This window comes from Azospirillum sp. UENF 112521, assembly GCF_058780665.1.
Map to the genome: position 1 here is coordinate 402025 of NZ_JBSNCI010000004.1, position 457976 is coordinate 860000.

General features: G+C 67.1%; 354 protein-coding genes, 3 tRNA genes, 12 pseudogenes and 1 riboswitch (1 of these 370 running past the window's edge). Of the genes and pseudogenes, 195 read left to right on the forward strand and 174 right to left on the reverse strand.

Annotated features, from left to right (window positions below; genetic code table 11):
- Nucleotides 1-731, forward strand: partial view of an MFS transporter gene (locus ACWPN8_RS22540; RefSeq protein WP_492242353.1) — the 3' end only. Its footprint begins 862 nt before the window's first position; only the last 731 of its 1593 coding nucleotides appear in the window; its start codon lies beyond the left edge, outside the window; its stop codon occupies nucleotides 729-731.
- A 179-nt stretch (nucleotides 732-910) separates the two neighbouring features.
- Here ACWPN8_RS22540 and ACWPN8_RS22545 read toward each other — a convergent pair whose 3' ends face one another.
- Together ACWPN8_RS22545 and ACWPN8_RS22550 are read right to left on the reverse strand one after the other, a co-directional pair.
- Nucleotides 911-3340, reverse strand: a complete 2430-nt coding sequence (locus tag ACWPN8_RS22545; RefSeq protein ID WP_492242671.1) for an FG-GAP-like repeat-containing protein — start codon at nucleotides 3338-3340, stop codon at nucleotides 911-913.
- Nucleotides 3240-6293 (reverse strand): beta strand repeat-containing protein, encoded by a 3054-nt coding sequence (locus ACWPN8_RS22550; protein WP_492242354.1) that lies wholly within the window; start codon nucleotides 6291-6293, stop codon nucleotides 3240-3242. Before ACWPN8_RS22550 ends, ACWPN8_RS22545 begins: the two co-directional genes overlap by 101 nt.
- Before the next feature lie 475 nt (nucleotides 6294-6768).
- Here ACWPN8_RS22550 and ACWPN8_RS22555 point away from each other — a divergent pair, with 475 nt between their 5' ends.
- Complete coding sequence (locus ACWPN8_RS22555; protein ID WP_492242355.1) at nucleotides 6769-7536, forward strand: IS6 family transposase; 768 nt, start codon at nucleotides 6769-6771, stop codon at nucleotides 7534-7536.
- Between the two features lie 258 nt (nucleotides 7537-7794).
- Here ACWPN8_RS22555 and ACWPN8_RS22560 read toward each other — a convergent pair whose 3' ends face one another.
- The 4 genes and pseudogenes from ACWPN8_RS22560 to ACWPN8_RS22575 form a co-directional block, all read right to left on the reverse strand.
- Nucleotides 7795-9594 (reverse strand): hypothetical protein, encoded by a 1800-nt coding sequence (locus ACWPN8_RS22560; protein ID WP_492242356.1) that lies wholly within the window; start codon nucleotides 9592-9594, stop codon nucleotides 7795-7797.
- Nucleotides 9595-9667: 73 nt separating this feature from the next.
- Nucleotides 9668-9899, reverse strand: a pseudogene (locus ACWPN8_RS22565) (transposase domain-containing protein); the annotation flags it as partial.
- A gap of 169 nt (nucleotides 9900-10068) precedes the next feature.
- Nucleotides 10069-10245, reverse strand: a pseudogene (gene tnpB / locus ACWPN8_RS22570) (IS66 family insertion sequence element accessory protein TnpB); the annotation flags it as partial.
- Between the two features lie 8 nt (nucleotides 10246-10253).
- Nucleotides 10254-10682, reverse strand: a complete 429-nt coding sequence (locus ACWPN8_RS22575) for a helix-turn-helix domain-containing protein (RefSeq protein WP_492242357.1) — start codon at nucleotides 10680-10682, stop codon at nucleotides 10254-10256.
- On the opposite strand from ACWPN8_RS22575, the gene ACWPN8_RS22580 reads away from it, so the two are divergent.
- Nucleotides 10671-11324, forward strand: a complete 654-nt coding sequence (locus tag ACWPN8_RS22580; protein WP_492242672.1) for an IS6 family transposase — start codon at nucleotides 10671-10673, stop codon at nucleotides 11322-11324. The two genes, ACWPN8_RS22575 and ACWPN8_RS22580, sit on opposite strands and share 12 nt — an antisense overlap.
- Nucleotides 11325-11496: 172 nt before the next feature.
- On the opposite strand, the gene ACWPN8_RS22585 is transcribed toward ACWPN8_RS22580, so the two are convergent.
- Nucleotides 11497-12753: a patatin-like phospholipase family protein gene (locus ACWPN8_RS22585; protein WP_492242358.1), complete on the reverse strand. Its 1257-nt coding sequence runs from the start codon at nucleotides 12751-12753 to the stop codon at nucleotides 11497-11499.
- Between the two features lie 508 nt (nucleotides 12754-13261).
- Between ACWPN8_RS22585 and ACWPN8_RS22590 the strand changes: the two genes are divergently transcribed.
- From ACWPN8_RS22590 to ACWPN8_RS22620, 7 genes are all read left to right on the forward strand, one after another.
- On the forward strand, nucleotides 13262-15286 hold the full coding sequence (locus ACWPN8_RS22590; protein WP_492242359.1) for a hypothetical protein: 2025 nt from the start codon (nucleotides 13262-13264) through the stop codon (nucleotides 15284-15286).
- A 1-nt stretch (nucleotide 15287) separates the two neighbouring features.
- Nucleotides 15288-16877 (forward strand): ComEC/Rec2 family competence protein, encoded by a 1590-nt coding sequence (locus tag ACWPN8_RS22595; RefSeq protein ID WP_492242360.1) that lies wholly within the window; start codon nucleotides 15288-15290, stop codon nucleotides 16875-16877.
- A 25-nt stretch (nucleotides 16878-16902) separates the two neighbouring features.
- Nucleotides 16903-17703 (forward strand): hypothetical protein, encoded by an 801-nt coding sequence (locus ACWPN8_RS22600; protein ID WP_492242361.1) that lies wholly within the window; start codon nucleotides 16903-16905, stop codon nucleotides 17701-17703.
- Nucleotides 17704-17756: 53 nt separating this feature from the next.
- Nucleotides 17757-18215, forward strand: a complete 459-nt coding sequence (locus tag ACWPN8_RS22605; protein WP_492242362.1) for a T6SS effector amidase Tae4 family protein — start codon at nucleotides 17757-17759, stop codon at nucleotides 18213-18215.
- A 341-nt stretch (nucleotides 18216-18556) separates the two neighbouring features.
- On the forward strand, nucleotides 18557-25942 hold the full coding sequence (locus ACWPN8_RS22610) for a hypothetical protein (RefSeq protein ID WP_492242363.1): 7386 nt from the start codon (nucleotides 18557-18559) through the stop codon (nucleotides 25940-25942).
- A complete protein-coding gene (locus ACWPN8_RS22615; protein ID WP_492242364.1) occupies nucleotides 25939-32097 on the forward strand; it encodes a hypothetical protein in 6159 nt (2052 codons plus the stop codon). Before ACWPN8_RS22610 ends, ACWPN8_RS22615 begins: the two co-directional genes overlap by 4 nt.
- A gap of 137 nt (nucleotides 32098-32234) precedes the next feature.
- The gene (locus tag ACWPN8_RS22620) at nucleotides 32235-32462 is read left to right on the forward strand and encodes a transposase family protein (RefSeq protein ID WP_492242365.1); all 228 of its coding nucleotides are present in this window, start codon (nucleotides 32235-32237) and stop codon (nucleotides 32460-32462) included.
- A gap of 181 nt (nucleotides 32463-32643) precedes the next feature.
- Here ACWPN8_RS22620 and ACWPN8_RS22625 read toward each other — a convergent pair.
- Nucleotides 32644-33090 (reverse strand): annotated as a pseudogene (locus ACWPN8_RS22625) (transposase family protein); the annotation flags it as partial.
- 203 nt (nucleotides 33091-33293) lie between these two features.
- A pseudogene (locus tag ACWPN8_RS22630) lies at nucleotides 33294-34261 on the reverse strand (IS5 family transposase).
- Between the two features lie 146 nt (nucleotides 34262-34407).
- Here ACWPN8_RS22630 and ACWPN8_RS22635 point away from each other — a divergent pair.
- The 4 genes and pseudogenes from ACWPN8_RS22635 to ACWPN8_RS22650 all read left to right on the forward strand — a co-directional run.
- The gene (locus ACWPN8_RS22635; protein ID WP_492242366.1) at nucleotides 34408-35589 is read left to right on the forward strand and encodes a hypothetical protein; all 1182 of its coding nucleotides are present in this window, start codon (nucleotides 34408-34410) and stop codon (nucleotides 35587-35589) included.
- Between the two features lie 2 nt (nucleotides 35590-35591).
- Nucleotides 35592-37790 (forward strand): SIR2 family protein, encoded by a 2199-nt coding sequence (locus ACWPN8_RS22640; RefSeq protein ID WP_492242367.1) that lies wholly within the window; start codon nucleotides 35592-35594, stop codon nucleotides 37788-37790.
- Between the two features lie 19 nt (nucleotides 37791-37809).
- Nucleotides 37810-40401, forward strand: a complete 2592-nt coding sequence (locus ACWPN8_RS22645) for an AAA family ATPase (protein ID WP_492242368.1) — start codon at nucleotides 37810-37812, stop codon at nucleotides 40399-40401.
- Nucleotides 40402-40607: 206 nt separating this feature from the next.
- Nucleotides 40608-41042: pseudogene (locus tag ACWPN8_RS22650) on the forward strand (transposase); the annotation flags it as partial.
- A gap of 61 nt (nucleotides 41043-41103) precedes the next feature.
- On the opposite strand, the gene ACWPN8_RS22655 reads toward ACWPN8_RS22650, so the two are convergent.
- The 6 genes and pseudogenes from ACWPN8_RS22655 to ACWPN8_RS22680 all read right to left on the reverse strand — a co-directional run bounded on the left by ACWPN8_RS22655 (nucleotide 41104) and on the right by ACWPN8_RS22680 (nucleotide 50308).
- Nucleotides 41104-42072, reverse strand: a complete 969-nt coding sequence (locus tag ACWPN8_RS22655; protein ID WP_492242369.1) for an IS5 family transposase — start codon at nucleotides 42070-42072, stop codon at nucleotides 41104-41106.
- A gap of 467 nt (nucleotides 42073-42539) precedes the next feature.
- A complete protein-coding gene (locus tag ACWPN8_RS22660; RefSeq protein WP_492242370.1) occupies nucleotides 42540-43922 on the reverse strand; it encodes an IS1182 family transposase in 1383 nt (460 codons plus the stop codon).
- A 274-nt stretch (nucleotides 43923-44196) separates the two neighbouring features.
- A complete protein-coding gene (locus ACWPN8_RS22665) occupies nucleotides 44197-45771 on the reverse strand; it encodes a Shedu immune nuclease family protein (protein ID WP_492242371.1) in 1575 nt (524 codons plus the stop codon).
- 501 nt (nucleotides 45772-46272) lie between these two features.
- Nucleotides 46273-47242 (reverse strand): annotated as a pseudogene (locus ACWPN8_RS22670) (IS110 family RNA-guided transposase).
- Nucleotides 47243-47517: 275 nt separating this feature from the next.
- The gene (locus ACWPN8_RS22675; RefSeq protein WP_492242372.1) at nucleotides 47518-48765 is read right to left on the reverse strand and encodes a hypothetical protein; all 1248 of its coding nucleotides are present in this window, start codon (nucleotides 48763-48765) and stop codon (nucleotides 47518-47520) included.
- Between the two features lie 19 nt (nucleotides 48766-48784).
- Entirely contained in the window at nucleotides 48785-50308 is a 1524-nt protein-coding gene (locus ACWPN8_RS22680) for a DGQHR domain-containing protein (protein ID WP_492242373.1), read from the reverse strand.
- A 326-nt stretch (nucleotides 50309-50634) separates the two neighbouring features.
- Here ACWPN8_RS22680 and ACWPN8_RS22685 point away from each other — a divergent pair, with 326 nt between their 5' ends.
- Together ACWPN8_RS22685 and ACWPN8_RS22690 are read left to right on the forward strand one after the other, a co-directional pair.
- Nucleotides 50635-51711 (forward strand): IS5 family transposase, encoded by a 1077-nt coding sequence (locus tag ACWPN8_RS22685; protein WP_492242374.1) that lies wholly within the window; start codon nucleotides 50635-50637, stop codon nucleotides 51709-51711.
- Nucleotides 51712-51921: 210 nt separating this feature from the next.
- Nucleotides 51922-52047 carry a hypothetical protein gene (locus ACWPN8_RS22690; RefSeq protein WP_492242375.1) on the forward strand — a complete coding sequence of 42 codons (126 nt, stop codon included), beginning with the start codon at nucleotides 51922-51924 and terminating at the stop codon, nucleotides 52045-52047.
- A gap of 461 nt (nucleotides 52048-52508) precedes the next feature.
- Here the strand turns inward: ACWPN8_RS22690 and ACWPN8_RS22695 are convergent, their stop codons facing one another.
- The 3 genes from ACWPN8_RS22695 to ACWPN8_RS22705 form a co-directional block, all read right to left on the reverse strand.
- Nucleotides 52509-53123: a hypothetical protein gene (locus ACWPN8_RS22695; RefSeq protein ID WP_492242376.1), complete on the reverse strand. Its 615-nt coding sequence runs from the start codon at nucleotides 53121-53123 to the stop codon at nucleotides 52509-52511.
- A gap of 47 nt (nucleotides 53124-53170) precedes the next feature.
- The gene (locus ACWPN8_RS22700; protein ID WP_492242377.1) at nucleotides 53171-53596 is read right to left on the reverse strand and encodes a hypothetical protein; all 426 of its coding nucleotides are present in this window, start codon (nucleotides 53594-53596) and stop codon (nucleotides 53171-53173) included.
- A gap of 1043 nt (nucleotides 53597-54639) precedes the next feature.
- Nucleotides 54640-54846 carry a hypothetical protein gene (locus tag ACWPN8_RS22705; RefSeq protein ID WP_492242378.1) on the reverse strand — a complete coding sequence of 69 codons (207 nt, stop codon included), beginning with the start codon at nucleotides 54844-54846 and terminating at the stop codon, nucleotides 54640-54642.
- 113 nt (nucleotides 54847-54959) lie between these two features.
- On the opposite strand from ACWPN8_RS22705, the gene ACWPN8_RS22710 reads away from it, so the two are divergent.
- Nucleotides 54960-56111, forward strand: a complete 1152-nt coding sequence (locus tag ACWPN8_RS22710) for an RES family NAD+ phosphorylase (RefSeq protein ID WP_492242379.1) — start codon at nucleotides 54960-54962, stop codon at nucleotides 56109-56111.
- A 95-nt stretch (nucleotides 56112-56206) separates the two neighbouring features.
- Here the strand turns inward: ACWPN8_RS22710 and ACWPN8_RS22715 are convergent, their stop codons facing one another.
- Together ACWPN8_RS22715 and ACWPN8_RS22720 are read right to left on the reverse strand one after the other, a co-directional pair.
- On the reverse strand, nucleotides 56207-57253 hold the full coding sequence (locus ACWPN8_RS22715; RefSeq protein ID WP_492242380.1) for a site-specific integrase: 1047 nt from the start codon (nucleotides 57251-57253) through the stop codon (nucleotides 56207-56209).
- 190 nt (nucleotides 57254-57443) lie between these two features.
- On the reverse strand, nucleotides 57444-58685 hold the full coding sequence (locus ACWPN8_RS22720; RefSeq protein WP_492242381.1) for a DUF4145 domain-containing protein: 1242 nt from the start codon (nucleotides 58683-58685) through the stop codon (nucleotides 57444-57446).
- A 234-nt stretch (nucleotides 58686-58919) separates the two neighbouring features.
- On the opposite strand from ACWPN8_RS22720, the gene ACWPN8_RS22725 reads away from it, so the two are divergent.
- Nucleotides 58920-59237 carry a hypothetical protein gene (locus tag ACWPN8_RS22725; RefSeq protein WP_492242382.1) on the forward strand — a complete coding sequence of 106 codons (318 nt, stop codon included), beginning with the start codon at nucleotides 58920-58922 and terminating at the stop codon, nucleotides 59235-59237.
- A 462-nt stretch (nucleotides 59238-59699) separates the two neighbouring features.
- Nucleotides 59700-61229, forward strand: coding sequence for a hypothetical protein (locus ACWPN8_RS22730; protein WP_492242383.1), 1530 nt, complete (start codon nucleotides 59700-59702; stop codon nucleotides 61227-61229).
- Nucleotides 61230-61701: 472 nt separating this feature from the next.
- Here the strand turns inward: ACWPN8_RS22730 and ACWPN8_RS22735 are convergent, their stop codons facing one another.
- The 3 genes from ACWPN8_RS22735 to ACWPN8_RS22745 form a co-directional block, all read right to left on the reverse strand.
- A complete protein-coding gene (locus ACWPN8_RS22735) occupies nucleotides 61702-65619 on the reverse strand; it encodes a hypothetical protein (RefSeq protein ID WP_492242384.1) in 3918 nt (1305 codons plus the stop codon).
- A gap of 267 nt (nucleotides 65620-65886) precedes the next feature.
- Nucleotides 65887-67272: a tyrosine-type recombinase/integrase gene (locus ACWPN8_RS22740; RefSeq protein ID WP_492242385.1), complete on the reverse strand. Its 1386-nt coding sequence runs from the start codon at nucleotides 67270-67272 to the stop codon at nucleotides 65887-65889.
- Between the two features lie 115 nt (nucleotides 67273-67387).
- On the reverse strand, nucleotides 67388-69520 hold the full coding sequence (locus ACWPN8_RS22745; protein WP_492242386.1) for a KAP family P-loop NTPase fold protein: 2133 nt from the start codon (nucleotides 69518-69520) through the stop codon (nucleotides 67388-67390).
- Between the two features lie 288 nt (nucleotides 69521-69808).
- On the opposite strand from ACWPN8_RS22745, the gene ACWPN8_RS22750 reads away from it, so the two are divergent.
- Entirely contained in the window at nucleotides 69809-71041 is a 1233-nt protein-coding gene (locus ACWPN8_RS22750) for a hypothetical protein (RefSeq protein WP_492242387.1), read from the forward strand.
- 37 nt (nucleotides 71042-71078) lie between these two features.
- On the opposite strand, the gene ACWPN8_RS22755 is transcribed toward ACWPN8_RS22750, so the two are convergent.
- The 7 genes from ACWPN8_RS22755 to cas5c form a co-directional block, all read right to left on the reverse strand.
- The gene (locus tag ACWPN8_RS22755) at nucleotides 71079-71876 is read right to left on the reverse strand and encodes a TniQ family protein (protein ID WP_492242388.1); all 798 of its coding nucleotides are present in this window, start codon (nucleotides 71874-71876) and stop codon (nucleotides 71079-71081) included.
- Nucleotides 71873-73045 carry a TniB family NTP-binding protein gene (locus ACWPN8_RS22760; RefSeq protein WP_492242389.1) on the reverse strand — a complete coding sequence of 391 codons (1173 nt, stop codon included), beginning with the start codon at nucleotides 73043-73045 and terminating at the stop codon, nucleotides 71873-71875. The genes ACWPN8_RS22755 and ACWPN8_RS22760 overlap by 4 nt, the downstream gene beginning before the upstream one ends.
- Complete coding sequence (locus ACWPN8_RS22765) at nucleotides 73024-75219, reverse strand: TnsB C-terminal domain-containing protein (protein WP_492242390.1); 2196 nt, start codon at nucleotides 75217-75219, stop codon at nucleotides 73024-73026. The genes ACWPN8_RS22760 and ACWPN8_RS22765 overlap by 22 nt, the downstream gene beginning before the upstream one ends.
- Nucleotides 75220-75724: 505 nt before the next feature.
- Nucleotides 75725-76444, reverse strand: coding sequence for a hypothetical protein (locus ACWPN8_RS22770; RefSeq protein ID WP_492242391.1), 720 nt, complete (start codon nucleotides 76442-76444; stop codon nucleotides 75725-75727).
- A 617-nt stretch (nucleotides 76445-77061) separates the two neighbouring features.
- Nucleotides 77062-78087: a type I-C CRISPR-associated protein Cas7/Csd2 gene (cas7c, locus tag ACWPN8_RS22775; RefSeq protein ID WP_492242392.1), complete on the reverse strand. Its 1026-nt coding sequence runs from the start codon at nucleotides 78085-78087 to the stop codon at nucleotides 77062-77064.
- A gap of 16 nt (nucleotides 78088-78103) precedes the next feature.
- Complete coding sequence (cas8c, locus tag ACWPN8_RS22780; RefSeq protein ID WP_492242393.1) at nucleotides 78104-79936, reverse strand: type I-C CRISPR-associated protein Cas8c/Csd1; 1833 nt, start codon at nucleotides 79934-79936, stop codon at nucleotides 78104-78106.
- Nucleotides 79933-80667 carry a type I-C CRISPR-associated protein Cas5c gene (gene cas5c, locus ACWPN8_RS22785; RefSeq protein WP_492242394.1) on the reverse strand — a complete coding sequence of 245 codons (735 nt, stop codon included), beginning with the start codon at nucleotides 80665-80667 and terminating at the stop codon, nucleotides 79933-79935. Before cas5c ends, cas8c begins: the two co-directional genes overlap by 4 nt.
- A gap of 398 nt (nucleotides 80668-81065) precedes the next feature.
- On the opposite strand from cas5c, the gene ACWPN8_RS22790 reads away from it, so the two are divergent.
- Nucleotides 81066-81986, forward strand: coding sequence for a LysR family transcriptional regulator (locus tag ACWPN8_RS22790; protein ID WP_492242395.1), 921 nt, complete (start codon nucleotides 81066-81068; stop codon nucleotides 81984-81986).
- A gap of 415 nt (nucleotides 81987-82401) precedes the next feature.
- Nucleotides 82402-87239, forward strand: a pseudogene (locus ACWPN8_RS22795) (NAD-glutamate dehydrogenase).
- A 244-nt stretch (nucleotides 87240-87483) separates the two neighbouring features.
- Here the strand turns inward: ACWPN8_RS22795 and ACWPN8_RS22800 are convergent.
- The 5 genes from ACWPN8_RS22800 to ACWPN8_RS22820 form a co-directional block, all read right to left on the reverse strand.
- Entirely contained in the window at nucleotides 87484-87960 is a 477-nt protein-coding gene (locus ACWPN8_RS22800) for a VOC family protein (RefSeq protein WP_109451923.1), read from the reverse strand.
- A gap of 426 nt (nucleotides 87961-88386) precedes the next feature.
- Complete coding sequence (locus tag ACWPN8_RS22805) at nucleotides 88387-88878, reverse strand: hypothetical protein (protein ID WP_492242396.1); 492 nt, start codon at nucleotides 88876-88878, stop codon at nucleotides 88387-88389.
- A gap of 136 nt (nucleotides 88879-89014) precedes the next feature.
- The gene (locus ACWPN8_RS22810; RefSeq protein ID WP_492242397.1) at nucleotides 89015-90160 is read right to left on the reverse strand and encodes a glycosyltransferase family 9 protein; all 1146 of its coding nucleotides are present in this window, start codon (nucleotides 90158-90160) and stop codon (nucleotides 89015-89017) included.
- A complete protein-coding gene (locus ACWPN8_RS22815) occupies nucleotides 90160-92838 on the reverse strand; it encodes a tetratricopeptide repeat protein (protein WP_492242398.1) in 2679 nt (892 codons plus the stop codon). Before ACWPN8_RS22815 ends, ACWPN8_RS22810 begins: the two co-directional genes overlap by 1 nt.
- Before the next feature lie 569 nt (nucleotides 92839-93407).
- Complete coding sequence (locus tag ACWPN8_RS22820) at nucleotides 93408-94253, reverse strand: MarR family transcriptional regulator (protein WP_492242399.1); 846 nt, start codon at nucleotides 94251-94253, stop codon at nucleotides 93408-93410.
- 1147 nt (nucleotides 94254-95400) lie between these two features.
- On the opposite strand from ACWPN8_RS22820, the gene ACWPN8_RS22825 reads away from it, so the two are divergent.
- The 4 genes from ACWPN8_RS22825 (at nucleotide 95401) to ACWPN8_RS22840 (ending at nucleotide 100135) form a co-directional block, all read left to right on the forward strand.
- A complete protein-coding gene (locus tag ACWPN8_RS22825; protein WP_109451914.1) occupies nucleotides 95401-96345 on the forward strand; it encodes a replication initiator protein A in 945 nt (314 codons plus the stop codon).
- A gap of 120 nt (nucleotides 96346-96465) precedes the next feature.
- Entirely contained in the window at nucleotides 96466-97488 is a 1023-nt protein-coding gene (locus ACWPN8_RS22830) for an AAA family ATPase (protein ID WP_109451912.1), read from the forward strand.
- A complete protein-coding gene (locus ACWPN8_RS22835) occupies nucleotides 97478-98332 on the forward strand; it encodes a ParB/RepB/Spo0J family partition protein (protein WP_492242400.1) in 855 nt (284 codons plus the stop codon). The genes ACWPN8_RS22830 and ACWPN8_RS22835 overlap by 11 nt, the downstream gene beginning before the upstream one ends.
- Before the next feature lie 279 nt (nucleotides 98333-98611).
- Entirely contained in the window at nucleotides 98612-100135 is a 1524-nt protein-coding gene (locus tag ACWPN8_RS22840; RefSeq protein WP_492242401.1) for an ABC transporter substrate-binding protein, read from the forward strand.
- Nucleotides 100136-100221: 86 nt separating this feature from the next.
- Here ACWPN8_RS22840 and ACWPN8_RS22845 read toward each other — a convergent pair whose 3' ends face one another.
- Both ACWPN8_RS22845 and ACWPN8_RS22850 read right to left on the reverse strand, forming a co-directional pair.
- Nucleotides 100222-100863, reverse strand: coding sequence for a UCP032817 domain-containing protein (locus ACWPN8_RS22845; protein WP_492242402.1), 642 nt, complete (start codon nucleotides 100861-100863; stop codon nucleotides 100222-100224).
- Nucleotides 100864-101005: 142 nt separating this feature from the next.
- On the reverse strand, nucleotides 101006-103042 hold the full coding sequence (locus ACWPN8_RS22850) for an ATP-binding response regulator (protein WP_492242403.1): 2037 nt from the start codon (nucleotides 103040-103042) through the stop codon (nucleotides 101006-101008).
- 258 nt (nucleotides 103043-103300) lie between these two features.
- Between ACWPN8_RS22850 and ACWPN8_RS22855 the strand changes: the two genes are divergently transcribed.
- From ACWPN8_RS22855 to ACWPN8_RS22865, 3 genes are all read left to right on the forward strand, one after another.
- Nucleotides 103301-106102, forward strand: coding sequence for a PAS domain S-box protein (locus ACWPN8_RS22855; RefSeq protein ID WP_492242404.1), 2802 nt, complete (start codon nucleotides 103301-103303; stop codon nucleotides 106100-106102).
- Nucleotides 106099-106482: a response regulator gene (locus tag ACWPN8_RS22860; RefSeq protein ID WP_492242405.1), complete on the forward strand. Its 384-nt coding sequence runs from the start codon at nucleotides 106099-106101 to the stop codon at nucleotides 106480-106482. Before ACWPN8_RS22855 ends, ACWPN8_RS22860 begins: the two co-directional genes overlap by 4 nt.
- A 299-nt stretch (nucleotides 106483-106781) precedes the next feature.
- Nucleotides 106782-107873, forward strand: coding sequence for a hypothetical protein (locus tag ACWPN8_RS22865; RefSeq protein ID WP_492242406.1), 1092 nt, complete (start codon nucleotides 106782-106784; stop codon nucleotides 107871-107873).
- Nucleotides 107874-108464: 591 nt separating this feature from the next.
- On the opposite strand, the gene ACWPN8_RS22870 is transcribed toward ACWPN8_RS22865, so the two are convergent.
- Nucleotides 108465-108842 carry a hypothetical protein gene (locus ACWPN8_RS22870; RefSeq protein WP_492242407.1) on the reverse strand — a complete coding sequence of 126 codons (378 nt, stop codon included), beginning with the start codon at nucleotides 108840-108842 and terminating at the stop codon, nucleotides 108465-108467.
- A gap of 763 nt (nucleotides 108843-109605) precedes the next feature.
- Here ACWPN8_RS22870 and ACWPN8_RS22875 point away from each other — a divergent pair.
- The 9 genes from ACWPN8_RS22875 (at nucleotide 109606) to ACWPN8_RS22915 (ending at nucleotide 120094) form a co-directional block, all read left to right on the forward strand.
- Nucleotides 109606-110508 carry a transposase gene (locus ACWPN8_RS22875; protein WP_492242408.1) on the forward strand — a complete coding sequence of 301 codons (903 nt, stop codon included), beginning with the start codon at nucleotides 109606-109608 and terminating at the stop codon, nucleotides 110506-110508.
- Between the two features lie 532 nt (nucleotides 110509-111040).
- Complete coding sequence (locus tag ACWPN8_RS22880; RefSeq protein WP_492242409.1) at nucleotides 111041-111763, forward strand: hypothetical protein; 723 nt, start codon at nucleotides 111041-111043, stop codon at nucleotides 111761-111763.
- A gap of 174 nt (nucleotides 111764-111937) precedes the next feature.
- Complete coding sequence (locus ACWPN8_RS22885; RefSeq protein WP_492242410.1) at nucleotides 111938-112831, forward strand: SMP-30/gluconolactonase/LRE family protein; 894 nt, start codon at nucleotides 111938-111940, stop codon at nucleotides 112829-112831.
- A gap of 15 nt (nucleotides 112832-112846) precedes the next feature.
- Complete coding sequence (locus ACWPN8_RS22890) at nucleotides 112847-113797, forward strand: LysR family transcriptional regulator (protein WP_492242411.1); 951 nt, start codon at nucleotides 112847-112849, stop codon at nucleotides 113795-113797.
- 188 nt (nucleotides 113798-113985) lie between these two features.
- Nucleotides 113986-114522, forward strand: a complete 537-nt coding sequence (locus tag ACWPN8_RS22895) for a formate dehydrogenase subunit gamma (protein ID WP_109446472.1) — start codon at nucleotides 113986-113988, stop codon at nucleotides 114520-114522.
- Nucleotides 114519-116099: a formate dehydrogenase beta subunit gene (locus ACWPN8_RS22900; RefSeq protein ID WP_492242412.1), complete on the forward strand. Its 1581-nt coding sequence runs from the start codon at nucleotides 114519-114521 to the stop codon at nucleotides 116097-116099. The genes ACWPN8_RS22895 and ACWPN8_RS22900 overlap by 4 nt, the downstream gene beginning before the upstream one ends.
- A 24-nt stretch (nucleotides 116100-116123) precedes the next feature.
- Entirely contained in the window at nucleotides 116124-118979 is a 2856-nt protein-coding gene (fdhF, locus tag ACWPN8_RS22905) for a formate dehydrogenase subunit alpha (RefSeq protein WP_492242413.1), read from the forward strand.
- A 20-nt stretch (nucleotides 118980-118999) separates the two neighbouring features.
- Nucleotides 119000-119842, forward strand: a complete 843-nt coding sequence (fdhD, locus tag ACWPN8_RS22910) for a formate dehydrogenase accessory sulfurtransferase FdhD (protein ID WP_492242414.1) — start codon at nucleotides 119000-119002, stop codon at nucleotides 119840-119842.
- Between the two features lie 24 nt (nucleotides 119843-119866).
- The gene (locus ACWPN8_RS22915; RefSeq protein ID WP_109446480.1) at nucleotides 119867-120094 is read left to right on the forward strand and encodes a formate dehydrogenase subunit delta; all 228 of its coding nucleotides are present in this window, start codon (nucleotides 119867-119869) and stop codon (nucleotides 120092-120094) included.
- A 26-nt stretch (nucleotides 120095-120120) separates the two neighbouring features.
- Here the strand turns inward: ACWPN8_RS22915 and ACWPN8_RS22920 are convergent, their stop codons facing one another.
- Together ACWPN8_RS22920 and ACWPN8_RS22925 are read right to left on the reverse strand one after the other, a co-directional pair.
- Entirely contained in the window at nucleotides 120121-120882 is a 762-nt protein-coding gene (locus ACWPN8_RS22920; RefSeq protein ID WP_492242415.1) for a class I SAM-dependent methyltransferase, read from the reverse strand.
- 39 nt (nucleotides 120883-120921) lie between these two features.
- Nucleotides 120922-122427: a L,D-transpeptidase family protein gene (locus ACWPN8_RS22925; RefSeq protein ID WP_109446482.1), complete on the reverse strand. Its 1506-nt coding sequence runs from the start codon at nucleotides 122425-122427 to the stop codon at nucleotides 120922-120924.
- A 367-nt stretch (nucleotides 122428-122794) separates the two neighbouring features.
- Here ACWPN8_RS22925 and urtA point away from each other — a divergent pair, with 367 nt between their 5' ends.
- From urtA to ACWPN8_RS22960, 7 genes are all read left to right on the forward strand, one after another.
- The gene (gene urtA / locus ACWPN8_RS22930; protein ID WP_109446484.1) at nucleotides 122795-124105 is read left to right on the forward strand and encodes an urea ABC transporter substrate-binding protein; all 1311 of its coding nucleotides are present in this window, start codon (nucleotides 122795-122797) and stop codon (nucleotides 124103-124105) included.
- A gap of 174 nt (nucleotides 124106-124279) precedes the next feature.
- On the forward strand, nucleotides 124280-125917 hold the full coding sequence (gene urtB, locus ACWPN8_RS22935) for an urea ABC transporter permease subunit UrtB (protein ID WP_109446486.1): 1638 nt from the start codon (nucleotides 124280-124282) through the stop codon (nucleotides 125915-125917).
- Between the two features lie 4 nt (nucleotides 125918-125921).
- Entirely contained in the window at nucleotides 125922-127094 is a 1173-nt protein-coding gene (urtC, locus tag ACWPN8_RS22940; protein ID WP_492242416.1) for an urea ABC transporter permease subunit UrtC, read from the forward strand.
- Nucleotides 127095-127097: 3 nt separating this feature from the next.
- Nucleotides 127098-127844: an urea ABC transporter ATP-binding protein UrtD gene (gene urtD / locus ACWPN8_RS22945; protein WP_109446490.1), complete on the forward strand. Its 747-nt coding sequence runs from the start codon at nucleotides 127098-127100 to the stop codon at nucleotides 127842-127844.
- A gap of 14 nt (nucleotides 127845-127858) precedes the next feature.
- Nucleotides 127859-128554 (forward strand): urea ABC transporter ATP-binding subunit UrtE, encoded by a 696-nt coding sequence (gene urtE, locus ACWPN8_RS22950; protein ID WP_109048892.1) that lies wholly within the window; start codon nucleotides 127859-127861, stop codon nucleotides 128552-128554.
- A 112-nt stretch (nucleotides 128555-128666) separates the two neighbouring features.
- On the forward strand, nucleotides 128667-129062 hold the full coding sequence (locus ACWPN8_RS22955; protein ID WP_109048893.1) for a COG4315 family predicted lipoprotein: 396 nt from the start codon (nucleotides 128667-128669) through the stop codon (nucleotides 129060-129062).
- A 186-nt stretch (nucleotides 129063-129248) separates the two neighbouring features.
- Nucleotides 129249-129401: a hypothetical protein gene (locus tag ACWPN8_RS22960; RefSeq protein WP_492242417.1), complete on the forward strand. Its 153-nt coding sequence runs from the start codon at nucleotides 129249-129251 to the stop codon at nucleotides 129399-129401.
- Between the two features lie 55 nt (nucleotides 129402-129456).
- On the opposite strand, the gene ACWPN8_RS22965 is transcribed toward ACWPN8_RS22960, so the two are convergent.
- Both ACWPN8_RS22965 and ACWPN8_RS22970 read right to left on the reverse strand, forming a co-directional pair.
- Complete coding sequence (locus ACWPN8_RS22965; protein WP_492242418.1) at nucleotides 129457-130350, reverse strand: 5'-nucleotidase, lipoprotein e(P4) family; 894 nt, start codon at nucleotides 130348-130350, stop codon at nucleotides 129457-129459.
- Nucleotides 130351-130468: 118 nt separating this feature from the next.
- Entirely contained in the window at nucleotides 130469-131101 is a 633-nt protein-coding gene (locus tag ACWPN8_RS22970) for a glutathione S-transferase family protein (protein WP_492242419.1), read from the reverse strand.
- Between the two features lie 109 nt (nucleotides 131102-131210).
- Here ACWPN8_RS22970 and ACWPN8_RS22975 point away from each other — a divergent pair, with 109 nt between their 5' ends.
- The gene (locus tag ACWPN8_RS22975) at nucleotides 131211-132110 is read left to right on the forward strand and encodes a LysR family transcriptional regulator (protein ID WP_098737142.1); all 900 of its coding nucleotides are present in this window, start codon (nucleotides 131211-131213) and stop codon (nucleotides 132108-132110) included.
- A 42-nt stretch (nucleotides 132111-132152) separates the two neighbouring features.
- Here ACWPN8_RS22975 and ACWPN8_RS22980 read toward each other — a convergent pair whose 3' ends face one another.
- Nucleotides 132153-133148: a formylglycine-generating enzyme family protein gene (locus ACWPN8_RS22980; RefSeq protein ID WP_247872980.1), complete on the reverse strand. Its 996-nt coding sequence runs from the start codon at nucleotides 133146-133148 to the stop codon at nucleotides 132153-132155.
- 338 nt (nucleotides 133149-133486) lie between these two features.
- Between ACWPN8_RS22980 and ACWPN8_RS22985 the strand changes: the two genes are divergently transcribed.
- The 8 genes from ACWPN8_RS22985 to ACWPN8_RS23020 all read left to right on the forward strand — a co-directional run bounded on the left by ACWPN8_RS22985 (nucleotide 133487) and on the right by ACWPN8_RS23020 (nucleotide 139303).
- Nucleotides 133487-133894 carry a DUF892 family protein gene (locus tag ACWPN8_RS22985; RefSeq protein WP_492242420.1) on the forward strand — a complete coding sequence of 136 codons (408 nt, stop codon included), beginning with the start codon at nucleotides 133487-133489 and terminating at the stop codon, nucleotides 133892-133894.
- Between the two features lie 161 nt (nucleotides 133895-134055).
- Nucleotides 134056-134871, forward strand: a complete 816-nt coding sequence (locus ACWPN8_RS22990; protein WP_492242421.1) for an outer membrane lipoprotein — start codon at nucleotides 134056-134058, stop codon at nucleotides 134869-134871.
- Nucleotides 134872-135091: 220 nt separating this feature from the next.
- Nucleotides 135092-135442, forward strand: a complete 351-nt coding sequence (locus ACWPN8_RS22995; RefSeq protein ID WP_492242673.1) for a PaaI family thioesterase — start codon at nucleotides 135092-135094, stop codon at nucleotides 135440-135442.
- 182 nt (nucleotides 135443-135624) lie between these two features.
- Entirely contained in the window at nucleotides 135625-136089 is a 465-nt protein-coding gene (rplM, locus tag ACWPN8_RS23000) for a 50S ribosomal protein L13 (protein ID WP_109447441.1), read from the forward strand.
- 2 nt (nucleotides 136090-136091) lie between these two features.
- The gene (gene rpsI / locus ACWPN8_RS23005) at nucleotides 136092-136580 is read left to right on the forward strand and encodes a 30S ribosomal protein S9 (RefSeq protein WP_098737139.1); all 489 of its coding nucleotides are present in this window, start codon (nucleotides 136092-136094) and stop codon (nucleotides 136578-136580) included.
- Nucleotides 136581-136730: 150 nt separating this feature from the next.
- Nucleotides 136731-137807 carry an N-acetyl-gamma-glutamyl-phosphate reductase gene (gene argC, locus ACWPN8_RS23010; protein ID WP_492242422.1) on the forward strand — a complete coding sequence of 359 codons (1077 nt, stop codon included), beginning with the start codon at nucleotides 136731-136733 and terminating at the stop codon, nucleotides 137805-137807.
- A gap of 177 nt (nucleotides 137808-137984) precedes the next feature.
- Entirely contained in the window at nucleotides 137985-138521 is a 537-nt protein-coding gene (locus tag ACWPN8_RS23015; protein ID WP_492242423.1) for a gamma carbonic anhydrase family protein, read from the forward strand.
- Nucleotides 138522-138691: 170 nt separating this feature from the next.
- The gene (locus ACWPN8_RS23020; RefSeq protein WP_109447445.1) at nucleotides 138692-139303 is read left to right on the forward strand and encodes an OmpA family protein; all 612 of its coding nucleotides are present in this window, start codon (nucleotides 138692-138694) and stop codon (nucleotides 139301-139303) included.
- A 135-nt stretch (nucleotides 139304-139438) separates the two neighbouring features.
- Here ACWPN8_RS23020 and ACWPN8_RS23025 read toward each other — a convergent pair whose 3' ends face one another.
- The gene (locus ACWPN8_RS23025) at nucleotides 139439-140131 is read right to left on the reverse strand and encodes a pyridoxamine 5'-phosphate oxidase family protein (RefSeq protein WP_492242424.1); all 693 of its coding nucleotides are present in this window, start codon (nucleotides 140129-140131) and stop codon (nucleotides 139439-139441) included.
- A gap of 133 nt (nucleotides 140132-140264) precedes the next feature.
- Here ACWPN8_RS23025 and pdxR point away from each other — a divergent pair, with 133 nt between their 5' ends.
- From pdxR to ACWPN8_RS23065, 8 genes are all read left to right on the forward strand, one after another.
- Nucleotides 140265-141770, forward strand: a complete 1506-nt coding sequence (gene pdxR / locus ACWPN8_RS23030) for a MocR-like pyridoxine biosynthesis transcription factor PdxR (RefSeq protein WP_492242425.1) — start codon at nucleotides 140265-140267, stop codon at nucleotides 141768-141770.
- Between the two features lie 338 nt (nucleotides 141771-142108).
- Nucleotides 142109-145459 (forward strand): maltose alpha-D-glucosyltransferase, encoded by a 3351-nt coding sequence (gene treS, locus ACWPN8_RS23035; RefSeq protein WP_109447451.1) that lies wholly within the window; start codon nucleotides 142109-142111, stop codon nucleotides 145457-145459.
- A gap of 182 nt (nucleotides 145460-145641) precedes the next feature.
- On the forward strand, nucleotides 145642-147930 hold the full coding sequence (gene glgB / locus ACWPN8_RS23040; protein WP_492242426.1) for a 1,4-alpha-glucan branching protein GlgB: 2289 nt from the start codon (nucleotides 145642-145644) through the stop codon (nucleotides 147928-147930).
- 557 nt (nucleotides 147931-148487) lie between these two features.
- Nucleotides 148488-150626, forward strand: a complete 2139-nt coding sequence (gene glgX / locus ACWPN8_RS23045) for a glycogen debranching protein GlgX (RefSeq protein WP_492242427.1) — start codon at nucleotides 148488-148490, stop codon at nucleotides 150624-150626.
- A gap of 155 nt (nucleotides 150627-150781) precedes the next feature.
- Nucleotides 150782-151879, forward strand: a complete 1098-nt coding sequence (locus tag ACWPN8_RS23050) for a response regulator (protein ID WP_492242428.1) — start codon at nucleotides 150782-150784, stop codon at nucleotides 151877-151879.
- A 121-nt stretch (nucleotides 151880-152000) separates the two neighbouring features.
- Nucleotides 152001-154190 (forward strand): 4-alpha-glucanotransferase, encoded by a 2190-nt coding sequence (gene malQ, locus ACWPN8_RS23055; RefSeq protein ID WP_492242429.1) that lies wholly within the window; start codon nucleotides 152001-152003, stop codon nucleotides 154188-154190.
- 157 nt (nucleotides 154191-154347) lie between these two features.
- A tRNA-Gln gene (locus tag ACWPN8_RS23060) sits at nucleotides 154348-154421 on the forward strand.
- Between the two features lie 115 nt (nucleotides 154422-154536).
- On the forward strand, nucleotides 154537-154818 hold the full coding sequence (locus ACWPN8_RS23065; RefSeq protein ID WP_492242430.1) for a hypothetical protein: 282 nt from the start codon (nucleotides 154537-154539) through the stop codon (nucleotides 154816-154818).
- Nucleotides 154819-154921: 103 nt separating this feature from the next.
- Here ACWPN8_RS23065 and ACWPN8_RS23070 read toward each other — a convergent pair whose 3' ends face one another.
- The 5 genes and pseudogenes from ACWPN8_RS23070 to ACWPN8_RS23090 all read right to left on the reverse strand — a co-directional run bounded on the left by ACWPN8_RS23070 (nucleotide 154922) and on the right by ACWPN8_RS23090 (nucleotide 159233).
- A complete protein-coding gene (locus tag ACWPN8_RS23070; protein ID WP_492242431.1) occupies nucleotides 154922-155848 on the reverse strand; it encodes a gamma-glutamyltransferase in 927 nt (308 codons plus the stop codon).
- A 49-nt stretch (nucleotides 155849-155897) separates the two neighbouring features.
- Nucleotides 155898-156482 (reverse strand): annotated as a pseudogene (locus ACWPN8_RS23075) (gamma-glutamyltransferase); the annotation flags it as partial.
- 57 nt (nucleotides 156483-156539) lie between these two features.
- Entirely contained in the window at nucleotides 156540-157562 is a 1023-nt protein-coding gene (locus ACWPN8_RS23080) for an ABC transporter substrate-binding protein (RefSeq protein WP_492242432.1), read from the reverse strand.
- Nucleotides 157563-157589: 27 nt separating this feature from the next.
- Entirely contained in the window at nucleotides 157590-158363 is a 774-nt protein-coding gene (locus tag ACWPN8_RS23085) for an ABC transporter permease (RefSeq protein ID WP_109447462.1), read from the reverse strand.
- A 3-nt stretch (nucleotides 158364-158366) separates the two neighbouring features.
- A complete protein-coding gene (locus ACWPN8_RS23090; protein ID WP_199237605.1) occupies nucleotides 158367-159233 on the reverse strand; it encodes an ABC transporter ATP-binding protein in 867 nt (288 codons plus the stop codon).
- Between the two features lie 234 nt (nucleotides 159234-159467).
- Between ACWPN8_RS23090 and ACWPN8_RS23095 the strand changes: the two genes are divergently transcribed.
- Nucleotides 159468-160184, forward strand: coding sequence for a GntR family transcriptional regulator (locus tag ACWPN8_RS23095; protein WP_109447464.1), 717 nt, complete (start codon nucleotides 159468-159470; stop codon nucleotides 160182-160184).
- A 25-nt stretch (nucleotides 160185-160209) separates the two neighbouring features.
- On the opposite strand, the gene ACWPN8_RS23100 is transcribed toward ACWPN8_RS23095, so the two are convergent.
- Nucleotides 160210-160608, reverse strand: a complete 399-nt coding sequence (locus ACWPN8_RS23100; protein ID WP_492242433.1) for a nuclear transport factor 2-like protein — start codon at nucleotides 160606-160608, stop codon at nucleotides 160210-160212.
- Between the two features lie 80 nt (nucleotides 160609-160688).
- Between ACWPN8_RS23100 and ACWPN8_RS23105 the strand changes: the two genes are divergently transcribed.
- Complete coding sequence (locus tag ACWPN8_RS23105; RefSeq protein WP_492242434.1) at nucleotides 160689-161924, forward strand: amidohydrolase family protein; 1236 nt, start codon at nucleotides 160689-160691, stop codon at nucleotides 161922-161924.
- Here the strand turns inward: ACWPN8_RS23105 and ACWPN8_RS23110 are convergent.
- The 5 genes from ACWPN8_RS23110 to ACWPN8_RS23130 are packed head-to-tail and all read right to left on the reverse strand — an operon-like array spanning nucleotide 161896 to nucleotide 167405.
- Nucleotides 161896-162216, reverse strand: a complete 321-nt coding sequence (locus tag ACWPN8_RS23110; protein WP_492242435.1) for a DUF3325 domain-containing protein — start codon at nucleotides 162214-162216, stop codon at nucleotides 161896-161898. The two genes, ACWPN8_RS23105 and ACWPN8_RS23110, sit on opposite strands and share 29 nt — an antisense overlap.
- The gene (locus ACWPN8_RS23115) at nucleotides 162213-163868 is read right to left on the reverse strand and encodes a PepSY-associated TM helix domain-containing protein (RefSeq protein ID WP_492242436.1); all 1656 of its coding nucleotides are present in this window, start codon (nucleotides 163866-163868) and stop codon (nucleotides 162213-162215) included. The genes ACWPN8_RS23110 and ACWPN8_RS23115 overlap by 4 nt, the downstream gene beginning before the upstream one ends.
- A 13-nt stretch (nucleotides 163869-163881) precedes the next feature.
- Nucleotides 163882-164163 carry a DUF3649 domain-containing protein gene (locus ACWPN8_RS23120; protein ID WP_492242437.1) on the reverse strand — a complete coding sequence of 94 codons (282 nt, stop codon included), beginning with the start codon at nucleotides 164161-164163 and terminating at the stop codon, nucleotides 163882-163884.
- Nucleotides 164160-164888, reverse strand: coding sequence for a cobalt ABC transporter substrate-binding protein (locus tag ACWPN8_RS23125; RefSeq protein WP_492242438.1), 729 nt, complete (start codon nucleotides 164886-164888; stop codon nucleotides 164160-164162). The genes ACWPN8_RS23120 and ACWPN8_RS23125 overlap by 4 nt, the downstream gene beginning before the upstream one ends.
- Nucleotides 164889-164918: 30 nt before the next feature.
- Nucleotides 164919-167405 (reverse strand): TonB-dependent siderophore receptor, encoded by a 2487-nt coding sequence (locus ACWPN8_RS23130; RefSeq protein ID WP_492242439.1) that lies wholly within the window; start codon nucleotides 167403-167405, stop codon nucleotides 164919-164921.
- A gap of 315 nt (nucleotides 167406-167720) precedes the next feature.
- Between ACWPN8_RS23130 and ACWPN8_RS23135 the strand changes: the two genes are divergently transcribed.
- From ACWPN8_RS23135 to ACWPN8_RS23165, 7 genes are all read left to right on the forward strand, one after another.
- Nucleotides 167721-168611 carry a LysR family transcriptional regulator gene (locus ACWPN8_RS23135; protein WP_492242440.1) on the forward strand — a complete coding sequence of 297 codons (891 nt, stop codon included), beginning with the start codon at nucleotides 167721-167723 and terminating at the stop codon, nucleotides 168609-168611.
- A gap of 149 nt (nucleotides 168612-168760) precedes the next feature.
- Nucleotides 168761-169762 carry a 2-hydroxyacid dehydrogenase gene (locus tag ACWPN8_RS23140; protein ID WP_492242441.1) on the forward strand — a complete coding sequence of 334 codons (1002 nt, stop codon included), beginning with the start codon at nucleotides 168761-168763 and terminating at the stop codon, nucleotides 169760-169762.
- Nucleotides 169759-170979, forward strand: a complete 1221-nt coding sequence (locus ACWPN8_RS23145; RefSeq protein ID WP_199237607.1) for an enolase C-terminal domain-like protein — start codon at nucleotides 169759-169761, stop codon at nucleotides 170977-170979. The genes ACWPN8_RS23140 and ACWPN8_RS23145 overlap by 4 nt, the downstream gene beginning before the upstream one ends.
- Before the next feature lie 51 nt (nucleotides 170980-171030).
- Nucleotides 171031-172119, forward strand: coding sequence for a maleylacetate reductase (locus ACWPN8_RS23150; protein ID WP_492242442.1), 1089 nt, complete (start codon nucleotides 171031-171033; stop codon nucleotides 172117-172119).
- Nucleotides 172120-172175: 56 nt separating this feature from the next.
- The gene (locus tag ACWPN8_RS23155; RefSeq protein ID WP_376960419.1) at nucleotides 172176-173213 is read left to right on the forward strand and encodes a TRAP transporter substrate-binding protein; all 1038 of its coding nucleotides are present in this window, start codon (nucleotides 172176-172178) and stop codon (nucleotides 173211-173213) included.
- Nucleotides 173210-175099 carry a TRAP transporter large permease gene (locus ACWPN8_RS23160; RefSeq protein ID WP_492242443.1) on the forward strand — a complete coding sequence of 630 codons (1890 nt, stop codon included), beginning with the start codon at nucleotides 173210-173212 and terminating at the stop codon, nucleotides 175097-175099. The genes ACWPN8_RS23155 and ACWPN8_RS23160 overlap by 4 nt, the downstream gene beginning before the upstream one ends.
- 113 nt (nucleotides 175100-175212) lie before the next feature.
- Nucleotides 175213-175446 carry a hypothetical protein gene (locus ACWPN8_RS23165; RefSeq protein WP_199237608.1) on the forward strand — a complete coding sequence of 78 codons (234 nt, stop codon included), beginning with the start codon at nucleotides 175213-175215 and terminating at the stop codon, nucleotides 175444-175446.
- A gap of 101 nt (nucleotides 175447-175547) precedes the next feature.
- On the opposite strand, the gene ACWPN8_RS23170 is transcribed toward ACWPN8_RS23165, so the two are convergent.
- The 7 genes from ACWPN8_RS23170 to ACWPN8_RS23200 all read right to left on the reverse strand — a co-directional run bounded on the left by ACWPN8_RS23170 (nucleotide 175548) and on the right by ACWPN8_RS23200 (nucleotide 182072).
- Complete coding sequence (locus ACWPN8_RS23170; protein WP_492242444.1) at nucleotides 175548-176462, reverse strand: SMP-30/gluconolactonase/LRE family protein; 915 nt, start codon at nucleotides 176460-176462, stop codon at nucleotides 175548-175550.
- Entirely contained in the window at nucleotides 176459-177976 is a 1518-nt protein-coding gene (locus ACWPN8_RS23175) for a tripartite tricarboxylate transporter permease (RefSeq protein ID WP_492242445.1), read from the reverse strand. The genes ACWPN8_RS23170 and ACWPN8_RS23175 overlap by 4 nt, the downstream gene beginning before the upstream one ends.
- 39 nt (nucleotides 177977-178015) lie before the next feature.
- On the reverse strand, nucleotides 178016-178522 hold the full coding sequence (locus ACWPN8_RS23180) for a tripartite tricarboxylate transporter TctB family protein (RefSeq protein ID WP_109447488.1): 507 nt from the start codon (nucleotides 178520-178522) through the stop codon (nucleotides 178016-178018).
- A 62-nt stretch (nucleotides 178523-178584) separates the two neighbouring features.
- Nucleotides 178585-179550, reverse strand: a complete 966-nt coding sequence (locus ACWPN8_RS23185) for a Bug family tripartite tricarboxylate transporter substrate binding protein (RefSeq protein WP_109447490.1) — start codon at nucleotides 179548-179550, stop codon at nucleotides 178585-178587.
- Nucleotides 179551-179624: 74 nt separating this feature from the next.
- On the reverse strand, nucleotides 179625-180275 hold the full coding sequence (locus tag ACWPN8_RS23190; protein ID WP_109447492.1) for a 2-dehydro-3-deoxy-6-phosphogalactonate aldolase: 651 nt from the start codon (nucleotides 180273-180275) through the stop codon (nucleotides 179625-179627).
- Nucleotides 180268-181275, reverse strand: coding sequence for a 2-dehydro-3-deoxygalactonokinase (locus ACWPN8_RS23195; RefSeq protein WP_109447494.1), 1008 nt, complete (start codon nucleotides 181273-181275; stop codon nucleotides 180268-180270). The genes ACWPN8_RS23190 and ACWPN8_RS23195 overlap by 8 nt, the downstream gene beginning before the upstream one ends.
- Nucleotides 181239-182072 carry an IclR family transcriptional regulator gene (locus tag ACWPN8_RS23200; RefSeq protein ID WP_109447497.1) on the reverse strand — a complete coding sequence of 278 codons (834 nt, stop codon included), beginning with the start codon at nucleotides 182070-182072 and terminating at the stop codon, nucleotides 181239-181241. The genes ACWPN8_RS23195 and ACWPN8_RS23200 overlap by 37 nt, the downstream gene beginning before the upstream one ends.
- Nucleotides 182073-182352: 280 nt before the next feature.
- Here ACWPN8_RS23200 and ACWPN8_RS23205 point away from each other — a divergent pair, with 280 nt between their 5' ends.
- Nucleotides 182353-183129 carry an SDR family NAD(P)-dependent oxidoreductase gene (locus ACWPN8_RS23205; protein WP_492242446.1) on the forward strand — a complete coding sequence of 259 codons (777 nt, stop codon included), beginning with the start codon at nucleotides 182353-182355 and terminating at the stop codon, nucleotides 183127-183129.
- Between the two features lie 9 nt (nucleotides 183130-183138).
- On the opposite strand, the gene ACWPN8_RS23210 is transcribed toward ACWPN8_RS23205, so the two are convergent.
- Together ACWPN8_RS23210 and ACWPN8_RS23215 are read right to left on the reverse strand one after the other, a co-directional pair.
- A complete protein-coding gene (locus ACWPN8_RS23210) occupies nucleotides 183139-186405 on the reverse strand; it encodes an efflux RND transporter permease subunit (RefSeq protein WP_492242447.1) in 3267 nt (1088 codons plus the stop codon).
- Nucleotides 186402-187466 carry an efflux RND transporter periplasmic adaptor subunit gene (locus ACWPN8_RS23215; RefSeq protein ID WP_109447503.1) on the reverse strand — a complete coding sequence of 355 codons (1065 nt, stop codon included), beginning with the start codon at nucleotides 187464-187466 and terminating at the stop codon, nucleotides 186402-186404. Before ACWPN8_RS23215 ends, ACWPN8_RS23210 begins: the two co-directional genes overlap by 4 nt.
- A 71-nt stretch (nucleotides 187467-187537) precedes the next feature.
- Between ACWPN8_RS23215 and ACWPN8_RS23220 the strand changes: the two genes are divergently transcribed.
- From ACWPN8_RS23220 to ACWPN8_RS23230, 3 genes are all read left to right on the forward strand, one after another.
- The gene (locus ACWPN8_RS23220; protein ID WP_109447505.1) at nucleotides 187538-187885 is read left to right on the forward strand and encodes an ArsR/SmtB family transcription factor; all 348 of its coding nucleotides are present in this window, start codon (nucleotides 187538-187540) and stop codon (nucleotides 187883-187885) included.
- Nucleotides 187882-188085 carry a YgaP family membrane protein gene (locus ACWPN8_RS23225; protein ID WP_109447507.1) on the forward strand — a complete coding sequence of 68 codons (204 nt, stop codon included), beginning with the start codon at nucleotides 187882-187884 and terminating at the stop codon, nucleotides 188083-188085. Before ACWPN8_RS23220 ends, ACWPN8_RS23225 begins: the two co-directional genes overlap by 4 nt.
- A gap of 167 nt (nucleotides 188086-188252) precedes the next feature.
- Nucleotides 188253-188504 (forward strand): hypothetical protein, encoded by a 252-nt coding sequence (locus tag ACWPN8_RS23230; RefSeq protein WP_109447509.1) that lies wholly within the window; start codon nucleotides 188253-188255, stop codon nucleotides 188502-188504.
- 12 nt (nucleotides 188505-188516) lie between these two features.
- On the opposite strand, the gene ACWPN8_RS23235 is transcribed toward ACWPN8_RS23230, so the two are convergent.
- Nucleotides 188517-189062 carry a GNAT family N-acetyltransferase gene (locus tag ACWPN8_RS23235; protein ID WP_492242448.1) on the reverse strand — a complete coding sequence of 182 codons (546 nt, stop codon included), beginning with the start codon at nucleotides 189060-189062 and terminating at the stop codon, nucleotides 188517-188519.
- A gap of 5 nt (nucleotides 189063-189067) precedes the next feature.
- Nucleotides 189068-190315: an MFS transporter gene (locus ACWPN8_RS23240; RefSeq protein WP_492242449.1), complete on the reverse strand. Its 1248-nt coding sequence runs from the start codon at nucleotides 190313-190315 to the stop codon at nucleotides 189068-189070.
- 75 nt (nucleotides 190316-190390) lie between these two features.
- Here ACWPN8_RS23240 and ACWPN8_RS23245 point away from each other — a divergent pair, with 75 nt between their 5' ends.
- Both ACWPN8_RS23245 and ACWPN8_RS23250 read left to right on the forward strand, forming a co-directional pair.
- Complete coding sequence (locus ACWPN8_RS23245) at nucleotides 190391-191290, forward strand: LysR family transcriptional regulator (protein WP_492242450.1); 900 nt, start codon at nucleotides 190391-190393, stop codon at nucleotides 191288-191290.
- A gap of 183 nt (nucleotides 191291-191473) precedes the next feature.
- Entirely contained in the window at nucleotides 191474-193882 is a 2409-nt protein-coding gene (locus ACWPN8_RS23250) for a PAS domain-containing hybrid sensor histidine kinase/response regulator (RefSeq protein WP_492242451.1), read from the forward strand.
- Nucleotides 193883-193909: 27 nt separating this feature from the next.
- Here the strand turns inward: ACWPN8_RS23250 and ACWPN8_RS23255 are convergent, their stop codons facing one another.
- Nucleotides 193910-194608, reverse strand: a complete 699-nt coding sequence (locus tag ACWPN8_RS23255; protein ID WP_492242452.1) for a GntR family transcriptional regulator — start codon at nucleotides 194606-194608, stop codon at nucleotides 193910-193912.
- A gap of 97 nt (nucleotides 194609-194705) precedes the next feature.
- On the opposite strand from ACWPN8_RS23255, the gene ACWPN8_RS23260 reads away from it, so the two are divergent.
- Nucleotides 194706-195923, forward strand: a complete 1218-nt coding sequence (locus tag ACWPN8_RS23260) for a benzoate/H(+) symporter BenE family transporter (protein ID WP_492242453.1) — start codon at nucleotides 194706-194708, stop codon at nucleotides 195921-195923.
- A gap of 6 nt (nucleotides 195924-195929) precedes the next feature.
- Here ACWPN8_RS23260 and ACWPN8_RS23265 read toward each other — a convergent pair whose 3' ends face one another.
- Entirely contained in the window at nucleotides 195930-196334 is a 405-nt protein-coding gene (locus ACWPN8_RS23265) for a 6,7-dimethyl-8-ribityllumazine synthase (RefSeq protein ID WP_109447523.1), read from the reverse strand.
- Nucleotides 196335-196733: 399 nt separating this feature from the next.
- On the opposite strand from ACWPN8_RS23265, the gene ACWPN8_RS23270 reads away from it, so the two are divergent.
- Nucleotides 196734-197840: a hypothetical protein gene (locus ACWPN8_RS23270; protein WP_109447525.1), complete on the forward strand. Its 1107-nt coding sequence runs from the start codon at nucleotides 196734-196736 to the stop codon at nucleotides 197838-197840.
- Nucleotides 197837-199279, forward strand: coding sequence for a hypothetical protein (locus ACWPN8_RS23275; protein WP_492242454.1), 1443 nt, complete (start codon nucleotides 197837-197839; stop codon nucleotides 199277-199279). The genes ACWPN8_RS23270 and ACWPN8_RS23275 overlap by 4 nt, the downstream gene beginning before the upstream one ends.
- Before the next feature lie 30 nt (nucleotides 199280-199309).
- On the opposite strand, the gene ACWPN8_RS23280 is transcribed toward ACWPN8_RS23275, so the two are convergent.
- Complete coding sequence (locus ACWPN8_RS23280; RefSeq protein ID WP_109447529.1) at nucleotides 199310-200305, reverse strand: bile acid:sodium symporter family protein; 996 nt, start codon at nucleotides 200303-200305, stop codon at nucleotides 199310-199312.
- A 300-nt stretch (nucleotides 200306-200605) separates the two neighbouring features.
- Here ACWPN8_RS23280 and ACWPN8_RS23285 point away from each other — a divergent pair.
- The 14 genes and pseudogenes from ACWPN8_RS23285 to ACWPN8_RS23350 all read left to right on the forward strand — a co-directional run bounded on the left by ACWPN8_RS23285 (nucleotide 200606) and on the right by ACWPN8_RS23350 (nucleotide 218087).
- Nucleotides 200606-201779 (forward strand): annotated as a pseudogene (locus ACWPN8_RS23285) (isovaleryl-CoA dehydrogenase).
- 49 nt (nucleotides 201780-201828) lie between these two features.
- The gene (locus ACWPN8_RS23290; RefSeq protein WP_492242455.1) at nucleotides 201829-203010 is read left to right on the forward strand and encodes an acetyl-CoA C-acyltransferase; all 1182 of its coding nucleotides are present in this window, start codon (nucleotides 201829-201831) and stop codon (nucleotides 203008-203010) included.
- 65 nt (nucleotides 203011-203075) lie between these two features.
- Nucleotides 203076-204209, forward strand: a complete 1134-nt coding sequence (locus ACWPN8_RS23295; protein ID WP_492242456.1) for an acyl-CoA dehydrogenase — start codon at nucleotides 203076-203078, stop codon at nucleotides 204207-204209.
- 42 nt (nucleotides 204210-204251) lie between these two features.
- The gene (locus ACWPN8_RS23300; protein WP_377810480.1) at nucleotides 204252-205859 is read left to right on the forward strand and encodes a carboxyl transferase domain-containing protein; all 1608 of its coding nucleotides are present in this window, start codon (nucleotides 204252-204254) and stop codon (nucleotides 205857-205859) included.
- 11 nt (nucleotides 205860-205870) lie between these two features.
- Complete coding sequence (locus ACWPN8_RS23305; protein ID WP_492242457.1) at nucleotides 205871-206653, forward strand: enoyl-CoA hydratase/isomerase family protein; 783 nt, start codon at nucleotides 205871-205873, stop codon at nucleotides 206651-206653.
- A gap of 5 nt (nucleotides 206654-206658) precedes the next feature.
- Nucleotides 206659-208662, forward strand: coding sequence for an acetyl/propionyl/methylcrotonyl-CoA carboxylase subunit alpha (locus tag ACWPN8_RS23310; RefSeq protein ID WP_492242458.1), 2004 nt, complete (start codon nucleotides 206659-206661; stop codon nucleotides 208660-208662).
- Between the two features lie 2 nt (nucleotides 208663-208664).
- Nucleotides 208665-209564, forward strand: a complete 900-nt coding sequence (locus ACWPN8_RS23315; RefSeq protein ID WP_492242459.1) for a hydroxymethylglutaryl-CoA lyase — start codon at nucleotides 208665-208667, stop codon at nucleotides 209562-209564.
- Nucleotides 209565-209678: 114 nt separating this feature from the next.
- Complete coding sequence (locus ACWPN8_RS23320; protein WP_492242460.1) at nucleotides 209679-209993, forward strand: nucleotidyltransferase domain-containing protein; 315 nt, start codon at nucleotides 209679-209681, stop codon at nucleotides 209991-209993.
- A 56-nt stretch (nucleotides 209994-210049) separates the two neighbouring features.
- Entirely contained in the window at nucleotides 210050-210418 is a 369-nt protein-coding gene (locus tag ACWPN8_RS23325; protein WP_492242674.1) for a hypothetical protein, read from the forward strand.
- Nucleotides 210419-211044: 626 nt separating this feature from the next.
- Entirely contained in the window at nucleotides 211045-211767 is a 723-nt protein-coding gene (locus tag ACWPN8_RS23330; protein WP_109447542.1) for a hypothetical protein, read from the forward strand.
- A 28-nt stretch (nucleotides 211768-211795) separates the two neighbouring features.
- Nucleotides 211796-212620, forward strand: coding sequence for a response regulator transcription factor (locus ACWPN8_RS23335; protein ID WP_109452840.1), 825 nt, complete (start codon nucleotides 211796-211798; stop codon nucleotides 212618-212620).
- Nucleotides 212601-214220: a sensor histidine kinase gene (locus tag ACWPN8_RS23340; protein ID WP_492242461.1), complete on the forward strand. Its 1620-nt coding sequence runs from the start codon at nucleotides 212601-212603 to the stop codon at nucleotides 214218-214220. The genes ACWPN8_RS23335 and ACWPN8_RS23340 overlap by 20 nt, the downstream gene beginning before the upstream one ends.
- Before the next feature lie 133 nt (nucleotides 214221-214353).
- Nucleotides 214354-214848: an Lrp/AsnC ligand binding domain-containing protein gene (locus ACWPN8_RS23345; protein ID WP_098737064.1), complete on the forward strand. Its 495-nt coding sequence runs from the start codon at nucleotides 214354-214356 to the stop codon at nucleotides 214846-214848.
- 275 nt (nucleotides 214849-215123) lie between these two features.
- Nucleotides 215124-218087, forward strand: coding sequence for a methyl-accepting chemotaxis protein (locus ACWPN8_RS23350; RefSeq protein ID WP_492242462.1), 2964 nt, complete (start codon nucleotides 215124-215126; stop codon nucleotides 218085-218087).
- A gap of 4 nt (nucleotides 218088-218091) precedes the next feature.
- Here the strand turns inward: ACWPN8_RS23350 and ACWPN8_RS23355 are convergent, their stop codons facing one another.
- Nucleotides 218092-218661 (reverse strand): TetR/AcrR family transcriptional regulator, encoded by a 570-nt coding sequence (locus ACWPN8_RS23355; RefSeq protein ID WP_109447548.1) that lies wholly within the window; start codon nucleotides 218659-218661, stop codon nucleotides 218092-218094.
- A gap of 77 nt (nucleotides 218662-218738) precedes the next feature.
- On the reverse strand, nucleotides 218739-220493 hold the full coding sequence (locus tag ACWPN8_RS23360) for an AMP-binding protein (RefSeq protein WP_109452842.1): 1755 nt from the start codon (nucleotides 220491-220493) through the stop codon (nucleotides 218739-218741).
- 200 nt (nucleotides 220494-220693) lie between these two features.
- Here ACWPN8_RS23360 and ACWPN8_RS23365 point away from each other — a divergent pair, with 200 nt between their 5' ends.
- The 7 genes from ACWPN8_RS23365 to ACWPN8_RS23395 all read left to right on the forward strand — a co-directional run bounded on the left by ACWPN8_RS23365 (nucleotide 220694) and on the right by ACWPN8_RS23395 (nucleotide 229234).
- Nucleotides 220694-221587 (forward strand): ABC transporter ATP-binding protein, encoded by an 894-nt coding sequence (locus ACWPN8_RS23365; protein WP_423315604.1) that lies wholly within the window; start codon nucleotides 220694-220696, stop codon nucleotides 221585-221587.
- Complete coding sequence (locus tag ACWPN8_RS23370) at nucleotides 221587-223530, forward strand: long-chain fatty acid--CoA ligase (RefSeq protein ID WP_492242463.1); 1944 nt, start codon at nucleotides 221587-221589, stop codon at nucleotides 223528-223530. Before ACWPN8_RS23365 ends, ACWPN8_RS23370 begins: the two co-directional genes overlap by 1 nt.
- A gap of 155 nt (nucleotides 223531-223685) precedes the next feature.
- Nucleotides 223686-224573: a branched-chain amino acid ABC transporter permease gene (locus ACWPN8_RS23375; RefSeq protein ID WP_109447552.1), complete on the forward strand. Its 888-nt coding sequence runs from the start codon at nucleotides 223686-223688 to the stop codon at nucleotides 224571-224573.
- Between the two features lie 7 nt (nucleotides 224574-224580).
- On the forward strand, nucleotides 224581-225654 hold the full coding sequence (locus ACWPN8_RS23380; protein ID WP_109447554.1) for a branched-chain amino acid ABC transporter permease: 1074 nt from the start codon (nucleotides 224581-224583) through the stop codon (nucleotides 225652-225654).
- A 54-nt stretch (nucleotides 225655-225708) separates the two neighbouring features.
- Nucleotides 225709-226989 (forward strand): ABC transporter substrate-binding protein, encoded by a 1281-nt coding sequence (locus tag ACWPN8_RS23385; protein WP_109447556.1) that lies wholly within the window; start codon nucleotides 225709-225711, stop codon nucleotides 226987-226989.
- Nucleotides 226990-227136: 147 nt separating this feature from the next.
- Complete coding sequence (locus ACWPN8_RS23390) at nucleotides 227137-227919, forward strand: ABC transporter ATP-binding protein (RefSeq protein WP_109157684.1); 783 nt, start codon at nucleotides 227137-227139, stop codon at nucleotides 227917-227919.
- An 85-nt stretch (nucleotides 227920-228004) separates the two neighbouring features.
- Nucleotides 228005-229234, forward strand: coding sequence for a phenylacetate--CoA ligase family protein (locus tag ACWPN8_RS23395; protein WP_492242464.1), 1230 nt, complete (start codon nucleotides 228005-228007; stop codon nucleotides 229232-229234).
- A gap of 42 nt (nucleotides 229235-229276) precedes the next feature.
- Here the strand turns inward: ACWPN8_RS23395 and ACWPN8_RS23400 are convergent, their stop codons facing one another.
- Together ACWPN8_RS23400 and ACWPN8_RS23405 are read right to left on the reverse strand one after the other, a co-directional pair.
- The gene (locus tag ACWPN8_RS23400; RefSeq protein ID WP_109447560.1) at nucleotides 229277-229900 is read right to left on the reverse strand and encodes a glutathione S-transferase family protein; all 624 of its coding nucleotides are present in this window, start codon (nucleotides 229898-229900) and stop codon (nucleotides 229277-229279) included.
- A gap of 104 nt (nucleotides 229901-230004) precedes the next feature.
- Nucleotides 230005-230241 (reverse strand): hypothetical protein, encoded by a 237-nt coding sequence (locus ACWPN8_RS23405; protein WP_109447562.1) that lies wholly within the window; start codon nucleotides 230239-230241, stop codon nucleotides 230005-230007.
- A 183-nt stretch (nucleotides 230242-230424) separates the two neighbouring features.
- Here ACWPN8_RS23405 and bla point away from each other — a divergent pair, with 183 nt between their 5' ends.
- Nucleotides 230425-231330, forward strand: a complete 906-nt coding sequence (gene bla, locus ACWPN8_RS23410; RefSeq protein WP_492242465.1) for a class A beta-lactamase — start codon at nucleotides 230425-230427, stop codon at nucleotides 231328-231330.
- Between the two features lie 20 nt (nucleotides 231331-231350).
- Here bla and ACWPN8_RS23415 read toward each other — a convergent pair whose 3' ends face one another.
- The 4 genes from ACWPN8_RS23415 to ACWPN8_RS23430 form a co-directional block, all read right to left on the reverse strand.
- Nucleotides 231351-231545, reverse strand: coding sequence for a hypothetical protein (locus ACWPN8_RS23415; protein ID WP_244592498.1), 195 nt, complete (start codon nucleotides 231543-231545; stop codon nucleotides 231351-231353).
- Nucleotides 231546-231637: 92 nt separating this feature from the next.
- Nucleotides 231638-232129, reverse strand: coding sequence for a hypothetical protein (locus ACWPN8_RS23420; protein ID WP_109447566.1), 492 nt, complete (start codon nucleotides 232127-232129; stop codon nucleotides 231638-231640).
- Nucleotides 232130-232166: 37 nt separating this feature from the next.
- A complete protein-coding gene (locus ACWPN8_RS23425) occupies nucleotides 232167-234164 on the reverse strand; it encodes a protein kinase family protein (protein ID WP_492242466.1) in 1998 nt (665 codons plus the stop codon).
- A 229-nt stretch (nucleotides 234165-234393) separates the two neighbouring features.
- Nucleotides 234394-236229 (reverse strand): PHA/PHB synthase family protein, encoded by a 1836-nt coding sequence (locus ACWPN8_RS23430; protein WP_492242467.1) that lies wholly within the window; start codon nucleotides 236227-236229, stop codon nucleotides 234394-234396.
- A gap of 468 nt (nucleotides 236230-236697) precedes the next feature.
- Between ACWPN8_RS23430 and ACWPN8_RS23435 the strand changes: the two genes are divergently transcribed.
- The gene (locus ACWPN8_RS23435; RefSeq protein ID WP_492242468.1) at nucleotides 236698-237000 is read left to right on the forward strand and encodes a hypothetical protein; all 303 of its coding nucleotides are present in this window, start codon (nucleotides 236698-236700) and stop codon (nucleotides 236998-237000) included.
- A 96-nt stretch (nucleotides 237001-237096) separates the two neighbouring features.
- On the opposite strand, the gene ACWPN8_RS23440 is transcribed toward ACWPN8_RS23435, so the two are convergent.
- Both ACWPN8_RS23440 and ACWPN8_RS23445 read right to left on the reverse strand, forming a co-directional pair.
- Nucleotides 237097-238512 (reverse strand): HlyD family type I secretion periplasmic adaptor subunit, encoded by a 1416-nt coding sequence (locus ACWPN8_RS23440; RefSeq protein ID WP_109447570.1) that lies wholly within the window; start codon nucleotides 238510-238512, stop codon nucleotides 237097-237099.
- 67 nt (nucleotides 238513-238579) lie between these two features.
- A complete protein-coding gene (locus ACWPN8_RS23445) occupies nucleotides 238580-240208 on the reverse strand; it encodes a type I secretion system permease/ATPase (RefSeq protein ID WP_492242469.1) in 1629 nt (542 codons plus the stop codon).
- 451 nt (nucleotides 240209-240659) lie between these two features.
- Here ACWPN8_RS23445 and ACWPN8_RS23450 point away from each other — a divergent pair, with 451 nt between their 5' ends.
- The 3 genes from ACWPN8_RS23450 to ACWPN8_RS23460 all read left to right on the forward strand — a co-directional run bounded on the left by ACWPN8_RS23450 (nucleotide 240660) and on the right by ACWPN8_RS23460 (nucleotide 243573).
- Nucleotides 240660-241187 (forward strand): peroxiredoxin, encoded by a 528-nt coding sequence (locus tag ACWPN8_RS23450; RefSeq protein ID WP_109447574.1) that lies wholly within the window; start codon nucleotides 240660-240662, stop codon nucleotides 241185-241187.
- A gap of 308 nt (nucleotides 241188-241495) precedes the next feature.
- Nucleotides 241496-242488 (forward strand): extracellular catalytic domain type 2 short-chain-length polyhydroxyalkanoate depolymerase, encoded by a 993-nt coding sequence (locus ACWPN8_RS23455; RefSeq protein ID WP_109447575.1) that lies wholly within the window; start codon nucleotides 241496-241498, stop codon nucleotides 242486-242488.
- 8 nt (nucleotides 242489-242496) lie between these two features.
- Entirely contained in the window at nucleotides 242497-243573 is a 1077-nt protein-coding gene (locus ACWPN8_RS23460) for an extracellular catalytic domain type 2 short-chain-length polyhydroxyalkanoate depolymerase (RefSeq protein ID WP_492242470.1), read from the forward strand.
- Between the two features lie 69 nt (nucleotides 243574-243642).
- Here the strand turns inward: ACWPN8_RS23460 and eno are convergent, their stop codons facing one another.
- Nucleotides 243643-244920: a phosphopyruvate hydratase gene (gene eno, locus ACWPN8_RS23465; protein ID WP_492242471.1), complete on the reverse strand. Its 1278-nt coding sequence runs from the start codon at nucleotides 244918-244920 to the stop codon at nucleotides 243643-243645.
- A 148-nt stretch (nucleotides 244921-245068) separates the two neighbouring features.
- Nucleotides 245069-245854 (reverse strand): alpha/beta fold hydrolase, encoded by a 786-nt coding sequence (locus ACWPN8_RS23470; RefSeq protein ID WP_492242472.1) that lies wholly within the window; start codon nucleotides 245852-245854, stop codon nucleotides 245069-245071.
- Between the two features lie 132 nt (nucleotides 245855-245986).
- Between ACWPN8_RS23470 and murJ the strand changes: the two genes are divergently transcribed.
- On the forward strand, nucleotides 245987-247537 hold the full coding sequence (gene murJ / locus ACWPN8_RS23475; RefSeq protein ID WP_492242473.1) for a murein biosynthesis integral membrane protein MurJ: 1551 nt from the start codon (nucleotides 245987-245989) through the stop codon (nucleotides 247535-247537).
- Here the strand turns inward: murJ and ACWPN8_RS23480 are convergent, their stop codons facing one another.
- Nucleotides 247538-248380: a sulfurtransferase gene (locus tag ACWPN8_RS23480; RefSeq protein WP_492242474.1), complete on the reverse strand. Its 843-nt coding sequence runs from the start codon at nucleotides 248378-248380 to the stop codon at nucleotides 247538-247540.
- Nucleotides 248381-248640: 260 nt separating this feature from the next.
- On the opposite strand from ACWPN8_RS23480, the gene fliN (ACWPN8_RS23485) reads away from it, so the two are divergent.
- Complete coding sequence (fliN, locus tag ACWPN8_RS23485) at nucleotides 248641-248943, forward strand: flagellar motor switch protein FliN (protein WP_014188019.1); 303 nt, start codon at nucleotides 248641-248643, stop codon at nucleotides 248941-248943.
- A gap of 164 nt (nucleotides 248944-249107) precedes the next feature.
- Nucleotides 249108-250361, forward strand: a complete 1254-nt coding sequence (locus tag ACWPN8_RS23490) for a diaminopropionate ammonia-lyase (protein WP_492242475.1) — start codon at nucleotides 249108-249110, stop codon at nucleotides 250359-250361.
- On the opposite strand, the gene ACWPN8_RS23495 is transcribed toward ACWPN8_RS23490, so the two are convergent.
- Nucleotides 250342-251064 carry a Clp protease/crotonase-like domain-containing protein gene (locus ACWPN8_RS23495; RefSeq protein WP_109447582.1) on the reverse strand — a complete coding sequence of 241 codons (723 nt, stop codon included), beginning with the start codon at nucleotides 251062-251064 and terminating at the stop codon, nucleotides 250342-250344. The two genes, ACWPN8_RS23490 and ACWPN8_RS23495, sit on opposite strands and share 20 nt — an antisense overlap.
- Nucleotides 251065-251307: 243 nt before the next feature.
- On the opposite strand from ACWPN8_RS23495, the gene gatB reads away from it, so the two are divergent.
- The gene (gene gatB / locus ACWPN8_RS23500; RefSeq protein ID WP_109447583.1) at nucleotides 251308-252759 is read left to right on the forward strand and encodes an Asp-tRNA(Asn)/Glu-tRNA(Gln) amidotransferase subunit GatB; all 1452 of its coding nucleotides are present in this window, start codon (nucleotides 251308-251310) and stop codon (nucleotides 252757-252759) included.
- 166 nt (nucleotides 252760-252925) lie between these two features.
- Entirely contained in the window at nucleotides 252926-254740 is a 1815-nt protein-coding gene (locus ACWPN8_RS23505) for a PAS domain-containing sensor histidine kinase (RefSeq protein WP_109447585.1), read from the forward strand.
- Between the two features lie 65 nt (nucleotides 254741-254805).
- On the opposite strand, the gene ACWPN8_RS23510 is transcribed toward ACWPN8_RS23505, so the two are convergent.
- Nucleotides 254806-255042, reverse strand: a complete 237-nt coding sequence (locus tag ACWPN8_RS23510) for a hypothetical protein (RefSeq protein WP_109447587.1) — start codon at nucleotides 255040-255042, stop codon at nucleotides 254806-254808.
- A gap of 282 nt (nucleotides 255043-255324) precedes the next feature.
- Between ACWPN8_RS23510 and ACWPN8_RS23515 the strand changes: the two genes are divergently transcribed.
- Nucleotides 255325-255417: transfer RNA gene (locus ACWPN8_RS23515), tRNA-Ser, on the forward strand.
- A 318-nt stretch (nucleotides 255418-255735) separates the two neighbouring features.
- On the opposite strand, the gene ACWPN8_RS23520 is transcribed toward ACWPN8_RS23515, so the two are convergent.
- From ACWPN8_RS23520 to ACWPN8_RS23545, 6 genes are all read right to left on the reverse strand, one after another.
- The gene (locus ACWPN8_RS23520; protein ID WP_492242675.1) at nucleotides 255736-257007 is read right to left on the reverse strand and encodes a M48 family metalloprotease; all 1272 of its coding nucleotides are present in this window, start codon (nucleotides 257005-257007) and stop codon (nucleotides 255736-255738) included.
- On the reverse strand, nucleotides 256922-257896 hold the full coding sequence (locus tag ACWPN8_RS23525) for a hypothetical protein (protein WP_492242476.1): 975 nt from the start codon (nucleotides 257894-257896) through the stop codon (nucleotides 256922-256924). The genes ACWPN8_RS23520 and ACWPN8_RS23525 overlap by 86 nt, the downstream gene beginning before the upstream one ends.
- Before the next feature lie 591 nt (nucleotides 257897-258487).
- On the reverse strand, nucleotides 258488-258811 hold the full coding sequence (locus ACWPN8_RS23530) for a PsiF family protein (RefSeq protein WP_348770327.1): 324 nt from the start codon (nucleotides 258809-258811) through the stop codon (nucleotides 258488-258490).
- A 284-nt stretch (nucleotides 258812-259095) separates the two neighbouring features.
- Nucleotides 259096-260286: a mannonate dehydratase gene (gene uxuA, locus ACWPN8_RS23535; protein WP_492242477.1), complete on the reverse strand. Its 1191-nt coding sequence runs from the start codon at nucleotides 260284-260286 to the stop codon at nucleotides 259096-259098.
- Nucleotides 260287-260335: 49 nt separating this feature from the next.
- Nucleotides 260336-261859 (reverse strand): mannitol dehydrogenase family protein, encoded by a 1524-nt coding sequence (locus tag ACWPN8_RS23540; RefSeq protein WP_492242478.1) that lies wholly within the window; start codon nucleotides 261857-261859, stop codon nucleotides 260336-260338.
- 168 nt (nucleotides 261860-262027) lie between these two features.
- Nucleotides 262028-263401 carry an MFS transporter gene (locus ACWPN8_RS23545; protein WP_109447597.1) on the reverse strand — a complete coding sequence of 458 codons (1374 nt, stop codon included), beginning with the start codon at nucleotides 263399-263401 and terminating at the stop codon, nucleotides 262028-262030.
- Nucleotides 263402-263868: 467 nt separating this feature from the next.
- Here ACWPN8_RS23545 and ACWPN8_RS23550 point away from each other — a divergent pair, with 467 nt between their 5' ends.
- Nucleotides 263869-265005: a GGDEF domain-containing protein gene (locus ACWPN8_RS23550; protein WP_492242479.1), complete on the forward strand. Its 1137-nt coding sequence runs from the start codon at nucleotides 263869-263871 to the stop codon at nucleotides 265003-265005.
- Between the two features lie 24 nt (nucleotides 265006-265029).
- On the opposite strand, the gene ACWPN8_RS23555 is transcribed toward ACWPN8_RS23550, so the two are convergent.
- The 6 genes from ACWPN8_RS23555 to fliG form a co-directional block, all read right to left on the reverse strand.
- The gene (locus ACWPN8_RS23555; RefSeq protein ID WP_492242480.1) at nucleotides 265030-266088 is read right to left on the reverse strand and encodes a 5-oxoprolinase subunit C family protein; all 1059 of its coding nucleotides are present in this window, start codon (nucleotides 266086-266088) and stop codon (nucleotides 265030-265032) included.
- The gene (gene pxpB / locus ACWPN8_RS23560; protein WP_492242481.1) at nucleotides 266088-266807 is read right to left on the reverse strand and encodes a 5-oxoprolinase subunit PxpB; all 720 of its coding nucleotides are present in this window, start codon (nucleotides 266805-266807) and stop codon (nucleotides 266088-266090) included. Before pxpB ends, ACWPN8_RS23555 begins: the two co-directional genes overlap by 1 nt.
- Before the next feature lie 10 nt (nucleotides 266808-266817).
- Nucleotides 266818-268119, reverse strand: a complete 1302-nt coding sequence (locus ACWPN8_RS23565) for a TRAP transporter large permease (protein ID WP_109447601.1) — start codon at nucleotides 268117-268119, stop codon at nucleotides 266818-266820.
- 3 nt (nucleotides 268120-268122) lie between these two features.
- The gene (locus ACWPN8_RS23570; protein WP_109447602.1) at nucleotides 268123-268632 is read right to left on the reverse strand and encodes a TRAP transporter small permease; all 510 of its coding nucleotides are present in this window, start codon (nucleotides 268630-268632) and stop codon (nucleotides 268123-268125) included.
- A gap of 102 nt (nucleotides 268633-268734) precedes the next feature.
- A complete protein-coding gene (locus ACWPN8_RS23575) occupies nucleotides 268735-269745 on the reverse strand; it encodes a TRAP transporter substrate-binding protein (RefSeq protein ID WP_109447603.1) in 1011 nt (336 codons plus the stop codon).
- 210 nt (nucleotides 269746-269955) lie between these two features.
- Nucleotides 269956-270978 carry a flagellar motor switch protein FliG gene (fliG, locus tag ACWPN8_RS23580; protein ID WP_098737244.1) on the reverse strand — a complete coding sequence of 341 codons (1023 nt, stop codon included), beginning with the start codon at nucleotides 270976-270978 and terminating at the stop codon, nucleotides 269956-269958.
- Between the two features lie 170 nt (nucleotides 270979-271148).
- Here fliG and ACWPN8_RS23585 point away from each other — a divergent pair, with 170 nt between their 5' ends.
- The 14 genes from ACWPN8_RS23585 (at nucleotide 271149) to ACWPN8_RS23650 (ending at nucleotide 285261) form a co-directional block, all read left to right on the forward strand.
- The gene (locus ACWPN8_RS23585) at nucleotides 271149-271844 is read left to right on the forward strand and encodes an MORN repeat-containing protein (protein ID WP_492242482.1); all 696 of its coding nucleotides are present in this window, start codon (nucleotides 271149-271151) and stop codon (nucleotides 271842-271844) included.
- Between the two features lie 121 nt (nucleotides 271845-271965).
- Entirely contained in the window at nucleotides 271966-272859 is an 894-nt protein-coding gene (locus ACWPN8_RS23590) for a MurR/RpiR family transcriptional regulator (RefSeq protein ID WP_109447606.1), read from the forward strand.
- Nucleotides 272860-272914: 55 nt separating this feature from the next.
- Entirely contained in the window at nucleotides 272915-273760 is an 846-nt protein-coding gene (locus ACWPN8_RS23595) for a D-amino acid aminotransferase (RefSeq protein WP_492242483.1), read from the forward strand.
- On the forward strand, nucleotides 273757-275670 hold the full coding sequence (locus ACWPN8_RS23600) for an ABC transporter ATP-binding protein (protein ID WP_492242484.1): 1914 nt from the start codon (nucleotides 273757-273759) through the stop codon (nucleotides 275668-275670). Before ACWPN8_RS23595 ends, ACWPN8_RS23600 begins: the two co-directional genes overlap by 4 nt.
- A 40-nt stretch (nucleotides 275671-275710) precedes the next feature.
- Nucleotides 275711-277243, forward strand: a complete 1533-nt coding sequence (locus ACWPN8_RS23605) for an ABC transporter substrate-binding protein (protein WP_174472781.1) — start codon at nucleotides 275711-275713, stop codon at nucleotides 277241-277243.
- 129 nt (nucleotides 277244-277372) lie between these two features.
- Entirely contained in the window at nucleotides 277373-278293 is a 921-nt protein-coding gene (gene gsiC, locus ACWPN8_RS23610) for a glutathione ABC transporter permease GsiC (RefSeq protein WP_492242485.1), read from the forward strand.
- The gene (locus ACWPN8_RS23615; RefSeq protein WP_492242486.1) at nucleotides 278290-279177 is read left to right on the forward strand and encodes an ABC transporter permease subunit; all 888 of its coding nucleotides are present in this window, start codon (nucleotides 278290-278292) and stop codon (nucleotides 279175-279177) included. The genes gsiC and ACWPN8_RS23615 overlap by 4 nt, the downstream gene beginning before the upstream one ends.
- Nucleotides 279152-280231, forward strand: a complete 1080-nt coding sequence (locus ACWPN8_RS23620) for a DmpA family aminopeptidase (RefSeq protein ID WP_492242487.1) — start codon at nucleotides 279152-279154, stop codon at nucleotides 280229-280231. The genes ACWPN8_RS23615 and ACWPN8_RS23620 overlap by 26 nt, the downstream gene beginning before the upstream one ends.
- Complete coding sequence (locus ACWPN8_RS23625; RefSeq protein ID WP_492242488.1) at nucleotides 280228-281061, forward strand: M55 family metallopeptidase; 834 nt, start codon at nucleotides 280228-280230, stop codon at nucleotides 281059-281061. Before ACWPN8_RS23620 ends, ACWPN8_RS23625 begins: the two co-directional genes overlap by 4 nt.
- 11 nt (nucleotides 281062-281072) lie before the next feature.
- Nucleotides 281073-282032 (forward strand): isoaspartyl peptidase/L-asparaginase family protein, encoded by a 960-nt coding sequence (locus ACWPN8_RS23630; protein WP_492242489.1) that lies wholly within the window; start codon nucleotides 281073-281075, stop codon nucleotides 282030-282032.
- A gap of 101 nt (nucleotides 282033-282133) precedes the next feature.
- Nucleotides 282134-283084: a zinc-dependent alcohol dehydrogenase family protein gene (locus ACWPN8_RS23635; protein WP_492242490.1), complete on the forward strand. Its 951-nt coding sequence runs from the start codon at nucleotides 282134-282136 to the stop codon at nucleotides 283082-283084.
- A gap of 36 nt (nucleotides 283085-283120) precedes the next feature.
- Nucleotides 283121-283543, forward strand: coding sequence for a CopD family protein (locus ACWPN8_RS23640; RefSeq protein ID WP_492242491.1), 423 nt, complete (start codon nucleotides 283121-283123; stop codon nucleotides 283541-283543).
- Nucleotides 283544-283627: 84 nt separating this feature from the next.
- Complete coding sequence (locus tag ACWPN8_RS23645; RefSeq protein WP_455179053.1) at nucleotides 283628-284107, forward strand: VOC family protein; 480 nt, start codon at nucleotides 283628-283630, stop codon at nucleotides 284105-284107.
- Nucleotides 284108-284349: 242 nt separating this feature from the next.
- A complete protein-coding gene (locus tag ACWPN8_RS23650) occupies nucleotides 284350-285261 on the forward strand; it encodes an FRG domain-containing protein (RefSeq protein ID WP_492242492.1) in 912 nt (303 codons plus the stop codon).
- A 100-nt stretch (nucleotides 285262-285361) separates the two neighbouring features.
- Here ACWPN8_RS23650 and ACWPN8_RS23655 read toward each other — a convergent pair whose 3' ends face one another.
- The 9 genes from ACWPN8_RS23655 to ACWPN8_RS23695 form a co-directional block, all read right to left on the reverse strand.
- On the reverse strand, nucleotides 285362-286363 hold the full coding sequence (locus ACWPN8_RS23655) for an ABC transporter ATP-binding protein (protein WP_109447630.1): 1002 nt from the start codon (nucleotides 286361-286363) through the stop codon (nucleotides 285362-285364).
- Complete coding sequence (locus tag ACWPN8_RS23660) at nucleotides 286360-287364, reverse strand: ABC transporter ATP-binding protein (protein ID WP_109447632.1); 1005 nt, start codon at nucleotides 287362-287364, stop codon at nucleotides 286360-286362. Before ACWPN8_RS23660 ends, ACWPN8_RS23655 begins: the two co-directional genes overlap by 4 nt.
- Before the next feature lie 35 nt (nucleotides 287365-287399).
- A complete protein-coding gene (locus tag ACWPN8_RS23665; RefSeq protein ID WP_492242493.1) occupies nucleotides 287400-288458 on the reverse strand; it encodes an alanine racemase in 1059 nt (352 codons plus the stop codon).
- Nucleotides 288459-288553: 95 nt separating this feature from the next.
- Nucleotides 288554-288937 carry a RidA family protein gene (locus tag ACWPN8_RS23670; protein WP_094304977.1) on the reverse strand — a complete coding sequence of 128 codons (384 nt, stop codon included), beginning with the start codon at nucleotides 288935-288937 and terminating at the stop codon, nucleotides 288554-288556.
- A 22-nt stretch (nucleotides 288938-288959) separates the two neighbouring features.
- Nucleotides 288960-289568: an amidohydrolase family protein gene (locus ACWPN8_RS23675; protein WP_492242494.1), complete on the reverse strand. Its 609-nt coding sequence runs from the start codon at nucleotides 289566-289568 to the stop codon at nucleotides 288960-288962.
- On the reverse strand, nucleotides 289492-290565 hold the full coding sequence (locus ACWPN8_RS23680; protein ID WP_492242495.1) for an N-acyl-D-amino-acid deacylase family protein: 1074 nt from the start codon (nucleotides 290563-290565) through the stop codon (nucleotides 289492-289494). The genes ACWPN8_RS23675 and ACWPN8_RS23680 overlap by 77 nt, the downstream gene beginning before the upstream one ends.
- 1 nt (nucleotide 290566) lies before the next feature.
- A complete protein-coding gene (locus ACWPN8_RS23685) occupies nucleotides 290567-291475 on the reverse strand; it encodes an ABC transporter permease (protein WP_492242496.1) in 909 nt (302 codons plus the stop codon).
- A gap of 14 nt (nucleotides 291476-291489) precedes the next feature.
- Entirely contained in the window at nucleotides 291490-292431 is a 942-nt protein-coding gene (locus ACWPN8_RS23690) for an ABC transporter permease (protein WP_109086964.1), read from the reverse strand.
- Nucleotides 292432-292643: 212 nt separating this feature from the next.
- The gene (locus ACWPN8_RS23695) at nucleotides 292644-294218 is read right to left on the reverse strand and encodes an ABC transporter substrate-binding protein (RefSeq protein ID WP_492242497.1); all 1575 of its coding nucleotides are present in this window, start codon (nucleotides 294216-294218) and stop codon (nucleotides 292644-292646) included.
- Nucleotides 294219-294361: 143 nt separating this feature from the next.
- Between ACWPN8_RS23695 and ACWPN8_RS23700 the strand changes: the two genes are divergently transcribed.
- The 5 genes from ACWPN8_RS23700 (at nucleotide 294362) to ACWPN8_RS23720 (ending at nucleotide 298027) form a co-directional block, all read left to right on the forward strand.
- A complete protein-coding gene (locus tag ACWPN8_RS23700) occupies nucleotides 294362-295162 on the forward strand; it encodes an IclR family transcriptional regulator (protein WP_109447642.1) in 801 nt (266 codons plus the stop codon).
- A gap of 314 nt (nucleotides 295163-295476) precedes the next feature.
- The gene (locus ACWPN8_RS23705) at nucleotides 295477-295683 is read left to right on the forward strand and encodes a hypothetical protein (RefSeq protein WP_109447644.1); all 207 of its coding nucleotides are present in this window, start codon (nucleotides 295477-295479) and stop codon (nucleotides 295681-295683) included.
- Nucleotides 295684-295776: 93 nt separating this feature from the next.
- A complete protein-coding gene (locus ACWPN8_RS23710) occupies nucleotides 295777-296019 on the forward strand; it encodes a hypothetical protein (protein ID WP_199237611.1) in 243 nt (80 codons plus the stop codon).
- 226 nt (nucleotides 296020-296245) lie between these two features.
- The gene (locus tag ACWPN8_RS23715; RefSeq protein WP_492242498.1) at nucleotides 296246-297094 is read left to right on the forward strand and encodes a cell wall hydrolase; all 849 of its coding nucleotides are present in this window, start codon (nucleotides 296246-296248) and stop codon (nucleotides 297092-297094) included.
- Nucleotides 297095-297325: 231 nt separating this feature from the next.
- Nucleotides 297326-298027 carry a CBS domain-containing protein gene (locus tag ACWPN8_RS23720; protein ID WP_492242499.1) on the forward strand — a complete coding sequence of 234 codons (702 nt, stop codon included), beginning with the start codon at nucleotides 297326-297328 and terminating at the stop codon, nucleotides 298025-298027.
- 30 nt (nucleotides 298028-298057) lie between these two features.
- On the opposite strand, the gene ACWPN8_RS23725 is transcribed toward ACWPN8_RS23720, so the two are convergent.
- Nucleotides 298058-299353: an NAD(P)/FAD-dependent oxidoreductase gene (locus ACWPN8_RS23725; protein ID WP_492242500.1), complete on the reverse strand. Its 1296-nt coding sequence runs from the start codon at nucleotides 299351-299353 to the stop codon at nucleotides 298058-298060.
- Nucleotides 299354-299518: 165 nt separating this feature from the next.
- Here ACWPN8_RS23725 and ACWPN8_RS23730 point away from each other — a divergent pair, with 165 nt between their 5' ends.
- Both ACWPN8_RS23730 and hglS read left to right on the forward strand, forming a co-directional pair.
- Complete coding sequence (locus tag ACWPN8_RS23730; RefSeq protein WP_492242501.1) at nucleotides 299519-300430, forward strand: LysR family transcriptional regulator; 912 nt, start codon at nucleotides 299519-299521, stop codon at nucleotides 300428-300430.
- Nucleotides 300431-300546: 116 nt separating this feature from the next.
- Nucleotides 300547-301950, forward strand: coding sequence for a 2-oxoadipate dioxygenase/decarboxylase HglS (hglS, locus tag ACWPN8_RS23735; protein ID WP_492242502.1), 1404 nt, complete (start codon nucleotides 300547-300549; stop codon nucleotides 301948-301950).
- Between the two features lies 1 nt (nucleotide 301951).
- Here the strand turns inward: hglS and ACWPN8_RS23740 are convergent, their stop codons facing one another.
- Nucleotides 301952-303781: a sensor domain-containing phosphodiesterase gene (locus ACWPN8_RS23740; protein WP_492242503.1), complete on the reverse strand. Its 1830-nt coding sequence runs from the start codon at nucleotides 303779-303781 to the stop codon at nucleotides 301952-301954.
- Nucleotides 303782-303924: 143 nt separating this feature from the next.
- On the reverse strand, nucleotides 303925-304461 hold the full coding sequence (locus ACWPN8_RS23745) for a GAF domain-containing protein (protein ID WP_109447658.1): 537 nt from the start codon (nucleotides 304459-304461) through the stop codon (nucleotides 303925-303927).
- Nucleotides 304462-304918: 457 nt separating this feature from the next.
- Between ACWPN8_RS23745 and ACWPN8_RS23750 the strand changes: the two genes are divergently transcribed.
- The 9 genes from ACWPN8_RS23750 (at nucleotide 304919) to iolB (ending at nucleotide 317465) form a co-directional block, all read left to right on the forward strand.
- Nucleotides 304919-306061, forward strand: coding sequence for an HlyD family secretion protein (locus ACWPN8_RS23750; RefSeq protein ID WP_492242504.1), 1143 nt, complete (start codon nucleotides 304919-304921; stop codon nucleotides 306059-306061).
- Nucleotides 306058-307644 (forward strand): DHA2 family efflux MFS transporter permease subunit, encoded by a 1587-nt coding sequence (locus tag ACWPN8_RS23755; protein ID WP_492242505.1) that lies wholly within the window; start codon nucleotides 306058-306060, stop codon nucleotides 307642-307644. Before ACWPN8_RS23750 ends, ACWPN8_RS23755 begins: the two co-directional genes overlap by 4 nt.
- 92 nt (nucleotides 307645-307736) lie before the next feature.
- Entirely contained in the window at nucleotides 307737-308765 is a 1029-nt protein-coding gene (locus ACWPN8_RS23760; RefSeq protein WP_109447662.1) for a LacI family DNA-binding transcriptional regulator, read from the forward strand.
- Nucleotides 308766-309146: 381 nt separating this feature from the next.
- Nucleotides 309147-310157, forward strand: coding sequence for a Gfo/Idh/MocA family protein (locus ACWPN8_RS23765; RefSeq protein WP_492242506.1), 1011 nt, complete (start codon nucleotides 309147-309149; stop codon nucleotides 310155-310157).
- An 85-nt stretch (nucleotides 310158-310242) separates the two neighbouring features.
- Nucleotides 310243-312186 carry a bifunctional 5-dehydro-2-deoxygluconokinase/5-dehydro-2-deoxyphosphogluconate aldolase gene (locus ACWPN8_RS23770; protein ID WP_492242507.1) on the forward strand — a complete coding sequence of 648 codons (1944 nt, stop codon included), beginning with the start codon at nucleotides 310243-310245 and terminating at the stop codon, nucleotides 312184-312186.
- Between the two features lie 60 nt (nucleotides 312187-312246).
- Nucleotides 312247-314094, forward strand: coding sequence for a 3D-(3,5/4)-trihydroxycyclohexane-1,2-dione acylhydrolase (decyclizing) (gene iolD / locus ACWPN8_RS23775; protein ID WP_492242508.1), 1848 nt, complete (start codon nucleotides 312247-312249; stop codon nucleotides 314092-314094).
- A 55-nt stretch (nucleotides 314095-314149) separates the two neighbouring features.
- Nucleotides 314150-315040: a myo-inosose-2 dehydratase gene (gene iolE / locus ACWPN8_RS23780; RefSeq protein WP_492242509.1), complete on the forward strand. Its 891-nt coding sequence runs from the start codon at nucleotides 314150-314152 to the stop codon at nucleotides 315038-315040.
- Nucleotides 315041-315048: 8 nt separating this feature from the next.
- The gene (locus tag ACWPN8_RS23785) at nucleotides 315049-316554 is read left to right on the forward strand and encodes a CoA-acylating methylmalonate-semialdehyde dehydrogenase (RefSeq protein WP_492242676.1); all 1506 of its coding nucleotides are present in this window, start codon (nucleotides 315049-315051) and stop codon (nucleotides 316552-316554) included.
- A 101-nt stretch (nucleotides 316555-316655) separates the two neighbouring features.
- Nucleotides 316656-317465, forward strand: coding sequence for a 5-deoxy-glucuronate isomerase (iolB, locus tag ACWPN8_RS23790; RefSeq protein WP_492242510.1), 810 nt, complete (start codon nucleotides 316656-316658; stop codon nucleotides 317463-317465).
- Between the two features lie 109 nt (nucleotides 317466-317574).
- Here the strand turns inward: iolB and ACWPN8_RS23795 are convergent, their stop codons facing one another.
- The 5 genes from ACWPN8_RS23795 to ACWPN8_RS23815 all read right to left on the reverse strand — a co-directional run bounded on the left by ACWPN8_RS23795 (nucleotide 317575) and on the right by ACWPN8_RS23815 (nucleotide 322845).
- Complete coding sequence (locus tag ACWPN8_RS23795; RefSeq protein ID WP_109447671.1) at nucleotides 317575-317820, reverse strand: hypothetical protein; 246 nt, start codon at nucleotides 317818-317820, stop codon at nucleotides 317575-317577.
- A 29-nt stretch (nucleotides 317821-317849) separates the two neighbouring features.
- On the reverse strand, nucleotides 317850-320609 hold the full coding sequence (gene adhE / locus ACWPN8_RS23800; RefSeq protein ID WP_492242511.1) for a bifunctional acetaldehyde-CoA/alcohol dehydrogenase: 2760 nt from the start codon (nucleotides 320607-320609) through the stop codon (nucleotides 317850-317852).
- Between the two features lie 246 nt (nucleotides 320610-320855).
- Nucleotides 320856-321887: an ACR3 family arsenite efflux transporter gene (arsB, locus tag ACWPN8_RS23805; protein ID WP_492242677.1), complete on the reverse strand. Its 1032-nt coding sequence runs from the start codon at nucleotides 321885-321887 to the stop codon at nucleotides 320856-320858.
- A 58-nt stretch (nucleotides 321888-321945) separates the two neighbouring features.
- Nucleotides 321946-322449: an arsenate reductase ArsC gene (locus tag ACWPN8_RS23810; RefSeq protein WP_492242512.1), complete on the reverse strand. Its 504-nt coding sequence runs from the start codon at nucleotides 322447-322449 to the stop codon at nucleotides 321946-321948.
- 21 nt (nucleotides 322450-322470) lie between these two features.
- Entirely contained in the window at nucleotides 322471-322845 is a 375-nt protein-coding gene (locus tag ACWPN8_RS23815; protein ID WP_109450699.1) for an ArsR/SmtB family transcription factor, read from the reverse strand.
- Between the two features lie 452 nt (nucleotides 322846-323297).
- On the opposite strand from ACWPN8_RS23815, the gene pyp reads away from it, so the two are divergent.
- Nucleotides 323298-323687, forward strand: a complete 390-nt coding sequence (gene pyp, locus ACWPN8_RS23820) for a photoactive yellow protein (RefSeq protein WP_247873218.1) — start codon at nucleotides 323298-323300, stop codon at nucleotides 323685-323687.
- Between the two features lie 10 nt (nucleotides 323688-323697).
- A complete protein-coding gene (gene pcl / locus ACWPN8_RS23825) occupies nucleotides 323698-324927 on the forward strand; it encodes a 4-coumarate--CoA ligase (RefSeq protein WP_492242513.1) in 1230 nt (409 codons plus the stop codon).
- Nucleotides 324928-325284: 357 nt separating this feature from the next.
- Here the strand turns inward: pcl and ACWPN8_RS23830 are convergent, their stop codons facing one another.
- Nucleotides 325285-326172 carry a LysR family transcriptional regulator gene (locus tag ACWPN8_RS23830; RefSeq protein WP_492242514.1) on the reverse strand — a complete coding sequence of 296 codons (888 nt, stop codon included), beginning with the start codon at nucleotides 326170-326172 and terminating at the stop codon, nucleotides 325285-325287.
- Between the two features lie 131 nt (nucleotides 326173-326303).
- On the opposite strand from ACWPN8_RS23830, the gene ACWPN8_RS23835 reads away from it, so the two are divergent.
- Complete coding sequence (locus ACWPN8_RS23835) at nucleotides 326304-327281, forward strand: quinone oxidoreductase family protein (protein ID WP_492242515.1); 978 nt, start codon at nucleotides 326304-326306, stop codon at nucleotides 327279-327281.
- Here ACWPN8_RS23835 and ACWPN8_RS23840 read toward each other — a convergent pair.
- Complete coding sequence (locus ACWPN8_RS23840) at nucleotides 327268-327762, reverse strand: GNAT family N-acetyltransferase (RefSeq protein ID WP_492242516.1); 495 nt, start codon at nucleotides 327760-327762, stop codon at nucleotides 327268-327270. The genes ACWPN8_RS23835 and ACWPN8_RS23840 overlap by 14 nt on opposite strands.
- Before the next feature lie 44 nt (nucleotides 327763-327806).
- The gene (locus ACWPN8_RS23845) at nucleotides 327807-328988 is read right to left on the reverse strand and encodes a PQQ-dependent sugar dehydrogenase (protein ID WP_492242517.1); all 1182 of its coding nucleotides are present in this window, start codon (nucleotides 328986-328988) and stop codon (nucleotides 327807-327809) included.
- Between the two features lie 209 nt (nucleotides 328989-329197).
- Here ACWPN8_RS23845 and ACWPN8_RS23850 point away from each other — a divergent pair, with 209 nt between their 5' ends.
- Together ACWPN8_RS23850 and ACWPN8_RS23855 are read left to right on the forward strand one after the other, a co-directional pair.
- Nucleotides 329198-330238, forward strand: coding sequence for a sensor histidine kinase (locus ACWPN8_RS23850; protein ID WP_492242518.1), 1041 nt, complete (start codon nucleotides 329198-329200; stop codon nucleotides 330236-330238).
- A 181-nt stretch (nucleotides 330239-330419) separates the two neighbouring features.
- Nucleotides 330420-331493, forward strand: a complete 1074-nt coding sequence (locus ACWPN8_RS23855) for an NAD(P)-dependent alcohol dehydrogenase (protein WP_492242519.1) — start codon at nucleotides 330420-330422, stop codon at nucleotides 331491-331493.
- 111 nt (nucleotides 331494-331604) lie between these two features.
- On the opposite strand, the gene ACWPN8_RS23860 is transcribed toward ACWPN8_RS23855, so the two are convergent.
- On the reverse strand, nucleotides 331605-332888 hold the full coding sequence (locus ACWPN8_RS23860) for an ABC transporter substrate-binding protein (RefSeq protein ID WP_492242520.1): 1284 nt from the start codon (nucleotides 332886-332888) through the stop codon (nucleotides 331605-331607).
- 279 nt (nucleotides 332889-333167) lie between these two features.
- Between ACWPN8_RS23860 and ACWPN8_RS23865 the strand changes: the two genes are divergently transcribed.
- The 4 genes from ACWPN8_RS23865 to ACWPN8_RS23880 all read left to right on the forward strand — a co-directional run bounded on the left by ACWPN8_RS23865 (nucleotide 333168) and on the right by ACWPN8_RS23880 (nucleotide 336003).
- Nucleotides 333168-333917, forward strand: coding sequence for a response regulator (locus ACWPN8_RS23865; protein ID WP_109450716.1), 750 nt, complete (start codon nucleotides 333168-333170; stop codon nucleotides 333915-333917).
- Entirely contained in the window at nucleotides 333907-335367 is a 1461-nt protein-coding gene (locus ACWPN8_RS23870; protein WP_492242521.1) for an ATP-binding protein, read from the forward strand. The genes ACWPN8_RS23865 and ACWPN8_RS23870 overlap by 11 nt, the downstream gene beginning before the upstream one ends.
- An 85-nt stretch (nucleotides 335368-335452) precedes the next feature.
- On the forward strand, nucleotides 335453-335707 hold the full coding sequence (locus tag ACWPN8_RS23875) for a type II toxin-antitoxin system CcdA family antitoxin (protein ID WP_247873220.1): 255 nt from the start codon (nucleotides 335453-335455) through the stop codon (nucleotides 335705-335707).
- Nucleotides 335707-336003, forward strand: a complete 297-nt coding sequence (locus ACWPN8_RS23880; RefSeq protein ID WP_109450723.1) for a CcdB family protein — start codon at nucleotides 335707-335709, stop codon at nucleotides 336001-336003. The genes ACWPN8_RS23875 and ACWPN8_RS23880 overlap by 1 nt, the downstream gene beginning before the upstream one ends.
- Before the next feature lie 43 nt (nucleotides 336004-336046).
- On the opposite strand, the gene ACWPN8_RS23885 is transcribed toward ACWPN8_RS23880, so the two are convergent.
- The 7 genes from ACWPN8_RS23885 to ACWPN8_RS23915 all read right to left on the reverse strand — a co-directional run bounded on the left by ACWPN8_RS23885 (nucleotide 336047) and on the right by ACWPN8_RS23915 (nucleotide 343948).
- Complete coding sequence (locus ACWPN8_RS23885; RefSeq protein ID WP_492242522.1) at nucleotides 336047-336871, reverse strand: aldo/keto reductase; 825 nt, start codon at nucleotides 336869-336871, stop codon at nucleotides 336047-336049.
- Nucleotides 336872-337010: 139 nt separating this feature from the next.
- Nucleotides 337011-339311, reverse strand: a complete 2301-nt coding sequence (locus tag ACWPN8_RS23890; protein ID WP_492242523.1) for a xanthine dehydrogenase family protein molybdopterin-binding subunit — start codon at nucleotides 339309-339311, stop codon at nucleotides 337011-337013.
- Nucleotides 339308-340297, reverse strand: coding sequence for an FAD binding domain-containing protein (locus ACWPN8_RS23895; RefSeq protein ID WP_492242524.1), 990 nt, complete (start codon nucleotides 340295-340297; stop codon nucleotides 339308-339310). The genes ACWPN8_RS23890 and ACWPN8_RS23895 overlap by 4 nt, the downstream gene beginning before the upstream one ends.
- On the reverse strand, nucleotides 340294-340812 hold the full coding sequence (locus ACWPN8_RS23900) for a 2Fe-2S iron-sulfur cluster-binding protein (protein WP_109453165.1): 519 nt from the start codon (nucleotides 340810-340812) through the stop codon (nucleotides 340294-340296). Before ACWPN8_RS23900 ends, ACWPN8_RS23895 begins: the two co-directional genes overlap by 4 nt.
- Before the next feature lie 176 nt (nucleotides 340813-340988).
- Nucleotides 340989-342098: an ABC transporter ATP-binding protein gene (locus ACWPN8_RS23905; RefSeq protein ID WP_109450731.1), complete on the reverse strand. Its 1110-nt coding sequence runs from the start codon at nucleotides 342096-342098 to the stop codon at nucleotides 340989-340991.
- A gap of 7 nt (nucleotides 342099-342105) precedes the next feature.
- Nucleotides 342106-342996, reverse strand: a complete 891-nt coding sequence (locus ACWPN8_RS23910) for a carbohydrate ABC transporter permease (protein ID WP_109450734.1) — start codon at nucleotides 342994-342996, stop codon at nucleotides 342106-342108.
- Entirely contained in the window at nucleotides 342989-343948 is a 960-nt protein-coding gene (locus tag ACWPN8_RS23915) for a carbohydrate ABC transporter permease (RefSeq protein WP_247873221.1), read from the reverse strand. Before ACWPN8_RS23915 ends, ACWPN8_RS23910 begins: the two co-directional genes overlap by 8 nt.
- 333 nt (nucleotides 343949-344281) lie before the next feature.
- Between ACWPN8_RS23915 and ACWPN8_RS23920 the strand changes: the two genes are divergently transcribed.
- A complete protein-coding gene (locus ACWPN8_RS23920; protein WP_492242525.1) occupies nucleotides 344282-345295 on the forward strand; it encodes an oxidoreductase in 1014 nt (337 codons plus the stop codon).
- Here the strand turns inward: ACWPN8_RS23920 and ACWPN8_RS23925 are convergent.
- The 9 genes from ACWPN8_RS23925 to ACWPN8_RS23965 form a co-directional block, all read right to left on the reverse strand.
- A complete protein-coding gene (locus ACWPN8_RS23925) occupies nucleotides 345292-346890 on the reverse strand; it encodes an ABC transporter permease (protein WP_492242526.1) in 1599 nt (532 codons plus the stop codon). The two genes, ACWPN8_RS23920 and ACWPN8_RS23925, sit on opposite strands and share 4 nt — an antisense overlap.
- 257 nt (nucleotides 346891-347147) lie before the next feature.
- The gene (locus ACWPN8_RS23930) at nucleotides 347148-348134 is read right to left on the reverse strand and encodes an ABC transporter substrate-binding protein (RefSeq protein WP_109450741.1); all 987 of its coding nucleotides are present in this window, start codon (nucleotides 348132-348134) and stop codon (nucleotides 347148-347150) included.
- Nucleotides 348135-348257: 123 nt separating this feature from the next.
- Nucleotides 348258-349076, reverse strand: a complete 819-nt coding sequence (locus ACWPN8_RS23935) for a phosphodiesterase (RefSeq protein ID WP_492242527.1) — start codon at nucleotides 349074-349076, stop codon at nucleotides 348258-348260.
- A 41-nt stretch (nucleotides 349077-349117) separates the two neighbouring features.
- Entirely contained in the window at nucleotides 349118-349351 is a 234-nt protein-coding gene (locus ACWPN8_RS23940) for a TOBE domain-containing protein (RefSeq protein WP_492242528.1), read from the reverse strand.
- Nucleotides 349352-349473: 122 nt separating this feature from the next.
- Nucleotides 349474-350199: an ABC transporter ATP-binding protein gene (locus ACWPN8_RS23945; RefSeq protein ID WP_492242529.1), complete on the reverse strand. Its 726-nt coding sequence runs from the start codon at nucleotides 350197-350199 to the stop codon at nucleotides 349474-349476.
- Nucleotides 350200-350212: 13 nt separating this feature from the next.
- Complete coding sequence (locus ACWPN8_RS23950) at nucleotides 350213-351016, reverse strand: ABC transporter permease (RefSeq protein ID WP_109453169.1); 804 nt, start codon at nucleotides 351014-351016, stop codon at nucleotides 350213-350215.
- A gap of 5 nt (nucleotides 351017-351021) precedes the next feature.
- Complete coding sequence (locus ACWPN8_RS23955) at nucleotides 351022-351909, reverse strand: ABC transporter permease (protein ID WP_492242530.1); 888 nt, start codon at nucleotides 351907-351909, stop codon at nucleotides 351022-351024.
- A complete protein-coding gene (locus ACWPN8_RS23960) occupies nucleotides 351906-352922 on the reverse strand; it encodes an extracellular solute-binding protein (protein ID WP_492242531.1) in 1017 nt (338 codons plus the stop codon). Before ACWPN8_RS23960 ends, ACWPN8_RS23955 begins: the two co-directional genes overlap by 4 nt.
- Before the next feature lie 29 nt (nucleotides 352923-352951).
- The gene (locus ACWPN8_RS23965; protein WP_492242532.1) at nucleotides 352952-353989 is read right to left on the reverse strand and encodes a LacI family DNA-binding transcriptional regulator; all 1038 of its coding nucleotides are present in this window, start codon (nucleotides 353987-353989) and stop codon (nucleotides 352952-352954) included.
- Between the two features lie 307 nt (nucleotides 353990-354296).
- Between ACWPN8_RS23965 and ACWPN8_RS23970 the strand changes: the two genes are divergently transcribed.
- Nucleotides 354297-354374, forward strand: a tRNA-Arg gene (locus ACWPN8_RS23970).
- Nucleotides 354375-354570: 196 nt separating this feature from the next.
- Here the strand turns inward: ACWPN8_RS23970 and ACWPN8_RS23975 are convergent.
- The 15 genes and pseudogenes from ACWPN8_RS23975 to fliF all read right to left on the reverse strand — a co-directional run bounded on the left by ACWPN8_RS23975 (nucleotide 354571) and on the right by fliF (nucleotide 372619).
- Nucleotides 354571-354855 carry a hypothetical protein gene (locus tag ACWPN8_RS23975; RefSeq protein ID WP_492242533.1) on the reverse strand — a complete coding sequence of 95 codons (285 nt, stop codon included), beginning with the start codon at nucleotides 354853-354855 and terminating at the stop codon, nucleotides 354571-354573.
- 210 nt (nucleotides 354856-355065) lie between these two features.
- On the reverse strand, nucleotides 355066-356538 hold the full coding sequence (locus ACWPN8_RS23980) for an MHYT domain-containing protein (protein WP_492242534.1): 1473 nt from the start codon (nucleotides 356536-356538) through the stop codon (nucleotides 355066-355068).
- Between the two features lie 298 nt (nucleotides 356539-356836).
- Entirely contained in the window at nucleotides 356837-358336 is a 1500-nt protein-coding gene (pyk, locus tag ACWPN8_RS23985; RefSeq protein ID WP_492242535.1) for a pyruvate kinase, read from the reverse strand.
- A 77-nt stretch (nucleotides 358337-358413) separates the two neighbouring features.
- Nucleotides 358414-359499: an aldose epimerase family protein gene (locus ACWPN8_RS23990; RefSeq protein WP_492242536.1), complete on the reverse strand. Its 1086-nt coding sequence runs from the start codon at nucleotides 359497-359499 to the stop codon at nucleotides 358414-358416.
- Nucleotides 359500-359741: 242 nt separating this feature from the next.
- Complete coding sequence (locus ACWPN8_RS23995) at nucleotides 359742-360464, reverse strand: 2OG-Fe dioxygenase family protein (RefSeq protein WP_109450758.1); 723 nt, start codon at nucleotides 360462-360464, stop codon at nucleotides 359742-359744.
- A 188-nt stretch (nucleotides 360465-360652) separates the two neighbouring features.
- On the reverse strand, nucleotides 360653-361006 hold the full coding sequence (locus tag ACWPN8_RS24000) for a hypothetical protein (protein WP_492242537.1): 354 nt from the start codon (nucleotides 361004-361006) through the stop codon (nucleotides 360653-360655).
- Complete coding sequence (locus ACWPN8_RS24005) at nucleotides 361003-362919, reverse strand: hypothetical protein (RefSeq protein ID WP_492242538.1); 1917 nt, start codon at nucleotides 362917-362919, stop codon at nucleotides 361003-361005. The genes ACWPN8_RS24000 and ACWPN8_RS24005 overlap by 4 nt, the downstream gene beginning before the upstream one ends.
- A gap of 19 nt (nucleotides 362920-362938) precedes the next feature.
- Nucleotides 362939-363737, reverse strand: a pseudogene (locus ACWPN8_RS24010) (MinD/ParA family protein).
- Complete coding sequence (locus tag ACWPN8_RS24015; RefSeq protein WP_492242539.1) at nucleotides 363734-365014, reverse strand: flagellar biosynthesis protein FlhF; 1281 nt, start codon at nucleotides 365012-365014, stop codon at nucleotides 363734-363736. Before ACWPN8_RS24015 ends, ACWPN8_RS24010 begins: the two are co-directional and overlap by 4 nt.
- Before the next feature lie 46 nt (nucleotides 365015-365060).
- On the reverse strand, nucleotides 365061-367232 hold the full coding sequence (gene flhA, locus ACWPN8_RS24020) for a flagellar biosynthesis protein FlhA (protein WP_109450769.1): 2172 nt from the start codon (nucleotides 367230-367232) through the stop codon (nucleotides 365061-365063).
- 41 nt (nucleotides 367233-367273) lie between these two features.
- Nucleotides 367274-368830, reverse strand: a complete 1557-nt coding sequence (locus ACWPN8_RS24025) for a sigma-54-dependent transcriptional regulator (protein ID WP_492242540.1) — start codon at nucleotides 368828-368830, stop codon at nucleotides 367274-367276.
- A 4-nt stretch (nucleotides 368831-368834) separates the two neighbouring features.
- On the reverse strand, nucleotides 368835-369767 hold the full coding sequence (locus ACWPN8_RS24030) for a motility protein A (protein ID WP_109450773.1): 933 nt from the start codon (nucleotides 369765-369767) through the stop codon (nucleotides 368835-368837).
- Nucleotides 369767-370084 carry a flagellar motor switch protein FliN gene (gene fliN / locus ACWPN8_RS24035; protein ID WP_098737805.1) on the reverse strand — a complete coding sequence of 106 codons (318 nt, stop codon included), beginning with the start codon at nucleotides 370082-370084 and terminating at the stop codon, nucleotides 369767-369769. The genes ACWPN8_RS24030 and fliN (ACWPN8_RS24035) overlap by 1 nt, the downstream gene beginning before the upstream one ends.
- Before the next feature lie 34 nt (nucleotides 370085-370118).
- Nucleotides 370119-370895 carry a FliH/SctL family protein gene (locus ACWPN8_RS24040; RefSeq protein ID WP_492242541.1) on the reverse strand — a complete coding sequence of 259 codons (777 nt, stop codon included), beginning with the start codon at nucleotides 370893-370895 and terminating at the stop codon, nucleotides 370119-370121.
- Nucleotides 370896-370957: 62 nt separating this feature from the next.
- Entirely contained in the window at nucleotides 370958-372619 is a 1662-nt protein-coding gene (fliF, locus tag ACWPN8_RS24045; protein WP_109450777.1) for a flagellar basal-body MS-ring/collar protein FliF, read from the reverse strand.
- Nucleotides 372620-373218: 599 nt separating this feature from the next.
- On the opposite strand from fliF, the gene ACWPN8_RS24050 reads away from it, so the two are divergent.
- Nucleotides 373219-373743, forward strand: a complete 525-nt coding sequence (locus ACWPN8_RS24050) for a helix-turn-helix domain-containing protein (protein ID WP_492242542.1) — start codon at nucleotides 373219-373221, stop codon at nucleotides 373741-373743.
- Nucleotides 373744-373788: 45 nt separating this feature from the next.
- On the opposite strand, the gene ACWPN8_RS24055 is transcribed toward ACWPN8_RS24050, so the two are convergent.
- Complete coding sequence (locus ACWPN8_RS24055) at nucleotides 373789-376659, reverse strand: ATP-binding protein (RefSeq protein ID WP_492242543.1); 2871 nt, start codon at nucleotides 376657-376659, stop codon at nucleotides 373789-373791.
- Between the two features lie 260 nt (nucleotides 376660-376919).
- On the opposite strand from ACWPN8_RS24055, the gene ACWPN8_RS24060 reads away from it, so the two are divergent.
- The 3 genes from ACWPN8_RS24060 (at nucleotide 376920) to ACWPN8_RS24070 (ending at nucleotide 379619) form a co-directional block, all read left to right on the forward strand.
- Nucleotides 376920-377351: a response regulator gene (locus ACWPN8_RS24060; protein WP_109450785.1), complete on the forward strand. Its 432-nt coding sequence runs from the start codon at nucleotides 376920-376922 to the stop codon at nucleotides 377349-377351.
- A gap of 264 nt (nucleotides 377352-377615) precedes the next feature.
- Entirely contained in the window at nucleotides 377616-378287 is a 672-nt protein-coding gene (locus ACWPN8_RS24065) for an exopolysaccharide biosynthesis protein (protein ID WP_492242544.1), read from the forward strand.
- A gap of 27 nt (nucleotides 378288-378314) precedes the next feature.
- Complete coding sequence (locus ACWPN8_RS24070; protein WP_109450789.1) at nucleotides 378315-379619, forward strand: hemolysin family protein; 1305 nt, start codon at nucleotides 378315-378317, stop codon at nucleotides 379617-379619.
- A gap of 44 nt (nucleotides 379620-379663) precedes the next feature.
- Here the strand turns inward: ACWPN8_RS24070 and ACWPN8_RS24075 are convergent, their stop codons facing one another.
- Entirely contained in the window at nucleotides 379664-379921 is a 258-nt protein-coding gene (locus ACWPN8_RS24075) for a hypothetical protein (RefSeq protein WP_492242545.1), read from the reverse strand.
- A gap of 221 nt (nucleotides 379922-380142) precedes the next feature.
- Here ACWPN8_RS24075 and ACWPN8_RS24080 point away from each other — a divergent pair, with 221 nt between their 5' ends.
- Nucleotides 380143-380721, forward strand: coding sequence for a TetR/AcrR family transcriptional regulator (locus tag ACWPN8_RS24080; RefSeq protein ID WP_492242546.1), 579 nt, complete (start codon nucleotides 380143-380145; stop codon nucleotides 380719-380721).
- Between the two features lie 133 nt (nucleotides 380722-380854).
- Nucleotides 380855-381331: a hypothetical protein gene (locus tag ACWPN8_RS24085; protein WP_109450795.1), complete on the forward strand. Its 477-nt coding sequence runs from the start codon at nucleotides 380855-380857 to the stop codon at nucleotides 381329-381331.
- A gap of 27 nt (nucleotides 381332-381358) precedes the next feature.
- On the opposite strand, the gene ACWPN8_RS24090 is transcribed toward ACWPN8_RS24085, so the two are convergent.
- Nucleotides 381359-381748, reverse strand: a complete 390-nt coding sequence (locus ACWPN8_RS24090) for a DUF1636 domain-containing protein (RefSeq protein ID WP_492242547.1) — start codon at nucleotides 381746-381748, stop codon at nucleotides 381359-381361.
- A 19-nt stretch (nucleotides 381749-381767) separates the two neighbouring features.
- Complete coding sequence (locus tag ACWPN8_RS24095; RefSeq protein WP_109450799.1) at nucleotides 381768-382910, reverse strand: sensor histidine kinase; 1143 nt, start codon at nucleotides 382908-382910, stop codon at nucleotides 381768-381770.
- 432 nt (nucleotides 382911-383342) lie between these two features.
- Between ACWPN8_RS24095 and ACWPN8_RS24100 the strand changes: the two genes are divergently transcribed.
- Together ACWPN8_RS24100 and ACWPN8_RS24105 are read left to right on the forward strand one after the other, a co-directional pair.
- The gene (locus tag ACWPN8_RS24100; protein WP_492242548.1) at nucleotides 383343-386876 is read left to right on the forward strand and encodes a hybrid sensor histidine kinase/response regulator; all 3534 of its coding nucleotides are present in this window, start codon (nucleotides 383343-383345) and stop codon (nucleotides 386874-386876) included.
- Complete coding sequence (locus tag ACWPN8_RS24105; RefSeq protein WP_492242549.1) at nucleotides 386873-387784, forward strand: response regulator; 912 nt, start codon at nucleotides 386873-386875, stop codon at nucleotides 387782-387784. The genes ACWPN8_RS24100 and ACWPN8_RS24105 overlap by 4 nt, the downstream gene beginning before the upstream one ends.
- Before the next feature lie 39 nt (nucleotides 387785-387823).
- On the opposite strand, the gene ACWPN8_RS24110 is transcribed toward ACWPN8_RS24105, so the two are convergent.
- Nucleotides 387824-388291, reverse strand: a complete 468-nt coding sequence (locus tag ACWPN8_RS24110; protein ID WP_492242550.1) for a MaoC family dehydratase — start codon at nucleotides 388289-388291, stop codon at nucleotides 387824-387826.
- A 242-nt stretch (nucleotides 388292-388533) separates the two neighbouring features.
- Here ACWPN8_RS24110 and ACWPN8_RS24115 point away from each other — a divergent pair, with 242 nt between their 5' ends.
- The 8 genes from ACWPN8_RS24115 (at nucleotide 388534) to ACWPN8_RS24150 (ending at nucleotide 398898) form a co-directional block, all read left to right on the forward strand.
- On the forward strand, nucleotides 388534-389109 hold the full coding sequence (locus ACWPN8_RS24115; RefSeq protein WP_492242551.1) for a chemotaxis protein CheW: 576 nt from the start codon (nucleotides 388534-388536) through the stop codon (nucleotides 389107-389109).
- Complete coding sequence (locus ACWPN8_RS24120) at nucleotides 389106-390557, forward strand: CheR family methyltransferase (RefSeq protein ID WP_492242552.1); 1452 nt, start codon at nucleotides 389106-389108, stop codon at nucleotides 390555-390557. The genes ACWPN8_RS24115 and ACWPN8_RS24120 overlap by 4 nt, the downstream gene beginning before the upstream one ends.
- Nucleotides 390557-391213 carry a chemotaxis protein CheW gene (locus ACWPN8_RS24125; protein ID WP_109450812.1) on the forward strand — a complete coding sequence of 219 codons (657 nt, stop codon included), beginning with the start codon at nucleotides 390557-390559 and terminating at the stop codon, nucleotides 391211-391213. Before ACWPN8_RS24120 ends, ACWPN8_RS24125 begins: the two co-directional genes overlap by 1 nt.
- 48 nt (nucleotides 391214-391261) lie before the next feature.
- Nucleotides 391262-392950 (forward strand): methyl-accepting chemotaxis protein, encoded by a 1689-nt coding sequence (locus ACWPN8_RS24130; protein ID WP_109450814.1) that lies wholly within the window; start codon nucleotides 391262-391264, stop codon nucleotides 392948-392950.
- 23 nt (nucleotides 392951-392973) lie between these two features.
- Complete coding sequence (locus tag ACWPN8_RS24135) at nucleotides 392974-395235, forward strand: hybrid sensor histidine kinase/response regulator (RefSeq protein WP_109450816.1); 2262 nt, start codon at nucleotides 392974-392976, stop codon at nucleotides 395233-395235.
- Nucleotides 395232-396377 carry a chemotaxis-specific protein-glutamate methyltransferase CheB gene (cheB, locus tag ACWPN8_RS24140; RefSeq protein ID WP_247873228.1) on the forward strand — a complete coding sequence of 382 codons (1146 nt, stop codon included), beginning with the start codon at nucleotides 395232-395234 and terminating at the stop codon, nucleotides 396375-396377. The genes ACWPN8_RS24135 and cheB overlap by 4 nt, the downstream gene beginning before the upstream one ends.
- Nucleotides 396378-396400: 23 nt before the next feature.
- On the forward strand, nucleotides 396401-397141 hold the full coding sequence (locus tag ACWPN8_RS24145; RefSeq protein WP_247873229.1) for a response regulator: 741 nt from the start codon (nucleotides 396401-396403) through the stop codon (nucleotides 397139-397141).
- Between the two features lie 95 nt (nucleotides 397142-397236).
- The gene (locus ACWPN8_RS24150; protein ID WP_109450820.1) at nucleotides 397237-398898 is read left to right on the forward strand and encodes an ATP-binding response regulator; all 1662 of its coding nucleotides are present in this window, start codon (nucleotides 397237-397239) and stop codon (nucleotides 398896-398898) included.
- A gap of 24 nt (nucleotides 398899-398922) precedes the next feature.
- Here ACWPN8_RS24150 and ACWPN8_RS24155 read toward each other — a convergent pair whose 3' ends face one another.
- The 7 genes from ACWPN8_RS24155 to ACWPN8_RS24185 form a co-directional block, all read right to left on the reverse strand.
- A complete protein-coding gene (locus tag ACWPN8_RS24155; protein WP_492242553.1) occupies nucleotides 398923-399981 on the reverse strand; it encodes an osmoprotectant NAGGN system M42 family peptidase in 1059 nt (352 codons plus the stop codon).
- A 203-nt stretch (nucleotides 399982-400184) separates the two neighbouring features.
- On the reverse strand, nucleotides 400185-401945 hold the full coding sequence (gene ngg, locus ACWPN8_RS24160; RefSeq protein WP_492242554.1) for an N-acetylglutaminylglutamine synthetase: 1761 nt from the start codon (nucleotides 401943-401945) through the stop codon (nucleotides 400185-400187).
- 112 nt (nucleotides 401946-402057) lie between these two features.
- A complete protein-coding gene (locus ACWPN8_RS24165; protein WP_492242555.1) occupies nucleotides 402058-403833 on the reverse strand; it encodes an N-acetylglutaminylglutamine amidotransferase in 1776 nt (591 codons plus the stop codon).
- A 128-nt stretch (nucleotides 403834-403961) separates the two neighbouring features.
- On the reverse strand, nucleotides 403962-405428 hold the full coding sequence (locus ACWPN8_RS24170; protein WP_492242556.1) for a mechanosensitive ion channel domain-containing protein: 1467 nt from the start codon (nucleotides 405426-405428) through the stop codon (nucleotides 403962-403964).
- Between the two features lie 122 nt (nucleotides 405429-405550).
- Entirely contained in the window at nucleotides 405551-406069 is a 519-nt protein-coding gene (locus ACWPN8_RS24175; RefSeq protein ID WP_492242557.1) for a BLUF domain-containing protein, read from the reverse strand.
- 98 nt (nucleotides 406070-406167) lie between these two features.
- Nucleotides 406168-406890, reverse strand: coding sequence for an extensin-like domain-containing protein (locus tag ACWPN8_RS24180; protein ID WP_492242558.1), 723 nt, complete (start codon nucleotides 406888-406890; stop codon nucleotides 406168-406170).
- Nucleotides 406891-406900: 10 nt separating this feature from the next.
- A complete protein-coding gene (locus tag ACWPN8_RS24185) occupies nucleotides 406901-407395 on the reverse strand; it encodes a GFA family protein (protein WP_492242559.1) in 495 nt (164 codons plus the stop codon).
- A gap of 192 nt (nucleotides 407396-407587) precedes the next feature.
- On the opposite strand from ACWPN8_RS24185, the gene ACWPN8_RS24190 reads away from it, so the two are divergent.
- Genes ACWPN8_RS24190 through ACWPN8_RS24200 form a run of 3 tightly spaced genes read left to right on the forward strand, consistent with a single transcriptional unit; the run spans nucleotide 407588 to nucleotide 411416 of the window.
- Nucleotides 407588-408142, forward strand: coding sequence for a (2Fe-2S)-binding protein (locus ACWPN8_RS24190; RefSeq protein WP_492242560.1), 555 nt, complete (start codon nucleotides 407588-407590; stop codon nucleotides 408140-408142).
- On the forward strand, nucleotides 408139-409149 hold the full coding sequence (locus tag ACWPN8_RS24195; RefSeq protein ID WP_492242561.1) for an FAD binding domain-containing protein: 1011 nt from the start codon (nucleotides 408139-408141) through the stop codon (nucleotides 409147-409149). Before ACWPN8_RS24190 ends, ACWPN8_RS24195 begins: the two co-directional genes overlap by 4 nt.
- Nucleotides 409146-411416, forward strand: coding sequence for a xanthine dehydrogenase family protein molybdopterin-binding subunit (locus ACWPN8_RS24200; RefSeq protein ID WP_492242562.1), 2271 nt, complete (start codon nucleotides 409146-409148; stop codon nucleotides 411414-411416). Before ACWPN8_RS24195 ends, ACWPN8_RS24200 begins: the two co-directional genes overlap by 4 nt.
- Nucleotides 411417-411512: 96 nt before the next feature.
- Here the strand turns inward: ACWPN8_RS24200 and ACWPN8_RS24205 are convergent, their stop codons facing one another.
- The 3 genes from ACWPN8_RS24205 to ACWPN8_RS24215 all read right to left on the reverse strand — a co-directional run bounded on the left by ACWPN8_RS24205 (nucleotide 411513) and on the right by ACWPN8_RS24215 (nucleotide 414292).
- Nucleotides 411513-411659, reverse strand: coding sequence for a hypothetical protein (locus ACWPN8_RS24205; RefSeq protein ID WP_167421730.1), 147 nt, complete (start codon nucleotides 411657-411659; stop codon nucleotides 411513-411515).
- A gap of 396 nt (nucleotides 411660-412055) precedes the next feature.
- Complete coding sequence (locus ACWPN8_RS24210; RefSeq protein ID WP_492242563.1) at nucleotides 412056-413627, reverse strand: sensor histidine kinase; 1572 nt, start codon at nucleotides 413625-413627, stop codon at nucleotides 412056-412058.
- Nucleotides 413627-414292 carry a response regulator gene (locus tag ACWPN8_RS24215; RefSeq protein WP_492242564.1) on the reverse strand — a complete coding sequence of 222 codons (666 nt, stop codon included), beginning with the start codon at nucleotides 414290-414292 and terminating at the stop codon, nucleotides 413627-413629. Before ACWPN8_RS24215 ends, ACWPN8_RS24210 begins: the two co-directional genes overlap by 1 nt.
- A gap of 182 nt (nucleotides 414293-414474) precedes the next feature.
- Between ACWPN8_RS24215 and ACWPN8_RS24220 the strand changes: the two genes are divergently transcribed.
- From ACWPN8_RS24220 to ACWPN8_RS24230, 3 genes are all read left to right on the forward strand, one after another.
- On the forward strand, nucleotides 414475-415590 hold the full coding sequence (locus ACWPN8_RS24220; protein WP_492242565.1) for an ABC transporter substrate-binding protein: 1116 nt from the start codon (nucleotides 414475-414477) through the stop codon (nucleotides 415588-415590).
- Between the two features lie 222 nt (nucleotides 415591-415812).
- Nucleotides 415813-417480, forward strand: a complete 1668-nt coding sequence (locus tag ACWPN8_RS24225) for an ABC transporter permease (RefSeq protein ID WP_492242566.1) — start codon at nucleotides 415813-415815, stop codon at nucleotides 417478-417480.
- A complete protein-coding gene (locus ACWPN8_RS24230; RefSeq protein WP_109051464.1) occupies nucleotides 417473-418537 on the forward strand; it encodes an ABC transporter ATP-binding protein in 1065 nt (354 codons plus the stop codon). The genes ACWPN8_RS24225 and ACWPN8_RS24230 overlap by 8 nt, the downstream gene beginning before the upstream one ends.
- A 55-nt stretch (nucleotides 418538-418592) precedes the next feature.
- On the opposite strand, the gene ACWPN8_RS24235 is transcribed toward ACWPN8_RS24230, so the two are convergent.
- Both ACWPN8_RS24235 and ACWPN8_RS24240 read right to left on the reverse strand, forming a co-directional pair.
- The gene (locus ACWPN8_RS24235; RefSeq protein WP_109449062.1) at nucleotides 418593-419312 is read right to left on the reverse strand and encodes a metallophosphoesterase family protein; all 720 of its coding nucleotides are present in this window, start codon (nucleotides 419310-419312) and stop codon (nucleotides 418593-418595) included.
- Complete coding sequence (locus ACWPN8_RS24240; protein WP_109449064.1) at nucleotides 419305-420090, reverse strand: nucleotidyltransferase domain-containing protein; 786 nt, start codon at nucleotides 420088-420090, stop codon at nucleotides 419305-419307. The genes ACWPN8_RS24235 and ACWPN8_RS24240 overlap by 8 nt, the downstream gene beginning before the upstream one ends.
- Before the next feature lie 180 nt (nucleotides 420091-420270).
- Here ACWPN8_RS24240 and ACWPN8_RS24245 point away from each other — a divergent pair, with 180 nt between their 5' ends.
- The 3 genes from ACWPN8_RS24245 (at nucleotide 420271) to ACWPN8_RS24255 (ending at nucleotide 423689) form a co-directional block, all read left to right on the forward strand.
- A complete protein-coding gene (locus tag ACWPN8_RS24245) occupies nucleotides 420271-421881 on the forward strand; it encodes a glycosyltransferase (RefSeq protein ID WP_492242567.1) in 1611 nt (536 codons plus the stop codon).
- 166 nt (nucleotides 421882-422047) lie between these two features.
- A riboswitch (yybP-ykoY riboswitch) is annotated at nucleotides 422048-422234 on the forward strand.
- Between the two features lie 2 nt (nucleotides 422235-422236).
- Nucleotides 422237-422806, forward strand: coding sequence for a manganese efflux pump MntP (locus ACWPN8_RS24250; protein ID WP_492242568.1), 570 nt, complete (start codon nucleotides 422237-422239; stop codon nucleotides 422804-422806).
- 115 nt (nucleotides 422807-422921) lie between these two features.
- Nucleotides 422922-423689, forward strand: coding sequence for a hypothetical protein (locus tag ACWPN8_RS24255; protein WP_492242569.1), 768 nt, complete (start codon nucleotides 422922-422924; stop codon nucleotides 423687-423689).
- Between the two features lie 81 nt (nucleotides 423690-423770).
- Here the strand turns inward: ACWPN8_RS24255 and ACWPN8_RS24260 are convergent, their stop codons facing one another.
- Nucleotides 423771-424985 carry an alpha-hydroxy acid oxidase gene (locus tag ACWPN8_RS24260; protein ID WP_282188121.1) on the reverse strand — a complete coding sequence of 405 codons (1215 nt, stop codon included), beginning with the start codon at nucleotides 424983-424985 and terminating at the stop codon, nucleotides 423771-423773.
- A gap of 118 nt (nucleotides 424986-425103) precedes the next feature.
- The gene (locus tag ACWPN8_RS24265) at nucleotides 425104-425307 is read right to left on the reverse strand and encodes a hypothetical protein (protein ID WP_146208064.1); all 204 of its coding nucleotides are present in this window, start codon (nucleotides 425305-425307) and stop codon (nucleotides 425104-425106) included.
- Between the two features lie 288 nt (nucleotides 425308-425595).
- Here ACWPN8_RS24265 and ACWPN8_RS24270 point away from each other — a divergent pair.
- A pseudogene (locus ACWPN8_RS24270) lies at nucleotides 425596-426819 on the forward strand (nitrate- and nitrite sensing domain-containing protein); the annotation flags it as partial.
- A gap of 130 nt (nucleotides 426820-426949) precedes the next feature.
- On the opposite strand, the gene ACWPN8_RS24275 reads toward ACWPN8_RS24270, so the two are convergent.
- Genes ACWPN8_RS24275 through galE form a run of 3 tightly spaced genes read right to left on the reverse strand, consistent with a single transcriptional unit; the run spans nucleotide 426950 to nucleotide 429815 of the window.
- Nucleotides 426950-428158 (reverse strand): DUF2336 domain-containing protein, encoded by a 1209-nt coding sequence (locus tag ACWPN8_RS24275; RefSeq protein WP_492242570.1) that lies wholly within the window; start codon nucleotides 428156-428158, stop codon nucleotides 426950-426952.
- Between the two features lie 31 nt (nucleotides 428159-428189).
- Complete coding sequence (locus ACWPN8_RS24280) at nucleotides 428190-428750, reverse strand: MarR family transcriptional regulator (protein WP_247873131.1); 561 nt, start codon at nucleotides 428748-428750, stop codon at nucleotides 428190-428192.
- A 51-nt stretch (nucleotides 428751-428801) separates the two neighbouring features.
- A complete protein-coding gene (gene galE / locus ACWPN8_RS24285) occupies nucleotides 428802-429815 on the reverse strand; it encodes a UDP-glucose 4-epimerase GalE (protein WP_492242571.1) in 1014 nt (337 codons plus the stop codon).
- Between the two features lie 548 nt (nucleotides 429816-430363).
- On the opposite strand from galE, the gene ACWPN8_RS24290 reads away from it, so the two are divergent.
- The 11 genes from ACWPN8_RS24290 to ACWPN8_RS24340 all read left to right on the forward strand — a co-directional run bounded on the left by ACWPN8_RS24290 (nucleotide 430364) and on the right by ACWPN8_RS24340 (nucleotide 448932).
- The gene (locus ACWPN8_RS24290; protein WP_423320122.1) at nucleotides 430364-432100 is read left to right on the forward strand and encodes a type I secretion system permease/ATPase; all 1737 of its coding nucleotides are present in this window, start codon (nucleotides 430364-430366) and stop codon (nucleotides 432098-432100) included.
- Complete coding sequence (locus ACWPN8_RS24295) at nucleotides 432097-433452, forward strand: HlyD family type I secretion periplasmic adaptor subunit (protein WP_492242572.1); 1356 nt, start codon at nucleotides 432097-432099, stop codon at nucleotides 433450-433452. The genes ACWPN8_RS24290 and ACWPN8_RS24295 overlap by 4 nt, the downstream gene beginning before the upstream one ends.
- A gap of 665 nt (nucleotides 433453-434117) precedes the next feature.
- Nucleotides 434118-434936: a calcium-binding protein gene (locus ACWPN8_RS24300; protein ID WP_109449095.1), complete on the forward strand. Its 819-nt coding sequence runs from the start codon at nucleotides 434118-434120 to the stop codon at nucleotides 434934-434936.
- A 153-nt stretch (nucleotides 434937-435089) separates the two neighbouring features.
- The gene (locus ACWPN8_RS24305) at nucleotides 435090-437381 is read left to right on the forward strand and encodes a glycosyltransferase (protein WP_492242573.1); all 2292 of its coding nucleotides are present in this window, start codon (nucleotides 435090-435092) and stop codon (nucleotides 437379-437381) included.
- Nucleotides 437378-438205, forward strand: a complete 828-nt coding sequence (locus ACWPN8_RS24310) for a class I SAM-dependent methyltransferase (protein WP_492242574.1) — start codon at nucleotides 437378-437380, stop codon at nucleotides 438203-438205. The genes ACWPN8_RS24305 and ACWPN8_RS24310 overlap by 4 nt, the downstream gene beginning before the upstream one ends.
- On the forward strand, nucleotides 438202-439590 hold the full coding sequence (locus ACWPN8_RS24315; RefSeq protein WP_492242575.1) for a glycosyltransferase family 4 protein: 1389 nt from the start codon (nucleotides 438202-438204) through the stop codon (nucleotides 439588-439590). The genes ACWPN8_RS24310 and ACWPN8_RS24315 overlap by 4 nt, the downstream gene beginning before the upstream one ends.
- Nucleotides 439587-441794, forward strand: coding sequence for a hypothetical protein (locus ACWPN8_RS24320; protein ID WP_492242576.1), 2208 nt, complete (start codon nucleotides 439587-439589; stop codon nucleotides 441792-441794). The genes ACWPN8_RS24315 and ACWPN8_RS24320 overlap by 4 nt, the downstream gene beginning before the upstream one ends.
- 54 nt (nucleotides 441795-441848) lie before the next feature.
- On the forward strand, nucleotides 441849-443162 hold the full coding sequence (locus tag ACWPN8_RS24325; RefSeq protein ID WP_109449099.1) for a glycosyltransferase family 4 protein: 1314 nt from the start codon (nucleotides 441849-441851) through the stop codon (nucleotides 443160-443162).
- Between the two features lie 192 nt (nucleotides 443163-443354).
- Nucleotides 443355-444542 (forward strand): polysaccharide pyruvyl transferase family protein, encoded by a 1188-nt coding sequence (locus ACWPN8_RS24330; RefSeq protein WP_492242577.1) that lies wholly within the window; start codon nucleotides 443355-443357, stop codon nucleotides 444540-444542.
- A 57-nt stretch (nucleotides 444543-444599) separates the two neighbouring features.
- Nucleotides 444600-445394: a hypothetical protein gene (locus ACWPN8_RS24335; protein WP_492242578.1), complete on the forward strand. Its 795-nt coding sequence runs from the start codon at nucleotides 444600-444602 to the stop codon at nucleotides 445392-445394.
- A 124-nt stretch (nucleotides 445395-445518) separates the two neighbouring features.
- Nucleotides 445519-448932 (forward strand): DEAD/DEAH box helicase, encoded by a 3414-nt coding sequence (locus ACWPN8_RS24340; RefSeq protein ID WP_492242579.1) that lies wholly within the window; start codon nucleotides 445519-445521, stop codon nucleotides 448930-448932.
- A gap of 6 nt (nucleotides 448933-448938) precedes the next feature.
- Here ACWPN8_RS24340 and ACWPN8_RS24345 read toward each other — a convergent pair whose 3' ends face one another.
- The 3 genes from ACWPN8_RS24345 to ACWPN8_RS24355 all read right to left on the reverse strand — a co-directional run bounded on the left by ACWPN8_RS24345 (nucleotide 448939) and on the right by ACWPN8_RS24355 (nucleotide 452144).
- On the reverse strand, nucleotides 448939-450162 hold the full coding sequence (locus ACWPN8_RS24345) for a glycosyltransferase family protein (protein WP_492242580.1): 1224 nt from the start codon (nucleotides 450160-450162) through the stop codon (nucleotides 448939-448941).
- 4 nt (nucleotides 450163-450166) lie between these two features.
- Nucleotides 450167-451726 (reverse strand): glycosyltransferase, encoded by a 1560-nt coding sequence (locus tag ACWPN8_RS24350; RefSeq protein WP_492242581.1) that lies wholly within the window; start codon nucleotides 451724-451726, stop codon nucleotides 450167-450169.
- Between the two features lie 202 nt (nucleotides 451727-451928).
- Entirely contained in the window at nucleotides 451929-452144 is a 216-nt protein-coding gene (locus tag ACWPN8_RS24355) for a hypothetical protein (RefSeq protein ID WP_146208065.1), read from the reverse strand.
- 250 nt (nucleotides 452145-452394) lie between these two features.
- Here ACWPN8_RS24355 and ACWPN8_RS24360 point away from each other — a divergent pair, with 250 nt between their 5' ends.
- The 4 genes and pseudogenes from ACWPN8_RS24360 (at nucleotide 452395) to ACWPN8_RS24375 (ending at nucleotide 456253) form a co-directional block, all read left to right on the forward strand.
- The gene (locus ACWPN8_RS24360) at nucleotides 452395-453402 is read left to right on the forward strand and encodes a sulfate ABC transporter substrate-binding protein (protein WP_109449108.1); all 1008 of its coding nucleotides are present in this window, start codon (nucleotides 452395-452397) and stop codon (nucleotides 453400-453402) included.
- A 3-nt stretch (nucleotides 453403-453405) separates the two neighbouring features.
- A complete protein-coding gene (cysT, locus tag ACWPN8_RS24365) occupies nucleotides 453406-454308 on the forward strand; it encodes a sulfate ABC transporter permease subunit CysT (protein WP_109449110.1) in 903 nt (300 codons plus the stop codon).
- Nucleotides 454298-455185, forward strand: coding sequence for a sulfate ABC transporter permease subunit CysW (cysW, locus tag ACWPN8_RS24370; protein WP_492242582.1), 888 nt, complete (start codon nucleotides 454298-454300; stop codon nucleotides 455183-455185). The genes cysT and cysW overlap by 11 nt, the downstream gene beginning before the upstream one ends.
- A gap of 31 nt (nucleotides 455186-455216) precedes the next feature.
- Nucleotides 455217-456253, forward strand: a pseudogene (locus ACWPN8_RS24375) (sulfate/molybdate ABC transporter ATP-binding protein).
- A 6-nt stretch (nucleotides 456254-456259) separates the two neighbouring features.
- Here ACWPN8_RS24375 and ACWPN8_RS24380 read toward each other — a convergent pair.
- Nucleotides 456260-457957: a monovalent cation:proton antiporter-2 (CPA2) family protein gene (locus tag ACWPN8_RS24380; RefSeq protein WP_492242583.1), complete on the reverse strand. Its 1698-nt coding sequence runs from the start codon at nucleotides 457955-457957 to the stop codon at nucleotides 456260-456262.
- Between the last annotated feature and the right edge of the window lie 19 nt (nucleotides 457958-457976).

Consider the following 457976-nt stretch of genomic DNA (forward strand, 5'->3'; position numbering starts at 1 on the left):
CGTTCCTGATTCCGTCTTTCGCCCTGTCCGTTCTCGCCTTCACCCCCACCGAGGCCGGTCTGCTTCTGTTACCGAGCGGCGCGTTTTTCATCGGCTCGCTCCTGATGGTCGCCTTTCTGATTCAGGTGCGCCGCGTCCCCCCGTTCGCGACGGTGCCCTTCGGCATCCTGGCGATCATGGCCGCCATGTGGATGCTGTCCGGCTCGACCACCGAGAGCGGCGCCGGCGATATGATGGCGACGATCCTGCTGCGCGGCCTAGGCCTTGGCTTGCTGTTCCTGTCGATCACCCTGATCGCTTTCGGCACTCTCGACCGCCGGAATTTGGCGGCCGGAATCGGCCTCTTCAACATAGGGCGCCAGCTCGGCGGCCTGATGGGAGTCGCGGCGCTCCAGACCCTGATCGACCATGACGTCGCGGCCAACGCCGCGGTCCTCGGCGCCCACCTCACCGCGGGCGGCCCCATGCTCATCGAGCGGCTGACGACCACCGCAGCCGCGCTGACGGCGAAGGGGCTGGAGGCGGCGGCGGCGAGCCGGGCCGCGACGAGCCTTCTGGGCCGGTCCGTGACGGGTCAGTCTACGGTGATCGCCTTCGACACGGCGTTCATCGCCGTCGCCCTGCTCTTCGTCATCGCCGCCCCCGTGCTGATCGGCATCAAGATCGGCCTTTCCCGCCGTAGGATGGCGCACGCGGCGCGGTATCGCCGCGCCGGCAATGAAGCCCGATAGCCGCTGTGGGCACCGGCAGGCGGGCTGATTGACCGGGGTGGCGACAGCGGCGCCCAGCCCGTCACCATGGGTACGGTGCTCATGCCGCGGGGCCTCCTTTTCGCGACACTCTGATCCGCCTGGATCAGAGCGTCCGCTTTCCCACCCTTTGACGGACAACCGGCAGCCCGGCTGCAGCCTCAGGCCGATGGCACCACCCAGATGTCAGTTGCCGACAGCGAGCGGACGTTCAACAGGGCAATGGTGGTTGCCGACATTGCGCCACTGCCATCGGGATCGTAGGACAATACACCTGTCGTCGTGTTGAATACGAAGCGGTCATCGGCGTCGCCCGGTGCGTTGTACGCCAACCGGCCTGCATCAAGCTGGCCGGTTGGCAGGTTGCCGAACGCAGAGCCGACAACCTCGATCCAGTCGGTGCCGGACTGGAAGTCGGTGACGACATCGGCTCCATTCCAGGGACTGGAGAACAAGAAGATGTCCTTGCCAACTCCGCCGGTCAAAGTATCACTGCCGGGTCCGCCATCAAGCACATCGTTTCCCATTTGTCCGTTCAGCAGATCGTCGCCCACTCCACCTTGGAGAGTATCATTGTCACCAAGTAACCAAGTGTAAGTACCTTGGTCGGCAAATCCAATGATGTCAGCGGAACCATCACCGTCCACATCTCCCAGAGCACGAGGATAATGATCGTAGCTGTTCCAACCTGAATCCTGATTATAGGCGTTGCCGATGGTGACAACATCGCTGAAGGCTCCATTCCCTCCCTTTATGCCGTAGGCGACTTCGGTCCAATGTTCAGCGAATCCGACAATGTCGTCGCAACCGTCCCCGTCGATGTCGGCGAGCATCCGTGGATAAACTTGCTGGGAAGTCCATGAACTGCCGGTGGAGAAATGCTGGAGCTTCAGCTGCGACGGCTGGAACGTTCCGTCGCCGTTGCCACGGGCCACATAGACGCCGTTGGAACCAAAGCCGACGATATCGAGTTTATGGTCACCATCGATATCGGCAAGCCGACGCGGATAGGTGTTGTCACTCTTCCACCCGGTGTAGCCGAACTCCGAATCCGTCAACGCTAGATAGTTGAAGCCGTTACCCTGCCGGTTGAGGCCGACGTAAACGCCCCCACCTCCAAAGCCTATGATGTCGTCGTACCCATCGTTGTTCACGTCTCCGACAAGACGTGGAAAGGTATCCTGACTGTTCCAGCCCTGTGCCTTCCCGAACAGATTGTTCACCATACCAATGTTGGTGAAGGTTCCGTTTCCGTTGCTCAATCCAATATAAAGACCATCGGGATGGAAAGCGAAGATATCGTCCTTTCCATCTCCATTATAGTCTCCGAGCAATCGCCGGTAACCATCTTGATTGGCCCAGCCGGAAGTTGAAGTGAAGATGGTCTGGCTGGATGAGGCGATTATAAAGGTTCCGTCGGCTTGACCGAAAGCGGAAACAAGATAATTCGAACCGAAGCCAACGATGTCGGCCCGCCCATCGCCATTGATATCTCCAATTTGTCGAGGATACAGGTTCTGTGACGTCCAACTGGTCGCCTGGAAATAGTTCAGCGACAGGGTATAGTTGACATCACCGTTGCCATTCAGCGTGTCCTGCCCGGTACCTCCGTAGAGCTGGTCGTTACCGGCTCCGCCTATCAGCGTATCATTATCGGCACCACCAAGAATGGTGTCATTGCCGCGCCGGCCGTCGACAATGTCATTGCCGCATCCGGTATCGAAGGTTTCGGGAGCTGAGGTTCCGACAATGGTATCGTTGGAGCATGGCCCATTGGCCACAACGGTAACGGGAATAGTTGCATGCGCGATCTGGATGCCACCTTTCCCAGTACCGGCATTGTCAGATACCGACAGGGTGATCGTGCCACTACCCGTGAAACCCGATGCCGAACAGTAGGTGAGCGATCCCAGAGCAGCACTCAGCGCGGCCAGATTGCCCTCCACCGTCATGGAGGTGCCTCCATTGGTTGTGCCGTCTATAAATGTCAGTCCGCCGGTCGCGCCGAAGGATAAGGTGGCGTTGTTGGCAACAATGCTGAGCCTCATTTGCGTGAGTCCGGCATCAACATCCTTGAGGCCAATCGTGGGCACTTTAAGATCATGCCCTGTGAAAGCCGACAGCGAAGCAGGCGTCTGAAGTTGCGGTGCGTCGTTGACAGGCAAGATAGAAATAGCGACCGTTTTGCTGTCGGTCAGAACAGGCCCGCCTGCGCCACCGGAATCAGATACGTCGATGTGAAGCGTGTCGGCCCCATTGTAGTCCGCAGCCCCTTTATAGCGCAGCGTAGCCAGTGCTCCGTTCAACGCCAACTGTGTTCCTTCCACAGTAATGGCATTGCTATCCTGTGCGCCCGCTATAATCGTCAGGCTGGAAGTGTCGGTAAAAACTAAGGTTCCGTGGCTAACTGTCAACGACAGCTGCATTTTGTCATTGCCTGTGTCGATATCGGCAATGGTGAGTCCAGGAAAATCAAGGCTAGTATCTTCGTCAATGGTTTGAGGGGCAGGAACCGAGATCTGAGGCGCGTCGTTGCGGCCGGCAACCGTCACCGTCACCGTCCGCGCCGTCGCGTCGCTGCCGTCCGACACCCCATAGGCGAAGGTCAGGCTGGCACTCTGCCCCGCCGCCAGCCAGCCGAACTGGGCCGGGTCCAGCCCCAGCACGCCGTTGCTCAGGCTCACCGCCGCCGCCGGCCCACCGGTCTGGCTCAGCCCCGTCACCGACAGCGGGCTGCCCTCGAAGTCGAAGAACTCCTTGCAGCAAATCCACCGACAGCACCGCCGCGTCTTCATCCGTGGCCGCCGTCAGGTTGCCCGGCAGCAGCGGTGCGTTGTTGGCGTCCAGCCGCAGCAGCGCATCGGCGAACTGCACCCACTCCACCCCCTGCAGCGTGTCGGTGCCCTCGCCCGACGCCGTCGCCTGGATCGTCCAGTCAGAGCCGACCTTCGTCGCCACATAGTCGCGCACGCTGCCCGAGTAGACTGCGGTGTCGCTGCCCGAGCCGCCGACCAGCGTGTCGTTGCCGCCGCGGCCCTCCAGCACATCGTTGCCGGCACCACCGTCTAGCCGGTTTGCCCCGCTATCGCCGCGTAGCGTGTCGTTGCCCGCCCCGCCGGTCAAATGCTCGATCGACAGCAGCGCGTCGCCCGCGGCGTCGCCCACCGTGCCGCTACCGCTGGCGAGGTCCACCGCCACCGCTGCGGTCGAGGAGACATAGCTGGCGGTGTCGCTGCCCGAGCCGCCATCCAGCGTGTCGGACCCGGCGCCGCCGATCAGCGTGTCATTGCCGGCCCCGCCAGACAGGCTGTCGTTGCCCGCCCCGCCGTCGAGCAGGTTGGCCCCGCCGTCGCCGGCCAGCGTGTCGGCGAAGCCCGAGCCGGTCAGGTTCTCGATCGACAGCAGCACGTCGCCCGTCGCATCGCCCACCGTGCCGGCACCGCTCGCCAGATCGACCACCACCCCGGCCGCGGCCGTCGCATAGCTGGCAGTGTCGGTTCCGGTTCCGCCGTCCAGCGTGTCGGCCCCGGCTCCACCGATCAGCGTGTCGTTGCCGGCGCCACCCGACAGGCTGTCGTCGCCGCCGGCCCCGGTCAGACGGTTGGCCAGATCGTTGCCAGTGCCGGTGAACGGGCCGCTGCCGGTGTAGGTCAGCAGCTCGACATTGGTGCCCAGCGCGTAGACCGCCAGGCTGGTGCGGACCTCGTCGGTGCCCTGGCCGGCCAACTCCGTCACCACGTCGCCGGCATCGTCAACGATGTAGACGTCGTTGCCGCCCCCACCGGCCATGCTGTCGGCGCCCAGCGCGCCGTCCAGGATGTTGGCGCCGCTGTTGCCGGTCAGCACGTTGTTCAGTTCGTTGCCGGTGCCGCTGATCGCCGCCGAGCCGGTCAACGTCAGGTTCTCGATGTTGGCGCCCAGCGTCCAACTGACCGAGGCGCTGACCGTGTCGATGCCCTCACCCTCCAACTCGATCACCACATCGCCGGCGTTGTCGACGACGTAGAGGTCGTTGCCGGTGCCGCCGATCAGCGTGTCGGCCCCGCCGCCACCATTCAGCGTGTCGTCACCCTCGAGACCGGTCAGCAGGTTGGCGCCGCTGTTGCCGATCAGCAGGTTATTGGCCGCGTTGCCGGTGCCGGAGATGGCGGCCGAGCCCGTCAGGGTGAGGTTCTCGAAATCGGCCAGCAGGGTGTGGCTGATCGAGCTCTGCACCGTGTCGATGCCCTCGCCCGGCAGTTCGATCAGCACATCGCCGGCGTTGTCGACGACATAGGTGTCGTTGCCGGTGCCGCCGATCAGGGTGTCTGCCCCAGCCCCGCCGTTCAGCGTGTCGTTGCCCTCCAGACCGATCAGGACATTGTCCGCCGCCGTGCCGGTCAGGCTGTTGTCGAGTTCGTTGCCGGTGCCAGTGAGGGCGCCACCGGTCAGCACCAGCGCCTCGACATTGGCGCCCAGCGTGTAGTCGATGGCGCTACGCACCGTGTCGCTGCCTTCGCCAGACAGTTCGACCACCATGTCGCTGGCTTGATCGACGATGTAGGTGTCGTTGCCGGTACCGCCGATCAGGCTGTCCGCGCCAGCGCCGCCGTCGAGCCAGTCATTGCCGGCAGCCCCCGCCAACGTGTCGTCGGCCGCCCCGCCGCGCAGGGTGTCGTTACCAGCGCTGCCTGTACCGGCGAAGCTGCCGGAGCCGGTGTAGGTCAGCACCTCGACATTGGCCGCCAGGGTGAAGGCGGACAGCGCCGTCCGCACCTCGTCGGTGCCCTCGCCGGCAACCTCCACCACCAGATCGGCGGCATCGTCGATGATGTAGGTGTCGTTGCCGGCGCCCCCCACCAGCGTGTCGAGGCCAAGCCCGCCGGCCAGGGTGTCGTTGCCCGCGCCGCCCTGGAGGCGGTTGTCCAGTTCGTTGCCGGTGCCGCTGAAGGCGCCGGTGCCGGTGAAGGTCAGCGCCTCGATGTTGGCGCCGAGCGTATAGGCGGTGAGCGTGGTGCGGACCTCGTCACTGCCCTCGCCGGTCAATTCAGTGACGACGTCGGCGCTGTCGTCGACGAGATAGACGTCGTCGCCCAGCCCGCCGACCAGGGTGTCGTCGCCCAGGCCGCCATCGAGCGTGTCATTGCCGTCCAGCCCGCTCAGGTTGTCGGCCCCGAGGCCACCGGTGAGACGGTTGTCCAACTCGTTGCCGCTGCCGGAGAAGGCGGCCGCGCCGGTATAGGTGAGGTGTTCGACCCCATCGGCCAGAGTATAGGCCGCAAGGTCGGTGCGGACCTCGTCGGTGCCTTCACCCGCCGCCTCGACGATGTGGTCGAGCAGGTTGGCGATCAGGTAGAGGTCGTCGCCGCTGCCGCCGGCCAGGGTGGAGCCGACCACCGCATCGGCCGGGCCACCGCTCAGGGTGTCGTTGCCGACCCCGCCGAACAGGCTGTCGGCGCCCCCGGCACCATCGAGGCGATCATCGCCATCCAGACCGTACAGCGCGTCATCGGTCAGGCCATCGATGATCGTATCGTTTCCACTGGTACCCGTCTGGATCGACATCGGACAGCGCTCCCCCAAGCGATTGGAGAGTTAGCTGTACGAATGGAATGCACATGAAGTCAATTCTTGCGTGAGTTGAGCAAGATGGTGCTGTTCGTCCAGGAAACCGCCGTTTGGCGGTCAGCCGCCCCAGTGTCCGGAAACCCACGGCTACGACGGCTTTCCGGACAAATCGATTGTCGGACGGCTTTCCGGACAAGCCTGAATGCCTTCAGGGAGGAAGGCTGTGGGCCTCTACATGACGATAGCGGCCCTTTTCGCGACAGCCTCTGATCCGAAGCGAACTGTTAACCAAATCCACTTTGCGCCGCGAGTGGATACGTCACTTTCAAAAAAACCTATCCAAACCAAGCTCATATATCGGTCATTGTTGAAGCCAACGGACAAGCTCTCACTCTTGTTATGCTTTAAGCGGCTCTGTTGCAAAGTTTGCCGGCAGGCGGCGGAATGGCTGGAGGTTGGACGGAGCCAAGCCGTGTCGGACTTCAAAGGTCGCCACTTCGAGGGTGAAATCGTGCTCTGGGCAGTGCGCTGGTATTGCCGGTACGGCATCAGCTATCGCGACCTTGAGCAGATGATGGCCGAGCGCGGCGTTTCGGTCGATCACTCGACCATTTACCGCTGGGTCCAGAAGTACGCGCCGGAGATCGAGAAGCGGCTACGCTGGCAGTGGCGCTGCCCACGGTCAACCAGCTGGCGGGTTGACGAGACCTACGTGAAGGTGGGCGGCAAGTGGGCCTACCTGTACCGAGCTGTCGACAAGCATGGCAACACCATCGACTTCTATCTCTCTTCCACGCGGAACACCACCGCCGCCAAGCGCTTCCTGGCCAAGGCGCTGAACGGCTTGAAGGCGTGGGAGACGCCGACGGTCATCAACACCGACAAGGCGCCAACGTATGGGCCAGCCCTGGCGGAACTGAAGGCCGAGGGCAAGTGTCCCGAGGAGACCGAGCACCGGCAGGTCAAATATCTGAACAACGTGGTGGAGGCCGACCATGGCAAGCTGAAGCAGCTGATCCGTCCGGTGAGGGGCTTCAAGACCCTGAAGACGGCCTACGCGACGATCAAGGGCTTTGAGGTGATGCGGGCGCTCCGCAAAGGCCAAGCGTCCAGCTTCAACATCACCCGCGACATGCGGGGCGAGGCGCGCCTCGTCGAACGCGCCTTCAACGTCGGACCCTGCGTGCTCGCCGAGGCCGTGCAGTTCATCAGCCAGCAACTCGAACTCCAGCACGCATAGCGTCGGCGGTAATGCCCGTAATCATCATCTCGCGCCTGCCGGCAAACTTTGCAACAGAGCCGGCTCTGGTAGCGTTGTTCGTAAGACTCCAGTGAGCGTCGCCTTGCGAACGCGATGACGACGTCGGAGGATTGCGTAGCGCACATCATCGCGCAGCCTCAAGCGAATGGAAAGCGTCATGGCTTACCAGCCGTTCGAGGTTCTGACAGGCGGCATGCGGCGGCGGAGCTACACGGCGGATGGATACGATCCTGCGACTCAACCGCGCCTGATGAGGACAAAATCAACCTCCACGGTGCCGATGCTCTCGGATCTCAGCCGCTCCATGATCAGTCCATCGAGACCATAGAGTCCTTCGGCGTCGGTGACCACCAGAACGACGGGGTGTTCGTCGAGCAATGCGAGAGTGGAACCTCGCAGATCGGTGGAGGTTCCACGTGGCGTTGTGCGCACGGCGGACAAAGCCGACGTTAAAGGACGCCGTAGGCGTATCTGATTATCCACCAGCACAGTATCGATTCTGTCGTCGCTAACCAGTCCCAGCAGCAGTGTGGGAAAGTCGTCCGAATCGAGCACGGACGCCATCGACAGCGAAATGTCGATAACAACGGCCGATGCGACACACATCCCGCGCGAAATTGGAGCCTTTACATACTCTTTCACCAAGGTGCGGAGCTTTTCCCGCGCTGCATGATGACTAGCGGTCAGCTCCCCGATGGCTTGGCAACGATCGCGTACATCAGCATCAACGTCGAAAAAGTGCTCGCGGGCCGGCCCGTGGCTGACGAGAACGACCTTGGCATCGCGGTGTGCACGGGCATAGTCGACCATGACCTCGCGGAAGCGGGTGGAATGCCGCTTGTAGTGCTTCACCTCGATTACGAGCCCGCAGGTTTCGCTCCCGCCACTATCCCGCCACAGGCTGTAGTCCGGCTGGACGTTGGCGCTGCGACCATGGCCGATTGGGGCGGCCAGCGGACTGCGCCGCTCTGCGTAAAGCTTGACGGTAGGCCAAGAACTGCGGACGGTGGCGACGACGGTCTCCCGAAACGCAAAGGTGATCGCACCGTCCTCGTGGTGTAGCTCGATCTCGTGGTCAGCCAGGGCGCTCACGATCTCTGTCGCGAGCCATACCGCATAAAGTTCATGGCGCTTCTGCCAGAGCGGCAAGGAAAGGATGCGTTCCAGTTCGGGCAGATCGATGCGAACACCAATTCGCCGCCGTGGATAGACCGCATACTCAGCAGCAAGGTTCCGCGCGAAGGCCACACGGGCGGCTTCGTCCAGCATCGGGTACCGTCCGAGGCACGCAACGGTGCTGCCGAGCCGGTAGTCGGTTTCGTGCTGAGCGATGGTACGTGGGCTGAAGCCGTCCGCTCGATCAATCGCATATCCGCGGGCACGGTGCTCTTCGATCATGCTTTTGCGGTTCGGCCAAAGCTGGCGGATGATGTCAACCGACGCCATGGCGATGGCAGCGGCGTCGGACAACTCCGGTGGAAGCCGCCCTGGATGGAGCGATGTGGGAAAAGGCCCGTACACGCCACGGGCGTACGCCGCAAGCCATTGGTCGACGTCATCAAGTCCCGTATGACCTGTCGTGCCCGCACCCAGGAATTCTAGTGCCTTATCCAGTCCCGCCACATCAATCGATCCACGGTGAACGGCCCATGCACCCTCGGAGTCGATGGCGGGAACATTCAGCTCGCTCTCTACAGCGTCCCAATGTTCGAGGAATCGTTGGAAATGCACAAGATCGAGGTGTTCATCTTCGATCCGGATCGCCCATGCACTTCGCCCCTCGCGGGCACCTGCCGCCTGGAAAAAGTCCAAGATGGCGCGGAACATCACCACATAGGGCTCGGCGACACCGAAAAACGCCCGAACCAGATCGTCCGTGGAACAGGCAAGCAATGCGTCACGCAGCGTTGCAGCCGAAGGTCTCAGTGCCGTTCGGAGTGCTTCTTCGATGTCCTCGTCGCGCCCGCTGCACTCGAGGCCGCCTGCGGCGCGGAGCTGGCTCCAGGCCGTCACACTGTCGCGCGCCACATCCTTCATGTTCTGGTTCTCCTTTCCACTGATAGTAAGATAAGCATCCGGTGGGAGCCGCGGTGGCCGCTGAATGCGACCGTCAGGCAGCGGCCCTGCGGTCCTGGGTGGCCTTCCAATTCCACGGCAGGAGTTCATACAGCCGGGACTGGGACAGGTCGGCGGTCCAAGCCAGGACGCCGGCCAACCACGCCTGCGGGTGGACGTCGTTGAGCTTGGCGCACGATCAGGCTGAACATGAACGCCGCCCGCTGGCCGCCACGGTCGGAGCCGGCGAACAGCCATGCCTTGCGGCCGAGAGCGATGCCGCGCAGGTCGGCGATCTCGTCGGCAGAAGAGACAGTCGGCAGGATGGCGAGCATGGCACCAGTCTACCCCGGAACGCCCGGGAACTGTTGGATTTCCGAACCCAGAGCCGCCCCACGAGACATTTTGCCGCGCTAATCCAACGGCGGTGGGCCGCCAGATTTTCTGCGGGTGGCGCCAGTCAATGCCTTCGAGCAAATAGCCCATCTGCGCGACCGAAATCGAGACAGCGCCGTCCGCCGGAGTCGGCCAGATGAAACGCCCCCGCTCCAGCCTCTTCATGAACAGGCAGCTGCCCTGACCGTCATCCCAGATGATCTTCACCAGATCGCCGAAGCGCGTGACATAGTGCATCCCTCCTTTCAGAGTCCCGGCAACCGCATCATTTCATCTCTATGATAATCAACGAGGTTTTTCGGGCGTCGCGCCTTTATCTCGTTCACGCCCGTTCGTACGGCATCCGTGTCCAAGGCGGCGGCTGGGATGTGCCAAGGGGCTGAGGGGATAAGCTGCGTTGCTGGCAAGACGCCACGTTGGATGAGGCGGTGAACGGATGGGATGGAGATGCCGAGCCGCTTTGCCGCCTTGTCGGCCGTCAGCGTCTCGAGGCGGGGCACGGTCGGGTCGAAGTCGGGAAGGGACAATCGCTCCCGCAACAGCCGAACCGCCATAGCCGTCCAGGTGGCATTGTCACGGGAACAGTGGCGGCGCGACCGTGGTGGCATTATCTTGCTCGGAGGTCGCCGCTCTCGTATGCCCGGCATTAGTTTCCGCCCTCGATCATCCAGCATGCGATCTGGCTGTATCTCCGGTTCGTTCTGAGCTACCGGGACGTCGAGGAGCTACTGGCTGAACGCGGCGTGGAGGTGTCCTACGAGACCGTCCGCCGCTGGGTCCTGAAGTTTGGGCCGGCCATCGCCGGCAACCTGCGGCGCCTCCGGACCAAGCCCAATCCGCGCTGGCATCTGGACGAGATGGTGATCAGGGTGAGCGGCCGGCTCCTGTACTTGTGGCGGGCCGTCGATGATGAAGGCGAGGTGTTGGAGGTGCTCGTCCAGCGCCGGCGTGACAAGGCTGCGGCTTTGAAGTTGATGCGCAAGCTGCTGAAGAAGTATGGCTTCGACCCCATCCGGGTCACGACCGACAAGCTCCGGTCCTACAGGGCCGCTTTCCGCGAACTCGGTCTGACCGCCCACCATGTACAGGGGCGGCGAACGAACAACCGCGCCGAAGTCTCGCACCAGCCGGTGCGGCGACGCGAGCGGAAGATGCAGCGGTTCAAATCGCCCGCGTCCGCTCAGCGCTTCGTTTCCCTGCACGCCGCCGTCTACAACTGCTTCAACCTCCAACGCCACCTGGTATCCCGCCGTACCCTGCGCACCGTCCGGGCGCAGGCCAAGGCCGACTGGCTGGTAGCGACCGCTGCGGCGTGAGCCCGTCAGGAAATCGAAGCATGCTGCGCGCCGGCCCAGTTTTCGTGCCAAAGCCTTCCCGTGACAATGCCGGCGCAGCCGTCCGCCGCCGCTAGTGGGCTCGGCGCCCGACGGCGCAGCGTTCGCCTCGAAGGCTGTCGGGGCGTCCCTGCTTTGTCAGCCGAGCAGGGTATCAGCCGAGCGGGGCGTCGGGATAGGGCCATATGGCGGGAGCCGCCAGCGGCTGGTCAGGGCCTCGGTATCTGGCCCTGACGCTCCGGTCGCAAATGGCGTAGCCCCAGTTCACGAGGCGCTTCGACGTCTCCCGACCCAGATCGCTCAGGCGGGTCGGCACCCGGGCGAGCTCGTCCGTCAACTTCTGGCTGCAGGGCAGCGCATCCGGCGGTGCGAGCTTCTCCGGATCGGTGTCGATCCCCCAATAGGCGCCCATGCGGTCGCGTGGATCCGTCCAGCCGTCCGGGCGCTTCTCGTCGCCGAATCGGGCGTTGCCACGCTTCATTCGGTCGATCAGGTCGCGGCGGCGCAAGGCGCGTATTTGGTTGTCGGTGACGTCGAGAATCCGCCGCAGCTGTCCCAACCAGTCCGTGGCCACTGCGGCCGACCGGGTGAATGGTGCGCCTCCATCGCTGACGAAAAGGGTCATGTACCGTTTGACGATCGGCTCGATGCCTTGATTGTCGTATACGCCGCCATCGGTGAGGATGACGCGGGCACGTAGGTCGTCCAGGTCTTTCAGCGGGGGGGTGGGGCGGGCATCTGGCCAGTCCGAGAAGGCGCCGATCGGTGGCTTGAGCACCAGCGGAGAGAGGACAGGCGGGAAGGCGGAGGACGCCGCCACCGCTTCGGCGACCAGGAAGTCCGGCTTCTCAATGCGGCCGACCAGATAATCGCCGGCGTAGGGTTTCGAGAACCGCCAGAGCACACCAGTCTGCAGGTTGGTGGCACAGAACACGAACCGCGGCTCGTCCGGCATGCCGGCGAGCGTGATGTTCCCTTCGATGATGTGCTCATAGCTTTTCGCCAGCGTCTCCGCCGCGGAGGTCCAGGGGAGAAGCCCGGTGATGGCGTCCACCACGTCGATGTGCCGGGCGGAGAAGTCGAACAGAGACTCGACGACCAATTCGCGGAATCCTTGGAGCACCGGGTTTCCGGGAACATGCATGGCGGTCCACACCGAGGCCAGCCGGCCGACGGTGATGGAGCCGCCGGAAACGGACGACACGCGCTTGACTTTCGAGAGCAGGCCGAGCTCGTTCAGCCGCATCAGGGCGCCGGCGTGGAACAGCATGGCACGGAAGCCGCCACCGGACGCCCCGAGACCGATTCCCGACTCCAGACCGTTGCCTTCCCAGCGGAAGGAAGCCGCACGCTCGTCCAAAGTCGGCTCCGGCGGAGCGCCGGACACGGAATCGTCCGTTTTTTCCGTCATGTCGTTCTCCCATTCGCTGGTGGGGGGTACAGGTTTTCCGAGGTCTGCGAGACCGATCGGAGTGCTCATCCGTCCGTGATGTGCTGCATCCCGGCAATTGCGTCTTCCCAGGTGTCGGTCGAGAGGTCCTGAGCCTTCCCATACCGCCAAACGTATACTTGGAGGCCCTGCGATGTGCCGCGACGCCAAGTTTCTCGTGCGATTCGGAAATTGTCTCGCAAGATAATAATTTTGAAGTCTAAGTATAACGGCTTTAGGCTGCGTCGAAATAGTCCTCCTGATGGGCTTGCCATTTATCGAATGGTATCCAGACAATTCGCCAAATGGGAGCTTGTTTTCCAGGAAAGATTGTGATGACACTTGAGTTATATGGTGTGCCGTTAGTGGGCATCACCAGTTTAGATGATGCCACCTTCTCAATTTTTCCCTTTATGAGCGTGGGCCGGGCGGGTGGTCGCGCGGGCCCGTAGTCGCACATGCCCAGGCGCATTGACCGGGAGGACGAGGCGTGACGCACAGCGATCTGATTCCCGACCCAGTGTGGCGCAAGCTGCGCATCTTCGCCTTCGACCCGAGCCTGTCGAGCCAGTTCGACACGTCGGCCATCGGCGAGATCACCATCGCCATCCCCTGGGAGCCCGACTTGCAGCCGGGCCCGGTCGGGGAATATATCGAGGTGGTCGATGTCGACCCGGCGAGCGGCACCGCCTATCGGCCGGTGGACCTGAACGACCCGCGCATCCTCGCCCAGGACGGGCTGGCGCCGTCGGAGAGCAACCCGCAATTCCATCAGCAGATGGTCTATGCGGTGGCTATGGCAACCATCGGGCATTTCGAACGGGCGCTCGGCCGGATTGCCTTATGGTCCGCGCATCGTAGCGAGCGTTTCGAGGTGCAGTTCGTGCGCCGGCTGCGCATTTATCCGCATGCCCTGCGGGACAGGAATGCCTACTACAGCCCGACCAAGAAGGCGCTGCTGTTCGGCTATTTCCCGGTCGGACGCAGAGATGCCAACAACGCGCCAGGCACTCTGGTCTTCACCAGCCTGTCACACGACATCATCGCGCACGAGACAACGCATGCACTGCTCGATGGCGTCCACCCACGCTTCGGCGAACCGGTCAACCAGGACGTCCTCGCATTCCACGAGGCATTCGCCGACATCGTCGCGCTGTTTCAGCGCTTCTCCTATCCGGGCGTGCTGCGTAACCAGATCGCTCGCACGCGCGGCAACTTGGCTGGAGAGAATCTCCTCGCACAGCTGGCCCAACAGTTCGGCAGGGCTTCCGGCCGCGGCAGCGCGTTACGCGATGCGCTCGGCCGGATCAACCCGGATACTGGCCAGTGGGAACCACACAAACCGGATGTCCATGCCCTCGACAGCGTCGGCGAGGCGCACGCACGCGGAGCGATCCTCGTGGCCGCCGTGTTCGGCGCCTTCCTGAAGGTCTACCGGTCCCGTACGCTCGACCTCTACCGGATCGCTACGGAGGGGACCGGCGTGCTCCGTGAAGGCGAGATCCATCCCGATCTCGCCAACCGCCTTGCCGACGAGGCGTCGCGCTGCGCCAATCAAGCGTTGCAGATGTGCATCCGCGCCATCGACTATTGCCCGCCGGTGGGGATCACTTTCGGCTCCTATCTGCGCGGCATCGTTACAGCCGATTACGACCTCAACCCCGACGACCTGGACGGCTACCGCCTCGCCTTCGTCGAGAGCTTCCGGCAGTGGGGCATCTATCCGGCCGGGATGCGCAGCATGTCGGTAGGCGGTCTGCTGTGGCCGAGCGGCGAGGAGGCGATGGAGGAGGCCGGCATCGGCGTCTCCCCTAAGGAGGTGAGCACGCTGTTCGACACGCTGGCTGACGAGGAAATGGACATCGAGGGACTGGCTGCCGAGGATGCCGCCGACAAGGAGGATCCGCAGTCCGCCGGCCGTGAATCATCCAGGAAGCTGCAGCCATGGAACCTCGAAGGCGATCGCCGCAGGACATGGGAGGGGATCGGCACCAACGCGGTGGTTCTCTGGCGATGGCTGGTTCATGGCAGAGGACGAGAATTCGCCCCGGCCTTTGGGATCGAACTGGAGCCGGAGCGCGTGCCAGCAACGGTCTTCCGGTCTCGGTCCGGCGGCGTCGCCATTGAGGTCCATTCCGTCCGCACGGCATTGAGGCGGACCCTGCGCGGCTCCACCCTGCCGACCCTGGTCGTCGAGATCACTCAGCGACGGCGCGGCTATTTCGACCCCGCCCTGCAGCGGTGCAAGGATGCCGAGAAAGACCTGAGCCGATCGGAGCAGGGCGATTTCCGCTACCGGTCCGGCTGCACGCTGCTCATTGACCCGGTGACCATGCAGGTGCGCCGGGTCATCCGTACACCTGCAACCATCGCCGACGATGCGGCGCTGGATCGGCAGCGCCGCTTCCTGACGGAAGGCGGGCTAGAGCCGCCGAACGCCTTCGCGATCGCGCGGGCGAGGTCGAGGACGCGCGAACCCTTCGCGCTGCTGCATCGGGACAGTGAGGGAGCGTGACATGTCGGTCGATGAACAGACCCAGACTGCCGATCCAGCCACCGCCGCAACGGCGCCCAAAGCGTCCCGGCTTATTCCGCTGCAAGGCACCGCGGTCGTGCGGCTGTACCGCACCGGGCATGGGGACTGCTTTCTGCTCGCCTTCCCAGGCGAGATCGATGACGAGCCCGCCTACGTTCTCATCGACTGCGGCTACAAACCCGGGTCGCCATGTAAAATCAACACTAAGATCGCCGACATCGCGCAGCACATCGTCGACAGCACCGGCGGGTACATCGACGTCGTCGTCATGACGCATGAGCACCAGGACCACGTCAACGGCTTCACCAAGAAGAATTTCAAAGATTTGAAGATCGGCACCTGTTGGATGGCGTGGACCGAGGATCCCGAGGACGCTCTGGCCGAAAAGCTGCGCATCCGGTTCAAGGACCGCATCCTGGCCCTGATCGAAGCACGCCACCGTCTGGCCGCCGATGGCGGCGACGAGGAGGAGGTCGGGCGGATCGACGACCTTCTGGCCTTCGAATTGGGGGGAGACGAGGAGACACTGGATCTCGATGCCGTCGGCCAGGAACTGTTTGGAGCCGCCGGGAGCGGGGTCTCCATGAACAAGCAGGCGATGAAGCTGGTCCGGGAGCGCGCGAAGCACGGTGCGCGCTATCTCATCCCTCACGAGGAGATCATGACCATTCCCGGAACCAGGGACGTCCGCGTTTTCGTCCTGGGACCGCCGCGCGATGAGGAACTGCTCGACCTGCTCGACCCGGAAGCGGGCGAAGAATTTCATGGGGTAGCGCCGATGCGGACCTCCCTCGCCTCCTATTTTGCCGCTGCTGTGACCTCGCGCAACGGCAATGGACAGGGCGCGCCGTTCGCCACGCGCTACGCTCTGCCGTTGGAGGCAGCCTTCACCGACCGCCAGTACGGCCCTTTCTTCACCAAGCATTACGGACCGGCCGAGCCGCCGCCCAGGACATCGCCTGAGGCCGAACTCGAGGCGCCGGGTAACGCGCCCTGGCGGCGCATCGACCGGGACTGGCTGGGCTCCTCCGAGCAATTCGCCCTGGCGATGAACGACCAGACCAATAACAGCAGCTTGGTCCTCGCCTTCGAACTCGGCAAGGGGGGCAAGGTCCTGCTGTTCGCGGCCGACGCCCAACGGGGCAACTGGCTGTCCTGGGCTAAGCGCGACTGGCACGACGACGGCATGCCGGTGACGGCAAGGGACCTCCTGGCACGGACGGTTCTCTACAAGGTCGGGCATCACGGAAGCCACAATGCCACCCTGAACGGAACGGCCGACGACGAGTATCCGAACCTCGCATGGATGGGACAGGGCAAGCACGCGAAGGAATTCACCGCGATGATCACCGCGGTGCGGTCCTGGGCCGAAACACAGAAGGGCTGGGATCACCCCTTGAAGGCGATCAAGGACGCGTTGCGGAAGAAGGCCTCCGGACGGGTGTTCCAGACCGACACCGATGTCGAAGCCATGGCCCCGGAGGGCAACGGCCAGGAGGCGGCTTGGAGCGACTTTCAAAGTCGGGCCAGAGGCGAACCGCTCTTCTTGGACTACACGGTATCCCGCTGACAGACTCTGGAGGGAGGCACCGGCCATGAGGAACGCACTCTCGGTTCTGATCCTGAGCCTGTCCATGATGCTGCCCGTCCCGGCGGAAGCGGCCGAGTTGCCGGCCGTGACGTTGGGCGAGGGAGATGTCTACACCAAGTCCCTGCGCGCATTGACGATGCTGTTCGTCGTCGCGGTGCTGCTTGAGAATGCGTTCGCCATCATCTTCAACTGGCGGATCTTTCTGACCTATTTCAGCCTGAGAGGCGTGAAGACGCCGATCATGATCATCGTCAGCTTCATCATTGTGACGCTGTTCGACCTCGATATCCTCGCGGCTCTGATCAATGCCTACCAAGCTCCCCCGGGCAATGCATCGGGTTTCATGTCGTCCTTCGTCACGGCGCTGATCCTGGCGGGCGGCAGCGCCGGTGTCCACAACATCATGTCCACCCTGGGATACCGCGACCAGCGCACGGTCGAGGAGGTGGAGAAGCGCCCCCCTGGGAACGCTGCATGGCTTGCCGTCACCGTGACCCTGAAGACTGGCACCGTGGGCCCGGCAATCGTGCATAGAGGAGGGCCGATGCCGCCAAGGGGCGACGGCACCGATCCGCTGCCCATTGCCGGCACCGTCAGTTTCCGGCGACCGAGCGTGCTGGCCCTGATGCTGCGGAACAACAACCGTTTCCCTCAGAATGGGGGGTACACGCTCCAACCGAACCAGCTCTACGAGGTTTGGGTCACCGCCGAAACGGATCAGGGTGCGATCGTAAAGGTACAAGCCGGGGGCGGGCCGCTGGTGCTTGCGCCCGGCGCGATCGTCAACCTGTCGGTGACGCTCTGACTTGATCTGGGCCAGCGGAAACTGCCGCCACGAACCAAAGGGAGCACGATAGGATGAGCGTAAGCTTCTCGAAACTCCGGCAGAACTATCCGGCGGCTCCGAAGGCGGAATTCTATCAAAGTCTCGGCGGGCAATGGCCGAACCTCGTCAACGATCCGAAATACGCCAACACTTGTGCGATACGGCTGTCCGTTGCATTCATGAGGTCGGGTCTCGCCATTCCGCAGCAATACAAGGAGGCGATCACAGGGAATGGCGAACCACTTGCAATTAAGGTGAAGACTATGGGTCAGGTTGTCAACGCATTGATTGGCAAAAGTTACTGGGGAATCAGCAAGGAACCCGGCAAGAGCGTGGATATTCCGGCCAGATCAGGCATCATAGCTTATCATGTGGCTTGGAGCGATGCGACGGGGCATTTCGACCTGTGGACCGGCTCAGGCTTCGTTGGAAGCGGAAACATGTCCGACATCAAGGATGGATTCGATGTCGAGCTGTGGTCCCTGCCATAATTCAATGATGTTGCGGCAAGGCTTTCCAACAACCTTGGAGGCTGCGGGCTCATGATTTCCGGCAGCCGGTAGACGGCATCACCGTCGGACTGCTCATCGCATATGGCGGCGCGATCTTCGCCAGCATTCGCAATCTCGCGACCGAGGACTCGTCCTGGCAATACCCAATGAAGGCGTCCTGGTTCCCGGTCTACCACCCGTCGGGGCGACGATGGCGCTGATGCTTGCCGTCAGCCATGCAACAGACCTTGCCGCCAAGGCAGCAGAATCGAAGCCTCCCGCAGCCGGAGGATAACGTTTCCCGCATGTCCGACACCCAGGGAAGCCGAGGGGGATAGCCGATGATTACACGCACTTTCCGGTTTTTCGGAAATTTCCGGCTGCACAAGTCGTCGGACTCTGACGAGTTTGGATGGAAAAGCCGATTTAAGGTCGTCGGGAACTTACTGGAGATCTTCTACGTCGCCGGCCCGGAGGATAAGAAGGCTAGGGCGTTTGCACGCGTCGGCAAATGGCGAGGCTCGGCCCTGCCCGATCCGCCGGCGACACCCCCTGCGGAAGAGTGGAACGTCTTTTCGAAGACGGACGAAATTATCCAGGAGCTTCTCGAAAAGGAGGCCGTGTCTTTCTGGATCTGCGAGCCCGAAGACGGGTCCGGTACACGTGGACGCACGCTCGTCATCCACGACGCGATCGTTCTCGACCAGTATCGAGATCGCAAGGCGGACGTGCCGACCGAGCGCTTTCCCCTCGTCGCCACCTATAAGGTGAAGAAGCAGACAGCCGGTTCAATCGTCTGCTTTGGAACGGCAAACGACAAAAACTACGCCGCACGTCATTATCTTCGCATCGAAATCGCATTCGCGTTGCCGCGCCTCGGTGAGGGGGAACCCGGCGCGCTCGCGTCCGGGGTCCTGGTTCCCACGAGCCGGGACGTGGATTCCGACTTCACCAGCTCGGACGGCGCTTTTTCCGGGCGTCCCGGCGGCGCTTCCTATGATGGGGATCGCGGGGAACCGTTGGGACACTTCGGCTATTCCGACAAGGCCGAAACTTCCGGTCGGTTCACCATCCTGAACGGTAATTCCGGCCTTTGGCCGGATCACCGCGAGTTAGCGTTGAGGAGCGGTATTGGATCGCTCGGCAAGGCAAGCTCCCGCACCCTGGAAGTCCTCTCCGAGCGAAGCGCCGACGGACACGTCTACGCGGTAACCCACACATCGACGCACATGCCGCAAGGGAACGTGCTGGCGCTGATGGGCCGGCCTTATCCACGTTTCGTCACGAAGCAGATCCGTGCGGAAACGGTAGCCACCTGCAAGATTTCGGACGAGACGATAGGCCTCGCTCTTAAGACCGGACTTAAGACCGGAAAAGTAGAGATTGCCTGGGAATTGCACGTCGTCGTGCGGGCAAGGCCCGAGGCGCAGTTGTCGCCCGAGGGGGTACCCCAGGGCGGCAATGCGGCCGTCGACGACCTCCTGGGTGGTGGATTGCAGGAAGTTTCGCGCATATCGACATCCGTGCGCCAAGGATTGGCAGCAAGCCGGCGCCTGCCGCAGTCGGTGCTGCCGGTAATCGCCTTTCGGCCCAAAGCCGCGAAGATCGCCGTCCCGCTGATCGCCCTAGCGAAGATCGAAACCAAGGGCTTGCTCGGTACCGGCGTCGATCTTTTGCTTGGAGACTACAATACAGCGGCACCTCTGCCCTTCGGCGTTACCCTCGACACAAAGGCCGCGGTCGGCCGACGCCAGCCCGAAGACCGTCACCACTTGCCAGCCGATGAAGACGGGATCAATGCCATGGATCGCGTCCGCTGGCAAAGACATGCCGAGCACGACGATCCGCTCACGGTCACGATGCAAATGCCCGGCTTCGATGATGGGCATCAGTCCGACCCGTCGGCGGCAGGCTTCCCGCTTATACTCGCCTACGACCCGCGTATGGAGGAGTTGCGCGAGCGTGGCGGGTCTTCCTATACAATTTGGAACGACAACAAGGCTCAATCCCTTGGCCTATCGACCGCTCGACTGGGTTCCGTGGCCATGGCCGGCCACGCCAGGCTTCTCGTCGATGCCGGGCAAGGCGAAGAGCCGTCGGGAACGCTCCGTATCAGGCCCCCGCACCGTTCGCGGCCGGATCAGCGAGCGGCTGCGCAAGCCGCTCCGACGATCAGCTTGGAACTGAGCCTGCGCCTGGCGCTCAACGACTCCTGGTCGGTCACGGCGGACATAGCGCATGGCGATCGCGACGAGCGCCCCGCCGATATCTTGATCCGGGAGGACAGCCACGGTGGAGCGCATGACGACGACACGGGCAAGTCACCACTCGAAATGCGACTTGTCGAGGCGGTGAGGGACGACCAGGATCGCCACCTGGTCGCCGAATTGAAGGACATGTCGGCGAAACCGTCCTATCCGATCCGCTTCACGGTCCTCACCGACGCGCCGTTCTCGGCGTACCGGTTCAGCAGGCGACCATTCAACGCGAGCGGAACGGACGAATCTCTCATCGTCGCGGTCTTTGACTCCGACAGCGGCGTTTGGCAGCTGCGCAAGAGCGAGGAGGTCTATCGGTTCGACCGGCCGGCCGGCGCGGTGGGAGAAGACGCGGACAAGCCCGGGCGACTAGAATTGCATGATGCGGTGACCCGCGGCCAACCGTTGCGCCCGGCGTTGAAATCCGTCAACGGCGTGGTGCGGCGGCTGGCCGTCGATATGCGCTATTCGCCGCCCACGACTTTATGGGTGCGTCCGAGCGACCTGCAAAGGAACTACCTGCTTCCGGAATATGCGGCGCGCGACCTTTTCCGCCAGCGTGGCGACTTCGGCATCGGCGTTGGACTTGTGGCCCTGCGTTCGGAAGCCGTCTACGGCCTTGCATCGGGGCTTCTCGTCCCTCCGATCACCGACGGAGGCATCGGGCCGCGGGTCGCCGAGCTGAGCGCGGTGACCGGCATCACGCCCCTGCCGGTCGACAACAGCGCCGCCGACAAACAGGAGAAACGGTGGCGCAAGCTCCACAAGGCATTGCAGAAACGTCCGGAAAGATTGGAAATCTGGACTCTGGACCGTACGTCGACCAATCCCTTCGTTCCTGCCCATCTCAAGGCCGGACTGAATATCTCGCTCCGTCACACGGCGCTCCTGGCTCCGCCCGTCGACGATCCGCGCGTCCTCCCGGATCCGGTCGCGTGTGACGCACCGATCAAGCCGCCGCGATTTGCCGAGCACGGTCTCGCGGGTGGTGCTCTCTGGCCGATCGAGTCCGCCAATGTCGCGCGTGTCGTCGCAAGCGCCGTGACCGCCACGGGAGGCGAACTCGACAAGGTGGCGATTTCTCCGACCGGCCTGAGCGCCGACCAGAAGGCTAGCTTTCTCAACGGCTATGTGACGATCGCCACCGTCACCCGGGAAAAGCACCTGCAGGAGCATCGGGTCGAGGTCCTCGGCCGCATTGCCGGGCTATGGCATCGAGCCCGCCATATCGTGACCTTCCTTCGAGACACGTCCGAATCGGCGCAGTTCGTCTCGGAGGATACCGAAACGCGCAGCCAACGCGCGGTGATTCGAAAGCTCGACGAATTCGTCGAAATCCTTGAACCGGAGCGGCGCTATCCCGACGTGCCGGGCGTCGATCCGATTTGCACCGGTTTTCTGGAAGGCGTTCGATTCAACTCCCGCAAGATCGCCGTCAACAGCGCCTGGGGGCGCGACCTCGGGCGTTTCGGTTGGATAGTCCCGCTTTGGAACCGCGGCGAAGCCGAGATTAGGCCACAGGTCTTTCCGGAGCCGGATGTCGCCTTCCTGACCCGCGCGGAGGGACGTATCGACGACCCGATCAGTGCGCAGGAATGCCGGGACACGCAGCTGCTATACTTCTTCACGGATACCGAAGAGGGTAAGGCAGGCAATATCGATACGGACGTCTGGCCCGCGCGGGAGCATGTCGATTTTTGCCAGGCCGGCCATCCGTCCGTTCAGCGGGAAGTGTTTCGAGCGATCCAGGACTCGAACATCGTGGACCGCAAGGAAAGGCGTCCCACCGATTCCCGCCTGGTACCCGGTCTGCGCCAGTTCACATGGCGCTTGGCACCCTCCCCCGTGCGGACACGGATCAACACCGGCATGGGTGACAAACCGGTCTATGCCGGCGTCGAAAGCGTAAGCTTCATGCGAGGCTTCGAGCTCAAAGCAAAGGACATGGTCGCGCCGATAGCGGCCCTTGCCGACACCATCAGGGAGACCGCGCCGGACAGGTTGCCGATCGGGCTTATCCAGGCAGCTCTGCCGATCCGCCTGGACCAGGACAATCTCGGCGGCTTCGCAACGTTCAAATCGAAGTTTGAATCGCTCCGGGCAGAGCTGGAGGCGGCCAAGGACGAGCATGCAACCTTGCACGTGCTCGCTGAACTCAAGAAGACGATCGGTGGATTGGAGCATCCGGATGTCGCGGTCGACAAGCTGCTGAAGCATCTTGGGCCGGAGCTGATCTCGAAGGCTGCCGAGCTTGTCGGAGGCCGGGGCAAGGATATTGCCCAGGTCATGTTGAAGGCGGAGAAATCGGATTGCGGCGCGCTGGCGAAGGCGGCGACCGACGGCCTGCGTCGGCGCAAGCTGATGGTCTTGCGCGCGGTCGAGGAAGCGCAGCAGAAGACGATCGCCCAACTCGACAAGTTACCGCCGGACGTGCCGGGGGCAGAGGCGTGGATCCGCGCGACGTTGTCAGACGCGATCAAAAACGAGATCTCCGGCTTGGCGAATGAAGCCAGCCAAGTGATCGGCGGCCTGTGCGAAGGCGTGGCGACCGCCCGCGCGATCGTCGCCGATTGGAAGGTGGACGCGGACGCCGGCATCGCGCGCGCCCGCAGCCGCCTGCATGCGGCGTCTTCGGCGATCGACCGCGATAAGCCGTTTTCGCGCGACCGACTCGACCGAGCGATTGGCCAACTGGACGAAGTCGTCGGATCCGTCGGAAAGGACATCGAGCAGGCGCTCGACGAAGCTCGTCGCCGCGTGGCGTCCGAAATAGCCCATAGTGCCCGTGGCCTAGGCGCGCAGCTCACCACCGTCATTGCAAGCATCGTCAAGAAAGAGGCGGCGGCGCAGGCAAGGCTGGCATCGGTCCAGGACCTGCTGGCGGATCAGAGGTCGCAACTTGTCTCAAGGATCGAAACCCTGCCCAACTCCGCGGAGATCGCCGCGGAAGTAGGAAAGATCGAGGCGCAAATCGACAAGCTGACGGAAGGCGCGCCCAAGGAAAAGGCGAAGGTGACGCTAGCCGCCTTGAAGGGAGCGATCTTCCCTCCCGACATCGACAAGTTGAAGGCCGACGCAACACGGAAGATCGACGAAGCGACCATCTCCGCTTCCGATTCGCTCGACCTCGTGAAAAAGAGCCTCGACGAAGCGAGCACCAGCGCGGTCGAGGTCCTCGGCGGCGCGACCGGTTTCATATCGGCCTTCGCCGAGGCGGCGGAGGAGTTCGAGGTCGAAGACATCCGCGAGCTTGCCGGTACGTTCGCCGGGACGATGAGCCAAGCGGTGCGGTCCGTCGAAGAGCGCGCGAACGAGCTTTCGACATTGTGGGAGTTTGCGTCCGATGTCCTCGACCAAGTGGTCGAGGATGTGGTTGCCCGGCTCGACGCGCAACTTTCCACGATCGATAGCGCGGCCGGCACCGCGCTCGGTTCGGTGGACCGATGGCTTGCCCGTTTCGAGGGGCAGGTCGGCGAGGTCCGCTCGGCGCTGCCGAAGGCGCTGGTCGAAAGCTTCACCATGCGTGTCGTCGATCCGGCGCTCGATGCCATGCTCCAGCGCGTGGCGTGGCCCTCTTCGTCGGACGCCGAAATTTGGCTGGCCCAGGCGCGGACCGCAGTTCGCGCCGCGGTCAACGGTTTTTCGTTGCAGCTGACCGATGCGATCGACGACTTCGAGGGGCTTTCGGACGGGATGGCCGAGAAGGCCATGGATCTCTGCAAAAAGCTGGTCGGCACAAGGGACAAGCTTTTCGAGGGGGCAAAGGAGTACAAGGACGCGATCGTCGCCGATTTGACCGAGCAACTAAAGCTCGGCCCGCTCGAGAAACGGATCGCCGAGCTTGAGGCCAATTGGAAGTGCGCGAAGGACGCAGTCGATGAGCTCCAGCGATCCGCCCGCACTGTCCTCGCCGCGCTCGACGGCGTGGCGATGGAGGTGGCCTCCGCCGGAGACCACGCCCGCGCGTATGTCGACGGCGGGGTCGAACGATTTCACGAACTCCTCAAGGGCGATCCGTCTGGATTGCCGGGCAAGGCGCTTAATCTCGTCAGTTTCCTCGCCCATAGCCCGGAGATCGCAGGGCTGCAGACCAATGCCGACCGCATCCGAATGTATGGCGACCAGGCTAGGCGCGTGCTGGAGACGCCCGAAGTGCGGGCCACGCTCAACTATCTCGGGGATGCGCTGAAGGCCCTAGGCCTCGACTTCAACGTCAAGCAGATCGCCGACTCGCTCAAAGTCTCGATTCCGGAAGGCTGCAAGTTCAAGGACATCGTCTCAAGGATAGGCGGCATCGACCTGAGCCACCTGATGTCCGACACTCCGGTGTCGGACGGCATTCGCGACGCCGTGAAGGTCACGCACGACCTGGATACCAAGGCCGGCCGCGCATGGGTGAGGGTCGACGTCAATGCAGCGCTCCCGGATCGCCAGCGCATGTTTTCAATTGGTCCGTTCACGCTGTTCATGGTTAGGAGCCAGTTCACCGCCTTCATGCGCGCCGAGGCCAGCAAGGACCGTCTCAATGCCGATGTCACCGACATGGCGGAACTGCGAACCGATCTCGAGGCCGTCGTCGCCGGCCAGGTCATGCTGACGCTTGCCGACGTCAGGATCAGCTACTCAAGCAAATCCGACCTCGACTTCAAGATCGATCCGACCAAGATCCGGATCCATCAAAGCATGCGCTTCATCCAGGACATGTTCGGTTCCATCTTGGGCGGAGATGGCGTCGGCCCCCTAAAGTATCTGCGTGAGAATAAGCAGATCGTCGGCGTCGAGCATCAGTTCGCGCTTCCGCCGCTGTCCTTCAACTTCGGGACGTCGGGCGTATCGAACATCCAGATCGCGAATCGATTTTCGCTCAGGGCGTTTCCCGATTTCGTGATCGCAAACCGATTCAACCTTTCCCGCCGCGACCTTCCCTTCATTTTCTCGATCTTCGTGATAGGTGGGACAGGCTATTTGCAGGTCGACACGGAATACCGGCCCTTCGACAAGACCTTGCTGGTGGTGGTGGAGGCCGGCGTCGGCGGTTCGGCGTCGCTGGCGTTCTCGTTCGGGCCGGTCAGCGGCGGCGTCTACATCACGCTCAGCATCGTCCTTCGATACCAGAAGCGGATCGGCCCGCCCTCACAGCCCGATGACGGGCTTTCGGTATCGATGGTGCTCGTCATCGCCGGCAACGTTTCGCTTTGGGGCATGGTCACGGTCTATCTCGGACTGATGCTGTCCATGTCTTACCATGAGAGCGGGCGGATAGACGCCACCGGGCAGCTCAGCGTCGAGGTCAGGATCTCGCGCTGGTTCAAGCTCAAATATTCGACCCAGGTCCGCTACAAGCTGCGCGACGGGCGCTCGAGCACGGAGGTGGCCAGCCAGTCGAGCGTCACCGGCGAGGCGCCCGACCGCGCGAGGGATGCCCTCGAAAAGCTCCGCAAACTCGATGAGGCGAGAAAGTCGCTATGATCAATGTCATCCACATTGTCGCCGAACCCGAGCCCCCTGCCCTGCATGGTCTCGCCGATCCGTTGCGCGTTTTCGGGGTCCACCTCGCGCTTGAAGTGACGTCCGACGAGGATGTCAGCGACGAAATGGAACGGGACGCCGAGCAAACGTTCGAAGAGTTCGCCGTTCGGGCGCCGCTCGGCGAGTTTCATCTCTATCGCATCGAGGCCGGCGATGCCCACCACGTCGCCCTCCTCCCACGAAATCACCTGATGCCCGGCAATCCTCCCGGTCGCCTAGACGTCATGAAGTGGCTGCTGAAGTGCCGCGACGCGTTGCAGACGCTGAACGGGCAAGAGTCAGCAGGCGTCGCCCCGGCGTCCAAGCCAAGATTTTTCGTGACCCCGCAGCGCGAAACGGCCGATATGCGCAACGCCAGGGCCGTCGATCTGCTTCGGGCCTCTGCGCGCTGGCCGGCGCCGGTGGCGCAGCACGCGGGCTTGACAAGTGCGCTCGTCGCAAAGGCGGCAGGTCCCGGCGACGAGGTGATCGTCTTTATCCCGGTCGAACGAGGAATGCCGACCAAGGTCAAGGTGGTGGGCAAGCTCCACGAAGGAAGCCAGACGGCGCTGTATCACCTTGCGATGGAGTGGGAAGACCCCGCCGGTACGATCGTCGAGACTTTCGAAACGAAGACCCCGCTTCTGAAGCAGTACGAAGACGCCCAGCTGTCGAACGGATTGCGGCCCGACGGAAGCGTCGACATCGTGCCGCATGCCGATCCCTTGCATCGCCTTGTCGTACGGATCGAGGATAGGGCGTCATCCCTGCTCTGGCCCACGACCATTTTGGGGACTATCGCGGGCATCGATGAAGTCATGAAGGAGTTCCAACCCAAGGGCCAGGAACTATTCTCGCCCGACGGTCTCCGCTGGTTTATCCGAGCCTCGGTGGCTACACTCTTCGACCCGAGCATCACCGGTCTTCTTCTGCCGGTCTCGAACGAGCGATCGCGGGTGCGGCGCTTCGGAGAAGTGCTTGGCCGGTTGACGCGGCTCGTTGCCGGCACGTTCGAGGCCGCCGATACGCGCCTGGATGTCGACGAGCGCAAGCTCTATCTCAATCTTCACGAACGCCTTTGGGAAAAGTTTGCGACGTGGGCAACGCCGGAGACGCTCCTTCCCGAGATCGTGAAGATGTTTCCCGACCCGGATGAACTGGGGCGGATAAAGGCGTCGCTTGGTCCCAAAATGGATGCTCCGCTGATATCCCGGGATAGGTGGATGGCGGAGCTCGACCTGCTGTCCGCCGAATTGGCCAAGATCACCCAGAAGCTCGAAAGCGAAGAGGGCGTCGAAGGATGGCTCTGGACTATCCTTGACGAGACGCTGAGACCTTCGGTGGCAAAGACCGCCTATACCGACGGCACCAACCTGGACCACGTTCCCGACCTCGACGACGCGCTGGAAAAGGCATTCGCGGCCTTCCGTATCCAGTTGAACAAGGACTTCGACGCCGCCGCCGCCATGCGCAGGGACTTCGGCACGGAGGCACTCACGGCGGTGCTGGACTACGACGGCGTCAAGGATACGCCGGTCATCGCCGATCGGACACGCAAGATTCGCGAGGCCATTCGATCGAGCAACACACTTTGGCGCAGGCTGGACGACGCGACGAGTATCCCGGGTCCTCCTGGGGCCTTGGACCGGCTGTGGCTTGTGGCGCCGAAGCTCGCCGTCAAGGGCGAAGACAGCTTGCGCCAGGGGTTGGGGCCCCTTCTCGAGAGGGAGATGGCGTCCAGGCTGGATGCCCTCGTCGCAGACCCCGACGAATCCGAAAAGACGGTCTTTCGCCCGGACGACAAGCCCCAGGCGCTCATGATGCCGATCGCCTCCGCGCCGCTCGACCATTCGGAAGACTTGGGCACGCCGGAGATCCAGTCCTTGGGCGCCCGAATTTCCGGGCTTGGCTTTCTCGTTCGCGCATATCACCCGAACGAGGAGGCGGACAAGACGAACGCGCCCATTCACGTCAGCCTTGTCGGCCTGGAGGTCGACGGTCCAAAAGCCTACAACGTCGACGTCACCGTGGATGCCACCATCCCGACCGCCGCTCCAGGCAGTTGGGGCATGTTCATTCCCTATTCCGGGTCGCCGCTTTCGAGCCCTGGGCAGTTGAAGCCCGGCTCGGAGGAGCACCCCGCCGCCATGGCGCCCTTCACTGAAGCGTCCACGGCGATGTCGGCCTTTGCCATGAAAGAGGCGATCTACACGAAACATGAACCGGTGCCGACGCTCGCCTACGGCCTGGTCTACGGGTTGTCGGCCTTCTGGGTACCGTCTTCGGGACTATTGCCGAGCGCCGTCAGCACGCGGATCGGTTCCGGTTCCGCAACCGCAATCGCACCTTTTCTCCCCAAAGCGCCCGGACCCGACGATCGCATGTTTTGGCCGTCCGGCTCGGGTTGGGCATGCCTGCGGCGAACGGCGATCTCGGAAACGCCGCTTGCCGCCACCGACGGGACCGAGCTTCGAGAAGACAGCCTACCCGGCGACGTGCATCCGATCAGTTTCGATGACCCTCGGATCGCGTTGGAAGGCTTGCCTCGATCGTCGCGGTGGCGGGACATTTATCGCGCCGGCGATCGTCTTGGGGCCTTGGGCAAGGATGACGGACTTCCGCTGGCCAAGGACGATCGCGTGACTGTCGAACTTCATGAGGTGATGGTCGACCAAGCCTTTGATATCCACGATCTCATCGTCGTCATCAAGACTCATCCAGATGGAGAACACGGTCTGGTGGAAGCGGCATTCAATCCCGGGACGCGAACGATATCGCTTCGCTTCCATCCTCCGCAGGAGAGGTACTGGCTTCGCCTGAAACTGGCTTCGGGCGGGGCACAGGCATTGAGCTTCGCCGACCCGATGAACGAGAAGGGGCAGGCGAACAGCGACCGGAAGGCCAATCTGCTTTTGCTTGCCCCCGGTGCGGGCTGGACGCGTCCATCCGAGCGAACGATCAGGTTTTCGGTGCCGTTGGCGTCCATCGAAGACGTCGAACGTTGGGGCCGGAACACGGCGTTGTGGTCTCAAACATGTGGTTCCGGCGACAAGAAGAAGACCCAGGATCTTCTCAGGGCCCTGCGCGAGGCGCGAGCTCTTTTCGAAGTGATCGGCGATCCGATGAAAAGCATGATGCACAAGCTGCCCGACCCGGCGGTCAGCGGCTTCCTCATCGGCGCGGCCTTTGCGGACTGGACGGTCGAACCCAAGTCCGGACGACGGGAAGCGCAGGAACAGTTCATTCCGGTGCGGCCCTATGATCCAAGCTTTCTCGACACATACAAGCCTATCTTGACCGACGATGACCACAAGGACCAATCCTCGTTCCGCCGCGCCGTCCTGAGAGTGAAGGCCTTCGTGAACGCAATCTTCCAGGCCGCCGAGCACAAATTGAGTATCGTCGCAAAGGGCCCCGACCTCGAGTTCGAAGACCACCAGCTCAGGGTTCCCGTCGGCACCGCGACACACCTTTGGATCACCCCGGCCGTGGATCGGGAATTGTTCGAGACGTCGCCGGAGACGGGGAAGATCCGAGGGATCTTCGACCCACGGATGAGACAACTTGCGGTCGGATCGACGTCGCAGGCGTCGACTGGCTATTTCCTCTTCGACGGTGTTCGCCTGGTCGTCGAGGCGATGGCCGAATTGGCCGACGTGACCGGCCTCGTTGGAAAGGAGAGCGGCTCGAAGCTCGGGCATCTCCCTTCAGACGTGGTGTCCATACGCCTCCACGGCACGTCGCGAAGCTTCTCGGTCGACGCTGCCCCCGCTCTCTCGCTGCGATTGTTCTCGCGCGCCAGGCTTTCCACCCAGCAATGGTCCTTCACCGGCCGGCCAATCTATCACTGGATTGATCCGACGGATGGCAGGCCGCAGCCTGGGCCTGTCGTCCCCCTCGGCAGAACACGGTCAAGCGTGCCAAGCCAAGTGGTTCCCATCGAGGTTGGCGACTTTGAAACCGACGCGTTCGGGACACGAGGCGCCGAGGGGAATCCGCGCTTGTTCCGGTTGCGCCCGGCTGAGGAAACCACCCCGTTGATGGACTATCAATGGCCGGAGCGATCCGCGACCTACTATCGCTTCAAGCTCGAAATGGTATCGCGCTACGGCCCGTTGATGGATGGCCGGCGGACGTGGCTGGCGACCGCGGACTGGGCCGCGCGCGTGGCCGTGCTGGCGGATCTCGACGCGGCACCGCTGGCGCGTCCCCAGTTACGGGCCTTCATCCCCTTGCTTGGAAGCATCGAAGAGGCAACACGGACATCGCTGACATGCGTCCTTTCGGAACAACCCTTCGCCTTCCTCGGATTGGCGGGGCGCGTCTGCGCGGAACTGTCCATCACCAACAGGTTCGTCCTCAAGGACGACGGCTCCGGGACACGACGCCTGAGGCTGGAGGACGTTCGCAAGCAGTTCAGCCCGGATCCTCGCCTCAGCTACTACAGCGTGCCCGCGGAACGATCGAAGGCGGCAACCTTGCGGACCGAAGGGCCAATCGGGCTGCATTTCGATGCGCCGAATGCCCCGGATCCGGCCTGGTCGAACAGTCAGTACGTCATCCACGTGGACGCTTCACAGGAGGGGGACGGTGCGTCGCCTGAAGAAATGGAGGAAAGCTTCCTCGGGATCCAGCTCACTCGGTTCGCGGATCCCGGCTGGTGCTGGATGGATCCGAAAACGCCCCGAACGTCGAACGTCGCAACAGACACGTGGATCGACGCCGCATTACCCTTCGAGATCCGGTCCGCCGAAAAGGCGCCGGGGCAGTCCGACACCTACGTCAAGGTCGGTGACCAAGGCGTCGAGGTGCTTAGGGCGGCGCTGTTCAAGGATGGTGGCGACGGATACGTGACCTTATGGCGCAAACCCGTCGTCGCCGTCTTGCTCAAGCCTATGGGCGACAATCGGTTCCGTCTCAGTCTCTTCTGCAAGGAGAGCGATAGTCTTGCCGGCGCCGGCGTCGACCAGCCGCGGCTTGTCTCGTCGGTGATCTTCGCGGCCGCCGGCCCCGTCGTATTGTCGGGGAAGGTTTCGACCCGGCCGACGCGGCAATCCGAAGCGACGATCATCGAATGGGCGCGCACGTCTCGCGACATGCGGCAACTCATGGTCTCCCAGCCGCAAGAAACCGAACCGCAGATGACATTGGTTTCTGCACTGAAAGGCTTTTTCACACCCGCAGCCGCGGCCGGACAGTCGACCATGTCTGGACGGGGTCTGTTCGTATTTCACAAACGCGGCAAGGGCCTCGTGCGCGTGGGCAGTCCCGTTTCGCGGCGGCCTAATCCGCTTCACGTGCATCGTCGCCTGATGCTGGTCTTCACTAAGGCGTCCGAACAGGTCGGCCATCAGGTCGACCTCTTCCACGACGCCGTCCTTGCCGACGAGTGGGGCGCGGCAACCATCCGTGCCGGAGACGACCTCTCGGTGAAGGTCGGTGAAATCGAGCTGCGCGCCGAGATCCACCAAGTAAAGAACCAGGCCCCGGACGCCGATGTCGGCGATCGCTACAAGACCGCGAAATTCGATCTTTTCGCCAGCCATAGTTCTGGAATAAAGCAGCTGCGGCTGCATGTCCGCGCGGCGAACACACCGCTCGACCTGAACCGTCTGCAATTCGAAATCAGCGACCCCGGGAACGCCGTGCCGCTCTTCAAGAAAGTCGGTTCGGCCGGAATTGACGACGACGACGACAAGGTTGAGGGCGTCGATCTGATCATTTACCGCGAGGCCGATGGCGCGGCGTCGCTGCATGCCTGCTGGCGCAACGCAAAAGGCGAGAGCCGGTATCGGAAAATGACGCTGGAAGCGGTGGACGGGAGTCCGCATATTACCAAGTGGTCGGACTTGTGTCATCTGGAAACGCTTGGACTTCGACTGATCGACAACACGGCATCGGAGCGCTGGGTCGATATCTCCATCTTGCAAAGCAGGATGCCTTTCGATCCGGAGGCTCCAGACGCGTTCGATTTCGACTGGTTGTTTGGAACCGACACAACCCCCCTCCCCGCCGCAGTGAGCATGCCAATCTTGAATCGGCTCCCCGAAGCGCAAGTGAGCCTGCTCGGATTGTCCGACGTTATCCCGGTCGAAAGTGCCGCAACGGGCGTTTAAGTTCCCCCGAATGGAGATCTCGTTTTCATATGCAAACAGGAGTGTCAATCGGCTTGAGATAGGGGTTCATCCGCGCATTCGGTGCTGAGACGGACGGCTCGTAGCTATTGGTGCACATGTGAAGCGGGGAGATTCACATGATGCAGATCTCGGATCACGCCCTGCCGCTGGTGCCGGCCGGCCTTCAGGCGACGGCGGTTATGATTGAGCAAGATCGCATCGTCGTCACCGCCGGAACGATTGGAACGGTGGCAACTTGTCCGACCTGCGGAACGGGATCGGACCACGTTCACAGCCACTATTGGTGCACCATCGCTGACTTGCCGTGGCAGGGACGTCAGATCGTTCTGCGGGTTCAGGTGTGAACCAGCAGCCAACCGGGACCACGAACCGACGCACCACAGTCACTTGAAGTGGTTGAGAAAAATTCTGCTGGGGTGCGGTCTTGATCGGCGCCGATCAGGATCCTACCTCGGTGATTAAAATTCATTCATTTATAAAGGGCTACATCGCTTCTGATGGGGTCCCGCTTGCGAGCCGATTCACAATCGGCGCCATCGGCTCTGCTCGGATCAGGCGCAGCAGTGTGTCACCACTGACCGGCATGGCGAGCCGGGAGGACAGACGGGCGCCAGGATTTCCGCCAGCACTCAGTGCAATGGCGCGCTGCGCCTCGGCAAGCCGCCGGGTGCGCCGGACCCGAGGGGCCGCCACTGTGGGCAGCGGCTCGGCGAAGATGCGGCGGGCACAGTCCGCCGCCGCACACCGGAAGCGGCGAACCTGCAGGTGGAGTTCGCCAATCCGGCCCTGCCACGGCGGGTCGCCCAGATGTCGGGAGTACCGACTGTGGACGCGTGCGGAGGGGCGACGGCACAGCGGACAGGTCGCCTTTGTGGCCCGCATGTGGGCCGTAATGGCTATGCGATCAGCGTCGACCGAAACCCGGTCGACGACAAGGCCGGCTGGGAGCAACGAAAGCAGTGATTTGGACAAGGAAACCGGTGCTCTGCAGGGAAAGGAGTTCCCTCTATGTGCTCATCCTCGCGTCGATCTGCATCGGGGATGCACCGAGAATGCGGATGGGCCAAACTTCATTCGGCCTTTACAGTTGGTGCAAATCTCGGTGCGTTGACGAACTGCGCCGGCGTGTTGCAGCGAGGCGAGCGGTGCAAGAGACGCCCCAGCTCCGTTGGTGATCAGGCAACGCGTACGGAGTTCGGGCGTCCGAGGTCGAGCATGCGGTTGAGGAAGATGACGCCAATGGCGACTTCGGTGACCTGCGCCTGATCGGAATGGAAGCGCTGCGCCTCGCCGAAGACGCCCTTCCAGCGCGCCATTTGGCTCTCCACGCCAGCCCTCTTGTTGTAGCCGCTGGTCTGCTGCCACGTCATCCGTCCGGTCTCGGTGATCATCTGGATGTGACGGTCGCGTTGGGTGGGAGCGGTCTCGGCCGTGTCGCTGAGCACGGCATCGCGGCGCGGTGGCGCCACCACCGCGGCTTCGGGATTGCGCCCGTGGACCGCCGCATAGACCCCGGTTCGGTCGTAGACGCCGTCGCCCGCAATCGAGGCGACCGGCTCGGCGACTTGGTCGAGCAAAGGAGCAACCTGCGAGGCATCATCGACATCGCGGTCGGTCAGCATGGTCGCGACGATCCGCCCGCTGCCCATGTCCATCCCAAGGTGCAGGACGCGCCAGGAGCGCCGCCGCTTGGTGCCGTGCTTCTCAATCAGCCATCCGCCCGGTCCGCACAGCTTCAGCCCGGTGCCGTTCAGCAGCAGGTGGACGGGCCCACCGCTCGAGCGCGGCGCCGAGGGCAGCGTCACCGTCCGGGCACGGCGGGCGATGGTAGAGTGATCCGGAACCGCCAGATCCACACCGAGCAGATGGAGAATAGAGGCGAGCAGCCCCTCGGTCTGCCGCAGCGCCAGCCGGAACACCGCTCTCAGCATCAGCGCTGTGGTGATCGCCAGGTCCGAATAGCTCGCCTGTCCACCCGGCGTTCGGCGCGGCGCCGCTTTCCACTGCTCGATCGCCGTCTCGCTGACCCAGAGTGTAAGGCTGCCACGCTGGCGCAGGGCGGCATCGTACTCGGACCAATTCGTCACTGTGCGATTCGGCCGGGAAATGTATGGCGACGAGCGGCATTGGCCTTGTACGGCATAGCGGGCGACCAGAGCGGAGACGGGGCATGGACCTACGACACCGACCGCATCCATGCAACACGGCGGCGAGTTGACAGAAAGAATGCGACCTTTCATAAGCTGATCTTGCTGAAGGACTTGCGACCGGGAATGGCAAAGGCGCCCCATGGAACTCCTCCGAATTGCCGTTGTTTCCGCGCCATCGGCGCGGCGTCATGCCCGCCTGATTGCCAATGACCTCGACCTGCATCGCACGGATCGCCGGCAGTTCCGCGCCGACGTGCTCGATCCGCACCGCGATCGCGATCTCCGCGCCCTTGCCGCACGCCCATACGATGCGGTGGTCCTGCTGCTGTCGCGGGATTTGGACCTGCCGCCGAAAGCGCAGAGACGGATTCGCGATTTGCGCAATCATGCCGACATGGTCGGCCTCTCCCTCGATCAGGCTTCCCCGGCACTGGCGTCTTTTGTCGACCAGTTGGGCATCCATATCGGGCGCAGGCACATACCGCTGGCCATGGCGGCCGAATATGAAATGCGGATTGCGCTCGGCATCCTCTGCTCCAGCATCGTCATCGGCCTTCTATTGAAAGAATGGCAGACCGACTCCGGCAATCCGGAAAGCCTGTTGAGCTATCGCAAGCACCATTTCTCGTTCAATAAGGAAAATCCCTTGCCGGGCTACAACCTTGCCCGCGAGCCGTCGCTTTCTGGTTCCTCCGCAAGCCGGCTTTACGGTCATCTTGTTGTCTATGGACCTTTTGCCTTCTTTATGAATGTCCATAGAAATCGGAAGGAAATGCAAGATTTCTTCAATGGTCTCGCAGCCATTCAAAAGGAAGGCGATGAATCCCTATCAATTGCATTTCTCAGATTTTATGAGAGTCTCCCCGGCGAGGAAATAAGTTCTACAAAGCTGAAACTGCACGACCTCCTCGTCCGAATTTACAGGGGATTGCCGGCTGTCGGCAGTGTGCGCGACGCCTTGATCTTCGCTCCCAAGGACGCCAAGCGATATCTCGACGAGATGGAACTGCCGGGTGAATTGACCGCGGAGGCCGGCCTGCTTCTGCGTGCCTATGCAAGCGTGCAGGCGGAGCCGAGCCCGGCATCCCTGACCGAACCGAGCAGCGCCGGGCTGCTGGAACTGGATCGGGCGCTGCGCGCCACCTATGCGCCCAAATTGCTCTTGAACGGACAGCTCAAATCCCCGCTTTTCCAGCGCGTGCCGCTGGACGAGGTGTGGGCCGCCTGGGTGGAGGCCCGTCGCCCCGACATGATCGACCGCATCCGCCAGGCGGCGACCGAGGGGTACCGCAGCGCCATGCTGAAGGGCAGAGGTCAATAAGCATGGGTGCCGTCCCGTCGCCCCCGCCCCTTCCTGCCTCCCCGACGATCCAGCAAGCCTCGCTGAACGCCTTGGCGAGCGTGGTGGAGACCGTGTCCGCCGGGCGGACGCTGATGTTCGTCGGCTCGGGAGTGTCGATCGACAACGAAGGCACTGATGCCCGCATGCTGATGGGCGCGCTTCTGTTGCGCCTGACCGCGTTCCGCGAGGTTCTGTGCGTCTCCCGCGCCGTGCTGGGGGTGACGGCGGCCACGGACGCGATGGACCAGATCTGGAAGTCCTTTGCGGGCTTCCTTTGGATGAAGCCGTCCGCCATCGCCGCCGCCGCCGCCGATGACGTTCTGGTCGCCAGCAGCCTGTCGGGAATGGCCGATCAGTATTACGAGGTGAACGAGTGGTTCTGTGAAGCGTTCGGCGAATTGATCAAGGCCTTGGACGGGGTCACCGACACAACGGTGGGACTCCTCTCCGTCCTCGTGGCAGTCGAAGAGCGCCGATTGTCCGCGACGCTGCATGCCAAGCTTGCCGGCGGCACGATCACCCTTGGGAATCCGCAACGACTCTCGCTTGCGTTTTACGTCGGCTTCGCGCACGCGCTTTGCGCGATGAAGCATGAGGGCGTTCAGCCCTACACGACGGCCGGAAAGGCGCTGTTCCTCGATACGCTTGGTTTCGCCGGCTCCGACATCATGGGTGGAGAACCGGGCGGCACCGACCGGACCATGGTTCGCAACAGCTATCTGAGGGGCGGCGGCGCCGACCGTCTCCTTCCCCGCCAGCATGCCCTGGCCCGTCTGGCGCGCGAGGGGCTGCTTCCTGTTCTGCTCACTACCAACTTCGACACGCTGGTCGAAGGCGCTTACCGGCTGAACGGCTTCCGGGCCAACGATCCGGCCTGTCTGGAGGAGGGGCCGACCGTTTACGTCATCACCCAGCGGCGGCAGTATTTCGACTGGGGAGCCGGACCGGATGGCGCCCGTGTCCTGAAAATCCATGGATGCGTGCGTGGTTACGGAAAGGTGCGCGCCAGCGCCGAACCCGATCTGAGGCTGTTGTGCGGATCGCCGGCGGGCGCTCCGGTGCTCGATAGCCAGCGGGAGTCGGCGCGGCAGATGCGGCGCGCGCTCGCGGCGATCGTCTATACCTACCGCGAAATCCAGCATTGGCGCGACGATGCCTGGTCACGCGACCTGCTGCGGTCGCTGATCCGCACGCATGACGTGGTGTTCATGGGATATTCCGCCCGGGATCCGGTGATTCATGACACGTTCCGCAGCGTCTACGAGGAGATGGGACGCGCCGGGGGACCCCGCAGCACGCGGGAGACCTGCGCCTATTTCTTCGAGGCAAGCAGTGCTCCGGGGGAGAGTCCGAGCTTCCACTCCGGCGCGCTGCTGCGGCAGGCAAGGCTGGCGGCGGGACAGGATCACGCGGCGCTGGTCGAGGATCCGCATCGCATCCACCTGCCTTTCCGGTTGCCGGGCGGCGCGGTCACCGCGGACTACGACGTGATGCTCCGTTGGCTGTATCACGGCGTCGTCCGCCGTCTGCAAAGACGGGCGCTGGAAACCCACTTGGACACCGTTTACCGGATGATTCAAGGAACGCCCGCGCCGCTGTTGGACCGTGACCGGCTGCTCGCCGCCTTCGACGGTCTCGTCGCCAGGGAAAAAGCGGATGTCGACCGGCAGGCTGCAACCGCCACCTGGAACGCCGTGGGGGTGGCCGTAACCCGGCACACCGCCTGGACCTGGACCTTCCACCCCAAGCTTCTCGCCTTGGCGGAGCGGGTCCGCCGGTGGGCGCGCGGCGTGGTCCCGCCCGATGCGTTCGTCGCCTACACCGAGCAACCGGCCACCACCGCCTGGTTCGCGGTGGTGGAGCTTGCGATACATGCGCTGGCCGCCGGCGCGCCGACAGGAGCCAGCGTGTACGAGCCAGCCCTTACCGCGACCGCGATAGTCCCGACAATGGCCCCCGGAGCGACGGCGCCGGTGGTCAACCTGCTGGCGTTCGTCGCCGCCGGGCTGACCGTCGCCCCGTCGCGGGCCATCACCGGCTACACCGTGCACACAATGGTCCTGTCGGCCACCGCGTCTCGGGGGGGCGCGCGCTCCGCCGACCGGATCCTTCTCGACCTCGCACTCGGTGCCGGATCGTCTCTCCCCGCATTGGCGCGCAGGTCTCTGAGCCTGGTTTGAGCAAGGGAACGGCCCGATCATGATCCCCGACCGCAACACGATCCGCAGCTCCATCGCCCATTGGCTGACCGTGGCCGAGGACGGGCCGCGGCTTGCCGCCGCCGGCGATCCGCACAGACGCAGCGTCGTGCTGTTGAACAAGGGCACCGTCCTTCGCTGCTTCGGCCATCTGGACATCGCGGATTTGGATGCCTTGGTGATCGACCCGGTGCTCAACGTCCTCGGTATCGTCCAGATCGCGTCCGCGCCGGAGGAGGGCGCATCGCGCGCGACGGCTGCGGAAGCGCTGATCCAGCAGGCCGGCTACCTGCGTTTTCTGGCCGCCGAGCTGTATGGCCATGCGCGGCCGGCACCGGCCGTGGAACTGGTGCTCGGACGGCCGAAGGGGGAAATCGCCGATCTCCGCCACCAGCTCGGACGTATCAACCGGGAGACCCACCTTCTGCACGGCATCGGATTGAATCTCCTCGATGTGGAGTCTCTCGGGCCGCGCAGTCTCGCACGTGCCTTCTGCTGGCTGCTGCCGGCAACCCGGCGCCTTTACGAGTCCTATGCGGGAGAGCAAGGCGGCGTGGATGTCCCCGTCACGCTTGAGATCCGCACCTTGCGCAGCATGCGCGACCTCACGCTGACCCTTTCGGAACGGGTCACGGTTATCCGCGGACAGAACGGGACCGGCAAATCGACCATAGCAGAGGCGGTCGAACTCGCGCTGACCGGAGACTCCGTGCGCCTGCGCAGCCTGTCGGCCGGATCCTACGCCGATGTGATGCGTGCGTTGCGGCCGATTGACGATCCCGATGCCGATGTCGGAGTCACCCTGCGTCGCGGTCCGATCTCGCGGCGTTGGTCAGGTGAACCTCTGCCGGTTGGGCAATCCCGGCCGGCGACACTCGCCTTCCGTCTGGACATCCAGGACATGCAGCGTCTGTCGGCGGTCGACCCGGTGCGCCGGCTCGCAACCCTCGACGAGGCATTCGACCTCGGCGCCGACCAGGAGCGGCGCTTCGCCCAGGCACGGGACAGGCTGGCCGAGGCGCTCGGCAAGAACACGCATGTCATCGGCCATTTTTTTCCGGAGAGAGCGGCGGAGGGAACGGGCGGAGAGCTGCCGGGAACGGATCGCGTCAAGCTTCGGCGCCATATATCCTCGCTCATCCACGCCGATGGCGCGGGCGCGCACAGGATCTTGGCATCCTTGCTGCTCCATCCCCTTCGTCCGGAGGATCTTGAAACCCTCGGCATCGAGATCGCTCCGCTCCCGCCGGACGAGCTGGCTAAGCATCTGGACAAGGTGGTGAAGGAATTCCATGAGCGCATGGAGGTGGCACGCCGTTACCTTCCCGCCGCAGCGGAGGCGCTTCGGAGCGTGTCCGATTGGCATTCCCGACGTGACGGAAACCGCCGGGCCGCCATAAGGGACCGCAACGCCACAATGGGAAAGTTGCAGCGCTTTGTCGCCCTCCATGAGGTCGTCTCGTCCCTGTCCTCTCTCGCGGCGGCGGCGGACGCGATGCTGGAAGCGGCCGAACACCAGCCGGACGGTCATTCCGCGGCGGAAGACGATAGCGAGGCCCATGCCCTGGAAGGGTTGAAGGGATTGGCCGAACTCGATGGACGGATCAATTTCCGGCTGCTCGCGAACGATATCGAAGCCGACCTGCTCCGTTATGTGGAGCGTGCCGCCTACGTCTACCCGCAAGACGACAACGCGCCGTCCGGAGGGGACCGCCGTGTCCGGACGCTCACGCGCAAGGGGCAGGAGGCGCTGGACACTCTGACCCCCATCCTGGCAGGTTCCATCGATGCGCCTTCCGCAATGGAAGGGTTCGGAACAGCCATCGTCCGGGCCATGGAGCCGCCCTATCGTCGGATCGCCTTCGGCGACGTCGACATCGGTTCGCCGGGCTGGGCCAATCTGCCCTTGCAGATCACCGACCGGGTGCAGCATGTGCTGCGGAGCGTCGAGGATGGCCGGACCCCCGGCATCGAACCCTCGCAACGCCTGGCCGACCTGGCCGAACTTTCCGAAAGCCTGGAGGACTACGGCAGGAAGGAAATGGAACTGAGCAGTTCCTTCATGCGGAAACTCGATCCATTCGCCGAAGCGGTCAACGAAATCGTCGCGCTGATGACCACGGCGCGGTGGGCCTACGACCCGCTGCGCCTGACGGTAAACGAACAGGGGACGGGCCTTCCGATCGCGATCGAGCGGTCGGAAGGGTTGGGCATCGGGGTTGAGGCGATCCTGAACACGGCGGAACTCAATGTCCTCACCCTAGCGCTGTTTCTCCTGCTGGCCCCCCGCATGGACAACGACGCGCGCCTGCTGGTCCTCGACGATCCGTGGCATGCGATGGACGAGCAATCGGCCGCCACCGCAAGCCGGGCGCTGGCACAGATCCTGAGAATTCTTCCGCCGGAATGGCGGGTGCTGGCCTTGGTCCATGGCGACTTCCACGCCGCAACGCTTACCCAGGAAACCTCCGCGGAGCAGCGGAGGCTCTCCTGGTTCGACACGAAGGTGTCGCTTGATTTGGAGAGACTCCCGGAGACCGTCATTCCCGTAGCGGATGTCCTGGATCGGACGGTGTTGCTGCCGCCGACCTGAGCCGCGTGGGTTCGGCAGCCCACGGGAACGCCGGGCAGGCAGCCGCGCCATGCGGGAACGGCAGTCCCGATGTCCGCCCGGCAGCTTTCAGTCGTCGCTTCCGGCCGTGTCGCGCACCAGGCGACGTTGGTGCACAAAGCCCGGGCCGGTGGTGGTCGGGAGGGCGAGCGGGTATAGAGGCGCCCCCCGCTGAAGTCGAGCCGCTGATGCCGTACAAGGTCAATGAGCCCCACCGCCACAAGATCCCAAAGGCCCGGTACCGTGTGGAGAACTGGCCTGTCTACGATGCGGCGCTGCGCCGGCGCGGTGACCTGACGATCTGGGTGACGCCGGAGGCGGTCGCCACCTGGACGCCGCTGGCTTCGGACCGACGCGGCCGGCCAGCGCGCTACTCGGACGTGGCGATCGAAGCCGGGCTGATGCTGCGCTTGGCGTTCGGCCGGCCATGGCGGCAGACCGAGGGTTTGCTGGGCTCGCTGATGCGCCTGCTCGGCCTGGACCTGCCGGTTCCGGATCACACGACCTTCTCCCGGCGCAGCGCGAATCTGGAGGTCGCGTCAGCGCTGTCCACGACACATGGGCCGGTCAACGTGGTGATCGATTCGACCGGGCTGAAGGTGTTCGGGAAAGGCGAGTGGCACGACTTGAGCGCATAAATCGGCGTGAGGGCGGATTCTGCCGGCGGCCGGCGGCCGGCGGTGATCAGGTGATTTTGCGGGAGGCCGGCATGCCAAGACTGGTCATCCTGTTCATGACCTTGCAGCCGATGGCCGCTTCGACCTTCTGCGCGGGCAGAGTCCGGGCGCGCAGGCTGCGTCCGATGAGAACCTTGTACCTGAGCATCGCCACCTCGACGAGAGAGCGCCGTCCGTAGTGGACCGCTCGTTGCCAGCCCAGCCGACCACGCTCCTTGATCATCTGGATGTGGCGGTCGCGCTGAGTGGGAGCCGTGTCGGCAGTGTCGCTGGTCACCGCGGTGGCGCGCGGCGGGATGATCACCTCGGCGTCCGGTGCACGCTCGGCAATGGCACGATAGACGGGTTCGCCATCGTAGGCGCCGTCAGCAAGGACCGCGCCGATTGGTCGCGTGATCTGGTCCAGCAACGGGCCGACCAGGGAGGCGTCGCCCTCCTCGTTGCTCGTCAGGTCGGAGGCAAGGATCTCGCCAATGTCTGGGCTGACAGCCAAGTGCAGTTTGCGCCAGGATCGGCGTGCCTGACCGCCGTACTCTTCCTGGTGCCACTCGCCCTTCCCGAACACCTTCAGTCCGGTGGAGTCGATCACCACGCTCACCGGGCCGTCCGTCCTGGACAGCGCGGACGCGACCTCCAGATCGGCGCTGCGCCGGGAAAGCGTTGTGTGATCCGGGACCGGCAATTCCAGGCCGAGCAGGCGCATGAGCGAACCTAGCAGGCCTTCCGTCTGCCGCCACGGCCGGCCAAAGGCCAAGCGCAGCATCAGCCCGGCTTCGATCGCAATGTCGGAGTAGTGCGCAGGCCGACCACGCTGGCCCGTCCTCGCCGGCGTCCAGGCGGCGATCGCCTCAGGTGTCACCCAGACCGTCAGATCGCCACGACGGCGAAGCGCCGCATCGTAAGCTGCCCAGTTCTCCACCCGGTACCGGGCCTTTGGGATCTTGTGACGACGGCTCTCGTTGGCCTTGTACGGCATCCGGCTCTCGGCTTCAGCGGAGGCGCCTCTATACCCGCTCGCCCCGCAGACCACCACCAGTCCGGCTTTTTGCACCAACGTCCCATCGGATCGGTCTCCTGTTTGGCGGCCCTGGGGTGGCGGACGGTCCCCCGCTTCTCCCATCGGTCGTATTCGGCCCCCGACTTCCTTAGATGGAGTGGAGGGTCACGCTGTAAGCCGGCAGAGTCTACGCTGCGCAGCGCCACGATGCGTGAGTTTTCTCCGGTGCCGCGGTGGCACGCACGTCTGCTGGTGCGCTGATCGATATCGGGGGCGCGGCCGACCGGCCAAGCCAATACAGCAGACTGATCGACGCTATCAGCGCTCGCTATCCGTCCTTTTCGCGATGGCTTCAAGCATCTGCTTCTGACCGATAGTGTTGAAAAAGTCGGTTGTCGGCAGCGAGCCGCTGTGGCGTCAGCGAAGGGTCAGCGGGGAAATGCCCCTCATGCTGGCCTGAGTTCCGACATCGGGATGAGCTTGGCGAGCTTGCGGAGGTTCTGAGCGGCGGCTGCGAGGTGGAATTCGTCGCGCGCCCCGTTCGGCCCCCGCAATCGCAGGCGGTCCAGCCTCAGGATGCGTTTGAGGTGGGCGAACAGCATCTCGACCTTCTTCCGCTCGCGCCGCGAGGTGGCGTAGGCGTCCGTGGTGGCGATAGCGCGCGCCAAATCGCGGGCCCCTTCATGGATGGAGCGCGGAACCTTGCGCGCGGGCGTGTTCGGGCAGCAGCGCGGCTTGAGCGGACAGGGCGCGCAGTCAAGCGTGCTGGCGCGGTAGCGGATCACGCCGTCCTCATCGGCAAGCGGGCGCGGCGTCCGATAGGTCTTCCGCCTCGGCCGAAGCTCCTTGCCGGTGGGGCAGACATAGGCGTCGGCCTCGTGATCGTAGGTGAAATCGGCCCGTTCGAAGGTCCCGTCGCGGCGCTCGGATTTGTCGAAGACCGGGATATGCGGCTCGATCCCGCGCTCATGGACCAGCCAGCCCAGCATTTCGGCCGAACCGTAGGCGCTGTCGGCCGCCATCCGCTCGGGATAGAGCCCGAAGCCGTCTTGGGTGCGGTCAAGCATGGTGCGGGCGGCGCCGACCTCCGCCTGGCGGATGGCACGGCTCGCCTCGACATCGACGATGACGGCGTGGTCGAGGTCGATCAGATAGTTGGTAGCATAGGCGAAGAAGGCATGCCCCTTGTGCGCCCCCGTCCACTGCGCGGCCGGATCCGAGCGCGAGACGAACTTGGGCTTCACCTCGCTGGCGGCGCCCCAGGCCGCCTCGTCCAACGTGTCGAGATACTCCCGGACCGAGCGCCGGGTCGCCGCCAGCGCCTCCCAGTCGACCTCCTCCGATCCCGCCGCCGAGCGCTGCTTGTTCGCGTCCGCCCGGATCAGGCTGGCATCGACTGCGAAGCCGTCACCGCTAACAAGCCCAGCCTCCATGCAGCGCCGCACCGTGGTTTCGAACAGCTTCCGCAGGAGGTCGCTCTCGCGGAAGCGGCCGTGACGGTTCTTGGAAAAGGTCGAGTGATCGGGAACGGCCCCCTCCAGGCCAAGCCGGCAGAACCAGCGGTAGGCGAAGTTCAGATGCACCTCTTCGCACAGCCGGCGCTCCGAGCAGAAGCCGAAGCAGTAACCGATGATGAGCATCCGGACCATCAGCTCCGGGTCGATCGAGGGCCGTCCCATCTCACTGTAGAACGGCCGCAGATGCACGCGGATGCCGGACAGATCGACGAACCGGTCGATCGAGCGAAGCAGGTGATCTGACGGCACGTGCCGCTCGAGGCTGAACTCGTAGAACAGTGCCTCCTGCATCACCGTCCGCTCGCCCATCACCGCTGCGTCCTCCTTCTGCCAAGGAGGATTGAATCAGGGCTTCAAGCGGCCGGCAACACCGACTTTTTCAACACTATCGGTCAGGAGCGGACATGAGCAGCCGGTATGCAACGGGATCGGGATTGCTGTAGCCACCGACGAGGAGATCGCCGTCGTGGTGGGCAAACAGTCGAAGTCCAAGGCTGGGCTGCTCTGAAGGGCACGGTCGGCGGGGAGTAGGCATCAGCCCGTTCCCCCGTCGGCCAGCGTCTTATCGACATCACACTTTGCAAGATCAAGCTTCGTCAGGATCAAGCACATCGTCGGGATCGAGTTCGTCGTCGAGAACAATGTCTTCTTCGTCTTCTTCCAGGTCGTAGAAGTCGTCCTCGGCCTCATACTTTGAGCGGTCCTCCGGCCTAATAAGTTCGTGCGCTTTTGCGGCCTCGTCCGCTTCTGCGGCCGGCCGCGCGGTCGTGGCTAGGAACTCGCGAAGCGATTCTAGCTTAATCAGAAGTTCGTCAAAGGTGACGATACGCACGTCCTTTAGACTCTGGCGGTAAATCTCGAACGACTGCCTGCAATCCTCGTCCTCTGGCGTCCGGCCCGCCACGACGACGCAATCCACGTGATAGGTTGTGAGCTCAAGCCCACGATTGTTGCTCCGGTGAGTCGCTATATCCTTCTGTAGGCGGTAGCGCTGATCAAGGACCTGGGCCACAGCGCCCGATAGGTCGGCGTGCGGCTGGTAGACCGGATTGGCATTTGTCGCCCCACGATAGGGCTTGGCCGCGAGCAGCTCTGCTTGCGGCGTCTTCAGTTCGACAAGTGCCGCGTTACTGGTGACTGGATTCTTCGCCAGAAAATCGGCGATCTTGGCCCCGCTGCCATCAAGATGCGGAGCGCCAACGCTCGCTTCCCTCAAGACCTTTACCACGGGGTATCCAAATATCATCGACAGTATGAACGGGTTCAGATCGAAGATTTTCTGCCACCGCTTCTCAGTCTTCTTCGGCTGATCTAACAATTTCTTGAAATTCACGATGAGGGTATCGAGATTGACCAGTTCGATATTGCGATGGAGTTGGAACAGCTTCTCTGGCGCCGCGCGCTTGAGATCATTGACCCGCTTTTGAACTTCCGACACAAGGGCGGTCTCATCCTTGCTCGAAAGTTTCAGCTTCGAGCTACGAACCACGTTCAGAGTCTCGAAGATGGTATCTTCCGTGTATGGCGGCACCTCTTCAGGATAGGTGTCGGGATCTAGTGGCGAGATCAGATGGTTCCAGACGTGGGCGTTACGTTCCTGAAGGCTCCGTCGTTGGTGGCGATCGGCAATACGGCTGAGGTAGGTAAGTGCGGCATCAACTTGGTCATGCCCAAGAGTTAGGGTGTCACCATTCAGTGCCGGATCACGCACCTTGGAAACCACGAGGCGCGTAACATTCGTCAGATGTTCAATCTGCTTGATGAACGGGAGGTAGACCTTAGGCAGGCCTAGTCCGTATTCAGCGCGCTTATAAAAGCCCTCCGGCAGGACCGCCAGTGCGTTTTTTACTTCATCGGGCGTTTGCGGCAGAACGACTTCATACCCTTCGAAGAGTATCGTCCGGATATTATTGAAGCGGGGTCGGAGGAATTGATCCTTCGGTGGATAAATTATGATCGGTGTGATTTCAATTTCCCTGGCGTCAGCATCGAACCGGATCACGTCCCGGCGCGGTAGATCCGTGCCCGGCGCTGGCGACTGCCCGGTTGCGTGTTGATATGCGAGCGCGCTCGGCTCGAAAGCCACCGTCAGCTTGCAAGCACCGTCCGGGCTTAGGTAAAGGGTTCCGGCGTATCGGACATCGAAAGTAGTCAGAGCCACGGGTCGTCTCCGTCGAGGAGATGGATCTTTACCCTTCAATATCACGATGTTGAGTCAAACTCACAACTTGAGTGAGAGTGTCAGGAATTTCGTACTTGGCGGGGTTATCCTAGAACGGAAGGAGGCCCACCATGGCCCGATGCAAAGAGCCTGTTATCCCGGATGCGATCCCCGACCAGCTTTTGGCTGGAGCTGACGCCAAGACGGCCTTCGATCAGAACGGCTTGCTCGACCATGTGTGGACGGCACCTCCGGCGAAAGAGGGAAATCCGCGTTGACGGGCCGAGAAGGATGCATCCATGTGTCCGGTCTGTTGTTGCAGCCGCTGGCTGCTGGCCTTGATGAATTCCGCGGATCGACGCCCAAATCAGCTCATCGTGCTCGGTGGCGCTTGGTCCCCATGGGTTTGGCTGATCGCCGGTCCTGCCGGTTCGTCATGACGTCTCACCACCCTTGCCCCCACCCCGCCGAGCCATCCGACGCCCGCGAGATGGATGCTGTCTACGCTACGCTCGGCGCAGCGTAGGTCACTCCCTGCGTCATCACCACCCAGGCGATGCGCGCGGTCTTGTTGGCCAGAGCCACGGCGGCCAGCTTCGCCGGCTTGCGCTCCAGCAGCTTCGTCGCGCAACTGCGGCTGGCGTTGTCCTTGCGGGCCAACTGCATCACTGCGGTTGCGCCGACGACGAGCAGGCCGCGAACATAGCCGTCGCCCTGCTTGCTGATGCCGACCTGGCGCTCCTTGCCACCGCTGCTTTGGGCCTTCGGCGTCAGGCCGAGCCATGCGGCGAACTGCCGGCCGGAGCGAAACAGCGTACTGTCCGGCACGGCCGCGGTGATGGCGCTTGCAGTGATCGGTCCGATGCCGGGAATGGTCGCCAAACGCCGGCTGGCATCGTTGGCCCTATGCCAGGCGAGGATGTGTTTCTCAAGCCGTTCGATCTCGGCCTCAAGCTGCCGGAGTTGCTCGACGATGCCGTGCAACGCCAAGCGCGCCAGCTCCGGAAAGCGATCCTGCGCCTCATGGAGGGCCACGGTCACTGCCTTCACGCCGCCGGGCTCCTTGACCGCAATGATCCCGAACTCTGCAAGGTGCCCGCGCAACCCGTTGGTCAGCATCGTTCCCTGCCGCACCAGCAAGTCGCGGGTCTTGTGCAGCATCAGCGCGGCCTGCTGGTTCACGCTCTTGACGGCCACAAAGCGCATGGTCGGCCGCGTGACCGCTTCGCAAATCGCCTTCGGCATCAGCCGTGTCGGTCTTGCCCCGCTTCACATACGGTTTGACGTAGGCGGGCGGCATCAGCCTCACCGTATGCCCGAAAGCCGCAATCTTGCGCGCCCAGAAATGCGCCGTGCCACAGGCCTCTATCCCGACCAGGCAAGGCGACACGCTCTGAAAGAACTTCAGAACCTCGCCTCGCCGCAGTTGCCGACGGATCAGGATCTTTCCATTCGCGGCAATTCCATGGATCTGGAAAACATTCTTCGCCTAGTCCAGATCGATCGTCACCACCTCTCCCATGGACGGCCCTTCTGAGTTGGTTTCTTCAACGGCATCAGCTTGCCGCCGATCCTACAAGGTGGAAGGGCCGTCCACCACATCAGCTCACTGAACATTTAAGAGCCTGTTAGAGAATGCGGCTAATAGAAAGCATGCCGGCGGGGGGAAGAGTTCCTGCGTTTCCATCACGTATTGGGTTTTCCGCCGATTCTTAAACAGGCACTAAAGTTTAGTTCCCATGTATTTTATCGGAAGAGACTCCATAGGGCAGCACGTTCTGCTTCACATATCCGCATGGCGTTACCCTGCAGTGCTGAGAGCCATGCATATCGATGACTGTTAGGCGCAGTAGCACTTTCCTCAAGGGCAAGATCAATATCCTCCCAAAGGTCAGCAGTGGCCAAAGGTGGGAAATTCGGATCCCATAGACCATGGCAAGCACCAAAATCCTGCCACCAATCATTAAAATGATGCGAAGGATGGACGCCTGAAGCGCGCAGATTCTCTTCAGCCATTCCCGTTGCCAATCTAAGAAGAAGACCAGCCCGACACATCATTGCATAAGGGTGTGCCGGATATGAAGTGTTCGCCAGCCAGGAATTGAATTGGTGGTCATAAGGATCACTAACCCGAGTCAGAAAATCGAAGGATACGATGGACTTAGTTATTTCATCTAATCGGGAATAGCTGTGCGCATAATCTGACACCTCAAGGCCATGGTTTCTTGCCTCGGTCTCAAGAAGAATGCGCAACAAATGTCGCTCAATCTCCACGCCATTCGGCCGGAGTGTCCTCCAAAACATTGAAAGAAATGCTACATCCTGAGCCGGAGTAGTTGAAATAGGACGAAGTGCGGTCGGTTGATAGCTTGACCAATTTCGCTGGTCGCGGTCATCCGCACCCAGCCGAAGATCGAAGCCCCAGTTATACATTAACTCACGCGCACCAGCTAAAGTCTGCGCAGGAAAAAATTCCCGGAAAGACTTAAGCAGAGACGCGCCAGCCAACTGAACTGGACTGATTAGTCGCTCCATGCTCGATGGCCCCGTCGACCACTCGGCCAGCGCAAGCCAAGCCATTTCATGGGTAGATATATCGGACATTATATGGGATTTGCCTAATGCGTCGATAACCGCATTTCGTCGATTGAATATTCCGATACTGGAACTCGCAAGTATTGAGAGAGCAGCTCGCAGTTCTGCATAATAAGATAGATGTCGTACAGCGTGAGCTTGCCCACTTAGCAAGGCAGAAAAAGCCCTTCCAAGGTAACTCCAGCCGTCAATAGCGTGGAGAGGCCCCCGTATAGCGATTACCTCTAGCATGTCAGAATCGGATACCGCAGCGAAAGCGGCTTTTCCTGTCGGAAGCATGCCATCTTGATATGGGTGCGCGGCCGGCAGCCAGGGTGGGCAGGCTTGCGTACGAAATCGGCTCAAAGCATTGACAACGGCGCTTGGATCAGCAAGGGCCAGAATCGATTTGTCGGTCACTTCTAATGGGGCATTCATATTAGGATAGCCGTTTCAAAACTTCGCCCGCCACCTCCGCGATATCCTCGGGACCGTTAGTGAGATGACGAAAGAGTTGCTCGCGCAGTGCCACATAACCGCTACTGCCGCGAAATGCACGCTTAAGCATGCGCTGCTCCTCAGTGATTCCTGGCGCATCCGCAGACCGCCAGTCGAAATGAGAAATAGCCATCCCGAAATCGCTAATCTTTTTAAAGATCTCGGATTGCTTTAGCTCATCTAGTGCAATTGTTACATCTTCAGAATTGGTCGCTGTTCCAGGCGTTAAAGCAGTATCCAATTCAAATAACCCTGGTTTTCGCTGGGCAAGTGAAAAGAATATATCATTTGCTACAGCCAATATACCGCGCACACCCTGCTCCTGATTAAGCATTGTCCTGTTACCGATAAATGCTTGTGCGGGGTCATAATCCAAGGTTTCTTGCCCTTTTGGGCGAATAAGTTGGTCAACCCATTCATGCGTAGAACAAGTAACGTGTTCATAAATTGCATTCCATATAGCGATCAGAAATGCCGCCTGCTGAGGACGTGACCAGCGAAGAGGTCCGCTTGCAGGTGTGATATTAGCAGCAAAAAGGCCGCTAACTGATCGCCCGCTACCCGTTGAAAGAAAACTTATAGTAATTGCCTGTACCCAGCCAGCTTGAGTTACACCTGCACCAAGTGGCGCCGTTTTTGAAGATTCTCCCAACATGTTAATGCGATTATGAAACGGGCTCTCTGGCTGACTATAAAGGATTTCCGTTAGCTCTTGCGCTCGCGCCTGGCGGTATATCCGCAAATCAGAAAGAGTTTCCAACCATTCTGCTGAACGCAGCAACGGAAAGAGATCAAATGCATGGCTAGGGTTAATACGTTTTGGAGAGACATTAATTGACCAGAACAAATACGCCTGCCAGCCTACATCAAGGCCGGTGAAGGCAACTACCGGTAACTCGAAATCTCCGGGTAAACTGCCATCCCTGAGCGCCTCATCGAAGGCCCATAACCGATGCTGGCCATCAATGACTTCGAACGGTTCCAAGTCGGAAGGAGACCATTGCTCAAGGCGGTTAGAATATGGCAGAGTTAGTTCAGCACGATTTTCATCCTCAACATTAATCTCGACTATATCACTGGCCGCGACTTTACGCCCGCGCCGCTCGTCATCTGCCGTGAGGATATTGACAACAATAGCCGTTGGCAACCAACCAGGTTTCCGCATCGCAGCTGAGGTTTTATCACGGGCAGCCATGGGCAAGCTGCTATAAGGGTGTCCAAATCGAACAAAGTCACGAATTGCCGCCGATCGCTTAGGGTCATGGAGGCGTTGAAGCCCTTCACCGCCTTTGTTACTTCGAACTCGCCGGTACACACCGCTCAGGGCACGCAGTTGGACTGCGGGCATGGAGAAAAGCAGGATATGCTCATCGGGCTTACGCCGATGATGCTCCAAATCAAATGCGAATTCGTCCCATTCTGAAAGCCACTGCTTAAATCGGATCGCATGAATTTTATGAGCCATCACGCCCCCCAACAACCGTTATAGCGAAATTGTATACATAGATACCATTTCTAACGCAAAAGCTATCCCAGATCCTATTCTATGATAATGTGGCAGCAGTTTGAAGAAGCGCCACCTGATGGCTCCAAAAGCTCTCAATGGCAGGCTGAAGATGCTCTGGAATACGGAGCATTGACGTCGAGTGTGTCGTTAATGTCGGTCATTGCTTCCCTCCGTCGCCGTTCTGCCGCCTTCCGTAGGCTCTAGCAGGCCGCGGAAAAAGGCTATGCCCGGCTTGCCGGTCGTGATTCTCTCCGTTTGAAGAGACTGCGGCCGGTGAGGTGACGATGCGGGGATTGGACGAACACAGCGAGGGGCTGTTCAGCTATGTGAGCTGTGAGGCCCGTGTTCCGGCGAGCCATCCTCTACGACCGATCCGTGCCATCGTTGATGAAGCGCTGGAGGTGATGTCGCCGGCGTTCGAGGGACTGTACTCGACGATCGGCCGACCATCGATCCCGCCGGAGAAGCTGCTGCGGGCGCTGCTACTCCAGGCCTTCTACTCGGTGCGCTCGGAACGCCAGTTGATGGAACAGCTTGACTACAACCTGCTGTTCCGCTGGTTCGTCGGCTTGTCGATGGACGCCCCGGTGTGGGACGTGACGGTGTTCACCAAGAACCGTGAGCGCCTGCTGGCCGGCGATGTGGCGGCCAAGTTCCTGGCCGCCGTTCTGGGTCAACCCCGGGTCAAGGCGCTGCTGTCGGACGAGCACTTCTCGGTGGATGGAACGCTGATCGAAGCCTGGGCGTCGGTGAAGAGCTTCCGGCCCAAAGATGGCAGTGGCGAGCCGCCGGGGCCGGGACGCAACGGCGACCGCGACTTCCATGGTGAGAAGCGGTCCAACGAGACCCATGCCTCGACCAGCGATCCTGAGGCGCGGTTGTACCGCAAGGGCAACGGGCAGCCGGCGAAGCTGGCCTTCATGGGCCATGCATTGATGGAGAACCGTCACGCCCTGGTGGTGAATGTCCGGCTCACCGCGGCCACCGGTCTGGCTGAACGCGAAGCGGCGGTGTCCATGGTCGAGGCGATCCCCGACCGCCACCGCATCACGGTGGGCGCCGACAAGGCTTATGACACCAAGGATTTCGTGGCGAACATGCGCAGCCTGGGCGCCGCTGCGCACGTCGCGCAGAACACGAGCAACCGCCGCTCGGCGGTCGACGGCCGGACCACCCGTCACCCCGGCTACGCCGTCAGCCTGAGAATCCGCAAACGGATTGAGGAGCTGTTCGGCTGGATCAAGGGAGCTGGCTTGCGCAAAACGCGTCATCTCGGCACGGCCCGCGTCGGCTGGATGTTCACCCTGACCGCTACCGCCTACAACCTGATCCGCCGGCCCAAGCTGCTGGCGGCGGCATAATGACGCCCGGAGTCCGCCTGAACGGCGGCTCCGAGCGTCTCGGAGCGCGAAAAGGCGCTCCATTCTGACAAAAACGGGCGGTGGAAACGCCATTTCCAAGCCTCAGCAGAGGCAAAAAGCCGAAATATGTTCGTTTTTCCGCGACCTGCTAGTGTCATACCGGTGCAGGTCTGGCACACCCGCGCGAAGACTCCGGAGCGAGCGGAACAGTTGGTTGGACAGCTGCCCGAGGCGGTCGGCCTGCGGCTGCAGGCGATCGAGATCGGTCACACCGCTCAGACGGTCGAGAGTGTGTCCGGGGCGATACCCTGGCCCTGGCCCAACAAGGCGACGTGAGCAGGGGGGCAGATGCGCTCGCACTGCCCATGCAACAGGCGGGGACCAATCGATCCAGGCCAGTGAGTGGTTCGACTGCCTATAGGACCGGGATGAAGCGGATTATCCTCCTCCTGCCGACTGTAGGGTGCGGTCTTCTCCGCCGCAAACCGCCACGGTTCACTCTGAAAGCAGTCTCTTAGTCTGCAGATTGAGCAGGATGGTCCCCGCTTGTTGTAGGTCCTGGGCGGCGCCGACATGGGTCGAATGGCCGCACATCCGCCACGGCCTCCGGCTCCATCCCCGCCGCAGCGGCGAATCGCTTGAGGCTTACCGACACCACACTGGTTGGCAAAGAGGCATCGCGCACCCGACCGGAGAGGTAGATCGACCGGAACAGCGGCCCCTGGTCGACTCAGACACTACAACACTTCGCTGCCATGGGTGAATTGCTCCTGCGGACGCAGGAGCAACTCCGCAGCCTAAAGTCTATGAATAAAATCTATGCACATTTCAGGAAGCGCATGCGGCACCAAATGCACCTTCAGGTATTCCGCATCTTCGAGTTCGTTCAGCTTTGCCTGAAGCTGTTGAACCTTTTGCGTTAGGGTGTCGCTGTCCTTTTTGGACAACGGGGCAGTGCCACATGCTTGTCGAGCCTTCTCCAAAAGCGTCGGATTGGCGGCCACCTCAGGACGGTAGTAGAATACCGCAGAGATCGACTGAAGATCAAGATTTTTGGAGACAATTCTGATATGGGAGATCAGGTCATCCAGACGACCTGAAAGCTGGGAGGTTAGCGGCAAAGCGGGATCTATTTTGATTATCACGCCTTGATTAACCTGCTGCTCCATAAGCTTGTAATCAACCCCAATGGTGATTTTGCCAATGAGATCACCATTCCCGCCATGCATGAAGATTGTCGTTGAACACAAAACTTGTTTGGCGAACCCCCGACTGACCGTAGCTTCGATTGTAGGGTTTTGGCATTCCGCAGGAAACGCCCGGAGGATCGATAGACTTACTGACCTTGCGGCTGCTGGCCGGCTCAGCACCACCTGAGTGTTCACGTCAGGATCACGAGAATCGACAATCATAGTTTCCTCCGATTTAGGTAAACGGTAGCCAAAGGCGAGCAATCAACTTATGGGAACACCTTCTCTTCCACTCTCCCCCTCTGCTGTGCTTCCATGGTGAAATCGTCGCCCATCATCTCACGACCGTTTTCGTAGAGACTAAGAATTGTCGCAAGTGCCTCAGCCGGCAATCTCTTGGTTGGCTTCTTGCCACCATCTTCGTCTTTGCTAGGGTTCACTTGAGGGTCTTCGACCGACAAGCTCTTGACAGGCTCTTGGTCCACTTCAATCGCAACACCAGGCCGGCTGAACGCGGCGAGGAAGACACGCTTGATCCGGACCCATAAAGCGTTCGCAATCGGTAAGAGCGCAATTCCGATACCAATGATCGCGCCAGTTGCCTGGAGCGGGTCTCTCCATCTGGTCAGCGTTGTGCTCAATCTGGCAAAGAATCCACCGCCAGTTCCTTCGACGCCAGGGGGTACTTCGATCATGCATCACCCTCCCTAAATCCCGTTGCGCTCACGCCCAGACTTGCCCAGACCTGAGAGGTAGGACCGACTAGCGTTATCAGCAAGCATTGAGGAAAACCTCCTCCATCAGTGGTATCCGGAGACGCCAATACCTAAATATATATTTGCGTATTACTCAGGCGATGGGCGTAACTCTCCCCTGAACTTCATCTTAAAGGATTGCTCTTAATGCGTCTGGCCTACCGGTTGCGGTATGACGAGGCCTGTCTTCGTGCTATACTTAATTCATGCTAATCGGCTTCTCGGCAACTTGGTGCTCAGACCAAAGCGCGGTCGGCTCAACCCTCCCCTCCTGAATCTGTACTCCTCCGCGGCGCCGTCGCCCGCCAAGCTGTGAGCGCCGCCACGACCTCAGCGGATAGCCAGGCCACGGCGCCCTGCCCCTCCTGGTCCATTCCGGAACGGCGGATCCGAATGGTCGCCTCGCCTGGTTGCGCGGCCGGATTCAAGGCAATTTCCACTACGTTGAGGTCGGCCTAGCGCAGCGCCAACAACTCTTCGGTGCCGGCCAGGGTGTCGCGGCTCACCGGGAGCAGCGATCGGTCGCGCAAGTCGATCGGACGGAGTGGCTTGCGCCGGTCCTCAACTCCGCGGAGTTCATGGTGGCGCCCGGGTCACTTGCCGGCGTCGCCCTCTCTGTCGTCTGCGCCGAACTGGTGGACCGCAGAGCGGGCGCCAATGGTCCGAGGCGCCCGGCCGTCGCCACCACCGGTTAGCCGGGTCCTGCGCCCGCGGCCAACAATGCTGGAGACGGCAGCCTTCGCTAACGTGGTCACCGTTGCCCTGCAGCTGTCGTGGTTCGGCGGTTTGCCCGCCGACGTCCTCATAGTCGGCGCAGGCGTGCGGATCGCCGGTGGGAAAGCCCGTTGCGCCCTCGCGGCCTATCGCTCTTACGGGTGCCGCAGGCAACCAAAAACCCTAGGTTTGACGCTTTCCGGCGCCCTATCGGAGAGGGTAGTCTGCCGTTTAGAAAGTGACGGGGCGCAGACCTGTCCGCTCAATCTTCAGGCAAAGCTGGAACGGTTCTCTTGCCAGACAATTCCAATCGAAAAATCTGTTGCGGCTGCATCGGCGAGCCCTTCCTGCGCGAACGCGTCGTAAAGGAAGGAGAGGTTGCCACCTGCGACTACTGCAACGACGAAGAAGAACCCTGCATAACGATCGAGGATTTGGCCGATCACATCGAAGGCGCTTTCGAACGGCACTACCAACGCACGTCCAACCAGCGTGACGACTACGAGCGGATGCTCCAGTGGGACAAGGAAAGCGACTACGAGTGGGCCCCCCCGGCGAACCCGTCCTGTACGTCATCCAGGGCGCTGCGATGATCGAGGAGGACATCGCACGCGATGTCCTCGACTTCCTCGACCTCCGCAATTGCGATATCGAGATGGCTCAGATGGGCGAGAAGTGGGAGTTCTCCAAGGAAAGCCGGTATGAGGAGAAGGGCGTCGATGACCAGGAGTTCGCCTTCGAATGGCAAAGCATCGAACACTCCCTAAAGTCGAAGTCCCGTTTCTTCAACCAAAGCGCGGAAACGTTCCTATTCCGCCTGTTCTCCGACATGGACAGCAGCGTCACGCGTGAGGGTCGTCCGGTGGTCATCACAGCGGGACCCAACACCGAGCACCGATCGTTCTTCCGTGCACGCGTGTTCCACAGGCCTGAAGACCTCGAAGAGGCGATGAAGCGGCCGGATATCCACATCGGGCCGCCGCCAGGAAAGCTCGCGCGCGCGGGCCGCATGAATGCAAACGGCATCTCCATGTTCTACGGCGCGTCCGAAAAGGCCGTCGCCCTCGCGGAGGTGCGACCGCCCGTCGGCAGCCGAGCACTCATCGGCGAGTTCCAATTGATCCGCCCGGTCCGCCTGCTCGATGTGAAAGCGCTACAGTCCGTGGATGTCACCGGCAGCATTTTCGACCAGAACTACCTTGACCGGCTGGTGCTCGCCAAGTTCGTGGAGGGGCTCAGCGAGCGGATCACAATGCCCGTGACGCCCGACGACGAACCGACCGAATACCTCGTCACCCAGATGATCGCGGACTATCTGGCGCGGCGGCCCGCGCCGGGGCTCGACGGCATCCTGTTTCCGTCCGTCCAGTGCCCTGGAGAGCATCGCAACGTTGCACTTTTCCATCACGCCTCCCGCGTGGAGATGATGGTGCTTCCGGAGGGCGCAGAGCTGTCGGCGATGCAGTGCCTGTCTACCGAGGACGGCGAGGAATACGACTACCGGCTGTGGGAAGAGGTTCCGCCACCGCCTGAGAAGGTCGAAGAGCGGAAGCCCAAAAACAGCCTGTTCAGCATGTTCAAACCCGTGCGGTATGATCCGAGCGAGGACACCCGCGAGAACACGCTACGCGTCGTGGCCGACGAGATCACCGCGCATCATATCAAAGGCGTCACCTTCACGACTGAGAACTACTCGGTCCACCGCAGCAGAATCGCCAAACGCAAGTGGAAGCTGGTTTAGTCCAGATGCAGGAGGGCGGGCGGCGCCTGCTCCTGCGCGGCGAAGAGGGAGGCTCCGTTCAGGCCTCAAGGGCGGGCCTCCTCAGCCACCGGGAGTTAGAGCCCGAGCTTGCCGGCCGAACTGCGCCGGAACACGTTCGCTTCCCGGATGTACCGTCGCGTCATTTCCGGGTTGTGGTGCCCGAGCTGAGCCTGGATCGTGCGCTCGTCGCCGTCATTCATGGCGACGGTGGTGGCATGGCCGCTGCGAAGGCTGTGGCCGGCGTACTCAGCCGGATCAAGGCCAGCATTCTTGGCAGCCTGTTTGACAATCAAGGAGACGGCGCGGTCGGACAGCCGGTCCGGTTGGACATAGCCCCCGCGGTTCACGGAGCGGAACACCGGTCCATGGACGATCCCGGCAGCCATCATCCAGTGGCGCAGGGCCAGCACCGGGCAGGTTTCCGGGCGCTCGCCATAAGGGACACCGATGGAGCGTCCATGCCCCTCCTGGTCGGTCTTGGACGAGGTCAGGCGGATTTTAATGCCCTCGGTGTGCACCTCGATCCAGCCCGTGCCATCCGCCGTTTCACCCGGCCCGTGATCAAGGCCGACCAACTCCGAGCGGCGGAGCGCCGAGGCAAAGCCGAACAGCAGCAGGGCCTTGTCGCGCTTGCCCTTCAGATCGTCGCTGAGCGCACCGACCATGGCCAGGAGGTCATCGGCCACTGCTGGCGTTTTCGCTTTGCGAAGCGCGCCAATGGCGCGGCGGATGCCCCGCCAAACATCGCGCACGGCCGGATGGTTGGTGTCGAGCGGGAGGCCTTGGATGCGGTGGGCTTCACGGAGCGCAGAGAGCCGGCGCTGGATGGTGGACGCCTTGAAGCCGGTCTCCGCCAAATGCGTGATGTATAGCCCGACGGTTTCTGGCGTTGCCGGCAGGGAGGCCACCTCATGTGCGTCGCAATAGCGGCTGAAGTCGCTCCAGTCGGCCTTGTAGGCGCGCTTGGTGCTGGTCGAGCGCGATTGATCGGCGAACTGCTTCGCCTTTTCCGCCGTCGCGGTCAGACGCTCAAGGGCGGTGCCCATCGTCACCGTGACAGCGTCGGCCGTTCTAATAGTCGGCGAGGCTTTTGGTCTCCTGGTCATGCCGATACCGGCCATGCTGGGGTCTGTGCAATTGACCGAGGGCCTTCCTTCAGCAGTGTGCGAATGCAGGTCGCATTCTGGCGGTCTGGCCAAGAAATATAGTCGAAAGACGACATTCGGGGTACTTTGAGACCAGCAACATCAGGAACGCTACCTGAGAGCAGCAAGCTCATCAATCCTTTCCCATATTGCATAATCTATCCGTCTAACGCTGCGGCGTTTCACGCTTAACCTTTGTGGCCGCTGCAGCGAGGACGAAGGCTTGTTCAAGAAAGCGCTCGATGACTATCACGCAAGTGTTGACGCTCTCAGCCGTCGGTCGGAAGGCACGATGTGCCGCCGCGTTGCCGGCGTCCGTCACGATTTCCAGGGCCTGCCTTTGCTGAGCAGTGAGGTGGCCGGCTTTCTCGGTTTCTTCCAACTTCCTTCTGAAGCTGCCCGCATCCCGCTCCAACAGGATTACAGAAGCACGATCAAAGGCCGTCCGCACCCCGATGGCCGCAAGCATCAGGAGGTCATGATCGAGGGCCTCGTAGACCTCTTCGACGGCTTGCCTCAATGCTTCGTCCTCAAGAGTCGCGACCCACGTCGGCTTTTGGCGTGCAGAGCGTGCCGGCCAGTAGGCGATTTCCACCGGAATGTAGAGACTCTCTTCACCGGTGAAGGGGTCATGCTGCACGTCTTCCCACTCTGAGCAGGTGATCTCCCGCTTCACGAAAGGGATCCCACAACCACGGCACTCCAGAACGGTGAAGACTTCCTTGATCCAAGAATCCTCACCCAACGGACGCTCGTGTTCGGTCCGGGAGAGAACATCAGCCCGTCGTCCCGGCCCGCAGTTGTTGCAATCAGCAAGGACCATCGCGCGCTGTTTCGGAGCAGGAGGATGTTGACGTTCCCGGGTATCGCTTGCTGGCGGCCGGTACGCACCTCCTCCCTGCGTACCGTGATTGCCTCCGTCGATCGCCGCCCAGCCCTGACCGGTCAGGCCCACCTCAAGATCCCGCGCGCCAGGTTTGATCAACTCCTTCCTGATCCCGTCCGCGACCAGTTCGGCAACGTCCCGTTCATTAACCACGCCGACCAACGACGCGACGGCGGCCGGGTCGAGTACCACCGTGCCATGATGATGATCCGCCAAGCGGCCACCAATGATCCTCAGGAGGCGCGGCAGCGTTTCCGCCATACCCGGAAGGCGGCGCGTCACCAGTTCATCAAGGTTTCCGCTCGTCACCATCTGCGGCGTGCCCGCCGCGGCACCGATCCGGAGAGCGTGACTCAGACGCGCCCAAGCCACGTCATCTCGATCCAAACGACTGGGCAGCATCGCTTCGGCAGAACCGCTGATTTGGAAGGCGCCGCAGCGCGGGCACGTGATCCGGCTGAAGTCACCGGTTTTGGGCTCAAGAGTGGCGCTGGACCGGCACACCGGGCAGTCGATCTGCATGCGGAGGATACTCTGGAAGGGCCGAAACGAGGCGCCGGTTGCCACTGGTGTCAAACCGGGGGCGAGCGGCTCGCTACTGTAACGACCTGAATGGAGGGCGGCAAGACATAGCTTCCGATAATGTGGCCTTATCGGAAGCTACGCCTCCGCCCGGCAGAAATAGGGACCTTGGAAGAAACAGGCCGGTTTGCTTTAATTCGGTCCCCTCCCCTTCTCCGCGCGGACGATCCCCCCATGCTGATGCCGGTCCCCGACCCTGCCGCCCGCGCCCTGGAGCGCACCGCGTTGGCGCTGGGCCGCCTGGACGCCGCCCTCGCCGCCCATCCGCTGCGCGCGGCCTGGACGCAGTGGAGTGTGTTGGGCGCCGCCTGCCGTCAGGCCGTCACCGACGGCCACGCCACCAATCCACACCGCCTCGCCGCCTTCCTCGAAGGCCTGCCGCTGACGGTGAACCGCGATCTGGCTCTGGCCGAGCGCGGCAGCGACCTCCGGGCGTTGGCCCACGCCGCGGCGCTGGTGTCTTGGATGACCACCCCTGTCGCTTTCACCTGAGACTTTTCATTGAAAATTTTCAGCATCAAACAGCTTTGGTCGCATAACAAGAATGCAGTTGCGAGCCCCACAAGATTCAACGAAGTCAACTGTCTGAGGTCTAGGAAAGGTTTGAAGTGCAAGAATCCGGGCGCGTAACCTCTCCCTTTCGCGACAGCCTGTGAATCGGCGTAGGGTTCTGACGCCGATTGGTATGGGAACATGTTGGTAAAGATGGAAACTCTGGGCCCCGACCGCGTGCTGTTTTACAGTTCGGGCCTTCGCTGCTGAGATGCTTGAACATCATCCCAAACGATGCGCGGTTGAAAATCTGCTTGGCTGGTGGCATGATTCCCTCCGGTTGCCGTCGCCAGCCGCACGCGCCCTCATGGGTTTGACGAAGACGGTGCAAACAAGTTCCTGCCGATCATCCACTGTGATCCCCAAGGGCTTTCCGCAACGCGTGCACCGGTTCGATGCCCGATGGAGATCATCATGGACGCCCAGATCCTCAAAGGATTGGCTGAGCCCCTGCGTGCCTATCTCGCTTCCCATGATTTGACGATCAAGCATGGCCATGCACTCGATTTGCTCGCAGCCCTCCCAGGGCTGCGCAATTGGCCCGAGGTTCTTGCCTTTCCGGCCCGAGTTGCGGAAGCCCGTCTCGATGACCGGGCCATCGCCCGGCTGACCGGACGCCTGGAGGTGAAACACGGCGTTGCCGTCGCCCCGAAAGCGCTCGAGCGGGCGCTTCTCAGCGAGCGGGCACCGGAGCGCATGGCGACGACGATCTGGCCGGATGGTCCCATGCCCGGGTTGTACGTGGCCACCTCGGAAGAGGCTGTTGATGCGGCGATTCGCCGGTACCAAGCCGCAACCGATAGCGCGCTGACCTACACCGAAGGCTTGGGAGCCGATTCTGGCTCGGCGATCAACCTTGGCGACAGCGGTCTTTTCTCGCCGGGTTTGAGCCGCCTTCCGAGCGGTACATTGCTCGTGCTCGGGCCGTTACTCCTCGTGCAGGAATCCTGGCGGGACCACAGTGACCGAATGATCTGTGCCAGCAACCTGGTCCAGGACGCGTCGGTTCGCGTCATCGTCCTGGTGGAGACCCCCCAGCCGACCAATCTCCACAGGGATATCGACCTCCTGCTGCGCCTGGACATCGACGATCCGCAAGAGGTGGTGACCGATGTGCTCGGCATCGTAACAGAGGATGGCGAGATGCTGGTCAAAGAACCGTTCGTCGATAGCCACGCCTTGCTGCCGGCGGCGCAAACGTTCACAACCACGCAGCAACTGCCCGAGGCCCTCTCCAGGGCGTTGGAGGAAGGCGTCCGGCGCCGCCCCTTCGGCTGCGTGGTCCTGGGAACCGGATTCTTCGAAACAGAAGCCAAGGGGTTGCTGGAAGCGACGATGCCGCTGACGGATCACGCTGGCCCCGCCGCCCGCGTGATCGCCAACGACCGCATCGGCTACGGCGGGGAGGCCCCGCTGTCGGAGTACTTCCGAGGCCTGCCTGTGTTGCCCTCCATCGAGAGCGCCCATGCCCATGGCTATCGTCGGATCATCATCGAGCGGCCCGACCTCAGCTCCGTCCAGGCCATGGCCCCTTATACCCGTGACACCTGCTTTCTGGTTGAGGCGTCCGCCGCCTGCGATGTCGAAACCGTATGGTCGCGCCTGTACGTCGAGCATTGGGCCAATTCATGCCCACCGGATGCCATTGTTGCCCTGCTGGCGGTGCAGTTTGTCAAAACGAAGAGGGAAACACTCGCGATCTGCGATGCTTACATCGGGGGAGGACTACCGGGCGCCAGCTCTATCATGGGCGACGAGTTTTCCGATCAACTGCTTCATCACAGGCTCTTACGATGGCAGGACCAAGCCGTGGAACTGCTGTCCGCCGGCCGGGTATCACTCCAACAATTGAAGAAGAGCCTGCGACATCCCGGCCTAGAAGAATTTCTGTCCGCTCGAAAGGCCCTATCTACCTCTGACAAGAGTTCCTGATGATCGGCTACGATCAACGGGGTTGGATAAAGGACGGCAGCCGGTCGGCGCCCGATTTCGGCGATCCCGCATCGGCCACCTTGCTGCCCGCTCGAGCCCCCCATTGATCCAGCTGCTGCACTGATAGCGCCCTCCACCGGGGTCGGAATAATCCGGCTCCGGTCCAGGCAAAGGGAAAGGGGCTCTGCGGCGGCAGACACAATGACGAACCAGTCCGGGATGCGGCACGGCCGGCAAACCGGCGTGGAGGTCTGAGGCTGTGAATCGGCGTAGGGTTCTGACGCCGATCGGCGTGGGAACGTGTTGGTAAAGATGGGAACTCTGGGGCCTCGACCGCGTGCTGTTTTACAGTTGATCCGTGGTGAGGCTGTTTCAGCACCAGAATCATACACGAATTCAGCGGTTTAAACTCGCGCCCACCGCCCCAGCTTCAAACCTGGTGAATTATCCAGGGTAAATGGACGATTGCCCCTCAACATTTCCGACGATCGAACAGCACCCCGATCACCGGAGCCAACCGCTTCAGGCGTGGCAGAAACGTCAAGCTGCAGCAGACACGCACTGGCAGAGAGTTGTGATCGGGGTTGATGTTGACCAGCCACGCCGTTTCACCGTCGAAGTGAATACGTTTTAGATAGAACTGCTCCGTGTCATCTTCGCCCTCGCACGCAGCGATGACGATCCTCCCCTCCAGGTCGAGCATCCCCATCCCGTCTACCCAAGCTCCGGCAATGACCGAGTGCCCGTCCAAGGCCCGTGGTTCGGCGCTGACGCCGTCGACCTCGAATAAGTAGGCATCGGCCGGCAGACCGATGGCATCGTCGCTGCCCAGTTCAGCGATATCGTCGGCTACACCGAGTGCCCCAAGGGCAATACGGGAACGCCAGATCACGCCCGTCACGGCTTTCAGTTCCGCACTTCCGCGGGGAAAGCGGACCGGCGCCACCGGTCGGTCCACTGTCTGCGACATGGCTGCGAGACTGACAACCGGAGCCTGAGGGGAATCCTCATGCAACCGGCCCAACAGCAGACGGTCGCCGGCGGCCGCAACGACCAGATCGCCGTCAGCCGGCCGCTTTACCATATGCACCAGGATCGTATCGCCAGCCCGAACCAAGGGCGCCAAGCTGTCGGTGGTTGCCATCACCGCGCCGAAAGGAGCCAGCTTCCGCGGCTTCTGCTCGACTTCCGGCGCTTCGATCACCACCCGACCGCCGGTTAGTGCTGCAACACGCCCGGCGAAAAGCAACGGTCGGGCCAGGAAATGGTCTTTCCCGCGCAGCGGAATCACTTTAGCCGGCGGCCCCAAGGCGCCGCGGGCGACCGTGCCGTTGCCGGCCTGATGCAGTTCGACTTCCCGACACGCAACAAAGAGCCGACTTTCTAACGCATGTTGCCAAACTTGGTGAACCAGCTCGGCATCCTTGCTGTCGAGCTGGCGAAGCCCGGCCTCATGATGGGCTTCATTCATGGTGCGGCGGAACACGGACTGATTTTCCAGTTCATCCGCAAATTCCTGAACTCCTCCCAGCCGCAAGGACCCCGGAATGTCCGCCTTCTTGAATTCTTTCAACAGTCCGCCTACCGTCGTGTCGGTGACACGTACGCCAGCATTGCGAAGCAGCCCCTCACACACGGCCTCGACATGCTCGCGAAGGGCCTTGATGTAATTCTGTGCATGGCGCTCCACATCGCAATTCGATGTCTTAGCCCCTTGAAACTCTTCCCAACACCGCTTCAATGCATCCCCATCGAAAATCAGGTTCGGCTTAGTAGAGTTCAAATTAAGCCCCAGAACCATGATGGGCCGGGCAGGAAAATTGTTGAGGCGCAAGCATTTGAGGAAATTTTCGTCGTGGCTCGTAATGATGAATTGAGCCAACCCCACCTGCGCCATGCCGCGGAAATGCTGTACCCAGCGTTTGGCGTGCGCGCTGTCGAAACTCACCTGAGGATCATCGGCCAGCAGCAAAGGCAGGGGGATGCCACCGAACCGCTGGATCGCACGCTCGCGGAAAGCGAGGTAGAACGACCATAGAAATGCACGGAGCCACGACGTATTGGCCAAGTATCGGGCGTCGACCCGATGTCCGCCATGACCGAAAGCGCCGATGAATTGGGTCTGGCCTCTCTGACCTGCCACAGCCTCCGGGGCGACCAGCATGCGGCCGTCGTATACGCTTTCGAATATGGTTGCCGCCCGATCGGAAACCGATGCCAGTGCCGCCTCCGCCTCCTGGTTCACGTAGGTCCGTAATTCACGGAGCGGCAAGAGGGCTTCCTTGATGGCGTCCTTCAGGTCACGCTCCCGACCCAGGTCATCGTGGCGCTTCGCCGCGGTGGCCGCATCCTCCAGTGCTTTTGCGGCGGTCTCGAATGGCTTCGCCCGATCAACGGCGTCGTCCACTGCCGCACAAGCGCCCAGAAGGGTTTTGGGATCGTCTGCCGTCCCCATTGCGGCTTTCCAAGCCGCAGCAACGGCAGGCTTGGCCGCAGACCACCACTCCGCCCAGATCAACAGCCAACCCGCACGATCGAACGCTTTGCGCAACCGATCGTCTTCTCCGACAAGTGGGGGCCCATCGAGAGTGCGAGCCTGATGACTGTTGCAGGTCGGCAGGTCAGCCAGAGCGCTGGTCAGTCGGCGGACGGCGGTCGTTCGTGCCTTTTGGGCAACGATGCCAAGATCCATGTTGTCTTCGAGAACGCGCCGTAAGGCTTCGGCCACACTACGCGCTGGATCGGCTCCGGGGTCCGTGCCCCTGTGCTTCCTGATCGTTTCCGGAATGGAGGCAACTACCTCGTCCGATAGCTCACGGCAGCACTCACTGAAGGTCTTTTCAACGCGTCCTGCTTCCTCCCGCAGTTGCTCGAGCTCTTGGGCCAAGGCTTGCCCGTCGGCGTCCGAGAGCGGTTTGCGGCACAACGGACAATGGGTGACCGGTACGCTTTCCCCATGCGTCTCGTGGTGAAAACGCGCGGCCACGGCCTTGAGCCGCAAGGCGTGATCGGCCAGTTGCCGTTCGCGGATCACCTGGGCACGGCCGTACTTGTCACGAACCTCCACCAAGATCTGCCGAATGCGTGCGAGCTGTTCCGATTCTTCCGCCTGACGGAGAGCCTCGAACAAGATGACCAGGGGAACTTCTGGCAGCCGGTCACCGTCGAAGCAGCCGTGCAGACGAGCGATGGCCCCGGCAACGGATTTGCGATTGCCCTCCACGCTCAAATCAATAGCATCGGCAATGATGCCGGCAACGGCTTGAAGCATCTTCGCAGCTTGTCCGGCGAGTTCCTGGGCGAACTGCCGTGCCTGCGCTTCCCGCTCATGCCGAACCGTAGCGGACAGCGCAGCCTTCGGCGGAACATGGATCGAAAGCCCGCGCAATGCCTCGTCGGCACGCCCGACGTGCTCCTGGAAGCGCCGCTCCGCGTCCGTGATATCCTTGGCGCTCGGCGACCTCATGAAGGTGGAGTTGCCATGGATCAGGGCGCTGACGTGATCGGCGAGCCTACCCAGGGGTTCAAGCCCAAGCAGCTTTACCAGAGCGGCAATTTCGTTCTCGCTCGTGTTCACGCCGATGAATGGGATGCGGTTGGGCATCATCACGGCGATCTCGACGGCGATGTCAGGGACGCCCAGTGCGGTGAAATCCGGCTCTTCCATGACGCCATCTTCGGAAAGAGAGCGGTGGAGTTCCGTCGTATTGCCGGCGTCGTCCGTGAAGGTCAGAATCACCTCGGCTCGGCCTTTGACCGCGGTGATGTCCTCGGACGGGGTGCTCCAAGGATACGCGATCACCGGCGGCCAGCGGCGCGCCACCTTGAGGCGGGTCTCCTTGAGTTGCCCTTCGGGGACGGCGGGCTCATAAAGCGGATGGGCGTCATTGACATCCTTGACCGGGCCGGCCTGGGGAATGAGCCGATGGCCGGTCAAGGCCCACACGATGGCGCTGACCAGTGACGTCTTACCCCGGCCGTTGTAACCCTCGACACATACTCCTTCGCGGCTGATGTTGAGAATGAAGGGTTCGCCGTTCAGAGCGTTGAGGCCACCAAAGGACCGGGTTTCAATGCGGGACAGCCACTGGACTTTTGTCGCCTTGTCCGCCGCGTCCATTGCCGAAACGCCAGGCACCTCATGACCGTCTCGCTCAGTTGCGTCATCCCCGAGAAAGGCGGCCTTCAGGCCGTCCAGATAAGGCAGAGGAAAGGGTGACGAGGGAAGGTCTGGCTGGTCGAGCAGATAACGAAACAATCGCCTCTGAGCTGGAATTTCCAGAGTGATGCCTGCAAAGGGTTTGCCAGACAGCAATGCCCGTTCAATCCCTTGGCGATCAGGAATACCTGCCTCCTGCACCTCAGGGTGATCGAGCATCTGCATTGCCATGTCACGGCTCCTTTTTGCCGCCCATTCCTCCCGCCTAAATCGATTGGGCTTCGACGTATGCTCGTTATGAAACACGCCGTCGTCAAGTGAGTGAAGTTGAGGGTGCTGCCCGAATCGGTGCCGGCTTCTGATCAAGACCGGACGATGTCGTGGGGCACTCGTCCTGGAATTCAAGGATGCACAAGAGAAAGCAGCGGACAAAGCATCCGTCCGGACTCTATTCCTCGTAATAGAGCCGACCCGGCAGACTCCATCTTGGATGGGCAATCAGGTGTCAGCCGATCCTCGCGCTCTGCGGACCCGGGCCACCGCTCCCCTTGTTGCCCGCAAGCGCTCGGTGTAGCGCGCCGGCATCACCGGCGAGGACCAGCGCCCCGCCTGCATTAGCCCGGGCAGATCGACGCCGGCGGCCAGCAGGTCCTGGGCGGCACCGACACGCAAGCTGTGGCCGCTGAAGCCGACGGCCAGCGGGTTGGCTTCGCCGGTGCGCCGCTCCACCACGCGGCGCACCGCCGCCGTGCTCATCCGTTCGCCGGCGCCGCTGCGCGACAGGTGGCAGAACAGAAAAGCCCCGTCCCGGGTGTGCGGCCCCTCCCCGTCCGCGTCGGCCGGCCACCGTGGTGCCACCGCCCGCCAGGCGGCGAGAGCCGCCACCGCCTCGGCCGACAGCCAGGCCTCGGCGCCCTGCCCGTCCTGGTCGGTCTTGGAACGACGGATGCGAATGGTCGCCTCGCCCGGCCGCGCATCTGGGTTCAGGGCAAGATCGACCGGGAGGAGGTCCGCCCAGCGCAGCGCCACCAGCTCGTCGGCGCGGGCCAGGGTGTCGCGGCCGACCAGCAACAGCGCGCGGTCGCGGAGATCGATCGGCTTCAGCGGTTTCGGCCGGTCGAGCTGGGCGGGATCGAGACGGTCGAGGATCGGCGCCAGAACGGCGTCGGTCAGCGCCGCCGCCTGCAGCCGCTCGGAACCCACCTCGCGCGCGTGGCCGCGCCGCTCCAGCGTCACGCTCCAGTGCCGGCAGGGGTCGGTGTGCCCGGCGGCGCGGTGGATCAGGCTGATCGACGCGAGATAGCGCGCCACGGTCGCCGGCTTGCGAGAGCCACCGAGTTCTCGGATGTAGCGCCCGACGGTCATCGGCTCGGCCGGCAGCCAGGACAACCCCTGCTGCCCGCACCAGCCGGCAAAGAGGCGGATGTCGGCCTCGGTGGCGCGCAGCGTCGCCTTGGCATAGCCGCGCTGGGCAACGTCCATGAAGCTGTGCAGCGCCGCCATCGCGGTGTCGGTCAAGTCGGGCACTGGCACCGGCACCGCCACGGCCGACCCGGCGCAGGGGTTGGCGAAGCCGCCGGCGGCGTGCCACCAGGCGATTGAGCTGCGGTAGCGCCGCAGGGTAGCGAGCGACCGCCCATCGGCCGAAGCCGCGGCCAGGAAAGCGTCTACCGTCTCCCGGCTGGCCGGCATCGCTTGGCGCTTGGCCTGACCGCACCAGGTCACGAACAGCTTGCCATCACCGACCAGCGCGCGCCGGGTAGACGCCGCCATAGTCCGGGCTGCAAAGGCCGCGCGCAGGGCCTCGACATCGCTGCGGGATAGCGACGGCACGAAGGCGAAGGGAATGGCGATGACTGCTGCAGCAGCGTCCGCCTCATCCATGGCCGCCCCTCCTTGCCGCTTCACCGGGGTCATGACTATAGTATCGCGAACGGGTTTTCGGAGCATGCGGCCAAGACGTGGCTGTCAGGTGCCCCAGACCATGGGCTGGTGGACATTACGCGGCTCCCAGACGTTGAATGGCCCTCAGCCGGGATCGTTGGAATCGGGACTCGCTCCATGCGGGAGCCTGCTCATCGACGGTATTGAGTCGCCACCGCAAGATCGCGGTGTCAACAAACCGCTCGAGGACATCATCTTCGACATAACCTTCCCCGTGGAAGGCCCGGACAAACCTGACCAGCGCGGCATCGTCGTGCTGAATCTGCCGAGTCATCGCTTCTCGGTGCTCCGCTCCCCAGACATCAACCTCATGGGCCAGCAGCAGGGGCTCTGCGCTTTCGACGCTGGCAAGCAGCCGATCACCGATATGGGCGGCCACGACGGCGGCGCCCAAGTCATGGGCCAACTCCCGCACGATCGCGGCCGGAAGCCACCCGCTGGGCTCCCGCGCGGGCTGGCCGAAGAGCCCATGGGCAAAAAAATGGTGGCGCAGGAGCCAACTCGGGGCATCGAACTCACCGGCGCCGATGAGAGTTGACAGGGCGATTCGGACCATTTCTAGCCGCGCCCCGTCACCACGACGGTACACAATCTCGGCAAACCGATCGAACCAGCGGCAGAGCGCGGTGACGGTGCCGATCCCAGTACCGCTGGCGACGCTGGCCGTCGAGACGACCACACGGGGCATCGCGCCGAGCACCCGAAGGGTTCGCGTCGGATCGCCATCCCCGACATCGTCGTAAATTCCCGCCAAGCGGTCGAGCAAGGCCCAGAGCCGCTGCTTCATCGCGGCGGACCGAACATGCTCCAGCATGGCCTCATCACCAAGCTTGAGAAACGCCATGACATCCTGTCGGGAAATGGCGCCGGGCATCAGACCAAGGCGCAACAGGGTCATCAGCGCGCCATACCGGCGCAGACCGTCTGGCGGTTCGCGATCCTCCCGGATCTCGCCGGGGTTCAGACGTGGGAACAGCACCCCCAGCAGGCGCGCCGCCGGCGACGCTACGTCCACGCCCAACCGAAGCATCAGCTCTCCCGGATTGGCTCGCCCGCCCTTGAGCACCTCTTGCCAGTCGGTGCCTTCCCGATGGATGGGGGGATCCTGCACGACCAGCGCCGGCTGCCGGCGGATGGCTTCGATCACTTCGGGCGCCTTGGCGCGCAGGATGATGAATCCGAGCAGGTCCGCCCAGTCGACCTCGCCGGCGACCATCGGCGCCAGAGCCGCGTACATGCCGCAGACCCGACGGATGTCGCGCGGCGTGGCCATCAGCGTGCCGGCGGCAGTCGACACGAGTTGGTCAAAGCGCGGGTCATTGCGCCAACCGACCGGCAGGAGCCCCGCCGGCGCCGCCGCTTCCAGCTCTGCGATCACTAGGGCCATGATCTCGCCCGTCAGAGTGACGGGCAACGGCAGCTCCAACTGGACGATCTTCTCCAGATAGGCGTTGCCACGCGCCTCCCTCTCGTCAGCCGCCCCTGCACCCAACGCTTCGACGACACGGTCGCGGTCGTAAGCCAGCAGGTACGAAATGCCGGGAAAGTCGGCAACGGCACGAACCAGTTGAGCGACCGCGCGGACCTCGGCATCCTCGACGCGGTCGAGTTCGTCGATAAGAACGACGATTGGTACTTCGACACCCTCAAGGCAGGCTTTCAGATCTTTATGCTGAGCGGCAAGGCTTTCCGTCCGATCCAACGCCTCTCCGACCGCTTTCAGCGCCTCCCGCAGACCAGGGATGGGCAGGCCCAGTAGTGCGGTCGCCGGTGCTAAGTTCGCCGCGTACTTGGTCAGGCGGCCAGTCAGTTGAGCCGCGACCTTGCCGGTTTGCGGATTGTTGGTGCCCACCGTCTTGATCGTGGCCAGAAGCTCGGCGAAGAATTGCGTAATAATATCGTCGCGCCCGCTGACCAGCCAGGGGTCGAAGCGCACCACCACCGCCGATTCATGGGCAGTCTTGATCTCAGTCTCGAGCAGGTTGAGGATCGACGATTTGCCGCTGCCCCACGGCCCGGTCAGCCCGACGACCACGCCGCTAGCCCGGCCAGCCGGGGTCACCAGGGCGCGAGCGAGGCGACGGACGAACTCGCCGCGGCCGAGCGTGTCCTCGCCGGCGGTGGTGATCGGCCGGTCGGGCCGGTGCTCGGGAAGGACCGCGTCGGGAGTATCTTGACGGTCGCTCATCGCGGGCACATCCTTGCGGCGTGAGGGCGGAGCACCCGCTGGCCATTGCTGTCGCAATGACTGGCGAGGGACGATCCGCCGGGGGCCGCGCCCCGCCGGAAGGACGGTGGGAACGGCCAGATCAGGCGCCAGGATGGTGCCCTTTTTTGAATCCGTCAATGATAACCCCTCGATAAGTGTCATTATCAAGTCGTTATCGTTTTGAGGATTTCCGCGTTGGCGATGTCGATGTAGCTACCTACATTCACTGCAATCGACTGAACTCTCATGGAACTTTCGGTGCCGAGGATGATGATCCTCTCTCTCCTCCCCACCCTACTCGCCGCCGAACGCGCGCTCGGCCGCCTCGATCAGGCGCTCGCCGACCCGGCGCGGCGCCGGCGCCTCGCCGCCGATGCCGCCCGCCGCTCGGCCGCCGCCGTGATCCGCCTCGACGGCCACCGCCTCGACGCCCATGACTTCCAGCGTGCCTTGGCTGCCCCGGAGCATGCCCGGGGCGAGGCCGCCCGCGCCGCCTTGCTGGTGCCGCTGTTCGCCCAGTTGCCGGCCGGCCTGACCACCACTTTGCCGCCGGAGTGTGGAACCGTCCAGCCTAAGGTGCTTCTATCCGCAGAGGAGGCCCCGACCGATGTCGTGGCCGCGGTGCGCGCCTCGATCGCTGCCCTGGAGGCGGTCGACCTCGGGGGCAGCGAAGACCTGGACGACGAGGAAGGCGACGAGGCCGCTGCCCTCCCGCCGCCGCTGACGCCCTGGACCCAACCCTGGCTGGACGAGCTGCACCGGCGCTGGAGTGTTGCCCAGGGCGGCCGTCCGGTCGGCCTTGGCGCGGCCCGCGCCGCCGATGCCGGTCCGGCGCTGGAGGCGGTGGCCGAGGCCCTGGAGGCCGCCCCCGGCCTGCTCGGGGCGGCGGCGGCGATCCGCGCCCTGGCGCTGCGCCCCGACCCAGGTGCGCCGGACCGCCGCAATCCGGACGATGATGCCGAGAGCGCGGCCTTGCGGGCTGCGGTTGCGGCAGAGCGGCCGCCGACCTCGTGGTGGAGCGTGGTGGTGTGGCTCGGCGCCCCCGAGCTGATCCGCAGTGCCTGTCACCTATACCATGCTTGGCCACCATTGACGGCGGCGCTTGCCCGCGACGTCACCGGCTACCGGCTTGCCCTGGCCGGAACCGAGGGCGCCTGGACCCGCTGGGTCCTCGACAGCATGCCCGAGCTGGTGGCGCATGAGCTGGAACGGCTGCACCACCTCGATCTGGTCCAGGAACACTGGGAGGCGCGGCTGGCCACCACGCCGCGGCGCAGCAGCTCGCGGCTGCCCGACGTGCTGGACTGGCTGCACGACCGTCCCGCCTTCACCATCAGCCGGGTGGCGGGCGAGCTGAAGGGGCGCTGCGGCCTGTCGCTGCGTGGGGTGCATCTATTGGTGGAGCAGCTCGGCAAGGCTGGCGTGGTCCGCGACATCGCTGACCGCGGCGGTGAACGAGTCTGGGCCTGCGACCTCAGCTTCCTGCCCCCCGGACGCTGACTGGATAAAGAGGTGCGCGGGAGGCCGTACCGCCTGTCTACGATAGGGCTTCTCGGAACCCTATCGAGGCCAATTTGGCCTGCAATGTCGGTTCGATCTTATGGTTCTTGAAGCGCGTCACTCTCGCTCCAAGCACAGCTGCCTGCCCAATTCGTAACATTGCTACGGCAGCGTCGTGCAGGGGCAAGCGATCAAGAAACGAATGCCTCGACGCTGCAACGACACCGAGGCGCCCGATCAGATACCGGTCCGCCGCAAGATCCGTGTCGTCGAGGGAGGAACTAGTCAGCCCGATGAGATCCTGACCGCACCGGCAATAGCGCGGTGACGCCGGAGCACGTGACGGATGCATCCCGCAATTGGGGCAGACGTGAAGCAACAGCACTTTGTGGAGCGGGCAACTCACCACTCCGACCAAGTCCCACCAAACCCTTCGGTGCGGGCGGCAGGTCACTGGCCCATCCCGCATCTCGATATCAGCGCGCAAACAGTGCGGACAAACGCGTCCAGCAGCACTGACGGCACGATGGTTTGCCGTCGCGCTGACTCGCTCAGTACCAATCCACAGAGTTCCTGTCGGATCCGTGACCAGCGTGGACGCGACGACATTCGCCTCAGCCGTTCTGGTCAGGCGTGCGAGTTCAGCCAAACGACGGCCACATTCGACTTCATGCAGAAAGTCTGGGATGCCAAAGGCCATCTCAGTGACAAAGGCTTGGCTTATGGAGTGGCCGTGACGGACAGCCAAGCGCCCAAGAAGCCCGTAGGCCGGCTCGAACAGAGCCGGTCTTACCCGCAGAGGAATGGGCTGAAGGTGAGGGGGTGGCCTTTTCATGACCGAGTGAAAGGCGTATAAGGCGCGCGCCCCGTCGCCTTGAGCTTGGTGACACGTGAGCCGTCCGCACCAACACGCACAGAAGCCAGGAGCGTGTCACGGTCAGCCTGCAGTTTGTTCCATAGGCATTTCAACTCCGAATTGCTACAAAGGAATGGATTATCAATTTCTCGACTAGCCGAAGCCTTTTCCAGCAAATCAGCATCATCAAGAAGGATATCGAAGTCCAGAATCTGATCAGGCGCATAACTCCGATGCCAGCTGTCATGGACCTCAGCCATCAGCTTCATATCGATGGTGCGGAGGTTCTCAGCCTTCACACGGGATAGAGCTTCACTGAGGTACTTCGATACAATGCCAATCTCGCCGCCGGTGGCCACATAAATGCGTCGTGCAAAATCATGCTTCGCCAAGCCGGAGGGCTCCGGTAGATGGAGCAACTTTTCAAAGGTACTAAGAATGAGCAGGAAATTACGGCGTCCCGTGAGCGTGCCCCAATGATAGGGGGTGAGAATGACCGATGGCTGCAAACGACGATGGAGCTGCTGGTAGCGGGTGATCTGAAGAAGAGTTGGAGACCCTGCGATGACGATCTGACGCTTTGTCCGATTGAGCAATGATTTTATGAATTCAGCGACATCCTCTGTCTGCTCGGGATTTGTGCTGCTTACCAAATGATGCCCCTCGTCAATAAAGATCATTTCGGTATGCATTTGCTCCGCATAGAACTCAATCTTCGTAATGATATCGCTGGTGTTCCAGTGGTCAGACGCCCTATAGCCGAACGCACCGAGCAGCGCAGCAACAAGCGCACGCTGGGTGGTTCCTTTAGCGGCCTCGACATAGATGATGCGACGTTCGTCAGCGTCCTGCAGAGCAGCATCCGAGACGATCGCGGCGCCGTTGATCGTGTTCTCCAGACTGCGATCCCGATACCCGCTGTGGTAGTCTTCCAAAGCAGTTGTCTTTCCAGCTCCTGTTCCACCGACAATCAACAAAGCCCGGGCTTTCAATGACCTGCTCCCTGCTGGTTGAAAGCGACTGTGCAATCGAGCAATGGCAGCCTTAGCTTCAACGTGACTGGGATGAGGCATCACCGCCGTTTCCAAGGAAACGATGGGATCGATACCTTGAAGGTGGACAGCATTCATCGCATGCTTTTGAACCATGACTCGCTAATCCTTTCAACCTCATCCTCCAAATCAGAGTGGATGGATGATGGAGAGGGCGGTGTCGGAAGTGATGGAAGCGGAACAGGGGCTCGAGCGGCTGGCATTTCAGATTGAACAGAAATACTAACGGGCGATGGGAGCGCCGCTGTTGCCAGCGAGGAATACTTACGGTTGGCTGTCAGCGAACCACCAGCCAGAGGTGTGAAGGTTTCACCATTTGAATCGTAGCGGGCTGCCCGGGCCGCCGTCCTAGTGCGAGTCCCGTGTTCGAACTGGATGCGAACGGTCTCCTCTGCCAGGGCTTTCGCCTTTCGCAGATGCTCGATCGTGATCGGCATACCTGCGGCAAGGTTGCGCTTGGCCATCAGTTTATGGACACGATGCTGATACTTGCTAATATGACGGGAAATATCCTGGTCGGTACAGGGCAACACATGCCACTGGCCGTTTTCGTCATCAAGGATCGCAATTTCTCCCAAATCATACGGATCTATCCGCAATGTCCACTTCTTATTCAATCCTCCACGTCGCGCCCTAAGCTCTTCCAGTACCTTTTTATCTGCATAGAGAAGACCTTCGTAGTGAACACCGACGTTTGAAATGGAGCCGGTAATAAGGTCACCGGTCATGCGGATAATTTGGTCGAAGCTGGGAACAGGCCGGACTGGGTAAAGCAGAGTTAATTGGAGCCATTTCTCAAGAGGTGTGACGCCAAGCGCAGGATGTTCCGTGACATGATACTCATCTACAATCCATTTTAGCAATATTTGGTTGATTTCGAACAGAGACCGGCGAGCCCGCGCCACTGGATTGTAAAAATCCTTCGTGCGAGAAAGCACGGTACCTTCCTGGTGACTGAAGACCTGGACGCCAATCGAGCCGAACAGCCGCTCGACTGCCCCTTTGAGCCAGGGTGATTTGACCGGCAGATTGACAACACCGAAATCCAGCATCGCTTCGCTCAGCCGCAGACTATCGGAGCGCAACTCCCGGCCATTATCGGTGAAAATCCACTCGGGGATCCCATGGCATGGCCAGTCATGCTCAAGCCCCTCAATGCCAGACAGGTCTTTTTTCCAAAAAGCGTGAGCCAATGCGCGTTGCAGGGAAGCGTAAGAGGGAACCTCAAAGCTCAGGTGAACGCCCAGGATCACACGGGTGGCACGGTCGAGAAGCGCTGTCAGCCACGGCCTGCCGAGGGGACGGCCGGTGATTGGATGCGTTGCGATCAGATCGATCAGGCAATGATCGAGTTCGACCTCCTCCAATGGTCGTTCCGGAAGCTCGGTGCGCTCAAAAATCCCAAACTTCAGGTAAGCTGCGCGTCGCCCATACCGCCTTTGGTACTCTTCGTAATCGGTATAGCTGCGCTCAATGAACAAGCGGAACGTTCGATAGCTGGCCGGATGCAGTTGGACCGCCCTGCAGGCGTCCTCATATTTTCGAAAAGCATAGGTCTTCCGCTTACGTGGCATGCTGAGGTAGTGCTTTTGGACGGCCTCTTTCATCAGCATATAATGGTCAGCAGCACCAGGAACATGCGGCAGCCCCGGCCGACGTTTACCACGGCGATGTTGTTGAGAAATCAGTATGCGGATATCGCGGCCGTAATGGTCCCACAGTTGGTACCAACCCCGAACGGTCAACGGATGCGGCTTACGGATGGGAGAACGAGCGACCGAGTTTGCACTACCCCAGTCTGGCTTCCGACGACGGCCGATGGCCTCACCAGCACGCTTGGCGATGAGTTCACGGTCTTCAGCTTCCCATTCCTCGTGGTGAGCGGAATAAACGGCCTCGGCCGCAGCTGTGAAGGTATCCAGCCATGTCGAGTGTGCGGAACGCAGAGCATCCGCCATCATCACATAGGCCAAACGGCGTTGAGCGTCTCGCCGGACCTCCTCTGGCCAGTATTCCCAGGTCTTATCCAGAATCTCGGCAAGATGCTCTGGCAGGCCCCTGACGTCGCAAGGGTAATAAGTTAGCCGGCGGCTGGCGTAGGCGTCGTCAAGCTCATCGTCCGACCATGTCCGTGGATCGGAACCTGCCAACGGCTTGAGTAAATAGCCGCCACGTTTGCGTTCGACCACCACCCAAAGGGCCGACCCAGCGGCGTCATCACGAATGGTCAGGCTATCTCCCGGTTGGAACCTAAGCGGCACTGCGCTCATACGGTCCTCCCAAAACTGCAAACCTCCGTGCGATCCGAGCGGGACAGAAGATCCCTTTCTTGTTGCGAAAGGCTCGCTCCAGGCTTAAGAGCGCCTATCAAAACCTTGTCCCGATGCGCTGAGGCGGTTGATTTCCTTCGACCTCGACCGGTCCAGATCCGCGCTCTTAGCAATAGGCGAGGTCTTCAAGACCGAAGACAATCCTCGGAATTCAGGCGCACGTCCAAAACGATGCGGCTGACACGATGCAAATGCACTGTCAGCCAGGGCCGACCCAGGGACCGGCCGGTAAACGGATGCACCACGATGAGATCGATTTGACGCTGCTCGAACTCAGCTTTCGCCATTCCCCGCTCCAAGCACACGGCGCAGCTGACGCGCGCAGACGGATCAAGTGTGACCCTACCCTGCCAATACTCGAACTCCCGATGCTTGGGAGGAGCACCCACAAAGGACCGAAAGGTTGGGAAGTGGGCGGGCCAAAGCCGGGCGGTCTCGGTGGCCTTCAAAGCAGGGTGCCTGAGCGGCTTTTCCAGGGGCCGGCAAGTGGCCATGGGGTCCTCCCAAGATGCAGCTCGGTGTCAGGTGTGATCGCGGCATTGAGGTCGAGCGCGAGCTCGCCAACAGCGACGAGGCCAAGTAACGCGCCGACGAATTCCGGGTTCGGGCCGAGTGCGATCTGCAGACTGCCAAGGCTGACCGGACAGCCGGCCGCGAGCCCATTTCGAACAACGGAAAGATTGGTCGGGGTCAGGAAAGCCACGGCGGCACGGATACGGCTGCAGTTTGTCAACCGCGGCTGTCTGCGGATTTCCGCTTCAGTCCAGATCTCGAAACTTGCCCCCCGCGCCGCACAAGCATCGATGATCCTTGACCGTCGCCCCTTCAGGCTAGGGTCGGCGTCGAGTTTCCGCTGGGGCAAGGCTTCGCGATAGACGACCCGGTTGTTTCGAGTGATCACCTTGAAGTCGGGCATGTAGCGCCGCTCACTCCCTCCATCCGCCCAAATCACGGTTTCGGGTTTGAGGGCGAAGGCATCAATCTCCGGGTCGATGTCCTGAAGCACCATCAGATCGCGTTCGAGCAAGCTCCCGAAGGGCAATTGGACGCCACACTTGATTGACTGGTACCAACCGGAACAAGATCGGTAAGAGAGGCGAAAAGAGGTTTGAGCGCGAACAGGCGCAACCTCCCAGCGGAAAACGACCTCATCCAACGGTTTCATGGCTTGGGTTCCTCAATGGGACTGGAGATTAAACCGCTGATTTCCTCCGTTTGATGTCGCTAAAGCGTACGCTCGCAACAAACCGAATCTGACTAAAAGGAAGCACAAGTGGTCAATGATCGCGAAGATCACCTTTAGACTGCACACCCGCACGCGACATGAACGATGCGGTGATAAGGCCAGCCTCTAAGATATGCAGTTTTCAATCCGCGCACCCGCAAGAGATGCAGACTTTCCGAGTTGAACAGGCAAGCGGCATCCACGCTGCAAGACCTTAAGCATCATCTTTACCAGCGTCTGCTGGCCATGTTTCAATCGGCGCATCCACAGGTGATGCAATAAGGGCGCGGGGTCGGCACCTGGTCCAATCGTGTTTCAATCCGCGCATCCGCAGGGGATGCAATTGCTTAACCATAAATCCGTGTTCCAACAACTGAATCCGTACCAAATCTGCGAACCGTCTCATGAGGACTCGGCGACTGGAAATCCAATCGCTTTACGAGCTCCTTTAACACACAGATATTCAGCACTTTTGACCAATTACGAACCTTCCGACATTCGGCTGTGCGCTTGAGGTTCGCGCGGAACAAGGACAAGCCACCAAACCACAAGCTTCTTCAAAACCGGACGATCGCTTCTACACCGGCCGGCATGTTGGTGAGATCGAGGTCGATCTCGTAATCCTCGAACCGCCGTGCTGGCGGTAGAGTATCCAGCTCGGAGCTGGCAAGGTCATACGTTGCCCCCTGTACCCGGCGCCGAACCGTGACACGCCGAAATAGGCTGGCGGGAGATGCATTGCCGAGGGCACTATCGTGACGGAAGACGATCAGCCGCCGGCTGGCCATTTCCCCACGCGCAGCCGAGTGGTCATGGTCGAACATCCGCTCCAACGCCGTCCACAGCAGCTCGAGGTCACTCTCATCGAAACTGATGCCCTCTGCTTGTTTGGCCGAGATATAGCCATGGACACGATAAAGGGCGTAAGGCACCCGGTACTTGCGTCCCATTGTCCGGTTTTCAATGCGCTCGTCGTCAGAAGCTGCCTCTCCTTCCTGCAGCGGCGTGAGACTATCCAAGTTGGTCCTTAGGTCCTGACCGGGCCGCTTTGCTCTCTGCGTCTTCCGGTTCCGCTCTTCCGGTTCTGCGGTGGCTGCCATGCGGGTGATCGTGATCTCTTGCGGCAGGATCGGCTCGACCGATTCGGCGAAGCACAGTTGTACTGGGCCGAGAACCTGACCGCAGTTCACCCCGAAGCCCATCACAGCGCCAAAGGTGCGCACGTCGAAGAAATGATCGCACATAAACCGACGCAGAGCTGCCGCCTCGTCATCGTCCCGCGGTGACAGCCGGGCGGCCGTTGCCACCGCTGCTTCGCCAGGACGTACCGCCCGATAGGCGTCACGGTGCGTCCGGTTGAGAATGGCACCATCGCGCAGGTAGATTCCAAAGCGAGGATCATCACCGTGAAACAGGCTGACGTAATTGCGGATTTTACGCTTCAGACAAACATCGGTCACCAGCCCATGACTGGTTTCTGGATCGAGGCGAGGCTGGTTGCCAAGGTCGGGGTCGCCGTTGGGGTTGCCGTTCTTCACCTCGAAAAACAGGACGCACTCGTAGCGGTTTGAGACAGCAGGCATGGGCTCATTCCTCCGGTTAAGCAACCGTATCGGCAACCTCTGAATCGGGTTTGCGAGCATGGCGTTGGTGGTAATAGCCGACAGCGAAGCGGCCCTGTGCCATCGGCTGCAGTTGGCGCGGAAGATTCATGTCCAGATCGCGCATGATCTCGTCGATTTCGCGCTCGAACCAGACAGCGAGGCCGCGGGTCACGCGCTCCCTGTGCAGCACCTTCAGATGATGGGGGGTGGTGCGCAGCAGCAGAGGAAAGACATTGGCCGGCGTGGCCGAGGCCGCACCGTAATAACGGTCCCGGACACTGGCGTTGAGCCGTCCCAGGGCGGCACGCTGGACATTCTCAAGAACAGCGAACAGCCGTCCGAGCCGGTAGGCTTGATCGAACTCCTTACGATCGAGGCTCACTGACACCTCCATGGCCGGATCGGTGTGTGGATTGGCACTGCCACGCCGGTGCCGGTGGGCAGCACGCTGGAGGATCGCTTTGCACAGGGCAGCACGCGGGCCATCGACAGGTTCGCCGGCACGCAAACACTGGAGGACCGCCGCCAACAGGGTCGACGGATAACGCTCTCCCGTCAGGATCGCCCTCATCAGGTCGCCGGCGAGTTGCTGCGGAACGGATCCGGAGCGACCCTGCCGTGCTACGGCATAGAGCAGCGCCGCCGGTGAGGGAGGTATTTTCCAAGCTAGTGGCTCGATCCGCAGATCGTGCCAATGAGCGGTCAGTCGATCGATCAGCTCCCCCGCGGTCACCTCCTGCCAGAACCGCACCGACAGGCGTGGACCGTTCGGCATGAGGCCGAGGATAGACACGCGGACGCTGGGCTCTACGCCAATAGCGGCGGCTTGCGCAGCGGCAGGCTTATCCAGCCATTCCCAGCGACGGCGAAAAACCGGGCACCCCTCTTCATTGATGGCAGGAGCGGGTGGTCCGGTAGGCGCTAACAGGCTGCCCACCAGCGCCTCGATCCGACGGGCCGCCGCCTCACCACGGACGGCGGCGTCAGCCCAGAACACCATGGTGATGTCCCCGATCCGGAGTTTGGATCGGCTGCCCGGTGCCAGCAGCGCGTTGAGCGCCGCGCCGTACTGGAAGGCAGCAGCTTCCGAGACGGGAGCGTTATCACCCTGGACCTTGCCATGGGATCTGAAAGCAGGCTGGTGGAAAGACACCAGTGATGCGCCGGTTGTCGGGGCTCCCCACACACCCTTGATCGCAGGGTGCAGACGAGCAACCGGGGCAACCTGGCCTGTGACCAAGCACATTGCCTTGGGTCGGTCACCCTCAGTGGCATGGGGTTCCCACGCGGCCTGGGCTGCCGGCCGATCATGCAAAAAGCGCGGCCGACCGGCGGCATCGACATCGTCGAGCAGGCGAAAAACAAGTGTGCGATCGAGCATCGCCGGCGAGAATGGCGCTCGCCGGAAGCGACTTGGCGTCCAGCTGCGCAGAAAGCGCAAGACCGCCAGGAGGCCGGGATCCTCTGTGCCATCCAGCAGCCGCTCGTGCCAATCACGGAAGGCCTCGGCACGGGCAGGATGAGCGGATGGTTCCGTGCCCTCCGGCGAGCTGCCGAGCCCGAGAACGAAGTGGCTGTTGTCCCAGAGGAAGAAGGGCCGGGGCTTGATGCCGGATCGCGTGAACGACCGCGGAACCGCCATCGACTGCCCGCCGCCGCGGTTCTGTTCTCCAGCGGGAAGCCGGAGGTCGTCACAGGCGACGGGCTCGCCGTCTGCCGATAGCACCAGCCCGAAGGCAATGCGCTCACGCGTGAAACCGAAGGACGGGACATCGCGACGACGTTCCAGCCGGCCATAATGGGAGGTAAGAGAGGCGAGGACCGTCATGGCCGCACCGCCGTAACAAAGGGTGGAACGCTGATAACGCCGTCGCGCAGAATGGCGTGGAAAAACCGGGCGGCGTGATTGTTGGCGTAGTCGATGTCGAGCAGCATCGGGCCGAGATCGCGGTCGCGCTGGTCATCGGGCAATTGGTGCTCAGGCAATGGCCCCTCCCACAACGCGACATCGGCTGGAAACTCGCGGGTGCCAAGATAGGGCGAGCGGAAATACTGACCGCGCCGGGCTCGACGACGAAAGATAGTAAGGGGTTCATCCAGCCTGTCACTGCTTGGCGCATCATCCGTCAGACGAAGGCGAGCGGAGATCAAATAATCGACGTCAACCAAAAAAGTCGTGGCTCGGCGCTGCCGGATGTCCGCGGCGTTCCGCGGCAGACTTTGAATGTCACCGCTCTGCTTTGCATGGCGTACGGAAATAGCCGAAATGCGCTCGCCGACTTCGTTGCGCGTTAGCGACTGGAAGCGAATCGGTTTGAGCACATGAATTCGGTCGATGACCCAACGCAGTCTGGGGCGCCAATAAACAGCTTCAAAAATTCCGCGGGCGGCAGATGGCGTGATGACCGGATAGGAGGAACGCTCAGTCTTGAACTCCGCGCATGAAAAGCAAGCGCGAGCACCAGAGACACGCAATGTGGCGTCACATCCCATAGCAGCCTCCCACAAAAAGCATTTATCGGAAGGATAGTTGATTTTCCTCCGAAAAAAACTGGTCATCAGCGATATACTTATGGGAATTATCACCAGAATTTGGCATAACGGGTCCAGAATATTCTAACTTTCAGATTTTGCGATGGGGGATATAGTAATTAAGATCACGGAATTTTGGTGAATTTTCTCTCAGAAAAACTATTATCGACTCAAATTTATTATTATAACATTCAAATGCAGTTAAATTTTCTTCCATGGCCTTCGAAACATAGGTGAGCCAAAACTGGAAGACTGAAATTCAAGAACAGGGTGCTGGTCGCAGCGGTAATTTTACAAAACAAGATTGTCTTTATGTGGATTTCCACAGAACCAAAAACACTTCGCTAGTCCATTCCGAGCACGGTTGTGGCGAACTATTTTATGGTTCCAGCGAGTGCGTTATATGGGTGCTCTCGTAAGGTTTTATGGTTCCATCCAGACAGACCATGCGCTTCGACCTGACCGACCTGCGGCTGTTCCTGCACATTGTCGAGACCGGCAGCATCACCGCCGGGGCGGAGCGCAGCGCGATGGCGCTTGCGTCGGCCAGCGCGCGGGTGCGCGGGATGGAGGAGGCGCTGGGCATCCCGCTGCTGGAACGCTTCCGCCGCGGCGTCCGCCCCACACCGGCCGGCCGCGCGGTGGTCCACCATGCCCGCCTCGTCCTCCACCAGCTGGAACGCATGCGCGGCGAGCTGGCGGAATACGCCAAGGGACTGAAGGGCCATGTCCGGCTGCTGTCCAACACCGCGGCGATCAACGAATTCCTGCCCGACGCGCTCGCCGGCTTCCTCGCCGACAATCCCAGCATCGACATCGATCTGGAGGAGCGGCCGAGCCACGCCATCGTCGAGGCGGTGGCCGCCGGGCTGGCCGACCTCGGCGTGGTCGCCGACATGGTCGATCTCGGCGGGCTGGAAACCCGCCCCTTCCGCAGCGACCGGCTGGTCGCCGTGCTGCCGCTGTCGCACCGGCTGGCCGGGCACGAGCGGATTTCCTTCGCCGACCTGCTGGACGAACCCTTCGTCGGCCTCAGCGCCGGCAGCGCCCTGCAGGACTATCTGAACGGCCACGCCACCCGCGCCGGCCGCAGCCTGTCCTACCGCGTGCGGGTGCGCGGACCGGTGGCGCTCTGCCGGCTGGTCGAACGCGGGGTCGGGGTCGGCATCGTGCCGGAGACCGCAGCCCTGCGGGCGCTCGACAGCGGCGGCCTGCGGGTCATGCCGCTGAGCGACCCCTGGGCGCCCCGCCTGCTGGTGCTGTGCGCCCGGAATTTTGCCGATCTTTCCGCCCACGCCCGCCGGCTTGTCGATAGCTTGTCCGAAAACGCCCCGGCGCCGATCTGAAACGCCGTTAGGACAGTATAGCTTACCTTTTTTCCCGTCGGTTTTCCTGAATTTCCGCCGGTTTGCCGGTTCCGCCCCCTCCCGCCGACTCGAGTCGGCTTCCTCCCTCCCGGCGCACCGATCCGTCCACCGCCGGATGCGGCGGATGGGCGCTGTGCGCCTTTGCCGCGGCATCGGCGATGGCGGAGCCATGGCGGGGATGTGAATGCGCTATGGATAAATTCGGCGAACATGTGACTGGGTTGTCCGAATCTTTGGACAAATACCCCAAAAGGAGTGCGAATCGCCGCTTGGTCAGAAATCCTGCCGTTTATTTGCCGTCGAAAAGTCGTCGGGGGGGTGGTACTACCAATCAAAAGAAAAACGCGTTCAAAGCAGACACGCCCGAAAAACCCGAGAGGAGAAAACCACCATCATGCGTACGGCGACGAAGGATCTGGCAGGCGACTTGCGGCAGCAGCTGGCCGAACTGGTGCGCAGCCGGGTTCCGAACGCGCGGGCGGAGCGCTTCGTGAAGCGCTTCTACGCCAACGTGCCCCCCGACGACCTGCTGCGCAGCACGCCGGAACAGCTTTACGGCGCGGCACTGGCCATGTGGCAATGGGGCCAGCAGCGCACCGCAGGCCGGCCCAAGGTGCGCGTCTACGCGCCGCGTCTGGACGAGCACGGGTGGCAGGCCGAACGCTCGGTGGTGGAGATCGTCAACGACGACATGCCCTTCCTGGTCGATTCCGTCACGGCGGAGCTGAACCGGCAGGGCGTCACCGTCCACCTCATCATCCATCCCGTCACCCGCGTCGTCCGCGACGCCGACGGCCGCATCGTCGAGCTGCTGGAACCCGGCGAGGAAGCCGACGGCGCGCATGACGAATCCTTCATGCACTGCTCCATCGACCCGCTGTCGGACCCGGCCGCCCAGGCCCGCCTGCGCGAGGGCATCGAGCGGGTGCTGGCCGACGTCCGCGCCGCGGTCGAGGACTGGATGCCGATGCGCGAGCGCGTGCGCGCCGCCCGCGACGACATCGCCCACGCCCCCGACGCCGAGGAATCGCAGGAGGCGGCCGATTTCCTGAGCTGGATCGACGACGGCAACATGACCCTGCTGGGCAGCCGCCTCTACACCGCCACCATCGGCGGCGCCGGCCAGGAGCCCTGGCTGGAGCTGGTCGAGGGCAGCGGGCTGGGCGTGCTGCGCGCCCCGGAGATCACCGTGTTCGACGAGCACGGCCACGCCGCCGTGCTGCCGGAGGAAATCCGTGCCTTCCTGCACCAGCCGCGCGCCCTGCTGGTGACCAAGGGCACCCGGCAGGCCACCGTCCACCGCTCGGTCCCGCTCGACGCCATCCTGGTCAAGCGCTTCGACGGCGAGGGCAAGGTGGTCGGCGTCACGCTGGCGGTCGGCCTCTTCACCTCGGTCGCCTACAACCGCAGCCCGCGCGAGATCCCGTTCCTGCGCCGCAAGGTCGCCCGCGTGATGACCCGCGCCGGCTTCGACCCGTCGGGCCATGACGGCAAGGCGCTGCTGAACATCCTTGAGACCTACCCGCGCGACGAGCTGTTCCAGACCCCGTCGGACGAGCTGTTCGAGACGGCGGTCGGCATCCTCTACCTGCAGGAACGCCAGCGCCTCGCTCTGTTCGTCCGCCGCGACCCGTTCGAGCGCTTCGTCTCCGCGCTGGTCTTCGTGCCGCGCGACCGCTACGACACCGCGCTGCGCCGCAAGATCCAGTCGGTCCTCGAATCCGCCTTCCACGGCACCTGCACCTCCTACTTCACCCAGCTGTCGGACAGCGCGCTCGCCCGCCTGCACCTGATGGTGAAGACGGAGCCGGGCAAGCTTCCCCCGTCGACATCGGCGAGATCGAAGCGCGGCTGGTGCAGGTTTCCCGCAGCTGGGCCGACCGCATGCGCGACGCGCTGGTCGAGGCCCATGGCGAGGAGACCGGCAACGCCCGCCTGCGCCGCTACGCCGACGCCTTCCCGGCCGGCTACCGCGAGACCTTCCCGGCGGAAACCGCGGTCCACGACATCGACCGCATCGAACGGGCCCTGACCGAACAGCGGCTCGGCATCGTGCTGTTCCACCCGCTGGAGGCCGACGGCGACGAGCTGCACGTCAAGATCTACCACCAGGGCCGGCCGGTGCCGCTGTCCGACGTGCTGCCGATGCTGGAGCACATGGACCTGAAGGTGATCACCGAGCAGCCCTACGAGGTCCGCCCGGCCGGCGGTTCCACTCCGGCCCAGTCGGTCTGGATCCACGACTTCGCCGCCCGCACCCAGAACGGTCTGCCGGTCGACTGCGTCAAGGTCAAGCAGACCTTCCAGGACGCCTTCGCCGACATCTGGGACGGCCGGATGGAGGATGACGGCTTCAACCGTCTGGTGCTGCGCGCCGGTCTGGCCGGCCGCGAGGTCACGATCCTGCGCGCCTACGCCAAGTACCTGAAGCAGGCCCGCTTCGCCTACGCCCAGGACACCATCGAGACGACGCTGGCCGCCCACCCGCAGACCGCCCGCCTGCTGTCCCGCCTGTTCGCCGCCCGCTTCGATCCGAAGAACCTTGTCGAAGAGGCGCCGATCCTGGAGCAGATCGAGACCGCGCTGGACGCCGTCACCAACCTCGACGACGACCGCATCCTGCGCCGCTTCGTCAACCTGATCCGCGCCACGCTCCGCACCAACGCCTATCAGACCGGGCCGGACGGGGCGCCCAAGCCGCACCTGTCCTTCAAGCTGGACAGCGGCTCCATCGAGGAGCTGCCGCTGCCCCGCCCGTGGGTGGAGGTCTTCGTCTACAGCCCGCGCATGGAGGGCGTCCATCTGCGCGGTGGCAAGGTCGCCCGCGGCGGCATCCGCTGGTCCGACCGCCGCGAGGATTTCCGCACCGAGATCCTCGGCCTGATGAAGGCGCAGATGGTGAAGAACACCGTCATCGTGCCGGTCGGCTCGAAGGGCGGCTTCGTCGTCAAGCGTCCCCCGCCCGTCAGCGCCGGCCGAGAGGCGGCGCTCGCCGAAGGCATCGAGTGCTACAAGATTCTGATGCGCGGCCTTTTGGACATCACCGACAACTTCGCCGCCGACGGGTCCGTCGTGCCGGCGAAGGATGTGGTGCGCCATGACGCCGACGATCCCTATCTGGTGGTCGCCGCCGACAAGGGCACGGCCACCTTCTCCGACATCGCCAACGGCGTTTCCATCGACCACGGCTTCTGGCTGGGCGACGCCTTCGCGTCCGGCGGCTCGGCCGGTTACGACCACAAGGTGATGGGCATCACCGCCCGCGGCGCCTGGGAATCGGTGAAGCGCCATTTCCGCGAGATGGGCACCGACATCCAGACCACCGACTTCACCGTGGTCGGCGTCGGCGACATGTCGGGAGACGTGTTCGGCAACGGCATGCTGCTGTCGAAACACATCCGCCTGCTGGCCGCCTTCGACCACCGCCACATCTTCCTCGACCCCGATCCCGATGCGGCGACCAGCTGGGAGGAGCGCAACCGGCTGTTCGCCCTGCCCCGCTCCTCCTGGGCCGATTACGACCGCTCCAAGCTCTCCGCCGGCGCCATGATCGTCGAGCGCAGCGCCAAGACGGTGGAGCTGACGGCGGAGGTCCGCGCCCGCTTCGGCATCGAGCAGGCCCATCTGTCGCCGGTCGAGCTGATGCGCCGCCTGCTCACCGCCGAGGTCGATCTGCTGTGGTTCGGCGGCATCGGCACCTACATCAAGGCCGCGACCGAGACCAACGCCGAGGCCGGCGACAAGGCCAACGACGCGCTGCGCATCGATGGCGGCCAGATCCGCGCCAAGGTGGTCGGCGAAGGCGCCAACCTGGGCGTCACCCAGCGCGGCCGCATCGAGGCCGCGCAGAAGGGCCGCGACGGCAAGGGCGTCCGCCTGAACACCGACGCCATCGACAATTCGGCCGGCGTCGACACCTCCGACCATGAGGTGAACATCAAGATCCTGCTGGGCGACGTCATGGCGCGCGGCGACATGACGCTGAAGCAGCGCGACACCCTGCTGGCCGCCATGACCGACGAGGTGGCGGGGCTGGTGCTGGCCGACAACTACCGCCAGACCCAGGCCCTGACCATCGCCGAGGCGCAAGGGGCCGGCCTGCTGGAAGCCCAGCTGCGCTTCATCCGCAATCTGGAGCGCAACGGCCGGCTGAACCGCGCCATCGAGTATCTGCCGACCGACGAGGAGCTGGCCCAGCGGATGGCCGAGCGCCGCGGCCTGACCCGGCCGGAGCTGGCGGTGCTGCTGGCCTATGCCAAGATCACGCTGTACGACGATCTGCTGGCCTCGGAGCTGCCGGACGATCCGGCGACGGTCGAGGATCTGCTGCGCTACTTCCCGCAGCCGCTGCGGGACGGCCAGGGCGAGGCGATCTCGCGCCACCGCCTGCGCCGCGAGATCATCGCCACCGCCGTCACCAACAGCCTGGTCAACCGCGTCGGTCCCACCTTCGTCCGCGACATGGTGGAGAAGACCGGCCTCGGCCCGGCGGATGTCGCCCGCGCCTATGCCATCGCCCGCGACGTGTTCCAGCTGCGCCCGCTGTGGGACGCCATCGACGCGCTCGACACCGTCGTGCCGGCGGCCTTGCAGACGGCGCTGATGCTGGAGACCATCCACCTGCTGGACCGCGCGGTGGCCTGGTTCCTGGCCCACAGCCCGCACCCGCTGGATCTGGGCCGCGAGTCCGCCGCCTTCCGTCCGGGGGTGGAGGCTCTGGCCGCCGGGCTGGACCGCTTCCTCGACGAGGAGGAGTCCTCGCGCCTCGCCACCCGCATCGCCGACGCCATTGCCCAGGGCGTGCCGGAGGATCTGGCCCGCCGCATCGCCGCCTTGCCGGTTCTCGCCGCCGCCCCCGATCTGGTGCGGATCGCCGAGCGCACCGGCCGCGCGGTGGAGGGCGTCGCCTCGGTCTATTTCGGCCTTGGCCGCCGCTTCGGCCTGGAATGGCTGCGCGACCGCGCCAGCACGGCGAAGGTCGACAACCACTGGCAGCGTCAGGCGGTCGCCGCCATCGTCGACGACCTGTTCGCCCACCAGAGCGCCTTGACCGTGCGCGTGCTGGAAAGCGAAGGCGACGAGGCCGCGGCGGTCGATGGCTGGATCGCCACCCGCAATCTGGTGGTCGAGCGGGTCGAACAGCTTCTGGCCGAACTGCGCGCCCAGCCGGCGGTCGATCTCGCCATGCTGGCTGTCGCAAATCGGCAGCTGCGCGGCCTGATCGCCGGGTAACCCTGTCACAGAGATAGGAGACGCTCGGTTCGGATGGCTTGGCTGCACTGTCCTGCGCAGCCGGGCCTTTCGGAGTGCCGGTGCCTTTACAGGCACGTTCGGGTACCGGCTTTCAGTCTCCTCGCCTCGGGCGGATCCACCTGATCGTGGATCCGCCCATTTTCTTTTCTCCTGCGTATCTCGGGGGTTGGGTAGCAACGGAACAGAAAACCTGCACAAGGAGCTTTCCCGGACCGAAGGGGCGTTACACGACGCGGGAATGTTGAACGGGCGGCTGCATCAGTTCGATGGTGATACCATCCGGACCGGAGATGTACGCGACCATTGTTCCGCATCGGGGGCCGGCTGGTATCGGCTGCGGCGAACCTTTCACTGCCCACCCCGCCGTCTCAACCCGCGCGATCGCCTTGCGGATATCCGCAACCGTGATGGCGATGTGCGCGGCACCGATCGCACCTGCGCTACGAGGTGTCTGGCCCAGCGTACGGCCTGTCGAATATTCGAGGAGTTCGACAGGGTAACCGTTTGGAGCCGTCACCAGCGCCATTCGGCAGCGCGGATCGTCAACCCCCGTGGCCTCCCGTAGAAACTCCCCACCCATCTCTCCTCGGCGAGCAAGGTCGAAACCCATCGCCTCAGTCCAAAACTGGATCGCCTCCTCCAACGAGGCGACCGAGAATCCCGTATGGTCCACAGCTATCACGCCAGCATCTTCGGCCATTTTCAATCCTCTCATATCGACCAGTTACGTCTGTGCCCGAGCTGACGACGGCTTTGCGGCTTCACCGCTCGGCCTATCACTACGATGGCGGCTACCGGTCACATATGGTCCGACAAACCCCGGTTTGATGTTACGCAGCACGGCCAATCCTAAAAATCCCGAAACAACTGCCAATCCAGACGACAAACCGTGAAATCCTTATGTAGGTTTTCTGTTCCGCTGCTACTCAGACCCCTATCTCCCACTTGCGGCGGGGAAATGCCCTCTCCCGCCTCTCGCACAAACGAAGTTTGTACTGACGGCGTCAGGCGGATCGAAGATCCGCTGAAAGCCCCGGGACAGGGAGGCATATGCGACAGCTCTCTGAACCGTGGCAGGCTTTCCAACTCGAAAGCAACTTTAACGATTTGGCCTGTCGCAGCCGACTCAACCGCCGATGCGCCCAGGATGGTCGCTGTCCAGCAGCGCCTCCACATGCCGGCAGAGCGGGCCGAGCAGCGCCGGCCACTCATTGTCGGTGCGCTCCAGGAACGCCGTGCGCACGCGGTCGCGTTCGGCGGCCAGACCGGCCGGCCCCAGCTCGTGGAAGATGTGGCGCAGGTTCTCCCGGTTCGTCTCCTGCGCCGCCGGGTCGTAGGACCAGCCGAAGCGCGGGTTGCCCGCCCCGTCCCACCAGTCGCCATGGCCGTAGATGGCGAAGCCCGACAGCAGATACTCGATCATGTTGATCGGCCCGGTCTCCAAGTAGGAGGTGTTGCCGACGATCAGGAAATTCTGGCGCAGGAAGGCCATCAGGTCGGCCCGTCCCTTCGGCACATGGGCGGCGACGCTGAAGTCAGTGTTCTCCTGCAAGCCGATGTCGCGCAGGGTCTGGATCAGCTCCGCCGAGTTCTTCCGCGGACCGCCGTGATAGACCAAGCTCCAGCGGCACGCGCCAGGGCGAGAAGCCCGCCCGCGCATCGAACACATCGCGGCTGAGCTGGGCATGCCAGTGCATGCGGCTTCGGATAGGCGTCCGGCGGCTACGGGAAACTGACATGGATGATGGGATCGCTCATCCCCGCTCTCCCATGGTCGCAGCCAGCATGTCCAGAATGCGCCGCGTGGCGTCGGCCGGATCGATGTCGGCGATGCAGTGCGCCTCGGCCGCCAGACAGGACACGGTGCAGGGCGGCACCGCCGCCTCGGGCCGCAGGACCAGCGCCCGCTCCTCTCGCCCGCCGGTCCAGGGCCGGAAGCGCTCCGGCGCGTGGAAATGGTTGGGATCGCCGCCGATGGGATGGCAGGAGAACACCGCCACCGGCACCCCGGCCGCCGCCGCCAGATGGGCCGGGGCGGAATCCATGGTGATCGCCAGTGCCGCCTCCGCCATCGCCGCCGCGGCAACGCGCAGCGGGGTGGCGCCGGTCAGGTCGATGGCCCGTCCCGGCAGTGCCGCCAGAAGCGCGCCGGCAGCCGGCCGTTCCTCCATGGTGCCCAGCACGGCGACCCGCGCATCGAGCGCGCCCGCGACGGCGGAGACCACCGAGGCCAGCCGCTCGGCCGGATAGACACGGCGCAGGCTGGCCGCGCCCGGCGCCACCACGATCAGCGGCCGGCCATCCCCAGGGCGGTCGCCGGACCCGAGAAGCCGCCGCGCCGCCGCCCTGTCCTCCGCCGTCAGCGCCAGTTCCAGCGGCCCCAGATCCGCTCCCGCGCCCAGCGCCTCCAGCAGCGCCGCGTTCTGCTCCACCTCGTGCCGCCCCGGCGGCGGGGCCAGCGCCAGCCCATAGGCACGGTCGAAGCCCTGGTTGCCGTCGGCCTTCCACGGCGTGACCCGCTCGGAGAAACCGGCGACCAGCTTTGCCCGGCTGTTGGCGGCCAGCGTCGTCGCGCCATGGCGGTCGAAGTCGTAGCGCGGCACCAGCGCCAGATCGAAGCCGGCGCGGTAGCACTCGGCAAACAGTTTCAGCCCGCCGGGGGTGATGCCGCGGAAATCGATGCCGCCGCCCTCCTTCGGCCGCGGCGCCACCACCCCGTCGACCCAGCGGCAGGTCAGCGCCAGATCCGCCACCGCCTCGCGCACCGCCAGCAGGATGCGCGCCTGCGGGGCGGCGGCGCGCAAGGCCCGCAGGAAGGGGGTCGCCATCACGAAGTCGCCGGCCTCGTCCAGCTTGACGACCAGGATGCTGCGGACGGCCGCCAGATCGCAGACGCTCATCACCGCCCCTCCCCTACTGAAACGTCGAAGGCCGCCACATCGAAGGCGACCGCCGGCAGCCCGGCGCACCAGCGGCGCCATGCGGTGCGATAGCCGGCCTCCACCGCGCGGGCATAGCCGGGCTCGTCCATCAGGACCGACCGCCGCATCCGCTCGCGCAGGCCCTCTCGCTGCGCGTCGAGGAAGGCGCGGTCGGTCGCCAGCCGGACACCCTGCGCCAGATAGGCCTCATCGTCCCTCGTCACCAACGCCGCCATCCCGACGGCATCGATCAGGGTCGCCCCCCAATGGCCGATCAGGGTCGGCCCGGTCCGGTTCAGCACCGGCACGCCCATCCACAGCGCGTCGCAGATCGTCGTTCCGCCATTGGCGAAGACGGGGTCGAGCGCCACGTCGATGGTGACGTAGTCCTGATAGGGATCCGGGGTGATGCCGCGCAGTTCAAGCCGCTCCGCCGCGATGCCGTGCCGGGCGAAGGCGGCCAGCAGGCGCCGGTCGGCACCGCCGCCGCTGCCCAAGCCCCGCCATTTCAGCACCAGCTTCGCCGTCGGCACCAGCGCCAGCAGCCGCGCCCACAGCGCGATGGTGGCGGCGTTCACCTTGGTGATGTTGTTGAAGGACCCGAAGGTGATGTGGCCGCGGCGCTCCAGCGGCGGCTGGATCGGCGGCGCGAAGGCGGAGTCCGCCGGGCGGTAGCACAGCACGCAGCCCGGCAGCCGGATCAGCTTTTCCGCATGCAGCGTGTCCGCCCCCGGCGGCGCCAGGCGGGGATCGGCGAGCTGGTAATCGACGGCGTCGAGGCCGGTGGTGTTGGGATAGAGCGGCAGGCTGACCTGAACCGGCGCCGGGCGGCGCGCCATCAGGGCCATGCGGTTGCGCGACATGTGGCCGCCGGCATCGACCAGCAGGTCGATGCGGTCCTCCCGGATCCGGCGGTCGAGTTCCTCGTCGGTCAGCACCGCCACGTCGCGCCAGCGGTCGGCTGCCGCCTGGAAACGCTCGGTGGTGGCATCGCGGCTGCGGTCGTTGTGGTAGCAGGTGACCTCGACCCTCCCGCGGTCGTGCCCCTCGATCAGCGGCAGCAGGAAGTGATAGCCCGGCCCCGGATAGCGCTGGAAATCCGGCGACAGGTAGCCGACGCGCAAGCGCCTCTCCGGGTCGCGGCTCTCCACCGCATGGGGAACGGCCGGGACCGCCGGCAGATGGCGTTGGAAGGCGCGATGCTCGCGGAAGACCTCGACCGGATCGGCCCGGTCGTCGAAGCACAGGCAGAACAGCATGTTGGAGCGGATCGCCGCGTCGTCCGGCGTCCGGTCGAGCGCCGCGCGGAAGGCCGCCACCGCCTCCCCATGCAGCCCCAGCGCCATCCGGGCGACCCCGAGATTGGAGTTGGCGAGCGCCAGCTGGTCCATGTCCTGCGCGATTTCGCCGAGCCGTCTGGCGCGGTCGAGGGGCGGGATCGCCTCCTCCGCCGCGTTGGCCTCCAGCAACAGGGTGCCGATGTTGACCCAGGCCGCCACATCGTCGGGCGTCAGCACCAGCGCCCGCCGGTGCCAGGACAGCGCCGCCTCCGGCTGCAAGGCCAGCTGGAAGGCGGATCCGGCATTGGCGGCGAGTGCCGCATCGTCGGACGCCACCCGCACCGCACGCAGCACCGCCGGCACGGCCCCCGCCATCCCCAGCGTCGCCCGCGCTAGTCCCAGCCCCGACAGCGCAAGGCCGGAGTCCGGCCTCAGCGCCAGCGCGTGGCGGTATGCCCGCTCCGCCGCCGCGATCCGCCGCCGGCCATAGAGCCGGCCGGCCAGCGCCAGCACCACATCCTCGGCCAGCGGGTCCAGCCGCGCCAGCCGTGTGAGCCAGACCAGCTCCTGCGCCGGCCCGGTCCCGGAACCGCCCAGGCTGCGGACCGCCGCCGCCTGCGCCGGCACCAGCGCCAGCAGCCGGCGGGTCGCCGCCCAAGCGGCTCCGTTGCCGCCCAGCTGCCGGGACAGCTGCATGTATTGCTCCAGCGGCTCCGCCATCTCCGGCGCCCGTCCCGCCAGCGCCCGGAAGGCCGCCGCCGCCCCGGCGATCCGGCCGCCGTCGCGCAGGGCCGCTCCCCGGTTGAAGGCCGCCAGGATCCGGTGCGGCTCCAGCGCCGCCGCCCGCCCGTACCAGTCGGCGGCCGGCAGGAAGCGCCCGCAATCGTAGAGCGCGTCGCCCAGATCCGCCGCGGTGCCGGCATCCGCCGGTTCCAGCGCCATCGCCCGCAGCAGCGCCTGCGCCGCCGGCTCCTGCCGGCCCAGCCGCGTCCAGCCCGCCGCCTCCAGCCGCGGCAGCGACGGATCGAGCGGCGCCAGACGGCCCGCCGAGCGGAAGGCAGTCGCCGCATCCTCCCATTGCTCCGCCGCCTCCAGCAGACGGCCCAGATTGGCATGGAAGAGCGGCTGGCTCGGGTCGGCCTTCACCGCCTGCCGGATCCGCTCGATCCCCTCCATCACCGCACCGGTCTGCGCCTTGATCAGCCCCGACAGGTGCAGCGCGTCCGCCTGCTGCGGCAGCCGCTTCAGCACCTGTTCGTAGAGCGTCGCCGCCTCGGCCAGCTGCCCAGCCTGATGATGGGTGACGGCACGGGTCAGCAGCGCCTGTGCGTCGGCGGTCCCGGCCGGGCGATGTGGCGGGCGATGGTTCGGTTTCATCCGCTGGCGGCACTCTCTGGTGGTCCGGCGGATAATGCTGGTCGACCGGCCCCCGGACAAGCGGGAGTTCGGGCAGGGGTTCGGCTGCGCGCTGAAGCGCCAGTTCACGCTGCCGGTCGGCCAGGGCGGCTTCGCGGGCGCGGGTGCGGCGGCGCTGCTCCTCGGTGCGGGCGCGCAGCTGCTGTTCCTGGCGCAGCCGGCCCGCCAGCCGCCGCAGATCGTCGGCGGCGCGGCTTTCCACCGCCGGCGGCAGGGCGCCCAGCGCCTCGCGGAAGTCGCCCAGCGTCGGAAAGCGGCTCCAGCCGCTGCGGAAAGCCGCCCACACCGCATCGAAGGCCGCCATCCAGCGGTCGGCCGGCCAGTCCGCCATCGCCCGCACATCGGCCTCCAGCAGGTCGGCGTCGGGCAGCTCCAGCGCGAAGCGGTCGGCCAGCTTCTCCAGCCCGATCAGCACATTCTCGATGCCGATCGGCGGGGTCAGCGTGCCGATGGCCTGCTCGACCCGGTCGGCGAGCGCACCGATCTCGTCCGGCGCCAGATCCTGGGTCTCGAACCGCAGATCCGCGGCGTCAAGCCTGGCCAGCGAGGCGAAGCCGCAAGGCTGCGAGGGTGTCGCGGTTGCGGCCGGCGGCATCGGACGCAGGGCCGGCACGCAGGCCACCGCTTCGGAGTTCGGCACGGAGTTCGGGGCGACGGTCATTGCGGGGCTCCCGGCGGGGTTGGGCGGTGGAGGACTGGACGAAAGGCTGTTCGGCTGGCTGCTCCACCGGCTGCTCCACCGGGGCCACCAGCTCCCGGGCGATCCAGCGGCGCCATGCGGCCCCCGGATCCGGTGGGCGGTAGCCGTTGCGGCGGTGGGCCTTGCGGCACCAGGACACGAACTTCGCCGTCACCCGGCCGGCATCGACCTCCGGACGCTCCAGGGCCGCCCAGGCCAGATCGGCGGCATCGGGCTGCCAGTCGGCCGGCAACGCCTCGTCCTGCCGACCCATCCCCCCGCTCTGGAGGCCCCCGCCCTGGAGGGAGGAGGAGGATTCAGGATTCTGGGAGTCTATGGAGATGTCGGCCGGCGAACCGCTGCTGTCAGCCGGCTGACAGGACATGCCGGCGGTAAAGCCCTCCATCCCCGCCAGCTGATAGGCGAATCCGCGCAGGCCCCGCCGCGGCTTGGCGCAGACCAGCGCCGCCGCGGAGTCCGAAGGAGCGTCCTGCGCGGCTTTCTCCTGCAGGCCCTTCAGCACGGCATTGAACCAGGCGCGGCTTTGCCCAAGCTCCTCGGCCAGCTCGCCTTGCGTGGCGGTGCAGACACCGTCGCGGTCGGCATGGGCGTAGAGCGCGGACAACACCGCGATGTCGGCGGCCTGGATGCCGGGCACGGCAATCCAGCGCCTGTACATGTCGATGTATGGCTTCATTGCATTACCCGTCTGTCGGTCGATCCCTGGGACGGGTGAAGACAAAGGAAGAGCGTCAACGGATTCGCAGTGAATCCGCTTGGCTTTGCGGGCCTGCCCTGCCATCATGGAGTCGCCAAACCGCCAGATGTGGGGTGCCCGGGGTCTTCCTCGGTCTCCTCCGTCCGACACGAAGGGCCCGGAGCAATCCGGGCCCTTCGTGTTTCCGGAGGTCGGTCCTCCGCTACGTCATGATGCTCTCCGTCACGATGCCCTCTTCGGATTGCCTGAGATTCAGGTTGTCTGAGATTGACGTTGCCTGGACCGAATACCGCCCGTCACACCGGCGCGTGGCGCCGGCCAGGAGCTGGCATGGGCGCACGACGACGGCATGAGGGCGGTTTTCGCCCGTTTTTTGAAATGTGTACGTGGCGTTGCGCGTCTGTCCACGGTCTTGGAAGAATCGCCGGGGGACGGCATTTCGCGGACGCCTGCCTGGATTCTTGCGGAGGAATCAAGCACTTGCAGCACCGTTCCTCCGTCCGTCCGGGTCGAAGTGTCGCCGTTGTGCCGAAAGATTCGGCTCCAAACGTCGCCGTTGTGCCGAAAGATTCTTGGCCGTCGGCGGCTTGGGCGGATGGGATGGCCCAGCCGAACGTCGCCGTTCTGCCGAATGATGGAGCGGATTCCACCCCTCCCCTCCCCTCCCCGCTATGGAATCGGCGGAGAATCGGGTGGGAATCGGCCCTTCGGCGGATCGTCCGAACGTCGCCGTTCTGCCAGTCGATGCCCTCCCCAGGGGCCTTCCCGCCCGATCCCTCGACCCCAAGCCATGTAATAACCAAGGAAAATCAATATGTTGATCTGATGCTCCCCTGCCCCGTTCCTCCCCGGCACGGCAGAACGCAGACGTTGCCGCCACCGCGGGCCGGCCGGAGCGGCTCCGGCCCCCGCCGAATCCGCGTCCGGCTCCCGTCCGACGGCCCTCCCCCGCCACCGGCGGCAAAAACTGGCAGAACGGCGACATTCGACCGGGCATTCGGCGCCGCCCGCGGGAATCTTTCGGCAGAACGGCGACGTTTGGCCCGGCAGTGTGGAACCGGGCGGCAGGCTTGTGGATTATGGGTTCAACCCACTTGAGGCCGCCCGGGACCAGCGGAGAGATCGCATGACCCAGACCATCAACGCCGAGCTGCTCGACCGGCCGCTGCAATTGGCTCTGCGGCTCGATTCACCGCTGACCGGCGATGTGCAGAACGACCGCCACATGATGGTCTACAGCCTGTTCGGCCTGTCGAAGGACAAGGCGGAATCGCTGCCGACCTACGATGACGGGAAGGTGCGGATCGAGGTGCGGGCGCCGAAGAATGTCGGCGTTGCGACGATCTGGGACAAGGCGGTGCTGCTCTACGCCATCTCGCTGCTGCGCGAGAAGATGGACTCCGGCAAGGGCTCCAAGCTGGGCGAGCTGCACTTCACCACCAGCGACCTCCAGCGCATCGTCGGCAAGACCGCCGGCGGCAGCGCCTACGACAAGATCGAAGGCGCGCTGGAACGGCTCCAGGGCACGCAGATCAAGACCAACCTGGAAACCGGCGGCGAGGGCGAGAGCGGCGCCTTCTCGTGGATTTCCGACTACAAGCTGCTCTACCAGCGCAAGAAGGACGGCGAGCGGGCGGTGCGCGGGCTGAAGCTGACGCTGTCGGGCTGGGTCACCCGCGCGGCGCTGGGCCACAATCTGCTGAGCTACGACGACCAGTATTTCGCGCTGAAGCCGGTGGAGAAGCGCCTGTACGAGATCGCGCGCGCCCACCTCGCCCGCGGCCATGCCTTCTGGATGGCGCTGGAGCCGCTGCGCAAGCGCGTCGGCTCCGACAACGACCTGCGCAAGTTCAAGAACGCGCTGAATCCCGTCCTGGCCGCCGACCGCATCCCCGGCTACGGCGTCCGCATCGTCGAGACGGCGGAATACAAGGAGACGATGAAGGCGCGCGGTGCCGTGCTGGGCCGCGTGCTGAACGCCGACCTGCCGGTGCTGTTCTGGAAGAAGAGCCAGGGCCAGCCGGAAAACTGGATCGACGTTCCCAAGGTGGAATACGACGAGACGGTGTGAACCCGCCGGTCGATGCCCATGGCGCGCTGATCCCCTCCCCATCCGGTAGACACCCGTTGCCGGAGTCGCGACGACTTGCTAGGGTCGCTGCCGACCGGTGCCGGGGCAGGAGGACGGGGCGTGACAGGGGAACAGTTGAAGGCGTTGCGGGAACGGCGCGGCCTGACCCAGACGCAGATGGCGGCGTTCGTCAATGAACTGACGGGCCGCAAATACGACAAGCAGCGGCTCAGCAAATGGGAAACCGGCAAGGAGGCCCTGCCGCGCGACGTGCTGGGCCGGTTGCTTCTACTGGATCTCGAACGGCCGGAAAGCCCCCTGCCCCGCCGCGGCACCACCGTCGCCGTCGGTTTGCAGAAGGGCGGCACCGCCAAGACGGCGACCTCGATCAATCTGGCCTTCATCCTGGCCCGTGCCGGCAACCGCGTGCTGCTGGTCGATGCCGACCCGCAGGGCAACGCCACCGTCCATGTCGGCGTGCCGCAGACCGACATCGTCGCGCTGACGGAGGCGGGCAGGGTCCTCTACCATGCGCTGATGGGCAAGACGCCGCTCGACGCGGTGATCCGCCCCACGAGCGTCGAGGGGCTGGACGTCGTGCCCTCCAGCATCGCGCTGGCCAGTGCCGACACCGAGCTGCCGGGCAACCTGACCAACGCCCAGACGGCACTGGCCGAGATGCTGGACGGGGTGCGGGACCGCTATGACGTGATCGTCATCGACTGCGCCCCCAACCTGGGTGCCGTCACCATCAACGCGCTGACCGCCGCCGACTATGTGCTGGTGCCCTGCCAGGCGGAGCCGCACGCCATCCTCGGCGTCAGCGCCTTCCTCGACACCGTCGCCAAGATCCAGCGGCGGCTGAACCCGCGGCTGGAGGTGCTGGGCATCCTGCCGACCATGGTCAACCCGCGCCAGACCCAGGACCGCTCGTCGCTCGACGACATCCAGCGCCTGTGGGGCGAGAGCCGCCGGGTGTTCCCGCCGGTGCCGCGCGCAACCATCTACGCCCAGGCCGCGGGCGCCAACGTCATCACGCTGGATGCCGACATCGGCGCACCGGGGGTGGAGAGCTATGCCGCCATCGCCTCGGCGCTGCTGACCGCCATGGGCCGCCTGCAGGAGACCGTCGATGCCGCCTAAGAAGCTGACCCGGCAGACCGCCGCCACCGTGCTCCAGGCCAAGGAGGCCGGCTTCGCCGCCGAGACCGACCGCATGTTCGGGCTGAGCGGCATGCTGCCCCGGCTGGTCGAGGTCGATCTGGACGCCGTCGAGACCAATCCCGGCCAGCCCCGCACGGTGTTCGACGACGAGTCCCTGCGCTCGCTGGCCGACTCCATCGCCCGCCACGGGTTGCAGCAACCTGTCCTCGTCCAGGAGGCGGAGCAGAAGGGCCGCTACCGGCTGGTGGCCGGCGAGCGGCGGCTGCGCGCCCACCGGCTGCTCGGCCGCGGCACCATCGCCGCCATCATCACCAAGGGCCGGCCCGAAGAGATCGCGCTGATCGAGAATGTCCAGCGCGTCGATCTCGACGCCATCGACCTCGCCCGCGGCCTGTCCCAGCTGATCGAGGCGCACGGCTACACCCAGTCGGAGGTGGCGGCGGCGGTCGGCTGTTCGGAGGCCGAGGTGTCGAAGCGCCTGAAGGTGCTGCGCCTGCCCGACGACATCCTGGCCGATTACCGCGCCAACCCCGACGCGGTGTCGCGCTCCGCCCTGGTCGAGCTGGCCTTCGTCGAGGACGAGGCGGAGCTGCGCCGGCTGTGGCAGACGGCGCGCACCGGCGGACTGACGGTGGGTGCGGTTCGGGCCGCCCGCCCGGCGGCGTCCAGCACGGCGGAACCGATGCGGGTGCTGGGCAAGGCGATCAACCGGATGGACAAGGATCTGGCCGCCATCGACACCGTCGCCCAGGCCTTGCAGCGCGAGCACCGCGAGCGGCTGCAGGCTCTGCGCGACCGCATCGACGCCCTGCTGAACGGCTGAGGTTTCCTCCCTCTCCCCCGCTCACGCGCAAACTTCGTTTGCGCTGACGCGACAGGCGGACCATAGGTCCGCCGATAGCGGGGAGAGGGGATCCAATTTCGATTACGAAAGCCCGCTCCGGTTGTCCTTCAATCAGAAGGCGCGTTAAAGTTGCTTTCGATTGCGAAAGCATCTGGCGCTCGGCCAGGGTGACCGCCTGCCCCGCCCCGTGTTAAGGATTGCCTGCAAGACTATCGGGGGTACGGGTCAGCGATGCAGGCGGTGCGGAGACGACATTTCTTGAGCCTGCTCGGCGGCCTGCTCGGGGGCGCCAGTCTTGCCGCGGCCCTGCCCCGGCCGGCGATGGCCGCCGGCACCCTGCGCATCGGTTTCAAGTCCCTGCCCGGCGGACTCAATCCGCTGACCGTCAGCGATCTGGTCGCGCGTCAGGTCCTCGGCTCGATGTATGAGAGCCTGACCACGGTCGATCCCAAGGGCCGCATCCTGCCCGGCCTCGCCACCGCCTGGGAGGCGTCGGCCGATGCCCGTCGCTGGCGGCTGACCATCCGCGACGGCGTCACCTTCCACACCGGCCGGCCGCTGATCGCGCGCGACGTCAAGCGCAGCTTCGAGGCGGCGCTCAGCGGCGACGGCGCCAACTTCGCCGTGCTGGCGCTGTCGAAGGTGCGGGGCTTTCGCGAGCTGCGGGCGAAGACCGCCGCCGAGCTGTCCGGCATCACCGTGATCGACGACCGGACGCTGGAGGTGGTCTGCGACGAGCCCTGCGCCGTCTTCCCCTTCGCCCGGCTGAACATCGTCGATGTCGAGGCGGCCGAACAGGCCGGCCCCGACTGGTTCCGCAGCCTGTCGGCGGGAACCGGCCCCTACCGGCTGGTGCGGTCGAGCGACGGCATCCGCATGGATGTGGAGGCCAACCCCGGCTGGCGCGGCGGTGCTGTGCCGTTCGAGCGGGTGTCCTTCCTCGCCACCGGCATCGGCAACGACGGCATCACGCTGTTCAACGACAGCCAGATCGACTTCACTTTCGTCGACACCGATGCGCTGCGCGGGGTGATGGACGATCCCGGCTTCAAGCGCTCGCTGTCGAATGTGCCGCGCATGCAGATGCGGGTGGTGGCGCTCGACCCGCGGCGGGTCAAGGCGTTCGGCGATCTGCGGGTGCGCCGGGCGATGTCGCTGCTGATCGACCGCAGCGCCATGGTGGAGCGCTTCTTCCGCGGCGTGGCGAGCGTCCACAACGGCATCGTCCCGCCGGCGCTGCTGTCCAACGAGAAGCTGGAGCCGCTGGTCTACGACCCGATGCTGGCCAAGCGCCTGTTGGAGGAGGCCGGCTATCCGGAGGGGCGCGGCATCGAGCCCTTCCAGGTTACCGTCGTGCCGGAATACCGGCGGGAATTCGTCTATTACGTCTCGCAGTGGAACAATGCCGGCATCCCGGCGAAGCTGGTGATGGCGCCGCGGCAGGAGTTCATCGCGCGCTCGCGCCGCCGCGATTACGACGCCTTCCTGTTCGGCTGGACCGCCACCTATCCCGACCCGATGAACTTCCTGGACGAGCTGTTCAGCAGCAGCAGCCGCTTCAATCCCGTCGGCTGGACCAGCGCCCGGTTCGACGGCCTGATCGAGCGGGCAATGGCGATCCCCGATCCCACCCAGCGGGCGGAGGTCTACAAGGACGCCGAATGTCTGGTGATGCAGGATTTGCCGGTGATCCCGCTGGTGGTGCCGGACTATGTGGCGCTGCGCGGCAATGTGCTGAGCGACAATTTCATCACGCCGTTCGGCGGCCTGAACTTCGGCTGAGGCGGAGGAGGGCAGGGCGACCGCATGAAAAAAGCCCCTGTCCGGATGCGGACAGGGGCTTTTCCGTTCTTACAGGGACGGGAACGTCAGGCGGCGCCCTGCGGCCGTGCTTCGCGCAGGCAATCCGCGGGCTTCGCCTCGCGCAGGCAGTCGGCCGGCTTTGCTTCACGCAGGCAGTCGGCCTGCTTCGCCTCTCGCAGGCAGTCGGCCTGCGCGGCCTCGCGCAGACAATCCGCTCCCTTCGCTTCCCGCAGGCAGTCGGCGCTCTTGGCTTCCCGCAGACAGTCGGCCTGCGCGGCTTCGCGCAGGCAATCCGCACTCTTGGCTTCGCGCAGACAGTCGGCTTGCGCGGCCTCCCGCAGGCAATCGGCGCCGGTGAGCAGGCTGGCGCTGTCGCTGCGGGCAGCCTCCATGCGTCCGGCCGGCACGGTCACCCCGTTGTGATGGAGATACTCGCCATAGACCGCCTCGCAGAAGCGGAAATAGGCGCGGGTGTCGGCGACGATGAACTCGTGCCACAGGTCGTCGCAGGCGGCCGATTGCGGAACGATGTCGCGGTCGGGATGCTCGGCGCAGGCCAGCAGGAAGGTCTTCAACTGGGCCAGCGCGATCTCGGACGTGCGGCGCGACATGCCCGCGGCGACCGCGCGGTCGACGACATAGCCGAAATCGAAGCCGGCGACGATGTCATGGGCACGAATGATGTCGGTCTTGCTGGCGCCGCGCATGGGATCCTCCGAAGCTGCTTTCGGTTCACCCTCGGATGGGGGGCGGAAATATCCGAGAGTACCGCTCGGATGTTGTGACACAGCATAAACCTGTATGTGAGATCATTTTTGGTCCTAAGCCCCAGGGTGGGGGACGGGGACCTCAAATCGTCGGAGTCTTATGCGGAGCGGCGATGCCGGCTCCCCCCGATACCGATACTGCTGCCGGCCGGGCCGCCGTCATCTGTTCCACCAGGGCCGACAGGCGATCCGGCATGATCGGCTTGGCGGCGACGATGACGCCCATCTCCGCCGCGCGGGCGGTGACGGCGCCGTCGAGCCGGCCGGAGATCAGCACCGCCGGGATCCTGAGCCCGAGCCGCTGCCAGAGGGTGCCGATGAAATCCAGGCCGTTCTCGGTGGCGGACAGGTGATAGTCGGCGATCACCGCATCGGGCCGGAAATCGCCGCCTTCGACCGCACGCAGCCCCTGGGCGACGCTGGAGGCGCCGACGACGCGATGGCCGGCGGTGTTGAGGAACATCGACACCGCGGACAGCACGAACTGGTCGTCGTCGATCACCAGGATGGCGATCTCGCCGCTCTTCGCCGGTGCGTCGGCCAGCGTCGCCAGCCCGGCGACGGCCACCGGGGCGGCCACCGGGGCGGCAGCAGGGGCAGGGGCGGGGGCAGAGGCAGGGGCGGGGACAATCGGACCTTCGGCCCGCCGCAGCGGCTCGCGGGCAGGCTCCAGGGCGGGCTCCAGGGCGGGCTCCAGGGCCTGTTCCACCGGCGCCAGCGGCAGGGTGACCGAGAAGACCGAGCCCTTGCCCGGCGTGGAGCGGACCTTGACCGGGTGATCCAGCACGCCGGCCAGCCGGCGGACGATCGACAGGCCGAGTCCGATGCCGTTGTCGCGGTTGCGCTCCGGGTTGCCGATCTGGTGGAACTCCTCCCAGATGGCGTCCAGCCGGTCTTCGGGAATGCCGATGCCGGTGTCGCGCACCTCGACGATCAGGCTGGCGCCGGACTCCAGGCAGGCGACCTGCACCTGCCCGCTGGCCGTGTAGCGGATCGCGTTGTCGATCAGGTTGCCCAGCAGGCGCAGCAGCAGCACCCGGTCGGTCAGCACCGGGGCGCGGTACTGGGGCACCCAGAAGGCCAGCCCCTTGTTGCGGGCGACCGGGCCATATTGCGAGTCCAGCGCGTCGAACAGGTCGGCGACCTCGTGCACCGCAATGTTGGCGGTGACGCCGCCGGCATCGAGCCGCGACACCTCCAGCAGCTCGTCCAGCAGCTGCTTCAGCGTCATCACCACCTGTTCGATCTTGCGCGCCGATTCCGCCACCTTGGGGTTGGGGGCGGTGGCGCGCAGCATGGCGGTCAGCATCAGCAGCGACTGGGCCGGCTGGCGCAGGTCGTGGCTGGCGGCGGCCATGAACTTCGCCTTCGACGCCACCGCCTGCTCGGCCCGCTCCTTGGCGATGTGCAAATCGATGGCGTTCTGGCGGAAGGTGTCGAGCGCCTTGGCCATGCGGCCGATCTCGTCGTCGCGGTGGCGCACCGGCACCGTCACCGTCACGTCGCCGGCGGCCAGGTCGGCCATGGCGCGGGTCATGCCGGCGATCGGCAGCGTCACCCCGCGCGTCGCCCAGATCACGCCCAGCACCACCAGCAGCAGCGTGACGGCGCCGATGCCGCCCAGCACCAGCACATGGTGGCGGATGGCCGCGTCGGTCGGCCCGGTGTCGAGCCGGACCAGCAGCGTGCCGATGGTGCGCGATCCGCCGGTGCGGTCCTGCCGGGTCAGCGGCACGGCGGCGGCAGTGGCGGCGGCGGTGGCGGCGGCGGCGGGATTGGCTGCCGCATCGGCCAGCACGGGCGAGCCCGGCTTGCGGTAGATGGCGAAGCGCTCGCCATGGGTGCCCAGGATCACCGCCTCGGCGAAGCTGTCGATCGAGCGCAGCGGGCTCAGCGCCGTCAGCGCCTCCTCCGGGTCGAGGTCCCACAGCGCGTTCGTCACGTCGTCCAGCACGATGCGGGTCGCCATCTCGGCGCGGATGGCCAGCTCGGCCCGGGTGTTGCGCACGTCGGACTGGATCAGCACGACCATCGGCACGGCGACCAGCACCGACACCAGCACCACCGCCGATGCGGTGGACCGGGCAACCAGGCTCCGCGAGAAGATCTTCAAGAACATGCCGAAGCCCACGAAAACACGACGAGCACGAACGACGCGCGGCGGCATTCTAGCCGAATCGGACGCCAAACACGACAGCGACGTCAATGCCAGCGGTTCATGCGGCTGTCATCCGTAGTAGTAGGAAAAAAGGCAGTATGACTGTTTCGAATCGTTTCTTCTTCTTGTTAAGTTGCGCGTGTAAAAATTCCCGCCGGGTTTCGACGCATTCGATTGGGAGCGGGGTAGCCGTTGGCGTAGCCGCCGGGGAGCGGAGCAATGGGAACGGGCATCATCATCGCCCTTGCGCATGGCGTCGGCCTGCTGGCGCTGGTCCTGCTTGCCTATCGCCATGTCCTGCGGCGGTTCGGCACCCGGCGCGGCGCCTTCGCGGCCTATTCCGGCCTGCTGTTCGGCGTGGCCGCCGTCCTCTCCATGCTGGACGCCTACCCGGTGGCCGACGGGGTGCTGGTCGACCTGCGCAACGCGATGATCGGTCTGGCCGGCCTGTTCGGCGGCTGGCCGGCGGCGCTGCTGTCGGCCGCCATCGCCGCGGCGGTGCGGCTGTGGCTGGGCGGGGTGGGGGCGGCGACCGGGCTTGCCGGGCTGGCCCTGACCGCGCTCGCCGCCCCGCTGCTGGCCCGCCCGATGGAGCGGCGCGCCGCCGGCCCCGGAAGCGGCCCCAGAAGCGGCAAGGGCGCCTTCGGCTTCGGCCTCCTGGCGCTGTTCGGTCTGGCGCTCGCACCGCTGAGCCTGCCGGCCGTCCTGCTGCTGCCCGATTTCGACCTCGCCATGCGGGTGATGGAGGAGGCGGCGCTGCCGCTGATCGCCTTCACCGCGCTCGGCATCGGCCTGCTCGGCACCATGCTGGCGCGCGAGCACCGGCGCGTCGCCGACGAGGCCATGCTGGCCGAGAGCGCCGCCCTGTTCCGCGCCGTCTTCGACAGCTCCGCCGACATCCATGTCGTGCTGCGGGTCAACCCCGGCGGCAGCTTCACCCTGCACTGCGCCAACGAGGCCGCCGCCCGCGCGATGGGCGAGCGGCTGGCCACGGCGCGCGGCAAGCCGCTCGACGCCCTGCTGCCGCCCGACCTCGCCGCCAAGGCGATGGCCGACCTGCAATCCTGCATCGATGCCGACGCCCCCACCCGCTTCGAGGAGCAGCACACCCACAATGGCGTCACCCGCTGGTGGGAGGTGTCGCAGGTGCCGATCCGCGACGAGAGCGGCGCCATCGCCCTGCTGTCGGTCGGCGCCCGCGACATCACCCGCCGGCACGAGGCCGAACGCGCGATCCGCGCCAGCGAGGCGCGCTACCGCCTGCTGGCGCGCGGCGTCACCGACATCATCGGCCGCATCGGGCTGGACGGGGTGCGCCGCTTCTGTTCGGAGGCGACGCGCGACAGCCTGGGCTGCCCGCCGGCCGAGCTGGTCGGCCGCCCGCTGGTGGAGCGGGTGCACCCCGACGACCGCGCCGCGCTGTCCGCCGGCCTGTCCCGCCTGACGCCGGACCGCCCGACCCTGAAGACCACCTACCGGCTGCGCCATGCCGACGGCCGCTGGGTGTGGATGGAGGCGGCGGTGCGGCTGGTCACCGACGATTGGGGCGCCCCGCAGGAGTATGTCAGCGTCGAGCGCGACGTCACCGCCCGCAAATTCATGGAGGCGGAGCTTCAGGACGCCCGCCACGCGGCGGAGGCGGCGAGCCGCAGCAAGTCCGAATTCCTGGCGAGCCTGAGCCACGAGCTGCGCACGCCAATGAACGCCGTCATCGGCTTCGCCGACCTGATCGCGCGGGAGTCGGAGGGGCCGGTCGGCACCGCCCATTACCGCGACTTCGCCGTCAACATCCGCGACAGCGGCCAGCATCTGCTGGAGCTGATCAACGAGATCCTGGACCATGTCCGCGCCGAATCCGGCCAGTTGATCCTCGACGACGAGCCGGTCGATCTCGACGCCGCCGCAACCTTCGCCGTCCGCCTGCTGACCCCGCGCGCCGCCCGCGCCGGCATCGCCCTGTCGGCGCGGGTCGCCCCCGCCGCCCGCCACTTGCGCGGCGACGAGCGGCGCATCCGCCAGATCCTGCTGAACCTGCTGTCCAACGCGGTGAAATACACGCCGTCCGGCGGGTCGGTGTCGCTGACCGCCGATCCGGCGCCTGACGGCGGCCTGCTGCTGGAGGTGCGCGACAACGGCGTCGGCATCCCCGAGCAGGATCTGGACCGCGTCCTGCTGGCCTACGCCCGCGTCGCCACCCCGGAGAACCGCCAGACCGAGGGCGCCGGCCTGGGCCTGCCGCTGACCCGCCGGCTGGTGGAGCTGCATGGCGGCGTGCTGACCCTGGCGAGCCGGGTGGGGCAGGGCACCACCGTCACCATCCATTTCCCGCCCGAGCGCGTCGCCGGGGAGACGGGCGGCGAAACCGCCGCCGCCCCAGCGGCCCATCCGTCGGCCCAGTCCGTGGGGGGCCGTCCCGGCCTGTCGATCCTGATGGTGGACGACGACCACAACATCCGCGAGACCGGCAGCGCCCTGCTGCGCAGCTGGGGCCACCGGGTGATTGCGGCCTCCGGTGCCGGCGAGGCGCTGGTGGTTCTGCGCGGGCCGGAGCCGCTGGACCTGCTGTTCAGCGACATCGTGATGCCGCCGGGCATGAACGGGGCGGAACTGGCGCGCGAGGCGCGCCGCCTGCGCCCCGACCTGCCGGTCCTGCTGGCGTCGGGCTTCGCCGCCCATGCGGTGGTTGCCGACGACGTGGCGATGGGCGGCTACGACCTGATCGCCAAGCCCTATGACGCGGCGGAGCTGCGCGGCCATCTCGACCGCCTGCGCCCGCCGGCCTCCCCCCGCCTCCCGGTACCGGCCAAAACCCCGACGCCAACCCAAGCCCCGGCCCAGGCCCCGGCCCGATCCCGAGCCAGCCCCCGATCCCGGAACCGCTCCCCGCCCCGGCCCCCGCCGCCGAACCGTCCTCTCCGCCGCCGGCCGAGGCCGAGCCGCCCGCCCCCCGTCCCGCTGCTGCCCTGCCGGCCGCTGCGGGCGGGGGCTTGCGCGTCCTTGTGGTGGAGGATGTGGAGATGAACCGCCTGCTGGCCGTCACGCTGCTGAAGCAGGCCGGCCACAGCGTCGCGGCGGTGGAGGACGGCGCCCAGGCGGTGGAGGCGGTGGCGCGGGCGGCCATGGGGGAGGATGGGGGCGAGCCCTTCGACGCCATCCTGATGGACATCAACATGCCGGTGATGGACGGTCTGGAGGCGACGCGCCTGATCCGCGCCATGCCGGGTCCGGAGTCCCGCGTCGCCATTGTCGCCCTGACCGCCAACACCTTCCCCGACGACATCGCCCGCTGCTACGAGGCCGGCATGGACTGCCACGTGCCGAAGCCCATCGACCGCGCCCAACTGCTGAGCGAGGTTGCGCGGTGCGTGGCTTCGCGGCGGGCAGTGGGGGCGATGGGGTAGGGGGCGGAGACCATAACGTTTGCTATCAACTTTGACAGAGCAAACTACTGGAGGAGTGAGTAATGCCGTATTCATAGTTGGGCAAGGAAGCAGAGGTGGTCATGGTCTAAGGGTTAGACGATACGGCATGGCCTAGATCGCTTCTAAATTTTGAAATGTAGATTGTGGTAAGCGAAAAATCGCAAGCATTAATGCTTGAAGTGCATGTCGGGTATATGCAAAAAGTTTTTGCTTGCGGAAAGCTAAAATGAATTTTAGCAATCATGCATTTGAGCGGTTGCCACACAAGGATAATGGAAATGATTATTAGCGCGGATGAGAATATTCGTAAATTTGCCTCTGGTGAAATCCTGAATTCGGAGGAAAATTTTACAGATATAGTTAAGACTCGTTTGACTTTATCGCGCAACGCCATCAAGTACATGCTTCATAATGAGCAGGAGTATATTGAAAGCAGTGTTTTGACACTGGACTATAACATTAAGATGATTCGTACCTGCATCAGTAGGTTGGAAAGCGCAAGACCAGGAGATAGAGAAAGTCCGGAAGATCTCTCTTCAAGACTAATTGTAGCAATTTTTCACCTGATTTATGAAAAAACCTTGGCGACAGGTGAGTGGGAAACATCATCGGAGTATCCGGTTCTGGAATTTATACTAAGCGATAATATAGATCATAGCAAAATGGAAAGAGATCAAATGCCTCTATGGGTATTTGGTTTTCAGAAAGATTTTCTAGAATTTGTTAACAATAAGAAGTTGCAAGAGCTAACAGAGGTCGTTTTGAAAGTTGACGTTTTAAATAGAGACTATGAGCAAAAATCAAATCAATGGGCAAGCGTGATTAATAACTGGGATGAAAAGCTAAAAGGATATAGAGATTCTGTGGAGAAAATGACAAGTCAATATAATTTTTTTGGTCTTGCAAAAGCTTTTAAAGAATTAATTGATGGGAAAAAGAAAGAGTCTATTTGGGCGCGTATTTGGCTTATTTCCATGGCAATTTTCGTTCTTATTCCTTTGGTCGTATCAATATATGTTTCGTATTTAATTTGGACCGACGCAAATGCAGGCGTAGATCCAATGAAAAATAAGTTGTTTCTTGGGCTTCCTGTCTTAATCCCACTAGAAATGATATTGATTTACTTCTTCCGCATCATTCTAAAGAATCAGTTAAGTTTGAAAGCGCAGATTCTTCAGTTGGAACTGCGCTACAGCGTTTGCGCATTCATCGAAGAATATGCGAAATTCGCAAAGGATGTGCCGAAGGAAAAGCTGGAGAAGTTTGAATCTCTTATTTTCAGTGGCATTACACCTGATCCGATGGCTGTTCCAGGCACCTTTGATGGCATGGAGCAACTCGCAAGCTTAGTGCAGAAGTTCCAGAAGTAGGGTGTTAAGTAAGAGTGTCTTGCTCTGTCGAAAGCCTCATGCGGAAATGCCAAGCAGAATAAGACGGTTGACATTGTAGACGACGCCTCTGAGCAATGATTGAAACTGTTGCGTGAGGTTGGTGTGGGCGTATAGTGCCTCGCCCTACCTCCGCTTCGCAACGGACATGACGGTTGCGAATTTCCAGCACTGGCCGGTAAGCCCGCTTGCTGGGAGCATCCCTTGAGTCATTGAGCAGGCGGTGCATCTCATGTCGGTATGGGGTAGTTGCGATGACATTAATCGAGCGGAAGATGCTCCTTCACGAGAAGAGCGGCGAACAGGCTGGAGGGACGTACTTGCTCAGAGGGATGGGGGGAGCGCGCGGCGCGCCAGTGCATGGGTCAACCGCGCAAAGTACAGCAGATGATTTTCTATCATACCCAGCAGATGGGTATCAAACCGTCAGAGCGCGAAACTTTCGACGGAGCAAGCTGCTCTTAGCATTAACCCTGTTCCAAATGGGCTCTAAGGTTACGAAGAAAAGATTTTTAGAAAATAGACATGAGAAGATTGATAATAATTTTCATTATGACCTTAAGTCAATCGATATTATTTCGGAATATCTCCCTTTTTTACTTCCGGAACAAATATCGATTTTATCATAGAGTCTGCGGCGTCTTCCTCTTCTTCACTAAATTCAGCATCTAGGCCATTTTCAATTTGCGACAAGAAATTCATTGCTTCAATAAACATTTTATCATCAAAGTCTTTTGGCTTTCTACCAAATTTACTTTCAATGATCTCTATTATCAAAATAGCAAGACTTTTCGCCTTTTCTGACGGCGTGCTCCTATAATCGTCAGCAAATATATCTTTTGGATTTTTCTCCAATTCGTTGGCTTGTTTGATAAATCTTATTACGTAATAAATCGCATCCAAAGAGTCTTTTCGGTTATTCTGCGACACAAGCTTAGATATCAGGTCCATTGCTTATCTATCCTATGCTAATGAGGTCGAATGCTGATTGTGGAAGGTCTGCTACGATGTACTCGTGAGAGAGAGGATTGGCTTTTGCTCCGATAGCAACTGGCTGGTAATGCGGAATTGCAGAAAGCCTTGGTATAACACATAGCAATGGTCGAAATTGGATTTTATCAGCCTTTCGTGCAATAATTTCTATCTCATTGAGTTGGGTTGAAGAGATCATGCCGCGGGCATGCATCGCATTCGCGCCTTTTTTTATTCCAATTCTGTTTGCTTTAATTTTGACTCCATGTTGGTCCGATCCGATTATCTCTTCTTTTATTTGCTTGTATATTTCGAATGGAGAAGAACTCGGGGGGACGGAATAATGTGGAGATTGAAATTCAGAATTAAAGTATGGCGTACACCACATGTAATGTAGTCCTCCATAATACCTAAGGTTGATATTGTATGCTACAAGTGTCATTGTTGAATAAAGAACTGGATGAGGAATACTGGAAAGAGACAAATGAAACCTCCGTCATGGAAACTGACAAATATTAGAAGAAAAGGTCGTTTTTAATCTATCTGGAACATCCTATATCAGAATGCATTGCCAAAGCAATCCCTTCAAGCGGGTGGCGGCATACCGTCAAAGCTCGTTTTTGATCGGCTCAATGGTGGACTGGTCAGAATGGCCGGTTCGCCATAGCGAGCATGCATCATGCTGCCTTGCTCTGTCGAATGCCTCGCGGTCTGACGGAGTGATGCCCATCTGCCGGGTATCATGGAAAATCATCTGCTGTGCTTTGCGCGGCTGGCCCATGCTGTGGCGCGCCGCGCGCTTCCCGTACTTCTGAGCAAGTACGCCCGCCCGACCTATCGGCCTTCCAGCCTGTTTGCCGCTCTGCTCGTGAAGGAGCATCTCCGCCTGAACTATCGCGGCTTGGAGGACCTGCTGCGGATCTCAGGCCAACTTCGCCGCCTGTTCGGCTTCCTGAGCGTCCCCGACCACTCCACCTTCTGGTGGTTCGCTCGCCGCTGGCTCAGCGCCGAACTGGTGGCGTCGGCTTTGGCGGAGACCGTGCGCCGGGTCAAACGCGATGGCCAGCGGTGCCAAGTTGCCCTGGACAGCACAGGGCTCTGGCTCAGCCATACCTCACGGTATTTCGAGTGGCGGGCCAAACGCGAGCGCGGTCAGCGTGGATGGCTGAAGTGGGCGTTGGCTATGTGGGTAGGCCCGCAAATGCTTTTGGCGCAACGTGTTCGTCCCGGACCAGCGGGCGATTTCCCCGATCTGGTCCCGCTGGCGACGGACGCCTCTGCGGTGATGGCCTTCGACGAGGTGATCGCGGACGCTGGGTACGACAGTGAGGCCAATCACCGCTTCTGCCGCGAGACGTTGGGCGTCCATTCCCTCATCCCGGCGAAGAAGCGGCGCTCGATCAAGGTCATCGCAACCACCCCATACCGGCAGGAGATGCACCGACTGCTCAATGACCCAGGGGATGCTGCCAGCAAGCGCGCTTACCGGCAGCGCTGGAAGGTCGAAACCGCCATGTCGGTTGCGAAGCGGAGGTGGGGTGAGGCCCTATCCGCCCGCACCGACCTCATGCAACGGTCTCAAGCATTGCTCAGAGGCGTCGTCTACAACGTCAACCGCCTTGTTCTCCTTGGTATTTCCGCATGAGGCTTTCGACAGAGCAAGGCGCTCTAAGACATCAATGCGCACTTCATAATTGTGTACCAGCCGCCTCCAGAAGATCGTCCATCCGAACATCCCTTCGACTGCTCAGCGCAGTAGTACTGTCTTAGCCCTCGTCGTCGTTCAGGAGGCGGTGATAGGCATCCGGTCGAGCAGCTGGTTAGCAGTGATGCAGTTGGTAGCTTGACTTTTGATCAGCAAAAAGTACATAGGCTAAGACTGGAAGATATATTTTTATAATATCTTAGACGCCCAGCGCATATCAAAAAATAATATTAAACATTTTTTCAGATATTCAAAATTTTATATTGATAAATCTCTCTTGTAAGATTTGAGAAACTTGTAAAACTCGCAATTTATATTATAAATGGCGTAAGGTATCTTAATTCTTGTATCAACTTTGGCTCTGAGCTCACTCCTACTCTGTCCGCCTCCCCACTTTTCCCAAAACCTCCCCATATCAGGACCAAAATCCTATACCCTCTCCGCAATGCCCCCTCATTCGCGGAGCCACGCCATGCCCCTCGACAGCCGCAGCTTCACCACCGACAACTTCCCCCGCTGGGCCGAGGAGCCGCCGACCCCGTCCGAAGGCTCGCTGGTTCCCGGTTCGCAGTTCCATGAGGAGCAATGGATCATGGCCGCCGGCATGCTGGCGCGCGGCAACAGCTTCCTTCAGGTCTCCCGTGCCATGGGGTGCAGCCGGACGACACTCTGGCGCGCCTATTACGGCTCCCAGGATTTCCGTCACAGGGTGTGGTGGGAGCGGCAGGCGCTGAACCGCGAGGCCGAACTGCGGCTGTCCTCGCTGCGGGTGCTGGTGGCCGAGCAGATCGAGCGGCTGGTCTCCGCCGGCGATCCCGCCACCGTGCGCTGGCTGGCCGAGCGGCTCGGCCTATTCGCCGGCCTCGACCTGCCCGCGGCCAAGCGGCAGGCCCCGCAAGCCGCCCAGAAATCCGCCCAGCACTCCGCCGAGCCGCCCGCCCCCAGGCCGGCCCCGAAACCCGAGGATCCGCCCGCCGTCATCGTCCCCGAACTGGACGACGACGACATCCCCGGCGCCCTCCGCGAGCGCCATCCGCCCAGCCCGGCCCTGGTCGCCGCCGTCGTCGCCCAGCCGGAGGCCGCCGGGCCGAAGGGCGTCTTCCCCTACACCCTCAACCAGTACGAGGAGTACCCCAACCTCAACCCCGGCCCGGTCAGCCGCCGCGGCGTCGGCGCCTTCTCCTGGCAGCGGTAGGGGGCGGCCGGCAGGGGGCGGCCGGACGATGGAACATCCGCCGGATCCTGTTCCACGCCGTTCCATCCTCCGCCGGACGCGGGACCGGTCCCGGCAGGGCGCTTGCCAGGGCACTTGATCACGCGGCCGAACTGTCCGACCCTGCGGGTCCGTTCGACTCCCGAGGATCCTGCGATGACCGCCAGCCCCGCCTTCACCTGCGTGCTCGATGCCCGTGCCAGGCTGGGGGAGGGGCCGGTCTGGTCGGTGGAGGAGCAGGCGCTCTATTGGGTCGACATCAAGGGCAAGGCGCTGAACCGCTTCGATCCGGCGACGGGGAGCAACCGCGCCATGGCCCTGCCGGAGGAGATCGGCTGCGTCGCCCCGCGCAAGGGCGGCGGCTTCATCGCCGGCCTGCGCTCCGGCCTGTGGCAGCTGGACGGGGAGGGGCGGCCGGTGACCTGTCTCGCCGCCAATCCGGAGGACCAGGGCGCCAGCCGCTTCAACGACGGCAAGACCGATCCCGCCGGCCGCTATCTGGCCGGCACGCTGGACGAGCCGAAGGCCGGCGGCAAGGCGCATCTCTACCGCTACGACCGCCGCGGGCTGGCGGTGCTGGCCGGCGGGCTGCTGACCTCCAACGGGCTGGCCTTCAGCCCGGACGGGCGGACGCTCTACCATGCCGACACGCCGACCTTCACCGTGCGCCGCTACCGCTACGATCCGGCGACCGGGGCGATCTCGGACGGCGAGGTCTTTGTCCGGCTGGAGCCGAAGGACGGCGACCGCGGCCGGCCGGACGGGGCGGCGGTGGATGCCGACGGCTGCTATTGGTCGGCGCTGTACGAGGGCGGGCGGGTCGCGCGCTTCTCGCCGGAGGGGGTGCTGCTGTCGGAACATCCGCTGCCGGCGCGCTGCCCGACCATGGTGGCCTTCGGCGGTCCCGACCTGCGCACGCTCTACGTCACCACCGCCAGCGCCGGCCGCCCGGCCGACGAGCTGGAGCGGCTGCCGCAGTCGGGCGGGCTGTTCGCCATGACGGTCGATGTGCCGGGCCTGCCGGTCCCGCCCTTCGACCCGGCGGCTTGAGCCAGGGGAGGGGCGATGTTCCGCAAGTTCGTCTATCTGCTGGCCCTGGCGCGCGAAAAGCATTTCGGCCGCGCGGCGGAAAGCTGCCACGTCTCGCAGCCGACCCTCTCCAACGCCATCCGCCAGCTGGAGGAGGAGCTTCAGGTCCCCATCGTCGAGCGCGGCCAGAAGTTCGAGGGCTTCACGCCGGAGGGGCTGAAGGTGCTGGAATACGCCCGCCGCATCGTCGGCGAGCGCGACAGCCTGCGCCACGAGCTGCTGGCGCTGGCCCAGGGCGTCACCGGCCATCTGCGGCTCGGCGCCATCCCCACCGCCTTGCCGGTGGTTCCGCATGTGCTGACGCCCTTCACCACCCGCTTTCCGCACATCCGCTCCAGCGTCGTGTCGCTCAGCTCGCGCGAGATCCAGCGCGGGCTCGACGAGTTCGAACTGGACGCCGCCATCACCTATCTCGACAACGAGCCGCTGAACAACGTCCGCACCCTGCCGCTCTACACCGAGCGCTATCACCTGCTGGCCCGCCGCGACGATCTGGCGGAGGAGCTGATCGCGCAAGGGGCGGTGCCGTGGGAGAAGGCGGCGGCCTTGCGGCTCTGCCTGCTCACCCCCGACATGCAGAACCGCCGCATCGCCGACACCGCCTTCCGCATGACCGGGCGGACGGTGGAGGCGGCGATGGAGACCAACTCCATCGTCACCCTCTACACCATCGTCCGCGCCGGCACCTGCGCCAGCATCGTGCCGGGCCAGCTGCTGACCTTCGTGCCGCCGCATCCCGACATCGTCGCCCTGCCGCTGGTCGATCCGGAGCTGAGCCACGTCGTCGGCCTCGCCTATGCCGACCGCGACCCGCCGCCGCCGCTCGCCAAGGCGCTGGCGGTGGCAGCCGCCGACGCCGACATCGCCCAGCGCGTCGCCATCGGCGTCGCCGACGCCATGATCCCCTGGCGGCTGGCGCTCCGCTGAACGGTCGTCGCGGCGCTTGATAGTCAAAAGCTATCACGCCATCAGAAAATACAATTTGCTGGTATACCGTATCCTCCGCCACTCTGACGGTGCCGGGCGACGAGAGACGTCCGGAAAAAGCCAACAGAGCCAAGCCAGAACGACGCCGACCCCAAGAGCGGCGCGGACGATCGCAAGGAGGGATACCCGTGAACGCTTGCCATCCGTGGAGCGCTGAGCGCGCCATGACGATTGTCGAAGACAATCGGCATCTGCGCGGCGCCCTGCTGCCGATCCTCCACGCCCTGCAGGAAGAGTTCGGCTACATCGACGAGGAAGCCATCCCCCTGCTGGCGACGGCGCTGAACCTCTCGCGCGCCGATGTGCATGGCGTGGTCTCCTTCTATCACGAATTCCGCCGCGAAAAGCCCGGCCGCCACACCATCAAGGTCTGCCGGGCCGAGGCCTGCCAGTCGATGGGCGCCAACGCGCTGGTCGACCACATCAAGTCGCGCCTTCAGGTCGATTTCCACGGCACCACCGCCGACGGCGCCTTCACGCTGGAACCGGTCTTCTGCCTGGGCAACTGCGCCCTGTCGCCCGCCGTCATGATCGACGAGAACCTGCACGGCCGGGTCTCCCCCGACCGCTTCGACGAGCTGGCGGCCGAGACGCGGACCAACCCGCACGCCCACAACCAGATCCCCCGCGCTCTCAGCCACTCCCACAAGGGGCACGCCCAATGAGCGGCCATCTGATCACCGTCTTCGTCCCGCGCGACTCTGCCGCCCTGTCGGTCGGCGCCGATGCGGTTGCCGCCGCCATCCGGGCCGAGGCCACCAGGCGCGACCTGCCGCTGCGCATCGTCCGCAACGGCTCGCGCGGCATGCTCTATCTGGAGCCGCTGGTCGAGGTGGAGACCCCGGAAGGCCGCGTCGCCTACGGCCCGGTCACCCCGGCCGACGTGCCCGGCCTGTTCGACGCCGGCTTCCTGACCGGTGGGGAGCATGCGCTGGGCCACGGCCTGACCGAGGAAATCCCCTATTTCAAGAAGCAGGAGCGGCTGACCTTCGCGCGCTGCGGCATCATCGATCCGCTGTCAGTCGAGGACTACCGCGCCCATGGCGGCTTCCGCGGGCTGGAGAACGCGCTGGCGATGTCCCAGGCGGAGATCGTCAAGGCGGTGACCGACAGCGGCCTGCGCGGCCGCGGCGGCGCCGGCTTCCCCACCGGCATCAAGTGGAACACGGTGATGCAGGCCCCGGCGGACGAGAAGTTCGTCTGCTGCAATGCCGACGAGGGCGACAGCGGCACCTTCGCCGACCGCATGATCATCGAAGGCGACCCCTTCTGCCTGATCGAGGGCATGACCATCGCCGCCATCGCGGTGGGGGCCACCTCCGGCTACGTCTACATGCGCTCGGAATACCCGCACGCCACGGCGACCCTGCGCCATGCCATCAAGCTGGCCTATGACGAGGGCTGGCTCGGCGACAACATCCACGGCACCAACCGCACCTTCCATCTCGACGTCCGCGTCGGCGCCGGCGCCTACATCTGCGGCGAAGAGACCGCGATGCTGGAAAGCCTGGAGGGCAAGCGCGGCATGGTGCGCGCCAAGCCGCCGCTGCCGGCGCTGGAAGGCCTGTTCGGCAAGCCGACCGTGGTCAACAACGTGCTGTCGCTCTGCTCGGTGCCGATCATCCTCGACAAGGGCGGCGAGTATTACCGCGACTTCGGCGTCGGCCGGTCGCGCGGCACGCTGCCCTTCCAGCTCGCCGGCAACATCAAGAACGGCGGCATCGTCGAGAAGGCCTTCGGCATCACCCTGCACGAGCTGCTCTACGACTTCGGCGGCGGCACCATCACCGGCCGGCCGATCCGCGCGGTGCAGGTCGGCGGTCCGCTGGGCGCCTATCTGCCGCCCTCGCAGTTCGACCTGCCCAAGGATTACGAAGCCTTCGCGGCGCAGGAGGCGATGGTCGGGCATGGCGGCATCGTCGTCTTCGACGACAGCGTCGACATGGCCCAGCAGGCCCGCTTCGCCATGGAGTTCTGCGTCGCCGAATCCTGCGGCAAGTGCACCCCCTGCCGCATCGGCTCGACCCGCGGGATGGAGACGCTGGACAAGATCATAGCCGGCAAGAACGTCGATGCGAACTTGGACCTGCTCGCCGACCTCTGCGACGTGATGGTGGACGGCTCGCTTTGCGCCATGGGCGGCATGACGCCCTATCCGGTGCGCAGCGCCGTGAAGCACTTCCCGGAAGACTTCCGCAAGAAGCAGCACGCCGTCCGCGTCACCCACATCGCCGCCGAATAACGAGCGACCCCAGGAGCACCCGAGATGACCCTCATCCACGAGACCGACTACGGCACCCCGGCCCGCGTCTCCGAGACCCTGGTGACGCTGGAGATCGACGGCCGCAGCATCACCGTTCCCGACGGCACGTCCGTGATGCGCGCCGCGATGGACGCCGGTATCACCGTGCCCAAGCTGTGCGCGACCGACAGCCTGGAGCCCTTCGGCTCCTGCCGCCTCTGCGCGGTGGAGATCGAGGGGCGCCGCGGCACCCCGGCCTCCTGCACCACCCCCGTCGCCCCCGGCATGAAGGTTTATACCCAGACCGACAAGCTGGCCAAGCTGCGCCGCGGCGTGATGGAGCTGTACATCTCCGACCACCCGCTGGACTGCCTGACCTGTGCGGCCAATGGTGACTGCGAGTTGCAGGACATGGCCGGTGCCGTGGGCTTGCGCAACGTCCGGTACGGTTTCGAAGGCGAAAACCACCGTGCCGCCGCGAAGGACGAAAGCAACCCGTACTTCACCTTCGACGCTTCCAAGTGCATCGTCTGCTCGCGCTGTGTCCGTGCCTGCCAGGAGACCCAAGGCACCTTCGCGCTGACCATCGACGGACGCGGCTTCGCCTCCTCGGTGTCGCCGGGCGCCAACGAGAGCTTTATGGACAGCGAGTGCGTGTCCTGCGGCGCCTGCGTCCAGGCTTGCCCGACCGCGACCCTGACCGAGAAGTCGATCATCGAGCACGGCCAGCCCGAGCATAGCGTCATCACCACCTGCGCCTATTGCGGCGTCGGCTGCTCCTTCAAGGCCGAACTGCAGGGCACCACGGTGGTTCGCATGACGCCATGGAAGGACGGCGGCGCCAATGAGGGCCATTCCTGCGTCAAGGGCCGCTTCGCCTGGGGCTATGCCACCCACAAGGACCGCATCATGAAGCCCATGGTGCGCGAGAAGATCACCGACCCGTGGCGTGAAGTGTCGTGGGAGGAGGCGGTCGCCTATGCCGCCGAGCGGCTGAAGGCGGTGCAGGCCAAGTACGGCCGCGGCTCCATCGGCGGCATCACCTCGTCGCGCTGCACCAACGAGGAGGTCTATGTCGTCCAGAAGATGATCCGGGCCGCCTTCGGCACCAACAACATCGACACCTGCGCCCGAGTCTGCCATTCGCCGACCGGCTACGGCCTGTCGCAGACCTTCGGCACCTCAGCCGGCACCCAGGATTTCAAGAGCGTCGACAAGTCCGACGTCATCCTGGTCATCGGCGCCAACCCGACCGACGGTCACCCGGTGTTCGGCTCGCGCATGAAGAAGCGCCTGCGCGCCGGGGCCAAGCTGATCGTCGTCGATCCGCGCCGCATCGATCTGGTGCGCAGCCCGCACGTCCAGGCCGAATACCATCTCCAGCTCCAGCCCGGCACCAACGTCGCCGTGGTGAACGCCATCGCCCATGTCATCGTCACCGAAGGGCTGGTCAACCGCTCCTTCGTCGAGGGGCGCTGCGATCCCAAGGAGTTCGCGAAGTGGGAGGCGTTCATCGCCGAGCACCGCAACTCGCCGGAGTACCTGGAATCGCGTACCGGCGTCCCGGCCGATCAGGTCCGCGCCGCCGCCCGTCTCTACGCCACCGGCGGCAACGCCGCGATCTATTACGGCCTCGGCGTGACCGAGCACAGCCAGGGCTCCAGCACGGTGATGGCGATCGCCAACCTCGCGATGGCGACCGGCAACATCGGCCGCGAGGGCGTCGGCGTGAACCCGCTGCGCGGCCAGAACAACGTGCAGGGCTCGTGCGACATGGGCTCCTTCCCGCACGAGCTGCCGGGCTACCGCCATGTGTCGGACGATGTTGTCCGCCAGGAGTTCGAGACCGCCTGGGGCGTCACGCTGGATCCGGAACCCGGCCTGCGCATCCCCAACATGTTCGACAGCGCGCATGACGGCAGTTTCCGCGGCCTGTTCGTGCAGGGCGAGGACATCGTCCAGTCCGACCCCAACACCAACCACGTCACCTCGGCGCTGGAATCGCTGGACATCGTCATCGTCCAGGACCTGTTCCTGAACGAGACGGCGGCCTTCGCCCACGTCTTCTTCCCCGGCACCTCCTTCCTGGAGAAGGACGGCACCTTCACCAACGCCGAACGTCGCATCAACCGCGTCCGCAAGGCGATGCCGTCGAAGGTCGGCCGGGACGAGCATTGGGTCGCCTGTGCGCTGGCGACGGCGATGGGCTATCCGATGCACTACGAGACCACGTCCGAGATCATGGACGAGATCGCCCGTCTGACCCCGACCTTCCGCGGCGTCAGCTTTGAGAAGCTCGACCGCGTCGGCAGCGTCCAGTGGCCCTGCACCGGCTTCGAGGACGACGACACCGGCATGGCGATCATGCACGAGGAGAGCTTTGCCCGCGGTCTCGGCCGCTTCGTGATCACCGAATATGTGCCGACCGACGAGCGGACCACGCGGATGTACCCGCTGGTGCTGACCACCGGCCGCATCCTCGCCCACTACAATGTCGGTGCCCAGACCCGCCGCACCGCCAACGTGGCCTGGCATCCGGAGGACGTGCTGGAGATCAACCCGGTGGACGCCGAGATCCGGGGCGTCAAGGAGGGCGACATGGTGTCGCTTGCCAGCCGCATGGGGGCGACGACGCTCCGCGCCGTCATCTCCGACCGCATGCCGGCCGGCGTCGTCTACACCACCTTCCACCACCCGGTGACCGGGGCCAACGTCATCACCACCGAGAATTCGGACTGGGCGACCAACTGCCCCGAATACAAGGTGACGGCGGTGCAGGTCGCCCGCAGCAACCAACCGTCGGACTGGCAGGTTGACTACGCGAAGAACGACGTCGAGCGCAAGCGCATCGCCGCCGCCAACGTGATCGCCGCCGAGTGACGGCCTGAGGAGTGGGAAGCATGACCGCGATGCCTTCTGGGTCCATCCCTCCCGACGATAAGTCCCCGCTCTCCACGGCGATGTGCTCCATCGCCGTCACCGGCACCGGCTTTTCCGCCGGTGTCGGGATGGAGGAGGGCGCGGACGTCGAATGGCAGGTGCCGGAGGAAACCGCGGTCGCTTTCGAATACAACGGCCGGTCCCATGCCGTGATGATGGCGACCCCCGCCGATCTGGAAGACTTCGCGCTGGGCTTCAGCCTGGCCGAGGAGATCGTCGGGTCCGCCGCCGATATCGAGAACATCGCCGTGCGGGAAACCCCGCTGGGCTTCGTCGTCAACCTGACGGTCGATCCCCTGCGGCTCCTGCGCGGAAGTCTGCGCAGCCGCTCCATGGAGGGGCGGAGCGGCTGTGGCCTGTGCGGCGTGGACAGTCTTGTCCACGCCGTTCGGGAGCCCCGCAAGATCGAGACCTCGCTGGAGGTGGACCCGGCCGCCGTGGCCGCCGCCTTCCGCGCCCTGCCGGACCACCAGCCGATGAACCGGGCCAACCGCTCGGTCCATGCCGCCGCCTGGTGCGCGCCCGACGGCGCCATCCGCATGGCCCGCGAGGATGTCGGCCGCCACAACGCGCTGGACAAGCTGATCGGCGCCGTCGTGCGCTCGGGCGCCGACCCGGCCACCGGCTTCGTGGTGATGACCAGCCGTTGCAGCTTCGAACTGGTGCAGAAGACCGCCGCGGTGGGCATCCCGCTGCTGGCGACCATCTCGGCGCCGACTGCGCTGGCGCTGGAGCTGGCACGCAACGCCAACCTGACCCTGGGTGCCCTGTCGCGCCGCGACACCGTCATCCTGTTCCGCTGACACCAACCCCTTCCGGAGACACCGATGAGCCACACGAACCACGCCAAGGATCTGGTCCGGATGGCGAACCAGATCGCCGTCCATTTCGCCACCTACCCGCATGAGGAGGCGGTGACGGAAACCGCGACCCACATCCGCAAGTTCTGGGATCCGCGCATGCGCGCCGGCCTGTTCGCCCATGTCCAGTCCGGCGGCGAAGCCGACCTGCACGAGGTCGCCCGCGGTGCGGTTGGGGTGCTTCAGGCGCGCTGAGATCGGTCGAGCGTCGCCGGGAGCCGTCAGACCTTGCGAAAGGCGAACATCGCCGTTTCGTAGGGAAAGGCGATCTCGGTTGCGCCCGCCAGTTCCGGCGTGTTCGCGATCAGCGCGCGGACATCCCGTTCGACCTCCGCCTGCAGGTCGGAGGGAAGTGCTGCGATAAAGCTGACCGAAAGCGTACGCCTGACGATGACGTCGTCCGGGCTTCCGACATGGGTGTGGCGGACATGGCGTTCGTCAATGGCCTCGAAGCCCGGTGCCGGGAAGGCCCGGCGCCAGTCGCCGGTCCGGTAGCGCGGGGTGCCGGCCTCCCAGGGGTCGGTGATGGCGGACAGTGCCGCCACCCAGGGCCTGCTTTCATCCCGCACGTTCCAGATCAGTCCCAATCTTCCGCCCGGCGCCAGGACCCTGCGCATTTCCTGCAAGGCGGCGGCCGTGGCGAACCAGTGAAACGCCTGCGCGCAGACCACCGCATCGACGGAGCCGTCGGGCAGGGGAATCGTCTCGGCGGTCCCGGCCAGGACGGTCAGGTCGGGGAAGCTGTGGACCAGCTGCTCGCGCATGCCGGGAATCGGCTCGACGGCGACGATCTCGCCGCCGCACTCCTTCAGCACCGCGATGAACTTGCCGGTGCCGGCACCGACCTCCAGGACTTTCCGGCCAGGACCGACGCCCAGCACGTCGCGAAGCCATGCCAGGGCTTCGGCCGGATAGCTGGGGCGGCCTAGGACATAGGCTTTGGCACCGGTTTCATAGCCGCTGGAAGAGTGGTGAACCGGCATGTCGACCTCCAACCTTCCTTGCGGCTTGGAAACCTATCCTCACATGCCGGTCGACGTCGGCAGCGGCTTGGCCGGAGCCGGGGTGGAGGCCGAGGACAGCGACGTCGGCGCATGGGCGGTCGGGACCGGCAACGGCGCCGGCTTCGACAGCGGGCGCGGCGTCGACACCGGTGTCACCGGATTGGCAGTTGCCGGGTTGGCCGACATCGCCGGTGCCGCAGAGCCCGACTGGCCCGACGGCGTCGCCAGCGTGGGCGGATCCTCGTAGATGTCGGGATGGACGCGCACCACGCCGGCGGTGTCGACCGAGGCGTTCCAGTAGACGAAGCGCACGGGGATGGCGTTCGGCAGCCGGATCGTCTTGGTCTCCCCGGTGTCGAGCTGCTGGCCGATGCCGGCCGGCGTCATCTTCGCGGCACCCAGCAGCGTCTCTGCCATCATCCGGGCATCCTCCAGCCGCACGCAGCCGGAGCTGGCGGCGCGCAGGTCGCGGCTGAACAGGCGCGGGTCGTTGGTGCCATGCAGGAAGATGCCGTCGCCGTTGGTCAGGTTGAAGCGGAAGCGGCCCAGCGCGTTGTCGTCGCCCGGCCTCTGGACGATGCGCACGCGGCCGGGATCGACCGACCACCAGTTGACCGACTGGGTGTTGGCGACCTCCGACCCGTCCAGATAGACGGCGGCGTTCTTGATGCCGGTGGTGCCCTTCTTGCGCAAGGCCGGCAGCTTGTCCTCGCTCAGCACCGTCGGCGGCACGGTCCAGGTCGGGTTGATGGTGACGCTGGTCACCTTGTCCTGGAGCAGCGGCGTCTTGCGCGACGGCCGGCCGACCACCGCCCGCATGGTGAAGGTCGGGCGGCCATGCTCGATCAGGGTGACGGACTGGCCGGGCAGGTTGACCAGGATGGTGGTGTCGGGGATGGAGGCCTGCTGCGCCCGCATCGCCGCGGCGGCGCGGCGCAGAAGCGCCACGGTCTGCGCCGGGGTGCGGTCCATCGCCTGACGGGTCACCTCGCCGACCTTGCCGTCGGGCTGCAGCCCCTCGGCGAGCTGGAAGGCGCGCACGGCGGTCTCGACATCGTCGTTGAAGCTGTCGGTCCACTTGTCGGCGGACAGGAAGCCCATCTCGATCAGGCGGCGCGACACCTTGCCGACGCGGTCGGCCAGCGGCGAGCGCACGGTGATGACCACCGGCGGCGCCGGCTCCACCGGTTCCAGGCCGGGCAGGGTGGGGGCCTGCGCCTGCTGCACGTCGGCAGGGGGCACGTCCATCGCCGGGGCGACGCTCTCGACCATGCCGCCGTCACCCTTCTTGACGACGGCGCCGTAGCCGATGCGGGTGACCTGTGCCTTGGGCGCGTTCTGCACCTCCAGGGCACGCTGTTCCAGCGCCGCGGCCCAGCCGGCAACCAGCGGCGGCTTGGCGGCGTGCACGGCCTCCTTCGCCGCCGCGGCAAGCGCCGGACCGCTCAGGACGATGCCGACCAGCCCGCCGACCATGCAGAGGGCGGCGGAACGGCGGGAGATCGGGCGACGGATGTCATGCATGGCGACGGGACCGGAACGTGAACGGAAAGGATCGAACGCTGCAACCTTCGACAAGCCTCCCGTGAATCGCAAGCGACATTTGGTGACGACAGCCCTGCTGTTCACACTGTTGCTCCCTTGCATCGCCGCTTCACCCGTCAAGAGATGTTGCCGTTACACGCGCTCATCCACCGGTTGGACGCCGTGGCGACCGATTTATTCCGAACCTTCACAGGAGGTAACGCCGCGAAGTCGGACATGGAGCCGGGGGCGTGGCCGTATGTGTCATTTGACGTAGATACCGCCTTTCGCATGCGCGGTAGCTTTTCCTTCGACGATGTGGCGAAGCCCCGGAGCAACCGGGGCGCCAAAGGAAGGGGGCAACTTCATGCGGACCAAGCAACTGACGTCGAGCTTCGGGATCAGCGCGCTGGCCGGTCTGGCCATGGGTGCGATGGCATCCTTCGCGATGCCCGCCCAGGCGGCGGACGACACCATCAAGGTGGGCATCCTGCACTCCCTGTCCGGCACGATGGCGATCAGCGAGACGACGCTCAAGGACGTCATGCTGATGCTGATCGACGAGCAGAACAAGAAGGGCGGCCTGCTGGGCAAGAAGCTGGAGCCGGTGGTGGTCGATCCCGCCTCCAACTGGCCGCTGTTCGCCGAAAAGGCGCGCGAGCTGATCAGCAAGGACAAGGTGTCGGCCGTGTTCGGCTGCTGGACCTCGGTCAGCCGCAAGTCGGTTCTGCCGGTGTTCGAGGAGCTGAACAACATCCTCTTCTACCCGGTCCAGTATGAGGGCGAGGAGTCCTCGCGCAACGTCTTCTACACCGGCGCCGCCCCGAACCAGCAGGCGATCCCGGCCGTCGACTATCTGATGTCGAAGGAGAAGGTCCAGCGCTGGGTGCTGGCCGGCACCGACTACGTCTATCCGCGCACGACCAACAAGATCCTCGAAGCCTACCTGAAGAGCAAGGGCGTCAAGCCCGAAGACATCATGATCAACTACACGCCGTTCGGTCATTCCGACTGGCAGTCGATCGTGGCGGACATCAAGAAGTTCGGGTCGGCCGGCAAGAAGACCGCGGTGGTATCCACCATCAACGGCGATGCCAACGTTCCCTTCTACAAGGAACTGGGCAACCAGGGCGTCAAGGCGCAGGACATCCCGGTCGTCGCCTTCTCCGTCGGCGAGGAAGAGCTGGCCGGCATCGACACCAAGCCGCTGCTGGGCCATCTGGCCGCGTGGAACTACTTCCAGTCGGTCGAGACCCCGGCCAACACCGACTTCATCAAGGCCTGGAAGGCCTACACCAAGAACGACAAACGCGTCACCAACGACCCGATGGAAGCCCACTACATCGGCTTCAACATGTGGGTGAAGGCGGTCGAGGCGGCCGGCACCACCGAGCAGGACAAGGTCATCGACGCCATGGTCGGCGTGGCCGTGCCCAACCTGACCGGCGGCTATTCGGCGATGCTGCCGAACCACCACATCACCAAGCCGGTGCTGATCGGCGAAGTGCAGGAGAACGGCCAGTTCGACGTCGTCTCCAAGACTTCGGGCCTCGTCCCGGGCGACGAGTGGTCGGACTATCTGCCGGACAGCAAGGATCTCATCGCCGATTGGCGCAAGCCGATGTCCTGCGGCAACTTCAACGTGAAGACCGGCAAGTGCGGCGGCAAGGGGTCGTGAGGGCCGCGTTCCCTCTCTGACCTGCCCTTTCTGAGCTTGAGTGGTTGCGACGCTTGCCCTTTCCCCTTTCCCGCCGGGCGGGGGAGGGGAGAGGGCAAGCGTTTCGCGTTTCCAGCCCCCCGCACCGCTCCTCCCGCACCGCCCCTGGATCGCCCCTGCACCGAAGGACTCCCGATGCGACGCGCTCTCCGCTGGCTGATGGCCGTCTGTGTGGTGGTCGCCACATCGACCGCCGCTTACGCCGCCGATCCCCGAGCAACTGATCTGCGCCCGCTCGTCCAGGCCCTGGGCAGCGGCGGCTATTCCGGAACCGAAAAGGCCCTGACGCAACTGTCGGAGGCCGGCGACCCGGCCGCCGTGCCGGTGATCGAGGCGCTCCAGGCCGGCGATCTCTATGTGCGCAAGGCCGACGGCACCGTCGTCGTCGCCCGCAAGGCCGGCGATGCCTTCACCCTGACCGACCCGCTGACCCGCGCCGCGCTCGGCGATGCGCCGGCCGCCGCGGTCGAGAAGATCCGCATCAACAATTCGCTCCGCCGCGCCATCAGCGCCTCTCTCGGTGCGCTCACCCTGATGAGCCCCGATGCCGGCGTCCGCCGCTCCGCCGCCGACGCGGTGTTCAAGAGCCGCGACGCCTCCGCGCTGGAGACGCTCGGCGCCGCCATCGCCAAGGAGCAGGACAAGGGCGTGCGCGCCGCCATGGAGCAGGCGCGCGCCGCCATCCTGCTGACCGGCGAGGCCGCGTCGAAGATGACCGACGCCGAAATCCAGTCGGCGACCGACACGCTGACCGCGCGCGGCGACCGCGACGCGCTGGTGCTGCTGAACATGGTCGCCGGTTCCGGCGCGTCCGACATCACCAAGAAGTCGGCCGCCGCCGCCGTCTCCACCCTGGAACAGAAGCTGGCCTTCTGGGCCGCGCTGCAAAATCTCTGGTACGGGCTGTCGCTGGGGTCGGTGCTGCTGCTGGCCGCCATCGGGCTGGCCGTCACCTTCGGCGTGATGGGCGTCATCAACATGGCCCATGGCGAGATGGTGATGATCGGCGCCTACACCACCTTCCTAGTGCAGGAGTTCTTCCGCGCCCATGCCCCCGGCCTGTTCGACCTGTCGATCCTAGTGGCGCTGCCCGCCGCCTTCCTCGTGTCGGGCGGTGTCGGCATCGTCATCGAGCGCAGCGTGATCCGCTGGCTCTACGGCCGTCCGCTGGAAACGCTGCTCGCCACCTGGGGCCTGTCGCTGGCGCTCCAGCAGGCGGTCCGCTCCATCTTCGGCCCGACCAACCGCGAGGTGGGCGCACCCAGCTGGATGTCCGGCGCCTTCGAGCTGGGCGGCCTGACCATCACCTACGGCCGGCTGTGGATCGTCATCTTCGCCTTCACCGTCTTCGCGGCCCTGCTGGTGGCGCTGAAGCGCACCTGGTTCGGCCTGTCGATCCGCGCGGTGACGCAGAACCGGCCGATGGCCAACGCCATGGGCATCCGCACCGCGCGGGTCGATGCGCTGACCTTCGGCCTCGGCTCCGGCATCGCCGGGCTGGCCGGGGTGGCGCTGAGCCAGATCGACAATGTCAGCCCGAACCTCGGCCAGGGCTACATCCTCGACAGCTTCATGGTCGTGGTGTTCGGCGGGGTGGGCAACCTGTGGGGCACGCTGGTCGGCGCGCTGACGCTGGGGACCATGAACAAGTTCCTCGAACCCTATGCCGGTGCGGTGCTGGGCAAGATCCTGGTGCTGATCTTCATCATCCTGTTCATCCAACGGCGTCCGCGCGGCCTGTTCGCGCTGAAGGGCCGCGCGGTGGAGGCCTGATCCGATGCTGCTGCGCTTTTTCCTGATGGGGCTGGACCGCAAGGCCGGGATCGTGCTGACCATCCTCGCCATCCTGGCGGTCGCCGTCCCGGCAATGACGCTGTGGGTCCCGGCGGACTCGCCCTTCCACCTGTCGATCTTCACCGTCTCGCTGTTGGGCAAATACCTGTGCTTCGCGCTGCTGGCGCTGGCGCTGGACCTCGTCTGGGGCTATTGCGGCATCCTGTCGCTCGGCCATGCCGCCTTCTTCGCGCTCGGCGGCTACGCCATGGGCATGTACCTGATGCGGCAGATCGGCCCGCGCGGCGTCTACGGCAACCCGGTCCTGCCGGACTTCATGGTCTTCCTGAACTGGAAGGAGCTGCCCTGGTACTGGTTGGGCTTCGACCATTTCTGGTTCGCCGCCATCATGGTGCTGGTGGTTCCGGGTGCGCTGGCCTTCGCCTTCGGCTGGTTCGCCTTCCGCAGCCGCGTCACCGGCGTCTACCTGTCGATCATCACCCAGGCGCTGACCTTCGCCCTGCTGCTGGCCTTCTTCCGCAACGACATGGGCTTCGGCGGCAACAACGGCCTGACCGACTTCAAGGACATCCTCGGCTACGACATCCAGGCCGACACCACCCGCGTTGCGCTGTTCGTGGCGACGGTGGCGGCGCTGGCGCTCTCCTACATGATCGCGTCCGGCGTCATCGGCTCGAAGCTGGGCAAGGTGCTGGTGGCGCTGCGCGACGCCGAGAGCCGCGTCCGCTTCATGGGCTACGACACCGAGAGCTACAAGCTGTTCGCCTGGACCCTGTCGGCCTGCATGGCCGGCGTGGCCGGCGCCCTCTACGTCCCGCAGGTCGGCATCATCAACCCGTCGGAGTTCGCCCCGGCCAGCTCGATCGAGGCGGTGATCTGGGTCGCCGTCGGCGGGCGCGGCACGCTGGCCGGCGCCATCCTGGGTGCTGTTCTTGTCAACATGGGCAAGAGCTATTTCACCGGCGCCCTGCCGGAGCTGTGGCTGTTCGCCCTTGGCGGCCTGTTCGTGGCGGTGACCCTGTTCCTGCCCAAGGGTCTGCTCGGGCTGGGCGCGCAATTGAAGGCGAAGCTGCCGGGCCGCAAGTCCTCCCCTCTCCCCACCGCCCAAACCGCGAACCAAGCCACTGGCCAGACCGCTGGCCAGAAGGGAGCCTGACCCATGAGCGCGGAATCGACCCTTCTCTATCTCGACGGCGTGTCGGTCAGCTTCGACGGCTTCAAGGCGCTGAAAGGCCTGTCGCTGGTGATGATGCCCGGCGAGATGCGGGCGATCATCGGCCCCAACGGCGCCGGCAAGACGACGATGATGGACGTCATCACCGGCAAGACCCGTCCCGACACCGGCACCATCCTGTTCGAGGGCGACACCGACCTGACCCGCCTGCGCGAGGCGGCCATCGCCAACCTCGGCATCGGTCGCAAGTTCCAGCGCCCCACCGTCTTCGAGCCGCACACGGTGTGGGACAATCTGGAACTGGCGCTGAAGGCGCCGCGCCGGCCGCTGAAGACGCTGACCTACGCCATCAGCCGCGACGACCGTGCCCGCATCGAGGAGATCCTCGACATCACCCGCCTGTCGGCCCTGCGCAGCCGGCAGGCCGGCAGCCTGTCGCACGGGCAGAAGCAGTGGCTGGAGATCGGCATGCTGCTGGCCCAGGATCCCAAGCTTCTGCTGGTCGACGAGCCGGTCGCCGGCATGACCGACGCCGAGACCGAACAAACCGCCGAGCTGCTGTGCAGCATCGCCGGCAAGCATTCGGTGATCGTGGTGGAGCATGACATGAGCTTCGTCCGCGCGCTCGGCGTCAAGGTGACGGTGCTGGCCGAGGGCTCGGTCCTGGCCGAAGGCTCGCTGGACGCGGTCAGCGCCAACCAACAGGTCATCGACACCTATCTCGGCCGCTGACGGGAGACCCCAGCATGTTGGACGTTCGTTCCCTCGATCTGCATTACGGCGCCGCCCAGGCTCTGCGCAGCGTTTCCATGAAGGCCGAAATCGGCAAGGTCACCTGTCTGGTCGGGCGCAACGGCGTCGGCAAGTCCAGCCTGCTGCGCGCCATCGTCGGGCTGAAGCCGGTGTCGGGCGGCTCCATCGGCTGGGATGGCGCCGACGTGACGAAGATGGCGCCGGCCGACCGGGCGCGACGCGGCATTGCCTATGTGCCGCAGGGGCGTGAGATCTTCCCGCTGCTGACGGTGCGTGAAAACCTGCTGACCGGCTACGCCCCGCTGCCGCGCGCCCAGCGCTCGATTCCCGACGAGGTGTTCGAGCTGTTCCCGGTGCTGAAATCCATGCTGGAGCGCCGCGGCGGCGACCTGTCGGGCGGCCAGCAGCAGCAGCTCGCCATCGGTCGCGCCCTGGTGACCCGTCCGCGCCTGCTGGTGCTGGACGAGCCGACCGAGGGCATCCAGCCGTCGATCATCAAGGACATCGGCCGCGCCATCTCCTACCTGCGCGACAAGGGCACCATGGCGATCCTGCTGGTCGAGCAGTATTTCGACTTCGCCCGCGACCTTGCCGACGACTGGGTGGTGATGGAGCGCGGCGAGGTGATGCTGTCCGGTCCGCGCAGCGGCCTGGACGAGCAGGAGGTCCGCAAATACCTGACGGTATAACCCCGATGGCATGGCGTTCCGGCCGGTGACGGGCGGAATATCCGCGGCCCCGTTGCGTCCTTGATCCATCGGGCCTGCCGTCCGGCGGGCCTGTTTCGGGAGGAACTGCGCAATGAAGTCCGCACTCCGTATCGCCGCTGCCGCCATTGGCCTGGGGGCTGTCCTGTCCGGCGCCCCCGCTTTTGCTCAGGACAAGGAACCGGCCATGACGGGCAAGACCGCGATGGGCCCTGTCCTGACCGACGCGAAGGGCATGACGCTCTATGTCTTCGACAAGGACGGTGCCGGCAAGTCCGCCTGCAACGGGCCTTGTGCGACCAACTGGCCGCCGCTGATGGCTCCCGCCTCCGCCAAGCCGATGGGCAAATACAGTGTCGTCACCCGCGACGACGGAAGCCGGCAGTGGGCCTACAACGGCAAGCCGCTCTACAGTTGGGCCAAGGATGCGAAGCCCGGCGACACCACCGGCGACGGCGTGAACAACGTCTGGCACGTGGCGAAGCCCTAACGCTCCATTCCTCGGCGGCGCCATGGCACTGCCGCCCAGCGCCATGGCGCCGCCTTTGCAGGAGTATACTTATCCGGTCGAGGTAATGCGCAAACGCCGACTTCGCAGGCGGCGCTCTTTAACAGTCGTTAAGGATCGAAACCGCATGATGGCTTCAACGTCATCTTGCTCATGGAGCAGCGGGCCATGTCGATCTACAACGCCACCTCGTTCGAAGCCGTTCCCGTCACCGAACCGAAGGTCCGCAAGATGCGCGGCCTGCCGCGCCTCGCGGTGTGGGCGGTGATGATCGGCACGCCGTGGCTGCTGATCGTGGAAGCGGTGCGCCTGATCTTCTGAAGGTCAACCTCCAGGCCCGGCGCACCGTCCTTTCAGGCCATTATTGGGCAGGCCGTTATTGGGCCGGTGCCACCCAGGGCTCCAGCGCGCCGATCTTCTTGGCCCGCTTCTCGTCCGCCGACAGTTTGAAATTATGCCCGAAGGGCGCGCTCTCGAACGAGCCGTAACCGGGATTGGCCAGCATCAGCCAGTCGCGCCCGAAATGCTCCTTCGCCGCCTCGAACGCCTTCAGTCGGTCGGCCTCGCTGCCGTTGTAGGCATCGCTGAAGTCGCCGAAATTGTCGCCGAACAGCAGGACGATCCGGTAATCCTTGGCGATGTAGGCGCGCCGCGTCCCCTTCGCCGAGCCCCAGTCCGGTTTTTCCTTTGACATCAGGAAGGTATCGACATTGCCGCCCATCGGGAAGCCCAGCGCCTGCGCGTTGCGGCGGGTCGGCTCTTCCTGGTCGGCGTTGCGGTTGGTGACGTAGAACACCTTCACGCCCTTCGATTCGGCATACTGGGTGAACTCGACCGCCCCCGGCACCGCCGTCGCCTTCTCCGCCTTCACCCAGGCATCCCACGTCTTGGGCGAAAATTCGCCGTTGCTGGTGACCAGCCCGGCTTGATAGGCGGAGTTGTCCATCGCCGTCTCGTCCAGGTCCAGCACCACCGCCGGCGGCAGATCCTGGTAGTTGCCGGTCTGCTCGGTCGCCGCGGTCCAGGTCTTTTCGGCCAGCGCCTTGTCCAGCTGCATCCGGCCCAGCGCATAGACCGCCAGCGAGTTCGCCTTGTATTCGACCGACCGCTGCATCCACAGCTCGGCGTTCAGCAGATCGCTTTGCGGCACCGGGCCTTGGGGAGCCGGATCGGCCGCCAGGGCGGGGCCGGCCAGAAGGGAAAGGGCAACCGCACCGGACAGCAGCGACCAGCGCCCGGAACAGGCGGAATTGCGCATCGACTCATCCATCCATCAAGTGTCATGGAACTGTCATCGAAGCACAGATTCGGGTGCTTGGCGACGGTCCCGTGACGCTTGCGTCACGGTAATCGGTTACGCTTGCGTCACGGTAATCGGCGGCGGGTCTTCAGGCCGGCTGGGGGATGGCGCTTTCCGGCATCGGGGTCAGCGCCGGGATCGCTTCCACCCGTTCCAGCCAGCGCCGCACCGCCGGATAGGGGGCGAGCGGGATGTGCCCTTCGGGAGCGCGGGCGACATAGGCATAGCAGGCGATGTCGGCGATGGTCGGCCGCTCCGCCGCCAGCCAGTCGCGATCGCTCAGATGGCTGTCCATGAAGCGCAGCAGGCGTTCCGCGACCCTCTGCGCGTCGGCCAGCGTCCCAGGCCCGCCCCACAGGGTCAGGATGCGCGCCAGCGCCGGTCCGAAGCGCAGGTCTCCGGCGGCGACCGACAGCCAGCGCTGCACCTGCGCCGCCTGGTCCGGCGCCTTCGGGTTCCACAGGCCGGAAGCGTCGTAGCGGTCGGCGAGATAGACGAGAATGGCGACCGAGTCCGGCAGGACGAGATCGCCGTCGACCAGCACCGGGATTTGTCCGAAGGGGTTCAGGGCGAGGAAGGCATCCGACCGGCGAACCTCGGCGTTTGCTTCGACATAGCGATAGGGCAGGCCAAGGATGTTCAGGAAGGCTTCGACCCGGTGGGCATGCCCCGACAGCGGCGTGCCGTAGAGCGTAATGGCGGGATCGGTGCTGGTGCCCATGGCAAGGCCTCCTTCTCTGTGGATCGCGGATGCCCACAGCCAACCACTTGCGCCGCTCCGCAGGAATGGGTTTTGATGAAAAGGGACTCTTTCAGGAATTGGAAGAATTGTGGACCGGCTGGATGAACTGACGATCTTCGTCGCGATCCTGGAGACCGGCAGTCTGGCTGGGGCGGCCAAGCGGCTGCGGCGGTCGGCGCCCGCCGTCACCCGCGCGCTGTCGGGGCTGGAGGAGCGGCTGGGTGTGCGGCTGATCGAGCGGACCACCCGCAATCTCGCCCCCACCGATGCCGGCCGGCGGCTGGCCGAGCAGGCCCGCCGGCTGCTGGCCGATTATGACGAGGCGCTGGCCGCCACCGGTACCGACCGGCCGATGCGCGGGCGGCTGCGCGTCACCGCACCGGTGATGTTCGGGCGCAAGCATGTGACGCCTCTGGTCCTCGACTTCATGCGGGAGTTTCCGGACATCCGCGTCGAGCTGACGCTGTCCGACGGCAACCTCGACCTGATCGAGGAGGAGCTGGACGTGGCGATCCGCATTGGCCCGCTGCCCGATTCCGGCCTCGTCGCCCGGCGGGTGGGGCAGGTCGGGCGCTTTCTGGTCGCCAGCCCCGGCTATCTGGCGCGGCGCGGCACGCCGTCGATGCCGGAGGATCTGTCCGGCCACGACATCATCCTGACGACGGCCCGGCCCGGTCCGCCGGACTGGCGCTTTCTGATCGACGGGCGGGAGCGGGTGCTGCGGGTGACGCCGAAGCTGGCGGTCAGCCACATCGAGCCGGCGTTGCTTGCCGCCCGCGACGGGCACGGCATCGCCCGTCCGCTGTCCTATCAGGCGGCGGACGATCTCGCCGCCGGCACGCTGGTGCGCCTGATGCCGCACGCCGAGCCGGAGCCGCTGCCGGTCCATGTCGTGGTGCCGACCGCAAGGCTGATGCCCGGCCGGGTGCGTGCCTTCCTCGACCATGCGGTGCAGGGCCTGTCGGCTCTGGAGGTGCTGCGCAGCTGATCCGCAGCCACGTCAGGGGTCACATGGTCAGGAATCGCATGGTCAGGGATCGCGGGCGACGCGGATGCCGTAGGCGGCATAGCCGCTCTCCGCCGCGTCCACCCGGCGCACGGCGGAGCGGACATAGCGCGGGTTGCTGTGCCATGACCCGCCGCGCATCGTCCGCTGCGAACAGCTCTCTCCGGACCGGCCGTCCGATGCGCAGTCCTCCACCCACTGCCAGACATTGCCCAGCATGTCGTAAAGGCCGAAGCCGTTGGCGCGGTAGCTGCCGACCGGCGAGGTGAACAGGGCGCCGTCGCGGCAGTTCGCCACCTCCCAGTCGGTGAAGCGGTCCTTGGCCGTCAGGTCGGCGACGTTCGCCGCATCGCAGCCCCTGGCCGGATCGTCACCCCACCAGCGTGCGGTCCGGGTGCTGGCGCGGGCCGCATATTCCCACTCCGTCTCCGTCAGCAGGCGATAGCGCTTGCCGGTCCGGCGGCTGAGCCAGTCCACATAGGCCTTGGCGTCGTACCAGCTCACACAGACCGCCGGGTCGTTGTTCGTCTGCGCGAACCCTGGCCGGCGCCAGGAGAAATGCCAGCGCGGCAACAGCTCCGTCTCTCCGGCATAGCCGCGGCAGACCGTCCGTGGCCGATAGCCGCTGTCCTGGATGAAGCTGGCATATTCGCCGCGGGTGACCGGATATTTGCCGACGGCGATGGGATGCTGGACCGACGCGGGGGTTTGCGGCGGCTCGTCGGGAAAGCGTTCCGTCTCCGTCGCCGGAGAGCCCTGGAGGTAGCTGCCGGCCGGGATGGTGACCAGGACGGGGGCGTCTGGATGGTCCCAGACCTCACGTGCCGGGCTGCCTGCCTGCCAGACATGGTAGGTCGCCAGCCTTTCGGTCCGCCAGGCGGTCAGATCGTCGGGCTCCACCCGGCGCCAGGCGGCCAGGGCCGTCAGCATCAGGATGAGGGCGACGACTGCACCGACGGAGCCGGGCAGGGTGACGGTCATGGCGGGGATGTCTTTTGCTGAGGTGCCGGTGCGGATCATGGAGCCATTTCCCCGCAGCCCGCCGCATCCGGCAACCGCGCGTCCGTGTCCCGGTCGGGGCACTTCCAGCCGCTACCCCAACCGGGCTTCAACGGGTACTGGGGCACCACAGCCGGAGGTTTGCCCCTTTGCGGTATGGCGCAAGCGGTAAGCATCGAAGACGGTGCCCTGCTGTTGGTGCGGGCAGACGTTCAACGGAGCGTTGATGCCACAGGAGAAACACATGGCTGCCTATCCCGCGGACCTCACGCGCGCGCTGTTCGTTACCGGCCTGCGCAACGCCCATGCGGTGGAACAGCAGGCTCTGGCCCTGATGGACCGCCAGCTCGACCGTTCTGGTGAATTATCCCGAGGTCTCCGACCATTTGCGCATGCACCGTGGCGAGACCGAAGGCCAGATCACCCGCATCGAGCAGATCCTGGACCAGCTTCAGGAAACCCATTCCGGGCTGAAGGACACCGCCCTGTCGATCATGGGCAATCTGGCCGCACTCGGCCACAGCTTCGCCGAGGACGAGATCCTCAAAAACTCCTTCGCCAACTACGCCTTCGAGAATTTCGAGGTGGCGAGCTACCGGTCGCTGCTGACAGTGGCGGAGGCCGGCAACTTCGCCTTCGCCACGCCGCTGCTGCAGACTTCGCTGCGCGAAGAGGAGGCGATGGCCTCCTGGGTGCTCGAAAATGTGCCGACGCTGACGCTGAAGTACCTGTCGCTGAAGGCCAGCGACCGGACCGCCGGCCGCTGACGCCCGTTCCGCGTTGATGATGGCCGGGGCCGTCAGGTTTTCCCCGGCCATCGCGCTGCTGCAATGCAGCATTCCCGTCGCGTGCGGATTTTGAACGGTGACGAGTTCGGGGGGCTTTGCCGTAAGAAACTTGGCGGGGTTTCAAAACGGATGGTTTGCCCGTGCTTCGATCGGTCTCTCTCTGCCTGTTCATCGCCGCGGTCGGCGGTCTTGCGGGCTGCACCTCCGACTATTCTCCCAACACCTACGCCTCCAGCGCGGTCCAGCAGGCCAACAAGGTCGAGCCGGGCATCGTCGTCGGCTTCCGTCAGGTGGCGATCAGCGCCAACGGCACCGTCGGCGCCGTCAGCGGCGGTGCGGCCGGCGGCATCCTGGGCGCGCAGGTCGGGACGGGCGGCATGAACGCCGCGCTCGGCACGGTCGGCGGCACGGCGATCGGCGGCCTGCTGGGCACGGCGATGGAACACATCGCCGGCGACACCAACGGCTGGGAATACATCGTCCGCAAGTCGAACGGCGAATTGCTGTCGCTGACCCAGAAGGAGCCGCAGCCGCTGCCCATCGGGCAGAAGGTGCTGGTCATCACCGGCAGCCAGGCCCGCATCGTCCCCGACTATTCCACCCCCGCCGACCCCGAGCCTGCGAAGGCCGATTCGGCGAAGTCCGAGGCCGCCAAGGCCGAGCCGGCCAAAACTGAAACGCCCCGGCCCGAAACCCCGAAGTCGGACATCAAGGCGGTGCCGCTCGCTCCGCCTGCCGAGCCCGCCCCGGCAGCCGCTCCCGCCGAGCAGTCCGCCACCAGCCCGGCGCAGCCTTCCAGCGGCGGTGGGCCGGTCCGCCTGACCGCCCCCACCGACAATCCCCCCACCAGCCCGGTCCCCACCGTTCCCACGGCGGGGGCGGAACCCGCAGCGGCGGCTCCCGCCTCGTCGCCTGCCTCTCCCTCGGCTCCGGTGGAGACCAAGCCGGCCGAGTAGCACCATACTTGTCCGAATGGACGGGATGGCGCACAGTTCGATGGTCCAACCAAGATCACCGACAGAGGCCCCATGTCCGCCGTCGACCGTTCCGCCGCCGCTCCCGTTCCCGCGATGACGAAGGAGGAGCTGGAGGATTCTGATCCGCGAGGGGGTTCCGCTGGTCGGAAACTTCGGCGTCGTCGTCGAAAGCCTGGGGGCCGGCACGATCCGCCTGCGCCTGCCCTACAAGGACGATTTCGTCCGTCCCGGCGGCACCGTCACCGGCCCGGCGATGTTCGGGCTGGCCGACGTGGCGCTCTACGGTGCGGTGCTGAGCCTGATCGGCCGGGTTGAGCTGGCAGTCACCACCAGCATGACCATCAACTTCCTGCGCCGTCCGCCGCCCGTCGCCATCGTCGCCGAAGCGCGCGTCCTGAAGCTGGGCAAGCGGCTGGCCTATGGCGAGATCCTGCTGTTCTCCGAAGGCGATCCGGAGCCGGTCGCCCATGTCACCGGAACCTACTCGATCCCGCCGCATGACCCTGTCACCGTTGCGGTATCTCATTACCGTACCGATGAAGCCTCATAAAAAGTCGTTTCAGATCAATGGGTTTGCCAGAGCGGTATCTTATTACCGCGATTGCAAATCATTGAAATGAAAGGATAATTTTTCCATTGACAGAGGCATGTTCCGGCCCGTAGAAAACCGTCCGCTTCGGCGCCCCGGTATCGGCGGCCAGCCGATCCGTATTCGAAGAAACGAGTGTGGCGATGAAGACCTTCAATCTGAAGCCGACCGAAATCGAGAAGAAGTGGTATGTCGTCGACGCCGACGGCCTCGTTCTCGGCCGGCTTGCCAGCATCCTGGCGAACATCCTGCGTGGCAAGAACAAGCCGACCTACACCCCCCACATGGATTGCGGCGACCACATCGTCGTGATCAATGCTGAGAAGGTGAAGCTGACCGGCAACAAGCGCGACGCCGACATCTTCTACTGGCACACCGGCTATCCGGGCGGGATCAAGGGCCGTTCCAAGGGCCAGATCCTGGACGGCAAGTATCCGGAGCGTGTGATCGAGAAGGCCGTGGAGCGCATGGTTCCGCGCGGTCCGCTCGGCCGCCAGCAGATGACCCACCTCAAGGTCTATAAGGGTGCCACGCATCCGCACGATGCGCAGCAGCCGGTCGCCCTCGACATCGGCGCCCTGAACCCGAAGAATAAGCGGAGCGCGTAAGCATGGCCCAGGTCACCACCACCCTCTCCGGCCTTAAGGAACTGACGGGCGCTGCCGCCACCGCGACCGTCTCCGAGGAGCTCGCCGCTCCGAAGCTGGACGCCCAGGGCCGCGCCTATGCCACCGGCAAGCGCAAGGACGCCGTCGCCCGCGTGTGGATCAAGCCGGGCTCCGGCAAGGTCACCGTGAACGGCCGCGACCAGTCGGTCTACTTCGCCCGCCCGGTGCTGCGCATGATGATCGCCCAGCCGTTCGGCGTGACCGAGCGTTCGGAGCAGTTCGACGTGGTCGCCACCGTTGCCGGCGGCGGTCTGTCGGGCCAGGCCGGTGCCGTCCGTCACGGCATCTCCAAGGCGCTGACCTACTTCGAGCCGGCCCTGCGCCCGCCGTTGAAGGCCGCCGGCTTCCTGACCCGCGACGCCCGTACGGTCGAGCGTAAGAAGTACGGCCGCGCCAAGGCCCGCCGCAGCTTCCAGTTCTCGAAGCGCTAATCCCTACACGGGCCTGCTGCTTTACGGTACAAGCGAGGGGCGCCCCGGAAGGGGCGCCCCTTTCTTTTTGCGCTGTCATCACGCTTTCGCTTATCCCGGATACAGATTCCACCCGTCTTCAGATCGTCTTCAGCGAAGGACATTGCCTCCATGGCCTCGACCAGCATTCTCGGCAGCACGTCCGGCGGTTCGAAAATCCGCGTCGGCATCCTGGGCGCTTCCGGCTACACCGGCGCCGAACTGGTGCGCATGCTGCTGCGCCACCCGAACGTGGAGATTGCCGCGCTGACCGCCGAACGACAGGCCGGCAAGCCGATGGCGGAGGTGTTCCCGCATCTGGGCGGCTATGGCCTGCCGGATCTGGTGAAGATCGAAGAGCTGAAGTGGGACAACCTCGACTTCATCTTCTGCGCCCTGCCGCACGGCACCACGCAGGAGGTGGTCGCCGGCCTGCCGAGCGGGCTGAAGGTGGTCGATCTGTCCGCCGATTTCCGCCTGACCGACCCGGCCGAATACGCCACCTGGTACGGGCATGAGCACCGCGCCGTCGACCTGCAGAAGGAGGTCGCCTACGGCCTGACCGAGTTCAACCGCCAGGGCGTGCGCAAGGCGCGGGTGGTGGCCAATCCGGGCTGCTACCCGACCTGCTCGCTGCTGCCGCTGCTGCCGCTGCTGCTGGAGAACCAGATCGAGCCGGGCGGCATCGTCATCGACGCCAAGTCCGGCGTGTCGGGCGCCGGCCGCGACGCCAAGCAGGCCAACCTGTTCACCGAGGTGTCGGAAGGCTTCAACGCCTATGGCGTCGGCCATCACCGCCACATGCCGGAGATCGAGCAGGAGCTGCGGCTGGCCGCCGGCCGTCCGGTCACCGTCTCCTTCACCCCGCATCTGGTGCCGATGAACCGCGGCATGATGGCGACCATCTATGTCCGCATGGCCGACGGCGTCACCGCCGACGATCTGCGGGCGACGCTGGCCGCCCGCTATGCCGACGAGCCCTTCGTCGGCGTGACCCCGGCCGGCGTGGTGCCGGCGACGCGCCATGTCCGGGCCTCCAACCACAACCTGATCGGTGTTGTCGCCGACCGCGCCCCGCGCAGTGCCATCATCGTGTCGGTGATCGACAATCTGGTGAAGGGCGCGTCGGGTCAGGCGATCCAGAACATGAACGTCATGATGGGGCTGGGCGAGACGACCGGCATCGATCAGGCGCCGCTTTTCCCGTAATCGGCTACCGCGAAAGGATAGGTGGGGGGCTGTGACAGCGTTGTGGCCCCCTGTCCGCACTGTTGCACAGAGGCACCAATCGGGATTTGCTTTGGCCTGTCAATGCGAAATCAGGTGGTGCCTTAAGCCTTACGGTGCTTCAATCCGGCCCGTCATGCACGACTTCGGTACGACCTGATGACTGGCCTTGTCCGCGCCTACAACGGCATCCTGCCCACCATCGACCCGACCGCGTTCATCGCGGAAACGGCGGCGGTGATCGGCGACGTCGTGATCGGGGCGAACAGCAGCATCTGGTACGGCTGCACCGTGCGTGGAGACGTCAACGAGATCCGAATCGGCGCTCGCACCAACATTCAGGACGGCACCGTGATCCACGTGGCCTCCGAAGGGCAGGGCACCTACATCGGCGACGACATCACCGTCGGCCACATGGCGTTGCTGCACGCCTGCACGCTGGAAGACGGCTGCTTCATCGGCATGAAGGCCTGCATCCTGGATGGGGCCTATGTCGAGTCGCGGGCGATGGTCGCGGCCGGTGCTCTGGTGACGCCCGGAAAGCGGGTTACGTCCGGATTTTTGTGGGCCGGCAGCCCTGCTAGACCGGTTCGCGAGCTTACGGAAAAGGATCTCGCGGTTTTTCCTGTGCTCAGCCACCGTTATACGGATTTGGCAGAATCATACCGGAAAAGCTGCTATGGAAGTGGAGCATAGGTCAAGGTACAGGTACGGTTCGGCCGAACGGCTGAGGTGTCGGAACATCGCCGCACACCACATGTTGGGAAGGTCGCTGCCGCGCTTGCACGTGGGCCGTTGCTTCGATTGATACGTTCATCCCCCGCAGGCACTCTGATGGGGAAGGGTTCTGGAAGGGAGTGAAGACAATGAAGACTATTGTTCGCGCGGGTCTGGCTGCCATCCCGGCCGCCATCGTCGCTTTCGGTCTGTCGGCGGCCGCCAATGCCCAGGACGCGAGCCTGGTCGGCAAGGGCACCCAGTGGTGCAACCCGGTCATCGGCTGGACCGGTCAGGTGTCGGAAGGCGTCGCCGCCCGCACCGCTGACGGCGGCTACGTCATCCATCAGGGCAGCTATCCGTGCCCGCCGGCCGCTGCCGCTCCGGCTCCGGCCGCCGTTGCCGCGGTCCAGAGCGAATATCTGGTGTTCTTCGACTGGGATAAGTCGAACATCACCCCGGCCGCCGATCGCGTGATCGGTGACGCGGTGTCGGCCATCCTGAAGAACGGTGGCGCCAAGATCCACGTCGTCGGCCACACCGACACCTCGGGTTCGCCGGCCTACAACCAGAAGCTGTCGGTCCGTCGCGCCGACGCGGTCAAGAAGGCCCTGGTCGCCAAGGGCATCCAGGCTGCCAACATCACGACCGAAGGCAAGGGCGAGAGCCAGCTGCTGGTCCAGACCGGTCCGAACGTCCGCGAGCCGTCCAACCGTCGTGCGCAGATCCTGCCGCGCCTGCTGAACGCTCCGTCGTCCTAAGGACGGTTGGCAGGGGGCCGCTCCGGGGGTTTCGGAACGGCCTTCCCGCCTGCGGGAGAAACCGCAAGAAAAAGGCCGCGCCGGGCTTCCCGGTCGCGGCCTTTTTCTTTTTCAGCTGCGAGCGCCGTCTGCGCCTCAGCCCGCGGTCTGCGCCGGATCCTGTTCCGGTTCGCCGGCGACCAGCCGCAGGGGCACCACGCCCGCCCACACCGGATGGGCCATATCCTCCGGATCGTCGGACGGCGGGCCGGAGCGCCGCTTGGCCGATGCCTCGGCAATCGGGAAGGCCAGAACGCTGGTCGCCTTCAGTTCCTGCGCGTTGGGCGCCCGCACCTTGGCGCTGCGGCCGGGCTCGATCTTCTCCATCAGCACATCGAGGGCGGCACGCTTCTCCGTCTCCTCCGACACCAGCCGCGGCCGGCCGAACAGCATGACCGAGCGGTAGTTGACGGAGTGATGGAAGGCCGAGCGCGCCAGCACCCAGCCATCGATCAGCGACAGCGTGATGCAGGCCTCGCCCCCCTCCTGCAGCCGGCGGATCATCCGGCTGGACGAGGCGCCATGGATCATCAGCTCGTCGCCCACCCGCCAGGGAACCGTCGGGATCACCATGGGGGAGGGGGACCCATGGCCCTTGATGGCATCGTCGACGAAGCCGACGTGGCAGATCGGCGCCTCGTCGATGATGGCGTGGATCTGGGCGACCTCATGGCTGCCGCGGTCGCCCAGACGCACCGGGCGGGTGCGCGGAGTCTGTGCCAGAGCGGCGGAGGAAACGGCGGCGGCGGCGGAATCGTTGAGGGCGGAATCGGCGGGAAGGCTGGTCATTGTCGTGCTCAAGGCCGGACTGTTGCGGTGATGCAGAATGGCCGGCAAAATGGTCCCTTTGAAAGGTCCGGAATGTCGATTCCATAGGGGCCAATTCCAGAGACCGCTTTGCTTGACCCTTGCGAGGATCGCCATGGCCCGCTCGGCACGTCCGGTTCTGTCCAGCCTGGGGCCGGTGGCGCTCGACCGGGATGGGGCGGAGCCGCTCCACCGCCAGCTCTACCGCGCGCTGCGTCAGGCGGTGCTGGACGGCCGTCTGCGCCCGGGCGAGCGCCTGCCGCCCAGCCGGGCGCTCGCCACCGAATGGGCGCTGTCGCGCAACACGGTGGTCACCGCCTATGACACGCTGCTGGCGGAGGGGTATGTCACCAGCCGGGTCGGCGCCGGCACCTTCGTCGCCGCCTCCCTGCCCGATGCGGCACCCGGCGGTGCCGCCGGCCGCGATGAGGCGCGCCGGGGCGTCGGGCTGTCCGCCCGCGGCCGGGCGCTGGCGGAGGCGCCGTCCATCGCCCGCGACCGGGTGGGGCGGCCCTTTGCGCTCGGCACGCCGGACCTGGAGGCCTTTCCATTCGCCCTGTGGGCGCAATTGATCGGCCGCTGCTGGCGCCATGGCGGGCGGGCGCTGGCGACGGAGCCGGACCCGTTGGGCTACGGCCCCTTGCGGGCGGAGATCGCCGCCTATCTGCGGGCGGTCCGCGCCGTGCGTTGCGAGCCGGAGCAGGTCGTCATCGTCTCCGGCGCGCAGCAGGGGCTGGCGCTGATGGCGCAGCTGCTGCTCGACCCCGGCGACGCGGCCTGGGTCGAGGAGCCGGGCTGGCCCGGCAACCGCGCAGCATTGCTGGGCGCCGGGGCGCGGCTGGTGCCGGTGCCGGTGGACGGGGAGGGCATCGACGTCGCCGCCGGCATGGCCCGCGGGGCGGATGCCCGGCTGGCGCTGGTCACCCCGTCCCACCAGTTCCCGCTGGGCGTGACGATGAGCCTGGCCCGCCGCCTGCGCCTGCTGGATTGGGCGGCGGCGCGCGACGCTTGGATCGTGGAGGACGATTACGACAGCGAGTTCCGCTATGCCGGCCCGCCGCTGGCCGCTCTCCAGGGGCTGGATGGCGCCGGCCGGGTGATCTATGTCGGCAGCTTCAGCAAGGTGATGTTCCCGGCGCTGCGGCTCGGCTATGTCGTCGTGCCGCCCGATCTGGTGGAGCCGGTGCGCGCCGCGCGCCGCCATTTCGACGGCGGGACCAGCGTGGTGCCGCAGGCAGCATTGCACCGCTTCCTGGCCGACGGCCATTTTGCCTCGCATCTGCGGGCAATGCGTTCGCTTTACGCCGCCAAGCGCACTGCCATCCTGGCATCGATAGAGACTGCCTTCGCCGGCTTTGCCACGGCCGAGGCGGGCGAGGCCGGCATGCATGTCCTGCTCCGCCTGCCGCCGGACTGCCCCGACCATGTCCTGGCCGGGCGCGCCGCCCGCATCGGCCTGACCACGCCATGCCTGTCCGGCTATTACCGCGCTGATGCCGAGACCGCTGACGCGGTCACCGGCAACGGCTTCCTTCTCGGCTTCGCCGCCCACGACCCGGCGGCACTCGACCGCGCTGTGCGCGATCTGGCGCGGCTGGCGGTCGACATGCCGAACGGCTGACGCGACCTCGCCATTTGCTCCGCCGCCGGTCACGACGATGAAGGAGCCATGCATCGCCCCTCCTCTTGCGGCATACGCTCAAAGCGGTACGTACGATCAGGCCGCCCGCACGATCCGTCGGTGTCACTCCATGTCCACTCCGGATTGCCGCGCACTCGAACGGATCCCCCGGCACTCTCTCTGAAGGGTGTACGCCTTGGTTTCCGCCATCCCGCCTATCCGGAAGTCAGGGGTTGCCGGACGGCCGTCCGGGTGAAACCTTCGACCCTCTGGCTTGTTTCCGTCCCGTGTTCCCGCGACACGTGTTCCGTCAATCGCTTCTCGAAAGTGCTGGACTCATGATCGATCGGCAGGACCGGCTCTGGTACAAGGACGCCGTCATTTATCAGCTGCACATCAAGGCGTTCTTCGACGCCGACAATGATGGCATCGGCGATTTCGCCGGCTTGACCCAGAAGCTGGACTACATCCAGGAGCTGGGTGTGACGGCCGTGTGGCTTCTGCCCTTCTATCCGTCGCCGCTGCGCGACGACGGCTATGACATCGCCGACTACACCTCGGTCAACCCGACCTACGGGAACCTGGATGACTTCCGGCGCTTCATGGAGGAATGCCGCAAGCGCGGTCTGCGGGTGATCACCGAGCTGGTCATCAACCACACCTCCGACCAGCATCCCTGGTTCCAGCGCGCGCGCGAGGCGCCTCCGGGCTCCAACCACCGCGACTATTATGTCTGGTCCGACAGCGACCAGAAATACCAGGGCACGCGGATCATCTTCTGCGACACGGAAAAGTCCAACTGGACCTGGGATCCGGTCGCCAACGCCTATTACTGGCACCGCTTCTATTCGCACCAGCCCGACCTGAACTTCGACAATCCCGAGGTTCTGGAGGAGGTGCTGAAGGTCATGCGCTTCTGGCTGGACATGGGGGTGGACGGGCTGCGGCTCGACGCCATTCCCTACCTGAAGGAGCGCGAGGGCACCAACAACGAGAATCTGCCGGAAACCCACGACGTCCTGAAGGCGATCCGCGCCGCGCTCGACGCCGAATATCCCGACCGCATGCTGCTGGCCGAGGCCAACCAGTGGCCGGAGGACGTGCTGCCCTATTTCGGCGATCCGGAGAAGGGCGGCGACGAATGCCACATGTCCTTCCACTTCCCGCTGATGCCGCGCATCTACATGGCGGTGGCGATGGAGGACCGGCATCCCATCGCCGACATCATGCGCCAGACCCCGGACATCCCGGCCGATTGCCAATGGGCCATCTTCCTGCGCAACCATGACGAGTTGACGCTGGAGATGGTCACCGACACCGAGCGCGATTATCTCTGGAACTTCTACGCCGCCGACCGGCGCATGCGGATCAACCTGGGCATCCGCCGCCGCCTCGCCCCGCTGCTGGAGAACGACCGCCGCAAGATCGAGCTGCTGAACAGCCTCTTGATGTCGATGCCCGGCACGCCGGTGCTCTATTACGGCGACGAGATCGGCATGGGCGACAACATCTATCTCGGCGACCGCGACGGCGTCCGCACGCCGATGCAATGGTCGATCGACCGCAACGGCGGCTTCTCGCGCGCCGACCCGGCGCGGCTCTATCTGCCGGCGGTGCTCGACCCGATCTACGGCTTCATGGCCGTCAATGTCGAGGCGCAGTCCCGCAACCCCTCCTCGCTGCTGAACTGGATGAAGCGGCTGGTGGCGGTGCGCAAGCAGCGCCAGAGCTTCGGCCGCGGCAGCTTCGCGCTGCTCTATCCCGGCAACCGCAAGGTCCTCGCCTACATCCGCAGCCTGGAGACCGAGAACGGGTCGGAGATCGCGCTGTGCGTCGCCAACCTGTCGCGCTCGGCCCAGGCGGTCGAGCTTGATCTCAAGAACTGGAAGGGCCGCATCCCGGTCGAACTGCTGGGCCGCACCGTCTTCCCGCCCATCGGCGACCTTCCCTATCTGCTGACCCTGCCGGCCTACGGCTTCTACTGGTTCGCCCTGACCGCCGAGGCGGAGCTGCCGACCTGGCACGAGACCCCGCCGGAGCCGGTGCCCGACCTGCTGACCGTCGTCGTCCGCGACGGCTGGCACAGCCTGACCACCGGCAAGGCGGCGGATGAGCTGGGCCGCGATGTCCTCCAGGGCTTCCTGCCGCAGCAGCGCTGGTTCTCGGCCAAGGACCGCCGCATCACCCGCTCGCACGTCACGCTCGCCGCCCAGCTTCCGGGGCCGGGCGAGGGCTTCATGCTGGTCCGGACGCAGGTCGGCCTCAGTGGGGTCGGCCTGGACGGCGACGCCGCGGAGCAGAGCTATTTCCTGCCGATGGCGATGAGTTGGGAGGATGGGGCCGGCGGCACCGGCTGGCCGCTGCTGCCCTACACGCTGGCCAAGGTGCGGCGCGGACCGCGGACCGGCGCCATCTACGATGCCGTCCAGGCCGACGGCTTCGCCCTGGCGCTGATCGAGGCGCTGCGGCGCGGCGACACGCTGAAGGCGACCGCCGGCGAGGACAGCATCCGCTTTACCGCGACAGAGGCTTTGGGCGCCATCGAGCTGTCGCCGGAGCCCGAGGTGCGGCGCCTGGGCGTGGAGCAGAGCAACACCTCCGTCCTGGTCGACAGCCAGATCGTGCTGAAGGTGCTGCGCCGTCTGGTGGAGGGCGAGCATCCCGAGGTCGAGATGGGGCGGTTCCTGACCGAGGTCGGCTTCGCCAACACCCCGGCCCTGCTGGGCACGGTGGAGCAGGTCGCCGCCGACGGCACCCCGACCGCCCTGGCGGTGGCGCAGGCCTTCGTCCGCAACCAGGGCGACGGCTGGGCCAGCACGGTGGAGGAGCTGGAGCGCCAGCTTGAGGACATCCGCCTGGGCGTCGCCGGCAGCACCGAGGACGCCGCCGAATCGGGCGAGCCCTTCGGCATGCATCTGGTCATGATGACCACGCTGGGGCAGCGCACCGCCGAACTGCACCGGGCGCTGGCGCAGAGCACCGGCAATCCGGCCTTCGATCCCGAGCCGATCGCCGCCGGCGATCTGGCGAACTGGGCCGATGCCGTCCGCACCCAGGCCGAGGCTGCCTTCGCCGCCCTGCCGGGGACGCTCGACCGCCTGTCGGCGGACGTGCGGACCGACGCCGAACAGCTGCTGGCCCGCCGGGCCGAGGCGATGGAGCGCATCTCGGCGCTGGCGTCGATGCCGGCCGGCGGGGTCAAGACCCGCATCCATGGCGACTATCACCTGGGGCAGGTCGTGCGGGCGCAGAACGACTGGTACATCCTCGACTTTGAAGGGGAGCCGGCCAAGACGCTGGAGGAGCGCCGCGCCAAGTCCAGCCCGTTGCGCGACGTGGCCGGCATGCTGCGCTCCTTCAACTATGCGGCCTGGGCGGCGCTGTTCCGGCTGGACAGTGCCGGCGAGGGGGCCAACAGCGGCGACAGCCCGGCGCTGGCCGCCGCCCGCGACTGGGAACGCCGCAGTGTCGACTCCTTCCTCGACGGCTACCGCACGGCCATCGAGGGCTGCCCGGCCTGGCCGGAGGCGGAAAGCACGGCGCGCGGCCTGCTGACCCTGTTCCTGCTGGAAAAGGCCTTCTACGAGATCGGCTACGAGGCGGCGAACCGGCCGAGCTGGATCGGCATCCCGGTGAAGGGTGTGCTGGGCCTTCTCGACGATGCCGACGGGGCGGGCGCGAAGGAATAACCGGACAAATCCGCGGCGGGCATGGTGTGACGAAACCGCCGCGGGTATGTTCACGTCCGGAGAAGGCGTTCCGGCGTCGGCCGTCATTCCCGCCTTCGCGGGGATGACGGCGTTGGGACAGGTATGGTCCACGAGACGACAGAGCCTCCACGAAGAAGGGCACTTGGCCAATGGCGAGCGACATGACGACGGACACCCGCAAGGACCAGGCGCAAACCGGCGTCTCCGAAAGCCGCACCCCCGAACAGCGCGCTGCCGACCATCGGGCCGAGGCCCTGCGCGCGGCGGCGGACGCCATCGCGCGGGCCGACCATGGCGATCCCTTCGCCGTGCTGGGCATGCAGCAGGAAGCGCCCGGCCGTCCGGTGGAGGTCCGCGCCTTCGTGCCCGGTGCCGAAAAGCTGTGGGTGATCGACAGCGCCACCGGCGAGCCGGCCGGCGAGGCGGAGCGCATCCATCAGGACGGCTTCTATCTCGCCGTGATGCCCGACCGGACGGAGCGTTTCCGCTACCGCCTGCGCGCCCAATACCCGCTGGCGACCCAGGAGTTCGAGGACGCCTATCGCTTCGGCAACATGCTGGGCGAGCTGGACGTCCATCTGCTGGCCGAAGGCACCCACCTGCGCAATTACGAGAAGCTGGGCGCCCACCCGCGCGAGGTCGACGGCGTGGCCGGCGTGGCCTTCGCCGTCTGGGCGCCGAGCGCCCGCAGCGTCAGCGTCGTCGGCGACTTCAACAACTGGGACGGCCGCCGGATGCCGATGCGCCGGCGCGTGGAGGTCGGCGTCTGGGAGATCTTCGTGCCTGGTGCCCATGCCGGCCAGCGCTACAAGTTCGAGATCCGCGGGCCAAACGGCAACCTGATGCCGGCCAAGGCCGATCCCTACGCCTTCCAGGCGGAGATGCGCCCGGCGACCGCCTCGGTCGTCCACGGCCTGTCGTCCTACGACTGGCGCGATCAGGAGTGGCAGAGCCGCAAGCTGGCCGCCTCCGAGCGCACCGCGCCGATCTCGATCTACGAGGTCCATCTGGGATCCTGGGCGCGGGTGCCGGAGGAGGACAACCGTTTCCTGACCTATCAGGAGCTGGCGGAGCGGCTGATCCCCTACGCCAAGGACATGGGCTTCACCCACATCGAGCTTCTGCCGATCACCGAGCATCCGTTCGACGGTTCCTGGGGCTACCAGCCCATCGGCCTCTATGCGCCGACCGCCCGCCACGGCTCGCCGGAGGATTTCAAGGACTTCGTCAACGCCTGCCACCGTGCCGGCCTCGGCGTGCTGCTCGACTGGGTGCCCGGCCATTTCCCGACCGACCCGCACGGGCTGGGCGATTTCGACGGCACGCATCTCTACGAGCATGCCGACCCGCGCCAGGGCTTCCACCAGGACTGGAACACCCTGATCTACAATTTCGGCCGGACGGAGGTGCAGAACTTCCTTCTGGGCAACGCGCTGTTCTGGCTCGACCAGTACAAGCTGGACGGGTTGCGCGTCGATGCCGTCGCCTCCATGCTCTATCTCGATTACAGCCGCAAGGAGGGGGAGTGGGTCCCCAACAAGTTTGGCGGGCGCGAGAACCTCGAATCCATCGCCTTCCTCAAGCGGATGAACGAGCTGGTCTACGGCCAGCAGCCGGGTGCCATGACGGTGGCGGAGGAATTGACCTCCTGGCCGATGGTGTCGAAGCCGACCTACCTCGGCGGCCTCGGTTTCGGCTACAAATGGAACATGGGGTGGATGCACGACACGCTGCATTACATGCAGAGCGATCCGATCCACCGCCGCTACCATCACCATGAGATGACCTTCGGGCTGATCTACCAGTTCTCCGAAAACTTCGTGCTGCCGCTCAGCCATGACGAGGTGGTGCACGGCAAGGGTTCGCTGATCAACAAGATGCCGGGCGACGACTGGCAGAAATTCGCCAACCTGCGCGCCTATTACGGCTTCATGTTCGCCCATCCCGGCAAGAAGCTGCTGTTCATGGGCGGCGAGTTCGCCCAGTGGCAGGAGTGGAGCGAGGCGCGCAGCCTGGACTGGCACCTGCTGGACCAGCCGATGCACCGCGGCATGCGCGACCTCGTGCGCGACCTCAACGGCCTCTACCGCGAGCTGGAGCCGCTGCACAAGACCGACTGCGACCCATCCGGCTTCGAGTGGATCGAATCGAACGACAACGAGAACTCGGTCTTCACCTTCCTGCGCAAGGCCGACGAGTCCGGGCACATCGTCATCGCGGTGTGCAACTTCACCCCGGTGCCGCGCCAGGGCTACCGCGTCGGCGTGCCGCTTCCCGGCCGCTATGTCGAGCGGATGAACACCGACGATGCGAAATACGGCGGCAGCGGCATCGGTAACCCCGGCGGCGGCGTCTATGCCGAGGAGATCCCCTGGCACGGCCGCACCCACTCGCTGGACCTGACCATCCCGCCGTTGGGCACGCTGATCCTGGAGCGGACGGCTGAGTAGCGTCTTCCGCCCAACCCGCACCGGCTCCTCCAACCCGACACCCATCCCTTCTCCCCCCTGGGGAGAAGGTTAGGATGAGGGGGTGCCGAAGGCACGGCCCCGACTTGTACGGGATACTGCACTGTCGCGACCTCGTTCGGTTCGTTCCCGATCTGACCGGTGCGGTGCATTTCACACCCTCTTCCGAGACGGCAGAGGGCGATCATCGCCAAATGCGACCACCCGCCCATGTTGCCAACCTCCCTTGACGCCGCCGGGGGGAGGCTTTCTTATTGGATCCCTTGTGTCTTTTCGGGGAACCGGTGAGGCGTGCGCTGGCTGATGGTCAACAGGAACCCCGTTCCCTCCCTTGATGACGCGTTGCGGACCCAGCGGGAAAACCGCAAGGTGCGGTGCTGCCGATGGTGTGGAACACTGGAACAGGCCCCGAAAACCGTTTCATCCTGTTCCAAACGTCCCATCCGCTGGCCTTCCGACCGGCGACCTGCCGGATCCCCCGTCCCATCGCCGGCCCTGACCATCACCTCCAAGACATCCACCACACAGGCCGCCCGCTGATGCCCCTCTCCCCCGCGCGCACCCCGGTCTGGCCCGGCAAGCCCAATCCGCTCGGCGCCACCTGGGACGGGTTCGGCGTCAATTTCGCGATTTTCTCCGCCCATGCCGAGCGGGTGGAGCTTTGCCTGTTCGACAAGACCGGCCAGCGCGAAGTGGAACGGGTTACCCTGCCGGAACACACCGATGAGGTCTGGCACGGCTATCTTCCCGACGCCCGGCCCGGCCTGCTCTACGGCTACCGCGTCCATGGGCCGTACGAGCCGGAGGAGGGGCACCGCTTCAACCCGAACAAGCTGCTGATCGACCCCTATGCGCGGGCGCTGTTCGGCGGTTTCAAATGGTCGGACGCCCATTACGGCTACCGGGTCGGCTCGACCAAGGAGGACTTATCCTTCGACCGGCGCGACAACGCCCGTGGCATGCCGAAATGCCGGGTGGTGGACGGCGCCTTCACCTGGGGCCATGACCGCCACCGCCGGGTGCCATGGACCGACACGGTTCTCTACGAGACCCATCTGCGCGGCTTCACCATGCGCCATCCGGACGTGCCCGCCCATCTGCGCGGCACCTTCGCCGGCATGTCGACCCAGAATGTCGTCGAGTATCTGCGGGCGCTCGGCATCACCTCGGTGGAGTTCCTGCCGGTCCAGGCCGTCGCCGACGAGCAGCATCTCGTCACCCGCGGCCTGACCAACTACTGGGGCTACAACACCATCGGCTTCTTCGCGCCGGAACCGCGCTACATGAACACCGGCGTCCTGTCGGAGTTCAAGACGATGGTCGCCCGCCTGCACGAGGCGGGGATCGAGGTCATCCTCGACGTCGTCTACAACCACACGGCCGAAGGCAACCATCTGGGGCCGACCCTGTCCTTCAAGGGCATCGACAATCTCAGCTATTACCGGCTGATGCCCGACAGCCCGCGCCACTACATCAACGACACCGGCACCGGCAACACGCTGGATTTCAGCCACCCGCGCGTGGTCCAGATGGTGATGGACAGCCTCCGCTACTGGGTGACGGAGATGCATGTCGACGGCTTCCGCTTCGACCTCGCCACCGTGCTGGCGCGGGAGCCCTACGGCTACGACCCCGGCTCGGGATTCCTCGACGCGGTGCGCCAGGACCCTGTGCTGGCCGACGTCAAGCTGATCGCCGAGCCGTGGGATGTCGGTCCCGGCGGCTATCAGGTCGGCAATTTCCCGCCGGGCTGGGCAGAGTGGAACGACCGCTACCGCGACACCGTGCGGCGCTACTGGCGCGGCGACGACGGCATGCTGCCGGAACTGGCCGGACGCATCGCCGGCTCCGCCGACCTGTTCGAGAAGCGCGGGCGCCGCCCCTGGGCCAGCGTGAACTTCATCACCGCCCATGACGGCTTCACCCTGCACGACCTCGTCTCCTACAACGATAAGCACAACTGGGCGAACGGCGAGGAGAACCGCGACGGCCATTCCTCCAACTGCTCCTGGAACCATGGGGTGGAGGGGCCGACCAACGACCCCGCGGTGACCGGGCTGCGGGCGCGGCAGAAGCGCAACATGCTGGCGACGCTGATGCTGTCGCAGGGCACGCCGATGATGCTGGCCGGCGACGAGCTGGACCACAGCCAGGACGGCAACAACAACGCCTATTGCCAGGACAACGACATCACCTGGCTCGACTGGAGCCGGCGCGACGGGGCGCTGGTGTCCTTCGTCCGCCGGCTGGTCGCGCTCCGGCGGGCCCATCCGGTGCTGCGCCGGCCGCTCTTCCTGCATGGGCGGGAGGTGGCGGAAAACGGGCTGAAGGACATCGTCTGGTACAACGCGCAAGGGGTGGAAAAGACGGCGGAACATTGGCGCAACACCCAGGCGCGCTGCATCGTCCTGCTGCTGAACGGCCGTGCCGGCACCCATGTCGGGCCGGACGGGCAGCCGCTGTCCGACGGCGTCCTGCTGATCGTGCTGAACGCCCATGCCGACACCCTGACCGTGACCCTGCCCGACGTGCCGGGCGGCCGTGGCTGGCGCTGCGTGCTGGACACCCGCATCGACGACGGGGCGGGAGACGAGCGCATCCATCTGGCCGGTCGGTCGGCGCTGGTCGACGGGCGGACGGTCCTGGTCTTCACCCTGGTGGAGCAGCCGGGCATGTGAGGAGCTGGACAGGAGACGGGGCATGCGGTGCCCTGCGATCCTTTGCCCACTGTCCCTCTGCCGGGCGGAGATGCTACCGCGACGGGCGGAGACAACGTGTGTTACGCTGTGCGGCGCGTTTCCGTCACAGCCGCAGCGGAGCTTCGGGTAGGACGATGCCGGATTACGATTTCTCGCAGGTCGACGCCGCGATCATCGACAGCCAGCTCAACACCGCGCGCGTGTTCCGCGACGTGCTGATCCGGCTGGGCTTCCGGCGGGTGGAGCTGTTCGATTCGGTGAAGGCCGCCGCCGGCCTGCTGGGGTCGGTCATGCCCGATCTGGTGCTGGTCGATGCCGACGGCGAGGATTCGGAGGCCTTCCACTTCATCCGGGCCCTGCGCAACGAACCGACGGTGCCCAACCCGTTTGCCTGCGTCATCGTCACCACCTGGGCGCCGACCCCGGCGCTGCTGACCCGCGTCACCAATGTCGGCGGCGACGACCTGCTGATGAAGCCGGTGTCGCCCAAACAGGTGCGCGACCGCATCGTCAGCCTGATCGAGGCGCGCAAGGGCTTTGTCGTCACCGCCGACTACATCGGACCCGACCGCCGCAAATCGCCGCGCGAAGGGGCGCAGGTTCCGGTTCTGGACGCTCCCAACACCTTGAGGCTGAAGGCGACCGGCCAATGGACGCAGTCGGGCGCCCGCATGCTGCTGAACGAGGCGGTCGCCACCGTCACCACGCAGAAGCGGCTGCGCGCCAGCATCCAGGTTGCCTTCCTGGTGGAATTCGCTCTGCTCGGCTTGGCGCGGCAGGCTCCCGACCGCATGTCCATCGACCATGTCGGCCGCATCGGCGGCTTTCTGGACGATCTGCTGCGCCGGCTGGGCGATGACGGCGACCATGCCCCCGTCGAGGCGGTCGCCCGTGCGATCAAGACGCTGGCCGACAAGGTGCGCGCCACCGCCGAAACCGGTCCGGTTGCCGCCGACGACCGCGACCAGCTGCAGGCGCTGTCCCGTGCCCTGATGCAGGCCGTCGATCCCGACCGCGCGCTGGAGGCGATGACGCACGAAGTGTCGTCGGCCGTTGCCGGCTACCGCAGCCGGCTGGAGCAGATCGCCCAGGCCAAGGCCGCCGCTGCGGCGGCGCTGACGGCCTCCACCGCCGCGGCGGCCGACGAGGGCGCAAATGAGGGCGCGACCCGGCCCGTCGCACTGTCCGCCCCGTTGCCGGCTGCCGCCGGCACGGCCCTGTCTGCCGGCTGATGGGAGCCGGCTGATTGGGGAGCGCCGATGGCATAGGCCGCCGTGCGGCATTGACGCCGGCCGTTGCCGCCCCAATCCCTAAGCCCCACCCTTCCTTCCGTACAACCCGCGGGGACCCTGCATGAGTGCTCTCGACCGGCTGGCCGATCTGCTTGGACTTGAACCCCACTATCACGACATCTGGGGCAACCGGCGGGAGACGTCCGCCGCCACCAAGCGGGCGCTGATCGCCGCCATGGGGTTGCAGGCCGCCACGGACGGGGAGGTCGCCGACAGCCTGCGCACGGTCGAACGCCGGTCCTGGAGCCGTCCGCTGCCGCCGGTCCTGATCGGCGGGGAAGGGCAGGGGATCGGTCTGGAGGTCGCCCTGCCGGCCGGCCTGGACGAGGCCGCGCTTGTGTGGGAGCTGACGCCGGAGGGGGGAACCGCCCAGGGTGGCCGTGCCGCGGTCCGCGACCTGGCCGTTACCGACCGCACCACCCTGGACGGCACGGCCTATGAGCGCCGTGCGCTGGGCGCCCTTCTGCCGGTGTCCCTGCCCATCGGCTATCACCGGCTGGACCTGCATGTCGAGGCCGGTGGCGGGACGGAGTTGTCGGGCTCCACCACCCTGATCGTGGCGCCGGAACGCTGCGTGACGGTTGAGGAGCTGGTGCCGGCCGGCCGCAGCTGGGGCATCGGCTTGCAGGTCTATTCGCTGCGGTCGGAGCATGACTGGGGCATGGGCGATTTCGCCGACCTCGCCGGCTTCGCCGAAGTCGCCGGGCGGCTGGGCGCCGGGCTGGTCGGGCTGAACCCGCTGCACGCCCTGTTCCCGGCGGACCCAAACCACATCGGCCCCTATTCGCCGTCCAGCCGTCAATTCCTCAACATCCTCTACATCGACCCGGCTGCCGTTCCCGAATTCGCCGGTGCCGACGATCTGCAGGCCCGGATCGCGGAGCCCGCCTTCCAGACGGCGCTGGCGTCGGCCCGGCAGGCGGAACTGGTCGACTACCCCGCCGTCGCCGCGCTGAAGCTGCCGCTGCTGGAGGCCCTGCACGTCCGCTTCCGCAGCCTCCCCGACGACCACCCGCGCAAGGCCGCCTATGCCGCCTTCCGGCAGGAGATGGGGGCGGCGCTCGACCGCCATGCCCTGTTCGATGCCCTGCACGAGCATTTCTTCCGCCAGGACTCCGCACAGTGGATGTGGCGGAGCTGGCCGGCCGCCTTCCAGGACCCGCAGAGCGCCGAGGTGGCGGATTTCGCCGCGACGCACGCCGACCGCGTCGATTTCTTCGCCTGGGCGCAGTTCGAAGCCGACCGCCAGCTGGGCGAGGCTGCGGCGCGCGGTCGCTCCGCCGGCCTTGCCATGGGCTTCTACCGCGACCTTGCCGTTGCCGCCCACCCCGGCGGCGGCTCCGCCTGGGCCGATCCGGCGATGCTGGTGCAGGGCGCCAATGTCGGAGCCCCGCCCGACCATTTCAACATGAACGGCCAGAACTGGGGCTTGGCGCCTTTGTCGCCGCTGGGCCTGCGCGAGTCCGCCTACCGCCCCTTCATCGAGCTTCTGCGTGCCAACATGCGCCATGCCGCAGCGCTGCGCATCGACCATGTGATGGCGTTGCAGCACCTGTTCTGGATTCCGGAGGACGGCAGCCCCGGCGCCTATGTCGCCTATCCCTTCCACGACCTGCTGCGCATTGTGGCGCTGGAGAGCCGGCGCAACCGATGCGTCGTGATCGGCGAGGATTTGGGCACCGTGCCGGACGGCTTCCGCCCGGCCCTGGAGCAGGCCGGCATTCTCAGCTACCGCGTGCTCTATTTCGAGCGCACCGCCGACGGCGGCTTCAAGTCCCCCGGTGAGTATCCGGCCGGTTCGATGGCGACGGTCAGCACCCATGATCTGGCACCCTTCAAGGGCTTTTGGACCGGCCGCGACCTCGACTGGCGCAAACGGCTGGACCTTTATCCCGACGATGCCAGCCGCGACAAGGACCGCTGGGACCGCGGTGTCGACCGCTGGCGCCTGTTGCAGGCCCTGTCGCGGGAGGGGCTGCGCCCGGACAGCTATCCCACGGAGGACGGCGACCAGCCGTTCCGCATCGCACTGTCCGCCGCTGTCCACGCCTATCTGTCGCGCACGCCATCCCGCATCGTGATGGTTCAGATCGAAGATGCGCTGGCCGACGACGAGCAGCCCAACCTTCCCGGCACGGTGGACCAGCACCCCAACTGGCGCCGCCGCCTTCCCCGCAAGCTGGAGGAGTTGGAGGCTGACGAAGACCTTCGCCACATCGTCGCCCCGATGACCGGTATCGTTCCGCGATGACGACAACCGCCGCCGGCCTTGGGAAAAGCGGGCCGGCGGCGGTTGTTGGAAAAAAAATGTATCGGGATCGAAAAAAGCTCTTCACAGCCCGGCACATGGTCGCTATAAACCCGCCCACACCACGGGGCACGGCGAACGAGCCGCCCCGGTGACGGTCTGGGGGATCGTCTAGCGGTAGGACAGCGGACTCTGACTCCGCCAGCCTAGGTTCGAATCCTAGTCCCCCAACCAACCTTTCCTAGAAATCATTGCACATCAGGCACATAGGGCGAAGCCAGCAGGCTGGTCCCCCTACTGTGCTATCGACGGTTCGGCGCCCTTCACGGGGGAGTGCCGAGGATGTCGTTTGGGGTCCATCTCTACCGCCGGCCTCGACGATCATCACGCCGTCATCGAAGCCACGGTGCAGTGGACGCGGCCGGTGATACTGATCGCGCTCGCTGCGGTGCTGGCCTTCATCCCCCTCACGCTTTCCGTCTTTTGGGGGTCGATGGCCTACACGCTGATCGGCGGTACGGCGGTTGGCACGGTACTGATCCTGCTGTTCCTCCCCGTCTCTATGCGACATGGTTCCGCGGCGGCGGTCAGCGACAGGTCAAGCTCCCATGCCTGTCTGGGAGTAATCTGAAGGGCGTTCGAGGTGGTCGTTTGGCAAGAGGGGCCACCTCAAGGTCCGTCCTTCATCCTGGGCGAACCAAGCCTATCCGACCGGCTGGGGATGGGGACCAGCCCTAACTCTGGCATAGGATCGCGTTGCCTTCGCCACGCGGATCGTGGGCGCCGCTCAAGGTGCCGGCATCGGTGAGCCTGATGGCTCCCGCCTGACCGAAGATCGGCGACAAGGCAGGAAGGGGCGCCACCTCATGCCCCAGAGCGGAAAGAGTCCCTATCGTGGCCTCACCCAGGGACGCCTCGATCTTGAGACTGTCGCGGCTGTCGGAGAATGTCTTGCCCAGAAGGAAGCGGGGCTGGGCAAGCGCCTCCTCGGGTGTCATGCCGTGATCGATCAGGCCGGTGAGCAGCACGGACAGGGTCTGTGGCTGGCCGTCCGCACCCTGGGTGCCGTAGAGAAGGTGAGGGTTCCCGTCCTTGAGGGCGATGCCGGGATTGAGGGTGTAGAAGGGGCGCTTGCCCGGCTCGATCCCGTTGCGGTCGCCGGGGACGGTCGAGAATGCCGCGCCACGGTTCTGCCAGAGGATGCCTGTGTCGCCGATGGGGACACCGCTGCCCCAGTCGAAATAAGTGCTTTGCAGGACGCTGGCACAGCGTCCCTGCTCGTCGGCCGCGGCGAAATAGACCGTATCGCCGTGCCGGTAGGGATGGGGCCAGGGCAGGGCACGTGCCGGATCGATGGCGGTGGCCTTGGCGGCCAGACGCTGCGGATCGAGGAAATCATGGGGGAGCGGTTCGGCACGATCCGGATCGGCGATCAGCGGCCGGTCGAGGAAAGCCTGCTTCACCGCCTCGACCAGCAGATGGTAACGGAGCGGGCTGGTGGGAGGCAGTGCCGCCAGATCGAAGTGGGAGAGGATGCCCATGATCGCCAGCGTGGATAGCCCCTGCGTCGGCGCTGGCGGCGCCAGCAGCGTCAGCCCGCGATAGTCCAGGCTTGCGGAGGCCTCGTCGCGCGTCCGGGTCGCCGCCAGAATCCGCGGCACGGAGAGGAGAGCCGGCGGCGGCCAACCCCTCTGCCAGCTGCCGGCCGAGCCGCCCGTCATAGAAGGACCGGTAACCGTCCTCCGCCAGCAGGGAGAGGCTGCGGGCGAGGCCGGGCTGCCTGAAGAGGGCGGCGGGGGCCGCGGTGAAATGCTCCGCGAAGCCTTCCCACTGCGGGATCTCGGCGCGGCGGAAATCGAACCAGAACTGTTGCGAGCGGCTGGGGACATAGCCGTCCCGGGCCAGGGCGATGGCGGGGGCGAGGAGGTCGGCGAAGGGTTGGGTGCCGCCCCAGAGGTCCGCACCGTAGGCAAGGGCATGGCCCCAGCTGTCGACCGCGCAGGCCGAGGTGACCGTCGAGGCCGGTCCGCGCAGAGGGATGGCACCGTCATAGACGGGCAGGGTCTCCGCCGCCTGTCCGATGCCGAGGAAGCAGCGCTGCCGCCCCTGCCGGTCCGCCACCAGCCAGACGGCGTCACCGCCGATCCCGCAGAAATGCGGCATGACGACCGACAGGCAGGCGGCGATGGCGACCGCCGCTTCGATGGCGGTGCCGCCCCTTGCCAGAACGGCGGCTCCGGCTTCGGAGGCCAGGGGATGCGGGCTGGTGACCATTCCGGGCCGGGCGGCGTTCATCTCTTTCCCCCTCTGGTGGAGCCCGGCCGTCGCTGCGGCCGGGCCTGTTGCCCGCTGTCAGTTGGTCTTGTAGGCGAGCTTGCGGTCGGCCGGCGGCGGCAGGAACCGGCGGGTGAAGACCTGGTCCGGCTTGGGCGTGGCGGTCAGCTGATAGCCTTCCACCACGATGCCGATGGAGCGGGCGAGGCGGGCGTCGTCGACATCGCCGAGGCCGAGCCTGTCGACTTCGGGCGAAACGATGAGATGCTCGTAGGAGAAGATCATGCGGGCGCGTTCAAGGTCTTCCTTGGCCAGATTGTCGTATGCCAGGACCGCCTTCAGCCCGGCGGCCGGATCGCCGCCGATCTCGACCGCCGCCTTGTTGACCGCGCGGACGAGGCCGGCGACGGCGGCCGGGTTGTCCCGGATCAGCTTCTGGGAAACCATCATGCCGTTGGAATAGAGGTCGAGGCCGAAATCGCCGAACAGCAGCCAGTTGTAGTCCTTGGCCGGATCCTGGCGGTTGTTGATCAGGTTGAACCAGCTGGTGATGTTGAAGACCAAGGCGCCGTCGATGTCGCCCTTGATCAGCATCGGCTCCTGCAGGTTCGGCCCCATGTTCTCGATGGCGACCTTGGTCATGTCGACCTTGTTGAGCGTGCCGAGCACGGTGACGAGGCGGGTGGTCGGGGTGCCCTGGGCGCCGCCCAGCTTCTTGCCGACGAGATCGGCGGGTGTGGCAATGTTGGTCGCCTTCTTCGAGACGATGGCGAAGGGCGGCTTGTTCCAGAGCTGATAGACCATAACCGGAATGTCGCCGGGGCGGGTCGCCGCATTCTGGATGATCGCGTTGATGTCGCCGAAGCCGGCGTCATAGGCGCCCGACATGATGCGGGTCACGGTGGCCGCCGACCCTTCGCCCTGGTCGATGGTGACGTTCAGCCCCTCCGCCTTGAAATAGCCCTTCTGCAACGCCAGCAGGAACGGCGCGTCGGAGCCCTGGGTCTTCCAGCCGAGCGTGAACTTGATGTCGGTGTCGGCCGACGCCGTCCCGCCCAGGCAAAGGCCGAGCGCAAGCGTCGCGAGAAGCTTTTTCAACATGGGGAGGCTCCGTTTCGGAAGGATGGGTCAGGCGGAGGCAAAGCCCTGGCGGCGGGTGGCCCAGCCGGTGACGTGCGCCTCGACGAGCGAGAAGGCGACGTAGAGCAGGATGCCGAGGGCGGCGAGCAGGAAAAGGCCGGCGAAGACCAGCGGCACGTCGAAGTTGGAGGAGGCCGTCATCATCACATTGCCGATGCCCTTGTTGGAGGCGACGGTTTCGGACAGCACGCTGCCGACGAAGGCGAAGGTGACGGCGATCTTCAGCGAGGCGAAGAAGAAGGGCATGGTGCGGGGCAGGCCGACATTCCACAGGATGTCCAGTTTGCTGGCCCCCAGCGACTTCAGCACGTCCTCCAGCTCCGGCTCGGTGGTGGCGAGGCCGGTCGCGATGTTGACGACGATGGGGAAGAAGCACATGGCGAGTGCCGTGAGGATGGCTGGCGTGGCACCCGATCCGAACCACAACACGAAGATAGGCACCACCGCGACCTTGGGGATCGAGGAGAAGCCGATCAGCAGGGGATAGACCGTGTCGTAGGCGGTGCGCGAGACGCCGATGGCCGCCCCGATGACCACCCCGACGGTGACGCCGAGGACGAAGCCGATCATCGTGGTCCAGAGGGTCTGCATCACATGCGGCCACAGGATGCCGAAGCGCGCGGCCAGCGTCGCGAAGACCTGGGTCGGGCGCGGCAGGACCAGGTCGGAGACCTGGAGGACGAGGCAGAGGATCTCCCAGGCGGCGAAAAAGCCGAGGATGAGGAGGGCGGCCCAGAGGCGGCGGCGAAGCTCGTAGCTCATGGCTCAGGCTCCCTGGATCGCGGTGTCGCTGCGCGCATCGATGATGAGGTCGCGCAGGCGCTGGTTGAGGGCGACGAAATCGGCGTCGAAGGTCATCTCGACCGTGCGCGGCCGGGGGAAGACGACGGCGCTATCGTCGATGATGCGGCCGGGACGGGCGCTCATCACGCAGATGCGCGAGGCGAGGAAACCGGCTTCCTTCAGATCGTGGGTGATCAGCAGCACGGTGGGTTTGCGCGTCAGCCAGAGTGACTGCATCGTCCCCCACAGCTCCTCGCGGGTGAACTGGTCGAGCGCGCCGAACGGCTCGTCGAGCAGCAGCAGGCTCGGCTCATGGATGAGGGCGCGGCACAGGTTGGCGCGCTGCAGCATTCCGCCCGACAGTTGCCAGGGATAATGGTTAGCGAACTTGTCGAGCCCGACATCGGCCAGCAGGGCATGCACCCGGTCGCGGAACTCCGTCCTGCGCTTGGCGCGATAGTCGGAGCGGAAGGGCCGCACGATCTTCAGCGGCAGCATGACGTTCCGCTCGATGGTCAGCCAGGGCAGCATGGTCGGGTTCTGGAAGGCCATGCCGATGCGCAGCGCCTTGGCCCCCACCTCGCGCCCGCCGACGATGACGGCCCCCCGGGTGGGGTTCAGCAAGCCGGCCGTCAGCCGCAGGATCGTCGATTTCCCGCAGCCCGACGGCCCCACCAGGGCGACGAATTCACCCTCGGCGATCCGAAGGTTGGTCTCCTGCAAGGCCGCGACCGTCTTGCCCGGCTTGCCGAACGAAACGGCGGCCTGCGAAAGCTCGACGGCTATGGCCGGGGCTATGGCTGGGGAGATGGACGGGTGGCCTTGCGGGAGGGCTTCGGATCGGGACATGCGGCGTACCTCGTGGCGGATCGGTGAAACTGTATGCAACGGGTGCGCCAGTTTCGTTGAGGGGCCAAGCTCCACGGAGGAGAAGCCGCAAACCGGCTGACAAAAAGTGCATACAGTTTTTGCATGCACTTATTTTATGCATGTGCACGGAGCTGCTGCATTCAAATGCGGCACTTGGCGAGTTGCATTCCCAACCGGCCTCGCTTATGGAAGGCGGAGCAGGCGGGGGCGGTGATGGCCGAGGAAAAGCGCGAGCAGAAGCGTTCAGGGAAAACCGGTGGCGACCGTGTCGCGGCGATCTGCACCGCCTTGCGGCGCGCGATCATCGAGCGGGCGCTGTCGCCGGGAGACCGGCTGCCCGAGGATTCGCTGGGCGAACGCTTCGGCGTCAGCCGGACCATCGCCCGCAGCGCGCTCGGGCAGCTGGCGGCTGAGGGGCTCGTCGATCTGCGCCGGAACCGCATCGCCGTGGTCGCCGTGCCGTCCTTCGAGGATGCGCGCGACATCTTCGACATCCGGGTCGATCTGGAGCGGCAGGTCGTCCGCCATCTGGCCGGCAAGCTGACCGAGGCCCAGGTCAAGCAGCTGACGGCGATTGTCGAGGCCGAGCATCAGGCCCGGCATGGTGCCGAGGGGATTTCGATCCGCCTTGCGACGGAGTTCCATGTCCGGCTGGCGGAGATGACCGGCAAGCCCGTGCTGATCCGCTATGTGACGGAGATCTGTTACCGCGCCGGGCTGTCGCTGGCGGTCTTCAGCCGGCCCCATTCGTCCGAATGCGCAGTGAATGAGCATCTGGAACTGATCGAGGCGATCCGGACCGGCCCCGCCGACAAGGCCTGCGCCCTGATGGACGAGCATCTGGAGGCCGTGGCCTCCCGCGCGCTGCTGCAAAGCTCGGGCGCCCGGAGCCGCGACCTCATGGATATCCTGGCGCCCTACACCGAATAAGGGCGCCAGGACCGGCAGGCTTAACTCAGCGGGCGCAGGAGGGATCGAGGATCCATTCGGCGCTGTCGTTCCAGACATCGGTTTCGACGATCAGTCCGTCCCGCACCACGAAGCGGTCGACATAGCGGTTGTTGTCGAAGAGCGTGCCGTCCGGCCAGGCGCCATACAGGTAGCCCAGGCTGTAGACGATGGTTTCCGTCTCGCCCGGCACCACGTCATAGCGCTCGATCCGCTTCTTCACCCATTTGTAGCGCGCGGCATTGAAACCGGTCGGCCCGCTGGGCGTGTCGAAGACGCGATGCCCGGTGAAGCGGCAGATGAAGCCCGGTGCCACGTGTTTGGCCGCGCGCACCGGATCGGGGGCCATCGACGCCTCCAGATAATCCTTCACCGCCTGCAGATCGCGTTCAGTCGTCTCACTCATCTGGACCTCCGTAAGTGTCGGCATATTGGTATCAAAACTGCATGCGATTTCCGCATGCAAACGACACGCCGGATTTCGAGATGCCGCAGACCAACAGTTTCGATCTTCTCCTGCGCAACGCCCGGTTCAGGGCAGGGCAGGGCTTGCAGGACATCGCGGTCAGGCAGGGACGGATCGCCGCCATCGGCCCCGACCTGACGGGCACCGCCGTCCTGGAAGAGGACATCGGCGGGCGCCTCGTCCTGCCGGGGCTGGTGGACACCCACATCCATCTCGACAAATCCTGCCTGCTCTGCCGCTGCCGCGATGCCGGCGGCGGGCTGAAGGGAGCGATTGCCGCGGTCTCCGGCCTGAAGCGGGCATTCACGGTCGAGGATGTCTACCAGCGCGGCGCCCGCACCCTGGAACGGGCGATCACGCAGGGCACCATGCATATGCGGGCGCATGTGGAACTCGATCCGCTGGTCGGCCTGCGCAGTTTCGAGGCAATGACGCGGCTCAAGCGCGACTATGCCTTCGCCATTGACCTGTCGATCTGCGTCTTCCCGCAGGAGGGGATGACCAACGACCCGGCGGTCGAACGGCTGCTGGTCGAGGCGCTGGCGGAGGGGGCCGATCTGCTGGGCGGCTGTCCCTACACCGATGCCGACCCGTCCTTGCAGATGGAGCGCCTCTTCGCCCTGGCAGTGGCGCATGACGTCGATCTCGATTTCCATCTGGATTTCGATCTCGACCCCAGCTGGTCACATCTGGAGGAAATCTGCCGGCGGACGGTGGCGGCGGGCTGGCAGGGGCGGGTCGCCGTCGGCCATGCCACCAAGCTCGCCGCCATCGACGATGCCGCGCTGGAGCGGATGACCGTGCTCCTGGCCGAAGCCGGCGTGGGGGTGACGGCCCTGCCGGCGACGGATCTCTATCTGAATGGGCGCGATCAGAAGCACCGGGCGCCGCGCGGGGTGGCGCCGGTCCATCTGCTGGCGGACGGCGGCGTCACCGTCTCGGTCGCGACCAACAATGTCCTGAACCCGTTCACGCCCTTCGGCGACGGTTCGCTGATCCGGATGGGCAACCTCTATGCGAACCTGATGCATCTGGGGCCCGAACGGTTCGGCGATTGCCTCGACATGGTCTCAACCACGGCCGCCCGGCTGATGCGCATTGCCGACTACGGCATCGCGGTCGGCGCACAGGCGGATTTGATCGTGCTCGACGCCGACGACGAAACCGACGCCTTCGGCGGCATCGCCACGCCCGTGATGGGATTCAAGCGCGGCCGCAAGAGCTTCGTCAGACCCGCCGCGACGCTGGTGAGATAGCGGCCGATTTCCCACGGCGGCGGGCACCGGCAAGGCCGATGGCGGCGCAGAACACGACGCCCGCGGCCAGGCTGGTGTGGCCGCTGAACATGACGAGGCCGAGGCCCCAGCCCTGCCAGTCCAGCAGGACACCCAGCGCCAGCAGCATGACGCCCGTTCCCGCGACCCGCAGAAGGCGCGTCGCGGCCGGCGGCAGCGGACGGCCGAACAGGTCGTGCTGCTGGCGCTCCGTCGCCAGGGCCAGCGCCGCGAAGGCGGCAAGGCAAAGCGCGAAGGACAGGAGATGCATCATGAGCGTCCCTCCTCCAGCGCGCCGCCGATAACGCCGCCCCGCCCCTTGGCGGGCACAGCCCGCGGTTTCGGCCGATGGCGGGCGGTGCGCAGTGCCAGCACGGCGTGGAGCGCCGCCAGTGACAGGCACATCAAATCCATGCCGGCGAACACCCAATCGGCCTCGGCCACGCTGTGCCACAGCGGCCGGTCGGTCGTGACGGCGTTCAGCACCGGCAGAAGCGCCAGCAGCGCCGTCGCCGCCCACAGCTGTTCGATCCAGGCCGTCTTGGCCGGGCGCAGCACGGCATGCGCCAGCGCCAGCGCCCAGACCGCGAAGAACAGGTGGATCTCCCAGGCTCCCCGGTCCGCCAGTCCCGCCGGCAGCAGGCGGTTGCCCCAGAGGAAGGCCGTCATGGCGACCGACAGCCCGGCGATGCTGGCGATGTTCAGCCGCTCGACGATGCGGAAGCCAATATGGGGCCGCTCGGGATCGGCCAGCTTCTGGCGGCGCTTCACCGTCCACATCACCAGACCGGTGCCGACCATCGCCGTGCCCATCAGGCTGACGAGGAAATAGAGCCAGCGTGTCACCGCGTCGCTGAACCGCCCCAGATGCAGGGCATACAGCACGCCGCGCGTCTCCGCCGCCGCCCCCACCCCCTCGCGGGTCTCCAGCAGACGGCCGGTCGGGCCGTCGAACAGCATGTATTGCGGGCTCATCGAGACACGGCCGGCCTCGCCGCGCGCGACCGCCACACGGGCGGTGCTGTCGCCGGAATTGGTGGCGGTGACGCGGCCGACGGCGTCCTGGCCCCAGCGCTCCTGCGCTTGGCGCACCATGTCGGCGACAGAGGCGAGCGGGACCGCCTGTCCGCTGGGCTTGCCCGGCTGGATGAAGGCGTTCAGTTCGGCGGTCAGCTGCTGGCGCTCGGCCGGTGTCGTGATCGCCGTCCGCTCGCCCCAGGGCATGTAGAGCGCCATCAGCGTGACCAGCCCGGTGTAGGTGATCATGGCGTGGAAGGGCAGCCCGAACACCGACAGCGCATTGTGCGCGTCGAGCCACGACCGTTGCCCCTTGCCGCCGCGGAAGGTGAAGAAATCGATGAAGATCTTCTTGTGCGTGATGACGCCGCTGACGATGGCGACCAGCATGAACATCGCCGCCGCCCCGGCGATCCAGCGTCCCCACAGAACCGGCATGTAGTGGAACTGGAAATGGAAGCGGTAGAAGAAATCGCCGCCCAGCGTTTCACGCGCGGTGACCTTGCCGCCGGTGGCGGGATCGAAGGCGGCCTCCGCGAAGGAGCGGCGACCGGACGCCGCCCCCGCTTCTCCGGGTGCCATGCGCCAGAAGGCGTAGACGCTGTTGGTGCGCCCATCCGGCAGGCGCATGCTCCATTGCGGGCTGCCCGGCGCGATGGTGCCCAGCTCATCGGCGACGCGCTGGGCGACCAGGGCCGGATCGGGCGGTTCTGCCAGATGGGCAAGTTCCGGCCGCATCCATTGCGACAGCTCGTCCTTGAAGTAGGACACCGTTCCGGTCAGGAACATGGCGTACAGGATCCAGCCCATCAGCAGGCCGGCCCAGATGTGCAGGCCCGACATGCTCTGGCGGATGCCGCGGCCGGCGGGGCGCTGTTCCCTTTCCCGCCTTACGTTGTCCGTCTTCACAGGACCTCTCCCCTCACCAGACCGACCATGCCGCCAGCAGCAGCGGGGCCGCCGCCGCCAGCAGGCCGACCCAGGCCCGCAGCGCGCTGCGCGCCGCGAAGACCCAGACGACCGCCGCCGCATAGATCGCGAAGCTCGCCAGCATGCCGGTCAGCACGGCCTGCGGCTTGCTCATCGGCAATGCCAGCGCCGCCACGCTGCCGAGCGCCGCCAGCGCATAGCCGCCGAACAGCGCCGCGACGATGCGCGAGGCGACCGGTGCGGCGCGGCGGACAGGGCCGATCCGCGGCATCATTGGTGCGGCGCTGCCGCCGGGCCGGCGGAAAGCGGCGGCAGGCCGTCGCCGTGGACGTAGGTGACCGTGGTGGCGTAGCTCACGGCGTCATAGCGTTCCGGACCCTTGGCGCCCGGACGCTCGCCGGGGCTGCGGTCGGTCAGGCTGGCCTCGGCGACGTAAGTGCCCTTCCACGGCAGGTCGAAGCCGACGACGCCCTGTTCGTCGGTGTAGCCCTCCTTGGCCCAGCCGGACTGCGTCACCAACGACACCTTGGTCTTCGCCTTGGGCTGTCCCTTGAAGAACAGCTTGAAGCGGCCCGGCTCGCCGGCGGGAACCAGATCCAGGGGCAGCTTCGGCTGCTGCTCCTTGAAGCCGGTGATCAGGCGCGCCGACGGGTGGTACCAGTTGGCGGTCTCCTTCCCGTTGTCCTTGCCCGGATAGAGCGGATAGAGCGGGTCGTCGGCGACGATGGCTTCGCCCTCGCCGGCCTTGAAGGGCAGGGTAAAGCCGGTTGCGGTCTTGGCCGCGTCCACCGTCTGCTCGCCTTTGGCCGAGACCAGCGTGGCGGCCGGCTTGACGAATTTGTCGAGCAGGCCGGGCGACGCCTCGCGCAGGTTGTCGCCGAACTCGCCGAAGCGGATCACCGCATTCTGGCCGTCGGCCTGCTCGATCCAGATCTGGTGGGCGTTGGCGGGTGCCGCGAGGCCCAGCAGGGCGACGATGGCGATGGACAGTCTGGTCATGATCACTCCGGCTGGATCGGGGGGTGGGGATCAGAAATCGGCGGAGGCGGACAGCAGCACCGTGCGCGGCGCGCCGACGGTCACGTAGGTGCCAGTGGTCAGCCAGTAGTTCTTGTCGAACAGGTTCTCGACATTGGCGCGGAAGGTGACCGGCGTGCCGACGACCGTGGTGGCATAGCGCGCGCCGATGTCGAAGCGGGTCCAGCCGTCGAAGCGCAGGGTGTTGGCGTCGGTCAGGTAGGAGCCCGAGGTGTAGATCACCCGCCCGTTGAGGGCGAGGCCCTGGACCCACGGGGTTTCCCAGTCCAGCCCGGCCGACAGGGTCTTGTCCGGCACGCCGGCGGCGTCGTTGCCCTGCACCGCGGCGACGGCGGTGCGCGTCAGCTTCGGGTCCATGAAGGCGGCGCTGGCCATGCCGCGCAGGCCGGGCAGGATCTCGCCATAGACCGACAGCTCCAGGCCGCGGTTGCGCTGCTCGCCGTCATAGGCCAGCTCGTTGGCCGCGGTGCGGATCGAGTTCGGCTTGGTCAGCTGGAAGACCGCCGCCGTGGTGGTGATCGTCCCCCAGTCGACCTTGACGCCGGCCTCGTACTGCTTCGACTTGAAGGGGGCCAGCACCGCGCCGGTGTTGGCGTAGCCTGCGCCGACCACCGTGCCGCGCGTCAGCCCCTCGGCATAGTTGGCGTAGAGGGAGACGTTGGACAGCGGCTTGACGACGAAGCCGGCCAGCGGCGAGGTCGCGCTGGCATCGTAGGTGCCGGTCTGGGCGCCGGTGGCGGTGCTGAAGCTGTCGACATGGACCTTCTGGCGGCGGGCGCCCAGCGTCAGCATCACCCGGTCGTCCAGCACCGACAGGGTGTCGGCCACCGCGACGCTGGTCAGCGAGGTTTCCGCCGACTTGCGCGCGGAGGTGCGGGCGGCGGTGACGGCGGGCAGCGCCACCGGGTTGTAGATGTTCGACAGGGCGGAGCCGGCCGACTGGATGTAGGCGTTCCCCTCGTCGCGCTTGAAGCCGGTGTAGCCGACATTCAGCTGATGATGGACCGGGCCGGTCGCGAAGCGCCAGCGGGCGCCCGCGGTGCCGCTGACCGTGCGGGAATAGGAATCGTAATAGGCGTTGCGGACCGTGAAGTTGCCGAGCGCGTTCACCGCGGTGGTCGAACTGGGGAAGGTCTGGTCGTTCTCGCCCTTGCGGTAGCCGATGCCGGCATAGGCGGTCAGGCTGTCCGTCAGGTCGACCTCGATGTTGGAGGCGACGGTGACGTCCTTCTGCACCAGAACCGTGCCGGGATACCAGTTGCTGCGCGCGTCGGGCGGGGAGGGGATGGCGGTGGTGGCGGGCAGGATGCTGATCTGCGGCCGGAAATTGTCGGTGTCGTCGCGCTGGCTGATGGCGTCCAGCGACCAGCGCAGCCGCTCGCCGCGGTAATCGACCGCCAGGGCTCCCAGGCCGGAGCGGAGGTTGCCGCCGTCGACCGACGCCTCGCCGTTGCGCATCAGCCCGTTGAAGCGGACGCCCCATTCCTTGGTCTCGCCGAACCGGCGGCCGACATCCAGATGCACGCCGAGATTGGCGTCGCTCATGTAGGTGTTGGTGACGCGGGTCAGCGGTTCGTCCCCGGCGCGTTTGGCAAGGATGTTGATGCCGCCGCCGATGCTGCCGCCGGGAGAAATGCCGTTGACCAGCGCGCCGGGGCCCTTCAGCAGCTCGATCCGCTCGACGATCTGCGCCGGCACGCGGTTGGACGACACCAGTCCGTACATGCCGTTGAAGCCGACATCGCCGGACCCGACGGCATAACCGCGGATCTGGAAGGTGTCGTCGAAGCCGTTGCTGCCGGTGGTCAGCCGGACGGAAGCGTCGTTGATCAGCGTGTCCGCCGCGGTGCGCGCCTGCTGGTTCTCGATCAGGTCGGAGGTGTAGTTGACCGTGCTGAAGGGCGTGTCCATGACGTCGCCGCTGCCGAGCAGGCCGACCGATCCGCCGCGCGCGACCTGCCCGCCGGCATAGGGCTGCGCCAGACCGCCGGTCATCAGTCCGGCGTTGGCCGTCACCTGGAGGGCCGGCAGGGTCGTGCTGTCCGGGGAAGTAGCCGGGTCCGCGGCGCTCTGCGCGACGACGGCATAACCCGACGCCGTGCGCGCGATCCCATGGCCGCTGCCGGCCAGCAGGCGGCGCAGGCCATCCTCCACCGTGGTGGCACCCTTCAGGCCGGGCGAGGTCTTGCCCCGGACCATCGCCGGATCCGCCTGGACCGTCACGCCCGCCTGCGCGGCGAAGCGGCTCAGCGCCTCGCCCAGGGGACCGGCGGGAATGTCGGCGTTGACGGTGGCGGCCGTCGTCTGGGCATGGGCCGCGGAGACCGGGAACGCGCCACCCGCCAGAACCGCGGCGGCGAGCCCGGCCGCGATGGCCGCCGGACGCAGGCCGGACCTGCGGGCGTCAGGCCCGGCCGAGCGCTCGCCACACGCAATGGTCGTGCAACGGGCATCTGCCGTGCCGCGAACTAGTTTCATAGTATCGGTTCCCCTGCCTGACGATGGTTGCAGCACGACACCGCCGACCGGCACGGTTCCCCCCAGGCCAGTCGAACGTGTGACTTATATAAGAGAATGCATATCATTCGCATCGATAATGCGAATCGTTCGCACTATAGTCATCGACTCTTGGCCGGTGCAACAGATGTTTGGCTCGATTGGATTTTTCTGGGGAACCGGGAGCAGCCTATCGCAATGCGCGCACCGTCCTGCCGCCGCAGGTGGCGGGCGCAGGCGCGCCGGACCGCCCATCCCGCCTTTACAGCGCTGGCCCAATGATCTTATCTCCGCAGCATGGATCGTCGCAGGCTCCAGTTCTTTGTCGCGCTCTGCGAGGAGCTGCATTTCCACCGTGCCGCCGCGCGGTGCCACATCACGCAGCCTGCCCTCAGCCAGCAGTTGCGGCAGCTGGAGGACGAGCTTCAGGTCCAGCTGGTCCACCGCAACAAGCGGCGGGTTTCCCTGACGAGGGCCGGCAAGTCCTTCCTGGGCGAGGCCCGGAAGATCCTGAACCAGATGGATCGGGCCGCACAGCTCGCGCGCCAGACCGACCGCGGCGAGATCGGGCAATTGTCGGTCGGCATGACCGCACCGGCGCTCTACATCGTCTTCCCCGAGATCATGCACCGGTTCCGCACGGCCTTGCCCAATTTCGGCGTGAACGTGCATGTCATGACGACGTCCGAGCAGGAGGAGGCCCTGAGGGCGGGGGCCATCGATGTCGGCATCTTCCATCCGCCGCTCGACGACCAGTCGCTGTCGTCGCACCTCATCGCGCGCATCCGTTTCAATGTCGTGCTGTCGGACCGCAACCCATTGGCGGAGAGGCCCCGCCTGCGGCTGGAGGATTTGTCCAGGCAGCGCTTCATCATCTTCCCGCGCGTGATCGGTCCGCGCCTGTACGACGAGATCATCAGCCTGTGCCAGCAGGCGGGGTTCAGTCCGGAGCTGATCCTCGAAGCCTCGCCTGCCCAATCGATCATCGCGCTGGCCGCCGCCGACTTCGGCATCGGGCTCATCGCCTCCGATCTTCAGCAGTTCGCGCGGCCGGGTGTCGTCTACCGCCCGCTGGACGGGCCAGCTCCCTACCTGACGCTCGGGGTCGCCTACCAGAGCGACGACACATCCCCGGCGATCCAGACATTCCTCGATGTCGCCGCGACCGTCGGTGAACTGGTCTCCTGAGCGAACGTGCCTCCGGCACGATCTCCGCCGGTAGAAACAGGGCCGGTGAAAACTTCTCCTTATCAATCGATCATTTTTAAAAGTTGGACCTACTCAGTTCGTTGGCCCTATCGTTTGCATAACGGAGGATCAAGCCAATGAAAGTCTTCATGATTGGGGAAGCAGCCAATCACAAGGACAAGCTCGGCGCTTTCCTGACGACACCCTGCGAGATCATTTCCCTTCCCCGTGAGGCCGCCCACTCGCCAGACTTCGATTCGGCGATCACCGCGGACGACGTGGTCGTGTCTTTGCGTTTCTCCCGCAACGATGGGTCCGTTCCGGATTTTCGACTTCTGCATGTGCCGGGGGCCGGGCTGGACGGCATCGACATGGCCTCCCTGCCGTCCGGAGCCAGCCTGTGCAACGTCTTTGAACATGAGATTCCCATCGCCGAATTCGTCATGGCGGCGATGCTGAACTGGGAAATCCGTCCCGATGCCCTGCGCGGCTCCTTCGCCACCGACAGCTGGTCCGACGTCTACCGGGCGCGCGTGCCGCATGGCGAGATCCACGGCCTGACCCTGGGGCTGATCGGTTTCGGCCGCATCGGGCGGATGATTGCCCGGCGGGCGGCGGCCTTCGGCATGCGCATCCTCGCCGTGGATCAATTCGCGGCTGACCCCGACGGTCTGGCCGAGGCGATCCTGCCGCCGGACCGCCTGCCGGAGATGCTGGCGCAGTCGGATTTCGTGGTGATCGCCTGCCCGCTGACCGATGAAACACGCGGGCTGATCGGAGCGGCCGAACTCGCCGCCATGAAGCCGACCGGCGTGCTGATCAACGTATCGCGCGCGCCCATCGCCGACGAGGAGGCGCTGTACGGCGCCTTGCAGCGCCGGACCATCGGCGGTGCGGTGCTCGACGTCTGGTACGGCTATCCGGCCGGGGCGGACGACCGGGTGGCGCCCGCGCGCTTCCGCTTCGAGGATCTGCCGAACGCGGTCTGCACCCCGCATTCCTCGGCCTGGACCACCCGGCTGCCCGAACGCCGCTATGCCTTCATCGCCCGGAACATCGACCGGCTGATTGCCGGCGAACCGCTGCTGAACCTTGTGCGGGCGCCTGCTCCGGCAGCGCGGCCCGCCTTACAGAACACGAGCTTCCCATGATCCGAGACACCGAGGACCTCGCCCGCCGCAGCGCCGGCGTGCCGATCAAGATCACCGGCGTGAAGACCTTCGTCGTCAACGCCGAGATGCGCAACTGGATCTTCGTCAAGGTTTTGACCGACCAGCCCGGCCTGTATGGCTGGGGCGAGGCCAGCCTGAACTGGAAGACGCGGGCCGTCACCGGCGCCGTCGAGGATCTGGAGCCGACCGTGCTCGGCCGCGACCCGCGCGACATCGAGCAGTGTGTCCGCGCGATGAACAAGTTCAGCTATTACAAGCTGGGCATGGTCGGCGTTACGGCGATCAGCGGCATCGAGCATGCGCTGTGGGACATCTTCGGCAAGAGCGTCGGCCTGCCGGTGTGGCGCCTGCTGGGCGGCAAGGTCCGCGACCGCGTGCGGGTCTACACCCATCTCGGCCTCGGCGAGATGAAGTCGGTGTACGAGACCTTCGACATCGGCTCGCTGAAGGAGCGCGCCGCCGCGGTGACGGAGAAGGGCTACGACGCGCTGAAGGTGGTGTTCATCCCCTATGGTGCCCATAGCGCCCCGGTCCCGGCCCAGCGCCATGTCGGCAAGATGATGCAGGCGCTGCGCGACACGGTGGGTGACGGCGTCGACATCATGATCGACTTCCACGGCCGACCCGGCTCCATCGCCGCCGCCATGGGCTACATCCGCGAACTGGAGCCCTACCGGCCGATGTTCTGCGAGGAGCCCGTCCAGCCCGGCGACACCGAGGCGCTGCGCCGCATCGCCGAGCAGGCCGACTGCCCCATCGCGTCGGGCGAGCGGCTGGTGGGCTTGAGGGAATTCATGCCGGTCTTCGCCCAGAAGGCGGTGCACATCGCCCAGCCCGACCTGAACCACACCGGCGGCCTGCTGGAAGGGAAGAGGATCGCGGCACTGGCGGAGGCGGAGCTGATCGGCATCGCGCCCCACAATCCCAACGGCCCGCTGGCCGGCGTCGCTGCCCTGCATTTCGACATCTCCACCCCGAACTTCGTCATCCAGGAGGAGATGAGCGGTGCGGTGCCCTGGTACGACGATGTCGTGCAGACGCCGATCCGCCGCACCGGCAGCCACTGGGAGGTGCCGGACGTTCCCGGCTTCGGCATCGAGGTGAACGAGGATGAGGCGGCCAAGCACCCCTTCAAGCCGGAGGTGATGCACACGACCTCCGCCGTCCTGGACGACGGCACCATCGTCGATTGGTAAGCCGCAATCGGTAAGGCGCGGCCTTCCTGTTTCATCGGACGGATTTCGATCATGAGAGACTTCAACACCCCGGGCGACGTGTTCAACGCGCTGCCGTCGCGGGTCGTCTTCGGGGCGGGCGCGGTCGACCGCATCGACGGAGAGGTGGAGCGGCTGGGGGCCGAACGCGCGCTCGTCGTCTCCACGCCCGGCCGCAGCGCCATGGGCGGGCGTGTCGCCGACCGCCTCGGTAGCCGCTGCATCGGCATCCTGCCGGAAGCGATTTCCCAGGTGCCCATCGAACTGGCCATCCGGGGCCGGGCCAGGGCGCGCGAGATGGGCGCCGACTGTCTGGTCAGCGTCGGCGGCGGCGCCTCCATCGGTCTGGGCAAGGCCATCGCGCTGGAACTCGGGCTGCCGATCATCGCCGTGCCGACCACCTATTCCGGCTCCGAGATGACCGGCTTCTGCGGAATCACCATCGACGGCGTCAAGCGGATGCACCAGAGCCTGCGCATGCTGGCCGGCACCGTCGTCTACGATCCCTCGCTGACGCTCGGGCTGCCGGTGGATGTCAGCATGGCCAGCGCCATGAACGCGCTCGCCCATTGCGTCGACGCCATCTACACCCCCACCATCAGCCCGGTGATCGTGCCGGCGGCGATGGAGGGCGCGCGGGCGATCATGGACGCGCTGCCGCGGGTGGCCGCCCGTCCGGACGATCCGGAGGCGCGTGCCGACCTGCTTTACGGCGCCCATCTCGCCGGTGCGGCGCTGGCCGGCGGCTTCGCCCTCCAGCATGGCGTCGCCCATGTGCTGGGCGGCACCTACGGCGTGTCGCACGGATTGTCCCATGCGCTGGTGCTGCCCCATGTCGCGGCCTACAATGCGCCCTTCGCCCCCCAGGCGATGGAGCGGCTTGCCGCCGCCATGGGGGTGGCAGACGTCGGCGCCGCCATCTTCGACGTGATGGAAACGGTCGGCCTGCCGACGCGCCTGACCGAGGTCGGCTTCTCCGCCGACCGGATCGCGGAGGCCGCCCGCATCACCGTCGAGACCGACAACCGCTACAACCCCGGACCGGTGACCGAGGAGGCCGTGCGCGGCATCCTCGCCGCGGCGGTGGAGGGGCGCCGCCCAGGGTCGCATCCGGGCCGATAGGGGCCGGCGCTGGGAGCCGAACCGGAGCAGAGAACGCAAAAAAGGGAGGAACCACCATGACGATCAAGCCCACCATGACGATCAAGCGCAGACAGTTTCTGGCAGCCACCGCGGCGGGCGCCCTGGCCGTCCCCTTGGCCGCCCCCTTCATCTCGAAGGCGCACGCCGCGGAATTCGCCTGGAAGTTCGGCCACGGCTTCCCTGCCAGCCACCCGCTGCACGTCCGCGCCGTCGAGGCCGCCGAGCGCATCCGCAAGGAGACCAACGGCAAGGTCGACATCGCCGTCTTCCCCAACAGCCAGCTCGGCGGCGACAGCGACCTGCTGGCGCAGGTCCGCTCCGGCGGCATCGAGTTCTTCAGCACCGGCGGCCTGATCCTGTCCACACTGGTCCCGGTGGCCTCGATCAACGGCATGGGCTTCGCGTTCAAGGATTACGACGCGGTCTGGAAGGCGATGGACGGCCAGCTCGGCGGCGTGATCCGCAAGGGCTTCGACAAGGCCGGCCTCCACGCCTTCGAGCGCATCTGGGACAACGGCTTCCGCCAGATCACCACCGCCACCAAGCCGATCACCGGGCCGGCCGATCTGGCGGCGTTCAAGATCCGCGTCCCGGTCAGCCCGGTCTATGTGTCGCTGTTCAAGGGGCTGGGCGCATCGCCGACCAGCATCAACCTGGGCGAGGTCTATGCGGCCCTCCAGACCGGCGTGGTCGATGGGCAGGAGAATCCGCTGGTGGTCGCCGACACCGCCAAATTCTACGAGGTGCAGAAATTCTGCTCGATCACCAACCATGTCTGGGACGGCTCCTGGATCGTCACCAACGGCCGGTCCTGGCGCGGGCTGCCCGAGGATCTGCGCCAGATCGTCAGCCGCAACCTGAATGACGGCGCGCAGCAGCAGCGCCAGGACATCGCCGGCCTCAACGAAGCGCTGCAGAACTCGCTCTCGCAGAAGGGTCTGACCTTCAACAAGGTCGATCCGGCGCCGTTCCGGGAGGTTCTGCGCAAGTCCGGCTTCTACGGCGAATGGAAGGCCAAATACGGCGAGGAGGCCTGGAGCGCCCTGGAAAGCTCGGTGGGGGCCCTGACATGACGGCGGTGGTGGATCACAAGTCCACCGCCGGCCCGTCCGCTGCCGGTCCTTCCGACGGCGCCAGCCCGTGGCTGGCGCAGGTCGACCGGCTTCTGGGCTGGCTGTCCGAATTGCCGGTGGCGCTTCTGGTGGCGGCGGAGGTGGTGATACTCTTCACCGGCATCGTCGCCCGCTACGTACTCCACGCTCCGATCACCTGGTCGGACGAGCTGGCGTCGATCCTGTTCCTGTGGCTGGCGATGCTGGGGGCCGTCGTCGCCTTCCGCCGCGGCGAGCATATGCGGATGACCGCCTTCGTCAGCTGGGCGTCGCCCCGCGCGCGGGCCTTCCTCGACGTCTTCGCAGTGGCGGCGGCGCTCTGCTTCCTGCTGCTGGTCATCCTGCCGGCTGGCGAATTCGCCTGGGAGGAGCTGGAGATCACCACGCCCGCGCTGCAGATCTCGAACATGTGGCGCGCGGCGGCCCTGCCGACCGGCCTCGGGCTGATGATCGCGACGGCCCTGGTCCGGCTGGCACGGGTGGGCGACGTCCGGCTGGTGGCGGGCGCCCTGGCGGCGGTGGCGGCCATCGCCGCACTGTTCACGGTCCTCCAGCCGGTGCTGGCCGATCTCGGCAAGATCAACCTGCTGGTCTTCTTCGTGGTCGTGGTGGCCGGGTCGGTGTTCGCCGGCGTGCCCATCGCCTTCGCCTTCGGGCTGTCGAGCTTCGGCTATCTCGCTTTGACCACGAAGGTGCCGCTGCTCGTCGTCATCGGCCGGATGGACGAGGGCATGTCGCACCTGATCCTGCTGTCGGTGCCGTTGTTCGTCTTCCTCGGATTGCTGATCGAGATGACCGGCATGGCCCGCGCCATGGTGGCGGTGCTGGCCAACCTGCTCGGCCATGTGCGCGGCGGCCTGTCCTATGTGCTGATCGGTGCGATGTATCTTGTCTCCGGCATTTCCGGATCGAAGGCCGCCGATATGGCGGCGGTCGCCCCGGTGCTGTTCCCGGAGATGAAGAACCGCGGCGCCAAGCCGGGCGATCTGGTGGCGCTGCTGGCCGCGACCGGCGCGCAGACCGAGACCATTCCGCCCAGCATCGTGCTGATCACCATCGGCTCGGTCACTGGGGTTTCCATCGCCGCCCTCTTCACCGGCGGACTGCTGCCCGGCCTGCTGCTGGCGGTGATGCTGTGCCTGGTCGTGCGGCACCGCTACCGCAACGAAGACCTGTCGGGGGTGCGCCGGCCGACCGGCAGCGAGCTGGGCAAAAGCCTGGTGGTGGCGCTGCCGGCGCTCGCCCTGCCTTTCGTGATCCGCACCGCGGTGATCGAGGGCGTCGCCACCGCGACCGAGGTGTCGACCATCGGCATCGTCTATGCCGTTGCCGTCGGGCTGCTGGTCTATCGCCGCTTCGACTGGCGGCGGGTGGTCCCCATGCTGGTCGAGACCGCGGCCTTGTCGGGGGCGATCCTGTTCATCATCGGCACCGCGACGGGGATGGCCTGGTGCCTGACGCGCTCCGGCTTCTCGACCGATCTGGCCCACTTCATGGCCAGCCTGCCGGGAGGCTCCTTCACCTTCCTGGCGGTGTCCATCGTCGCCTTCATCATCCTGGGCAGCGTTCTGGAAGGCATCCCGGCCATCGTGCTGTTCGGCCCGCTGCTGTTCCCCATCGCCCGCGAGATGGGCGTGCATGAGGTGCAGTATGCGATGGTGGTGATCCTCGCCATGGGTTTGGGCCTGTTCGCCCCGCCCTTCGGCGTCGGCTTCTACGTCGCCTCGGCCATCGGGCGGGTCAACCCGGACGAGGGCATGCGCCCGATCATGGGCTATCTGGCGGCGCTGCTGGCCGGACTGGCGCTGGTCGCGGCCATTCCCTGGATCTCGACCGGCTTCCTGTAACCCGTATCGTCGGTCTTTTGGCAGGTTGCTCAAGCCGGCTCCGGTTCACTCCGGGGCCGGCTTTGTTTTTGGGAGGCCGGTCAGCGCTGCGAGACCGATCCGGCCGCCGCAGCGTGCAGGCGGACGTCGGCGAGCAGGACATCAAGCTGTTCGTGAAGCCCAGGCTGGGCGCCACCGTGGACATCCCGGCGCTGTCCGACTGGCTCGGCCGTCAGCTGGCGCCCTACCAGAACCCGCGCTACATCGCCCTGGTGGAGGGGTTCGAGCGCACGCCCAGCCAGCGCATCATGAAGCACCGCCTGTCGCCCGCAGTGAATGACAGCTGGGACCGTCAGGCGGCGCGCTGAGGCCGCCCGGCATCGTCTTCGCCTCCGTCGTCGAAAACGGACAAAGCCGGCTGTGAGACCAGCCGGCTTTGTCGTGTAGCAGGGAGGCAGAAGCCCCGCCCTCAGCGGGTCAGGCGCGGCTCCGGCAGGCCCTGGACGCCGGCGTCGAACATCAGGACCCGGCCGCCATGGGGGTCCTCGGCCAGATCGGCCGGGCCGCGGCTGAGCGAGGTGACCAGCATCGTGCGCAAGCCCTCCCCGCCGAAGGCGCACATGGTCGGCTTGCGCATCGGCACCTCGATGCGGCGGTCGAGATCGCCGCGCGGGGTGAAGCGCTTGATGCAGCCCTCGTCCAGGCAGCAGATCCAATAGCAGCCGTCGGCGTCGACCGCCGCACCGTCCGGCCGCCCGACCATCGCCCGCATGTCGATGAAGGGACGCCGGTTGCCGGCGGTGCCGGTCTCCGGATCGTAGTCCCAGGCCCACACCATCCGCACGTCGCGGTGGCTGTCCGACGCGTAGAGCGTCCGGCCGTCCGGGCTGAAGGCGGAGCCGTTGGGGATGACGAAGCCGGTCAGCCCGGTCTCCACCAGCCCCTCGGCGCGGGTGAAGCGGTACCACGCGCCGGACGGGTCGCCCTTGGCGATGTCCATCACCATGGCGGACACCCACAGCCGCCCCTGCCGGTCGCAGCGCCCATCGTTGAAGCGCATGCCCTCCGTCGGGAAGGGGCTATCGGCGAGGCGGCTGAGCACTGCTTCACTCCCCGCCTCGGGCAGGTCGGCATCGAAGAGACCGGTCTGGCAGGCGACGACCGCACCGCCGTCCGGCCGCAGCGCGAGGCTGCCGACCGGCTCCGGCAGCGTCCAGTCCTGCCGCACGCCGCTGGACTGGTCCAGCCGGTGGATGCGGCGGCCCGGGATGTCGATCCAGGTCCAGCTGCGGCGGTCGGCGTCCCAGACGGGATTCTCGCCGGTGCCGTTGCGCAGGTCCGGTTCGATGACGGCGTCGAGGCCGATGGTGGTGACGGCGGTCATTTGGTTGCTTCCACCGGTCCGCCCGATACGCCCGCCCGCTCGGCCCGCCAGCGCTTCACCAGCGGCAGCAGCATCGTCAGGATGGCGACGGTCAGCAGCACCGCGGTGATCGGCCGGCTGTAGAGGAAGTCGTAGCTGCCGCCCGAGAGCGACAGCGCGCGGCGGAAGTTGGCCTCGGCCATCGGTCCCATGATCAGCGCCAGCACCACCGGCGAGGCCGGGAAGTCCCACTTCTGCATGAAGTAGCCGGCGACGCCGGCGGCCAGCATGATGCCGATGTCGAACAGGCTGTTGTTGATGGCATAGGTGCCGACGACACAGAGCGCCAGGATGACCGGCGTCAGCACCGACTTCGGCATTTGCAGGATGCGGCCCATGAAGCGCAGCGAACCAAGCCCCAGCACCAGCATGCCGACATAGCAGAAGATCATGCCGGCGAAGAGGGTGAAGACCAGATCGCCGTGTTCCTTGAACAGCAGCGGACCCGGTTGCAGGCCCTGGAGCGTCAGGGCGCCCAGCATCACGGCGGTCACCGCGTCGCCGGGGATGCCCAGCGTCAGCATGGTCAGCAGCGCGCCGCCGGTGCAGCCGTTGGCGCCGGCCTCGCAGGCGGCCACGCCGCCCAGCTCGCCCTTGCCGTAATTCTCCGGCGTCTTGCTGAAGCGCCGCGCCTCGTTGTAGGCGACGTAGGCGGCGATGTCGGAGCCGGCGCCGGGAATGATGCCGATGACGATGCCGAGGATCGAGGAGCGCGACACGACGCCGAGCAGCGACTTGTAGGTCGCCCAGGGTGGGATGATGCGGCCAAGTGCTGCCGCCATGCCGAGGCGTACCTTCGGGTCCTCCATCGACTTGAAGGCTTCGGCGGCGGCGAACAGCCCGATCATCACCGGGATGAAGGGGACGTTGAACAGCTCGGTGTAGCCGCCGGTGAAGCGCGGGAAGCCGCCCATCGGGTCCATCCCGACGGTGGCGATCAGCAGGCCGAGGAAGCCGGCGATCAGCCCCTTCACCACCGACTTGCCGGAGATGCTGGCGATGATGCTCAGCCCGAAGACGGCGAGCGCGAAGCTTTCGGATGCGCTGAACTCCAGGGCGAAGCCGGCGAGCACCGGCGCCAGGAAGATCAGCACGAGGATGCTGGCCATGCCGCCGAGGAAGGACGACAGGGTGGCGGTGCCGAGCGCCACGCCGGCCATGCCCTTCTTGGTCAGCTCGAAGCCGTCCATCGCGGTTGCGGCGGCGGCAGGCGTGCCGGGGATCTTCAGCAGGATGGCGGTCACCGAGCCGCCATAGACGCCGCCGAAGAAGACGCCGGAGATCATCAGCAGGCCGGACACCGGGTCCATGCCGAAGGTGAAGGGCAGCAGGATGGCGACGCCCATCGTCGCGGTCAGGCCGGGAAGGGCGCCGATGACGATGCCGAGCGCCACGCCCACCAGGGACAGCAGCAGCGCCATCGGGTTGGCGGCCAGCGTCGCGACGCCGTTCATCAGCATGCCGAGTTCATGCATGGCGGCGCTCCTTGGCGGGAGTGAGGCGGGACGACGGGGTCATTCGAACAGGCTCCCGACCGGCAGCGGCACCTGGAGGGCGCTCTGGAAGGTGAAATAGATGACGGCGGTCACGACAACGGCGATCACCGGATTCCACAGCGGGCTGCGCTGCCCCATCAGCCACATCAGGGCTGCCATGTAGACCACCGTGGCGACGGCGTAGCCGACATACTCCATGGCGTAGAGGCAGGCGGCGGTGGCGAGGATGCCCAGCGCCACCCCGGCATAGCCGGCGACACCGACCGGCGGGGTATCGTCGGCGATGGTCGGCATGCGCAGCGTGTTGGCGATCAGGATCAGGCACAGCACGATCAGCACGGAGGCGTGGATGATCGGGAAGCGGGCCGGGCCGACGTCGGCGGCCAGCATGGTCTTGGGGAAATCGCCGGTCGATGCGATGGCGGCGGCGGCCACCGCGATCAGCACGACCGCGATGACGAGATTGGCGATCTTGGTGGAGAGGGGCGCGCCGGCCCCGCCGCCCTGGACAGGTGCGTTGCTCATCAGTCGGACTCCTCGGAAACGGAACGCCGGCCCGGCGGCTGCCGGACCGGCGCGTTTCCGTGTTACTTGGCCATGCCGAGCTTGGTCATCAGATCCTTGAAGAAGGCGTTGTCCTTCTGCATGGCGGCGCCGAACTCCGGACCGTCGGCATAGGCCCAGGTCAGGTTCATCTTGGCGAGCTGCTCACGGAAGGCCGGCTCCTCGGCCGCCGCCTTGCTGGCCTTGCGCAGGGTCTCGACGACCGGCGCCGGGGTCTTCTTCGGAACGACGATGCCGCGCCATGTGGCGACCGACAGGTCGATGCCCTTCTCCTTCAGCGTGGGCACGTCGGGGAACGCCTTGGAGCGCTCGTCGGCCATCACCGCCAGCATGCGGAGCTGGCCGCCGGCAACCTGGCTCGACACCTCGGCCGGGCTGACCGACACCGCCTCGATGTGGCCGCCCAGCAGGGAGGTCACGGCCGGGTTGGCGCCGTCGAACGGGATGTGGTTGAAGGTCAGGCCGGTCTTGTTCTGCAGCGCCTCGGCGGCGAGGTGCCAGATGGCGCCGGTGCCGGAGTTGCCGATGCGGACCTTGCCGGGGTTGGCCTTGGCGTCGGCCAGGAACTCCTCGATGGTCTTCCAGGGCGCATCGGCCTTGACGGTGATGGCGCTCGGCTCGGCGTTCAGGCGGGCGATCGGGGTGAAGTCGTCGACCGAGAAGCGGGCCACGCCCATGTGCGGCAGCAGGGTGATCTCCACCGTGCCCATGCCGACCTTGTAGCCGTCGGCGCGGGCGGCCATGATCTCGGTCAGGCCGACGGCGCCGCCGCCGCCGGTCTTGTTGACGACGCCCATCGCCTGCGGCAGGTGCTTCTTGGTGGCGTCGGCATAGGCGCGGGCGACCAGATCGGTGCCGCCGCCTGCGGCATAGGGAACGATCAGCTCGATCGGCTTGGTCGGGTAGTCGGCGGCCTGCGCGCCGGCAATCAGGCTGGCCGTGGCCAGGACGCCGACGACGGCGCCGGTCAGGAGGCGATAACCCTTCATAAACGTTCTCCCTCGAATTTTGCTTGATGGGGTGCGGATAAGGAAAAGCGGACGGCTTCGCCGCCCGCGTGAAGTCAGCGCGGGTTGAGCGCGGTCCAGGACGCGACGAAGGCGTCGGCCCGCTCGGCGATCTCAGCTGCGGTCATGCCCGGCTTGTAGAGCGCCGATCCCAGCCCGAAGCCGGCGACGCCGACCTCCAGGAAGGGGGCCATGGTGTCGGGGGCGATACCGCCCACCGGCAGCAGCCGGGTGCCGGCCGGCAGCACGGTGCGGATCGCCTTGACGATGGTCGGGTTGATCTGCTCGGCCGGAAACAGCTTCAGCGCGTCGGCGCCGGCCGCCAGAGCCGCGAAGGCCTCGGTCGCCGTGGCGACGCCGGGGACGCAGGCCAGTCCGGCCGCCTTGGCGGCGCGGATCACCGCGGTGTCGGCATGCGGCATCACCACCAGATCGGCGCCGATCTCCTTGAGGCGGGCGACCTGCGCCACCTCCAGCACGGTGCCGGCGCCGACCAGCGCGTCCTGCGGCAGGATGCGGCGGATGGCGGCGATGCTGTCGAACGGATCCGGCGAGTTGAGCGGCACCTCGATCAGGCGGAAGCCGCGCTCGTAGAGGGCGCGGGCGGCGTCCTCGCATTCGGCGGGCTTCAGGCCGCGCAGGATGGCGACCAGCGGCAGGGCGGCGAAGGCGGCGTCGAGCCTAGCCTTCAATGTGTCTTCAGACATGTGTGTCCTTTCCGGCCGGCGGCGCGATCAGGCCGGCGGCGATGGCGAACTGGAACAGCCCCTTGGGCGCGGTGTTTTCGAGCCGGGCGGTGGGCTCGATGCCCAGCAGGGCCAGCCCCTGGACGTAGCGGCGGCACAGCGAGCCGTCACCGATCAGCAGAAGCGGCCGGCCACTGCCCAGCGCCGCCCCCATCCGGGCGAGGCCGGAGACCATCTCGTGCCCGATCAGCAGGCCGGACAGGAAATCCTTCAGCAGTTCCGGCGCCATGCGGCGGGTGATGCCGAGCGTGCGGGCGGCGAAGATCTGGTGCGACAGGTCGCCTGGGCCGCTGGCCTGCGCCGCCCGCACGCCGTCGGCGAAGGCCGCGTCGCGGGCGTCAGCATCGGCCTCCACATCCGCCGGCATCAGGCGGCCGAGGATCGAGTGCTTGGTCAGCACGGCGAACAGCTCGCCGGTCATGTAGGTGGCGAAACGGGTCATCCGCCCGTCCTCGATCTGCACCCATTTGGAATGGGTGCCGGGCAGCACCATGCAGGCCTCGCGCGCCCAGTCCGGACGGTCGGCCAGCACGCCGGCGATCTGGATTTCCTCGCCGCGCAGGATGTCGGGCGGTGCGTCGGGCGGGGCGTAGGTGACGCCGGGGGCGATGAGGATGCGGACGCCGGCGGCACTGTCCACCGCGATGGCGTGGCCGGCCAGCGTGCCGGTGTCGGCCGGGCAGGCGACATAGGGCGCCTCGGCCCAGCCCTGGGCGCTGCCGACCATGCCGCCGGCCACCACCGGGACGCCCGGAGTGCCGGCCAGCCAGTCGCCGCACAGCTCGGCGAAGGCCTGCTCGAAGCCGGGCAGGCCGGGCTGCGGCAGATTCTGGATGCCGTGCGCGTTGGCGCGCTGCTCCAGCACCATGCCGGCGCCGTCCATGAGGAATCCGCGCAGACTGGAGGTGCCCCAGTCCAGCGCGATCAGGGCCGCCCCGTCGCGCTTCCGTCCTGTTTCCATCCCAATTCCTTCGATATCGCATCGGCGGCCGCGCGGACCACCGGTCCGAGTTCAGCCATCCGTTCGTCCGGCATGTAGGGCACCGCGCTCGCCACGCTGATGGCGGCGACCACCTGGTTGCTGATGTCGCGCACCGGCGCGCCGACGCAGCGGACGCCGATCTCGTTCTCTTCGAGGTCGAGCACCCAGTCCCGCCGCAGGAAGCCTGCCATCAGCTTTTCGTATTTCGGCCAGGGCAGCGGCCCGGGCCGTCCGCCCACCGTGTCCGGCGCCGTCGCCACCGCGTCGTGCAGCGCACGCCAGCGCGACGGCGGCATCCCCAGCATCAGCGCCTTGCCGATGCCGGTCGAGGCCAGCGGCATGCGCAGGCCGACGCGCGAGCGCATCTCCAGCCCGCGCGTGCTCGGAATCTTGTCGAGATAGAAGACCTCGTCGCCGTCGACCACGCCGAGATGGACGGTGTCGCCGGTGCGCTGGGCCAGCGCCTCGATGTGGGGCCGGGCGAGCGCCACCAAGGGCCGCTGCTCCAGCGCCCTCATGCCGAGTTCGATCAGCTTCGGTCCCAGCAGATAGCCCTTGTAGGGGACATGGTGCAGGTACCCCTCCGCCACCAGGCTGTTCAGCATGCGGTGAACGGTGCTGCGCGGCGTGTTCAGCCGGGCCGCGATGCCCTTCACCTCGGTCGTGCCGGTCGCCACGCACTCGATGGCCGCCAGCCCGCGGAGCAGGGTCTGCGTTCCGGCGGCCTGCCGCCTTTCGGGTGTGGCCGGGTCGATCGCGTCAACGGGCTGGGTCATGGGATCGATTCTGGTGGGCATTCGTGTCGCCTCGGTGACGGGACCTTAGTGGCCACGTTGTATGTTGTCAAATCTAACAGCAATGATGCCATATAGTGAGACATTTATAAAGAAGGCAATATGACGCGCTGATACGGCCAATCTTGACCCAGCCATGGTCAGCTCCTAACATCCTGATGATATTGAGAGTTATATCTCAATATTTGAGACATTGTTTGCGTCGAGCGCGGGCCGCACCGCGCTTCGCGGTTTTCAACACGAGTGAAGGAAGGGCTCACGCATGTTCGATGATCTGAAAGGCCGGCGCGTTCTGGTGACGGGGTCGTCCCAGGGAATTGGTCTGGCGGCGGTCGAGGCGTTCGCCCGCCACGGCGCGCTGGTCGGCATGAACGGCCGCAAGGCGCCGGCCGACCTCGACTCCACGCTGGCCCGGCTGAACGCGCTGGACGGCGAGGTCGCCTTCCTGCCCGGCGACGTGTCGTCCAGCGAGGGTGCAAAGCGTCTGGTCGAGGATTTCGTCGCCCGCTTCGGTGGCATCGACGTACTGATCAACAACGCGGGCGGTCTGGTCGCGCGCAAGCCGCTGGAGGAGATCGACGACGAATTCTTCGACGCGGTGACCGACCTGAACGCGCGCTCCGCCCTGATGGTCACCAAATACGCGCTGCCGCACCTGAAGGCGTCCGCCACGCAGAGCGGCACCACCGCGTCGGTGATCCTGGTCGGCTCGGTCGCCGGCTACACCGGCGGCGGCCCCGGCGCCGGGCTGTACGGTGCGGCGAAGGCGTGGCTGCACAACATCCAGAAGAACTGGGTGAATTTCCACACGAAGGACGGCATCCGCTTCAACACGGTGTCGCCCGGCACCTTCGACACCGCCTTCCACGCCGACAAGGACACGGACACCAAGGCCCGGATCGGCGCCGGCTTCCCGATGGGCCGCTTCGGCAAGCCGGAGGAATGCGCGCCGACCTTTCTGTTCTTCGCCTCGCATGCCTGCAGCGGCTACATCACCGGGCAGATCCTCGACGTCAACGGCGGCCAGTACATGCCCTGAGCCGGCTGGCTATTCCCTCCGGCCTGAAGTTTCGGCCAATCGGCCGCTCCGGGCCGGCAGGGCAGGGGCATCGTCGCGCAGCACGACGTAGATCGCCGGGATGACCAGCACGGTCAGCAGCGTCGAACTCAGCAGGCCGAACAGCAGCGAGATCGCCAGCCCCTGGAAGATGGGGTCGGTCAGGATGAAGGCGGCGCCGATCATCGCCGCCACGGCGGTCAGCAGGATCGGCTTGAAGCGGATCGCCCCGGCCTCGAGGACGGCCTCCCGCACCGGCAGCCCGCGGTCCCGAAGATGGCGGATGAAGTCCACCAGCAGGATGGAGTTGCGCACGATGATGCCCGCCAGGGCGATGAAGCCGATCATCGAGGTCGCGGTGAAGGCGGCCCCGAACAGCCAGTGTCCTGCCACGATGCCGATCAGGGTCAGCGGCACCGGCACCAAAATCACCAGCGGCAGCCTGAAGCTGCCGAACTGCGCGACCACCAGCAGGTAGATGCCGAGGATCGCCACCGCGAAGGCGGCACCCATGTCGCGGAAGGTGACGTAGGTGATCTCCCACTCGCCCTCCCACAGCAGCGCAGGCCGGCTCTGGTCGTCGGGTTGTCCATGCAGCAGGATGTCCGGCGCTGCTGTGAGCCCGGCAGCTTTCCAGTCGATCCGGTTCAGCCGCTCCTGCACCGCCAGCATGCCGTAGACCGGCGCCTCGTAGCGTCCGGCGAGATTTGCCATCACCATCTCGGCAAAGCGGCCGTTGCGGCGGAACAGCGGATATGACGCCGGTTCCCGCGCCATGGTGACGAGGTCGCCCAGCTCGACCGTGCCGCGGGCGCCGGGCACCGGCGTCGCCAGGATGCGCTCCGACAGGAACAGGCCCGACTTCGGCAGCCGCACCGATATCTCGATGGGGGTGCGTCCGGCCCCGCGATGCGAGTAGCCGACCGGCACGCCGCCGACCAGCGCCTGCAACGTGTCATAGACCGCCTGCTCCTCGACGCCGTGGAACTCCAGGCTCTCGCGGTCCAGCGCGAAGCGCAGCCGCTCGCCGGGCGCACGCACGGTGTCGTCCACATCGACGATGAAGTCCACGCTGCGGAAGGCGTCCCGGACGATGCCCGTCGTCTTGCGCCGCGTCTCCGCATCGGGACCGTAGACCTCGACCAGCAGGGTGGAGAGCACCGGCGGGCCGGGCGGCACCTCGACGGCCTTGAGCGAGGTGCCGTCGGGAACGGCCAGATTCCTCAGCCGCGCCCGGATGTCGAGCGCTATGTCGTGGCTGCTGCGGTGGCGCTCGCCCTTGGGGGCGAGGTTGACTTGCAGGTCGCCCTGCTCCGGCTGGTCGCGCAGATAGTAATGGCGCACCAGACCGTTGAAGTTGAAGGGCGAGGCGGTGCCGCCATAAGCCTGGACGCTCGCCAGTTCCGGCAGGTCGGCGATCTTCCGGGCGGCGGCCAGCAGCACGCGCCCGGTATCCTCCTGCGCCGCCCCGCGCGGCAAATCCACGACGACCTGGAGTTCGGACTTGTTGTCGAAGGGCAGCAGCTTGACTGCCACGTCCTTGGTGTAGAAAAGCGCCGTCGAGGCCAGCGTCGCCACGCCGACCACGAGCAGGAATGCCCAGGCCCGGCGCCTGCTGCGGATGACCGGGCGCGCGACTGTGAGGTATAAGCGGCCCAGCAGGCCGCCCTGCTTATCGCCATGCCCGCCGCCCTGTTCATCGCCGTGCCCAGCCGGGGCTTCGCCCGGCCGCAGCTTCACCATCAGCCAGGGCGTCAGCACCATGGCGACGAAGAAGCTGAAAACCATGGCGGCCGACGCATTCGCCGGGATCGGGCTCATGTAGGGGCCCATCAGGCCGGACACGAACATCATCGGCAGCAGTGCGGCGATCACCGTCAGGGTGGCGACGATGGTCGGGTTGCCGACCTCCGCAACCGCCTCGATGGCGGCCTGGACCTTGCTGCGGCCGTCGCGCATCGACCAGTGCCGGTCGATGTTCTCCACCACGACGATGGCGTCGTCCACCAGGATGCCGATGGAGAATATCAGCGCGAACAGGCTGACGCGGTTGATGGTGTAGCCCATCAGCCAGGACGCGAACATGGTCAGCAGGATGGTGGTCGGGATGACGATCAGCGTCACCATGCCCTCGCGCCAGCCGATCGCCAGCACGATCAGCCCGACGATGGTCACGGTGGCGAGCGCCAGGTGGAACAGCAGTTCGTTGACCTTCTCGTCCGCCGTCTCGCCGTAGTTGCGGGTGACGGTCAGCGTCAAGTCCCTGGGCAGCGGCCCGGCCTGGATGGCCTGCACGCGGTCGAGGACGCGCCCGGCGATGGTCACCGCATTGGCCCCGGCGCGCTTGGCGATGGCGATGGTGACCGCCGGCGTTTGGACGAGCCCGCCCTTGCCGTCGGGCAGCAGGTTCCAGGCCGTGCTTTCGTCCGGCCGCGAGCCCATAACGATGTCGGCCACATCCTTGACATAGACCGGGCGCCCGTCGCGGGCGGTCACCAGCAGCAGGCCGATGTCGGCGGTTCCCTGAAGCGTCTGTCCGGCCAGCGCCGGCAGGCTGCCGCCCTGGGCGCGCACCGAGCCGACCATGAAGGCGCGGTTGGCGCTCCTCACCTTGTCGACCAGCTGGTTGAGCGTGACGCCGAACAGAGCCAGCCGCTCCGGATCCGGTTCCACCCGGATCTGGTCGGGATGGCCGCCGGCGATGACGCTGCGGCCGACATCCTCCACCTGCACCAGCTGCGCCAGCAGCTCGTCCGCCACGCCATACAGCGCGGTGTCGGTCCAGCGCGACGCCGTGTCCGGCCGGGGGGCCAGCGTCAGGGTCAGGATCGCCACGTCGTCGATGCCGCGCCCGACGATCAGCGGCTCCGGAATGCCGAGCGGGATGCGGTTCAGGTTGGCCCGCACCTTCTCGTGCACGCGCAGGATCGCGTCGTCCGCCGAGGTGCCGACGAGAAACCGGGCGGTGACGACGACGCGGTCGTCCAGGGTCTGGCTGTAGGTGTGCTCGACCCCGTCGATGCCCTTGACGATCTCCTCCAGCGGCTTGGTCACCAGCTCGACCGCGTCGTCCGCCTTCAGCCCGTCGGCGCGAACCAGGATGTCCACCATCGGCACGCTGATCTGCGGCTCCTCCTCCCGCGGCAGCGAGAGCAGGGCGACCGTGCCGACCACCAGCGAGGCCAGCAGCAGAAGCGGGGTGAGGGGCGAGCGGATGAAGGTCCGCGTCAGCACCCCGGAAAGTCCGAGCGTCATCATGCACCGTCCGGGCGGACGATCACGTCGCCGGGCCTCAGGCCGGACAGCACCTCGATCCCGCCGAGCTGGTTGCCGACCCCGGGGATCGCACCGCCGACCTGCACCGGCACCTCCGTCCCGTCGGCCAGCCTTACGAAGTCAGTGCCGAAGCGGCGCAGGAGATAGCCGGGCGGAATGACGAATGCCTGCCGCGTGCCGGTGGCGACGTAGACGCGCACACGCTCGCCGACAAAGAAGTCGCCGAGCCCGCTCACCGTGGCGTCGGCCACCACCTGACCGCCGGACATCTCGGGATAGACCTGACGGACGGTGCCGCGCTTCAGGTCGAGCGGCTTCGCGTCCGGCGCGGCCTCGCCGCCGGGCGGCATCACCGGGGCGAGGCCGCGGTCGCCGACCAGCACCGGGTCGCCCTCGTGCATGAAGCGGGCATGGCGTTCGGGCAGGCGCAGGCGCAGCACGTAGGTTTCCGTCGCGATGCTGGCGACCGTCTCGCCGGGCATCACCACGGCGCCGTCGATTGCCTTGACCTGGAGGATGCGGCCGTTGGCGGGGGCGGACACCGCGCCCTCGCGCATCTGCTCCACCACCACCGCCCGCTCCGCCGTCATGGCGGCGATCTGGGCGCGGGCCACGTCCACGGCGGACTGCGCGTCGTCGAGCCGCTGCTGCGTCCCCGTTCCGCTCGCCCGCAGCTGCCGGGCGCGGTCCAGCTCCAGGCCGGCCTGATGCTGCTGCGCCTGGAGCGCCTGGATGCGCGCGTCCAGCGCCGCCAGTTGCAGCGGCAGCTTCGGGTCATGCACGGTGGCAACGACCTGACCCATGCTGACCTTGTCCCCTTCCTTCGCCGTCAGATCGGCGATGGTGCCGCCGATGCGGGTGCGCGCCAGCGTCTCGTGGACGCTTTCCACGGTGGCGAAGACGGCCTTCAGATCCTCCACCATAAGGGCGCGCACTGTGAGCCGGGCGGCACCGGCGTCGGCCTGGGCCAGCGCACCGGACAGCGGAACTGCGGCGAACAGGAGCGTCGCGGCCAGAAGGAGGCCGGCGGGTCGACGGGGCATGACGGCCACCTTGACTGGGATGGATAAAGCACCTCTTGACCATTAAATAAGAATAATCTAATTTAGTGTCAATGAATGAATTGGACCGCAGCCATGTGAGTTCGGCGGCGCGCCTGCTGAAGGCGCTGGCCAACGAACGGCGCCTCTCCATCCTCTGCCTGTTGGGGCGCGGGGAACTCTGCGTCGGCGACCTCGCGGACGCAGTCGGGCTCAGCCAGTCGGCCTTGTCGCAGCATCTGGCGAGGCTGCGTGCCGAGGGCCTCGTGCGGACCCGCCGCGACGGGCTGACGATCTTCTACAGGCTGGCCAGCGCCGAGGCGGCTGCGGTGATCGAGGTGCTGGCGGGCCTGTATTGCGATCCTGTGCCGGAGGACTCTCCGGCTTCGGGCCAATCCTTGCATCGGGAGACATCGACATGAGCATCGACCGCATCGTAATGGCCTTCGCCGGAACCCTTGTCCTGCTGAGCTTGGCTTTGTCGCATCTGCACAGCCCGCAGTGGCTGTGGCTGACCGCCTTCGTCGGCGCCAACCTGTTGCAGGCCGCCTTCACCGGCTTCTGCCCGCTGGCGGTCGTCCTCAAGCGGCTGGGCGCCAGGGCGGGCGCCGCCTTCACCTGAGCCTATGCAGCTGGGGTCATGGCCAAGACGATCCGCATAGACCCTGAGGCCGCAGTCAGCCTTCGCCTGAACCGAAGGCAGACTGCGGCAAAGCCGCATTGTGACGTTCCGCCGCATCGATCAAGCTTGTCCCAGCTACGGAGGCTAAGAGGACGGGAGGACGGAGCATGGCTCTGCTGGATCGCGACAACGCCGAAGCCGATGGCAAAGGCCCGATGGCCGGGGTGGACCGCCGGCTGCTGGTGGTGGCGCTGTCCCTGGCGCTGCTGACCCTGCTGGCGGTTCTGGACCAGTACCGGCCGACGCCGGGATCGGCGCCTCCGATGGAGTGGCAGATCCCTGGCGTGGAACTGCCGCGGACGGTGCCGATGGCAAAGGCGCCCAGCCCGCGCCCGGACGAACTGCTGGGCGCCGACTGACGGGGTTGCCGGTCAGCCGGCCGGCGGGCTTTCGCTCCCGTCGCCGAGCGGCCGTTCCATCAGAACGCCGTCCAGCCAGCGGCCGAACTTGAAGCCCACGGCGGGCAGGATGCCGACAGGACGGAAGCCGCAGGCGCTGTGCAGGCCGATGGAGCCGTGGTTGGCGCTGTCGCCGATCGCCGCGATCATCCGGCGGTAGCCCGCCGCCTCGCACATCTCGATCAGTGGGTCCATCAGCGCCCGGCCGATGCCGCGCCGGCCCATGCCGTCGGCGACATAGACGGAATTCTCCAGCGTGAAGCGGTAGGCGCTGCGGGTGCGGTACAGGCCGGCATAGGCATAGCCGACCAGCCGCCCCTCGCACTCCGCCGCCAGATAGGGCAGCCCGCGGCCCAGGATGTCGGCGCGGCGGCGGGCGATCTCGGCCTCGTCCGGCGGCACCTCCTCGAACGAGGCGGTGCCGTGCAGCACATGGCGGGCGTAAAGGGCGGTGATGGCGGGAATGTCGGCGTCGGCGGACGCCCGCACGGTGATGGCAGGCCCGGTAAGGGAAACCATGTGGATCAGCTCCGGTCAGGACGGTCGGCGGGAAGAAGGAGGGCGCAGACGGTCGCCAACCCGCCGCCGACGCCGAGAAGCGCGAAACCCCAGCCCCAGCCGGCCACGCCGGCACCACCGGCCCGGTCCAGCATCAGACCGACCGCCAGCGGCGCCGCCCCGCCGGCGCCGAAGCCCAGGATGGAGCGGACGGCGAGCGCCGCCCCCAGGCTGCCCGGCTCGACCGATTCGGTCATCGCCGTCGACAGCACGGGGGAGTTGCCCAGCGCGGAAAAGCCGTAGAGCGCCGCCACCGCCAGGACCAGGGCCAGCGGCATCCCGTCCGTCCAGCCGATGGTGAAGGAGCAGGCGGCCCCCAGCACGCCCATCGCCACCAGCACTGCCCGCCGGCCCAGCCGGTCGGATGCGCGCCCCATCAGCAGCGACGAGAGGAAGCCCGAGATATGGATGGCACCGGCGATCCACAGCCCGCGCATGCCCGCCCCGTCGCCGCCGGCGCCGGCCAGACTGGCGGTCAGGAAGGCCGGCAGCCACGCCCACATGCCCAGCAGTTCCCAGCAATGGGCGGTGTAGCCGGCGGTCAGCAGGAAGGACCGGCGGTCGGACAGGAAACGGAAGGCGCCGCGCAGCCGCCGCGCTCCCCCGCCCGCCACCAGATTGGGCCGCCCGAGCAGTCCCGGCGTGGCGAGCAGCGCCGCCAGCAGCGGCCCCAGCCCGCAGGCGATGAAGGCCGCCTCGTAGCCGAACCGTTCGGCCAGCCCGGCGGCCACCGCGATGGAGGCGAAATAGCCGAGCGACCCCGCCGCCAGCAGCCAGCCCACCGCAGCACCACGCCGGTCCGCCGGCACGCCCTGTGCCACCAGCATGATGGAGGGGGCATAGGTGCCGCCCTGCGTCAGCCCCATCAGCGCGAACAGCAGCAGTCCGCTTTCCGCCGAGCGGGCGAAGAATGCGAAGGCGATGCCGGTCAGCGCCGTCGCCCAGCTGGCCCACAGGAAGACGCGCCTGGCGCCCAGGCTGTCGGCGAACCAGGAGGATCCCACCAGCGACAGGGCGTAGCCGACGTTGAAGGCGGTCTGGATCGACCCGGCCTCTCCCGCCGACATGCCCCAGGCCTGCATCGCGGGCACGAGCGCGCCGGCATAGACCATGAAGGACAGCGAGGTGGCGAAACGGCTGGCGCAGAGCAGCACGAACCAGATCGGCCGGGGCGTTTGGGCAGGGGCGGGAGTGGCGATGGCGGCGGTCGTCATGCCCACACCGTCGCGGAGGGCCGGGGAAAAGGCAAATTTATTGATCTGATCGGAATCATAAGGAAGACTGGGGGTATGCGCGGCCTGAACCTTGACCAGCTCATCACTTTCGCGACCGTCGTCGAACATGGTGGCTTCACCGAGGCCGCCGGGCGGCTCGGCCTGACCCAGCCGGCGGTCAGCATGCAGATCCGCAATCTGGAGGAGCGTTTCGGCGTGCGGCTGGTGGAGCGGGTGGGCAAGCGCGCCCTGCCGACCGCGGCCGGCCGCGACCTGCTGCCCTTCATCCGCCGCCTGCGCGAGGAGATGGAGGCGGCATCGGCCGCCATGGGCCGCCACCGCTCCGGGCAGGTCGGGCGCGTGCGCATCGGCACCGGGGCCACCGCCTGCATCTACCGCCTGCCGCCGATCCTGACCGCCCTGCGCAGCGCCCATCCCGGGCTGGAGATCATCGTCGTCACCGGCAACACGCCGGACATCCTGGATGCGGTGGAGGGCGGAACGCTGGATCTGGCGCTGGTCACTCTGCCGGCCGGCCGCCCCGGCCTGTCCATCGAACCGGTCTGCGCCGAGGAGCTGGTCTGTGTCGGCCCCCGGGGCGACGCGCCGCTACCGGAGCGGACCATCGCCCCGGAAATCGCCCCTGCGGCGCTGGCGGACGAAACGCTGATCCTGTACGAGCGCGGCGGGACCATGCGGGCGGTGATCGACGGCTGGTTCATGGCCGGCGGCATCCAGCCGCGTCCATCGATGGAGCTGGGCAATGTGGAGGCGATCAAGAACCTCGTCGCCGCCGGGCTCGGCCGGTCGATCCTGCCGTCGGTCACGGTGGCGGGGCCGCAGGATTGCGACCGGTTCGCAGTACAAGCTCTGACGCCGCCATTGGTCCGCACCCTTGGGTTGGTGTTGCGGCGTGACAAAGTGCTCGATGCCGGCGTGCGGGCAATGGTGAAGGCAATCACCGATATGCGGTAACGACATCGTCTGCATTTTGGATATCGCAATCGTCCGGAATATTGCTTTTGGAAGGTTTACAGCCGCTTTGGGCATTGCGCACTCTCGACGAATGAGCGTTTCGTTTTTCTTTGGGCGCCTATGACCGAACAGCCGTCCGTCCCGACCGAGCCCGCCGATAACCGAACGGGAGCCGGGCCGGATTTGCCTGCCCCGCCAAAGACAGATGTGCAGGCAAGGCTGGAGGAGCTTGAGCGCGAGAACGCCCGGCTCCGGTCGGCGCTGTCCACCGCCCTGTCCACCACCCAGGACGGCCGCGACGATCTGTTGACGGTCACGGCGCTGAACGAGGATTTGCGCACCGCCTTCACTGCGCTGGAGCGCAGCCGCGCCGCCCATGCCGACAGCGAGAGGCGGCTGCGCGCGATCCTGGACAGCGCCATCGGCCACGCCATCCTGACCCTGGATCCTGCCGGCCTGATCACCAGCTGGAACCCCGGCGCCGTCAACATCCTGGGCTGGAGCGAGGAGGAGGTGCTGGGCCGGCCGGCCGACATCCTGTTTCAGCCGGAAGAGGTCGCAGCCGGCGTGCCCGACGCCTTGCGGGTCCACGCCCTCGCCGAGGGCCGCATCCGGGAGGAACGGCCTGTCCGCCACCGGGAGGGCTTCGCCGTTTGGGGCGCGCTGACCATCCTGCCGCTCCAGGGCGACGAGGAGGGATTCCTGTGGATCCTGCATGACCGGTCCGACGAGCGGCGGATGGAGGAGGCGATTGCCGACGTGCGGCGGCGCGCGACCGACATCCTCGACAGCATCGACGAGGCGCTGGTGGCGCTGGACTGCGAGTACCGCGTGATTTACCAGAACCGCCGCGCCGAACAGCTCGACCATCAGCCGCTGTCGGCGGTGCGCGGCCGCCGCCTGTGGGAGGTGTGGCCGCAACTGGCGGGATCGGACCTGGAGGCGCTGTGCCGCAGGACGATGACGGAGCGGCAGCCGACCGCCATCGAAAAGCGCTTCGACGGCGAAGACACCACCTTGTGGCTGGAGGTCCGCTTCCTGCCGACGGCGGAGGGGGTGGGCTGCTTCTTCCGCGACATCACCACGCGCAAGCGGGCGGAGGAGGAGGCCCGCGCCTCGCACGAGCGGGCGGTGAAGATCCTGGAAAGCATCAGCGACGCCTTCTATGCCGTCGATCACGACTGGCGCTTCACCTACATCAACCGCAAGGCCGAACAGGTCTGGGGCCGCTCGCGCGACACCCTGCTGGGCCGCCGCGTCTGGGAGGCCTTTCCCAAGGTGCTGGGCAGCGAAGCCTTTGAAGCGCAGAAGCAGGCGGTCTGCGAAGGCCGCGAAATGACCGTCGAGGTGCTGTCTCCCACCATGGGCAATTGGCTGGAGGCCAGCATCTATCCCAACGCCGACGGTCTCTCGGTCTATTTCCGCGACATCACCGCCCGCCGGCAGGCGCAGCAGGCGCTGTTGCAGGCGAAGGAAACGGCGGAGGCCGCCGACCTCGCCAAGGGCAAGTTCCTGGCCGCCGCCAGCCATGACCTGCGCCAGCCGTTGCAAGCGCTGCTGCTGTTCGTCGACGTGCTGAAGCCGCATGTGCAGGGCAGCCAGGGCGCCACCGCGCTGATGCATCTGGGCCGCGGGCTGGACGCGCTGAAGGAGTTGCTGGACAGCCTGCTCGACATGTCGCGGCTGGATGCCGGCGTGGTCCAGCCCAACATCGAGAATGTGCCGGTCGCCCCGCTGTTCGACCACATCGCCGCCTCCTACCGGCCGGTGGCGGCGGCCAAGGGGCTGGAACTGCACGTCCTGTCCTGCAACGCCGCCGCCCGGACCGACCGCACCCTGCTGACCCGCATGGTGCGCAATCTGGTGGAAAACGCCCTGCGCTATACCGAGAGCGGTCGGATCGACATCGAATGCCGCCGGGCCGGCGGGCGGCTGCTGATCGAGGTGCGCGACACCGGAATCGGCATCCCCTCCGACCATCTGGAAAGCATCTGGGAGGAATTCCATCAGGTCGGCAACCCGGAGCGCGACCGCAACCGCGGGCTTGGGCTTGGGCTGGCCATCGTGCGGCGGCTGTCGCTGCTGCTGAACCATCCGGTGGACGTGACCTCGAAGCCGGGGCAGGGGACCAGCTTCGTCATCGCCCTGCCGCTTGGCCGCAAGGTCGAGACGCCGGTGACCGCAGCGGAGGCGGCGACCGCCGGCCGCGGCCGCTTCGCCGTGGTGGTCGACGACGACGCCATCGTTCTGCTGGGGCTGGAGACGATCTTCCGCGACTGGGGCTATCAGGTGCTGGTTGCCGGCTCCGCCCAGAAGGCGGTGGAGGGGTTGAGCCGCATGGGCCGCCGCCCCGACCTGATCGTCGCGGATTACCGGCTGCGCGAAGGGCGCTACGGCACCGAGGCGGTCGCCCGCATCCGCGCGCTGTACGACGACCCCGGCAGCGCACCGGTCCCCGGCCTGATCCTGACCGGCGAGACCGGTCCCGAATGCGAACGCGACGCCGCCGCCCACGGGCTGGGCATCATCCACAAGCCGGTGACCCCGCGCCAGCTCAGCCACGCGTTGGGCGAATTGCTGGGCGCGCCCTGACAGGGCGGGGCGCCGCCCCCGCCTTCCTCACCCCCGCCCATCCAGGAAGGCGCTCAGCTGCTCGCCCGCCTGGATGACGTGGCGCACGACGATGTCGCAGGCGGCGTCCGCATCGCCGGCACGGCAGGCCGCCAGCAGGGCGTGATGCTCGTCCTGGGAGCGGGGATGGTAGCCCAGCGCCGAGAACTGGAAGCGCAGATAGCGGTCGGCGGCGGCGAGGTGCTGCTCCACCAGCGCCAGCAGGCGCGGCCGGCCGGCGCGGGAATAGAGCGTCATATGGAAGCGCCGGTTCAGCTCTCCCATGCGGCCGGGATCGGCCTCCGCATCCATCTCCGCGATCAGCTCCGTCGCCAAAGCAAGGTCGTCCGTCGTCAGATGCGGCAGCGACAGCCGCAGGGCCGCCGGCTCCAGCGCCGCCCGGATGGCGCCGATGTCCGTCGAATCCTCCGCCGAGATCTCCGCCACCACCGCGCCCCGGTGGGGATGGAACTCGACCAGCGCGCGGGCCTCCAGCTGGCGCAAGGCCTCGCGCACCGGCATGCGGCTGACGCCGAAGGCGGCGGCGAGATCCTCCTGGCGCAGCGGGGCGCCGGCCGGAAGAACTCCCTCAAGGATCGCCTCGCGCATCGCCGCTTCGACGAACTCGGTCGCGGTGCGGAAGCGCGGCCGGTTGCGGGCGATCAGCGCGGCCAGATCGGGAGCCTGTCTGTCTGATGGGTGGGACATAGGGGGCCTGAAAAGTGGGAAAAAGCCGCTTGCCTGGATATTGGATCCAATTTACCTGTCGGTTCCTCTCCTGTCCATCCATACGAAAGGACCGGCCATGACCGGCTCGTCGTCCGCCAAGCGGACCGCCTCCACCGCCCCAGCTCCCGGCCGTGGCCTGTCGCCCTCGGCGCTCGCCACCGGCGGTCTGGTGGCGCTGGTCGGCTATGCCAGTTCGGTCGCTGTGGTGATCCAAGGGCTGGCGGCGGTCGGGGCGGACACGGCGCAGATCACCTCCGGGCTGGTGGCAGTCGGCTTTTCCATGGGGCTGTCGGCGATCTGGCTGGCCTGGACGCAGCGCAAGCCGATCAGCGTCGCCTGGACGACGCCGGGCATGGCGCTGCTGGCGGCGACCGGCCCGGTGGCCGGCGGCTTTCCGGCGGCGGTGGGGGCCTTCCTCACGGTCGGCGGGCTGATCATGGTGGCGGGGCTGTGGCGGCCGCTCGGCCGCTGGATCGCGGCGATCCCGAAGCCGCTCGCCAACGGCATGCTGGCCGGGCTGCTGCTGAAGCTGTGTCTGGCGCCCTTCATGGCGATCGGGCAGGCGCCGGGGCTGGGACTGCTGGTGCTGGCGACCTGGGCAATCGTCGGGCGCTTCGCCCGGCTCTATGCGGTGCCGGCGGCGGTCGCGGTGGCGCTGGCGGCGATGGCGATGAACCCGCCGGTGTCGGGCGCGCTGCCGGCCGATCCCTGGCCGACCCTGTCGCTGGTCGCCCCGGCCTTCACCTGGGAGGCGCTGGTCGGGCTGGCCCTGCCGCTGTTCGTCGTCACCATGGCGTCGCAGAACATTCCGGGCCTGGCGGTGCTGGCAACCTTCGGCTACACGCCGCGGGTGCCGCCGGCCTTCCTGGCGACCGGCTTCGCCTCGGCCCTGACGGCGCCGCTGGGAGCGCCGACGGTCAATCTGGCGGCGATCACCGCGGCGATGTGCGCCGGCCCCGATGCCGACCCGAGGCCGGAGCGGCGCTGGCAGGCCGCAGTCACCGGCGGTGTCGGCTACATCGCGCTGACTGCGCTGGCGGCGGTCACCGCCACGCTGGTCACCCGCTCGCCGCCGATCCTGATCGAGGCGGTCGCCGGTCTGGCGCTGATCGGTGCCTTCGGCGGCTCGCTGCTGGCGGCGGTGCAGGCGGAGGAGGAGCGCATCCCCGCCTTGGTCACGCTGCTGGTGACCGCGTCCGGCCTGTCCTTCTTCGGGGTCGGATCGGCCTTCTGGGGACTGCTGTTCGGCGGGGCGATGCATGTGCTGCACCGGTGGCGCCCCGCCAAAGCATAAGCAACCTCAGCCCTGCTCGATCAGGTCGGCGCAGGCGTTCACCGCGGCGGCGGCGTAGGGGCGGATGCGCGGCGGGATCTGCGACGGGTTGATCCCCGGCCCGAGGATGCCGACGCCGACCGGCTTCATGAACTGGAGTTGCAGGTCGATCAGGCTGCCGATGACCGCATGGCCCATGACGTTGCCATGCTCGGTCTCGCCCCGCTCGATGATGCCAAGAGCGACCGCGCCGGCGACGTCCTCGCGCATCAGCAGGCGCTTGATCGCCAGAGGCTTTTCCATCGAACCGGGAACCCAGACCTCCGCCACGATGCCGAGGCCGCGGCTGGCGGCGACGGTGCGCGCCTCGTCCAGCATCTCTTCCACCTCTTTGCGGTGGAACCGTCCGAGCACGATGCCGATGTTACTCACCCTCTGCGTCTCCTATGGTCGCGGTGTCACGTCCGTCCAAACTGTCGCGTCGCCGCGCAAAGCGCAAGGGCCGTCGCGCGGCACCCGGAAGGGGGCGCCTGTATGGAGATTTCCTTCCGGCTTTATAAAGTTGCCTGGATAAATCGCGCCGCTTTGCGGTGATGTCCAAGCGTCCGGAAAGCAGACCGGGGGAAAACCTTATAGATAGGCCCACGCTCGTCGTGCAAGCTGTTGCCAAGTGCGACAGGCCGTCGCATGGCGCTACAATTCAGAACAAATTGGTCTCCGCCTCCTTTCTTACGACCATGTAATATTGCGGGTATGGCGCAATCGCGGGATCCGGCCGATGGACCCGTGGTGGTGCCGGCAGAGCGATCAGGCGAATCCGGAACGGCAATCATGTTGAAAGGTGCGATCGAATACGCGCCGTCGACCTTCGAGGAGCGGGGGGCCGCGGTGGCCTTCACCACGCCGCTGCTGTCCCAGACCCGCGTGCGCCGCGGCGAGCGGTCGAAGCTCGAAGTGCTGATCCCCAGCCTGTCGCAGGGCATGGGCATCTATGTCGTCGCCTGGAAATCGGTGCCGGAGATGGTGTCGATGACCATGCACGACCGCTACCTGCACGACCTCATCGTGCGGGAGGAGTCCTGCTCCCCGTACGAGATCCGCCGGGCGACGCTGAAGGCGGCGCGGCGCGGGCTCGCCGGGCCGAAGGCGGCGCAGGCCGCCCGCCGCGCGCTCGACGAGGATGAGGAGCAGGGCACCCTCACCCATTATCTGCTGATCCTGTCGATCCTGAAGGCGGTCGGGCTGGAATCGCCGGAGATGCTGAAGGCCGGCATCGACACCGACGAGGGCCAGCGCCTGACCCGGCAGCTGATGACCCGCGCGGCGGAAAGCCTGCGCATGGACGCGACGCTGCTCTATGCCCGGCTGGCCGACATCGCGGCCGTTACCGCGCCGGTGGGGCTGGCGCACTCGCCCCGGCCGGGCCGGCTGACGCGCGGGCTGAACGACCTGAAGGGCTTCCGCGACGGTATGATGGACTGGGCGCGGGACGTGCCGAGCGACGCCGCCCCGGTCGCGGAGTTCTGCGCGGAGGTGGCGCAGCACACCATCGACATCGGCGAGAAGGTGCTGGGCGATTTCCACCGCCGTATCGAGGCCATCGGGCCGCTGATGCGCGACTGGGACGACGCCTTCATCCGCGTCCGCACCCAGGCTGCCCGCATGGCCTGGCTGCTCGACGGCTGGAGCCACATCACCGGGGCGTGGGAGGTGGCGCAGGCCGAGGACCACCACCAGCAGGCCGCCACCGTCAACGATTTGTTCCGCATCCTGCCGCTGCTGCCCCGCCGGGAATCCAGCCGCGATTTCGTCGAGGATTCCAAGCAGGTCAAGATGGCCCACCGCCGCTCCGTCCGCATGCTGGAGGATTGGCGCACCGGCCAGATGGACATCGATGCCATCCGCCGGATCGAGGCGGTGAAAGCCCGCGCCCCATGACCGGACCGGCGGACGGACAGGGCGGGGGCGACCGCCTGCCGGGGCTGGAAAGCCGGCTGTTCGACATTCCCGAGGACAAGTTCATCGAGGTGGTCCGCCTGCTGGAGCGGGTGCGCGACCACCCCGACGTGCGCCAGACCTTCGCCGCCATCCGCCCGCGGCTGGTCCAGGTGCGCCCGAGCCGCCGGCCGACGCTGAAACGCGTGCTGTGCATGCCGTTCGAGGATGTGCTGGAAAGCTTCAACGGCCTCGACGTGCCGGTGGGCCGCATCGAACGGCGGGTGATCGACCCGGTGTGGCGGCTGGTGACGGAGTGCGGCGACCGCGCCCTGATCGACCAGCTCGACCGGCAGGTGCAGGAGACGGCACCCGGCAATCTCAATGCCCTGCGCAACATCGGGCGCCGGCTTTGGCCGATGGCCGCCCAGGCCGTAAGGGGCGCTGTCGGCGCTGCCGGGGAGCCGGACACCGGCCGTCAGGCGCTGTGGCGCGTTCTGCAGGGCGACGAGGAGATGCGGCGGCAGCTGCTGGACGTCGCCGCCTTCCTCGAGATCGGGCTGACGATCGAATCGCTGAAGGACACGCTGGCGCCGAAGCCGCTGGCCGTTCTGGACGACCCGCATGTGGACGCCATCGAGCAGGCGGCCCAGGCGGTGGCGCGGCAATCGGCCGGGCTGGTCTATTACCTGCTGCTGGTCGCCGCCTCGCGCATGGCGAACCCGGCCGACCTGCTGACGGTGCTGAACGATCTGGATTTCGGCAAGGCGCGGCGCGAGCAGCCGGCGATCTTCGCCCAGCTGAGCGGTCTGGTCGTCACCAATCTGGAGGAGCGCTCGGCCCGCCTCGAAAGCAGAGACGGCGGCAAAGGCGCCGGCACCGGGCCGGGTGCGGCTGCCGTCGCCATCGCCCCGGAGGAGGCCGTCGCCATTGCCGAGCGGCTGGTCGCCAGCATCGACACCACCTCCGCCGTCATGGATGTCCTGGCCGACCCGGTCTATCGCGAGCGGCTGGATGCGGTGAAGGCGACCGTGCGGAGCATGGTGGCCGGCGCCGTTCTGGACACCGCGCCCGCCGGCATCCTGACCGCCGTCCCGGCCCCCGCCGCGAATGGCCGTCCCGCCCCGGTGGACGAGGACGCCCAGGCCGCCGCCGAGGACCACGCCCGCGCGCTGCGCCGCTGCGAGGGGCTGGCCGGTGCGCTCGGCCTGCACGAGCCGCTGAAGGACGCGATGGCGTCGATGGAGAAGGGGCTGACGGCGCGGGCACAGGCCCTGCTGGCGGACTATCCCAAGGCGGCCGGCGACCCGGACGATGCCGAGACGGCGGAGATGAACCTGTTCTACGCCCTGCGCCTGCTGGAGCTGGTCGCCGGTCCCGCCAAGGCCGACCGGCTCCGCACCGCCATCATGGCCGCGACGGGAGAGTTCGCGGAGGAGTAGGGCATGCCCCGTCTCCTCACGAGGTCGCCCTCACGAGGTGGCCGGCAGGGCGTCCCGTGCCTCGCCCTCCTCGGCGTAGCGGCGGGCCAGGACGGCGCAGACCATCAGCTGGATCTGGTGGAACAGCATCACCGGCAGCAGCACCAGCCCGGCAGTGGCGGGGGCGAACAGCACGCCGGCCATCGGCACGCCGCTGACCAGCGACTTCTTCGATCCGCAGAAGACGATCACCGCCTCGTCGGCGCGGGAGAAGCCCAGGCGGCGGCTCAGCAGCGTCGTGCCGACCAGGAAGACCGCCAGGATGGCGCAGTCGATCACCACCACCATGCCCAGTGCGGCCGGCGGCACCTGATGCCACAGCCCGTTCACCACCGCCTCGCTGAAGGCGAGATAGACGACCAGCAGGATCGAGCCGCGGTCGGTGAAGCGCAGCATCGTCTTGTGCCGGGCCGCCCAGGCGCCGATCCAGCGCCGCAGAAGCTGGCCGGCGACGAAGGGCAGCAGCAACTGCGCCGCGATGGTCTGCAGCGTGTCGAGCGACAGCGCCGATCCCTGCACCTTCAGGAACAGCGCCACCAGCAGCGGCGTCATCAGGATGCCGGAGATATTGGACAGGGTGGAACTGCACACCGCCGCCGCCACGTTACCGCGCGCCATCGAGGTGAAGGCGATGGAGGACTGGACCGTGGAGGGCAGCAGGCAGAGGAACTGCACGCCGATGGCGACGGCCGGCGGCAGCAGGCTGTGCGGCAGCGTCTCCACCACCGCCCAGCCGATCAGCGGGAAGGCGGCGAAGGTCAGGCTGAAGATCAGCAGATGCAGGCGCCAGTGCGCCATGCCCGCCACCACCTCTTCCCGCGGCAGGCGGGCGCCATGCAGGAAGAACAGCAGCGCGATGGCCGCCTCCGCCAGCCAGTGCACGCCCTGGGCGAACTGCCCCTGCACCGGAAGCACGGTCGCCAGCCCGACGGTCGCCACCAGGGCCAGGGTGAAGCCGTCCATGTTGGGCCGAGGCACGCGAATCATTCGTTGGTCCCCCAAATCGATATCACTGGCCGGATATAACGCATCGGCTTCCGTTATAATCGTCTTCGCCGCTCTGGAATACAGTATCCAACATGCATGGCAGCCTTGAATCGATTGGGGAAAATCGGGCTGCCTCCTTTGGTTTCCACGATGCGGAAAGTCCGCCGCGCTCTCTTGGGCCAGCCAACCGCCTGACCCCGAACGGCTTTTCGCTGTCCTCAGTACCCCCTTGCCACCCGCTGTGCCATACGGTAACGTATGGTCAAAGAACGGATGATTTCCCAGGGGAGCGATACGTCCATGCTGTCCAACCAGTACCCCAGCCTGAATTTCGACCTCGGTGAGTCGGCCGACATGCTGCGCGATTCGGTGCGGAGCTTCGCCGCCAACGAGATCGCCCCCCGCGCCGCCGAGATCGACCGCAGCAACGAGTTCCCCAACGAGCTGTGGCGCAAGATGGGCGACCTCGGCATCCTCGGCGTGACGGTGGAGGAGGAGTATGGCGGCGCCGGCATGGGCTATCTGGAGCATGTCGTGGCGATGGAGGAGGTGTCCCGCGCCTCCGCCTCTGTGGGTCTCAGCTACGGCGCCCACTCCAACCTCTGCGTCAACCAGAATCCGCAAGAACGGCAGCGAGGACCAGAAGCGCCGCTACCTGCCGGGGCTGATCTCCGGCGAGCATATCGGCGCCTTGGCGATGTCGGAGCCGAACGCCGGGTCCGATGTGGTGTCGATGAAGCTGCGGGCCGAGAAGAAGGGCGACCGCTATGTGCTCAACGGCACCAAGATGTGGATCACCAACGGCCCCGACGCCGACACGCTGGTGATCTATGCCAAGACCGACATCAACGCCGGTCCGCGCGGCATCACCGCCTTCCTGGTGGAGAAGACCTTCAAGGGCTTCTCGGTGGCGCAGAAGCTGGACAAGCTCGGCATGCGCGGCTCCAACACCGGCGAGCTGGTGTTCGAGGATTGCGAGGTGCCGGAGGAGAACATCCTGGGCGGCGTCGGCCGCGGCGTGAACGTGCTGATGTCGGGCCTGGATTACGAGCGCGCGGTGCTGTCCGGCGGTCCGCTCGGCATCATGCAGGCCTGCATGGACGTGGTGATCCCCTATGTCCACGACCGCAAGCAGTTCGGCCAGCCCATCGGCGAGTTCCAGCTGATGCAGGGAAAGATCGCCGACATGTACACGATCATGAACGCCGCCAAGGCTTATGTGTACGCCGTCTGCAAGGCCTGCGACCGGGGCGAGACGACCCGCAAGGATGCCGCCGCCGCCATCCTGTTCTCCGCCGAAAAGGCGACCTGGATGGCACTGGAGGCCATTCAAACGCTGGGGGGCAACGGCTACATCAATGAGTATCCGACCGGCCGCCTGCTGCGCGACGCCAAGCTCTACGAGATCGGCGCCGGCACCAGCGAGATCCGCCGCATGCTGATCGGGCGCGAACTGTTTAAAGAGACCGCGTAAAGCGGTTCGGCAAGGCACAGAGAGCATCGAGGGAAAGGGACCGACCACCATGACCGACAGCATCGTCATCGCCGCCGCCGTCCGCACGCCGATGGGCGGCTTCCAGGGCGACCTCATGGGCCTGACCGGCCCGCAGCTCGGCGCCGTCGCCATCCAGGCGGCGCTGGAGCGCTCGGGCCTCGCCGTGGACGCGGTGGACGAGGTGTTCATGGGCAACGTGCTGTCGGCCGGTCTGGGCCAGGCCCCGGCGCGCCAGGCGGCGCTGGGCGCCGGGCTGCCCAAGGGCGTCGGCTGCACCACCATCTCCAAGGTCTGCGGCTCGGGCATGCGGGCGGTGATGTTCGCCCATGACGTGATCAAGGCCGGCTCGGCCAAGGTGGTGGTGGCCGGCGGCATGGAAAGCATGTCGAACGCCCCCTACCTGCTGGACCGCGCCCGCGCCGGCTACCGCATGGGCCACGGCAAGGTGCTGGACCACATGTTCTTCGACGGGCTGGAGGACGCCTACGAGAAGGGTCGCCTGATGGGCACCTTCGCCGAGGAATGCGCCAGCAGCTACAACTTCACCCGCGAGGCGCAGGACGATTTCGCCATCGAAAGCCTGAACCGCGCCCGCAAGGCGGTGGAGGACGGCTCCTTCAAGGCGGAGATCGCGCCGGTGCTGGTCAAGGGCCGGAAGGGTGACGTGCTGGTCGACACCGACGAGCAGCCGGGCAAGGGCGATCCGAAGAAGATCCCGACGCTGAAGCCGGCCTTTGCCAAGGACGGCACGGTGACGGCGGCCAATGCCTCGTCGATCTCCGACGGCGGTGCGGCGCTGATTGTCACCACCCGCAGCGAGGCCGACCGTCTCGGCCTGCGCGTGATCGCCGAGATCAAGGGCCATTCCAACCATGCCCAGCAGCCGGCGCTCTTCACCACCGCGCCGGTGGGCGCGATGCAGAAGCTGTTCGAGAAGGTCGGCTGGTCGGCCCGCGACGTCGATCTGTTCGAGATCAACGAGGCGTTCGCCGTGGTGACCATGGCGGCGATGCGCGACCTCGATCTGCCGCACGACAAGGTGAACGTCCATGGCGGCGCCTGCGCGCTCGGCCATCCCATCGGCGCCTCGGGTGCCCGCATCCTCGTGACGCTGCTGGCCGCGCTGGAGAAGTACGACCTGAAGCGCGGCGTGGCCAGCTTGTGCATCGGTGGCGGCGAGGCGACGGCCATCGCGGTGGAGCGGGTGTAAAGCACTCCCGCCCGTACCCCCTCTCCCCCGGGGAGAGGGGACCATAAAAATATGGGAGGACCAGCATGCACCTGACCGAAGAACAGACCATGGTCCGCGACATGGCCCGCGCCTTCGCGCAGGACCGGCTCGCCCCGACCGCCGCCGAGCGCGACCGCAGCGGCGCTTTCCCCAAGGCTGAACTGGCCGAGATGGGCGAACTCGGCCTGATGGGCATGCTGGTGCCGGAGGAGTTCGGCGGGGCCGCCACCGACCACGTCGCCTACGCGCTCGCCATCGAGGAGATCGCGGCCGGCGACGGAGCCGTCTCCACCATCATGAGCGTGCACAACTCGGTCGGCTGCATGCCGATCCTGAAGTTCGGCACGGACGCCCAGAAGGACCGTTTCCTCAAGCCGATGGCGCGTGGCGAAATGCTGGGCGCCTTCTGCCTGACCGAACCGCAGGCCGGATCCGACGCCTCGGCGATCAAGACCCGCGCCCGGCGCGATGGCGATCATTGGGTGCTGAACGGAACCAAGCAGTTCATCACCTCCGGCTCGCAGGCCGACGTCGCCATCGTCTTCGCGGTGACCGACCCGGCCGCCGGCAAGAAGGGCCTCAGCGCCTTCATCGTGCCGACGGACACGCCGGGCTATCAGGTGGCGCGGACCGAGGAGAAGCTGGGGCAGCACTGCTCCGACACCTGCCAGATCGTCTTCGAGGACTGCCGGGTTTCCGCCGACCTGATGCTTGGGGCCGAAGGCGCCGGCTACAGGGTGGCTCTGGCCAATCTGGAAGGCGGGCGCATCGGCATCGCGTCCCAGTCGGTCGGCATGGCGCGCGCCGCACTCGACCACGCCATCCGCTATGCCCAGGAGCGCCAGAGCATGGGCGTGCCGATCATCCAGCATCAGGCCATCGCCTTCCGCCTCGCCGACATGGCGACGCGCGTGGAGGCGGCACGCCAGATGGTGCTGCATGCGGCATCCTTGCGCGATGCCGGGGTGCCCTGCATGAAGGAGGCGGCGATGGCCAAGCTGTTCGCCTCGGAGATCGCGGAGAAGGTCTGCTCCGACGCCATCCAGATCCATGGCGGCTACGGCTACCTCAACGATTTCCCGGTGGAGCGCATCTATCGCGACGTCCGGGTCTGCCAGATCTACGAGGGCACCAGCGACATCCAGCGGCTGGTCATCAGCCGTGCCCTTGTCCAATAACCAGCCCAGCAATCAAGACCGCCAAACCGGGAGGAAGACGGCATGACCGTCCTGAAGAGCGCCCTGAACGCGCGCTCCGCCGAGTTCCAGGCCAACGCCGACGCCATGCAGGCCCTGGTCGACGATCTGCGCCGGAAGGTCGCCGCCATCCAGCAGGGTGGCGGGGCCAAGGCCCGCGACAAGCACCTCGCCCGCGGCAAACTGCTGCCGCGCGAGCGCATCCGCCAGCTGCTCGATGTCGGCTCGCCCTTCCTCGAGCTGTCGCAGTTGGCCGCCGACGGCGTCTATGCCGAGGACATCCCGTCCGCCGGCATCATCGCCGGCATCGGCAGCGTCGCCGGGCAGGAATGCATGATCGTCGCCAACGACGCGACGGTGAAGGGCGGCACCTACTACCCGCTGACGGTCAAGAAGCATTTGCGGGCGCAGGAGATCGCCCAGCAGAACAACCTGCCCTGCATCTATCTGGTCGACAGCGGCGGTGCCAACCTGCCGAACCAGGACGAGGTCTTCCCCGACCGCGACCATTTCGGCCGCATCTTCTACAACCAGGCCAACATGTCGGCCGAGGGCATCCCGCAGATCGCCGTGGTGATGGGAAGCTGCACCGCCGGCGGCGCCTATGTTCCGGCGATGTCGGACGAGGCGATCATCGTCCGCAACCAGGGCACCATCTTCCTGGGCGGCCCGCCGCTGGTGAAGGCCGCGACCGGCGAGGTGGTGTCGGCCGAGGATCTGGGCGGCGCCGACGTGCATTCGCGCACCTCGGGCGTCACCGACCATTACGCGATGAACGACGCCCACGCCCTGGCGATGGCGCGCCGCGTGGTGTCGAACCTGAACCGCGCCAAGCACATCGACCTCGACCTGCGCGAGCCGGAGGACCCCGCCTTCGACCCGCGCGAACTCTACGGCGTCATCCCCAGCGACGCCCGCAAGCCCTTCGACGTGCGCGAGGTGATCGCGCGCGTGGTTGACGGCTCGCGCTTCGACGAGTTCAAGCCGCTCTACGGCACGACGCTGGTGACCGGCTTCGCCCACATCTTCGGCTATCCGGTCGGCATCATCGCCAACAACGGCATCCTGTTCAGCGAATCCGCCCTGAAGGGCGCCCATTTCGTCGAGCTGTGCTGCCAGCGCCGCATCCCGCTGGTGTTCCTGCAGAACATCACCGGCTTCATGGTCGGCCGCAAATACGAGGCCGGCGGCATCGCCAAGGACGGCGCCAAGCTGGTCACCGCGGTCGCCTGCGCCAAGGTGCCGAAATTCACCGTCATCATCGGCGGCAGCTATGGCGCCGGCAATTACGGCATGTGCGGCCGCGCCTACAGCCCGCGCTTCATGTGGATGTGGCCGAACGCCCGCATCTCCGTCATGGGCGGCGAGCAGGCGGCCGGCGTGCTGGCCCAGGTCAAGCGCGACGCCATGGAAGCCCAGGGCAAGCCGTGGTCGGCCGAGGACGACGAGGCGCTGAAGGCGCCGATCCGCGCCCAGTTCGAGCGCGAGAGCCACGCCTATTACGCCAGCGCCCGGCTGTGGGACGACGGCATCATCGACCCGGCCGACACCCGCATGGTGCTGGGCCTCGGCCTGTCGGCCTCGCTGAACGCCCCGGTGCCGAAGACGCCCTTCGGCGTCTTCCGGATGTGAGGGGGGCGACCATGAGCGACATTCTGATCGAGGTTGCCGACACCGGCGTCGCCACCGTCACCATGAACCGCGGCGACGTGCACAACGCCTTCAACGAACAGGTCATCGCCGACCTCACATCCGCCTTCCGGAAGGTGGGCGAGGATCCGGCGGTGCGCGTCGTCCTGCTGCGCGGGGTGGGCAAGAGCTTCTCGGCCGGGGCGGACCTGTCCTGGATGAAGAAGATGGCCGGCTACTCCCGCGAGGAGAATCTGGCCGACGCCATGGGCCTCGCCACCATGCTGCGTACGCTGGACGAATGCCCGAAGCCGACGGTCGCCGTGGTGCAGGGACCGGCCTTCGGCGGCGGCGTCGGGCTGGTTTCGGCCTGCGACATCGCCATCGGCGTCGAGACCGCGACCTTCGCCCTGTCGGAGGTGCGGCTGGGCATCATCCCCGCCGCCATCAGCCCCTACGTCATCGCCGCCATCGGCGAGCGCGCCTGCCGCCGCTATTTCCTGACCGGCGAGCGCTTCAGCGCGGCGGAGGCCCACCGCATCGGCCTGCTGCATGAGCTGACCAATGCCGACGGGCTGGAGGAAGCGGTGGCGAGGACGGTGAAGACCCTGATGGACAGCGCCCCCACGGCGGTCACCGCCGCCAAGGAGCTGATCCGCGCCGTCGCCCGCCGGCCGCTGACCGACGACGTGGTGCGCGACACGGCGGAGCGCATCGCCCGCCAGCGTGCCAGCGCCGAAGGCAAGGAGGGCGTCGGCGCCTTCCTCGACAAACGCACCCCGTCCTGGCGGAGTTGATCCACATGTTCGACAAGATCCTGATCGCCAACCGCGGCGAAATCGCCTGCCGGGTCATCCGCACCGCCCGCCGCCTGGGCATCAAGACCGTCGCCGTCCATTCGGAGGCCGACGCCAAGGCGATGCATGTCCAGATGGCCGACGAGGCCGTCTGCATCGGCCCGGCCCCGGTCGGCGAAAGCTATCTGCGCGGCGACGCCATCCTCGACGTGGCGAAGCGCACCGGTGCCCAGGCCATCCATCCCGGCTACGGCTTTCTGTCGGAGAATGCCGGTTTCGCCGCGGCTTGCGCCGAGGCCGGTGTCGTCTTCATCGGCCCGCCGATCGAGGCGATCCGCGTCATGGGCTCCAAGGCGGAATCCAAGCGGCTGATGGCGAACGCCGACGTGCCGCTGGTGCCGGGCTATCACGGCACCGACCAGGACTTCGCCACCCTGTCGGCGGAGGCGGACCGCATCGGCTATCCGGTGCTGGTCAAGGCGTCGGCCGGCGGCGGCGGCAAGGGCATGCGCGTGGTGCGCGCCGCCAACGAGCTGTCCGACGCGGTGGCTGGCGCCCAGCGCGAGGCCAAGGCCGCCTTCGGCGACGACAGCCTGTTGCTGGAGAAATATCTCGGCCGGCCGCGCCATGTCGAAATCCAGGTCTTCTGCGACACCCACGGCAACGGCGTCTATCTGTTCGAGCGCGACTGCTCGGTCCAGCGCCGCCACCAGAAGGTGATCGAGGAGGCGCCGGCCCCCAACCTGCCCGACGACCTCCGCCGCCGCATGGGCGAGGCGGCGGTCGCCGCCGCCAAGGCGGTGAACTATGTCGGCGCCGGCACCGTCGAGTTCCTCTATGAGGATGGCGGCTTCTACTTCATCGAGATGAACACCCGCCTGCAGGTGGAGCATCCGGTGACGGAGAAGATCACCGGCCTCGATCTGGTCGAGTGGCAGCTGCGCGTGGCGGCCGGGGCGGAACTGCCGCTGCACCAGGAGCAGCTGACCCGCCGGGGGCATGCCTTCGAGGCGCGGCTCTATGCCGAGGATCCGCAGCGAGACTTCCTGCCTGCCATCGGCAAGCTGGTCCGCCTGCGCCCGCCGGCCGAGAGCGACCATGTCCGAGTCGACACCGGCGTCCGCGAGGGCGATTCGGTGACGATGTATTACGACCCGATGATCGCCAAGCTGATCGTCTGGGACGAGGACCGCGACAGTGCGTTGCGTCGCCTGCGCGTGGCGCTGGCCGAGTATGAGGTCGTCGGCGTCACCACCAATGTCGCCTTCCTCGGCGCCATCGCCGGCCATCCGGCCTTCAAGGCGGTGGAGATCGACACCGGCTTCATCGAGCGCCACCGCGCCGACCTGCTGCCGCCGCCGGCCCCGGTGGCCGACAAGGCGCTGGCCGCAGCGTCCCTGTCGGTGCTGCTGACGCGCCGGGAGGAAGCCCAGGCCGCCCTGCGCGCCCGGTCGGATCGGTATTCCCCCTGGCTGCTCGCCAATGGCTGGCGGCTGAACGAGGAGAACCATTACGACCTGCGCCTGATGGACGGTGACACCGTGCGCGAGGTGACGCTGCATTTCCGCAGCGACGGGTATGAGGTTGCGGTGGATGGCGGCAAGCCGATGCCGGTCACCGGCGTCAGCCTGTCGGACGGGCTGTTGACCGCGACGCTGGACGGCATGCGCACCCGCGCCACCGTGGTGCGGCAGGGCTTGGACATCACCGTTCTGATCGACGGTGCGGTGTCCCGCCTGACGCTGGACGACCCCAGCGCCCGCGCGGCGGAGCAGGAGGGCGGCTCCGGCCGCCTGACAGCACCCATGCCGGGCACCGTCGTCCGCGTGCTGGTCGAAGCCGGCCAAGCCGTCGAGGCCGGCACGCCGCTGATGCTGCTGGAAGCGATGAAGATGGAGCACACCATCAAGGCCCCGGCCGCCGGCACCGTCAGCGCGGTGAATTTCGCGGCGGGCGATCAGGTGTCGGAAGGCGTCGACCTGCTGGTTCTCGACATCGCGGAGGCCTGACCATGCAACTTCCGAAATTCGTCCGCATGGTGGAGGTCGGCCCGCGCGACGGCCTCCAGAACGAAAAGTCCATGGTGCCGACCGCGGTGAAGGTGGAACTCGTCAACCGCCTGTCCGGCGCCGGCCTCGCCGTGGTGGAGGCGGCCAGCTTCGTCTCGCCCAAATGGGTGCCGCAGATGGGCGACAGCGCCGAGGTGCTGGCCGGCATCGCGCGGAAGCCCGGCGTGCGCTATGCCGCCCTCACCCCCAACGTGAAGGGGCTGGAGGGTGCCTTGGCGGCCAAGGCTGACGAGGTGGCGGTGTTCGGCGCCGCCTCGGAAAGCTTCAGCCAGAAGAACATCAACTGCTCCATCGCCGAGAGCCTGGACCGCTTCGCTCCCGTGATGGAGCAGGCCAGGGCGGCGGGCGTGCCGGTGCGCGGCTACGTGTCCTGCGTGCTCGGTTGCCCCTATGAGGGGGAGATCGCGCCCAAGGCGGTGGCCGAGGTGGCGGAGCGCCTGTTCGCCATGGGCTGCTACGAGATCTCGCTCGGCGACACCATCGGCACCGGCACGCCGACCAAGGCTCAAGCGATGATCGCCGCGGTGGCGGAGCGGGTGCCGGTCGACAAGATCGCCGTCCATTTCCACGACACCTACGGGCAGGCGCTGGCCAACATCCTGGCGGCGCTCCAGATGGGCGTGGCGGTGGTCGACAGCTCCGTCGCGGGGCTGGGCGGCTGCCCCTATGCCAAAGGCGCCAGCGGCAACGTGGCGAGCGAGGATGTGCTCTACATGCTGGACGGCCTCGGCATCGAGACCGGGGTCGATCTGGACAAGCTGATCGCGGCCGGTGCGTTCATCAGCGACGCCATCGGCCGCCCCACCGCATCGAAGGTGGCCCGCGCTCGTGGTTGTGCGTGAGGGAACCTTCGGCAACGAAGGGCCGCGTCTCCGGCAGGGGGCGCGGCCCTTTCGTATTTAGGGGGGCCCGCAATCCGCCTGGAATGGTCATCGTTCGGTGCTATCCTCTCAAGCATGGCAGCGACGGATCCCATACTCGCCCGCTTTCGGGCCGATCTGACCCGGCTTTATGGACCAAGGCTGGCCCGTGTCGTGCTGTTCGGGTCGCGGGCGCGGGGCGACGCCCGGCCTGACTCCGACTATGACGTCGCGGTGTTTCTGTCCGACCTGACCGACCGCTGGGAGGAATCCGACCGCATCGCCGGGGTTGCCGCGGACTTGCTGGACGAGACCGGTGCGGTGATCCATGCCATGCCCTACCGTGTCGATGCCTATGCCGAGCGCTCCCCCCTGATGCATGAGATCCGCTGTGAAGGACGAGATCTGTGACGCCTGAGGCAGCGGGCTATCTCGAAAAGGCACGTCGCTGTCTGGAGTACGCGCGGGTGAACCTGAGCGTCGAACTGGGCAACGATGCGGGACGCAATGCCTATCTCGCGGCTTTCCATGCCGCCCAGGCACTGATTTTCGAAAGCACGGGGCGGATCGCCAAGTCCCATCAGGGCGTACAGGCCGAGTTCAGCCGGCTGACCAGGGGCAATCCCGCGTTCCCGCCGACCTGCGCCGCTTCCTGTCGCAAGCCTACAACCTCAAGGCCGTTGCCGATTACGAGGCCGGGCCCGATGCTGAGGTGCCGGTGGATCGGGCCGTTTTGGCTCTGGCCGGAGCAAAGCAGTTCGTGGGATGGCTGGAACAGCGCGTCTCCCCATCGTCCGGATATGCGGCATCCTAAATTGTACGTACTACAAACTTGACCCTGCGGCCTGCCCGGCGCATCATGATTTTCGTGAAGGATGGTGCCGAAAAAGCAGCGTTCCCACGACGCCGACCGGCCTGACGGCCGGCCGGAACCACGGCTGGAGTTCGAGTGGCAACGACCCACGGCCGCTTCGCGCGCGCCGCTACATGACCTGTTGCCCGTCCGGCTGAACGGCGGTGGAGCCATACCCGGGTGGCTCCGCCGCCGATTGTTTTTGTGCCGATTGTTTTTTGGGCAATCTCCACGATCCCGACCCGTTCCGGCCATCCTCCCGCCTCATTTCTGTCACGTCCTGTCGCCCCGCACATCTTCAACGAAGCGGTTGGCGAGCAATGGATTTGACCGGTTTTCATACCACTTTTGAGCAAAGAGCCTCGAGATCCCCCGTGGATTCACTCGAAAATCAAACGAAACTTCAAAAAATATTGATGCGCTTTCGCAAAATGGGGGTACAGGCTGTGGCTTTAACGCGCCATTAACCAGACTGGATTGAGTTTAGGGACATCAGACGCGGCCAACTCCAACCAGCACGCGAAGTTGACTTCCAGGCTAGATGGAAATGGTTCGTCCCGTGTTAATGCCGTTATGTCCGTTCCTCCTGGATTTGAAAGGCCCGCCCCCATGACCGTGCCGGCAGTCCTCCGCGATGTGGCGCAGTTCGGCGCCTACGCCGCCGGCCGGGGCCGACATGCGGGCCTGCTGGTCGCGGTCCTGCTGCTGGCCGGTTGTCCGGCCAACACGGCCGGGCCGGGATGGGGTGGGGCGGATGTAACCTCGGCCAACCCGAACGCCCGTGCGGCAACCCCGCCGGTGCCCAGGCAGAAGCCGGCCCGCAAGGTTCCCGACGCCGCCGCGCTGGCGCCGGCCCTGCCGATGCCGCAGCCCGGCCCGCCGGTCACCACCGGCGATCTGGCGACCGCCCAGTCTTCCACCCAGGCCTCCACCCATCTGGCGGCCATCGCACCCGATACCGCTCCCCAAGCGGCGACCGCCACGGCGAACGCCGCCGCGGTGCCGGCCATGGGGGGCATGTCCACCCCGCCCGCAACCACCAACGCCGACCCCGACAGCCTTGTCGGGCTGGACGAAGTCCAGACTCTCAAACTCCTGGGGTCCCCCGTTGCACGGGAAGAGGCGCCTCCCGCCAAGATCTGGCGGTATGCCAAGGGCGATTGTACCCTCAAGGTCTTCTTCTTCATGGATATGACCTCGTCCCAGGACTTCCGCGCCCTCTCCTACGACATGAAGAGCAGCCAAAATGTCCCTGACGCCGACCACCGATGCTTCGCCCAACTCCTCGCTCAAGCTGACGCAGGGCGCCCTGTCCGCCCCGGGTTTCAGTAAGCCGGAGTCGAACAAGGGAATGTCCGCGATGACCGATCCGACCATTGCCCGCATCGCTCTGGTGGACGACGACGACCTGTTCCGTGAGTCGCTCAGCCTCAACCTCGGCGACGAGGGCTACGAGGTCATCACCTTCGACCGCGGCGAACCGGCGCTCGATTTCTTCGCCGAGGGCGGGTCGGTCGACATCGTCCTGCTGGACTGGCGCATGCCCAAGCTGGACGGCATCGACGTGCTGCGCCAGATGCGCGCCCGCGGCATCGCCACCCCGGTCATCTTCCTGACCGTGCTGTCCGACCAGATTTATGAAGAGGCCGCGCTGGCCGGCGGTGCGCTGGACTTCGTGGAGAAGTCGCGCAGCCTGTCGATCCTGCTGAAGCGCATGCGCCTGATCCTGGACGGCATCAAGGGCGACGGCGCCAAGGGCTCGGAGGATGCGGAGGCCGGCGGCAACGCCACCAGCCACCGCCTGGGCGAGTTGGAGCTGCGCCTGGACAACAGCCGCGCCCTCTGGAAGGGTAAGCGCATCGACCTGACGCTGACCGAGTTCAACATCGTCAAGCTGATGTCGACCCGCCCGGAAGAGGACGTCTCCTATCGCGAGATCTACGACCTCGTCCACGGCAAGGGCTTCGTCGCCGGCTACGGCCCGTCGGGCTACCGCGCCAACGTTCGTGCCTTTATCAAGCGCATCCGCCAGAAGTTCCGCTCGGTCGACGCCAGCTTCGCCTGCATCGAGAACTATCCGGGCTTCGGCTACCGCTGGGGCAAGGGCGAGAACGCGGCCAACCAGGGCCGTGACGAAGACGGTATGGGCGAGGATATGCTGATCGATGGCGCTGCTGCCGATTGACCTTGCGATGCGGGCGCCCCGACGGGCGTCCGCCCGCCTGCTGTGGCTCTGGCGCTCGATGGCGAGCCGCCTGCTGCTGCTCACCCTCGTCTTTGTCGCCGTGCCGGTCCTGCTCTACGACCAGTTCCAGCGGGCCGACGAGGCGTCGCAGCAGCTTCTGCTGAAAAGCGCCCAGCGCCAGGGCGAACTGATCGCCCGCGCGCTGGAACCCGAACTGCTGGGCGTCGACCGCACGGCCCTTCCCAGCCTGAGCATCGCCCTTGCCCGCTACGGCGACGACCGCACGCGGCTGAAGCTGCTGGTACGCCCGCGGGTGGCGGCCACCGGCAACGCCACCACCGCGTCCGGCGCCAAGGCCGGGCCGGAACCCTTCTTCTACGTCGCCGCGGCGCCCAGCCTGTCGACCGCCGACATCGACGCCGAACGGCGCCTGTTGCTCGAACAGGGCGTGCTGGACCGGCTGGGATCGAGCTGCGCCGGCAACGCGACGCTGGCGATGCGCGTCCCCCATGCCGAAGGCGGGGAGGAGGTGCTGTCCTCGATCACCCCAATCAAGACCAGCTTCGGCTGCTGGGCGCTGGTGACCAGCCACGCGACCGAAGCCTACATCTCCTCCTCCATCGGCCGCCCCTATTGGAGCACGCCGGCGGTGCAGGCTGCCGCGGCGATCTATCTGGCGATGGCCGCCCTGGTGCTGGCCGTGCTGGCCGGCATCTGGCGCAACCTGAACCGCTTCGGCGACCTGGCCCGCCGCATCGTCGGCGGCGAGGACGTGCCCGACCAGGACAGCGGCAACGCCTCCTTCGCTGCCCGCAACACCGTGCCGGAACTGGCCGGCGTGGCAGAGGATTTCGACCGGCTGGTCTCCACCCTGCGCGACAGCGCCCAGTCGCTGCGCCGCGCGGCGGAGGACAACGCCCACGCCTTCAAGACGCCGATCGCCGTGATCCGCCAGTCGGTGGAACCGCTGCGCCGCGCCCTGCCGGCGGAGAACGCCCGCAGCCAGCGCGCCCTGACGATGATCGAGAAGTCGCTGGACAAGCTCGACGGCCTCGTCTCCTTCGCCCGCCGCATGGACGAGGCGGCGGCCGACCTGCTGGCCCCGGCACGGCGCCGCGTCGACCTGTCATCGCTGGTGGAACGGATGGCCGGCGGCTACACCGGGCTGCTGGCCGAACGCCGCCTGCACATGCGCTCGCGCATCGATGCCGGGCTGGTGGTGCGGGCCAGCGAGGAGACGCTGGAAACCATCGTCGAGAATCTGGTGGAGAACGCCGTCAGCTTCTCGCCCGCCGACGGGACGGTCAGCGTCCGCCTGACCCGCGTCGGGTCCTGCACCGAGCTTGTGGTGGACGACGAGGGGCCGGGGGTCGATCCCGCCAATTTGGAGCGCATCTTCGAGCGCTACTTCTCCCACCGCGAACCCGGCCGCGGCATGCCGGAGGACGAGGCGGCGGCGCATCAGGCCGGGGCGGCGCATTTCGGCATCGGCCTGTGGATCGTCCGGCGCAACATCGAAGCCTTCGGCGGCCGTGTGCGGGCCGAAAACCGTCCGACCGGCGGCCTGCGTATGACGGTGACCCTGCCGCTGGCGGCGTGAACGGCCACGCTGCCGGCAAACAGGCTTCGGAGGCCGGATGGGTCCAGCCGCTGTGGCTATGGTCCGGCATGGCTTGGCGCCGATTTTTCCGCTAGGATCGGGGCCGCCAGCCGAACAGCATTCCGAGCCGCCGATGGACCGCAGCCTCGATTCCACCGATATCAAGATCCTGCGCGAGTTGCAGGATGACGGACGCCTCAGCAATGTCGAGCTGGCCCGCCGCATCAACCTCAGCCCGGCCGCCTGCCTGGAGCGGGTGAAGCGCCTGCAATCCGAGGGCATCATCCAGCGCTATGTCGCGCTGCTCGACCCGCATCGGCTGGAGGCGGGGATGCTGGTCTTCGTCGAGGTGGTGCTGGACCGTACCACGCCGGACAATTTCGACGACTTCAAGGCCACCGTCCTGCGCATGCCGCAGATCATGGAATGCCACATGGTGGCGGGCGGCTTCGATTATCTCGTCAAGGCCCGCGTGCGCGACATGAACGAATACCGCCTGTTCCTGGGCGAACTGCTGTCCACCGCCCGCGGCGTGCGCGAAACCCACACCTATGCGGTGATGGAAGAGGTGAAGAGCGTCACCGCCATCCCGCTGGACGGGCTGTCCAACGGGCCGTTGCGCGGCTGAACGGTCAGACCATATAGCTTTTTCCAAATTGCATAATACTTTGGGACCAGTCCGCTTTTCCGGAGGCATTTTGCAACGAGCGATGCCATTCGATTTCGCGTTGCCGTTGTGCTCAAACGCGGAGTTTGTTCGCTTACCGACAAAATGATGCGGCATGCCGCTTGCAGCGCAAGCTCCGGTCCTGGAGGCCGACCGATGCTTTCATGCTGCTGCTATCGGTTCGCCACCATGCCCGACCGACTTGTTCGAGGCTATGGCTGGAGCGGAACCGCGACATGCGCGTCAACACACCGATCACCGACCGAGAAGTTCATCTGACCGACGGGGTTCCTCTGGTGTCGCGCACCGACACCGGCGGGCGCATCACCTTTGTGAACCAGGCTTTCGTCGAGATCAGCGGCTTTGACGAGCATGAGCTGATCGGCGCCCCGCACAACATTGTCCGCCACCCCCACATGCCGAAGGAGGCCTTCGCCGATCTGTGGGCGACGGCGAAGGCGGGGCGGCCCTGGGAAGGGCTGGTGAAGAACCGCACCAAGAGCGGCGACTTCTATTGGGTGCGCGCCAACGTCACGCCGGTGATGGAGGACGGCGCCATCACCGGCTTCATCTCGATCCGCTCCAAGCCGTCTCGGGACGAGGTCGCGGCGGCCGACAGGCTGTATGCGGAGATGCGCGACAACCGGGCGGCCGTGGAACTCCGTGGTGGCGGACTGTACCGGAAGGGGCCGCGTCGCTGGCTGGATTCTGCATGGACAAGCATGACCGGGCGGCTGCTTGGTGCTTTCGTTCTGCTGATAGCGGCGATGATCTTCGTGGGTGGCTTGGGGCTGGAGGGCATGTCGGCATCGAACGACGCCCTGACGCGCGTGTACAGCCAACGTCTGGCTGCCGCCAGGATTAGCAACGATATCCTGACCCGTATGGCAGACAACCGGCAGATCATAACCAGCCTGATCATTGAGGTGCGGGATGGCGCCCAACCGGCGGTGATCAAGGATTTGCTGTCCCGGATCGAAGGCAACATCGCGGCCATCACGGCGGTCTGGGCCGAATACAGCGCCTTGCCGAAACTGCCCGAAGAACGGGTGTTGGCCGACCGTTTCTTCGAACTGCGCACGAAATACGTGAAGGACGGACTGCGGCCGACGATGGAGCATATCAAGGACGGCGATTCGCTTGCGGTCGAACGTGATGTCCGGACGGTCGTCACGCCGCTGTTCGCAGCGGCCTTCGAAGCGAACCGTGACCTGCTGAACTTCCAGATGAAAAGCGCCGGGCAAGAGGTTTCGGAGGCGCAGAGTGACTTCTCTGATCGGTTCATGGAGACGGCGGCAATCGTTTCCGCTCTGGCGGTCGCGTCCGGGCTGATCTCCTGGGGGCTGCTTCTGACCTTCCGGAGGCCGCTGAAATCTTTTGAAAGGACGTTCGCCCGCATTTCCCGTGGAGATTTCGTCAGCCCGGCTGAAGCCATCGGCGTGCCGGAATTCCGGCGCGTGGCATCGGAGCTGAACGCGATGAAGGCGAAGCTGGCCTACGGCATCCACGAGAAGCATGAGACCGAGTTGCGCCAGAAGGCGCTGACCCGCCAAGCCCTGTTGGAAACCTGCAAATCCATCGAAGGCGACCTGGATTCCACCTGGATGGGTGTGGAACTGGCGAGCCGGCGGGCCGGCGACGGCATCGAGCATCTGATGGAGGCGCTCGGCGTTGTGCGCGAGAACACCGTGGTGGTGTCGGCCGCGTCGGAGCAGGCCAGTTCCAACGCGCAGTCGGTCGCCGCCGCGACGGAGGAGCTGAATTCCTCCGGGCAGGAAATCGCCCGGCAGGCGGCGCGCTCCAGCGAGGTGGCGCGGCGTGCGGTGGACAGCGCCCGCGGCTCCGCCTCCGCCATCGGCCGGATGGAGATCGCGACGGAGGAGATCGCCAAGGTCGCCACCCTCATCAACGAGATCGCCGGCCAGACCAACCTGCTGGCGCTGAACGCCACCATCGAAGCCGCCAGGGCGGGGGAGGCCGGCAAGGGCTTCGCCGTCGTCGCTAGCGAGGTCAAGACGCTGGCCAACCAGACCGCCAGGGCGACCGAGGACATCGCCCGCCAGATCGACCAGCTGAAGCATGCGGTCGGCGGCAGCGTCCAGGCCATCCAGACCGTCATCTCGGTGATCGAGGAGATCGACGAGGCGGCCACCGCCACCGCCGCCGCGGTGGAGGAGCAGTCCGCCGCCAATGCCGAGATCGGGCGCAGCGCCACCAACTCCGCCGGCGGCGCCTCCCAGGTGTCGGGCAGCGTGCTGCGGATCCGCGACCAGACCGACGAGATCACCGGCATCGCCACCGACGTCAACCGCCGCATGACCGACACCCAGGGCGCGGTGGCCGACCTCAAGCGCCGGCTGGTCATCGCGCTGCGCCAGTCTGTGGCGGGCGACCGTCGCATCTCCAACCGCATCCCGTGCGAGGAGCCGATCGCCATGACCGTGGCGGGCGACCGCCGCACCGTCACCATGCTGGATTTGTCGCTGGACGGGCTGCTGATCGACAGCAAGGGGCTGCCGGAGCTGCCCGAGCAGACACAAGTGACCGTGACCCTGCGCGATATCGGCGATCTGCCGGCCATCGTCGCCGGAACCAGCGATCTCGGCCTGCATCTGGCCTTGGACGACCTGTCGGACGCCCAGAACAGCCGTCTGGAAAGCCTCTACAACGCGATGGTCGAGGCCGATTCCGCCATCATCGCCACCGCACAGGACGCCGCGGCGGCCCTGGGCAAGGCATTGGAGGGGGCGCTTGCCAACGGCGGCATCGGCGAGGAGGCCCTGTTCTCGACCGAGCTGTCCACCATTCCCGGCACGGAGCCGGAGCAGTGCCTCGCCCCCTTCACCGACCTGACCGACCGCCTGTTCCCGGCGATCCAGGAGCCGATCCTTGCCTCCAACCCGCGCATCCAGTTCTGTGCGGCGGTCAACGTCGTCGGCTACCTGCCGACCCACAACAGCCGCTATTCCGATCCGCAGCGGCCGGGCGACGCGGTCTGGAATGCCGCCCACTGCCGCAACCGCCGTGTCTTCGCCGACCGCTCCGGCCTTGCCGCGGCGCGCAACACCCGGTCGTTCCTATTGCAGGCCTATCGCCGCGACATGGGCGGCGGCCAGATGGTCCGCCTGAAGGAGGTCGATGCGCCGATCATGGTGCGCGGCCGCCATTGGGGCAATCTGCGGCTGGCCTACATGCCGTGACCGCTCAGGATTGCGGCTGCGCCGCCGGCACCAGCACGTCGGCGCAGATCGCCCGCACCACCTCGGCCCTGTCGGCCGCGGCGCCGGGGGCGAGCAGGCCCTGGCCGAAGGCGAAGGCGTAGAACAGGTAGGCGCGGGCGAAGGCCTGGTCGGCGGGCAGGCCGAGCGCCACGAACAGGCCGGCGACGCTGTGCAGGCGTTCGCGGTCGACCTCGGCGATGACGCCTTCCGCCTCCGGCGCGCGCCGGGCCCAGTCACGCACCGCCAGCTCGATCGCCATGCCGCGCGGCTTGTTGCCGCCATAGAGCGCCAGCAGGTCGCGCAGCTGCTGCGCCGGTTCGCGCCCGTCCAGCCGGGTCTGTTCCTTGATCGCGGCGATGCGGCCCAGCTTCCAGCTGTCCAGCAGGGCGCTCATCAGCTCGGTGCGGTCGCGGAAATGCCAGTAGAAGCTGCCCTTGGTGACCTTCAGGGCCTTCGCCAGCACCTCAACCCGAACCTTGTCGACGCCGCCTTCGGCCAGCGCCGCGAAGGCGGCCGCCAGCCAGGATTCGCGGTTCTTCGTCTTGGATTCCATACCCGTCCTTCGCGCTCTTCCCATTGCCGCAGCCGCAGTCCCGAACGCGTTCTATACCCGAAAAGAGGGGGCCGTGACTATTCGCCCTGCTGCATCTGGATCGCGTCGGATGCCCGGCCGCGGTAATGGATGTTGCCGTCGCCGTCCAGGAAAGCCCGGTCGCCGGTCAGGTAGTAGCGTCGGCCGTGGCGGAAGCGTTGGGCGGTGCGGTCCGGGTTGTTGGCGTAGGATTCGAACCAGAACAGCGGCGAGTGGTCGACGTCGATCGCGATCTCGCCGGCACCACCCACCGGCGCCTCCCGCCCGTCTGGGTCGAGGATGACGACGCGGAAGCCCGGCATCGGCCGGCCGAGCGAGCCGCTTGCCGGCTGGACCGCATCCGCACCGTCCGGTCCTTCGGACTCGTGGCGGCCGATGCCGTCGGGATCGTAGCGGTTCACGATGAAGATGCCGGTCTCGCGCTGACCATACTGGTCGAGCAGGGGAACCTTCACCGTCCGGTTGGCCCAGGCGATCAGGTCGGGCGGCAGCGGCTCGCCCACCACCGACAGGATGCGCAGCGCGGTCTGATGCGACACGCCGGGGTCGGCGCCGTGCCAGGCGCGGATCTGCGACGGGGCGGCGGTCAGGTTGGTGACGCCGAACTTGGTCAGCATGCGGTAGCCCTGCCGCACATCGTACGGCCCGTCGCAGAAGATCGTCGTCCGTCCGAGCAGCAGCGGCCCGACCAGCCCGTAATAGGCGCCATAGGCCCAGCCGGGATCGGCCATGTTCCAGTAGATGTCGTCGTCGCGCAGGTCGAGGCCGATGCGCATGTACTGTTCGATCCCCGACAGCGCCTTGACCGGCAGCGAGACGCCGAGCGGCGTCGGCTCGGATTCCGAGGTGTAGATCAGGGCGAAGGCGTCGCCTTCGCGGTAACGCGCCACCTCGGCCAGCGGCGCGGCCTCGTGCAGCGACGACCAGAAGGGCACGGCGTCGGGGCCGAAGGCCTCGTCGCCCTCCACCGTCACCACCGGGCGGGTGTTGTCGCGCGGCACCTTGCGGCGCAGGAAGCCGTTGGTGACGATGGCCCGCGCGTCGCTGTCGGCCAGCCGGTAGGCGACGGCCGAGGCGGTGTAGGTGGTGAACAGCGGCATGTAGACACCGCCCAGCCGCCAGATCGCCAGCGCGGTGATCAGCAGTTCCGGCCCCTTCGGCAGCAGGACCGCCACCCGGTCGCCCGGTCCCACCCCCATGCCGGCCAGCACGGTGGCGAAGCGCGCCGAATCCCGGGCCAGCCGGGCGAAACTCAGCTCCGTCGTTTGTCCGGCGACGCTTTCATGCAGCAGCGCCGCCCGCGCGCCGTCGGCGGCACGGACATGGCGGTCGCACAGCAATGTCGCCAGCGCGATGGAGTCGCCGCGGTATTCCGGCCGCAGGAAGGCCGACGGCCTCACCATCAGCACGGGCGGTGAGGGCTGCACGGCCACCGGTGCCGCGGTCTCCGGCGGCTGGGGCGGGGCAGGGGGAGGCGGCGGTGCCGGCGGACGGTGGCGCAGCGCCGCCAGATCGCCCAGCGCCATCAGGTCGGGACCCAGGTGATAGCGCTTGCTGCGACCATCCTGCTCGACCAGCCCGTCGCGCGCCAGCGCCATCAGCAGCCGGTGCGCGGTGGCCTTCGACAGCCCGACCCCCGTCATCAAATCGGCCAGCCGCGCCCCGTCGGTTTCGGCGTCGGCGACCGCGCGCAGCAGCGCGATGGCGCGCTCCAGGCTTTGGGTACCGCCCGCCGCGCCCGGAGTGGAGGGGGGAGTGGCTGGAGCGGGGACGATGTCGGCGTGACTGCTCATGAGGTCCATCATATGGACCGTAAGGCCGCTTGCCGCAACAAAAAACATGCAGTGGCGGAATGTCAGTGTTGAAAACAGACCGCACCCCGGTATATAGTGAGGAAGTTGCTCATGAAACGGTCCACAATATGGACCCCGCCGGCCACCAAAGAGCCGGATCGTGACCCCGAGAAGCGGTACCAACAGCAACGGAGGAGGAAATGTCAGGCGCGCCCGTCGCACCACACCCCGGCCCTGGCCAGAATTCCCCTGGCCAAAAGTCGCCCACCACCCAGGCGGAGACCATCTTCGAGGCTCGGGGCGTCAATCTGCGCTTCGGGGGCGTCCATGCGCTGACCGACGTCAGTTTCGGCATCCGTAAGGGCGAGTTGTTCTCGATCATCGGTCCCAACGGGGCCGGCAAGACCTCGATGGTCAACTGCATCTCCGGCCGCTACCGGCCGACCGACGGCAAGGTCTATTTCAAGGGCCGCGACGTGACGGGGATGACCCCGAACCACCGCGCCGCCCTCGGCATCGGCCGCACCTTCCAGAATCTGGCGCTGTTCGGGCACATGACCGTGCTCGACAACATCATGGTCGGCCGCCACCATCTGCTGAAGAACAACTTCCTGACCGGGTCGCTCTACTGGCTGACCGGCGCCAGGAAAGAGGAGCTGTCCCACCGCCGCGAGGTGGAGGAGATCATCGACTTCCTCGAAATCCAGCATGTGCGCAAGGCGACCGCCGGCACGTTGTCCTACGGCCTGCGCAAGCGGGTGGAGCTGGCCCGTGCCATCGCGTTGAAGCCCGACCTGATCCTGCTGGACGAGCCGATGGCCGGCATGAACCTCGAAGAGAAGGAGGACATGGCCCGCTACATCGTCGACCTCAACGAGGAGTTCGGCATGACCGTGGTCATGATCGAACACGACATGGGCGTGGTCATGGACATCTCGCACCGGGTGATGGTGCTGGAATTCGGCAAGAAGATCGCCGAAGGCAAGCCGGAGGAGGTCCTGGCCGATCCCCGTGTCCGACGCGCCTATCTGGGCGAGGACGACGAGGAGGAGGCGCCGGCGACGGCGGTCCAGCCGCGCAAGGAGGTTGCGTGATGACGACCAACACGCTTCCCGATCTGGCCGTCAACGACACCCTGCCGAAGCTGCTGGCCCTGCATGCCCGTGAGCATGGCAACGACATCGCCATGCGCGAGAAGGATTTCGGCATCTGGCGCACCTTCACCTGGAGCCAGGTCCATGCCCGTGTCCGCGCCTTCGCGCTGGGCATGACCAAGCTCGGCGTCGTGCCGGGCGAGGTCGTCGGGCTTCTCGGCGACAACCGTCCCGACTGGGTGATGGGCGAGATCGCCACCCATGCGGTGCGCGGCTACAGCCTGGGCATCTACCGCGACGCGCTGGACGAGGAGGTCGCCTACCTCATCACCTATGCCGACGTGAAGGTGGTGTTCGCCGAGGACGAGGAGCAGGTCGACAAGCTGCTGAACCTCGCCGAGCGGCTGCCGACCCTGCAGCACATCATCTATTCCGACCCGCGCGGCATGCGCAAATACCATGATCCGCGCCTGATGCCGGTCACCGAACTGGTGGCGATGGGCGAGGCGCTGCATGCGCAGCAGCCGGACCTCTACGACCGCATGGTCGCGGCGACCAAGGGTGAGGAGGTCGCCATCCTCTGCACCACGTCCGGCACCACGTCGAACCCGAAGATGGCGATGCTGCCGGCCGGCCGGCTGATCCGCCATGTCGCCAGCTACCTGTCCGCCGATCCCAAGGGTCCGGAGGACGATTACGTCTCGGTCCTGCCGCTGTCCTGGATCATGGAACAGGTCTATGCGGTCGGTATGGGCATGGTGTCGCGGATGCGCGTGAACTTCGTCGAGGAAGCCGAGACGATGATGCACGACTTCCGTGAGATCGGGCCGAGCTTCGTGCTGTTCGCCCCGCGCCTGTGGGAGCAGATCGCCGCCGACGTGCGCGCCCGCATGATGGACGCCTCGCCCTTCAAGCAGAAGATGTTCGATCTCGGCATGAAGCTGGGGCTGGAGGCTCTGGCGAAGGGGCAGCGCTCGGCGATGGCCGACGCGATCCTGTTCAAGGCGCTGCGCGACCGGCTGGGCTTCACCAACCTGAAATCGGCGGCGACCGGCGGTGCCGCGCTCGGCCCCGACACCTTCAAGTTCTTCCAGGCGCTCGGCGTCCCGCTTCGCCAGATCTACGGCCAGACCGAGACGATGGGCGCCTACACCGTCCATCGCGGCACCGACGTCGATTTCGACACGGTCGGCGTGCCGTTCGACAGCGGCATCGAGGTCAAGGTGATCGAGCCCGACCACAACGGCGTCGGCGAGATCGTCACCCGCCACCCCAACATGTTCGCCGGCTATTACCGGAACGAGAAGGCGACCGTCGCCGACATGCGCGACGGCTGGATGCACACGGGTGACGCCGGTTTCTTCGACAAGAAGGGCCATCTGGTCATCATCGACCGCATCAAGGACATCGCCACCACCGCCCAGGGCGACCGCTTCAGTCCGCAATACATCGAGAACAAGCTGAAATTCTCGCCGTATGTCGCCGAGGCGGTGATCCTGGGTGACAAGCGCGACTATCTGTCGGCGATCATCTGCATCCGCTTCCCCATCGTGTCGAAGTGGGCGGAGAAGAACCGCATCGCGTTTACGACCTACTCCGACCTGTCCTCGAAGCAGGAGGTCTACGACCTGCTGCGGGCGGAGGTGGAGCGGGTGAACCAGACGCTGCCCGAGTACCAGCGCATCTCCAAGTTCCTGCTGCTCTACAAGGAGCTGGACGCCGACGACGGCGAGCTGACCCGCACCCGCAAGGTGCGCCGCGGCGTCATCGCCGAGAAGTACGGCACCATCATCGACAGCATCTATACCGGCCAGCCGAAGATCGACGTGGACACCACGATTGCCTTCCAGGACGGCACCAAGCAGCGGATCCGCACCACCCTGACCGTCATCGACTTGGCCCCGGCCGCCGCCAAGGCGCCGCGGCAACCGGTTGCGGCGTAACGCCTATGCAAACAGGAAAAGCCCCTCTCCCCCCGGGGAGAGGATGGGTGAGGGGGATCCGTCTGCCGGACGCTCCTCGCCAAGCAACCCCCTCACCCCGACCCTCTCCCCGGGGGGAGAGGGGGATTTGGATCCCACATCGGCGAGGCCACGCCATGACCCTTCTGTTTCAGCTTCTCGTCAACGGCCTGATCGTCGGCGCGCTGTATGGCGTGGTCGCCATGTCCTTCGTGCTGATCTACAAGGCCAGCCGCATCGTCAACTTCGCGCAGGGCGAATTCCTGCTGATCGGCGCCTGGACCTGCTGGTGGCTGCTGACCCACTGGCAGCTGCCCTTCTGGATCGGCTTCCCGATCACCCTGGCCTTCATGCTGGCCTTTGGCGTCATCCTGCAGATCGTCGTGCTGCGGCCGATGATCGGCGAGCCGATCATCTCCGTCATCATGGTGACGATCGGCCTGTCCATCGTCTTCCAGGCGGCGATGAAGTGGATGTTCGGCGTCTTCGCCAAGCCCTTCCCGCCGATCTTCGCCAGCCCCACCGTCAACCTGTTCGGGCTGGAGGTGCAGACCGTCTACGTCATGTCGCTGCTGATCTCGATCCTGATCATGGCGGGCTTCGGCTGGTTCTTCAAATACTCGCGGACCGGTCTCGCCATGCGGGCCACCGCCTTCGACCAGCAGGTGGCGCAGTCGCTGGGCATCTCGGTCCGCCACATGTTCGCGATGAGCTGGGCGATCTCCGCCATGGTGTCGGCGGTGGCCGGCGTCACGGTGGGCGTGGTCAACGGCGTGTCGTCGGCTCTGTCCTTCTTCGGCATCAAGGTGTTCCCGGCGGTGATCCTCGGCGGGCTGGACAGCGTCATCGGCGCCGTGGTCGGCGGGCTGATCGTCGGCGTGCTGGAGAACATGGCGCACTACCTGGACAGCCAGTGGCTGAACTGGGGCAACATGTACGAGATCGCACCCTTCTACGTCCTGATCGCCATCCTGATGATCAAGCCCTACGGCCTGTTCGGCACCAAAGACATCGAGCGCGTGTGAGGCCCCCATGGCATCCGTCAGCATCATCCCGAGCGGCGATTACAAGACGTCCTACGGGTCCGACACCACCATCTTCCCGACCAGGACCAGCCGCAACTTTGCGATCCTGGGCGTGGTCCTCCTGCTGGCCTGCCCGGCCTTCATGGACCGCTACTGGCTCAGCCTGCTGATCCAGATCAGCTATCTCGGCATCGCGGCACTCGGCCTGAACATCCTGGTCGGCTTCACCGGCCAGATCTCCATCGGCCATTCCGCCTTCTTCGGCTTCGGCGCCTTCGCCTCGGCCTGGCTCAGCAACAGTGTCGGCGTCCCGGTGGCGCTGGCCATTCCGCTGGCGGGCGTGATCACCACGCTGGTCGGCCTCTTGTTCGGCATGCCGGCGGCGCGGCTGAAGGGCCTGTACCTCGCCATCGCGACGCTGGCGGCGCAGTACATCCTTCAGGACTTCTTCGCCCGTGCCGACTGGTTCACCGGCGGCACCGCCGGCACCATCGCCGAGCCGCTGACCATCTTCGGCTTCGCCTTCGATACCGACGAGCGCTTCTTCTACGTGGCGCTGGTGGCGCTGGTGGTGATGTACATCCTCGCCACCAACCTGATGCGGACCCGCGACGGCCGTGCTTTGGTGGCGGTGCGCGACCATTATCTCTCCGCCGAGATCATGGGCATCAACCTGACGAAGTACCGGACGATGTCCTTCGGCATCTCCGCCTTCTACGCCGGCATCGGCGGCGCCCTCTATGCCCATTACCTCCAGTTCGTGTCGGTCGAGGGCTTCACCATCCTCTTCTCGATCCAGTTCCTGGGCATGATCATCATCGGCGGGCTGGGCTCAATCATGGGCACGCTGATGGGCACCGCCTTCATGGTCTTCCTGCCCGAGGCGATGCAGGCGCTGACCAAGCTGGTGAGCGGCACCGCCCTCGATACCGCGCTGAATTTGAAGGACAACATCGCCTTCCTGCGCGAGATGTCGATCGGCCTCGTCATCATCCTGTTCCTGGTGTTCGAGCCCGACGGGCTGGCCCACCGCTGGAAGCAGATCAAGGCCTACTGGAAGCTCTATCCCTTCTCGCACTGAGTGCCGACGCTTTTGCCGATCAACAAACAGAACAGACTGGGGAGTCAACGCACCATGTCGATCAAGACCGCGCTCTTCGCAACCTCCGCCTTCCTGCTGGCGACCTCCGCCACTGCTTATGCCGACATCCCGGTCGGCCATCTGGCGGACCAGTCCGGCGCCACCTCGGACGTCGGCGTGCCCTATGCGCAGGGCGTCGCGGACGCGCTGGCCTACATCAATTCCAAGGGCGGCATCAACGGCACCAAGCTGGCGGTCGACAGCGTCGATTACGGCTATCAGGCGCCGCGCGCCATCAGCCAGTACAAGAAGTGGTCGTCGGGCAGCGACAAGATCGCGGCGCTCCAGGGCTGGGGCACCGCCGACACCGAGGCGCTGACCGGCTTCGTCGGCAAGGACGAGATCCCGGCCTATTCCGGCTCCTACTCCGGCCACCTGACCGACCCGACCGGCAAGGGTCCGCACGGCTCCAAGCCGGCGCCCTACAACTTCTTCTACGGTCCCTCCTATTCCGACGCGCTGCGCGGCATGCTGACCTGGGCGGCGGAGGACTGGAAGAAGCAGGGCGGCCAGGGCAAGCCGAAATACGTCCACATGGGCGCCAACCACCCCTATCCCAACGCGCCCAAGGATGCCGGCGAGCAACTGGCCAAGGAGCTGGGCTTCGAGGTGCTGCCGGCCGTGCAGTTCGCCCTGACCCCCGGCGACTACACCGCCCAGTGCCTGACGCTGAAGCAGTCCGGCGTCAACTACGCCTATCTCGGCAACACCGCCGGCTCCAACATCTCTGTGCTGAAGGCCTGCCAGACGGTCGGCGCCAAAGTGCAGTTCATGGGCAACGTCTGGGGCATGGACGAGAATGCCGCCAAGGCCGCCGGCTCGGCCGCCGACGGTGTGGTGTTCCCGATGCGCACCGCCGTCACCTGGAACGGCGACGCGCCCGGCATGAAGACGCTGAAGGACATCTCCAAGATCTCCGACGCCTCGGGCAACGCCTACCGCCCGGTGCACTATATGGCCGGCGTCTGCACCGCCTTCTACATGAAGGAGGCGATGGACTGGGCCTCGGCCAACGGCGGCGTCACCGGCCCGAACATCCGCAAGGCGATGTACCAGAAGAAGGACTGGGTGCCCGCCGGGCTGGAGGGCGTCTGCGTTCCCTCGACTTGGACCGATACCGACCACCGCGGCATGACGGCGGTCAACATCTACCGTGCCAAGGTGTCGGGCGAGACCGGCGCCGGGGTGGACGAGCTGGTCAAGGCCGGCACCATCAAGCTGGAGAAGCTGACCACCGTCGACGTCCCGCGCAAGCCGGAATGGCTGGGCTGGTAAGCCGCTGAGTACCCGGCGCCCCCGTACGTCATCGGCGGGGGCGCCCCCAATCTTTACGAACAGTTCAGGTGCCGCATGCTGAACACCGCCACGGCCGCTTCGACCAACGCTTCCGTCGCACCGCCGGTCACGGCCGCGAAAAAGCTGATGCTGTCCGTCAACAACATCGAGGTCGTCTACAACGACGTGATCCTCGTGCTCCGCGGCCTCAGCCTGGAGGTGCCGGAGGGCGAGATCGTGGCCCTGCTCGGCGCCAACGGCGCCGGCAAATCGACGACGCTGAAGGCGATCTCCGGCCTTTTGAAGACCGAGGACGGCGAAGTCACCCGCGGCGACATCACCTTCAATGGCGAGCGCATCAACGGCATCGATCCCGACCAGATCGTCCGCAAGGGCATCTTCCAGGTGATGGAGGGCCGGCGCATCATCGCCGACATGACCTGCCTGGAGAATCTGCGCCTGGGCGCCTACACCCGCCGCGACAACGGGGTGAAGGACGATCTGGACATGGTCTTCAGCTATTTCCCCCGGCTGAAGGAGCGCACCGGCCTCGCCGGCTACCTGTCGGGCGGCGAGCAGCAGATGCTGGCCATCGGCCGTGCGATGATGGCCCGGCCGAAGCTGATCCTGATGGACGAGCCGAGCATGGGCCTGTCGCCGCTGATGGTGAAGGAGGTGTTCAGCATCGTCCAGCAGATCAACAAGGACCTTGGCGTCACCATCCTGCTGGTGGAGCAGAACGCCCGCATGGCGCTCCAGGCCGCGACCCGCGGCTACATCATGGAGAACGGCAAGGTCGTGCTGGACGGCACCGCCGAAGAGCTGCGCAACAACGAGGATGTGAAGGAATTCTACCTCGGCGGCGGCAATGAAGAGCGCAAGAGCTTCAAGAACCTGAAGAGCTTCAAGCGCCGCAAGCGCTGGATTTGAGGGGAGTGGCGGGGCGTCGCATCGCCGACCCTCCCGCCGCCGATGCCAAAACCTGATCGGCCGACCCCTGAACGGACGAACGACCATGACCGATTTCTACGACGACCTCGAAACCCGTTCCTCCGACCGGCGCGAGGCCGAGCAGTTCGCGGCATTGCCTGCCCATCTGCACCACGCCAAGGACGCGGCCCCCTATTTCCGCCGGCTGCTGGCCGACATCGACCCGGCGTCGATCCATGACCGCAACGCGCTGGCGACCCTGCCGGTGACGCGGAAATCCGACCTGATCGCGTTGCAGCAGGCCCACCCGCCCTTCGGCGGATTGGCCGCCATGGAGACCGGCCGGCTGGCCCGCGTCTTCGCCTCTCCCGGCCCGATCCACGATCCCGAACCGCATGGCGTCGACCCGTGGCGCAGCGCCCGCGCGCTGTTCGCCGCCGGCTTCCGCGCCGGCGACCTCGCCCACAACTGCTTCGCCTACCACCTGACCCCCGCCGGCTCGATGTTCGAGACGGGGGCGCACGCCCTCGAATGCGCCGTCATCCCCGCCGGCACCGGCAACACCGAGATGCAGGCCCAGGTCGTCGCCAGCCTGAAGCCGCGCGGCTATATCGGCACGCCCGACTTCCTGAAGATCATCCTGGAGAAGGGCGACGCGCTGGGGCTGGACGTCTCCTCCATCCGCATCGCCGCCGTGTCGGGCGGCCCCTATCTGCCCGACGCCCGTGCCTTCTACGAGGCGCGCGGGCTGGACGTCACCCAGAGCTACGGCACCGCCGATCTCGGCATCGTCGCCTACGAGACCCCGGCGCGCTCCGGTCTGGTGGTGAACGAGGGCTGCATCGTCGAGATCGTCCGTCCCGGCACCGGCGACCCGGTTCCCGACGGCGAGGTCGGCGAGGTGGTGGTGACCATCTTCAACCCGGCCTATCCGCTGATCCGCTTCGCCACCGGCGACCTGTCGGCGGTGCTGCCGGGCACCAGCCCCTGCGGCCGGACCAACATGCGGCTGAAGGGCTGGATGGGCCGCGCCGACCAGACCACCAAGGTCAAGGGCATGTTCGTGCACCCGAGCCAGGTCGCCGAGGTGCTGCGCCGCCATCCCCAGATCGCCCGCGCCCGTCTGGTCGTCGGCCGCCAGGATGCCAGCGACACCATGACGCTCCGCTGCGAGGCGGAGGAGAGCGGCGAGGGTCTCGCCGCCGCCATCCGCGAGACTTTGGCGTCGGTGACGAAGCTGAAGGGCGCGGTGGAGTTCGTGGCGCCGGCAAGCCTGCCCAACGACGGCAAGGTGATCGACGACACGCGGGGCTGAACGGTCGCGGCGGCCAACCCGCCGCGACCCCCTTATCTTATTTCAGCACTCGGCGTCGGCCTGCGGCATCAGCTCATACTGCGGCTTGTAGCCCGGCTGCGCGCGGACGCGGTCGGCCCAGGCCTTGACGTTCGGATAGTCCTTCTCATCGATCCCGGATTCGCTCAGCAGGTCGATCCAGGGGAAGGCGAAGATGTCGGCGATGGTCAGGCGTTCGCTCTGGATGTAGCTGTGGCCGGACAGATGCTGGTCGAACAGCTTCAACCCGCTGGCTGCCGAGCCGTCGAGCCAGGGCAGGGCGTTGGCATCGCCGTTGAACTTGCGCACGGCGCGGGCGCGCTGGACCGGCAGCAGCACGTCGGCCAGCCAGCTCAGCCATTCGGCGAGGCGCAGCTTCTCGGCCTCGTCGCGGCCGCCGAACTGGCCGGTCTGTTCGGCCAGATAGGTCAGGATCACGCTGGATTCGGAGATCGAATGGTCGCCATGGACCAGCGTCGGCACCCGGCCGAAGCGGTTGATCGCCTGATACTCCGGCGACTTCTGCTGACCGGCGCGCAGATCGAGGTGACGGTACTGGAACGGGATGCCGGCCAGCCGGAAGAACAGCGCGATGCGGGTCGCGGGCTGGGAATTCACGTTGCCGTAGAGGATGAAGGGCGCGGTCACGATCTCTGTCTCCCTGATTTGTGGGCCCGAACGGGTCGGGTCCGGCGTTGCCGGGAGGATGGCCTCAACCGCCCCGGCCGCGCCAGCGGAAAGCGCTGATGCGCTCAGCCGATCCGCCTGATCGCCAGTCCCGACGCGGCGATGCGGAACCCGCCGTCCGCCGTCTGCTCCACCGCGTCGCCGCCGTCCAGGCGATAGCTCTTGCCCTCCGGTACCCAGCCGGCGGGGCCGCGGAAGGTCACCATCTGGATATAGCTGGTCGTCTCGACCACCGCATGGACGCTGCCGTCCTCGGCCGTCGCCTCGAAGCGGTCCGTCTCCATCTCCTGACGCATCGGCATCGGCCGGTTTCCTCCCGCTGTCCACGCCCTGTCCGCCTCTTGCCGCGGCGCCCATAGCCTGCCATGGCGCCGCCCCGGCAAGGCATAAGTTTAATTTGGGTCTTCCGCGAGGAAAGCTCGTTTGCCGGCCTCCGCCGGGATTTCTATCGTCCTGCCATCGCAACGATGCAGAGGGAGGTCGGAATGATCGGAAGGCGGGGGTTCCTGGCGGCGACGGGCGGGGTTCTGCTGCTGTCGGCGGCCGGGGCGCGGGCGGCGGAAACCGGCAAGAACAAAGGCGGGAAAGCCGCGGGAAGCGATGCGTTCGCAGCGCGCATGAGCGAGCTGGAGGGACGCACCGGCGGCCGTCTTGGCGTCGCGGTGCTCGACAGCGCGAACGGCCGGCTGCAGGACTGGCGCGGTGACGAGCGGTTCCCGATGTGCAGCACCTTCAAATTTCTTTTGGCCGCCGCCGTCCTGAAGAGTGTGGACCAGGGCAAGGACCGGCTCGACCGGCGGATTGCGGTGACCAAGGCCGATCTGGTGCCCTACGCGCCCTTCTCGGAGACCCGGCTCAACGGCACGCCGCCGACATTGGCCGAACTGTGCGAGGCGGCGGTGACGCTCAGCGACAATGTCGCGGCGAACCTGCTGCTGCCGGGCGTCGGCAACCCGGCCGGCCTCACCGCCTTCCTGCGCGGCATCGGCGACAAGACCACGCGGCTGGACCGCAACGAGCCAAGTCTGAACACCGCCATCCCCGGCGACCCGCGCGACACCACCACCCCGGCCGCCATGGTGCGCAGCATGGAGCGGCTGCTGGTCGGCGACGTGCTGCGTCCGGACTCGCGCAAGCAGCTGACCGACTGGATGGTCGCCAACAAGACCGGCGACAAGCGTCTGCGCGCCGGGCTGCCGGCCGGCTGGCGGGTCGGCGACAAGACGGGGACCGGCACCAACGGCACCGCCAACGACATCGCCATCCTGTGGCCGGAGGGCCGCGCGCCGCTGCTGGTCGCCAGCTACCTGACCCACACCGCGAAGGACTTCAAGCAGCAGGACGCCATCCATGCCGATGTGGCACGGGCGGTGGCCGGCATGATCGGCTGAGGCTGGGTCGGGGGGCAGGTTCAGAGAGGGGAGGTGGGCTGCGGATGCGGCGGCACCGCCCCCGCCCATCTGACGATGGAGCGGACGGCGTTCAGGGCGTTCACATTGTCCTGAATGTGGAAATGCCGCCGCAGCTCGACGACGGCCGCCCATTCGCCGCTTTCGTGAAACGCCCTCTGGATCGCGGCGGCTTCAGTCTCGCTGACGCTGAACATTCCAACCTCATGGCCGACCCGGCGGCCCTCTGCATGGATCATGCCCTGACGGCGAGTCCGGTTGCAAGTCCGGCAGCGGGGCCGTCGCCCGATCAGGCGTTCGCCATTTCGGCATCCGGCTCCATGCCGCCGGACTCGTCGAAGTAATCGCCGGCCACGTCCGGTCCCCATTCCTGGACCAGCGCCACCTTCTTCTGCTTCAGCACCTCGACCCGCTTCTCGGCGCGGCTGACCTCCATGCCGGCGACCATCGGCGGAATGCCGTAATAGATGCCCCAGCCGACGGCGGCGGCGCTGTACATCACCAGCCAGGCCAGCGGGTCGGCGAAAATCTTCGCGGCGGCGCCGATGGTGTGCTGGTGCTTCCACAAATCGATGGCGAAGGGCATGCAGCCGCAGAAATTCAGCCCGCCGACGGTGATCGGCGCCGATTTGTCGGGATCGCGGTCGACGACATAGGCGACGATGGTCGGGATCATGCCGATTCCGAACAGGATGGTCGTCGGCAGCACGATCAGCGCCGCCGGCACGATCAGCAGGATCAGCGTGAGGGCGCCACCCTTTTTCTTCTTCTTGCGCGCCATGGCGATCCCCCCTCGATTCAGACTTTACGCGTTCCGGTCAGAAGGCGAAGAACAGGATGATGCCGGCAACCAGCAGGGTCGACAGCAGGCTGGACACGATGGCGGCGACCTGCCGGCCCGACGTCTCGATGATGGAATTGCGGTCGGCGATGGTGTGGCGGATCTTGTCCATCTCCGCATCGGCCTCGCGGTAGGCGATCTGCGCCGCTTCGAATTCCAGCCGGTCGCGGCGAAGCGCATCGGGATCGTCGACCACCTTCAGCAGTTCGGTCAGCCGGCCGTTGTGCGCGGCGGCGTCCGCCATCTTGCGCACCTCCTGCTGCTGCGGCCGGTTGTGGAAGCGGCGGAAGGCGGGGTCGAGCATCGCCACCACCCAGCTGGCCAGATGGGTCAGCCCATCGACGCCGGTGCGGGCCTGGATGTCCGACAGGATGGTCAGCATGGCGATGATGCGCCGCATCGGCTCCACCCCGCTGCCGAGCTGGGTGAACAGCAGCTCGTCCCCGCGCTTGTGACGGGCGCCGAGGAAGGCGGCGATCTGCCGGTCGATGGGGTCCTTGTGCCGTTCGCCCCCGGCGGCGATCCAGTCGAGCGCCCGCAGCAGCTCGGCCGGGGTGGTCGGCAGCTGCTTGACCACCAGAGCGCTCATGCAGGGCATGGTCGGGTTCATCTCGTACAGCACGCGCTCCACCCCCAACCCGTGGCTGGAGCGGTCGAGGAAGCCGCGCAGCTGGTCGAAACTCTGCACCAGCGGCACGAATTCCGGCTTGAAGTCGGCCTGGACGTTGACCCAGAACATCGGCAGCTGGTTGGCGAGCACCTCGGCCACCGCCTGGGGGGATTCGCCGCGCATGAAGGCGTCGGCCAGCATGGTGGCGATGCCGTCCGGCATCATCGCCCGGCCGCGGTAGCGGATGGGGGCGGCAGGGTCGAGCGCGATGCAGACGCGGGCCACCAGCCGGTCGCCCTGGGTGCCGCCCTTGCCGCTGGAGGCGGTCTGGATGGCGTGGCTCACCGCCTCCGCCCGCACATCGTCGCCCATCGACCGGCGCAGCCACTTGTCCAGCTCCCCGCTTTCTATCACGGAGGCGGCGGCGGGGGCATGGCGGGCGAAGGCGCGGGCCAGCGTGCGGCAATGCCAGTATTCCGACCCCTGGAATTCCAGCGGCCGGGCGGCACGGCGGGAAATCTGCGGCTGCTTCGGGCTGAGCCGGCGGCCGGCCACCCACAGATCGAGGTCGTTCAGGGTCCAGCGCTGCTTGGGGTCGTCGACCAGCAGGCCGCGCACCACCTCGTTGATCGCCAGCGGCAGCCGGTGCTGCTGGACCAGCGCCGGGTATGAGCCGCGCTCCATCTTCGCCTGCAGCACCGCCTCGTCGTCCAGGCCGGACAGCGGGTTGCGGCCGAGCGCCAGGATCAGCAGGGTGACGCCCAGCGAATAGAGGTCGTCGGCCATGGTGCCGGTGCCGCGCCCGGCCGGGTTGGCCATGCCGCGCTCGATCGTCTCAAGCAGCACCGGCTGGCCATAGCCGGGCTGGGTCGACACGCAGTCGCCCAGCATCAGCGCGCCGGACGCGAGATCGCGGTAGAACAGATTGGTCGGGCGGATCGCGCCGTGGACGACGCCGCGGCTCGACAGCTCCTTCAGCGCCGACACCAGCGGGTGGACGATCTGCCGGGTCAGCTGGTCTTCCGGCATCGGATCCAGCGTGTCGGTCAGCGACCCCATCAGCCGCTTGCCGCCCGGCCGCTCGAACACCAGGCAGAAGCGCCGCCCGCGGTCCTGCGGCCAGTCCACCAGCCCCCAATCGAGCAGCCGCATGTGGGTGGCGTTGTCGAAGCTGCCGACGGTCGAGCAGATGTCCATCCGCGGCAGCACCGACGCATGGCAGATGATGGCGAAGGGCTCGATCCGCTTTTCACGCAGCGCCTTGGCGGTGAAGGCATTGCCGCCGACGGCGTTCAGCAGCGGGATCGGCGCGCCCGGCTGGATCTCGTAGCGCTCGGCGAGCTTGACCGGTTCGGCGTTCGCCATCGCTGCCGTGGCGGCTCCCATCATACCTGTCTGGGCGTCGGATGGCATGAACGGCGGATCCCCGGGGCGTGCGAATGTGCGCAGGCGTTAGGTGGCGTCAAAAGGGCAAACAAACCCTTAACATGCGCGTGCGTAACACTATCGGATTGGACGGAAAAGAAAAACCCCCGCCAAGTTGGGCGGGGGTTTTCCGTGCGGATAAGCGCGGGTGAAGCCTCTCGGCTCCGCCTTAGCCGTTCTTGACCGCGACGTAGGAGCCGGGTGCGTCTTCCAACGCGGGCAGGGCGCCGTCGCCGGGCTGGCGGGCGGGAACCTTGCCGTTGGCATACTGGCCGACCCACTTGTTCCATTCCGGCCACCAGGAACCGGCGGTCTGGGTCGCCTTCTCCAGCCACTCGTCGGAGGTCTTGGCCAGCTTGTCGCTGGTCCAGTAGCAGTATTTGTTGGCCGCCGGCGGGTTGACGACACCGGCGATGTGGCCGGACGCACCCAGCACGAACTTGACCGGGCCGCTGAACAGCTGGGCGCCGCTGTAGGTGCTCTTCCACGGCGCGATGTGGTCCTCGCGGGCCGACAGGAACAGCGCCGGCACCTTGACCTTGCCGAGGTCGACCGGAACACCCTTCAGCGTCACGGCCCCCGGCTGCGCCAGCATGTTCTTCTGGTACATGTTGCGCAGGTAGAAGCTGTGCATCGCCGCCGGCATGCGGGTGCTGTCGCTGTTCCAGTACAGCAGGTCGAAGGGGAAGGGATCCTTGCCCAGCAGGTAGTTGTTGACGACGAACGACCAGATCAGGTCGTTGGCGCGCAGCATGTTGAAGGTGGTCGCCATCTTGGCGCCGTCGAGATAGCCCTGCTCGGCCATCTGCCCTTCGATGAAGGTCAGCTGCTCCTCGTCGATGAAGATCGACAGCTCGCCGGCCTCGGCGAAGTCCAGCATCGTGGTGAAGAAGGTCGCCGACTTGATGCGGTCGTCCTTCTTGACCGCCATATAGGCGAGCGTGGAAGCCAGAAGCGTGCCGCCCAGGCAATAGCCGATGGCGTTCACGTCCTTCTCGCCGGTCGCCTTCTCGATGGCGTCGAGCGCCGCCAGCGGGCCTTCGACCATGTAGTCCTCGAAGCCCTTGGCCGCCAGCGTCTCGTCCGGGTTGACCCAGGACAGGACGAAGACGGTGTGGCCCTGGTCGACCGCCCACTTGATGAAGCTGTTCTTCTCGCGCAGGTCGAGGATATAGAATTTGTTGATCCAGGGCGGCACGATCATCAGCGGACGCTTGTTCACGTCCGGCGTGGTCGGGGTGTACTGGATCAGCTGCATCAGGCTGGTCTGGTAGACGACCTTGCCCGGCGTGACCGCGATGTTCTTGCCCAGCTGGAAGGCATCGTAGTCGGTCATGGAGATGCGCAGCTCGCCCTTGCCGCGCTCCAGATCCTTCAGCAGATGCTCCAGCCCCTTGACCAGATTCTCGCCGCCGCTCTCGATGGTCGCGCGCAGCACCTCCGGGTTCGTCATGACGAAGTTGGAGGGCGCCATCGCGTCGACGAACTGGCGGGTGTAGAAATCGACCTTCTTGGCGGTGTGGTCGTCCAGCCCCTCGACCTGATTGACGGTCGACTGCATCCACCGGGCGCTCAGCAGATAGGACTGCTTGATGAAGTCGAACAGCGTGTTCTCGTCCCAGGCGGCGTCCTTGAAGCGGCGGTCGTCCTTGGCGGGCGCGATGACCGGCTGGGTTTCCTGCCCGAAGAAGCGCTGGGTGGTGCGCTGCCACAGGGTCAGGTAGTCCTGCCACAGCGACATCTGCGCCTGCATCAGCTTGGCCGGGTCGGCCATCATGCGGGTGGTCATCTCAAGGAAGGCATGGCCGACGCCCATCGGATCCGGGCTCTTCGGGCCGGCGCCGTCGGCGGCCTGACGGGCGAGGAACTCGGAGACCAGCCGCTGGCTCTGCTCGGCGATGCGGGTCATCGCCCGCGACATCTCGACCGGATCGGGCAGCTTGACGTCGGGCACCTGGGGGGAAGCCGGGTTGGAAGCCTGAGGGGGGGCCTTGGTCTCGGCCATGAGCACGGTCCTTCTTCTTCTGTGCGGGTGTCGCGTCGTCTCGGTCACGTCGCCTGTGTCGCCTTGGGTCCGCGGGATCGGGCTTGCGCCAGATTGGGCTTTGGGCCTTGCGGACGGACGGCTATACAGGCTGGCAGGCGATGGTCTTCAGGAAACGGTGTCTGGCGGGCAGTCTCTGGGGGCGGTCTGCACCATGTCGCTGTGGGTGGCGTCGCTGTGGGTCGCGTGCGGCGGTCGGGCTTTATGGTGCGGTGCAGGAGAAATCCGGAACCTCTCATACACCGCAGATGTGAACATTTCATTTCAAGGATCGTCGCACAAGTGTGGCGTATCGGCCAGACACGGGGAAGGATGATGGTGACGGGCAGTCAGGGTAACGGTCGGGGTATCGCTAAGGCCGGGCGGGCGTTCAGCCTGCTAATCGTAGCGATACCAATGGTTTTCGGGCTGTCGGCCTGCAGCGACCGCATGCTCGACACCGGCCCGCTGGGGGCCATCACCGGCGAGGCTTCGCCGGTCAGCGACAATTCGTCGCCCATCCGCAGCATGACCGGGGAGCGGAGCGAGTACCCCAACCTGGGCACGGTTCCGCCGCGGCCGACCGACCTGACCACCGAGGCGCAGCGCCAGCAGGCGATGGACCGTCTGGCCCAGGACCGCGCGGCATCCCGCCGCACCCGCGAGCAGACCGAGGCGATCCAGGTGCCGGAGCCGCTGCCCACCCCGATGGCGGTTCCGCCGAGGCCGGACCTCCGCCCCGGCAGGAGCTGAGCTTTCCGGCCAAAGAAAAAGCCCCCGGCCGGATGGTCGGGGGCTTTTGTCTGTATAGGGGCTGCCGGGGTGAGGGGCCGCCTCACCTCCTGCTCATCATTCCTGGATGAACGCCTTCACGTAGGACTGGCGCAGCGGCTGGATCAGGTAGTCCAGCGGGGTGCGGGCGGACAGCACGATGCGGGCCTCCACCGGCATGCCGGCCTTGATCTTCATGTGGCGGACTTCGTGGCTGTCGGCATCCTTCAGGCGGATGCGGGCCAGGTAATATTCCTGGCGGGTCGCGTTGTCGGTCAGGCGGTCGGCCGACACGTAGGACACGGTGCCGTCGATGGTGCCGACGACGCGGCTGTCATAAGCGGTCAGCTGGACCTTCACCGGCAGGTCGACGGCCATCGACTTGATGTCCTTCGGCTGGATGCGGACTTCGGCCAGCAGGGCCTTGTCGTCGGGGACGATGTCCAGCACCGGCTCGTTGGCGGTGATGCTGCCGCCGACGGCCGGGTGGCCGTACATCACGACATTGCCGGCGTCCGGCGCCTTGACGGTGCGGTTGTCCAGGCGGTTCTTGGCGTCGCGGATCTGCTCGGCCAGCTTCTGGGCGTCGCCGCGGGCCTTGTCCAGCTCGACCAGCACCTTCTCGCGGAAGTCGCTGCGGCGGCGGACCAGATCGCCCTGGGCATCGACCGCCTGCTGGCGCGACTGCGACATGCGGGCTTCCAGTTCATGGTCCTGGGCGTGGAGCTGCGCATTCTCCTTCTGCGCTGCCACCAGCTTTGTGCGGGTGGAGTTGCCGCGGTCCAGCAGGCCCTGGGTGATCTGGATGTCCTCGTCCGACAGCTTGATCTCGCGGGCCAGGAAGGCGCGCTGCTTCTCCAGACTCTGCACCTCGTCGCCCAGCGTGGCGATGCGGTCCTTGGTCAGCTTGGCTTCGGTGTCGAGCTGGGTGCGGCGGACCTGGAACAGCTTTTCCTGGTTCAGCATGGCGTTCTCGACCGCCGGCTCCTTGGCGCGGCGGGCGGCGAGAGCGTCCGGCCATTCGATGGCCGGCTTCTCGAACAGCTCTGCCGACAGGCGCGCTTCGGAGGCCAGCGTGTCGAACAGGGCGGCGTTCAGCATCTCCAGCCGGGTCTGCGCCTCGGTGCTGTCCAGCCGCATCAGGACCTGGCCGGCCTCGACCCGGTCGCCCTCATTGACCATGATGGCGCTGATCACGCCGCCTTCGGTGTTCTTCACCACCTTGCGGCCGGTCTCCGGCGCCAGCGAGCCCGAAGCGCTGATCGCGCTGTGCAGGGGGGCCACCGCCGCCCAGCCGGTCATGCCGCCGAAGCCGACCGCCAGGACCAGGAAGCCGCCCAGCAGCAGGCCGCGGGCATTGGTTTCCGGCATCGCCGCCCGCAGCGCATGGATCGAGGTGATGGTCGCCGTCTTGCGCGACGGCTTGCCGGCGGGGGTCTCGGGGCCGTTGTCGGAAGAAAGCGGGGCGGGGAAGGTCGTGGTCATCGTGGTCATGGGACTTCCTTGGCTCTGTCGGGTCTGGCGTCAGCCGGATGGTCGGTCTTGGGGGCGGTGCCGGCGGTCAGCCGGCGGCCCCTGCCGTGGCGGCGGCCGGACCCTGAGGGCCGAGATTGCGGAGGCGAGCAAGGTTGACGGCGCCGGGCTGGGCCTGCTGCTGCTCCGGACGCGGCAGCTCCATCGCCATGCCGTTCTTCAGGACGTAGGTGTGATCGGACATGTCGACGAAGATCGGGGCGTGGGTCATGACGATGGTGGTCGCCCCGCGCTCCTTGCTGGCCGCGACGAAGGCGCGGACCGCCTTGATGCCCAGCTCGTCCAGGCCGGCGGTCGGCTCGTCCAGCACCAGCAGCGGCGGCTGGCCGAAGGCGGCACGGGCAAGGCCGATCAGGCGGGCGCTGGCGCCGGTGATCGGGGACAGCGGGTCGTTGACCTCGGTCTCGTAGCCCATGGGCAGGCTTTCGACCCACTCATGGATGCCGACGGACCGGGCGGCGGCCTCAACCTCTTCGCGGGTGGCGGTGGTGAAGCGGGCGATGTTGTCGGCGATGCTGCCGGGCAGAAGATCGACCTGCTGCGGCAGGTAGCCGATGCCCTGGTCGGGGCTGTCGGGGGTCAGGGTGGCGACGGACAGGCCGCCCAGCCGCACCGTGCCGGCCGACGGCAGGGCGACACCGGCCAGCAGGCGGGCCAGCACCGACTTGCCGGAGCGGTTGGGGCCGGCGATGCAGACAGTCTCGCCGGGCTCGACCGACAGGGTGACGCTGCGCAGGATCGGCTTCTGGTCGCGGGGGGAGACGAACAGCAGGTTCTCGACGGTCAGGCGCTCGCTCTCGACGGGCACGGAGGGACGCTCCGGCTCACGCGACAGGCGCTTCAGCAGCGGCAGCAGGCGGCGGACGGCCTGGGCGGAGCGGACCAGCCCGCCCCAGGCGCCGGCGGTCTGCTCGATCGGGGCGAGGCCGCGGCCGACCAGCATCGAGGTGGCGATCATGCCGCCGAAGGACAGGTGCTGTTCGATCACCAGCCAGGCGCCGATGGCGGTGACGGCGATCTGCAGGACCATGCGGACCCACTTGGTGGCGGCGCCGATGGCGGCGCTGCGCTCATAGCCCTGGCCCTGCATGGCGCTGGCGGTCAGGAAGTCGCGGTTGACGGCGTCCAGCGAGGCGTTGCCCATGCGCAGGCCGCGCACGGTGTCGGAGCGCGACGCCAGCGCCTCGAACAGCTTCTGGGCGCGGCCGGCCGGCAGCTTGCTCTCGTCGTTGATGTCCTTGACGGCCACATAGCCGATCCAGCCCATCACCGCCATGATCAGCATCGACACGACCAGCACCAGCGCCAGCATCGGGTGGATGACGTAGATGCCGATCACGTAGAGCGGGGCCCAGGGCAGGTCCATCAGCGCCGGCAGCGACGGACGCGAGAAGGCGCCCTTCAGCTCGATCAGGTCGGCGAGCGGGCCGTTGTCCGGGCGGCCGCGGCCGGCGGCGTCCAGCGCGTCGGCGGTCAGCCGGCGGCGCCACCGCACCTCCAGCGCGTTGCCGGCACGGGCCAGCAGGCGCGAGCGCACCATTTCCAGAAGACCGCTCAGCGTCAGCGCCATCACCACGATGACGGTCAGCATGGCCAGGGTATCGTAATTGCCGGACGGGATGGCGCGGCTGAACACCTGAAGCGAATAAAGCGGCATGGCAAGCATCAGCGCGTTGATGGTGGCGCTGAAGATAAATGTACTAACAAGTATCCTGGTGAAATAACCGCGATTGAATGAGGCTTCCGGCTTATCATTGCCGGGCTGTCGCATAGAGTTAGACTTGGTCGAAACAGGCATAAAACAGCCCTCCAATTGTCACCGGTCGGCGCAGTGCCCACTGGATGCAGGCGAGACCAGAAGACGCGATCTTGGTAAAGGGGACCTTAACATTCGGGGACGTCACAGGATTGCCACCGGATGCCACCACTTTTGCGCAGGATTACCTCGGTTTTGTTTGTTCCTTCGGGGGTGACTTGGTGCCGGTGCTTGGCGGAAGGGGCATGACCTATGGCCGGTTGGAGGGGACGGGCATTACCGCTATCGTGCCCCTGCGGCGGTTTCCTGCGGCGGTTCCGCCGGTCCACCCCAACCACAGCCGGAGATGACGATGGAAGGGCGCAAGGTCCCCTCGGTGGTTTTCAAGACCCGCGTGCGCGACGAGAGCGTCGGCGGACCCAACCCGTTCCGCTGGCAGGACGTGCAAAGCGACGAGCTGTTCAAGGGCAAGCGGGTGGTGGTGTTCTCGCTGCCCGGCGCCTTCACGCCGACCTGTTCCAACGAGCAGTGCCCGGCCTTCGAGCGTCTCCATGACGACTTCAAGGCTCTGGGCATCGACGAGGTCTATTGCCTCAGCGTCAACGACGCCTTCGTCATGTTCCAGTGGGGCAAGAGCCTGAACCTGCAGAAGGTGAAGCTGATCCCTGACGGGTCGGGCCATTTCACCCGCCGCATGGGCATGCTGATCGACAAGGACAGCCTGGGCTTCGGCTTCCGCTCCTGGCGCTATGCCATGGTGGTGAAGGACGGTGTCGTCGAGAAGTGGTTCGAGGAGCCGGGGATCAACGACAAGGGCGAGAACGGCGATCCCTACGGCGAATCCTCGCCGGAGACCGTGCTCGCTTACCTGCGGAGCTGATCGGCCCGATTCGGTGCCCGGCCGGCCCGGCTGCCGGGATGATTTCGGAATGACGGTACAAGGCCGGCGGGGCGAGGGCTCCGCCGGCCTTTTCCATGGCTGCCCGAAGTGCCGCCGCCTCCTGCCACCGCCGCCTGCCGCCGGGGTTGGGTTGCGCATGGTCCTGCATGTGCGTGCATCAGAAATCTCTTAAGGCTTTTTGTTAGACATTCCCTGTTCTCTTGCTACCTTCCGCAGAGGTTTTGGCGGATGGGGTGCAGCAGGTGGCAGAAAATCGGCCGCTCCGGTGTTTTCTGGTTGCATGTTTCATGGCGGCGTCGGCGCTGCTGTCTCCCATCGGCACCGCTCCGGCCAGCGCCGATGCCACCGCACCGCCGCTCGCTCCGCACAATGTGGTGCTTGCCAAGAGTTCGGCATCGGGGCTGGCTGCCGGCGCCTTCATGGCGCTCCAGTTCCACGTCGCCCATTCGGGCGAGATGGCCGGCGTCGGTCTGGTGGCCGGCGGTCCCTATCTCTGCGCTGCCGAGAATCCGCTTCTGGCGGCGGCCTGCATGCAGGGCAATCCGCTCTGGCCGCGTGGCCAGCCGCTGTACGAGGCGGCCCAGCCGCTGGCGGCGGCCGGGGCCATCGACCCGCTCGACCGGCTGGCGCAGGCGCAGGTCTACCTGTTCAGCGGCCGCGCCGACATGGTGGTGAACCGCAAGGCGGTGGAGGAGGCGGAGGCCTTCTATCGGGCCGCCCATGTGCCGGCGAACCAGATCCGGATGGAAACCGGGCTGGATGCCGGCAACGGCTTCATTGCGCAGGGTGGGGTCAACGACTGCAACGCCAACCGCAGCCCTTATGTCAATGCCTGCGGCGACTATGACCAGGCCGGCCGGATCCTGTCGCACATCTATGGCGGGTTGAACCCGCCGGCTCCCGACATGCCGGCGGCCATTCCCTTCGACCAGACGCCGTTCGGCGATCCGGACCGCACGGGGCTGGCCCCTGCCGGCTATGTCTATGTGCCGCCCGCCTGCGGGCGCGGAGCGGCCTGTGCCGTGCACATCGTCTTTCACGGATGCCGCCAGTCCGCGGCCGAGGTCGGCGATGCCGTGACCACCGGCGCCGGCTTCAACCGCTGGGCGGCCAACAACAATCTGATCGTACTCTACCCGCAGCTGTCGCCGCGCAATTCCGCGGACCCGATTGCCTGCTGGGACTGGGTCGGCAGGACCGGGACGGAATACGCGACGAAGGGCGGGGCGCAGATCGCCGCTGTCCACGCAATGTTGACAACCCTTTCAGGGCAAAGGTGACCCTTTTCATGACCATTTCAAACAAAGCGATTCTCAAGACCGCTTTTGCGGCGCTCCTCGTCCTGGCGCCGCTTCCCGTGGCAGCCCAAAGCGTCGCCCAGATCAGGCTGTCTGACCTGAAACTGAAGATCGACCCGGCCCAGACCACGGTTTCGGGCATTTCGTCGGGCGCCTACATGGCCGGGCAGTTCCAGGTCGCCTATTCGGGGCTGGTCAAGGCGGCCGGGCTCGTCGCCGGCGGTCCCTACGACTGCGCCGAGGTGTCGACGGGCGGCGTCGCCACGGCAATCGTGGCGCTGAAGCGCTGCATGGACGTGGCGATGGGTGCGCCCGATGTCGATGCCCTGGTCGCCAACGCCAAGGCGCGCGAGAAGGCGAAGGAGATCGACCCGCTGTCCAATATGGCGCAGTCGAAGATCTACCTGTTCAACGGCGACGGCGACGTGACGGTCAAGCGGCCGGTCGCCGATGCCACCGACCGCTTCTACAAGGCGCTGGGGGTGGCGGAGGCCAACCTGTCCTATGTGAAGCTGCCGAAGGCGGCCCATGCCTACATCACCGACGGCTATGGTGCGGCCTGCGACTTCATCCCGAAGGAGGGTGAGAAGAGCGAATACATCAACAACTGCCAGTACGATCAGGCGGGCGCCATCGTCCGCTTCTTCTATGCCGACGCCAGGATCCCGAACGCCCCCGCCGCGGCCCGCCAGCCGCAGCTGTTCGACCAGGCGCCCTTCGTCGGAGACCCCAGCCGCAGCGGCATGGCCAAGACCGGCTACATCTATGTTCCGGAGGCCTGCGAGGGTGGCACGCAGACCTGCCGCATCCATGTCGCCTTCCACGGCTGCCAGATGGCATCGAACCTGATCGGCGACCATTTCGCCGTCAATGCCGGCTACAACCGCTGGGCCGACGTCAACAACATCGTCGTGCTGTATCCGCAGATCGACGGCGGCGCCAAGCCGACCTCCAACCCGAAGGCCTGTTGGGACTGGTTCGGCTACACCGGCTACGATTTCGCCCGCAAGAGCGGCTTCCAGATGACCGCGGTGCGCAAGATGATCGGCGCGCTCGCGGGAGAGTGACCGTCCGCTCAATATAAAAAAGCCCCTCTCCGGCGGACCGGAGAGGGGCTTTTTCTGACCTTGGGGCGATCAGGCCTTGAGGATGCCGCGGCCGGCGAAGCGGGCGGCGACGCCAAGCTGCTCCTCGATGCGGATCAGCTGGTTGTACTTGGCCAGACGGTCCGAACGGCTGAGCGAGCCGGTCTTGATCTGCCCGCAGTTGGTGGCGACCGCCAGATCGGCGATGGTGCTGTCCTCGGTCTCGCCCGAACGGTGCGACAGGACGGCGGTGTAGCCGGCCTTGTGCGCCATATCGACCGCTTCCAGCGTCTCCGACAGCGTGCCGATCTGGTTCACCTTCACCAGGATCGAGTTGGCGACACCCTGTTTGATGCCCTGGGCCAGACGCTTGGGGTTGGTGACGAACAGGTCGTCGCCGACCAGCTGCACCTTGCTGCCGATAGCGTCGGTCAGCGCCTTCCAGCCTTCCCAATCGTCTTCCGCCATGCCGTCCTCGATCGAGATGATCGGGTAGCGGCCGGCCAGATCGGCCCAGTAGGCGACCATCTGTTCCGGCGACAGCGACTTGCCTTCGCCGGCCAGCTCGTACTTGCCATTCTTGAAGAACTCGGTCGAGGCGGCGTCGAGCGCCAGCATGACGTCGTCGCCCGGCTTGTAGCCGGCGGCCTCGATGGCCTTCATGACGAAGCCGAGCGCCTCGTCGGTCGAGCCGATGTTGGGGGCGAAGCCGCCCTCGTCGCCGACATTGGTGTTGTGGCCGGCGTCCTTCAGCTTCTTCTTCAGCGACTGGAAGATCTCGGAGCCCATGCGGATGGCGTCGGCGCCGGTCTCGGCGCCCACCGGCATGATCATGAATTCCTGGATGTCGATGGGGTTGTCGGCATGGGCGCCGCCGTTGATGATGTTCATCATCGGCACCGGCAGCAGCGAGGCGAAGGCGCCGCCGACATAGCGGTAGAGCGGCAGGCCGGCATCCTCGGCGGCGGCGCGGGCGACCGCCAGCGACACGCCCAGGATGGCGTTGGCGCCGAGGCGGCCCTTGTTCTCGGTGCCGTCCAGGTCGATCATCGCAAGGTCGATGCCGCGCTGGTCGTCGGCGTCCAGGCCGGCGAGCGCGTCATAGATCTCACCGTTGACGGATTCGACCGCCTTCAGTACGCCCTTGCCGCCGAAGCGGGACTTGTCGCCGTCGCGCAGCTCGACCGCCTCGTGGGCGCCGGTGGAGGCGCCCGACGGCACCGCGGCGCGGCCGAAGGCGCCGCTGTCCAGCGCAACGTCGACTTCCACGGTCGGGTTGCCGCGGCTGTCCAGGATTTCGCGGGCGTGAATCTCGGTGATGACGCTCATGATCGGTCGATCCTTCGAGGAATGGCAGCCGCGTTGTCTCCGCAGGCCGCGTTTTAAGGCGCGCAGGCTTGATAGCCCCGACGTCCGGGCGATGCAATATCTGCTTCGGCTTACAACCCCGCGCGGATGCGCGGATTCGAGCCGGAAATCAGAGAAATCCCTCCACCATCGCGGCGAATTCGGCCGGACGTTCGGCATGCAGCCAGTGTCCGACGCCGTCGATCATGCGGATTTCCGCCTTGGGGAAGTGGCGGCGGATGGCGTCGTGATGCTCCGGCCGGATGTAGTCCGACGCGCCGCCGCCGATGAACAGTGCCGGACCGTCATAGCGGGCAGCGCCGAAATCGGGGAAGCCGATCAGCTTGCCCATGTTCGCGCCGATGGAGTCGAGGTTGATCCGCCAGGAGAAGGCGCCGTTCTCCAGCACCAGGTTCTGCATGAGGAAGGAGCGCAGCGGCGCCTCCGGCACGGCGTCGGCCAGCTGCGCCTCCACCTCTGGCCGGCGGGTGACGCCTTCCAGCTTGGCGGCCTTCATCGCGGCGACGAAGGGGGCGTGGGTGTGGGTGTAGGCGACCGGGGCGATGTCGGCGACCACCAGCTTTTCCACCCGCTCCGGATGGGCCAGCGCCAGCGCCATGGCGGTCTTGCCGCCCATCGAATGGCCGACTATGGTGGCGCGGGCAAAGCCGCGGTCGTCGAGGAAGCGCAGCACGTCGGCCGCCATCTCCGGATAGCTCATGCCGTCGGCCCAGGGCGCGCCGCCATGGTTGCGCAGGTCCAGCGCATAGACCCGGCGGGATTCGCCGAAGCGGCGGGCGAGAGTCTGCCAGTTGCGGGCCGAGCCGAACAGGCCGTGCAGGACCAGCATCGGCGTTCCGCCATTGGCTTCGCCGGCTTCCAGATAGGTCAGGGGGAGGGCTTGCTGCTGCGGCATGTCGGTGCTTTCGGCCTGTGATGTCGGAAGATGCGTTCTGGACGAATGCGGGTCGCGATCCTATGACGAACGCGGCTGCACCGCTAGGATGCCGCCGGGCATCATCCGCATCACAGAAGCGACCCTGCCATCGTGTTCCGTCATATCCTGTCCGTCGGCGGCCTGACCCTTGCCAGCCGGGTGCTCGGTTTCCTGCGCGACGTGCTGACCGCGGCGCTGCTCGGCGCCGGGCCGGTCGCCGACGCCTTCTTCGTCGCCTTCCGGCTGCCGAACCATTTCCGCGCCCTGTTCGCCGAGGGGGCCTTCAACTCCGCCTTCGTGCCGCTGTTCTCGGGCAAGCTGGTGCAGGACGGGGCAGCATCCGCCCGCCGCTTCGCCGACGAGGTGATGACCCTGCTGGTCATCGTGCAATTGGTGCTGCTGCTGGCGGTGCTGGCCTTCATGCCGCAATTCATGACGGTCTTCGCCCCCGGATTCGCCGACGAGCCGGAGAAGTTCCGGCTGGCCGTTCTGTTCACCAGCATCACCTTTCCCTACCTGCTGCTGATCTCGCTGGTGTCGCTCTATGGCGGCGTGCTGAACAGCATGAGCCGCTTCGGTTCCGCCGCCGCCGCCCCCATCCTGATGAATCTGTGCCTGATCGCGGCGCTGGTGATCGGCACGCCGCTGATGCCGACGGCCGGACATGCGCTGTCCTGGGGCGTGCTGGCGTCGGGTGTCGCGCAGTTTCTCTATCTGGCCTGGGACGCAAGGCGGGCCGACATGACTCTGCGGCCGGTGATGCCGCGCCTGTCGCCCGACGTGAAACGCTTCCTGAAGGTTCTGGGGCCGGCGGCGCTGGGGTCCGGCCTGACGCAGATCAGCCTGTTCGCCGACACGCTGATCGCGTCCGCCTTGCCGACCGGGGCGGTGTCCTACCTTTATTATGCCGACCGGCTGAACCAGCTGCCGCTGGGCGTGATCGGCATCGCCGTCGGGACCGTTCTGCTTCCGGAAATGTCCAAGCGGATCAAGAGCGGCGACGAGGCCGGCGCGGTCGACAGCCAGAACCGCGCCATCGAGCTGTCGCTGGTTCTGACCCTGCCGGCCGCCATCGCCTTCCTGGTGGCGGGCACGCCGATCCTGTCGGTGCTGTTCCAGCGCGGCGCCTTCGGCCCGTCGGATGCCGCGGCTTCGGCGCTTACCCTGCAAGCCTATGCGCTGGGCCTGCCGGCCTTCGTGGTCATCCGCAGCCTCGTCAACGGCTTCTATGCCCGCCATGACACGGCAACGCCGGTGCGGGTGGCGCTGGCGGCGGTCGGCATCAATGTGGCGCTGAAGCTGGCGCTGATGGGGCCGCTGGCCCAGGTTGGGCTTGCGGTCGCCACCTCCGTCGGTGCCTGGGTGAATGCCGGGCTGCTGGCGCTGCTGCTGCACCGCCGCGGCCTGTTCCGGGCGGATGCGCGGCTGACCCGCAACCTGCCGCGGATGGCCATCGCCGCCGTCGCCATGGCCGGCGCCCTGTGGCTGGCGACCGAGCGGCTTGCCCCCTGGCTGGGTGCCGCCAGCATGGTGGAGCGGCTGGGCAGCTTGCTGGTGCTCGCCGTGATCGGACTGGCGGTCTATGCCGTCGCTGCGGTGCTGCTCGGGCTGGTGCGGCGCAGCGACCTCAGCCGTCTGCGCCGTCGCCGGGCGAAAGCCTGATCATCCCTCGGTCTGCAAAGGCCGCTCCGGATCGGCGCTCCATTCCGACATCGAGCCGTCATACAGCCGCACGCCCGGCACGCCGGCGATCTCGCTGAGCGCGAACCAGGACACCGAGGCGAGGTGGCCGGTGTTGCAGAAGGTGATGGGCTGGTCGCGCAAGGGCAGGCCGGCCTGGTCGGCCATCGCCTTCACCGCGTCTGGCGTGGCGAAACGGTGCTCGGCGGCGGAGAAGAGCGGGGCGATGTCCAGGTTGACGGCACCCGGGATGGTACCGGGGGCGCGGGCCTGCGGGCTCTTGGCCTTGCCGGCGAACTGTTCTGCCGACCGCGCATCGTGCAGCGGCACGGCCCCGGCCTTCACGGCGGCTTCGACATCCTCCACGGTGGCGCGCAGGCCGGCGCGCGGATGGGTGGCGAAGCTGGTCGGCTTGCGCACCGCCGGCTCGGGCGTCACCGGACCGCCGGCGGCGACCCAGGCGGCGAAACCGCCGTCCAGCACCGACACCGCATCGTGGCCCAGCATCTTGAAGGTCCAATAGACACGGGTGGCGTTGCCCATGTCGGACGCGTTGGCGCCGGCCGCGAGCAGCACCACATGGTCGCCGTTGCCGATGCCCAGGCCGCCGATCAGCCCCGCCAGAACCCCGGGTTCCGGCAGCATTCCGGCCCCGCCACCGACCACAGTCCGCCAGCCGGCCGTTGCGTAGTCGGAATGAACCGCTCCCGGAACGAAGCCGCCGGCGGGCGGGGTTCGTACGTCGAGGACGGTGATGCCAGGGCTGTCGAGCCGGCTTTTCAGCCAGGAAGCGTCCACAAGCGGGGAAATGCTGCTGTCGGTCATCAGGGTAAACCCGGTTCCGGTTGGTCGGCGGCCTTGCCCTACCGTGATCGTTGCTCGGTCGCAACGGGTCGCCCGGCGGGCCGGCGGACACCCGCCGAGGCGGGCAGGCCGACAGTGTGGGCGAAGCGGCGGTGCGGGAAAAGCCCAATCTTGTCGCAATCCAAGTCGGTCGGTGGCGTTGCCGGCTAGCCCGTCCGGGGTGTAGGATGTTCCGTTCGTATAGGAAGGCGCCCCTTTCCGGCGCGGGAGCTTGGACAGCCATGGCCAACATCGACGACCTGCTCGGCGCGCCCGATCCCAACGACGGCGACGCCTCGTCCTTCGCCATCGGCGATGCGCCGGTGGAGATCAAGGTCGTCATCGGCACCGCCATGCTCCGCGTCCGCGACCTCCTGAAGCTGGGCCGCGGCGCCGTCGTGGAACTTGATCGCCATCTGAAGGACCCGACCGACGTCTATGTCGAGGGCGTGCTGGTCGCCCGCGGCGAGGTTGCGATCATCGACGACAAGATCGGCGTCACCCTGACCGACTTCATCAAGTCCAGCCGCGAATGGAAGCGCTGACCGCACCCTTTTCCGTTGCAGCGCTTTCCCTTTATCGATGCTTCATTCGGTAGCAGCCCCGCTTGCGCTGGCGTCTTGACGGCGGGCGATGGCTTCTGGTGTCGTTGTGTCCGGTCGTGGAAACTGCCGTCGCCGACGGCGTCGCCGGCCCGGAGAGCGAAGCCATGTCCCACACCGCTGTCTCCCCCTGCCTGCCGCGCCATTTTTCCAATCCCCATGCCGACCATGAACGGGTCTATGGCCCGTCGGAACGCGCCATCCTCAGCCGTGCCGCCTTCGAGGAGGCGATGGCGGAGATCGGCGCCTGGCCCGGCTACACGCCCACCCCGCTGCGCTCCCTGCCGGGGCTGGCTCGGGAGGCCGGGATCGACCGCCTCTGGTACAAGGACGAGAGCGCCCGCTTCGCGCTCGGCAGCTTCAAGGCGCTGGGCGGGGCGTACGCCGTGCTGCGGCTGCTGGCGCGGGAGGTGACGGCGCGGGTGCCCGGCGTGCCGGTGACGGCACTGGATCTCGTCGTCGGCCGCTATGCCAAGGTGACGCGGACGCTGACCGTCACCACCGCCACCGACGGCAACCATGGCCGGTCGGTCGCCTGGGGCGCGCAGGTGTTCGGCTGCAATTGCGTGGTGTATGTGCCCGCCGCCTGTACGCCCGGCCGTCGCGCCGCCATCGAGGCGTACGGGGCGAGGGTGGTGGTGGTGGACGGGCCGTACGACGATGCGGTGCGCCGTGCCGCCGCCGATGCGGCGGCGCAGGGCTGGTTCGTCGTCTCCGACACCTCCTACACCGGCTATATGGACGTGCCTCGCGACGTGATGCAGGGCTACACCGTGATGGTGGAGGAGGCGATCTCGCAGCTTCCCGCCAGCGAACGGCCGACCCACGTCTTCGTGCAGGGCGGCGTCGGTGCGCTGCCCGCCGCGGTCTGCGGCCATCTGTGGGAAAGCTGGGGACGTCAGCGCCCGCGCTTCGTGGTGGTGGAGCCGCACAGCGCCGACTGCCTGTACCAGAGTGCCGTCGCCGGCCGGCCGACACGGGCGCAGGGCGACCTCGACACGGTGATGGCCGGGCTTGCCTGCGGCGAGGTCTCGCTGCTGGCCTGGGCAATCCTGGAGCGCGGCGCCGACGATTTCCTGACCATCCCCGACGAGGGGGCGGTCATCGCCATGCGCAAGCTTGCGGACGGCGGGCAGGGCGGCCGTCCGTTGGTGGGCGGTGAATCGGGTGTCGCCGGGCTGGCCGGACTGCTCTGCGCCGCCGCCCACGAGGAGGTGAGGCTAGCGCTGGGCCTCGTGCCCGACGCGCGGGTGCTGGTGTTCGGGACCGAAGGGGCGACCGATCCGGAGGTCTATGAGCGGATCGTCGGCCGCTCGCCGGAGGCGGTCGCCGACGGGCTGCTCAGCGCAGCAGGTCGGTGACGATGTTGGCGCCGTCGGCGGCCAGCCGGTCGGCGGTTTCGCGATGGTCGCGCGCGCCGGAGAAGCCGCCCTCGGCCTTCACCCGCTCGATCCAGCTCTGCGAGGCGCCGAGCGACACCAGCCGCTCGACCATCATCTGGGTGGAGCGCAGGGTCATCCGCCCATTCTCCGCCATGCGCGGGGCATGCACCATGAATTCCGCCCGCGGGGCGGCGTAGCGCGGATAGCCGGCCAGATAGAGGCCGACGCACATGCTTTCGCAGGACTCGCCGTCGCGCACCCGCGTGGCAACCGGCCGCCCGCCCTTGCGTTCGGCCAGGACGGCGTCGATCATCCGGTAGCCCGCGGCGGTGAAGCCGCCGGGGCTGGACAGCTCGATCACCAGCGGGCGGCGGGCCGGCAGGGCGTGCAGGGCGTCGAGGAAGCTGCGTTCCGCTCCCGGCGTGATGATGCCGTCCAGCCGCAGGACGGTGACGTCGCCCTGGTCGTTGCGGGACATCGCCGCATCGGGAAATTCGGAGGAGGGTGCTGCGGGCACCGGATTGACGGTGACGGGGCCGATGGCGGCCGGGGCGGAGCCGGCCGGGTTGAGCGACAGTCCGTTCGGCTGGGTTGCGGCATGGCCGACTGCGGCACCCGCGATCAGCAGGGCGCCCAGACCGGCACCGAACCCGACCCTCCGCAGCAGCTTCCGCACCGACATAATACCCTCCAGCACTCGACCCACCCAGCGTGGCGGTCAAAGCTTGCCCGAGTGTTAACGGCATGTCTGTGGCGGGCCACACAATGTGGGTAGTGGCGAGGGTAGGAAGGCTGCGGCGCGATAAAGCGTGCGCGCGGGCGCAAAGGGCGTTAGAAGAGACAGGATTCCAAGGGTATGGCCGGGGCGTCCTCAACGGGGCGATGCCCGTCCCATCCCGTGCCGTGAACGTCGAAGAGCGGAACGATGTCGTACATCCAGGGTGAAACGGGCGATTGGGAAGTCGTGATCGGGCTTGAGGTCCATGCCCAGGTGATTTCGAACGCGAAGCTGTTTTCCGGCTCCGCCACCGAATTCGGGTCCGCGCCGAACAGCCAGGTCAGCTTCGTCGACGCCGCGTTCCCCGGCATGCTGCCCGTCATCAACGAATATGCCGTCGAACAGGCAGTGCGCACCGGTCTGGGCCTGAAGGCCGAGATCAACCTGCACTCGGTCTTCGACCGCAAGAACTACTTCTACGCCGACCTGCCGCAGGGCTATCAGATCAGCCAGTTCCTGCAGCCCATCGTCGGCAAGGGCGAGATCGTGCTCGACCTGCCGGACGGCACCAGCCGCACCGTCGGCGTCACGCGCCTGCATCTGGAACAGGACGCCGGCAAGTCCTTGCACGACCAGCACCCGTCAAAGACCTACATCGACCTGAACCGGTCGGGCGTGGCGCTGATGGAGATCGTGTCGGAACCCGACATGCGCTCCTCGGAGGAGGCGGGCGCCTATGTGCGCAAGCTGCGCTCCATCCTGCGCTATCTCGGCACCTGCGACGGCAACATGGAGGAAGGCTCCATGCGCTGCGACGTCAACGTGTCGGTGCGCAAGCCGGGCGACGCCTTCGGCACCCGCTGCGAGATCAAGAACGTCAACTCGATCCGCTTCGTCATGCAGGCCATCGAGTATGAGGCGCGCCGCCAGATCGAGATCATCGAGGAAGGCGGCAAGATCGACCAGGAGACCCGGCTGTGGGACACGACCAAGTTCGTGACCCGCTCCATGCGGTCGAAGGAAGAGGCGCACGACTACCGCTATTTCCCCGATCCCGATCTGCTGCCGCTCGAACTCGATGCGGCGTGGGTGGAGGACATCAAGAAGACCCTGCCCGAACTGCCTGACGACAAGAAGACCCGCTTCATCGAGGACTACAAGCTGTCGGTCTATGACGCCGGCGTGCTGGTTTCCGAGAAGTCGAAGGCCGATTATTTCGAGGCGGTCGCCAAGGGCCGCGATCCGAAGCTGGCCTCCAACTGGGTCACCGGCGAGCTGTTCGGCTATCTGAACAAGGCCGGCAAGGAGATCGAGGAAAGCCCGGTGTCCGCCGAAAATCTCGGCGGCCTGATCGACCTGATCGCCGACAACACCATTTCCGGCCGCATCGCCAAGGAAGTGTTCGAGACGATGTTCGAAACCGGCGAGAAGGCCGCCGACATCGTCGAGAAGAAGGGGCTGCGCCAGGTCACCGACACCAGCGCCATCGAAGGCTCCATCGATGCCGTGCTGGCCGCCAACCCCGACAAGGTGGCGGAGTTCCGCAGCGGCAAGGACAAGCTGTTCGGCTTTTTCGTCGGTCAGGTGATGAAGGCGACCCAGGGCAAAGCCAACCCGGCCATGGTCAACGAAATCCTGATGAAGAAACTGAAAGGCTAATCTGCCTGTCCCTGTCGGCGGACGGAAATCGCCGTCTTGCACGAAAGAAAGCCTCTCCGTTCGGCGGAGGGGCTTTTTTCTTGGGTGCCACCCGCCGTTACGGTAAAGCCGCAGTTGAATTTTCCCGGTTTCCGCCGTCACAGTGCTTGGAAACGGTGGAGGAACCATGGCGGCGGAGCCGGTGATGGTGGCGCTGGCGGCTGGTGCTGTCGGCGGTCTGCTCGGGGTGTTGCTGGGCCGGTATACCGGTCGCCGGGCGGCGCGCCATCCATCGTCGCCGCACCCCGCCACTCCTGCCGGCGCCCGGCCGGGGCATGGCTTCCACGAGCCGGATGTCGGCGAGCGGCTGGAGATGGCGCTGGAGGCCACCGGGGCCGCGGTCTGGGATGCCGATCTGATGGCCGGCACCTGCTGGTGGTCGGACACCTTTCCGCGCATGCTGGGCTTTCGCACGCGCCCGGCGATGCCGCCCGATTTCTGGGAGCGGCGACTGCATCCGGAAGACCGCGAACGGGTTCTGGCCCACATCGCCTCGCATCTGGCCGGCGAGACCTCGGCCTACGCCTACAGCTACCGCCTGAGGCACGAGGCGGGCGGCTGGGTGTGGATCGCCGCCAAGGGCCGCGCCTTCCGCGACGAGACCGGGCGGGCGGTGCGCTATGCCGGCATCATGACCGACATCACCGAGGCCCGCCGGCAGGAGGAGCGGCTACGCGCCAGCGAGGAACGGCTGCTGAAGATCATGGAGGCGGCCCCCATCGCGGTGAACGTCACCACGCGCGACGGCCGCTGGCTGTTCTGCAATGCCCAGTCCGTGCGGCTGATGGGCCGCGACCGTTCGGAACTGATGCGCACCCCGGTGGCCGATCTCTATGCCGACCCTGCCGACCGCGATGCGCTGATCGCCCGGTTCGACCGGGAGGGCGCCTTCCGCAATGCCGAGATCCGGTTCCGCCGGCCGGACGGCAGCGTTGTCTGGGTCCTGTCCTCGTGGAACAGCATCGAACTGGACGGTGAGGCGGCCCTGCTGACCTGGCTCTACGACATCACCGACCGCAAGGCGGCCGAGTCGGCGATGATCCAGGCCAGGGAGGAGGCCGAACAGGCGCTGGCCGACCTGCGGGAGGCGCAGGAGAGCCTGATCCAGGCCGAGACCATGGCCTCGCTCGGCCAGCTGGTGGCGGGGGTGGCGCACGAGATCAACACGCCCATCGGCATCGGCCTGACCGCCGCCAGCCACATCGGCGAACAGGCGCAGGTCCTGCGCGACCGGTTCACCGGCAACGCGCTGCGCCGGTCGGAGTTCCTGGAGTTCCTGGATGGGCTGAGCGAGAGCAGCCGCCTGCTGATGGCCAACATCGACCGCGCCGCGTCGCTGGTGCAGAGCTTCAAGCAGGTGGCGGTCGACCAGTCCTCCGGCGACCGGCGGGTGTTCGAACTGGGCGGCTATATCCAGGAGCTGCTGTTCTCGCTGCGTCCGCGGCTGAAACGCACCAATCTGCGGGTGGCGGTGGAGTGCGACGACGAGTTGACGATGGACAGCTTTCCCGGCGCGCTGGGGCAGGTGCTGACCAATCTGGTCATCAACGCCGTCGTACATGCCTATGGCGATGGGGATCGGGGTGGGGATCGGGGCATTGATCGGGATGGCGATCGCCTGGCCGGGACGCCGGTCGGTACGATCAGGATCACCGCGCAGGCGGATGGGGGCGAGCGGGTGCGGATCGACTTCATCGATGACGGCGCGGGCATCGCGCCGGAGCATCTGTCGAAGGTCTTCGACCCTTTCTTCACCACCAAGCGCGGGCAGGGCGGATCCGGCCTGGGGCTGCACATCGTCTTCAACACCGTCACCGGCCCGCTGGGCGGCAGCGTGTCCGTCCAGTCCTGGCCGGGGCAGGGGACCCGCTTCACCATCCAGCTGCCCCGCGAAGCCCCGGCGATGCAGCCGGCCGTCGCGGCGGAGCCGGCCCTGGGCTGAACCCGTGGCGCAGCCCTGCGGCAGGGCGGCCGATCAGGCCCAGGTCCGGTTAGGCGCAGGTCCGGTTAGGCGACGTGAAGTTCGTGGAGTTGCAGATGCTTGGGCCGCCGGCCGCGGCGCTTCGGTGCCGCGAAGCTGGCGAGCGCGCCGTTCTCGCCGCGCAGCTCAGCGGTCAACTCCTGCACGCAGCGCTGGAGCAGTTCTTTCTCGCGCTGGTCTTCGCGATCAGTGATTTCCAGGCAGCTCAGCTTGATCTCGACGAGGTCGATCAGTGTTTCGGCGCAACGGCGTGACAGGGTCATGGCATCCTCCACGGCGACGGGGTGCGGCGTCACTGACCGGCGGGGCACTGTCGGGATCAGCCCCCACGCGACCGAGTCGTTCGGCACCCAGGCTTTTTATTGCTCATGGTGGCATCATAAGCGCCTTCCGTTAAAAAGTACCTAAAATTTTATACAGATTTGTCCCTTCTCTGCGATTTTCGGGAAAAGCGTTTTTTTGGATTTGTAAGCGTTGACAAGGGTACGGCCGGCCGTTAGAACCGCTCCCACGCCAGCGGTGACCCACGGGAAACCGCACTGGCTGGAGGGGTGGCCGAGTGGCTGAAGGCAACGGTTTGCTAAACCGTCATAGGGTTTAAAGCCCTATCGTGGGTTCGAATCCCATCCCCTCCGCCACCGCGTAATTAAATCAATACCTTAGGTGATTTTCGCGTCCGTCGGGGGCTCAACCACTGGCGAACCGTTGTATCTGTGCCGGTTTTTGTGCCCTCCCTCATTGGCACGTACCCCAGGTAAATCTCCGTCGTCTTCGCGCTGCTGTGCCCGAGATGCTCGGACAGCGCGCGATGACTGCCTCGACATTCATCCACTCCGGCGGATTACCCGCATCCCCTGGTTCGACATTCTGCGGAAACGCAACGGCGAACGGATCGCCGTCGGCTTCTGAAGAAAAGAGTGGCGGGCGAGGCGGCCTGAAGCCCATCGCTTACCGCGTCAATCCCCGGCGAGGCGGCGGCGGGCATAGGCAGCGGTCAGGTAACGGCTGACCAGCGCCTCGAATTCGGCCGCTTTCATGCCGCGGATACCCATTGCCTCCAGCACCACGGTCCGCTCTCGACGGTTCACCTTGTTGTAGATGGAAAAGCCGATGCGGTTGGGCAGGGGCGCCTCCTCATGTAGCGCCAGCACCAGCGCCAGCCGTCGCGCTGCCGACACCTGCATCCCACCCACATCGGTCCAGGCAATGGGCTCCCGCAGCCGTGCCGATATCAGGGTGTCTGGCGTCAAGGTCATCAACGGCGCTTTCGTCTTATGGCGGACCCAGGCCGCATAGCCCAAAGCCATGCAGATTCCCACACCCGCCACCGCCCCGATGAATGCCTTCGTCCCCTGATCGGTGCCGAGGCCGAGTTCCCGCCCAAAGACGGTGGTGCCGATGGTGAAGGCGGCGAACAGCGCCGCGATGAAGGCCATGGCCCAGATCATCGGCCTGCCGTTCTCATAGAGCACCGTGTGCTCCGCAGGAACGGCGGCGACAGCGGCCTCCAGTTCCTCCCGGTTCAGCCGGTGCGCCTGCCGGGCCTCGTCGACGTAGGCTGCGGTTAGCGCATGGCAAAGCCCACTCCAGTCGGTGAACAGCCGGTGTGGCAGGCTGGTGTCCTCCGCCGTCGGCGCGCGGGCGGCACGGGCCAGCAGGCGTTCGTCGAGCTGGACGCCAAGGGTGCTGATCCGCAGGGCGGTCGGCGGATGGCTGTCGGTCGGATGGGGCTGGCACTCGTCCAGATGCGCGGCGGGATTTGGGAGGCCATCTTCGACGCGCCGCAGGATTTCGGCCATCATGTCCGGCCCGGCCGTGTCGGGGGCGGAGAAGGCGTCATTGAGCGTCTCGAAGATGGCCGGCGCCAGTGCCGCGTTGCGAAGCAGCGCAAGGGGAACGCTCTCCGGACCGCTGACCAAGCTGGCCCGGCGGTCGGCCTCCAGCTCGCGCTGCCGCCTGTGCTGGGCGACAGAGAGATCGAAGCTCTCCAGTGTATGGAAGCCGAGATGCAAGGCCGGAGCAAGCATGAAGCCGCCCGTCCCGGTGCGCTCGCCAAGCGCGGTCAGGGTCCGCCACAATCCGGCATGGATCGGAGCGAAGCGGCGGCTGTAGGTGGTATCCCCGCCCGAGAAATGGGCAAGCTCATGGCCGATGACCGCCGCGAGTTCGGTCTCGCCGATCAGCGGCAGGCAGGGGGCCGGCAAGTGGAGGGTGCGGCCCGACAGCACCCGCTCCCCGCCGAGCGGCCGGACCGGTGCCTCGGTGACGAAGAAGCCCTCGGTCAGGCCGATCAGGATGCTGTCCGGCATCAGCGCCTCGTGCCGGGTCGCCAGAATCCTCGACGAAATGCCAGAGGCCGGGCGCCTCTTCCCGACTCACCACCAATCCGCGGATGTCGAGCGGCTCCACGGTGTAGAGATCGAAGACGCGGCGCATCGCGATCACCGCCATCACGGCACTGTAGGCGGCGAGCCCCGCGAGCATCACGGCGGCAGCGAAGAGTTTGACGCTGCTGGTCGACAGATGGTCCCAGAACCACAGGCTCGCCGCTTCGAACAGCGACGCCGAGACGCTGGCGATGCTGAGGCCGACGAGCACGGCAGCGAGCGCGAAGGGCAGGCCCCGCCTCAAACGGTCGAAACTGCGGATCAGGGCCTCGCGCGAGCGTCGCGCCCGCAGGGCCGAGACGCGTGCGGCCAGCAAGCCGGACAGCCCGGCAAGGAAAGCCAGCAGGCCGCCGGTTATCGTGCCCCAACTCAACGGGTAGCGGATCCGCGATACTTCGGCGCCCTCTTCCATTGTGTCGATGGCTCTGCGGACTCCGGCGACGGCCATCGAGACCGGCATGCGGCGGCCGTCCGGGCCGCCCATGGTGACGAAAGCCGATGGAGTCTTCGCTTCCATTTGCTGAAGCTGTGCCAGAACCTGCGGCAATTCCTTTCCGGCCTGGCGGTACTCGTCGAGCGTCGCGGCGGCCCGCTGTTCCTGCCAGATCCCGAGCGCCACGAACGACAGGGGAAGGATCAGCAGCCAGATGACGCGAACGAGCCACAGAGGGAAGCGAATGGCACGCCGGACGGTGCCAGCCATACCGCTGGAAGCAACTGCATCGGCCACGACCGATCTCCCATTTATCGATGTATCGCGTGGGAGGATCGCGTAATGCGCGCAACAGGGCCAGCCGCCCGGAGGGGGTAGCAATTTCACGTCAGGCCGGAAAGAACACCGCCTCTCCTGAATGACGGCCGGATACCGGACGTTTGAGACGATCAAGGGGGCGGCGCGGTGATCCCACTGCTGCGATCAGACGGCACCCTCTTCGGCCGGTAGATGGCGCTTTTCCTCAAGGGCGTGGATGTCGTCGAGGAGCGCGGCCGGAGGCGGACGACATCCACATGCCTGGGCGTGTTCCATATGCCATTCGACACGCTGCTGTCGTGTCGCCTTCGCTGGCATGGGATGCGCTTCGTGCCAGTTTCTGTTCATGGATGCCCCTATTGACTGCAGAGCAATTATGCCCGCCGATAGGGCCGGCTTCCATTGGCTCCAGGCATGCTGAATATCATGCCGCAGGTCATCTCTGTGCCTGATATGGCGTCGAGAGGCCGGGAGCGACTTCGCCGGCCATCCGGTTCTGAAGGTCGATGGGCAGTCGACCGCCGGCATCTTCCTGCCTTACATCTCCGGGTGGCCAGCCTCGTCCGGCGGTCAACCCTTCAGACAGCTTGCCATGAAGGCTTTCCGATCGTCCCCACTCTTCCCGACCGCGTCGGCGTTGCACTTTTTCATCTTGTCCTGCTGAGCCGTCAGCGGCTTGGCAGGTTCGGCGGCTGCGGCCGGCTTGTTCGAGAGGCAACTGCTCATAAACGTCTTGCGCTCGTCGCCTTTCAGGCTTTTGGCGGTCGCATCGGCATTGCAGGCCTTCATCTTTTCCTGCTGCTTCTCCTGCTGCGGCGTGGCCGCAGTCGACGCACCGGAACCGCCAGCCAGCGTCACGGCCATGGCGGCAGCTGCAATCACGTACCTCAGCATCTCAAGATCCTCCCAGGCACGCCGCCTCGCACGAGGCATGTCGCGACCGGTGGAGGATCGCACGGGCGGAATCGACGGGCCAACGGGTGCATCCGGCCAGTGCAGGTCGGCTGGATGCGCCCGTCGCCCAACTCCCCCTATACCGAATTGCGTGGGCTTCGCCCATGTCTGCCGCGCTCTCTGCGCAGGTGGCCCTGACCGGCGGCGGAGGGCTAAGGCCGGACCGGCGGCGGGGTCCCCCTCCCCGCACTGGAGAGGGCTTCCGCCGCCGGTCCAACCGCCGGTCAGGCGACCCGCTTGTCGCGGAAGGCCTCGATGGTGCGCATCACGCCGCGCAGTTCGGCCAGACCCTTCAGACGCCCGACGAAGGAATAGCCGGGGTTCATCGTCTGGCCGATGTCGTCGCCCAGCAGATGGCCGTGGTCGGGGCGCATCGGGATTTGGGCATCGGCACGGCCGGCCTGCCGGCGGCGGGCCTCCTCGTCGATCATCGCCGCGGCGACGCCGATCAGGTCGGTGTCGCCGCCGAGATGGTCGGCCTCATAGAAGGAACCGTCCGGCTCGTGCGTGGTGTTGCGCAGATGGACGAAGTGGATGCGCGGGGCGAACTCCTTCGCCATCGCCACCAGATCGTTCTTCGGGTTGGAGCCGAAGGACCCCGTGCACAGGGTCAGCCCGCAGGCCTCCTGCGGCACGGCGTCGAACAGCGCCCGCACATCCTCCGCGGTGGACATCACGCGCGGCAGGCCGAAGATCGGGAAGGACGGGTCGTCGGGGTGGATGCACAGCCGCACCCCCTCCTCCTCGGCGACCGGCGTGATCTCGCGCAGGAACGCGATCAGGTTGGCGCGCAGATCCTCGACGCCGATCTCCTGGTACAGTTCCAGCATGCCGCGGAAGCTGTCGCGGTCATAGGCGAAGTCGCGGGCCGGCAGCCAGTCGATCAGGTTGCGCTCCAGCTCCGCCACCTGCTCCACCGACATCGCCTCGAACCGCGCCTTGGCGGCGGCGACATGGGCGGGGTCGTAGCTGGCCTCCGCATTGCGGCGCTTCAGCACGAACAAATCGTAGGCGGCGAAATCGACGCTGTCGTAGCGCAGGGCATAGCCGCCGTTCGGCAGCCGGTGCATCAGGTTGGTCCGGCTCCAATCGGTGATGACCATGAAATTGTAGCAGATCACCGGGATGCCGGCCCGCGCCACATTGCGGATCGACTGCTTGTAATTGTCGATCTTGGTCTGGAAGTCGCCGGTGCGGGTCTTGATCTCCTCGCCGACGCCGATGCTCTCCACCACGTCCCAGGTCAGGCCGGCGGCCTCGATCATGGCGCGGCGCTTCTGGATTTCCTCGGGCGTCCAGACGCTGCCCTGGTTCATGTGATGCAGCGCGGTGACGATGCCGGTGGCACCGGCCTGACGGGCCTTCTCCAGGGTGACGGGATCGTCCGGGCCGAACCAGCGCCAGGTTTCCTGCATGATGATGTCCTTTCGAATAGGGGTACGGTGGGCGGAAGCCGCCCTTCGGTCAGGGGGTCGCGAGGAAGCCGGTCAGCGTTTTGGCGACGCCGACGCGCATCAGGCTGTCGAGATGACGGACGACCGCGGTGCGGAAGGCGTCCTCGGCGACCAGTTCGGGGTCGAAGATGTCCTCCACGGCGAACAGTGCCGCCGCCAGGGCGCCGGCATCCTTGCCATGGGCGCCGGCGATGCCGGTGAGCAGTGTCGCCATCGGATCGGCGACCGCATAGGCGGCACCGGCCTCGTTCTTCTGCGCCAGGAAGCGCATCCAGGCGGCGACGGCCAGCGGGATCACCCTCGGCGCCTTGCCGGCGGCGAACAGCTCGCGTGCCGGTTCCAGCAGGCGCGGCGGCAGCTTCTGCGAGCCGTCGGAGGAGATCTGGAGGGTGCGGTGGCGGATGCCGGGGTTGCGGAAGCGTGCCTCCAGCGCCGCGGTGTAGGCGGGGATGTCGGTGCCCGGAACCGGGGGCAGGGTGGGGATCGAATCCTCCGCCCACAGGCGCCGGACGACGGCCTGCAACTGCGGGTCGGCCATGGCTCCGGCGATGGTCTCGATGCCGGCGATCACCGACAGGTAGGCCAGCAGCGAATGGGCGCCGTTCAGGCAGCGCAGCTTCATCAGCTCGAACGGGTGGACGTCCTCGACCATGATGGCGCCGGCCTTTTCCCAGGCCGGGCGGCCGAGCGGGAAGCGGTCCTCGATCACCCATTGCTTGAAGGGCTCGCTGACCACCGGCCACGCGTCTTGGCAGCCGGTCGCCTCCTCCACCGTGGCGCGGTCGGCGTCCTGGGTGGCGGGGGTGATGCGGTCGACCATGGTGCAGGGGAAGCCGACCTGCCCGGCGATGTAGGCCGCGAGGCCCGGATCGCACAGTTCGGCGTAGCGGACGACGATGCCACGCACCTTGATGCCGTTCTGGGCGAGGTTGTCGCAGACCAGCACGGTGAAGGGCGCCACCCCGCCGGCGCGGCGGCGGCGGATCGCCTCGGCCAGCAGCCCCGGCACGCTGCGCGGCTTGGCGGGGTCGGCAAGGTCGGCGCGGATCAGCGGATGCGCCTCGTCCAGCGCGCCGGTGGCGGCGTCCTGGCAATAGCCCTTCTCGGTCACCGTCAGGGTGACGATGCGGATCTCCGGCTTCGCCATCAGCGCCAGCACGTCATCCAGCTGGTCGGCGGTGGCCATGGCGTCGAGGAAGGAGCCCATGACGCGCAGCCGGTCGCGGTTCTCCTCGCGCACCAGCAGGGTGTAGAGGCAGTCCTGCGGCTTCAGCGCGTCGCGGATCGCCGGCGACAGCGGATCGACGCCGACGATGCCCCAACTCTTGTCGCCGGTCGCCAGAAGATCGTCGGTGTAGGTGGCGAGATGGGCGCGGCAGAAGGCGCCGAGGCCGATATGGACGATGCCCGGCGTGACCGCGGCGCGGTCGTAGGCGGGGCGTTCGACCTCCGGGGCCAGACGGTCGAGGGTGGCGGTGGAAAGGCGGGTTTGTGAAGGACGGGCCGCCAGCAGGGCGGTGTTCGCGTCGGGCATGATGGGCTCCGGGTCGCGGCGGTCGCTGCGGTCTCCCTGTCCGCTGCCGCCCCAGGGGGGCGGCAGTGCGGGTGGGCCGGTGCACCGTCATTCTCTAAAGGTGGTGGTGGTCGATTGGACCTCCGGGGCGGGGCGCCCCGGAGTGTGTGGGCGGAGTGGGCGCGGAGATCAGACCTCGATCCCGGCCGGGGTCATGCCCGACCCGGTCTTCGGCAGGATGAAGTGCATGATCGCCAGACCGACGAGGTAGAGGACCGAGGCGATGCCGAACAGCACCTGATAGTTGCCGCCGGTCGCATCCAGCAGACGGCCGACGCCCATCGAGACGAACATGCCGACGAAGTAGGCGCAGAAGCCGCCGATGCCGACCACCGACCCCACCGCGTTGCGCGGCATGGTGTCGGACACGATGGTGTAGACGTTGGCCGAATAGCCCTGGTGGGCGGAGGCGGCGATGCCGATCAGCAGGACGGCGACCCACATGCTGGACACGGTGGAGGCGAAGAACACCGGCAGGACGCACAGGCCGCAGACCAGGAAGGTCAGCTTGCGGGCCCGCAGGGGCTTCACGCCGCGCTTGATCAGGTGCGAGGAGAACCAGCCGCCGCCGACGCTGCCGAAATCGGCCATGGTGTAGATGATGATCAGCGGCAGCATCGCCCCGAACAGGTTCACGCCATACTGCTTGTTCAGGAAGCCCGGGACCCAGTTCAGGTAGAACCACCATACCGGAGCCGAGAAGCAGGTGCCGACGATGTTCGCCCAGGTGCCGCGGTAGCTCAGCAGCTTGATCCAGGGAATGTTCTCCTGCGGCAGCACCGGGTCGCTGCGGATATAGGCCAGCTCTTCGGCCGTCAGCTTCGGATGGTCTTCCGGCTTGCGGTAGATCAGCAGCCAGGCGATGACCCAGAAGAAGCCGATGCCGCCGGTGACCAGGAAGGCGGCCTGCCAGCCATAGGCGACCAGCAGGATCGGCACCAGGATCGGGGCGACGACGGCGCCGACGTTCGATCCGGCGTTGAAGATGCCGGTGGCGAGTGCCCGTTCCTTGGCCGGGAACCACTCCGACACCGCCTTGATCGAGGCCGGGAAGTTGCCGCCCTCGGTCAGGCCGAGGCCGGCGCGGGCCATCTTGAAGCCGAAGACGCTGCCCATGAAGGCATGGACGCAGGCGAAGAAGCTCCAGCCGGCGACCGCCGCCGGCAGGCCGATGCGGATGCCGATCTTGTCCATCAGCCGGCCGCAGCCGATGTAGCCGAAGGCGTAGGCCAGCGAGAAGGCGGCGACGATGTCGCCGAAGTCGGACTCGGTCCAGCCCATGTCGCCCATCAGCGTGGACTTCAACAGGCCCAGGACCTGACGGTCCATGTAGTTGATGGTGGTCGAGAAGAAGAGCAGGCCGCAGATGGTCCAGCGGTAGCGGCCGATGGCCTTGCTCACCGTGACCGCCGCTTTGCCTGCCGCTTGGCCGATGCCGCCGGCCCGGTGGGCCGGTTCCGCCGACTGGCCGGGTCCGGCGTCGGCAATGATCTGTTCGCTCATGATAGGCGTCTCCAGCCAGGACGCACGCCGCCGCCCGGTGTTCGCACACCGGTTCCCACCAGGCACCGAGCCTTCATTGGGCGCACCGATGGCTTCGCGCGGGAGCCGTCCTTCGGCAGTCCCACAGCGTCGCCCGGCGGCGGTCGCACGTTTCAGAACTGTTTCCTGGATCAGTCAGGCCATCGTCGGGAGCGGTGCCGCTTGGGAACCGTTCATGGCGTCGCATACTACCATTCCAGTTGCTGGTATGGTAGTTGCGCCGGCCCTCGTTGGTCAACCGCACCATCTGCGGCATATCGTCAGGCGAGGACCGCCCGAATCCAGGCCTACCTTGGTATGTTCGATTGGACTGGACGGCATTTGGGACAAACCCCAATGTACTGTCTCAGGAGCTTCGTAAGAGGATGATCGGCGGAATTTCAATGGCTGCATAGATCACAACCGCAGACTACAGGGAAGGGCCGCAGGTGGAGGAACCCAGCGCCACGGGAACGATTGTAACCGCACTTGCCGGTGGCGTCGGGCTGCTGGCGCTGATGACGCTGCTCTACGGAACAATCCTGTATCGCCTGGGGGATCGGCCTTGGCTGCGCCAGCTTTGCCTGGGCTTGATGTTCGGAGCCGGCGGCGTGGCCGCCATGCTGCAAGCGGTCCCGATCCTTCCGGGTGTTTATCTGGATGTAAAGACGGTGCCGGTGGCGCTGGCCGCCCCCTTCGGTGGGCCCTTGGCCGCCCTCCTGGCCGCCGGACTGGTGTCGGCCGGCCGAGTGGCGGTCGGCGGCGCCGGCATGATGCCGGGTGTGATCGGGATTCTCGTGGCCGGAGCCGCTGGGCTGCTGGTGCGGCGGCTGGTTCCCGTGCCGGGCTGGCGGACCGCAAGGCTGCTGTTCGTGCTGGCTCCGGTCGCGGCCCTCCACCCGCTCAGCATCTTCGTGCTGCCCTGGGAGGTGGCGCTGCCGACCTTCGTCACTGGCGGGCTTCCCATCGCGCTGTTCACGATGGGCGGCATCCTGATGCTGGGCACGATGCTGGGACGCGAACGACGCCGCGTCGAAACCGAAAAAATGCTGCGGGACGCGGCCTTGAGCGACCCGCTGACCGGTCTGGCGAACCGCCGGGCCTTTTTCGCCGCCATCGACCGCATCGTGGCCGGCGCGCTGCGCCACGAGACGCCGGTGTCGCTGCTGATGCTGGACATCGACCATTTCAAGGCGGTGAACGACACACGCGGACACGACGCCGGCGACGCGGTGCTGGTGGCGCTCAGCCGACTTCTCCAGCGCAGCGTGCGGCAGAGCGACCTCGTCGCGCGCTTCGGCGGCGAGGAATTCGCCATCCTGCTGCCCAACGCGCCGATCGATGGGGCTTCCCTGCTTGCCGAACGCCTGCGCTGCGCCGTCCGCGATCTCGCCATTGCGCAGGACGGCGCGGTCCTGCATGTGACGGCCAGCATCGGCGTGTCGACCCTCGCCGCCGGCACCGACCGCGCCGACGCCATGATCAAGGCGGCCGACATGGCGCTCTATCGGGCCAAGCAGGGCGGCCGGGACCGGGTCTGCCGCCATCAAGAGGCCATCGTCAAGGAACCGGTGCCGGTTCCCTGACGGGGGCGGGCCTGCGTCGACGCCTCACAGCAAGGGCAGGTCGCTGCCGCCATTGACGATGTCGACGGTGCCGGAAATCAGGTTCTCGCCGTAAAGCGCCTCCAGGTCGATGCCGCCGGCCGGGCGCACCGGGCGGATGGCGCGGAGCCAGCCGGCGATGGCCTGCTCCTGGCGGCGGCGGATCGCCTCGGCCTCCTCCACCGTCACGGCCTGGAAGGACAGGCTGTCGCCGGGGCGCAGGCGGCCGGCGCGGGCAAGGTCGGCGGAGATCACCGTGGCGATCTTGGCATAGCCGCCGGCCGTCTGGTGGTCGTTCAGCAGCAGGATCGGCTGCCCGTTGCCCGGCACCTGGATGGAGCCGGTGACCAGCCCGTCCGACGGAATGTCGGCGGAGCCGCGATGCTCCAGCGCCGGGCCCTCCAGCCGCAGCCCCATGCGGTCGGCTTGGCTGCCGACGCGGTAGGTCGCGGACAGGAAGGTCTCCAGCGCCGTTGCGGTGAAACGGTCCTCCTGCGGTCCTGGAACGACGCGCAGCGGCCCGGCGCCGTAATCGGGCGGCTGCGGCAGTTCGACGTCCGGGCCGTCCGGGGCGGCGTCCAGCGTGAGCGGCAGCCGGTCCCCCTCGGCGAGCGGCCGGCCGCCGAGCGGGCCGATGCCGGCGCGCACATAGGTGGACAGGCTGCCCATCACCGGTGCCAGCGCGAAGCCGCCAGCCACCGCCAGGCAGGCGACCGACGCCCCGTCCACCGCCCCCAGCCGCAGCACGTCGCCCGAAAGCAGGGTGTGGCTGCGGTGGGACTCCAGCGGTTGCGGAGCGGCACCGTCGCGCTCCAGCGTCAGGGCCATCGGGCCGACCGCGGCGATGCGGACCGATGGCGCATCCACCCGCAGGGCAGGGCCGAGCAGGGCGATCTCCAGCCCGGCCGTCCCTTGCGGATTGCCGACCAGCGCATTGGCGAGCCGCAGCGCCACCGGGTCGAGGGCGCCTGCCACCGGCATGCCGAGTTCCTGGAAGCCGAAGCGTCCCAAATCCTGGATGGTCGCGAACAGGCCCGGCCGGACCACTGTCAGAAAACCTGTCATCACGCCGCCCTCAGGCTGGCGGGATCGAAGCGTCCGGCGGAAGCCGCCTCGGCGATCTCCTCGAACGCCGCGCGGTCCACCGCCTCGAAGCGCACCCGGTCGCCGGCCGCCAGCAGCACCGGATCGGGCCGGTTGCCGTCATAGAGCGGCACCGGGCAGCGGCCGATCAGGTGCCATCCGCCGGGGCTCTCCCACGGATAGACGGTGGTCAGCCGGCCGGCGACGGCGACGGAGCCGGCCGGAACCCGCACCCGCGGCTCGGTCCGGCGCGGCCGGTCCAGTTCCGCCGGCAGGTCGCCCATATAGCCGAAGCCCGGCATGAAGCCGAGCATGTAGACGAAATACTCCACCGACCCATGCAGCGCCGCCACCCGCTCCGCGCTCAAGCCGAGCTGGTCCGCCAGCTCGGCCAGATCGGGGCTGAGGTCGGGATCGTAGCAGACCGGCAGCCGCCACAGCCGCCCCTCCGCCGGCGCCGTGCCTCTGCCGGCCAGCGCCGCCTCGACCGCCGCCTGCATCTCCCGCCGCCCGGTGGATACCGGGTCGTAGACCACCAGCAGCGAGCGGAAGGTCGGCACCGTCTCCACCAGCCCCGGCGGCGGGGCCGCCTTCAGCCGGGCGTGCAAATCCATGACGCGGGCGTTTGTCGCCCGGTCGATGGTCTCGCCGAACTCGACATTGAAGGCGGTGTCGCCGGCACTGGTGAAGCGGACTTGCACGTTTTCCTCATTAACCGATCATCATCGACGGCAGCCACGACACCATGCCGGGGAACACCCACAGCAGCGCCACCATCACCACCATCAGCAGGAAGAAGGGCAGGCTGGCCTTGCCGATGGTGAAGATGTCCTTGCCGGTCATCGATTGCAGCACGAACAGGTTGAAGCCGACCGGCGGGGTGATCTGCGCCATCTCCACCACGATGATGATGTAGATGCCGAACCACAGCAGGTCGATGCCCGCCCGCTGCACCATCGGCAGGATGACCGAGGTGGTCAGCACGACCATCGAGATGCCGTCGAGGAAGCAGCCCATCACCACGAAGAAGGCGGTCAGCGCCACCAGCAGGGCCGCCGGCGACAGCTGCATGGTGGTGATCCATTCCGCCAGCAGGCGCGGGATGCCGGTATAGCCCATCGCCACCGTCAGGAAGGCGGCACCCGCCAGGATGAAGCCGATCATGCAGCTGGTGTGGGCGGCGCCGAACAGGCTGTCGCGGAAGGTCGTCCAGTTCAGCGTGCCGGTCACCAGCGCCAGAACCAGCGAACCCAGCACGCCGATGCCGGCGGCCTCCGTCGGGGTGGCGATGCCGACATAGATCGAGCCCAGCACCGCGGCGATCAGCAGCATCACCGGGATCAGCGCGCCGGTGTCGCGGATCTTCTCGGCCAGACTCTGCGACGGTTCGGGCGGCGGCACCCGGTCGGGGTTCAGCAGCGACCAGCCACCGACATAGAGCATGAACAGGCCGGTCAGCACGATGCCGGGAATGACGCCGGCGATGAACAGCCGGGCGATCGACACGTCGGCGGCGACGCCGTAGACGATCATGATGATCGACGGCGGGATCAGCAGCCCCAGCGTGCCGGCGCCGGCCAGCGAGCCCAGCGTCATCATCGGGTCGTAGCCGCGGCGGTTCAGTTCCGGGATGGTCATGCGGCCGATGGTGGCGGCGGTGGCGGCCGACGAGCCGGACACCGCGGCGAAGATCGAGCAGCCGATGATGTTCACATGCATCAGCCGGCCGGGCAGCCAGCCGGTCCAGGGCGCCAGCCCCTTGAACATGTCGGACGAGATGCGGGTGCGGAACAGGATCTCGCCCATCCAGATGAACAGCGGCAGGGCCGTCAGCGTCCAGGAGGTGCTGGCCCCCCAGATGTTGGTCGCCATCACCATGCCCACCGGCCTTGCGGTGAACAGCGCCATGGCGACGAAGCCGACGCCGGCCAGCGCCAGCGCCACCCAGACGCCGGCCCCCAGCATCAGGAACATCGTCACGACGACGACGATGGATGCGGTCGTCTGATCCATCGCTCAGCCCTCGCTCTGCATGCCGGCATGCTGGTAGGAGGCTTCCCGCCCCTGCAGCACGGCCAGCAGATCGTCGATCAAGGCGATGACCAGCACCACCAGACCCACCGCCATCAGCGCCTGCGGCATCCACAGCGGGACCGGCAGCACGCCCTGGCTGAGATCGCCGAAATCGTAGGACTCATAGGTCATGCGCACCCAGTACCAGGCGAAATAGCCGCTGAGCGCGGTGGCGAAGCCCAGGCAGAGCAGTTCGAAGATGCGGCGCGCGGTGCCGTGCAGCCGCTCCACCAGCACGCCGACGCGGATGTGCGCGCCGCGGCGCAGCGCCGGCCCCAGCATCAGGAAGAAGGATGCCGCCATGCAGTAGCCGGCAAGCTCGTCGGCCCCCGGCACCATGCGGTCGAACAGCCGCGATGCCACCTGCGTCACGATCAGGACGGCGATGGCGGCAAGAAGGACCGCGCCCAGGATCTCGGCGGCGCGGTAAAGGATGGACAGTGCGGTGCGCATGGCGCAACCACCTCCTGCGGTCGGGACGGAGCGAAGGGGCGTGGAGGGGGCCCGGCCGGCCGCCTGTTCTGGGGCGGAGCCGGCCGGACACATCCGGACCGGTTACTTGCCGAAGGCGGAAATGATCGCCTCGCCGTCGGCACCGGCCGCTTTCGTCCATTCGGCGGTCATGGTCTTGCCGATTGCGGACAGGCCTTCCTTCAGCTTGTCGGACGGCAGCAGGACCTTCATGCCGTTGTCGGACATGGTCTTGTTCAGATCGGCCGTCTTCTTCTCCCACTCGGCCCAGCCGGTGGCCTCGGCCTTCGCCGCGGCGTCCTGGATCGCCTTCTGGGTGCCGGCGTCCAAACCCTTCCAGACCTCGGTGTTGACGAACACCATGTTGCGCGGCAGCCAGGCCTGCACGTCGTAATAGACCTTCACGAAGTCCCAGGCCTTGGTGTCGACGCCGGTGGCGGCCGACGTGATCATCGCGGTGACGATGCCGGTGCCGAAGGCCTGCGCCACTTCGGCCGCCTCGATCTTCACCGGGATGGCGCCGCTCAGTTCGGCGATGCGGGTGGTGGCCGGGTTGTAGGCGCGGAACTTCTGGCTCTTCAGCCCGTCGACCGACTGGATCTCGTCCTTCACGTACAGGCCCTGCGGCGGCCACGGAATCGAGTAGAGCAGCTTCAGGCGCTGGCGCTCCAGCTTCTTCTCCAGATAGGGCTTGGAGACCTCGTACAGCTTGTGGGCGGACTTGAAATCGGTGGCGAGGAAGGGCACCGAATCGAGGCCGTAGAGCGGATCCTCGTTCGCCCAGGAGCTGATCAGTACCTCGCCCAGCTGGGCCTGACCGGACTGGACCGCGCGCTTGATCTCCGGATGGCGGATCAGCGAGCCGTTGGAATGGACGGTGATCTGGATCTTGCCGGCGGTGGCCGCCTTCACGTCGTCGGCGAATTGCTTCACCACGATGGTGTGCAGGTTCGTGTCCGGATACGGGGTCGGCATGTCCCAGGTTTCGGCAAGCGCTGCCATCGGCCCGGCGGCGACGCCCAGCCCCAGAAGGCCGGCGACGACCGGACCGGCGATCCGGCTGACGAGATGGGAATGCAGCGTGTGAGCGGTCATGATGTTCGCAAAGCCCCCTGTTGTTGCCCGATGCGGCATCCGCCGGCCTTCTGGCCGGTCGGAGGAGAGCGGCAGCCGCTCCCCTGATCCCGCCCTTGATCGGACTCCAAAGGTTCACCGTTCCGGACCGTCCGTCAAACCCCCTGTGAGGCCCGGCGGGAAAAAAGTCAGCGCCGCCCGCCGCTTATCGGCGGCAACCGCACCCGCCGGTCAGTAGATCAGCTCGTTCTCGCCGCTGCCCTCGGCCAGGACCAGCTCGCCGCGGGCGGCCAGATCCTTCGCCAGCTGCACCATGTACATCTGCGCCTCGTCCACGTCGCGGACGCGGACCGGTCCCATCGCTGCCATGTCCTCGCGCAGGATCTTGGCGGCGCGCTCGGACATGTTGGAGAAGAACAGGTCCTTCAGCGACTCCGACGCCCCCTTCAGCGCGGTGCCGAGCTTCTGCTTGTCGACCGTCCGCAGCATCGTCTGGACGCCCGAGGGGTCGAGCTTCGACAGATCCTCGAAGGTGAACATCAGCGACTTGATGCGCTCGGCGCTGTCGCGGTTGCGCTCCTCCAGGGCAGCCATGAAGCGGTGCTCGGTGGTGCGGTCCAGCCCGTTGAAGATTTCCGCCAGCATCTCGTGGCTGTCGCGCCGGCTGGTGCGGGCGAGGTTGGTCATGAACTCGGTGCGCAGCGTGCGCTCGACGTCGTCCAGAACCTCCTTCTGCACCGCCTCCATGCGCAGCATGCGCATGATGACTTCCATCGCGAAGCTTTCCGGCAGCTGCGCCAGCACGCGGCCGGCATGGTCGGAGCGGATCTTGGACAGGACGACGGCGACGGTCTGCGGATATTCGTTCTTCAGGTAGTTGGACAGCACCGACTCGTTCACGTTGGTCAGCTTGTCCCACATGGTGCGGCCGGCCGGACCACGGATGTCCTCCATGATCTGGTCGACCTTGTCCTTCGGCAGGGTCTTCAGCAGCAGCCGCTCGGTCGAATCGAAGGAGCCGACGACGGTGCCGCTCGACGACATCTGCTCGGCGAACTCGACGAACAGGCGCTCGATCAGGTTGGCCGATACCGTGCCCAGGTTGGCCATCACCTGGGACAGCTCCTTGATCTCCTCGTCGTCCATCAGGGAGAACAGCTTGGACGAATGCTCCTCGCCCAGCGCCAGCATCATGATGGCGGCCTTTTCCGGGCCGGTGAGGGTCCGGTAGTCCTCACGAACCTTCTGAGCCATTGCTAACCTTCACGATGCTCGATTCCAACGATGCGCGATAATTGCGGCAAACATCGTTAACAAACGATAAGGAAGAGGCTGGAGACATACGAAAACAGGCATTTCGGAACCGAATCCGGACAGGGACGGTTGGAGGTTGCATCCCCGTTCTTGTGCGAAAGGTGGCTTTCATGCCCGTCCGTGCCGCCCTTCTGCTGCCCTGCCTCGTGATGCTTATGCCGGCGTCCGCCCTGGCGGAACGGGCGGTGACCGCCGAGGGCTCCGACTGCCGGGTGTGGGACCAGTATCCCGACCGGCGCAAGACCGTCCGCTGGTCCGGCGCCTGCCCGGACGGCTGGGCCAGCGGGCCCGGCGTGCTCAGCTGGTTCCATGACGGCCGCTACGACGGGCAGGTGGAGGGCACGCTGGTCGACGGGCGGATGGAAGGGCAGGGGCGCGTCACCTGGCGCGACGGCCGCCGCCTCGACGGGAATTTCCGCGACGGTCTTGTCTCGGGGCAGGCGACCCATGTCTGGGCCGATGGCCGCGTGTATGAGGGGGAGTGGCAGGACGACCGCCGGACCGGTTTCGGCACGCTCACCTTCCCCAGCGGCAACAAATATGTCGGCCGGTTCCAGCGCAACCGCCCGACCGGAGAGGGCGAGTTCGTCACCGCCGACGGCCGCCGTTACCGCCCGCGGGTCGACGCCCGCGGCACCGTCGGCGCCGGTGCCCCGCTGGACCGCCCGCCGCAATCAGCCTCCATCCCGGCAGCGGCGGACGCCGATCCCAGTCCGCCACCGCCGCCGGCCCGCGCCGCCCGGCCGCAAAAACTGGAAGACTGGCTGAACCGTTCCGATCGACTCCTTCGCGACAGTTCCCGCTGACGGCTTGGCCCCCGCACGCACCGCATACGGCCATATGTGAAAATGGATTTACAGAAATATGCCATTCCTGTAACTCTGTACTCACAAGGGCCGTGCCGACGCAGTCGAGGGGGATCGGGGGATGGAGCCGCCCATTCAGACGGGATCGCTGCTGATCCGCATGCAGAACTGCCAGCAGCAGCTTCCGGCCGCCCTCGCCAAGGTGGGGGAGTGGGCGCTGGCCTATCCCTTCCGCACCGCGACCCTGAAGATCGGCGAGCTGGCGGCGGCGGCGGAAGTGTCGGTGGCGTCGGTCAACCGCTATGCCCGCTTCCTCGGCTATGACGGCTTTCCGGAGTTCCGCGAGGATCTGCTGCGCGCCTTCGAGTCGACCTTCGCGCCGGTGGAAAAGCTGCGCGTCGCCGTCCAGCGCGACACCTCCAACGCCGAGATCATGCGGGAATCGCTGGCCAGCGACGCCGGCAACATCGCCCGCACCATGGATCTGCTCCAGCCCGAGCAGTGCGAGGCCGCCATCCGGCTGATCCGCGAGGCTGGCCGCGTCGTGGCGCTCGGCCTCGGCGACAGCGCTTATCTCGCCCTGTTCCTGGCCGACGTGCTGGAGCCCTATGTCGAAAATGTCCGCGAAGCCATCGAGTTCGCCGGCACCGAGCGCACCATCCGCCGGCTGTTGACGGTCAGGCCCGGCGATCTGGTGATCGCCATCACCTCGCCGCGCTACTCGCGCCGGACCATCGAGCATCTGCAGCTGTGCCGGGAGCGCGGGGCCAAGGCCATCGCCCTGACCGATGCGCCGGACAGTCCCATCGTGCCGCTGGCCGACGTCACCCTGCTGGCCGGGGCCGACCATGGCGTGCGCCACAGCTCCCCCACCGGGCTGATGGCGCTGATCGTGGCGCTGGGCACCGCGCTGTCGCGCTCCGGACCGGACAGCGTCGGGCAGGCCGCCGACGTCGCCGAACGCATCCTGCCCTACCTCCACGTCGTGCCGAAATCGAACCGCCCGACGGAGTGATCCGGGCCGATCAACCGGGGCCTCCCCCTCCACGCGCCGAAGAAGTTGGAAAGCGATGACGATCTCCTATTGGAACGGGCGTTACCTGCCGCTGAACGAGGTCCATGTGTCGCCGCTGGACCGCGGTTTCCTGTTCGCCGACGGCCTCTACGAGGTGACCGCGGCCTACAATGGCCGCCTGTTCGAGCCGGAGGCCCACATCGCCCGCCTGCAACGCGGCATGGCGGAACTGCGCATCGACTGCGCGCTGTCGGCCGGCGACTGGCTGGGCATCATGGAGCGGCTGGCGGCGGAGTCGGGCATCGACGGCGACCTGACGGTCTATCTCCAGGTCACCCGCGGTGCCGCGGCCAGCCGCGGCCACGCCTTCCCGGCCGGCGTCACCCCGTCGGTGTTCGGCATGGCCAGCCCGCTGAAGCGCCCGCCCGCGGCGTGGCGCGACCAGGGCGTCGCCGCCATGACCATCCCCGACATCCGCTGGGGCCGCTGCGACCTGAAGACGGTGGCGCTGCTGGGCAGCGTGCTTGCGCAGCAGGCGGCGACCGATGCCGGCGTGGTCGATGCGCTGCAACTGCGCGACGGTCTGGTGACCGAAGGGGCCGCCACCAACATCTTCGTGGTGAAGGACGGCGTCATCGCCACCCCGGTCAACGACAACCGCATCCTCCAGGGCATCACCCGCATCGTCATCCTGCGGCTGGCCGCCGAGGCCGGCCTGCGGCTGGAGGAGCGCGACATCCCGGCGGCGGAGCTTGAGGCCGCCGACGAGATCTGGATCGCCAGCACCACCAAGGAGATCACGCCCGTCACCAGCCTGAACGGCAAGCCGGTCGGCAGCGGCGCGCCGGGCATGGTCTGGCGCCGCCTGTTCTCGCTGTTCGCCGAAAGGCTGGGGCGATGAATGTGGCCGCTGCCGCGAAAGAGGTCTACACCGCGCCGGCCCTGCTGTCGGTCGAGGGGCTGAGCGTCGCCTTCGACGGCGACAACGGGCCCCTGCGCGTCGTCGACGATGTCAGCTTCACCGTGGCGCCCGGCGAGACGGTCGCCATCGTCGGCGAATCCGGCAGCGGCAAGTCGGTGACCTCGCTGTCGCTGATGCGTCTGGTCGATTATGCCGGCGGGCGCATCGTCGGCGGACGCATCCGCTTCAAGGGTCGTGACGGGCGCGAGCGCGACCTCGCCACGCCGCCGGCCGAAGCGCTGACCGACATGCGCGGCAACGACATCGCCATGGTCTTCCAGGAGCCGATGACGTCGTTGAACCCGGTCTTCACCATCGGCGACCAGATCGCCGAGGCGGTGATGCTGCACCAGGGGCTCGACCGCAAGGCGGCGCGGGCGGAGGCCCTGCGCATGCTGGAGAAGGTGCGCATTCCCGAACCGGCACGGCTGCTCGACCGCCACCCGCACCAGCTGTCGGGCGGCATGCGCCAGCGCGTGATGATCGCCATGGCGCTGTCCTGCAAGCCGTCGCTGCTGATCGCCGACGAGCCGACCACGGCGCTCGACGTGACCATCCAGGCGCAGATCCTGCGGCTGATCCGGCTGTTGCAGGACGAGATGGGGATGGGCGTCATCTTCATCACCCACGACATGGGCGTGGTGGCCGAAGTGGCCGACCGCGTCGTCGTGATGTGGCGCGGCCGCAAGGTGGAGGAGGGGCCTGTCGAGCGCATCTTCCAGGCGCCGCAGCACCCCTACACCAAGGCGCTGCTGTCCGCCGTGCCGAAGCTGGGCGCGCTGCGCGGCCAGGACTTGCCGGTGCGCTTCCCGCTGCTGGTGGTCGATGACGCCAAGGCGGAGGCTGCGCCGCCGGCCCCGCCGCCGGTGCAGGACACCGTGCGCGCGGCCGACGCCCCGCTGCTGGAGGTGCGCGACCTCACCACCCGCTTCGACGTGCGCAAGGGTATCTTCGGCTCGCTGAAGGCCCGCGTCCATGCGGTGGAGAAGGTCAGCTTCGCCGTCCGTCCGGGCGAGACGCTGGCGCTGGTCGGCGAGTCCGGCTGTGGCAAGTCGACCACCGGCCGCACCATCATGGGTCTCCAGGCCGCCACCTCCGGAACCATCCGCTTCGACGGGCTCGACACCGCGACGCTCGATTCCAACGGTCAGGCGAAGCTGAAGGAGAAGATCCAGTACATCTTCCAGGATCCCTTCGCCTCGCTGAACCCGCGAATGACCGTCGGCTTCAGCGTCGCCGAGCCGATGCTGGTCCACGATTATGCGCCCGCATCCAGGCCCGGCCTGTCGCGCCGCCGCGCCGTCGAGGAGCGGGTGGCGGAACTGCTGACCCAGGTGGGGCTCAAGCCGGAACACGCGCGCCGCTATCCGCACGAATTCTCCGGCGGCCAGCGCCAGCGCATCTGCATCGCCCGCGCCATCGCCTGCGACCCCAAGCTGATCATCGCCGACGAGGCGGTGGCGGCGCTCGACGTGTCGATCCAGGCGCAGATCGTCAATCTGCTGATGGAACTCCAGGCCAGGCGCGGCCTGTCCTACCTGTTCATCAGCCACGACATGGCGGTGGTGGAGCGGGTCAGCCACCGCGTCGCGGTGATGTATCTCGGCCAGATCGTCGAACTCGGCCCCCGCCGCGCCGTGTTCGAGAATCCGCAGCATCCCTACACCCGCCGCCTGATGGCGGCGGTGCCCGTCGCCGATCCCAGCCGCCGCACCCGCGACCTGCGGCTGCTGACCGGCGAGATCCCGAGCCCGATCCGCAGCATCGGCGACGAGCCGCTGGTGCAGCCGCTGGTGCCGGTCGGCGACGACCATTTCGTCGCGCGCCACGCCGTGGGCGGCGACTTCTGAGTTTGCCGATTTCCGAACCAAAAAAGCAGGGAGCCTACACGTGAACCGCTTCGCCCTTCCGCTTCTCGCCGGCCTGCTCGCCGGCACCGCTCTCGCCGGCCCGGCCTTCGCCGCCAAGGATTTGGTCGTCGGCCTGCCCGACAACATCACGACGCTGGACCCGGCCGACATCAACGACACCCTGTCGCAGTCGGCCAGCCGCACCATGCTCCAGGGCCTGTTCGGCTTCGACAAGGACATGAAGCTGGTGCCGCTGCTGGCGGAAAGCTTCACCGTCAACGACACCGCCACCGAATACACCTACCGCCTGCGCAAGAACGTCACCTTCCATGACGGCACGCCCTTCAACGCCCAGGCGGTGAAGACCAACTTCGACCGCCTCGCCAACCCGGCCAACCGGCTGAAGCGCCAGAGCCTGCTGGCGATGCTGGCCGAGACGGTGGTGGTCGACGACTACACGATCACGCTGAAGCTGGCGCAGCCCTTCGGCGCGCTGAACAACAACCTCGCCCACCCCGGCGCGATGATCCACAGCCCGAAGGCGCTGGAGACCTTCGGCAAGGAGATCGGCCGCCACCCGGTCGGCACCGGCCCCTACAAGTTCGTCAGCTGGGAAGCGGACACCCTCAAGGTCGAGAAGAACGACAAATACTGGAAGCCGGGCCTGCCGAAGATCGACCACGTCACGCTGAAGAGCGTGCCGGAGAACGGCAGCCGCATCGCCATGCTCCAGACCAACGAGGCGCAGTTCATCTATCCGCTGCCGCCCGAGATGGTGAAGATGGTGGAAGCCAACAACCAGCTTGAGCTGATCGACGCCCCGTCGATCATCGCCCGCTATGTGGCGATGAACACCATGAAGAAGCCGTTCAACGACCCGCGCGTCCGTCAGGCGCTGAACTACGCCATCGACAAGAACGCCTACGCCAAGGTGGTCTATCGCGGCTATGCCGGCCCGCTGGATTCGGCAATCCCGTCCAAGCTGGGCTTCCACGTCGCCCAGCCCAACCAGTACACCTACGACCTCGCCAAGGCGAAGGCGCTGCTGGCCGAAGCCGGCTATCCGAACGGCTTCGAGGCCGAGATGTTCGGCCGCAACAGCACCAACTTCATCCGCGGCATGCAGTTCGTCCAGCAGCAGCTGTCGCAGATCGGCGTCAAGCTGACCGTCACCCCGCTCGAATCCGGCGTCGAGACCGCCCGCGTCTGGGGCGTCGAGAAGCCGGAGGATGCCACGGTGCAGATGCAGTATGGCGGCTGGTCGGCCTCGACTGGCGACGCCGACTGGGGCCTGCGCCCGCTGCTGTGGGGCAAGGGCTTCCCGCCGAAGTTCTTCAACGTCGCCTACTACAAGAACGACACCGTCGACGCCGCCATCGAGACCGGCATCGGCACCGCCGACACCGCCAAGCGCGCCGAGGCCTACCGTGTCGCCCAGGAGCAGATCTGGAAGGACGCGCCCTGGATCTTCCTCGGCGTCGAGAACCTGCTGGCCGGCAAGTCGAAGAAGCTGACCGGCTTCTACTACGTCGCCGACGGCGGCCTGCAGATGGAAGAGGCCGACCTGCAGTGATGTGAAAAATCGCCCTCTCTCCCCCGCTCTCGCGCAAACTTCGTTTGCGCTGACGCGACAGGCGGACCTTCGGTCCGCCGATAGCGGGGAGGGGGCATCTTTTCTCTGCCTACCCAGGACCTCTGCCCCATGCTGAAATATCTCGTCGGCCGTCTTGCCGGCATCCTGCCGGTTCTGCTGGTGATCTCCGTCTTCGTCTTCGGCTTCGTCCATCTGCTGCCGGGCGATCCGGCGCGGCTGGTCGCCGGGCCGGATGCCACCCAGCAGGACGTCGAACTGGTGCGCCAGGATCTCGGTCTCGACCAGCCGCTGTGGGTGCAGTACGGACGCTTCCTCGGCAATGCGGTGCAGGGCGAGTTCGGGCGGTCGATGAAGTCCAAGCGGCCGGTGTCGCAGGAGATCGGCGAACGGTTCCTGCCCACGCTCTACCTCACCGTCGTCGCCATGGTGTGGGCGACGCTGGCGGGGCTGCTGATCGGCGTGGCGTCCGCCACCAAGCGCGGGCGCTGGCAGGACCATGTCGGCATGATCGTCGCGGTGTCGGGCATCGCCTTTCCGTCCTTCTGGCTCGGTCTGCTGATGATCGACCTGTTCTCGGTCAAGCTCGGCTGGCTGCCGACCAGCGGTTACGGCACCTGGCAGCATTACGTCATGCCGTCGCTGACGCTCGGCCTCGGCGTCGCCGCTGTCATGGCGCGCTTCACCCGCTCCGCCTTCATCGAGATCGCGCGCGAGGATTATGTCCGCACCGCGCGGGCCAAGGGCGTGCCGGCCCGGCTGGTGGTGTGGAAGCACACGCTGCGCAACGCACTGATCCCGATCATCACCATGGTCGGTTTGCAGTTCGGCTTCCTGCTCGGTGGGTCCATCGTGGTGGAGACGGTGTTCTCCTGGCCGGGTCTGGGCCGGCTGCTGGTGGATAGCGTCAATTACCGCGACTACACCGTCATCCAGGCGGAGATCCTGCTGTTCTCGCTGGAGTTCATCATCATCAACCTGCTGGTCGATGTGCTGTACGCCTTCGCCAACCCCGAGATTCGCTACTCATGACCACGACAGACGCAACCGGCGTGGCCGCCGCAACTCATGAAGCCGTCCGCTCGCCGCTGCGCGAGTTCTGGCGCAAGTTCCGGCGCAACCGCACCGCCATGGCGGCCGGCTTCTGTCTGCTGGCGCTGGCGCTGGCCGCGGCGGCGGCACCGTTGATCGCCCCCTTCGACCCGGCGGCCTTCGATTACGACCGCATCCTGGAAGGCCCCTCGGCCGACCATTGGGCCGGCACCGACGCTTATGGCCGTGACATCTTTAGCCGCATCCTGTGGGGTGCCCGCATCTCGCTGTCGGTCGGGCTGCTGTCGGTGCTGCTGGGCGGGGTGGCCGGCGTGGCGCTGGGTCTGATCGCCGGCTTCCGCGGCGGCTGGATCGACAGCCTGATCATGCGCGTCTGCGACGTGCTGCTGGCCTTCCCCGGCATCCTGCTGGCCATCGGCATCGTCGCCATCCTCGGGCCGGGCATCGAGAACGTCATCTATGCGGTGGCGATCTTCAGCGTTCCCGTCTTCGCCCGTCTGGTGCGCGGCAGCACGCTGTCGCTGAAGCGCGCGGTCTATGTTGATGCCGCCCGCGCAATCGGCGTGCGCGACCGGCTGCTGATGGTCCGTCACATCCTGCCCGGCACGCTGCCCAGTGTGATCGTCTATGTCTCGATGCGCATCGGCACCTCGATCCTGACGGCGGCGAGCCTCAGCTTCATCGGCCTCGGCGCCCAGCCGCCCAGCCCGGAATGGGGCGCCATGCTGGCCGACGGGCGCAGCTACATCGGCGTCGCCAGCCATGTCACCTTCTATCCCGGCCTCGCCATCTTCCTGACGGTGCTGGCCTTCAACCTGCTCGGCGACGGACTGCGCGATGCCCTCGACCCCAAACTGCGCTGAACCGGCGAGACGCGCGCGGGCCTTCGGGCTCGCCTGCGGCCGGCTGACGCCGGGGCCGCGCAACGCCATCACCGACGTTCCGGGCGTGCGCATCGCTCACGTCACGCTCGATGACGGCGCCGTCCAGACCGGCGTCACCGCCATCCTGCCCCATGCCGGCAACCTCTACCGCGACAAGCCCGTCGCCGCGGCGGAGGTGCTGAACGGATTCGGCAAGAGCGTCGGGCTGATGCAGGTGGAGGAACTCGGCGCGCTGGAAACCCCGATCCTGCTGACCAACACCCTGTCGGTCGGCACCGCCTCCACCGCCCTGGTCCGCCACGCCATCGCCGCCAATCCCGACATCGGCCGCAGCACCGCCACCGTCAATCCGCTGGTGATGGAGTGCAACGACGGCCCGCTGAACGACATCCAGGCACTGGCGGTGACGGAGGCCAACGCCGCCGCTGCGCTCGCCGCCGCCCTGTCGGAAGCGGACGGTGCCGAGGTCGCGGTCGGATCGGTCGGGGCCGGGCGCGGCATGTCCTGTTTCGGCTTCAAGGGCGGCATCGGCACCGCGTCGCGCCGGCTGAAGCTGGACGGCAAGCGTCATCACCTCGGCGTGCTGGTGCTGGCGAATTTCGGCCGACCCGGTGAGCTGCGCCTGCCGGACGGCCGCCGCGTCGCCCCGCCGGCGCAGGACGATGCGCCGGAGAAGGGCTCCGTCATCGTCATCGCCGCCACCGACGTGCCGCTCGACCACCGCCAGCTGCGCCGGGTGATCCGCCGCGCCGGGGTCGGGCTGGCGCGGGTGGGGTCCTTCTGGGGCCATGGCAGCGGCGACATCGCGCTTGGCTTCACCACCGCCAACCGCATCGACCATGACGAGCGGGCCGACATCCTGGCCCTGCGCATGGTGAACGAACACCGCATCGACAGGCTGTTCGAGGCGATGGCCGACGCGACGCAGGAGGCCGTCCTCGACGCTCTCGCCGCCGCCACGCCGGTGGTCGGCCGCGACGGCGCCACCCGGCCCTGCCTGTCCGATACGCTCACCTCCGGGAGCACTCCGTGAAGATCTACATTTCCGCCGACATCGAAGGGGTGGCCGGCGTGGTCTCCCAGCAGCAGGTGACGCCGGGCAATGCCGAATACGAGCGCGCCCGCCGCCTGATGACCGCCGAGGTCAACGCCGCCATCGACGGCGCGCTGGAGGCCGGGGCCAGCGAAATCCTGGTCAACGACAGCCACGGCCCGATGGTCAACCTGCTGCCCGACGAACTGCACCCCGCCGCCGAGCTGATCCTTGGCCGGCCGAAGCCCATCGGCATGTTCGCCGGGCTGGAGCCGGACGCGGCGGGCGTGATGTGCGTCGGCTTCCACACCTCGGCGCGCCAGTACGGCATCCTCGCCCACACCACCAACAGCTTCGCCTTCGGCCGCGTCCGGGTGAACGGGCTGGAGCTGGGGGAGGCCGGCAATTACGGCGCCTATGCCGGCGAGATCGGCGTGCCGGTGATCCTGCTGAGCGGCGACGACCGCTTCGCCGTCGAGATGGCCCCGTTGTTCCCCGATGCCGAACGGGTGGTGGTCAAGCAGGCGCTGGGCCAGCGCGCCGCCCGCTCCGTCGCCCCGTCGGTCGCCCGCGACCGCATCCGCGAAGCCGCAAGCCGCGCCGTCCGCCGGGCGTCCAGCATCCCGCCCTTCCGCGTCCCGCCGCAGGCCGATGGTGCGCCCTACCGGCTGGAGATCGAGATGAACAGCCCGGCACTGGCCGATCTGGCGTCGCTGATCCCGGTGTCGGAGCGGCTCGATCCTGTCACCATCCGCCTGCCGGCCGCCAGCATGGCCGCAGCACTCGGCTGGATCAACACCCTGTCCGCCATGTCGGCCACCCTGCGCTGAGACCCGCACCCATGACCCTTTCGCACCCGCAGCCCTTCGCTCTTGCCATCCATGGCGGCGCCGGCACCATCAAGCGCAGCGCCCTGACCCCGGCGCTGACCGAGGGCTACCACGCCGGCCTGCGCCGGGCGCTGGCCGCCGGGCACGAGGTGCTGGCCGACGGCGGCAGCGCGCTCGACGCCGTGACCGCCGCCGTGATGGCGCTGGAGGACGAGCCGCTGTTCAACGCCGGCCGCGGCGCCGTCTTCACCGCAGAGGGCGTGCAGGAGATGGACGCCGCCATCATGGACGGCCGCGACCGCGCCGCCGGGGCGGTGGCCGGCCTGTTCGGCCCGCGCAACCCCATTCTGGCCGCCCGCGCCGTCATGGAGCACAGCGAGCATGTCCTGCTGATCGGCGAGGGCGCGCTGGATCTCTGCCGCCGCCAGGGTCTGGCGATGGAGGAGGCCCCCTATTTCTTCACCCAGCCGCGCTGGGACGCCCTCCAGGCCGAGCTGGAGCGCCGCCGCTCCAACGCCCCCGACGATGGGGACGAGCAGCGCCGCCACGGCACCGTCGGCGCTGTCGCCCGCGACCGCGACGGCAACCTCGCCGCCGCCACCTCGACCGGCGGCATGACCGCCAAGGCCAAGGGCCGGGTCGGCGACAGCCCGGTGATCGGCGCCGGTACCTTCGCCGACAACATCACCTGCGCCGTCTCCGCCACCGGCCATGGCGAGCATTTTATCCGCCGCTGCGCCGCCCACGAGATCGACGCCCGCATGCGCTGGGCCGGCCAGACCCTGGAGCGCGCTGCCGGCGACGTGGTGGACGAGCTGGGCGTGATCGGCGGCTCCGGCGGCCTGATCGCCATCGACCGCGACGGCCGGGTGGCTCTGCCCTTCAACTGCTCCGGCATGTATCGCGGCGCCATCGGGCCGGAGGGGCTGCCGATGACCGCGATCCACCGCGAGGAGTTCCGCATCGGCTGACCCTCCCCGAAGAAGTCCCCTCTCTCCCCCGCTGGACAGGCGGGGTCCGCGATCCACGTTGCTGCTTTTCCAGTGCAACAGCCGGAACGGAGGATGGCGGCATGCGTGCGATGGTGATTTCACGGTTCGGCGGTCCCGACGTGTTCGAGCTTCAGGACCGGCCGCGCCCGGTGGCGGGTCCGGGCGAACTGCTGGTCCGCGTGGTGGCGTCGGGCACCAACCCGGTGGACGCCAAGATCCGTCAGGCCGGCAACTGGGCCGGCATCCCCTTTCCCGCGGTGCTCGGCTATGACGTGTCGGGCGTGGTCGAGGAGGCCGGCCCCGGCGTGACCGGCTTCAAGGCCGGCGACGAGGTGTTCTACACCCCGGAGATCTTCGGCAACCCCAACGGCAGCTATGCCGAATACACCGTCGCCGCCGCGTCAATCGTCGCCCACAAGCCGCCCGGCCTTTCCCACGTCGAGGCGGCGGGCATCCCGCTGGCCGGTGGCACGGCGTGGGAGGCCATCGTGCGGCGTCTGGCGGTGCGGCCGGGCGAGACGGTACTGATCCATGGCGGGGCCGGCGGCGTCGGCAGCTTCGCCATCCAGTTCGCCAAGGCGGCCGGCGCCCGCGTGCTCGCCACCGCCAGCAAGGCCAACCACGAGGCGATGCGCGATCTCGGCGCCGACGTGACGCTCGACTACCGCGACGCCGACGTGGCAGACCAAATCCTGCGCGAAGCGGGCGGGGCAGGGGTGGACGCGTCCTTCGACACCGCCGGCGGCAATGTGCCGCTGAGCACGCAGGTCACGCGTCCCTTCGGCCGCATCGCCACCATCCTGCCGCCGACCGGCGACCTGAACGCGCTCTATGTGAAGAACCAGACCCTCTACGGCACCTTCCTGACCCGCGAGGGCGCCCGCCTGCGCGAGATGGCGCCGCTGTTCGTGCGCGGACAGGCCAAGGTGATCGTCGACGCCGTTCTGCCGCTGGAAGAGGTCGGCAAGGCGCACGAACGGCTCGATTCCGGCCACGGCCGCGGTAAGATCATCCTGCAAGTGGGCGCCTGACGCGAGGTCGGGCCGGGCTTTTGAAGGACGGTCGCGGTGTATATCTGGCTTATCGGGCTGCACGTCACGGCGGTGACGCTCTGGATCCTGGGGATGTCCGCCGCCGCCATCCTGATCAGCGCCCTGGACCCCGCGACCGCCGTCGAGGAAGGACCGGCCCGCCTGCTGCGCGCCATGGCCCGCTGGGAGCGCCGCGTGACCTCCCCGGCGATGGGGCTGGCGTGGCTGCTGGGCATCACGCTGGTGGTGGTCGGCGGCTGGGGCTTCGAGCCGTGGCTGGTGGCGAAGGTCATCATCGTCCTCATCCTGTCCGCCCTGCACGGCAAGATCGCCGCCGGGTTGCGCCGGCTGGGCGAACCGGGGGCGCGGCCGGTGTCGCCGCTGCTGCGCTTCTCTCCGCTGGCGGTGATCGCCGGGGCCATCGCCATCGTGACGCTGGTGGTGGTGAAGCCCTACTGAACACGGTATGGTGTCGGACCGGGAGGGGCCGGCCCGTTCGACCCCGCGCCCGGCCGGTTCGGTTCCAGCGCGAAAGGACCCGCCATGGCCGTCGCCAAGACCACGATCTGCCTCTGGTTCGACAAGGACGCCGAGGCCGCCGCCCGCTTCTATGCCGAGACCTTCCCCGACAGCACGGTGACCGCCGTCCACCGCGCCCCCGCCGACTACCCGTCCGGCAAGGCGGGCGACGTTCTGACGGTCGAGTTCACCGTCGCCGGCCTCCCCTGCCTCGGCCTGAACGGCGGCCCGGCCTTCACCCACAGCGAGGCGTTTTCGTTCCAGATCGCCACCGACGACCAGGAGGAGACCGACCGCTATTGGACCGCCATCACCGGCAACGGCGGCCAGGAGAGCGCCTGCGGCTGGTGCAAGGACCGCTGGGGAATCTCTTGGCAGATCACGCCCCGCGTGCTGACCGATGCGCTGGCGGCGGGCGGGGATGAGGCCAAGCGGGCGTTCGAGGCGATGATGGGGATGACGAAGATCGACGTGGCGGCTATCGAGGCGGCGCGGCGGGGGTGAGGGGAGCAAAAATCTGTTTGAGTGGGGCGGAGAATGTCGGCGGTAGAATAATCTTGTGCGGATTATCAACCTTTAATCAACGGAAAGCCGACATATACGCTGAAAACTATTGACCTGAAAGAAAGCTGTATCTTAAATTGTATTTATGCAAGTGCTTCATTTTAAAACGAGGTGTAAATTCAAATAAGTAATATCCATCAAGCAAACTCGAAGTTTTGAAAGTGTGTTAGGCTTGCTTCTGTGTGGAGATCGTCGTGGATAAAGTATCTGATGATACAGACGTTGAAATAGATGGGCAGGGTTCTTCATCATCTGGAAGAAGAGGAAGGCCTCCAGCCCCCGCGCCGATGGAAAGCCTATGGGATATACTCCAGGCCATTGAGAAAGATGGACAGCAAGAAGGGAAAATTACCCTTTACAGAGGTCATACGTCCTTTAGGCATAAACTTAAACCAGCCATTTTTAGAGATAACAACTCTAAGGTAAAATCTAGAGAAAATACGATACTGAGGGAGCTGATTACAAGGCATCCTGAAGATTTTGCTGATGACGTTAACGTTTTTGAAAATCTTGTGAGAATGCAGCATTACGGACTTCCAACTCGCCTTCTTGATGTTACTTATAATCCTCTTGTTGCTTTGTTCTTCGCGTGCGAAATCGATAATAAGGATCATGCCGAAGTTATATCAATAACCGTTGAAATGCAGCAGTTTAAGTACTACGATTCAGATACTGTTCATTGTATATCAAATCTTGCAAATCTGACCGCTTCAGAGCAAAAAGCGGTCAAAGAATGCAGAGATGATGACTCTCTCAAAAATAGTGATGCCGGGAAAAGGCTTTTTGACTTCATCGTGCAAAAGAGACCAAATTTCACTGAGAGGATAAAGAGGGAGCATCTATCTAATATATTCGTTGTTTCTCCTAAGTTAAGCAACCCAAGAATTAGAGCTCAAGATGGCGCGTTTTTGATATTTGGAGTCGAAGAAGAATTGAACAAACATCCTTCCTTTCAGATAAAAAGGTATCGAGTTGACAAAGATAAAACGTCTGCTGTACGGAAAAGCCTTCAGATGCTGGGCATAAAGGAGTCAACTATTTATCCGAGTTTGGATCGAACTGCGAAGCAAATCATCGCGAAATACCTTGGATAATTGTAAGGCTAATTTCAGTTAGCGTGGATCGAGTAACGGTCCTCTCCGACCGGAATCATGACCAGAAACTTCTCACCGGTCGTTGCCCAACAACGGCCCCTCACCCCACCCCCACATCATCCCGAATGCAAGCCACCGAATGCCCCGGCGCCACCTCGCGCAGCGCCCGGGCTTCCGGCTCGGCACAAGCGGGCAGCGCGAACGGGCAGCGCGTCCGGAAGACGCAGCCGGACGGCGGGTTCATCGGGCTCGGCACGTCGCCGTCCAGCAGCATGCGGGTCTTCGGCGCGTCGGGGTCCGGGTCGGGGGCGGCCGACAGCAGGGCCATGGTGTAGGGGTGGCGCGGACGCTCGTACAGGCTGTCGCTCGGCGCGATCTCCATCAGGCGGCCGAGATACATCACCGCCACCCGGTCGCTGATGTAGCGCACCACCGCCAGATCATGGGCGATGAACAGCACCGCCAGCCCCAGCTCGCGCTGCAGATCGCCCAGCAGGTTGACCACCTGCGCCTGCACCGAGACGTCGAGCGCCGACACCGGCTCGTCCGCGACGATGAAGTCGGGCTCCACCGCCAGCGCGCGGGCGATGCCGATGCGCTGGCGCTGGCCGCCGGAGAATTCGTGCGGGAAGCGGTCCATGGCGTCGGCGCTCAGGCCCACCTTCTCCAGCAGCGCCGCCACGCGGTCGCGGCGGTCGGCGCGGGTGCCGATGCCGTGGATCGTCAGGGCCTCGCCGATCACCTCGCGCACGCGCTGGCGCGGGTCGAGGCTGGCATAGGGGTCCTGGAAGACGATCTGCATGCGGCGGCGCTGCGCCCGCATCTCTGCCGTGCCCAGGCCGGTGATCTCCTGCCCGTTGAAGCGGATGGAGCCGCCGGTCGGCTCGATCAGCCGCAGGATGCTGCGCCCGGCGGTGGTCTTGCCCGATCCGGATTCGCCGACCAGCCCCAGCACCTCGCCGCGGTTCAGGTCGAAGGACAGATCGTCCACCGCCTTCACCCAGCCGACCGGCCGTTGCAGCAGCCCGCCGCGCACCGCAAAGCGCTTCTCCAGATTGCGGACGCTCAGCAGGGGCTGTTCGGTAACGGTATCGGTGCTCATTGCACGTCTCTCCAACGGCGGCAGCGGGCGGAATGGTCGGGGCCGACCGGCTCCAGAACGGGTTCGGCGGCGAGGCAGGCGGGTTCGGCCAGCGCACAGCGCGGGGCGAAGGTACAGCCGGCCGGGCGGTTCACCGGGCTCGGCACGCTGCCGGGGATGGCGTAGAGCCGGCCGCCGTCGCCTCGGCGCTGGCCCAGATGCGGCATGCAGGCCAGCAGCCCGCGGGTGTAGGGGTGCCTGGGCGATTTCAGCAGGGAGCGGACATCGCCCTCCTCGACGATGCGGCCGGAATACATCACCACCACCCGGTGCGCCACTTCGGCCACCACGCCCAGATTGTGGGTGATGAACAGGATCGAGGTGCCGGTCTCCTCCTGAAGCCGCCGCATCAGGTCGAGGATCTGCGCCTGGATGGTCACGTCGAGCGCGGTGGTCGGCTCGTCGGCGATCAGCAGGGTGGGGCGGCAGGCCAGCGCCATGGCGATCATCACGCGCTGGCGCATGCCGCCCGACATCTGGTGCGGATACTCGTCCAGCCGCCGCTCCGCCGCCGGGATGCCGACCTTCTTCAGCATGGCCAGCGCCTCGGCCCGCGCCGCCCGGCGGTCGAGGCCCTGGTGGTAGCGCAGCGCCTCGCCGATCTGGTCGCCGACGGTGTAGACCGGGTTCAGCGAGGTCATCGGCTCCTGAAAGATCATGCCGATCTCGTTGCCGCGGACGCGGCGCATGGCGCGCTCGCTGAGGCGGGCGAGGTCGCGCACCTGCCCGTCGCGGCCGCGGAACAGGATCTCGCCGCCGGCGATGATGCCCGGCGGCGTCGGGATCAGCCGCATCGCCGACAGGCTGGTCACCGACTTGCCGCTGCCGGATTCGCCGACGACGGCCAGCGTCTCGTTGCGGCGCACGGCGAAGGACACGCCGTCCACCGCCTTCGACACGCCGGGATCGGCGGTGAAGTGGGTTTGCAGGTTGCGGATGTCGAGCGTGAGGTCAGCGTCCATGACGGGATCCCGGAACTTGGGCTAACTGAGACGGATCAGCGGGTGCAGCCGCGCGCCGGCACCGGCCAGTCGCCGACGACTTCGCCGTTGCGGGTGATCGCCATGCGGTCGTGCAGGTTGGTCACCACGCAGACATGGTTGGGCAGGATGCGCACGCGGTCGCCGATCTGCGGCTTCGCCGCGCTCCGGCTGAGGTCGACCACCGCATGCTCCTCGTTGACGCGGACGATCACCGCGTCGGGGTAGTCAAGGATCAGGCCGTAACCTTCCCCCACCGACGGGGCGACGCGGTCGCTCGACAGGGTCTTGCTGCCGCAATCGAGAACGGCGCGGTCGGGGGTGGGGCGGCTGACCACGGTGGCGTGGACATGCACGGCGCACTCGTCCAGCGTCGCCACCCCGGCGCCCACCGTGGCGCGGTCGTGGTAGATGTAGGTGCCGACGCGCAGCTCGGTCACGCCGGGAAGCTCGTGGGTGTCCCAGCAGCCGGGGGTGCCGCCGACCGACACCGTCTCCACCGCGATGCCGGATCCCTCCAGCAGGGCGCGCGTCTCGGTGACGAAAGGCACGGTGCGGGGGCCGCGCGGGTAGGTCATCAGGCCACGGAAGCGGGTCAGGCCGTTGCCGGCGGCGCGGCGGGCCAGCGTCAGCACCTCGTCCGGGGTCTGCACGCCGCAACGGCCGTCGCCGCTGTCGAACTCCACGAGGATGCCGATCTCGACGCCGGCCTCCGCCGCGGCGGCGGCCACGGTGTCGAGGGCGACGGCGTTGTCGAGCGCCACCGTCAGCCTGGTCTTGCCGGCCAGATCCGCCAGCGGCGACACCTTGGCGGCGCCGACGATGGGGTAGGTCAGCAGGATGTCGGCGCAGCCGGCCTCGGCCATCACCATCGCTTCGCTGATCTTCTGGCAGGTGATGCCGACGGCGCCCAGCTCGATCTGGCGCAGGGCGAATTGGGGAAGCTTGTGGGTCTTGATGTGCGGGCGCAGCGCCAACCCGTGCCGGTCGCAATAGGCCTGCATCTTGGTCAGGTTATGCTCGACCCGGTCGAGGTCGATGACGGGGACGGGGGTGTCGAGATCGTCGACGCGCATGGGACCGCTCCGGAACACGAATTCGGGGAATGGGCCGATCCCGGCGGCGGCGCCATGGGATCGGCCATGTACTCTGAACCTTACGCCGCCTTGTTTTACGCTTGGGGCAGGACGGCGATGCAGTCGATTTCGACCTGGATGTTGTTCAGCTGGCAGCCGATGGTGGTGCGGGCCGGCGGCTCGGTCGGGAAGAATTCCGAATAGAGCGCGTTGTATTCCTGGAAGCGGCCGAGGTCGCTGAGGTAGCTGTTGACCTTCACCACATGGGCGAGGTCGGTGCCGGCGGCCTTCAGGATGATCTCCAGATTTCGCAGGGTCTGGCGCACCTCGCCGGCGAAATCCTCGGGCAGCGCGCCGGTCTCCGGATGGTGCGGCCCCTGGCCCGACACATAGACGAAGCCGTTCGCGACGATGGCGTGGCTGTACTGGCCGGCGGGCTTCGCACCCTTTTCGGCGAAGATCGGCTTGCGGTTGGTCATTCGGTCCTCACAGGTTGAAAGATCAGGCGCGGGCCAGGGCCTTGCCCGGACGCGCGCCGGTGTGCCCGCCGTCGCGCAGGACGAATTGTCCGGCGACGAGCACGTCGGTGATGCCGTGGGGCGGGCGCGTCGGGTCCTGGAAGGTCGCGCAATCCGCCACGTCGGCGGTGAACAGGGTCAAATCGGCCACCATGCCCGGCCGGACCAGCCCGCGGTCGGACAGGCCGAAACGCTGGGCCGGGACGGCGGTCATGTGGCGCACCGCATCCTCCAGCCCCAGCCCGCCCTCGCCCCGGATCGCGCGGGCGAGATAGTGCGGGAAGCTGCCGAAGGCGCGGGGATGCGGCTTGCCGGTCTCGCGCGGCAGCCCGTCGGAGCCCAGCATGTGCAGCGGGTGCGACAGCGCGGTCTCCAGATCGGCCTCGGCCAGCTGGAACATGACGATGTTGGTGCGGCCGCGGTCGGCGCGGATCAGGCGGACCAGCGTGTCGAAGGGCTGTTCCTTCGCCACATCGGCTATTTCGGTCAGCGACAGCCCTTCCAGGGTGCGCAGGTCATCTGCCGAAACGCCGCCGATGCGGACATTCTCCCAGCCGATCAGGCGGATTCTTGGATTCCCAGCCGGCGTCATTCGGCGCCTCGCCGTTCTCCACCGCCCGGCGCAGAGCCGCCAGCCCTTCCGTATCGGCCATCCGCGCCAGCAGCGCCTCGACCCCGCCGGCCAGCGCCGAGGGCGGCAGCAGTTGCAGGATGGTGCTGGAGCCGGCCGGGTAGGGGTACATGTCGAAGCTGACGTCGGTGCCGCCCTTGCGGGCGATCTCCAGCCGCTCCACCGCCCGCGGCAGGCTGCCCCAATAGGGCCTCCCGGCGGCTTGCAGGTGGGAGAGCAGGCCGCTCGCTCCTCCCGCCTTCAGCAGGTCGAGGAACTCGTCCACCGAGGCGATCAGCCCGCCCTCGTAGGAGCGGACATGGGCGGTCAGCAGCGCTCCATTCTCCGCCACCACCTCCGCCAGCCGCACCAGCTCGGCGCGGTCGGCCCAGGCGCTGGGCGGATAGACGAGGCCGAGCGACAGGCCATGTGCGCCCTGGCGCAGTTGGTCGGCCAGCAGGGCCACCATCGCCTCGCGCTCGTCCGTCGTGGCGGCGCGGTTCTGCCAGCCCATGACGGCGAGGCGCAGGGCCGCGTGGCCGACCAGCGAGACGAGGTTGATGGCGGTGCCGCGTCCGTCGAGTGCTGCGCGGTAGCCAGCGAAATCGGCGAAGGTCTCCTGGGTCGTCACCGTGCCCAGCAGGTTGCCGAAATGCTCGCGCAAGGGGGCGCCGCTGTCGGGGCTCTGCGGGTAGAGGCCGAAGGAGCAGTTGCCGACCACCACGGTGGTGACGCCCTGGGCCACCTTCTCCGGCCGGCCGGGCTGGCGCAGCTGGATCAAATCGTCGTGGCAATGGGCGTCGATGAAGCCGGGGGCGAGGAAGCGGCCCTGCGCCTCCAGCGGTTCGGCGTCCGGGGCGTCCAGCATCGGGCCGACGGCGGCGATGCGTCCGCGCTCCACCAGCACGTCGGCGGGGAACCAGGGGGCGCCGGTGCCGTCGATGACGCGGGCGCCCTTGATGAGAAGCGTATCGGTCATCTCACTTCGCCTTCTGGAGCCGGGGGTCGAGCGCGTCGCGCAGCCCGTCGCCGACGATCTGGAGCGACAGAACGGTCAGGACGATGGCGCAGCCGGGGAACAGGATCAGCCAGTCGGCCTGCTGGAAATACTGCTGGGCGCTGGCGATCATGTTGCCCCAGGTCGGCGTGGTCGGCGGCACGCCGACGCCGAGGAAGGACAGCGCCGCCTCCGTCAGGATGGCGTAGGCGAAGATGAAGGTGGCCTGCACCAGGATCGGCGATATCAGGTTGGGCAGGATGTGCAGGAAGACGATGCGCGGGGTGGAGGCCCCCAGCGCCGTCGCTGCCTCGATGAAGGGCATCTCGCGCACCACGAGACAGGCGGCGCGCACCACGCGGGCGACGCGCGGGGTGTAGACGATGCCGAGCGCCAGCACGACGTTGTAGAGCGACGGCCCCAGCGCCGCCATGAAGGCAATGGCGAGCAGGATGTCGGGGAAGGCCATCAGCGCGTCGGTCAGCCGCATCAGCAGCCCGTCCAGCGGCCGGATATAGCCGGCGGCCAGCCCCAGCAGCGTGCCGAGCAGCGTCGCCACCACCACCACCAGCAGGCCGACCAGCAGCGACAGCCGGGCGCCCAGCATCACGCGGGACAGCACGTCGCGGCCATACTCGTCGGTGCCGAACCAGTGGGCGGCGGTCGGCGGCTTCAGCCGGCCGAGGATGTCCATCTTCATCGGGTTGAAGGGGGTGATCCACGGCGCCAGCAGTGCCACCGCCAGGATCGCCAGCATGATCAGGAAGGACAGCACCACCAGCCGGCGGCGGAACAGCTGGCGCAGCAGCAGGGCGGCCGGCGACCGGCTGTTCTGCGGCTTGGCCGAGGAGGGAAGGGGGACGTTGCCGTGACCGGCGGGGACGCTTGCCATCGAAACCCTCCCTCTCAATAACGGACCCGCGGATCGACCACGGCATAGAGCAGGTCGACCGTCAGGTTGATCAGCACATAGATGGCGGACACCACCAGCAGGGCGCCCTGGATCACCGGATAATCGCGGCGCAGCACGGCCGAGACGATCAGGTTGCCGACGCCGGGCAGGCCGAACACGGTTTCCGTCACGATGGCACCGGCGATCATCACCGCGGTGGTCAGGCCGATCACCGTCAGGATCGGGATCATCGCGTTGCGCAGCGCATGCTTCAGCACGACGACCAGCGGCGGCAGCCCCTTGGCCCGCGCGGTGCGGACGTAATCGTGGCTCATCACGTCCAGCATGCTGGTGCGGGTGAAGCGCAGGATCAGCGCCGAGTTGGGAATCCCGAGTGCGATGGCCGGCAGAACCAGATGGCGCATGCGCTCCAGCAGGTCGGCGTCGGGCGGGCCGTAGCCGGCGACCGGGAACCAAGCATGGTCGACCGCCAGATACTTGATCAGCGTCAGCCCGATCCAGAAGCTGGGGATGCTGGCAGCCAGCATGGCGAGCCCGACCGCGGTCTGGTCGACCAGACCGCCGCGCTTGGCCGCCGACAGGATGCCGACCGGCACGCCGATCAGCATGGCGATGCCCACCGACATCATGGTCAAGAGCCCGGTCAGCTCCGACCGCTCGGCCAGCGCCTGCGCCACCGGGCGGTTGAGGAAGATGGACTCGCCCAAGTCGAAGCGGACGATCTGCCCGAGATAGAGCAGGAACTGCGTCAGCAGCGGCTCGTCGAGCCCGAGCCGGCCGCGCAGCGCCGCGATGTCCTCCGGCGTGGCGGAGGAGCCCAGCATGACGGCGGCGGGATCGCCCGGCACGACGCGGGCGATCAGGAAGACCACCATGGCGACGAGCAGCATGACGACCATCATGCCGGCGAACCGGCGGACGATGTAAACGAGCATGGTTGCGGTCCCGGACCGTAGCAGGAAGTATCGCCTGAGCGGAGTCCCCTCTCCCCCCGGGGAGAGGGTTAGGGTGAGGGGGACGCGCGTCGTGAATTTGCAAGAATTGCGACGCTCTGATCGTTCCCCGATCCACGCTGTGCATCCCCCTCCCCCCGACCCTCTCCCCGGGGGGAGAGGGGGGTGGCTGGGAAAGTGGTTTATCCCGACCCTCAGCCCTTCAGGTCGGTGTTCCAGAAGAACGGCCAGGGCGTCGGGGTGTAGCCGGTCAGCTTGTCGCTGCTGGCGGCGAGGTTGTAGAACTCGCCGACCTTGATGCTCGGCACCTCGCTGTAGAACAGCGACTGCAGTGTCACCCACTTCGCCTTGCGCGCCGCCGGATCCATCTCGCGGTTGAAGGCGGCCAGCGCCTCCTTCTTGGCCGGGCTGTCCCACCAGCCGGGATAGCTGGGGTTCAGCACGGTGATCAGCGACGGTTCCGGCACGAAGGTGTGGTAGGTGAAGAAGGAGTCCCACCCCTTGTCGTCGCCGCGGCGTTGCAGCAGCGTCGCCCAGTCCAGCACCTGCAAATCGACCTTGAAGCCGGCGAGTTCGAGCTGGGCCTGGGCCACCATGCTCATCTTGTACAGGAACTCGTACTGCACCGAGGTCATGATGCGGATCGGCTCGCCCTTGTAGCCGGCGGCCTTCAGCAGCTCCGCCGCCTTGCCGGCCGCATGGTCGCTGTAGGGCTTGGCGCTGGCCGCATCGTAATAGGGCGTGCCCTGGGCGTAGATCGACCCTTCCGCCTGGACGAATTCGGGATCGCCGAAGCCGGCCAGCAGCATGTCGTTCGGCTCCAGCGCCGCCAGGACCGCCTGACGGACCTTCGGGTTCGCCATCACGCCGGTCTTGGTGTTCATGATCATCAGCGGGAAGCCGAACGGCTTGACGATCACCGGCTTGACGCCGGCAGCCCCCTTGATGCGCGCCAGCGTTTCCGCCGGCAGGCTGTCGGCGAACTGGTACTGGCCGGCCAGGACGCCCGACACGCGGGTGGCGGCGTTGGGCACCGGGACGAAGCGGACCTCGCCGATGTTGGCCTTGCGGCTGCCGGCATAGCCGCTGGGCGTGCCGGCGGGCGAGGCGTAGGCGTCGTGGCGCACCAGCCGGATATACTGGTCGGGCTTGTGCTCCAGCAGCTTGTAGGGGCCGGTGCCGATCAGCGACTTCAGGGCGCCCGGCCCGTCGATCACCGACTTCGGCACGATGGCGGCGGCGCCGTTGTTCATCGCCAGCAGCGCGGTCAGGGGCGCGAAGGGCTCCTTCAGCGCGATGACGACGGCGTCCGCACCCTTGGCGGCGATGCTCTCCACCAGCGGGGCGACGGTCTTGCCGCGCGGCGAGGCCTTGGTCCAATGGTCGAGCGAGGCGACCACGTCGTCCGCCGTGACGGTGCTGCCGTCATGGAAGGTGACGCCGCTGCGCAGCGGGATGGTGTAGGTCTTGCCGTCCGCCGACACCTGCGGCAGGGCCGAGGCCACCAGCGGGGCCAGCTTCCAGTCGCCGTCGAAGGTGAACAGCGTCTCGAACATGTGCTGGGTGATGATGCTGACGAGGTCGGACGTGGTGCCGACCGGGTCCAGCGTCGGCGGCTCGCCGATGGTGGCGACCGTGACGACCGATGCGCCGCCCTGCTGGGCCAGCGCAGGGGTGGTCCAGCTTCCGAGAATTCCAGTGGAAAGCCCGCCTGCGGCCAGCGTCGTGCCGAGGGCGGTGTTGAACAGACGTCGCGTGATCCCTGTCATTTCCGTCTCCCGAACCGTTTGTCCGAAATATCGGACGTCGGTCTTGTATTCCAGACAAGCGAACGGTATATCGGACAAAGACCGCTGGCAAGCCGAAAATCCGCGTGCTAATCGGTTGTGCGACGACCAGGGAGCGTGGATCGATGAAAAGCGGCGAAGCAGCGGTGAAGCAGGCCGAGGAGAAGCAGTCTGCGGAAAAGCCGACGGGCCGCGCCCGCGGCATCGACCGTGTCATCGCGCTGATGGAGCATCTGCACGACCGGCGCGCTCCGACGCGCATCGCCGACATCGCCCGCGACACCGGCACCCCGCGCTCGACCATGTACGAGTTGGTCAACACGCTGGTGGAGGCGCGCTGGCTGGAGCTGCGCGACGGCGACGGCACGGTCTATTTCGGGCCGGCGATGCATTACTACGGCAGCGATTACCTCGACAGCGTCGACCTGATCCGCAAGGCGCGGGTGGAGGTCGCCCACATCGCCGAGACGGTGGGGGAGACCGCGCAGTTCTGCACGCTGGACGGCGACAAGTATCTGGTCGTGCTGAATGAGCCGGGGCGGCGCATGTTCCGCATCAGCTCCGAGATCGGCATCAAGGTGCCGATCCCCTGGACGGCGTCCGGCCGTCTGCTGGTCGATCACCTGGATGCCGAGGAGATCCGGCGCTTCATCCCGTCGGAGGATTTCACCCTGCCCGACGGCCGCCGCATCGCCGAGGACGAGTTCCTGGAGGACATGCGCCGCGCCCGCACCCAGGGCTATGTCCGCACCACGGCGCTGGTCGACCGCTTCACCACCTGCCTTGCCGCCCCGGTCCGCGATCCGTCCGGCCGCTGCATCGCCACCATCTGCTTCGTCGTCCCCGCCGACACGACGGAGGAGGCGCAGCAGGTGATGATCGACACGCTGAAGGCCAGCGCGGAGCGCCTGTCGCCCGGCCGCTGATACCGGTGCGGAATCGGCGCCGGGCCGTTGTCATTTGACGACCGCGCACCACATGTTTTAAATGGGGGCAGACAGCGAGCAGTAATAGCGCTGCGAAAGCCCCATAATCCCCGATAGAGCGCTGCGAAACGTAAATCTGCTTTAAGAATTGGCTTCATCGCCGTCTTTCGCAGCGCTATGCTGCAATGCGAAAGAGCCAGTACAGCAATGTGATGTCTCCTCTTTTGCGCATGCGGGATCGTGTCAATATCTTCCTCAACAGGCCGCGACACCGGCCGCCGGAATTCAAAACCCGATACTGAAGGAAGACCGCCATGACCCCGTATGATGTCGAATCCGCCAAGTTCGCCGCCAAGTTCGCCATTGCCCGCATTGTTGTCGGCGCCATCCTGTTCGCCGCCGTCGCCGCGGTCGCCCAGATGAACCCGAACGCCATCCTGGCCGCCGACGAGGCCCGTGCCGCCGTCGCCCTGGAGATGGTCAAGACCATGCCGGTGACCGTCGCCGACGCCGCCCACTGAGCGCATCACGGTCCGCAGGCCGGGCCGGTGGTGCAACATTGACGGCTTGCCCCTGTTTGCTGGGACTGATACCCGGCTGACAAGGAGGCGCCGATGCCCCGCACCACCGACCCCGCAGACGGTCAAATAGCAGACGGCCAAGTTACAGGCGGCCAAAGTACGGACGGCCGAGCGACCGGCGACCGCCAGTCCGGTCAGGCCCAGGTGCCGAAGCCGCCTTCCCGCGCGGAAGTCGAAGAGATCAGCCGCTCGCAGGAGTATCTGACCGACGACTGGACCGGCGACGGCGGCGGCAAACCCCCGGGCGACCGGCAGGGCGACCGCAAGGACGGCTGAGGCCGCCGTCCTCGTCACAGCAGTCCCATTCCACCGAACGGGCTGGAAGCCGGAGGGATCCGACGGCTTCCAGCCCGTTCGTTTGTCCGCATGACGCCATCGGAATCCGAACGGCGTACATCCTCCGCCCTCAGGCTTAAGCTCTCTGAGAGATGGACGAATCCGGGAACTTGCAGTCCGCGCTCCTGTCGAAGGAAGTCCCCCTTCCTGAACCGGAGAGACTGGGATGCGCAACCTCCTCACCACTCTGCTGCTTGCAGCCGCCCTGTCGCCCACGGCAGCCGCTGCGCAGGCCGTCGGTGCAGATGACGGCGCTGCCGTTTGCCGGCCGGGTGACAAGGGCTGCGCGCGGTTCGTCGGCGACGAGAAGGGCGGCGTGCCGAAGCGGGGCGGCGCCAAACAGGCGGTGATGATCGGCGCCTCGGTCTTCATGCTGACCCCGTGGCAGGCCGAACGGGAGCGCCGCTGTCTTGCGCTGGCCGGCTGGGCCGAAGCGCGGGGCGAGGGCGCCGACGCCATGGCGGCCGTCATGTGGGTGGTCGCCAACCGCGCCGCCTCTGCCGATCAGCCGTCGCTGCCCTGCCGCGTCGTCGTCGCGACCGGCCAGTTCGAGCCTTTCGCGGCGCCGCCCGTCGAGCCCGCCAACCGGAAGACGGCCAAGGCGGTCAAGGCAAAGGGCAGGCAGGCGGACAAGGCGGCCCGGCAGGCGAAGCTGGCGGCCGATCCGCGTGTCGAAACCCGGCGCATCCTGGCGGAGATTCGCCGGCAGGCCGCGGTGATCCGGGCGGGCGGCATGCCGTCCTGGCCGAAGACGCGCCTCGCCCCCGACCAGGAGGCGTTGCGCACCGCGCGCGGGCTGGCCTGGAACCTGAACGACGACGACCTGCCCGATCCGACCGCCCGCGCCTCGATGTTCTACAGCCCGCCGGCACAGGCCGCGCTGCGCCGCCAGAAGCCGGAATGGGCGGAGGCGCGGCTGAAGACCGCCTCCATCGGCGGCCATTCCTTCTACCGCGCGCCGACCCCGCCCGAAGAGCGCACCATCGCCACACTGGTGGCGGAGATTGCGGAGTAAAGTGCCGGGGCAGGCGGCCTCCAGCGGAAATAGCCGGGCGGATATCCGGTCCGGTTAAGTCGATATTCTCTGTCAAGTACTTGACCCAGCGGACCAGACCGGATTTGCAGGGGTGATGTTTGTATTTTTCATCATGCGGAAAGGCCGGTGCCGAATTGCTGTAGATCAATCGCTCTCGTCTGTCGACCTCCTAGGCTGTCTCCGTTCCACGACATCAAAGGGAGAGAAACGATGAAAGCAATCGATCTGATGACACCGCGGGTCATCACCATCGGCCCGGACGCGACCGTCGCCGATGCCGCCCGGACGATGCTGGAGAATCACATCAGCGGCCTGCCGGTGGTCGATGCCGCCGGCAAGGTGGTGGGGATCATCAGCGAAGGCGACCTGCTGCGCCGGGTGGAGCTGGGGACGGAGCGTCACCGCTCCTGGTGGCTCGGGCTGGTGTCCGGCGGCACCCTGCCGGCGGAGGATTTCATCAAGTCCCATGCCCGCAAGGTCGCCGACGTGATGACCGCCCACGTCACCACGGTGGACGAGAGCGCCTCGCCCGAAGAGGTCGTGCGGGTGATGGAGACGCGGCGGATCAAGCGCGTGCCGGTGGTGCGCCACGGCGCCCTGGTCGGCATCATCAGCCGCGCCAACCTGTTGCGCGCGCTGGCCAGCGTCTCGCCGGAAACGCCGGCCGCCGCGGCTGACGACCGCGACCTGAAGGAGCGGGTGGCCGCCGCCGTCAAGGAACTGTCGTGGGACTCGCGTTCGCACGACGCCATCGTCGTCCGCAACGGCGTCGTCCAGCTCTGGGGCTTCGTCAGCAGCGTGTCGCAGCGGGACGCGCTGCGCATCGCGGCCGAGCGCGTCCCCGGCGTGAAGGCGGTGGAGAACAACATCCAGGTCGTCGACCCCGCCGAAAGCGGCGCCTGGGGCCTTTAACGTAAAGGATGTGCCGGGGAAGGCGCGCGGTCAGATCTTCCCCGGCAGCCGCGCTCCGACCAGATGGGTTGCCTGCGCGCCATACTCATAGACGGCCTCCTGCACCGCCCGGGCCGACAGGGTGTCGGGGGCGGTGCTGGGAAGCGGCATCTCCGCCTCCGGCAGTTTGCCGGTGATGTGCTCGGCCAGGCAGCGGCCGAGCACGGTGCCGGGGGCGATGCCGCGGCCGTTGTAGCCGCTGAAGCCGATGACGTTGCGGTCCAGCCGGTGGAAGCGGGGCAGGTTGTCCTTGGTCATGCCGATCTGGCCGTACCATTCGGATTCGAACCGCACCGGCCCCAGCTGCGGGAACAGCGCGGCCAGCGAGCGCAGCGCCCAGGCGCGGTGGACCGCGGTTCCGGTCCCGCGCAGCGCGCCGACGCTGCCGAACACCAGCCGGCCCCGGCGGTCGAAGCGGTAGGAACTCAGCACCGACTTGGTGTCCCACACCCCCTGGCGTTCCGGCAGGATGGCCTTTTGCATCGCATCGGACAGCGGCTCCGTCGCCAGATTGAAATAGGGCAGGTGGACCTGCTCGGTGCGCAGCTGCACCCAGGGGCCGATGCTGTAGGCGTCGGTGGCGACCACCACCCAGTCGGCGGTGACCGATCCGTCCGGCGTCTTCACCTCCCACCCGGCTCTGGTCTGGCTCGCCGACTGCACGGGGCTGCCGGTGAAGATGCGGGCCCCCGCCGCGATGGCCGCCGTCGCCAGCCCGCGGGCATAGGCCAGCGGCTGGATGGTGCCGGCGCGCAGATCCAGCAGCGAGCCGGTGTAGGCCGTGGTGCCGACCTTCTCCGCCGTCTCCTTCGCGTCCAGCAGGCGGACCGGTGCGCCGCGCTTCTGCCAGATGTCCGCGCGCTGTTCCAGTTCGCGCAGGCCCGCCGGGCCGACGCCGCAATGGAGCGTGCCGCTGCGCTCGTCCTCGCAGGCGATGCCGTGCCTGGTGATCAGGTCGAAGACGGCGCGCGGCGCGTTGCCCAGCAGCTCGATCAGCCGCTCGCCATAGACCGGTCCCAGGGTGCTGACCAGCTGGTCGGGCATCACCCACATGCCGGCATTGACCAGCCCGACATTGCGCCCGGCGCCGCCGAAGCCTATCTCCACCGCCTCGACAACCACTGCGCTGACGCCGCTTTCGGCCAGATGCAGTGCCGCCGACAGGCCGGTGTAGCCGGCGCCGACGATCACCACGTCGGCCTGGACGCTGCCGGACAGCGGTGCTGTCGGCGGTGCCGCCGGTGCGGTGCGTTCCCAAAGCCCATGCGACCGCGGATCGTTCAGCATCCCCTGAGGTCCTTTTCGCGTCTGTTCTGTGCGCCAGTCATTCCCGGTGCGAAAGATTGACTTGCCTACCCCCTTCGGCAAAATGATCTTTGCTCAACCAGTCATTCCATTCCGGAATGAAATCCGCCGAGACCGTGATACCGAGACCGTGATACCGAGACCTTGATGCAGAGCCCGCGCCGCTTCCTTCCTTCCCTGGCCCTGCTGTCCGCCTTCGAGGCGGCGGCGCGCACCGGCAGCATCACCGCGGCGGCCAAGGAGCTGTCGCTGACCCAGAGCGCCGTCAGCCGCCAGATCAAGGCGCTGGAGGACCTGCTGGAGGTCGAGCTGTTCCACCGCGAACGGCAGACCATCCGCCTGACCGCCGGCGGCGAGTATTACGTGCGGGAGGTGCGCGACGCCCTGCGCCGGATCAGCACCGCGTCGCTGAACTTGCGCGCCAACCCCTATGGCGGCACGCTCAGCATCGCCATCCTGCCGACCTTCGGCACGCGCTGGCTGGCGCCGCGCCTGCCAAGCTTCCTGGCCGGCAATCCCGGCATCACCATCAATCTGGTGACGCGGATGGCGCCCTTCGATTTCCGTCTGGACCCGGTGGATGCCGCGATCCATTTCGGCCGGCCGGACTGGCCGGGCGGGGAGATGGCGCTGCTGCGCCGCGAGACGGTGATTCCCGCCTGCAGTCGGAGCCTGCGCGACCGCTTCGATTTCCGCCAGCCCGCCGACCTGCGCCTCGCCCCGCTGCTGCACCTGACCAGCCGTCCCGACGCGTGGGAGCGCTGGCTGACCCTGCACGGCACGCCGGCCGACGGCGTGCACGGCATGCTGTTCGACCAGTTCGCCACCGCCTCGCAAGCGGCCATCGCCGGGCTGGGCGTGGCGCTGCTTCCGCTGTTCCTGATCGAGGAGGAGTTGCGGTCGGGCCAGCTGGTGCCGGCGCTCGATCTGCCGATGGAAAGCGAGAACGCCTATTACGTCGTCTGGCCGTCGGAGCGGGCAAGCTATCCGCCGCTGGCCGCCTTCCGCGACTGGATCCTGGCGGAGACGGCGGACTGCCGTACCTCCGGCAGGTCATGAGCTTTCCTCATGATGTCGGGAAAAACAATCGCAATCCATCCCGCCGCTTCGTTGCTATATCAGCAGCCTGTGAAGGGCCGCGGAGGTCCGGCCAGCCAATGCGAGCGAGATTTGGAATGAGCGTCCAGACGATTACCCGCGCCGATCTCACCGGCCCCGATGCGATCCGCACCCTGTTCTCCACCGCCATGTCGGAGATGTATCGGACGGAGGTGCCGGCCTACCAGACGCTCGTCGAGCTGGTGGAGGAGGTGAACGCGGCGCTGCTGGCCGCCGATCCGGCGGAGCGCCATCGCCTGGACTCCGCCGGCGGCCTCAATCGCATCACCGAGGAGCGCCACGGCGCCATCCGCCTCGGCACCGCGCAGGAGCTGTCCACCATGCGCCGCCTGTTCGCGGTGATGGGCATGCAGCCGGTCGGCTATTACGATTTGTCGGAGGCCGGCGTCCCCGTCCATTCCACCGCCTTCCGTCCGGTGGACGGGGAAGCGCTGAGCCGCAACCCGTTCCGCGTCTTCACCTCGCTGCTGCGGCTCGACCTGATCGCCGACGAAGCCTTGCGGCAGGAGGCGGAAAAGGTGCTGGCCGCGCGCAGCATCTTCACCCCCGGCTGCCTTGCCCTGATCGAAAAGGCCGAGGCCGACGGCGGGCTGGATGAGGAGGATGCCGGGCGCTTCGTTGCGGAGGCGCTGGAGACCTTCCGCTGGCACAGCCGGGCCAATGTGCCGCTGGATCTCTACAACCGTCTGCACGACGCCCACCGGCTGATCGCCGACGTGGTGTCCTTCAAGGGGCCGCACATCAACCACCTGACGCCGCGCACGCTCGACATCGATGCGGTCCAGCGGCTGATGCCGGAAAAGGGCATCGCGCCGAAGGCGGTGGTCGAAGGCCCGCCGACCCGCCGCTGCCCGATCCTGCTGCGCCAGACCTCCTTCAAGGCGCTGAGCGAGCCGGTCGATTTCCAGGCCAGTGACAGTGAGGGGGGCGGCTGGCGGTCCGGCGTCCACACCGCCCGCTTCGGCGAGATCGAGCAGCGCGGCATCGCCCTCACCCCGAAGGGCCGGGCGCTCTACGACACGCTGCTCCAGGACTCCCGCCGCCTCGTCGCCCCGGCGGCCGACGGCTCCAACGCCGCGCAGTACATGGCGGCCCTCCAGGAGGTCTTCGCTCCCTTCCCCGACAGCTGGGACGGGATTCGCCGCGAGGGGCTCGGCTATTTCAGCTATTCCCTGACCGAGGCCGGGCGCCGCACCCCGCCGACGCCGGGAGCCGATCTGGAAACGCTGATCGAGAGCGGCGCCGTCCGCTTCGATCCCGTCGTCTACGAGGATTTCCTGCCGGTCAGCGCCGCCGGGATCTTCCAGTCCAACCTGGGCGACGAGGCCCGGCAGGATTTCGCCGCCAGCCCGAACCAGCAGCGTTTCGAAGCCGATCTGGGTGCCGCGGTGCTGAACCCGTTCGACCTCTATGCGGAGATCGAACGCGCCTCCATCGCCGCCTGCCTCGCCGCGAAGTGAGTCAGACCTGTATGGCGGCGGGGCGGAAGGCGCCCGCCGCCAGCCAGTCTTCGAAGGCCGCCGGTGCCAGCGGCCGGGAGATCAGATAGCCCTGGCCGAAGTCGCAGCCGTGCAGGCGCAGCCAGTCATAGGCCTCGGCCGTCTCCACCCCTTCGGCGATGACCAGATAGCCCAGGTCATGGGCAAGGTCGATGGTCGAGCGGACCATGATCTGGTCGCTGCGCTCATCGGCGATGGAACGGATGAAGCGCTGGTCGATCTTCACCGCCGTCGCCGGGATATCCTTCAGATAGGACAGGGCGCTCTGGCCGGTGCCGAAATCGTCGATCTCCACCTCGATGCCCAGGCGGCGCAGGCGGAGGAGCTGGCGGTCGACCTCCGCCCGGTCGGTCATCAGGGCGCTTTCCGTCACCTCGAAATCGATCCAGTCCGCCTGCACGTCGTGGCGCGCCAGCAGGGCTTCAACCCGGTCGGTGAAGTCGCCGCTGCCGAGATCCAGCATCGAGATGTTGATCGACACCGGCAGGTCGATGCCGCGCTGGCGCCAGTGCACCACCTGCGTCAGGACGGCACCGATCACCCATTCGGTCAGAGGGCGCACCAGCGCCGTGCGTTCGGCCAGCGGCACGAACTCGGCGGGCGAGATCGGTCCCAGTTCCGGGTGGGTCCAGCGCAGCAGCGCCTCCGCCCCGATGCAGCGGTCGGTGCGCAGATCCACCTTGGGCTGATAGGCCATGTGCAGCTGGCCGTGTCCGTCCATCGCCTCGGTCAGGCTGCGCAGCAGCAGGAAGGCGCGGTGGGCGGCACGGTCCTGCTCCTCGTCATAGGCGCACCAGGGCTTCTGCGTCTCCAGCGACTGGTGGGCGGCGCTGGTGGCGGCCCGCAGCAGCTCCACGCTTTCCACGGGGCTTTCCGCCGCGATGTCCGACCGGTGCACGAAGCCGATGCCGGAGGACGTGGCGATCGGCACGCCCTGATACTGGAAGGGGCTGCGCACCGCAGCGCTGATGCGGTCCAGCGTGGCGGCCAGATCGCCGTCGCCATCGGACAGCAGGATGAAGGCGAATCGGGCCGGCGACAGGTGATAGAGCCGCGTGCGGTCCGGCAGGCAGGCGGCGATGCGGCGGGCGCAATCGACCTCGAACGCGTCGGCGCAGACCTGCCCCAGCACCCGGGTCAGTTCGGCATATTGCTGGGACGCCGCGGCATCGATCACCACCGCCGTCCCCGGCAGCGTGGCGGGGTCGTCCGCCAGGGCGTCGGCGTCTGCCAGGAAACGGAAGCGGTTCGACAGCGAGGTGACCGGATGCAGGTAGCCGACGGCGCGCCGCGCCTCGATATGCGCCATCGTCATCGCCGACAGGTCGCGCAGCGCCTCCTCCTCCTCCGGCGTCAGCGGCGGGCGCGGCTGGTCGTCGATCACGCAGATGGTGCCGAGCGCCAGCCCGTCCGCCGTGCGCAGCGGGGCGCCGGCATAGAAGCGGATGTTGGGATCGCCGGTCACCAGCGGGTTGTCGGCGAAGCGTTCGTCCTGCCGGGCGTCGCCGACCACGAGCAGGGCCTCGGAGTCGAGCGCGTGGGCGCAGAAGGCATATTCGCGCGGCGTCTCCTGCACCGGCAGTCCGACCCGCGACTTGAACCACTGGCGGTCGCGGTCGACCAGCGAGATGAGCGCCACCGGTACCTTCAGCAGCTTGGCGGCCAGACGCGTGATCTGGTCGAAGGCCGCCTCGGCCGGCGTGTCGAGCAGTTCGTACCGCTGGAGCATCGCCAGCCGATCCTCTTCACGGACCGGAACCGGCGGCAGGCGCTTCGCCTTTGCGGGCGTCATCTCGGTGGTCATCCTGTTCCGGGCACTGTCGTCTTCAATAGTTCCAGCGCCGAACTTGCCGTCAAGTTCGGAGAAACGCCAATGAGAATGGTGCAATGCGGCATGGACTCAATCGTCGATCTCCAGCCCAGCTTCCCGCCGTCCTATCGCCGTTCAATCGCCGCCAGCGCCGTCACGGTCAGTTGTGCCAGCACCATGCGGTCCACCATGCCGAAACTGCGCGGCGCCGTGTCGATCAGGCAGACGGAGCCAAGCGCCAGCCCCTGCCGGTTGATGATCGGGGCGCCGGCATAAAAGCGGATGTACGGTTCGCCCAGCACCAGCGGGTTGTGCTGGAAACGCGGGTCGCGGGCGGCGTCCTCGACCACCATCGGCAGGCTCTGGCGGATGGTGAAGTCGCAGAAGGCGACGTCGCGCGGCGTTTCCTGGACGGCCAAGCCGCGGCGCGCCTTGAACCATTGCCGGTCGGCGTCCAGCAGCGACATCAGCGCGATGGGCACGCGGAAATGATCGCAGGCCCAGGAGACCAGATCGTCGAAAGCGGGTTCCGGCTCGCTGTCCAGCAGCCCGGTGCGGCGCAGCGCCTCCAGCCTCGCCGCCTCGTCATCGACCGGGACGGCGCCGCGGCCGACGCTCTGCGGGACGGCCCCGCTCGCGATGGTCTCCTTCAAAAGCGTCATGGGCTGGGCTCCGCGGTCATGTTGGATGGTTGGCTCCCCGGCGATGGCGCAATTCTGTCAAGAGACAAATAATTCGCCCGACCGGCAAATATGATTATTGAGGAGATTCGGTTAAGAACTCCTTCTTTTTACGCATGGGACGAATCCTGGATCTGTTGGCTTTCATATTATTTCAGAAGGCATAGTCATATCCGACGTTATGATTGTCTAATGGACCGCTGCCGCCCGACCCTTGTTGCGGTTCGCGCCGTCCGGCCCCGACCATCGACCTGTGGCATGGCTGTTCTGCGGATGCGTCCGCCGGCTTTCTGCCAAGCCCGTGCAACGATCGGGTGGTTCCGGTGTTTCGCGCTGGGGAGCGGGGACGCTCTCCCACGACAGGGAGCGGGGACGCTCCCGCGCGGCAACGACCGGGCCCTTGCTGATCGCCCGGCATTTCGGTCAGGAGCGTCATACCATGCCGGACGACCAGCATCGCAGGGACGTCGTCGATCTCACCGGACAGGAGGCGGACGGCCAAGCCGGGCGCAGCGAGCGCGGACAGCCGGCCGCGGGCGATGATCGCAAGAAGCCGGGCTTCATCCGCCGTCACCCGGTTGCAATCCTCGCCGGGCTGGTGGCGGTCGCCCTGCTGGCGGTGGCCGGCTACATCTATTGGCAGCGCAACATCCACCCCTACGAGTCGACCGACGATGCCTTCGTCGACACCCGCCAGTTCCCGGTGGCGGCGAAGGTGGGCGGCTATGTGACGGAGGTGGCGGTCGGCGACAACCGGCATGTCAATGCCGGCGACCTGCTGTTCCGCATCGACACGCGCGACTACCAGACGGCGCTGGATCAGGCGCAGGCGCAGATCGACTCCGCCCAGGCGGCGATCACCGGCTACGACGCCCAGATCGACGCCCAGCGTGCCCAGATCGAGCAAGCCAAGGCGGAGGTCTCGCAGGCCGAGGCCGCCGTCGGCTTCGCCAAGGAGGATGCGGCGCGCTACCGCGACCTGCAATCCCGCGGTGCCGGAACGGTGCAGCAGGCGCAGCAGTCCACCGCCACCCTGCAGGAACAGCAGGGCAAGCTGACCAGCGCCAACGCCGCGGTGATCGCCGCCGAACGGCAGGTCGGGGCGCTCCAGGCGCAGCGGACCAGCGCCGTCGCCGATCTGGCGCGGGCGAAGGCGCAACTGGCCCAGGCCCAGTTGAACCTGTCCTACACCGCCGTTACCGCCGCACAGCCCGGCCGGGTGGTGCAGCTGAGCGGGGCGGTCGGCCAGTTCGCCCAGGCTGGCCAGAGCCTCGCCATCTTCGTCCCCGACGACATCTGGGTCACCGCCAACTTCAAGGAAACCCAGATCACCGACATGCGGCCGGGCCAACCGGTGGACATCAAGATCGACGCCTATCCCGGCCGCAAGGTCACCGGCCATGTCGACAGCGTGCAGCCGGGCTCCGGCACCGCCTTTTCCCTGCTGCCGGCCGAGAACGCCACCGGCAACTATGTGAAGGTGGTGCAGCGCATTCCCGTGAAGATCGTCGTCGACCAATGGCCGGACGGCGTCTCCATCGGTCCCGGCATGTCGGTGGTGCCGCGGGTGACGGTGCGATGAGCGCCGCCGCGGAAGGTGCCGGCGGCTTCGATGCCTCGCAGAGTGCCGCCGGCGGCCGCAACCCCTGGCTGATCGCCGTGGTGGTCTCCATCGCCACCTTCATGGAGGTGCTGGACACCACCATCGCCAACGTCGCCTTGCGCTACATCTCCGGCACGCTGGCGGTCAGCGCCGACGAGGCGTCGTGGGTCGTCACCTCGTATCTGGTGGCGAACGCCATCGTGCTGACGGCCAGCAGCTTCATCGCCAAGCGCTATGGCCGCAAGCGCTTCTATCTGGCCTGCCTCGGGCTGTTCACCGTCAGCTCGCTGGCCTGCGGCTTCGCCTGGAATCTGGAATCGCTCCTGCTGTTCCGGGTGCTCCAGGGCTTCGCCGGCGGCGGCATGGTGCCGATTTCGCAGTCGATCCTGGCCGACAGCTTCCCGCCGGCCAAGCGCGGGCAGGCCTTCGCCATCTTCGGCATCGCCGTGGTGGTGGCGCCGGTGGTCGGGCCGACGCTGGGCGGCTGGCTGTCCGACAACCTGTCCTGGCACTGGTGCTTCCTGATCAACGGGCCGGTCGGGGTGATGGCCTTCGCGCTGGTCAGCTTCCTGGTGCAGGAACCGAAATCCGCCATCGAGGAACGGCAGCGGCTGAAGCGCCGGGGCATCCGCATGGATGTGATCGGCTTCCTGCTGGTGGCGACCTTCCTCGGCTCGCTAGAGGTGGTGCTCGACCGCGGCCAGACCGACGACTGGTTCGCGTCGGGTTTCATCATCACCTTCGCCGTCATCTGCGTGGCGTCCTTCTGCCTGATGATCCCGTGGGAGATGACGCGGGAGAACCCGATCCTCGACCTGCGGATGGTGGCGACGCGGCAGTTCGGCTCCTGCTTCCTGGTGATGATGGCGACCGGCGCCATCCTGATCGCCACGACGCAGTTCCTGCCGGAGCTTCTCCAGCAATATTACGGCTTCACCGCCACCTGGGCCGGACTTGCCCTGTCGCCGGGCGGCATGGTGACCATGGTGATGATGCTGGTCGTCGGCAGGCTGGCCGGGCGCATCCAGCCGAAATACCTGATCGCCACCGGCGCCACCATCGTGGCGCTGGCGATGTGGGACCTGACACGGCTGAACCCGGACTCCACCTTCTGGTTCTTCGCCTGGTCGCGCATCTATATCGGCATCGGCCTGCCGCTGATCTTCATCCCGATCACCACGGCGTCCTATGACGGCATCCCGCGCGACAAGACCGACCAGGCCTCGGCCCTCATCAACGTCGCGCGCAATGTCGGCGGCTCCATCGGAGTGTCGATCGCCCAGAATGTGCTGGCCTTCCGCGAGCAGTTCCACCACAGCCGGCTGGCCGAGCATATCGTGCCGTCCAACCCGGCCTATCAGCGGACCATGGAGCAGGCGACCAACTACTTCTCCATGGCCGGCGGCGAGGCCGGAGCGCGGGAACGGGCGATGGCCTTCATCGGCCAGCAGGTGCAGATGCAGACCGCCTACTGGTCCTACATCGACGTGTTCTTCGCGCTGATGCTGATCTCCGCCTCGGCGGTGCCGCTCGCTCTGATCCTGCGCAACGTCAAGCGCTGACCGGCAGGCGCCCGTGCAAGGGTCTCTCATTCCCTCATGCTTCGTGATAGACAGCGCCGGTTCCCGCCCGTGACCGGATGAGGTCTCCACCCATGAAGCGCCCGACGATTTCCGACCTCGCCAAGGCGGCGGGCGTCAGCGTCGCCACCATCGACCGGCTGCTGAACGGCAGGCACCCCGTGCGGGAGGAGACCGCCCGCCGCATCTTCGAGGCGGCGACAGACATCGGCTTCCACGGCGCCAACGCCATCCGCCAGCGTACCCTGGCCCAGCAGCCCGACTATCATCTCGGCTTCATCCTTCAAAAGGAGCGTCACGCCTTCTATCAGGAGTTCGCGGCGCGGATCGAGGAGGTGGCGCGCAGCCATCCCGACCGCCGGCTGCGCGCCACCATCCGCTTCGTCCAGTCGACATCCCCGGCAGAACTCGCCGAGCTGATCCGCGGCATGAAAGGGAAGGTGAGGGCGGTCGCTGTCACCGGCATCGACCATCACGACGCCACCGCCGCGGTGGCCGAACTGAAGGCCGCCGGCATCCCGACCTTCTCGCTGCTGTCCGACTTTGCCCAGGGCGTGCGGGAAGGTTACATCGGCACCAACAACCTGAAGGCCGGCCGCACCGCGGCGTGGCTGATGTCGAAGATTGCTCCGCGGCCGGGGCGCATCGCCGTCTTCATCGGCGCCTTCCGCTATCACGGCCATGCCCTGCGCGAGACCGGATTCCGCAGCTATTTCCGCGAGTTCGCGCCCGAATTCACCCTGATGGACAGCATCGTCAACGTCGAGACGCGCCAGCTGACCTACGAGGCGACGCTTGGCCTGCTGGACCGGCACGACGACGTGGTCGGCATCTATGTGGCGGGCGGCGGCATGGAGGGCGCCATCGCCGCATTGCGCGAGCTCCGCCGGCCGGACGAGGTGACCTGCATCGTCCACGAGCTGACGCCGGAATCGAGGCAGGCGCTGCTCGACCGCCATGTCTCGGTGGTGATGGCGACGCCGCTGCCGGCGCTCTGCGCCGACCTGATCGAGATGATGGTCCACAGCATCGAACACGGCATGGCGGAGAATCCCGGCCAGCGCTTCCTTCCCGCCCAACTGTGGACGCCGGAGAGCCTGTAGGGGAGGGCCTCCCAACGCCATGATGGAAAACCATCATGGTGTGCTGCAAATTCTCTCATGTTTGACGGCGATCCGGCCGGCTGGCGCGTTGACCGGACCGTGCGCGATGGTGAATGCTTCCCCTGCCAATCAAGAGCAGAAACGGCCGGGAGGAAGCGCGATGACGGATTCGGAACCCTAGAGTTTGGTTTTCCGTGTGATTCACGCTTCAAGCGATTCCGCTTGAAACGATCACACTCCAGCCATTTCCGGCGGCCCGCCAGCGGGCGGCCCCCCAAGAACCGAAAACCGCAATCGACCCCGGTGACCCGCCCGGGCGCGGCGCGCAGGACTGCGCGCGTGGCCCCGCTCGCCCACCGAACGACATGAGGCATTAAAACAATGACCGTCAGACTTGGCATCATCGGCACCGGCGCCATCGGCCGCGACCATGCCCGGCGCATCGAGCAGGTGCTGGCCGGCGGCAAGATCGTCGCCCTGACCGACGTCAACCGCGAGTCCGCCGAAGCGGTGCGGGCCGACATCGCCCCCGATGCCGAGATCTTTGAGACCGGCGAGGAGCTGATCGCCTCGCCGCTGGTCGATGCGGTTCTGGTCACCTCCTGGGGCGCCAGCCACGAGCAGTATGTGCTGGCTGCCATCGCCGCCGGGAAGCCCTGCTTCTGCGAAAAGCCGCTCGCCACCACCGCCGACGGCGCCAAGCGCATCGTCGATGCCGAGGTGGCGCACGGCAAACGTCTGGTCCAGGTCGGCTTCATGCGCCGCTATGATGCCGGCTACATCGCGCTGAAGGAGGCGGTGACCAGCCGCACCGGCGCGCCGATCATGGTCCATGCCGCCCACCGCAACCCGACGGTCCCCCAGCATTACGTCACGCCGATGGCGATCCACGACACGCTGATCCACGAGATCGACGTGTTCCGCTGGCTGCTGGACGACGATTACGTGTCCGCCCGCGTGATCTTCCCGCGCCGCGCCGCCCGCAGCCACGGCAAGCTGCGCGACCCGCAGGTCGTGCTGCTGGAGACGGCGAAGGGCGTCGTCATCGATGTCGAGATCTTCGTGAACTGCCACTATGGCTACGACATCCAGTGCGAGGTGGTGGGCGAGGACGGCATCGCCCGCCTGCCGGAACCGATGGCGGTGCAGATGCGCCTGAATGCCAGCCTGCAGAACCCGATCCTGACCGACTGGAAGGATCGTTTCATCGCCTCCTACGACGTGGAGCTTCAGGATTTCCTGAAGGCCGCCGCCCAGGGCACCGCCACCGGCCCGACCTGCTGGGACGGCTATGTCGCCGCCATCACGTCGGATGCCTGCGTCACCGCGCAGGAGCGCGAGGGCGAGGCCGTCGCCATCACGCTGCCCAGCCGTCCGGCGCTCTACAGCTGACGGCCGCCTGTCCGGCGCACGGGGCCACCGGTCCGTATCCATTGCCATCGCCAATCCGACGACCGGATTACAGCGGAGCTGACCCATGCCAACTCAACGCGGTCAAACCGAGCGCGAACTCGACGTCATTTCCATCGGCCGCTCCTCCGTCGACCTTTATGGCGAACAGGTCCGCGGCCGGCTGGAGGACATGCAGAGCTTCGCCAAATATGTCGGCGGCTGCCCCACCAACATCGCGGTCGGGACATCGCGCCTCGGCCTGCGCTCCGCCCTGCTGACCCGCGTCGGCGACGAGCATATGGGGCGCTTCATCCGCGAACAGCTGATCCGCGAAGGCGTCGACACCAGCTGCGTCGTCACCGACCCGGAACGGCTGACCGCCCTGGTCATCCTGGGCATCCGCGACAAGAAGACCTTCCCGCTGATCTTCTACCGCGAGAACTGCGCCGACATGGCGATCTGCGAAGAAGATGTCCGGGAAGCCTTCATCGCCTCTGCCAAGGCCGTGGTGGTCAGCGGCACCCATTTCTCCACCCCCACGACCGAAGCCGCCATGCGAAAGGCGATGCGGCTGGCTCGCGAGAACGGCACAAAGGTGGTTTTCGACATCGATTACCGCCCGGTGCTGTGGAAGCTGACCGGTCACGGGCTGGGGGAGGAGCGCTTCGTCGCCGACGGCGGCGTCAGCGCCCTGTTGCAGACCATCCTGCCCGCCTGCGACCTGATCGTCGGCACGGAAGAGGAGTTCCACATCGCCGGCGGCAGCACCGACACGCTGGCGGCGCTGCGCCGGGTCCGCGAGCTGACCGGCGCGACGCTGGTGTGCAAGCGCGGCCCGATGGGCTGCGTCGTCTTCCCCGCTGCCATTCCCGACAGCCTGGAGCAGGGCATCCGCGGCCCCGGCTTCCCGGTCGAGGTCTACAATGTGCTGGGGGCCGGCGACGCCTTCATGTCGGGCTTCCTGCGCGGCTGGCTGCGCGACCATCCGCTGGAGGAGTGCTGCGCCTTCGCCAACGCCTGCGGCGCCTTCGCGGTGTCGCGCCACGGCTGCGCCCCCGCCATCCCGACTTGGACGGAGCTGTCCTATTTCATCGAGAACGGCAGCCCGACGCCGCGGCTGCGCGAGGATGCCCGGCTGTCGCACATCCACTGGGCGACCACGCGGCGCCGCGACTGGCCGGAGGTGATGGCCTTCGCCATCGACCACCGCGCCCAGCTGGAGGCGATGGCGGCGCGGCTGGGCGCCGACCCGGCGCGCATCGCAGCCTTCAAGCTGCTGGCCCTACAGGCGGCCCAACAGGCGGCACGGCAGGCCTGCGACGGCCGCGACGGCTTCGGCATGCTGCTGGACGGCATCCACGGCCAGGACGCGCTGGATGCCTTGACCGGGACCGGCGCCTGGATCGGCCGCCCGGTGGAACTGCCGGGGTCGCGTCCCCTGCGCTTCGAGGGCGGCCCCGACATCGCCGTGACCATCCGCGAATGGCCGGCCGAGCATGTGGTGAAGTGCCTCGCCTTCTACCACCCGGACGACGAGGAGGCGCTGCGCACCGAGCAGGAGCGCCAGATCCAGACCCTGTTCGCCGCCTGCCGCGCCACCAACCACGAGCTTCTGCTGGAGATCATCCCGCCGCGCGGCATGCCGGCCGGCGACGACACGATTTCCCGTGCGCTGGAGCGCGTCTACGGGCTTGGCGTCCATCCCGACTGGTGGAAGCTGCCGGCGCCGGCCAGCCAGGGGGCCTGGAACAGCATTGCCGGCACCATCGACCGGCATGACCCGCTGTGCCGCGGCGTGCTGATCCTCGGCCTCGATGCGCCGGAGGAGGAGCTGAAGGCCGGGCTGGCGCTGGCCACCCGCCAGCCGGTCTGCAAGGGCTTCGCCGTCGGCCGCACCCTGTTCGGCGCCGCCGCCGAGGCGTGGCTGGCCGGCAGCATCGACGACGCGGCGGCGGTCGCGGCGATGGAGGCCGCCTATGGCCGGCTGATCGCCTTCTGGCAGGAACAGCGCAGCCGCCACGCCGCCTGATCCTCGAACCGTCGCCAAAAACAACAGGGGCCGGACTGGCCCCGCCAGGGAGAAGCCATCATGGACAGCGTGCGCCTAACCGTCGCCCAGGCCGTCGTCCGCTATCTCAGCGCCCAGTATGTCGAGATCGACGGCCGGGAACTGCCGCTGTTCGCCGGTGTCTGGGCGATCTTCGGCCACGGCAACGTGGCGGGCATGGGCGAGGCGCTGCATGCCGCCCGCGATGTTCTGCCGACCTACCGCGCCCACAACGAGCAGGGGATGGCGCATGCCGCCATCGCCTATGCCAAGGCGCAAGGGCGCCGCCGCATGATGGCCTGCACCACCTCCATCGGGCCGGGTGCCGTCAACATGGTGACGGCGGCGGCGCTGGCCCATGTCAACCGCCTGCCGGTGCTGCTTCTGCCGGGTGACGTCTTCGCCACCCGCGCCCCCGACCCGGTGTTGCAGCAGGTCGAGCGGTTCGAGGACGCCACCGTCAGCGCCAACGACTGCTTCCGCCCGGTGTCGCGCTTCTGGGACCGCATCACCCGCCCCGAACAGCTGATCCCCAGCCTGCGCCGCGCCCTCCAGGTGCTGACCGACCCGGTGGAGTGCGGGCCGGTGACGCTCTGCCTGCCGCAGGACGTGCAGGCCGAAGCCCATGACTTCCCGGTCTCCGTCTTCGAGCGCACCGTCCGCCGCACCCGCCGTCCGGAGCCCGACCGCGACGAGCTGGCCGCGGTGACAGAGGCCCTGCGCACCGCACAGAAGCCGCTGATCGTCGCCGGCGGCGGCGTGTTCTACAGCGGCGCCTGCGACGCGCTGGCCGACTTCGCCAAGCGTCGGGGCATCCCGGTGGCGGAGACCCAGGCCGGCAAGGGCGCCCTGGTCTGGGACCATCCCTGCAACGTCTGCGCCATCGGCGTCACCGGCTCCAGCGCCGCCAACGAGCTGGCGGCGGAGGCCGATCTGGTGCTGGCGGTCGGCACCCGGCTCGCCGACTTCACCACCGCCTCCTGGACGGTCTTCGCCAACCGCGGCGCCCGTCTCGCCGGGCTGAACGTCGCCGCCTTCGATGCGGTGAAGGGCGACGCCCTGCCGCTGGTCGCCGACGCGGCGCGCGGGCTGGCCGCCCTCGACGCCGGGCTCGGCGACTGGTCGGCGCCGTTGTCCTGGCAGGCTTTGGCGCAGGAGCGCACGGCGGTGTGGACCCGCATCGTCGACCGGGTGACCGCCGACGCCGGGCTTGACCTGCCGACCGACGCCCAGGTGCTGGGGGCGGTCAACCGCGCCGCCGGCAGGGACGGCACCATCGTCTGCGCCGCCGGCGGCCTGCCGGGCGAACTGCACAAGCTGTGGCGCAGCGGCCGGCCCGGCGGCTACCACCTCGAATACGGCTTCTCCTGCATGGGCTACGAGATCGCCGGCGGGCTCGGCGTCAAGATGGCCTGCCCGGACCGCGAGACCTTCGTCATGGTCGGCGACGGCAGCTACATGATGCTGAATTCCGAGCTGGCCGTGTCGGTGGCGATGAAGCGCAAGCTGATCGTCGTCCTGCTCGACAACCGCGGCTATGGCTGCATCAACCGCTTGCAGAACGCCTGCGGCGGCGCCCCCTTCAACAATTTGCTGCGCGACACCCATTACGAGACCGAGACCCTGCCCGACATCGACTTCGCCGCCCATCTGCGCGCGCTGGGTGCCGTGACCGAGAAAGTGACGGGTGTTGCCGCGCTGGAACAGGCGCTGGAGCGCGCCAAGGAATCCCCCGTCACCTACGCCATCGTCATCGACACCGACCCGCTGCCCTCCACCCAGGAAGGCGGGGCGTGGTGGGACGTGCCGGTGCCGGAACTCTCGACCCGTCCCGAGGTCGCGGCGGCGCGTGAACGCTACGTCGCCAACAAGGCCCGCCAGCGCCGTTGACCGCGCCCCTCTTCCCCAATTCCACCATCTTCTTCCGTCTTGGGAGCATCCGATCATGACCGTTCGTCTCGGCGTCAATCCGATCGCCTGGAGCAACGACGATATGCTTGAGCTGGGCGGGGCGACGCCGCTGGAGCAGTGCCTCGCCGAAGGGCGCGAGGCCGGCTTCCAGGGCTTCGAGCTTGGCAACAAATTCCCGCGCGACGCCGCCGTGCTGCGCCCGATCCTCGACGGCTACGGCCTGTCGCTGGTGTCCGGCTGGTACAGCGCCGGCCTGCTGGAGCGCAGCGTCGCCGAGGAGATCGAGGCGGTGCAGCCGCACCTGCAATTGCTGAAGGCGATGGGCTGCCCGGTGATGGTGGTGGCCGAGACCACCGGCTGCGTCCATGGCGCCTGCGGCACGCCGCTGTCCCAACGCCCGACGCTGGAGTCCGGCCAGTGGGCGGAGTTCGGCCGCCGCATGGCGGAGTTCGGCGATTACCTGCGCGACCAGGGCACGCCGCTCGCCTACCACTACCACATGGGCACGGTGGTGGAGACGCCCGACGAGATCGACCGCTTCGCCGAGGTCACCGGCGACAGCGTCGGCATCCTGCTCGACACCGGCCATTTGACCTTCGCCGGCGGCAATCCGCTGGATCTGATCGCCAAATGGGGCCGCCGCATCAACCACGTCCATTGCAAGGACGTGCGCGCCGACGTGCTGACGCGGGCCAAGGCGACCGACAGCAGCTTCCTTGATGCCGTCATCGACGGGGTGTTCACCGTGCCGGGCGACGGCTGCGTCGATTTCCCCGCCGTGCTGAAGGCATTGAAGGACGCGGACTATCGCGGCCAGTGGCTGGTGATCGAGGCGGAACAGGACCCCGCCAAGGCCCATCCCCTGACCTACGTCACCAAGGGCCGCCGGCATCTGAGCGCGCTCGTAACAGAATACGGCCTGTGAGCATCCAAATGACCAACATCGTCACGCATTTCATCAACGGCGCCCCGGTCGGCGGCACCAGCGGCCGGCTCGGCGACGTCTACAACCCGGCGACCGGCCGCAACAGCGCCAAGGTGCCGCTGGCGACCGCGGCGGAGGTCGACCGCGCCGTCGCCGCCGCCCGTGCCGCCTTCCCGTCCTGGTCGGCCGCCACCCCGTTGCGCCGCGCCCGGGTGATGTTCGCCTTCAAGCAGCTGCTGGAGCAGAACGCCGACCGGCTCGCCAGCCTGATCACCGCCGAGCATGGCAAGGTCCATTCCGACGCGCTGGGCGAGGTGGCGCGCGGGCTGGAGGTGGTGGAGTTCGCCTGCGGCGGCCCGCATCTGCTGAAGGGCGAGGTGGCGGAGAATGTCGGCACCCGCGTCGACAGCCATTCGCTGCGCCAGCCGCTGGGCGTCGTCGCCGGCATCACGCCGTTCAACTTCCCGGCCATGGTGCCGATGTGGATGTTCCCGGTCGCCCTCGCCTGCGGCAACTGCTTCATCCTGAAGCCGTCCGAACGGGTACCGAGCGCGGCCCTGTTCATGGCGGAGCTGCTGACCCAGGCCGGCCTGCCCGACGGCGTCTTCAACGTCGTCCATGGCGACAAGGTGGCGGTCGATGCGCTGCTGAGCCATCCCGACGTGAAGGCGGTCAGCTTCGTCGGCTCGACTCCCATCGCGCAATACATCTATGCCACCGGGGCGGCCAACGGCAAGCGGGTGCAGGCGCTGGGCGGCGCCAAGAACCACATGGTCATCATGCCCGATGCCGACCTCGATCAGGCGGTGGACGCGCTGATGGGGGCGGCCTACGGCTCGGCCGGCGAGCGCTGCATGGCGATCTCGGTCGCCGTGCCGGTGACGGAGGCGGTGGCCGACGCGCTGGTCGAGCGGCTGGCCGAGCGGGTTCGCGCCCTGAAGATCGGTCCCGGCACCGACCCGTCCTCGGAGATGGGGCCGCTGGTCACCCGCCAGCACCGCGACAAGGTGCGCGGCTACATCGACCTCGGCATCGAGGAAGGGGCGACGCTGGTGGTGGATGGCCGCCACGTCGAGATCGCCGATCCGGAGTGCGGCGACGGCTATTTCCTCGGCGGCACGCTGTTCGACCACGTCACGCCGGACATGCGGATCTACAAGGAGGAGATCTTCGGCCCGGTGCTGGCGGTGGTGCGGGTTCCCGACTACCGCACGGCGGTCGACCTGATCAACGCGCACGAGTTCGGCAACGGCACCGCCATCTTCACCCGCGACGGCGACACCGCGCGCGCCTTCGGGGCGGAAATCGAGATCGGCATGGTCGGGGTCAACGTGCCGATCCCGGTGCCGATGGCCTTCCACAGTTTCGGCGGCTGGAAGCGCTCGCTGTTCGGCGACCATCACATGCATGGGCCGGAAGGCGTGCGCTTTTACACCCGGCTGAAGACCATCACCAGCCGCTGGCCGACCGGCATCCGCTCCGGCGCCGACTTCGTGATGCCGACAATGACGTGAGCGGGAACATATGATCCGAACCGTCCGCGCCTGAACCCAACACGGCTTCGCCAGGGGGCGGAGACGCATCGCGAGACCATCCGGCACCACAGAGGGCGACCATGAGCAAGCTGCTGCTGCGCAACCACGCACCGGACCCGGCCGGCCGGGTGCACCATGTCACCCCTGAATCGGCGGGCTGGTCGTGCATCGGGTTCGACCTTTACCGCCTTGAGGAGGGCATGACCGTTTCCGGCGAGGATGCGGACCGCGAGACCTGTCTGGTCTTCGTCGCCGGGCGCGGTGCGGCGATGGCCGGCGACCGGGAATGGGCGGAGCTTGGCGACCGCATGTCGCCCTTCGAGGACAAGCGGCCTTATGCCATCTACCTGCCGCAGGGGACGCCGTGGCGGGTCAGGGCCACCACCGCGCTGGAACTGGCGGTCTGCACCGCGCCCGGCCTGAACGGCGGGCTGCCGGTGCGGCTGATCCGTCCGGAGGATGTCGGCGCCTCGGTCCGCGGGCAGGGCAGCAACACCCGCCATGTCTTCGACATCCTGCCCGAATCGCAGCCGGCCGACAGCCTTCTGGTGGTGGAGGTCATCACGCCGGCCGGCAACTGGTCGAGCTATCCTCCGCACAAGCACGACGCCGACGACGGCACGGCGGAAACCCAGCTGGAGGAGACCTATTACCACCGCATCGACCCGCCGCAGGGCTTCGCCTTCCAGCGTGTCTACACCGACGACCGCTCGCTGGACGAGGCGATGGCGGTGGAAAACGGCGACCTCGTCATGGTCCCGCGCGGCTACCACCCGGTCGGGGCCGCCCACGGCTACACCGGCTATTACCTGAACGTGATGGCCGGCCCCCGCCGCGCCTGGCATTTCAACACCGCCCCGGAACATCGCTGGCTGCTGGCGCCGGGCTGACCGGGGGCCCGCGGTCACAGTCCCGGCAATGGAAAAGCCCCCGTCCGGCAGTTCGGACGGGGGCTTTTCAAACAGATCGACTTGCCGTCCGGCGGCGGCGTGGCTCGCCTCAGAGGTCGCCGAGCGACCGGTCGATCTCCCACACCAGCCGGTCCGCCAGCTTGATCGAGCGGGCGAGGTCGGCGGGGCACATCCCCAGGCCGGGATCCTCGACCACCGGGAAGCTCTCCGCCTTGTCGAGCCCCAGGCCAGTCGCGGTGACCAGCACCTCGTAGCTGCGGTTGTCCTCGTTGAACAGGCATTCGGTCTCGAAGCCGCGGGCATCGCTTTCGGCCCACATGATCGCTTTGCTCATGGTCTCGTATCCTGACTTAAGGGGTTTCGTTACTTGGCGAGCGCGGCGTCCTTGCGGGCGGCGGACTTGCCGGCTGGCTTGACTTCGACCGGTGCGGCGTCCTGGGCCGACGGCTCGACATAGGCGCGTCCGTAATAGCTGTCGATCAGCAGCTGCCTGATCTCGGCGACCAGCGGATATCGCGGGTTGGCGCCGGTGCATTGGTCATCGAAGGCCGCTTCGGCAATCGCATCGACCCGCGCCAGGAAGGCTGCCTCCGGCACCCCCGCCGCCTGGATCGAGGCCGGGATCTCCAGCGCCCGCTTCATCTCCTCGACCCATTGGATCAGCTTCTCCACCCGCTCATGGTCGCGGCTGCCGCCGAGATCCAGATGACGGGCGATCTGCGCATAGCGCGCCACACCCTTCGGACGGTCGTACTGGCTGAACGCCGTCTGCTTGGTCGGGATGTCCGCCGCGTTGTAGCGGATTACGTTGGCGATCAGCAGCGCGTTGGCGATGCCGTGCGGGATGTGGAACTCCGCCCCCAGCTTGTGCGCCATCGAATGGCAGACGCCCAGGAAGGCGTTGGCAAAGGCGATGCCGGCCAGCGTCGCCGCATTGTGAACCAGCTCCCGCGCCTTCGGATCCTGGCACCCGTTGCGGTAGGCCGACGGCAGATGCTCCTTCAAGAGCTTCAGCGCCTGCAACGCCTGCCCGTCGGAATACTCGTTCGCCACCACCGAGACATAGGCCTCCAGCGCATGGGTCACCGCGTCGATGCCGCCCGCCGCCGTCAGACCCTTGGGCATGTCCATCACCAGGTTGGCGTCGACGATCGCCATGCTCGGCGTCAGCTCGTAATCGGCAATCGGGTACTTGGTCCCGGTGCGCTCGTCGGTCACCACGGCGAAGGGCGTCACCTCCGATCCCGTGCCGGACGTGGTCGGCACCGCCACCAGCTGCGCCTTCACGCCGAGCTTGGGGAAGGTGTAGATGCGCTTGCGGATGTCCATGAAGCGCAGGGCCAGATCCTCGAACGCCACCTCGGGCGCCTCGTACATCACCCAGATGATCTTGGCCGCATCCATCGGCGAGCCGCCGCCCAGCGCCAGGATGACGTCGGGCTGGAAGGCATTCGCCAGCGCCACCCCCTTGCGCACCACCGCCAGCGTCGGGTCGGCACTGACCTCGAAGAAGGTCTCGACCTCCAGCCCCAGCGATTTCAGCACGCGGACGCTGTCGTTGACATGGCCGTTCTCGAACAGGAAGCGGTCGGTGACGATCAGGCAGCGCTTCTTGCCGCGCAGCTCCTCAAGCGCGAAGGGCAGGCAGCCGCGGCGGAAATAGATCGACTTGGGCAGCTTGTGCCACAGCATGTTCTCGGCCCGCTTGGCCACCGTCTTCTTGTTGATCAGATGCTGCGGCCCGACATTCTCCGAGATCGAATTGCCGCCCCACGAGCCGCAGCCCAGCGTCAGCGACGGGGCCAAGCGGAAATTGTAGAGGTCGCCGATGCCGCCATGGGACGACGGCGTGTTGATCAGGATGCGGGCGGTCTTCATCTTGTCGCCGAAATGGCGGATGCGCTCGGCCTGCCGGTCCTGGTCGGTATAGAGCGCCGAGGTGTGGCCGATGCCGCCGAGCGCCACCAGGGCGGCGGCCTTGTCGCAGGCTTCCATAAAGTCCTTGGCGCGGTAGAGCGCCAGGGTCGGCGACAGCTTCTCGTGGGCGAAGGGCTCGCTGTCGTCGACATCCGAAACTTCGGCGATCAGCACCTTGGTGGCGAGCGGCACGTTCAGCCCGGCCATGGCGGCGATGGCATGGGCGGGCTGGCCGACGATGTCGGCGTTGAGATGGCCGTCGGTCAGCAGCACCTTGCGCACGGCGTCGGCCTCGCGGGGCGACAGGATGTAGCCGCCATGATGGGCGAAGCGGTCGCGCACGGCGTCATAGACGGCCTCGACCACCACCGCCGACTGTTCGGACGCGCAGACCACGCCATTGTCGAAGGTCTTGGACATCAGGATGGAGGCCACCGCGCGCTTGATGTCGGCGAACTCGTCGATGACGGCGGGGGTGTTGCCGGCGCCGACGCCGATGGCGGGCTTGCCGGACGAGTAAGCGGCCTTGACCATGCCCGGCCCGCCGGTGGCGAGGATCAGGTTGATGGCGGGATGGTGCATGACGGCGTTGGAGAGTTCGAGCGAGGGCTCGTCGATCCAGCCGATGATGTCGTCCGGCGCACCGGCCTCGACCGCGGCGGCGAGCACGAGGCGGGCGGCCTCGCAGGTCGATTTGCGGGCGCGGGGATGGGGGGAGAGGACGAGGCCATTGCGGGTCTTCAGCGCGATCAGCGCCTTGAAGATGGCGGTCGAGGTCGGGTTGGTGGTGGGGACGATGCCGCAGATCAGGCCGACGGGCTCGGCGATGGTGAGAATGCCGGCGTCGTTGTCTTCGGACAGCACGCCGCAGGTCTTGTCGTCCTTGTATTTGTTGTAGATGTATTCGGCAGCGAAGTGGTTCTTGATGACCTTGTCTTCCATGACGCCCATGCCGGTCTCCGCCACCGCCATCTTGGCGAGCGGGATGCGGGCGTTGGCGGCGGCCAGAGCGGCGCTGCGGAAGATCAGGTCGACCGTCTCCTGCGGATAGTCGGCGAAGCGCGCCTGCGCCGCCTTCACCCGCGCGATCAGGGCGTTCAGGTCGGAAAGGGTTTTAACGGTCGTGACCATGATCGGGCGTCTCCCGTCGGGTGTCGCCAAAGGGCCGGTTTGCCGGCCCGGAACCCCCGAATCTCTCGGTTCCATGCGATATGTAGGAAACCTACATCCTGCCCGAGGGCGACGCAAGAGTGGTCCTACCACTTGCCGCGAGATTTGATCTGGATCAAGTCATGCTAAGCGGATAAGGGAGCATCTTGGCGTAACAGACTCAATTTCCCCACATGTTCCGGTATAAAACCACCATAGCAGAAATGTAGTTTCACTACATATCGGCGGTATGCCGGGACCGTCTCAATCATGCGCAGAAAAGACCCATGAAAAGGCGGGGGTTCATGCCCCCGCCTTACTTTCGTACCACGGCTTGGTTGCCTTGACGATGCGCACCACGGACAGCATCACCGGGACTTCGACCAGCACCCCGACCACGGTGGCGAGTGCCGCCCCGGAGCCGAGCCCGAACAGACTGATGGCTGCCGCCACCGCCAGTTCAAAGAAGTTGGAGGCGCCGATCAGCGCGGCCGGCGCCGCCACGCACCATGCCACCCCGAACCGGCGCGACAGCCAATAGGCCAGCCCGGCGTTGACATAGACCTGGATCAGGATCGGCACCGCCAGCAGCAGGATGACCATAGGCTGCGCCAGGATCTGCTCGCCCTGGAAGCCGAACAGCAGGACCAGCGTGCTCAGCAGAGCCAGCAGCGACACCGGCTGGATGCGGCGGAGCACGCGCGTCAGCGCCGGCTCGCCGCCAGCCGCCAGCAGGCTGCGCCGCCAGATCTGCGCGGCCACCACCGGGATGACGATGTAGAGCAGCACCGACAGCAGCAGCGTGCCCCACGGCACGGTGATCGACGCCACCCCCAGCAGCAGCCCGACCAGCGGCGCGAAGGCGAACACCATGATCAGGTCGTTCAGCGCCACTTGGCTCAGCGTGTAGTGCGGTTCGCCGTCGCACAGGTTGGACCACACGAACACCATGGCGGTGCAGGGGGCGGCGGCCAGCAGGATCAGCCCGGCGATGTAGGAGGAGATCTGCTCCTGCGGCAGCAGCGGGGCGAACAGATGGCCGATGAACAGCGTGCCGAGCAGCGCCATCGAGAAGGGCTTGACCGCCCAGTTGATGAACAGCGTCACGCCGATGCCGCGCCAATGTTCCTTGACCTGTCCCAACGCGCCGAGGTCGATCTTCAGCAGCATCGGCACGATCATCAGCCAGATCAGCAGGGCGACCGGCAGATTGACACGGGCGATCTCGGCCGCGGCAATCGCCCGGAACAGGCCGGGCACCAGATGGCCGAGCGCGATGCCGGCGACGATGCACAGCCCCACCCAAAGGCTGAGATAGCGCTCGAAAGTCCCCATGGCGGGACGGGCGGCCGGGGCGGACTGGATGTCAGCGGTCATGGATTTGCTCCCCGCGTCACGATTTTGCCGGCGCCATCTCGTCCATCCGCCGCTTCAGCGCCATGCGGTCGAGCGACGCGATGGGCAGGCTGGCGAAAGCCTGGATGCGGCGCTCGATCTGCCCGAACACCGTGGCGGTGAAGGCTGCCTTCTCCGCATCGGTCCCTTCGGCGCTGGAGGGGTCGGCAAAGCCCCAATGGGCGCTGATCGGCTGTCCCGGCCACACCGGGCAGACCTCGCCCGCGGCGTTGTCGCAGACGGTGACGATGAAATCCATGTGGGGCGCGCCGGGTGCTGCGAATTCGTCCCAGCTCTTCGACCGGAGGTCCGCCGTCGGAAAGCCCAGCCGCTCCAGCAGGTCGCGGACGGTGGGGTTGATGCGCCCGGACGGCTGGCTGCCGGCGCTGAAGCCGCGGAAGCGGCCCTGGCCCTCCCGGTTCATCAGGCATTCCGCCATGACACTGCGGGCGCTGTTGTGCGTGCAGAGGAACAGCACGTTGTAGACGCGGTTCTCGGCCATTTTCCGCTCCGTTTTCGGTTCTCAGCAGCCGCAGCGCGGGCTTGCGGTCTTCTCGCCATTGGCAGCTTCCGGCGTCGGCGCGCAGACCGGGATGCAGGCGCCCGCATTGGCCGACCGGCCACAGCAGTTTTCCGACAGAAAGCCGACGATGCCGGTCATCCGCCCGAAATCGGCCGAATAGATCAGCGACCGGCTCTCGCGCCGCTGCAGGATCAGCCCGGCATTGGTCAGCGCCGACAGGTGGAAGGACAGGGTGGCCGGCGCGACCCCCAGAGCCTCCGCAATCGATCCGGCGGAGCGGCCTTCCGGCCCGGCTTCCACCAGCAGGCGGAAGATGTCCAACCGCGTTTCCTGCGCCAGGGCCGCCAGCCCGGCCAGGACATCCTTCTTTTCCATCGTCTTTTCCAAGCCAACCACCCATCGCCTGAAGCCGTGCTATTGGCCGGGCGCCGATTCGATTATTCGATAAATATCGAAATAATACGTGGTGGTGTCTGTGGTCAACATCATTTCGATGAAAATCGAAATGACAAGGCGGATCGTCCTATTTCACGGAAAGGTTTGAAAGGGCAGAGGCAAGATCGCCCTTAAGGAGAATTGTATATTAACTAATGTATATCCGGTCATATGGCGCAATATTTTGATGATATGATTTTGAGTTTTTGTAGACAAACGAGTTCACGATAAATACCTCTATGGATAACGGCAGCGACGATGAAAAACCAAGCCGCCGAACTCTTCTTTGAAATCATCCTTCATGCGACGGATCGCCTCCAGGAGGCGTCGTAACCTGCCCGCTGTGCCGTCGGCGCAGCGCCCATCGTCCTGGACACGGAGATTTTTCCATCATGACCGCGACCATGCAGCTCGTCGAATTCGGCACGGCCGACATCGAGAACACCCTTGGCAAGATGAGTGCGGCGGACATCGACCGTCTCGCCTTCGGCGCCGTGCAGCTCGATGCCGCCGGCCGCATCCTTCAGTACAATTCCGCTGAAGGCGCCATCACCGGACGCGATCCGAAGACCGTCGTCGGCAAGAATTTCTTCACCGAGATCGCCCCCTGCACCAACACCCCGGCCTTCAAGGGCGTGTTCGACAAGGGCGTCCAGTCGAAGGACCTGAACACGATGATCGAATACACCTTCAATTACCAGATGAAGCCGACCAAGGTGAAGGTGCACATGAAGAAGGCCCTGATCGGCGACAGCTACTGGGTTTTCGTCAAGCGCCTGTGAGCCGATTGCCATGAAGACCGATCGCTGGTGGCAGGATCGCGACGCTCTGGGCAGGGTCGTCCGCGATCTGCTGGCGGGGGAATTCGCCCGGCTCCGGCCGGGTGTCCCGCCGTCCGCCGCAGGCTCTCCCTGGCCCGAAACCGTCCCGCTCGGTCCCGGCGGGGTGGGGGCGGATTCCCTCGACCTGCTGCAACTCGCTGCGGCACTCAACGAGTCCCTGCACCTCCACCGCAGCGGCATCGAGGACTATCTGCTGGTGCGGCGGACGGTCGGCGACTGGCTCGATGTCTGCGAAACGGCGCTCGGCCGCTTCGACAGCGCCCTGGGTTTCCGCACCTCGGGCAGCACCGGCGAAGGGAAGCGCTGCGAACATCCGCTGGCCGCGCTGGAGGAGGAGGCCGACGCGCTTGCCGCCCTGCTGTCCGCCGGTCCGGTCGCTCCGCGGCGCATCGTCAGCGTCGTCCCGGCCCATCACATCTACGGCTTTCTCTTCACCGTGCTGCTGCCGAACCGTCTGGCGGTTCCGGTGGTGGATGGGCGCGCCGCGTCGCCCGGCGGGCTGGCGGCCCGGCTCGAACCCGGCGACCTCGTCGTCGCCCATCCCGACTGGTGGGGCGCCCTGCTGCGGTCCGGCGCGGGGCTGCCTGACGGCGTGATGGGCACCAGCTCCACCGCGCCCTGTCCCGCCGACACGGCGCATGGCGTGCGCCGGCTCGGACTGGCGCGGCTGGTGGAGGTGTTCGGCTCGTCGGAAACCGCCGGACTGGGCTGGCGCGACAACCCCGACGCTCCCTTCCGGCCTTTCCCCTGGTGGCGGTTCGGCGAGGAGGGCAGGGTGAGCCGCCGGCTTGCCGATGGAACGATCCTGTCCGCAACGCTTCAGGACCGGCTGACCCACAGCGACGGCGGTTTCCGTCCGGGCGGCCGTCTCGACACGGTGGTGCAGGTCGGCGGCGTCAATGTCTCGCTGGCGGCGGTGCAGGCGCATCTGGCCGGCCATCCCGACGTCGAAGCCGTCGTGGTGAGGCTGATGCGGCCGGAGGAGGGCACGCGGCTGAAGGCTTTCGTCGTCCCGGCATGCAACGCGCCGCCACAGGAGGACCTGTGCCGGCGGCTGACGGATTGGATCGAGGCGACGCTTCCGGCTCCGCAGCGCCCGCGCGCGCTGGCCATCGGGCCGGCATTGCCGGTGAATGACATGGGAAAACCCTGCGACTGGCCCGTGGCATCGCAGGGGTGATCGGCATAAGGGGAAAGTGACGGGCGATCCGGTCCGGGGCTGCCGTGTTCGGCGGCTCCGGTCCGGTCGCGGAGACCCTGAGGCGGGAGGTCAGAAGCCGATGATGCCCGTCATCCACAGCAGGATCACGATAATTCCGGGAACGCCCAGAAGCCAAAGCAGGATAGGCATGCGTTTCCTCCATATTCAGGTGTTCAGTCTGCAAGAGCGCTGCTCTTCGATGCTGCTGAATGAACGGAGTAACTTGCCGGTCTGTTCCCTCGTTTCTCCCGCCGAGGCCGTGCTTCGCGTAAAAATTTTGTCGGTACCGCCGATGGTACCGCCCGTGATTGCGTCGCAACGACGACGATAATGCCTTCAATCCTCCAGCAGCGACCGCTCTGCGGCGATGATCGACACCAGGGCGTCCATCACCGCCCGCACCCGTGCCGACCGCCGGAGATCGTTGTGCACCAGCAGCCACAGCTCGCGCGGCTGCGGCGGCGAAAGGCCCGCGGCCGGAACCGCCGGAACCAGGGCGGGAATTGGAACCGCGTCCGCCCGACCCAGGAAATGCGGAATCGCGGCGATGCCGATGCCGGCCGCCGCAGCCGCGCGCAGGCTCATCAGATCGTTGGCGCGGAAGACGAAGGGGCGGCGGCCGGCCACCTGCCGCAGCCAGCGCTGCTGCGGCACATGGTCCATGCTGTCGTCATAGCCGATGAACTCCCAGTCGGCCTCGTCGCGGCCGTCGAGATAATCCGGCGTCGCATAGAGCCCATAGCCCATGGCGCCAATCCGGCGGGCGACCAGCCCGTCATCCTCCGGCCGTTGCAGGCGCAGCGCGAGATCGGCCTCCCGCCGGGTCAGGCTGACCGCACGGACGTCGCCGACCAGCTCCACCACCAGCCTGGGCAGCGTCCGCCGCAGGCCGGCCAGCCGTGGGGCGAGGAAACTGCTGGAGAAGGCCGGCGGGGCCGACAGGCGCACGACACCGGCCGGCTCGCCCGGCTGGCCGCGGGCATGGCGTTCCACCGCCAGCACCCCATCCTCCACCCGGCGGGCCAGGGCCGCGAATTCCTCCGCTTCTGCGGTCGGGGCATAGCCGCGCGGCAGCCGGTCGAACAGGCGCACGCCAAGGTCGGCTTCCAGTGCCGCCACCCGGCGGGCGACGGTGGAGTGGTCCACCCCCAGCTTCCGGGCCGTCGCCGACAGGCTGCCGCTGTCCGCCAGCGCCAGGAAGACGCGAAGGTCATCCCAGTTCATCGGCCCATTCCAACCGGTCTCCACATCTCTGTGCAAAAACACCCAGGACTTGGGCGAGTTTGCCGAATTTCAGCGTATTGCACCACAGATTAACCTCCGCTCCACCGCAACGATCGATGGAGACACCCGATATGATCCGCTCAATCCAGATGACGGGGCCAGGCGGCGCCGAGGTGATGCGGCCTGCCCTCATCGACCTGCCGGCCCCGCGCGAGGGCGAGATCCGCCTGCGCCATGCCGCCGCCGGGGTCAATTTCGTCGACATCTACCACCGCACCGGTCTCTATCCGCTGCCGGCCTATCCCGCGACGCTCGGTGTCGAGGGCGCCGGCGTGGTGGAGGCGGTCGGGCCGGGGGTGAACGGGCTCGCGGTCGGCGACCGCGTCGCCTGGGCCGGGCTGCCGGCCGGCGGTTATGCCGAGGCACGCCTACTGGCCGCCGACCGCGCGATGCGCCTGCCGGATGGTGTGGAACCGGTGGCCGCCGCGTCGCTGCTGCTGCGCGGCATCACCGTCCACATGCTGCTCAACCGGGTCTGCCCGGTCGGTCCGGGCAGCACGATCCTGGTGCATGCCGCCGCCGGCGGGCTTGGCCTGCTGCTGATCCAATGGGCGAAGAGCCTGGGCGCTACCGTCATCGGCACGGTCGGCAGCGCCGCCAAGGCGGAGACCGCCCGCGCCCACGGGCTTGACCACGCGATCCTGTATCGGGACGAGGACTTCGTCGCCGCCGTCCGCGACCTGACCGGCGGGCACGGCGCCGATGTCGCGGTGGACGGCATCGGCGGCGACACGCTGCGCCGGACCTTCGACGCGGTGCGGCTGTTCGGCACGGTGGCCAGCGTCGGTCAGGCCGGCGGGCCGGTCGCCCCGGTCGAACTGTCCGAACTGGGGCCGCGCCGTTCGCTCTGCCTCGCCCGGCCCAGCGTGTTCGCCTACATGGCCGATCCCGCCACCTACCGTGCCGCCGCCGGGGAGGTGCTGGCCCGCGTCGCCGCAGGCCTGAGCGCCGGTCCGGTAACCTGCCTGCCGCTCGATGCCGCGGCGGACGCCCATCGCGCGCTGGAGGGGCGGGACACCAGCGGCGCCCTGGTCCTCACGCCCGGTTGAGGCGCGCCGCCGGGACCAGCCACTTCTCCATGGCGTAGTTGTGGATCGGCACATCGCCGATTTTGAGATCCCGGCGAGCCAGCAGGGTGAAGCCGCGGCGCAGCAGGAAGGGGCGGGCGGCCTCGCTCGCCTCCACATGCAGGCGGGGGTGGCCGAGCACCAGGGCGCGTGCCTCCAGCACGTCGACCAGAGCCGACATCACGCCGCGGCCGGCGGCCTCGGGCGCGCAATAGAGGAAGTTGATGTGGCCGTCGGTCTCGACGTCGCTGAAGGCCACCGCCTGGTCGTCGCCATCCACCGCGACCAGGGCGACGCGGCCGTCGCCATAGGCCTCCAGCACCCGCTCCACCGTCGGCGCCCTGGCGGCCCAGGCCTCCACCTGCTCGGCGCTGTAGAAGCGGGGGCCGATGCCGCGGACGGAGCGGGCGTAAAGCTGCGCCAGGACGGGCGCGTCCGACGGCCGGTAATCCCTGATCCTCATCTGTCCCACTTCCTGTCCCATCTTCCGGCCCGCTCTTCAGGCGGTCATTTCGCCGGCGCCAGCCGCAAGACCGCGCCGTCGGCGGCATCGGTGATGACATAGAGGGCGTCGTCGGGACCCTGTGCCACATCGCGGATGCGCGCGTCGAGCGGAATGCGCTCCACCTCTTTCGCCCCGGTGCCATCGATGGCGACGCGCACCAGCCCCTTGGCGCTGAGGCCGCCGATCAGGGCGCTGCCCTGCCAGTCGCGGAACAGCCCGCCGGTGTAGAAGGCCATGCCCGACGGCGAGATCACCGGCGTCCAGTGGATGACAGCGTCGGTGAACTCCTTGCGGGTCGGCGGGTCGGGGATGTCGCGGCCGTCGTAATGCTTGCCCCAGCTGACGAGCGGCCAGCCGTAATTCTTCCCGGCTTCCGGCCGGTTCAGCTCGTCGCCGCCCATCGGGCCCATCTCGGCGATCCACAGCGCTCCGCTGCGCGGGTCGATGGCCGCCGCCTCGATGTTGCGGTGGCCGTAGGACCAGACGGCGCCGGCCGTCGCCCCCTCACCGGCGAACGGATTGTCCTTCGGAGCCGAGCCGTCGCGGTTCAGCCGGACCACCTTGCCCAGCGTGTTGTCGCGGCTCTGCGCCGGATCGAACTTGTAGCGCTCGCCCAGCGTCAGGAAGATGTGGCCGTCGGGCGCGAAGGCGATGCGGGTGCCGAAATGGTTGCCGCCGTCCACCTTGGGCGTCTGGCGGAAAATCACCTTGAAGTCCTCGATGCCGCGCTCGCCCAGCGTGCCGCGCGCGAGCGCCGTGCCTGCGGTGCCGCCATCCCCCGGCTCGGCATAGGCGAGGTAGATCATCCGGTTGCGGGCGAAGTCTGGATCGACGGCCACGTCCATCAGTCCGCCCTGGCCCTGGTTGAAGACCTTCGGCGTGCCAGCCAGCGGGGAGGAGAGCGAGCCGTCGCGCGCCATGATGCGCAGCCGCCCCGGCTTTTCCGTCACCAGCGCCCGGCCGTCGGGGAGGAAATCGATGCCCCAGGGCCGCTCCAGCCCGGCGGCGACGCGGCTGACCGCCACCGGCCCGGCGCTGGTGCGGACGGTCTTCACCGTCTGGGCATTGCCCGCCTGCACCTGACTTTGCCCCTGTTGTGCCTGTGCCGGGGCAAGCGGAATGGCGAGGGCGGCAATGAGAGCGGCGATCGGGGCGGTGGCCGACAGGGTCAGGGTGCTGCGCATCACGATCCTCCGGTTTTTCGGGATTGACCTTGCAGATGGGGGTGCGGGGCCGGCGGCCAAGGCCGGCTCCCCCGAAAGACTCGCCCGGCGAGATGGCCGACCGGAGCCTGGACGCAATTCGTCACATGTTTGTGTGCATACCCGGGTCATCCGATTTCACACGCCGATTGTTACCGTTCCGTTGCGGTGTTCGGAGCAGGGAACGGGGTATGGAAGACTTTTTTCGCCGGCTGTCGTCCAGCCTCCCACGCGCCGTCTGGGCACAGTACGGGATCACGCTGTTGCTGGTCGGGCTGACGGCGCTGGTGCGCCATGCGCTCGATCCGCTGCTGTTCAAATACCCGTTCCTGCTCTTCATCCCGACCATCTTCGTCATCGCCCTGCTGTTCGACCGCGGGTCGGGCTATCTGGCGGTTGCGCTGTCGGGTCTGTTTTCGGCCTGGTTCTTCATGAAGCCGGAGGGGATGCTGTGGGTCGCCGAGCCGGGCGACCGTCTGGCCTTCCTCATCTATATGGCCCTCGGTTTCGGCATCGCCGGCGGTGCCCATGCCCTGCGCCGGGCGAACGAGCGGCTGCGCGACTATTCGGACCGGCTTGCCGCCGCCAATGAGGAAAAGGATCTGATGCTGCACGAGATCCATCACCGGATCCGCAACGACCTGCAACAGATCTGCGCCCAGCTGACGCTCGCCGCCCACAAGGCCGGGGCGGGGGCGGAACAGGACATCGTCAGCGGCACCATCGAGCGGATCGGCGTGCTGGCCCGCGTCTATGTCCGGCTGCGCCGGGTGGAAGGCGTCAACATCGTCAGTTCGAAGGATTTCCTGGAAAGCCTGGTGGAGGATATCCAGCTCGGCGTCGTCGGGGTCAGGCCGGTGGCGGTCATCGCCGAGGTGGACGATGCCGATCTCGACATGAGCGTCGCGGTGGCGGTCGGCACCATCGCCAACGAACTGATCACCAACGCGCTGAAATACGCCTTTCCCGATGGCCGGGCCGGCCGCATCGAGCTGAGCTTCCGCAAGGAGGAAACCGGGTGCGTGCTGCGCGTGTGCGACGACGGCGTGGGCATGCAGTCCGAGCGGCCGCAGGGGACCGGGCTGGGCGGCCGGATCATGCGGCTGCTTGCCCTGCAACTGCGCGGCAGCCTCGACATCGAGCCGAGGCCGGAGCGTGGGTTGAAGGCGACCCTGCGCTTTCCCTGCTGCCAGGCGGCGTCGTCCGCGGGCGACGGTCCCGCCATCTGCTGAAAAACAGGCCATGCTGGAGCGGGGGAGGGCGATTTCCCGCAACCGGCCAATCTGCGTCAATGCGAACGTCCTCCCCGCCGCGTAGACTGGTCGGCGTGAAGCACAGCGCCGGCCGCGGGCCGTTTGCGAAGGTCACGCCAAACAGCCCCCCGACCGGCGACCACCATACTGGGAGGACGCCATGGTCATGATGAAAGCGGCGGTGTTCGTCGAACCGGGCCGCATCGTGCTGGACGACAAGCCGATCCCCGACGTCGGGCCGCTCGACGCGCTGATCCGCATCACGACGACGACGATCTGCGGCACCGACATCCACATCCTGAAGGGCGAATATCCGGTTGCCCGCGGCCTGACCATCGGCCATGAGCCGGTCGGCATCGTCGCGAAGCTGGGCTCCGCCGTCACCGGCTACCGCGAGGGGCAGCGGGTGATCGCCGGGGCTATCACCCCCAGCGGCCACAGCAACGCCTGCCTGTGCGGCTGCCATTCCCAGGACGGCGCCGGCACCAGGCATGGCTGGAAGCCGCTGGGCGGCTGGCGCTTCGGCAACAGCATCGACGGCTCCCAGGCAGAATACCTGCTGGTCCCCGACGCGATGGTCAACCTCGCCCCGGTGCCCGACGGGCTGACGGACGAGGAGGTGCTGATGTGCCCCGACATCATGTCCACCGGCTTCGCCGGGGCGGAGCGCGGCAACATCCGCATCGGCGACACGGTGGCGGTGTTCGCGCAAGGTCCCATCGGCCTGTGCGCCACCGCAGGCGCCAGGCTGAAGGGCGCCACCACCATCATCGCCGTCGACACCGTGCCGGTGCGGCTGGAGATGGCGCGGCGGATGGGGGCCGACCATGCGGTCGATTTCCGTCAAACCGATCCGGTGGAGGAAATCCTGCGGCTGACCGACGGCCGCGGCGTCGATGTCGCCATCGAGGCGCTGGGCACCCAGGCGACCTTCGAGGCGGCGCTGCGCGTGCTGCGGCCGGGCGGCACGCTGTCCAGTCTCGGCGTCTATTCCGCCGACCTGCGTCTGCCGCTGGGTGCGTTCGCCGCCGGTCTCGGCGACCACACCATCGTCACCTCGCTCTGCCCCGGCGGCAAGGAGCGGATGCGCCGGCTGATGGGCGTCGTCGCCTCCGGCCGTGTCGACCTCAAGCCGCTGGTCACCCACCGCTTCCCGCTGGAGCGGATCGAGGAGGCCTACGACCTGTTCGGCCACCAGCGCGACGGCGTGCTGAAGGTGGCGATCACGCCCTGATGCCCGACCCAATGCGCACATGAAAAGAAGCCCCTCTCCCAGGCGGGAGAGGGGCTTTCCAAGGTCACACGCAACACCAGAGGAGAGAGGACAAACAAGGAAAACCGAGGCTTACTTCGCCAGATCGACGGCTTCGGCCAGACGCTTCACCGCCTCCTGCGAGGTCATGGTGGAGTTGAAGTGGGCGGTGACGACATCCAGGAAGGCGCCGCGGACCGCACCGGGGACCGCCATCTCGTGGGCCATCGACGGAACCGCGCTGTTGGTGTCGATGGCGGTCTTCAGATCGTCCATCGACTTCACGGCGCATTCGTCGAAGCTGTCGCGCGCCATATCCTGGCGGGCGGGGATCGAGCCCTTCAGCACGTTGAAGGTCTCCTGGAACTTCTTGCCCAGGATCAGCTTGGCCAGCAGCTTCTGGCCGGCGGCGCGGTCGGCGTTGGCCGAGCTGAACATGACGAAGCTGTCGGAATTGACGATGTAGCCGAACTGGCCCGGCACATGGGCACAGACGAAATCCTTGCCCGGCACCTTGCCGGCGGCGGTCAGCTCGCCCTTTTCCCAGTCGCCCATGATCTGCATGGCGGCCTGCCCGTTCATCAGCAGGCCGGCGGCGAGGTTCCATTCGCGGCCGGGGAAGCCGTCGTCGACATAGCCGCGCAGCTTGCGCATCTGGTCGAACACCTTGACCATCGTGTCGCTGGTCAGCGCCTTGGCGTCCAGCTCCACCAGAGCCTTGCGGTAGAAGTCGGGACCGCCGAGGCCGAGGGTGACGTCCTCGAACAGGGCGCCCTCCTGCCAGGGCTGGCCGCCATGGGCCAGCGGGATGATGCCGGCGGCCTTCAGCTTGTCGGCGGCGGCGTTGAACTCGTCCCAGGTCTTCGGGATGGCGACGCCGGCCTTCTCCATGACCTTCGGGTTGACCCACATCCAGTTGACGCGGTGGATGTTCACCGGCACCGCGTAGTAATGGCCCTTGTAGGTCACCACGTCGCGGATCTGCGGCGGCAGGATGGCGTCCCAGTTCTCCGCCTTGGCGACCTCGTCCAGCGTCGCCAGCTTGCCCTGTGCCGCCCAGTCCTTGATGTTCGGACCCTTCAGCTGCACGGCGTTCGGCGGGTCGCCGGCCAGCACGCGGGAACGCAGCACGGTGCTGGCCGCGTCGCCGCCGCCGCCCGCGACCGGCGCATCGATCCACTTGCCGCCCGCCGCCTCGAAATCCTGGCGCAGCGCGCCCGCTGCCTTCGATTCGCCACCGGAGGTCCAGTAGTGCAGAACCTCCACCGCCGGCTCGGCCTTGGCGGGCAGGGCCATCAACGCGCCGGCCATGACGGTGGCCAGGGCAACCATGCTGGTCGCTGTCATGCCGAGGATGGATTTGCTGAGAGACGGCATTTTGGACATTTCCCCCTGTTCCCTGTCTTCGTTCGATCTTCGAGTTGGCCTTGGGCTGTCAGCCGTCCGGCCGTTGGAGGAACTCTATCCCGCGTGCAATTCGGCGCCCGGATTATTTGGTAACAACGCCTTATCACGGCCGCACCGCTGTTACGCAACCGTTACAAAGAGGCCCGCGCGGCGCACTGTACCCGGACCGGCGCGGGAGGCTACACTCAGGCCCAACGAACAAGAAAGCCCCCCTCCGCGGGGCAGGGAACGGAAGAGGGAAGGGTCGCCATGGAGCGCGCGCGCCATCTCCTGGTCGTGGACGACGATCCCGAGATCCGGGACATGCTGCATGATTTCCTGGTGAAGAGCGGCTTCCGCGTCTCCACCGCCGGCGACGGGCGCGAGATGGCGCGGGTGCTGGCGCAATGGCCGGTCGATCTCATCGTGCTCGACGTCATGCTGCCGGGGGAGGACGGGACCAGCCTGTGCCGCGGCCTGCGTGCCAAGTCGGAGACCCCCGTCATCATGCTGACCGCCATGGGAAGCGAGGTCGACCGCATCGTCGGGCTGGAGGTCGGCGCCGACGATTATCTGGTCAAGCCCTTCAGCGCGCGCGAACTGCTGGCCCGCATCCGTGCCATCCTGCGCCGCTGCGGCGGGCCGGAGCCGGTGCGCGAGCGGCCGCGCGTGCTGGGCTTCGCCGGCTGGTCGCTCGACCAGGGGCGGCGGGAACTGCGCACGCCGGACCGGGTGGTGGTCCATCTCAGCCAGGGTGAATACGCCCTGCTCGGCACGCTGCTGGAGCGCGCCCCCCAGGTGGTGGAGCGCACCGAGCTGCTGGAGAAGCACCGTGGCGACACCTCGATCCCCTTCGACCGCAGCATCGACATCCAGATCAGCCGCCTGCGCCGCAAGCTGGAGGAGGGGCCGGGCGGCTCCGGCCTGATCAAGACGGTGCGCGGCATCGGCTATCAGTTCACCGCGACGGTGGTGGACCAGGGCGAAGCCGCCTCTTCCGGGATAAGCCGTGGCGTTTGAACGCCTGCTGCCGGCCCAGATGCGCGCCGCCCGGCTGCGCCACCGCATCCTGGCGGCGATGGTGGCGCTGCTGGTGCTGACCCATGGCGGGGCACTGGTCGGCATGCAACTGGTCGACGACCGCGCACGGGAGCTGCTGACCGCCCACCGGCTGGGACCGGCGATGGCAGCGGCGGTGGAGGCGGCCGACCGCGCGCTGCTGGACGGGATCGCTGCCGGGCCGGCGCTGGCGTTGAGCGGGCTGCCCGACCTGTCGGTGTCCTGGCAGGGGCCCGGCATGCCGACGGTGCCCGCCGGCTGGATGCTGGAGGGGGTGCTGGACGCACCCCGCCCGGTGTTCGTCGCCGTCCAGCGCGCCCTGCTGTCCGTCCATTCCGCCCGCGCCCAGACGCTGGCGGAATCCCTCTCCCTGGTGGCGGAGGACACGGCGGCCCAGCTGCGCGACGCCCGCGTCTATGTCCAGCTTGCCGGCGGCGGCTGGCTGGAGTTCGCCAGCCCGCGCTTCTGGCGGCCGCGCACCACGCCGTTCGAGATGGTGCTGGCCGGTCTGGCCGCCTTCGGTCTGGCGCTGGGGCTGCTGCTCTGGCTGCCCGGCCGGCTGGTCCGCCCGCTGGAATCGCTGGCCGAACAGGCGACCCGCCCGCACGACCGCCTGCACCCCCGTCCCCTACCGGAGGATGGGCCGGAGGAGGTCGCCTCGCTCGCCCGCGCCTTCAACCAGGCGCGCAACGCGCTCCGCGACCTGATGGAGGGGCGGACCCATCTGCTGGCGGCGATCAGCCACGATTTGCGCACCCCGGCGACGCGGCTGCGGCTGCGCGCCGAATATGTCGATGACGACGCGCTGCGCGCCAAGATGATGGCCGACATCGACGAGATGGCGGCGATGGTCACCGCGACGCTGGAGTTTCTCGGCGACGACGTGCTGCGCGAGGAGGTCGAGGTGGTCGCCTTCGCCAGCCTGCTGCAGAGCCTGTGCGACGATTATGCCGACACCGGCTCCCCGGTGACCTACCACGAGCCGCCGCCGCTGCAGTTCGCCGCCGTCCGCACCATCTTCGGCGGCGGGGTGGAGCGCAGCGACCGTTTCGAGCAGGCCCGCCAGCTCCGCCTCGCCGGCCGTCCGTCCAGCCTGCGCCGCGCCTTCGCCAACCTGATCGACAACGCCATCAAGTACGGCGAGCGCGCCACCGTCTCCGTCGATGCCGACGCCGCCGAGATCGTCGTCGATGTCTGCGACGAGGGACCGGGCATCCCGGAGGCCGAGATCGCCAACGTCTTCAAGCCCTTCGTCCGGCTGGAAGGCTCCCGCAACCGCAAGACCGGCGGCAGCGGTCTCGGCCTGTCCATCGTGAAGTCCATCGTCGAGGCGCACCAGGGGCGGATCGAGCTGAGCAACCGCGCCAGCGGCGGCCTGCGGGTGCGGGTAACGCTGCCGCGGATGTTGTGAATGTCTATGCGTGTATCTCGGGGTTGTGGCTTGATTTGTGCGTTGTTCATGCGCATCATTCATGCGCATTGTCATGGAGGGTTCGATGGCTGGCGAGCGCTATACGTTCGATATGTCCGCGCCCAGGCGGGCAACCAACATCAGCCTGAACAGTGATTTGCTGGAGCAGGCCAAGGCGCTCGGCATCAATGTTTCGCGCGCCTGTGAACGCGGACTGGCGCAGCAGATCGCCGAGTTGCGCGACAGGCAATGGCTGGAGGAGAATCGGGAAGCCATTCAGTCGTCCAATGCCTATGTCGAAGCACATGGCCTTCCGCTGGCAAAGAACCGGCCTTACTGATGGCGCGTTTCGATATTCATCGCCGGTTGGATGGGCCGGGTTATCTGCTCGACCTTCAGGCCGACATCCTGCGCGACTTGAACACTCGTTTTGTCGCTCCGCTGCTGCCACCGGACAAGGCTCCGCGTCCGGCAGCGCGTCTCAATCCCGTGTTTTCCGTCGAGGGTCGCCCACATGTCATGGTGACGCAGTTCGCCGGTGCTGTGATGCTTTCGGAACTCGGCCCTCATGTCGGCAACTTGCTGGCGGAGGACACCGTCATCGTCGCAGCTTTGGACATGCTGATCGGCGCGTGAGCCGATAAGCTCACGCGCCCCATCCATCAATACTGCTTTTTTCTCACTTGTCCCAAGACGGTGCCAGCCCCGCCGGGTTGACGATCCGCCCATCCGGCCGCGCCAGCTTCGCAACCGTGGCCATGTCCCCATCGTCCAGCGCAAAGTCGAACACTGCGAAATTCTCCGGCACCCGGTCCGGCTTGGCGGTCTTCGACAGCACGATGTGGCCCAGCTGGATCAGCCAGCGCAGCGTCACCTGGGCCGCCGTCTTGCCGTGTTTGGCGCCGATCCGCTGCAATTCCGCATCGCGCGGCACCTTGCCGTCGGCCATGGCGTAATAGGCGGTGATCGCCACGCCCAGCTCGCTCGCCGCCGCCGCCATCGCGCTCTGGTCGAGATAGGGGTGGACCTCGATCTGGTTGGTGACGATGGGGGCCTGGCTGCGCTCGACCGATTCCCGCAGCTGGGCGATGTTCTGGTTGCTGACGCCGATGAAGCGGGTCTTGCCGGCGGCCTGTACCGCGTTCAGCATCTCGATCTGGTCGGCGATGGCGACCTGATCGGCCGGCCAGTGCAGCAGCAGCAGATCGACCCGGTCGACCTTCAGCTTCTCCAGGCTCTCGTCAACCGACGCGGCGAACAGCTCGGGGCTGTATTTGTCGACCCACACCTTGGTGGTCAGGAACAGCTCGTCGCGCCGCGCGCCTGCCGCTTGCAGGGCACGGCCGAGGGCGGCCTCGTTGCGGTAGATCTGCGCGGTGTCGAAATGGCGGAAGCCGGCTTCCAGCGCCGCCGGCACCACCCGCTCGACCTCCTCGTCCGACATGCGGAAAACGCCGAAGCCCAGCGCGGGGATTTCGGCGCCATTCGCTTTCACGGTCTGCATCCTGCTCTCTCTCCTAACCAGCGCCGCAGCGCATCTTTTCGCTTGGGAAGGAGACTTAGGACGGGAGAGGCACTCTGCAAACCGCCTCTCCCGCCATATCACCTGTGAACCGAATTCCCAAATCGAAGCCTTTGAAGCGTCACATCAGCTTGTCGAGCGTGATCGGCAGGTCGCGGATACGCTTGCCGGTGGCGTTGTAGACGGCGTTGGCGACCGCGGCGCCGACGCCGGTGATGCCGATCTCGCCGATGCCGCGGGCGCCCATCGGCGCTTGCGGGTCGGGGATGTCGGTGTAGAGGATTTCGATGGCGGGAACGTCCATCTGCACCGGCACGTGGTAATCGGCGAGCGAGGCGTTGACGATGCGGCCGGTGCGCGGATCGAAGTTGGTCTCCTCGGTCAGCGCCAGTCCGATCCCCATGATGATGCCGCCCTTGAACTGGCTGGTCGCCGTCTTGGCGTTCAGGATGCGGCCGGCGTCGAAGGAGCCGAGGAAGCGCGAGACGCGGACCTCGCCGGTGACTTCGCTGACCCGGACCTCGCAGAACTGCGCGCCGTAGGAATGCATCGAGAAGGCTTCCATTTCCGCCGGTGGCGGGGCTTCGGCCTCGCAGACCAGCTCGCCGCGTCCCGCCCGGCGCAGGATCAACTCATAGCTCTCGAAGCGCGCCGGGTCGTCGCGGTGGCCGATGCCGCCGTCCCGTGTCTCGACCTCGGCCAGCGACAGGCCGGCCAGCGGCGAATCGTTGCCGGCGAGCTTCAGCAGTTCCTCGACGAAGACCTCCGTCGCGGCGATGACGGCGCCGCCGATGGAGGCGGTCTGGGTCGAGCCGCCGGCGATCACCCCGCGCGGCAGGCTGGTGTCGCCATACTCGAAGCTGACCTTGTCGAGCGGCACGCCGAGCCGGGCGGCGATGTGCTGGACCTGCGCCGTCGCCGTGCCCATCCCCATGTCGTGCACCGCGGTCGAGACGGTGACCTGCCCGCCGGCCGTCAGCCTGATCCGCGCCGCACCGCCGGGGAAGCGGTGATAGGGGTAGGTCGCCGTGGCGCATCCCATGCCGATCAGCCACTCGCCGTCCCGCCGCTGGCGCGGCGTCGGGCTGCGGCGCTCCCAGCCGAACCGTTCGGCACCCTTCTCGTAGGCGTCGATCAGGTGGCGGGCGGAGAAGGGCTTGCCGCTGGTCGGATCCTTGTCCGGCTCGATGCGCCGGCGCAGTTCGATGGGGTCGAGGCCCAGCTTTTCGGCCAGCTCGTCGATGGCGCATTCCAGCGCGAAGGTGCCGACGGATTCGCCGGGCGCCCGCATGAAGGTGTTCGCCAGCATGTCCATGTCGGCGACCTCCTGGGCCAGCCGGACCGACTTGGCGGCATAGAGGTGGCGGGTCGGGAAGGTGAATTGCTCGGGGCAGGAGTTGTGTTCGGTCATCGCCGCGATGCCGGTGTGGATCAGCGCGTCGAGCCTGCCGTCGGTGCTGGCGCCCAGCGCCACCCGCTGCTCGGTCAGCGTCCGGCCGCCGACGATGCGGAACACCCCCTCGCGCGACAGCATGATGCGCACCGGCCGGCCGGCGAGCTTCGCGGCGGCGCAGGCGAGGATCTGGTGGTCCCACAGGCATTTGCCGCCGAAACCGCCGCCGACATAGGGGGAGGAGACGCGGACCTTCTCCGGCTCCAGGCCGAAGATGTCGGCCAGCTGCCCCGCCGTCAGGTCGAGAAGCTGGCTGGCGTCATGCACCCTCAGCTCGTCGCCGGTCCAGGCGACGGTCGCCGCATGCAGCTCTATGGCATTGTGGTTGTGGCGCGGCGTCCGGTAGATCTGGTCCACCTGCACCGCGGCGGCTTTCAGGGCGGCCTCGGCATCGCCGATCTCGACCACCGGCGGCTGGCCCAGGATGTTGTCCAGTTGACGCGGCGTCTTCTTCGCCTCGTCGAAGGACGTCACGGCCGGCAACGGCGCATAGTCGGCCGTCACCAGCGAGGCGGCATGGTCGGCCTGTTCCTGCGTCTCGGCGAGAACGACGGCGATGGGCTGGCCGTTCCAGTGGATCTCGTCATCCTGCATCACCGGCAGGTCGCTCGCCCCGGCGGCCGTCGGCGACGACATCATCAGCGACGGCGCCTTCATCCGGGGGGCGTTGCGGTGGGTCATGACCAGCACGACACCGGGCGCCGCCTCCGCCGCCGCGGTGTCGAGCGCCGTGATCCGCCCGCGCGCGATGGTGCTGAAGGCGAGTGCGGCGTAGCAGAGACCCTCATAGGGAAACTCGGCGGCGAAACGCGCCTTGCCCTGGACCTTCAGCGGCCCTTCGATGCGCGAAACCGGCTGGCCCAGCGCTCCATGCCCCTGGGCCCCATGCTTTTGCAGCAGAGGATCCTGCGTGACCGCCGGCTGCCAGCGGCCGGGCCGGGAAGCGGCGGCGTCGGAGTGCGCGCTCATGCCTCGTCTCCTGTCAGGTCGCCGAGGACGGCGACGATGGTCCGTTTCGCCAGCTCGATCTTGAACGTGTTGTCGCGAAGCCCGGCAGCGGCGGCCAATTCCGCCTCCGCCGCGGCGCGGAAGCTCTCCGGATTGGCCGGCCGGCCCTTCAGCGCCGCTTCCGCCGCCGAGGCCCGCCACGGCTTGTGGGCAACGCCGCCGAGCGCCAGCCTTACGTCCCGCACCGTCCCGTCCTCGGCGAGATCGAGGGCGGCGGCGACCGACACCAGCGCGAAGGCATAGCTGGCGCGGTCGCGCACCTTGCGGTAGGTCGAGCGGCGGGCAAAGGGCAGGGGCGGCAGTTCGACCGCGGCGATCAGCTCGCCCGGCTTCAGCTCCGTCTCGATGTCCGGCCGGTCGCCCGGCAGGCGGTGCAGGTCGGCAAGTGCCATGCTGCGCGGCCCGTCCGGGCCGTCCAGATGCACCGTGGCGTCGAGGGCGGCGAGCGCCACGCACATGTCGGACGGATGGGTGGCGACGCAGGCCGGCGACGCGCCGAGGATGGCGTGGTAGCGGTTGAAGCCGTCGCGCGCGTCGCAGCCGGCCCCCGGCTCCCGTTTGTTGCAGGCCGCAGCCGTATCGTAGAAATAACGGCAGCGCGTGCGTTGCAGGATGTTGCCGCCGACCGTCGCCATGTTGCGGATCTGGGCGCTGGCCCCGGCGAGGATCGCGCGGGAGAGAAGCGGGTACTGCGTGCGGACATGCGCATCTGCGGCCAGCGCGGTGTTGGTCGCCGCCGCCCCGATCAGCAGGCCGCCGTCTGAGCGCGGCTCGATCTTGTGTGACAGGCCGGTGACGTCGACCAGCATCTCCGGCCGTTCGACCGTCTCGCGCATCAGGTCGACCAGATTGGTGCCGCCGCCAAGATAGCGCGCCGCGGTATTGCCTTTCGCCAATCCAATGGCGGCGGCCGCGTCGGCGGCTCGTTCATAGCTGAAGGGGTTCATGCCCGTGCCCCTTCCTGCATCTTGCCCAGCGTTTCGGAGATGGCCTCGACGATGCCGTTGTAGGCGCCGCAACGGCAGAGATTGCCGCTCATGCGTTCGCGCAGTTCGGTCTCGTCGATGGCGACGCTGCCCGCCGACAGGTCGGCGGTGACGACGCTCGGGATGTTGCGCTCGATCTCGCGCGCCATGCCGACGGCGGAACAGAGCTGGCCGGGCGTGCAGTAGCCGCACTGGAATCCGTCATGCTCGACGAAGGCCTGCTGCAACGGATGCAGGGCGCCGTCGCTGCCCAGCCCTTCGACGGTGGTGATGCTGCGGCCCTGATACTGGACCGCCAGCGCCAGACAAGAATTGATGCGTTCGCCGTCGACCAGAACGGTGCAGGCGCCGCAGGCGCCCTGGTCGCACCCCTTCTTGGTCCCGGTGAAACCCAGACTGTTGCGGAGGAGGTCGAGCAGCGAGCTGCGGATGTCCGCCTCGACCTCGACGCTTTGCCCATTGATGGTGAAGTTCATCAGCGCATTCCCCATGACGGAACGGGTCCTGCCCGATGGCAGACCCTGGCCCGCCCCCGCCTTGCGGGCGGATTGAGCCGGCCTGTTAACCGTCAACGGCGCTGGAAATCACGCTGGGTCGGAAAAAATCCCCCTCTCCCCGGGGGAGAGGGGATTATCGCCGGGGCTCCGGACGCTCAAATCCGCTGTTCGGTCTTCGGGTCGAACAGGTTGGCCCGCGCCATGTCGATCATGAAGTCGGCGGTTTCGCCCTCCGCCACCCGGTCGCTCGGCTTGATGCGGGCGACCACCTCATGGCCGTTCAGCTCGACATAGGTGATGGTGTCGGCGCCGGTCGGCTCCAGCACATTGACGCCGCAGGCCACCTTCACCAGCGCCGGGTTGCCGGCGGCGATCGCCGGGTCGTAGCAGGTGATGGCCTCCGGCCGGATGCCCAGGATCACCTCCTGGCCCAGCCAGCTTCCGGCCTGCTCCGGCGCCTGGAACAGCGGCAGGAAGCCGCTGCGCTCGCGCCCGATGCTGACGCCCAGCCGGTCGCCCTCGGCCGACAGCGTGCCGCGCACGAAATTCATGGTGGGGGAGCCGATGAAGCTCGCCACATACATGTTGGCCGGCCGCTCATAGACCTCCTGCGGCGGAGCGAACTGCTGGACAACCCCCTCCTTCATGATGGCGATGCGGCTGGCCAGCGTCATCGCCTCGATCTGGTCGTGGGTGACGTAGACCACGGTGGTGCCGAGCCGCTGGTGCAGCTTCTTGATCTCGGTGCGCATGTCGACGCGCAGCTTGGCGTCCAGGTTGGACAGCGGCTCGTCGAACAGGAACACCTTGGGGTCGCGGACCAGGGCGCGGCCCATGGCGACGCGCTGGCGCTGGCCGCCCGACAGCTGCGCCGGCTTGCGGTCGAGCAGATGCTCGATCTGCAACAGCTTGGCGACGCGGCGGACGGCGCCCTCGCGCTCCGGCTTGGCCTGCCCGCGCATTTCCAGCGAGAAGCCGATGTTCCGCGCCACCGTCATGTTGGGATAGAGCGCGTAGGACTGGAACACCATGGCGATGTCGCGGTCCTTGGGATGGACCTCGTTGACCACGCGCTGGTCGATGCGGATCTCGCCGGCGCTGATCGTCTCCAGCCCGGCGATCATGTTGAGCAGGGTGGATTTCCCGCAGCCCGACGGACCGAGCAGGACGAGGAATTCGCCGTCCGTCAGGTCCAGGTCGATGCCCTTCAGGACCTCGACGCTGCCATACTGCTTGCGGACATTGTTGATGCTGAGAGTCGCCATCGGAAGATCACCCCTTGACGGAGCCGGCGGTCAGACCGCGGATGAAGTATTTCCCGGCGAGCACATAGACGACGAGGGTGGGCAGGCCGGCGATCATCGCCGCCGCCATGTCGACGTTGTACTGCTTCACGCCGGTGGTGGTGTTGACGAGGTTGTTCAGCGCGACCGTCACCGGCTGGGCACCGCCTGCCGCGAAGGACGCCCCGAACAGGAAATCGTTCCAGATCTGGGTGAACTGCCAGATGATCGTCACCACCAGGATCGGCAGCGACAGCGGCAGCATGATCTTGGTGAAGATCTGGAAGAAGCCGGCGCCGTCGATGGTCGCGGCCTTCACCAGATCGTCGGGGATGCTGACGTAGTAATTGCGGAAGAACAAAGTGGTGAAGGCGAGGCCGTACACCACATGGACCAGGATCAGCCCGCCGGCGCTGCCGGCCAGCCCGAGAAAGCCCAGCGTCTGCGCCATCGGCAGCAGGATCACCTGCGACGGCAGGAAGCTGCCGAACAGGATCATGCCGAAGACGATGTTGGCGCCGCGGAACCGCCACTTGGTCAGGGCATAGCCGTTCAGCGCCCCGAACAGGGTGGAGATGATCACCGCCGGTCCGACGATCACCAGGGAATTCAGGAAATAAGGGGCCATGCCGCGGCAGTCGGCGCCGATGCAGGCGCGGTTCCAGGCATAGCTCCAGGCATCCAGGCTGAAGTCGCGCGGCAGCGACAGCAGCGACCCGGTGCGGATTTCCTCCGGGCTCTTGAACGATGTGGCGATCATCAGCAGCAGCGGCAGCAGGTAATAGGCCGCGAACAGCAGGAGGATCAGATACAGGCCCCAGCGGGCGATGCGGGCGCCGGTGCCCTGCGCCGGCGGCAGGGCGGAGGTCAGGCTAGACACGCTTGCCTCCCTTCAGTTCGGAATAGAGGTAGGGCACGATGATCGCCACCACGGTCGCCAGCATCATCAGCGCGCTGGCCGAGCCGATGGCGATCTGGTTGCGGCGGAAGGTCATCTCATACATGAAGGTCGCCGGCAGGTCCGACGCATAGCCCGGACCGCCGCCGGTCAGCGCGACGACGAGGTCGTAGCTCTTGACCGCGAGGTGGGCGAGGATGACGAAGGCGCTCATGAACACCGGCCGGATCGACGGCAGGACGATGCCCCAATAGATGCGCGGCAGGCTGGCGCCGTCGAGATAGGCCGCCTTGATGATCTCCTGATCGACGCCGCGCAGTGCCGCCAGGAAAAGCGCCATGACGAAGCCGGAGCTTTGCCAGACCGCGGCGATCACCAGTGTGTAGACGGCGGTGTCCTGCTGGACGATCCAGTCGAAGGTGAAGCCGGGAAAGCCCAGGTCGCGGACGAACTGCTGGATGCCGATGCCGGGATTGAGGATCCATTTCCAGGCGGTGCCGGTGACGATGAAGCTGAGCGCCATCGGGTAGAGATAGATGGTGCGCAACGCCCCTTCGCCGCGGATGCGCTGGTCGAGCAGCACCGCCAGCAGGATGCCGACGATCAGGCTGATGCCGATGAACAGCCCGCCGAAGATCAGCAGATTCTCGATGGCGACGTACCAGCGCTCGATCCGCCACAGCTTGGAAAAGGCGTCGGCGCCGACCAGCTCGTAGGACGGCAGCATCTTGGAGTTGGTGAAGCTGATATAGACCGTCCAGACGATGAAGCCGTAGACGAACAGCAGGATCGCCGCGAAGGACGGGGCGACCACCAGCTTGGACAGGTGCCGCTGCGCCAGCGCACGCAGCCCGCCCGACTTGGGCGGGGCGGCGCTGCCGGGGGCGGCCTCTTCTCCGGCTGCCGGGCGGTAGGATGGGGTCTGCAAGGTCATGGTGCGAGCCTCATCGGCTTTCGGGCCGGCTTTCGGGCCGGCGTCGCACACGGATGCAGGTCGCGCATGTCGGTTCCCTCCCGTGACGCGGTGTTGTTGGACCGCTGCAAGACGGTCGTTCGCTTGGCGGTCACTGTACGCTGCCGATGATGGGCGGGGCGGACAATTTGGTAACGCGGCGCTTTCCCGGCGCCCGCCTTGTTACGCAACCGTTACACAGACCTCCGCCCGCCCGGCCGGGACGATGCTATGCCGGTGCGGGCGCTGTTGCGCCGGGGCCGGGCGGGGGCCATGGTCTGTCGGGCAAGCCTTTTGCGAAGAGGACACTGGACGATGAAGTGCCTGTCGGTCGGTCTGCTGGGGTTCGGCCTTGCCGGGTCGGTGTTCCACGCGCCGCTGATCCTGAGCGAACCGCGCCTGCGCCTGACGGCGGTCGCCAGTTCGCGCATCGACGACATCCGCCGCGCTGCACCGGGGGCGGAGGCGACGACGGCGGAGGCGGTGATCGCCGACCCTGCCATCGACCTCGTGGTGATCGCAACCCCCAACACCAGCCACGCCCCGCTTGCCCGCGAGGCTCTGCTGGCCGGCAAGCATGTGGTGATCGACAAGCCGATGGCGACCAGCGCGGCGGAGGCCGGTGAGCTGATCGACCTCGCCCGGCGGCAGGGCCGGCTGCTGACCGTCTTTCACAACCGGCGCTGGGACAACGATTTCCTGACCCTGCGCGCCTGCCTGGAGGCGGGCGAGATCGGCCGCCCCTATCATTACGAGGCGCATTACGACCGCTTCCGTCCGCAGATCAAGCAGGGCTGGCGCGAACGGACGCTGCCCGGCTCGGGCGTGTTGTTCGACCTTGGCGCCCACCTGATCGATCAGGCGGTGACGCTGTTCGGCATGCCCGACCGCATCCTCGCCGATGTCGGCGCCCAGCGGCCGGACGCTGAGGTCGACGACTGGTTCCACATCGTATTGGGCTATGGGCCGATGCGGGCGATCCTGCATTGCGGAACGGTGGTCTGCCGGCCGGGTCCGCGCTTCCAGCTGCATGGCGACGGCGGCAGCTTCCTCAAGCACGGCATCGACGGGCAGGAGGCGGCGCTCCGCGCCGGCCGCCTGCCGACCGAACCCGGCTGGGGCGCCGACGACCCGGAAAACCATGCCCTGCTGGTCCGGGCCGACGGGACGGAGCGCCGGGTGGAGACGCTGCCCGGCGATTATCCCGCCTTCTACCGCGGTGTTGTCGCCGCCATCCTCGACGGCGCTCCGCCGCCGGTGACCGCCGAACAGGCACGCGACGCGCTGAGCGTGCTGGAGGCGGTGCGCAAGGCGGTGGGTCTGGCTTAACTTCGCCAGGGCACCACGCCCGGCGGCAGGCGGCGGCCGAACCTGCCGGCGGCGAGCATCGCCGCCAGCACCACCAGGATGGCGATGACGCCCAGCGCGGCGCCCAGCGTCGGACTGCCGCCTTCCTCCAGCGCATAGACGACGACGCCCAGCGTCTCGCGCCCCTGCGACCACAGCAGGATGGAGACGGTCAGCTCGTTGAAGGCGGTCAGGAAGACCAGCAGCCCGCCGGCCGCCGCCGCCGGGGCGACCAGCGGCGCCACCACCGTCACCAGCCGCCGCAGCGGTCCGGCGCCCAGCGCGCGGGCGGCTTCTTCCACCGTCGGGTCGAGTGCCGCGCAGGCCGCCTGCACCGGCCGCAGGGCCAGCGGCAGGAAGCGGACCAGATAGGCCGCCAGGATGATCCACAGCGTGCCGTACAGGCTGATGCCCAGCCCCGGCAGCGGTTTCAGGAACAGCAGGATGCAGCCGATGCCCAGCACCACGCCCGGCACGGCATGCGGCAGCTCCACCAGCACGCCGACCGCCCGTGCGATCCGCCCGCGCCCGCCGGCCAGCGCCATCGCATGGGCCAGCGGCACCGCCAGCGCCCCCAGCAGCAGGGCCGCCGATCCCGACAGCAGCAGAGAATTGGCGAAGGCCCGCCCGACCTGATCGAGCGCCAGCACCTCGCGGTAATGGGCCAGCGTCAGCGTACCGAAACCTATGGGCAGGCCATAGACGCTGACGAGGCTGGTCGCCAGCAGCGCCGTCAGCGGTGCGGCGACCAGCAGCGCCAGCACGCCCCAGGCGAGCAGTTCCACCGGCGCGCGGGCCGCCCCGAGCGGCAGCTCGGCCAGCGGCCGGGCGCCGCCGGGCAGGCGGCTGGCGATGCGTGCTTGCAGGATGGTCTGGAGCGCGATGCCCAGGCAGGCGACGAGGCCGATCAGCGCCGCCAGCACCGCCACCTCCGGCAGGGCCGACGGCCCGAAGCCGGCCAGCCGCCGGTAGATCAGTGTCGGCAGCATCGGAATGCCGGCCGGCACGCCGAGCAGCGCCGGCACCCCGAAATTCCCCAGCGCCGCGACGAAGGCCATGGCCAGCCCGGCTACCAGCCCCGGCAGGCAGAGCGGCAGCACCACGCCGCGCACCGCCCGCCACGGCCCGGCCCCTGACGCCCGCGCCGCTTCCAGCACGTCGCCGGGAATGGCGCGCAGCGCCGCGCGCAGGGCGAGGAAGACCAGCGGCGCATGTTCGATCCCCATGACCAGCATCATGCCGGCGGACGACTGCATCGGGTTCGCCGTGCCGACCGGGGGAGCCAGCCCCAGCGGCTTCAGGATCGGGCTGCCGGAGCCTGCGAGATGGGTCCAGGCCATCGCCACGATCTGCGGCGGAATCATCAGCGGCAGGATCAGGGCGAAACTCATCGCCGTGCGGGCGCGCAGGTTGGTCAGCCCGATCAGCAGGGCGAAGGGCCCGCCGATCAGCGCCGCCGCCAGCGTGGCGCCTGCCGCGATGGCGATGCTGTTGGTCGCGGCCCGCCACGTGGTAGGCGAGTTCAGCACGCGGGTCAGCACCGCGGCGTCGCCGGCTTCCCACAACAGGCGTAGCACGGGCAGCAGCACCAGCAGGCCGACGAGCAGCGGCCAGCCGGGGAGGGCGGAGAGAATGCGTGTTCCCGCCCTTCGACCACCCGGGGCAATCTCCCTCTCTCCCCCGGGGAGAGGGTCGGGGTGAGGGGGACGCACAGCGTGGATTTTCACAGGAGCAACGGGGTGTGCAATTCTTGGAGATCCCTGCAACGCACCCCCCTCACCCTAACCCTCTCCCCAGGGGGGAGAGGGGACTACCAGTTTTCACAGCCGCACCCTCACCCGCCGAACAGGTCGGCGAAGGCGCGCTTGTTGGCCTCGTCCTCGGCCAATGCCTTGGCCGGATCGTAGGGCAGCAGCGTGATGCCGGCCGGGTCGGGGAAGCCCGGCGGCGGGTTCACCCCCGGCAGCGCCGGCAGGAAGCCCTGGGCCGAGGCCAGCTCCTGGCCCTCGCGGCTCAGCAGGAAGTCGATGAACGCCTTCGCCGCCGCCGGGTTCTTCGCGGTGCTGAGGATCGCCACCGGCTCGCTGACTGCGCTGACGCCCTCCTTGGGGAAGACGAAGGCGACGGGCGCGCCCTTCAGATGCTCGCGGATCGGCAGGTAATCGACGATCATGCCGTAGAGCTTCGCCCCGCCGGCCACGTCCTTCAGGATGCCGCCGTTGCCCTTGGCGGCGGTGACGGCATTGCGCTGCAACGCCTCGTAATACGCCATGCCCAGCGCCGGCTGCGCCTTGATCGACGCCATATGGATGGCGGCGGCGCCGGAATAGAGCGGGCTCGGCATCACCGTGGTGCCCTTGGCCTCCGGCTTCAGCAGATCCTGCCATGAGGTCGGCTTCATCGGAGCGGCGGTGTTGTAGACGATGCCGGTGGTGATCAGCTTGGTGCCGAACCAATAGCCCTGCGCATCGTGCGTGCCGGGGCGGTAGCCGGCGACCGGAGCGCCCTCATAGGCTTGCAGCCGCTTTTCCGCCTTCAGCGATTCCATCGTCACCGCGTCGGCGATCAGCAGCAGGTCGGGCTGCGGCGCCCCGGCGGTGAACTCGGCGCGCAGCTTGTTCATCAGCTCGGTGGTGCCGTTGCGGATCCACTCCACCTCGACGCCGGGGTTCTTCGCCTTGAAGGCCTCCACCGTCTGGCGGGCGTCCGGCTCCAGCTGCGAGGTGTAGAGCACCAGCTTGCCGGTGGCGCCGTCGGCCAGTGCCGCCTGTCCGAACGTGAGGGTCAGCACGGTGGCGAGGGTGGCGAGGAACGCCTTCATCTCTGTCGTCTCCGTTGGATCGGGGAGCCTTGTCTTACGCGATACCGATGACAGGCGCGTGACAATGGACGGAAAGGCCCAAATCAATCAATAGAGCCTGGCAATAGGGGCCGGCAATAGGGGCTAGTCGATCAGCTTTCCGCCCTTGAAGAAGGGATAGGGGCCGTCATAGTCGCCGACCATGGCGGTGTGGCTGACCACCCCGGTGTCGGCGCGCCACATGTGGATCTGATAGCCCGGCGGCTCCATCACGAAGGCCGACGGCGCATCGTCGCGCAGGTCGAGCGCCACCTGATGCGCGGTGGACGGCGCGGTCGAGGCGATGGTGCCGGCCCAGCGCACCTGGATCGGCCGGTGCAGATGGCCGCACAGCACCCGCTCCACCTGAGGATGGCGGCGGACCACGTCGGCCATCGCCGCCGCCCCGCTCAGTCCCAGCCGGTCCATGTGGCCGATGCCGGTGTCGAAGGGCGGATGGTGCTGGAAGACGATGGTCGGCCGGTCCGGCTGCTCCGCCAGCCGCGCGTCGAGCCAGCCGAGCCGCTCGGCGCAGACCTCGCCGGCACCGGAACCGGGCAGGACGGTGTCCATGGCGATCAGCCGCACCGGCCACTCCTCCACCGTATAATGGAAGAACGGGCCGCCGCCCACCCGCGCCGCCAGATCGGGGAAGGCTTGGGCCAGCCCGGCGCGCTCGTCATGGTTGCCCGGCACCGCGAAGAGCGGGATGTCGAGCGGCCGTAGCAGGCCGAGCAGCCGCTCATACTCCTCCGCATCGCCGGCATCGACGAGGTCGCCGGTGGCGAGGATGACGTCGGGCCGCGGGGTGAGCGCCAGGATGGCGGCGACGGCGCGCTCCAGGAAGGGGGCGGTGTCGACGCGCCGGTAGGCGAGGCGGCCGGGCGGCTTGATGTGGGTGTCGGTGATCTGGACGATGATCATGGGATGGGCTCTCGGGGGGCTTGAGTGTTCGTTCGGGAGTGTTACGGAACCGCCAGCACCCGCGCCGGATCGACGCGCAGCCAGACCCGGTCGCCGCGCCCCAGTTCGCTGCGCCCGGCGGCGTCCACCGTCAGCGCCGGCCCGTCCGCCGGCTCCACCACCAGCCGGGTGCGGTCGCCCAGGAACACCGCGGCGGCGACGGTGCCGCCCAGATGCCCGTCGGCCTCGCCGGCCAGCGCCAGAATCCTCCGGCCGGACCAGCAGTTCCACCGCACCCTCCGGCCCGCTCCAGGGCAGCGTCGCCGATCCGATGGACAGCGTACCGCCGCGCGCCATCCCGCCCAGCCGGTTCATCGTGCCGATGAAGTCGGCGACGAAGCCGTCCGCCGGCTGATAGTCAGATCTCGCGCGGCGTGCCGACCTGCGCCACCCGGCCCTTGGCCATCACGACGATGCGGTCGCCCAGCGCCATCGCCTCGCCCTGGTCGTGGGTGACATAGACGGCGGTGATGCCCAGCCCGCGCAGCAGCCGGTCGATCTCCAGCCGCAGGCTGTCGCGCAGCTTGGCGTCCAGCGCCGTCAGCGGCTCGTCCAGCAGCAGCACGCGCGGCCGCACCACGAGCGCGCGGGCCAGCGCCACCCGCTGCCGCTGCCCGCCCGACAGCTGGTCGATCCGCCGCCCGGCGAACTCGCCCAGATGCATCAAATCCAGCATCTCCTCGACCCGGCGCCCGCGGTCGGCGCGGGCAATTTTGCGAACCTTCAGCCCATAGGCGACATTCTCCGCCACCGTCATATTGGGGAACAGGGCGTAGCTCTGGAACACCATGCCGACGTTGCGCCGCTCGATGGGGAGCGCCGTGACGTCCTCCTCGCCGAACAGCACGCGGCCCCCCCGATCGGGGCTTTCCAGCCCGGCGATGATGCGCAGGGTCGTGGTCTTGCCGCAGCCGGACGGGCCGAGGAAGACGATGGTCTCGCCGCCGCGGATGGTCAGGTCCAGCGGCTCCAGCGCGCGGGCGCCGCCGGCGAAGGTCTTGCCGCAGCGCTCCAGGCGGATCGGCACGGCGTCGAGGTGGAAGCTGTTCTGCATCGCGCTGTTCTGCATCACGCTGTCTGGCATCGTGGAAAGGACCTCAAACGGACGGACGGCCGCGCCTGGACAGACCCTGCATCAGGATCAGGCTCGGCACAATCATCAGGAAGAAGACGAGGGTGTAGGCGCTGCCGATCTCGATCCGCAGCGAGGCATAGCTGTCGGCCAGCCCGACCGGCAAGGTCTTGGTCAGCGGCGTGTGCAGCAGCCAGGTCAGGTTGAATTCCCCCACCGACAGGGTCAGCACCATCAGCGACCCGGCCAGGATGCCGGATCGGCAGTTGGGCAGCACCACCGTGGCGAAGCGGCGCAGGAAGCCGGCGCCCAGGCTGGCCGCCCCCTCCTCCAGCGTCGTCAAATCGATGGAGCCCATCACCGCCAGCACGGCGCGCACCATGAAGGGCAGGGTGAACAGCACATGGCCGATCAGGATGAACAGCCAGCTGCCGCGCAGATCCCCGACGCCGCCATAGGTGACGATCAGCGCCAGCGCGGTGGCGAGGCCGGGGATGGCGACCGGCATCATCAGCAGCTCTTCCACCAGCCGGGCGATCCGGCCGGGACGCCGCGCCAGCGCATAAGCCGCCGGAACGCCCAGGACCAGCGTGCAGGCCAGACAGGCGAAGGCGATCTGCAGGGACAAGAGGATGGTGCCGGAATAGACCCGCAGAACCTCGTCGACCCAGCGCAGGGTCAGGCCGCTCTTCAGGCCCACGAAGTAATTGGCGGTCAGCCCGGCCAGCATCGACATCGCCATCGGCACGGTCAGCAGGGCGCAGACCAGCAGGGTGAAGCCCAGTTGCAGCCAGAACCCCCAGCCGCGTCGGTGGGAAAGGTCACGCATGATCGTCACCCCGCCGCCGCAACCGACGTGCCGGCGACGCTGCGCGCCACCGCCAGCGCCGCCCAGGTGATGAGGCCGAGCAGGACACTGAGCGCCGCCGCCGCGGCGATGTTCGCCTGGAGCGTGAATTCGGTGTAGATCGTCATCGGCAGCACATTGATCCGGGTGGCGAGCGTGAAGGCGGTGCCGAACGCACCCATCGAGGTGGCGAAGCACAAGGCACCCGCCGAGATCAGCGCCGGTTTCAGCGCCGGCAGGATCACGTCGGCGACCACCCGCCAGGAGGATGCCCCCAGCGAGCGCGCCGCTTCCTCCAGCCGCGGGTCCAGCTTCTCCGCCGCCGCCATCACCGTCAGGATGACGCGCGGGATCGAGAAATAGACGTAGCCGAGGAACAGCCCGGTCATCGAATAGGCGAAGACCAGCTTCCCGGCGCCCAGCGCCTGGGTGATGGTGCCGATCAGCCCCTGGCGGCCTGCCAGCATGATGACCATGAAGCCGATGACCACGCCGGGAAAGGCCAGCGGGAAGGTCAGCAGCGCCACCAGCAGGGCATGTCCGGGAAAGCGGTTGCGCACCAGGAACAGCCCGGCGACGGTCGATACCGCCAGCGTCACCAAAGTCACCCCGGCCGACAGCGCCAGCGTGGAGATCAGGCTGTCGAGATGGCCGGGATCGGCCAGCGTGGTCAGATAGGCCGACCATCCCGCCGTCCCGCCGGCGCCGATCAGGATCAGCCGGACCAGCGGCAGCAGGAAGAAGGCGGCGAACACCACCGCCGCCGGCGCCAGCAGGGCCGCCAGCCGCAGCGGTTCGCCCGCCCATCCCGAGCGAACCGGCGGACGGGCCGCCGGCCGGTGGGGAAGGGGGGCGTCCTGCGCGCAGGCGCTCACTTCACCTCCGCCTGATAGCGGTCCATGAAGCCCTTCTGCGCCTCGGCCATACGAACCAGATCGACCGGCTTGGCGCGGGCATAGTCGGCGGCCGGCAGGAACTTGGCCGCGGTCTCCGGCGACATCGCCTCGGCGCGCACCGGGCGCATGAAGGCGTTGGCCCACAGGGTCTGGCCCTTGTCGGACAGCACATAGTCCAGCACCTTCTTCCCGTTCTCCGGGTTCGGGCCGTTCTTGACCAGCGCCATCACATAGGGGACCGACACCGTGCCTTCCGTCGGGATGACGAAGGCGACCGGCGCCTTGTCGGTGTATTTGGCGCGGTAGGCGTTGAAGTCGTAATCGATCAGGATCGGAACCTCGCCCGACAGCACGCGGGCGTAGGAGGTCTGCTTCGGCACGATGGGCTGGTTCTTCTGCAAGTCCCTGAACCAGCCGACCGCCTTGTCGAAGCTGCCGTAATCGCCGCCCAGCGCCAGATTGACCGCCACCGCGCCGACATAGCCGACGGCGGCACTGGTCGGGTCGAGATAGCCGACCATGCCCGAATAGTCGGGCTTCAGCAGGTCGGCCCAGCTCTGCGGCACCGGCTTGCCGCCCAGCGCCTCGGTGTTGACGAAGAAGCCCAGCGTGCCGCTGTGGATGGCGAACCAGTTGCCGTCGACATCCTTCATCCCGTCGGGGATGTCGGCCCACGCCGCCGGCTTGTAGGGGGTGACGATGCCGGCCGCCTTGGCCTGGATGCCGACCGGCCCGCCGAGATAGGCGACGTCGGCCACCGGCTTGTCCTTTTCCGCCAGCATGGCGGCCATCGCCTGGCCCGAGTTCTTGTTGTCGAACGGCACGGCGATGCCGAGATCGGCCTTGATCGCCTTCAACTGCGACGCCCAGTCGGCCCATTCCGGCGGGCAGTTGTAGCAGATGGCGACCGGCTCCGCGGCTGCGGCGGGTGTCACCGTTGCGGTGAGGGCGGCGGCCAACGCGGCAGCGCCGAGAAGGAGCGGCTTGAACATGATCCGGGGGGTCTCCGTTCCGAAAGTGCTTAGGAGGATTTCGATGGCGCCGGCCCGAGCGATTCGCCCGGCCGCAGGGTGAAGGGCAGCATCACGGCGCGGCCCTGCAAGTCGCCGGAAAAGCCGGTGCGCAGGCATTCGAAGGCGGTGGCGCCCATGGCGCGGGCCGGCTGCACCAGGGTGGCGAGGCTGGGCGCCATCAGCCGCCCGACCTCGATGCCGTCGAACCCGCAGACCGACAGGTCGTCGGGCACCGACAGGCCGAGGTCGCGCAGCGCCCGGATGGTGGCGAGCGCCAGCATGTCGTTGGAGGCGAAGAAGGCCGTCGGCCGCTCCGGCCCTTCCAGCAGGGGGGCCAGCCGGTGGGCCAGCCGCAGCTCGTTGAAATCGACCTCGACCACCGGCCCCGGCGGCAGCCCGGCATCGGCGAGCGCAGCCAGCCAGCCGGCATGGCGCCGGCGCGAGCGGTCGGACTGGCGGAAGCGCCCGGCGATCATGCCGATGCGCCGGTGGCCGAGCGCCGTCATCCGCTCCACCACCGCGCGGGAGGCCGCGACATTGTCGACGGACACATGGGCGCGCGGCACCCGTTCCGGCTGGTTGTAGGCCAGCACATAGGGCAGCCGCACCTCGTCCAGCGTGTCGAGCGACCCGCTGCGGTCGGCATCGGCGACGGTCAGCACCAGCCCCTCGACCCGGTTGGACAGCAGCCCTTCGATGGCGCGCACCTCCCGTCCCGGATCGTAGTCGGTGGAGGCGATCAGCACGCTGTAGCCGGCCTCTGCCGCCGCGTCCTGGATGCCGGCGACGCTTTCGGCGAAGACGGGATTGGTCAGCGACGGCACCAGCACGCCGACGGTGCGGGTGCGCGCCGCCTTCAGGTTGCGCCCGATGGTGCTGGGGCGGAAGGACAGGTCGGACGCGGCGGCGCGGACCTTTTCCATGGTTTCCGGCGTGGCGTTGCCGCTGCCGTTCAGCACGCGCGACACGGTGGCGATGGACACCCCGGCACGCGCCGCCACGTCGCGGATCGTCGCCACGCGGTCCATCGCGCGTCCGTCCGCCATCTGTCCATCGCCCGCCCGCATTCCGCCCCGCACCATCCGTCAACCCTTGTTCCAGGCTGTTGTTTCCGGCGCCGGCCGATCCGGCGCGGGTGCAGAGTGGCGGCGGTGTGTTGCAATCGCATGACGTCGTGAAAACGGTTTCGTGAAGAATGGAAACGTTTCCATGCGCCCGAACCGGTTGAAGCGCTGCCCTCCGAAGGCAGAGGTCGAAGGGCGGACGAGGGTGTCTGCAAGCTGTCGGAAAATCTGTGATTTTTGTGTTTGCGTCCCCGAATGGCTTGGGCTATGTTGCGCCTCCACCAGCGATGGACCCGTAGCTCAGCTGGATAGAGCGCTGCCCTCCGAAGGCAGAGGTCATGAGTTCGAAATCTCGTCGGGTCCGCCATCGATTTGCGCTAGAGCGTTGATTTAACAGTTAAATCCGCTCTAGCGCGTATCGCCTCCCCATCAGATTTTTCCTTGGTCTTTCGAGCCTGCCAGTGGACGATAACGGCCGTTGTTCGGCCGTCGGCTCGCGATCCACAATCTGCTGCCCGACAATATCCTAAAATACTGATTGGTTGATTGCATAGGCGCCAAAACTAAACCTTGGGCTGGCATTTGTATACGCCTGAAATCTTTCTCCCAGCTCCCGCGGCGACTTCATCGAGCGCTATGAATTTTACGGATTCCTCCGAAGAACAATAGCCATTGATTCTAATCATATACTCCAATTCTTGAGCGGCGGATTTGCCCTGATCGCCTGTCCCCGTCCAATAGGTAACTGAACTTCCCATGGTTCCGTCCGGCAGCAGAGCCGCATGCGGGCCATCCTTGGCGCCGCATCCCACAACCAACAATATCGCCGGAAGAATTAGCGCCTTCATATTTTCTCTCATAAGTTGGTTTCTGAATTTGCCCTGCCGTGGCCGCCGGGTAAAGGATAGTTTTTGTCATGCACCGCCCACCGGCAGCGCCTCCTGACCCAGCCGACGGATGCGCCATGGCGCGGCGCTCGGCGCTCCCGCACCGGAACCGCACTCACCGCAAGATTTTGCAGAAGGCGTTGCAGAAAAGGCGTTGCAGTCCGGGGGACCTTATTCGGCCGCGCCCGCCTCCGCCAGCAGCGGCGGAGTGTGGTCCTCGTCGACGAAGCGCCCGCGGATCGCCACCATGACGTCGAGCCTGTCGAGGAACACCGTCACCAGTTCGGGATCGAAATGGAGACCGGCCTGCTCCCGCATGAAGCCGACGACTTTCTCCAGCGGCCAGGGCTCCTTGTAGGGGCGGGCGGACAGCAGAGCGTCGAACACGTCGGCGATGGCGACGATGCGGCCGGACAGCGGGATGTCCGTTCCGGCCAGACCGTTGGGGTAGCCGGTGCCGTCCCATTTCTCGTGATGAGTCCCGGCGATCTCGGCGGCGAGGTCGAGCAGGGGCAGCCCGCTGCCGGCCAGCAGCCGCTGTCCGATGCTGGCGTGCCGGCGCATGATCACCCATTCCTCAGGCTCGAGCCGTCCGGCCTTCAACAGCACCTGGTCGGGAACGCCGATCTTGCCGATGTCGTGCAGGGGGGCCGCCTCCAGCACCTGCGCGGCATAGTTGGCGGTGCAGCCGGCGGCGAGCGCCAACTGGTGGGAGATCTGCGCCATGCGCGCCACATGCTGGCCGGTCTCGTTGTCGCGGAATTCCCCGGCGCTGCACAGGCGGCGGATGATCTCGCGCTGGTTGGCCTCCAACTGCAGGCGGGCCGCCTCAAGTTCCAGATTGGCGATGCGCAGGGCGGCGGCCTCGCGCGCCGACGCGGCGGAAACCTTGCGGTCGGCCATGGCCGAGACCAGCGCCAGCAGCAGAAGGCCGAAGGCCGCCACCGCCACCAGAGCGGCCAGGGGGCCGCTCGACACCCCGTCCCCCAGGCTGCCGTCCGCCGCCATCAGCGTGGGATCGACCTGCACCACCAGGGCGGCCATGCCGGTGTAATGCATGCCGCAGACCGCCACCGCCATCACCAGGGCGGCCAGCGTGCGTTCCAGCAGGCGGTGGATGCGGGTGGCCAGCCACAACCCCGCCGCCGCCGCCGCTGCCGCGATGGCGACCGACAGGCCCCACAGGGTGGGGTCGTAGGCGATGCGGGCCGGCAGCACCATCGCCGCCATGCCGAGATAATGCATCGTCGCCACGCCGAGCCCGACGATGAGGCCGGCCGCGGCGATGGTGGCGAGGGAGCGGCGGCGCTGGATGATGCGGAAGCCGACGGCGACGAAGGCGACCGAGGTCAACAGCGACAGCAGCGTCTTCACCGGATCGTAGGCGATCGGCGTGTCGATGGTCAGCGCCAGCATGCCGATGAAATGCATGGCCCAGATGCCGCCGCCCAGCGCCGCCGCGGCGCAGCCCTGCCACATCATGCGGGCGGCGCCGTCCGTCCGGTGCATCCGCTCCGCCATGTCCAGCGCGGAGTAGGAGGCGAAGGCGGCGACGGCATAGGACAGGGCCACCAGCCAATGGTCGTGGGAGAACGGCAGGCCGGACGCCGTTGTGAAGCACAACCCGGCCAGTTGGAACGACATCCACGACACTCCTGAAAACACCCGGCCGCTGCCGGCCGTCCTGCCCGACCGCCTCTTTTCGACCGCCCGGTCAACCGTCAGGGCGTCCAGAAGGAGAAATACCCCGACTCCAACAGTCGGGCATCGAGCGGCACCGGTCAATTGCCGGTAGTTAGCTAAAAAGCTATCTTTCTGCGGCGGGTGTCAAGAGCATTGGAGTCGATAGAACGTCAGGCAGATGCGCTGTGCGTTTGGTACTCCGCCAAGCCTCCGTTTATACGAAACGGAAGCCTGGCGGTCGGCGGAAGGTAAGATGCGGTCAGGCGTCGGCGAAGGCCATCGGCTGGCGGGCACGGGCCTCGCGGTCGCGCTCCGGGCGGCTCGGCGCCTCGACCCAGGCGATTCGTAGGATATTGGTCGATCCCGGCATGCCGAACGGCACACCGGCGGTGATGACCAGCCGCTGCCCCTCCTCGGCCAGCCCATGAACATAGGCCAGCCGCGCCGCCTTGTGCACCATGTCGGCGAAGCTCTGGACATCCTCCGTCAGCACGGCGTGGACGCCATAGGCCAGCACCATCCGGCGGGCGATGGCGGCGCTCTCGGTCAGGCAGAGGATCGGCACCTCCGGCCGTTCGCGCGCCGCCCGCAGGGTGGTGGAGCCGCTGGTGGTGTAGGTGGCGATGGCCGCCGCCTTCACCGTATGGGCGACCTGACGGGCTGCGGCGGTGATGGCGTCCGATTCCGTCTGTTCCGGGTCGGCATGCTGGGCATCCATCAGGCCGCGGTAGAGCGGATCGCCCTCCACCCGCCGGGCGATGCGGTCCATGATCGACACGGCTTCGACCGGATAGTCGCCGGACGCGGTCTCGGCCGACAGCATGACGGCATCGGCGCCGTCGAACACCGCGGTGGCGACGTCGGAGGCCTCGGCCCGGGTCGGGGCGGGGGCGGAGATCATCGATTCCAGCATCTGGGTGGCGACGATCACCGGCTTGCCGGCCGACCGGGCGGCGCGGATGATCCGCTTCTGGATCGACGGCACGTCTTCCGGCGGCATCTCCACGCCCAGGTCGCCACGCGCCACCATGACGCCGTCCGACATCTCGACGATGCGGTCGAGATGCTGGATCGCCTGCGGCTTCTCCAGCTTCGACAGCAGGGCGGCCCGGCCGGCGATCAGCTTGCGCGCCTCCGCCACGTCCTCCGGCCGCTGGACGAAGCTCAGCGCCACCCAATCCACCCCCTGGTCGAGGGCGAAATCCAGGTCGGCGCGGTCCTTGGGCGTCAGCGGCGACAGCGGCAGCACCACGCCCGGCACGTTGACGCCCTTGCGGTCCGACAGCTTGGTGCCGGACACCACCACCGTCTCGGCAAAATCGGCGCCGCAGGCGGTCACCCGCAGCCGCACCTTGCCGTCGTCGAGCAGCAGTTCGGCATCCGGCACCAGAGCGGCGAAGATCTCCGGATGGGGCATGCCGACGCGGCGGGCGTCACCCGGCTCGGCCAGCAGGTCGAGGCAGAAAGGCTGGCCGGCGGTCAGCGTCACCGGCCCGTCGGCGAAGCGGCCCAGCCGCAGCTTCGGCCCCTGGAGGTCGGCCATGATGGCGATGGGGCGGCCGGTCTCCTCCTCCAGCGCGCGGATGGCGCGGACGCGCTCGCCATGGTCCTGGTGGCTGCCATGGCTGAAATTCAGGCGGAAGACATCGACGCCGGCCTCGAACAGGCGGCGGATCATCTCGGGCGAGGAGGAGGACGGACCCAGCGTGGCGACGACTTTCGTCTGCCGGTAACGGCGGATCGGCTTGGCGGTGCTCATGGCGTAACGGACTCCGAGGGAGGAATGTGGGCTGCCGTGCAGGTCGCGGGGGCGGAGACGGGCGGCGCGGCGCCGCCTCAGGCGACCCCGAACCGGTAGACGATGGACCCGGCGGTCCATTGGCCGGGACGCAGCACGGTCGAGGGGACGGACGGCCAGAGGGAGGGGAGATTGATGGAGTTCGGGAATTTCGACGGTTCGGCGCAGAAGGCGCTGTGCTTGGTGTAGAGCGTGCCGCCCTTGCCGACGTCCCGCGGGGTTTTTCCCTCCAGCGCATTGCCGGTGTAGAGCTGCAGGCCGGGTTCGGTGGACAGCACCTCGAGCGTCCGGCCGCTGGCCGGGTGCAGGAAGCGGGCGTTGAGGACGGGCGTCGGGCCGTTCGCCGGCTTGTCGACCACGTAATGCAGGTCGTAGCCCTTGCCGAGCGCCAGCATGCGGTCGTCGGCGTCGATGCGGGCGCCCAGCGCCGCCGGGGTGCGGAAGTCGTGCGGCGTGCCGGCGACCTCCACCATCTCGCCGGTCGGCACCCCGGTATCGCCGAGCGCCAGATAGCGGCCGGCCTGGATGGTGGCGACATGGTCGAGGATCGACGACCCCAGATCGCCCGACAGGTTGAAGAAGGTGTGGTCGGTGAAGTTGGCGATGGTGGTCCTGTCGGCCGCCACCGCGGTCCAGGCGATGGTCAGGGCGTTGTCGTCGCCGACCGTATAGACCAGCCGCAGCGGCAGGGTGCCGGGAAAGCCCTCCTCGCCGTCCGCGAAGACATGGCTCAGCTCCAGGCTGGCCTCGTCGAGCTGCCGGGCGTCGAAGACCCGGAAGCGCGAGCCGCGCTGGCCGCCATGCAGGGTGTTGGGCGGGCTGTTGACCGCGGCCTGATGGGCGACGCCGTCCAGGGTGAAGCGCCCGTCGGGGATGCGCCCGCAATAACGCCCGATGAAGGAGCCCATGGACGCCTGCCCGCCCATCGCACCCTCGATCCCGTCATAGCCCTGGACCACGTCGCCCACCACGCCGTCGCGGTCGGGAACCAGGATCTGTTCGATCTTGGCGCCGTAATTGGTGATGCGCACCACCATGCCGCGCCCGTTGCGCAGGGTGAACAGATCCACCGGCTTGCCGTCGATGGTGGCGGAATAATTCTCTCGCTTGAGGTCGGTCGCCATGCTCAGGCATCCCTGTCGAAGAGGTTAGCAGAAACCGAGAAGCAGCAGCCCCAGGATCACCACCACGCGCAGGAGCAGCGCCGTCTCCAAGGGATCCGCGGTCATGGCTCGGCCTCACCGGATAACTCATGGCATTATTATACTAATATATTAGCGTAGAAGGCAAACCGCATCGGGAGCCGGACGCTGATGTGGACAGTATGCCGCAGGATTCCGGTTACGGCGCGTGACGGCCCGCCGCTTCAGGCGTGCCGCATCGTCACCACCAGCACGTCCCGGAAAGCCGGGCGCGCCGGATCGGTCGGCTCCACCGGCGTCACGCCGTGGAACACCCGGGCGTCGTCCACCACCGCCGATTCCTGCGGATGGCGCAGGGTGAAGCTGCCGAGCGGCCGGCCGGCGAGGTCATGGATGCTGGTCGTGCCGCTGGAGACGTTCTCGCGCCGGATCAGCATCACCAGCACCCAGTCCACGCCGTCGCGGTGCATCCCTTCCGGGGTGGGCCGTCCGGCCTCGCCGGCACGGGCTTCGATGCGGAACTGATGGACCTCGGTGTGCCAGACCTCCGGCTTGGTGGCGGCGGGGGTGAGCGGGTCGAACAGCGCGAAGCAGGTCTTCAGGATCGCGTCCAGGGCGGGGTGGGTCGCGACCGCCTCGCTGATCGGCTCGAACCAGCGTTCCAGGCCGCCGTTCAGCGGATTGTAGTCCCGGCTCTGGTAGTGGGGCTGGTGCGGCTTGCGCCTGATCTCCCCGGCCGACACCGCGAAGGCGGCGTGGCGGCGGCGGCGGTAGCGCCCGCCGTCCGCCATGTAGGTGTCGAGGCCCAGGTCGTTCCAACTGGCGCTGAACCCCTCCCAGTCCCGCAGCCCGGCGGCGTCGAGCACTCCCTGCATGGCGTCCGCCGCGACGAAGGAGAAGCCGTCCGCCGCCACAGCGTCACGAACCGCAGGAAGATCATCGGTCATCTGGCCTGTCCGCTTTCAATAGCTTTGTGTTTGACGATCGGAGTCACGCTTCAAATCGAGCCCGATTTTCCGCGATCCGATCTCAAGCGATTTCGTGCCCGCACCCTATCACAACAGCCGCGGACCCTTCTCATCCCGCAGCCCCTGCTCCAAGCGCCGCCTTGCATGACGACGACTGAACCCCCTTGTCAGAGCCGGCGCAGCCGCCCCAGCAGCGACGGGTTGTCCCAGCTCGGCTGCCGGTCCTCGATCACCACGCGGTGGGGCAGGGGGGCGTCGCTCTCCACCGCCACCTCGACCCAGCGCGGCACCAGCTCGTTGTTGATGTCGTCGAGAATGGCGACGGCCAGCGCCTCTAACCCGTCCGGGAAGCCGGCAAACTCCGCCAGATAGGCAACGACAGACGCCGGATCGGGCACCAGCAGGTCGGGCACCAGCCGCAGGGTCAGCCGCACCCCCGGCAGCGGTTCGCCGCGCAGCTCCACCAGGAAATCGTGGCGGGCATCGGGAGACGGGCGGGTGGACAGCCGCTCCCGCCTCATGCCGACACCCCCAGCCCGGCCTGGCCGGCGCGGGTCAGCTTCACCCAGCTGCGGGCGCCCGACTGGAAGGACAGGCAGCCGGTGTAGCCCACCGCCCGCACGCTGTCGGCGAAGATCTGGATCAGCTCGACCCGCAGTTCCGGCGGCAGGGCGGCATGGCTGCGCAGGATCAGGTCGAAATGGTTGGGCCGCACCAGACCGTCCAGCTGCATCGGCCCGAACCGGCTGAGGTCGAGGTCGATGACGAAGCGGCTGCCGGGCTTCGACCGCTCACCGCCCCCGCTCTCCTCATCCTCCTGCAACGGGTGGACATGCAGCCTGATCGGCTTCGGCCCGTTCGCGTCCATCAGCGGGATGGTGTAGCTGCGCCAGTCGCCCGGCAGCGGTTCCGCCGCCTCGCGCCGCAGCCCGTCGAAATCCTTCTCCAGCCGCTCCAGCAGGTCGCGGCGCCCCGCCTTGTCGAGTGCGGAGGCGGCATCGTCGCCCAGCCAGCCCTGCGCGTCGCCGCCGCGCATCGCCGACAGGAAGAAGCCCAGCGCCGCGGTCAGCTTGCGGTTCGGCTGCGGCATCGTCGCCAGCATCGCCTTGGCTGCTGCCGGATCGGCCGCCGCCAGTGTCGCCATCAGCTGCCGCATCGCCGGCCAGTCGCGCCCGTCCAGCGGTCCCGGCGGGCCGGGCAGGGTGGGGGCCGCCGCCTGGGTGGCGCGGGCGAGGTCGGCCAGCGCCGCCGTCACCGTGGCCCCCTGCGGCAGGCTGGCCGGGACGTTCAGCGCCAGCATCCCCTGCTTGGTCGCCAGGATCGGCTGCCCCTGCGGCGTGCTGCCGGCCACCGTTCCACGCAGGATGGGGGTATCGGGCGGCAGGGCCGCCTCGTCGGCCTGCGGGGTGGGCAGAGCGGCGGCCTGTCCGCCCGGCTGCTGGCCGGATTGGCTTCCCGCCTGCTGGTTGGGCCCGTTGGCCTCCGAATTGCCCGCCCCCGGATTACCGGGCGGTTGGGGCTGTTGCGGCGGCGGGGTGACCGTCAGGATCTTCAGCGCCACTGTGGCGCCGCGCGGCAGGTCGGGCGGTTCGGGATTGCCGCTGTCACCGGCTGGGTTGGAACCGGCTGGGCTGGAGCTGGGCGGGTTGGAGCCGGGCGGAGTGGGCGCCGTCGGCGTCTCGGCGCCGGGATGGGCCGCGTTGCCGCCCAGCTGGACCGGCGTTCCGAAGGTGGCGCTGCCGCCGCCCATGGCCGGGGCAGGGGTGGAGGGACCGCCCGTCGCCGCAGCAGGCGTCCCGGCGGCCGGAGCCTCCGGTTTCGCGGTCCCGGCCGGGGCGGCGGGTGACGGGGTGGCAGGGGCCGGCTGCGCCGGGGGCGCGGCGGCGGTCGGCAGCTTGGCGCCCGACCCGCCGGCCAGCACCAGCGCCGGCACGACGGTGCCTGGCAGCAGCGGCGGCAGATTGGTCGGGACGGTGGTCGGCGTCGGGGTGGGCAGCAGGACGGCGGGCGTGGCGCCGCTGCCGACCGCTGGGGTCTGGGTCGTGCTGCCGGTCTGCCCGGCGCTCTGTGGCGTGGCCGGGCTTGCCAGCGATTGCAGCAGGATCAGCGCCGTCGGCTTGCCCGGCAGCGCCGTGGCCGGTGCGCCCGGCGAGGCCGTGCTGCCGGGGGTCAGCTGCACGGTGACCGGCTTGTCCGGCGGCAGTTCCGTGGCACTGTCGAGCAGCAGTTCGCCCGCCGCGGTGCGCACGCGGGTCAGCCCTTCCGGCGTCTGGCCGGCGACGGTGCCGGTCAGCACCACCGGTCGGGTCACCTCCGGCAGCCGTTCGGGAAGTTGGACGACCGTGGCCTCGGCGGTGACGGGGGCGGGCGCGGCGGGGGCTGCCGCGGCGGTGGCGGCGGCCGGCGTGACCGACGGTGGGATCGCCCCGCCCATGCCCGCCCGTCCCGGCCGGTTACCGGGCGCTGGCGAGCAACCGCTGCACGATCGCCTCGACGTCGCGGGCCGCGTCGCTGGCGGGCGAGCGGGTCAGCAGCGGGGTTCTGGTTGCGGATGGCGTCGCGCACCTTCAGGTCGCGGCGGATGATGCCCGCCAGCGCCGGCTTGTATTTCAGGAAGTTCTGGCAGGCCTTCAGGATGGTGCCGTAGGTCCGCTCGCCGTCCTTCACGCTCTGCGCCATGTTCACCACGATCCGCAGGTCGGCCGACGGGTTGGTGGCATGGGTCAGCTTGATGAAGGCATAGGCGTCGGTCAGCGAGGTCGGCTCGTCCGTCGTCACCACCAGCGTGATGCCGGCCGGTCCCGACAGGGTGCGCACCGTGCGGTCGACGCCGGCCCCCATGTCCATCACCACCCGGTCATAGCTCTTCGCCAGCTCCAGCAGGTCGTTGCGCAGGCCCGACAGGCGCTGGCTCGGCAGCTGCGCCAGCGTGCCCGAGCCCGAGCGGCCGGCGATGATGTCGAAGCCGGTGTCGGTGAAGCGCTGCGCCGCCTTGGCCAGCGTCACCTCGCCGTTGATGACGGCGCCCAGGTCGTTCTTGGGCGAGAATCCAAGCTGGATGTCGACGTTGGCGAGCCCGAGATCGCCGTCGAACAGCAGGGTGTTCATGCCCGCCTTGGTCAGGGCGTGGCTGAGCGTGATGGAGAACCACGTCTTGCCGACGCCGCCCTTTCCACTGGCCACGGCGATGACGTTGGCGCCGCGCAGCGGGCGAACGTTCTTGAGGGCGGCCGGGAACACCGGATCGGTCATGGCAGGGTCCTCGACGAGGGGGAACTGGCGGCTTTAGCCTTGGTTGCGGGTTTTGCGGTTGCGGGTTTCGTCGGCTTGGCTGCCGCGGCGGCCCTGCGCGGTGGTGGTGGCGGCGGTGCCGGCTCGATCTCCGGTTCCTCGTCCTCCGGCTCATATCCCCGCCCGAAGCTCGGCTTGCGCTCGGGGGTGCGGTCCGGCTCGTGGTCCTGGTGGTCGCCGCCGTGGCCGTCCTCGTCCTCGTCCCAGCCCGCCTTGCGGGCGGAGCGGCGCGGCGCCTGGTCCTTGACGGCGGGCGCCTTCTCCTCGGCCGGGATCATCATGCGGGCGAGCGCCAGCGGGTTCAGCGCGGTCAGCCCCTCCGCCACCTTGGACGAGATGCTGGCGTCGCAGAAGGACAGCCGGGCGCGTGCGGCGATGGCAAGGACGCTGCCCAGCCGGCGCGCCATGTCCAGCCGGGTGACCAGCATGCGCCGCACGCCGACCGCCTTGAAGGCCATCGCCATGTCGGCGGCCTCCAGCGCGTCGAGCCCGGCGGGCAGCACCAGGATCGGCTCCACCTCGCCGGCGGACAGCATGGCGCGGAGGTCCTGCATGTCCTCGGCGTCGAACGGGTTGCGCCCGGCGGTGTCGACCAGGACCAGATCGGTCCGGCGATGCACCTCGAAGGCGCCGGCCAGCGCGTCTGGATCCTCCACCGTCGCCAGCTTCAGCTTCATCAGCCGGGTGAAGGCGGCCAGCTGGTCGACGCCGCCGGCCCGCACCGTGTCGGTGGTGATGACGCCGACCGAGCATTTCCGGAAGACGGCGCGCGCCGCCAGCTTGGCCGCGACCAGCGTCTTGCCGGATCCCGGCGGGCCGACCAGCGCCAGCGGCTTCACCGGCGCGCGGCCGTCCGGCAGCGGGTTGAAGGTGAAATAGGAATCGAGCGCCGACCCCAGGGCCAGCCGCGGATCCTCGGTGTCCAGCCCCGATGCCGCGTCGATCAGCTGTTCGGCCAGCGACGCCGGCACGCCGTGGCGTTGCAGGGCGTCGGCCACCACCTCGCCGACGTCGATCTCGGGTTCGACCGGCTTGGCCGGCGCCCTGCCGCGGCCGTTGCGCGCGGAACCGGAGGACGGGGCCGGCGGCAGGTCGTCCTCTTCCACCGCCGCCGTCACGCGCACGCCGCCGCCTTCCTCCTCGCGCGTGGCGACGATGATGGCGTCGTCGCCCAGCGACTGGCGCACCATCCGCATGGCGTCGGACATGGTCTTGGCGTGGAAGGACTTCAGCCGCATCGGCAGCGCCTTCCGTCAGCTAAGGGGATGGGAACGCCGCGCGCCATCAGATCTGCCCCAGGGTCTTGATGCGGGCCTTCGGGTGGATCTCGTTCTGCGACATGACCACGGTCGCCGGCCGGAACCGCTCGACGATCGAGCGGACGAACGGACGGATCAGCGGGCTGGTCAGCAGAACGGGGCTCTCGCCCATCATGGCATGTCGCTCGAAGGTTTGACGGACGGAGGTGATGAACTGTTGCAGGCGGGACGGGGCCATCGTCAGCTGCCGGTCGTCGCCGTCGCCCACCAGCGATTCCGCGAAGCCCTGCTCCCATTCGGGCGACAGGGTGACGAGCGGGATGAATCCCATCTCGTTGGTGTTCGCGTCGCAGATCTGCCGGGCAAGGCGGGAGCGCACATGCTCGGTGATCTGGGTGATGCTGCGGGTCTGGCTGGTCGCTTCGGATACCCCTTCCAATATCGTGGGAAGATCCCGGATCGAAACCCGTTCGGCAAGGAGATTCTGCAACACCCGTTGCAGGCCGCCCACAGTGATCTGTCCGGGCACCACGTCGGCGATCAGCTTCTGGTGTTCCTTGTCGGTCTCGTCCAGCAGCTTCTGCGTCTCGGTGAAGGACAGCAGCTCCGGCATGTTGTCCTTGATCAGCTCGGTCAGGTGGGTGGTCACCACGGTCGACGGATCGACCACGGTGTAGCCCTTGAACAGGGCCTCCTCGCGGTATCCCGGCTCGATCCAGATGGCGGGCAGGCCGAAGGTCGGCTCCACCGTCTGTTCGCCGGGAAGGCTCATGGCGTCGCCGCGCGGGTCCATCACCAGCAGCATGTTGGGCCGGATGTCGCCGCGCCCGGCCTCGATCTCCTTGACGCGGATGATGTAGGTGTTGGGCGGAAGCTGCAAATTGTCCTGGATGCGCACCGCCGGCATGACGAAGCCGACCTCGCCGGCGATCTGCCGGCGCAGCCCCTTGATCTGGTCGGTCAGCCGGTGGCTGCCGGCCTGGGGCTGGTTGATCAGCGACAAGAGACCGTAGCCCAGCTCCAGCCGGATCAGGTCGATGGCGAGCGCCGTGGCGATCGGTTCGTCCGGCGCCGGCCCGGCTCCGGGCATGCCGCCGGGGCCCGCCCCGGCCGCCGCCGCTTCCTCCGCCGCCGCGGCCTCTTCCGCCTCCTTCTTGGCGCGCAGGCGCGGCATGTACCAGGCGGCGAAGCCGACGGCGCCGATGACCGGGGCCAGCGTCAGGATCGGCATGCCCGGCAGCAGGGCCAGCACGCCGACGGCGCCGGCCGACAGGGCGAGCGCCTGGCTGTGGCCGGTCAGCTGCCCCACCACCGCCTTGTCGGTGGAGCCGCCCATGCCGGCCTTCGACACCAGGAAGCCGGCGGAGATCGAGATCACCAGCGCCGGGATCTGCGACACCAGCCCGTCGCCGATGGTCAGCTTGGTGAAGGTGTCCAGCGCCGTCATCACCGGCATGTCGTGGCGCAGGACCGCGATGGTCACGCCGCCGATGATGTTGATGAACATGATCATCAGGCCGGCGACCGCGTCGCCCTTCACGAACTTCGACGCACCGTCCATCGAGCCGAAGAAGGCGCTTTCGTCCTCCAGCTCCTTGCGCCGCGCCCGCGCCGTGCTCTCCTCGATCATGCCGGCCGACAGGTCGGCGTCGATGGCCATCTGCTTGCCGGGCATGGCGTCCAGGGTGAAGCGCGCCGCCACTTCGGCGATGCGGCCCGAACCGGCGGTGATGACCTTGAAGTTCACGATGGTCAGGATGGCGTAGATGATCACGCCGATGACGAAATCGCCGCCCATGACGAGGCTGGCGAAGGCCTCGATCACATGGCCGGCGGCCGACGTCCCCTCATGCCCCTGCGTCAGGATCAGGCGCGTCGAGGCCATGTTCAGCGACAGGCGCAGCAGCGTGGTGATCAGCAGGATCGTCGGGTATGACGACAGCTGGAGCGGCTTCTCGATGAACAGCACCACCATCAGGATCAGGATGGAGATGGTGACGTTCAGCCCCAGCATCATGTCGAGCATGACGGCGGGCAGTGGCATGATCAGGCCGACCACGACGATCAGGATGCCGATGGCCATCGCCACGTCGCCGCGCTTCAGCGACGCCTTGGTGACGGCCCACATCTCGCCGAAGGCGGCCATGTTGCCGGGACCGCCGCCCCCGCCGCCGCCATTATGCTCCGTCAGCGCCATGGATGCTCCCGCCGCTCAAGATCCCGGTCCCGGACGGGACGTCAGGCCGTCGCCCGTTCGTCGTTGCCCGGGGTGGGCACGCTGCGGCCTTCGTCGCCATACTGCTTCAGCTTGTTGCGCAGCGTGCGGATCGAGATGCCCAGGATGTTGGCGGCGTGGGTGCGGTTGCCCAGGCAGTGGGTCAGCGTCTCCAGGATCAGGTCGCGCTCGACGTCGGCCACCGTGCGGCCGATCAGCGCCGCCAGGCCGGCGCCGCTGGTGCCGGCATTGGCGGCAGCCGCGGCGCTGCTGTTGGCGGCCATGCCGTAGGGACCGGGCTTGCCGCCCTTCGGCGGGCCGTAGCTGGTCGGCAGGGCACCCTGTGGCGGCACCACCAGGGGGGTGGCCGGCTGGCTTTGGGCGGCGGCGGCCGGAACCGTGCCGCCGGGGCCGGCGAACGGGTTGGCGACCGGCGAGTCCGACGGGATCGATGCCTGGGCGCTGCCTTCCGGGGCCAGCATCTTGCTGGTCAGCATGATGGCTTCCGGCCCGACCTCTTCGCCGCGCGACAGCAGGACGGCACGGTGCATGGTGTTTTCCAGCTCGCGCACGTTGCCGCGCCAGTGATGCGTCTTCAGCATCAGCATGGCGTCCTCGGTCAGGCGCTTGTCGCCCAGGCCGTTGGCCTCCGCATACTTCTTCAGGAAATGCTCGGCGATCATCGGGATGTCGGCCGGGCGTTCACGCAGGGACGGGATCGCCACGCTGAACACGTTCAGGCGGAAATACGAATCCTCGCGGAAGTTGCCGGAGCGGACCTCCGCCTCCAGGTTGCGGTTGGAGGTGGCGATCAGGCGGACATTGACCTTCACCGGCTGGCTGGAGCCGATGCGGTCGATCTCCTTCTCCTGGATGGCGCGCAGCAGCTTGGCCTGGAGCCTCGGGTGCATCTCCGACAGCTCGTCCAGCAGCAGGGTGCCGTTGTTCGCCTCCTCGAACTTGCCGAGCCGCCGGGCGACGGCGCCGGTGAAGGCGCCCTTCTCGTGGCCGAACAGCTCCGATTCCAGCAAATTCTCCGGGATGGCGGCGCAGTTCACCGCGACGAAGGGCTCGCCCGACCGGCGGCTCTTGCGGTGGATGAAGCGGGCCATCAGCTCCTTGCCGGTGCCGCTCTCGCCGGTGATCATCACCGAGGCGTCGCTGGGCGCCACCTGCTCGGCAAGGCGCAGAGTCGCCAGCATCGCCGGGTCGCTGCAGACGATGGAGTGGCTTTCCTCGGCCACCGCCTCCAGCACCGCGGCGATCAGCTCGGCATTGGGCGGCAGCGGCAGATACTCCTTGGCGCCGGCGCGGATGGCGCGCACGGCGGCGGCCGCATCGGTGCCGATGCCGCAGGCGACCACCGGGATGGTGATGCGCTCCGACTTCAGGCTGTCGATGAAGGTCGCGATGTCCAGCTTGACGTCGATCATCACCAGATCGGCACCGGCGGCGGCACGCAAGGCGGTCAGCGCCCCTTCGATGCTGTCGGTGTGCGACACCTTGGCCCCCCGCTTCATGGCGATCTTGCCGGCGGCGGTGATGTAGCCTTCCAACGTTCCAACGATCAGCAGACGCATAGCCTTACGCTCCCACTCTCGGGGCTTCCCGGTCGAAATACTGGATCCGCTTTCCAGGCGGCAGGACGGCGTTCAGGAGCATCTCCAGACGCCGCGGATTCTCCTGGCGCGCGATGGACACGGCGCCGATGGTATAGAGGGTCTTGACCAGCGCGTCCTCCTCAGCCGCCCGCTCCACCTTGGCGGCGAGCGGGGACAGGACGACGTTGCCGAGCACGGCCCCGTAGAAGGTCGTCAGCAGAGCCAAAGCCATCGCCGGCCCGATGGCCGACGGGTCGCTCAGGCTGCCCAGCATCTGCACCAGCCCGACCAGCGTGCCGATCAGCCCCATGGCCGGCGCCACTTCCGAGGCGCGGCGCAGCACGCCGGCGCTCTTGCCGTGGCCGCCGGCGGTCGCCTCGACCTCGCCGGTCAGCATCCGCTCGATGGCGTCGGGCGGCAGCCCCTCGGTGATCAGGGTGACGCTGCGGTGCAGGAAGGGTTCGGCGCGCAGTTCCGGCAGGACGTTGCGCAGGGTCTCCGGCCCGGCCCGGCGGGCGGCCTCGGCCAGCAGCAGGACCTGCCGCGCCACGCCCTTGGGGTCGAGCGTCTGGTGGACCAGCACCGCCGCGGCGTTCTTCCAGGCCACCGCCACGTCGCCCAGCGAGAAGGAGGCGGTGGTGACCGCCAGAGTCCCGCCCAGCACGATCAGCAGCGACGGCGGGTCGAGGAAGGCGCGCGCCGACCCGCCTGTGGTGATGGCGATCAGGATCACCCCGGCCGCCGCCGCCAGCCCGACCAGCGTCGCCACGTCCAGCCCGCCGCGCAGCCGCACGCTCCGTCCCGGCGCGGCAGCACCGGTGGGGGTGCCTGCCGGCTCGCCCTGCGCCGCGGCACGGGTGCCGCCGCCTGGGTTCGCCTTGGCACGGGCCGCGCCGGTGTCGGACGAAACCGCCATCAGCCGCGGTCCGACTTGATGATTTCCGTCATCGTCACGCCCAGCCGGTCTTCCACCACCACCACCTCGCCGCGGGCGACCAGGCGGTTGTTGACGTAGATGTCGATGGCCTCGCCGACCTTGCGGTCCAGCTCCACCACCGCGCCGCGGCCCAGCTTCAGCAGTTGCGCCACCTGCATGGTCGATTTGCCCAGCACCGCGGAGATCTGGACGGGGATGTCGTACACCGCCTCCAGGTCCTTGGTGATTCCGGGGCTGGCGTAGTCGTCGCCATCGCCGCCGTGCAGATCGTTCAGCGAGAAATTGTCGCTCGGCATGTCGGTCTCGGACCTCCTTCATTCCGGTCACCCCTTAGACGGGGGCCGGAGCCTCCAGCATGTGCGCCGCGCGGCGTTCGATTTCGTCCAGCAGCTGGGCGGTGTCCCGCTCCACGCCGCCTTCGGCCCATTCGATGCGGCAGCCGCCGGGAGCGACCGACGGATCGCCGATCACCATCAGCTTCGCGCCGAAGCCGCGCGCCCCCACCGTCTCGTCGAGATGGTCGCGGACCAGCCCCATCGTGTCCTCCGCCACCCGGATGACCAGCCGCGGCTCGTCGATCAGGTCGGTCAGGCAGGCGCGGACCATTCCCTCCACCTCGACCATGCCGCCGCGCCGCGCCCATTCGGGCAGCAGCTTGCGGACGATGGCGAGCGCCAGATGGACCGGCTGTTCGCTGCGCGCGGCGTTGCCCGCCTCGTGCGCCGCCAGCAGATGGCCCACCCCGTCGGCGATCTGGGAGAGCGCGTTGGCGATGCGGGCGTTCACCGTCGCCTCGATCTCCGTCCTGCCGCGCTCGTACCCGGTGTTCTGGCCGGCGGTCATGCCGTCGGTGAATCCCTTGCCGTAGCCCGCCGCGGTCCCTTCGGACCTGCCGGCGGCCATGCCCTCCTCATAGCCCTGGGCGCGGGCGGCGGCCAGCTCCTCCTCGCCGAAGGTGGGGGCCGGCGGCAGTTCCGGCTCCGGCTCGGGCGCCGGCATGGCCGACAGCTCGTCCTCGGGCAGCAGGTCGTCGTCCTCCACATGGGTCATGCGGGGGACGGCGTCCACGTCGAAGGACTCGTCGAAGAGGAATTTGCGCACGCTCATCGCCGCGATCCCCCTTCGGACAAGGTGGCCTCAAGCGGTGTGGATTTGGAGACCGGCATCGCTCAGCTCTCCTGATAGAGCCAGTTGCGCAGGATCGAGACCGCCTCTTCCGGATGCTTGTCGACGATCTCGCCGACCTTGCGCAGCGAGGAGGCGCGGACGCGGCCCTCCACCCGGTTGATGTCGATCATCTGCTCCAGCTCCTCGTCGGCCTGCGCCGCTTCCAGCGCCAAATCCTGGGCCAGCGCGCCGGTGGGGGCGGCGAGTGCCGCCGGCATGCCGGCCTGATCGGTCAGCAGGCGGTCCATCTCGTCCTCCTCCTGCATCTCCGCCTTCTCGAAGGCGCGGGAGATCAGCGGGCGGATGACCAGCAGGATGATGAGGACGGCGACGATGCCCAGGACCACCATCTCCGCGATGCGGAACAGGTCGTCCTTGGTCATGCCCATGAACAGCTCTTCCGGCTTCTGGATGTCGTCCTCGGGCGACCAGAAGCGCATGTTGATCACCTCCAGCGAGTCGCCGCGCACGGCGTCCAGCCCGACGGCGGAGCGCACCAGCGCCTTGATGCTCTCGATCTCCTGCTCGCTGCGCGGCTGGTAGGCCGGCGGTGCGTCCTTGGAGAGCTGATAGGTGCCGTCCACCAGCACCGCGACCGACAGGCGGCGGACCTGGCCCGCCTCGCGGACATGCGACTTGGTGGTCTTGGTGATCTCGTAGTTGATCGTCTCTTCGGCGCGGTTCGACTTGTTCGAGGACAGCGGGCTGGCGCTGCTGCTGGCCTGGGCCGTGGGCAGGTTCTGGTCAACCGTCACCGGGGCCAGCGGGTCGCGGTCGCTGCTCTCGTTCGATTCGTTGACGGTCTGGGTGGAGCGGACGACCTGGCTTTCCGGATCGAAGATTTCCGACTGGGTGGTGATTCGGTCGAAGTCGAGGTCGGCGGACACCTCCGCCCGGACCTTGCCGTAGCCCAGCGTGCGGCCCAGCAGATCCTCGACGGTGCGGGCCAGCCGGCCCTCATAGGCCTGCTTCTTCTCTTCCGCGTTGGCCGCCATCGCCTCGGCGCTGTCGTTGCCGGTGCCGCGGGCCAGCAGCTTGCCCTTGTCGTCGACGATGGAGATGCGGCCGGGGTCGAGGTTGGGCACCGAGGCGGCGATCAGCTGCTGGATCGCCTGGATGTTCTCGCGGCTCAGCTGGGTGCCGGGGCGCAGCTTCAGGAAGACGCTGGCGGTCGCCGGGTTCTGCTGGCGGGCGAACAGCTCGCGCTTGGGCAGCACCAGATGGACGCGGGCCTGCTGCACGCCGTTCAGCGTCTGCACCGTGCGCGCCATCTCGCCTTCCAGCGCGCGCAGGTGGTTGATGTTCTGCATGAAGCTGGTGGCGCCGAAGCCTTCGCCCTTGTCGAACAGCTCGTAGCCGACCGAACCGCCGGACGGCAGGCCCTGCGCCGCCATGCGCATGCGCATCGGCCCGACCTGATCGGCCGGGACCATGATCTTGGTGCCGGACTTGTCGACGCTGTAGGGGACCTTGGCCTCGTCCAGCTTCTTGGCGATGGCCGCCGCTTCCGTCTGCTGGAGTTCGGAATAGAGAAGTTCCATCTCCGGTGTGGAGAGCCGGGTGGTCAGATAGACGAAGAATCCGATCAGCAAGAGCCCGACGCCGCCGATCGCCGCGAGGCGGGCGGGCCCGAGATTGCGCAAGGTCTGCAGCAGGTTGTTCACGCGCGGTCCCCGATCGGAAGTCTTTCCGGCATGGTCTCCACACAGTCTCCGTTCGCGATTGCGAAACGGTTTGTGCAAGTTCCGCGCCGGTCTTGCCTACGTTGGGGCATGCTGCGGCGTCTTGATGAAGAGAGGGTTAATCGGCGGCAGTTTTTGCCGGGCGCCCGGCAAAATATGCCTAGTGCTCCGCAAATGTTGCAGCCCTGCGACCGCGGCGCCACAGCGGGTTTCGCAACCTTGGGTCACAATGACGCAGCCAAGCCACGGCATGGGCGGCGCGACACCGATTGCGCGACTTTCGGTAAAATCATACCGCGCAATGCGCGAGAAGAGTGCGGTCCTATGACCAACAGGCCGATTCCCGCGAACAGGCGCCTGCCCAAAAGAGGTATCTGGTCCAGCCAAGGTTGACATCGGCAACACCCGATCATAGCTGAGTTGCATTCCATGCCCGAAACCGGCCGATTCGTCTTCCCGGCGAGGTATTTCCAGGCTCGGCCGCCGGAAGCGGTGCTTCGAGGCGGGTGCCGACCGGCCCACTGGCCGGCGGCGGGAATAATCGGCTGCCGGGACCAGTACAGGAGCGAAGGGGAAGAGCGATGAAACGGCGTGGCCGCGAGAAGAAGGAAGGCCTGAACGAGGTCGATGTGTTCGTCGGCCAGCGCCTGCGGGAACTGCGCATGCTCGCGGGGCTCAGCCAGAGCGACGTCGCCTCGGCGCTGGGGCTGACCTTCCAGCAATTGCAGAAATACGAGCGCGGCTTCAACCGCGTGTCCTCCAGCCGCCTGTTCAAGCTGGGCCAGTTCTTCCGTGTCCCCGTCTCCGTCTTCTTCGAAGGGCTGGAGAACCGCCAGCCGGCGGCCGAGGGCGGCGAAGTGCCGGCGGCGGGTGGCGGCGAGGAGCAGGAGAACACCCTGCAATCGCGCGAGGCGCTGATGCTGGCGCGCTATTTCCAAAGCATCCGCGATCCGCAGATCCGGGCCGCCATCCGCGAGCTGGCCGAGCGCTGCGCCGAGCAGCAGGCCGACGGCGGTGCCTCTGCCGGCGGCGGAGCAACCTCCAGCGGGGCATCGGCGTCCAGGCGCGGCCGCGGCCGCCGGGCGGAGCAGGGCGGCCACGCCTGAGGCCGTCTGCCTGGAAGACCTGTGCCTGAAACCGCCCGGAAGCGTTCAGGCCGGCTTCAGCCGCCGGTAATGGTCCAGGAAGTCGGCCAGCGCCTCTTCCGGGCCGAGCGGCAGGATGGCGGCCTCGTCGGGGTCCGGCAGGTCGCGCCAGTTGACGCGGTGCGGCGCGCAGAGGTCGCGCAGCTCGGTCGCCAGCGCCCGCTGGTCGGCCAGCTTGACCGCTTTCGGCTCCGGATGGCGGAAGCCGAAGCGCAGGGCGAGCGCGCTCTTGATCGGCTCCACCGCCTGCCGGATGGCGTCGCGGCCGATCCGCACCTTCCATGGCGTCGGCCAGTCGCCGGTGAAGGCCTCCTCGCAGTCGTGCATCAGCGCGTCGTAGGCATAGCCCTCCGGCGCCAGCCGGCTGGCCAGCACGCAATGCTGGGCCACGCTGAAGAAGCGCTGGGTGTTGCCGACGAACCGGCACTGGTAGGCCAGCGGGCGGGCGATGTCCTCGATGTCGAAGGGGCCGAAGTCCGGGTTCTCCAGATCGACGGTGCGCCCCGAATAGGTGATCATGACCGCCGTCGGCTCGGGCACGTCGAGCAGATCGAACTGGTCGGGATGGATGATGCGCGGCGACCCGCCGCGCCGCTTCGGCGTTGCTTTCTTCATGATCCTGGACTCTGAAAAATCCCCCTCTCCCCCGGGGAGAGGGTCGGGGTGAGGGGGATGCACAGCGAGGATTCTCGGGTCGGGCACGCAGTGCGCCCCCCTCACCCTAACCCTCTCCCCGGGGGGAGAGGGGATACTATCCGCCGGATCGCGCACCAGGCTGCTTGTGGCGGCGACGGTCGTTTCCAGCAGGGGCAGCAAGGCTGCGACCTTGTCGGTGTCGGCCGGGCTGTCGTTGATGGCCCGCGCGATGGCGGCCATGCGTGGCGTGCCGAAATTGGCGGCCAGCCCGGCCAGCGTGTGGGCGGCCTGCTTCAGCTCCTTCGGCCTGCCGGCCTGCAGGGCGGAGCGGATCGCCGTCAGCTCGCGCAGCGCCGTCTCCGGCAGCAGCTGCAGCATCCCGTCCAGCGCCTCGCCGCCCAGCGCCAGCCGCAGTTCGGCCAGCTTCACCCGGTCGACCAGCGGCAGGGCCGAGAAATGGCCGCTGGCGGCCGGCGGCCGGCTGGGCACCGGCACCACGCGCCCCTCCTGCGGCCGCGTCGCCAGATCGACCAGCACGGCGTTCAGCTGGTCCCAGTCGATCGGCTTGGTCAGATAGGCGTCGAGCCCGGCGGCCAGATGGCCGTCGCGATGCTCCGGCAGGGCGTCGGCCGACAGCCCGACGATGGGGATGCGCGCGACCGGCCCGTCCATCCGCCGGATCGCCCGCGCGGTCGACCGCCCGTCGAGCACCGGCATCTCCATGTCGAGGATCAGCGCGTCGTAGTCGGTCGCCGCCGCCAGCGCGTCCAGCGCCGCGCGCCCGTCGGTCACCGCGTCGATCCGGTGGCCGATGCGGGACATCATGGCGACGACCAGCATGCGGTTGATGTCGTTGTCCTCGGCCAGCAGCAGCCGCAGCGGCACCTGCGTCTGCTCCGGCGTCTCGGCCGCCCCGGGGAGCGTGGGGCGGGCTCCCAGCTCGCCGACCGGCGGCGCCTCCGCCAGCCGGCTGAGGATCGAGAAGCGGAAGGTGGAGCCGCGGCCGGGCGTGCTGGCGACGGTGATCCCGCCGCCCATCGCCTCCACCAGCCGCTTGCAGATCGCCAGCCCCAGGCCGGTGCCGCCATATTTGCGGCTGGTCGACACGTCGGCCTGGACGAAGGCGTCGAACAGGCGGGCGCGCTGCTCCTCCGTCATGCCGATGCCGTTGTCCTCCACCTCGAACCGCAGGGTGACGGGCGCATCGGCCGGTGCCGCACCGGTGAGCGGGTCGGCGGGGGGATCCGGCGACCAGACGGCGATCTCGATGCTGCCGCGGTCGGTGAACTTGATGGCGTTGGACACCAGGTTGAACAGCACCTGCCGCAGCCGGGTCGGGTCGCCGCGGATGTGGCGCGGCGTGTCGTCGGCGATGGAAGCCGACAGGCTCAGCCCCTTGGCCGCCGCCCGCACCAGGAACAGCTGGACCACGTCGTCCACCAGCCGGGGCAGGGAGAAGTCGATCTCCTCCAGCGTCAGCTGCCCGGCCTCGATCTTCGAGAAATCCAGCACGTCGTTCAGGATGGTCATCAGCGTGTCGGCCGACGACCGCAGCGTCCTGACGAAGGCCTTCTGCTGGTCGTTCAGCCCGGTGCCCATCAGCAGGTCGCCCATGCCGATCACTGCGGTCATCGGCGTGCGCAGCTCGTGGCTCATCATCGCCAGGAAGCGTGACTTGGCGCTGCTGGCATTCTCCGCCGCGATGCGGGCGGCCTCCGCATCCTCGCGCGCGCCGTCCAGCTTCTCGGCCAGGGCGAAGGTCTCGGCCGCCAGCCGGGTCAGCTGGTCCTCGGCGGCGCGCAGCTCCTCCTGCGACCGGCGGCTCTGGGTCACGTCGGCGCAGGAGCCGGCGATCCAGCGCGCCCGGCCATCGGACGGCCCCCCTGCTTCCGGCACCGGCCGCAGGGTCAGCGCGTTCCAGAAGGCGCTGCCGTCCTTGCGGTAGTTCAGCACCTCCACCGACAGGGGGCGCGCCTCCGCCAAGGCGGCGCGGATCGCCGCCGCGGTGTCCGGATCGGTGTCGGGCCCTTGCAGGAAATCGCCGTTGCGCCCGATCACCTCGCCGGCCTCGTAGCCGATCATGTCCAGGAAGGCGCGGTTGCAATAGACGATGGGATGGTCGGGCCGGGTGGCGTCGGACACGACGAGGCCGGCCCCGCTGGTCTCGACCACGGCGGCCAGCATCGCGGCATCGGGCGAGCCGCCGAAGAACGTCGTTGGGGAGGAGGGCGGCGCGGTCAAGGGCGGATCCCGGTCGGTTCAAAAAGAGCGCGCGAGGGGACAGGATAAGCGGTCGCGGGGCCGATTGCCATTGCCCGGCTGGAGGGCCCGGCCAGCAGACCCGGCCATGCGGGCCGGACGGGCAGACAAAGCATGCGAAACATTTTCTATCGCCACCTCATGGCGATTCCGTTAACGACTGTGCAACACTGCAATCCGAAAACTGTGCGGACCGGCCATGCCGATGGCGGCCGGAGAACTTTGGCGGAGCGGAGAGCGTCATGGTGGTGGAGGCAGGCAACCGGACCCGCCAGGTTCGGACGATACAGGATCTCGGTGTTCTTCTGGTCGAGGATGACGACTTCACCCGCAAGCTGATCTACCGGCTGCTGCACGACATCGGGCTCCGCACGGTGTTCGAGGCGGCGGACGGCATAAAGGCGCTCGAAATGCTGCGGGTGAACAGCGAGGACATCGACCTGGTGATCTGCGACCTGGAAATGCCGCGCATGGGCGGGCTGGACCTGCTGCACGCGCTGCGCACCGCCACCGGCAACCCGCTGGCCGACCTGCCGGTTCTGGTGCTGACCGGCCACCGCGAGGCCGACGTGGTCAAGCGCGCCATCGCCTACGGCATCTCCGGCTATCTGGTGAAGCCGGTGTCGAAGGCCGACCTGATGAAGCGCCTGACCTTCGCCATGCAGAAGCGCTGACAGCCGGGACCGGCGGCCCGCGGCTTTATTGCGCACCGCAACCCGCTCTGGCGCTTTCGCCGTCCTTGATGTAGAAGGAAGGCTGCTGCCGCCGTGACGCGAAAGGTCCATGGGTTCCTTCCATCCTTCGCCCGGCCCGCTCCGATCCCGTTTCCGGCCTCGGGGAGAGCCGTGAGCAAAGATCGACCTCCCGGGTCGTCCCCCAGGTCGCAAGACGCACGCCCCTCCGGCGCGGACCGGTCCTGCGCGCGCGTTTCCGATCTGTTGGACGACTTCCTGACGCGCGGCGACGCCGCCGAGTCCGGCGGTTCCGATCCGGACGACCCGTCCCCGGCAAGCCGCCCGACCGGCGAGGATCGCTCTAAAATCTCGCTCGGCGAGGACCGCTCTAAGATCTCGCTCGGCGAGATCATGGATGCGCTGGGCGACCGCGCCTTCGGCGCTCTGCTGCTGATCCTGTCCATTCCCAACGTGCTGCCGGTCCCCGGCCTGTCGACCGCCACCGGCGTGCCGATGATCCTGCTCGGCGCCCAGATGGCGGTGGGCCGGCACAGCCCCTGGCTGCCCCGCCGCATGCTGGCGGCCAGCTTCGACCGCAAGGCCTTCCTCGGCGTGATCCGCCGGGCCAAGCCGTGGGCGGAGCGGGTGGAGCGCCATCTGCGCCCGCGCCTGCCGGCGATGGCCGGCCCGACCGCCGAACGGCTGCTCGGGCTGGCGGTGGTGGTGCTGGCCGTCATCCTGTCCCTTCCCATCGTCTTCGGAAACCAGCCTCCCGCCCTCGCCATCGCGCTGATCGCGCTGGGGCTGATGGAATCCGACGGCGTCTTCGTGTCGGCCGGCCTCGTCGCCGGCCTTCTTGCCATCGTCATCGTCGCCGCCGTCCTGCTCGGTCTCGGGCAGGCGGCGGTCGCCGTGGCGCAACAACTGATCGGTTGAGGGAGCGCCCCCAAAGGGCACAAAGCCATGATTTGGGAATTGTTGGTCATCGTCCTGCTGATCCTGCTCAACGCCTTCTTCGCGATGTCGGAGATGGCGCTGGTGTCGGCGCGCCGCGCCCGGCTTCAGCAGATGGCCGAGGAGAAGGGCGGCGCCGGTGCCCGCGCGGCCCTGGAGCTGTCGGAAGACCCGAGCCGCTTCCTGTCCACCGTGCAGGTCGGCATCAGCCTGACCGGCATCATCGCCGGCGCCTATGGCGGCTCCACGCTCGCCGAACGGCTCGGCGGCGTGCTGGACGAACAGGTCGCCTGGATCGCCCCCTACGGCCACACCGTGGCGTTCGCCCTGGTGGTCGCCGCCATCACCTATTTCTCCCTGATCATCGGCGAGCTGGTGCCCAAGCGGGTGGCGCTGATCTCGTCGGAGCGGATCGCCTCGCTGGTCGCCGCCCCGATGCGCACGGTGTCGCGCCTGTCGGCCCCGGTGGTCTGGCTGCTCGGCGTGTCGAGCGACGCGGTGCTGAAGCTCCTGCGCCTGCCCACCTCGCGCGAGCAGACGGTGACGGAGGAGGAGGTCAAGACCCTGATCGCCGAAGGCACCCAGAGCGGCGTCTTCGAGCCGGCCGAACGCCAGATGATCGAGGGCGTCATGCACCTGTCCGACCGCACCGTGCGGTCGATCATGACCCCGCGCCCCGACCTGATGTGGCTCGACATCGACGACAGCCCCGAAACCTTGGCGCGCGAGATCTGCGAGAGCGGCTATTCCCGCTTCCCGGTCTGCCGCGGCGACGTCGACGAGGTGCAGGGCATCGTCGCGACCAAGGCGCTGCTCGACCAGTCCTTGAAGGGGATCACCTTCGACTTGCGGACGGCGATGGTCCAGCCGCTGGTCGTCCATGACGGCACGCCGGTCTTCCGCCTGCTCGACCTGTTCAAGCAGGCCAGCGTCCACATGGCGGTGGTGGTCGACGAATATGGCAGCGTCGAGGGCCTGGTCACCATGACCGACATCCTGGAGGCCATCGCCGGCGAGCTGCCCGACAGCACCCAGGAAGGCGAGGCCGGCGCCGTCCAGCGCGAGGACGGCAGCTGGCTGGTCGACGGCATGACCCCGGTCGAGGAGGTCGAGGCGCTGGTCGGCGTCAAGAACATGAAGGGGGAGGGCGATTTCCACACCATCGCCGGCTTCCTGCTCGACCGGTTCGGTCATGTCCCGACCGCGGCCGAGCATTTCCACTGGAACGGCATCCGCTTCGAGGTCGTCGACATGGACGGCCGCCGCATCGACAAGGTGCTGATCCAGCTGAACCCGGAGGTGTCCGAGGGCTGAGGGCTGAGGAGGGATGGGGAGGGGACAGAAAGACCGGCGCCCCCTCAATGCAGCGCCGTCTCCCCGCCGCGGAAGCGCATCCCCCCGTCACCCTTGGTCATCCGCACCGCTTCGACCAGATCGCGAACTTCCTCCGACAGGTCGTTGGCGTCCCAGCCATGGCCGTCGGCGCCGGCCACCACCAGCAGGCGCAGCGTGGTGCGCAGAAGGTCGCCGGCCTCCCAGCCGTTGGACCGCTCCGCCTCGCGCGCCATGTGCAGCAGGCCGGTGGCACAGTTCAGGACCTCGGGGTCGACCTTCATCGGGCGCTCCTCCTCGCCCGCAATGGGCGAACTCTGTTGGTCTGACAAACAATTATCGGAACGCCACCTTGGTCTGTCAAACCCATCCTTCAGCGGCAAGGGGAAGGGCTTAGGTACCGCGTGCCGGTTGGGGCCGCTCCCCGAAGCCGTCCGCTGTACCTGCCCCCCTACGACACTCACTCCATATTGACGAACTCCCTACTAGTTGGTAGGCTCTCTGCATGAACACGCAATCGACCAGGGCCGACGATATTCTCGACTGTGCGCGCTCCCTCATCGTCAGGGGTGGCTACAACAGTTTCAGCTATGCCGACATTTCCAAGGTCGTCGGCATCCGAACGGCAAGCATTCACCATCATTTTCCCAGCAAATCCGATCTGGTCCGCGTGCTCGTTGCGCGGTATCGGGAGGAGGCTGCGGCCGGACTGGTCCAGTTGGAACAGGCCATCCCCGATCCGCTCGATCAACTTCGCGCCTATCTCGGCTATTGGGAGCGGTGTTTCGCCGATACGGCCGCCCCTTTCTGCGTCTGCGCGCTGCTTGCGGGCGAAATCCCGGTTCTGCCGGACGAGGTCGCCGTTGAGGTGCGGGCCCATTTCCGTCGGCTCGCCGACTGGTTGACGGGCGTTCTCGAACGCGGCGCCGCCCAAGGCCGCCTCCGCCTGTCCGGAACCGCCGGGGCCGACGCCGAGATGTTCATGGCGACCACGCATGGCGCGATGCTGTCGGCCCGTGCCTACGGCGACGCCACGGCCTTCGGCACCATAACCCGTCCCCTGCTGGAGCGGATCGCCGCGTGAAAGCGGCGGCCTCACCCGCCGGGCAAACGCGTGACCCCGCAGCCTACCAACCAGTAGGTAGTTTTAACGTCCCTTGAGGCGGGGCCTGTCCTGCCGGCCCTCCCGCTCCTCTGACCCTGAAAGGAAATCGCCGATGTTCGGAATTTCTCCGATTGGCTGGGTTCATACGCTCGGCAGCCTGCCGGCCATCCCGGTGGCTGCCTACATGTTCGCCCGCCACGGCCGGATCGTTCCGCGCTCCCTTCCGGGTGCCGTCTATTTCGCATCCATGCTGATCGGCGCCTCGACGGTCTTTCTCGTCGCCCACCAGTCCGTGAGCGTCGGCATCGGTGCCGTGACGATCCTGCTGCTGCTTGCGGGCTATGCGGTCGGGTGGATAGCGGCGGCGGGGCGTGCGGCCCGCTACGTCGAGACCGTCTGCCTCAGCGTCAGCGCCTTTCTGCTGATGGTGCCGACGGTCAGCGAAATCCTGCGCCGGGTTCCGGACGGCCACCCCCTGGTGACCGACCTGAAGTCGCCGCTGTTGCTGGGCGCCCAGGGTGCCTTGGCGGTCCTCCTCGTCATCGGGCTGACCGCCCAGATCGTCCATCTGGCGCGACGCCGGCAATAAACCGTCTCCCCCGGTGGGGGCCGCGGTTCAGTCCTCCAGCGGCGGCAGGCGGGAAACGAAACGGCCCTTGACGCCCTGCGGCCATTGCTTGAACGGAACGATGCCGTCCCCGGTGGCGGCATAGGCGCGCAGGTAAGCGGTCAGCGTCTCCACCGTCATCTCGTCCGGGGCGAAGTCGCCCAGCACATAGCTCATCCGCGTGGGCGAACGCACCGCGACGGCGCAGGGGCGCTTGCAGCTCATCAGGCATCGCATCGGCCGCAGCCGCACCGAGGCGGCCAGATCGGGCTGATCGGCCAGCGCCCGCTCCATCAGCGCCACCAGCTCGGCCCCCGGCCGGACGGCGTCGGGCGGGTCTTCCGGACGGCGGCAGGTCTCGCAGACGACAAGCTCGACTGTCCTGGTCTCGACGGTCATGAATTCGCTTTCCTGATGCTCATTGTCCGCTGCGGTCCGCCGCCTGGACATGCTGCGGGGCGAAGCTCAGGCGGCACTCAACTCCGGGATGGGCGTTCCGCATCGAGATGTCGGCACCCAGCTGTCCCGCCAACGCCAGGATGACCCGCATGCCCAGCGAACGGCCGCGCCGTATGTCGAAGTCGGCCGGCAATCCCTGTCCGAAATCCCTGACCAGCAAGCCAGCCTTCCCGTCCGTCCGCTCCAGGGTGATCCTGATCTCCCCGCCGCCGGTGTCGCGATAGGCGTACTTGATCGCGTTGGTCGCAAGTTCATTGACGATGAGCGAGATCGGTACCGCATTGTCGAGGGAAACCGCAAGGGAGACGGCGTCCACGCTGAAGGTGATGCCCTCCGGCGCCGTGCTCTGGAACCCCTGGGCCAGGGTTTCGAGAAAATTCGCGAGATCCACGCTGTCGGCCTCGTCGGCCCGGTAGAGCCGCTCGTGCAGAGTCGCCATGCTGCGGATGCGGCTGCTGGTGTCGAGCAGGGCCTCCCGCGCCGACGGATCCTGCAGCGTGCGGAGCTGGAGCTGGATGATGCTGCTGATCAGCTGAAGGTTGTTCTTGGTCCGGTGATTGACCTCCTTCAGGAGCGTTTCCTTCTGCTCCAGCAGCCGGGCCTTCTGCTTCAGGGCCAGACGGAGTTCCATCTGCGCCATCACCTGGTCGGCGAGCGCCTTCAGCGCAAAGCGCTGTCCCTCGCTCAGGTCGCGGGCGCGCCGGTCCAGGACGCACAGCGTTCCGATGCCGTGCCCGTCCCGGGATTGGAGCAGGCAGCCCGCATAGAATCGCAGACCCTCGCCGGCCCCGACCAGCGGGTTGGCGCAGAGCCGGTCATCGCCGAGCATGTCGGGGACGACGGTCACCCCCGGCTGGGCCAGGAAATGGCGGCAGATCGATATGTCGAGCGGGGTTTCCCGGATGCCGAGGCCGACTTCCGCCTTGAACCATTGGCGTTTGTCCTCGATCAGGTTGATGACGGCGATCGGGGCGTCGCAGATATGGGACGCCAGCGCCACGATCTGATCGAATCCCGGTTCGTGCGGCGTGTCGAGGATTTCATAGCGGTGCAGGGCGGCGAGGCGGTCCGGATCGGCGCTGGGAACCATGCTTTGAGTCATGACAAGGATAAATCCATGGTTGAAAAATGATCCCGCTTCTCTGCCATCCGGGGTGGCAGAGATCGACCAACAGGTCCGCGCCTTGGAAAAGAGACCAGTGCGCAGTTGCGATAACACTGCTTGCTACAGAGTCTGTCATTCTCTTCCGGCTTGCTCCATGTGGGATCGGTTGGATTGGGATCGGTTGGATTGGAAGTCCTCTTCGCCGCGAATACGCCGCGGCCGGCTTTGCGCATACGCCTCTGGCGGCCGTCCGGCGCAGGCCGGTGCCGGCGCGGCGTGTGAAGGGCGGCATGCGAACGGGGAGGTGCCCGTGCCGAATGGCATGGATCGCGATGTCAGGCCGGCCGGATCGCTTCCGCCTTGCCAACCACCCCGAAACTCCCGACGATGCGGGCCATCGGGGGCGACGGGCGGGAACGGCGGACGGGCATGAGCGCGAGGCAACGGATCGTCCGTGAACGCCGGCAATACAACCAGCTCGCCGCCGACCAGACGCTGGAGGACTACGCGCTCCGCTACACCGCGGAGCGGGCGCGGCGGTGGAGCGCCTGGCGCGTCGCCAACACCGCACTCGGCGCCATCTCCTTCCTGGCCTGCGAGGCGCTCGGCGCCGCAGTCACCCTGACCTACGGCTTCGAGAATGCCATGGCCGCCATCCTGGCGGTGGCGCTGCTCAGCATCCTGGTCGGGCTGCCGATCACCTACCATGCGGCCAAGGCCGGGGTGGACATCGACCTGCTGGCCCGCGGCGCCGGCTTCGGCTATCTCGGCTCGACCATCACCTCGCTGGTCTACGCCTCCTTCACCTTCATTTTGTTCTCCATCGAGGCCAGCATCATGTCGGCCGGGCTGACCATGGTGCTGGGCATCCCGGCCTCGGTCGCCCATGTCATCAGCTCGTTGGCGGTGATCCCCATCGCCGTCTACGGCATTCGCTTCATCAGCCGCATGCAATGGGCGACGCAGCCGGTGTGGATCCTGCTGCAATGCGTGCCGCTGGCCTATTTCTTCCTGCTCGACCGCGAGACGCTGGCGCAATGGACCTCGCTGCCCGGCGTCTACGCCCCCGACGGCGGGCTGTCGCTGCTGCCCTTCGGCATGGCGGCGTCGGTCCTGCTCTCGCTGCTGCCGCAGATCGGCGAGCAGGTCGACTATCTGCGCTTCCTGCCCTCGCAGGCCCGCATCGGCCGGGTGCGCTGGTGGGCGGCGATGCTGGCCGGCGGGCCGGGCTGGGTGCTGATCGGCAGCCTGAAGCTGGCGGCGGGGTCGCTGCTGGCCTTCCTTGCCATCAAGCACGGGCTGCCGCTGGAGGACGCGGTGCAGCCCAACAGCCTGTACCACATGGCCTTCCTCGACGTGTTCGGCTCGCCCGCCGCGGCGCTGGCGCTGACCGGCATCTTCGTCGTCGTCTGCCAGATGAAGATCAACGTCACCAACGCCTATGCCGGCTCCATCGCCTGGTCGAACTTCTTCTCCCGCCTGACCCGCAGCCACCCCGGCCGCGTCGTCTGGCTGGTTTTCAACGTGCTGCTCGCCCTGCTGCTGATGGAGATCGGCATCCTCGGCGTGATCGAGAGCATCCTCGGCCTCTACGCCAACGTCGCGGTGGGCTGGCTGGGGGCGGTCGCCGCCGATCTGGCCGTCAACAAGCACTTGGGATTCAGCCCGCCGGGGATCGAGTTCAAGCGCGCCCACCTCTACGACATCAACCCGGTCGGCACCGGGGCGATGGGCCTGTCGGTGCTGTGCTCCACCACCGCCTTCTTCGGCCTTCTCGGGCCGGTTGCCCAGGCGCTGGCCCCCTTCATCGGGCTGGTGGTCGCCTTCGCCGCCGCCCCGCTGATCGCCTGGAGGACCAAGGGCCGCTATTACATCGCCCGCAAGTCCGACCGGCTGCCCGGCGACGCCGCGACCATCCGCTGCTCGATCTGCGAGAACCCGTTCGAACGGCAGGACATGGCCTTCTGCCCGGCCTACGACGCGCCGATCTGCTCGCTCTGCTGCACGCTGGAGGCGCGCTGCCACGACCTGTGCAAGACCGACAGCCGCTTCGCCGACCAGATCGCCCGCAGCCTGCAACGGGTGCTGCCGAAGCGGATGGCCGCCGGCGTCCACACCCGCACCGGCCATTTCATCGGGGTGATGACGCTGTTCTCGCTGGTGCTGGGCGGGGTGCTGGTGGTCATCGACTTCCAGTACGCCAATGCCGAGGCGGCGGAGCGGGCGGCGATCCACACCGCGCTGGTCTCCGTCTTCGTCTGCCTGTTCATCCTGTCCGGCGTCGCCGCCTGGCTCCTGGTGCTGGCCCATGAGAGCCGCCGCAAGGCGGAGGAGGAGACCGGCCGACAGACCGCCATGCTGATGGACGAGATCGCCGCCCACGAACGCACCGACGCCGCCCTGCAAAAGGCCAAGGAGGTGGCGGAGGCCGCCAACGCCGCCAAGAGCCGCTACATCATCGGCGTCAGCCACGAGATCCGCGCGCCCTTGAACGCCATCTCCGGCTATGCCCAGCTCCTGGAGAGCAACAGCACCCAGCGCCCGCAGGATGCCGTCCGCGTCATCCGCCGCAGTGCCGAGCATCTGTCGAACCTGATCGACGGGCTGCTCGACATCTCCAAGATCGAATCGGGCCTGCGCCGGCTCAGCCGCGACAAGGTGCAGCTGATCGACTTCCTCGACCAGCTGGCCGACATGTTCCGCATCCAGGCCGCGGCCAAGGGGCTGGACTTCCGCTATGCCCGCGTGCCGCACCTGCCGGCCTGGGTCCACACCGACAGCAAGATCCTGCGCCAGATCCTGATCAACCTGCTGTCCAACGCGGTGAAATACACCGAAACCGGCCATGTCGCCCTGACCGTCCGCTACCGCAGCCAGATCGCCGAGTTCGAGATCGCCGACAGCGGCATCGGCATCCGCGAGGAGGATCAGGACCGCGTCTTCGAACCGTTCGAGCGCGGGCGCGGGGCGGCGGTGCGGGCGGTGGCCGGCACCGGGCTCGGCCTGACCATCACGCGGGTGCTGACCCGGATCATGGGCGGCGACATCGCGCTGCGCAGCAAGGCGGGGGAGGGCAGCGTCTTCACCGTCCGCCTGCTGCTGTCGGAGGCGATGCACCGGCCGGGCGAGCAGGCGGAGCGCCGCGCCATCACCGGCTATGCCGGGCCGCAGATCACCATCCTGCTGGCCGACGACGACCGCGACCATCTGGCGCTGATGACCGATATCCTGCGCCCGCTGGGCTTCGTGCTGTTCACCGCGTCCGACGCCGCCACCTGCCTGGAACTGGCGGCGCAGTGCAAGCCCGACGTCGCCATGCTCGACATCTCGATGCCGGGCGAGAGCGGCTGGGACGTGGCGGAGGGACTGCGCCGGCAGTTCGCCGACCGCATCCGCATCGTCATGGTCTCGGCCAATGCCTACGAGGCGCAGGGGCCGGGCGACGGCCGGGCGCCGCACGACGCCTTCGTCGCCAAGCCCATCGAAATCCACGCCCTGCTCGACCGGCTCCAGGCGCTGACCGGGCTGGAATGGATCCATGCGGTGGAAAAACCGGCGGAACCGCTTGCCCCGCCTCCGCCGCCGGCCGATCAAGCATCCATGCCCGCCTCGGCGCCGATCCAGCCGCCGGTCCGGACGCCGGTCCGGCCGCCTGCCCCGCAGCCAGCCGCCGGCCCGCCGGCGTCGGCGCTGCGTCATCTCGACGACCTGCGCCAGCTCGGGCGGATCGGCTATATTCGCGGGATCGAGGCCAAGCTGCGCGAGATCGAGGCGGAGGACGGCGCCGCGACGCCCTTCGTCGAACGGCTGCGAACGCTGGTGCGCGCCTTCGACCTGAAAGGGTATATGCGTGCGGTGGACGAGGCAGTGGCGCAGCGCGACGCTGCCCAGGGAGACCCAGTGCAGAGCGACACCGAGCGGGCGGACGATGATCTGGCAGAAGACGGGGCCGTGACCGGATGAAGCGCCGCGACATGATCCTGGTGGTGGACGACACCCCCGACACGCTGGGATTCCTGACGGAGGCCATCGAACAGGCCGACCTGACCGTGCTGGTCGCCATCGATGGCGAGGGCGCGCTGGATCTGGTCGGCCAGATCACGCCGGACCTGATCCTGATGGATGCGGTGATGCCCGGCCTCGACGGCTTCGAGACCTGCCGGCGGCTGAAGCAGATCCCCCACCTGTCGCACATCCCCGTCATCTTCATGACCGGCCTCAGCGACACCGAGCATGTGGTGAAGGGGCTGGAGGCCGGCGGCGTCGATTACGTCACCAAGCCCATCGTGGTGGACGAGCTGATCGCCCGCATCCGCGTCCATCTGACCAACGCCCGCGTCGCCTACGCCGCCCGCGCCGCCCTCGACGCCACCGGCCGCTTCCTGCTGGCGACGGACGGGGAGGGCCGGCTGCTGTGGTGCACCCCGCAGGCGGAGCGGCTGCTGGCCGGCCTGCCGCCGGACGCCGCCTCCGCCCTGGCCGCCGGTCTGTCCGGCCTGCGCCGGACCTCCTGCCCCGGCGGTGCGGCCGAACCCTTCACGGCGGAGTTGCCGGACGGCGAGGGGGTGCGGCGGCTGGAGTTCACCTATCTCAGCCCGGCCAACCCCGACGAGTACCTGTTCCGCCTCAGCGAGCCGACCGCCGGCCGGCAGGAGGCGGTGCTGCGCGACGCTCTCGGCCTCACCGCGCGGGAGGCGGAGGTGCTGCTGTGGATCGCCAACGGCAAGCCCAACCGCGACATCGGCGAGATCCTGGGCATCAGCCCGCGCACGGTGAACAAGCACCTGGAGCAGGTCTTCACCAAGCTCGGCGTGGAGAACCGCGCGTCTGCCGCGGCGCTGGCGATCCGCACCCTGGCCGCGCGGGCGTGACGGCCCCGTCGTCGGGGCCGCCGGTCCGACTTGCGGCGGTCAGACTTCGACCGTCGGCTCGGCACCGCTGCGCCCGGCGATGATGTGGTTCATGATGCAGGTCATCACCGGCTCGCCGCGCTGGTTCAGCGTGGTGTAGGCCAGCCGCACCGTGCCGCGGCCGCCGCGGCGGGACGGGATCGTCTCCACCACCTCCGCCCGGACGCGGATGGTGTCGCCGGGCCGCACCGGCCGCAGCCAGCGCAGCTCGTCCATGCCCGATCCGCCCAGGCTGGTGCCGGTGATCAGCCCGATGTCGCGGAACAGCCGGAAGGTCAGCGACAGCGTGTGGAAGCCGCTGGCGATCAGCCCCTGGAACGGCCCGTCCGCCGCCGCCACCATGTCGATGTGGAAGGGCTGCGGGTCGAAGCGCAGGGCGAAATCCATGATCTGGCTCTCGGTCAGGGTCGCCCCCTCCGAGTCGAACACCTCGCCGATGCAGAAATCCTCGAAATGGCGGCCGGGCATCGTCGCTTTTCTCCCCTTGGTCTGTCTTGTCGGTCGGGCCTTGTCGCCGCCGCCGGAGAGTAGCCCGCCCGGCGCATCCGGCAAAGGGCAGGGACGCCACGGCCAAGGCATAGGCCCTACGTCGTAAACCGTTGGCGTTATTCGCATTCCGGTCGTGATCGGGCATGTTCCCGGTCGGATTCCAGACCATCGACGGACGGATGTCACCACTCCCTGCGCACAGTACCTCCCAAGGCACGTCGATGCCGCCGCCATTCCGTTGCGTCGTGTTTTCGGTTGCCGGGCAAGCCCTGGCGCTGCCGGTGGAAGCCGTGCGGCGCTTTTTGCCGTTGCCGCGGCTGGACCGACTGCCGACGGCACCGCTGCCGGTGGAGGGCGTCTTCCGCTACCAGGGAGAGCTGGTTCCGGTCCTGCGCCTGGATGTCCTGCTCGACCTCGTCCCGTTCAATTCTGTTGCAGGCGCCCCGGCGCCCGGCCTCTATTCGCCGCTTCTCCTCGTCACCTGGCAGGGCCGGCCGGCAGCGCTGCTGGCCGATCAGGTCCATGGCGACACGCTGGTGGAACCGGCGGAGCGCACGCCGTCCGATCCGGCGCTGAGTTTCAACGGCTGTGCCGCGGGTGCCTTCCCGGACCGGGTGACCGGCCGCGGCGGCAGCGTGACCCTGCTCCAGCCCGACCGGCTGCTGAACGAGGCGGAGGGGCGGCTGCTCGACGCCTTCCGGGCGTCGGCGGAACGCCGTCTGGCGCAGTGGCAGGCCCCCGCCGAGGCAAATGACGAGGCGGACGGCGAGGCATCCGCCGGGAACGGGACCGCATGATGGCGAACCCTGCCGCAACCATCGAGGCGATCCGCCGCGACCCGCATTTCCAGCGCCTGAAGGCGATGGTGATCGATGCCACCGGCCTTGCCTACTACGCCGACAAGGACGCCGCCTTCGCCGAGCGGATCAACCGCCGGCTGCCCTTCGGCACCGTCACCACCGTCGCCGGCTATCTGGCCGCATTGGAGGCGGAGGGGCCGGGCGGCCCGGAATATCAGGGGCTGATCAACGAGCTGGCGGTGGGGGAGACCTTCTTCTTCCGCTACATCGAGCAGTTCGACGCGCTCCGCGCCGTCGCCATCCCCGAATGCATCCGCCGCAACCAGTCGAGCCGCCTGCTGCGGGTCTGGAGCGCCGGCTGCTCCATCGGGCCGGAAGCCTACACCATCGAAATCCTGCTCAAGCAGCATTTCGCCAGCCAGTTGGAAGGCTGGCAGGTCCACATCGTCGGCACCGACATCAACGGTGCCTTCCTGGAGCAGGCGCGGCGCGGCGCCTATGGCGACTGGGCGGTGCGCGGCCTGTCGCCGGAAACGCTGGAGGCCTGCTTCGACCGCCAGGACAAGCTGTGGTCGGTGAAGCAGAAATACCGGCAATGGACGACCTTCATGCCCTTCAACCTGGTGGAAGGAGCGATACCCTCCTATCCGCACGGGATCGGGCATTTCGACATCATCCTGTGCCGCAACGTCATGATCTATTTCGACGAGGCGACGCGGCACCGGCTGCTCGGCAACCTGCACAAGGCGCTGGCCGACGGCGGCTGGCTGGTTGTCGGCCATGCCGAGGCCGGGCCGCAGATGAACGAGCTGTTCATCCCGGTGTCGGTCCCCGGCGCCACCCTCTACCGCAAGCAGGCCGAACCGCCGGCCATGGCCGCGGTCAGCCGCAAGGCCACACCGAGCCCGGCCGCGGCCGCGCTGACCCTTGCAGCGGCGCCGCGCCGCGCCGCCAGAGCCCCGGCGAAGCCTGCGCCGCGGTCCGCAACCGATGCCGCTTCCGCCCCGCAATCCGCCGGTCCGCAATCCCGCTCCCCCGCCTCCCCCCCGCCGGCGTCCGGTGTGCCGGCTCCGCCGGATGCGGCCGAGACCAGCGAGCGCTCCTCGCAGCTGGAAGCCTGCCTGGCCCGGGTCGAGGCGCAGCGGCTCGACCCCGCCGCCCACTACCAGCTGGGTCTGGTGGAGGAGGAGCTGGGCGTCGGCGACCCGGTGGCGGCCTTCAAGCGGGCGCTCTATCTCGATCCGCGCTTCGTCCTGGCCGACTATCATCTGGCCTTGGCCTATTGGCGGCGCGGCCGGCTGGTCCCGGCCCAGCGCCATTTCCGCAACGCGCGCGAGGCGCTGGACAACCGCGCCGACGGCGAGGCGGTGACGGAAGGCGGCGGCCTGACCGTGCAGGAACTGCGCGGCATGCTGGACCTCTGGCTGACCGGTGAGGAGGGCTGATGGACGAGACGCTTGCCGGTGCCGGGGCCGCACCGCTCATCGCCGCCCTCGACAGCGCATCGCCCGACCGCGCCGCCGGCCGTGTATCGGTCGACTGGGACGCGGTGCGCGGGAAGCTGGCGCACCGCACCGCCGACCTCGAGGCGACCTTTGCCGGCCGGGGCCCCTGGGCCGACGCCGTGCTGGACCGCCGGGCGCAGGAGCTGGCCGAAGTCCCGCAGCGCGACGACGAGGCGGGCACCGGCACGCCGATGCTGGTCGCCCGCGGCGCCGAGACCCTCTATGGGCTGGAGCTGCGCCATCTCGGCCATATCGTGCCGATGCCGCGGCTGGCCCGCGTGCCGGGGGCGCCGCCGGCAATCCTCGGCGTGATCGCCGTCGCCGGCAAGGTGATGCGGCTGTTCGATCTCGACAGCCTGTGCAGCGGGACGCATGCCGCCGCCGTCGGGATCGACCAGCCAGGCTACGCCATCGTCCTGCGCACCGGCACCGGCCGTCCGGCCGCCCTGCGCCTGCACGAGGTCGAGCGGGTGGACGACATCGTGCTGCCGCGGACCTCCGTCCCGGCGGAGGCCGGGCCGCTGGTCCGGGCGATCACCGCGGACCGCATGGCGATCCTCGACATGGCCGCCTTGCTCGACCTCGTGAAAACCTGAAAACCGCCTGATCCACCTTAAAAAACCGCCTGGGGCCGGAGTGGAAGAATGAACGTGAAAGTCGCACACAAGCTGGTCCTGGGATTCGGCGTCGTCTGTGTCCTGACCGCATTGCTGGCGCTCTACCAGATGTCGCGCTTTTCCGACGCGCTGTCGGTGATCATGGCAGTGTCCAGCTACGACACCGAGGCCGCCGACATGGTGGTGTCGGTCGGCAACTATCAGGCGGAGCTGCGCAGCACCCGGGAAGCGGCGTTGAACGCGGTGTCGGTCGCCAATGCCGAGGGGCGGGCCGCCGACATCCCGGCCATCATGGCGCCGATGCGCAGCCAATATGAACAGACCGGACAGAAGCTGCGCGAGACGCTGGGCAAGCTGCGCTCGATGGTCGCCGAACGCTCGCAGAACAGCGTGACCGACAGCCGCCGCAAGGGCTGGGTGGAGCTGGACACGTCGGTGACCGAGATGAACCGCGCCATCGGCGCGGTGGGCGACGAGGCGCGGACCATCTACACCCTGCTGGAGCGCAATCAGGTCGCCGAGGCGCTCCAGCGCCGCCAGCAGGTGGACCAGCTGCGCAAGGTGATGGAGCAGCGCATCGACGCCGCCCAGACCGCCATCGACCACCTGACCGCCGCCGGCCGCGACGACATCCGGGCGATCTACAACTCCGCCATCCAGTCCTCGGTCATCGCGCTGGTGGCCGTCTTCCTGATCGCGGTGGGGGTGGCCTACACCATCGGCAGCTCGATCACCCGCCGGCTCGGCCGCGCCATCGACTTCGTCACCAAGGTCGGCCATGGCGACCTGACGCAGGAGATCATGATCGCCGGCAAGGACGAACTCGCCGTCCTCGGCCAGCATCTGAACGAAATGGCCGGCCGGCTGAAGTCGATGGCCCGCACCACGCGGGAGACGGCGGAGAGCGTCCACGCCGCCACCGCCCAGATCCGCGCCTCGACCCAGCAGCAGTCGGCCAGCGTCGCCGAACAGCTGGCGGCGGTGGAGCAGACCACGGCGACCCTGTCGGAGATCACCGAGTCCGGCGCCCAGATCAACCGCCGCGCCCAGGACGTCTCCCACGGCGCACAGACGGTGGCGGCCTCCAGCCATTCCGGCATGAAGGCGGTGGACGACACCATCCAGGCGATGGACGCCATCCGCGAACAGGCCGAGGCGGTGGCCGAGAACATCGTCATGCTGTCCGAGCGCACCCAGGCCATCGGCGAGATCATCGTGACGGTGAACGACATCGCCGAGCGCTGCCACCTGCTGGCGCTGAACGCCGCCATCGAGGCGGCGGCGGCCGGCGAGCATGGCCGCACCTTCTCCATCGTCGCCGGCGAGATCAAGAGCTTGGCCGACCAGTCGAAGGAGGCGACCTCCCAGGTCCGCTCCAACCTGTCGGAGATCCAGCACGGCATCAACGCGTCGGTGATGCTGACGGAGGAGGCGGTCAAGCGCGTCGCCGCCGGCAAGCGCCAGACCGACGCCACCCAGTCGACCATCCGCACCATGGCGGAGAACATCCAGGAGAGCGTGCTGGCCTTCCAGCAGATCGTCGCCGGCACCAACCAGCAGCAAATCGGCCTGGAGCAGGTGATCCAGGCGCTCCAGAACATCCGCGAGGCGAGCAGCCAGACGGCGGCCGGCACCCGCCAGCTTGAAGGTGCGGCCGCCAACCTGAACAACCTCGGCCAGGGTCTGGTCGAGGCGGTGCGGAACTATCAGGTGTGACGATGCACCGCCGAGGCCCCTGAATGGACATCCGCCAGCGCCTGCTCGCCGCCTTCGACCTGGAGCACAAGGACCATCTCGCCGCGATCCGCAACGCGCTCCGCGATGCGGAGGCGACGGGCGATGCGCCGGATCTCGTCGACATCCACCGGCGCGCCCACAGCCTGAAGGGCGCCGCCCGCGCCGTCGACCTGCCGGAGGTGGAGGCGATCTCCCACCGGCTGGAGGCCGCCTTCATCGCCGTGCAGAAGGGCGAGATCCCGCTCGATCCCGCCAGCGTCGGCGTGGTGCGCCGGTCGCTCGACGCCATCGAGGATCTGGTCGCCTGGTCGCTCCAGGGCGGCGACGCGGTGGAGACCGCCGGCGTGCTCGCCGATCTCGACGCGCTGGCCGCCGGCCGCAGCGGCGGGCCGGTCCCGGCTGCGTCTCCGGCCCCCGCCCGCGCCGCCCGCCGGCCGCCGGCCGAGCGGGAGCGAGCCGACACCGCCGACAGCGCCGCCCTGGTCCGCATCGCGGCACAGGGGCTGGAACGCCTGTCGGAAACCGCGTCGGCCCTGCTGCCGGAGGTGGAGGCCCAGGCCGGCCTCGGCGAACAGCTTCGCACGATGCGCCGGGAATGGCGGGCGCTCGACCGGGCATGGCGGCATCTGCGCCTTCAGATCGGCCGCGGCGTCCGGGCGGATGCGGGGGCGGGGGGCGACGCGCTGTCCGACACGCTGCCCAGCGCGCTGGACGGGCGTGGCGCGCTCCCCGCGCTGATGGCTTTCGAGCGCCGCTTCCGCGCGCTCGGCGGCGCGCTCGACAGCGCGCACCGCAGCCACGACCGGCTGTTGTGGTCGATGCGGCGCTGGGGCGGCGGCCTCCAGCAGGACATGCGGCGCCTGCGCATGCTGCCGGCGGAAAACCAGCTGAGCGGCCTGGGGCGCATGGTCCGCGACATCAGCCGGGCCGAAGGCAAGGAGGTCGAGGTCGATGTCCGCGGGCTGGAGGTCGAGGCCGACCGCACCGTGCTGCAGCGGTTGAAGGATCCGATCCTGCACATCGCCCGCAACGCCATCAGCCACGGCATCGAGACGCCGGCGGAGCGGCTGGCGCTGGGCAAGCGGCCGGCGGCGCGCGTCACCATCGCCGCCTCGGTCGAGGGCGCGCGCCTGCGCCTGCGCATCGAGGATGACGGCCGCGGGCTGGACCGCGCGGCGATCCTGCGCAAGGCGGCCGAGCGCGGCCTGATCGACGCCGCCGACCTGTCGGCCGGCGCGGAGCTGCCGCAGGAGCGGCTGACCGAATTCCTGTTCCATCCCGGCTTCTCCACCGCCGCCCGGACCACCGAGCTGGCCGGGCGCGGCATGGGCCTTGCCATCGCGCGGCGCGAGGTGGAGCGGCTGCAGGGCAATTTGACCATCGCCGACCGGCCCGAGGGCGGCGGCACCGCGGTCACCATCGAGGTGCCGCTCAGCCTGCTGAGCCAGCGCCTCGTCTTCGTCGCCGTGCAGGACCAGACCCTGGCGATCCCGTCCGCCGACGTGGTCCGCCTGCGCACCGCCACCGCCCAGTCGCTGTTCTCCGGCACCGGCACGCCGATGACCCGCATCGGCGAGGAGGAAATTCCCGTCACCTCGCTGGCCGCCCTCCTGGGCATGGAGGCGCCGGTGGTGCCGTCGGCCGAGCGCGGGCTGTCGCTGGTCGTGGTGCGGGCGGGGGACCGGCGGCTGGCGCTGGCGGTCGACCGCTTCGTCGCCACGCGCGAGACGGTGGTGACGGCGGCGGAGGAGACCGGGCTGGACAGCGGCCGCTATCTCGGCACCGTGCTGATGGACGACGGCGGACCGGCGCTGGTGCTGAACATTCCGGGCCTGATGCCGCTGCCCGGCAGCACTCTGCCGCCCCCGGCCCGCCCTGCCGAAGAGGCGACCCCTGCCCGGGCGCATATCCTGGTCGTCGATGACAGCATCACCACCCGCACGCTGGAAAAGAGCATCCTCGAAGCCCATGGTTATCGGGTGACGCTGTGCGTGGACGGGCGCGAGGCGCTTGAGCGCCTGTCGGAAGGGATGGAGGTTGGCCTGATCATCAGCGACGTCGAGATGCCGCGCATGGACGGCTTCGCCCTGTTGCAGGCGGTGAAGGCGGACAAGCGGCTGGAAGAGATCCCGGTGATCCTCGTCACCTCGCGCGCCAGCGACGAGGACCGCGAGCGCGGCCTGCGGCTCGGCGCCGACGCCTACATCGTCAAGACGCGATTCGACCAGAACGAGCTTCTGGCCGGCATCCGGCGGCTGCTGTGAGCGGCCAGACGAACGGCGGCCCCCTCACCACCGGACCCCGTCGCATCCGCGTGCTGGTGGTCGAGGACAGCCCGGTCATCCAGCAGCTGCTGAGCCACGTCATCAGCGCCGACCCGCGGCTGGAGGTGGCGGGCATCGCGTCGAGCGGTGAGCAGGCGCTGCGCATGATCGAGCGGACGGCGCCCGACGTGGTGTCGCTCGACATCCGCCTGCCGGGCATCGACGGCTTCGAGGTGACCAGCCGAATCATGCGGCAGACCCCGCTGCCGATCGTGGTGGTGGCGTCGGACGTGCGCGACCTCGACATTCCGATGCGGGCGCTCCAGGCCGGCGCGCTGGCGGTGGTGGAGAAGCCGGGCAGCATGGCGCGCGCCGACTACCAGACCGTGGCGCACCATCTCTGCACCCAGCTCGTCATCATGAGCCAGGTGAAGGTGATCCGCCACCGCATCACCGCCCGCGCCGCGCGGTCCGCTTCCGGCATGCCCGCAGGAGTGACCGCGGATGCCCCGTCTCAGGAAGGCAGGCTCCCGGACGAGGCGGTGGCCGCCGACGGCCGGCTCCGGCGCTTCCGCGCGGTGGGGCTGGTCGCCTCCACCGGCGGGCCGGCGGCGCTGGCGAAGATCCTCCGCGATCTGCCGGCCGACTTCCCGCTGCCGGTCTTCGTGGTCCAGCATATGGGCGCGCCCTTCATGGCCGGTTTCGCCAGCTGGCTCGGCACCGTCTCCGCCCTGCCGGTGCGGCTGGGCGAGGCCGGGCTGACCCCGCGGCCGGGCACGGTCTATGTCGCGCCGGGCGACCGGCACCTGCTGGTGGACGGCGCCACGCTGCGCCTGACGGCCGACCCGATGGTGTGCGGCCAGCGCCCGTCGGGCGAGGTGCTGTTCCAGTCGATGGCGCGCGCCTATGGCGCGTCCGGCATCGGCGTGCTGCTGACCGGAATGGGCGAGGATGGTGCCAGAGGGCTGGTGGACATGCGGACGGCCGGCGCCTACACCGTAGCCGAACATGCCTCCACGGCGGTGATCCACAGCATGCCCGGCACCGCGGTGCGGCTGGGCGGTGCGGTGGAGGAGCTGCCCCTCGACCGGGTGGCCGGACGGCTGCTGCAATTGACCTCCGACGATAAGATGGCGTCATGAACGGACAGCGCACCTTGGTTGTCATGGGTTCCCAGACGCAGGGGCTTCTGCTGAAGCTGCTGCTGGAGGAGCGCGGCGTGGAGACGGTCTGCGTCGACGGCGTCGAACCCGCGCTGGCGGAGATCGCCGGCACCCCGCAGGATCTGCTGATCGTCGAGGGCGAGCTTGCCGGCCCGACCGGCCTGGCCGAGCTGCGCGCCCGCACCGACGCCGCCGTCATCGTGCTTGGCCGCGGGGAGGGGGAGAGCGATCCATCCAACCCCAAGGCGGTGGTGGAGGCCGCCTGCACGCTGATCGAGCGGCGCAGCGCCCCGCCGACGGCGCCGGAGATCTTCCACCGCGCCCACATCCTGATCGTCGACGACAGCGCGACCTACCGCGAATTCCTGCGCGCCGAGCTGGAGCAGGAGGGCTGCACCGTCACCGCCGCCCGCAACGCCGACGAGGCGGTGGAGGCGCTGTCCGGCGGCGCGCTCGACTGCGTCATCCTGGATCTCGTGATGCCGGGCACCAGCGGCACCCAGCTCTGCGAAAGATTCGACAGGTTCCGCCGCCGGCGCGGTCTGTTCTTCCAAATCGTCATCCTGACCAGCCAGGACGATGAGGAACAGCTGATGATCAGCCTGAACGCCGGCGCCGACGATTTCGTTGGAAAGGCACAGACGATGGATGTGCTCAAGATCAGGTTGATGGCGCTTCTCCGCCGCAAATACTTCGTCGAGGACCATCTTATCCGTTTGCCGCGTCCTGCACCTTCCGCATAGGAGGGGAGTAGGGCCATCGTTTGATTTCGGAAGCGGGCTTGACCGTTTATTCTCTGCGGGCTTTACGAAACTGTCCGACGGTCCGGCAGGTGCCCATGGCGATCAGCCTCCAGCCCATCCACGAGCCCCCGATCTCCAGGGACGCCGACGCAAGAGACACCGACGCGATGCACCGAACTTCGGCCACCCATAGTTCCCCGACCGATCTCCGCTATCGCGAGTGCCTTGAGAATGCCCGGCGCGTCTGCACGGCCGCGACGGTCCCGACCATGCTGGTGGTCGGCGGTCCGGAGATGGCCGCCGTCCGCTGCAACGAGTCGCTGGCGACCCTGCTGAACCGCCCGCGCGCCGCCGCCCGCGACGAAAGCGGGCCGGGCCTGCTTCCGGGCGGCTGGACCGCGGTGGCCGAGGCGCTGCGCCCGCTCTACCGTGACGGAACCGCCGACAGCCCGGCCTCGCCCCCCGACAGCGTCCGGCTGACCCTGCCCAGCGAACCGCCGATCGGCCTGCGCGCGACGCCGCTGCTGGTCGACGGCCGGGTGGTCGGCGTGCTGGCGACGGCGACGCTGGACGGCGCCATCGCCCAGATGGCCGAGACCATGCGGGCGGAGGTGGCGCGCACCACCGCGGCGCGTTCCCGCTTCCTGGCCTCGGCCAGCCACGATCTGCGCCAGCCCTTCCAGGCGATGCGCCTGTTCCTCGATGCCCTGACCAACCAAGTGGAGGGCAACGCCCGGGCGTCGCGCACCGCCGGCATGCTGGCCAACGCGATGACGGCGGGCGAGCAACTGCTGAACGCCCTGCTCGACATCTCGACGCTGGATGCCGGCACTGTCGAGGCCGACATGCAGGCGGTGCCGCTCGACGCGCTGCTGCAATCGCTGGCCGACGAATTCCGCCCGCAGGCGGAGGAGAAGGGGCTGCGCCTGCGCGTCCATGTGCCCTGCCGGGCGGTGACGCGCAGCGACCCGGTCCTGCTCGGCCGCATCGTCCGCAATCTGCTGGCCAACGCCATCCGCTACACCCAGCGCGGCGGCATCATGCTGGGCCTGCGCAAGCGCGACGGCCGCTGGCGCATCGAGGTGTGGGACACCGGATTCGGCATTCCCCAGGACAAGCTGGACGTCATCTTCGACGAGTTCCACCAGCTGACCAACCCGGCGCGCGACCCCACCCGCGGCCTCGGCCTCGGCCTCGCCATCGTCCGGCGCCTGTCGGTCCTGCTGCATGCCCCCATCGACGTGCAGTCGCGCTCCGGCCGCGGCTCGGTCTTCGCCGTCACCGTCGAGCGGCTGGAGGCGGAGGAGGCTCCCGTCGAAGCTTCGGCGGCGGTAACCTCGTCCGACCAGGGTGCTGCCGCCGTGCCGCTGGACGGCATGCGCATCCTGGTGGTGGACGACGACAGCATGGTGCTGTCCGGCCTGCTGCTGACCCTGGAAAGCTGGGGCTGCGCCTTCGTCTCGGCGTCCAACATGCGCGAGGTGTTCGCCGCGGTCGACGGGCTGGAAGGCCCGCCCGACGCCATCCTGACCGACCTGCGCCTGCCGGGGAAGGTGTCCGGCTTCGACGTGATCGACCGCGTCCGCAAGCTGTTCAAGACCGACATCCCGGCGGTGGTGCTGACCGGCGAGACCGCGCCCGAATCCCTGCTGGAAGGCCAGCGCCGCGGCTGCGCCTTCCTGCACAAGCCGCTGCACCCCGGTGAGCTGCGCCGCGTGCTGGAAGAGGTGCGGCGGGACGGGACGGCGGGCTGCTGAGCGGTCCGCCCCTCAATCCCGCCCTCAATCCCGAGGCGGGCTTTGCAGGTACAGCACCAGGAGCCGCACCAGGCTTTCCAGCGCGTCGGCATGGATGCGCTCGTAGCCGTGCGAGGCGTCGATGCCGAAGCACACCAGCGCCGTTCGGATGTCGTTGCCGGCCTCGATGGCGGACGCGCTGTCGCAGCGGTAATAGCGGAAGACGTCGCGCTGGTGCGGGATGTTCTGCGCCTGGCACAGCGCGATCAGCGAATGGGTCAGCGCCATGTCGAAGGGGCCGGTGCTGTCGGCCATGGCGATGGTGACGCCGTACTCGCTGCTGTTCTGTCCCGGCGCGGTGGTGCCGTTGTCGATGGTCACCATCTCCGCCACGTCCTGATGCAGGATGGAAGAGGCGCCGGACCCGACCTCCTCGGAGATCGTGAACAGCAGATGGCAGTCGACGGGCAGGGCAGCCTTGGCATCGACCACCGCCTTGGCGGCGCCCAGCATCACCGCCACCCCCGCCTTGTCGTCGAGATGGCGCGAGACGATGTAGCCGTTCTCCAGGAATTCCGGCTGCGGGTCGATCGACACGATGTCGCCGATGTTGAAGCCGCGCTCCTCCAGGTCGCGCCGGTTGGCGACCGGGGCGTCGACGCGCAGCTCCACCTGCTGCCAGGTGACCGGCTGGCTGTCGACTTCCTTGTTGAAGGTGTGGCCGGACGCCTTCAGCGGCAGGATGGTGCCGCGCCAGGGGCCGCGGTCGGTCAGCACGGTGCAGCGCGCCCCCTCGGCGAAGCGCGACGACCAGTGGCCGATGGGCACCAGCTCCATCCGGCCATTGTCCTTCAGCATCTTCACCTGGGCGCCCAGCGTGTCGACATGGGCGACCAGGGCGCGGTCGGGGGTGGAGCGCACCCCCTTCAGGTCTGCCCGGATGGCGCCGCGCCGCGTCAGCTCATAGGGGATGCCCATCCGCTCCAGCTCGGCGCAGCACAGCCGCACCACGTCGCCGGTGTGGCCGGTCGGGCTCGGCGTGGTCAGCAGCCGGTAAAGAACGTCGGTGACATAGCCCATGTCGATGGGCAGCGGCACGGCCATGGTCGGATTTTCCTCCTGCTGAAAGTCCCCTCTCCCCCCCGGGGAGAGGGTTAGGGTGAGGGGGTCGCGCGGCGGCCCCTTACCGAGAATCCACGCGGTGCATCCCCCTCACCCCGGCCCTCTCCCCGCTTTCGGCGGACCAAGGGTCCGCCTGTCGCGTCAGCGCAAACAGAGTTTGCGCGAGAGCGGGGGGGAGAGGGGGGCTACAGCACCCCCCGCGTCTGCGGGAACAGCAGATCGACGAAGCGTTCCGCCGTCGGCTGCGGTTCGTGGTTGGCGAGGCCCGGACGCTCGTTCGCCTCGATGAAGACATGGCCGGGCCGGTCCGGCGCCTCGACCAGCAGGTCGAATCCCACCACCGGGATGTCCAGCGCGCGGGCGGCCACCGTCGCCACCTCCACCAGTTCCGGGTGCAGGCTGTCGGTCACGTCGTGGATGGTGCCGCCGGTGTGCAGGTTCGCCGTCTTGCGCACCGGCAGCACCTCGCCCGCCGCCAACACGTCATCCAGGCTTTTCCCGGCCGCGGCGAGGCAGCGGTCGGTCTCAGCGTCCAGCGGGATGTGGCTTTCACCGCCGGTGGCGGCGGCGCGGCGGCGGCTCTGCGCCTCGATCAGTTCGCGCACCGTGTGGCTGCCGTCGCCGGTGACCTCGGCCGGGCGGCGCACCGCGGCGGCCACCACCTTCTTGTCGATGACGATGATCCGCAGATCCTGTCCTTCATAGAACTGTTCCAGCAGCACCGTGTCGCAATGCTGGCGGGCCGATGCGATGGCGCTTTCCATCGTCCCGGCATCGCGCACGTCCACCGTGATGCCGCGCCCCTGCTCGCCGCGCGCCGGCTTGATGACGATGCGGCCATGGGCCGCCAGGAAGGCGGCATTCTCCTCCGCCTCGCCCGCCACCGCCTGGGCCGGGACCTTCAGGCTGGCGCGTTCCAGCACGCGCCGCGTCACCGCCTTGTCGTCGCAGCGGCTCATGGCGACGGCGCTGGTCAGCTCGCTCAGCGATTCCCGGCACACCACGCTGCGCCCGCCCCAGGTCAGGCAGAAATAGCCGGCCTCGGCATCCAGCACATCGACGCCGATGCCGCGCCGCCGCGCCTCGTTGACGATGATGGTGGCATAGGGGTTCAGCTGCTCGCCCGGCTGCGGCCCGGTGAACAGCCGCTCGTTGATCGGGTTCTTGGTCTTCAGCGCGAAGGCCGGAATCCGGCGGAAATTCAGCTTCTCATAGAGCCCGATGGCGCTCTCGTTGTCGTGCAGCACCGACAAATCGAGGAAGGCGCGGCCGCGCGCCTGCACATGCTCCGCCACCGTGCGGACCAGCGTCTCGCCGATCCCCGGAAAGGAGGCCTGCGGATCGACGGCCAGGCACCACAGCGAGCTGCCGTTCTCCGGATCGCCATAGGCATGGGCATGGTCCACCGCGGTCACCGAGCCGATGATCTCGCCGGTTGCGTCGTCGCAGGCGACGAAATGGGTCAGCACCCGGCTGTTGCGCGACGCCACCAGGAAGGAGGAGGAGACCGGCACCATCCGCCGCCGGGCATAGATGCGCTGCACCCCCTCGGCATCCTCGCGCGTGCGCAGCCGGCGGACGCTGTAGCCCTTGGGCCGGCGCCGCGACGGCCGGTAGTCGGTCAGCCACAGGCGGAAGGTGTGGGAGGGGTCGAGGAACAGCTCCTGCGGTGCGCGCGACAGGGCGACATGCGGGTCCTGCAGATAGAAGACGATGTCGCGGGTGCCCGGCGCCTCCTGCCGCAGAGTCTCGATCATGCGGTCGAGATCGTCGAAGGTGTGGGCGAAGATCAGCCGTCCCCAGCCGCAATCGACCGTCACGTCGGCACGCGGCGCGTCGGCTCCGGTCTCCCCCGCCGGCGGCCGGCCGGTGTAGCGGCGGGTGTGGCGCAGGGTGGCGCTGGCGGCGCGTTCCAGCCGGTGCGGTTTCACGCGGGCGTAGCTCATGGGATCCCCCTGGTCGTCGGATGCGGCTCCACGCATTGGCAACATCCGGGAATGCGGATCGGTCCCGCGCCCGAATGCCCCGGCGGAGCGTCTGTCGTTTTGAGGCGCCTGCTTACAGGCCCTGTTCCTGGAACCAGAATTCCAGCAGGGCGACCTGCCACAGCTTCGATCCCCTGAGCGGCGTGATGTGGCGTTCCGGATCGGCCAGCAGCCGGTCGAGATAGTCGCGGCGGAACAGCCCGCGCTGGCGCGCCGACGGGGCGTTCAGCACGTCGCGCACCCGCTCCAGGAACGGACCCCGCAGGTATTTCAGCGCCGGCACCGGGAAATAGCCCTTCGGCCGGTCGATCACCGCCGCCGGCACCACGCGGCGCGCCGCCTCCTTCAGCACATATTTGCCGCCGTCGGGCAGCTTCATCTCCGCCGGGATGCGGGCGGCCAGCTCCACCAGCTCATGGTCGAGGAAGGGCACGCGCGCTTCCAGCCCGGCGGCCATCGTCATGTTGTCGACGCGCTTCACCGGATCGTCGACCAGCATCACCGTGGTGTCGAGCCGCAGCGCCTTGTCCACCGGCCGCTCGGCGCCCGGCATGGCGAAGCGCTGCTCCAGCCAGCGGCGGGAATGGTCCTCGCCGATGAATCTCGGATCCAGCGCCTCGGCCATCTCCGCATGGTCGCGGTCGAAGAAGACGCGGGCGTAGTCGCCGACGGCGTCCCGGCTCTCCAGCAGCGGCGGATACCAGTGATAGCCGCCGAACACCTCGTCGGCGCCCTGGCCCGACTGCACCACCTTCACCTGCTTGGCCACCTCCTGCGACAGCAGGAAGAAGCCGATGTTGTCGTGGCTGACCATCGGCTCCGACATCGCGCGCACGCAGTCGGTCAGCTCCGGCAGGGCGCGGGCGCTGTCGACGAAGAGGCGATGGTGGTCGGTGCCGAAATGCTTGGCGACGATGTCGGAATACTGGAACTCGTCGCCGCGCTCGTCGCCCACCGTCTCGAAGCCGATGGAGAAGGTCTTCAGCCCGCTCTGCCCGTTCTCGGCCAAGAGCGCGGTGATCAGCGAGCTGTCCAGCCCGCCCGACAGCAGCACGCCGACCGGCACATCCGCGACCAGCCGGCGGCGCACCGCGCGGGTCAGGGTTTCCAGCACCAGCTCGCGCCACTCGGCGAAGTCGCGCCCCTCGTCGCCGGCCTGCGGCCCGAAGGTCAGCGACCAGTATGTGTGTTCGCGCCGCGTGCCGTCCGGCTCCACCACCAGCACCGTGGCGGGCGGCAGCTTCCGCACGCCCTTCAGGATGGTGTAGGGCGCCGGGACGACGGCGTGGAAGCTCATGTAATGGTGCAGCGCCACCGGATCGACGTCGGTGTCGATCCCACCCGATGCCACCAGGGCAGGCAGGGAGGAGGCGAAGCGCAGGCCGCCGGGAATGTCGGCCAGATAGAGCGGCTTGATGCCCAGCCGGTCGCGGCCCAGCACCACCCGGCCGCTGTCGCGCTCATGGATGGCGAAGGCGAACATGCCGTTCATGCGCTTGACGAAATCCGGGCCCCAAGCGTGATAGGCCTTGATCAGCACCTCGGTGTCGCCGTCGGAGAAGAAGCTGTAGCCGAGCCCGGCCAGCTCCTCGCGCAATTCCTTGTGGTTGTAGATGCAGCCGTTGAAGACGATGGCGAGGCCGAGAGCGGAATCGACCATCGGCTGCTGCGATGCCTCGCTGAGGTCGATGATCTTCAGCCGGCGATGGCCGAAGGCGACGCGCCCATGGGCGAACAGGCCATGGCCGTCCGGCCCGCGCGGAGCCAGCCGGTCGCACATGGCCTGGACGGCGGCCGTGCTCGCCGCCTCGCCGGATTTGAAACGAATCTCGCCACTCACTCCGCACATCGGCTGTCGAGCCTCCTCGTTGGTTCAGGACGAAGGGGCGCCAGACCCGTCAAAAGGGCCGAACTGCACCACCGCTACCCGCGTGGAACAACGGCTGGCAGGGCTCAAGGTTCCTTTGGGAGAGCCGTTTACAGCCCGAAGAAGCCGCGCAGCCGGGTCAGCAGCGCCTGCGATTCCACCGCCGGCTGCGGTGCGGCGCCCTGCTGGCGGTTGGTTTCGGCGGCGTTGCGGCTCTGGCGCTCGGCCATCAGCTCGGCCAGCCGTTCGGCCAGTTCCGGCCGGCGGCGCAGCACCGGGTCCAGGTGGCTCCGCGCCAGCTCGAACACCACGGAGTCGGTGCAGGCGACCACCGAGGCGCTGCGCGGCTGGCCGGTCAGCAGCGACATCTCGCCGAACAGGTCGCCCGGCCGCAGGCGCGTCAGGTGCAGCACCCCCGCCCGCTGCCCGTCCATCGGGTCGGTGAAGAACGCGGAGGCGGGGGCGGCGACCTGCACGTCGAACACGCCCTCGGCGATGACGAACAGCGACTCCCCGGCATCGCCCTGGCGGACGGCCGGCGACCCGGCCGGCACATGGATCTGCCGCATCGCCAGGGCCAGCGCGTCGACCTCGTCGTCGTCGAAGGCGTCGAACAGCTCGGTCTGGCGCAGCAGGCCGCGGCGCAGGGTGTCGGTGTCGGGCAAGGCAGGCTGGCGCCGGCGGATCTCCTGCTTGGGCCGGGCCGGCTCGATCCCGGCACGGGCGAGGTTGCCCACCACCGCCGCCAGCACGGAATCGCGCACCAGCGCCACCCGCCCGTAATCGTCCAGCCAGTAGCGCGCCTGATAGGCGATGCCGTTGGGCGTCACCGCCTCCACCACCACGTCGGGCCTTGGGGTGGTCAGCACGCCGTCGGCGCACAGCATGGCCGACAGCAGGATGCGCTTGGCGCGCTCCACCGGCACCTCCTGGTCCAGCAGGATGGGGACGGTGGTGCGGAAGGCCGGGCTGGGGCGGCTGTAATTGACGAAGCGGCTGCCGGCGACGATGCCGTTCGGCACGACGATGGCGGTGCCGTCACCGGCGATCAGCCGGGTGGCGCGCCAGTTGATCTCGTCCACCCGCCCCGACACGCCGGGCGACAGCTCCAGCCAGTCGCCGATGCGGTAGGGGTGTTCGATGTTCAGCGCGATGCCGGCGAAGATGTCGGCGATCATGTTGCGCAGCGCGAAGCCCAGCACGGCGATGGCGACGCCGGAGGTCGCCAGCAGGCCCGTCACCGGCTGCTCGAACACGAAGGCGAGGATCGCCACCACCGCGACGCCATAGACGAAGAAGCGCATCAAATCGGCCAGCAGCCGCGGGATGCGCGGCGGCCGCGGCAGGCCGTCGGGGCCGATCCCGCCGTTGCCGGCCGCCAGCAGGTCGATCAGCCGCGCCCCGCCCCAGGCGGCGACCAGCCAGGCAGCGGACGCGACGGCGATGTCGAACCCGCTGCTGAGATCCGGGCCGACCAGCGGCTCCAGATGGCGGTGCAGCCATGGCTTCGCGGCGGCCAGAGCCGTCAGAAGGGCCAGGACCAGGGCAGGGGCGGACAGACGCCGCAGGGCGCTCATCGACGGGGTTCTCCTCGGCGGCTGGCCTTCGGGGGCCGGGCGAGGGCGACGATGGCACGAGCAGGCGGCGTCCCGTCAAGGGATCAATTCAAACCATCCAGCCCGATCAGGGGCTTGATCTTTCACACCTTCACCACCTGCCTCGTCGCCGGCGGATAGCCCATGACGAAGCCGCGGATCACCGGGTCTGTGCCCGCCACCGTGCCGGCGAACACATAGGCGCGGCACAGCACGGCCAGCGCGGTCTCGGCATCGCCGCTCCCGCGCCGGAAGGCCTCCCCGTCGCGCAGTTCGGCGAACTCGCCCTGCCAGAAGGCCGGGTCGTCCAGCGGGCCGAAATTCATCGCCCAGAAACCGAAGGCCCGTCCCGGCCGCTCCCACCGGCCCAGCATCGCCATGTTGCAGTGCCGCTCATCATGCACAATCCGGTCGTACAATCCGCTGACGGTGTCCGGCTCGCCTTCCAGGACTTGCAGGAAGGTTCCCTCATGCTCCACAAGGAAACCGGTTACGCCCAGACGCCGATTGTTTGCCGAGCTTCGTACGCAAATGTCCGCCAGTGCTGAAAAAGGCAGCAGGGGCACCGCATCGCTTCGGTAAAGCAAAGTCAACATCGGCATCCTCCCTTTCGCTGGGTCCATTTTTATTATGATGGTGGAGCGAAATCCGGCGCGAGATAACCCTTTCTTTCGTAGAATCGTTGACGCACCCAGCGGACATAGTCCGAACCGGATGGACGCTAACGGCAGCTGCGGAAGGCACCCATGTCGAGGTGGAAATGGTTGCGGTGCGCCTCGTTGTAGTCGGGGCCCAGCACCACGTCGAAGAAGCGGCAGGCGCCGTCGCGCAGGTCGCGCAGGAAGGCCGCCTTGCGCCCGTCCGCCCCGTTGCCTCCCTTCGCCTGCCAATCGGCCAGCACGCCGATCCGCGTTCCGTCGGCCAGCACGAAGGCGGCGAGGTCGATGGCGTTGGCGGTCGCATGCTCGCTGCGCCGCCCCTCCGCCCGGCCATAGACGTTGCGGCAGGCATAGGTGCCGAGATGCTCGACCCGTGCCACCCTCTGCCCGAAATGCCGCTGCGCCGCCGGCTGGAGGGCGTTCGCCTCGAACAGGGTCCAGGCGGCGGCCAGCCCGCAGGTGGCGACGAAGCCGCTGCTGAACGAGACATCCGACCGCGACACCCGCACCACGCCGCTGAGCGCGCAGTTCTCGTCCGACGGGCGGTCGGGCAGGGAGGTGAAGCGCAGGCCGGTTTCGCCCAGCGCCGCCCGGCACTGCTCAGGCTCGCCGGTCAGCCGCGCCAGCTTGAAGCCGGTCAGCCAGTCCGGCTCCGCCCGCAGATCGAGCCGCGCCCACGGGTCGTAGCGCGGCGGCACCGCGATCAGCCCGGCCCACACGCCCGCCGCCGCGCCGCCCAGCGCCAGCAGGACCAGCAGCGCCAGCCATCCCAGCAACCGCGCCATCGCGCGGTGTCTACCGGTCGAGCAGCCCGTGCCGCCGGTGCCAGTCCTCCAGCGACTCCTCCGGATAGCGGGCGAACTGCACATCGTTGGGGCCGTTCGGCACCTCCACCCACGGCGCCTTGAAGTCCAGCATGATGTGGACCTGCTCCGGCGGGGTCGGCAGCGGCGTGTCGATGGCCGAGGCGAAGGGATGGACCAGCTCCGGCCAGGCCGGATCCTCCGCCCACAGCGCCGTGCCGCAGTGCTTGCAGAAATGCCGGTGCGACGGGCCAAGGTGGGTCTGGCCGGGACGGTCGGGGTCCTCGATCGGCGCCCGCCACGTCGCCACCGCCTCGCGCCCCTCGACCTCAAGCGTGTCGGCATCGCCGCCGAGATTGATGGCATATCCCCCGCCGCCGGCACTCTTGCGGCAGATGGTGCAATAGCAGCGCATGTAGGGGACCGGCGTCGGCGAGTTCAGCGTAAAGCGAACGGCGCCGCAGCGGCAGGAACCGGACAGTTTCATGGCAGGGGACTCCGCGATTCGAGTGCGTTCCTCCGCACCAGATGGGGCGGCCGCCGCTGTTTGACAGCATCCGCGGTGGTGAAGTTTTCGGTGGAACTTCTGGACGGAACTTCCCGGAGGAACGCGGCGGAAGGGCTGCTGTTACCTCCGCGATCCCTTTCGTGGAACCACCTGCCAGCAGTCGGAGCGGTCATGTCCCAGCCAACAGGTCCAGCCTTCCAGGGCCACGCCCAAAAACAGCCGGCGCCGCCGCCGGACGCCATGGAGGTCAGCCTGACCATCAACGGCAGCCGCAAGACCCTGCACGTCGCCCCCTGGACCAGCCTGCTCGACGCCTTGCGCCTGCATCTCGACCTGACCGGCACCAAGAAGGGCTGCGACCATGGCCAGTGCGGCGCCTGCACCGTGCTTGTGGACGGCCGCCGCATCAATTCCTGCCTGACCCTGGCGGTGATGGCGGAGGGGCGGACCGTCACGACGATTGAAGGGCTTGCCAGCGGCGACGCGCTCCACCCGTTGCAGGAGGCCTTCGTCGAGCAGGACGCCTTCCAGTGCGGCTATTGCACCCCCGGCCAGATCTGCTCGGCGGTCGGCCTGCTGGAGGAGGGGCACGCCAAGTCCGACGACGACATCCGAGAACTGATGAGCGGCAACCTCTGCCGCTGCGGCGCCTATCCCAACATCGTCGCCGCCATCCGGCAGGTGATGGACGCGCAGCCGGCGGCCAAGGACGGAGGCGCGTCATGAGGGCCTTCTCCTACGACCGTCCCGACAGCGTCGATGCGGCCTTGCGCGGCGTCGCCGGCCAGCCCGGCACGACGACCGAGGCGGCGGTGAAGTTCGTGGCGGGCGGCACCAACCTGCTCGACCTGATGAAGGCCGACGTGATGCGGCCGGAGCGTCTGGTCGACATTTCCCGCCTCGGCCTCGACCGCATCGAGGACACCGACGACGGCGGCCTGCGGCTCGGTGCGCTCGCCCGCAATGCCGACACCGCCTATGACGCGCGGGTGCAGGCGCGCTATCCGATGCTGTCGAAGGCGATCCTGGCCGGCGCCTCGGCCCAGCTGCGCAACATGGCGACCAACGGCGGCAACCTGCTGCAACGCACGCGCTGCTATTACTTCTACGACACCGGCACCCCCTGCAACAAACGGGAGCCGGGGACCGGCTGCGGTGCGCTGACCGGGGTCAACCGCATCCACGCCATCCTGGGCGCCAGCGACAGCTGCATCGCCGTCCACCCGTCAGACATGTGCGTGGCGCTGGCGGCGCTCGATGCCGTGGTCCGCGTCAGCGGCCCCAAGGGCGAGCGCACCATCCCCTTGGCCGACTTCCACCGCCTGCCCGGCGACACCCCGCACATCGACAGCAGCCTCGCCGCCGACGAGCTGATCACCGCCATCGACCTGCCGGCGCAGGGCTTCGCCGACCATTCGACCTACCTGAAGGTCCGCGACCGCGCCTCCTACGCCTTCGCGCTGGTGTCGGTCGCCGCCGCGCTCACGATGGACGGCCAGACGATCCGCAGCGCCCGGCTGGCGCTCGGCGGCGTCGCCCACAAGCCCTGGCGCGATCCGGCGGCGGAAGCCGAACTGGCCGGCAAGCCCGCCTCGCTGGAGACTTTCCGCGAAGCAGCACGCGTCCTGTTGCGCGATGCCAAGGGCCAATCCCACAACGCCTTCAAGATCGGACTTGCCGAGCGCGCCATCGTCCGGGCGCTGGCCGAAGCCGCCGGAGTGGAGCACTCATGATCGCCAAACCGACCATCCCCGCTCCGCTCGACCGTCCCGGTTCGCAGATCGGCAAGCCCGTCAGCCGCGTCGACGGCCGGCTGAAGGTGACCGGCGGCGCCAAATACGCGGCGGAGTTCAGCACGCCCGGCCTCGCCCACGGCTACATCGTCTCCAGCGCCATCGCCCGCGGCCGCATCCTTACCATCGACGTCTCGAAGGCGCTGGCGCTTCCCGGAATCTTCCAGGTCTTCACCCACGAGAACCGGCCGAGCCTGCCCTGGTTCGACCGCAAGTGGAAGGACGACGACGCGCCGAAGGGCTCGCCCTTCCGCCCGCTCTACGACGCGACGATCCACCATGCGCTCCAGCCCATCGCCCTTGTGGTGGCGGAGAGCTTCGAGCTGGCGCGCTACGCCGCCCGGCTGATCCATGTGACCTACGAGGCGGACGACCACCAGACCGACCTGCGTGCGGCCAAGGCCAACGCCTTCACCCCCGGCAAGGACAAGGGCGGCTTCCAGCCCCCGCCCAAGCCGCGCGGCGACGCCGACAGGGCGCTGGCCGAGGCGGAGGTCAGCGTCGACCTGAACTTCTCCCAGGCGGTCGAGCATCACAACCCGATGGAGATGCACGCCTCCACCGTCATCTATCACACCGACGGCAGCCTGACCGTCCATGACAAGACGCAGGGGCCGATCAACACCCAGACCTATGTCTGCAACGTCTTCGACCTGTCGAAGGATTCGGTGCGGGTGATCTCCCCCTTCGTCGGCGGCGCTTTCGGCTCGGGCCTGCGGCCGCAGCACCAGCTGTTCATGGCGGTTCTGGCGGCGACCGCGCTGAAGCGCTCGGTCCGGGTCGAGCTGACGCGCCCGCAGATGTTCAGCTTCGGCCACCGCCCGGAAACGCTCCAGCGCGTGGCGCTGGGGGCGAAGAGGGACGGCACCCTCACCGCCGTCATCCACGAGGCGGTGCAGGAGACCTCGCAGACCGAGAATTACGTCGAGGTCGTCGTCAATTGGTCGGGCCAGCAATACAAGTGCGACAATGTCCGGCTGGACTACAAGCTGGCGCGGATGGACACCCACACCCCGCTCGACCAGCGCGCTCCCGGTGCCGCCATCGGCGTCCCGGCGCTGGAGATCGCCATGGACGAGCTGGCGGCCAAGCTCGGCATGGACCCGCTGGAGCTGCGGCTGAAGAACTACACCGAGGTCGATCCCAACACCGGCAAGCCCTTCTCCAGCAAGGAGCTGCGCGCCTGCTTCCAGCAGGGCGCCGAACGCTTCGGCTGGCACAAGCGCAGCCATGCCCCCCGCTCGATGCGCGAGGGCCGGCAACTGGTCGGCTGGGGCATGGCGACCGGCGTGTGGGACGCCATGCAGGGGCAGGCGGTCGCCTCGGCCAAGCTCGGCATCGACGGCACGCTGACGGTGGGCAGCGCCACCGCCGACATCGGCCCCGGTACCTACACGGCGATGACGCAAATCGCCGCCGACATCCTGGGGCTGCCGATTGAGAAGGTGTCCTTCCAGCTCGGCGACACCAACCTGCCGATGGCGCCGTTGCAGGGCGGCTCCTGGACGGTGTCGTCGGTCGGCTCCGCGGTGAAGGCGGTCTGCGACCGGCTGCGCGACAAGCTGGCCGGTCTGGCGGCCGGGCTGAACGACGGTCCGTTGAAGGGGCTTAAGGCCGACGACCTGACCTTCGCCGACGGCTTCCTGATCGCCAAGGCCGACCCGTCCTGGCGTCTGTCGATCACCGAGGTGATGCGGGCCAACGATCTGCTGGTGCTGGAGGACGAGGCGCGCTCGGTCCCCTATTACAAGTCTCAGATGAAGCATGCGCTCGGCACCCACTCCGCCATCTTCGCCGAGGTGCGGGTGGACGAGGATCTCGGCACCGTGCAGGTGACCCGCGTGGTCAGCGCGGTGGCCGCCGGCCGCATCATCAATCCCAAGACGGCGCGCAGCCAGATCCTGGGTGCGGTGGTGTGGGGCATCGGGATGGCGCTGGAGGAGGAATCGATGATCGACCAGCGGCTGGGCCGCTTCATGAACCACGATTTCGGCGAGTACCACATCCCGGTGAACGCGGACGTCCACGACATCGACGTCATCTTCGTCGAGGAGCATGACGACATCGTCAACCCGCTGGGTGCCAAGGGTGTCGGCGAGATCGGCATCGTCGGCGTCCCCGCCGCCATCGCCAACGCGATCCATCACGCGACCGGCAAGCGCCTCTGTGACCTGCCCATCACGCTGGATAAGATTTTGGAGGCTTGATCATCAAAGAAGTCCCCTCTCCTACACCGGGAGAGGGGACAACCTGTCACCTTCGCGGCTGCCGGCAGACCCGGCAACCGCTAAAAAACTCCGACATCACCCCATGATGTTCTCGTCCGCCATGCGGCGAGGCATGTCGGTTTCGTGCTGGCGGTCCTGCTTCGGCGCCTTGGTGACGCTGAAGCCGATACCCGACAGCAAAAGAACGCCCAACGAGGCGACGGTGACGATGTTGCAAAGCATAGCGACAGACCCTTTCCCTAACCTCTTTCGGCCGCCCGGTTCGATGGGCAGCCAGACCCTTATTGTGCGGTCTCCTGGGCAATAGACGCCGGGAGCCGTTTCTTTCTTCCGTGGGCCAAGCCGGGACGAGGAAAAAATATTCGTCCGTTGTTCGGACTGTATTTACTTCCAACACCTTGCCGGCACAGGCCTTGCGGAGCGGTCAGATAGTCCCGCTGCTGCGAACTGGCAATGGAAGCCGGCGACATATCCGCGCAGCTCTGGTTAACAAAATTGTCATGGCAGCGTTCGGGTTGAGGCCTCATCCCCTCTCCCCCCGGGGAGAGGGTTAGGGTGAGGGGGGCGCGTGGCGTGCCTTATGCGGCTGAGCGGCACTTCGCTTCTTGCCGATCCACATCATGCATCCCCCTCACCCCGACCCTCTCCCCGCTTTCGGCGGACCGGAGGTCCGCCTGTCGCGTCAGCGCAAACCTCGTTTGCGCGAGAGCGGGGGGAAAGGGAGATTTCTGGCAAAATACAGGAGTCGCCTGATGCCCCCCGCAGGGTCACCGTCACCTTCAGTCCCTTACCTCCGGTCCCGGCATCCAGCCGGACCGAAGCCCCCAACCGGTCGGCGAGGGCGCGGACGATAGCAAGCCCCAGCCCGCTGCCGGTACGCGGCGGCTCGCCCGGACGGTCCAGGCGGTAGAAGCGTTCGAACACCCGCCCGCGCTCCGCCTCCGGGATGCCGGGGCCGTCGTCCTCGACCTCCATCACCGGCCCCGTTGCGGTGTCTCCTCCGACCCGCACCGTCACCGTGCCGCCCGGCCGGTTGTAGCGGATGGCGTTGTCCAGCAGGTTGCCCAGAAGCTCCCCCAACAGCACGGCGTTCCCGGCGACCCGCAGGGCGGTCCCGTCCTCCGGCCCTTCAAAGCGCACCTCGACATCCTGGGCCAGCGCCGCCGGCACCTGCTCGGCGGCAACCTCCATCGCCACCTGCATCAGGTCGGCGACCTCGGGGGCGGCGGGAACCGCCGGTGCATCCTCGTCGGCGCGGGCCAGCGCCAGCAGCTGGACCAGCAGCCGCTCCAGCCGCTTCACCGCTCCGTCGACGTCGTCCAGCGCCGCGCGCCCCTCGGCGCTGTCGGTGCCGTAGCGGCGCAGCAGGGCCAGATGGGTGCGCAGCACCGCCAGCGGCGTGCGCAGCTGGTGCGAGGCGTCGGCGGTGAAGCGCCGCATCGTGCCGATGGACTGGTCCAGCCGGGCCAGCAGCCCGTTGATGGCGACCACCAGCGGCAGCACCTCCGCCGGCACCACCGCCAGCGGCAGCGGCACCAATGCCATTCCCCCGCGCGCCGAGCGGGCATCGATCACCCGGCGCAGCCGCTTCAGCGGCGCCAGCCCGCGCCCGACCGCCCCCCACACCAGCATCCCGCTGCCGCCGACCAGCGCCACCTCCAGCAGGGTCAGCCACAGCAGCAGGTCGACCTCCAGCGTGCGCCGTCCCGCTGTCGTCTCCGCCACCTGGACCAGCACCGGCTGCGGCACGCCGTAGAGCCGCCGGACCTGTGCCGCCACCCGCACCGGATGGCCGTGATAGGAGGCATCGCGGAACACCGTGACGTTGGTCGGCATCGCCTGGATGTCCGGCAGCGGCAGGTCGAGATAGCCGGTGATCACCCCGCCCTCATGGGCGACGTTGTAATAGATGTTGTCGCGGGCCTGGCTCTCCAGCATGCCGAAGGCGACCGCCGGCAGGTCGACCGTCACCTCGCCGTCATCGTCCCCCACCGCCAGCCGCTCGGCGATGGCCAGCGTCGAACCGGCGAGCAGCCGGTCATGGGTCGATTGCACGAAGCCATGGATCAGCGCCGACCCGCCGACGCCCAGCCCCACCGCCAGAGCACCCAGCGGCACCAGCAGCCGGGTCAGCAGCCGGCGGCGCAGTGACGGCACCCGCTCCGGCCGGCCCACCCGAATGGCCGCCATCAGGGATTTTCCATCAGATAGCCCAGCCCGCGGATGGTGCGGATCTGCGGCCCGTCCGGTTCCAGCTTCTTGCGCAGCCGGGCGACATACAGCTCGATGGCGTTCGGCGCCACCGGCTCGTCGAAGCCGAACACCTCGCCGGCCAGCCGGTCCTTCGGCACCACCTTGCCGGCCCTGGTGATCAGCCCCTCCAGCACCGCCAGCTCGCGCTTGCGCAAATCCAGGACCCGGCCGTTCAGCGTCACCGTCGCGGTGGAGCGGTCGTAGCGCAGGGCGCCGCAGGCCAGCTCCGGCACCGGCGTGCCCTGGCCGCGGCGCACCAGGGCGCGCACCCGCGCCTCGAACTCCGCGGGATCGAAGGGCTTCAGCAGGTAGTCGTCGGCGCCCAAATCCAACCCCTTCACCCGGTCGGCCACCGCCTCCCGCGCGGTCAGGATCATCACCGGCACGGTGGAGCCGCGGCGGCGGATGCGGGTCAGCACCTCGAACCCCGACAGGTCGGGCAGGCCCAGATCCAGCACCACCAGCCCATAGGGCTCCGCCCGCTCCAGCCGCACCGCCTCCTCGCCCGACGCGACATGGTCGACGGCATAGCCGGCCAGCTTCAGCCCGCCGGTCACCCCGCGCGCCAGCGCCGCGTCGTCCTCCACGATCAGGATGCGCAAGGGAGCCGCCTATCGTCCGATTGGGCCATCATCCGACCGCACCTGTTCCGTTCCACCAACAATTTTCATCCGCGACAGATTGGCGACAGGTTGATTGCCTATAGTCACGGCAAATCCGCTTGTAAGCCCAACCAACCCGGCCCGCAACGACGCCGTGGAAACCAACCGCAGGAGAGGAAGAGATGCGCACCAAACTGGCCCTTCTGGTCGCGACGGCCCTCACCGTCACAGTGTCCGTCGCCGTGCCCGCCTTCACCGCCGGCACCGCCCAGGCGCAGTCGGTCCCCGCCGGCTACGACCCCGCCTATGCCAAGATCATCGAGGCGGCGAACCAGGAAGGCGCGCTCAGCATCTATTCCGCCACCGACGCGGCCGCCGTGTCGGAACTGCTGAAGGGGTTCGAGGCGCTCTATCCCAAGGTCAAGCTGGAATATGCCGACCAGAACTCGACCGAGATGTACAACCGCTTCATCAGCGAGGCGGCGGCCAACACCGGCACCACCGACCTGATGTGGTCGTCGGCGATGGACCTGCAGATGAAGCTGGTCAACGACGGCTACGCCCAGTCCTACAGCTCGCCCGAATCGAAGAGCATCCCCGACTGGGCCAACTATAAGAACGAGGCCTTCGGCACCACCGCCGAGCCGATCGTCTTCGCCTACAACAAGCGCGTGGTGCCGGCCGCCGACGTGCCGAAGACCCACGCCGACCTCGCCAAGCTGCTGGCCGAGAAGCCGGACGCCTACAAGGGCAAGGTCACGTCGTACGATCCGGAGCGCAGCGGCGTCGGCTTCCTCTACATCACCCAGGACGTGCAGGCGAACAAGAACACCTGGGATCTGGTGAAGGCGATGGGCCAGACCGGGGTGAAGCTCTACACCTCCTCGGGCGCGATGATCGAGCGGCTGACGTCGGGCGAGCACACCATCGGCTACAACATGATCGGCTCCTACGTGTACGAGCGCCAGCACAAGGACCCGGAGTCGCTGGGCATCGTGCTGCCGTCCGACTACACCATCGTGATGTCGCGCATCGCCTTCATCCCGAAGGGCGCCAAGCACCCGAACGCCGCCAAGCTGTTCCTCGACTATCTGCTGTCCAAGCAGGGCCAGCAGGCGATGCAGGCGCGCTACATGGGCTCGATCCGCACCGATCTGGCCTCGGCCAACCCGACCGCCGGCATCCCGGAAAGCACGCTGCGCCCGATCCACGTCGGCCCGGAACTGCTCACCTACCTCGACCAGGTCAAGCGCCTGAAGTTCCTGAAGGACTGGCAGAAGGCCCTCCAGGGGAAGTAACTGCTGCTCTCAAGCCCGTGCTTAGTCCCCTCTCCCCCCGGGGAGAGGGTTAGGGTGAGGGGGACGCATGGCGTGGCTCAGTTCGCCGGAAAACACCTCGCGCTCCCCTTAAAATCCACCCAACGCCTCCCCCTCACCCCGACCCTCTCCCCGGGGGGAGAGGGGGCTTGCCCCAAAATCCCTGGGGAGGGCGCCAAAGCCGCCGAATCAAGGAATCCCCCCATGAACCGCGCGACGCGCATCGCGGTGATCGTCGCCATGGCGATTGCCGTGCTGGCCCCGATCGGCCTGGTCGTCTACCAGAGCTTCCTCGACGGGCCGTTCTTCCAGCCCAAGACCGCCTTCACGCTCAGCGCCTACGAGTTCGTCCTGGACGACGAGGATTTCTTCGACGCCCTCTACAACTCGTGCGTCATCGCCTTCGGCATGACCGCCATCGCCGTGCCGGTCGGCGCCATGCTCGCCTTCCTGATGGCCCGCACCGACCTGCCGGGCCGCCGCTGGATCGAGCCGGTGATCCTCGTGCCGATGTTCGTGTCGTCGGTGGTGCTGGCCTTCGGCTTCGTGGTCAGCCTCGGCCCGGCGGGCTTCGTCACGCTGTGGTTCAAGGGCGTCTTCGGCTTCGTCCCCTGGTACCTCTATTCCAAGACGACGCTGATCGTCATCGCCGGCCTGACCCACGTCCCGCACGTCTTCCTCTACACGTCCTCCGCCCTGCGCAGCCTGGGCTCCGACGTGGAGGAAGCGGCGCGCATGACCGGCGCCGGCCCGCTGCGCACGGCGCTGACCGTCAGCCTGCCGATGGTGATGCCGAACATCCTCTACGCCGCCGTGCTGGTCTTCTTCCTGGGATTCGAGCTGTTCGGCCTGCCGCTGGTTCTCGGCGACCCCGAGGGCATCCTTGTGTTGGCGACCTACCTCTACAAGCTGACCAACAAGCTGGGCACGCCGTCCTACCAGCTGATGGCGGTGGTGGTGGTGGCGATCATCTGCATCGCCCTGCCGCTGGTGGCGCTCCAGCGCTTCCTGCTGCGCGCCGCCAACCGCTACGTCTCGGTGAAGGGCAAGGCCGCGGCGCAGAAGCCGGTGTCCATCGGCGTCTGGCGTTGGCCGGCGGCGGCGATGATCGCCGCGTGGCTGCTGTTCACCGTGGTGGTCCCGATCAGCGGTCTGGTGCTGCGCGCCTTCGTGTCGAGCTGGGGCGAGGGCGTCAACCTGCTGGACGTGCTGACGCTGGCCCATTTCCGCGAGCTGATGGAGTTCCCCAACCTGACCCGCGGCATCGTCAACACGCTGCTGATCGCGTCCGTCGGCGGGGCGCTGTCGGTCGGCGTCTACACCATGCTGAACCTCGCCGCCCACCGCTGGCAGTCGGGCTGGACCAGGCTGATGGACTATCTGGTCCTGCTGCCGCGTGCCATGCCGGGCCTGGTGGCCGGTCTGGCGATCTTCTGGGTCTTCCTGTTCACGCCCTTCCTGTCGCCGCTGCGCCAGACCATGATCGCCATCTGGGTCGCCTACACGCTGGTCTGGCTCGCCTACGGCATGCGTCTGGTCAGCGGTGCGCTGCTCCAGATCGGCCCCGAACTGGAGGAGGCCGGCCGCATCGTCGGCGCCAGCCCCGGCCGGGTGTCGCGCGACCTGACGATCCCGCTGGTCAAGGTCGGTCTGTTCTCCAGCTGGCTGCTGATCTTCGTCACTTTCATGCGCGAATACTCCACGGGCGTCTATCTGCTGGCCCCCGGCACCGAGGTGATCGGCTCGCTGCTGGTCTCGCTGTGGGGCACCGGTGCCGTCGACCTCGTGACCGCGCTCTCCACCGTCAACATCGCGATGATCGGCGGCGGCCTGCTGCTGATGTCGCTCTTCGGGAAACGCTCCCATGGCTAAGCTCATCATCGACGACCTGCACCTGTCCTATGGCAGCACCGAGATCCTGAAGGGCATCACCGCCACCTTCGCCCAGGGCGAGATCGTCGCCCTGCTCGGCCGGTCGGGCAGCGGCAAGACCACGCTTCTGCGCTCCATCGCCGGGCTGGAGGAGCCGAAGAAGGGCGTCATCTCCATCGGCGACCAGCCGGTGTTCGACGCCGCCGCCGGCCTCAACGTGCCGTCGGAGAAGCGCGGCCTCGGCCTCGTCTTCCAGTCCTACGCGCTGTGGCCGCACAAGACGGTGTTCGAGAACGTCGCCTACGGCCTGCGCCTCCGCAATGTGCCGAAGGCCGAACTCCAGCAGCGCGTCGCTGCCGTTCTCGACGGCGTCGGGCTCGGCCATCTCGGCGACCGCTATCCGCACCAGATGTCGGGCGGCCAGCAGCAGCGCGTGGCGCTGGCCCGCGCGCTGGTCTACAACCCGCCGGTCATCCTGCTCGACGAGCCGCTGTCGAACCTCGACGCCAAGCTACGCGAGGAGGCCCGCATCTGGATCCGCACGCTGATCAAGCGGATGAACCTGACCGCCGTCTTCGTCACCCACGATCAGGTCGAGGCGATGGCGATTGCCGACCGCATCGTCCTGCTCGACGGCGGCCGCATCGTCCAGGCCGGCACGCCCGAACAGCTCTACACCGAGCCGGTCAGCCTGTTCGCCTCCGAGTTCATGGGCGTCAACAACCAGATCAAGAGCCGGGTGCAGGACAAGCGCGGCGGCTACGCCCGCATCGAGCTGTCCGGCCACCCGCTGTGGGGCAAGGACCGCGCCGGCAAGGGCGTGTCCGAGGAGGCCACCGGCGTCATCCGCCTGGAACAGGTCGAGATGGTGGACGGCCCAGGGGGAGGGGATGGCGAGAACCGCATCCCGGCCGAGCTGGAGACCTCGGTCTATCTCGGCAGCCACTGGGAGCATGTCTTCCGCTGCGGCGACCAGACGCTCCGCGCCTTCGGCCGTCCGCTGGCCGCCGGCACCCACTGGCTGCACCTGCCGCCGGAACAGCTCTGGGTGTTCTGACTGCCGGCCCTCTACCGCCACTGATTTCCCTCTCCCGTCCCGGGAGAGGGCACTCTCACACCTCGATCAGCGCATAGGGCCGCCCGGTCTCCTTGGGGATGGTCTGCGCCACATTGTAGACCGGCGTCCCCCGCAGCGTCTTTCCGCTGTATGTCCCGTGATGCGCATGCCCATGCGCCACCGCCCGCACATTGTCGAAGCGGTCGATGGTCTCCGCCAGCCGCGACGAGCCCAGGAAGGGGAAGATCTCCGTCGGCTCCCCCTCCACCGTCGCGGCGATGGGGGCGTAATGCAGCACGACGAACACCCGCTCGGTGTCGAGCTGCCGCAGCGCGCTCTCCAGCCGCATCGCCTCGTTCACCGCCTCATGGACGAACTGCTTGATCGCCGGCTCGCCGAAGCTGTCGAGCATCCGGTTGCCGAAGCCGCCGCCGAAGCCCTTCACCCCGGCGAAGCCGACGCCGCCGATCTCCTGCGGCGCCCCGTCGAGGAACCGCACCCCGGCCTGGGCCAGGATGTGCTGGACCTCCTCCACATGACCGCATTCGTAATCGTGGTTGCCGAACACCGCGACCACCGGAATGCCGATGGAGCGCAGGGCGTCGGCCAGGATCTCCGCCTCGCGCGGCTTGCCGTGGTTGGTCAGGTCGCCGCACAGCGCCAGCACGTCGGCCTTGCCGGCGATTTCCTGGAACAGCTCGCGATAGGGATATTGCGTGGTCTCGCCGACATGGATGTCGCCGATGGCGGCGACGGTCAGCCTGCGCTCATCCATTCCCGTTCTCCTTCGGGTTCTGCCTGGTGCCCTCCTCCCCGACCACGTCGGCGAAGCCCCACTCGGTGACGTCGATCAGGTAATCCTCGCGCGAGAACAGCCGGCCCCGGCAGATACGGGTCTGGGCGACCGGCAGCTTGGCGCGCTCCTGCATCCTCTCCAGCAGCTCCGCCACCAGCCAGTCGGGCACGCGGTCGCGCTCGGTCGGATAGATGAAGCGGAAGTTCAGCAGGTGGATCAGCAGCACCTCCCAATGCTGCTCCATGTGGGCGAGCAGCCGTTTCCAGTCGATCCTGTCATGCTGCTTCAGGATCATATGGACGACGTCCGGCCCGTCGTACTTGTGGCGCATCTGGACGAAGGATTTGGAGAAGATCATCTCGGTCGGCGCCACCAGCGGCACGTCGCTGCCGCAGATCACCGCGCGATGCTCCTCCTTGAACCAGCGGTCGTTGACCGGGTTGATGGCGACCGCCGAGTTGAAGATGACGTCGAAGAACAGCTCGCCATGCTTGACCTTGCCGATCCAGCGCTCGTCCTCGATCTCCGTCTCGAAGCCATGGTCCTGGAAATGGGACAGGATGCGCGGGAAATCGCCGCCGCGGCAGAAGATGTCGATGTCCTTGGTCGGCCGCGTGATGCCGGTATAGGCGCTGATCGCGTAGGTCCCGCCCAACAGGAACGGGATGTTGGACTGGGTCAGCAGCTTGAGGCTTTCGGTATAGAAGGCCTCGGCCTCCGCGGTGACGGTGGCGCTGCCCTCACGGAGTTCGCTCATGGACCACTCCCCATTGCACCGGCCTTGCGCGGCGGTGCTGCACATTGACCCGGTACAACAGGGCAGGGCGGGGAGTGTTGCGGGACAGGCGTCTGCCGTGCCCTGCGTTTCCGGCTGTGCTTGCCGCGGATCGGGAAATTTGATCTGGTGCGGCAGGGTGGCCTTACCGGGGGTTGAACCATGGAGCTGTCGGCGGGAAGTTCCGCGGATGCCGTCGCCGCGCTCAGCCGGGCCATGCTGCGGCCGGTCGAAAGCGCGTCCGCCTTGCGGGAGATCGAGTCCTTGCTGGAGCGTCTCCGCCATGCCCCGCCGGACGAGCGTGCCGCCTGCGCCACGCAGCTCGGCCGCCTGACCGGCGCTGCCGATCCGGTCCTGCGCCTGTCCGCGCTGGCCGCGATCACCGGCGACCTGCGCCGCTACGACGAGTTGCTCGACCTGATCGAAGCCGAGTTCGAGCGCCCAGAGTTCGAGCACCCGGATCTCGACCGCCTGCTTCACATCTATTGCTGCATGGGCCGCCAGCTTTTCCTGATGCGCATGAACGGGGCGAGCCGGCCCGGCTTCTTCGAGGATCGGCTGTTTCCCCACTACACCCGCCTGATCGGCGCGATCCGCGACCGGCTCGGCCTCGCGCCGCGGCCCCGCCCGGCGGGCAGCCCGGCCACCGGGCGGGTCGTGCTGGTGACGAACCAGTTTCTGTCGCTGCGCCACCAGCCGTCGCGCGACCTGCTGTCCTATGCCGCGGTTCTGGAGGAGCGCTGCGGCCGGGAGGTGGTGATTCTCAACACCAACATCATGCCGGCCGACATCCACAGCCTGTTCGTGCCGTCCTTCGCATCCTCGGTGGAGCCGGCCTTCGACGGCAAGCAGGTGATCGAGGCGGACGGCCGCTCCTTCCGGATGCTGTCCTCGACCGGCCGCGGGCTGAGCCGGGACAAGATCGACTGGTTCCTGCGCGCGGTCGACTGGCACGACCCGGACGTGGTGGTGTCGCTGGGCGGATCGGTCATCGTCGCCGACCTGCTGGCGGCGGCGCGGCCCACCCTCTGCATCCCCACCACCAGCGGGGCCACGCCGTCGCTGGCCGGCATCGTGCTGGATTTCGGCGGGGGGAGCCGGCCGGAAAGCGGTCCGCTTGCGGCCTCATGGCGGCCCTTCCGCTTTCTGCATTCACTGATCGGCGCACCGGAACCGGACAGGACGGTTCCCGCCAAGGCACCCTCCAAAGCGGCGGCCAGGGCCGGCTACGGCCTGCCGGACGATGCCTTCCTGTGTCTGGTGATCGGCAACCGGCTGGACGAGGAGGCCGACGGCGCCTTCCTGGCGATGCTGGAGTCCCTCATCGACCGTGCGCCGCGGGTGGCGGTGGCGTTTGCCGGCGAGGCGGCGGCGCTGCCCTTGCGCCTGCAAGGGTCGCGGCATGCGGAACGCCTGGTCCACCTGGGCTATGTCACCGGCATGGCGGATTTGATGCAGGCGGCGGACGCCTATGTGAACCCGCAGCGCACCGGCGGCCGGGCGAGCGCCGCCGAGGCGCTGGCGGCCGGCGTTGTCCCGGTTTCGCTGCCGGTCGGCGACGTGTCGGCCGTCATCGGCGCCCGGTTCGTCGTGCCCGATTATGCCGCCGCCGTGGAGCGGCTAGCCCTGCTGGCCGAGGATCCCGCCGCCTTCGCCGCTGCCTCTGCCGACGCCCGCGACCAGGGGGCGGGGCGCGCCGATCCGGCGGAAGCCGCGGCTGCCCTGTCGCGCTACCTGGACGAGGCCGTGTCGCTGCACCGGCCTTGCCCGTGACCGCCGGCGGGACTGCCCCACAGGGTCATAGCCAAGGCTATAGAATGAAATATTTGTAATCCGACAGTAACGGAGAGCGTTCATCCGCCTTCTGGCCAGGGCCGTGATCGTCTTTGAAGTGCAAATGACTGTTCGACTTGGCGGTTGACGCGCGGTGACTGCCGCTCTATGGTCGCCGCCGTTGGGGAGTAGCTTCCGGCGGCCTCGCCGGGAACGTGTCAACATTCTTGCGCCCGATGCGGCGCATGGCACGTTCAGCGGACATTCGTCTGCCTAGCGAGACCAGTGTGCCCGAGACTCCGCGCCGGCCGGATTTCGGACATGCTGTCTCATGTGTCCGGCAGGAACCGCTCCCGTGACTCCTCTGTCTATCGTCGTGCTGTCGCTCAGCATGTCTGCCGACGCCTTCGCCGCCTCCATCGGCCGTGGCGCATCGCAGCGCCCCAGCGTCGCCGTCGCCATCAAGGGCGGTCTGGTGTTCGGTGTGGTCGAGGCCATCACGCCGCTGGTCGGCTGGGCGCTGGGTCTGGCGGCGGCCAGTTACGTCGCCGCCGTCGATCACTGGATCGCCTTCGTGCTGCTGTCGCTGGTCGGCGGCAAGATGGTCTGGGAAGGCTTCCAGCCCGAGACCGACGATCCGGAGCGGCAGGCCCGCCGCGCGAGCCCCTGGACGCTGGTCGCCACCGCGGTCGGCACCAGCATCGATGCGGCGGCGGTCGGCGTCTCCCTGGCTTTTCTCGGGTCCGACATCGTCACCATCGCCCTGTCCATCGGCTTCGCCACCTTCGCGATGACCACCATCGGCATGCTGATCGGCCGGGCCGTCGGCCATCGCATGGGCAAGATCGTGGAGGTGCTCGGCGGGTTGGCGCTGATCGCGCTCGGAACGTCGATCCTGGTCGAGCATCTTGAGCTGTTCGCCTGACCGGCGGCGGTGGGGAACGACGAGAAGGGGCATGCGCGAAATGAAAATAATCCTATAAAACGGGAAAATTTCTTATAGGCTTGCCGCGTCCTTTTGCCAAACGCGGAGCCACGCCATGCCCCTCGATCCCCGCAGCTTCACCACCGAAAATTTTCCCCGCTGGGCCGAGGAGCCGCCGACCCCGTCGGAAGGCTCCCTGGTTCCCGGTTCGCAGTTCCAAGAGGAGCAATGGATCATGGCCGCCGGGATGCTGGCCCGCGGCAACAGCTTCCTCCAGGTTTCGCGCGCCATGGGGTGCAGCCGCACCACTTTGTGGCGGGCCTATTACGGATCCAAGGATTTCCGTCACAGGGTGTGGTGGGAGCGGCAGGCGCTGAACCGCGAGGCCGAACTGCGCCTGTCCTCGCTGCGGGTGCTGGTGGCCGAGCAGATCGAGCGGCTGGTCACCTCGGGCGATCCCGCCACCGTCCGCTGGCTGGCCGAACGGCTCGGCCTCATCCCCGGTCTCGGGGCCGCCCGCAACCCCGCGCGGGACAGCCGGGAGATGGGGGCGGAGGAGGAAACGCTGCGGGCGCCCCGCCCGGACGACCCGCCCGCCGTCACCGTCCCCGAACTCGACGACGACATCCCCGGCTATCTGCGCGAGGACGCTGCCGATTGCCCTCTCTCCCCCGGGGAGAGGGAGGGGACCCGCGCCGCAGGCGTGGGGAGGGTGAGGGGGCCGGCGCGCGATCCGCGCGCCGCCAAGGGGCATTCTGCCCCTTGGCAATCCCCTGGCGCGGCCGTTCCGTCCGCGCTGCCCCCCTCACCCAACCCTCTCCCCAGGGGGGAGAGGGCTTACAGGCGGTCGCCTTCGCCTGACGTCGGTGTCCGGCGCCGGTAGGTGGGCGATGGAACATCACCCGAAAACTGTTCCACGCCGTTCCATCCCCCCGCCGGCCAGGACGGAGACAACATCCCCCGGTCAGCCCCCGAAATTCGGCTTCCCCGCCAGGATGTTGGAAGTCACGTGCCGGATATCGCGCAGGCCGCACATCGCCATGGTCACGTCCATTTCCTTACGGATGATCTCCAGGCACTGGGACACGCCGGCCTCGCCGCCGGCCCCCAGCCCATAGAGGAAGGCGCGGCCGATGAAGGTGCCCTTGGCGCCCAGCGCCAATGCCTTGACCACGTCCTGGCCGGAGCGGATTCCGCCGTCCATCAGCACTTCGATGCGGTCGCCCACCGCCTCGACGATGGCCGGCAATGCCGAGATGGAGGAAATCGCGCCGTCGAGCTGCCGGCCGCCATGGTTCGACACGATCAGCGCGTCGGCGCCGGTGTCGGCCGCCATCACCGCGTCCTCGGGATCGAGGATGCCCTTCAGGATCAGCTTGCCGCCCCAGCGGTCCTTGATGCGGCGCACGTCGTCCCAGTTCAGCGTCGGGTCGAACTGCTCCGCCGTCCAGGAGGACAGCGACGACAGGTTGCTGACCCCGGTGGCATGGCCGACGATGTTGCGGAAGGTGCGGCGGTGGGTCCGCAGCATGTTGATCGACCAGCGCGGCTTGGTCGCCATGTCCAGGATGTTGCCGACGGTCAGCTTCGGCGGGGTGGACAGCCCATTCCTGATGTCCTTGTGGCGCTGGCCGAGGATCTGGAGGTCGAGCGTCAGCACCAGCGCCGAGCAGCCCGCCGCCTTGGCGCGGTCGATCAGCTTGTCGATGAAGGCGCGGTCGCGCATGACGTAGAGCTGAAACCAGAAGGGCTTGTCGGTGTTCTCCGCCACATCCTCGATGGAACAGATGCTCATCGTCGACAGGGTGAAGGGCACGCCGGCCTTGGCCGCGGCGCGGGCGGCCAGGATCTCGCCGTCGGCATGCTGCATGCCGGTCAGGCCGGTCGGGGCCAGCGCCACCGGCATCGCCACCGGCTGGCCGACCATCGTGCTGGCCAGCGTCCGGTTGGTCATGTCCACCGCCACGCGCTGGCGCAGCTTGATCCGGCCGAAGTCGGACTCGTTGGCGCGGTAGGTCGATTCCGTGTAGGAGCCGGAATCCGCGTAATCGTAGAACATCCGCGGCACGCGCCATTCCGCCAGTTGCCGCAGATCCTCGATGCAGGTGACGGGCCGGTCGGTGAACAGGTTCGCCCAGCGCGACGGCGGCCGCGAGGAGGGCATGCGAACGGAGGTCATGGGGCGTGTCTCAACGGTTGCGCGCGAAACGGAAGGGCATCGATTTGGCCACTCCCTCCGCGCACCGTCAAGCCATGGCTGCGGCACCCCCGCTTTCAGCCGGTCGTGCGTCCGGCTTTCAGCGCGCCGGCTTCGACCTAGGCTTCGCGTTGGGCTTCGGCTTCGACGGCTTGGCCTTCGGCGGCGTCATCATGGCCTTGACCATCGCCGTCTGGGCCGCCGACTGGTTGCGTCGGGCCGCTGACATCGCTGCGGCGGTCCACATGCCGCCGGCACGGTTGGCCCAGGACAGCCACGCGCTCATGAAGGGATTCTTGGTCATGGTGCAGGCGACTCCGGAATGAGGGATACCGACGACAACAGCGCCGGGCCGCCGATGTTGCGCCGCACAATTTTGCGGCGCTTGCCCGCCCAAATTTTTGGCGGACCTGCCGATTCTTGGGCAGATGCACCAGGGCCGGGCGGCCCTGTTCGCCGGAAGACACCCTTATCCCCGCAAGGGAAGAGGGGCTTTTTCGCCGGCATATCCCTGGCATATCCATTGCTTGTGCAGCCCCAGGGGCTGGGCGATGTCGGGGGAACGGGCTGGATGGGTATGGAACGCGACGCCATGAAGAAAGGAACCAGCGCCGCCGCGGCGCGCTTCCTGCGCACCGCCAAGCTGTGCCGCATCCGCGACGTCGAACAGCTTCTGGCGGTCAGCGCCCTGGTGCGCGACCTCAGCGCCCTGATCCATGCCCTGCAGAAGGAACGCGGCGCCTCCTCCATCTATCTCGGGTCCGGCGGCACCCGCTTCGCCGAGGACCGCGCCCGCTGGCAGGCCGATGCCAGGACGCTGGAGTCGGTGCTGCGCGACCGGCTGGACCTCGTGGACGAGCAGCTCGACCGCCTCAGCTGCGGCGCGCAGTTCTACAGCCGGGCCGCCATTGCGCTCTATGCGCTGGACGGGCTGCCCGCCCTGCGCGATCAGGTGTCGTCGCTGGCGCTGGTGCCGCAGGATTCGGTGAAGGCCTTCACCGACATCGTCGGCCATCTGCTGTCCGTGCTGTTCGAGGCGGCCGACATCGCCGCCGATCCGGCGATCTCCCGCGCGCTGGTCGCCCTGTTCAACGTCGTGCAGGGCAAGGAATTCGCCGGGCAGGAGCGGGCGACCGCCAGCGCCGGCTTCTCGCGCGGGCGCTTCGACGGGGTGGAGCATGGCCGGCTCGCCCATCTGATCGACGCCCAGAACCGCGCCTTCCGCATCTTCGCCGAGTTCGCCGACCCCGCCCATGCCGCCGCCTTCCGCACCGCCCTGACCGACCCGTCGGTGGCGGAGGTCGAGCGGATGCGGGCGGTGGCGCTCAGCGACGATGCCCGCCACGGCGAGCTGTCGGGCATCACGCCGGAGGTCTGGTTCGACCGGTCGACCCGCCGGATGGAATTGCTGAAAACGGTGGAGGACCGTCTGACCGACGATCTCCGCCGCCTGTGCGAGGCCAAGCTGGCCCAGGCCCGTGCCGATCTCGGGCAGGCGGACGCCGGCGGTCCCGACGCGGTGCTGCCGGTCGCCATGATGCTGGTCGATGCCGGTGCCGCGCTGTCGGGATTCACCGGGCCGGTATCGACTGCGCCGGGCCAGGATGGCGCCGGTCTCTACGCCCCCGACGGGCTGCCGCCGAAGCTGATGCGCTCGGTCCTCGACGTCATGCAGGCGCAGTCGCAGCGCCTGCGCGACGTCAGCCTGGAGCTGGAGACGGCGAAGGCGGCGCTGAACGAGCGCAAGGTGATCGACCGCGCCAAGGGCCTGCTGATGTCCACCCGCAACCTGTCGGAGGAGGAGGCCTACAAGCTGATCCGCAAGACGGCGATGAACCAGAACAAGCGGATCGTCGAGGTGGCCGAAGCCATCCTCAGCATGTCGGACATCCTCCGCGGCGTCACGGCGGGAACGGGGGAGGGGGGACGGCGGGAGGATGACCTGACTACTGCACCGTCCGCACCGGCGAGAAGGGCAGCCCCGCCTGATCGAGCGCCCGGTCGATCACCTCCTCCGATTTCTGGTCGAACAGCTGCAGCAGCAAATCGTCGACCATCCAGTCGTTGGTGGGCGTGCAGGCGGTGAACAGCTCGCCGATGACCTCCGCCTGGAAATCCTCGCGACGGTCATCGCCGCCCTCATACTCCATCCGCTTGGCGACGCCGACCGCCACCTGGAAGGGCTGGGTCAGGCCGGGGGTGACGGCCGCTTTCTTCATCAGCGCCGCCATGCCCAGCTCGCCGTCGTCCCAGGCCAGCCGGCGGGCATTCTCCGCCGGGATGCCGGCGCGGACGGCCATGCCGGCGACGAACAGCGACAGGTCGCCGGCGCACAGCGCGCGGAACAGCAGGACCGGCGTCAGGCGGCGGTTGGCGTGCAGCCACTGGATCACCGCGTCGATGTCCTCGGCCCCGCGCAGGACCGGGCGCAGCAAGCGCATGGTCGCCGCCTCCCGGCCGCGCTCGACCAGCCGCTCGACCAGTTCGCGCGACAGGCCATGCGCCTGCATCAGCGTGGTGCGCATGCTGTCCGACACGAAGGCGACCACCCGCTCGACCATCGCCAGCGACAGGCCGGGGCGGGTCGCCGCCGCCTCGCTGACCATGCGGACACGGCCGAAGCGGTCGAGCGCGCGGCTCATCGCGCTGTCCGGCACCTCGGCGCCGTCGTTGCGCAGCAAGGCCGTCACCGCGATGACGTTGCCGCGCTCGGCAATCGCGCCGGACACGCGGGCGGAGACGGTGGAGCGGCTGGCGACCGCCACATGCTTGCCGGAATCGGGATCGGACAGCACGTCGAGCAGCAGGTCGTCGGTCAGGCCGGCGGCATCGCGCAGGATGGGGAAGGCCACCCGGCCGACGTCGCGGACCAGCCGCTCCGCCAGATCACCGGTCAGCAGCGGGCTGTTGCGCAGCTGCCAGGCCACCGCCTCGCGCACCGCCACCTGGGCGTCGCCGGCGAAGCAATGGACCACCTCGATGGCCAGCGACCGTTCGGCCGGGCTCAGCGCGCCCGCCTCCAGATCGTGGAACAGCTTGTTCATCGTCTCGATCCGCGTTTCCGCATTCGGCGAGACGAGCAGCCGCTCCACATCCTTCGACGACAGGCCGTTGGGGTGGGGGGCGTCTGGTTGGGCGGCGGCGTGTGGCATCATGGCACCCGGCTGCGGCATCGGAGGAGACCCTTCAGTCGAAATCGAGGCAGGAGTAGCGGACCATGTCGCCCCACAGCCGGTCGAGCCGGCGGAGCGTGCGGTAGCTGGCCTTCAGGTCGCGGACCTCGGTCTCGTTGCGCACCAGCGCCTCGGCCTGCGCCTGCTCCATCCGCCGCAGACCCTCCCACAGCTCCCGCCCCTTGTCGGTCAGTTGGAGCCGCGCGGTGCGGCGGTCGCGCTGGTTGGCGGCGCGGTTGATGTAGCCGGCATCGACCAGGATCTTCAGGCTGTAGGACGCGTTGGATCCCAGGTAATAGCCGCGCTCCATCAGGTCGCGGACCGACAGCTCGTCCTCGCCGATCAGCATGACCATCAGCGCCTGCACCGGGCCGATGTCCTCGATGCCCTGCTTGGACAGGCCGACGCGGACGACGTCGAGATACCGGCGGTGCATCCTCTCGATCAGCCGCGCCATGCCGTGGAAGTCGGCGAGGTCGAGATCCTCGCCGGGCTTGCCGCCCGCCCGGTCGGTTGCCTTGTCGTCCGCGCCCGGTTCGGGCGCGTCGTCATCGTCCCAGTTCAGGTTGCTCATCGCGTCCATGATCCTGCCGGCTCAACCATTCCTGTTTCCTTCCTGCCCGGCTCACTCCGCCGCGGCGGCAAGGCCGCGGAAGCCATGCGGGTGCGCGCTGCGCCATGCCCAGGCGCTGCCGATGATGCTGTCCAGTTCCGGGAAGCGCGGCTGCCAGCCGAGATCGCGGCGGATGCGCTCCGACGAGGCGATCAGCACCGGCAGGTCGCCGGGGCGGCGCGGACCGACCTTGACCGGGACGCTGCGGCCGGTGATGCGCTCCACCGACGCGATCACCTCGCGCACGCTGTAGCCGGTGCCGTTGCCCAGATTGTAGCGGACCGACCGCCCGTCCAAGGCGTCCAGCACCCGCAGATGGGCGTCGGCCAGATCGCAGACATGGATATAGTCGCGGATGCAGGTGCCGTCGCGCGTGTCGTAATCGGTGCCGAAGATCTCGATGTGCGGGCGCTTGCCGGTGGCGGCGTCCATCACCAGCGGGATCAGGTGGGTTTCGGGGCTGTGGTCCTCGCCCAGCCGACCGTTGGGATGGGCGCCGGCCGCATTGAAGTAGCGCAGGCAGGCGGACCGCAGGCCATGGCAGCGGTCGGCCCAATGCAGGGCGCGCTCGATCATGAACTTCGATTCGCCGTACGGGCTGCCGGGGTCGATCGCCTCGTCCTCGTCGATGGGGATGCGCTTGGGCGAGCCGAACAGGTTGGCGGTGGAGGAGAAGACCAGCTTCATCACCCCGGCCTTCACCGCGGCGCGGATCAGGTTCAGCGAGGTGACGGTGTTGCCGTGCAGGTAGGCGTGCGGGTCGCGCATCGACTCGCCGACCACCGACAGGGCCGCGAAATGGAACACGGCATCGAAGTGCCATTGCCCGAACACGCGGGCCAGCGCCGCCTCGTCGGCCAGATCGGCCTGGACGAAGGTCGCCTCGGGCGGCACGGCGGCGGCGTGGCCCTGGCGCAGATTATCGAACACCACGACCCGGTGGCCGCGGTCGAGAAGCTCGGTCACGCAGTGGCTGCCGACATAGCCGGCGCCGCCGGTGACGAGAATGGTTTGGGACGTCGTCATGGAGTGTGGGTTTCCTTGAACCGGTTTTCGGGCCGCAACCGGAATCGGGCGGCCGGCGTGGTGGAAGGAAAACGGGGGGCGGGTTTGGGGCGGTGCAGGGGGCCGGATGGGGGGATCACGGCGCCTTGCGCAAATCTCATGCAGCGCAGCATGCACGATGTCGGCCGCGTCTGACCAGATTGCTGGAAACCCTCCCCCGAAGGGCCTAAGACCTTAGGTGAAGTCGGGTTTCTTCTTTTTCTGTCAGTGACTTAGCTGTTGTTTTCTACCCCTTTTTCGAGTGCTGGAAAGGGGTGATGCCCAAAACTTGTCACACGTCTCTAAAATGTCTCCGGTGTAAAGCTTAAGCGTGCCAAATCCGCCGACGCTTCCCCCCGCGTCCGGATCTGTCCCAGCATAGGCGGTCTCCCGGTCACCGGGCAGGCTGCATCCGGCATCCCCCCAGCCGGCTTCCTGTCCCGCGTCCGTCGCCGCCGGCAGCTTTTCCTGTTTTCCCCGATTTCCAGCGCCGCATCAGGTGGCGAATCCTCCTTCAGGAAGGATCGAAGATGAGTTCCGTGGATCGGCCCCTGCTGACCCAAGCCTACCGGAAGATCGGACAGGGCCTGCTGCTGGCCGGTGTCCTCAGCCTGTTCGTGAATGTCCTGATGCTGGTGCTGCCGCTTTTCACCATGCAGGTCTACGACCGTGTGATGAGCAGCCGCAGCCTGGAAACGCTGACGATGCTGGCGATCATCGCGGTCGGGGCGTTGGCGCTGTACGGCGTGCTGGACTTCATCCGCGCCCGCGCCTTCCTGGTGACCAGCGCGGTGATCGCCCACCGCTTCAACGTCCCGGCGCTGGAGGCCTCCATCGTCGACGCACTGTCGGGCGGCCCGCGCAATGCGGCGCAGACCATGCGCGACCTGAACGACCTGCGCAGCTTCATGACCAGCAGTGCCGTGACCGCCCCGCTGGAACTGGCCTGGGCGCCGATCTTCCTGGCGATCCTGTTCCTGCTGCATCCGGTCTATGGCGTGCTCGCCATCGTTTCCGCCCTGGTGCTGCTGGTGATGGGCGTACTGACCGACATGCTGACCCGCCGGCCGATGGCCCAGGCGAACGAGGCCTCGGCCCGCGTCTTCGCCGACATCGCCGGCACGGTCCGCCATGCCGAAGCCATCGAGGCGATGGGCATGCTGCCGGCGCTGGCCCGACGCTGGCAGTCGGCGCAGAGCGGATCGGCCGGGATGATCGACCGCGGCGCCACCCTGTCGCGCGGTCTGGCTGCCGCGTCGCGCTCACTGCGGATGATCCTGCAGGTCGGGGTGATCGCCGCCGGCGCCACGCTGGTGATCGACAATCTGGTGACGCCTGGCAGCATGATGGCCGCCGGCCTGATCACCGGCCGCCTGCTGCACCCCTTTGAACAGCTGGTGGATGGCTGGCGCCAGTGGGTCAAGGCGCTGGAGGCGCACCGCCGCATCCGCGACCTGCTGAACAACGGCGCCTCGGCCCGCTCCACCATGCCGCTGCCCCAGCCGCAGGGCGCCCTGACCGTCGACCGCGTCACCCATGTGCCCTCCGGGCTGAACCGACCGGTGCTGCGCAACGTCACCTTTGCGGTCCAGGCGGGAGAGGTGCTGGGCGTCATCGGCCCGTCGGGAGCGGGAAAATCGACGCTGGCCCGCCTGCTGGTCGGCGTCTGGCAGCCCACAGCCGGCGGCATCTATCTCGACGGCACCAGCACCTATCTGTGGGAGCGCGAGAGCTTCGGCAAATATGTCGGCTACGTCCCGCAGTCGGTGGCTCTGCTGGACGGCACCATCGGTGAGAACATCTCCCGCATGGCTAGCGCCGACCCGGCGGAGATCGTCCGCGCCGCCCGGCTGGCCGGCGTGCACGAGATGATCGGCCGCTTGCCCTTCGGCTACGACACACCGGTCGGCGACAGCGCCTTTTCCCTGTCCGGCGGCCAGCGGCAGCGCATCGCGCTGGCCCGCGCCCTGTTCGGCCGCCCCCGCCTGCTGGTGCTGGACGAGCCCAACTCCAACCTCGACCATGACGGTGAGCAGGCCCTGCTGAGTGCCGTTCAGAAGGTGAAGGCGGATGGCACGACCGTGGTGATGATCGCCCACCGCCCCTCCATCGTCGCCATCGCCGACAAGCTGGTGGTGATGAAGGACGGCGCGGTCGAGCATTTCGGCGCCCGCAACGACGTCCTGAAACTGGTGCAGCCCGGCGGTGCTCCCGCCGGCCCCAACACCACCATTGCCCGCCTCGTCCGCAGCGGAGAACAGCGATGAGCAGCGATACGCCCCTCCTGTCGTCCCAGCCGGTCTGGACCGCGACCATCGATGTGGCTCCGGTCGAGCCGTCCCTGCGCGGCACGGCGCTGGCCGGCGCGCTGGCGGTGCTGGTGGGCTTCGGCGGCTTCCTGACCTGGGGCTTCACCGCCAGCCTGGACAGCGCGGCGCTCGCCGCCGGCACGGTGATGGTTGAAAGCCATCGCAAGACCGTCTCCCATCTGGAAGGCGGCATCCTGCGCGACCTGCTGGTCAAGGACGGCGACCTCGTGCATGCCGGTCAGGTGCTGCTGCGGATGGACTCCACGCAAAGCCAGGCGGTGGTGGCCCAGTTGCAGGGGCAATATTGGACGGCCCTGGCCCGGTTGGGCCGGCTGCGGGCCGAACAATCGGAAGCACCCAAGCCGCTGTTCACTGACGAGTTGGTGAAAGCGGTGCGTGACAATCCGGTGGCGGCGGAGGCGATGGCGGTCGAGGAACGGCTGTTCCGGTCCCGCCATGACAGCTATGAGGCGCAGCTGGGGATCCAGCGCAGGCAGATCTCCCAGCTGCGCGACGAGATCGCGGCACTGGAATCCCAGCGGATCGCCACCGCCGACCGGCTGCGCTACACCCAGGAGGAAACTCGCGTGGTGCAGGGCCTGCTGGCGAAGGGATACGAGCGCAAGCCGCGCCTGCTGGAGCTTCAGCGCAACGTCGCCGATTCCGAAGGGCGGCTGGGCGAGCTGATGGCAAACAAGTCCAAGGCGGAACAGGCCATCGCCGCCGCCGAACTGACCATGATCAACATCGGCAACACCCGGCGCTCGGAGGTATCGACCGACCTTCAGGCCGCCCAGGCCAGCGTCGCCGACCTGTCGGAACGGCTGCGCAGCGCCGATGACGTGCTGCTGCGTCAGGCGGTCACCGCACCGCAGGCCGGGCGGGTGACGGGGCTGAAATTCTTCACCACCGGCGGTGTGATCCCGGCCGGTGCCGGCATCCTCGACATCGTGCCGCAGGACGACGCGATGATCGTCGAGGCCCGCGTCTCTCCCCACGACGTCCAGAATGTGGAGGTCGGCAGCAAGGCGATGGTGAAGCTGACCGGCTACCGCCAGCGCGCCGTGCCGCCGGTGGCAGGACAGGTGGTGTCGTTGTCGGCCGACCAACTGGAGGACGAGCGCACCGGCGCCTACTACTTCGCTGCAAGGATAAGCATGGATGCGGGGGAATTGAAGGCCCTGCCCAATGTCGAACTGCATCCCGGCATGCCGGCCGAGGTGATGATCCACGGCCATGCCCGCCGTGCCATCGACTATTTCCTGACGCCGTTGACCGACGGTCTTCAAAGAGCCTTCCGCGAAAAATAAGCGGAACCGCCTTCCCACCCGGCCCTCCCCCGTTCGGGCCGGTGCGGGTGGGGGCTCTTGCACGGGTTCCATCCCCTGGCAAGCGGCCCCGTGGAAGGGCCGGCGTCCCCCACGCCGGCCCTTTTGCACGCCCGCGACAGAAGCGATGCATTTTTATTGCAGTCGAATCCGCCTATGCTTGCATAAGAGAGTATTCAGGCATTGTTTTGGTCGCTGACTGATAAAATGATTTTCTTTTTTCATCGCCGATGACGGTTTCGTCATGGGCGGCATGAGCGGTCCCGCCGTCGCCGGAAAATTCGCTGTGGCTTTGGGCGGGCCATTCGATTTTTAAAACTTTCTTTTAACGATTCGGGCTTTTTCCTGCAAATCCAGCCAGTCCATGGCGTTTCAGTGGTGAAAATGCGGGTCTGACCATCATTTTTTAAAGCGGAAACTGCTTAGAAATTCGAAGCAATTCAAAGTAACTGTCTTTTTGAAAATATCGACAATGCGTTCTACTGCAAGAATCCGCTGTCTAGACTCAACTTTCTCTTCCATGTGACCGAGTTTTATCACACTATCCGCCCGATAGATTTGGTTACACCGAAAGGCGAGCTCAGTCTTTCGAGCGAGGCCTAAAGAAGGCCCAAAAATCCCAATCACATCGCAAGGAGACACCTACGATGGCTACGGTTCCTGGGGGCAGCTACGACGTGCATATCGGCACGAATCACGACGATCTGCTGGTCGGCGGCGAGGGTGACTCTCTGTTGCTGGGGGGCAACGGAAGCGACACTCTGCTCGGCGGCAATGGACATGACCTTCTGTTGGGGGGCAACGGAGCGGACGTGATCCATGGCGGTTCGTCGGCGGATGTGCTGCTGGGGGGTAACGGCAACGACATCATCGACGGCGGTTCGGGCGACGACATCATCTTGGGGGGGAATGGTGACGACGTGCTGATCGGCGGTGCCGGGCGCGATCTGCTGGATGGCGGCAAGGGCGACGACGTGCTGTCGGGGGGCGACGGTGACGACGTGCTGAACGGCGGCGCCGGCGACGACACGCTGTACGGTGGCGGTCATAACGATATCCTTAATGGCGGCAAGGGTGACGACCTGCTGCGCGGCGGCACCGGTGACGATGTGCTGAATGGCGGTGACGGCGACGACACCCTGTTCGGCGACGACGGCAACGACCGCCTGGAAGGCGGCAAGGGCGACGACCTGCTGATCGGCGGGGCCGGCCACGACGTCTTCATCTTCTCCGGCGGCGGCGGCCAGGACGTGGTCCTGGACTTCAAGGCCGGCGAGGACGTTCTGCAGATCTCCCGCAACATCAACGGTCTGAAGGTGACCGACGCCGCCGATCTGGCCGCCCGCGTCACCGACCAGCATGGCGATGCCGTGATCGACCTCGGCCATGGCGACAGCATCACGCTGAAGGGTGTCTCGGCTGCGGACATCCACAACCACCCGAACGACTTCTTCGTCATCCACTGACCGAGCACTGTCCGGGCACTGATCGTCCACTGCTTCTTTGAGCAGTGAACAAGAAGGACGGACCGGTGGTGTCACAGCCGCCGCCGGTCCCCCTTTGCCCGCAGTCAGCCGATTTCGACTTTCCAACCCACCGACGCTGCCGGAATCCCATCCATGACCGTCATCGCCGTTCTGCCGAATTCGGTGTCGATCGCCCCCGCCCAACGTCTGGCGCTGGGTCCCCGCTTCCTCCTCGTTTCCTGGACGATGGATGGAAAGGCGGACGGCGCGGCCGATGCCGTCGGCCCGATCACGCCGAGCGTCGACGGGAAGCCGGTGCGTCCGCCCTTCACCACGCTGACCATCGACACCGGCTGGGGCGGACGGCGCGTCCTATCGATCCTGCCGGCGCCGCGCGATCCGCGCATGCCCATCCATTTCATTGCCAGAAACCGGGTGATCGCCGAGCTTCGCACCGAGTCCGGTGCCGCCGATCTCGATCCCGCCGGCTTGCTGGGCAGCCTCGACGGCGCCGCCCGCCTGCGGGTGCAGCGCTTCCTGTTCGATTTTGCCTGCTCCACCCCGGCGCTTCGCCGCGATGCCGCCTTTGCCGGGCTGTGCCGCCGGCTGGTTCTGGACCGTGCGGCGGAGCCGGCGATGCTGGCGATCCGCGCCACGGCGGGCGGCGACCTTCTCCTCTGTGCCGGGGCGCTGTCCGGTCGCTTCGGCGCCATCAGCGGTCTAGTGGTGCTGTCGCCGAACGCGGTGGCGCGGGCGCCCTTCGATGCCTGCATCGGACCCGATCCGGCCGGCAAGGGGCGCATCGCCTTCGACCTGCTGATCGACCGCAGCCTGTGCATGCCGGGCAATCTGCTGGTTGTGCTGGGCGCCAACGGGGTCGCCTGCCGCCGCTTTCCCGTGGAATCCGCCGGCCTGCCGACCCTGACCGACCGACTGAACGCCCGTCCCGACACGCCGGCCGCACTGCGCCATTATCTGCTGACCTGCCTCGCCCAACGCGGCCGCAGCGATGCGTCCGCCGCCTCGGCGGTCAGCGAGTTGCAGGCGTTGGCCCCGCTGCCGCGCCGGCAGGCCGCCGATGCCAAGCGGCCGATCGGTGCCTCGCTCGACCTCGCGGTTCCCACGGCCGATGGCGGCCTGTTCCTCGCCGGCTGGCTGCACGACCCGCATGGGCTGGCGGCGGAGCTGGTGGTGCGCACGCCCTTCGGCGGCGAACGCCGGGTCGAGCGGTTCGCCCACCGCTTCCCGCGCGAGGATGTGGCGAAGCTCTACGGCACCGGCGGCATCGACCGCAGCGGCTTCGTCCTGCATCTTCCCGGCAATCCCGAACCGGCGGAAGCGCTTCAGGTGACGGCGGAGCTTCGGCTGGCCTCGGGCGGGGCCCTGCGTCTGGTTCCGCCGCCGCGTCCGCGTGCCCATGCCGATGCCCGCGCCGCCGTGCTGGGCAGCCTGCCGCCGCGCTTTGCCACGCCGGAGCTGCTGGAGACCGTCATCGGTCCGGCCGTCGCCCCACTGCATGCCGCCCATCTCGCCACCCGCGGCGAGCCGGAACTGGTCGTCTATGGCGAGCGCAAGGCCAAGCCCGCGGTGTCGGTCATCATCCCGCTCTACCGCACGCTGGAGTTCCTGCGTTTCCAGATCGCCTGCTTCGCCACCGACCCGGCGATGGCCGACGCCGAACTGGTCTTCGTGCTCGACAGCCCGGAGCAGCGGGACGAGGTGGTGCATCTGCTGCGTGGCTTCCACGGGCTCTACGGCCTGCCGATGCTGCTGCTGGTGCAGAGCGCCAATTACGGCTATTCCGCCGCCAACAATGCCGGCGTCGCCGTTGCCCGAGCCAACCGCCTGCTGCTCCTCAATTCCGACGTGGTGCCCGACCGCGCCGGCTGGCTGCCGCAGCTGGTCGCGGCGCTGGAAGAGCGCCCCGGCATCGGCGCCGTGGGGCCGAAGCTGCTGTTCGACGACGACAGCCTCCAGCATGCCGGGCTCTATTTCGACCGCGACCTGCAAGGCGCCTGGTACAACCATCATTACTTCAAGGGCCTGCCGCGTGACTTCGCTGCCGCCTGCCGGCCGCGGTCGGTGCCCGGCGTCACCGGTGCCTGCCTGCTGACCACGCGCGCCGCCTACAGCGCGGCTGGCGGCTTTTGCGAAGACTACATCATCGGCGACTTCGAGGACTCGGACCTCTGCCTGCGCATCCGCGACCAGGGGCTCGACATCCGCTATGCCCCGTCGGTGGAGCTGTACCATCTGGAGCGCCGCTCCATCGGCCGGCACCAGGGCTACACCCGCGGAGTCGCCTCCGAATACAACCGCTGGCTCCATGGCCGCCGCTGGGCCGACCGCATGGCCGGACTGATGGCGCACGACTGGTGTGCCGATGACGAGGCGCAGCCGTCCCGGAGCAGCCGGACCCGCAAGACAGCACAGGTGATCCGATGAATGCGATCGTGCCGACCCCGCAGCTTGCCGTGCTGCGCCGCCAGACCGATCCGCGGCTGGAGTGGCTGTGCGCCCAGATCGCGCGCAACCGTTTCCTGCCGGTGCCGCCGCCCGAGCTGCATTTCATCGGCGACGGCGATTTTCGTGCCATCGGGGCGGAGTTCCTGCGCCATTTCGTCCGTCTTGGGGGCTTGCGTCCCGACCACAAGGTGCTGGAGATCGGCTGCGGTGTCGGCCGCATGGCCCTGCCGCTGACCCAGTATCTGGACGGGTCCTATGATGGCATCGACATCGTGATGGACGGCATCCGCTGGTGCGCCTCGACCATCACGCCGGCCTACCCGGAGTTCCGATTCCACCATCTCGACGTCGCTAACGGCCTCTACAATCCCGATGGCCGGATCGAGGGGGAGACGGCGACGCTGCCCTTCAAGGCCGGCGCTTACGACTTCGTTATCCTGACCTCCGTCATCACCCACCTGCGCACCGCCGATACCGAGCGCTATGCGGCGGAGATCGCGCGGGTGCTGAAGCCGGGCGGGCGCTGCTTCCTCAGCCTGTTCCTGGCCGACGCCACGGCGCGCGCCGGCATCGCCAAGGGGACCGCCCGCCCGCCGTTCCGCGATGCGCCCGGCGTGGAACTGCTGGCCGATCCCGAGCATCCCAACGCCGCCGTCGCCTATGACGAGGAATTCCTGCTCGGCCGCTTCGCCGCCCATGGCCTGCGTCCCGCCCGCGTCGTCATGCGCGGCCACTGGAGCGGCCAGCGCGAGGCCGAGAATTTCCAGGATCTGCTGGTTCTGGAGAAGGGGACCGCGCCATGAGCCGGCGCCGCCTTCCGCTGCTCCCCGCCAATCAGGCCGCCCGTCCCGCTCCGCGCCAGCCGGCGCGGCCGCTGGTGGCCGCCCGGCCGCCGCGGGTGCTGCTGATCGCGCACAACCACCCGAGCCTGCATCCGGGCGGCACCGAGATCTTCGCGCATGAACTGTTCGGCGGCCTGAAGGCGGCCGGTGCCGAGTGCCTGTTCCTGGCCTGCACCAACGACGTTCACCGCGCCCCGCGCCCCGGCACCGGTTTCCAGACTCTGGGCCGCAGTGCCGACGAGGTGCTGCTGTGGGCCGGCCATTTCGATCACTTCCATCAGAGCCAGATCGACCTGCACGGGCTGGTCCCCGACCTGTCCAACCTGCTGCGCGCCTTCCGGCCGGACATCGTGCATGTGCATCACACGCTGTTGCTGGGCGTGGAGATGCTGTTCCTGATCCGCCGTGTCTGCCCGGATGCGAAGATCGTCTACACCCTGCACGACTACTACCCGATCTGTGCCAATGACGGGCAGATGGTGACGCCGCCGCGCGGCGAAGGCGGGACGCGAACGCTCTGCACCAAGGCGTCGCCGGACGCCTGCCACCGCTGCTTCCCCGACCGGCCGGCCGACCAGTTCCTGCTGCGCGAGAAGCACATCAAGGCGATGTTCGGGCTGGTCGACCGCTTCCTGGCGCCCAGCCGCTTCCTGCGCGACCGTTATGTCGCCTGGGGCCTTGACCCCGCCCGGATCGAGGTGATGGCGAACAGCCGCCCGGCCGTCGAGCCGGCCCCGGTACGCGACCTCGCCCCCGGTGCTGCGCGCGACGTCTTCGCCTATTTCGGGAACCTCAATCCGTTCAAGGGCGTCACCGTGGCGCTCGACGCCGTCGCCCGCATGGCGCGGCAGGGGCTTTCCCCGTCGCTTGCCGTGCATGGCGGCAGCCTGTATCAGACGCCGGAGTTCCGCCAGCGGGTGGCCGACGGCTTCGAGGCGGCGCGCGGCCTCGCCACCGCCCATGGTCCCTACCGGTCGCAGGAGATGCCGGCGCTGATGGCCGCCGCCGACTGGGTGGTGATGCCGTCGATCTGGTGGGAAAACGCGCCTCTGGTCATCCAGGAGGCTTTCCAGCACTGCCGCCCGGTCATCGTCAGTGGCATCGGCGGCATGGCGGAAGCGGTGCGCGATGGCGTCGACGGCCTGCATGTCCGTCCCAACGACCCCGCCGACCTCGCCCGCGTCATGACCCGCGCCATGACCGAACCCGGCTTGTGGGATCGGCTGTCGGCCAACATCCCCGCCGTCCGCCCGACGGAGGAGGCCGCGTCGCTCCACCTCGCGCTTTACGGCGAACTTCTTTCACCGGCTCCCGCCGCTCTTATCCAGGGGAATCGCACCCGATGAAGGACCGCAGCACCAAGGCCGACATCACCGCCGCCGTCCTGCTGGACGAGGACACGCTGATGCTGTTCGGCGCCATCGACCAGCCCCTGCCGGCCGACAGCGTGGTGATGCTGGACGGCATGATCGATGGGCGCTTCCGCGGTGGCTGCTGGACCGATGGGGCAGGGGAGCGCTGGTTCCTGGGCGCCATCCGCGTTGCAGGGCTGGCCCACATGCGCCCGTCCCGCATCGAGATCGAGGATGCCCAGGGCAAGCACCTGCTGCTGCCCCGCCTGTCGAACGTCCGCACAAACCCCGCCCATCTGGTCGCGGCCTTGCGCGAGGTGCAGCCGCAGTCGCTGGACGTCGCATTGGACGTCGCCGTGACCCTGCTGTCCGGCCCGGCGATGGGCGAGGGCGAAGCCGGGGAGGGCCACCGCCGCACGCGCCTGCTGTCCGGTCTGGCGCATGAGGCATCCCGCCCCGACGGCTTCGCCGAGGTGCTGGGCCGTTTCCGTGACGGCGCGCTGATGGTGCAGGGCTGGTCGCACGGCTTCCCGGCCGGTGCCTCCCATATTCTGCCCCCTGTGCTGGTCGAGGCGGAGGAGCTGCGGCCCCATGCCATCGCCGCCGCGCCCTTCCACCGTCCGGACCTGCCCGACGATGCCGCCGGTCTGCTGACGGTTTTGGAAGGCCCGGTCGCCGCCCCTGACACCATCCGCCGCATCCATTTCCGCGCTGCCGACGGCTGGCGCCATCTCGCCATCTTCGAACACCGGCAGCTTCTGGCCGATGGCGTCGCCTCCGCCCATGCCCGCGACATGCTGGGCCAGTTGCAGGGCGATGCCGCCCGCCGCGGCGTCGCCGCCGCCCTCGCCGCCCGCTACAACGGGGTGGAGACGGTGTCGCAGATCCAGGCCCCCGTGCGCATGGGGCTGGACATGGCGGTGCGCGTGCCGGGCGCCGGGCTGTTCGTCTGCGGCTGGCTGCTCGACCCCACGCAAGCGGTCCGTGCGGTGACGGTGAAGGGCGGCGGCATGACGGCGCGGCTGGACGCCGACTGGTCGCGGCTGGCCCGCAAGGACGTGTCTGATGCCTTCGCCCATGATCCGCTGTTCGCCGGCCGGCTGCTCCCGGGCAACGACGGCCACGGTTTCACCGCCTTCGCCCGCGAGTCCGCCGGCATCGTCGCCGATGCCGAGTTCCATCTGGAGTTGACGCTGGCCGACGGCATCGCCTTTCTGCCGCTGCCCTGCCAGCCGCCGACCGGCGATTCGCTGCGCCGCATGCTGGGCGCGGTCAATCCCGACAGCCCGGCCATCGACCGTGTCGTCTCCACCCATCTAGGGCCGATGCTGCGCACCGCGGCCTCAGCGAAGGCGGCGCCGTCTTCCGTCCTGCACCCGATGGGCCGGACGCTGAAGACGCCGCGGGTGTCGGTGATCCTGCCGGTCTGCGACGGGCGCGAGGATGTCGACCTGAACCTCGCCCGGATGGCGAACGATCCCGACTTTGCCGAGGCGGAGATCCTGGTCGTCGCCGGTGCCGCCACCCACGAGCGGCTGGCCGGCATGGTCCGTCAGGCCGCCGGCTTCTACCGGCTGGCGGTCGGCTTCGTGGCCGCTCCCACCGCCGCCGACCCGTTCGAGGCGATGGCCGCATCCCTGCCGCATGCGCGAGCCGACCGTGTCCTGCTGCTGTCGCCATCGGTCCTGCCGACCGAACGCGGCTGGCTCTCGGCACTTGAACGCGCGACCCGCAAGCCGAACGCCGTCGGCTCCGCCGCACTGGCGCCGGTGATGGTCAGCCCGACCCTGCTGTATGAAGATCATTCCGTCCGCTTCGCCGGCATCGTCGCGGTGGAAGGGCCGGGCGGTGCCGTCACCTATGAGCGCCGCTTCGCCGGCTATCCCCGCGACTGGCTGAAGGATCAGGAGGCGTCCGCGGTCGATGCCGCTTCCGCCGACTGCGCGCTGCTGCCGCGCGAGCTTCTGATGCGTGCGATGGCCGATGGCGGCCGCTATCTCGGGCTGGAGCCGAAGGGGCTGGACCTGTGCCTGCGGGTGCGGGCTGCAGGCGGCTCCTGCCTGTGGCTGCCGAAGGTTCGGCTGGTGGCGGTCGACGAGCAGTCCCGCAATGCCCGCGACCCCAGGCTGGAGCGCATGAGCGCCCTGGTCGACGACTGGAGCTTCGCCGAGCGCTGGAAGGCGTCGATTGCCGCCTAGTGCTTCGCCTCCACCCGGTTTTCACCCCCTCCGCTTAGGACAGACGGTCACCCGATGAGCAAGACCAAGCGCGCGCTGATCATCAGCCATGGCCACCCCTCCTTCTCGCTGGGCGGGGGTGAGGTAGCCTCCTACAACCTGCACAACGGCTTGCACGACCTGCCGGGCTGGGAAAGCCATTATCTGGCCCGCGTGGCACCGCCCATCGCCCAGCACCGCGGCTCCGCCCTGATGGCGCTTCGCCAGAAGGAGCGGGAGGTGCTGTACTACGCCAACGACTACGACCATTTCCGCCTGTCCAACCGCAACCTGCCGGGGCTGGAGAAGGACTTCGTCCGCTATGTCCGCGACCTGCAGCCGGACGTGGTGAACTTCCACCATTTCCTGGGGCTGGGAATCGAGACGATCCAGGCGGTGCGCCAGGCCCTGCCGCGCGTTCCCATCGTGGTGACGCTGCATGAATACCTGTCGATCTGCCATCACCACGGACAGATGGTGAAAACCAGCCGCAACGCGCTGTGCTACCGCTCCAGCCCGGCCGACTGCGCCGGCTGCTTCCCGCACATCGGCGAGGCGGAGTTCTTCAAGCGCGAGCTGTTCTTGAAGACCTTCCTGGAACAGGCGGACTTCTACATCAGCCCGTCGAACTTCCTGATCGACCGCTATGTCGACTGGGGGCTGCCGCGCGAGAAGTTCCGCATGATCGAGAACGGCCTGACCATCGAGGGCATCGCCCCGCCGCGCCCGGTCAACCGCGGCGGCAAGCGCAACCGCTTCGCCTTCTTCGGCCAGCTGACCGAGTTCAAGGGTGCGCACCTGCTGGTGGAGGCGGTGTCGCGCCTCTCCGACAAGGCCTGGGGCGAGGACGGCGCGCTGATGATCTTCGGCGGCAATCTGGAGCGCCAGCCGGAGGCCTATCAGAAGCGCTTCAACGACGCGGTGGAGAAGGCCGGCGACCGGGTGCGCTTCTACGGCAGCTATCGCTCGGCCGAACTGCCGGGCCTGATGAAGGACGTCGACTGGATGATCATTCCGTCGATCTGGTGGGAGAATTCCCCCGTCGTCATTCAGGAGGCCTTCCTCCATGGCCGCCCGATCATCGCCAGCAACATCGGCGGCATGGCGGAAAAGGTGACCCACGGCGTCGACGGCCTGCATTTCCGCAACGGCAGTGTCGAGGATCTGGTGGACCGCATGACGGAGGCGCTGACCACGCCCGACCTGTGGGACCGCCTGCGCCTGCGCATCCGCCGGCCCATCGACCGCGCCGAGTGCGCCCGCCAGCATTCGGAGGTGTTCGACGCCCTGCTCGCCGCCGGCGGTGCCGCACCCTCCATGCCGGAACGGGCAGTGGCCCAGCGGTCTTGAGAAAAACGAGATGTGCTGTGATATTTTCGGAAGTATGGAATATTTCTCTCCGATATCTTCTGAATAAATTGCTAGTATTGGAATGAAAGTCACAAGGCCTTCCAGAAAAGGTCTGTGCGCCAATTTGAATTATCCCGGCATTAGTCCGGGTGCTATCCATCCCTATTGACGCCAAACCCGGGGAGATCCGCTGTGGCTAACATTCTCGTCATGATTCCGTCGGGCGAAGTCTATGATCACGACTGCGTGCGTTGGTACAGCTATCAGGACATTCAGCGCAGCATCGACCACTACCACAACATCGGCGATGCCTTCGTCTTCGACTCCTCGTTGAAGCTTCTGACCTACGACAAGCTGGATGTGCTGGAGATTCGCGAGTTCCGCCAGGAGGTGGTCGACCGGATCAACGCCGAATACGACTATGTCTTCCTGCGCGGCAGCAACTACATCCACGATTCAATGGACTGGCCGGCGGCGACCATCCAGGTGCTGGCCAAGCTGCGCATCCCCGTCATCGGCTTCGGCGTCGGCGCTCAGGCGCCGGCCACCGGCAAGCTGACGCTGACCGAGGAAAGCAAACGCATCTGGCGGATGATCGCCGACAAATCGACGACGCTCGGCGTGCGCGGCACCTACACCGCGGAAGTGCTGTGGGACCTCGGCATCAAGAACACCCGCATCGTCGGCTGCCCGACCGCTTTCCGCAACCGCGATCCGGAGCTGCGCATCGACCTTCCGGCTCTCGACAGCGTGCGCAAGGTCGGCATCACCATGCGCCGTGAGGTCTCCAAGCATTATTCGCCGGACGTGCGCAAGTATCTGGAGCGCCACCGCGACTTCGTGAAGGACATCTCCCGCCGCTTCGACACCGTGCTGATGATGCAGGGCGAGGTCGAGGAGAAGAAGCTGCTGTGGGGCACCGAGGAGCAGAAGGCGGCAGCCTGGGCCCACCTGCATGACAGCGCTTGGCTGAAGCAGTGGTATTTCGACGACGAGATGGATTCGCTGTACCGCGAGCGCCTGTGGTATTCGGATGTCGTCGCCGATTACGAGACCCTCGTGCGGTCGAAGGATCTCGTGTTGGGCTACCGCCTGCACGGCAACCTGATGGCCCTGTCGAACGCCACCCCGTCGGTTTACTTCAGCTATGACAGCCGCACGGCGGAGTTCGCGGAGACCTTCGCGATCCCCTGCTACAATGTCTATTCGGACAAGCCCTTCGTCCTTGAGGAATATTGGGACCAGAGCCTGTTCGAGAAGTTCAACCGCACCTACTACCAGCGCTATCGCGACATGCGGGAGTTCCTGGACGAGAACTACGTCCCCCACCGCATGCCCAGCCACACCCTGCGTCGCACCGCGGAACGCAAGGCGGCGTAAGCGCAAGCGCACCTTTCCAAGCCCGACAATCGTCCAGAACAACCGGAAACCGGTCCCATGTCCGCCACTGCCAAGATCGTCGAGCTTCGCGACTCCACCCCTGTGGCCGATCCCCTCGACGCACGCCAAGCGGCGGCCATCGTCGGTCATATCGACGCCCTGCAGGGGGGCCGTGTCTTCGGTTGGGCCTGGGACGGCAACCATCCGGCCGACCGGCTGGAGATCGAGTTGCGGCTGGAGCGGGACGGCGGTCCGCCCGAAACGCTGGCACGGGTGGCGGCCGACCGTCCGCGGCCCGATCTGGCCGGCGGCGGCATCGGCGACGGCGCCCATGCCTTCGAGGCGGAGGTGATCCTGCCGGAGGGGGCGGACCCGTCGCGGGTGGTGGCAGTGGTTAGGTCGCCCTCCACCGGCGAGACGTCGACCTTCGCCCAGCCGAACCCGGAGGACCAGCGGCTCGACCGGCTGCTGGGTCCGCATCTGAATCGCATCGGCGAGCGGATCGACGCTCTGCGCCGCGACCAGCGCCAGCTTGCCGCCGCCCAGCAGACCATCGGCCGGCTGCTGCGCGATGCGGGCGAGGGGGTGACGGCGCTGCGGGCCGACACCGCCCGCTTGGAAACATCCGATGGCGAGCGTTCCGAAGCCCTGGCCGAGTCCCTGCGCGAATTGTCCGAACGTGTCGGCGGGCTGGAGGTTTTCCTGATGCGGATGGACCAGAGCCTGCGCGGACTGGACAGCGCGTCGGCGGAAAAGACCGGCGGGGCAGGATGGTCGCCGCTGCTGACCGTGCTGGGGTCGACGGCGGGCGCCTTCCTGGCGGTTCTGGTCGGTTGGCTGGTGCTGCACTGATCGGGAAGGTTCCGCTAGACTGAAGGGTAGGCAACCGCGGGGGACCCGGCGGTGTTTATCCTTCGCGGCCCCGACGACCCTCCCATCGGGGGCCGTGCGGTGCGATAGAGCGGAGCCTGCCCACATGCTTGACGGATTTCCCGTCGCCGAACCCGCCCCCGATGCGCCGTTTCCGGTCCCGGCATCGTCTCCTGCCAGCTTATCCGTCGGCAGCGAAGGCGAACTGGCCGTCCGGCTTGCGGCCCTCGCCCGGAGGCCCGGCGGTGTCCTGCTGCTTGCCCGCAGCGACGCGCGCGCCACCCGGCTGGCGCGGCTGGTGGGCGACCTTTTCCCCGACCTCGACACCATTCTGCTGCCCATCGACGAGACCGCGGCGGGCGACCGTACCGCGCCGTCGCGGAGCGTGCTGGGCCGCCGTGCGGCCGGGCTGATGCGGCTTGCAGAGGTGCAAGAGCCGGCCGGTGGGCGGCTGGTGGTGGCCTCGGCCGATCTGGCCTTGCAGAGGTTGCCGCCGCCGCAGGCCTGGGCGGGCGGGCATTTCCGCCTGACCCGCGGCATGACCTATGACGAGGCCGCTTGGCGCGGCTGGTTCGCCCGCAACGGCTATGTGATGGACGACCGGGTCGACGAGCCCGGCGAGGTGGCGATCCGCGGTGCGGTGGTGGAAGTCTTCCCCGGCCACTGCGACCGCCCGATCCGCTGCGACATCGCCGACGGGGTGGTGCGCGACCTGCGCCTTTACGATCCGGTGTCCCAGCGCTCGGTCGAATCGATCGACGAGCTTGCGCTGGGGCCGGTCACCGACCTGATCGTCGGGCCGGAGATGCTCGACCGGCTGGCCGCCGGCCTTGCCGGATTGGGATCCGCCCTGCCGGAGGGGTTGCGGCGGGAGTTGGAGGAAGGCCGCCGGCCCTATGCCTTCGACCTCCAGCTTCCCAACGTCTTCGGCGACTGCCCATTGCTGCTGGACCTGCTGCCGGACGCGCTGGTGGTGCTGGACGCCGGTGCGCGCGACCGTATCGAGGCGAGGGCCGACGACCTGGCCGAGACCGGGATCGACAGGCGGATCCGGCGCGACGATCCCTGTCTGCTGCCGGTCCCGCCGCTGGAACGCCGGCTGATCGACGCCGACGCGCTGGACGAAAAACTGGCCGCCCGAACCTTGCTGCCGGTGGAGGTGACGACCTGTCCTGTCGTGGAGGCGGTACGCACCGAGCGCACGCTGCTGCGCCGGGCGGCGGGTCTGATCGGGGAGGGCCGGGCCGTGCTGCTCGCCGCCCGATCCGGTGCGGGCGAGGCCGACCGGCTGGCCGGGCGGATGTCTTTGGCATTGGGGCGTCCGGTGCCCCGGCTGGACCGCTGGCCCGAGCCGCCGCTGGCGGCGGGGGACTGCGCCGTGCTGGCGTTGCGGACCGCCGATGGCTTCACTTGCGACGGCATGACCGTGCTGGTCGCTCCCCGCCATGCCGAGGAGCGCGGGGGCGAGGCGCAGGTCCGGCCCCCGCTGGCGCCGTCCGAATTGTCGACCGGCGACTTCGTCGTGCATCTCGACTATGGCATCGGCCGGCTGATCGGGCTGGAAACCATCGCTTCCGGCGACGGCGAGGAGTCCACCGCCGATTTCCTGGTGCTGGACTATGCCCATGACGACCGGCTGCTGGTGCCGACCGCCGATTTCGACCGGCTGTGGCGCCACGGCTCGGCCGACACCGGTGCGAAGCTCGACAGCCTGAAGAACGCCCATTGGCTGGAGCGGCGCGCCGTGCTGGAGGCGGAGATCGGCGAGACCGCCAAGGGCATCCTGCGCGAAGCCCGTCGCCGCGCGCGGGAGACGGCACCGGTCATCGACCCGCCGGCCGACCGCATGCGCCGCTTCGGCGCCCGGTTCGGCTTCGACCCGACCGAGGGGCAGCGCCGCGCCATACAGACCGTGCTCGACGCCATGCGCCAGGGTCACCCGATGGACCATCTGGTCTGCGCCGACGTCGGCTATGGCAAGACCGAAGTGGCGTTGCGCGCTGCCGCCGCGGTGACCTTCGCCGGCCATCAGGTCGCGGTGATGGCGCCGACCTCCGTCCTCGCCCGCCAGCATCTGGAGGTGTTCCGCCGCCGCTTCGCCGGCTTCGGCATAAGGCTGGAGCCGCTGACCGGGGCCATGACCAAGGCCGACAGCGACCGGGTGCGCGCCGGGCTGGCCGACGGGTCGGTCGACATCGTCATCGGCACCCATGCCCTCTTGTCCAAGGAAGTCCGGTTCCAGCGCCTCGGCCTGATGGTGGTGGATGAGGAGCAGCGCTTCGGCGCGGCTCAGAAGCAGGCGTTGAAGCGGCGCATCAAGGGCGTCCACAGTCTGGCGCTCAGCGCCACACCGATTCCGCGCACCTTGCAGGGTGCCCTGGCGGGTCTGCGCGGCCTCAGCATCATCGACACACCGCCGGCCCGCCGCCGGCCGGTGCGCACCGCCGTTACGCCCCGCGACCCGGCCACCGCCCGTGCCGCCCTGCTGCGTGAGCTGGGACGCGGCGGACAGGTCTTCTGCGTCACCCCGCGCATCGCCGACCTCGGCGATCTGGAGGAGTGGATCCGTGGGCTCGTCCCATCGGCCCGCATCGCCGTGGCGCATGGCCGGCTGGGGGCGGCGGCGCTGGACGATACGGTGATGGGCTTCGTCGACGGCGAGAGCGACATCCTGCTGGCAACGCCGATCATCGAATCCGGCATCGACATCCCGCGTGCCAACACGCTGCTGCTGTTCCGCCCCGACCTGTTCGGGCTGGGCCAATTGCACCAGCTGCGCGGCCGGGTCGGGCGCGGGGCGGTGCAGGGCTATGCCTATCTGCTGACCGACCCCGACCACCCGCTGGAGGAGCGGGCGGCGCGCCGGCTCGGCTCGTTGGAAGTGATCGAAAGCCTGGGCGGCGGCTTCGTGCTGAGCATGCTCGACCTCGACCAGCGCGGAGCCGGTGACCTGCTGGGCGAGGATCAGAGCGGCCATCTGCGTGCGGTGGGGACCGAACTCTACCAGCGCATCCTGGCCGACGCCCTGCGGGCACTGCGCCGCCAGCCCGATGCGCGCTGGGATCCGGAGGTGACGGTCGCTGTGCCGCACTGCATCCCGTCGGCCTACATCCCGGAGGAGGAGCTGCGCATCGGCCTGCACCGCCGCATCGCCCGCACCCGCGAGGCGGGCGAACTGGACGCCCTGCGCGAGGAGATGGAGGATCGCTTCGGCCCGCTGCCGGACCCGGTGGAGCGGCTGCTGGCCATCGCCGGGCTGCGCTGCCGCTGCCGGGCACTGGGCATCGCCTCGCTCGGCTGCGGCCCGGCAGGCGTGGCGGTCACCCTGCGGGGCGAGCGGGCCGCGGCCAGGGCGGCGACGCTTGCGAAGCGCTCGAAGGGCGTCCTGCGGGCGCAGGACGACCGCCTGTCGGCAGCGCTGGAGGCGCCGGATGCCGAAAGCCGGCTGGCGAACGCGTCCCGCGTGCTCGACTGCATCGAGGCGATCGTCCGCAAGGCACAGCGGCGAAAGCGGGAATAACCCCCTTCAGCGACAGGCGTGCCCGATGACCCGCGGCAGGATGGCGGTCAGCGCCAGGGCGTCGAAGCAATGCTCCAGATGCGCCGACCGCAACCTTGCGCGGCGGTCGGCGTCCCCGGACAGAGCCGAGAGAAGGCTGACGGCGTCGTCCTCGCCCGCGAAGGTCAACCCGTCCTCATTCGGCCCGAAAAGCCGGTCTGTGTCGGCATGGCGCCAGCTGACCAGCAGCCCGTTGCGTTTGACGATCTCCAGCGTTCTGGGAAAAATCGCCGTGTCGAAGGCGAGGCTGCCGAAATCCAGGCAGGCCGCCGCGTCGGGGTAGGCGTTGCGCGGTGCCGGCGAGACTGGACCTGCCTTGAGGCCGAACCGCTCCCATCCATCGCCCCACAGCGAGAACCCCTCGCCCAGGCCGCGGCGCAGGGCGGTGGCGAAGCGGCGGCGGTTTTGCACCGCAAAGGCGATGGTGAAGGCGCGGTTGAAGTCCAGTGTCCAGGCCGGGTCCGCCGAGCGGTCGGCCAGCCCGCAACCGTCCATGGCCTGCACCCGATGGAGTGCCGGCTGTTCCGTCATCGCCGCCGCCACCGCTTCCGCATCGCGTTGGATCGACGCTGCCACTGGCTCACGCCCGGCTTCCAGATGCTCCGGCCAGCCCTGTCCCAGATAGAGGACGCGGTCCCGCACCGACGATTCCGCATCGGCATCGGACTGTCCCTTCATCGCCGCATAGGGGTGACGGTGCAGTCCAGGCGTGTCCGGCGCCATCCAACGCTTGTACAGATCGACCGACCCGTTCGCTGCCGGGGCGGTGCAAATCCAGCGATGGACGCCCAGGGGCTCATGGAAGACCCGGCTCAGCCCAAGCCGGACGGCCTGCTCGGCCGATCCCCGGCACATGCACCACATGGAAACGCCGTTCTCGGCCATCCAACGGTCGGTATCGCGGATCTGTTCGGCATTGACGGCGCCGATCTCCTCCAGCGGGTGTTTCAGGCACACATGCACGATGGCCGGCGCAGTGCCGAACTGCGCGATGTAGCCACGCAGCATCTCCACGGTCGGCCTGGGGATCTCGAACAAATTCAGCACGAACAGGGCATCGATGCGGCGGTCGATCACATCCTGTGAGATGTCGGGCAGCGCCAGCACCGACTCATGACCCAGATCCACCAGAGCCGCCTGGATCGACCACAGAATTTCCGAGGTGCCCTGTCCGCACAGCAGGAAGCGCATGCCGCTATCTCCGCTTATCGAACAGGCTGACCGCCTCGGCCATATAGGCGGAAAGCTGCGCGAAGTCGGCGCCCTCCCGCTCGACCACCTCAATGCGGGTACGGGCTTCCTGCCGCGTCTCGGCCAGCAGCGCCGGATCGCCCGCCAGGGCGACGGCGCGGGCGACGAAAGCGTTGTCGTCGGCGACCACGAAGGACGGTCCGGCCACGCTGGCGACGTCACCGACCTCGAAGGACAGCACCGGCACACCGCCGGCCATCGCCTGGGCCGCTCCCGCCCCCCCACCGGCACGGCGCGGGTTCACGAACAGGTCGCAGACCGACATCAGCGCTTCCATGCGGTCGACATGGCCCAGGCTGCGCAGCCGTCCGGCGTGGCGGTCGGTTGCAAGCCGTCCGGGCAGGCTTTCCACCCCGCCGGCGAACAGCACCAGCGCTTGCGGGATCGCATCCAGGATCCGGCCCAGCAGATCGAGGAACCCGCCGTCCGTCTCCGCATCCAGGCGGTTGCCGACGACGACGCAGACGAAATCGCCCTCCTGCAAGGCGAACTCCGCCCGTGCCGCCGTCTCCCCGGTGTGGCGCAGCGACAGGCCGAAGCGGGCTGGGCGCCAGGATTTTGCCAGCCTTCCGCCTTCCGGCGGTCGCGCATGGCCGCCGAAATCCAGCACGATGTCGGCGAGCGACATGGTCTGCCCGCTGGTGGTCGGGACGCACATGACCGGATACGCGCTTCCCAGCAGGTCGGCGACCATCACCGAACCGCCGAAGGCGATCACCAGATCGGGGTCGAAGCTTTCCACCGCCGACAGGAAGCCGGACAGCTTGTCGGCTGTGACGCCCGGAACGGTAGAAGACAGCATGCGGATCCGCTCGCCGCCGCAGCGGATCGTCTGCTCTCCCGACAGCCTGTCTTCGACCGCTGCGGCGAAGGGCGGGACGAAGGCACTGTAATAGCGGTCCGGCATCATGTTGGTGTTGAGCACCAGCACCGTCCGGCCCAGGTCACGTTGCAGCCGCACCGCCAGCAGCAGCAGGTCGCGCGATGGCTGGTGTTCGGCGGACAGGAACTGGCTGGTCACGATGACCACCCGTCCGGTATCGGGCATGCCCGCCGGCCGTCCGACCGGAACCAGCTCCAGCCGCACCGCAACCTGCCGCAGGAGCCGTTCGTAGAAGGGAAAGAGGTGTCCGGCGACGAAATCGGGCACCGAGCCCAAATCCATCCGCATCAGGAACAGCTGGCGCTGCATCGACCAGAAGATCTGGTTGATGCCGTCCAGCGATGCCAGATCCAGCACAGTGTCCAGCATCTGTAGAATATGCAGGTAACGGTGCAGATCGCCGGAGACAGAGGCCAGTGCCGATTCGCGCAGGATGGGATCCAGGCCGGCGGTCGCACTGTCCAGCCTTTCCATTGCCGTCGCATCCTGCCCCAACCCTGCGGCCCTGGCGGACTCGCAGCTGTCGGAGATCGCCTTCAACGCCTCGCCGGTTCCGGCCGGACCGCACAGGCGGGCAATCAGGTCGGTCAGTTCCGTGCCATGTAAATCGGAGGCTTGCATCGTTGGAAAAGTCCCGGCTGGCGCAGCGGCCACCGGCGGCGCCTCGACGGGGCGGGGTTGTGCCGGCATCCGTTTCCACCGATAGGTGCGATGCCGACAGCTGTCAATGCACTCGCTCCGCGGCACGGTCGCCATGTCGGTTGCCAGGCCGGTCGCCACATGCCGCCCCGGATCGGGAACGGCACGTGGCACCCGGCTGCCGTTACCAAGTTGGGAAGAACAGCAGCAGCAGGGAGAGAGCCGCGAGGATGCCAAGAATGGTCCACATGGCGGGGCGTCCCATGCCCCGCGAGGTGCCGGCCTTCGGGAGTTCGGTGCCCACATTCCGGGAAGGGCCAGCCATTGCGTTTGCTCCTGACAGTGTCGATCTGTCGGTAATCAACAAGGCAAGGCCGGTAAAGTTGCCGCTTCCGGTCATGCCCCCCCCATCTGCCCCGATACGGCGCGGGCTTGGCGCCAAGAGGCGGTACGGATTTTCCGAAAGCGTTTTTTGCTTTACCGCCAATGGGTTGATTGCGTCTCGCGGATTTCCCGCGGGAATCGGCGAAAAAACCACTTCCCAAGCGCGTCAGCCATCGGCAAACTCTACACAAGAAATAGAAAAGTTGCCGCGGGTACCACGAAAAATTCCCGTGCAATTCAGGAGCCACCGAAGGAGACCCCCTGTCATGTCGCTTCGCCGCCTGACTCTTCTCGCCGCCGGTCTGACCATGGCCTGGCTGGGTGTGGCCGCCGCCGATTCCAAGGACACGCTGCTGAACGTGTCCTACGATCCCACCCGGGAATTCTATGTTGAGTTCAACAAGGCGTTTGCCAAGAAGTGGGAAGCCGAAACCGGCCGTGCCCTGACCGTGCGCCAGTCGCACGGCGGCTCCGGCAAGCAGGCGCGCTCGGTGATCGACGGGCTGGATGCCGACATCGTGACCCTGGCGCTGGGCTACGACATCGACGCCATCGCCGATACCGGGCTGCTGCCGAAGGACTGGCAGAGCCGCCTGCCGAACAACAGCTCCCCCTACACCTCGACCATCGTCTTCCTGGTGAAGAAGGGCAATCCGAAGGGGATCAAGGACTGGAACGATCTGGTGAAGCCGGGCGTCCAGGTCATCACCCCGAACCCGAAGACGTCGGGCGGCGCGCGCTGGAACTATCTGGCCGCCTGGGCCTACGCCCTCCAGGCGAATGGCGGTGACGAGGGCAAGGCCAAGGAATTCGTGGCGCAGTTGCTGAAGAACGTTCCCGTGCTGGACAGCGGCGCCCGCGGCGCCACCGTGACCTTCACCCAGCGCGAGATCGGCGACGTGTTGCTGGCCTGGGAGAACGAGGCCTACCTGTCCCTGCAGGAATTCGGCGCCGACAAGTTCGAGATCGTGGTTCCCAGCCTGTCGATCCTGGCCGAGCCGCCGGTCGCCGTCGTCGACAAGGTCGTCGACCGCAAGGGAACCCGCAAGGTGGCGGAGGCTTATCTCCAGTTCCTCTATACCCGCGAAGGGCAGGAGATCGCCGCCAAGAACTTCTACCGTCCCCGTCTCCCGGAACTGGCGAGCCAGTATGCGGGACGCTTCGCCGATGTTAAGCTGGTCACCATCGACCAATTCGGGGGCTGGCGTGCCGCACAGGAGAAGCATTTCTCGGACGGTGGTGTCTTCGACCAGATCTTCCAGAAGGGGCGTTGACCTATGGTCGCCGCTGCCGACAGCGACGGCGCTCTGGCAGGAAAGGGGGGTGCGGTGACGGTCCGCGCCCCCGTTCCTCTCTTCCGGAAGCCCAGCGTTCTCCCCGGTTTCGGGCTGACGCTGGGCTTCACGCTCAGCTATCTCGGCTTCATCGTGCTGGTCCCGCTGGCCGCCCTGATCTTCAGGTCCAGCGGGCTCGGCTGGAGCGGGTTCTGGTCGGCGGTGACGACGCCCCGGGTTCTCGCCGCCTTCGAGGTCAGCTTCGGGCTGTCCTTCGCCGCGGCGCTGACCAACGCGATCTTCGGCTTCCTCGTCGCGTGGGTGCTGGTCCGCTACGACTTCCCCGGCAAGCGGCTGGTGGATGCGCTGGTCGATCTGCCTTTCGCCCTGCCGACGGCGGTGGCCGGCATCGCGCTGAGTGCGCTCTATGCCCCGAACGGCTGGCTGGGGAAGCCGCTGAACGAGCTGTTCGGCATGAAGGTCGCCTTCACGCCGCTCGGCATCGCCATCGCGCTGACCTTCATCGGTCTTCCCTTCGTCGTCCGCACGGTGCAGCCGATACTGCAGGATCTGCCGGCGGAGGAGGAGGAGGCCGCGGCCTCGCTGGGCGCCTCGCGATTCCAAACCTTCCGCAGCGTCATCCTGCCGGCCATCTTGCCGGCGCTGGTCACCGGCTTCGCCCTGTCCTTCGCCCGTGGGGTCGGTGAATACGGCTCGGTCATCTTCATCGCCGGCAACATGCCGGGCCTGACGGAGATCCTGCCGCTGCTGATCGTCATCAAACTGGAGCAGTACGACTATGCCGGTGCCGCCGCAGTCGGTACGGCGATGTTGGGGGTATCCTTCGTCATGCTCCTGATTCTCAACCTCCTTCAGCAGTGGATGAGGTCGCGCCATGCCCGCTGACACCAGCATAGCCGCCCCGGCCTCCATCCCGGTGCCGCCGGGGCGATCCGCGCTGACCGAACCCGGCTGGGTCCGGGCGCTCCTGATCGGCGGAGCCCTGCTGTTTCTGGCGCTGTTCCTGCTGCTTCCCCTGGTGGCGGTGTTCGCCGAGGCGCTGCGCCGCGGTTTCGGCGCCTATTGGCTGGCACTGACCGAACCGGACGCGGTCGCCGCGATCAAGCTGACGCTGATCGTCGCCGCCATTTCGGTGCCGGCCAACCTGCTGTTCGGCGTCGCCGCCTCCTGGTGCGTCGCCAAGTTCGACTTCCGCGGCAAGAATCTGCTGATCACGCTGATCGATCTGCCTTTCTCGGTGTCGCCGGTGATCTCCGGCCTGATCTACGTCCTGCTGTTCGGCATGAACGGGTTTTTCGGCTCCTACCTGCGCGACATGGGCGTTCAGATCATCTTCGCCGTGCCTGGGCTGGTGCTTGCCACCATCTTCGTCACCTTCCCCTTCGTGGCGCGCGAACTGATCCCGCTGATGCAGGAACAGGGCTCCGACGAGGAGGAGGCGGCGCTGGTGTTGGGCGCGTCCGGCTGGCAGACCTTCTGGCGGGTGACGATCCCCAACATCAAATGGGGCCTGCTCTACGGCGTGCTGCTGTGCAACGCCCGCGCGATGGGCGAGTTCGGCGCCGTGTCGGTCGTCTCCGGCCATATCCGCGGCGAGACCAACACGATGCCGCTGCATGTCGAGATTCTCTACAACGAATACAATTTCGTCGCCGCCTTCGCGGTCGCCTCGCTCCTGGCCATGCTGGCCCTGGTCACGCTGGTCGTGAAGACCGCGCTGGAGTGGCGCTTCGGGGACGAGCTGGCGGCGTCCCGGCACTGATCGCCGGGCTCTGGAGAGGAAAACGGGACCAATGGCGATCCAGGTTTCAGGCATCACCAAGCGCTTCAACGATTTCACCGCCCTCGATTCCGTCGATCTGGAGGTGAAGTCGGGGAACTTCTGGCCCTGCTCGGCCCCTCCGGCTCGGGCAAGACCACGCTGCTGCGCATCATGGCCGGGCTGGAAAGCCCCGACGGTGGCGGCCTGCTGCTGAACGGAGAGGAGGCGCTGGGGCTGAAGCCGCGCGACCGGCAGGTCGGCTTCGTCTTCCAGCATTACGCCCTGTTCCGGCACATGACGGTGTTCGACAACGTCGCCTTCGGCCTCAAGGTGCGGCCGCGCGGCGAGCGCCCCGGCTCCGCCGAAATCAAGCGGCGGGTGACCGAGCTGCTGGAACTGGTGCAACTGTCGCCCTTCGCCGGGCGTTATCCGGCGCAGCTGTCAGGTGGCCAGCGGCAGCGCGTGGCGCTGGCCCGCGCCCTGGCCATCGAGCCGAAGGTGTTGCTGCTCGACGAACCCTTCGGCGCCCTCGACGCCAAGGTCCGCAAGGAGCTGCGGCGCTGGCTGCGCAAGCTGCATGACGACATCCACATCACCTCCGTCTTCGTCACCCACGACCAGGAGGAGGCGCTGGAACTGGCCGACCGCGTCGTCGTGATGAACCAGGGCCGGATCGAGCAGATCGGCACGCCGGCTGAGGTCTACGACCACCCGGCCTCCGCCTTCGTCTACGAGTTTCTCGGTCAGGTGAACCGGTTCGACTGCACGGTGGAGGGCGGCATCGCCCGTGTCGGCGACGGCGCCCTGGCGATCCCGACCCAGGGAGGCGTGCAGGGGCCGGCGGTCGCCTATGTCCGCCCGCACGATCTCGGGGTCACCCCGGCCTCGGCCGGTCCGGCGCGCATTTCCGGCATCCATGTCGTCGGGCCGGATGCCCGGATCGACATCGACCTCGCCGGCCTGTCGCTGGAGGCGGAGATGGACCGCGAACGCCTCGCCACGCTCGGCATCGCCGCCGGCGACCGCTGCGCGATCCACATCGACCGGGCGCGGGTGTTCGCCCGATAACGTTGCTCAGCTTGCCGACTGCTGATCGGCGAGAGTCCGGTAATTGCCGTCGCGGTGGGCCTTCAGGCTGAGGTCCACCGCCGCGGACTCGACCCCGGCGCTCCGCAGCACCAGGCCGGCCAACTGCAGGCTGGCTTCCATGGTTTCCGGTACGATGGCGCTGGCGCCCGCGCTCGCCAGCGCCGCACTCTGGCCCAGATCGTGGGCTCGGGCGATGATCGGCAGAGTGGGGGCCGTGGCATGGATTGCCTCCACGGCGCGGTGGGCCGCATCCGGCCGGTTCAGCGTGATGACGGCGGCCCGCGCCCGTTCGATCCCGGCGGCGCGCAACACCGTGCCCTGGCTGGCGTCGCCGTAATAGACCGGCAGCCCATCATGGCGTGCGGCGGCAATGCGCTGCGGTTCCAGATCCAATGCCACATAGGCGATGTTGTGCTCGGTCAGCAGCTTGGCGACCGCCTTGCCGACACGGCCGTAGCCGCAGATCAGCACATGGCTTTTCAGATCGCTGGTTTCGATGCCGAAGGCCTCGGCGCCCAGCCGTGCCTCGATCAGCTGGGCAATGCGCTGGGCGACCGCCCCGATCGCCGGCGTCACCGCCATGCTGAGCGCCACCGAAGACGACAGCAGCAATCCGGTGTGGCCGTCCAACACCGACAGGCCGACCGCCTTGCCGATCAGGACAAAGGCGAACTCGCCACCCTGCGACAGCAGCAGCCCGATCCGGAGCGAGGTCGCCAGCCCCAGCCCCGACAGCCGGCAGAGCAGGAACAGCAGCAGGCTCTTGCCGACCAGCAGGGCGACGGTCAGCGCCGCGATGGTCTGCGCCTCCGCCGCCATCGCCGGCAGGTCGAGCGACATGCCGACCGTCATGAAGAACAGGCCGAGCAGCAGGCCGCGGAACGGCTCGATATCCGCCTCGACCTGATGGCGATAGGCGGTGTCGGCCAACAGCATCCCGGCCAGGAAGGCGCCCAGCGCCATCGACATGCCGGCCTCCGCCGTCAGCCAGCCGACCGCCAGCACCACGAACAGGTTGGTGGCGGTGAACAGCTCCGGATTGCCGGCCGAGGCGATGAAGCGATAGGCCGGCCGCACCACGAACCGGCCCAGCAGCATGATGCCGAGGATCGCGGCCACCGCCTTCACCGCGGCGAGCGCCAGGGCCAGCGGAATGCTGGCGTCGGGATCGGCCAGCAGCGGCAGCAGGGTCAGCAGCGGCACCACCGCCAGATCCTGGAAGATCAGCACGGCCACGGAAATGCGGCCGAAGCGGGCGACCGTCTCGCCACGCTCCACCAGCAGCTTCAACACCGTTGCGGTCGAGGAGAAGGCCAGCATGCCGCCGACGATCAGCGCCGCCTCGGGCGCCAAGCCGAGCCACCAGGCGGCGACGCCAATGGCGGCGCTGGTCAGCCCGACCTGCATCAGCCCCAGGCCGAAGATGTAATGCCTCATGGCGCGCAGGCGCGAGACCGGCAGTTCCAGCCCGATGGCGAACAGCAGGAAGACGACGCCGAATTCCGACAGCACCTGCGGCACCGCGAGATCGACCACTGGACCCGGCGTGTGCGGACCCAGCATCGCGCCGGCCACCAGATATCCGAGTACCGCGGGAATGCGCAGAACCTGGAACAGCGGCACCACCAGAATCGCGGCCAGCAGCAGGAACAGGACGTCGAACAGAAGGGCGGGGTCGTGCATGGCCGGATAGGAAGATTGG

Excerpts from the sequence above, each read along its gene's own strand:
- ACWPN8_RS22550 (WP_492242354.1), bottom strand. The coding sequence starts at position 6,293 with ATGTCGATCCAGACGGGTACCAGTGGAAACGATACGATCATCGATGGC.
- ACWPN8_RS22560 (WP_492242356.1), bottom strand. The coding sequence starts at position 9,594 with ATGAAGGATGTGGCGCGCGACAGTGTGACGGCCTGGAGCCAGCTCCGC.
- ACWPN8_RS22575 (WP_492242357.1), bottom strand. The coding sequence starts at position 10,682 with ATGCTGGATGATCGAGGGCGGAAACTAATGCCGGGCATACGAGAGCGG.
- ACWPN8_RS22585 (WP_492242358.1), bottom strand. The coding sequence starts at position 12,753 with ATGACGGAAAAAACGGACGATTCCGTGTCCGGCGCTCCGCCGGAGCCG.
- ACWPN8_RS22595 (WP_492242360.1), top strand. The coding sequence starts at position 15,288 with ATGTCGGTCGATGAACAGACCCAGACTGCCGATCCAGCCACCGCCGCA.
- ACWPN8_RS22600 (WP_492242361.1), top strand. The coding sequence starts at position 16,903 with ATGAGGAACGCACTCTCGGTTCTGATCCTGAGCCTGTCCATGATGCTG.
- ACWPN8_RS22605 (WP_492242362.1), top strand. The coding sequence starts at position 17,757 with ATGAGCGTAAGCTTCTCGAAACTCCGGCAGAACTATCCGGCGGCTCCG.
- ACWPN8_RS22610 (WP_492242363.1), top strand. The coding sequence starts at position 18,557 with ATGATTACACGCACTTTCCGGTTTTTCGGAAATTTCCGGCTGCACAAG.
- ACWPN8_RS22615 (WP_492242364.1), top strand. The coding sequence starts at position 25,939 with ATGATCAATGTCATCCACATTGTCGCCGAACCCGAGCCCCCTGCCCTG.
- ACWPN8_RS22620 (WP_492242365.1), top strand. The coding sequence starts at position 32,235 with ATGATGCAGATCTCGGATCACGCCCTGCCGCTGGTGCCGGCCGGCCTT.
- ACWPN8_RS22635 (WP_492242366.1), top strand. The coding sequence starts at position 34,408 with ATGGAACTCCTCCGAATTGCCGTTGTTTCCGCGCCATCGGCGCGGCGT.
- ACWPN8_RS22640 (WP_492242367.1), top strand. The coding sequence starts at position 35,592 with ATGGGTGCCGTCCCGTCGCCCCCGCCCCTTCCTGCCTCCCCGACGATC.
- ACWPN8_RS22645 (WP_492242368.1), top strand. The coding sequence starts at position 37,810 with ATGATCCCCGACCGCAACACGATCCGCAGCTCCATCGCCCATTGGCTG.
- ACWPN8_RS22655 (WP_492242369.1), bottom strand. The coding sequence starts at position 42,072 with ATGCCGTACAAGGCCAACGAGAGCCGTCGTCACAAGATCCCAAAGGCC.
- ACWPN8_RS22680 (WP_492242373.1), bottom strand. The coding sequence starts at position 50,308 with ATGGCTCATAAAATTCATGCGATCCGATTTAAGCAGTGGCTTTCAGAA.
- ACWPN8_RS22685 (WP_492242374.1), top strand. The coding sequence starts at position 50,635 with ATGCGGGGATTGGACGAACACAGCGAGGGGCTGTTCAGCTATGTGAGC.
- ACWPN8_RS22695 (WP_492242376.1), bottom strand. The coding sequence starts at position 53,123 with ATGATTGTCGATTCTCGTGATCCTGACGTGAACACTCAGGTGGTGCTG.
- ACWPN8_RS22700 (WP_492242377.1), bottom strand. The coding sequence starts at position 53,596 with ATGATCGAAGTACCCCCTGGCGTCGAAGGAACTGGCGGTGGATTCTTT.
- ACWPN8_RS22710 (WP_492242379.1), top strand. The coding sequence starts at position 54,960 with ATGATCGAGGAGGACATCGCACGCGATGTCCTCGACTTCCTCGACCTC.
- ACWPN8_RS22715 (WP_492242380.1), bottom strand. The coding sequence starts at position 57,253 with ATGGCCGGTATCGGCATGACCAGGAGACCAAAAGCCTCGCCGACTATT.
- ACWPN8_RS22720 (WP_492242381.1), bottom strand. The coding sequence starts at position 58,685 with ATGCAGATCGACTGCCCGGTGTGCCGGTCCAGCGCCACTCTTGAGCCC.
- ACWPN8_RS22725 (WP_492242382.1), top strand. The coding sequence starts at position 58,920 with ATGCTGATGCCGGTCCCCGACCCTGCCGCCCGCGCCCTGGAGCGCACC.
- ACWPN8_RS22730 (WP_492242383.1), top strand. The coding sequence starts at position 59,700 with ATGGAGATCATCATGGACGCCCAGATCCTCAAAGGATTGGCTGAGCCC.
- ACWPN8_RS22735 (WP_492242384.1), bottom strand. The coding sequence starts at position 65,619 with ATGGCAATGCAGATGCTCGATCACCCTGAGGTGCAGGAGGCAGGTATT.
- ACWPN8_RS22740 (WP_492242385.1), bottom strand. The coding sequence starts at position 67,272 with ATGGATGAGGCGGACGCTGCTGCAGCAGTCATCGCCATTCCCTTCGCC.
- ACWPN8_RS22745 (WP_492242386.1), bottom strand. The coding sequence starts at position 69,520 with ATGAGCGACCGTCAAGATACTCCCGACGCGGTCCTTCCCGAGCACCGG.
- ACWPN8_RS22750 (WP_492242387.1), top strand. The coding sequence starts at position 69,809 with ATGATGATCCTCTCTCTCCTCCCCACCCTACTCGCCGCCGAACGCGCG.
- ACWPN8_RS22755 (WP_492242388.1), bottom strand. The coding sequence starts at position 71,876 with ATGAAAAGGCCACCCCCTCACCTTCAGCCCATTCCTCTGCGGGTAAGA.
- ACWPN8_RS22760 (WP_492242389.1), bottom strand. The coding sequence starts at position 73,045 with ATGGTTCAAAAGCATGCGATGAATGCTGTCCACCTTCAAGGTATCGAT.
- ACWPN8_RS22765 (WP_492242390.1), bottom strand. The coding sequence starts at position 75,219 with ATGAGCGCAGTGCCGCTTAGGTTCCAACCGGGAGATAGCCTGACCATT.
- ACWPN8_RS22770 (WP_492242391.1), bottom strand. The coding sequence starts at position 76,444 with ATGAAACCGTTGGATGAGGTCGTTTTCCGCTGGGAGGTTGCGCCTGTT.
- cas7c (WP_492242392.1), bottom strand. The coding sequence starts at position 78,087 with ATGCCTGCTGTCTCAAACCGCTACGAGTGCGTCCTGTTTTTCGAGGTG.
- cas8c (WP_492242393.1), bottom strand. The coding sequence starts at position 79,936 with ATGACGGTCCTCGCCTCTCTTACCTCCCATTATGGCCGGCTGGAACGT.
- cas5c (WP_492242394.1), bottom strand. The coding sequence starts at position 80,667 with ATGACCAGTTTTTTTCGGAGGAAAATCAACTATCCTTCCGATAAATGC.
- ACWPN8_RS22790 (WP_492242395.1), top strand. The coding sequence starts at position 81,066 with ATGGTTCCATCCAGACAGACCATGCGCTTCGACCTGACCGACCTGCGG.
- ACWPN8_RS22800 (WP_109451923.1), bottom strand. The coding sequence starts at position 87,960 with ATGGCCGAAGATGCTGGCGTGATAGCTGTGGACCATACGGGATTCTCG.
- ACWPN8_RS22810 (WP_492242397.1), bottom strand. The coding sequence starts at position 90,160 with ATGAGCGTCTGCGATCTGGCGGCCGTCCGCAGCATCCTGGTCGTCAAG.
- ACWPN8_RS22815 (WP_492242398.1), bottom strand. The coding sequence starts at position 92,838 with ATGAAACCGAACCATCGCCCGCCACATCGCCCGGCCGGGACCGCCGAC.
- ACWPN8_RS22820 (WP_492242399.1), bottom strand. The coding sequence starts at position 94,253 with ATGAAGCCATACATCGACATGTACAGGCGCTGGATTGCCGTGCCCGGC.
- ACWPN8_RS22825 (WP_109451914.1), top strand. The coding sequence starts at position 95,401 with ATGACCCAGACCATCAACGCCGAGCTGCTCGACCGGCCGCTGCAATTG.
- ACWPN8_RS22835 (WP_492242400.1), top strand. The coding sequence starts at position 97,478 with ATGCCGCCTAAGAAGCTGACCCGGCAGACCGCCGCCACCGTGCTCCAG.
- ACWPN8_RS22845 (WP_492242402.1), bottom strand. The coding sequence starts at position 100,863 with ATGCGCGGCGCCAGCAAGACCGACATCATTCGTGCCCATGACATCGTC.
- ACWPN8_RS22850 (WP_492242403.1), bottom strand. The coding sequence starts at position 103,042 with ATGTTCTTGAAGATCTTCTCGCGGAGCCTGGTTGCCCGGTCCACCGCA.
- ACWPN8_RS22855 (WP_492242404.1), top strand. The coding sequence starts at position 103,301 with ATGGGAACGGGCATCATCATCGCCCTTGCGCATGGCGTCGGCCTGCTG.
- ACWPN8_RS22860 (WP_492242405.1), top strand. The coding sequence starts at position 106,099 with ATGAACCGCCTGCTGGCCGTCACGCTGCTGAAGCAGGCCGGCCACAGC.
- ACWPN8_RS22865 (WP_492242406.1), top strand. The coding sequence starts at position 106,782 with ATGATTATTAGCGCGGATGAGAATATTCGTAAATTTGCCTCTGGTGAA.
- ACWPN8_RS22870 (WP_492242407.1), bottom strand. The coding sequence starts at position 108,842 with ATGGACCTGATATCTAAGCTTGTGTCGCAGAATAACCGAAAAGACTCT.
- ACWPN8_RS22875 (WP_492242408.1), top strand. The coding sequence starts at position 109,606 with ATGGAAAATCATCTGCTGTGCTTTGCGCGGCTGGCCCATGCTGTGGCG.
- ACWPN8_RS22880 (WP_492242409.1), top strand. The coding sequence starts at position 111,041 with ATGCCCCTCGACAGCCGCAGCTTCACCACCGACAACTTCCCCCGCTGG.
- ACWPN8_RS22885 (WP_492242410.1), top strand. The coding sequence starts at position 111,938 with ATGACCGCCAGCCCCGCCTTCACCTGCGTGCTCGATGCCCGTGCCAGG.
- ACWPN8_RS22890 (WP_492242411.1), top strand. The coding sequence starts at position 112,847 with ATGTTCCGCAAGTTCGTCTATCTGCTGGCCCTGGCGCGCGAAAAGCAT.
- ACWPN8_RS22900 (WP_492242412.1), top strand. The coding sequence starts at position 114,519 with ATGAGCGGCCATCTGATCACCGTCTTCGTCCCGCGCGACTCTGCCGCC.
- fdhF (WP_492242413.1), top strand. The coding sequence starts at position 116,124 with ATGACCCTCATCCACGAGACCGACTACGGCACCCCGGCCCGCGTCTCC.
- fdhD (WP_492242414.1), top strand. The coding sequence starts at position 119,000 with ATGACCGCGATGCCTTCTGGGTCCATCCCTCCCGACGATAAGTCCCCG.
- ACWPN8_RS22915 (WP_109446480.1), top strand. The coding sequence starts at position 119,867 with ATGAGCCACACGAACCACGCCAAGGATCTGGTCCGGATGGCGAACCAG.
- ACWPN8_RS22920 (WP_492242415.1), bottom strand. The coding sequence starts at position 120,882 with ATGCCGGTTCACCACTCTTCCAGCGGCTATGAAACCGGTGCCAAAGCC.
- ACWPN8_RS22925 (WP_109446482.1), bottom strand. The coding sequence starts at position 122,427 with ATGCATGACATCCGTCGCCCGATCTCCCGCCGTTCCGCCGCCCTCTGC.
- urtA (WP_109446484.1), top strand. The coding sequence starts at position 122,795 with ATGCGGACCAAGCAACTGACGTCGAGCTTCGGGATCAGCGCGCTGGCC.
- urtB (WP_109446486.1), top strand. The coding sequence starts at position 124,280 with ATGCGACGCGCTCTCCGCTGGCTGATGGCCGTCTGTGTGGTGGTCGCC.
- urtC (WP_492242416.1), top strand. The coding sequence starts at position 125,922 with ATGCTGCTGCGCTTTTTCCTGATGGGGCTGGACCGCAAGGCCGGGATC.
- urtD (WP_109446490.1), top strand. The coding sequence starts at position 127,098 with ATGAGCGCGGAATCGACCCTTCTCTATCTCGACGGCGTGTCGGTCAGC.
- urtE (WP_109048892.1), top strand. The coding sequence starts at position 127,859 with ATGTTGGACGTTCGTTCCCTCGATCTGCATTACGGCGCCGCCCAGGCT.
- ACWPN8_RS22955 (WP_109048893.1), top strand. The coding sequence starts at position 128,667 with ATGAAGTCCGCACTCCGTATCGCCGCTGCCGCCATTGGCCTGGGGGCT.
- ACWPN8_RS22960 (WP_492242417.1), top strand. The coding sequence starts at position 129,249 with ATGTCGATCTACAACGCCACCTCGTTCGAAGCCGTTCCCGTCACCGAA.
- ACWPN8_RS22965 (WP_492242418.1), bottom strand. The coding sequence starts at position 130,350 with ATGGATGAGTCGATGCGCAATTCCGCCTGTTCCGGGCGCTGGTCGCTG.
- ACWPN8_RS22970 (WP_492242419.1), bottom strand. The coding sequence starts at position 131,101 with ATGGGCACCAGCACCGATCCCGCCATTACGCTCTACGGCACGCCGCTG.
- ACWPN8_RS22980 (WP_247872980.1), bottom strand. The coding sequence starts at position 133,148 with ATGATCCGCACCGGCACCTCAGCAAAAGACATCCCCGCCATGACCGTC.
- rplM (WP_109447441.1), top strand. The coding sequence starts at position 135,625 with ATGAAGACCTTCAATCTGAAGCCGACCGAAATCGAGAAGAAGTGGTAT.
- rpsI (WP_098737139.1), top strand. The coding sequence starts at position 136,092 with ATGGCCCAGGTCACCACCACCCTCTCCGGCCTTAAGGAACTGACGGGC.
- argC (WP_492242422.1), top strand. The coding sequence starts at position 136,731 with ATGGCCTCGACCAGCATTCTCGGCAGCACGTCCGGCGGTTCGAAAATC.
- ACWPN8_RS23015 (WP_492242423.1), top strand. The coding sequence starts at position 137,985 with ATGACTGGCCTTGTCCGCGCCTACAACGGCATCCTGCCCACCATCGAC.
- ACWPN8_RS23020 (WP_109447445.1), top strand. The coding sequence starts at position 138,692 with ATGAAGACTATTGTTCGCGCGGGTCTGGCTGCCATCCCGGCCGCCATC.
- ACWPN8_RS23025 (WP_492242424.1), bottom strand. The coding sequence starts at position 140,131 with ATGACCAGCCTTCCCGCCGATTCCGCCCTCAACGATTCCGCCGCCGCC.
- pdxR (WP_492242425.1), top strand. The coding sequence starts at position 140,265 with ATGGCCCGCTCGGCACGTCCGGTTCTGTCCAGCCTGGGGCCGGTGGCG.
- treS (WP_109447451.1), top strand. The coding sequence starts at position 142,109 with ATGATCGATCGGCAGGACCGGCTCTGGTACAAGGACGCCGTCATTTAT.
- glgB (WP_492242426.1), top strand. The coding sequence starts at position 145,642 with ATGACGACGGACACCCGCAAGGACCAGGCGCAAACCGGCGTCTCCGAA.
- glgX (WP_492242427.1), top strand. The coding sequence starts at position 148,488 with ATGCCCCTCTCCCCCGCGCGCACCCCGGTCTGGCCCGGCAAGCCCAAT.
- ACWPN8_RS23050 (WP_492242428.1), top strand. The coding sequence starts at position 150,782 with ATGCCGGATTACGATTTCTCGCAGGTCGACGCCGCGATCATCGACAGC.
- malQ (WP_492242429.1), top strand. The coding sequence starts at position 152,001 with ATGAGTGCTCTCGACCGGCTGGCCGATCTGCTTGGACTTGAACCCCAC.
- ACWPN8_RS23080 (WP_492242432.1), bottom strand. The coding sequence starts at position 157,562 with ATGTTGAAAAAGCTTCTCGCGACGCTTGCGCTCGGCCTTTGCCTGGGC.
- ACWPN8_RS23085 (WP_109447462.1), bottom strand. The coding sequence starts at position 158,363 with ATGAGCTACGAGCTTCGCCGCCGCCTCTGGGCCGCCCTCCTCATCCTC.
- ACWPN8_RS23090 (WP_199237605.1), bottom strand. The coding sequence starts at position 159,233 with ATGTCCCGATCCGAAGCCCTCCCGCAAGGCCACCCGTCCATCTCCCCA.
- ACWPN8_RS23095 (WP_109447464.1), top strand. The coding sequence starts at position 159,468 with ATGGCCGAGGAAAAGCGCGAGCAGAAGCGTTCAGGGAAAACCGGTGGC.
- ACWPN8_RS23100 (WP_492242433.1), bottom strand. The coding sequence starts at position 160,608 with ATGAGTGAGACGACTGAACGCGATCTGCAGGCGGTGAAGGATTATCTG.
- ACWPN8_RS23105 (WP_492242434.1), top strand. The coding sequence starts at position 160,689 with ATGCCGCAGACCAACAGTTTCGATCTTCTCCTGCGCAACGCCCGGTTC.
- ACWPN8_RS23110 (WP_492242435.1), bottom strand. The coding sequence starts at position 162,216 with ATGATGCATCTCCTGTCCTTCGCGCTTTGCCTTGCCGCCTTCGCGGCG.
- ACWPN8_RS23120 (WP_492242437.1), bottom strand. The coding sequence starts at position 164,163 with ATGATGCCGCGGATCGGCCCTGTCCGCCGCGCCGCACCGGTCGCCTCG.
- ACWPN8_RS23125 (WP_492242438.1), bottom strand. The coding sequence starts at position 164,888 with ATGACCAGACTGTCCATCGCCATCGTCGCCCTGCTGGGCCTCGCGGCA.
- ACWPN8_RS23130 (WP_492242439.1), bottom strand. The coding sequence starts at position 167,405 with ATGAAACTAGTTCGCGGCACGGCAGATGCCCGTTGCACGACCATTGCG.
- ACWPN8_RS23135 (WP_492242440.1), top strand. The coding sequence starts at position 167,721 with ATGGATCGTCGCAGGCTCCAGTTCTTTGTCGCGCTCTGCGAGGAGCTG.
- ACWPN8_RS23140 (WP_492242441.1), top strand. The coding sequence starts at position 168,761 with ATGATTGGGGAAGCAGCCAATCACAAGGACAAGCTCGGCGCTTTCCTG.
- ACWPN8_RS23145 (WP_199237607.1), top strand. The coding sequence starts at position 169,759 with ATGATCCGAGACACCGAGGACCTCGCCCGCCGCAGCGCCGGCGTGCCG.
- ACWPN8_RS23150 (WP_492242442.1), top strand. The coding sequence starts at position 171,031 with ATGAGAGACTTCAACACCCCGGGCGACGTGTTCAACGCGCTGCCGTCG.
- ACWPN8_RS23155 (WP_376960419.1), top strand. The coding sequence starts at position 172,176 with ATGACGATCAAGCCCACCATGACGATCAAGCGCAGACAGTTTCTGGCA.
- ACWPN8_RS23160 (WP_492242443.1), top strand. The coding sequence starts at position 173,210 with ATGACGGCGGTGGTGGATCACAAGTCCACCGCCGGCCCGTCCGCTGCC.
- ACWPN8_RS23170 (WP_492242444.1), bottom strand. The coding sequence starts at position 176,462 with ATGACCGCCGTCACCACCATCGGCCTCGACGCCGTCATCGAACCGGAC.
- ACWPN8_RS23175 (WP_492242445.1), bottom strand. The coding sequence starts at position 177,976 with ATGCATGAACTCGGCATGCTGATGAACGGCGTCGCGACGCTGGCCGCC.
- ACWPN8_RS23180 (WP_109447488.1), bottom strand. The coding sequence starts at position 178,522 with ATGAGCAACGCACCTGTCCAGGGCGGCGGGGCCGGCGCGCCCCTCTCC.
- ACWPN8_RS23185 (WP_109447490.1), bottom strand. The coding sequence starts at position 179,550 with ATGAAGGGTTATCGCCTCCTGACCGGCGCCGTCGTCGGCGTCCTGGCC.
- ACWPN8_RS23190 (WP_109447492.1), bottom strand. The coding sequence starts at position 180,275 with ATGTCTGAAGACACATTGAAGGCTAGGCTCGACGCCGCCTTCGCCGCC.
- ACWPN8_RS23195 (WP_109447494.1), bottom strand. The coding sequence starts at position 181,275 with ATGGAAACAGGACGGAAGCGCGACGGGGCGGCCCTGATCGCGCTGGAC.
- ACWPN8_RS23200 (WP_109447497.1), bottom strand. The coding sequence starts at position 182,072 with ATGACCCAGCCCGTTGACGCGATCGACCCGGCCACACCCGAAAGGCGG.
- ACWPN8_RS23205 (WP_492242446.1), top strand. The coding sequence starts at position 182,353 with ATGTTCGATGATCTGAAAGGCCGGCGCGTTCTGGTGACGGGGTCGTCC.
- ACWPN8_RS23210 (WP_492242447.1), bottom strand. The coding sequence starts at position 186,405 with ATGATGACGCTCGGACTTTCCGGGGTGCTGACGCGGACCTTCATCCGC.
- ACWPN8_RS23215 (WP_109447503.1), bottom strand. The coding sequence starts at position 187,466 with ATGCCCCGTCGACCCGCCGGCCTCCTTCTGGCCGCGACGCTCCTGTTC.
- ACWPN8_RS23220 (WP_109447505.1), top strand. The coding sequence starts at position 187,538 with ATGAATGAATTGGACCGCAGCCATGTGAGTTCGGCGGCGCGCCTGCTG.
- ACWPN8_RS23225 (WP_109447507.1), top strand. The coding sequence starts at position 187,882 with ATGAGCATCGACCGCATCGTAATGGCCTTCGCCGGAACCCTTGTCCTG.
- ACWPN8_RS23230 (WP_109447509.1), top strand. The coding sequence starts at position 188,253 with ATGGCTCTGCTGGATCGCGACAACGCCGAAGCCGATGGCAAAGGCCCG.
- ACWPN8_RS23235 (WP_492242448.1), bottom strand. The coding sequence starts at position 189,062 with ATGGTTTCCCTTACCGGGCCTGCCATCACCGTGCGGGCGTCCGCCGAC.
- ACWPN8_RS23240 (WP_492242449.1), bottom strand. The coding sequence starts at position 190,315 with ATGACGACCGCCGCCATCGCCACTCCCGCCCCTGCCCAAACGCCCCGG.
- ACWPN8_RS23245 (WP_492242450.1), top strand. The coding sequence starts at position 190,391 with ATGCGCGGCCTGAACCTTGACCAGCTCATCACTTTCGCGACCGTCGTC.
- ACWPN8_RS23255 (WP_492242452.1), bottom strand. The coding sequence starts at position 194,608 with ATGTCCCACCCATCAGACAGACAGGCTCCCGATCTGGCCGCGCTGATC.
- ACWPN8_RS23260 (WP_492242453.1), top strand. The coding sequence starts at position 194,706 with ATGACCGGCTCGTCGTCCGCCAAGCGGACCGCCTCCACCGCCCCAGCT.
- ACWPN8_RS23270 (WP_109447525.1), top strand. The coding sequence starts at position 196,734 with ATGTTGAAAGGTGCGATCGAATACGCGCCGTCGACCTTCGAGGAGCGG.
- ACWPN8_RS23275 (WP_492242454.1), top strand. The coding sequence starts at position 197,837 with ATGACCGGACCGGCGGACGGACAGGGCGGGGGCGACCGCCTGCCGGGG.
- ACWPN8_RS23280 (WP_109447529.1), bottom strand. The coding sequence starts at position 200,305 with ATGATTCGCGTGCCTCGGCCCAACATGGACGGCTTCACCCTGGCCCTG.
- ACWPN8_RS23290 (WP_492242455.1), top strand. The coding sequence starts at position 201,829 with ATGACCGACAGCATCGTCATCGCCGCCGCCGTCCGCACGCCGATGGGC.
- ACWPN8_RS23295 (WP_492242456.1), top strand. The coding sequence starts at position 203,076 with ATGCACCTGACCGAAGAACAGACCATGGTCCGCGACATGGCCCGCGCC.
- ACWPN8_RS23300 (WP_377810480.1), top strand. The coding sequence starts at position 204,252 with ATGACCGTCCTGAAGAGCGCCCTGAACGCGCGCTCCGCCGAGTTCCAG.
- ACWPN8_RS23305 (WP_492242457.1), top strand. The coding sequence starts at position 205,871 with ATGAGCGACATTCTGATCGAGGTTGCCGACACCGGCGTCGCCACCGTC.
- ACWPN8_RS23310 (WP_492242458.1), top strand. The coding sequence starts at position 206,659 with ATGTTCGACAAGATCCTGATCGCCAACCGCGGCGAAATCGCCTGCCGG.
- ACWPN8_RS23315 (WP_492242459.1), top strand. The coding sequence starts at position 208,665 with ATGCAACTTCCGAAATTCGTCCGCATGGTGGAGGTCGGCCCGCGCGAC.
- ACWPN8_RS23320 (WP_492242460.1), top strand. The coding sequence starts at position 209,679 with ATGGCAGCGACGGATCCCATACTCGCCCGCTTTCGGGCCGATCTGACC.
- ACWPN8_RS23330 (WP_109447542.1), top strand. The coding sequence starts at position 211,045 with ATGACCGTGCCGGCAGTCCTCCGCGATGTGGCGCAGTTCGGCGCCTAC.
- ACWPN8_RS23335 (WP_109452840.1), top strand. The coding sequence starts at position 211,796 with ATGACCGATCCGACCATTGCCCGCATCGCTCTGGTGGACGACGACGAC.
- ACWPN8_RS23340 (WP_492242461.1), top strand. The coding sequence starts at position 212,601 with ATGGCGCTGCTGCCGATTGACCTTGCGATGCGGGCGCCCCGACGGGCG.
- ACWPN8_RS23345 (WP_098737064.1), top strand. The coding sequence starts at position 214,354 with ATGGACCGCAGCCTCGATTCCACCGATATCAAGATCCTGCGCGAGTTG.
- ACWPN8_RS23350 (WP_492242462.1), top strand. The coding sequence starts at position 215,124 with ATGCGCGTCAACACACCGATCACCGACCGAGAAGTTCATCTGACCGAC.
- ACWPN8_RS23355 (WP_109447548.1), bottom strand. The coding sequence starts at position 218,661 with ATGGAATCCAAGACGAAGAACCGCGAATCCTGGCTGGCGGCCGCCTTC.
- ACWPN8_RS23360 (WP_109452842.1), bottom strand. The coding sequence starts at position 220,493 with ATGAGCAGTCACGCCGACATCGTCCCCGCTCCAGCCACTCCCCCCTCC.
- ACWPN8_RS23365 (WP_423315604.1), top strand. The coding sequence starts at position 220,694 with ATGTCAGGCGCGCCCGTCGCACCACACCCCGGCCCTGGCCAGAATTCC.
- ACWPN8_RS23370 (WP_492242463.1), top strand. The coding sequence starts at position 221,587 with ATGACGACCAACACGCTTCCCGATCTGGCCGTCAACGACACCCTGCCG.
- ACWPN8_RS23375 (WP_109447552.1), top strand. The coding sequence starts at position 223,686 with ATGACCCTTCTGTTTCAGCTTCTCGTCAACGGCCTGATCGTCGGCGCG.
- ACWPN8_RS23380 (WP_109447554.1), top strand. The coding sequence starts at position 224,581 with ATGGCATCCGTCAGCATCATCCCGAGCGGCGATTACAAGACGTCCTAC.
- ACWPN8_RS23385 (WP_109447556.1), top strand. The coding sequence starts at position 225,709 with ATGTCGATCAAGACCGCGCTCTTCGCAACCTCCGCCTTCCTGCTGGCG.
- ACWPN8_RS23390 (WP_109157684.1), top strand. The coding sequence starts at position 227,137 with ATGCTGTCCGTCAACAACATCGAGGTCGTCTACAACGACGTGATCCTC.
- ACWPN8_RS23395 (WP_492242464.1), top strand. The coding sequence starts at position 228,005 with ATGACCGATTTCTACGACGACCTCGAAACCCGTTCCTCCGACCGGCGC.
- ACWPN8_RS23405 (WP_109447562.1), bottom strand. The coding sequence starts at position 230,241 with ATGCCGATGCGTCAGGAGATGGAGACGGACCGCTTCGAGGCGACGGCC.
- bla (WP_492242465.1), top strand. The coding sequence starts at position 230,425 with ATGATCGGAAGGCGGGGGTTCCTGGCGGCGACGGGCGGGGTTCTGCTG.
- ACWPN8_RS23415 (WP_244592498.1), bottom strand. The coding sequence starts at position 231,545 with ATGTTCAGCGTCAGCGAGACTGAAGCCGCCGCGATCCAGAGGGCGTTT.
- ACWPN8_RS23420 (WP_109447566.1), bottom strand. The coding sequence starts at position 232,129 with ATGGCGCGCAAGAAGAAGAAAAAGGGTGGCGCCCTCACGCTGATCCTG.
- ACWPN8_RS23425 (WP_492242466.1), bottom strand. The coding sequence starts at position 234,164 with ATGGCGAACGCCGAACCGGTCAAGCTCGCCGAGCGCTACGAGATCCAG.
- ACWPN8_RS23430 (WP_492242467.1), bottom strand. The coding sequence starts at position 236,229 with ATGGCCGAGACCAAGGCCCCCCCTCAGGCTTCCAACCCGGCTTCCCCC.
- ACWPN8_RS23435 (WP_492242468.1), top strand. The coding sequence starts at position 236,698 with ATGCTCGACACCGGCCCGCTGGGGGCCATCACCGGCGAGGCTTCGCCG.
- ACWPN8_RS23440 (WP_109447570.1), bottom strand. The coding sequence starts at position 238,512 with ATGACCACGATGACCACGACCTTCCCCGCCCCGCTTTCTTCCGACAAC.
- ACWPN8_RS23445 (WP_492242469.1), bottom strand. The coding sequence starts at position 240,208 with ATGCCGCTTTATTCGCTTCAGGTGTTCAGCCGCGCCATCCCGTCCGGC.
- ACWPN8_RS23450 (WP_109447574.1), top strand. The coding sequence starts at position 240,660 with ATGGAAGGGCGCAAGGTCCCCTCGGTGGTTTTCAAGACCCGCGTGCGC.
- ACWPN8_RS23455 (WP_109447575.1), top strand. The coding sequence starts at position 241,496 with ATGGCGGCGTCGGCGCTGCTGTCTCCCATCGGCACCGCTCCGGCCAGC.
- ACWPN8_RS23460 (WP_492242470.1), top strand. The coding sequence starts at position 242,497 with ATGACCATTTCAAACAAAGCGATTCTCAAGACCGCTTTTGCGGCGCTC.
- eno (WP_492242471.1), bottom strand. The coding sequence starts at position 244,920 with ATGAGCGTCATCACCGAGATTCACGCCCGCGAAATCCTGGACAGCCGC.
- ACWPN8_RS23470 (WP_492242472.1), bottom strand. The coding sequence starts at position 245,854 with ATGCCGCAGCAGCAAGCCCTCCCCCTGACCTATCTGGAAGCCGGCGAA.
- ACWPN8_RS23480 (WP_492242474.1), bottom strand. The coding sequence starts at position 248,380 with ATGACCGACAGCAGCATTTCCCCGCTTGTGGACGCTTCCTGGCTGAAA.
- fliN (WP_014188019.1), top strand. The coding sequence starts at position 248,641 with ATGGCCAACATCGACGACCTGCTCGGCGCGCCCGATCCCAACGACGGC.
- ACWPN8_RS23490 (WP_492242475.1), top strand. The coding sequence starts at position 249,108 with ATGTCCCACACCGCTGTCTCCCCCTGCCTGCCGCGCCATTTTTCCAAT.
- ACWPN8_RS23495 (WP_109447582.1), bottom strand. The coding sequence starts at position 251,064 with ATGTCGGTGCGGAAGCTGCTGCGGAGGGTCGGGTTCGGTGCCGGTCTG.
- gatB (WP_109447583.1), top strand. The coding sequence starts at position 251,308 with ATGTCGTACATCCAGGGTGAAACGGGCGATTGGGAAGTCGTGATCGGG.
- ACWPN8_RS23505 (WP_109447585.1), top strand. The coding sequence starts at position 252,926 with ATGGCGGCGGAGCCGGTGATGGTGGCGCTGGCGGCTGGTGCTGTCGGC.
- ACWPN8_RS23510 (WP_109447587.1), bottom strand. The coding sequence starts at position 255,042 with ATGACCCTGTCACGCCGTTGCGCCGAAACACTGATCGACCTCGTCGAG.
- ACWPN8_RS23530 (WP_348770327.1), bottom strand. The coding sequence starts at position 258,811 with ATGCTGAGGTACGTGATTGCAGCTGCCGCCATGGCCGTGACGCTGGCT.
- uxuA (WP_492242477.1), bottom strand. The coding sequence starts at position 260,286 with ATGCAGGAAACCTGGCGCTGGTTCGGCCCGGACGATCCCGTCACCCTG.
- ACWPN8_RS23540 (WP_492242478.1), bottom strand. The coding sequence starts at position 261,859 with ATGCCCGACGCGAACACCGCCCTGCTGGCGGCCCGTCCTTCACAAACC.
- ACWPN8_RS23545 (WP_109447597.1), bottom strand. The coding sequence starts at position 263,401 with ATGAGCGAACAGATCATTGCCGACGCCGGACCCGGCCAGTCGGCGGAA.
- ACWPN8_RS23555 (WP_492242480.1), bottom strand. The coding sequence starts at position 266,088 with ATGACAGGTTTTCTGACAGTGGTCCGGCCGGGCCTGTTCGCGACCATC.
- ACWPN8_RS23565 (WP_109447601.1), bottom strand. The coding sequence starts at position 268,119 with ATGGATCAGACGACCGCATCCATCGTCGTCGTCGTGACGATGTTCCTG.
- ACWPN8_RS23570 (WP_109447602.1), bottom strand. The coding sequence starts at position 268,632 with ATGCGCACCGCACTGTCCATCCTTTACCGCGCCGCCGAGATCCTGGGC.
- ACWPN8_RS23575 (WP_109447603.1), bottom strand. The coding sequence starts at position 269,745 with ATGACCGCTCACACGCTGCATTCCCATCTCGTCAGCCGGATCGCCGGT.
- fliG (WP_098737244.1), bottom strand. The coding sequence starts at position 270,978 with ATGGCTCAGAAGGTTCGTGAGGACTACCGGACCCTCACCGGCCCGGAA.
- ACWPN8_RS23585 (WP_492242482.1), top strand. The coding sequence starts at position 271,149 with ATGCCCGTCCGTGCCGCCCTTCTGCTGCCCTGCCTCGTGATGCTTATG.
- ACWPN8_RS23590 (WP_109447606.1), top strand. The coding sequence starts at position 271,966 with ATGGAGCCGCCCATTCAGACGGGATCGCTGCTGATCCGCATGCAGAAC.
- ACWPN8_RS23595 (WP_492242483.1), top strand. The coding sequence starts at position 272,915 with ATGACGATCTCCTATTGGAACGGGCGTTACCTGCCGCTGAACGAGGTC.
- ACWPN8_RS23600 (WP_492242484.1), top strand. The coding sequence starts at position 273,757 with ATGAATGTGGCCGCTGCCGCGAAAGAGGTCTACACCGCGCCGGCCCTG.
- gsiC (WP_492242485.1), top strand. The coding sequence starts at position 277,373 with ATGCTGAAATATCTCGTCGGCCGTCTTGCCGGCATCCTGCCGGTTCTG.
- ACWPN8_RS23615 (WP_492242486.1), top strand. The coding sequence starts at position 278,290 with ATGACCACGACAGACGCAACCGGCGTGGCCGCCGCAACTCATGAAGCC.
- ACWPN8_RS23620 (WP_492242487.1), top strand. The coding sequence starts at position 279,152 with ATGCCCTCGACCCCAAACTGCGCTGAACCGGCGAGACGCGCGCGGGCC.
- ACWPN8_RS23630 (WP_492242489.1), top strand. The coding sequence starts at position 281,073 with ATGACCCTTTCGCACCCGCAGCCCTTCGCTCTTGCCATCCATGGCGGC.
- ACWPN8_RS23635 (WP_492242490.1), top strand. The coding sequence starts at position 282,134 with ATGCGTGCGATGGTGATTTCACGGTTCGGCGGTCCCGACGTGTTCGAG.
- ACWPN8_RS23645 (WP_455179053.1), top strand. The coding sequence starts at position 283,628 with ATGGCCGTCGCCAAGACCACGATCTGCCTCTGGTTCGACAAGGACGCC.
- ACWPN8_RS23655 (WP_109447630.1), bottom strand. The coding sequence starts at position 286,363 with ATGAGCACCGATACCGTTACCGAACAGCCCCTGCTGAGCGTCCGCAAT.
- ACWPN8_RS23660 (WP_109447632.1), bottom strand. The coding sequence starts at position 287,364 with ATGGACGCTGACCTCACGCTCGACATCCGCAACCTGCAAACCCACTTC.
- ACWPN8_RS23665 (WP_492242493.1), bottom strand. The coding sequence starts at position 288,458 with ATGCGCGTCGACGATCTCGACACCCCCGTCCCCGTCATCGACCTCGAC.
- ACWPN8_RS23670 (WP_094304977.1), bottom strand. The coding sequence starts at position 288,937 with ATGACCAACCGCAAGCCGATCTTCGCCGAAAAGGGTGCGAAGCCCGCC.
- ACWPN8_RS23675 (WP_492242494.1), bottom strand. The coding sequence starts at position 289,568 with ATGACGCCGGCTGGGAATCCAAGAATCCGCCTGATCGGCTGGGAGAAT.
- ACWPN8_RS23680 (WP_492242495.1), bottom strand. The coding sequence starts at position 290,565 with ATGACCGATACGCTTCTCATCAAGGGCGCCCGCGTCATCGACGGCACC.
- ACWPN8_RS23685 (WP_492242496.1), bottom strand. The coding sequence starts at position 291,475 with ATGGCAAGCGTCCCCGCCGGTCACGGCAACGTCCCCCTTCCCTCCTCG.
- ACWPN8_RS23690 (WP_109086964.1), bottom strand. The coding sequence starts at position 292,431 with ATGCTCGTTTACATCGTCCGCCGGTTCGCCGGCATGATGGTCGTCATG.
- ACWPN8_RS23695 (WP_492242497.1), bottom strand. The coding sequence starts at position 294,218 with ATGACAGGGATCACGCGACGTCTGTTCAACACCGCCCTCGGCACGACG.
- ACWPN8_RS23700 (WP_109447642.1), top strand. The coding sequence starts at position 294,362 with ATGAAAAGCGGCGAAGCAGCGGTGAAGCAGGCCGAGGAGAAGCAGTCT.
- ACWPN8_RS23705 (WP_109447644.1), top strand. The coding sequence starts at position 295,477 with ATGACCCCGTATGATGTCGAATCCGCCAAGTTCGCCGCCAAGTTCGCC.
- ACWPN8_RS23710 (WP_199237611.1), top strand. The coding sequence starts at position 295,777 with ATGCCCCGCACCACCGACCCCGCAGACGGTCAAATAGCAGACGGCCAA.
- ACWPN8_RS23715 (WP_492242498.1), top strand. The coding sequence starts at position 296,246 with ATGCGCAACCTCCTCACCACTCTGCTGCTTGCAGCCGCCCTGTCGCCC.
- ACWPN8_RS23720 (WP_492242499.1), top strand. The coding sequence starts at position 297,326 with ATGAAAGCAATCGATCTGATGACACCGCGGGTCATCACCATCGGCCCG.
- ACWPN8_RS23725 (WP_492242500.1), bottom strand. The coding sequence starts at position 299,353 with ATGCTGAACGATCCGCGGTCGCATGGGCTTTGGGAACGCACCGCACCG.
- ACWPN8_RS23730 (WP_492242501.1), top strand. The coding sequence starts at position 299,519 with ATGCAGAGCCCGCGCCGCTTCCTTCCTTCCCTGGCCCTGCTGTCCGCC.
- hglS (WP_492242502.1), top strand. The coding sequence starts at position 300,547 with ATGAGCGTCCAGACGATTACCCGCGCCGATCTCACCGGCCCCGATGCG.
- ACWPN8_RS23740 (WP_492242503.1), bottom strand. The coding sequence starts at position 303,781 with ATGACGCCCGCAAAGGCGAAGCGCCTGCCGCCGGTTCCGGTCCGTGAA.
- ACWPN8_RS23745 (WP_109447658.1), bottom strand. The coding sequence starts at position 304,461 with ATGACGCTTTTGAAGGAGACCATCGCGAGCGGGGCCGTCCCGCAGAGC.
- ACWPN8_RS23750 (WP_492242504.1), top strand. The coding sequence starts at position 304,919 with ATGCCGGACGACCAGCATCGCAGGGACGTCGTCGATCTCACCGGACAG.
- ACWPN8_RS23755 (WP_492242505.1), top strand. The coding sequence starts at position 306,058 with ATGAGCGCCGCCGCGGAAGGTGCCGGCGGCTTCGATGCCTCGCAGAGT.
- ACWPN8_RS23760 (WP_109447662.1), top strand. The coding sequence starts at position 307,737 with ATGAAGCGCCCGACGATTTCCGACCTCGCCAAGGCGGCGGGCGTCAGC.
- ACWPN8_RS23765 (WP_492242506.1), top strand. The coding sequence starts at position 309,147 with ATGACCGTCAGACTTGGCATCATCGGCACCGGCGCCATCGGCCGCGAC.
- ACWPN8_RS23770 (WP_492242507.1), top strand. The coding sequence starts at position 310,243 with ATGCCAACTCAACGCGGTCAAACCGAGCGCGAACTCGACGTCATTTCC.
- iolD (WP_492242508.1), top strand. The coding sequence starts at position 312,247 with ATGGACAGCGTGCGCCTAACCGTCGCCCAGGCCGTCGTCCGCTATCTC.
- iolE (WP_492242509.1), top strand. The coding sequence starts at position 314,150 with ATGACCGTTCGTCTCGGCGTCAATCCGATCGCCTGGAGCAACGACGAT.
- ACWPN8_RS23785 (WP_492242676.1), top strand. The coding sequence starts at position 315,049 with ATGACCAACATCGTCACGCATTTCATCAACGGCGCCCCGGTCGGCGGC.
- iolB (WP_492242510.1), top strand. The coding sequence starts at position 316,656 with ATGAGCAAGCTGCTGCTGCGCAACCACGCACCGGACCCGGCCGGCCGG.
- ACWPN8_RS23795 (WP_109447671.1), bottom strand. The coding sequence starts at position 317,820 with ATGAGCAAAGCGATCATGTGGGCCGAAAGCGATGCCCGCGGCTTCGAG.
- adhE (WP_492242511.1), bottom strand. The coding sequence starts at position 320,609 with ATGGAACCGAGAGATTCGGGGGTTCCGGGCCGGCAAACCGGCCCTTTG.
- arsB (WP_492242677.1), bottom strand. The coding sequence starts at position 321,887 with ATGGGGACTTTCGAGCGCTATCTCAGCCTTTGGGTGGGGCTGTGCATC.
- ACWPN8_RS23810 (WP_492242512.1), bottom strand. The coding sequence starts at position 322,449 with ATGGCCGAGAACCGCGTCTACAACGTGCTGTTCCTCTGCACGCACAAC.
- ACWPN8_RS23815 (WP_109450699.1), bottom strand. The coding sequence starts at position 322,845 with ATGGAAAAGAAGGATGTCCTGGCCGGGCTGGCGGCCCTGGCGCAGGAA.
- pyp (WP_247873218.1), top strand. The coding sequence starts at position 323,298 with ATGACCGCGACCATGCAGCTCGTCGAATTCGGCACGGCCGACATCGAG.
- pcl (WP_492242513.1), top strand. The coding sequence starts at position 323,698 with ATGAAGACCGATCGCTGGTGGCAGGATCGCGACGCTCTGGGCAGGGTC.
- ACWPN8_RS23830 (WP_492242514.1), bottom strand. The coding sequence starts at position 326,172 with ATGAACTGGGATGACCTTCGCGTCTTCCTGGCGCTGGCGGACAGCGGC.
- ACWPN8_RS23835 (WP_492242515.1), top strand. The coding sequence starts at position 326,304 with ATGATCCGCTCAATCCAGATGACGGGGCCAGGCGGCGCCGAGGTGATG.
- ACWPN8_RS23840 (WP_492242516.1), bottom strand. The coding sequence starts at position 327,762 with ATGAGGATCAGGGATTACCGGCCGTCGGACGCGCCCGTCCTGGCGCAG.
- ACWPN8_RS23845 (WP_492242517.1), bottom strand. The coding sequence starts at position 328,988 with ATGCGCAGCACCCTGACCCTGTCGGCCACCGCCCCGATCGCCGCTCTC.
- ACWPN8_RS23850 (WP_492242518.1), top strand. The coding sequence starts at position 329,198 with ATGGAAGACTTTTTTCGCCGGCTGTCGTCCAGCCTCCCACGCGCCGTC.
- ACWPN8_RS23855 (WP_492242519.1), top strand. The coding sequence starts at position 330,420 with ATGGTCATGATGAAAGCGGCGGTGTTCGTCGAACCGGGCCGCATCGTG.
- ACWPN8_RS23860 (WP_492242520.1), bottom strand. The coding sequence starts at position 332,888 with ATGCCGTCTCTCAGCAAATCCATCCTCGGCATGACAGCGACCAGCATG.
- ACWPN8_RS23865 (WP_109450716.1), top strand. The coding sequence starts at position 333,168 with ATGGAGCGCGCGCGCCATCTCCTGGTCGTGGACGACGATCCCGAGATC.
- ACWPN8_RS23875 (WP_247873220.1), top strand. The coding sequence starts at position 335,453 with ATGGCTGGCGAGCGCTATACGTTCGATATGTCCGCGCCCAGGCGGGCA.
- ACWPN8_RS23880 (WP_109450723.1), top strand. The coding sequence starts at position 335,707 with ATGGCGCGTTTCGATATTCATCGCCGGTTGGATGGGCCGGGTTATCTG.
- ACWPN8_RS23885 (WP_492242522.1), bottom strand. The coding sequence starts at position 336,871 with ATGCAGACCGTGAAAGCGAATGGCGCCGAAATCCCCGCGCTGGGCTTC.
- ACWPN8_RS23890 (WP_492242523.1), bottom strand. The coding sequence starts at position 339,311 with ATGAGCGCGCACTCCGACGCCGCCGCTTCCCGGCCCGGCCGCTGGCAG.
- ACWPN8_RS23895 (WP_492242524.1), bottom strand. The coding sequence starts at position 340,297 with ATGAACCCCTTCAGCTATGAACGAGCCGCCGACGCGGCCGCCGCCATT.
- ACWPN8_RS23900 (WP_109453165.1), bottom strand. The coding sequence starts at position 340,812 with ATGAACTTCACCATCAATGGGCAAAGCGTCGAGGTCGAGGCGGACATC.
- ACWPN8_RS23905 (WP_109450731.1), bottom strand. The coding sequence starts at position 342,098 with ATGGCGACTCTCAGCATCAACAATGTCCGCAAGCAGTATGGCAGCGTC.
- ACWPN8_RS23915 (WP_247873221.1), bottom strand. The coding sequence starts at position 343,948 with ATGACCTTGCAGACCCCATCCTACCGCCCGGCAGCCGGAGAAGAGGCC.
- ACWPN8_RS23920 (WP_492242525.1), top strand. The coding sequence starts at position 344,282 with ATGAAGTGCCTGTCGGTCGGTCTGCTGGGGTTCGGCCTTGCCGGGTCG.
- ACWPN8_RS23930 (WP_109450741.1), bottom strand. The coding sequence starts at position 348,134 with ATGAAGGCGTTCCTCGCCACCCTCGCCACCGTGCTGACCCTCACGTTC.
- ACWPN8_RS23935 (WP_492242527.1), bottom strand. The coding sequence starts at position 349,076 with ATGATCATCGTCCAGATCACCGACACCCACATCAAGCCGCCCGGCCGC.
- ACWPN8_RS23945 (WP_492242529.1), bottom strand. The coding sequence starts at position 350,199 with ATGCCAGACAGCGTGATGCAGAACAGCGCGATGCAGAACAGCTTCCAC.
- ACWPN8_RS23950 (WP_109453169.1), bottom strand. The coding sequence starts at position 351,016 with ATGCGTGACCTTTCCCACCGACGCGGCTGGGGGTTCTGGCTGCAACTG.
- ACWPN8_RS23960 (WP_492242531.1), bottom strand. The coding sequence starts at position 352,922 with ATGTTCAAGCCGCTCCTTCTCGGCGCTGCCGCGTTGGCCGCCGCCCTC.
- ACWPN8_RS23965 (WP_492242532.1), bottom strand. The coding sequence starts at position 353,989 with ATGGCGGACGGACGCGCGATGGACCGCGTGGCGACGATCCGCGACGTG.
- ACWPN8_RS23975 (WP_492242533.1), bottom strand. The coding sequence starts at position 354,855 with ATGAAGGCGCTAATTCTTCCGGCGATATTGTTGGTTGTGGGATGCGGC.
- ACWPN8_RS23980 (WP_492242534.1), bottom strand. The coding sequence starts at position 356,538 with ATGTCGTTCCAACTGGCCGGGTTGTGCTTCACAACGGCGTCCGGCCTG.
- pyk (WP_492242535.1), bottom strand. The coding sequence starts at position 358,336 with ATGAGCACCGCCAAGCCGATCCGCCGTTACCGGCAGACGAAAGTCGTC.
- ACWPN8_RS23990 (WP_492242536.1), bottom strand. The coding sequence starts at position 359,499 with ATGGCGACCGACCTCAAGCGAGAGAATTATTCCGCCACCATCGACGGC.
- ACWPN8_RS23995 (WP_109450758.1), bottom strand. The coding sequence starts at position 360,464 with ATGACCGATGATCTTCCTGCGGTTCGTGACGCTGTGGCGGCGGACGGC.
- ACWPN8_RS24000 (WP_492242537.1), bottom strand. The coding sequence starts at position 361,006 with ATGAGGCGGGAGCGGCTGTCCACCCGCCCGTCTCCCGATGCCCGCCAC.
- ACWPN8_RS24005 (WP_492242538.1), bottom strand. The coding sequence starts at position 362,919 with ATGGGCGGGGCGATCCCACCGTCGGTCACGCCGGCCGCCGCCACCGCC.
- ACWPN8_RS24015 (WP_492242539.1), bottom strand. The coding sequence starts at position 365,014 with ATGCGGCTGAAGTCCTTCCACGCCAAGACCATGTCCGACGCCATGCGG.
- flhA (WP_109450769.1), bottom strand. The coding sequence starts at position 367,232 with ATGGCGCTGACGGAGCATAATGGCGGCGGCGGGGGCGGCGGTCCCGGC.
- ACWPN8_RS24025 (WP_492242540.1), bottom strand. The coding sequence starts at position 368,830 with ATGCGTCTGCTGATCGTTGGAACGTTGGAAGGCTACATCACCGCCGCC.
- ACWPN8_RS24030 (WP_109450773.1), bottom strand. The coding sequence starts at position 369,767 with ATGGCGGTTTCGTCCGACACCGGCGCGGCCCGTGCCAAGGCGAACCCA.
- fliN (WP_098737805.1), bottom strand. The coding sequence starts at position 370,084 with ATGCCGAGCGACAATTTCTCGCTGAACGATCTGCACGGCGGCGATGGC.
- ACWPN8_RS24040 (WP_492242541.1), bottom strand. The coding sequence starts at position 370,895 with ATGAGCGTGCGCAAATTCCTCTTCGACGAGTCCTTCGACGTGGACGCC.
- ACWPN8_RS24050 (WP_492242542.1), top strand. The coding sequence starts at position 373,219 with ATGAAACGGCGTGGCCGCGAGAAGAAGGAAGGCCTGAACGAGGTCGAT.
- ACWPN8_RS24060 (WP_109450785.1), top strand. The coding sequence starts at position 376,920 with ATGGTGGTGGAGGCAGGCAACCGGACCCGCCAGGTTCGGACGATACAG.
- ACWPN8_RS24070 (WP_109450789.1), top strand. The coding sequence starts at position 378,315 with ATGATTTGGGAATTGTTGGTCATCGTCCTGCTGATCCTGCTCAACGCC.
- ACWPN8_RS24075 (WP_492242545.1), bottom strand. The coding sequence starts at position 379,921 with ATGAAGGTCGACCCCGAGGTCCTGAACTGTGCCACCGGCCTGCTGCAC.
- ACWPN8_RS24080 (WP_492242546.1), top strand. The coding sequence starts at position 380,143 with ATGAACACGCAATCGACCAGGGCCGACGATATTCTCGACTGTGCGCGC.
- ACWPN8_RS24085 (WP_109450795.1), top strand. The coding sequence starts at position 380,855 with ATGTTCGGAATTTCTCCGATTGGCTGGGTTCATACGCTCGGCAGCCTG.
- ACWPN8_RS24090 (WP_492242547.1), bottom strand. The coding sequence starts at position 381,748 with ATGACCGTCGAGACCAGGACAGTCGAGCTTGTCGTCTGCGAGACCTGC.
- ACWPN8_RS24095 (WP_109450799.1), bottom strand. The coding sequence starts at position 382,910 with ATGACTCAAAGCATGGTTCCCAGCGCCGATCCGGACCGCCTCGCCGCC.
- ACWPN8_RS24100 (WP_492242548.1), top strand. The coding sequence starts at position 383,343 with ATGAGCGCGAGGCAACGGATCGTCCGTGAACGCCGGCAATACAACCAG.
- ACWPN8_RS24105 (WP_492242549.1), top strand. The coding sequence starts at position 386,873 with ATGAAGCGCCGCGACATGATCCTGGTGGTGGACGACACCCCCGACACG.
- ACWPN8_RS24110 (WP_492242550.1), bottom strand. The coding sequence starts at position 388,291 with ATGCCCGGCCGCCATTTCGAGGATTTCTGCATCGGCGAGGTGTTCGAC.
- ACWPN8_RS24115 (WP_492242551.1), top strand. The coding sequence starts at position 388,534 with ATGCCGCCGCCATTCCGTTGCGTCGTGTTTTCGGTTGCCGGGCAAGCC.
- ACWPN8_RS24120 (WP_492242552.1), top strand. The coding sequence starts at position 389,106 with ATGATGGCGAACCCTGCCGCAACCATCGAGGCGATCCGCCGCGACCCG.
- ACWPN8_RS24125 (WP_109450812.1), top strand. The coding sequence starts at position 390,557 with ATGGACGAGACGCTTGCCGGTGCCGGGGCCGCACCGCTCATCGCCGCC.
- ACWPN8_RS24130 (WP_109450814.1), top strand. The coding sequence starts at position 391,262 with ATGAACGTGAAAGTCGCACACAAGCTGGTCCTGGGATTCGGCGTCGTC.
- ACWPN8_RS24135 (WP_109450816.1), top strand. The coding sequence starts at position 392,974 with ATGGACATCCGCCAGCGCCTGCTCGCCGCCTTCGACCTGGAGCACAAG.
- ACWPN8_RS24145 (WP_247873229.1), top strand. The coding sequence starts at position 396,401 with ATGGGTTCCCAGACGCAGGGGCTTCTGCTGAAGCTGCTGCTGGAGGAG.
- ACWPN8_RS24150 (WP_109450820.1), top strand. The coding sequence starts at position 397,237 with ATGGCGATCAGCCTCCAGCCCATCCACGAGCCCCCGATCTCCAGGGAC.
- ACWPN8_RS24155 (WP_492242553.1), bottom strand. The coding sequence starts at position 399,981 with ATGGCCGTGCCGCTGCCCATCGACATGGGCTATGTCACCGACGTTCTT.
- ngg (WP_492242554.1), bottom strand. The coding sequence starts at position 401,945 with ATGAGCTACGCCCGCGTGAAACCGCACCGGCTGGAACGCGCCGCCAGC.
- ACWPN8_RS24165 (WP_492242555.1), bottom strand. The coding sequence starts at position 403,833 with ATGTGCGGAGTGAGTGGCGAGATTCGTTTCAAATCCGGCGAGGCGGCG.
- ACWPN8_RS24170 (WP_492242556.1), bottom strand. The coding sequence starts at position 405,428 with ATGAGCGCCCTGCGGCGTCTGTCCGCCCCTGCCCTGGTCCTGGCCCTT.
- ACWPN8_RS24175 (WP_492242557.1), bottom strand. The coding sequence starts at position 406,069 with ATGGACCCAGCGAAAGGGAGGATGCCGATGTTGACTTTGCTTTACCGA.
- ACWPN8_RS24180 (WP_492242558.1), bottom strand. The coding sequence starts at position 406,890 with ATGGCGCGGTTGCTGGGATGGCTGGCGCTGCTGGTCCTGCTGGCGCTG.
- ACWPN8_RS24185 (WP_492242559.1), bottom strand. The coding sequence starts at position 407,395 with ATGAAACTGTCCGGTTCCTGCCGCTGCGGCGCCGTTCGCTTTACGCTG.
- ACWPN8_RS24190 (WP_492242560.1), top strand. The coding sequence starts at position 407,588 with ATGTCCCAGCCAACAGGTCCAGCCTTCCAGGGCCACGCCCAAAAACAG.
- ACWPN8_RS24195 (WP_492242561.1), top strand. The coding sequence starts at position 408,139 with ATGAGGGCCTTCTCCTACGACCGTCCCGACAGCGTCGATGCGGCCTTG.
- ACWPN8_RS24200 (WP_492242562.1), top strand. The coding sequence starts at position 409,146 with ATGATCGCCAAACCGACCATCCCCGCTCCGCTCGACCGTCCCGGTTCG.
- ACWPN8_RS24205 (WP_167421730.1), bottom strand. The coding sequence starts at position 411,659 with ATGCTTTGCAACATCGTCACCGTCGCCTCGTTGGGCGTTCTTTTGCTG.
- ACWPN8_RS24210 (WP_492242563.1), bottom strand. The coding sequence starts at position 413,627 with ATGGCGGCCATTCGGGTGGGCCGGCCGGAGCGGGTGCCGTCACTGCGC.
- ACWPN8_RS24220 (WP_492242565.1), top strand. The coding sequence starts at position 414,475 with ATGCGCACCAAACTGGCCCTTCTGGTCGCGACGGCCCTCACCGTCACA.
- ACWPN8_RS24225 (WP_492242566.1), top strand. The coding sequence starts at position 415,813 with ATGAACCGCGCGACGCGCATCGCGGTGATCGTCGCCATGGCGATTGCC.
- ACWPN8_RS24230 (WP_109051464.1), top strand. The coding sequence starts at position 417,473 with ATGGCTAAGCTCATCATCGACGACCTGCACCTGTCCTATGGCAGCACC.
- ACWPN8_RS24235 (WP_109449062.1), bottom strand. The coding sequence starts at position 419,312 with ATGGATGAGCGCAGGCTGACCGTCGCCGCCATCGGCGACATCCATGTC.
- ACWPN8_RS24240 (WP_109449064.1), bottom strand. The coding sequence starts at position 420,090 with ATGAGCGAACTCCGTGAGGGCAGCGCCACCGTCACCGCGGAGGCCGAG.
- ACWPN8_RS24245 (WP_492242567.1), top strand. The coding sequence starts at position 420,271 with ATGGAGCTGTCGGCGGGAAGTTCCGCGGATGCCGTCGCCGCGCTCAGC.
- ACWPN8_RS24255 (WP_492242569.1), top strand. The coding sequence starts at position 422,922 with ATGCCCCTCGATCCCCGCAGCTTCACCACCGAAAATTTTCCCCGCTGG.
- ACWPN8_RS24260 (WP_282188121.1), bottom strand. The coding sequence starts at position 424,985 with ATGACCTCCGTTCGCATGCCCTCCTCGCGGCCGCCGTCGCGCTGGGCG.
- ACWPN8_RS24265 (WP_146208064.1), bottom strand. The coding sequence starts at position 425,307 with ATGACCAAGAATCCCTTCATGAGCGCGTGGCTGTCCTGGGCCAACCGT.
- ACWPN8_RS24275 (WP_492242570.1), bottom strand. The coding sequence starts at position 428,158 with ATGATGCCACACGCCGCCGCCCAACCAGACGCCCCCCACCCCAACGGC.
- ACWPN8_RS24280 (WP_247873131.1), bottom strand. The coding sequence starts at position 428,750 with ATGAGCAACCTGAACTGGGACGATGACGACGCGCCCGAACCGGGCGCG.
- galE (WP_492242571.1), bottom strand. The coding sequence starts at position 429,815 with ATGACGACGTCCCAAACCATTCTCGTCACCGGCGGCGCCGGCTATGTC.
- ACWPN8_RS24290 (WP_423320122.1), top strand. The coding sequence starts at position 430,364 with ATGAGTTCCGTGGATCGGCCCCTGCTGACCCAAGCCTACCGGAAGATC.
- ACWPN8_RS24295 (WP_492242572.1), top strand. The coding sequence starts at position 432,097 with ATGAGCAGCGATACGCCCCTCCTGTCGTCCCAGCCGGTCTGGACCGCG.
- ACWPN8_RS24300 (WP_109449095.1), top strand. The coding sequence starts at position 434,118 with ATGGCTACGGTTCCTGGGGGCAGCTACGACGTGCATATCGGCACGAAT.
- ACWPN8_RS24305 (WP_492242573.1), top strand. The coding sequence starts at position 435,090 with ATGACCGTCATCGCCGTTCTGCCGAATTCGGTGTCGATCGCCCCCGCC.
- ACWPN8_RS24310 (WP_492242574.1), top strand. The coding sequence starts at position 437,378 with ATGAATGCGATCGTGCCGACCCCGCAGCTTGCCGTGCTGCGCCGCCAG.
- ACWPN8_RS24315 (WP_492242575.1), top strand. The coding sequence starts at position 438,202 with ATGAGCCGGCGCCGCCTTCCGCTGCTCCCCGCCAATCAGGCCGCCCGT.
- ACWPN8_RS24320 (WP_492242576.1), top strand. The coding sequence starts at position 439,587 with ATGAAGGACCGCAGCACCAAGGCCGACATCACCGCCGCCGTCCTGCTG.
- ACWPN8_RS24325 (WP_109449099.1), top strand. The coding sequence starts at position 441,849 with ATGAGCAAGACCAAGCGCGCGCTGATCATCAGCCATGGCCACCCCTCC.
- ACWPN8_RS24335 (WP_492242578.1), top strand. The coding sequence starts at position 444,600 with ATGTCCGCCACTGCCAAGATCGTCGAGCTTCGCGACTCCACCCCTGTG.
- ACWPN8_RS24340 (WP_492242579.1), top strand. The coding sequence starts at position 445,519 with ATGCTTGACGGATTTCCCGTCGCCGAACCCGCCCCCGATGCGCCGTTT.
- ACWPN8_RS24345 (WP_492242580.1), bottom strand. The coding sequence starts at position 450,162 with ATGCGCTTCCTGCTGTGCGGACAGGGCACCTCGGAAATTCTGTGGTCG.
- ACWPN8_RS24350 (WP_492242581.1), bottom strand. The coding sequence starts at position 451,726 with ATGCAAGCCTCCGATTTACATGGCACGGAACTGACCGACCTGATTGCC.
- ACWPN8_RS24355 (WP_146208065.1), bottom strand. The coding sequence starts at position 452,144 with ATGACCGGAAGCGGCAACTTTACCGGCCTTGCCTTGTTGATTACCGAC.
- ACWPN8_RS24360 (WP_109449108.1), top strand. The coding sequence starts at position 452,395 with ATGTCGCTTCGCCGCCTGACTCTTCTCGCCGCCGGTCTGACCATGGCC.
- cysT (WP_109449110.1), top strand. The coding sequence starts at position 453,406 with ATGGTCGCCGCTGCCGACAGCGACGGCGCTCTGGCAGGAAAGGGGGGT.
- cysW (WP_492242582.1), top strand. The coding sequence starts at position 454,298 with ATGCCCGCTGACACCAGCATAGCCGCCCCGGCCTCCATCCCGGTGCCG.
- ACWPN8_RS24380 (WP_492242583.1), bottom strand. The coding sequence starts at position 457,957 with ATGCACGACCCCGCCCTTCTGTTCGACGTCCTGTTCCTGCTGCTGGCC.